The sequence below is a fragment of the Spirillospora sp. NPDC048911 genome, assembly GCF_043198015.1.
GTDB lineage: Bacteria > Actinomycetota > Actinomycetes > Streptosporangiales > Streptosporangiaceae > Spirillospora.
The window spans coordinates 1-421697 of record NZ_JBICUD010000002.1 but is presented as its reverse complement, the minus strand read 5'-3'; the positions used below and the strand labels follow the sequence as shown (position 1 = coordinate 421697).

380 protein-coding genes, 5 tRNA genes, 2 pseudogenes and 1 riboswitch are annotated in these 421697 nt (G+C 70.8%); of the genes and pseudogenes, 149 read left to right on the top strand and 238 right to left on the bottom strand.

The annotated features are described in order from the left end of the window. Positions 1 to 43: 43 nt before the first annotated feature. Both ACGFNU_RS09145 and ACGFNU_RS09140 read left to right on the top strand, forming a co-directional pair. Positions 44 to 883, top strand: a complete 840-nt coding sequence (locus ACGFNU_RS09145) for an NAD(P)-dependent oxidoreductase (protein WP_392591674.1) — start codon at positions 44 to 46, stop codon at positions 881 to 883. Continuing rightward, positions 876 to 1262: a carboxymuconolactone decarboxylase family protein gene (locus ACGFNU_RS09140; protein ID WP_392591672.1), complete on the top strand. Its 387-nt coding sequence runs from the start codon at positions 876 to 878 to the stop codon at positions 1260 to 1262. Before ACGFNU_RS09145 ends, ACGFNU_RS09140 begins: the two co-directional genes overlap by 8 nt. Here ACGFNU_RS09140 and ACGFNU_RS09135 read toward each other — a convergent pair. Then, on the bottom strand, positions 1213 to 1677 hold the full coding sequence (locus tag ACGFNU_RS09135; protein WP_392591670.1) for a GNAT family N-acetyltransferase: 465 nt from the start codon (positions 1675 to 1677) through the stop codon (positions 1213 to 1215). The two genes, ACGFNU_RS09140 and ACGFNU_RS09135, sit on opposite strands and share 50 nt — an antisense overlap. 239 nt (positions 1678 to 1916) lie before the next feature. On the opposite strand from ACGFNU_RS09135, the gene ACGFNU_RS09130 reads away from it, so the two are divergent. After that, positions 1917 to 3746 carry a beta-propeller domain-containing protein gene (locus ACGFNU_RS09130; RefSeq protein WP_392591668.1) on the top strand — a complete coding sequence of 610 codons (1830 nt, stop codon included), beginning with the start codon at positions 1917 to 1919 and terminating at the stop codon, positions 3744 to 3746. 114 nt (positions 3747 to 3860) lie between these two features. Here the strand turns inward: ACGFNU_RS09130 and ACGFNU_RS09125 are convergent, their stop codons facing one another. The 4 genes from ACGFNU_RS09125 to ACGFNU_RS09110 are packed head-to-tail and all read right to left on the bottom strand — an operon-like array spanning position 3861 to position 8069. Further along, entirely contained in the window at positions 3861 to 4976 is a 1116-nt protein-coding gene (locus tag ACGFNU_RS09125; protein ID WP_392591667.1) for a D-alanine--D-alanine ligase family protein, read from the bottom strand. A gap of 21 nt (positions 4977 to 4997) precedes the next feature. Further along, positions 4998 to 6254, bottom strand: coding sequence for a trans-sulfuration enzyme family protein (locus tag ACGFNU_RS09120; protein WP_392591665.1), 1257 nt, complete (start codon positions 6252 to 6254; stop codon positions 4998 to 5000). A gap of 13 nt (positions 6255 to 6267) precedes the next feature. Next, positions 6268 to 7257 (bottom strand): NAD(P)H-dependent glycerol-3-phosphate dehydrogenase, encoded by a 990-nt coding sequence (locus tag ACGFNU_RS09115; protein ID WP_392593460.1) that lies wholly within the window; start codon positions 7255 to 7257, stop codon positions 6268 to 6270. Positions 7258 to 7274: 17 nt separating this feature from the next. Continuing rightward, on the bottom strand, positions 7275 to 8069 hold the full coding sequence (locus ACGFNU_RS09110) for a lysophospholipid acyltransferase family protein (protein WP_392591664.1): 795 nt from the start codon (positions 8067 to 8069) through the stop codon (positions 7275 to 7277). A 166-nt stretch (positions 8070 to 8235) separates the two neighbouring features. Between ACGFNU_RS09110 and cofC the strand changes: the two genes are divergently transcribed. Together cofC and ACGFNU_RS09100 are read left to right on the top strand one after the other, a co-directional pair. Further along, complete coding sequence (gene cofC, locus ACGFNU_RS09105; RefSeq protein ID WP_392591662.1) at positions 8236 to 8907, top strand: 2-phospho-L-lactate guanylyltransferase; 672 nt, start codon at positions 8236 to 8238, stop codon at positions 8905 to 8907. A 40-nt stretch (positions 8908 to 8947) separates the two neighbouring features. Continuing rightward, positions 8948 to 9154 (top strand): hypothetical protein, encoded by a 207-nt coding sequence (locus ACGFNU_RS09100; RefSeq protein WP_392591660.1) that lies wholly within the window; start codon positions 8948 to 8950, stop codon positions 9152 to 9154. Between the two features lie 88 nt (positions 9155 to 9242). On the opposite strand, the gene ACGFNU_RS09095 is transcribed toward ACGFNU_RS09100, so the two are convergent. The 4 genes from ACGFNU_RS09095 to leuC all read right to left on the bottom strand — a co-directional run bounded on the left by ACGFNU_RS09095 (position 9243) and on the right by leuC (position 12002). After that, positions 9243 to 9521 carry an HU family DNA-binding protein gene (locus ACGFNU_RS09095; RefSeq protein ID WP_392591658.1) on the bottom strand — a complete coding sequence of 93 codons (279 nt, stop codon included), beginning with the start codon at positions 9519 to 9521 and terminating at the stop codon, positions 9243 to 9245. Positions 9522 to 9676: 155 nt separating this feature from the next. After that, the gene (locus tag ACGFNU_RS09090) at positions 9677 to 9910 is read right to left on the bottom strand and encodes a hypothetical protein (protein ID WP_392591656.1); all 234 of its coding nucleotides are present in this window, start codon (positions 9908 to 9910) and stop codon (positions 9677 to 9679) included. Positions 9911 to 10002: 92 nt separating this feature from the next. Beyond that, positions 10003 to 10590: a 3-isopropylmalate dehydratase small subunit gene (gene leuD / locus ACGFNU_RS09085; RefSeq protein ID WP_392591654.1), complete on the bottom strand. Its 588-nt coding sequence runs from the start codon at positions 10588 to 10590 to the stop codon at positions 10003 to 10005. A 14-nt stretch (positions 10591 to 10604) separates the two neighbouring features. After that, positions 10605 to 12002: a 3-isopropylmalate dehydratase large subunit gene (leuC, locus tag ACGFNU_RS09080; protein ID WP_392591652.1), complete on the bottom strand. Its 1398-nt coding sequence runs from the start codon at positions 12000 to 12002 to the stop codon at positions 10605 to 10607. Between the two features lie 97 nt (positions 12003 to 12099). On the opposite strand from leuC, the gene ACGFNU_RS09075 reads away from it, so the two are divergent. From ACGFNU_RS09075 to ACGFNU_RS09035, 9 genes are all read left to right on the top strand, one after another. Then, the gene (locus tag ACGFNU_RS09075) at positions 12100 to 12819 is read left to right on the top strand and encodes an IclR family transcriptional regulator (RefSeq protein ID WP_151567251.1); all 720 of its coding nucleotides are present in this window, start codon (positions 12100 to 12102) and stop codon (positions 12817 to 12819) included. A 15-nt stretch (positions 12820 to 12834) separates the two neighbouring features. After that, positions 12835 to 15189, top strand: a complete 2355-nt coding sequence (locus tag ACGFNU_RS09070; protein ID WP_392591650.1) for a glycoside hydrolase family 3 protein — start codon at positions 12835 to 12837, stop codon at positions 15187 to 15189. A gap of 85 nt (positions 15190 to 15274) precedes the next feature. Beyond that, positions 15275 to 15904 (top strand): MerR family transcriptional regulator, encoded by a 630-nt coding sequence (locus ACGFNU_RS09065; protein ID WP_392591648.1) that lies wholly within the window; start codon positions 15275 to 15277, stop codon positions 15902 to 15904. A gap of 61 nt (positions 15905 to 15965) precedes the next feature. Continuing rightward, positions 15966 to 16367, top strand: coding sequence for a YidH family protein (locus ACGFNU_RS09060; RefSeq protein WP_392591646.1), 402 nt, complete (start codon positions 15966 to 15968; stop codon positions 16365 to 16367). Then, positions 16364 to 16672: a DUF202 domain-containing protein gene (locus tag ACGFNU_RS09055; protein WP_392591644.1), complete on the top strand. Its 309-nt coding sequence runs from the start codon at positions 16364 to 16366 to the stop codon at positions 16670 to 16672. Before ACGFNU_RS09060 ends, ACGFNU_RS09055 begins: the two co-directional genes overlap by 4 nt. Before the next feature lie 33 nt (positions 16673 to 16705). After that, positions 16706 to 17104 carry an NUDIX domain-containing protein gene (locus ACGFNU_RS09050; RefSeq protein ID WP_392591643.1) on the top strand — a complete coding sequence of 133 codons (399 nt, stop codon included), beginning with the start codon at positions 16706 to 16708 and terminating at the stop codon, positions 17102 to 17104. 152 nt (positions 17105 to 17256) lie between these two features. Next, positions 17257 to 17991, top strand: a complete 735-nt coding sequence (locus ACGFNU_RS09045) for an alternative oxidase (RefSeq protein ID WP_392591641.1) — start codon at positions 17257 to 17259, stop codon at positions 17989 to 17991. Positions 17992 to 18133: 142 nt separating this feature from the next. After that, complete coding sequence (locus ACGFNU_RS09040; RefSeq protein WP_392591640.1) at positions 18134 to 19255, top strand: hypothetical protein; 1122 nt, start codon at positions 18134 to 18136, stop codon at positions 19253 to 19255. A gap of 65 nt (positions 19256 to 19320) precedes the next feature. Next, the gene (locus ACGFNU_RS09035) at positions 19321 to 19683 is read left to right on the top strand and encodes a hypothetical protein (protein ID WP_392591639.1); all 363 of its coding nucleotides are present in this window, start codon (positions 19321 to 19323) and stop codon (positions 19681 to 19683) included. A 134-nt stretch (positions 19684 to 19817) separates the two neighbouring features. Here the strand turns inward: ACGFNU_RS09035 and ACGFNU_RS09030 are convergent, their stop codons facing one another. Then, complete coding sequence (locus tag ACGFNU_RS09030; RefSeq protein WP_392591638.1) at positions 19818 to 20282, bottom strand: hypothetical protein; 465 nt, start codon at positions 20280 to 20282, stop codon at positions 19818 to 19820. A 202-nt stretch (positions 20283 to 20484) separates the two neighbouring features. Here ACGFNU_RS09030 and ACGFNU_RS09025 point away from each other — a divergent pair, with 202 nt between their 5' ends. Further along, positions 20485 to 21594, top strand: coding sequence for a hypothetical protein (locus tag ACGFNU_RS09025; RefSeq protein ID WP_392591636.1), 1110 nt, complete (start codon positions 20485 to 20487; stop codon positions 21592 to 21594). A 1-nt stretch (position 21595) separates the two neighbouring features. On the opposite strand, the gene ACGFNU_RS09020 is transcribed toward ACGFNU_RS09025, so the two are convergent. The 4 genes from ACGFNU_RS09020 to ACGFNU_RS09005 all read right to left on the bottom strand — a co-directional run bounded on the left by ACGFNU_RS09020 (position 21596) and on the right by ACGFNU_RS09005 (position 25202). Next, positions 21596 to 22330, bottom strand: a complete 735-nt coding sequence (locus tag ACGFNU_RS09020; protein ID WP_392591634.1) for a hypothetical protein — start codon at positions 22328 to 22330, stop codon at positions 21596 to 21598. A gap of 146 nt (positions 22331 to 22476) precedes the next feature. Further along, positions 22477 to 23886 carry an MFS transporter gene (locus ACGFNU_RS09015; RefSeq protein ID WP_392591632.1) on the bottom strand — a complete coding sequence of 470 codons (1410 nt, stop codon included), beginning with the start codon at positions 23884 to 23886 and terminating at the stop codon, positions 22477 to 22479. Positions 23887 to 23919: 33 nt separating this feature from the next. Next, a complete protein-coding gene (locus tag ACGFNU_RS09010; protein ID WP_392591630.1) occupies positions 23920 to 24528 on the bottom strand; it encodes a TetR/AcrR family transcriptional regulator in 609 nt (202 codons plus the stop codon). Then, entirely contained in the window at positions 24525 to 25202 is a 678-nt protein-coding gene (locus tag ACGFNU_RS09005; RefSeq protein ID WP_392591629.1) for an MOSC domain-containing protein, read from the bottom strand. The genes ACGFNU_RS09010 and ACGFNU_RS09005 overlap by 4 nt, the downstream gene beginning before the upstream one ends. Positions 25203 to 25416: 214 nt before the next feature. On the opposite strand from ACGFNU_RS09005, the gene ACGFNU_RS09000 reads away from it, so the two are divergent. Continuing rightward, positions 25417 to 26562, top strand: coding sequence for an acetyl-CoA C-acetyltransferase (locus tag ACGFNU_RS09000; RefSeq protein WP_392591627.1), 1146 nt, complete (start codon positions 25417 to 25419; stop codon positions 26560 to 26562). A 278-nt stretch (positions 26563 to 26840) separates the two neighbouring features. Here the strand turns inward: ACGFNU_RS09000 and ACGFNU_RS08995 are convergent, their stop codons facing one another. The 13 genes from ACGFNU_RS08995 to ACGFNU_RS08935 are packed head-to-tail and all read right to left on the bottom strand — an operon-like array spanning position 26841 to position 37959. Next, positions 26841 to 27560: a class I SAM-dependent methyltransferase gene (locus tag ACGFNU_RS08995; RefSeq protein ID WP_392591625.1), complete on the bottom strand. Its 720-nt coding sequence runs from the start codon at positions 27558 to 27560 to the stop codon at positions 26841 to 26843. Between the two features lie 30 nt (positions 27561 to 27590). Then, on the bottom strand, positions 27591 to 28289 hold the full coding sequence (locus tag ACGFNU_RS08990; protein WP_392591623.1) for an SGNH/GDSL hydrolase family protein: 699 nt from the start codon (positions 28287 to 28289) through the stop codon (positions 27591 to 27593). Next, a complete protein-coding gene (locus tag ACGFNU_RS08985) occupies positions 28286 to 28558 on the bottom strand; it encodes an indolepyruvate ferredoxin oxidoreductase subunit alpha (protein WP_392591622.1) in 273 nt (90 codons plus the stop codon). Before ACGFNU_RS08985 ends, ACGFNU_RS08990 begins: the two co-directional genes overlap by 4 nt. Then, positions 28555 to 29949 (bottom strand): NAD(P)/FAD-dependent oxidoreductase, encoded by a 1395-nt coding sequence (locus ACGFNU_RS08980; RefSeq protein ID WP_392591621.1) that lies wholly within the window; start codon positions 29947 to 29949, stop codon positions 28555 to 28557. Before ACGFNU_RS08980 ends, ACGFNU_RS08985 begins: the two co-directional genes overlap by 4 nt. 18 nt (positions 29950 to 29967) lie before the next feature. Next, positions 29968 to 30807, bottom strand: coding sequence for a class I SAM-dependent methyltransferase (locus ACGFNU_RS08975; protein WP_392591620.1), 840 nt, complete (start codon positions 30805 to 30807; stop codon positions 29968 to 29970). Further along, positions 30797 to 31693, bottom strand: a complete 897-nt coding sequence (locus tag ACGFNU_RS08970; RefSeq protein ID WP_392591619.1) for a hypothetical protein — start codon at positions 31691 to 31693, stop codon at positions 30797 to 30799. Before ACGFNU_RS08970 ends, ACGFNU_RS08975 begins: the two co-directional genes overlap by 11 nt. Beyond that, on the bottom strand, positions 31674 to 31997 hold the full coding sequence (locus tag ACGFNU_RS08965) for an acyl carrier protein (RefSeq protein WP_392591617.1): 324 nt from the start codon (positions 31995 to 31997) through the stop codon (positions 31674 to 31676). Before ACGFNU_RS08965 ends, ACGFNU_RS08970 begins: the two co-directional genes overlap by 20 nt. Next, positions 31985 to 32878, bottom strand: coding sequence for a diiron oxygenase (locus ACGFNU_RS08960; protein ID WP_392591615.1), 894 nt, complete (start codon positions 32876 to 32878; stop codon positions 31985 to 31987). Before ACGFNU_RS08960 ends, ACGFNU_RS08965 begins: the two co-directional genes overlap by 13 nt. 17 nt (positions 32879 to 32895) lie before the next feature. Further along, on the bottom strand, positions 32896 to 33951 hold the full coding sequence (locus tag ACGFNU_RS08955; RefSeq protein ID WP_392591613.1) for a hypothetical protein: 1056 nt from the start codon (positions 33949 to 33951) through the stop codon (positions 32896 to 32898). A gap of 21 nt (positions 33952 to 33972) precedes the next feature. Next, positions 33973 to 34239, bottom strand: coding sequence for an acyl carrier protein (locus tag ACGFNU_RS08950; RefSeq protein WP_392591611.1), 267 nt, complete (start codon positions 34237 to 34239; stop codon positions 33973 to 33975). Positions 34240 to 34295: 56 nt separating this feature from the next. Continuing rightward, on the bottom strand, positions 34296 to 35300 hold the full coding sequence (locus ACGFNU_RS08945; protein WP_392591609.1) for a ribonucleotide-diphosphate reductase subunit beta: 1005 nt from the start codon (positions 35298 to 35300) through the stop codon (positions 34296 to 34298). Then, the gene (locus ACGFNU_RS08940) at positions 35297 to 36214 is read right to left on the bottom strand and encodes a PaaI family thioesterase (protein ID WP_392591607.1); all 918 of its coding nucleotides are present in this window, start codon (positions 36212 to 36214) and stop codon (positions 35297 to 35299) included. The genes ACGFNU_RS08945 and ACGFNU_RS08940 overlap by 4 nt, the downstream gene beginning before the upstream one ends. Beyond that, positions 36211 to 37959 (bottom strand): AMP-binding protein, encoded by a 1749-nt coding sequence (locus ACGFNU_RS08935; RefSeq protein WP_392591605.1) that lies wholly within the window; start codon positions 37957 to 37959, stop codon positions 36211 to 36213. Before ACGFNU_RS08935 ends, ACGFNU_RS08940 begins: the two co-directional genes overlap by 4 nt. A gap of 363 nt (positions 37960 to 38322) precedes the next feature. Here ACGFNU_RS08935 and ACGFNU_RS08930 point away from each other — a divergent pair, with 363 nt between their 5' ends. From ACGFNU_RS08930 to ACGFNU_RS08920, 3 genes and pseudogenes are all read left to right on the top strand, one after another. After that, complete coding sequence (locus ACGFNU_RS08930; protein WP_392591603.1) at positions 38323 to 39399, top strand: zinc-binding dehydrogenase; 1077 nt, start codon at positions 38323 to 38325, stop codon at positions 39397 to 39399. A gap of 18 nt (positions 39400 to 39417) precedes the next feature. Continuing rightward, complete coding sequence (locus ACGFNU_RS08925) at positions 39418 to 40737, top strand: aspartate aminotransferase family protein (protein WP_392591602.1); 1320 nt, start codon at positions 39418 to 39420, stop codon at positions 40735 to 40737. After that, a pseudogene (locus ACGFNU_RS08920) lies at positions 40734 to 42095 on the top strand (cation:proton antiporter); the annotation flags it as partial. The gene ACGFNU_RS08925 and the pseudogene ACGFNU_RS08920, both read left to right, overlap by 4 nt. 297 nt (positions 42096 to 42392) lie before the next feature. On the opposite strand, the gene ACGFNU_RS08915 reads toward ACGFNU_RS08920, so the two are convergent. After that, entirely contained in the window at positions 42393 to 43448 is a 1056-nt protein-coding gene (locus tag ACGFNU_RS08915) for an AraC family transcriptional regulator ligand-binding domain-containing protein (RefSeq protein ID WP_392591600.1), read from the bottom strand. Positions 43449 to 43751: 303 nt separating this feature from the next. On the opposite strand from ACGFNU_RS08915, the gene ACGFNU_RS08910 reads away from it, so the two are divergent. Beyond that, positions 43752 to 44993: a PucR family transcriptional regulator gene (locus ACGFNU_RS08910; RefSeq protein ID WP_392591598.1), complete on the top strand. Its 1242-nt coding sequence runs from the start codon at positions 43752 to 43754 to the stop codon at positions 44991 to 44993. A 43-nt stretch (positions 44994 to 45036) separates the two neighbouring features. Here the strand turns inward: ACGFNU_RS08910 and ACGFNU_RS08905 are convergent. The 6 genes from ACGFNU_RS08905 to ACGFNU_RS08880 form a co-directional block, all read right to left on the bottom strand. Next, positions 45037 to 45109: transfer RNA gene (locus tag ACGFNU_RS08905), tRNA-Glu, on the bottom strand. Positions 45110 to 45397: 288 nt separating this feature from the next. Continuing rightward, complete coding sequence (locus ACGFNU_RS08900; RefSeq protein ID WP_392591596.1) at positions 45398 to 45565, bottom strand: hypothetical protein; 168 nt, start codon at positions 45563 to 45565, stop codon at positions 45398 to 45400. A gap of 87 nt (positions 45566 to 45652) precedes the next feature. Continuing rightward, complete coding sequence (locus ACGFNU_RS08895; protein ID WP_392591595.1) at positions 45653 to 46117, bottom strand: hypothetical protein; 465 nt, start codon at positions 46115 to 46117, stop codon at positions 45653 to 45655. Between the two features lie 383 nt (positions 46118 to 46500). Further along, positions 46501 to 46572 (bottom strand) — tRNA-Gln (locus tag ACGFNU_RS08890). Between the two features lie 78 nt (positions 46573 to 46650). Continuing rightward, positions 46651 to 47280, bottom strand: coding sequence for a DUF2461 domain-containing protein (locus ACGFNU_RS08885; RefSeq protein ID WP_392591593.1), 630 nt, complete (start codon positions 47278 to 47280; stop codon positions 46651 to 46653). A 9-nt stretch (positions 47281 to 47289) separates the two neighbouring features. Continuing rightward, positions 47290 to 48054, bottom strand: a complete 765-nt coding sequence (locus ACGFNU_RS08880) for a fumarylacetoacetate hydrolase family protein (protein WP_392591591.1) — start codon at positions 48052 to 48054, stop codon at positions 47290 to 47292. A gap of 170 nt (positions 48055 to 48224) precedes the next feature. Here ACGFNU_RS08880 and ACGFNU_RS08875 point away from each other — a divergent pair, with 170 nt between their 5' ends. Further along, positions 48225 to 48701 carry a hypothetical protein gene (locus ACGFNU_RS08875; protein ID WP_392591590.1) on the top strand — a complete coding sequence of 159 codons (477 nt, stop codon included), beginning with the start codon at positions 48225 to 48227 and terminating at the stop codon, positions 48699 to 48701. Here ACGFNU_RS08875 and ACGFNU_RS08870 read toward each other — a convergent pair. From ACGFNU_RS08870 to ACGFNU_RS08860, 3 genes are all read right to left on the bottom strand, one after another. Next, on the bottom strand, positions 48698 to 49957 hold the full coding sequence (locus ACGFNU_RS08870) for a cellulose binding domain-containing protein (protein WP_392591588.1): 1260 nt from the start codon (positions 49955 to 49957) through the stop codon (positions 48698 to 48700). The two genes, ACGFNU_RS08875 and ACGFNU_RS08870, sit on opposite strands and share 4 nt — an antisense overlap. Positions 49958 to 50044: 87 nt before the next feature. Next, a complete protein-coding gene (locus ACGFNU_RS08865; protein WP_392591586.1) occupies positions 50045 to 50422 on the bottom strand; it encodes a hypothetical protein in 378 nt (125 codons plus the stop codon). A gap of 139 nt (positions 50423 to 50561) precedes the next feature. Next, positions 50562 to 50951 carry a hypothetical protein gene (locus ACGFNU_RS08860; protein WP_392591584.1) on the bottom strand — a complete coding sequence of 130 codons (390 nt, stop codon included), beginning with the start codon at positions 50949 to 50951 and terminating at the stop codon, positions 50562 to 50564. Positions 50952 to 51267: 316 nt separating this feature from the next. Here ACGFNU_RS08860 and ACGFNU_RS08855 point away from each other — a divergent pair, with 316 nt between their 5' ends. The 4 genes from ACGFNU_RS08855 to ACGFNU_RS08840 all read left to right on the top strand — a co-directional run bounded on the left by ACGFNU_RS08855 (position 51268) and on the right by ACGFNU_RS08840 (position 54588). Next, positions 51268 to 52155, top strand: a complete 888-nt coding sequence (locus tag ACGFNU_RS08855) for a GntR family transcriptional regulator (RefSeq protein ID WP_392591582.1) — start codon at positions 51268 to 51270, stop codon at positions 52153 to 52155. Continuing rightward, positions 52133 to 52570 carry a DUF6292 family protein gene (locus ACGFNU_RS08850; protein WP_392591580.1) on the top strand — a complete coding sequence of 146 codons (438 nt, stop codon included), beginning with the start codon at positions 52133 to 52135 and terminating at the stop codon, positions 52568 to 52570. Before ACGFNU_RS08855 ends, ACGFNU_RS08850 begins: the two co-directional genes overlap by 23 nt. Positions 52571 to 52822: 252 nt before the next feature. After that, positions 52823 to 53707: a GntR family transcriptional regulator gene (locus ACGFNU_RS08845; RefSeq protein ID WP_392591578.1), complete on the top strand. Its 885-nt coding sequence runs from the start codon at positions 52823 to 52825 to the stop codon at positions 53705 to 53707. A 158-nt stretch (positions 53708 to 53865) separates the two neighbouring features. Next, complete coding sequence (locus ACGFNU_RS08840; RefSeq protein WP_392591576.1) at positions 53866 to 54588, top strand: GNAT family N-acetyltransferase; 723 nt, start codon at positions 53866 to 53868, stop codon at positions 54586 to 54588. Between the two features lie 13 nt (positions 54589 to 54601). Here ACGFNU_RS08840 and ACGFNU_RS08835 read toward each other — a convergent pair whose 3' ends face one another. Beyond that, positions 54602 to 54895 (bottom strand): hypothetical protein, encoded by a 294-nt coding sequence (locus ACGFNU_RS08835; protein WP_392591574.1) that lies wholly within the window; start codon positions 54893 to 54895, stop codon positions 54602 to 54604. Positions 54896 to 55213: 318 nt separating this feature from the next. Here ACGFNU_RS08835 and ACGFNU_RS08830 point away from each other — a divergent pair, with 318 nt between their 5' ends. Together ACGFNU_RS08830 and ACGFNU_RS08825 are read left to right on the top strand one after the other, a co-directional pair. After that, the gene (locus tag ACGFNU_RS08830) at positions 55214 to 56728 is read left to right on the top strand and encodes a cyclic nucleotide-binding domain-containing protein (protein ID WP_392591572.1); all 1515 of its coding nucleotides are present in this window, start codon (positions 55214 to 55216) and stop codon (positions 56726 to 56728) included. Between the two features lie 58 nt (positions 56729 to 56786). Then, on the top strand, positions 56787 to 57134 hold the full coding sequence (locus ACGFNU_RS08825) for an antibiotic biosynthesis monooxygenase family protein (RefSeq protein WP_392591570.1): 348 nt from the start codon (positions 56787 to 56789) through the stop codon (positions 57132 to 57134). Between the two features lie 4 nt (positions 57135 to 57138). On the opposite strand, the gene ACGFNU_RS08820 is transcribed toward ACGFNU_RS08825, so the two are convergent. The 4 genes from ACGFNU_RS08820 to ACGFNU_RS08805 all read right to left on the bottom strand — a co-directional run bounded on the left by ACGFNU_RS08820 (position 57139) and on the right by ACGFNU_RS08805 (position 61746). Continuing rightward, positions 57139 to 57420, bottom strand: a complete 282-nt coding sequence (locus tag ACGFNU_RS08820) for a GNAT family N-acetyltransferase (RefSeq protein ID WP_392591568.1) — start codon at positions 57418 to 57420, stop codon at positions 57139 to 57141. A 35-nt stretch (positions 57421 to 57455) separates the two neighbouring features. Then, complete coding sequence (gene cimA, locus ACGFNU_RS08815) at positions 57456 to 59033, bottom strand: citramalate synthase (RefSeq protein WP_392591567.1); 1578 nt, start codon at positions 59031 to 59033, stop codon at positions 57456 to 57458. A 379-nt stretch (positions 59034 to 59412) separates the two neighbouring features. Next, positions 59413 to 60516, bottom strand: coding sequence for a branched-chain amino acid aminotransferase (locus ACGFNU_RS08810; protein WP_392591565.1), 1104 nt, complete (start codon positions 60514 to 60516; stop codon positions 59413 to 59415). Between the two features lie 174 nt (positions 60517 to 60690). Continuing rightward, entirely contained in the window at positions 60691 to 61746 is a 1056-nt protein-coding gene (locus ACGFNU_RS08805) for a 3-isopropylmalate dehydrogenase (protein WP_392591563.1), read from the bottom strand. Positions 61747 to 61860: 114 nt separating this feature from the next. Next, a riboswitch (cobalamin riboswitch) is annotated at positions 61861 to 62007 on the top strand. Between the two features lie 29 nt (positions 62008 to 62036). On the opposite strand from ACGFNU_RS08805, the gene ACGFNU_RS08800 reads away from it, so the two are divergent. Further along, on the top strand, positions 62037 to 62261 hold the full coding sequence (locus ACGFNU_RS08800; protein ID WP_392591561.1) for a CbtB-domain containing protein: 225 nt from the start codon (positions 62037 to 62039) through the stop codon (positions 62259 to 62261). Further along, on the top strand, positions 62261 to 63049 hold the full coding sequence (locus ACGFNU_RS08795; protein ID WP_392591560.1) for a CbtA family protein: 789 nt from the start codon (positions 62261 to 62263) through the stop codon (positions 63047 to 63049). The genes ACGFNU_RS08800 and ACGFNU_RS08795 overlap by 1 nt, the downstream gene beginning before the upstream one ends. On the opposite strand, the gene ACGFNU_RS08790 is transcribed toward ACGFNU_RS08795, so the two are convergent. Together ACGFNU_RS08790 and ACGFNU_RS08785 are read right to left on the bottom strand one after the other, a co-directional pair. Further along, a complete protein-coding gene (locus tag ACGFNU_RS08790; RefSeq protein WP_392591558.1) occupies positions 62992 to 63624 on the bottom strand; it encodes a (2Fe-2S)-binding protein in 633 nt (210 codons plus the stop codon). The two genes, ACGFNU_RS08795 and ACGFNU_RS08790, sit on opposite strands and share 58 nt — an antisense overlap. Positions 63625 to 63788: 164 nt before the next feature. Then, positions 63789 to 65018 (bottom strand): ROK family protein, encoded by a 1230-nt coding sequence (locus tag ACGFNU_RS08785; protein ID WP_392591556.1) that lies wholly within the window; start codon positions 65016 to 65018, stop codon positions 63789 to 63791. Between the two features lie 132 nt (positions 65019 to 65150). Between ACGFNU_RS08785 and ACGFNU_RS08780 the strand changes: the two genes are divergently transcribed. From ACGFNU_RS08780 to ACGFNU_RS08765, 4 genes are read left to right on the top strand one after another with little or no spacing between them, the layout of a single operon-like run. After that, entirely contained in the window at positions 65151 to 66239 is a 1089-nt protein-coding gene (locus ACGFNU_RS08780) for a sugar ABC transporter substrate-binding protein (RefSeq protein ID WP_392591554.1), read from the top strand. Next, positions 66236 to 67030 carry an ATP-binding cassette domain-containing protein gene (locus ACGFNU_RS08775; protein WP_392591552.1) on the top strand — a complete coding sequence of 265 codons (795 nt, stop codon included), beginning with the start codon at positions 66236 to 66238 and terminating at the stop codon, positions 67028 to 67030. Before ACGFNU_RS08780 ends, ACGFNU_RS08775 begins: the two co-directional genes overlap by 4 nt. Further along, complete coding sequence (locus ACGFNU_RS08770; protein ID WP_392591550.1) at positions 67027 to 68226, top strand: sugar ABC transporter permease; 1200 nt, start codon at positions 67027 to 67029, stop codon at positions 68224 to 68226. The genes ACGFNU_RS08775 and ACGFNU_RS08770 overlap by 4 nt, the downstream gene beginning before the upstream one ends. After that, positions 68223 to 69113, top strand: a complete 891-nt coding sequence (locus ACGFNU_RS08765) for an ROK family protein (protein WP_392591548.1) — start codon at positions 68223 to 68225, stop codon at positions 69111 to 69113. The genes ACGFNU_RS08770 and ACGFNU_RS08765 overlap by 4 nt, the downstream gene beginning before the upstream one ends. A 502-nt stretch (positions 69114 to 69615) precedes the next feature. Here the strand turns inward: ACGFNU_RS08765 and serA are convergent. The 6 genes from serA to ACGFNU_RS08735 form a co-directional block, all read right to left on the bottom strand. Next, positions 69616 to 71205, bottom strand: a complete 1590-nt coding sequence (serA, locus tag ACGFNU_RS08760; RefSeq protein ID WP_392591546.1) for a phosphoglycerate dehydrogenase — start codon at positions 71203 to 71205, stop codon at positions 69616 to 69618. Positions 71206 to 71516: 311 nt separating this feature from the next. Beyond that, a complete protein-coding gene (locus ACGFNU_RS08755; RefSeq protein ID WP_392591544.1) occupies positions 71517 to 72155 on the bottom strand; it encodes a hypothetical protein in 639 nt (212 codons plus the stop codon). Between the two features lie 314 nt (positions 72156 to 72469). Further along, complete coding sequence (locus ACGFNU_RS08750; RefSeq protein WP_392591542.1) at positions 72470 to 74023, bottom strand: DUF2079 domain-containing protein; 1554 nt, start codon at positions 74021 to 74023, stop codon at positions 72470 to 72472. Between the two features lie 193 nt (positions 74024 to 74216). Further along, entirely contained in the window at positions 74217 to 76910 is a 2694-nt protein-coding gene (locus ACGFNU_RS08745; protein ID WP_392591540.1) for an FtsX-like permease family protein, read from the bottom strand. Then, on the bottom strand, positions 76907 to 77662 hold the full coding sequence (locus tag ACGFNU_RS08740; protein ID WP_392591538.1) for an ABC transporter ATP-binding protein: 756 nt from the start codon (positions 77660 to 77662) through the stop codon (positions 76907 to 76909). Before ACGFNU_RS08740 ends, ACGFNU_RS08745 begins: the two co-directional genes overlap by 4 nt. Further along, the gene (locus tag ACGFNU_RS08735; RefSeq protein WP_392591536.1) at positions 77659 to 78267 is read right to left on the bottom strand and encodes a PadR family transcriptional regulator; all 609 of its coding nucleotides are present in this window, start codon (positions 78265 to 78267) and stop codon (positions 77659 to 77661) included. Before ACGFNU_RS08735 ends, ACGFNU_RS08740 begins: the two co-directional genes overlap by 4 nt. A gap of 145 nt (positions 78268 to 78412) precedes the next feature. Between ACGFNU_RS08735 and ACGFNU_RS08730 the strand changes: the two genes are divergently transcribed. Continuing rightward, positions 78413 to 79240 (top strand): hypothetical protein, encoded by an 828-nt coding sequence (locus ACGFNU_RS08730; RefSeq protein WP_392591534.1) that lies wholly within the window; start codon positions 78413 to 78415, stop codon positions 79238 to 79240. A gap of 56 nt (positions 79241 to 79296) precedes the next feature. Here ACGFNU_RS08730 and ilvC read toward each other — a convergent pair whose 3' ends face one another. From ilvC to ACGFNU_RS08710, 4 genes are all read right to left on the bottom strand, one after another. After that, entirely contained in the window at positions 79297 to 80280 is a 984-nt protein-coding gene (gene ilvC, locus ACGFNU_RS08725) for a ketol-acid reductoisomerase (protein WP_392591532.1), read from the bottom strand. A 48-nt stretch (positions 80281 to 80328) separates the two neighbouring features. Next, positions 80329 to 80853 carry an acetolactate synthase small subunit gene (gene ilvN / locus ACGFNU_RS08720; protein WP_392591530.1) on the bottom strand — a complete coding sequence of 175 codons (525 nt, stop codon included), beginning with the start codon at positions 80851 to 80853 and terminating at the stop codon, positions 80329 to 80331. A 3-nt stretch (positions 80854 to 80856) separates the two neighbouring features. After that, complete coding sequence (locus tag ACGFNU_RS08715) at positions 80857 to 82716, bottom strand: acetolactate synthase large subunit (RefSeq protein ID WP_392593458.1); 1860 nt, start codon at positions 82714 to 82716, stop codon at positions 80857 to 80859. Positions 82717 to 82932: 216 nt separating this feature from the next. Beyond that, a complete protein-coding gene (locus tag ACGFNU_RS08710; RefSeq protein WP_392591528.1) occupies positions 82933 to 86097 on the bottom strand; it encodes a putative bifunctional diguanylate cyclase/phosphodiesterase in 3165 nt (1054 codons plus the stop codon). 491 nt (positions 86098 to 86588) lie between these two features. On the opposite strand from ACGFNU_RS08710, the gene ACGFNU_RS08705 reads away from it, so the two are divergent. Both ACGFNU_RS08705 and ACGFNU_RS08700 read left to right on the top strand, forming a co-directional pair. After that, positions 86589 to 87656: a PQQ-dependent sugar dehydrogenase gene (locus tag ACGFNU_RS08705; RefSeq protein WP_392591526.1), complete on the top strand. Its 1068-nt coding sequence runs from the start codon at positions 86589 to 86591 to the stop codon at positions 87654 to 87656. A gap of 55 nt (positions 87657 to 87711) precedes the next feature. Next, positions 87712 to 88779, top strand: coding sequence for a PQQ-dependent sugar dehydrogenase (locus ACGFNU_RS08700; RefSeq protein ID WP_392591524.1), 1068 nt, complete (start codon positions 87712 to 87714; stop codon positions 88777 to 88779). A 45-nt stretch (positions 88780 to 88824) separates the two neighbouring features. Here ACGFNU_RS08700 and gatB read toward each other — a convergent pair whose 3' ends face one another. The 3 genes from gatB to gatC form a co-directional block, all read right to left on the bottom strand. Then, positions 88825 to 90309 (bottom strand): Asp-tRNA(Asn)/Glu-tRNA(Gln) amidotransferase subunit GatB, encoded by a 1485-nt coding sequence (gene gatB / locus ACGFNU_RS08695; RefSeq protein ID WP_392593456.1) that lies wholly within the window; start codon positions 90307 to 90309, stop codon positions 88825 to 88827. A gap of 82 nt (positions 90310 to 90391) precedes the next feature. Next, on the bottom strand, positions 90392 to 91900 hold the full coding sequence (gatA, locus tag ACGFNU_RS08690) for an Asp-tRNA(Asn)/Glu-tRNA(Gln) amidotransferase subunit GatA (RefSeq protein ID WP_392591522.1): 1509 nt from the start codon (positions 91898 to 91900) through the stop codon (positions 90392 to 90394). Next, a complete protein-coding gene (gatC, locus tag ACGFNU_RS08685; protein ID WP_392591520.1) occupies positions 91900 to 92199 on the bottom strand; it encodes an Asp-tRNA(Asn)/Glu-tRNA(Gln) amidotransferase subunit GatC in 300 nt (99 codons plus the stop codon). Before gatC ends, gatA begins: the two co-directional genes overlap by 1 nt. A gap of 169 nt (positions 92200 to 92368) precedes the next feature. On the opposite strand from gatC, the gene ACGFNU_RS08680 reads away from it, so the two are divergent. After that, entirely contained in the window at positions 92369 to 92635 is a 267-nt protein-coding gene (locus ACGFNU_RS08680; protein WP_392591519.1) for a DUF6458 family protein, read from the top strand. 264 nt (positions 92636 to 92899) lie between these two features. On the opposite strand, the gene ACGFNU_RS08675 is transcribed toward ACGFNU_RS08680, so the two are convergent. The 5 genes from ACGFNU_RS08675 to mnmA all read right to left on the bottom strand — a co-directional run bounded on the left by ACGFNU_RS08675 (position 92900) and on the right by mnmA (position 100872). Next, positions 92900 to 95098, bottom strand: a complete 2199-nt coding sequence (locus ACGFNU_RS08675; RefSeq protein WP_392591517.1) for a putative bifunctional diguanylate cyclase/phosphodiesterase — start codon at positions 95096 to 95098, stop codon at positions 92900 to 92902. Positions 95099 to 95610: 512 nt separating this feature from the next. Beyond that, positions 95611 to 97782 (bottom strand): NAD-dependent DNA ligase LigA, encoded by a 2172-nt coding sequence (ligA, locus tag ACGFNU_RS08670; RefSeq protein ID WP_392591515.1) that lies wholly within the window; start codon positions 97780 to 97782, stop codon positions 95611 to 95613. A gap of 91 nt (positions 97783 to 97873) precedes the next feature. After that, positions 97874 to 98875, bottom strand: coding sequence for a methionine synthase (locus ACGFNU_RS08665; RefSeq protein ID WP_392591513.1), 1002 nt, complete (start codon positions 98873 to 98875; stop codon positions 97874 to 97876). Between the two features lie 61 nt (positions 98876 to 98936). Further along, complete coding sequence (locus ACGFNU_RS08660) at positions 98937 to 99761, bottom strand: LLM class F420-dependent oxidoreductase (protein WP_392591511.1); 825 nt, start codon at positions 99759 to 99761, stop codon at positions 98937 to 98939. Between the two features lie 31 nt (positions 99762 to 99792). Then, complete coding sequence (gene mnmA / locus ACGFNU_RS08655) at positions 99793 to 100872, bottom strand: tRNA 2-thiouridine(34) synthase MnmA (RefSeq protein WP_392591510.1); 1080 nt, start codon at positions 100870 to 100872, stop codon at positions 99793 to 99795. Between the two features lie 63 nt (positions 100873 to 100935). Between mnmA and ACGFNU_RS08650 the strand changes: the two genes are divergently transcribed. Next, entirely contained in the window at positions 100936 to 101970 is a 1035-nt protein-coding gene (locus ACGFNU_RS08650; protein ID WP_392591508.1) for a DUF695 domain-containing protein, read from the top strand. 10 nt (positions 101971 to 101980) lie between these two features. Here the strand turns inward: ACGFNU_RS08650 and ACGFNU_RS08645 are convergent, their stop codons facing one another. Beyond that, entirely contained in the window at positions 101981 to 102829 is an 849-nt protein-coding gene (locus ACGFNU_RS08645; RefSeq protein WP_392591507.1) for a DUF1206 domain-containing protein, read from the bottom strand. A gap of 64 nt (positions 102830 to 102893) precedes the next feature. Beyond that, complete coding sequence (locus ACGFNU_RS08640; RefSeq protein ID WP_392591505.1) at positions 102894 to 103130, bottom strand: hypothetical protein; 237 nt, start codon at positions 103128 to 103130, stop codon at positions 102894 to 102896. Between the two features lie 146 nt (positions 103131 to 103276). On the opposite strand from ACGFNU_RS08640, the gene ACGFNU_RS08635 reads away from it, so the two are divergent. Next, positions 103277 to 103522, top strand: coding sequence for a hypothetical protein (locus ACGFNU_RS08635; RefSeq protein WP_392591503.1), 246 nt, complete (start codon positions 103277 to 103279; stop codon positions 103520 to 103522). A gap of 80 nt (positions 103523 to 103602) precedes the next feature. Here ACGFNU_RS08635 and ACGFNU_RS08630 read toward each other — a convergent pair whose 3' ends face one another. Beyond that, positions 103603 to 104766, bottom strand: a complete 1164-nt coding sequence (locus ACGFNU_RS08630; protein WP_392593455.1) for a cysteine desulfurase family protein — start codon at positions 104764 to 104766, stop codon at positions 103603 to 103605. Between the two features lie 131 nt (positions 104767 to 104897). Between ACGFNU_RS08630 and ACGFNU_RS08625 the strand changes: the two genes are divergently transcribed. The 3 genes from ACGFNU_RS08625 (at position 104898) to ACGFNU_RS08615 (ending at position 108750) form a co-directional block, all read left to right on the top strand. Then, entirely contained in the window at positions 104898 to 105419 is a 522-nt protein-coding gene (locus tag ACGFNU_RS08625; RefSeq protein WP_392591501.1) for a TetR/AcrR family transcriptional regulator, read from the top strand. A gap of 217 nt (positions 105420 to 105636) precedes the next feature. Continuing rightward, positions 105637 to 106881: an MFS transporter gene (locus tag ACGFNU_RS08620; protein WP_392591500.1), complete on the top strand. Its 1245-nt coding sequence runs from the start codon at positions 105637 to 105639 to the stop codon at positions 106879 to 106881. Between the two features lie 60 nt (positions 106882 to 106941). Beyond that, the gene (locus tag ACGFNU_RS08615; RefSeq protein ID WP_392591498.1) at positions 106942 to 108750 is read left to right on the top strand and encodes a serine/threonine-protein kinase; all 1809 of its coding nucleotides are present in this window, start codon (positions 106942 to 106944) and stop codon (positions 108748 to 108750) included. A gap of 157 nt (positions 108751 to 108907) precedes the next feature. On the opposite strand, the gene ACGFNU_RS08610 is transcribed toward ACGFNU_RS08615, so the two are convergent. The 7 genes from ACGFNU_RS08610 to ACGFNU_RS08580 all read right to left on the bottom strand — a co-directional run bounded on the left by ACGFNU_RS08610 (position 108908) and on the right by ACGFNU_RS08580 (position 117186). Next, complete coding sequence (locus tag ACGFNU_RS08610; protein ID WP_392591497.1) at positions 108908 to 109858, bottom strand: electron transfer flavoprotein subunit alpha/FixB family protein; 951 nt, start codon at positions 109856 to 109858, stop codon at positions 108908 to 108910. Between the two features lie 23 nt (positions 109859 to 109881). Beyond that, the gene (locus tag ACGFNU_RS08605) at positions 109882 to 110661 is read right to left on the bottom strand and encodes an electron transfer flavoprotein subunit beta/FixA family protein (RefSeq protein ID WP_392591495.1); all 780 of its coding nucleotides are present in this window, start codon (positions 110659 to 110661) and stop codon (positions 109882 to 109884) included. A 260-nt stretch (positions 110662 to 110921) separates the two neighbouring features. Beyond that, the gene (locus tag ACGFNU_RS08600; RefSeq protein ID WP_392591493.1) at positions 110922 to 112214 is read right to left on the bottom strand and encodes a protein kinase; all 1293 of its coding nucleotides are present in this window, start codon (positions 112212 to 112214) and stop codon (positions 110922 to 110924) included. Positions 112215 to 112235: 21 nt separating this feature from the next. Further along, positions 112236 to 114158, bottom strand: a complete 1923-nt coding sequence (locus ACGFNU_RS08595) for a serine/threonine-protein kinase (RefSeq protein WP_392591491.1) — start codon at positions 114156 to 114158, stop codon at positions 112236 to 112238. A gap of 51 nt (positions 114159 to 114209) precedes the next feature. Next, on the bottom strand, positions 114210 to 115118 hold the full coding sequence (locus ACGFNU_RS08590) for a serine/threonine-protein kinase (RefSeq protein ID WP_392591489.1): 909 nt from the start codon (positions 115116 to 115118) through the stop codon (positions 114210 to 114212). Positions 115119 to 115212: 94 nt separating this feature from the next. Then, positions 115213 to 116172 carry an acyl-ACP desaturase gene (locus ACGFNU_RS08585; RefSeq protein WP_392591488.1) on the bottom strand — a complete coding sequence of 320 codons (960 nt, stop codon included), beginning with the start codon at positions 116170 to 116172 and terminating at the stop codon, positions 115213 to 115215. 246 nt (positions 116173 to 116418) lie between these two features. Then, positions 116419 to 117186 (bottom strand): SDR family NAD(P)-dependent oxidoreductase, encoded by a 768-nt coding sequence (locus ACGFNU_RS08580; protein ID WP_392591487.1) that lies wholly within the window; start codon positions 117184 to 117186, stop codon positions 116419 to 116421. Positions 117187 to 117267: 81 nt separating this feature from the next. Between ACGFNU_RS08580 and ACGFNU_RS08575 the strand changes: the two genes are divergently transcribed. Continuing rightward, a complete protein-coding gene (locus tag ACGFNU_RS08575; RefSeq protein WP_392591486.1) occupies positions 117268 to 118665 on the top strand; it encodes a sugar porter family MFS transporter in 1398 nt (465 codons plus the stop codon). Positions 118666 to 118702: 37 nt separating this feature from the next. Here the strand turns inward: ACGFNU_RS08575 and ACGFNU_RS08570 are convergent, their stop codons facing one another. Then, on the bottom strand, positions 118703 to 119359 hold the full coding sequence (locus tag ACGFNU_RS08570) for an NADPH-dependent F420 reductase (RefSeq protein ID WP_392591485.1): 657 nt from the start codon (positions 119357 to 119359) through the stop codon (positions 118703 to 118705). Positions 119360 to 119422: 63 nt separating this feature from the next. On the opposite strand from ACGFNU_RS08570, the gene ACGFNU_RS08565 reads away from it, so the two are divergent. Next, the gene (locus ACGFNU_RS08565) at positions 119423 to 119857 is read left to right on the top strand and encodes a winged helix-turn-helix transcriptional regulator (RefSeq protein ID WP_392591483.1); all 435 of its coding nucleotides are present in this window, start codon (positions 119423 to 119425) and stop codon (positions 119855 to 119857) included. Here ACGFNU_RS08565 and ACGFNU_RS08560 read toward each other — a convergent pair. Beyond that, a complete protein-coding gene (locus ACGFNU_RS08560) occupies positions 119844 to 120626 on the bottom strand; it encodes an enoyl-CoA hydratase/isomerase family protein (protein ID WP_392591482.1) in 783 nt (260 codons plus the stop codon). The two genes, ACGFNU_RS08565 and ACGFNU_RS08560, sit on opposite strands and share 14 nt — an antisense overlap. A 118-nt stretch (positions 120627 to 120744) precedes the next feature. Between ACGFNU_RS08560 and ACGFNU_RS08555 the strand changes: the two genes are divergently transcribed. Continuing rightward, positions 120745 to 123777: a DEAD/DEAH box helicase gene (locus ACGFNU_RS08555; protein WP_392591480.1), complete on the top strand. Its 3033-nt coding sequence runs from the start codon at positions 120745 to 120747 to the stop codon at positions 123775 to 123777. Then, positions 123777 to 124592, top strand: a complete 816-nt coding sequence (locus tag ACGFNU_RS08550) for an SWIM zinc finger family protein (protein ID WP_392591478.1) — start codon at positions 123777 to 123779, stop codon at positions 124590 to 124592. The genes ACGFNU_RS08555 and ACGFNU_RS08550 overlap by 1 nt, the downstream gene beginning before the upstream one ends. Here ACGFNU_RS08550 and ACGFNU_RS08545 read toward each other — a convergent pair. The 5 genes from ACGFNU_RS08545 to ACGFNU_RS08525 all read right to left on the bottom strand — a co-directional run bounded on the left by ACGFNU_RS08545 (position 124583) and on the right by ACGFNU_RS08525 (position 128280). Next, on the bottom strand, positions 124583 to 125425 hold the full coding sequence (locus tag ACGFNU_RS08545; RefSeq protein WP_392591476.1) for a M55 family metallopeptidase: 843 nt from the start codon (positions 125423 to 125425) through the stop codon (positions 124583 to 124585). The two genes, ACGFNU_RS08550 and ACGFNU_RS08545, sit on opposite strands and share 10 nt — an antisense overlap. After that, positions 125422 to 125868 carry a S26 family signal peptidase gene (locus tag ACGFNU_RS08540; protein ID WP_392591474.1) on the bottom strand — a complete coding sequence of 149 codons (447 nt, stop codon included), beginning with the start codon at positions 125866 to 125868 and terminating at the stop codon, positions 125422 to 125424. Before ACGFNU_RS08540 ends, ACGFNU_RS08545 begins: the two co-directional genes overlap by 4 nt. Positions 125869 to 125899: 31 nt before the next feature. Beyond that, positions 125900 to 126448, bottom strand: a complete 549-nt coding sequence (locus ACGFNU_RS08535; RefSeq protein WP_392591472.1) for a TlpA family protein disulfide reductase — start codon at positions 126446 to 126448, stop codon at positions 125900 to 125902. A gap of 341 nt (positions 126449 to 126789) precedes the next feature. Next, positions 126790 to 127011 carry a DUF5957 family protein gene (locus ACGFNU_RS08530; protein ID WP_392591470.1) on the bottom strand — a complete coding sequence of 74 codons (222 nt, stop codon included), beginning with the start codon at positions 127009 to 127011 and terminating at the stop codon, positions 126790 to 126792. A 138-nt stretch (positions 127012 to 127149) separates the two neighbouring features. Further along, complete coding sequence (locus tag ACGFNU_RS08525; RefSeq protein ID WP_392591468.1) at positions 127150 to 128280, bottom strand: sensor histidine kinase; 1131 nt, start codon at positions 128278 to 128280, stop codon at positions 127150 to 127152. Positions 128281 to 128409: 129 nt separating this feature from the next. Between ACGFNU_RS08525 and ACGFNU_RS08520 the strand changes: the two genes are divergently transcribed. Continuing rightward, positions 128410 to 128658: a helix-turn-helix transcriptional regulator gene (locus tag ACGFNU_RS08520; RefSeq protein WP_392591466.1), complete on the top strand. Its 249-nt coding sequence runs from the start codon at positions 128410 to 128412 to the stop codon at positions 128656 to 128658. Next, positions 128655 to 129257 (top strand): hypothetical protein, encoded by a 603-nt coding sequence (locus ACGFNU_RS08515; protein WP_392591464.1) that lies wholly within the window; start codon positions 128655 to 128657, stop codon positions 129255 to 129257. Before ACGFNU_RS08520 ends, ACGFNU_RS08515 begins: the two co-directional genes overlap by 4 nt. A gap of 5 nt (positions 129258 to 129262) precedes the next feature. Here ACGFNU_RS08515 and glgP read toward each other — a convergent pair whose 3' ends face one another. After that, entirely contained in the window at positions 129263 to 131857 is a 2595-nt protein-coding gene (glgP, locus tag ACGFNU_RS08510; RefSeq protein WP_392591462.1) for an alpha-glucan family phosphorylase, read from the bottom strand. A gap of 69 nt (positions 131858 to 131926) precedes the next feature. Beyond that, complete coding sequence (locus ACGFNU_RS08505) at positions 131927 to 132460, bottom strand: VanZ family protein (RefSeq protein WP_392591460.1); 534 nt, start codon at positions 132458 to 132460, stop codon at positions 131927 to 131929. A gap of 172 nt (positions 132461 to 132632) precedes the next feature. Between ACGFNU_RS08505 and ACGFNU_RS08500 the strand changes: the two genes are divergently transcribed. The 10 genes from ACGFNU_RS08500 to ACGFNU_RS08455 all read left to right on the top strand — a co-directional run bounded on the left by ACGFNU_RS08500 (position 132633) and on the right by ACGFNU_RS08455 (position 146129). Next, positions 132633 to 134657, top strand: a complete 2025-nt coding sequence (locus ACGFNU_RS08500) for an alpha-1,4-glucan--maltose-1-phosphate maltosyltransferase (RefSeq protein ID WP_392591458.1) — start codon at positions 132633 to 132635, stop codon at positions 134655 to 134657. A 26-nt stretch (positions 134658 to 134683) separates the two neighbouring features. Beyond that, positions 134684 to 136471: a maltose alpha-D-glucosyltransferase gene (gene treS, locus ACGFNU_RS08495; protein ID WP_392593453.1), complete on the top strand. Its 1788-nt coding sequence runs from the start codon at positions 134684 to 134686 to the stop codon at positions 136469 to 136471. A gap of 1 nt (position 136472) precedes the next feature. Continuing rightward, the gene (locus ACGFNU_RS08490) at positions 136473 to 137906 is read left to right on the top strand and encodes a phosphotransferase (protein ID WP_392591457.1); all 1434 of its coding nucleotides are present in this window, start codon (positions 136473 to 136475) and stop codon (positions 137904 to 137906) included. Between the two features lie 412 nt (positions 137907 to 138318). Next, a complete protein-coding gene (locus ACGFNU_RS08485) occupies positions 138319 to 139206 on the top strand; it encodes a glycosyltransferase family 2 protein (protein ID WP_392591456.1) in 888 nt (295 codons plus the stop codon). A 14-nt stretch (positions 139207 to 139220) separates the two neighbouring features. Next, entirely contained in the window at positions 139221 to 140303 is a 1083-nt protein-coding gene (locus ACGFNU_RS08480) for a GNAT family N-acetyltransferase (protein WP_392591454.1), read from the top strand. After that, positions 140300 to 141361: a glycosyltransferase family 2 protein gene (locus tag ACGFNU_RS08475; protein WP_392591453.1), complete on the top strand. Its 1062-nt coding sequence runs from the start codon at positions 140300 to 140302 to the stop codon at positions 141359 to 141361. The genes ACGFNU_RS08480 and ACGFNU_RS08475 overlap by 4 nt, the downstream gene beginning before the upstream one ends. Next, positions 141361 to 142248, top strand: coding sequence for a polysaccharide deacetylase family protein (locus ACGFNU_RS08470; protein ID WP_392591451.1), 888 nt, complete (start codon positions 141361 to 141363; stop codon positions 142246 to 142248). The genes ACGFNU_RS08475 and ACGFNU_RS08470 overlap by 1 nt, the downstream gene beginning before the upstream one ends. Continuing rightward, entirely contained in the window at positions 142241 to 143569 is a 1329-nt protein-coding gene (locus ACGFNU_RS08465; RefSeq protein ID WP_392591449.1) for a lipopolysaccharide biosynthesis protein, read from the top strand. Before ACGFNU_RS08470 ends, ACGFNU_RS08465 begins: the two co-directional genes overlap by 8 nt. A 113-nt stretch (positions 143570 to 143682) precedes the next feature. Then, entirely contained in the window at positions 143683 to 145770 is a 2088-nt protein-coding gene (locus tag ACGFNU_RS08460) for a hypothetical protein (RefSeq protein ID WP_392591447.1), read from the top strand. After that, positions 145767 to 146129 (top strand): hypothetical protein, encoded by a 363-nt coding sequence (locus ACGFNU_RS08455; RefSeq protein WP_392591446.1) that lies wholly within the window; start codon positions 145767 to 145769, stop codon positions 146127 to 146129. The genes ACGFNU_RS08460 and ACGFNU_RS08455 overlap by 4 nt, the downstream gene beginning before the upstream one ends. Before the next feature lie 46 nt (positions 146130 to 146175). Here ACGFNU_RS08455 and ACGFNU_RS08450 read toward each other — a convergent pair whose 3' ends face one another. Beyond that, complete coding sequence (locus tag ACGFNU_RS08450; RefSeq protein ID WP_392591445.1) at positions 146176 to 146934, bottom strand: GntR family transcriptional regulator; 759 nt, start codon at positions 146932 to 146934, stop codon at positions 146176 to 146178. A gap of 129 nt (positions 146935 to 147063) precedes the next feature. Between ACGFNU_RS08450 and ACGFNU_RS08445 the strand changes: the two genes are divergently transcribed. The 4 genes from ACGFNU_RS08445 to ACGFNU_RS08430 all read left to right on the top strand — a co-directional run bounded on the left by ACGFNU_RS08445 (position 147064) and on the right by ACGFNU_RS08430 (position 151646). After that, positions 147064 to 147300 carry a hypothetical protein gene (locus ACGFNU_RS08445; protein WP_392591443.1) on the top strand — a complete coding sequence of 79 codons (237 nt, stop codon included), beginning with the start codon at positions 147064 to 147066 and terminating at the stop codon, positions 147298 to 147300. 453 nt (positions 147301 to 147753) lie between these two features. Further along, on the top strand, positions 147754 to 149175 hold the full coding sequence (locus ACGFNU_RS08440) for a xylan 1,4-beta-xylosidase (RefSeq protein WP_392591442.1): 1422 nt from the start codon (positions 147754 to 147756) through the stop codon (positions 149173 to 149175). Continuing rightward, a complete protein-coding gene (locus ACGFNU_RS08435) occupies positions 149172 to 150452 on the top strand; it encodes a cytochrome P450 (protein ID WP_392591440.1) in 1281 nt (426 codons plus the stop codon). The genes ACGFNU_RS08440 and ACGFNU_RS08435 overlap by 4 nt, the downstream gene beginning before the upstream one ends. A 30-nt stretch (positions 150453 to 150482) precedes the next feature. After that, on the top strand, positions 150483 to 151646 hold the full coding sequence (locus ACGFNU_RS08430; RefSeq protein ID WP_392591438.1) for a GNAT family N-acetyltransferase: 1164 nt from the start codon (positions 150483 to 150485) through the stop codon (positions 151644 to 151646). Between the two features lie 384 nt (positions 151647 to 152030). On the opposite strand, the gene ACGFNU_RS08425 is transcribed toward ACGFNU_RS08430, so the two are convergent. Next, positions 152031 to 152324 (bottom strand): sigma factor, encoded by a 294-nt coding sequence (locus ACGFNU_RS08425; protein ID WP_392591436.1) that lies wholly within the window; start codon positions 152322 to 152324, stop codon positions 152031 to 152033. A 166-nt stretch (positions 152325 to 152490) separates the two neighbouring features. On the opposite strand from ACGFNU_RS08425, the gene glgB reads away from it, so the two are divergent. After that, positions 152491 to 155013 carry a 1,4-alpha-glucan branching protein GlgB gene (gene glgB, locus ACGFNU_RS08420; RefSeq protein ID WP_392591434.1) on the top strand — a complete coding sequence of 841 codons (2523 nt, stop codon included), beginning with the start codon at positions 152491 to 152493 and terminating at the stop codon, positions 155011 to 155013. Next, positions 155010 to 155390 carry an ACT domain-containing protein gene (locus tag ACGFNU_RS08415; RefSeq protein ID WP_392591433.1) on the top strand — a complete coding sequence of 127 codons (381 nt, stop codon included), beginning with the start codon at positions 155010 to 155012 and terminating at the stop codon, positions 155388 to 155390. The genes glgB and ACGFNU_RS08415 overlap by 4 nt, the downstream gene beginning before the upstream one ends. A gap of 43 nt (positions 155391 to 155433) precedes the next feature. Here the strand turns inward: ACGFNU_RS08415 and ACGFNU_RS08410 are convergent, their stop codons facing one another. Further along, positions 155434 to 156309 (bottom strand): NUDIX domain-containing protein, encoded by an 876-nt coding sequence (locus tag ACGFNU_RS08410; RefSeq protein ID WP_392591431.1) that lies wholly within the window; start codon positions 156307 to 156309, stop codon positions 155434 to 155436. 88 nt (positions 156310 to 156397) lie between these two features. Between ACGFNU_RS08410 and ACGFNU_RS08405 the strand changes: the two genes are divergently transcribed. The 5 genes from ACGFNU_RS08405 (at position 156398) to ACGFNU_RS08385 (ending at position 161277) form a co-directional block, all read left to right on the top strand. Continuing rightward, positions 156398 to 157879 (top strand): serine/threonine-protein kinase, encoded by a 1482-nt coding sequence (locus ACGFNU_RS08405; RefSeq protein ID WP_392591429.1) that lies wholly within the window; start codon positions 156398 to 156400, stop codon positions 157877 to 157879. An 84-nt stretch (positions 157880 to 157963) separates the two neighbouring features. After that, positions 157964 to 158434 carry a PaaI family thioesterase gene (locus ACGFNU_RS08400; RefSeq protein ID WP_392591428.1) on the top strand — a complete coding sequence of 157 codons (471 nt, stop codon included), beginning with the start codon at positions 157964 to 157966 and terminating at the stop codon, positions 158432 to 158434. Between the two features lie 17 nt (positions 158435 to 158451). Further along, positions 158452 to 160155, top strand: coding sequence for a signal peptide peptidase SppA (gene sppA, locus ACGFNU_RS08395; protein WP_392591427.1), 1704 nt, complete (start codon positions 158452 to 158454; stop codon positions 160153 to 160155). After that, positions 160140 to 160631, top strand: coding sequence for a flavin reductase family protein (locus tag ACGFNU_RS08390; protein ID WP_392593451.1), 492 nt, complete (start codon positions 160140 to 160142; stop codon positions 160629 to 160631). The genes sppA and ACGFNU_RS08390 overlap by 16 nt, the downstream gene beginning before the upstream one ends. Positions 160632 to 160656: 25 nt before the next feature. Next, a complete protein-coding gene (locus ACGFNU_RS08385; RefSeq protein WP_392591425.1) occupies positions 160657 to 161277 on the top strand; it encodes a Uma2 family endonuclease in 621 nt (206 codons plus the stop codon). A gap of 24 nt (positions 161278 to 161301) precedes the next feature. Here ACGFNU_RS08385 and ACGFNU_RS08380 read toward each other — a convergent pair whose 3' ends face one another. Next, on the bottom strand, positions 161302 to 161859 hold the full coding sequence (locus ACGFNU_RS08380; RefSeq protein ID WP_392591423.1) for a hypothetical protein: 558 nt from the start codon (positions 161857 to 161859) through the stop codon (positions 161302 to 161304). A gap of 3 nt (positions 161860 to 161862) precedes the next feature. Continuing rightward, positions 161863 to 163026, bottom strand: a complete 1164-nt coding sequence (gene hutI / locus ACGFNU_RS08375; protein ID WP_392591422.1) for an imidazolonepropionase — start codon at positions 163024 to 163026, stop codon at positions 161863 to 161865. Positions 163027 to 163124: 98 nt separating this feature from the next. Here hutI and ACGFNU_RS08370 point away from each other — a divergent pair. Then, positions 163125 to 163221: transfer RNA gene (locus ACGFNU_RS08370), tRNA-Sec, on the top strand. A gap of 6 nt (positions 163222 to 163227) precedes the next feature. Here the strand turns inward: ACGFNU_RS08370 and aztD are convergent. Genes aztD through aztB form a run of 4 tightly spaced genes read right to left on the bottom strand, consistent with a single transcriptional unit; the run spans position 163228 to position 167193 of the window. Then, positions 163228 to 164361 (bottom strand): zinc metallochaperone AztD, encoded by a 1134-nt coding sequence (aztD, locus tag ACGFNU_RS08365; RefSeq protein WP_392591420.1) that lies wholly within the window; start codon positions 164359 to 164361, stop codon positions 163228 to 163230. After that, a complete protein-coding gene (aztC, locus tag ACGFNU_RS08360) occupies positions 164358 to 165266 on the bottom strand; it encodes a zinc ABC transporter substrate-binding protein AztC (protein WP_392591419.1) in 909 nt (302 codons plus the stop codon). The genes aztD and aztC overlap by 4 nt, the downstream gene beginning before the upstream one ends. Continuing rightward, entirely contained in the window at positions 165260 to 166372 is a 1113-nt protein-coding gene (locus ACGFNU_RS08355; protein ID WP_392591417.1) for a hypothetical protein, read from the bottom strand. Before ACGFNU_RS08355 ends, aztC begins: the two co-directional genes overlap by 7 nt. Continuing rightward, the gene (aztB, locus tag ACGFNU_RS08350) at positions 166369 to 167193 is read right to left on the bottom strand and encodes a zinc ABC transporter permease AztB (RefSeq protein ID WP_392591415.1); all 825 of its coding nucleotides are present in this window, start codon (positions 167191 to 167193) and stop codon (positions 166369 to 166371) included. Before aztB ends, ACGFNU_RS08355 begins: the two co-directional genes overlap by 4 nt. A gap of 56 nt (positions 167194 to 167249) precedes the next feature. Here aztB and aztA point away from each other — a divergent pair, with 56 nt between their 5' ends. Beyond that, positions 167250 to 167921, top strand: a complete 672-nt coding sequence (aztA, locus tag ACGFNU_RS08345) for a zinc ABC transporter ATP-binding protein AztA (protein WP_392591413.1) — start codon at positions 167250 to 167252, stop codon at positions 167919 to 167921. Here the strand turns inward: aztA and ACGFNU_RS08340 are convergent. The 4 genes from ACGFNU_RS08340 to hutH all read right to left on the bottom strand — a co-directional run bounded on the left by ACGFNU_RS08340 (position 167899) and on the right by hutH (position 173922). Beyond that, positions 167899 to 169254 (bottom strand): formimidoylglutamate deiminase, encoded by a 1356-nt coding sequence (locus tag ACGFNU_RS08340; RefSeq protein WP_392591412.1) that lies wholly within the window; start codon positions 169252 to 169254, stop codon positions 167899 to 167901. The genes aztA and ACGFNU_RS08340 overlap by 23 nt on opposite strands. A 9-nt stretch (positions 169255 to 169263) precedes the next feature. After that, a complete protein-coding gene (locus tag ACGFNU_RS08335; RefSeq protein ID WP_392591411.1) occupies positions 169264 to 170469 on the bottom strand; it encodes an allantoate amidohydrolase in 1206 nt (401 codons plus the stop codon). A 19-nt stretch (positions 170470 to 170488) separates the two neighbouring features. Beyond that, the gene (gene hutU, locus ACGFNU_RS08330) at positions 170489 to 172147 is read right to left on the bottom strand and encodes a urocanate hydratase (RefSeq protein ID WP_392591410.1); all 1659 of its coding nucleotides are present in this window, start codon (positions 172145 to 172147) and stop codon (positions 170489 to 170491) included. Between the two features lie 230 nt (positions 172148 to 172377). Next, positions 172378 to 173922, bottom strand: coding sequence for a histidine ammonia-lyase (gene hutH, locus ACGFNU_RS08325; protein WP_392593449.1), 1545 nt, complete (start codon positions 173920 to 173922; stop codon positions 172378 to 172380). A gap of 103 nt (positions 173923 to 174025) precedes the next feature. On the opposite strand from hutH, the gene ACGFNU_RS08320 reads away from it, so the two are divergent. Continuing rightward, positions 174026 to 174790: an IclR family transcriptional regulator gene (locus ACGFNU_RS08320; protein WP_392591409.1), complete on the top strand. Its 765-nt coding sequence runs from the start codon at positions 174026 to 174028 to the stop codon at positions 174788 to 174790. A gap of 150 nt (positions 174791 to 174940) precedes the next feature. Here the strand turns inward: ACGFNU_RS08320 and ACGFNU_RS08315 are convergent, their stop codons facing one another. The 4 genes and pseudogenes from ACGFNU_RS08315 to ACGFNU_RS08300 form a co-directional block, all read right to left on the bottom strand. After that, on the bottom strand, positions 174941 to 175855 hold the full coding sequence (locus ACGFNU_RS08315; protein ID WP_392591407.1) for an ABC transporter substrate-binding protein: 915 nt from the start codon (positions 175853 to 175855) through the stop codon (positions 174941 to 174943). 49 nt (positions 175856 to 175904) lie between these two features. Beyond that, the gene (locus ACGFNU_RS08310) at positions 175905 to 176603 is read right to left on the bottom strand and encodes an ABC transporter permease (protein ID WP_392591405.1); all 699 of its coding nucleotides are present in this window, start codon (positions 176601 to 176603) and stop codon (positions 175905 to 175907) included. Next, positions 176600 to 177334: an ABC transporter permease gene (locus tag ACGFNU_RS08305; protein WP_392593447.1), complete on the bottom strand. Its 735-nt coding sequence runs from the start codon at positions 177332 to 177334 to the stop codon at positions 176600 to 176602. Before ACGFNU_RS08305 ends, ACGFNU_RS08310 begins: the two co-directional genes overlap by 4 nt. 101 nt (positions 177335 to 177435) lie before the next feature. Beyond that, positions 177436 to 178179, bottom strand: a pseudogene (locus ACGFNU_RS08300) (ABC transporter ATP-binding protein); the annotation flags it as partial. Between the two features lie 187 nt (positions 178180 to 178366). On the opposite strand from ACGFNU_RS08300, the gene ACGFNU_RS08295 reads away from it, so the two are divergent. After that, on the top strand, positions 178367 to 179830 hold the full coding sequence (locus ACGFNU_RS08295; RefSeq protein ID WP_392591403.1) for an aromatic amino acid ammonia-lyase: 1464 nt from the start codon (positions 178367 to 178369) through the stop codon (positions 179828 to 179830). 25 nt (positions 179831 to 179855) lie between these two features. Here the strand turns inward: ACGFNU_RS08295 and ACGFNU_RS08290 are convergent, their stop codons facing one another. Then, entirely contained in the window at positions 179856 to 180851 is a 996-nt protein-coding gene (locus tag ACGFNU_RS08290) for a LacI family DNA-binding transcriptional regulator (RefSeq protein WP_392591401.1), read from the bottom strand. Positions 180852 to 180969: 118 nt separating this feature from the next. On the opposite strand from ACGFNU_RS08290, the gene ACGFNU_RS08285 reads away from it, so the two are divergent. From ACGFNU_RS08285 to ACGFNU_RS08275, 3 genes are all read left to right on the top strand, one after another. Beyond that, entirely contained in the window at positions 180970 to 181863 is an 894-nt protein-coding gene (locus ACGFNU_RS08285) for an amidohydrolase (protein WP_392591400.1), read from the top strand. Positions 181864 to 181895: 32 nt separating this feature from the next. Further along, positions 181896 to 182456 carry a cysteine dioxygenase gene (locus ACGFNU_RS08280; RefSeq protein ID WP_392591399.1) on the top strand — a complete coding sequence of 187 codons (561 nt, stop codon included), beginning with the start codon at positions 181896 to 181898 and terminating at the stop codon, positions 182454 to 182456. Positions 182457 to 182545: 89 nt separating this feature from the next. Next, positions 182546 to 183187 carry a hypothetical protein gene (locus tag ACGFNU_RS08275; protein WP_392591397.1) on the top strand — a complete coding sequence of 214 codons (642 nt, stop codon included), beginning with the start codon at positions 182546 to 182548 and terminating at the stop codon, positions 183185 to 183187. On the opposite strand, the gene ACGFNU_RS08270 is transcribed toward ACGFNU_RS08275, so the two are convergent. Continuing rightward, positions 183108 to 183818, bottom strand: coding sequence for a TetR/AcrR family transcriptional regulator (locus ACGFNU_RS08270; RefSeq protein WP_392591395.1), 711 nt, complete (start codon positions 183816 to 183818; stop codon positions 183108 to 183110). The genes ACGFNU_RS08275 and ACGFNU_RS08270 overlap by 80 nt on opposite strands. Before the next feature lie 88 nt (positions 183819 to 183906). Further along, entirely contained in the window at positions 183907 to 184992 is a 1086-nt protein-coding gene (locus tag ACGFNU_RS08265; protein WP_392591393.1) for a hypothetical protein, read from the bottom strand. Between the two features lie 215 nt (positions 184993 to 185207). Here ACGFNU_RS08265 and ACGFNU_RS08260 point away from each other — a divergent pair, with 215 nt between their 5' ends. After that, positions 185208 to 185996 (top strand): SGNH/GDSL hydrolase family protein, encoded by a 789-nt coding sequence (locus ACGFNU_RS08260; protein WP_392591391.1) that lies wholly within the window; start codon positions 185208 to 185210, stop codon positions 185994 to 185996. 15 nt (positions 185997 to 186011) lie between these two features. Here ACGFNU_RS08260 and egtD read toward each other — a convergent pair whose 3' ends face one another. The 4 genes from egtD to egtA are packed head-to-tail and all read right to left on the bottom strand — an operon-like array spanning position 186012 to position 190374. Beyond that, on the bottom strand, positions 186012 to 186962 hold the full coding sequence (egtD, locus tag ACGFNU_RS08255; protein ID WP_392591389.1) for an L-histidine N(alpha)-methyltransferase: 951 nt from the start codon (positions 186960 to 186962) through the stop codon (positions 186012 to 186014). Positions 186963 to 187019: 57 nt separating this feature from the next. Next, a complete protein-coding gene (gene egtC, locus ACGFNU_RS08250; protein WP_392591387.1) occupies positions 187020 to 187757 on the bottom strand; it encodes an ergothioneine biosynthesis protein EgtC in 738 nt (245 codons plus the stop codon). Next, the gene (gene egtB / locus ACGFNU_RS08245) at positions 187757 to 189160 is read right to left on the bottom strand and encodes an ergothioneine biosynthesis protein EgtB (RefSeq protein ID WP_392593445.1); all 1404 of its coding nucleotides are present in this window, start codon (positions 189158 to 189160) and stop codon (positions 187757 to 187759) included. Before egtB ends, egtC begins: the two co-directional genes overlap by 1 nt. Further along, positions 189157 to 190374: an ergothioneine biosynthesis glutamate--cysteine ligase EgtA gene (gene egtA / locus ACGFNU_RS08240; protein ID WP_392591386.1), complete on the bottom strand. Its 1218-nt coding sequence runs from the start codon at positions 190372 to 190374 to the stop codon at positions 189157 to 189159. Before egtA ends, egtB begins: the two co-directional genes overlap by 4 nt. A 249-nt stretch (positions 190375 to 190623) precedes the next feature. Here egtA and ACGFNU_RS08235 point away from each other — a divergent pair, with 249 nt between their 5' ends. After that, entirely contained in the window at positions 190624 to 191844 is a 1221-nt protein-coding gene (locus ACGFNU_RS08235) for a hypothetical protein (protein WP_392591384.1), read from the top strand. A 6-nt stretch (positions 191845 to 191850) separates the two neighbouring features. Here ACGFNU_RS08235 and ACGFNU_RS08230 read toward each other — a convergent pair whose 3' ends face one another. From ACGFNU_RS08230 to ACGFNU_RS08220, 3 genes are all read right to left on the bottom strand, one after another. Continuing rightward, entirely contained in the window at positions 191851 to 192480 is a 630-nt protein-coding gene (locus tag ACGFNU_RS08230) for a rhomboid-like protein (RefSeq protein ID WP_392591383.1), read from the bottom strand. 12 nt (positions 192481 to 192492) lie between these two features. Then, the gene (locus ACGFNU_RS08225; protein ID WP_392591382.1) at positions 192493 to 193266 is read right to left on the bottom strand and encodes a helix-turn-helix domain-containing protein; all 774 of its coding nucleotides are present in this window, start codon (positions 193264 to 193266) and stop codon (positions 192493 to 192495) included. A 188-nt stretch (positions 193267 to 193454) separates the two neighbouring features. After that, positions 193455 to 195071, bottom strand: a complete 1617-nt coding sequence (locus ACGFNU_RS08220) for an MFS transporter (protein WP_392591380.1) — start codon at positions 195069 to 195071, stop codon at positions 193455 to 193457. A gap of 166 nt (positions 195072 to 195237) precedes the next feature. On the opposite strand from ACGFNU_RS08220, the gene ACGFNU_RS08215 reads away from it, so the two are divergent. Further along, entirely contained in the window at positions 195238 to 195918 is a 681-nt protein-coding gene (locus tag ACGFNU_RS08215; RefSeq protein ID WP_392591379.1) for a TetR family transcriptional regulator, read from the top strand. 43 nt (positions 195919 to 195961) lie between these two features. Then, positions 195962 to 197662, top strand: a complete 1701-nt coding sequence (locus ACGFNU_RS08210; RefSeq protein ID WP_392591377.1) for an immunity 49 family protein — start codon at positions 195962 to 195964, stop codon at positions 197660 to 197662. Here the strand turns inward: ACGFNU_RS08210 and ACGFNU_RS08205 are convergent. From ACGFNU_RS08205 to ACGFNU_RS08185, 5 genes are read right to left on the bottom strand one after another with little or no spacing between them, the layout of a single operon-like run. Further along, entirely contained in the window at positions 197655 to 198818 is a 1164-nt protein-coding gene (locus ACGFNU_RS08205) for a lipid-transfer protein (protein ID WP_392591376.1), read from the bottom strand. The genes ACGFNU_RS08210 and ACGFNU_RS08205 overlap by 8 nt on opposite strands. After that, complete coding sequence (locus ACGFNU_RS08200; RefSeq protein WP_392591375.1) at positions 198815 to 200095, bottom strand: OB-fold domain-containing protein; 1281 nt, start codon at positions 200093 to 200095, stop codon at positions 198815 to 198817. Before ACGFNU_RS08200 ends, ACGFNU_RS08205 begins: the two co-directional genes overlap by 4 nt. Continuing rightward, complete coding sequence (locus ACGFNU_RS08195) at positions 200092 to 201264, bottom strand: acyl-CoA dehydrogenase family protein (RefSeq protein ID WP_392591373.1); 1173 nt, start codon at positions 201262 to 201264, stop codon at positions 200092 to 200094. The genes ACGFNU_RS08200 and ACGFNU_RS08195 overlap by 4 nt, the downstream gene beginning before the upstream one ends. Continuing rightward, the gene (locus tag ACGFNU_RS08190) at positions 201265 to 202374 is read right to left on the bottom strand and encodes an acyl-CoA dehydrogenase family protein (RefSeq protein ID WP_392591371.1); all 1110 of its coding nucleotides are present in this window, start codon (positions 202372 to 202374) and stop codon (positions 201265 to 201267) included. Between the two features lie 42 nt (positions 202375 to 202416). Beyond that, complete coding sequence (locus ACGFNU_RS08185; protein ID WP_392591370.1) at positions 202417 to 204087, bottom strand: AMP-binding protein; 1671 nt, start codon at positions 204085 to 204087, stop codon at positions 202417 to 202419. 221 nt (positions 204088 to 204308) lie between these two features. On the opposite strand from ACGFNU_RS08185, the gene ACGFNU_RS08180 reads away from it, so the two are divergent. Continuing rightward, positions 204309 to 204935 carry a TetR family transcriptional regulator gene (locus tag ACGFNU_RS08180; protein ID WP_392591369.1) on the top strand — a complete coding sequence of 209 codons (627 nt, stop codon included), beginning with the start codon at positions 204309 to 204311 and terminating at the stop codon, positions 204933 to 204935. A gap of 12 nt (positions 204936 to 204947) precedes the next feature. On the opposite strand, the gene ACGFNU_RS08175 is transcribed toward ACGFNU_RS08180, so the two are convergent. Together ACGFNU_RS08175 and ACGFNU_RS08170 are read right to left on the bottom strand one after the other, a co-directional pair. Continuing rightward, positions 204948 to 205691 (bottom strand): hypothetical protein, encoded by a 744-nt coding sequence (locus ACGFNU_RS08175; protein ID WP_392591367.1) that lies wholly within the window; start codon positions 205689 to 205691, stop codon positions 204948 to 204950. Next, complete coding sequence (locus ACGFNU_RS08170; RefSeq protein ID WP_392591365.1) at positions 205688 to 205903, bottom strand: hypothetical protein; 216 nt, start codon at positions 205901 to 205903, stop codon at positions 205688 to 205690. The genes ACGFNU_RS08175 and ACGFNU_RS08170 overlap by 4 nt, the downstream gene beginning before the upstream one ends. A 557-nt stretch (positions 205904 to 206460) precedes the next feature. On the opposite strand from ACGFNU_RS08170, the gene ACGFNU_RS08165 reads away from it, so the two are divergent. After that, on the top strand, positions 206461 to 207909 hold the full coding sequence (locus ACGFNU_RS08165; RefSeq protein WP_392591363.1) for a S1 family peptidase: 1449 nt from the start codon (positions 206461 to 206463) through the stop codon (positions 207907 to 207909). Positions 207910 to 208052: 143 nt separating this feature from the next. Then, on the top strand, positions 208053 to 208289 hold the full coding sequence (locus ACGFNU_RS08160; protein WP_392591362.1) for a DUF397 domain-containing protein: 237 nt from the start codon (positions 208053 to 208055) through the stop codon (positions 208287 to 208289). Between the two features lie 71 nt (positions 208290 to 208360). Here the strand turns inward: ACGFNU_RS08160 and ACGFNU_RS08155 are convergent, their stop codons facing one another. Together ACGFNU_RS08155 and ACGFNU_RS08150 are read right to left on the bottom strand one after the other, a co-directional pair. Beyond that, entirely contained in the window at positions 208361 to 209185 is an 825-nt protein-coding gene (locus tag ACGFNU_RS08155; protein ID WP_392591360.1) for an ABC transporter permease, read from the bottom strand. Further along, positions 209182 to 210003, bottom strand: coding sequence for an ABC transporter ATP-binding protein (locus ACGFNU_RS08150; protein ID WP_392593443.1), 822 nt, complete (start codon positions 210001 to 210003; stop codon positions 209182 to 209184). The genes ACGFNU_RS08155 and ACGFNU_RS08150 overlap by 4 nt, the downstream gene beginning before the upstream one ends. A 214-nt stretch (positions 210004 to 210217) precedes the next feature. Here ACGFNU_RS08150 and ACGFNU_RS08145 point away from each other — a divergent pair, with 214 nt between their 5' ends. Continuing rightward, entirely contained in the window at positions 210218 to 211162 is a 945-nt protein-coding gene (locus tag ACGFNU_RS08145) for a helix-turn-helix domain-containing protein (RefSeq protein WP_392591358.1), read from the top strand. Here the strand turns inward: ACGFNU_RS08145 and gcl are convergent. From gcl to uraD, 16 genes are all read right to left on the bottom strand, one after another. Further along, positions 211130 to 212914, bottom strand: coding sequence for a glyoxylate carboligase (gcl, locus tag ACGFNU_RS08140; RefSeq protein WP_392591357.1), 1785 nt, complete (start codon positions 212912 to 212914; stop codon positions 211130 to 211132). The genes ACGFNU_RS08145 and gcl overlap by 33 nt on opposite strands. 67 nt (positions 212915 to 212981) lie before the next feature. Beyond that, positions 212982 to 214010, bottom strand: coding sequence for an allantoicase (gene alc / locus ACGFNU_RS08135; protein WP_392591355.1), 1029 nt, complete (start codon positions 214008 to 214010; stop codon positions 212982 to 212984). A gap of 18 nt (positions 214011 to 214028) precedes the next feature. Continuing rightward, on the bottom strand, positions 214029 to 215363 hold the full coding sequence (gene allB / locus ACGFNU_RS08130) for an allantoinase AllB (protein ID WP_392591353.1): 1335 nt from the start codon (positions 215361 to 215363) through the stop codon (positions 214029 to 214031). Next, positions 215360 to 216523 carry a glycerate kinase gene (locus ACGFNU_RS08125; protein ID WP_392591351.1) on the bottom strand — a complete coding sequence of 388 codons (1164 nt, stop codon included), beginning with the start codon at positions 216521 to 216523 and terminating at the stop codon, positions 215360 to 215362. The genes allB and ACGFNU_RS08125 overlap by 4 nt, the downstream gene beginning before the upstream one ends. 30 nt (positions 216524 to 216553) lie before the next feature. Next, positions 216554 to 217444, bottom strand: coding sequence for a 2-hydroxy-3-oxopropionate reductase (locus ACGFNU_RS08120; RefSeq protein WP_392591349.1), 891 nt, complete (start codon positions 217442 to 217444; stop codon positions 216554 to 216556). Next, a complete protein-coding gene (locus tag ACGFNU_RS08115) occupies positions 217441 to 218265 on the bottom strand; it encodes a hydroxypyruvate isomerase family protein (RefSeq protein ID WP_392591347.1) in 825 nt (274 codons plus the stop codon). Before ACGFNU_RS08115 ends, ACGFNU_RS08120 begins: the two co-directional genes overlap by 4 nt. After that, complete coding sequence (locus ACGFNU_RS08110) at positions 218262 to 218648, bottom strand: gamma-glutamylcyclotransferase (RefSeq protein WP_392591345.1); 387 nt, start codon at positions 218646 to 218648, stop codon at positions 218262 to 218264. Before ACGFNU_RS08110 ends, ACGFNU_RS08115 begins: the two co-directional genes overlap by 4 nt. 140 nt (positions 218649 to 218788) lie before the next feature. Beyond that, positions 218789 to 219883: an XdhC family protein gene (locus ACGFNU_RS08105; RefSeq protein ID WP_392591343.1), complete on the bottom strand. Its 1095-nt coding sequence runs from the start codon at positions 219881 to 219883 to the stop codon at positions 218789 to 218791. Positions 219884 to 219893: 10 nt separating this feature from the next. Then, entirely contained in the window at positions 219894 to 221345 is a 1452-nt protein-coding gene (locus ACGFNU_RS08100; protein ID WP_392591341.1) for an NCS2 family permease, read from the bottom strand. A 183-nt stretch (positions 221346 to 221528) separates the two neighbouring features. Beyond that, positions 221529 to 223856 (bottom strand): xanthine dehydrogenase family protein molybdopterin-binding subunit, encoded by a 2328-nt coding sequence (locus ACGFNU_RS08095; protein ID WP_392591340.1) that lies wholly within the window; start codon positions 223854 to 223856, stop codon positions 221529 to 221531. Then, positions 223856 to 225214 (bottom strand): 8-oxoguanine deaminase, encoded by a 1359-nt coding sequence (locus ACGFNU_RS08090; protein WP_392591338.1) that lies wholly within the window; start codon positions 225212 to 225214, stop codon positions 223856 to 223858. The genes ACGFNU_RS08095 and ACGFNU_RS08090 overlap by 1 nt, the downstream gene beginning before the upstream one ends. 8 nt (positions 225215 to 225222) lie before the next feature. Further along, the gene (locus ACGFNU_RS08085) at positions 225223 to 225711 is read right to left on the bottom strand and encodes a (2Fe-2S)-binding protein (RefSeq protein ID WP_392591337.1); all 489 of its coding nucleotides are present in this window, start codon (positions 225709 to 225711) and stop codon (positions 225223 to 225225) included. After that, positions 225711 to 226601: an FAD binding domain-containing protein gene (locus ACGFNU_RS08080; protein WP_392591335.1), complete on the bottom strand. Its 891-nt coding sequence runs from the start codon at positions 226599 to 226601 to the stop codon at positions 225711 to 225713. Before ACGFNU_RS08080 ends, ACGFNU_RS08085 begins: the two co-directional genes overlap by 1 nt. 31 nt (positions 226602 to 226632) lie before the next feature. Then, positions 226633 to 227541: a factor-independent urate hydroxylase gene (gene pucL / locus ACGFNU_RS08075; protein WP_392591333.1), complete on the bottom strand. Its 909-nt coding sequence runs from the start codon at positions 227539 to 227541 to the stop codon at positions 226633 to 226635. 5 nt (positions 227542 to 227546) lie between these two features. Beyond that, on the bottom strand, positions 227547 to 227861 hold the full coding sequence (gene uraH / locus ACGFNU_RS08070; protein WP_392591331.1) for a hydroxyisourate hydrolase: 315 nt from the start codon (positions 227859 to 227861) through the stop codon (positions 227547 to 227549). After that, a complete protein-coding gene (gene uraD, locus ACGFNU_RS08065) occupies positions 227858 to 228415 on the bottom strand; it encodes a 2-oxo-4-hydroxy-4-carboxy-5-ureidoimidazoline decarboxylase (RefSeq protein ID WP_392591329.1) in 558 nt (185 codons plus the stop codon). The genes uraH and uraD overlap by 4 nt, the downstream gene beginning before the upstream one ends. Positions 228416 to 228624: 209 nt before the next feature. On the opposite strand from uraD, the gene ACGFNU_RS08060 reads away from it, so the two are divergent. Further along, entirely contained in the window at positions 228625 to 230154 is a 1530-nt protein-coding gene (locus ACGFNU_RS08060; RefSeq protein ID WP_392591327.1) for a PucR family transcriptional regulator, read from the top strand. A 133-nt stretch (positions 230155 to 230287) separates the two neighbouring features. Here the strand turns inward: ACGFNU_RS08060 and ACGFNU_RS08055 are convergent, their stop codons facing one another. Together ACGFNU_RS08055 and ACGFNU_RS08050 are read right to left on the bottom strand one after the other, a co-directional pair. Then, the gene (locus ACGFNU_RS08055) at positions 230288 to 231316 is read right to left on the bottom strand and encodes a DUF4037 domain-containing protein (protein ID WP_392591326.1); all 1029 of its coding nucleotides are present in this window, start codon (positions 231314 to 231316) and stop codon (positions 230288 to 230290) included. Between the two features lie 321 nt (positions 231317 to 231637). Continuing rightward, positions 231638 to 232174 carry an NIPSNAP family protein gene (locus tag ACGFNU_RS08050; protein WP_392591324.1) on the bottom strand — a complete coding sequence of 179 codons (537 nt, stop codon included), beginning with the start codon at positions 232172 to 232174 and terminating at the stop codon, positions 231638 to 231640. An 82-nt stretch (positions 232175 to 232256) separates the two neighbouring features. Here ACGFNU_RS08050 and ACGFNU_RS08045 point away from each other — a divergent pair, with 82 nt between their 5' ends. Beyond that, positions 232257 to 233195 carry a helix-turn-helix domain-containing protein gene (locus ACGFNU_RS08045; protein ID WP_392591322.1) on the top strand — a complete coding sequence of 313 codons (939 nt, stop codon included), beginning with the start codon at positions 232257 to 232259 and terminating at the stop codon, positions 233193 to 233195. Here ACGFNU_RS08045 and ACGFNU_RS08040 read toward each other — a convergent pair. From ACGFNU_RS08040 to ACGFNU_RS08025, 4 genes are all read right to left on the bottom strand, one after another. Then, the gene (locus tag ACGFNU_RS08040; protein WP_392591320.1) at positions 233171 to 233485 is read right to left on the bottom strand and encodes a hypothetical protein; all 315 of its coding nucleotides are present in this window, start codon (positions 233483 to 233485) and stop codon (positions 233171 to 233173) included. The genes ACGFNU_RS08045 and ACGFNU_RS08040 overlap by 25 nt on opposite strands. A 164-nt stretch (positions 233486 to 233649) precedes the next feature. Then, positions 233650 to 235104, bottom strand: a complete 1455-nt coding sequence (locus ACGFNU_RS08035; RefSeq protein ID WP_392591318.1) for an MFS transporter — start codon at positions 235102 to 235104, stop codon at positions 233650 to 233652. A gap of 319 nt (positions 235105 to 235423) precedes the next feature. Then, positions 235424 to 236467 carry a hypothetical protein gene (locus ACGFNU_RS08030; RefSeq protein ID WP_392591317.1) on the bottom strand — a complete coding sequence of 348 codons (1044 nt, stop codon included), beginning with the start codon at positions 236465 to 236467 and terminating at the stop codon, positions 235424 to 235426. Then, positions 236464 to 238245: a DUF262 domain-containing protein gene (locus ACGFNU_RS08025; protein ID WP_392591315.1), complete on the bottom strand. Its 1782-nt coding sequence runs from the start codon at positions 238243 to 238245 to the stop codon at positions 236464 to 236466. Before ACGFNU_RS08025 ends, ACGFNU_RS08030 begins: the two co-directional genes overlap by 4 nt. A gap of 246 nt (positions 238246 to 238491) precedes the next feature. On the opposite strand from ACGFNU_RS08025, the gene pglW reads away from it, so the two are divergent. Both pglW and pglX read left to right on the top strand, forming a co-directional pair. Beyond that, complete coding sequence (gene pglW, locus ACGFNU_RS08020) at positions 238492 to 242739, top strand: BREX system serine/threonine kinase PglW (protein WP_392591314.1); 4248 nt, start codon at positions 238492 to 238494, stop codon at positions 242737 to 242739. Beyond that, positions 242736 to 246404 (top strand): BREX-2 system adenine-specific DNA-methyltransferase PglX, encoded by a 3669-nt coding sequence (gene pglX, locus ACGFNU_RS08015; RefSeq protein ID WP_392591312.1) that lies wholly within the window; start codon positions 242736 to 242738, stop codon positions 246402 to 246404. Before pglW ends, pglX begins: the two co-directional genes overlap by 4 nt. 499 nt (positions 246405 to 246903) lie before the next feature. Here pglX and ACGFNU_RS08010 read toward each other — a convergent pair whose 3' ends face one another. Continuing rightward, a complete protein-coding gene (locus ACGFNU_RS08010; protein WP_392591310.1) occupies positions 246904 to 247116 on the bottom strand; it encodes a hypothetical protein in 213 nt (70 codons plus the stop codon). A 178-nt stretch (positions 247117 to 247294) separates the two neighbouring features. Between ACGFNU_RS08010 and ACGFNU_RS08005 the strand changes: the two genes are divergently transcribed. Beyond that, positions 247295 to 248098, top strand: a complete 804-nt coding sequence (locus ACGFNU_RS08005; RefSeq protein ID WP_392591308.1) for a helix-turn-helix domain-containing protein — start codon at positions 247295 to 247297, stop codon at positions 248096 to 248098. Then, on the top strand, positions 248095 to 248298 hold the full coding sequence (locus ACGFNU_RS08000) for a DUF397 domain-containing protein (RefSeq protein ID WP_392591306.1): 204 nt from the start codon (positions 248095 to 248097) through the stop codon (positions 248296 to 248298). The genes ACGFNU_RS08005 and ACGFNU_RS08000 overlap by 4 nt, the downstream gene beginning before the upstream one ends. Before the next feature lie 22 nt (positions 248299 to 248320). Here ACGFNU_RS08000 and ACGFNU_RS07995 read toward each other — a convergent pair whose 3' ends face one another. Together ACGFNU_RS07995 and ACGFNU_RS07990 are read right to left on the bottom strand one after the other, a co-directional pair. Continuing rightward, positions 248321 to 248959: an RloB family protein gene (locus ACGFNU_RS07995; RefSeq protein ID WP_392591304.1), complete on the bottom strand. Its 639-nt coding sequence runs from the start codon at positions 248957 to 248959 to the stop codon at positions 248321 to 248323. After that, on the bottom strand, positions 248940 to 250202 hold the full coding sequence (locus ACGFNU_RS07990; RefSeq protein ID WP_392591302.1) for an ATP/GTP-binding protein: 1263 nt from the start codon (positions 250200 to 250202) through the stop codon (positions 248940 to 248942). Before ACGFNU_RS07990 ends, ACGFNU_RS07995 begins: the two co-directional genes overlap by 20 nt. Before the next feature lie 240 nt (positions 250203 to 250442). Between ACGFNU_RS07990 and ACGFNU_RS07985 the strand changes: the two genes are divergently transcribed. Genes ACGFNU_RS07985 through ACGFNU_RS07970 form a run of 4 tightly spaced genes read left to right on the top strand, consistent with a single transcriptional unit; the run spans position 250443 to position 260357 of the window. Then, positions 250443 to 254141, top strand: coding sequence for a phage resistance protein (locus tag ACGFNU_RS07985; protein ID WP_392591301.1), 3699 nt, complete (start codon positions 250443 to 250445; stop codon positions 254139 to 254141). Next, entirely contained in the window at positions 254138 to 256873 is a 2736-nt protein-coding gene (pglZ, locus tag ACGFNU_RS07980) for a BREX-2 system phosphatase PglZ (protein WP_392591300.1), read from the top strand. The genes ACGFNU_RS07985 and pglZ overlap by 4 nt, the downstream gene beginning before the upstream one ends. Then, on the top strand, positions 256870 to 258219 hold the full coding sequence (gene brxD, locus ACGFNU_RS07975; RefSeq protein WP_392591299.1) for a BREX system ATP-binding protein BrxD: 1350 nt from the start codon (positions 256870 to 256872) through the stop codon (positions 258217 to 258219). Before pglZ ends, brxD begins: the two co-directional genes overlap by 4 nt. After that, on the top strand, positions 258216 to 260357 hold the full coding sequence (locus ACGFNU_RS07970; protein ID WP_392591297.1) for a DEAD/DEAH box helicase: 2142 nt from the start codon (positions 258216 to 258218) through the stop codon (positions 260355 to 260357). The genes brxD and ACGFNU_RS07970 overlap by 4 nt, the downstream gene beginning before the upstream one ends. Before the next feature lie 10 nt (positions 260358 to 260367). On the opposite strand, the gene ACGFNU_RS07965 is transcribed toward ACGFNU_RS07970, so the two are convergent. Genes ACGFNU_RS07965 through ACGFNU_RS07945 form a run of 5 tightly spaced genes read right to left on the bottom strand, consistent with a single transcriptional unit; the run spans position 260368 to position 265820 of the window. Beyond that, positions 260368 to 261420 (bottom strand): NAD-dependent epimerase/dehydratase family protein, encoded by a 1053-nt coding sequence (locus ACGFNU_RS07965; protein ID WP_392591296.1) that lies wholly within the window; start codon positions 261418 to 261420, stop codon positions 260368 to 260370. Then, the gene (locus tag ACGFNU_RS07960; RefSeq protein ID WP_392591294.1) at positions 261417 to 262922 is read right to left on the bottom strand and encodes a class I adenylate-forming enzyme family protein; all 1506 of its coding nucleotides are present in this window, start codon (positions 262920 to 262922) and stop codon (positions 261417 to 261419) included. The genes ACGFNU_RS07965 and ACGFNU_RS07960 overlap by 4 nt, the downstream gene beginning before the upstream one ends. Next, positions 262919 to 264067, bottom strand: coding sequence for a cytochrome P450 (locus tag ACGFNU_RS07955; RefSeq protein ID WP_392591292.1), 1149 nt, complete (start codon positions 264065 to 264067; stop codon positions 262919 to 262921). The genes ACGFNU_RS07960 and ACGFNU_RS07955 overlap by 4 nt, the downstream gene beginning before the upstream one ends. Next, entirely contained in the window at positions 264064 to 264816 is a 753-nt protein-coding gene (locus tag ACGFNU_RS07950; protein WP_392591291.1) for a glycosyltransferase family 2 protein, read from the bottom strand. Before ACGFNU_RS07950 ends, ACGFNU_RS07955 begins: the two co-directional genes overlap by 4 nt. Before the next feature lie 2 nt (positions 264817 to 264818). After that, on the bottom strand, positions 264819 to 265820 hold the full coding sequence (locus ACGFNU_RS07945) for a 3-oxoacyl-ACP synthase III family protein (protein WP_392591289.1): 1002 nt from the start codon (positions 265818 to 265820) through the stop codon (positions 264819 to 264821). A gap of 189 nt (positions 265821 to 266009) precedes the next feature. Here ACGFNU_RS07945 and ACGFNU_RS07940 point away from each other — a divergent pair, with 189 nt between their 5' ends. Further along, a complete protein-coding gene (locus ACGFNU_RS07940) occupies positions 266010 to 267197 on the top strand; it encodes a cytochrome P450 (RefSeq protein WP_392593441.1) in 1188 nt (395 codons plus the stop codon). Between the two features lie 15 nt (positions 267198 to 267212). Here ACGFNU_RS07940 and ACGFNU_RS07935 read toward each other — a convergent pair whose 3' ends face one another. After that, the gene (locus tag ACGFNU_RS07935) at positions 267213 to 268304 is read right to left on the bottom strand and encodes a hypothetical protein (RefSeq protein ID WP_392591288.1); all 1092 of its coding nucleotides are present in this window, start codon (positions 268302 to 268304) and stop codon (positions 267213 to 267215) included. A 119-nt stretch (positions 268305 to 268423) separates the two neighbouring features. Between ACGFNU_RS07935 and ACGFNU_RS07930 the strand changes: the two genes are divergently transcribed. From ACGFNU_RS07930 to ACGFNU_RS07915, 4 genes are all read left to right on the top strand, one after another. Continuing rightward, positions 268424 to 269584, top strand: coding sequence for a steroid 3-ketoacyl-CoA thiolase (locus ACGFNU_RS07930; RefSeq protein ID WP_392591287.1), 1161 nt, complete (start codon positions 268424 to 268426; stop codon positions 269582 to 269584). After that, positions 269581 to 270576, top strand: a complete 996-nt coding sequence (locus ACGFNU_RS07925; protein WP_392591285.1) for an MBL fold metallo-hydrolase — start codon at positions 269581 to 269583, stop codon at positions 270574 to 270576. Before ACGFNU_RS07930 ends, ACGFNU_RS07925 begins: the two co-directional genes overlap by 4 nt. 202 nt (positions 270577 to 270778) lie before the next feature. Next, positions 270779 to 271672, top strand: a complete 894-nt coding sequence (locus tag ACGFNU_RS07920) for an SDR family NAD(P)-dependent oxidoreductase (protein ID WP_392591283.1) — start codon at positions 270779 to 270781, stop codon at positions 271670 to 271672. Positions 271673 to 271722: 50 nt separating this feature from the next. Next, the gene (locus ACGFNU_RS07915; protein WP_392591281.1) at positions 271723 to 272994 is read left to right on the top strand and encodes a cytochrome P450; all 1272 of its coding nucleotides are present in this window, start codon (positions 271723 to 271725) and stop codon (positions 272992 to 272994) included. Positions 272995 to 273066: 72 nt separating this feature from the next. Here the strand turns inward: ACGFNU_RS07915 and ACGFNU_RS07910 are convergent, their stop codons facing one another. Beyond that, positions 273067 to 274320 (bottom strand): cytochrome P450, encoded by a 1254-nt coding sequence (locus ACGFNU_RS07910; RefSeq protein ID WP_392591279.1) that lies wholly within the window; start codon positions 274318 to 274320, stop codon positions 273067 to 273069. A 109-nt stretch (positions 274321 to 274429) separates the two neighbouring features. After that, on the bottom strand, positions 274430 to 275518 hold the full coding sequence (locus ACGFNU_RS07905; RefSeq protein WP_392591278.1) for an alcohol dehydrogenase catalytic domain-containing protein: 1089 nt from the start codon (positions 275516 to 275518) through the stop codon (positions 274430 to 274432). A 409-nt stretch (positions 275519 to 275927) separates the two neighbouring features. On the opposite strand from ACGFNU_RS07905, the gene ACGFNU_RS07900 reads away from it, so the two are divergent. Genes ACGFNU_RS07900 through ACGFNU_RS07890 form a run of 3 tightly spaced genes read left to right on the top strand, consistent with a single transcriptional unit; the run spans position 275928 to position 279154 of the window. Then, positions 275928 to 277223 carry a glycosyltransferase family 4 protein gene (locus ACGFNU_RS07900; RefSeq protein WP_392591276.1) on the top strand — a complete coding sequence of 432 codons (1296 nt, stop codon included), beginning with the start codon at positions 275928 to 275930 and terminating at the stop codon, positions 277221 to 277223. 43 nt (positions 277224 to 277266) lie between these two features. Beyond that, positions 277267 to 278025: a class I SAM-dependent methyltransferase gene (locus ACGFNU_RS07895; protein WP_392593439.1), complete on the top strand. Its 759-nt coding sequence runs from the start codon at positions 277267 to 277269 to the stop codon at positions 278023 to 278025. Beyond that, positions 278015 to 279154 (top strand): prenyltransferase, encoded by a 1140-nt coding sequence (locus ACGFNU_RS07890; protein ID WP_392591274.1) that lies wholly within the window; start codon positions 278015 to 278017, stop codon positions 279152 to 279154. Before ACGFNU_RS07895 ends, ACGFNU_RS07890 begins: the two co-directional genes overlap by 11 nt. A gap of 6 nt (positions 279155 to 279160) precedes the next feature. Here the strand turns inward: ACGFNU_RS07890 and ACGFNU_RS07885 are convergent, their stop codons facing one another. Further along, positions 279161 to 279886, bottom strand: a complete 726-nt coding sequence (locus ACGFNU_RS07885; RefSeq protein ID WP_392591272.1) for a class I SAM-dependent methyltransferase — start codon at positions 279884 to 279886, stop codon at positions 279161 to 279163. A 278-nt stretch (positions 279887 to 280164) separates the two neighbouring features. On the opposite strand from ACGFNU_RS07885, the gene ACGFNU_RS07880 reads away from it, so the two are divergent. The 4 genes from ACGFNU_RS07880 to ACGFNU_RS07865 all read left to right on the top strand — a co-directional run bounded on the left by ACGFNU_RS07880 (position 280165) and on the right by ACGFNU_RS07865 (position 283759). Then, positions 280165 to 280359 carry a ferredoxin gene (locus ACGFNU_RS07880; RefSeq protein ID WP_392591270.1) on the top strand — a complete coding sequence of 65 codons (195 nt, stop codon included), beginning with the start codon at positions 280165 to 280167 and terminating at the stop codon, positions 280357 to 280359. A gap of 29 nt (positions 280360 to 280388) precedes the next feature. Further along, positions 280389 to 281474 (top strand): Zn-dependent alcohol dehydrogenase, encoded by a 1086-nt coding sequence (locus ACGFNU_RS07875; protein ID WP_392591269.1) that lies wholly within the window; start codon positions 280389 to 280391, stop codon positions 281472 to 281474. 99 nt (positions 281475 to 281573) lie between these two features. Beyond that, entirely contained in the window at positions 281574 to 283433 is a 1860-nt protein-coding gene (locus ACGFNU_RS07870; RefSeq protein WP_392591267.1) for an endonuclease/exonuclease/phosphatase family protein, read from the top strand. 137 nt (positions 283434 to 283570) lie between these two features. Beyond that, entirely contained in the window at positions 283571 to 283759 is a 189-nt protein-coding gene (locus tag ACGFNU_RS07865) for a hypothetical protein (RefSeq protein WP_392591265.1), read from the top strand. A gap of 167 nt (positions 283760 to 283926) precedes the next feature. Here ACGFNU_RS07865 and ACGFNU_RS07860 read toward each other — a convergent pair whose 3' ends face one another. Both ACGFNU_RS07860 and ACGFNU_RS07855 read right to left on the bottom strand, forming a co-directional pair. Further along, a complete protein-coding gene (locus ACGFNU_RS07860) occupies positions 283927 to 286563 on the bottom strand; it encodes a WD40/YVTN/BNR-like repeat-containing protein (RefSeq protein ID WP_392591263.1) in 2637 nt (878 codons plus the stop codon). Positions 286564 to 286676: 113 nt separating this feature from the next. Further along, the gene (locus tag ACGFNU_RS07855) at positions 286677 to 287249 is read right to left on the bottom strand and encodes a DUF1707 domain-containing protein (RefSeq protein WP_392591262.1); all 573 of its coding nucleotides are present in this window, start codon (positions 287247 to 287249) and stop codon (positions 286677 to 286679) included. A 175-nt stretch (positions 287250 to 287424) separates the two neighbouring features. On the opposite strand from ACGFNU_RS07855, the gene ACGFNU_RS07850 reads away from it, so the two are divergent. The 3 genes from ACGFNU_RS07850 to ACGFNU_RS07840 all read left to right on the top strand — a co-directional run bounded on the left by ACGFNU_RS07850 (position 287425) and on the right by ACGFNU_RS07840 (position 289753). Further along, the gene (locus ACGFNU_RS07850; protein WP_392591261.1) at positions 287425 to 288012 is read left to right on the top strand and encodes a Uma2 family endonuclease; all 588 of its coding nucleotides are present in this window, start codon (positions 287425 to 287427) and stop codon (positions 288010 to 288012) included. Between the two features lie 105 nt (positions 288013 to 288117). After that, positions 288118 to 289044, top strand: a complete 927-nt coding sequence (locus ACGFNU_RS07845; RefSeq protein ID WP_392593437.1) for an NADP-dependent oxidoreductase — start codon at positions 288118 to 288120, stop codon at positions 289042 to 289044. Between the two features lie 34 nt (positions 289045 to 289078). Next, on the top strand, positions 289079 to 289753 hold the full coding sequence (locus tag ACGFNU_RS07840) for a cupin domain-containing protein (RefSeq protein ID WP_392591259.1): 675 nt from the start codon (positions 289079 to 289081) through the stop codon (positions 289751 to 289753). Between the two features lie 33 nt (positions 289754 to 289786). On the opposite strand, the gene ACGFNU_RS07835 is transcribed toward ACGFNU_RS07840, so the two are convergent. The 17 genes from ACGFNU_RS07835 to ACGFNU_RS07755 all read right to left on the bottom strand — a co-directional run bounded on the left by ACGFNU_RS07835 (position 289787) and on the right by ACGFNU_RS07755 (position 308969). Further along, positions 289787 to 290812: a sugar phosphate isomerase/epimerase family protein gene (locus ACGFNU_RS07835; protein ID WP_392591258.1), complete on the bottom strand. Its 1026-nt coding sequence runs from the start codon at positions 290810 to 290812 to the stop codon at positions 289787 to 289789. Then, a complete protein-coding gene (locus ACGFNU_RS07830; RefSeq protein ID WP_392591257.1) occupies positions 290812 to 291957 on the bottom strand; it encodes a Gfo/Idh/MocA family protein in 1146 nt (381 codons plus the stop codon). Before ACGFNU_RS07830 ends, ACGFNU_RS07835 begins: the two co-directional genes overlap by 1 nt. 28 nt (positions 291958 to 291985) lie before the next feature. After that, a complete protein-coding gene (locus ACGFNU_RS07825; protein WP_392591255.1) occupies positions 291986 to 293041 on the bottom strand; it encodes a substrate-binding domain-containing protein in 1056 nt (351 codons plus the stop codon). A gap of 56 nt (positions 293042 to 293097) precedes the next feature. Next, complete coding sequence (locus tag ACGFNU_RS07820; protein WP_392591253.1) at positions 293098 to 294099, bottom strand: ABC transporter permease; 1002 nt, start codon at positions 294097 to 294099, stop codon at positions 293098 to 293100. Further along, entirely contained in the window at positions 294096 to 295688 is a 1593-nt protein-coding gene (locus ACGFNU_RS07815) for a sugar ABC transporter ATP-binding protein (protein ID WP_392591252.1), read from the bottom strand. The genes ACGFNU_RS07820 and ACGFNU_RS07815 overlap by 4 nt, the downstream gene beginning before the upstream one ends. A 14-nt stretch (positions 295689 to 295702) precedes the next feature. Then, the gene (locus ACGFNU_RS07810; RefSeq protein ID WP_392591250.1) at positions 295703 to 296884 is read right to left on the bottom strand and encodes an ROK family protein; all 1182 of its coding nucleotides are present in this window, start codon (positions 296882 to 296884) and stop codon (positions 295703 to 295705) included. Between the two features lie 179 nt (positions 296885 to 297063). Continuing rightward, the gene (locus tag ACGFNU_RS07805) at positions 297064 to 297735 is read right to left on the bottom strand and encodes an ATP/GTP-binding protein (protein WP_392591248.1); all 672 of its coding nucleotides are present in this window, start codon (positions 297733 to 297735) and stop codon (positions 297064 to 297066) included. After that, complete coding sequence (locus tag ACGFNU_RS07800; protein WP_392591246.1) at positions 297716 to 298165, bottom strand: DUF742 domain-containing protein; 450 nt, start codon at positions 298163 to 298165, stop codon at positions 297716 to 297718. The genes ACGFNU_RS07805 and ACGFNU_RS07800 overlap by 20 nt, the downstream gene beginning before the upstream one ends. 13 nt (positions 298166 to 298178) lie before the next feature. Continuing rightward, positions 298179 to 298622, bottom strand: a complete 444-nt coding sequence (locus ACGFNU_RS07795) for a roadblock/LC7 domain-containing protein (RefSeq protein ID WP_392591244.1) — start codon at positions 298620 to 298622, stop codon at positions 298179 to 298181. Further along, positions 298619 to 301174: a nitrate- and nitrite sensing domain-containing protein gene (locus tag ACGFNU_RS07790; RefSeq protein ID WP_392591243.1), complete on the bottom strand. Its 2556-nt coding sequence runs from the start codon at positions 301172 to 301174 to the stop codon at positions 298619 to 298621. Before ACGFNU_RS07790 ends, ACGFNU_RS07795 begins: the two co-directional genes overlap by 4 nt. Before the next feature lie 145 nt (positions 301175 to 301319). Next, entirely contained in the window at positions 301320 to 301934 is a 615-nt protein-coding gene (locus ACGFNU_RS07785) for an ATP/GTP-binding protein (RefSeq protein WP_392591242.1), read from the bottom strand. After that, positions 301915 to 302292 (bottom strand): DUF742 domain-containing protein, encoded by a 378-nt coding sequence (locus tag ACGFNU_RS07780; protein WP_392591240.1) that lies wholly within the window; start codon positions 302290 to 302292, stop codon positions 301915 to 301917. Before ACGFNU_RS07780 ends, ACGFNU_RS07785 begins: the two co-directional genes overlap by 20 nt. A gap of 6 nt (positions 302293 to 302298) precedes the next feature. Beyond that, on the bottom strand, positions 302299 to 302757 hold the full coding sequence (locus ACGFNU_RS07775; protein ID WP_392591238.1) for a roadblock/LC7 domain-containing protein: 459 nt from the start codon (positions 302755 to 302757) through the stop codon (positions 302299 to 302301). Next, positions 302754 to 305513 carry a nitrate- and nitrite sensing domain-containing protein gene (locus ACGFNU_RS07770; RefSeq protein WP_392591236.1) on the bottom strand — a complete coding sequence of 920 codons (2760 nt, stop codon included), beginning with the start codon at positions 305511 to 305513 and terminating at the stop codon, positions 302754 to 302756. The genes ACGFNU_RS07775 and ACGFNU_RS07770 overlap by 4 nt, the downstream gene beginning before the upstream one ends. 131 nt (positions 305514 to 305644) lie before the next feature. Beyond that, positions 305645 to 306022: a DUF742 domain-containing protein gene (locus ACGFNU_RS07765; protein WP_392591234.1), complete on the bottom strand. Its 378-nt coding sequence runs from the start codon at positions 306020 to 306022 to the stop codon at positions 305645 to 305647. Further along, complete coding sequence (locus ACGFNU_RS07760) at positions 306022 to 306423, bottom strand: roadblock/LC7 domain-containing protein (RefSeq protein WP_392591232.1); 402 nt, start codon at positions 306421 to 306423, stop codon at positions 306022 to 306024. Before ACGFNU_RS07760 ends, ACGFNU_RS07765 begins: the two co-directional genes overlap by 1 nt. Continuing rightward, positions 306423 to 308969: a nitrate- and nitrite sensing domain-containing protein gene (locus ACGFNU_RS07755; protein WP_392591230.1), complete on the bottom strand. Its 2547-nt coding sequence runs from the start codon at positions 308967 to 308969 to the stop codon at positions 306423 to 306425. The genes ACGFNU_RS07760 and ACGFNU_RS07755 overlap by 1 nt, the downstream gene beginning before the upstream one ends. A 309-nt stretch (positions 308970 to 309278) precedes the next feature. On the opposite strand from ACGFNU_RS07755, the gene ACGFNU_RS07750 reads away from it, so the two are divergent. Continuing rightward, positions 309279 to 310967 carry an AMP-dependent synthetase/ligase gene (locus ACGFNU_RS07750; protein ID WP_392591229.1) on the top strand — a complete coding sequence of 563 codons (1689 nt, stop codon included), beginning with the start codon at positions 309279 to 309281 and terminating at the stop codon, positions 310965 to 310967. 151 nt (positions 310968 to 311118) lie between these two features. After that, positions 311119 to 311868, top strand: coding sequence for a sirohydrochlorin chelatase (locus ACGFNU_RS07745; protein WP_392591227.1), 750 nt, complete (start codon positions 311119 to 311121; stop codon positions 311866 to 311868). 86 nt (positions 311869 to 311954) lie between these two features. Here ACGFNU_RS07745 and ACGFNU_RS07740 read toward each other — a convergent pair whose 3' ends face one another. The 4 genes from ACGFNU_RS07740 to ACGFNU_RS07725 all read right to left on the bottom strand — a co-directional run bounded on the left by ACGFNU_RS07740 (position 311955) and on the right by ACGFNU_RS07725 (position 315165). Further along, the gene (locus ACGFNU_RS07740; protein WP_392591225.1) at positions 311955 to 312674 is read right to left on the bottom strand and encodes a tyrosine-protein phosphatase; all 720 of its coding nucleotides are present in this window, start codon (positions 312672 to 312674) and stop codon (positions 311955 to 311957) included. Between the two features lie 14 nt (positions 312675 to 312688). Continuing rightward, entirely contained in the window at positions 312689 to 313483 is a 795-nt protein-coding gene (locus ACGFNU_RS07735) for an enoyl-CoA hydratase/isomerase family protein (protein ID WP_392591223.1), read from the bottom strand. A gap of 6 nt (positions 313484 to 313489) precedes the next feature. Next, positions 313490 to 314392: an SDR family oxidoreductase gene (locus tag ACGFNU_RS07730; RefSeq protein WP_392591221.1), complete on the bottom strand. Its 903-nt coding sequence runs from the start codon at positions 314390 to 314392 to the stop codon at positions 313490 to 313492. Between the two features lie 113 nt (positions 314393 to 314505). Then, entirely contained in the window at positions 314506 to 315165 is a 660-nt protein-coding gene (locus ACGFNU_RS07725) for a DedA family protein (protein ID WP_392591219.1), read from the bottom strand. 125 nt (positions 315166 to 315290) lie between these two features. Here ACGFNU_RS07725 and ACGFNU_RS07720 point away from each other — a divergent pair, with 125 nt between their 5' ends. After that, positions 315291 to 316217 (top strand): glutathione S-transferase family protein, encoded by a 927-nt coding sequence (locus ACGFNU_RS07720; RefSeq protein WP_392591218.1) that lies wholly within the window; start codon positions 315291 to 315293, stop codon positions 316215 to 316217. Here ACGFNU_RS07720 and ACGFNU_RS07715 read toward each other — a convergent pair. Continuing rightward, positions 316204 to 317259: a serine/threonine-protein kinase gene (locus tag ACGFNU_RS07715; RefSeq protein WP_392591216.1), complete on the bottom strand. Its 1056-nt coding sequence runs from the start codon at positions 317257 to 317259 to the stop codon at positions 316204 to 316206. The two genes, ACGFNU_RS07720 and ACGFNU_RS07715, sit on opposite strands and share 14 nt — an antisense overlap. A 162-nt stretch (positions 317260 to 317421) precedes the next feature. Here ACGFNU_RS07715 and ACGFNU_RS07710 point away from each other — a divergent pair, with 162 nt between their 5' ends. From ACGFNU_RS07710 to ACGFNU_RS07690, 5 genes are all read left to right on the top strand, one after another. Beyond that, positions 317422 to 318120: an AIM24 family protein gene (locus ACGFNU_RS07710; protein WP_392593436.1), complete on the top strand. Its 699-nt coding sequence runs from the start codon at positions 317422 to 317424 to the stop codon at positions 318118 to 318120. Positions 318121 to 318317: 197 nt separating this feature from the next. Beyond that, positions 318318 to 322088, top strand: coding sequence for a multifunctional oxoglutarate decarboxylase/oxoglutarate dehydrogenase thiamine pyrophosphate-binding subunit/dihydrolipoyllysine-residue succinyltransferase subunit (locus ACGFNU_RS07705; protein ID WP_392591214.1), 3771 nt, complete (start codon positions 318318 to 318320; stop codon positions 322086 to 322088). Between the two features lie 90 nt (positions 322089 to 322178). Next, the gene (locus ACGFNU_RS07700; RefSeq protein WP_151566124.1) at positions 322179 to 322358 is read left to right on the top strand and encodes a DUF6104 family protein; all 180 of its coding nucleotides are present in this window, start codon (positions 322179 to 322181) and stop codon (positions 322356 to 322358) included. A gap of 123 nt (positions 322359 to 322481) precedes the next feature. Continuing rightward, positions 322482 to 323309, top strand: a complete 828-nt coding sequence (locus ACGFNU_RS07695; protein WP_392591212.1) for a DUF4097 domain-containing protein — start codon at positions 322482 to 322484, stop codon at positions 323307 to 323309. Between the two features lies 1 nt (position 323310). Further along, positions 323311 to 324033, top strand: a complete 723-nt coding sequence (locus tag ACGFNU_RS07690; RefSeq protein WP_392591210.1) for a helix-turn-helix transcriptional regulator — start codon at positions 323311 to 323313, stop codon at positions 324031 to 324033. A 4-nt stretch (positions 324034 to 324037) separates the two neighbouring features. On the opposite strand, the gene ACGFNU_RS07685 is transcribed toward ACGFNU_RS07690, so the two are convergent. The 10 genes from ACGFNU_RS07685 to ACGFNU_RS07640 form a co-directional block, all read right to left on the bottom strand. Beyond that, entirely contained in the window at positions 324038 to 325006 is a 969-nt protein-coding gene (locus ACGFNU_RS07685; RefSeq protein WP_392591208.1) for a zinc-binding dehydrogenase, read from the bottom strand. A 47-nt stretch (positions 325007 to 325053) separates the two neighbouring features. Then, the gene (locus ACGFNU_RS07680; RefSeq protein ID WP_392591206.1) at positions 325054 to 326313 is read right to left on the bottom strand and encodes an MFS transporter; all 1260 of its coding nucleotides are present in this window, start codon (positions 326311 to 326313) and stop codon (positions 325054 to 325056) included. Beyond that, a complete protein-coding gene (locus ACGFNU_RS07675) occupies positions 326310 to 327665 on the bottom strand; it encodes a hypothetical protein (protein WP_392591205.1) in 1356 nt (451 codons plus the stop codon). Before ACGFNU_RS07675 ends, ACGFNU_RS07680 begins: the two co-directional genes overlap by 4 nt. A 1-nt stretch (position 327666) precedes the next feature. Next, a complete protein-coding gene (locus ACGFNU_RS07670; RefSeq protein ID WP_392591204.1) occupies positions 327667 to 328941 on the bottom strand; it encodes an acetyl-CoA carboxylase biotin carboxylase subunit family protein in 1275 nt (424 codons plus the stop codon). After that, complete coding sequence (locus tag ACGFNU_RS07665; protein WP_392591203.1) at positions 328934 to 330244, bottom strand: ATP-grasp domain-containing protein; 1311 nt, start codon at positions 330242 to 330244, stop codon at positions 328934 to 328936. Before ACGFNU_RS07665 ends, ACGFNU_RS07670 begins: the two co-directional genes overlap by 8 nt. Continuing rightward, a complete protein-coding gene (locus tag ACGFNU_RS07660) occupies positions 330241 to 331029 on the bottom strand; it encodes a GNAT family N-acetyltransferase (protein ID WP_392591201.1) in 789 nt (262 codons plus the stop codon). The genes ACGFNU_RS07665 and ACGFNU_RS07660 overlap by 4 nt, the downstream gene beginning before the upstream one ends. A gap of 9 nt (positions 331030 to 331038) precedes the next feature. Next, complete coding sequence (locus tag ACGFNU_RS07655; protein ID WP_392591199.1) at positions 331039 to 332076, bottom strand: glycine amidinotransferase; 1038 nt, start codon at positions 332074 to 332076, stop codon at positions 331039 to 331041. Then, positions 332073 to 332837, bottom strand: a complete 765-nt coding sequence (locus tag ACGFNU_RS07650; RefSeq protein ID WP_392591197.1) for an SDR family NAD(P)-dependent oxidoreductase — start codon at positions 332835 to 332837, stop codon at positions 332073 to 332075. Before ACGFNU_RS07650 ends, ACGFNU_RS07655 begins: the two co-directional genes overlap by 4 nt. Beyond that, positions 332834 to 333517, bottom strand: coding sequence for a guanitoxin biosynthesis heme-dependent pre-guanitoxin N-hydroxylase GntA (gntA, locus tag ACGFNU_RS07645; RefSeq protein WP_392591195.1), 684 nt, complete (start codon positions 333515 to 333517; stop codon positions 332834 to 332836). The genes ACGFNU_RS07650 and gntA overlap by 4 nt, the downstream gene beginning before the upstream one ends. A gap of 106 nt (positions 333518 to 333623) precedes the next feature. Beyond that, positions 333624 to 334331: an iron-containing redox enzyme family protein gene (locus tag ACGFNU_RS07640; protein ID WP_392591193.1), complete on the bottom strand. Its 708-nt coding sequence runs from the start codon at positions 334329 to 334331 to the stop codon at positions 333624 to 333626. Positions 334332 to 334619: 288 nt separating this feature from the next. Here ACGFNU_RS07640 and ACGFNU_RS07635 point away from each other — a divergent pair, with 288 nt between their 5' ends. Continuing rightward, positions 334620 to 336083: a PLP-dependent aminotransferase family protein gene (locus ACGFNU_RS07635; RefSeq protein WP_392591192.1), complete on the top strand. Its 1464-nt coding sequence runs from the start codon at positions 334620 to 334622 to the stop codon at positions 336081 to 336083. Then, the gene (locus tag ACGFNU_RS07630; RefSeq protein WP_392591190.1) at positions 336080 to 336751 is read left to right on the top strand and encodes an MOSC domain-containing protein; all 672 of its coding nucleotides are present in this window, start codon (positions 336080 to 336082) and stop codon (positions 336749 to 336751) included. The genes ACGFNU_RS07635 and ACGFNU_RS07630 overlap by 4 nt, the downstream gene beginning before the upstream one ends. A 72-nt stretch (positions 336752 to 336823) precedes the next feature. Here the strand turns inward: ACGFNU_RS07630 and ACGFNU_RS07625 are convergent, their stop codons facing one another. The 3 genes from ACGFNU_RS07625 to ACGFNU_RS07615 are packed head-to-tail and all read right to left on the bottom strand — an operon-like array spanning position 336824 to position 339375. Beyond that, the gene (locus tag ACGFNU_RS07625) at positions 336824 to 337657 is read right to left on the bottom strand and encodes an amino acid ABC transporter ATP-binding protein (protein WP_392591188.1); all 834 of its coding nucleotides are present in this window, start codon (positions 337655 to 337657) and stop codon (positions 336824 to 336826) included. Positions 337658 to 337661: 4 nt separating this feature from the next. Then, entirely contained in the window at positions 337662 to 338510 is an 849-nt protein-coding gene (locus tag ACGFNU_RS07620) for an amino acid ABC transporter permease (RefSeq protein WP_392591186.1), read from the bottom strand. A 10-nt stretch (positions 338511 to 338520) separates the two neighbouring features. Then, positions 338521 to 339375 (bottom strand): ABC transporter substrate-binding protein, encoded by an 855-nt coding sequence (locus ACGFNU_RS07615; RefSeq protein WP_392591185.1) that lies wholly within the window; start codon positions 339373 to 339375, stop codon positions 338521 to 338523. Between the two features lie 353 nt (positions 339376 to 339728). On the opposite strand from ACGFNU_RS07615, the gene ACGFNU_RS07610 reads away from it, so the two are divergent. Together ACGFNU_RS07610 and ACGFNU_RS07605 are read left to right on the top strand one after the other, a co-directional pair. Next, entirely contained in the window at positions 339729 to 340919 is a 1191-nt protein-coding gene (locus tag ACGFNU_RS07610; RefSeq protein WP_392593435.1) for an NADP-dependent malic enzyme, read from the top strand. A 329-nt stretch (positions 340920 to 341248) separates the two neighbouring features. Beyond that, positions 341249 to 341872 carry a CGNR zinc finger domain-containing protein gene (locus ACGFNU_RS07605; RefSeq protein WP_392591183.1) on the top strand — a complete coding sequence of 208 codons (624 nt, stop codon included), beginning with the start codon at positions 341249 to 341251 and terminating at the stop codon, positions 341870 to 341872. On the opposite strand, the gene sodX is transcribed toward ACGFNU_RS07605, so the two are convergent. Next, positions 341827 to 342162 carry a nickel-type superoxide dismutase maturation protease gene (sodX, locus tag ACGFNU_RS07600; RefSeq protein WP_392591181.1) on the bottom strand — a complete coding sequence of 112 codons (336 nt, stop codon included), beginning with the start codon at positions 342160 to 342162 and terminating at the stop codon, positions 341827 to 341829. The two genes, ACGFNU_RS07605 and sodX, sit on opposite strands and share 46 nt — an antisense overlap. A 124-nt stretch (positions 342163 to 342286) precedes the next feature. Here sodX and sodN point away from each other — a divergent pair, with 124 nt between their 5' ends. The 3 genes from sodN (at position 342287) to ACGFNU_RS07585 (ending at position 344832) form a co-directional block, all read left to right on the top strand. Continuing rightward, the gene (gene sodN / locus ACGFNU_RS07595; protein ID WP_392591179.1) at positions 342287 to 342688 is read left to right on the top strand and encodes a superoxide dismutase, Ni; all 402 of its coding nucleotides are present in this window, start codon (positions 342287 to 342289) and stop codon (positions 342686 to 342688) included. A 184-nt stretch (positions 342689 to 342872) separates the two neighbouring features. Next, on the top strand, positions 342873 to 344288 hold the full coding sequence (locus ACGFNU_RS07590; protein ID WP_392591177.1) for a M1 family metallopeptidase: 1416 nt from the start codon (positions 342873 to 342875) through the stop codon (positions 344286 to 344288). Between the two features lie 64 nt (positions 344289 to 344352). Further along, positions 344353 to 344832, top strand: coding sequence for a GNAT family N-acetyltransferase (locus tag ACGFNU_RS07585; RefSeq protein ID WP_392591175.1), 480 nt, complete (start codon positions 344353 to 344355; stop codon positions 344830 to 344832). 50 nt (positions 344833 to 344882) lie between these two features. Here ACGFNU_RS07585 and ACGFNU_RS07580 read toward each other — a convergent pair whose 3' ends face one another. From ACGFNU_RS07580 to ACGFNU_RS07525, 12 genes are all read right to left on the bottom strand, one after another. Then, entirely contained in the window at positions 344883 to 346112 is a 1230-nt protein-coding gene (locus tag ACGFNU_RS07580) for an enolase C-terminal domain-like protein (RefSeq protein ID WP_392591173.1), read from the bottom strand. Then, positions 346112 to 349177, bottom strand: a complete 3066-nt coding sequence (locus tag ACGFNU_RS07575; protein ID WP_392591171.1) for a glycoside hydrolase family 38 C-terminal domain-containing protein — start codon at positions 349175 to 349177, stop codon at positions 346112 to 346114. The genes ACGFNU_RS07580 and ACGFNU_RS07575 overlap by 1 nt, the downstream gene beginning before the upstream one ends. A gap of 52 nt (positions 349178 to 349229) precedes the next feature. Further along, the gene (locus ACGFNU_RS07570; protein ID WP_392591169.1) at positions 349230 to 350063 is read right to left on the bottom strand and encodes a carbohydrate ABC transporter permease; all 834 of its coding nucleotides are present in this window, start codon (positions 350061 to 350063) and stop codon (positions 349230 to 349232) included. Then, positions 350063 to 351043, bottom strand: coding sequence for a carbohydrate ABC transporter permease (locus ACGFNU_RS07565; RefSeq protein ID WP_392591167.1), 981 nt, complete (start codon positions 351041 to 351043; stop codon positions 350063 to 350065). Before ACGFNU_RS07565 ends, ACGFNU_RS07570 begins: the two co-directional genes overlap by 1 nt. A gap of 7 nt (positions 351044 to 351050) precedes the next feature. Then, on the bottom strand, positions 351051 to 352310 hold the full coding sequence (locus ACGFNU_RS07560; protein WP_392591166.1) for an ABC transporter substrate-binding protein: 1260 nt from the start codon (positions 352308 to 352310) through the stop codon (positions 351051 to 351053). 156 nt (positions 352311 to 352466) lie between these two features. Beyond that, positions 352467 to 353159 carry a FadR/GntR family transcriptional regulator gene (locus tag ACGFNU_RS07555; protein ID WP_392591164.1) on the bottom strand — a complete coding sequence of 231 codons (693 nt, stop codon included), beginning with the start codon at positions 353157 to 353159 and terminating at the stop codon, positions 352467 to 352469. Positions 353160 to 353189: 30 nt separating this feature from the next. Then, the gene (locus ACGFNU_RS07550; RefSeq protein WP_392591163.1) at positions 353190 to 354260 is read right to left on the bottom strand and encodes an alpha/beta hydrolase; all 1071 of its coding nucleotides are present in this window, start codon (positions 354258 to 354260) and stop codon (positions 353190 to 353192) included. Between the two features lie 30 nt (positions 354261 to 354290). Beyond that, positions 354291 to 355466, bottom strand: coding sequence for a DUF5005 domain-containing protein (locus ACGFNU_RS07545; RefSeq protein WP_392591161.1), 1176 nt, complete (start codon positions 355464 to 355466; stop codon positions 354291 to 354293). Between the two features lie 44 nt (positions 355467 to 355510). Further along, a complete protein-coding gene (locus ACGFNU_RS07540) occupies positions 355511 to 356338 on the bottom strand; it encodes an SMP-30/gluconolactonase/LRE family protein (protein ID WP_392591159.1) in 828 nt (275 codons plus the stop codon). Then, complete coding sequence (locus tag ACGFNU_RS07535; RefSeq protein WP_392591158.1) at positions 356338 to 357153, bottom strand: SDR family NAD(P)-dependent oxidoreductase; 816 nt, start codon at positions 357151 to 357153, stop codon at positions 356338 to 356340. Before ACGFNU_RS07535 ends, ACGFNU_RS07540 begins: the two co-directional genes overlap by 1 nt. Beyond that, the gene (locus tag ACGFNU_RS07530) at positions 357150 to 358124 is read right to left on the bottom strand and encodes a DUF4432 family protein (RefSeq protein ID WP_392591156.1); all 975 of its coding nucleotides are present in this window, start codon (positions 358122 to 358124) and stop codon (positions 357150 to 357152) included. The genes ACGFNU_RS07535 and ACGFNU_RS07530 overlap by 4 nt, the downstream gene beginning before the upstream one ends. A gap of 3 nt (positions 358125 to 358127) precedes the next feature. Next, entirely contained in the window at positions 358128 to 359393 is a 1266-nt protein-coding gene (locus ACGFNU_RS07525; protein WP_392591154.1) for a DUF4185 domain-containing protein, read from the bottom strand. Positions 359394 to 359456: 63 nt separating this feature from the next. On the opposite strand from ACGFNU_RS07525, the gene ACGFNU_RS07520 reads away from it, so the two are divergent. Then, positions 359457 to 360365, top strand: a complete 909-nt coding sequence (locus ACGFNU_RS07520; protein WP_392591152.1) for a sugar kinase — start codon at positions 359457 to 359459, stop codon at positions 360363 to 360365. Here the strand turns inward: ACGFNU_RS07520 and ACGFNU_RS07515 are convergent. Further along, positions 360362 to 361123 carry a phytanoyl-CoA dioxygenase family protein gene (locus tag ACGFNU_RS07515; protein WP_392591150.1) on the bottom strand — a complete coding sequence of 254 codons (762 nt, stop codon included), beginning with the start codon at positions 361121 to 361123 and terminating at the stop codon, positions 360362 to 360364. The two genes, ACGFNU_RS07520 and ACGFNU_RS07515, sit on opposite strands and share 4 nt — an antisense overlap. A gap of 205 nt (positions 361124 to 361328) precedes the next feature. Between ACGFNU_RS07515 and ACGFNU_RS07510 the strand changes: the two genes are divergently transcribed. Both ACGFNU_RS07510 and ACGFNU_RS07505 read left to right on the top strand, forming a co-directional pair. Next, positions 361329 to 361757 carry an anti-sigma factor gene (locus ACGFNU_RS07510; RefSeq protein ID WP_151566146.1) on the top strand — a complete coding sequence of 143 codons (429 nt, stop codon included), beginning with the start codon at positions 361329 to 361331 and terminating at the stop codon, positions 361755 to 361757. Between the two features lie 53 nt (positions 361758 to 361810). Then, a complete protein-coding gene (locus ACGFNU_RS07505; RefSeq protein ID WP_026413784.1) occupies positions 361811 to 362569 on the top strand; it encodes an RNA polymerase sigma factor SigF in 759 nt (252 codons plus the stop codon). A gap of 7 nt (positions 362570 to 362576) precedes the next feature. On the opposite strand, the gene ACGFNU_RS07500 is transcribed toward ACGFNU_RS07505, so the two are convergent. After that, positions 362577 to 363149, bottom strand: a complete 573-nt coding sequence (locus tag ACGFNU_RS07500; protein WP_392591148.1) for a hypothetical protein — start codon at positions 363147 to 363149, stop codon at positions 362577 to 362579. A gap of 92 nt (positions 363150 to 363241) precedes the next feature. Here ACGFNU_RS07500 and ACGFNU_RS07495 point away from each other — a divergent pair, with 92 nt between their 5' ends. After that, entirely contained in the window at positions 363242 to 364183 is a 942-nt protein-coding gene (locus ACGFNU_RS07495) for a diacylglycerol/lipid kinase family protein (protein WP_392591147.1), read from the top strand. A 274-nt stretch (positions 364184 to 364457) separates the two neighbouring features. Beyond that, positions 364458 to 364724 (top strand): WhiB family transcriptional regulator, encoded by a 267-nt coding sequence (locus ACGFNU_RS07490; protein ID WP_392591146.1) that lies wholly within the window; start codon positions 364458 to 364460, stop codon positions 364722 to 364724. Between the two features lie 280 nt (positions 364725 to 365004). Here ACGFNU_RS07490 and ACGFNU_RS07485 read toward each other — a convergent pair whose 3' ends face one another. Then, positions 365005 to 366576 (bottom strand): histidine kinase N-terminal domain-containing protein, encoded by a 1572-nt coding sequence (locus ACGFNU_RS07485; protein WP_392591144.1) that lies wholly within the window; start codon positions 366574 to 366576, stop codon positions 365005 to 365007. Positions 366577 to 366638: 62 nt separating this feature from the next. On the opposite strand from ACGFNU_RS07485, the gene ACGFNU_RS07480 reads away from it, so the two are divergent. Then, the gene (locus ACGFNU_RS07480; protein WP_392591142.1) at positions 366639 to 367802 is read left to right on the top strand and encodes an 8-amino-7-oxononanoate synthase; all 1164 of its coding nucleotides are present in this window, start codon (positions 366639 to 366641) and stop codon (positions 367800 to 367802) included. Between the two features lie 91 nt (positions 367803 to 367893). Beyond that, positions 367894 to 368637: a GntR family transcriptional regulator gene (locus tag ACGFNU_RS07475; protein ID WP_392593432.1), complete on the top strand. Its 744-nt coding sequence runs from the start codon at positions 367894 to 367896 to the stop codon at positions 368635 to 368637. 511 nt (positions 368638 to 369148) lie between these two features. On the opposite strand, the gene bioB is transcribed toward ACGFNU_RS07475, so the two are convergent. Together bioB and bioD are read right to left on the bottom strand one after the other, a co-directional pair. Next, on the bottom strand, positions 369149 to 370144 hold the full coding sequence (bioB, locus tag ACGFNU_RS07470) for a biotin synthase BioB (protein WP_392591140.1): 996 nt from the start codon (positions 370142 to 370144) through the stop codon (positions 369149 to 369151). Continuing rightward, a complete protein-coding gene (gene bioD, locus ACGFNU_RS07465; protein ID WP_392591138.1) occupies positions 370141 to 370872 on the bottom strand; it encodes a dethiobiotin synthase in 732 nt (243 codons plus the stop codon). Before bioD ends, bioB begins: the two co-directional genes overlap by 4 nt. A 110-nt stretch (positions 370873 to 370982) precedes the next feature. Here bioD and ACGFNU_RS07460 point away from each other — a divergent pair, with 110 nt between their 5' ends. After that, positions 370983 to 371780: a hypothetical protein gene (locus ACGFNU_RS07460; protein WP_392591136.1), complete on the top strand. Its 798-nt coding sequence runs from the start codon at positions 370983 to 370985 to the stop codon at positions 371778 to 371780. Positions 371781 to 372117: 337 nt separating this feature from the next. Here the strand turns inward: ACGFNU_RS07460 and ACGFNU_RS07455 are convergent, their stop codons facing one another. From ACGFNU_RS07455 to ACGFNU_RS07425, 7 genes are all read right to left on the bottom strand, one after another. Continuing rightward, complete coding sequence (locus tag ACGFNU_RS07455) at positions 372118 to 372306, bottom strand: hypothetical protein (protein ID WP_392591134.1); 189 nt, start codon at positions 372304 to 372306, stop codon at positions 372118 to 372120. A 26-nt stretch (positions 372307 to 372332) separates the two neighbouring features. After that, positions 372333 to 373667 (bottom strand): acetyl/propionyl/methylcrotonyl-CoA carboxylase subunit alpha, encoded by a 1335-nt coding sequence (locus ACGFNU_RS07450; RefSeq protein WP_392591133.1) that lies wholly within the window; start codon positions 373665 to 373667, stop codon positions 372333 to 372335. Between the two features lie 79 nt (positions 373668 to 373746). Further along, positions 373747 to 375084: an HD-GYP domain-containing protein gene (locus ACGFNU_RS07445; protein WP_392591130.1), complete on the bottom strand. Its 1338-nt coding sequence runs from the start codon at positions 375082 to 375084 to the stop codon at positions 373747 to 373749. Positions 375085 to 375086: 2 nt separating this feature from the next. Beyond that, complete coding sequence (locus ACGFNU_RS07440) at positions 375087 to 376430, bottom strand: HD-GYP domain-containing protein (protein ID WP_392591128.1); 1344 nt, start codon at positions 376428 to 376430, stop codon at positions 375087 to 375089. Between the two features lie 341 nt (positions 376431 to 376771). After that, entirely contained in the window at positions 376772 to 377689 is a 918-nt protein-coding gene (locus ACGFNU_RS07435; RefSeq protein WP_392591126.1) for an NAD-dependent epimerase/dehydratase family protein, read from the bottom strand. Between the two features lie 262 nt (positions 377690 to 377951). Then, complete coding sequence (gene rsrA / locus ACGFNU_RS07430) at positions 377952 to 378272, bottom strand: mycothiol system anti-sigma-R factor (RefSeq protein ID WP_392591124.1); 321 nt, start codon at positions 378270 to 378272, stop codon at positions 377952 to 377954. After that, positions 378269 to 378913 carry a sigma-70 family RNA polymerase sigma factor gene (locus ACGFNU_RS07425; RefSeq protein ID WP_392591122.1) on the bottom strand — a complete coding sequence of 215 codons (645 nt, stop codon included), beginning with the start codon at positions 378911 to 378913 and terminating at the stop codon, positions 378269 to 378271. Before ACGFNU_RS07425 ends, rsrA begins: the two co-directional genes overlap by 4 nt. 393 nt (positions 378914 to 379306) lie before the next feature. Between ACGFNU_RS07425 and ACGFNU_RS07420 the strand changes: the two genes are divergently transcribed. Continuing rightward, positions 379307 to 380137 (top strand): class I SAM-dependent methyltransferase, encoded by an 831-nt coding sequence (locus ACGFNU_RS07420; protein ID WP_392591120.1) that lies wholly within the window; start codon positions 379307 to 379309, stop codon positions 380135 to 380137. A gap of 66 nt (positions 380138 to 380203) precedes the next feature. On the opposite strand, the gene ACGFNU_RS07415 is transcribed toward ACGFNU_RS07420, so the two are convergent. Then, complete coding sequence (locus ACGFNU_RS07415) at positions 380204 to 380536, bottom strand: TraR/DksA family transcriptional regulator (protein ID WP_392591118.1); 333 nt, start codon at positions 380534 to 380536, stop codon at positions 380204 to 380206. Positions 380537 to 380637: 101 nt separating this feature from the next. Further along, positions 380638 to 381396 (bottom strand): SOS response-associated peptidase, encoded by a 759-nt coding sequence (locus tag ACGFNU_RS07410; protein ID WP_392591116.1) that lies wholly within the window; start codon positions 381394 to 381396, stop codon positions 380638 to 380640. Between the two features lie 121 nt (positions 381397 to 381517). Here ACGFNU_RS07410 and ACGFNU_RS07405 point away from each other — a divergent pair, with 121 nt between their 5' ends. The 7 genes from ACGFNU_RS07405 to ACGFNU_RS07375 all read left to right on the top strand — a co-directional run bounded on the left by ACGFNU_RS07405 (position 381518) and on the right by ACGFNU_RS07375 (position 389644). Then, positions 381518 to 382276: a DoxX family membrane protein gene (locus ACGFNU_RS07405; RefSeq protein WP_392591114.1), complete on the top strand. Its 759-nt coding sequence runs from the start codon at positions 381518 to 381520 to the stop codon at positions 382274 to 382276. Positions 382277 to 382506: 230 nt separating this feature from the next. Beyond that, positions 382507 to 383022, top strand: a complete 516-nt coding sequence (locus tag ACGFNU_RS07400) for a sigma-70 family RNA polymerase sigma factor (protein WP_392591113.1) — start codon at positions 382507 to 382509, stop codon at positions 383020 to 383022. Then, positions 383019 to 383861, top strand: coding sequence for an anti-sigma factor family protein (locus ACGFNU_RS07395; RefSeq protein ID WP_392591111.1), 843 nt, complete (start codon positions 383019 to 383021; stop codon positions 383859 to 383861). Before ACGFNU_RS07400 ends, ACGFNU_RS07395 begins: the two co-directional genes overlap by 4 nt. A gap of 234 nt (positions 383862 to 384095) precedes the next feature. Continuing rightward, complete coding sequence (locus ACGFNU_RS07390; protein WP_392591110.1) at positions 384096 to 385571, top strand: CHRD domain-containing protein; 1476 nt, start codon at positions 384096 to 384098, stop codon at positions 385569 to 385571. Between the two features lie 183 nt (positions 385572 to 385754). Then, positions 385755 to 387023 (top strand): 3-phosphoshikimate 1-carboxyvinyltransferase, encoded by a 1269-nt coding sequence (aroA, locus tag ACGFNU_RS07385; protein WP_392591108.1) that lies wholly within the window; start codon positions 385755 to 385757, stop codon positions 387021 to 387023. After that, entirely contained in the window at positions 386999 to 388054 is a 1056-nt protein-coding gene (gene rsgA / locus ACGFNU_RS07380) for a ribosome small subunit-dependent GTPase A (RefSeq protein ID WP_392591107.1), read from the top strand. The genes aroA and rsgA overlap by 25 nt, the downstream gene beginning before the upstream one ends. Positions 388055 to 388105: 51 nt before the next feature. Continuing rightward, positions 388106 to 389644, top strand: coding sequence for a serine/threonine-protein kinase (locus tag ACGFNU_RS07375; RefSeq protein ID WP_392591105.1), 1539 nt, complete (start codon positions 388106 to 388108; stop codon positions 389642 to 389644). Here ACGFNU_RS07375 and ACGFNU_RS07370 read toward each other — a convergent pair. Further along, complete coding sequence (locus ACGFNU_RS07370; protein WP_392591103.1) at positions 389641 to 390510, bottom strand: MHYT domain-containing protein; 870 nt, start codon at positions 390508 to 390510, stop codon at positions 389641 to 389643. The two genes, ACGFNU_RS07375 and ACGFNU_RS07370, sit on opposite strands and share 4 nt — an antisense overlap. A gap of 165 nt (positions 390511 to 390675) precedes the next feature. Between ACGFNU_RS07370 and ACGFNU_RS07365 the strand changes: the two genes are divergently transcribed. Beyond that, a complete protein-coding gene (locus ACGFNU_RS07365; RefSeq protein ID WP_392591101.1) occupies positions 390676 to 391563 on the top strand; it encodes a helix-turn-helix transcriptional regulator in 888 nt (295 codons plus the stop codon). Between the two features lie 50 nt (positions 391564 to 391613). After that, a complete protein-coding gene (locus ACGFNU_RS07360; protein ID WP_392591099.1) occupies positions 391614 to 393125 on the top strand; it encodes an FAD-binding oxidoreductase in 1512 nt (503 codons plus the stop codon). A gap of 51 nt (positions 393126 to 393176) precedes the next feature. Here ACGFNU_RS07360 and ACGFNU_RS07355 read toward each other — a convergent pair whose 3' ends face one another. Further along, entirely contained in the window at positions 393177 to 394031 is an 855-nt protein-coding gene (locus tag ACGFNU_RS07355) for a hypothetical protein (protein ID WP_392591097.1), read from the bottom strand. Between the two features lie 167 nt (positions 394032 to 394198). On the opposite strand from ACGFNU_RS07355, the gene hisN reads away from it, so the two are divergent. The 3 genes from hisN to lhgO all read left to right on the top strand — a co-directional run bounded on the left by hisN (position 394199) and on the right by lhgO (position 396549). Next, entirely contained in the window at positions 394199 to 395002 is an 804-nt protein-coding gene (gene hisN, locus ACGFNU_RS07350) for a histidinol-phosphatase (RefSeq protein WP_392591095.1), read from the top strand. 108 nt (positions 395003 to 395110) lie between these two features. Next, positions 395111 to 395302 carry a hypothetical protein gene (locus ACGFNU_RS07345; RefSeq protein WP_392591093.1) on the top strand — a complete coding sequence of 64 codons (192 nt, stop codon included), beginning with the start codon at positions 395111 to 395113 and terminating at the stop codon, positions 395300 to 395302. Positions 395303 to 395355: 53 nt separating this feature from the next. Further along, positions 395356 to 396549, top strand: a complete 1194-nt coding sequence (gene lhgO, locus ACGFNU_RS07340) for an L-2-hydroxyglutarate oxidase (protein ID WP_392591091.1) — start codon at positions 395356 to 395358, stop codon at positions 396547 to 396549. A 5-nt stretch (positions 396550 to 396554) separates the two neighbouring features. On the opposite strand, the gene ACGFNU_RS07335 is transcribed toward lhgO, so the two are convergent. The 9 genes from ACGFNU_RS07335 to ACGFNU_RS07295 form a co-directional block, all read right to left on the bottom strand. After that, a complete protein-coding gene (locus tag ACGFNU_RS07335) occupies positions 396555 to 397034 on the bottom strand; it encodes a hypothetical protein (protein ID WP_392591089.1) in 480 nt (159 codons plus the stop codon). A 247-nt stretch (positions 397035 to 397281) separates the two neighbouring features. Next, complete coding sequence (locus ACGFNU_RS07330) at positions 397282 to 397878, bottom strand: class I SAM-dependent methyltransferase (protein WP_392591087.1); 597 nt, start codon at positions 397876 to 397878, stop codon at positions 397282 to 397284. After that, positions 397868 to 398803: an NAD(P)/FAD-dependent oxidoreductase gene (locus ACGFNU_RS07325; protein ID WP_392591085.1), complete on the bottom strand. Its 936-nt coding sequence runs from the start codon at positions 398801 to 398803 to the stop codon at positions 397868 to 397870. The genes ACGFNU_RS07330 and ACGFNU_RS07325 overlap by 11 nt, the downstream gene beginning before the upstream one ends. 57 nt (positions 398804 to 398860) lie before the next feature. Further along, on the bottom strand, positions 398861 to 399316 hold the full coding sequence (locus ACGFNU_RS07320) for a HEPN domain-containing protein (RefSeq protein WP_392591084.1): 456 nt from the start codon (positions 399314 to 399316) through the stop codon (positions 398861 to 398863). Positions 399317 to 399320: 4 nt separating this feature from the next. Next, on the bottom strand, positions 399321 to 399905 hold the full coding sequence (locus tag ACGFNU_RS07315; RefSeq protein WP_392591082.1) for a MarR family transcriptional regulator: 585 nt from the start codon (positions 399903 to 399905) through the stop codon (positions 399321 to 399323). A gap of 112 nt (positions 399906 to 400017) precedes the next feature. Beyond that, positions 400018 to 400245 carry a hypothetical protein gene (locus ACGFNU_RS07310; protein WP_392591080.1) on the bottom strand — a complete coding sequence of 76 codons (228 nt, stop codon included), beginning with the start codon at positions 400243 to 400245 and terminating at the stop codon, positions 400018 to 400020. A 274-nt stretch (positions 400246 to 400519) separates the two neighbouring features. Continuing rightward, positions 400520 to 401980 (bottom strand): carboxylesterase/lipase family protein, encoded by a 1461-nt coding sequence (locus tag ACGFNU_RS07305; protein WP_392591078.1) that lies wholly within the window; start codon positions 401978 to 401980, stop codon positions 400520 to 400522. Between the two features lie 47 nt (positions 401981 to 402027). Beyond that, positions 402028 to 402438, bottom strand: coding sequence for an STAS domain-containing protein (locus tag ACGFNU_RS07300; protein ID WP_392591076.1), 411 nt, complete (start codon positions 402436 to 402438; stop codon positions 402028 to 402030). Between the two features lie 313 nt (positions 402439 to 402751). Further along, the gene (locus ACGFNU_RS07295; RefSeq protein WP_392591074.1) at positions 402752 to 403351 is read right to left on the bottom strand and encodes a TetR/AcrR family transcriptional regulator; all 600 of its coding nucleotides are present in this window, start codon (positions 403349 to 403351) and stop codon (positions 402752 to 402754) included. A 97-nt stretch (positions 403352 to 403448) separates the two neighbouring features. Between ACGFNU_RS07295 and ACGFNU_RS07290 the strand changes: the two genes are divergently transcribed. Beyond that, positions 403449 to 404273 (top strand): oxygenase MpaB family protein, encoded by an 825-nt coding sequence (locus tag ACGFNU_RS07290; RefSeq protein ID WP_392591072.1) that lies wholly within the window; start codon positions 403449 to 403451, stop codon positions 404271 to 404273. Here ACGFNU_RS07290 and ACGFNU_RS07285 read toward each other — a convergent pair. From ACGFNU_RS07285 to ACGFNU_RS07270, 4 genes are all read right to left on the bottom strand, one after another. Next, positions 404270 to 405073: an SDR family oxidoreductase gene (locus ACGFNU_RS07285; RefSeq protein ID WP_392591071.1), complete on the bottom strand. Its 804-nt coding sequence runs from the start codon at positions 405071 to 405073 to the stop codon at positions 404270 to 404272. The genes ACGFNU_RS07290 and ACGFNU_RS07285 overlap by 4 nt on opposite strands. Further along, entirely contained in the window at positions 405070 to 406422 is a 1353-nt protein-coding gene (locus ACGFNU_RS07280) for a cytochrome P450 (protein ID WP_392591069.1), read from the bottom strand. Before ACGFNU_RS07280 ends, ACGFNU_RS07285 begins: the two co-directional genes overlap by 4 nt. A gap of 132 nt (positions 406423 to 406554) precedes the next feature. Continuing rightward, positions 406555 to 409521, bottom strand: coding sequence for an AMP-binding protein (locus ACGFNU_RS07275; RefSeq protein WP_392591067.1), 2967 nt, complete (start codon positions 409519 to 409521; stop codon positions 406555 to 406557). Between the two features lie 63 nt (positions 409522 to 409584). Beyond that, the gene (locus tag ACGFNU_RS07270) at positions 409585 to 411234 is read right to left on the bottom strand and encodes an AMP-binding protein (RefSeq protein ID WP_392591065.1); all 1650 of its coding nucleotides are present in this window, start codon (positions 411232 to 411234) and stop codon (positions 409585 to 409587) included. A 130-nt stretch (positions 411235 to 411364) separates the two neighbouring features. On the opposite strand from ACGFNU_RS07270, the gene ACGFNU_RS07265 reads away from it, so the two are divergent. After that, the gene (locus tag ACGFNU_RS07265) at positions 411365 to 412315 is read left to right on the top strand and encodes an alpha/beta hydrolase (RefSeq protein WP_392591063.1); all 951 of its coding nucleotides are present in this window, start codon (positions 411365 to 411367) and stop codon (positions 412313 to 412315) included. Here ACGFNU_RS07265 and ACGFNU_RS07260 read toward each other — a convergent pair. The 3 genes from ACGFNU_RS07260 to ACGFNU_RS07250 form a co-directional block, all read right to left on the bottom strand. Beyond that, on the bottom strand, positions 412304 to 412666 hold the full coding sequence (locus ACGFNU_RS07260) for a DUF3054 domain-containing protein (protein ID WP_392591061.1): 363 nt from the start codon (positions 412664 to 412666) through the stop codon (positions 412304 to 412306). The two genes, ACGFNU_RS07265 and ACGFNU_RS07260, sit on opposite strands and share 12 nt — an antisense overlap. Before the next feature lie 352 nt (positions 412667 to 413018). Further along, a tRNA-Met gene (locus tag ACGFNU_RS07255) sits at positions 413019 to 413092 on the bottom strand. Beyond that, on the bottom strand, positions 413070 to 413738 hold the full coding sequence (locus tag ACGFNU_RS07250) for a TetR/AcrR family transcriptional regulator (protein ID WP_392591059.1): 669 nt from the start codon (positions 413736 to 413738) through the stop codon (positions 413070 to 413072). The genes ACGFNU_RS07255 and ACGFNU_RS07250 overlap by 23 nt, the downstream gene beginning before the upstream one ends. Before the next feature lie 44 nt (positions 413739 to 413782). On the opposite strand from ACGFNU_RS07250, the gene ACGFNU_RS07245 reads away from it, so the two are divergent. Further along, complete coding sequence (locus ACGFNU_RS07245; protein WP_392591058.1) at positions 413783 to 414973, top strand: cytochrome P450; 1191 nt, start codon at positions 413783 to 413785, stop codon at positions 414971 to 414973. Here ACGFNU_RS07245 and ACGFNU_RS07240 read toward each other — a convergent pair. The 5 genes from ACGFNU_RS07240 to ACGFNU_RS07220 form a co-directional block, all read right to left on the bottom strand. Beyond that, positions 414970 to 415968: a rod shape-determining protein gene (locus ACGFNU_RS07240; protein ID WP_392591056.1), complete on the bottom strand. Its 999-nt coding sequence runs from the start codon at positions 415966 to 415968 to the stop codon at positions 414970 to 414972. The genes ACGFNU_RS07245 and ACGFNU_RS07240 overlap by 4 nt on opposite strands. A gap of 284 nt (positions 415969 to 416252) precedes the next feature. Beyond that, positions 416253 to 416326: transfer RNA gene (locus tag ACGFNU_RS07235), tRNA-Met, on the bottom strand. A gap of 46 nt (positions 416327 to 416372) precedes the next feature. Continuing rightward, entirely contained in the window at positions 416373 to 417425 is a 1053-nt protein-coding gene (locus tag ACGFNU_RS07230; protein ID WP_392591054.1) for a PDZ domain-containing protein, read from the bottom strand. Positions 417426 to 417475: 50 nt separating this feature from the next. Next, entirely contained in the window at positions 417476 to 417907 is a 432-nt protein-coding gene (locus tag ACGFNU_RS07225; protein ID WP_392593431.1) for a molybdenum cofactor biosynthesis protein MoaE, read from the bottom strand. A gap of 22 nt (positions 417908 to 417929) precedes the next feature. Then, positions 417930 to 418457, bottom strand: a complete 528-nt coding sequence (locus ACGFNU_RS07220; protein WP_392591052.1) for a PPA1309 family protein — start codon at positions 418455 to 418457, stop codon at positions 417930 to 417932. A gap of 117 nt (positions 418458 to 418574) precedes the next feature. Here ACGFNU_RS07220 and ACGFNU_RS07215 point away from each other — a divergent pair, with 117 nt between their 5' ends. Next, positions 418575 to 421523 carry a UPF0182 family protein gene (locus ACGFNU_RS07215; RefSeq protein WP_392591051.1) on the top strand — a complete coding sequence of 983 codons (2949 nt, stop codon included), beginning with the start codon at positions 418575 to 418577 and terminating at the stop codon, positions 421521 to 421523. The last annotated feature ends 174 nt before the right edge of the window (positions 421524 to 421697 follow it).

The window sequence follows — 421697 nt, the reverse complement described above, 5'->3', positions numbered from 1 at the left end:
TCGTCAGTCGTTCCTCCCTCCTCAGTCCAGACAAGGCGGCGCCATGACGTACGGCTTCATCGGGCTCGGCCAGATGGGCGCTCCGATGGCGGCGCACCTCGCGGACCGGGGGCTGATCGTCTACGACACGCGTGCCGAGGCCGTCCGGCCGCTCGTCGGCAAGGGGGCGAAGGCGGCGTCCAGCGTCTCCGAGGTGGCCCGCGCCGCCGACGTCGTCTCCGTGATGGTCCGCGACGACGACCAGGTGAACGAGGTCGCGGCGGAAATCCTGGCGTCGGCTCGTGCCGGCACCGTCCTGGCGATCCACTCCACCATCCGCGCGCGCACGGCGGAGGCGCTGGCCGACCGGGCGCGGCCGTACGGCATCGAGGTCGTCGACGCCCCGGTCAGCGGCGGCTTCATGGGCGCGAACGCCGGGACCCTGGCCGTCATGGTCGGCGGCACCCCCGAGGCCTTCGCCCGCTGCAAGGAGCCGTTCGAGTCCTGGGCCGAGCTGATCCTCCACATGGGCCCGGTTGGAGCGGGCACCCGCACCAAGCTCGCCCGCAACCTGCTGCACTTCGTCGCGTTCACCGCCGCCGCCGAAGCCCAGCGCCTCGCCGAGGCCTCCGGCGTCTCGCTCCGCAAGCTCGCCCGCGTCGTCCGTCACTCCGACGCCATCACGGGAGGCGCCGGCTCCATCATGCTGCGGTCGACGACGGCGCCGCTGGACCCCGACGACGAGCTGTACGACATCCTGCGGCACGTTCGATCTCTGGGCGAGAAGGACCTGACCCTCGCCCTCGAACTCGCCGACGACCTGAAGGTCGACACCCCCCTGGCCCGCCTGGCCCTCGACCGCTTCGCCGCCGGACTCGGCCTGGAGGAGGACCACCATGGATGAACGGCGCGCACGCGGCCTGGACATGATGCGCCAGGTGTACGGCTGGGAGATCGGCGACGCGCCCGGCGACTTCTTCGGCATCACCGTGGACCATCTCTTCGGCGAGATCTGGACGCGGCCCGGCCTGTCCATGCGCGACCGCCGCCTGCTGCTCATCGGCATGCTCGCCGGTCAGGGCCTCAACGACGTCCTCGACATCCAGATCCCCGCCGCCCTCCAGAACGGCGAGCTCTCCCCCGCCGAGCTCCGCGAGATCGCCATCTTCCTGACGCACTACGTCGGCTGGCCGCTCGGCTCCAAGCTCAGCGTCCAGATCGACGGCCTGATCGCTAAGGAGCGTGCCAGGTCAGCGCGATCTGGTGATCCCGGAACCCCATAGAGCGGTACAGCGGCGCGGCCTCCGGCGTGGCGTGCAGTTCGACCCGGGCCACGTCGTTCTCCGCGAACCAGTTGAGGAGCTCCTTCATGACGAGCCGCGCGTACCCCTGCCCCCGGTAGGACGGGTCCGTCACCATGCCGAGCACGTACCCCGCGAGCGCGTTGGCCTGGTACGGAGTCGGCAGCCGGTATTGCAACACCCCGATCCCGCACGCCGCGAGCTCGCCATCGTCGCCGTCCACCACGAAGACGCCGAGCTCACGGCCGCCGAGCCGCTCCTTCATGTCCGTGGCGAACTGCTCGCGCCACTCCCACGCGGGCGCCGGATTGTCGGAGTCGACCAGCCGGCGGAACAGCAGCTCACGCAGGCGCGTCAGCTCGGGGATGTCATCGACGGTGGCCGGACGAACAATCATTCAGCCACCCTATGCGACAAAGTCAGCCGCCTGTGTCAGGGGGATCGGCCGCCGGCGCCCGTTCCCGAGGCGGAGAAAAAGTTTGGTTTGGGCGGGAACCCGGGGGTCAGAGTCGGCGTCTAAGTGCAATGCGTCCCCGTGCATATGTCCCCGCACTGCCTGTGGCGTCCGTGCTCCTGCTGGCCGGGTGCTCGGGCGGCGGCGGGGCCGCGAAGGGCCCGGCGGCGGATGCGCCGCCCATGCGGTTGGTGGCTTACGACAACTGCGATGAGCTGCTGGACGGGTTGCGGACGGCGACGGCGAAGCGGGTGACGCCGTACGGGCTGGACGGGCCCACGTTCCTGCAGAAGGTACCGGACGGGGCGACGCCGGAGGCGGCCGATGGGCGAGCCTCCAAGGGCGCGCAGCCGCAGGAGCGTTCGGGCACGAACGTGCATGAGGCCGCGGCCGACGAGCCCGATCTGGTGAAGACCGACGGCCGCCGGATCGTGGTGATCTCGCGCGACAAGCTCCAGGTCATCGATCCCGCCACCAGGAAGGTCGTGCACCGGCTCGAACTGTCGGTGCGAGGCCCCGGGATGTATCCGGGCGGCGGCGACTCGCAGCTGTTCCTGAGCGGTGACCGTGCCCTGGTGATGTCGCGCGACTCCCCGATGGGGATCGACGCGATGGAGCGGACAGACATGCGGACCGACATCGCGAAGCCGGTGCGGACGCGCCCACAGACGCGGCTCACGCTGGTCGACCTGGCCGGAACCCCGAAGGTCCTGGGTTCCATGACGTCCGAGACCGAGTTCGTGGACGCGCGCCAGACCGGATCGGTCGCGCGCATCGTGGTGAAGTCGCGGCCCCGCATCGACTTCCCGGTCGAGCCCCACGGCGTCCAGCAGGAGCAGAAGGCGCTGGAGCGCAACCGGCAGCTCGTCCAGAAGGCCCCGCTCAGCGCCTGGCTGCCCAAGTTCGAGGTGCGGAACGGCGCGGAGACCAAGGCGTACACGATGCCGTGCGGCCAGGTCAGCCGGCCCGCCTCGTACACGGGCACGACGATGCTCAGCGTGCTGACGGTGGATCTCGGCAAGGCACTGGGCGATCCTGACCCGGCCGGCGTGGTGGCCGACGGGCAGACCGTCTACGGAACGGGCGCGAGCCTCTACGTGACCGGGACGCCGCCGCAGGCCGTGGGGTGGGGCAAGGTCGCACCGAAGCCCGTGGAGGCGCGGACCGACATCCACAAGTTCGACGTCCGCGGGCAGGGGCGGCCGCGCTATGTGGCCTCCGGGTCCGTGCAGGGCGATCTGCTCAACCAGTACTCGATGTCCGAGCACGACGGTCACCTGCGGATCGCCACGACGACGACTCCGATGGCGGCCCCGGACGCCCCGGCGACCTCGACGGCCGCGCCGCGGTCGGAGAGCGCCGTCCGGGTGCTCGAGCAGCGGGGGGCCAAGCTGACGATGATCGGTGAGCTGGGCGAGCTCGGCAAGGGCGAGCGGATCTATTCGGTGCGGTTCATCGGGCCCAAGGCGTACGTGGTGACGTTCCGCCAGGTCGATCCGCTGTACGTGCTCGATCTGAGCGATCCGACAAGGCTTCGGTCGACCGGCGAGCTCAAGATCACCGGGTATTCCGCCTACCTGCATCCGACCGCCGACGGCAGGCTGCTCGGCGTCGGCCAGGACGCCGACGCCAAGGGACGGACCCTGGGCACGCAGGTGTCGTTGTTCGACGTCGCGGGCGCGCCCAAGCGGGTGGACGCGTTCAAGCTGCCCGAGTCGAGCGCGGCGACCGAGTTCGACCCGCACGCCTTCCTCTACTGGGCGAAGTCCGGCCTCACGGTGATCCCGGTGTCACGCCACACCTCGGGCGGCGGCGAGGCGCTCGTGCTGAAGATCGGCGCCCAGGGCATCGACAGGATGGGCACGGTGCGCCATCCGAGCACGGGCTTCGAGGTGCCCGTCCAGATCCTGCGTTCGCTGGTGGTGGGCGACACGCTGTGGACGATCTCGTCCGAGGGTGCCCGCGCGACCAGCGCCACGACGCTCGACGACCAAGGCTGGCTGCGGTTCTGAGGGGATGCCGCAGCCCTGGTGACCGGTCGCGGCGCCACGTCTGATCAACGTGGCCCCGCGACCGGTCGCCCTTGTCTTGTCAAGGCTCGTCCGGCGCGGGCCGTTGCCCTTTGCTCAGCGCAGGCCGGTGGAGCGCCGGAGCGCCGTCTGGATGAGCCGGTCGACCAGCGCCGGGTAGTCGAGGCCGCTGGCGGCCCACATCTGCGGGAACGCCGAGGTCGGGGTGCAGCCGGGCATGGTGTTGATCTCGTTGAGGATCCACCTGCCGTCGGCCGTGTAGAAGAAGTCGACGCGGGCCAGGCCCTCGCAGTCGAGCGCGTCGAACGCCTGGGCGGCGATGCGCTGGGCCTCCTCGATCGCGGCCGGGTCGAGGTCCGGCGGGATGTCCAGCCGCAGCGAGCTGTCGAGGTACTTGGTCTCGAAGTCGTAGAAGCCGGCGTCGGAGCCCATCACGACCTCGGCGGGCAGGCTGGCCTCGGGCGGGCCGTCGTCCAGGCCCTGGAGCACGCCGAGCTCGATCTCGCGGCCGGCGATGGCCGCCTCGACGATCACCTTGGGGTCGTGCTCACGGGCCGCCTCGACCGCGGCCTCCAGCTCGGCCTCGGTCTCGACGCGGCTGATCCCCATGCTCGAACCGGCGCGGGCGGGCTTGACGAACACCGGCCAGCCCAGCTCGCGCACCTCGTCGATCTTCCGCTTGCGCTCCCGGCGCCACTCGCGGTCGCTGATGATCACGTACGGGCCGATGGGGAGGCCCCGGGCCTCCCAGACGAGCTTCATGAAGCCCTTGTCCATGCCGACCGCGCTGGCCAGGACCCCGGCGCCCACATAGCGGACCCCGGCGAGCTCCAGCATGCCCTGGATGGTGCCGTCCTCACCGTACGGGCCGTGCAGCAGGGGGAGCACCACGTCAACGTCGACCAGCGCCGCCGAAGGCGCCTCCAGCGGCTCGACCACCATGAGACCGCGGCTCTCAGGGTCGAACGGCAGGGCCAGAGCGGTGCCCTCGCCCGAGACCTCGGGCAGCCGGCCGTCCTCGATGGCGAGGTTGAGACCGGCGGGGGGCAGCACCCAGCGGCCGTCGCGGGCGATGCCGACCGGCACCACCTCGTACCGGTCCCGGTCGATGGCGGCCATCACGGCGCCGGCGGTCACGCACGAGATGTTGTGCTCCGAGCTGCGCCCGCCGAACACCACGGCCACGCGGATCTTTGAAGACTCCTGGGACATGATTGCCGACCCTACCGGTGATCAGCACGAACCGGCCACGAAGGGCAGGCCGCGGCTGACGGCGTCGAGGGCCTCGGTCACGTCGCGGACGAGGTCGTCGGCGTCCTCCAGCCCGATGGAGAAGCGCACCGCCGCCGGGTCGATGCCCGCCGCGCCCAGCTCCGCCTCGTCGAGCCGGTGATGGGTGGTGGAGGCGATGTGGCCCACCGTGGTGTGCGTGCCGCCGAGGGACGTCGCGACCAGCGGCAGCCGGAGCGCGTCGACCAGGGCCTGGCCCGCCTCGCGCCCGCCGTCCGGGGTGAGGGTGACGATCGCGCCGAAGCGCGTGCCCTCGGGACCGGCGGTGAACAGCCTGCGGCCGAGTTCGTGGCCGCGGTGGCCGGGCAGGCCCGGGTAGTCGACCGCGCGGACGCCCGGATGCCCGGCGACCGCGGCGGCGAAGAGGTTGGCGGTGTCGCACTGGCGCCGGACACGGACGGGAAGGGTCTCCAGCCCGCGGCGCAGCAGGAACGCCTCGTCCGGCGCGAGCACCGAGCCGGTCTCGATCCGGACGCGCCGCACCGCCTCCACCAGCTCGGGACGGCCGATCACCGCACCGCCGGTGGCGTCGCCGTGCCCGCCGATGAACGTGGTGGCCGAGTGCACGACCAGGTCGGCGCCGTGCTCCAGCGGGCGGCACACGACCGGCGTGGCCAGCGAGGAGTCGACCGCGAGCAGCGCGCCGCCCTCGTGCGCGATGTCGGCGAGCAGCGGCAGGTCGGGCACGTCCAGGCCGCGGTCGGCGATCGTCTCGGCCCACACCAGCCGGGTGGCGGGACGCATCGCGGCCAGCGCGGCGCCCGGCTCGGCCATGTCGACGAAGGTGGCGTCGACGCCGAACCGGTTGAGCAGGCCGACCAGCAGGTCGCGAGTGCCCCCGTACACCGTCGACGGAGCGATCACGTGCGCGCCGGCGCGGGCGAACGCGAGGAAGACCGCGGTGACGGCGGCCATGCCGGAGCCGAACGCCTGGCCCGTCACGGGCTCGCCGCCGAGCCCGGCGCCCTCCAGCGAGGCGAGGCCCGCGGCGAACGCGTCGGCGGTCGGGTTGGCGACGCGGCCGTGGCAGTGCCCCGGAGTGCGGTCGCTCACCACATCGGCGTGCTCCGCCGCGCCCTCGAAGGCGAACGCGCTGGTACGCCAGATCGGGAGGCCCACCGGAGACTGCCGCGGGACGGGGGGCGACGGCAGATGGACGGCACGGGTGTTCTCACCCTGCCTGCGGGTATCTCTACGCATCGCTCACAGCATGTCACACGCCGTAGCGCTCCGGCTTGGGAGAGCGGGAGATGAGCGAAAGACCCGCCTCCTTGATCGGCATGCCGTGGTAGAGCACGCCGGCCACCGACTCGGTGATCGGCATCTCGACATTGTGCTTGCGGGCCAGCTCCAGCACCGCCTCGCAGGACTTCACGCCCTCGGCGGTCTGCTTGGTGACCGCGATGACCTGCTCCAGGGTCATGCCCCGCCCGAGGTTCTCGCCGAACGTGCGGTTGCGCGACAGCGGCGACATGCAGGTGCCGACGAGGTCGCCCATCCCGGCGAGCCCGGCGAAGGTGTGCTCGTCGGCGCCGAGGGCCGTGCCGAGCCGGGTGATCTCGGCGAGGCCGCGGGTGATCAGCAGGGCCTGGGTGCTGTCGCCGAAGCCGAGCCCGACCGACATGCCCACGCACAGCGCGACGACGTTCTTGACCGCGCCGCCCAGCTCGCAGCCGATCACGTCGGTGGAGGTGTAGGTGCGGAAGTAGGGGGTCATCGTGGCGGCCTGCAGCCGCTGGGCGTTGCCCTCGTCGACGCAGCCGGCGACCGCGGCGCCCGGCTGCCCGGTGGCGATCTCACGGGCCAGGTTGGGCCCGCAGAACACCGCCACCCGTTCCTCGGGCACGTCGGCGACCTCCTGGATGACCTCCGACATCCGGCGGCACGTGCCGAGCTCGATGCCCTTCATCAGGCTGACCATGACCGCCTCGGGGGGCAGGTCGGGCACCCACTGCGAGAGGTTCTCGCGAAGCGTCTGGGCGGGGACGGCGAGCGCCACGAACTCGGCCCCGGCCAGCGCCTCGGCCGGGTCGAGGGTGGCCCGCAGCCCCTCGGGCAGCTCGACCCCCGGCAGGTAGTCGGGGTTCTCGCGGCGTTCGTTGACCGACTCCACGATCTCGGGGCGGCGTCCCCACAGCGTCACCTCGCAGCCGGCGTCACGCAGCAGCTTGGCGACGACGGTGCCCCAGGAACCGGCGCCCATCACGGCCGTACGAACACTCACGAGGTCGCCTCGCTCTCCGTGCCATCGTTGTTGAGGAGCTTGCGGCGCTCCTCCTGGGCCTTGTGGTGGTCGTACAGCTCCTTGGGCGCGTCCTGCCCGCGCAGCTCGCCGAGCAGGTCGGCGATGGCGCGCATGATCTCGTCGGTGGCCCCGCGCAGCACCGACTTGGTGAGCGGCTTGCCGTCGTACTTCGACAGGTCGACCGGCGGCCCGGCGATCACCTTCATGGTCTTGCGCGGGAACGGGTGGAACCCCTTCTTGAGGCTGCCCCGCAATCCGCTGCGCTCCCCCTTCTTGTACGGGAGGAGCTCGTGGGCGCCCCAGTTGGCGACCGGCACGACCTTGGCGCCCGTCTTGAGGGCCATCCGCGCCACTCCGGTCTGGCCGGTCATCGGCCACAGGTCGGGGTCGCGGGTGCAGCTGCCCTCGGGGTAGAACATCAGGCATTCGCCGTCGACCAGGGCCTGCTCGGCGTCCCGGAGGGCGAGCGCGGCGTCGGCCCGGTCGCGGTAGACCGGGATCTGTCCCGTCCCGCGCAGCACGGACCTGAGGACCTTCACGTCGAACAGCGTGGACTTGGCCAGATAGACCGGGTAGCGGCCCGCCTCGTACACGAAATGGGCGAGCGCGAGCGGGTCGGACTCCGAGATGTGGTTGGCGGCGATGATCAGGCCGCCTTCCCTGGGCACGTTCCGCTGGCCGCGCCAGTCGCGCTTGAGCAGCCCGTAGAGCAGCGGCCGCAGGATGACGATCGTGAACTTCCGCCACGCCGGCGAATACTCGTGGCTCATGCGTCCTCCTTGTGGAGGGATGCCGACCCCATGTACGGCGAGCCCTGCCCACGCCCCCCGGAGCGTTCGCTCCGCTCCCTCATGTGTGACCCTCCTAGGTCAAATCCCCTGTGAACCAGGGGTGTCCTCAAGTGTCGCGGTTGCGTGCGCATAGTGTCGAGTTGCCATGTCTACAGCAGAGCTCAGTGCGCCTCGACTCCAGTGGTCCCTTGTCGTGCCGGTCAAGGTGCTGGCCCGCGCCAAAACCCGCCTCGCCGCGGCGGCGGGCCCGCACCGCGAGGGCCTCGCGCTCGCCGTCGCGACCGACACCGTGGCCGCCGCGCTGCGCTGCGACCGGGTGCACAGTGTGATTGTCGTCACCGACGATCCCCTTCCCGCCGCCGAGCTGGCCGCCCTCGGCGCGACGGTGATCGCCGACGAACCCGACGCCGGCCTCAATCCCGCCCTGGTGCACGGGGGCCGGCATTCCCGCGCCGTCGCCCCGCACACCGGCGTCGGGGCCATGTCCGCGGATCTCCCCGCGCTGCGTCCCGGCGAGCTGGACCGGGTGCTGGACGCCGCCGCGACGGCTCCCGCCGCGTTCGTGCCGGACGCCGCCGGGATCGGCACCACGCTCTACACCGCCCGCCCCGGCGTCCCGTTCGCGCCCGCCTTCGGCGGCGACTCGCGCATCGCCCACCGCGCGCGGGGCGCCGTCGAGCTGGCGCTCGACGACATCGACAGCGTACGTCGTGACGTGGACACCCTGGACGACCTCAAGATCGCTCTGAGTCTGGGCGCCGGCCCCCGCACCACCGCGGTGGCCGATCTCCTCCCGGCGCTCCGCACGTCGGCCTGAGGATCACGCCCGGGATTCCGCCTGAAGATAAGGTGCTCGCATGCAGGGGACGGTACGTACGTACGACGCCGGAGCTCGCTCGGGCAGCGTGCTCCTCGATGACGGCACCGAGCTGCCCTTCGACGCGGCCGCGTTCGACGCGGGCGGCCTGCGGATGCTGCGCTTCGGTCAGCGCGTCAACCTGGCCCTCGACGACACCGGCACCGTGTCGGTGATCACCCTGTCGACCTTCCCGCTGCCGCGTTAGCCGGGTCCGGTGCTGATCGCGGCCGGGCCTGAGAACGCGACAACGCCCGAGCCGTTCGTTCGACGGCTCGGGCGCTGTCCCGGGTGCGTTACTTCTTTCCGGCCACCAGGTTCTTGAAGTCGGCGCCCGCCTTGAACTTGGGCACCGACGTCGCGGGAACATCGATGGACTTGCCGGTTGCGGGGTTACGGGCCGTGCGGGCAGGCCGGTCGGCCTTCTCGAACGAACCGAATCCAGTGATCGCAACCTTGTCGCCCTTGGCGACGGCGGTCTGGATGGTCTCCAGAATGGCGTCGACGGCCTCGGCTGCGGCCTTCTTGCTGCCCAGCCGGTCAGAGATGGCGTCGACCAGCTCACGCTTGTTCATGGGTTACTCCTCTAGTTCCCCCCTTGCCCGAACGAAACTAAGGGAGTCGCGGCATCGGCACAATCACCAGACAGCAAGAGTCGCCGTGTCGCTGACGTTTTTGTCGTTTTCGCCCCGTCTCGCCAGGCGCCGGACCGAATCCGGCCACGAGCACGCTATCCCCCGTGGGGCGTCCCGCGGAAATCGGCGAGAAAGGTCTCCAGCCGCCGGGCCGCCAGTTCGGGGTCGCGTTTGGCCAGGTCGGTGATCGCCAGGAGATGCCGGATCAGCCGCCGCCGCGTCGCCTGCGGCAGCGGCGCGACCAGCCGGTGCGCCTCGCGCAGCCGGAGCGCGAGGTCGGTCAGCGCCGGATCGTCCCATTCGGGTCCGGTCCACGGGCGCGTGCTCACTGAGGCCCCCAAAACGGTCGAGCATGTCTCCGTACAGAGGAGATTCTCCTCTGTACGGAGACATGCTCGTTGACCGGGGGTGGCCCCGGAGGTCAGGCGGTGGTGGGCATCCAGGCGATCCGGCGGCCCTCGAACTCGGTGATGCCGTCGGCGTGGCGCAGGGTCAGGCCGATGTCGTCCAGGCCCTCCATGAGCCGCCAGCGGGTGTAGTCGTCGATCTCGAACGCGGCCACGATGTCGCCGCTCCGCACCTGGCGCTCGCCCAGGTCCACGGTGATCTCGGCCGCGGGGTCCTGCTCGGCCTGCGTCTGGAGGGCCTCGACGGTCTCGGCGGGCAGGATGACCGGCAGCAGCCCCATCTTGGTGGAGTTGTTGCGGAAGATGTCGCCGAAGCGCGGCGCGATGACGACCCGGAAGCCGTACTGCTGCAACGCCCAGACGGCGTGCTCGCGGGACGAGCCGGTGCCGAAGTCCGGGCCGGCGACGAGGATGCTGGCGCCCTCGTACTGAGGCTGGTTGAGGACGAACTCGGGGTCCTCGCGCCAGGCGGAGAAGAGGCCCTGGTCGAAGCCGGTGCGGCTGACCTGCTTGAGCCAGACCGCCGGGATGATCTGGTCGGTGTCGACGTTGCTGCGGCGCAGCGGCACGGCGCGCCCGGTGTGCGTGGTGAACGCTTCCATCGTTCAGGGGTCCCTTACAGGTCGGCGGGCGCGGTCAGGCGGCCGGTGACGGCGGTGGCGGCGGCGACGGCGGGCGACACCAGGTGGGTGCGGCCGCCGGGGCCCTGACGGCCCTCGAAGTTGCGGTTGGACGTCGAGGCGCTGCGCTCGCCGGGCGTCAGCTTGTCGGGGTTCATGGCCAGGCACATCGAGCAGCCCGCCTCGCGCCATTCGGCCCCGGCGGCGGAGATGACCTCGTTCAGGCCCTCCTCCTCGGCCTGCTTCTTGACCTTCATCGAGCCCGGCACGACCAGCATGCGGACGCCGTCGGCGACCTTGCGTCCCTCCAGCACGCCCGCCACGGCGCGCAGGTCCTCGATGCGGCCGTTGGTGCAGGAGCCGACGAAGACGGTGTCGACCTTGATCTCGCGCAGCGGCGTGCCCGCGGTGAGGCCCATGTACTCCAGGGCGCGCTCGGCGGCCTGCCGGTCGGTGGGGTCGTCGAACGCGGCGGGGTCGGGCACGGAGTCGCCCAGCGGCAGGCCCTGGCCCGGGTTGGTGCCCCAGGTGACGAACGGCGTCAGCGTGGAGGCGTCGATGACGACCTCCTTGTCGAAGACGGCGTCGTCGTCGGTGCGCAGCGACTTCCAGTACTCGACGGCGGCGTCCCAGTCGGCGCCCTGCGGCGCGTGCGGGCGGCCCTTGAGGTACTCGAACGTGGTCTCGTCCGGGGCGATCATCCCCGCGCGGGCGCCCGCCTCGATGGACATGTTGCAGACCGTCATGCGGCCTTCCATCGACAGCTCACGGACGGCCTGGCCCCGGTACTCGATGATGTGACCCTGGCCGCCCCCGGTGCCGATCTCCGCGATGATCGCCAGGATCAGGTCCTTGGCGGTCACCCCGGCGGGCAGCGAGCCCTCCACCGTGACGGCCATCATCTTGGGCTTGACCTGCGTCAGCGTCTGGGTGGCCAGGACGTGCTCGACCTCGCTGGTGCCGATACCGTGGGCCAGCGCGCCGAACGCGCCGTGGGTGGAGGTATGCGAGTCACCGCACACCACCGTCATGCCCGGCTGGGTCAGGCCCAGCTGCGGGCCGATGACATGGACGATGCCCTGGCCGTCGTCGCCCATCGGATGCAGCCGGATGCCGAACTCGGCGGCGTTCTTGCGCAGCGTCTCGACCTGGGTGCGCGACACCGGGTCGGCGATCGGCTTGAGCAGGTCGGTGGTCGGGACGTTGTGGTCCTCGGTGGCGATCGTCAGGTCCGGCCGGCGGACCTTGCGGTCGGCCATGCGCAGGCCGTCGAACGCCTGCGGGCTGGTCACCTCGTGCACCAGGTGAAGATCGATGTAGAGGAGATCCGGCTCGCCCTCGGCACGTCGCACGACGTGCGCGTCGTACACCTTGTCGGCCAATGTGCGGCCCATCGCTCCACCTCACCTGTGTGATCGTCCGGCGCGCCGATGCGCCGGCTCCGTGTCCACCCGACTTGCATCTCAAATTACGAGACGGCAATATCAAGACATGGACAACTCTAGCGGAGTCGGCGTACTTGACAAAGCGGTTCTCGTCTTGAACGCCCTGGAGGCCGGTCCGGCCTCGCTGGCGCAGCTCGTGCAGACCACCGGCTTGGCGCGGCCCACCGCCCACCGGCTCGCCGTCGCGCTGGAGCACCACCGCCTCGTCCACCGGGACACGCAGGGCCGTTTCATCCTGGGCCCGCGCCTGGCCGAGCTCGCCGTGGCCGCGGGCGAGGACCGGCTGCTGGCCATCGCCCAGCCGATCTTGGCCCAGCTCCGCGACCTCACCGGCGAGAGCGCCTCGCTCTTCCGCCGCCAGGGCGACGTCCGGGTCTGCGTCGCCTCCGCCGAGCGCACGAGCGGCCTGCGCGACACGATCCCGGTCGGCGCCGCGCTCCCGATGACCGCCGGCTCCGCCGCCCAGATCCTGCTGGCCTGGGAGGAGCCCGACCGCCTGCACCGGGGCCTGCGCGGCGCCAAGTTCGAGGCCACGACCCTGGCCTCCGTCCGCCGGCGCGGCTGGGCGCAGAGCGTGGGCGAGCGCGAACAGGGCGTCGGCTCGGTCTCGGCCCCGATACGGGGCGCCGGCGGCCGGGTGATCGCCGCCGTCTCGGTCTCCGGCCCCCTGGAACGCCTGACCCGCTCCCCCGGCCGCCTGCACGCGGGTCCGGTCATGGCCGCCGCCGAGAAGATCTCCGAGTCCATGCGCCGCACCGGCAACTGACCGCGAGGAGCTCCCATGGGTGCCGACGAGTCCGATCTGCGCGGGCGGCTGGAGCGCCTCACTCTGGAGGAGAAGGTCGGCCTGCTGACCGGGGCCGATTTCTGGACGCTGCACCCGATCGAGAAGATCGGGCTCCGGCGCGTGGTGATGTCGGACGGGCCGAGCGGCGTCCGCGGCACCGCCTGGGACGAGCGCGAGCCGAGCCTGCTGTTCCCGAACCCGACGTCGCTCGCCGCGACCTGGGACACAGCGCTGGCCGAACGGACGGGACGGCTGAACGGGGCGCAGGCACGCGACAAGGGTGTGCACGTCCAACTCGCCCCGACCATCAACCTGCATCGCACGCCGGTGGGCGGCCGGCATTTCGAGAACTACTCCGAGGATCCGCTGCTCACCTCGCGGATCGGCGTCGGCTTCGTCAAGGGCGTCCAGTCGGCCGGCGTGGCCGCGACGGTCAAGCATTTCGTCGCCAACGACTCCGAGACCGAGCGCATGTCGTACGACGCGCGGGTGGACGACACGACGCTGAACGAGCTCTACCTGCGCCCGTTCGAGGAAACGGTCAAGGCGGGCGCCTGGGCGGTGATGGCCGCGTACAACCAGGTCAACGGCGCCACGATGACCGAGAACGAGCCGCTCCTCACCGGCCTCCTCAAGGGCGCGTGGGGCTTCGACGGCGTCGTGGTCTCGGACTGGACCGCGATCCGTTCGACCGAGGCGAGCGCGAACGCCGGCATGGACGTGGAGATGCCGGGCATGCCGCGCAGTCCATGGGGCCCGAAACTCGTCGCCGCCGTCCGGGAGGGGAAGGTCGCCGAGGAGCTCATCGACGACAAGGTGCTGCGGATCCTGCGGCTGGCCGCCCGGGTGGGCGCGCTCGACGGCGTTCCGGCGCCCGCGCCCGTCTCGACGCCGGATGACGCGCGCGACCAGCTTCGCGAGTTCGCCGCCCGCGCGACCGTCCTGCTGGCGAACGACGGGGTACTGCCTCTGGACGCGCCGCGCAGGGTCGCGTTGCTCGGTCCGAACGCGGTGCGGTTCAGCGCCCAGGGCGGCGGCAGCGCGCACGTCAACCCGGTGCACGTCGTCACGCCGTATGAAGGCCTGCGCCGCGCGCTCGGCGAGGATACGGAGATCGACGTGCACGCGGGCGTCTATCCGCACGAGCGGCTCGCGGAACTGCCCCTCGCCATGACGGCCGACCCCGAGACCGGCGAGCCCGGGATCCGGCTGGACTACCTCGGCGACGGCTCCCGCACCGTCCATTCCGAGCTCCGGCGCGGCGCGCGCTACGTCCTCCTCACCGGCCTGCCCGGCGGAGCGAGGCGGATCGTCGCGCGGACGATCGTCACCGCGGCGCAGGCCGGTGTTCACACCTTCTCGGTCGCCGGTGTCGGCTCCTACGGCCTCCGGATCGGCGACCACGCCGAGACCGTCACGCTGTCGCTCGACGGCGGCGACCCGGTCGAGGGCATGATGCGTCCGCCCGAGCACCGCGTGGAGATCGAGCTCGCCGCCGGGCAGCGCGTCTCCCTGGAGGTGGCCCACACGCCGGCGGGCGGGCCGTTCGGCGGCGCGTTCACCATCGGCCACCACGCGCCGCACCTGCCCGAGGACGAGGAACTGGCCGCCGCGGTCGCCGCCGCGCGCGAGGCCGACGTGGCCGTGGTCGTCGTCGGCACGAACGACGACGTGGAGAGCGAGGGCTTCGACCGTTCGACGCCGGCGCTTCCCGGGCGCCAGGACGAGCTGGTGTCGGCCGTCGCCGCCGCGAACCCCCGCACGGTCGTGGTCGTGAACGCCGGAGCGCCGGTGCTCATGCCGTGGCGCGACGAGGTCGCGGCCGTGCTGTGGGTGTGGCTGCCGGGCCAGGAGGGCGGCGACGCCCTCGCCGACGTGCTCACCGGCGCGGCCGAACCGGGCGGGCGGCTCCCCACGACCTTCCCTGCCAGTGAGGACGACATCCTGTCGCCACGACCTGTGGACGGCGTGCTCGACTACGCCGAGGGCACGGCGATCGGTTACCGGCACTACGACGCGGCGGACGTCGCCTACCCGTTCGGACACGGCCACGGCTACACCACCTGGGAGTACGAGTCGGTGTCGGTCTCCGGCGGCACGGCCGAGGTGACCGTGCGCAACACGGGCGGCCGGCCCGGCCGCGAGATCGTGCAGTGCTACGCGATGGACGGGCCGCGTCCGGTGGCCCTCGCGGGCTTCGCCGTCGTCGACGCCGGCGCGGGCGAGCGCGCGACCGTCCGGGTGCCGCTGGACGACCGGCCGCCTGCTCCGCGCCGGCTCGGGGCCGGCCGTTCCCTCGCCGACCTGCGCCGCATCACCGAGGTCGATCGCGAAGCTGACGCACCGTAGGCGAGGAAGCACCCTCTGACTGGATAGTGACGGTATCCAACAGGCACTCCTGGATAGTGTTGATATCCAGCCAAGGGGGTGCGTCGTGCAGATCTCCGAGCTCAGCGACCGCAGCGGCCTCACCGTGCAGACGATCAAGTTCTACATCCGGGAGGAGCTGCTGCCCAAGGGCGCCGCCGCCAGCAGCACACGGTCGGAGTACGACGAACGGCACCTCGAGCGGCTGCGGCTCATCCGGGCGCTCCGCGAGGTCGGCGACCTGCCGGTGGCCTCGATCAAGCGCATCGTCACCGCGGTCGACGACGACACGGTCGGCATGCACGAGCTGTTCGGCACGACCCAGCACGCCATCGGCCCGCATGTGCTGCCGCCCGACGACCCGCACTGGCGGGCGGCCCGCGAGGACGTCGACGCGCTGATCCGCGAGCTCGGCTGGCAGGTGGCCCGCCGGGCGCCCGCCCGCGACCTGCTCGCGCAGACGTTCGTGGCACTGCGCCGGCTCGGCTTCCCGATCACGCTCACCGATCTGCGCCCGTACGTGAAGGCCGCCGAGGAGGTCGCCGAGCACGAGATCGGCCGCGTCGCCGGCGACGCGCCGCGCAGCCGCACCGTGCATTCCATGCTGGTGTCCACCGTGCTGTACGAACAGGTGCTCAGCGCCCTTCACCGGCTCGCCCAGGAAGACGCGTCCGCGCGCCGCTACGGAGACAAGTGACCACCGCCCGCCGCGCATAAAATGGACGCGCTCGACCATGCCGATCTTCGCCAGGTGATGGATGACCGCGCCCGACCCCTCGAACGCGCCCGCCGGCGGCCCTGCCGGCAAGTGGACCGACCGTCTGCTCGCCGAGGGCGCCGACCCCGACCCCCGCTTCACCCTCGCCAACGAGCGCACGTTCCTCGCGTGGATCCGCACCGCGCTCGCGATGATCGCCGGCGGGATCGGGCTGGCGCTCAGCGGCCGGCTGATGGCGGCGCCGTTGCGGGACGGGCTCGCGGCCGGGTTCTCGGTCGTCGGGGCGCTGATCGCGGCCATGGCGTTCCGGCGCTGGCTCCGCACCGAACGCGCGCTGCGGCGTGCCGAGACGCTCCCGTTGCCCACGTTCGCGCCGGTCATCTCCTACGGGCTGGCCGTCGTTTCCGTGACCTTGGTCGCGGCGCTCCTGGCGACCCGATGACGCTCTGGGATCCCGGCGCGCAGCACGAGCGCACCACGCTGGCCTGGTCGCGCACGATCCTTTCGATCGTCGGCGCCGGGCTCCTGTGCGTACGGCTGGCGCCCTCGGCCACGGGCGCCGTGCTGGCCGCCGCCGTGGTCTGCGGCGCGGTGGCCCTGCACCTTCGCCGTACCCGCGTCCGGCACCACCGCCGCAACCGGCGCCTGCACGAGGGCGCGTCGGTCGCCGATCCCGGCTCCATCCTGCTGGCGACGGGCGTCACCATGCTGCTGGCGCTGCTCGGCCTGGTCTTCGCCCTCGGCTGACATCTCGTTCCGGACGCCTGGGAGACTGATCACGTGGAGCTCGATGTCGTCGCCTGGGTGTACGCCGAGCGCGGCCGGATGCTGACCGTGCGATCGCGCGGACGTGACCTGCTCTACCTGCCGGGCGGCAAGCGCGAACCCGGCGAGGACGACTGGTCGGCGCTGTCACGGGAGGTCCGCGAGGAGCTGGCGGTCGAGCTCGCCCCCGCCACCTTCCGGCCGCTGGGCGTCGTCCGGGCCGTCGCGCATGACCAGCCTCGCCACGACCACGTGCGGATGGCGTGCTTCACGGCCGGCTACGACGGCGACATCGTCCCGGCCGGCGAGGTCGACGAGTTCCGGTACGTGGGCGACGAGCACCGTGACCTGCTCGCTCCCGCGTCGCAGGCGGCCCTCGACCTCGCGAAGGCGAACGGTCTCCTGCGCCCGTAGGGGTGATCCCCTACGCCGGGGGAGGTAAGGGCACGGCCGGCGGGCTCTCTCCAGGGGTACGCCAAGTGCCTCTCACGGGCGGACGCGGCGTCACGTCCCGTACGCGGAACATCGAGGCAGCTCGAACAGGACCTCGATGAACGGACGAGACCATGGCGCTCACCTCCACTCCCACCGCTCCCGCCCCCGAAACCCCTGCCAAGCACCACGGTGCCCCTCCCAAACTCTCCACCTGGGAGCTGCGCGCCGCGCAGATCGAGACCCTCGAAGCGCCACGGCTGCGCTACGGGCTGCTCGCGCGGATGCTCTTCAAGCAGATGGACCTGGTGTACGGACGTGAGCGCACGCTCGTGAAGTTCACGATGCTGGAGTTCATCGCCCGCGTCCCGTACCAGGCCTGGGAGCGCATGGGCTACTTCTCGCTCTCCCGCCACCGCCGCCGGTCCGCGCTCGCCAAGCGCGTCTACGAGCGGATCGAGGAGACCCGCGAGGAGCAGGACAACGAGCAGTGGCACCTGCTGATCCTGCAGGACCTCGTGCAGCGCGACGGCCACAGGCAGTCGTTCCTGCTGCACCGGCTGGCGCCGTGGCTGGTGGCGTTCTTCTACTACCACGTGTCCTGGCTGCTGTTCCTGGTCAAGCCGGAGATGAGCTACCGCCTCAACGCCGACTTCGAGGACCACGCCGAGCACGAGTACATGAGCTTCGTCGCCGACCACCCCGAGCTGGAGCACCTGCCCGCGCCCACGACGTACGCCGACGAGTACGGCCGTTACGACACGGTCGCCGACCTGCTCCGCCAGATCGGCCACGACGAGCGCGTCCACAAGCTCGACAGCCTGGTCAACATGCGCGCGCCGCGTTTCCAGGACGCCCCCGCGCGGTGAGCTCGCTGAAGGGCCGGAGCGACTTTGGTCGCTCCGGCCCTCGGCGTTCCGGCGACTTTGGTCTGTGCGGGATGGCGTCTCGGCCGATGCCCGCGATGCCCTGCCCATCGAAGGGTGGAGACCACCAGAAAGGAGCCGTTCCATGACGGTTGGCAGGAGAAGCGTGCTCGTAGGAGCCGCGGCACTGGCGGTCACGACGAGCGCGACGCGAGCAGGCGCGTACCAGCGGCCCCTCGTCTCGGGCAGACGTCCTCTCCCCTGGCGCGGGATGAACTTCGACACCGAGCGCGAGGTGTGGCGGACGGAGTACGTACGGCGCGAGATCACCGCCATCAGGCGGCAACTGCACTGCAACGCGATCCTGCTCCTCGGCTCCGACCTGCGCAGGCTGACCGAGGCCGCGACGATCGCCGCCGAGCAGGGGCTGTACGTGTGGTTCGAGCCGCGGGCGTTCGACGGCGACGCGCGCGACACGCTGCGGTTCGTCGCCAAGGTGGCGCGGGCGGCGGAACGGCTGCGCCGCCGGTATCCCCGCGTCGCGCTCTCGCTCGGCTGCGAGCTGACCATCTTCATGGCGGGCCTGGTGCCGGGCAAGGACTGGATGGAACGGGCCGAAGCGCTGGGGCGCCCGGAGTCGGCGGGCTACAACCGGCGGCTCGACAGATTCCTCTCCGGTGCGGTGAAGAAGATCAGGCCGCTCTTCGGCGGTCGCCTCACCTACACCTCCGGCGTCTGGGAACGGGTCGACTGGCGGGGCTTCGACGTGGTCGGCGTCGACCTCTACCGGGACGAGTCGAACGAGGCGACGTACGCGAAGGAGGTGCGGGCGCTCCACCGGCACGGCAAGCCCGTCGTCATCACCGAGTTCGGCTGCTGCACGTACCGGGGCGCGGAGAAGCAGGGCGGCAGCGGCTTCATGATCGTCGACTGGACGAAGGAGCCGCCGGAACTGAAGGGGAACCCGATCCGGGACGAGGGGGTCCAGGTCCGCTACATCGAGGAGTGCCTCGACGTCTTCGAGGCGGAGGGCGTCCAGGGGGCGTTCGTCTACAACTTCATCGACGCCGACTCGCCTTACTCGCCGATCCCCAAGTACGACCTGGACATGGCGAACTTCTCGGTGGTCAAGGTCCGGCCGGCGGACTCGCCGCTCGCGTACGAGCGCACCGGTCACTGGGAGCCCAAGCTCGCGTTCCACACCATCGCGCACAGGTTCCGGGGGCCTCAACTTGCATCAACGTTCGCAACACGCCAGCAATCATGATTGACGTCCGTCGCTCTGGGTAGACAGACTGACCCCGTTGACATCTTGAATGAACGGGGGACTCCATGCAGGATCACATCGCGTACGCCGCCGACCGGATCCGTTCGGCCCGCGACCTGCCCGCACTGCTCGCCGCCGCGTTCGCCGGCCTCGAACTCGTCGAGCGCGCCGCCTCGGCCCTCGCCGACCGGTCCCCCGCCTACGCCACCGCGCTGACGGAGGCGAGCGACGCCTGGTGGGCGCTCACCGACGCGCCGTCGCTGCGGAGCCTCGAAGACGCGGAGCCCGGCACGTCGGTCGCGACGTTCTCCCTGCTGGTCACCCAGGCCCTGGTCGCCGCCACGGCGCGCGCCGTCGACCCGGCCGACCGGATCGCCTGCCTCCAGGCGGCCCGCCACGCCGGCCGGGTCCACGACGCCCTCTGCTAAGACCCCGGCGGCGAGGGATCGCCGCTGACACAGCGACCCCTCGCCAGGCGAGCCTCCACCAGGCGAGCGCCCGCCAAAGGGCGCCCGCCAAGGGGGCGCCTGGTCAAGGCGAGCGCCCGTCAGGAGAGCGGTCGTCAGTCGGTGGCGCGTTCCTTCTTGTGCCGCACCCGATCGGCATGCGCGGCGGCGAGGATCATCTCGTCCACGACCCAGCGCGCCTCCGGCGTCAGATCGACGAGCGCGCGGAGCACCTCGGGCCTGACCACGCCCACCGCGACCTCGCGGCGCAGCGCCTTGAACGTCAGATCGTCGTCGATCGGATCGGCCTCGCCGGGGAAGCCGAAGTAGCCGATCGGCACCCCGAAGAACGTGGCCAGCGCCGTGAGCGTCCGCAGCTGCGGGTTGTCCTGCCGCCCGGTGCGCAGCTTCCACACCGTCGTCGAGGAGATGTCCTCGCCCGTCGCCGTGTGGATGGCCGCGGCCGTCTCGACGTTGTTACGGGCGGGCGGCACCGCCACGGGCCACATGTTCTGGATCAGCCATTCGATCTTCTCTGCGAGCGTCGCCGCCGGGGAGATCCCCGTCCGATCCTGTGTCACGTGCCGTCCCCAGTGCCTCGTGCGGCCGACCCGCACCCCCTGCCCGATGACTTTAGTTGACCGACGACACGCTCGTCAGGTTGAGACACGCTCAGTATCGGAGTGCTCACGGATTCCCCATGTCCCGTGTCGGTTCGCCGCCGGGAGCCGCTTCCCCTGGTTACATCGACGGGCAGGTCATCATCGGGGGAGGTGGCCACCTGTGACTGTCCGTAGGCGCATGCTCGTCGTCCTGGCCCTGACGTTCTTCTGTCTTGCCGGGGCCCCGGCGGCCGGGGCGGACTGCGTCGATCTCCGCGGCGCCGCCGGTGCGCTGATCGACCGTTCGGCCCTCTGCCGGAACCTTCGCCACGAGCTCACCGAGAAGCATCCCGACCTCGGCCGCGCCCTTCGCAGGTCGGTCCGGGGCGGCAGACACGCGGCGCCCCGCCGGAAGATCTCCCGGCCGGTCAGACGGTTGACGGCAGCTACCCGGCACCGTCCGAAACGCCCCGAACGAGCATCGAAGCCGCCTCAGCGAGTGCCGAAGGCGGCGAAGGCGACCCGGCGAGCCGTCACTCCCGCACCCGCCGCCGCGATCGCCACGCCTCGGGCGGCCGTGCCCGCCGAGGCCTCGGAGAGCCTCCCGTCGGCCGCGTTCCCCAGTATCGTCGCCGTGGCGCTCCTCCTGCTGGCCTTCGCGTTCCACCAGAGGCTCACCCGCCCCGTCCCGGTCCCGGCGCTGCGCGTATCCCCCGTCCACCCCGAACCCGCGCCGCCGCCCACCGCCCTGAGCACCGCCGAACGGCTCGCGCGGCCCGCCGGCCTCGGGGTGACCGGTCCCGGCGCGAACGGCTTCGTCCGCGCCGTGCTGGTCGAGCTCCTCACCCGCGGCGCCAAGGTCGTCATCTCCCGCAACGAGCTGAACCGTCTCTTCGAGGGCGGCTTCGACGAGCCCCTCCGCGAGGCCCTGGCGCCCTGCCTGCATGTCTGCGAGCTTCTCGAAGAGGCGATCGAGCACCTCGAACTCGACCAGCTCATGGCCGAGGCCGAGCAGGCCAACCCCGATCTCAGCCCCACCGGGGGCCGTGGCCGCGCCACGTACTGGATCTCCACTCCGGGCCGGGACGACGACGTCGTGCTGCCCCTCGTGCGGCGCGGCAACCTCGTCGGCCTGATGTTCGGCGAATGGCCGCACGGCACCACCTGCACGGTCGACTCCACCGGCACGATCACACGGATCGGAACGGGCGAGGCGCCGCCGCTGTCGCCGCCCGGCCTCGGCGTGGCCGAGGCCCTCGCCCGCCTCCGCACCTGCACCGGGTGGTTCTGACCTACCAGCAGGTGTACGAGACCGTGGCGCTGCCTCCGGGAGCGAACGAGACGGTGCCGGTCCCGAAGCCCCGCGCGTAACACCTGACCGTGGGGACGATGGTCACCGAAACGATCGTGCTCTGTCCGCCGGACAGCGTGCCACCCCCGCCGGCCGACATCCGGGCGATGCCGGGATCGATTCCCGCCACCGACCACCGCACGGCCCCTCCGACGGCGGTCAGCGAGATGGTGCACCGCCTGGCGATCGGCGCCGCGATCCCCCGGCAGCTACCGTCGCTGACCTGCAACGCCCCGCCGGTCTTCGCGTCAGGTGGCGGCGCACTGCCGCTCTTGCGCTTGCCGGGCTTGGCCGAAGGCTTGGCCGGCGGAGGCGTGCGTTCGGCCTTGGGCCTCTCGGAGGGGGCCGCGCCCGGCTTCCGGTCAGGCAGGAGCGGCGGCGAGGTCGGCGTCTCGAACCGCGTGTCCGGCGTCCGCGCGGCTCCCGCCGACTGCGGGACCAGCGTCCTGTGACGCTCGTCGGAGAACGGCTGGAGCACCATCAGCGACAGCGCCCCGGCGGCCAGCCCGACGACCCCCGCCGCTCCGGCCGTGGCCCCGGCCAGCCTCTTCCGTCGCTCCCCCGGCCGCATCCCGGCTCGCGTGTTCGCAGGCTCGGCGACGGCGACGGGCTCGTCGTCCGCGACAGGCACGGCGGGGACGTCGGGGGCTTCTCGGGTGGGTTGCGGGACGGGCACCGGACCTCCAGCGCAGGATTCGGCCGGAGGGTGATTCTGCTCTGGGCGGCGAGCGGTGTGAATGTGCTGAGTGGCACGGATGGCGGGGGTGTTTTGTCACTGATCTAACAGAACGGGCCGCAGCCGGACGGCCGCGGCCCGTTCTGTCACTGCTCGGCCGTGGCGGGAGCGGGGAGCATGACCGCCACGATCGCGGCCAGGACTGCCACGGCCGTGCAGGCTAGATAGACGTCGTGGAAGGCGTCGATGGCGCCGGTGCCGCCACCGGCGGTGAGGATCGCCGCCATGCCGGCGATGCCGAGGGCACCGCCCAGCTGGCGGGCGGTCATGTTCATGCCGACTCCGGCGGCGAACTGGAGGGGTGGAAGGGCCGTGGCGGCGGCAGCGGACAGGGCCGTCACGCCGAGGCCCAGTCCCGCGCCGCCGAGGATGGCGGCGGGCACCCAGGCGTCCCAGAAGCGGGGCTCGGTGCCGAACAGGTCGCTGGCCATCATGGCGTTGCACGCGGCGAAGAGCAGCGAGCCCGTCGCGATCACCCAGCGGTGCCTGGCCGGATCGCTGACCCGGCCCGCGGCGACGGAGGCGAACATCGAGACGACGGCGCCGATGGACAGGGCCCCGGCGCTCTCCATGATGCTCCAGCGCCAGACCTGGGTCGTGAGCAGCGGGCCGGTGAGGAGCCAGGCGAACATCGCGACGCCGAAGATCAGGGAGGCCAGGTTGCAGACCGCGAAGCGGCTGCTCGCCCAGAGCTTGGTCGCGATGGCGGGCGCCTCGTGGCCGCGCGACCGCAGGAGGGCGGCGAGGCCGAGCAGGAGGCCGCCGACGAGGAGGCCGAGGGTCCGCGGATCCGTCCAGCCCCAGTTCTCGCCCTCGGTGAGGGCCGCGACGACACCGCCGATGCCGAGGACGAGGATCAGGCTGCCCAGCAGGTCGGGGTGCTTGAGCCCGGCGGGCGGGTGGATGCGCGGGAGCGCGGCGAACGTGCCGAGCACCAGGACGGCGCCGACCGGGCCGTTCACGTAGAAGACAGAGCGCCAGCCGAACGCGTCGACCAGGACGCCGCCGACGATCGGGCCGACGACCGCCGAGAAGCCGCCCACCGCCGACCAGGTGCCGATGGCCTTGATCAGGTTCTCGAACGGGATGTGCTGGATGAGCAGGCCGAGGGCCGCCGGGATCATGCCGGCGGCGAAGGCGCCCTGGAGCACGCGGCCCCCGATGAGCACCTCCGGGTTGGGGGCGGCGCCGCAGACCAGCGAGGCGATCGTGAAACCGAGGAGGGAGCCGAGGAAGACCTCGCGCCGGCCCAGGGTGTCGGCCAGCCGGCCGGCGGGGGTCAGGAACGCGGCGAACGTCACCGCGTAGCCGCTGACCACCCACGTGAGGGTCGAGGACTGCGTGCCCGGGAAGTCGGCCAGGATGTCGACGAAGGCGATGTTCACCACCGACAGGTCGAGGAAGGCCATGAACGTCGCGCCCGAGCAGAGCAACAACACCAGTCCGGCGTTGGCCTTCGGCGGGCTTGCTGTCTTGGTCTCGGTATCTGACGTCACCCGGATACCTCCATATTCAGTTCACGATTCAGGTCAGGGTTTCAGCGCGGCCAGCCTTGAGCGGATCGCCGCGCGTGAGCGGTCGTAGGCGGTCGAGTCGTCGAGCAGGAGGGCCGCCGAGTTGGCGGCGGTGGCGAAGGCGTCCAGCTCGAACGCGAGCTGGGCGGGGTTGACGCTGTCGTCGAGCTCGCCGAGCTGCTGGGCGTCGCGGATCGTCTGCGTGTACAGCGCCAGCCACTCGCGGCGGGCTTCGGCGAGGACGTCGCGGACGCGGCCGGGGCGGGCGTCGAACTCGGCGCCGACGGAGAAGAAGAAGCAGCCGCCGGGGAAGATCCGGCGTTCGGAGTAGGTGAGCCATCCGTCGCAGAGCGCCTCCAGGCGGCGCCGGCCGGGAACCTCGGCGAACGCGGGCTCGACGACGCGCGAGGTGAACACGGCCTTGGCCGCGCGGATCACGGCGAGCTGCAGCTCCTCCTTGGAGCCGAAGTGGGCGAAGACGCCGCTCTTGCTGACCGTGAGCTCGGTGGCGAGCCGTCCGATCGAGAGCGCTTCGAGGCCTTCGAGCGAGGCGATGTCCATGGCGCGCGACAGGATGCGCCGGCGGGTGTGGTCGCCGCGGACCAGGCGGCCGTCCGTCGTCATCGGCGGGCCTCCAGCCGGGCGAGCTTGCCCTCGATGGCCGAGCGCCACTGCTCCGCCAGCGCCGGGGCGCCGATCATCTCCCGCAGCCTCCGGGGGTCGTTGTCGGCGCCGCGCGCGAACGAGCCGGTGAAGAGCTCGCGCACGGTCGGGGCGGCGGGGTCGCGGTCGATCAGGCGCAGCGTGCCGCTCGTGGGCACCGGGCCCGTGCGCAGGACCCGCAGGTACCAGCCGGTCCGGCCGCTGTCGATCATCTGCGCGACCGCCTGCTTGCGCCCGAGCCGCATCCCGAACTTGTAGCAGGGGCTCCTGGGCTGGGACACCTGCACCAGGGCGGCGCCCCACGACCAGACGTCCCCGATGCGGACCTCGCGCTCGTCCGGGCCGGTCACCGACGCGTTCTCCCCCACGCCGCCCGGCTCCAGCTCGTACCCCAGCGAGCTCCAGTGCGCGTAGTGGGCGGCCGGGTACATGTAGACCGCCTTATCGGGGCCGCCGTGCGACACCAGATCGGCCTGCCGGTCGCCGGCCAGCCGCGTCACCGACAGCTCGACCTCCCCTGCCGCGACGCGCTCCTTGCGGATCGCGCTGAGCACTTCATGGTCCCCGTCGATGAGCGGCGCTGGTCGGCCCACGAAGAGGCCGCCCAGCGTCAGCTCGGCACGCACGTCATCCACAACGCCAAACTTTAGGCACGGTCGTTCTATAAAGTCAACGCACAATCTTCCATGCCAGGCCTCCAATTAGTACGATCGTTCGAACGGTTACTGTGACAAGGATCACCCGGCGGCGGGGCTGGTCACACCGCCGCGCCCGTGGCACCGTCGCCAACGCGATCAGGTCCGGACGGGCACGCCCGGACCGTCACACAAACGAATAAGGAGGGACGACATGGCGGAGGCCTACCTCGTCGGCGCCGTCCGTACCCCGGTGGGGACCAGGAAGGGCGGGCTCGCCGAGGCGCACCCGGCCGACCTCGCCGGGCACGTGCTCAAGGAGCTCGTCGACCGCACGGAGGTCGACGCGGCGGCGGTGGAGGACGTGATCCTCGGCTGTGTGGGCCAGGTCGGCCCGCAGGCCCTGAACGTCGCGCGCACCGCCTGGCTCTCGGCGGGCCTGCCCGAGCACGTGCCCGGCACGACCATCGACCGGCAGTGCGGCTCCTCGCAGCAGGCCGTGCACTTCGCCGCCCAGGCCGTGCTGTCCGGCACGCAGGACCTGGTGGTCGCCGGGGGCGTCGAGAACATGGCGATGGTACCGATGGGCTCGAACGTGACGCTCGGCCTGGAGAAGGGCATGCCCTACATCTCGGGCGAGGGCTGGGCGCGGCGCTACGGCGGCCAGGAGATCTCGCAGTTCCGCGGCGCCGAGCTGATCGCCGAGAGGTGGGGCTTCAGCCGGATCGAGCTGGAGGAGTTCTCGGTCGAGAGCCACCGGCGGGCGGTCGAGGCGATCGACGAGGGCCGGTTCGACGACCAGATCACCCCGTACGCGGGCGTCAAGCAGGACGAGGTCCCGCGCCGCGACACCACGCTGGAGAGCATGGCCGCGCTGAAACCCCTCCGCGAGGGCGGCCGGCTGACCGCGGCCGTCTCCTCCCCCATCTCGGTCGGCGCCGCCGCGGTCCTCATCGCCTCGGCCGAGGCGATCGAGCGCCACGGCCTCACCCCGCGTGCCCGGGTGCACGCCCTCGCCGTCTCGGGCAGCGACCCCGTCACCATGCTGACCGGACCGATCCCGGCCACCACGCAGGCGCTCCTCAAGGGCGGGCTGGAGATCGACGACATCGCCGTCTTCGAGGTGAACGAGGCGTTCGCCCCCGTCCCCCTCGCCTGGGCCAAGGACACCGGCGCGTCACTGGAGAGGACCAACCCCAACGGCGGCGCCATCGCGCTCGGCCACCCCCTCGGCGCCACCGGCGCGGTGCTGATGACCAAGATGTTGTACGAGCTGGAGCGCACCGGCGGCCGCTACGGCCTCCAGACCATGTGCGAAGGCGGCGGCCAGGCCAACGCCACTGTTATTGAACGGCTTTAGCGACCTGACCCGCCGGCTCGCTCCCCTCAGATCCGGCTCGCTCCCGCAGGCCCGTGGCATGTCCCGGGGTTTTGTTCCAGCGGTACCCCGGGACACGCCACGTCCCCGAAGAACGCCCGGCCCGACAGGCGTCCTCCGGTTTCACGAAAGTCCAGCCCGCACGCGAGCGCGCTACCTGAGCTGGAGCGAGCCGCCAGGCGAAGCTTCACGCGAAGATCGCGAAGCGATGTCGCGCTCGCCGCTTTCGTGTTTGACCTCCGAGCCGCCAGGCGAGGAGGTCAAGGCGCGGAAGCCTTGGACACGGGCTTCTCGAGTTCGAAGTAGAGGATGGCGCCGGAGGTCTCGGTGCGGACGACGCGCAGGCCCGCGTCGCGGAACCAGCGGCGCACCTCCTCCACCGGGGTCACCACGTCCAGGATCCGCAGCTTCACCCACAGGTTGATGAAGCGGTCCGGGATGTACGAGGCGCCGCGCACCACCACGCTGCCCTTCACGGCCCCGCCCGGCTTGAGCACCCGGGACCACTCGCGCACGGCGGTCTCCGGGTCGGGGACGCAGTGCAGGCCGCTGTAGGAGACCACCACGTCGAACTCCTCGTCCTTGAACGGGAGCGCCGTGGCGTCGGCCTTCTCGAACTCCACGAAGTCCAGCCCCCGCCGGCCGGCCTCGGCGCGGGCCCGGTCGAGCATCAGGTCCGAGATGTCGGCCGCTACATACCGCAGCCGCTTCCCGGGCCGCAGGCCGAGGAAGACCACGCCGCCGCCCGAGGGGACGTCCAGCACGGACGTGCCCTCCGGCAGCGCGACGGCCGACGCCATGTGCCGGTACATCCTGCGGTTGTCGGTGGCGAAGACCACCGCGCCGTAGACCATGGCGACCGGGCGGCTCTTGACGCCGCGGTCCCAGACCGTGGCGAGCCGCTTGTTGGTCTGCCAGTTGCCGCTGACCACCGAGGGCGCGGCCCCACTTCCCGCCGAGCTGCTGTCAGTGCTCACCATCTGTCGCTCACCATCTCTCGGTCGCCTCCTTCACCCGGACGCCAGGAACACGCCCAGGCGGCGGATGGTCTCCGCCCCCAGCAGTGCGTGGCCGCGCATCGAGGAGTGCATCAGGTCGGAACTGAACATGTCCCTGGACGCGCAGCCCGGGTGGTTCCACATGTCCACCAGGAGTGCGCCGTGCCGGGCCGAGACCGCCCGGATACGTTCGTTCAGAAGCTCCATGTTGGGCTTCAGCGCCGCGACCTCGGGGATCGCGGCGGAGATGTTCATCAGCGCGAACGTGACCACGTCGGCGCCCGAGGCGCGCAGCGGGCCCACGATCTGGTCGAGCTCCTCCTCCACGTCGGCGGGGTCGAAGTCCTTGCGGAACAGATCGTTGCCGCCGGCCACCAGGGCCACCAGGTCGGGCTCGAACTCCAGCACCCTGTCGAGCTGCCGCTCGCGCACCTCCGAGGAGACAAGGTCGCGCAGCCCGACGTTCAGGAACGCCAGGTCCGGCACCTGCCGTGCCAGGGCGTCGCGGGTGCGGTCGCTCCACGTCACCGAGCGGTAGCCGGGCGACGCCTCGCCCAGGCCCTCCGCCAGGCTGTCGCCCATCACGGCGAACCTGCGCCATTTCGCGTTCGCGAGAAGACGGTCGGCCTCGGCGGGCGTGAGGTGGTACTCGTCGGCCTCCTCCTTGGAGTAGTCCCCATCGGCGGGCAGGAGGCTCTCGGGGTCGGTCATACCAGTCCTTTCTCGGTGAAGAAGGCGGCGTTGATCTCCAGGGACGACCCCCACTCCGGGGGCAGGTCCTCTTCGGGCAGCGCCGCGTCCACGGGGCACGCCTGCGCGCAGGAATGGCAGTCGATGCACTCCAGCGGGTCGATGTAGAGCTGCGGGCTCTCGTCGTAGCCCGGCTCCCCCGGCGCCGGATGGATGCAGTCGACAGGGCACACCTGCACGCACGAGCCGTCCTTCACCCCCACGCACGGCTGGGCGATCACGTAAGTCACTTGGCCACCAGTTCCTCTGCCTTCGCCCGGCGCTTGAGACCGAGCTGGGGTTCGAAGGTGAGGTAGACCCCGCCCACCGCGTTCTGCTCGGAGGTCGGCATGGCGGCCATCGCCTCGTTCTCGCCGGCGAAGAGCTGGCCGGATTCCTGAAGGCGGGCCGCCACGGCGTCCAGCGCGCTGTCCTTGGCGTCCTCCAGGTCCTCCACGCCCGACACCACGTACAGGAACGACTCGTACAGGTTGAGCATGTGGCGTTCCCGTCGGGTGAGCTTGTCGGCCTCGAAGAACTGGGACTCGCGGCTGAAGCTGCGGTAGAAGAACGACACCAGGATGAGCAGGCGCTCGTAGGCCTGTCGATAGGCCTGCGAGTAGAACGACAGCGCCTCGTCCTCCGCGAACTCCTCCCGCAGGATGCTGCCGACGCTGGCCCCGGCGAGCATTCCGCTGAACGTGGCGAGGTGGACGCCCGTGGAGAGCAGCGGGTCCAGGAAGCAGGCCGCGTCGCCCGCCATCACGTAGCCCGGCCCGGCGAAGGTCTCCGAGACGTAGGAGTAGTCCTGCTCGGCCTTCATCTCGGCGACCTGCTCCGCGTTCTCGAGCATGTCCTTGATCCGCGGGCAGCGGGCGATCCCGTCGTCGTACACGCCCTGCAGGCCGCCGAGCTCCTCGCGCTTCTCCGCGAACGTCTTGGCCTTGCTGACCAGCCCGACGCTGTACGTGCCGTCGTGCAGCGGGATGGCCCAGAACCAGCCGTCCGGGATCGAGCACACCGCGATGGCGCCCTCGGGTCCCTTGTCGAGCGGCTTGACCCCGCGCCAGTAGCTCCACGTGGCGATGTTCTTGAACACCTCGTGGTAGCGGCGGCTCTTCAGGTACTTGGTCGCCATCACGCCGGCGCGGCCCGAGCAGTCGACGAGGAAGTCGAACGAGATCGTCCCGCTGTCGTCACGGTCCTTGGTCTTCGCCCAGTGGGCGGCGATCGGCCGTTCCCCGGCGAAGACGATCTCCCGGACGCTCACGCCCTCGTGCACGTCCACGCCCTGCGTCCGGGCGTGGTCCAGGAGGAGCTTGTCGAACTCCGAACGGACGACCTGGTAGCTGTAGGAGTCGGAGCCCTGGAGATGGTCGAAGTTCAGCTCCCAGTTCTCCGGCCCCCATTCGAAGTAGGCGCCGCCCTTGCGCACGAAGCCGTGCTCCTCGACCTTCTGCCGGACGCCGAGGATGTCCAGCACGGGGAGCGCGGACGGCAGGATCGACTCGCCGATGTGGTAACGGGGAAAGGTCGCGGACTCCAGCAGCGTGACCTCGAAGCCCTGACGTGCGATCAGTGTGGCGGCCGTCGATCCGGCCGGGCCACCGCCGATCACCAAAACCCTAGTGGAACTGCGCATCTACTCTGCTCTCCTCGCTCAGCGTTCGTTCTCAGCTGTGTTTTCAGACGGCGGGGATGGGCGATGGCCCCAGACCGACATCAGGGTCTGCGTGACCATGTCGTGCTCGGGGTCGTCGAAGCGTTCGTGCAGGGCGCGGGCGCTCTCGGCGGTCATCTGCCCGCCCTCGATCAGGGTCGGCAGCAGCCGGTCGAACGTCTGCCGGTACATCGGCTCCAGCGGGAACGTGGCGCCGCGCAGGGTGAGCACCAGGCCCTCGGCGTCCACGTCCACCAGCCCGGTCCGGCGCATCACCGTGGGCAGGCGCCGGCCCCACGCCGTGTCGAACCCGACCGCCCGCAGGAAGCCGGAGACGGTGGCGATCGCGGCCTCCGCCGCCTCGTTCGGCAGCGCGGGCCCGTACGAGCCCCAGTCGAAGTCCTCGACGAGGACGGCGCCACCGGGCACGAGCGCGTCCGCCATCTTGCGGAGGACGTCCTCGCGTTGCGGCAGGTGACCGAGCAGCAGCCGCGCGTGGGCCACGTCGTACGGCCCGGCGGGGAGGTCCTCGTGGACGGCGTCGTTCCGCACGACGTCCAACTGCGGATACTTCTCAGCCAGCGGCTCCAGGAAGCGCGGGTCCACGTCGGTGGCGACGACGCGTCCCGCGGCGCCGACCTCCTCGGCCGCCCAGCGGGCGACGCTTCCGCCACCCGCGCCGAGCAGCAGGACCCGCGCGCCCGGCACGACGCCGAGACCGCTCAGCCGGGCGGTCGTGCGCGGGTCGTACGCCGCCTCGATGGCCTCCAGGCGCCGCCGCTCGCCCTCGTCGGCGTTGGACAGAACGTAGCCCTTATCCGGCTGCTTCTCACTCGACACTGTCGATCCTCCGAAGGAGAGCCGCCGGGTTCTCGCCGAAGTGGTCGCCGAGCGCGCTCAGCCAGCGTTCGAGGCCGAACGCGACGCAGCCGGTGTAGGCGGGCTCGCCGTCGCCGGTGGTGATGTCGCAGCGCTCGCCGAAGAAGTTCCGGTGGAAGTTGACCGAGGCGATCGCGAGGGATCCGCCGTAGACGAACTCCTCCTTGACTGGAAAGAGCTTCTGCGACAGGGCGCGCGCGCCGTTCGGGTCGAAGAACGGGTCCGTCGCCGCCTCGACCTCCAGCGGCAGCCCGAGCGCGGCCACATGGTCGAGCAGCACCTGCTTGAAATGCGCCAGGTGGGCCAGCACGCTGTCGCGGTCGCCGACGCACACGATCTCCCGCATGGTGAAGCCGCGCAGCCGCCGCAGCTCGTCGAAGTAGTCCTCCCGGCGGAAACAGTTCGCGACGGTGGTGACGCGCCGCGCCCCGCCGTCCAGCCGGACGCCCGCCAGGTCGAAGTAGACGCCGTAGCAGGCGGCCGGCGGCAGCGCGTGGGCCGCCGCCGCCAGCCGCCCGCCCGGCACCGAGTCCACGGGCGTCTCGCCGGGATATCCCGACTCGACGGCCTCGCGGCTCAGCCCGCCCGCCAGCATCCCGAGGTGCGGGAAGTTGGCGAAGTAGTCGACCTTGGCCAGGTCCGCGGTCGCCATGAGCGGCGGGTACGCCATGGCGCGCGCGCCCTCGCCCTCGCCCCACGCCGCGAAGCGGGCGTCCAGCGCCGAACGCAGCGCCAGCGCGTCCGGCCCCAGCGTGGCCAGGCCGTCCCGGACCTTCAGCCCGGAGTCCCAGGCGGTCCGGGTGGTCCGGGCTTCAGCGGCACGGACCTCAGTCGTCGATGACGTCATGGAGGAACCTCTTGGCGATCCGGTTGACGGTGCGGAAGTCTTCGGGGCTGACCTGGTCGAGGCTGATCTCCCGGCCGGTGTGCTCTTCCAGCGCGTACAGGAAGTTCACGAAGCCGAGGGAGTCGAGCACGCGGCTCTCGATCAGGTCCAGGTCGGGATCGATCGAGGTCAGATCGGGACGCTTGGTCAGCAGGTAGCCGACGATGAACGCGATGCCGGCCTCGTCGGTCACGGTGTCCGTTGCGGCGGCCGCGGTGTCCGTGGCGGTGGACGCGGTGGCGGGCTCGTTGGTCAGTTCGGGCATGCCGGTGGGATCCTGTCGTCGGAGAAGATCTTCTCGTTCACCATGAAGCTCACCGAGCGCCGCAGGACCGTGCGGGTGTAGTCCTCGTGGGCGGGGTCGGCGAGGACCTCGCGGCGGACCCGGTACGGCTCGGGCAGCCCGGCGTCGCGGTAGACGGCGGGGCTGACCATCGAGTCGACCGAGGCCCGCATGTACTGCTTGAGATAGCGCTCCAGCTCGGCCAGCTCGGCCTGGCCGAGGGTCTCGCGGAGGCGCGCGTGCAGGAGCGACACGGCCTGCCTGCCGAACGCGATGTGCCGTGACTCGTCCTGGTGGTGGACCTGGTTGACCTGCTGGATCGTGGGGTGCAGCCGGTCGTCCACGCCCATCTTCTGGTTGAACACGTCCACGATCTCCTCGAAGATCAGCAGTCGCGAGAAGACCAGGAAGTGGTCGGCCGCCGGGATGCCGGGCCCCTCGAACGCCATGGCCCGGTTGGGGTAGATGCGCCCGTAGTTCAGGCAGAACTTGGCGAAGAACCACATGTGCTCGTTCTCTTCGCCGATCACGTGGTGGAAGTACTCGGAGGGGAGGGCGAACTCGGCGGTGTGGATCCGCGCGATCATCTCGGTGAGCAGCTCACGGATGCCGTGCACGTTGAGGCTGTAGAAGTTGAGGCTCTCCCAGCGGCTGACGGCGCGCAGCTGCTTCTCGGTGAGCGTCTTGCCGTACGCGGTGTTGTGCAGGCTCAGCAGTTCCGGGGACATCCACCACGCGTCCTCGGGCAGCGACTCGGGCCAGTCGAACAGCGTGTAGGGGTCGTAGTAGTCCCGCTGGGACATGGTGACCAGGCGGTCGAGAACGGTCTTGAACCGCTCGTCGGTGGCGAGATCCGGTGACATCTCCGCTCCTCTGGAGGTCAGGAAGTAGGGCCGGCGGCTCTGCGGATCACGGTCCGCCGGACGGGGACGTGCTCGTCCCCGCCGCAGCTGTGGTGCGCCAGCAGGGACCCGGCGGGCAGGCCGGTGGGCAGCAGCCGGTTCACCCGCGACCCCCGGCACGCCTCGGCGAACCCCGGATGCGGGGCGCGCGCGTACTCCGACAGCAGCACGAAGATCGGGTCGATCGGCTTGCGCACGCCGTCCTCGTCGACCACCTCGACCCAGGCGTGCGCCAGGTCGAGCATCCCGAGGATCCAGCCGCGCCGGGTGACCGACTCCAGGCCCGCCGCGCGGAAGAGCCGTTCGAGGTGCAGGCTCGCCGAGATGCAGGGCGCCACGCCGTGGGCGAGCACCCGCTCGTCCTCGCACTGCAGGGCCTCGGGCATCCGCGCCCAGCGCCGGCCCGCCGCCATGAAGTCCTCGACGATCTCGCGGATGACCGGCGACCGCAGCGTGCCCGGCCGTCCCCGGGTGCGCAGCCGTCCGCGCACCCCGAGCCCGGTCGAGCCGCGCGCCGTGATCCAGTCGGGGCCGCGCCCGGCGTCGCCCGGCGAGGTCTCCAGCGTGAGCACGGCGCCGTCGAACTCCTCCGGCCGCGGCGTGGCCAGCCGCCATCGGGGGTCGTCGCCGCACCCGTCCGGGCGCGGGCACTCCAGCTCGACCGAGAACCGCCACTCCAGGGGCTGGAACCAGGAGCCGGGCTCCCCGTTCATCCAGCGCAGCGCGAACTCGATGCTCCGTTCGGGCACCGAGGCCCCCGAGCCCGACGCCAGCGCGAGATTGAACAGGTCGTACCGGTCGAACAGCTCGGCGCCGGGCGGGCCGCCGCACGGCAGGCCCGCCGCGATCAGGGCGTCGAGCACGCCGTCGCCGCACCGCAACATCTCCAGCGCGCCCGCACGGCTCACGACCTCCTCGCGGTACTCCGCGGGAATGGTGAAGAGCCGCTGCAGTGCTCCCAGCCAGCCTCCGAAGACGACCGGACTCCCGGTGTCCGCGTCGGCCACGGCCGTACGCGACGTGTCGAGCCGCATGGCGCCCCTCCCAGGTCCGGATCAGGCGCCGGCTGCCGACAGCCGCCGCACGAGCTGCTCCACGTCGCCGACCGTGACGACGTCGAACGCCTGCTCGTCGTCGATCGGCTGCAGTTCGAACTCGCTCTCCAGCACGAGCGCGAGCTCCACGATGGCCACCGAGTCGTAGCCGAGATCGTTCATCACGTCGTGGTGGGACTCGGCGGCCCGCTCGCCCAGCGGCGACATGCGGCCGATGAGGTCCCGCACGCGCTGTCCCAGGTCGTCGGTCGTTTCGGTGGTCTCCATGTGGGCCTCTCTCAGTTCTGGCTTCGTCGGGTCGTCAAGTGGGTCGGTCGGTTCGGTCACTCGGCCGCGCGGGAGCAGGCCACGGCGGCGCGGCGGACGGGGTGCGCGGTGTCCCAGCGCTCGCGGTACTCGTCCATCGCCTGCTCGCATCCGGTCTGCCAGGCCATCGCGGCCTCGGTGCGGAGCTCGGGCAGCCCGATCACGGCGAGCTGGCGCAGCATCCGGTCGCGGGCCATGTCCCACTGCCCGGTGAGCTGCGCCGCCCGGCTGCGCAGCGCCATCCGCAGCAGGGGCGTGACGGCGCGGGTCTCCGGTGCCACCATCACGCGCGCCGCGAGCCGCGTGCCCGCGAGATAGGTCTCGCCGATGGTGTCGCGGTGCCCGGCCGCCACCCCGTCGCGGGCGGCGATCAGCCCGTACGTGACGTGCCGGGTCTCGTCGCGGGTCACGTTGGTGAGGCCCTCGGTGAGCGCCGGGAGCTTGGCCCGCCGCGCCAGCGTGCGCATGGTGCGCAGCGCGGTCGCCGCGAGCACGCCCTCGGTGATGAGGTGGTACTGGACGAGCGCCTGGTACCACGCGGTGGTGCCGCCGTCGCCGGGCTCGCGCACCCGGGCGGTCGAGGCCCGCAGCGTGGGCTCGAAGAGGTTGCCGTACGAGGCGGCCGCCTCCAGGGCCTTGCCGTCCTCGGGGTCGTCGAGGTCGATCCCGGCGGCCCGGCTCAGGTAGTCCTGGAAGAACCGCACGTGCCGGCCCTCGTCGGCGAGCTGGGTGGCCAGGTAGATGCGGTCGTCCTCGTTCGGCGCGTGGTCGACCAGCGAGCTCAGCGTCTGCACGACGCAGACCTCGCCGACCTCCAGCTCCGCGAGCGCGGCGAGCAGCTCCTGCCGGATGAACGGCCGCATCTCCTGCCAGACGGGGGCGTCCCGCTCGACCTTCACGTCGGCGACGGCCCACTGCTGTTTCTCCCAGCGGCCGTAGAGCTCCCGCGAGGTCGGCAGGGCGGGGAGCGAGACGTCCTCGGCGTCGGCCGCGTCGGTGATCTCCATGGTCGTGGTGCTCATGCGAACCTCCTGTAGTCCAGGGCGACGGCCAGCTCGGTCAGCGCCTCGTGCCTGCCCTCGGCACGCGTTCCGGGCCGGGTGAGCAGCTCGGCGAGCGGCGCCTTGCCGCGGATCAGCCGTTGCCAGTGCTGGAAGGTGCCGTGGAACCGGGCGTCCCAGCCGCCGGCCGGGCCGTCGGCCTGCTCGCCGGTCAGCGGGGTGGTCCGCAGCTCCCGGTCGTCGGCCTCGACGAGCCAGTCGGCGGGCCGCGCGTCGGCGAAGCGCACGGCCACCCGCAGCGGTGCGGCGAGGCGTCCCGGCTGGAAGATCTCCTGCAGCCCGCCGTTCATCTGCCAGCGCATGAACGCCGACGGGTCGCCCTTGCTCCAGTCGATGGTGTCGGGGCCGCGCTTGCGCGCCTCCATCGCCTTGACCCAGAGCTCGCGCGGCACCTCCAGGAAGACCCCGCGCGCCTCGAAGCACGGCTGCGCCGCGCCGCTTGAGGTCGCCTCCAGCCGGACGACAACGGAGCGCCGCCGCACCTCGTCCACCCAGGACCGCACGGTCAGCGGAACGCCCACGAGCGCGGGCGCCTGGTAGTCGGCCTGCATGCGCCGCGTCATGACGGGCCCGCCGATCTGCTCGGCGGCGACCATGGACATGACCTCGTCGGCGAGCGCCGACAGGTAGCCGCCGTGGGTGATCCCCGGGCCGCCCTCGGCGGTCGGCGGCGGGGTGTGCTCGAAGCGCATCTCCTCGCCCTGCCAGGCGGGCCGGACGACAAGCCCGCGCTCGTTGCCGCCGCCGCAGCCGAAGCAGGTGGGGTGGTGCGCGGTGATGCGGTCCGCGGGCTCGACGGCGGCGAACGCGGTGTCGGCCGGTTTGGCGTCGGCGGGCGTGGTGTTCGCGGGCGTGCTCTCGGTCGTCGCGGTCATGACGCGGCCTCCTCGTGCGGCGCGGGCGAGGTGAGCTCCCAGGGCAGGTCGGCGCGGCCGTCGGCGTCGGCGGCGACGTACACGGGCTCGGCCTCGGACGCGCCGGTCCGCAGCGCGTGCCACAGGAATCTCCGGCGCGTCTTCCCGCTGGAGGTGCGCGGGATGATCCCGCGGCGCCCCCGGAAGACCGCGACGGCCACCGAGTCGGAGGTGGCCGCGCGCAACCGCGCCACCGTGTCGTCCAGCCAGGTCTCGCTGGAGCTCTCCACGACGGCCGCCGCGACGTCCACGGCGTGGTGGGAGCCGAACACCACCGCGCACCGGCCGGCGCTGATCCCGTCGACGCGGGCCAGCTCGGCCTCCAGGTCCTCGGCGTGGACGCGGCGGCCGCGCACCTTGAGGCTGTCGCCGATCCGGCCCACCACGTACAGGTGACCGTCGAGCTGGAAGCCGGAGTCGCCGGTCGTCCAGCCCTCCCGCTCGAAGTCGATGGTGCCGTCGGCGGTGGCGTACCCCGCGGCCAGCGACGATCCGCCGATCTGGATCTCGCCGAAGGAGCCGTCCGGAACGGGCGTGCCCGCGTCGTCGACGATCTGGACCCGCACCCGCCGCATCTCCGGCCCGCAGGCGGTGAGCCAGCCCGCGCCCTTGACCCGGTCGACGCCGAGCGTCGCGATCTCGGCCACCGGGACCGGCTCGCCCGGGGCCAGCGCCCGCTCGTCCAGCCGGACGACCGGCGAGCTCACGTCCGGCGAGACACCGGTCACCCCGAGCGTGCCCTCGGCCAGGCCGTACGCGGGCATCAGCGCCTCGCTGCGGAACCCGCGCGGCCGCAGCAGCGCGGCGAACTCGCCGAGCTCGGACGCGTCGACGCGTTCGGCTCCGCAGATCGCCACCCGCCAGCCGGAGAAGTCCATCTCCGCGATCTGGTGCTCGCGGACGCGGCGGTGGGTGTAGGCGTAGCCGAACGTCGGCGCGGTCGTCATCGTGGCGCCGAGCGAGCCGAAGCACTCCAGCCAGCGGAGCGGCGAGCGGATGAACTGGTCCGGGGTCATCAGCCACAGGTCGGCCTGCGAGACGAGCGGGGTGAGCAGCCCGCCGATGAGCCCCATGTCGTGGTAGAGCGGCAGCCAGCTGGCGAACCCGTCGCCGGGCCCCCACTGCGACCACGAGCGCAACGCGGTGATGTTGTCGTCGAGGTTGTCCCAGGTGACGCGCACGCCCTTGGGCCTGCCGCTGGATCCCGAGGTGAACTGCAGCAGCGCGAGGTCCGGCCGCGAGCCGCCGCCCAGACCCCCGCTCGTGTTTTCTGGCTCGGGCAGGTCTGACGGCTCGGGCAGCCGTACGGGCGCGTCCGCGAGTCCGGCGGCCAGCGACGCCTCGGCCGCGGCGTCGTACAGCTCGCCGTCGGCGAGGACGAGCGACGGCTGGGCGACCCGCAGGACGCCCGCGACATGCTCGGCGTACTGGGCCCGGCCGCCGAACGTGAGCGGCGTGGCGATCGGGGACGGCGTGAGACCGGCGAGCAGGCAGCCGGCGAAACCCGCGGCGAAGTCGAGCGGGTTCGACAACATCAGCGACACGGGGGTGCCCGCCGGGGCACGCCGGTCCCGCAGGAAGGCCGCCAGGCGCCGGACGTCCGTGGCGAGCTCGGCATAGGAGTGGAACCGCCAGCCGCCGCCGGGTACGGCGAGCCTGATCCCGTGTGAGTCGTCCGGTGCTTCCAGCCAGTCGAGTAGCCCCACTGTGGATTCCCGTCCTGAGTGAACATCTGACCTCGGCCGGACCCCATCCGCCCCGCCGACTACGATTCAGAACGGTGTCATGGCATTTCTTCGAGCGTCAATATCCAAAGAATGATCCATTGACGGCATGGCCAATTCTGTGCCGCCGCACAAAAAACAGGGGCACGTTGTGCGGGCACACAACGGAGGGCCGAAGATGCTTCCCACCTGGCGCGACGACCCCGCTTCCCAGGTGGCGTCACCTTAATGGAACGCGCCAATTGTGCGAGGTCAATCACGTTGGAAAACAACCTTGAGCAATCCCGGATTCACGTCCTACATTGAATCGACTTCGGCGGCGACGATGAATTCCGAGGAGACGGCATGGTAATGGCGGTGGTCGTTCACGAGTCCGGCGGCCCATGGAAGGCCGAGGACATCGCGCTCCCCGGCCCCGGGCCGGGACAGGTGCGGGTGCGCGTCGCCGGCGCGGGGCTCTGCCACTCCGACCTCTCGTTCGCGGACGGGACCCTGCCGGGCGCCTTCCCCGCCGTGCTCGGCCACGAGGCGGCGGGCACGGTCATCGCGACCGGCCGCGGGGTCGGGTCACCGCGCGTCGGCGACAAGGTCGTGCTCACCTGGAGCCCGCCCTGCGGCGAGTGCTGGCACTGCGCGCACCACGAGGCGCACCTGTGCTCCCAGGTGGGTGAGCCGCCGGCGCCGTTCGCCGAGCTCGCCGACGGCACCCCGCTCTACCCGGGTCTCGGCGTCGGGGCCTTCGCCGAGGAGACCGTGGTGCCCGCCGCCGCGGCCATTCCGGTGCCGGACGGCCTTCCGCTCGACATCGCCGGACTGCTCGGCTGCGCCGTCGCCACCGGAGTGGGGGCGGTGCTCAACACCGCGCGCGTCGAGGCGGGCGAGTCGGTCGCCGTGATCGGGCTCGGCGGCGTCGGCCTGTCGGCCGTGCAGGGCGCGCGTATCGCGCGGGCCGGGGTGGTCTTCGCCGTGGACCCGTCCGAGGAGAAGCGCGAGCTCGCACTGCGTCTCGGCGCGACCCACGCCGCACCGCCCACGCTCGCGATGGGCGGCAGGCTGCGCAAGCTCACCGGCGGCCGCGGCGCCGACCACGTCATCGAATGCGTCGGGCGCGCGACGACGATCCGGAGCGCGTGGAGCCTGGCCCGCCGCGGCGGGCACGTGGTGGTGGCTGGCGCGGGCGCCCGCGACGACTTCGTGCGGTTCAGCGCGCAGGAGCTCTTCCTGCAGGCACGCACATTGCAGGGCTGCGTCTACGGGTCGGTCGAGCCGGCCACCGACATCCCCACCTACGCGGCCCTCGCGGTCACCGGCGACCTGGATCCCGCCGCCATGGTCACCGCGCGGTCCCCGCTCGCCGACGCCGGCGCGGCCGCCGAGGCACTGGCGCGCGGCGAAGGTGCCCGGACCCTGCTCATCCCCTGACCCGGAGGCGACTCTCTTATGCGAGCGACCGAGCACACGACCGACGACACCACCGGGCTCACGAGCGAGCCCACGTCCGGGCCAACTACGACACGGTCCCGCCAAGCGATCGTCGCGGATTACGAGCGGCACCTGGGCAGGGCGGCCGCCCGTCTGGCCGACCAGACACGGCAGCCCGTCGAGGTCCGTTCCGAAGGAGCCCTCGTCTGGGACGAGGAGGACCGGTCGTACCTCGACTGCGGCGGCTACGGCGTCTTCATCCTCGGCCATCGGCACCCGGCCGTCCTCGACGCCGTCCGGCGGCAGCTCGACCGGCATCCGCTGGCCACGCGCAGCCTCCTGTCCGGCGAACTCGCCGACGCGGCGCGGCGCCTGGCCGCCGTGACCCCCGCCGGGCTGGAGCGGGTCTACTTCGCCTGCACCGGAGCCGAGGCGGTCGAGGCCGCGCTCAAGCTCGCCCGCGCCGGAGGGCGGCGGCGCGTCATCGCGATGGCGAACGGTTTCCACGGCAAGACGCTGGGCGCGCTGAGCGTGACCGACCGGCTCGCGTTCCAGGCACCGTTCCGGCCCCTGCTGCCCGACATCACGACCGTGCCGTTCGGCGACGCCGAGGCGCTGCGGGAGGCGCTGGCCGACGGTGGCGGCAAGGCGTGCGTGATCCTCGAACCCGTGCAAGGCGAGGGCGGCGTGCGGATCCCGCCGGCCGGTTACCTGCGCGAGGTCGCCGACGCGTGCGGCGAGGCGGGCGCGATGCTGATCCTGGACGAGGTGCAGTCGGGTCTCGGGCGGCTCGGCACGTGGTGGGGATGCGACGCCGAGGACGTCCGGCCGGACCTGCTCCTGACCGGCAAGGGACTCGGCGGCGGCTGCCTGCCGGTGAGCGCCGTCGTCGCCACCGAGGCCGCGTTCGCGCCGCTCGACCGCAACCCGCGCCTGCACAGCTCCACGTTCTCGGGCTACCCGCTGGGCATGGCCGCCGTCACCGCGACGCTGGAGACCATCGAACGCGACGACGTCCCGGCGCGCGCGCAGCTGCTCGGCAAGCGCCTGTACGAGCACGTCGTCGAGGCGTCCCAGGCCGCCGGCCCGGAGCTGGTCCGCGAGGTGCGCGGGCGCGGGCTGCTGATCGGCGTCGAACTCTCGCATCCGCGCGTCGCCGGGCGGTTCATGCGCGAACTGCTGGCGCGACGGGTGATCGCCGCCCACTCGCTCGGAACCGACACCGTCGTGCGCTTCACACCACCCGCCACGCTGACGGAGAGTGAGATCGACTGGTTCGTCAACGCGGTCGGCGAGGCCATGACCCGGCTCGGCGACACCGAGGAGGCCGCCCCATGACCGAGGTCGCACCGGAACCCGCACCGCCAGCAGCACCGCCGACCGCGCCGCATCCGACGCCACCTGGGCGGCGCCGACTCGTGTCCGTGAGCATCGTCTTCGCCGGAATTCCCGCCGCCATCGTTGCGGCGGTCCTGACCACGCTCGGCACGGACGGGCGGGACGCCGGCGGCGGACACCAGGGGCTCGGGGTGGTCGCCCACTTCCTGCTCGCCGCCGCGCTGGTGCTGCTGGCCGCGTGGACGGGCGGGAGGCTGGCCGTCCGGCTCGGCCAGCCGCCGGTCATGGGCGAGATCATCGCCGGGATCGCGCTAGGGCCGTCGCTGCTCGGCGCCCTCTCCCCCGAGACGATGCGGTGGCTGTTCCCGGACCAGGTGCGGCCGATGTTGTCGGCGCTGGCCCAGCTCGGCCTGGTGCTCTTCATGTTCGAGGTCGGGCGGGAGCTGGCCGCCGTGCGGTTGCGCGGGGCCGCCCACTCGTTCGTGCTGGTCGCCGTGGCGTCGATGTCCGTCCCGTTCGCCACCGGCATGGCCGCCGCTCCCCTGCTCTCGGACGGCAACACCGGCCCGGCGGGCACTCCCGCCGCGTTCGCCCTCTTCCTCGGCTGCGCGCTGAGCATCACCGCGTTCCCCGTGCTGGCGCGCATCCTCACCGACCTGAGGCTGACTCGCACCCTGCCCGGGCGCATGAGCCTCTTCGCGGCGGCGGGCGGCGACGGCGTCGCGTGGCTGATGCTGGCCGTCGCGCTCGCCACCGCGGGCGGCCGGAGCACGACGACGCTCGCCCTCACCTCGCTCGGCGCGGTGGCCTACTGCGTGCTCCTGCTCGGCGCCGGTCGGCGCGTGCTGCGCGCGCTGCCCGCGCTGCGCCGGCCCGGCCCCGCGGCGGGCATCCTGCTGGTCGCCGGGGTGGCCGTGTCCGCGGCGATCACCGACGCGCTCGGGCTGCACGCGCTCATCGGGGCCTTCCTCTTCGGGCTGGCGTGGCCGCCCGGCGTCCCGGCCGCGGACACCGCCGCCGACCGGATGAACTCGGTGGCCCGGCCCGTGCTGCTGCCGTTCTACTTCCTGTTGTTCGGCCTCACGTTCGACCTGGGCGCGGCCGGGCTCACCTGGACGACGGCCGGATTGACCGGGCTGCTGCTGGTGATGGCGATCGCGACCAAGTTCCTCGGGGCCGCGCTCTGCGCGCGGCTGACCGGAGTGTCCGGCCGCGACTCGGTGGCGCTCGGGATCCTCGTCAACACCCGCGGCCTCACCGAGCTCGTGGTGCTGATGACGGGACGCGAGGCGGGCATCATCAACGACCGCCTGTTCACCGTCCTGGTGGTCGTCACGCTGGTCACGACCCTCATGACGGCCCCGCTGCTACGCCTAGCCGGCCTGCACCCGTCAACCACGGCGGAAACCCCGGAGAACACCCCGACACACGCCAAGACGCATGTGGGAACGCACGTCGGAGCGGACGCCACGGAGTACGTCCCGGCGCACGGCGGAGCGAACGTCAAGACGGACGCAGCAGCAGGCGCGGCAATTGCGGCCACAGACACGGCGGCGGATGCAGGACCGGATGCGGTTGCGGACGCAACCGCGGACGCGGCAGCAGACACAGCAGACGCGGCGGCGGACGTGGGTGCGGGGCGGTTGGAGGGGGGTTCAGCGGGTGGCGAACTCTCGGGGGGACGAACCGGTCCAGCGCCGGAAGGCGTGGGTGAACGCCGCGGGCCCGGCGAACCCGACCTGGCGGGCCACCTGGAGCGACGGGACGCCCTGGAGCAGCAGTTCCTCGGCGAGCTCGCGCCGCGCCGCCATGACGATGGCGCTGAATGAGCTGCCCTCCTCCGCCAGCCGCCGGCGCAGCGTCCGCTCGCTCATGCCGAGATCGCTGGCCGCGCTGCCCATGCTCGGCAGCGCGGGGAGGCGGCGCAGCACATGCTCGCGCAGGACGTCCGGCAGCGTGAGCTGGGCGCGGCGCTGGCGCAGCAGCTGCCGGCACTGGTCCTCGATCATGTCGAGCATCGGCCGGTTGGCCAGCGGCATCGGCTCGCTGAGCACGTCCGGGTCGACCCGTACCGTGTGGCCGCCTCCGCCGAACGACACCGTGACGCCGAACGTGTCCTCGTACAGGCCGGCGTGCGGGGGGCGCGGGCCGGCCATCCCCACGCCGACCAGCCAGCCGTCGCCCGAGATCAGGTCGCCGAGCAGCCGGATGGTCGCGCTCAGCGTGCGTTCGGCGAAGAACCCCCGCACGTCCGCGGGCAGCCGTCCACCGCTGATGCGCAGCAGGAGGACGCCGTCGTCCTCCTCGGTGGTGATGGCGCAGCACGAGTACGTCAGGTCGAGATACCGGCCTGCGAACGTCAGGGCGTCCCGTACCGACGGCGAGCAGAGCATCCCCCAGCCGAGCGCGCCGTACACGCTCAGCCGGTAACGGGCCGCCATGACCAGGCCCAGCGCGGGTATGTGGGCGAGCTCACCGATGACGTTGCGGGCGAGGGCGAGCTCCTGCTCCAGCCGGATCGTCGCCCTGGCGTCCTCCAGGGTCGCGGGCGCGATGCCGGTGCCTCGCAGGCAGCGGTCTTGGGACACGCCGTGCTCGCCCGCGACCTGCACCATGACATGCGCGCTGACCGTCCCGAGAACGGGCAGCCGAGCGGGAAGGGCCGGCTGCGGGTTGACACCGCCGGCCCCATCCGGGCGCGCTAAGCGCATCACGCCCCCTTGCCCCCGGTCGGCGAAATGCGGCGCATCGCCCGCGGGGCCGGTCACCAGAACCCGGGAGACGGCGTGGCGATTGGCCGCAGCGAGCAAGTCCTTGGCCTCTGCCGACAATAACAACCCGGGCCTTCGGCATGTAACCTTCTCTTACAAACCGGTCAGGAGGATTCGACCCAACCGGTGATTTCCATCCCCGTTGGATGTCTTTGGACTCGTGGTCCGATGTCATGAGCGCCACGCCGAGGCATTCATTTCCCCGCTGCTCCAAATGTGAAGGCAGACAGAGTGGAGAGGGACATGCCGACCGGCCGGACCGATGAGACATCACTCCGAAGACCACTGACCGCCCCGGCGTCCAGAGAGGAAGCGGCGGTACATCGCGAGCGCGGCCTGCGCACGTTGCGCGGGCACCTGCCGGAGCTGACCGAGATGGTCGTCAGCGCGCTGCGGGCCTCGGAGCCCGCCTACCGGCACGGCGGGATCCCCCCGCAGGAGCCGCCGCTGTGGATCGGGAGATCGATCGACCTCGCGCTCGACGCCTTCCGGATGGCGCCCGAGGAACGGGTCGAGACCCTCGAGTGGCCGCGCAGGATCGGCGAGCGCCGGGCCCGGCAGGGCGTGCCCATGCAGGCCCTGCTGCGGGCGTACCACATCGGCGGGAAGGTCATCTGCGACGCGTTCACCCAGTGGGGCTTCCAAGAGGGCCTGTCGCCCGCGCACAACATCTCGCTGATCGACGACGCGTGGGACGTGGTCGACCGGCACTCCTCCGCCGCGCTCGACGCGCTGCGCACCACCGAGTCCGAGCTGCCCGACCGCCAGGTCGCGGCCGCGCTCCTCGACGCCCTGCTCAACGGCGAGACCGACCAGGCCTCGGCCGCCGTGGTGGCGCGCGCCTTCGCGCTCCCCGAGGACGGCCGCTACGCCGTCGTCGTCCAGCGCCCGGCCGACGGGCCCGCCGCGCCGCTGGAGCTGACGGAGCTGCCCGTCCGGGTCCACGGCTCGCGGGTGATCTGGCGGATGCACGGCGAGAGCGCGATCGGAGTAGTGGTGCTGGGCGAGCTCACCGCCGCCGCGTTCGGCAGCGCCCTGCCCACCCGCAGCGGCCGCCGCACCGGGGTGAGCGTCGCCGTCGACGGCCTGACCGAACTCGGCCGCGCCCGGCAGCTCGCCGAGCTGGCGGCCCGCACGCTCTCCAACGGGCACGGCCTGGCCTCCCTCGACGAGCGGCTGCCCGCCACCATGCTGACCGTCCGCCCCGACCTGGCCCGCGAGCTCGAGCTGCGCGTGCTCGCCCCGATCCTCGCGCTCGACCAGGCGAGCCGGGACCTCCTGCTCGACACGCTCGCCGCCTGGCTCGAGGCCGAGGGTTCGGCGACCCGGGCGGCGGAGTCGCTCTACTGCCACCGCAACACCGTGCTCAACCGGCTGCGCCGCCTCGAACTGCTCACCAAACGCTCGCTCGACAATCCCAAACACCTTGTCGAGGTCACTTTGGCACTCGAAGCATTCGATCTGCGCAGCGGCATACGCCGCTAACAGAAAAGGGCCGACGGTGTTGACCGTCGGCCCTTTCTTTCTGTACCCCCGAGCGGATTCGAACCGCCGTTACCGCCTTGAGAGGGCGGCGTCCTAGGCCACTAGACGACGGGGGCCTGGATCTTGCCTCGGCCTTCGCGATCTCTCGCTTCGGCCTCGCCCAGCTTACCGGACGATGTCCCCTTGTTCGAACCGGCTTCTCGCGAAACCACTGCGATCAAAGAGGAGCAGCCGGGGTGCCCGGCGCGGACCACTGTACCGTGAGATCGCGACCACGCAAAACGACTTCCCACCAGGCACGGAGCGTCAATCCGCGATCAGCCCCCCGGCCCGGCGATCCTCCCTGGCCAGCTCGCGGTGCCGGGCGCCTGGCTCCGATGCTCGGCCGCGTCCCCGATCCCGTCTCACGCACACATCTCATGGATCTGCGCCGCAGGCTCGTGGGCCACGGCGGCCGACAGAAAGGCCTGCACGTTGTAGCGCGCGGCGAGGTCGGCCTGAGCCCCGGCCACTAGCCCGCCGAGCACACAGAGGCAAAACACGGCCTGCCACAGCGAAGCCACCGCGGTCACGAGGTCGCGCGGTCGCGCCGCCGCGCCGCAGGGTTCAGCCGGTCGCAGGGCCACCGACCAATGCGTCTACGGCATTCTCCGTTGAAGTCATCCGCCGCACACGTAGCCGAGTTGCTCTTCCCAGCCGGAGATCATCCAGCCGGGCTCGGTCTTGGTGAGATTGAACTTGACGTTGTGCAGCGGACCGCCTGAACAGTTGCCGTCATAGACGGCGGTATCACCGATGACCTTCAGGTTGTCCGGCTCGTCGAAGGCCCAGTTCTTGTACTTGGCCAGCTTCACCTGCGTCTTTGTTTCGATGATCTTGGCAATCCCCGCAGGGCAGTAACCCTGACCGGTGGACGTGGCAATGGCCTGCCTCCCGCCGTCCGTAATGAGCGCGCACGCCTGCACCGATTGGCCACCGTACAGATGGCGCGTGAACTGGGTGAGCACCTCCTGGGGGCTCTTGGCCCCGACCGGCTCGGCACTCTTTCCGGAGCCGCTCTCATCGCCGGAACAGCCGACGAGAGTTTGCGCGAGAATCACCGTCAAGAATACTTTCTTGATCACAAAGCGGCATGGTAGCAGGCAAATGGTCTTAAGCTCGATTGAATAGCTAAGCCCTAGCCCAAATCGAGCCGAGTACGTGCAGGCTGAGGAGCACTACCGGCAGACCCTCCAGCTTCACCAGGACACCGGCAACAGGAACTTGATCAACGGCCAGAGGCCCCGTCCGTGGAACCCTGGAACCTTGGGTCTCGATGGACGGAAGCGGTCGCCAGCGCTGCCGCGTCCAGCCGATCCTGTCGCTGCGGGATGGGTGGCACTCGGGATGACGCCGCGCGGGCGCTTTTGAGAGCGGGTTCTGGCGGTTGTTCCCATGCGTTCCCGAGGGAGGGGCGGAAACAGAAAACCGGAGCCCCTACGGGACTCCGGGCCTGATCAGCGTGTTGCTGGGGTACCAGGACTCGAACCTAGACTAACTGAACCAGAATCAGTCGTGCTGCCGATTACACCATACCCCAGTGCGGTAGAGCTTCCTTGCGGTCGCTCGCGCCTCGAAGAGAATACAGGACCCGGGGACCTGGACCAAAACCGATTGGCTACCGGGTGAAATCGGGCGGGCCGATGTGTTCGCCGCCCCACTCTACGAGGGGCCGGAGCCGGCGCCAGGACGCACGGACGCGGTCGATGACCTCGGGTGTCCGCATCCAGGGGTCGGCGGGCCAGCCCTCGTGGGCGTACAGGGACCGGTGGCGGAGCAGCTCGATACGCGGATGATCTTCGGTGAAGCCGCGGGGGCGGGTCTTGAGACGGTCGCCGGCGATCTCCATGTCATGGAGGTCACCGACGATCGTCTGGAGGGCCTTGCCCGTGGACTCGGCGTCGACGGCCGCGCGGTATCGCCGTAGCTGATCTGGTGTCGGCGCGTACATGCCGCCCGCGACCATCAGGCCGTCGGCGTCGAGCTGGAAGTAGAAGCCGTCACCGGTGTGGCCGCCCTGATGCGTCTTATAGGGCGACTTGTCGTGGCTGAAGCGCACGTCCCGGTAGGGGCGGAACATCTTGGCCGGGCCGAACTCCGGCTCCAGCTCGGCGAACAACTCGGTCATGGGACCGCGCACGTGGCGTTCGTAGGTTTCTTTGTGCGCGGTCCAGTAGGCCTTGCTGTTGTCGGCCAGCAGCCCCTCGTAGAACGAGAATGCCTCGTCGGTGAAGCCTGTGAACGCCATGGGGCTACTTTATTCGCGGGCTACGACACGGTTGGTGAGGCTGCCCACACCCTCGACCGTCACGGTGACCTCGTCGCCGATCTCCAGCGGCCCGACGCCCGCCGGGGTGCCGGTGAGGATCACGTCACCGGGCAGCAGGGTCATGACCTGGCTCACGTACTCGACCAGGGTGGGGATGTCGTGCGTCAGCTGCGACGTGCGGGCGTCCTGGCGGACGTCGCCGTTGACCGCGGTGGAGATCGCGAGGTCGGCCGGGTCGACCTCGGTCTCGATCCACGGGCCCAGCGGGCAGAACGTGTCGAAGCCCTTGGCCCGCGTCCACTGGCCGTCCTTTTTCTGCAGGTCGCGGGCGGTCACGTCGTTCGCGCAGGTGTAGCCGAGGATCACGTCGGCGGCCCGCGCGGCGGGCACCTCGCGGCACATCCGGCCGATCACGACGGCCAGCTCGCCCTCGAAGTCGACCCGTTCGCTGAGCTTCTCGGGGTAGGCGATCGCCTCGCCGGGGCCGATCACCGCGGTGGACGGCTTGCTGAAGATCACCGGCTCCGCGGGGGCCTCGCCGCCCATCTCGCGCGCGTGCTCGGCGTAGTTCTTGCCGATCGCGATGACCTTGCTGGGCAGGATCGGCGCGAGCATCCGCACGTCGGCCAGCGGGAACCGCTGCCCGGTGAAGGTGAGCTCGCCGAACGGATGGGCCGCCACGGCGGCGATGGTGTTCTCTTCGACCACGCCGAAGGACATGCCGCCCTCGGTGGAGAACCTCGCGATACGCATGGTCAAAAGCCTAGTCCCCCTTTCCGCGGGAGCGGTTCCCCCGATACCCCCAGGTCCGCACCGGAAATCCCCGAAAGCTACCCTTCTCCGGCCGGGGCTGGAAGCATGGACGGCATCGTCAAGCGGATGCCCCAGACCCCGAGAGAGCCGCCGGAAGGTCTTCTAAGCCCATGGCCCAGCCGAACGCAGGGACCCGTACCGAGCCCGTCCAGCAGGCGACGATCGTCCGCAGCGACCGCGCCCACACCTTCGAGGTGTTCGTCCGGCGCATCGGGAGCTGGTGGCCGGGCCGTCCCTTCTCGTTCGGCGAGGGCAGACCGGAGAGCGTCCACATCGCCGAGGCCCTCGGCGGCCGGATCCACGAGACGTGGGCCGACGGCACCGAGCACGACTGGGGCCGCGTGACCGCGTGGGAGCCGTCCGCGAGGCTGGCGCTCACCTTCGAGATCCCGCCCGCCGCGGGCACCGAGATCGAGGTGCGGTTCGCGGCCCTCGGCCCCCACCTGACCCGCGTCGAGCTGGAGCATCGCGGCTGGGACAAGCTGCCGCCGGAGCGGCTCGCCGCCGCGACCGCCGTGCCCGGCGGCGTCGGCGAGGCCTGGAGCCTGATCCTCGGCCGCTTCGCGGCGGTCGCCGAAGCCGGCTAGAAGCCGCACGCCGTCCCGTTGATCTTGCAGCCCTTCGGGTTGGCCGCCGCGCCCGCCGCGCCGTACTGGATCTCCCAGGTCGCGCCCGGCGGCACCGGCGGGGCGCCCTTGAGGTTCTGGATCTCGACCCGGTCGCCCTTGCGGACGAGCCGGCCGCCCCAGATGTTCTTGACGTTGGCGTTGGGCGCGTCGAACGTGATCTTCCACGACCTCATGGGCTTGTCGCCGCGGTTGGTGAAGACCATCCGGCCCTCGTAGTAGCCCGGGTCCTGCTGCATGAGCTGGTAGGTGATGCCGTTGCCGGACACCACCGGCCCGACCGGCGGCGCGGTGGGCGTGGGCGCCACCGGCGCGGGCGTCTGCTGTGCCGGGGGCGTGGGCTGCGCGGCGCCGCTGCCGGTAGGCGTGGGCGTCGCCGCGGCCGTACCGCTCGGCGTCGCGCTCGCGGACGGGGTGGCCGACGGAGCGGGCTTGGCCGCATCGGTCTTCTCCGACCCGCCGTCCTGCAGCAGCAACACCGCGCCCGCTGCCGCCGCACCGAGCACGATGACCGCCGCGCCGACCGCGACCAGGATGACCGGGCGCCGCGACTTGCCGCGCGCGGGCGGCCGCTGAGGCATCGGCATTCCAGGCATGGGCGGAGGCGTGGACTGCTGCGGCGGGACGCCACCCGAAGGCGACGCGAACGGCTGCTGCGGCGGCACGTTCGGCTGCTGGGGCGGCGCGGCGGCGGGCTGCTGGAACGCGGCCGCGGGCTGCTGGTGGACGTCAGGAGTCGGCGGCGCGAGGAACGGCGGCGCGGCGGCGGACGGCGGCGCGGCCTCCCCGGGCGCGGTCTCCTCCTCGGCACCGAACTGCGCCGTCCACAGGTCGTGCTCATCCGGAACCGGCGGCGGCTGCTCGTTCGCGACGGGCGGCTGCTCGTTCACCGCCCGGGGCGCCGTCGCCTCCTCCACGACCGACGGCGGGGCCGCGCCACCGGCGACCGGCACGTCGACCTGGTCGGCCGCGAAGTCGGTCACCGTCGCCGGCTCGTCGACCGCGAGATCGGTGACCGTCGCCGGCTCGCCGAGCGAGAAGTCCGTCACGGTCGCGGGCGGAGCATCGTCCTCCGGGACGTCCTCCTGGGTCACCTCGGGGTCGTCCACCGGCTGGTCGACGATGGTCGACTCGGCCGGGGCCGCGTCCCCGGGAATCCCGAACTCCGCGGTTGTCTTGTGGTCCGGGGGAACGTACCCGGGCTCCTGACCGCTCACCTCGTCACCTTCCAGTGCCTCGATCTCACTGGTGTCCGACGACGGCGGAAGGTGTTCGGTTCACGCCATTCGCGGCGTTTCGGCGAGTCAGCCCGCCGGAGCCGGCTCGAGCCCGCGGCGCGCGGCCTGCCGCTGGTGCCGGTTGAGCATGTCCGTCACGAGTTCGATCGCGTCGGGCGTGGTGACGCCCTGCGCTCCGGAAAGCCAGCGGGTGGCCTCGGCGAGCAGCTGCTCGGAGGAGTCCGGCGACCCCGCGGGCTGCTCGTCGGCGAGGCGGCCGAGCACCCCGCCGAGCCGCAGGGCGGCGTCGGGCCGGGCGGACTCGGCGGCACGCCGGAACCACTCGGCGGCCTGCTCAAGGTCGCCCTCGCGCTCGTGCTGGTCGCCGAACTGGTAGGCCAGGTCCGCGAGCGAACCTTCCGACACGCGCCCGGAGGGGTCCAGGCGCCAAGGTCGGACGGGCATGCGATCACTCCGGACGTAGGACTCTGGGAACCGGCGGGTGGGAACGGATACCTCGGCCGGACCAACCTATGGTGGCGGCCTCCTCCGGCTTCCGCCACCGCTTTACCCAAATTCCCCAAGTTTGTCGGCGAACGGGCGTTTACGACCGCGATCCGACCTCATACCGGGCCAGCTCGTCATCGAGCCCGTCCCGCACGCCGGCGTAAGGAGTTCCGCGGGACGACTGATGGAGCACGACGGCGCCGACGCCGACCACGAACAAGAATACCGAGATCGAGCTGATCAGGACCAAGGTCGCGGGGGCGTTCACCCATCGCCCGACCCCTGCCGTCACACCGAGGCATCCCACTCCCGAAGCCACCACGAACCCGAAGAGACAGAGCGTGGACGAGCGCCCGACGGGGGCACTCAACACGAGCTCGGTGATGAACACCGGGTCGGACTGCCCCGTCGGCACCCCTTCCCGCAAGGAAAGGTCGTCCGTCGGGATCCAGGTTTCCTCGATCGGTTGTAGCCCGCTGTTGTCCACGATCCCTCCTAAGTCACCCCGGTCGCCCCAGCAGCTTGATGAAGTGCAATTTCGGTCTCAGAATTTCTTGTATTTGGGACACCATAATTGCGAAGGTTGATCATAGACGCGGGGGACCGATCAGGATTCTGGTGTGCCCGACCCTCTGGAGCTGGGTTAACGCTCTCGGTACGATGGAGACCAACCACGAAAGATCACCTCTTAAGCCCTATAAACGGTGTAACCCCACCAAAGAAGGGCAAACCCAATTACGGGGATTAGTTCGCTTAGATGTCTGAACAGACTCAGAGCCCTCTGATTGGGATGAGACGGGATCATGGCCACCAAACCACCCAGGTACCGCCAGATCGCGGCAGAGCTCCAGCGCCGTATCGAGGAAGGCGATCTCCAACCCGGAAATCAACTTCCCACGGAGAAGGAGCTCAAGGAGGAGTGGAAGGTCTCCGAGAGCACCGTCAAGTCGGCGATGCAGGAGCTCCGCGAACGCCGGTTGATCGAGACCGTCGGGCAGAAGGGCAGCTTCGTCATCAAGCCGCCGGAACGTTTCGTGGTCACGCTGAGCCGCGTCGACCTCGACGAACCCGACCACCCTCCCGCCCGCGGCTCGGGAGGAGGCGAAGGCGCGGCCTTCATCACCGAGGTCAGCCAGCAGGGACATGAGGCGAAGTGCGGAACGCCCGCCGTGGAGATCCGGAAGGCGACCGAAGAGGAGGCCCGGGCGCTCGGCATCGATCTCGGCACCCAGGTCGTCTGCCGCTCCCAGCAACGACTGGTCAATAACCAGCCGAACTCGCTCCAGACGTCCTATTTCGACCTCAAGGTCGCGGTGACCGCCCAGCGGCTCCTCGAAGGTGAGGACATCGAAGAGGGCACAGTGGCCTACCTGCAGCAATTCGGCCGCACCCAGTCGGGGTATGAAGACCAGGTCACAGCCCGTCCTCCCACTCCGGAAGAACGAGACTTCTTCGGTCTGTCGAAGGCGACCGCGGTCCTCGTCCACACCCGAACCACCTACGACCAGCACGGCGCTCCCGTGCGCCTCACGATCACGGTCTATGACCCGGCCAGGAACGTGATCAGGTTCGCCGCCGGACAGGTTCCCGACGATCCCTCGCCCGGCATCCGAACACCCGCCGAACCCGGACGGAAATCCAAGCCGTCCACGAAAAGAGGAGACAGGCATGCTCAACTTCATAGTCCCTGAGCCTCACCCGATCGCGGAAGTCGACCGGACGCGCGGCTACATCACCGCCGTGAGCCACCACTTGCACGCCGCCGACGTCGAGGTCGTCGCCGTCTGGCTGGACCCGATGAACCCACGCGACGCAACGTTCGTGATCAGGGACTCCACCCGTCCGAACTCGCCTCAAGGCCTGGTGTGGAACGAATGGGAGGGATGGTTCCGGGGGGAGTTCGGCTCAGGACGACAGGGCGAGCGGACCAAGCTGAAGAACTCCGTCCACCTTGGCGGTGGGAAGCTGCCGAAGCCGGAGGTAGTGGCCGTGCACTACGCACTCGGGACCACCGCCCCCATCGACGTCGAGCGCGAGGCCAAGATCGCCCGCAATATCGACGCCTACCTCGAACGCTGGCCGGTGCCGGCTCTCAGCGGCTGCTGAAACATCGGGCATCGTGGCCGTGCCGAGCGGCCACGATGCCCCGTTCGACGACATCCCGAACATCTCGTCACTCTGCTGGTAAAGTCATCCCAGTTATTTGAATCATCTACTTGTACCTACAAGTGCGGCGACTCGTCGACTTGTACCTACAAGTTCAACCGTGGCGTTACCTTTTTCCAAGGGATTCCGTAGCGACCAAAGCGCATCGCAACGAGTCCCAGCCGCCGTAGTGGGCGGGGAAGGAGCGAACCGATGGCAGCCCGACGCTGGCGCGAAGTCGCCGATGACCTGCTCAATCGTATCGAGAACGGTGACTTCCCACGCGAGCGGGACGGTGGCCGCCGTCGGCTTCCACCCGAGAGCGAACTACAGAGCCAGTATGAGACGTCCCGGAACACGATTCGCGAAGCTCTGGACTTCCTGGCCAACCGAGGTCATGTCGTCTCCGAGCAGGGCAAAGGAACGTTCGTCGTGTTCCGGCCTGAGCCGGTACATGTGACCCTGTCGGCCACCGAGCCGGGTGTCGGGCCGGGCGGCGGCGAGGGTCAGTGGTACAAGCGCGACGCCGCCGTGCAGAACCGCGAGCCGACCTGTTCGATGCCACGGGTCGAGATCCAGCTGGTGTCCGAGCCGGTCGCCTGGTACCTGCAGGTAGAGCCGGACACGCAGGTCGTGTCCCGGCACCAGGAGATTTACCTCGACGACGAACCATGGTCCCTGCAGACCTCGTACTATCCGCTCGACTTCGCCATGAAGGGCGGCGCCAACAAGCTCCTGGAGGCTCACGACATCCCCGAGGGCGCTGTGAGGTACCTCGGCGAGACACTGGGCTACAAGGAGTTCGGGTATCACGACGAGATCAGCGCCCGCGCTCCCGACGACAACGAGAAGCGCTTCTTCGCGCTGGGCGACTCGGCGGCGGACGTGGTCTTCGAGACGATCCGCACCGCGTACGGCTCTGAAGGCAAGGCCTTCCGCCTCACCGTGACGGTGTGGCCGGCGGACCGCAACCGGCTGCACTACAACGTGGGCGAGGTTCCGACCAGGGTGATGCAGGCCCCGACCGGAAACCCGCCGCGGAAGGGCAAACCGCCCGGCACGTCGGCCAGGCGGTCATCAAATAGCCAGGGCATCTGACCCGCACAGCCGTCCGCTCCAGGGTTGGGGAGACGCCACACAGGGCGGACCGCACAACACACATATCCGGTAACGCCCGCCTCTCCGTCCTGCCGCCGTATCCGGCATCAGCGGTCCGGAGATGTAGCGGCGCGCACTTTCGGAGCACAGGAATCCACGTGAACGTCAACGCCGGGGTCCGCAGGTTTCGGATCCGTCAACGGAGACCGCGCTTCCAGATCCGCCTCGCCGAGCTGGAGCACGTACCGATCATCATCGGGCTCATCGAGCAGGCCGCCGACTGGCTGCGTGCCGAGAAGGACACTGAGCAGTGGAGCCGTCCCTGGCCCGACCAGGACAGCCGGAACAAGCGCGTCCACGACGGGGTCGTCGACCGGTTGACCTGGATCCTGTGGGACGGTGACACACCGGCGGCCTCGGTCACGATCACCCCGTTCGGCAACGATCTCTGGACGGAGGACGAGCAGAGGACGGAGGCCGTCTACCTCCACAGGCTCGTGGTCGACCGGGCGTATGCCGGTACCGGCCTCGGCGCCGAGCTGATCGACTGGGCGGGGTGGCAGGGACGCCGCCGGCTCACCCCTGCGAAGTTGATCCGCGTCGATGTCTGGACCGACAACGACGGACTGCACGCCTACTACCGTCGCCAGGGCTTCCGGGACGTGGGCGTCCGCACCACCGCAGACGACTGCCCGGCGGGCGCTCTCTTCGAGAAACGCATCGGCCGTACGCCGACGTCACGAACGCCGCGAATCCGCACTGCGCCGGCACCGCACGCCACGTCCCACGCGAGGTGGCTGCACGGACGGGGCTCTCCTCAGGCCGCGCTCACGGCGAGCATGCTCAACACGATGCTTCTTCTCGCGCTCAAGATCCACTGAGCCACGGATCCGGTTAGACGATCTTCCATTTCATGAGGTCGCCGTCGGGGGTCTCGCGGCAGTAGATCGAACCGCCGTTGCCGGCCATGCGCTCGATCTCGGCGTAGACGATCAGGGCGCGGCTGATGCTGTCGGTCTTGTTGATGCCGGTGAGGTGCATGATCTCCTCGAGGGCATCGCGGGCCTTCAGGCTGAGGTTGACGGTGACCCGCTCCCCTATCGGGGCCGCGGACTGCTGGCCCTCGTCGGGCGCTCGCCGGCCCGTCTCCCTGCTGTGCGACTCGGAGGCCGTTCCCGGGTTCTTCATTGCGGGTTCTCCCATCGGAGGCCACCGGCACGGACCACGGGGTCCGCCCTGGTGTCGGGGTTTCACCGAGCGGAGTACGTGAGACGCCTCGCAAACGTGCTGTGCTCGCAAGCATCCTGAACGGATGCTTCCCGCACTCTATGCCAAAAAAACCTGCTTGAACATCACATGTCAATCACAGGACGCTCGGCTTCTGTGAAAGTTGCATCATAACTATATCCGCGTATTGCATGTACATCGTACGAGCATCGTCCTACTCTGACACTAACCAGGCCCGCGCAACCGCCGGGCGCCCCTCCCCAGGGGAAGGGAGGCGAAGTGAACAGAGAGCGGGACAGACGACGACCGGGCAAGGAGGCCGTCCGGCCCCCGGCGCAGGGATCGGTCAGGCCGAGCCTCTCGGTGGCCGTCATCGGTCTCTCGATGCTGGTCATCGCGGGTGCGGTGCTGGTCGGCGGGACCCGCGGGGTCATCGCGGCGGTGCTGGCGCTCGTGGCGGTACCCGTCGCGGGTTTCACCTATGACCAGATCGCGCTGACCAGGAGAGGCCGTTCGCTGGCGACGACGGTCGAGGAGATTCGCGCGCTCAAGTCGAGCGACGAACTCGCGTTCACCCGGCCCTTGACAACGATCTTCCGAGGTTCACGCGGCGAGGCGACGCATGGGACGGCCAAGAACGTCCAGCACATGCCCGGCCGATGGGAACCGTCGGCCACGAACATGCTCGTACGAGACACCACCGAGGTAGACCTGCTCATCCCGAACACGGCGGGGGCCTGCGTGTCCGGAGCCGGCGGAGGGGCTCCGGACACGCGGCACGGCATGGCGTTCTGGCAGGCGCTTACGGAGGAGGAACGGCGGGCGCTGCAAGGGCGGGCTCGGGAGGCGTCTTACCGGCCCGGCGACGTTCTGTGCCGGGAGGGGCTGCCCGCCGAGCATGTCATCGTCATCCTGTCCGGCTGGGCGAAGGTGTGGGTCCACGAGCCCGACGGGGTCCGGGACATCGCCTTCCGGGGGCCCGGGGATCTGGTGGGCGAGCGGGCGGCGCTGCTCGTGCGGGCCCGGTCGGCGATGGTCACCGCGGAGACCGACGTCAGCGCGTACCAGACGCGCACCGAGAGCTTCCTGGACTTCCTCGCCGAGCATCCGCGGGTGCAGGCGGTCCTAGAAAGGCAGGTCTACGACCGTCTCACCGAAGTCCCGCCAAGGCCGGCGGGCTGGGGGCGGCCGCAGGTCCCGGCCTGGTCCGGCGGCAACTGCTCCATTCTGTTCACCGACATCGCGGGGTTCGGCGGGCACGTCCGCGATGACGACGATCGGATGATCGTCCGGAACTCGATGTACGAGATGCTCCAGGACGCGTTCGCCGGTTCAGGGCTCGGCCACGCCGACTACTACCAGGAGGACCGCGGCGACGGGGCCCTCATCATCGTCCCGCCCGACACGCCGACCCGGTCGGTCGTCGATCCGATGCTGGCCCGGCTGGAGGCCGGGCTCCGGCGCCACAACCGGCGGGCCAGCGAGGCGACGCGGCTGCAGCTGCGGGTCGCGCTGCACGTCGGCCCGGTGACGTGGGACCCGCGCGGGGTGTCCGGCACCGCCATCATCCAGACCGCGCGGCTGCTGGAGGCGCCGGTCCTGAAGAGCAGGCTCGCCGAGACGGTGGCCGACCTCGGGTTCATCGCCTCGGCGTTCGTGTACGAGGCGGTCATCCAGCAGGGGCCCGGGTTCGTCGACCCGGCCTGCTACCTGCCGGTCGAGATCCAGGTGAAGGAGTCCGCCCTGACGGCGTGGATGTACCTCGCGGGCGGCTCATCGCTGCGGGCGGTGTGATCAGCGCGTTAACGTTTCCGCTGAACGACGTGCGCCCACCGAGCCGAGGAGTCCCGACTTGTCCGTTATCAAGATCAATGCGCTGACCGTGCGGGCGGAGATGCGCGAGGAGGTGGAGCGGCGCTTCGCGGGCCGGGCCGGGCTGGTGGAGTCCGCCGAGGGCTTCGAGGGGTTCCAGTTCCTCCGTCCGGTGGAGGGCATCGACCGCTACCTGGTCGTCACGCAGTGGCGCAGCGAGGAGGACTTCCAGCGCTGGACGGAGAGCCAGGCGTTCAAGCACGGTCACGCGCAGGCTGCCAAGGAGGCGAACGCGCACGGCCATGGGCACGGGCACGGCGGCCCTGCGGCCGCCAGTGCCGAGCTGTGGTCGTTCGAAGTGATCCAGAGCGCCGAGCCCAAGGCCTGACGGGTCAGGCCACCAGACCCTGGTAGTCGGGGTGCTTGTCGATCCACCCCTTGATGAACCTGCAGTTCGGGACCACGGAGAGGCCTCCTTCGGCCCGGACGTGGTCCAGCGCGCCGCGGGCCAGGGCACTGCCGATGCCCTGGCCCTCGTACGCCGAGTCGACCTCGGTGTGGGTGAAGACGATCTGGCCGGGCCGGCGGTCGTACTCCGCGAAGCCCGCGAGGATGCCGTCCTCGTGGAGCTCGAAGCGGCTCTGCTGGGCGTTGTCGGTGATCTCTCTGCTCATGACCGGATAATGCCCGCCCTGCGGCGGACATTCCCCTATCCCGCTTCGTATCCCGCGTGAAGCAGGGAGTACGTCACGGCCTCTTCCAGCGCCTGCCAGGACGCGGCGATGACGTTGTCCTCGACGCCGACCGTGCCCCACTCGCGGGTGCCGTCGCTGGACTCGATGAGGACGCGGGTCCGCGCGTTGGTGCCGTGCGACCCTTCGAGGATGCGGACCTTGTAGTCGATCAGCTCCAGCCGCGCCAGCTCGGGGTAGAGCCGGCCCAGCGCGATCCGCAGCGCGTTGTCGAGCGCGTTGACCGGGCCGTTGCCCTCGCCGGTGGCGACGATCCGCTCGCCCTTGGCGTGCAGCTTCACCGTCGCCTCGCTGACCATGGAGCCGTCGGGACGCCGCTCGACGATGGCGCGCCACGACTCGACCTCGAAGTGCCGCTGCCGGACGCCGGTCAGCTCCTCGCGCAGGAGCAGCTCGAACGAGGCGTCGGCGGCCTCGAACGTGTAGCCGGTCGACTCCAGCTCCTTGACCCGGTCCACGACGTGCTTGGCCTTCTCGCCGGACAGGTCGTACCCGAGCTCGCGGCCCTTGAGCTCCACCGACGCGCGGCCGGCCATGCTGGAGACGAGCATGCGCATGTCGTTGCCGACGGTGGCCGGGTCGATGTGCTGGTAGAGGTTGGGGTCGACCTTCACGGCGGAGGCGTGCAGACCGGCCTTGTGCGCGAAGGCCGACAGGCCCACATACGGCTGCTGCGAGCTGGGCGTGACGTTGGTGACCTCCGAGACCGCGTGCGCGATGCGGGTCATCTCGGCCAGCTGGCCGTCGGTGACGAGCCGCATGCCGCGCTTGAGCTGGAGGTTGCCGATGACCGTGAAGAGGTTGGCGTTGCCGCTGCGCTCGCCGTAGCCGTTGGCGCAGCCCTGGACGTGCGTCGCCCCGGCCCGTACGGCCGCGAGCGAGTTGGCCACCGCGCACCCGGAGTCGTCGTGGCAGTGGATGCCGACCCGAGCGCCCACCGAGACCACCTCATGAACAACGTCGGCGAGTTCGTCGGGCAGCATCCCGCCGTTGGTGTCGCAGAGCGCGATGACGTCGGCCCCGGCCTCGGCGGCGGTCCGGACGACCTCCAGCGCGTATGCGCGGTTGGCGTGATAGCCGTCGAAGAAGTGCTCGGCGTCCAGGAAGACTCGTTGGCCCTCCGCACGCAGGTGGGAGACCGTGTCGCGGATCATCGCGAGGTTCTCCTGCAGCGTCGTGCGGAGGGCCAGCTCGACGTGCCTGTCGTGACTCTTGGCGACAAGGGTCACGACGGGAGCGCCGGAGTCGCGCAGGGCGGCCACCTGAGGGTCGTCGGCGGCCCGCACACCGGCCCGGCGGGTCGCGCCGAACGCGGTGAGCTGCGCGTGCTTCAGGTCGAGCTCGGTCTGAGCCCGCCGGAAGAACTCTGTGTCCTTGGGGTTGGCGCCCGGCCAGCCACCCTCGATGAAGCCGACCCCGAGCTCATCGAGATGACGCGCGACGACGAGCTTGTCCGCCACAGAGAGGTTGAGCCCCTCCTGCTGCGAGCCGTCGCGCAACGTGGTGTCGTAGACGTGGAAACCATCGCCCTGCATCGAAATCCCCCCTGGGGTGTGGCTGGCGCGTGTGCTTGCCCTGGAAAGCACGAGCCCCTAAAACACTAAAGACCCCTCACGGACGTGAGAGGTCTGCGCGCCGGCTATGTCCCGTTAGCTGCCGGCGCGCCAGCCGATAATGACGAGGCTGAAGCGCATGATGCAGGCAAGCATGCCACACGCTCCAAGGAAATAAGACATCGATCTCAAATATCGAGACGAAACGTGTTCAGACGGGGAAAGGCCCGCTGACCGGGGGTGCAGGGGGCGGGCCCCCTGCCGGGGTCGTCGGGGCGGAGCCCCTGCCCGGGACGGTGGCCGCCGCGAAGCAAGGCCGCCGGCCCGGCGCGGGGGGTGTGGGGGGTTGCCCCCCACATTGTTAAGAGATTTTGTGGACCCAGCCGTACGGGTCGGGCTTGGTGCCGTACTGGATGCCGATGAGTTCCTCGCGGAGCTTCATGGAGATCGGGCCGGGCTCGCCGGTGCCGATGTTCCACTCGCGGTCGGAGCCCTTGACGTGGCCGACCGGGCTGATGATCGCGGCGGTGCCGCAGCCGAAGACCTCGGTGATCTCGCCGGACTCGCAGCCGGCCTGCCACTCGTCGATATTGATCTTGCCTTCCTCGACCGGGATGCCGAGGTCGGGGGCGAGCTTGAGCATGGAGTCACGGGTGATGCCCGCGAGCAGCGCCCCGTTCAGCGCCGGGGTGAGCAGCCGCGCGCCGGCGCCCGAGCCGTGGACGAAGAACAGGTTCATCGACCCGACCTCCTCGACCCAGCGGTGCTCGATCGCGTCGAGCCACACGACCTGGTCGCAGCCGTTGGCGACCGCCTCGGCCTGACCGGCGAACGAGGCGGCGTAGTTGCCGCCGGTCTTGGCCTCGCCGGTGCCGCCGGGCGCCGCCCGCACGTAGTCCTGCGACAGCCAGACCGAGACGGGCTTGATGCCGCGGGGGTAGTAGAGGCCGGACGGGGAGGCGATGACCATGAAGAGGAACTCGGCCGCGGGCCGGTTGACGCCGAGGGCCTGGGTGGTCGCGAACATGAACGGCCGCAGGTAGAGGCTCTGGCCCTCCTTGCCGGGGATCCACTCCCGGTCGGTGCGGACGAGCAGTTCGAGGGCGTCCACGAACAGCTGCTCGGGGATCTCCGGCATCGCCATGCGGCGGGCGGAGCGGTTCATCCGGGCGGCGTTGGCGGTCGGGCGGAACGTGACGATCGAGCCGTCGGCCTGCCGGTAGGCCTTGAGCCCCTCGAACAGCTCCTGGGAGTAGTGCAGGACCTGGCTGGCCGGGTCCATCGGGATCGGGCCGTAGGGCTCCAGGCGGGCGTCGTACCAGCCCTTGCCCTCCTGGTAACGGATCATGATCATGTGATCCGTGAAGTGCACACCCCACCCCGGATCGGCCAGGATGCGCTCGCGCTCGGCGGCCGGGGTCGGCTGCCCGGTCAGGTTGATCTCGAAGTCCAGGGTGCTGCTCATCGTCTCGGTCCTCTCCCGGATCGCCGCCGCGGCCCCATCGCCGCCCGGCATTCCCTTATGCCCATTGTCGTACTTCGTCCGAGTGCTACTCCTTGATCACGGTGCGCACGAAAAAATCCGGGCGCGCCGCGAGGCACGCCCGGAGTTCGCTCTGGTGACCAGAGAGGCGCGCCCCTAGCCGGATACTCGCTTCGCGATCGCGTCGCCGATCTGCGACGTGGACCGGGCGCCCAGGCCCGGGCGCTCCAGCAGGTCATCGGCGACGGCCTGCTCGACGCGCCGTGCGGCCTCGGCGGCACCGAGGTGGTCGAGCAGCATGACGACGGACAGGATCGTAGCGGTCGGGTCGGCCTTGCCCTGGCCCGCGATGTCGGGGGCGCTGCCGTGCACCGGCTCGAACATCGAGGGGGCGGCGCCGGTCGGGTTGATGTTGCCTGAGGCGGCCAGCCCGATGCCGCCGGCGACCGCCGCGCCGAGGTCGGTGATGATGTCGCCGAAGAGGTTGTCGGTGACGACCACGTCGAAGCGCTGCGGCTGGTTGACGAAGAACATCGTGGCCGCGTCGACGTGGCAGTAGTCGGTCTCGACGTCGGGGAACTCGGCCGCGAGCTCCTTGAGGTAGCGCTGGTAGAGCCCGGCGGCGAAGGTCAGCACGTTGTCCTTGTGGACGAGCGTGAGCTTCTTGCGGGGCCTGGCGGCGGCCTGCTCGAACGCGTAGCGGATGATCCGCTCGACGCCGTACGCGGTGTTGACGCTCTCCTGCGTGGCGACCTCGTGGTCGGTGCCCTTGCGGAGCACACCGCCGACGCCGGTGTAGGGGCCCTCGGTGCCCTCGCGGACGACGACCATGTCGATGTCCTCGGGCCGCACGCCCGCCAGCGGGGTCGCGGCGCCCGGCAGGAGCTTGACCGGCCGCAGGTTGACGTAGTGGTCGAGCTCGAAGCGGGCCCGCAGCAGCAGCCCGCGCTCCAGCGTCCCGCTGGGCACGCTCGGGTCGCCGATGGCGCCGAGCAGGATGACGTCCTGGCCCCGCAGTTCGTCGAGCACCGAGTCGGGCAGCACCTCGCCGGTCCGGTGCCAGCGGGCGGCGCCCAGGTCGTAGCGGGTCTGCTCGAACGCCAGGCCGGACGCGGGGGCGACGGCCTCCAGGACCTTGAGCCCCTCGGCGACGACCTCCGGGCCGATCCCGTCACCCGGGATGACGGCCAGCCGAATGTTGCGGGAAACCATGCGCGCACTCTACCCCAACGTCTCAGCTCGTGAGCACCGGTCTCACCATCCGAGATCACCATCTCGTCCGGCCTGGACTGTCACCCGATGGGGCTACTTGACGCGGTGCCCATGCGAAGTGGACGCTCAGCAGGACAAGTTCACATCGAGGCGGCAGTGCGCAGGAACCTGGTGCGATTCCAGGACGGTCCCGCCACTGTGTCCGGTCGGCCCGCCAAGGCTCCCGGAAGTCAGGAACTGTCCTGCCGTCCTCCCGTCACCGGGGCGAGTGCACCCCGTGAGGAGATCCCATGGCCCAGTCAACCGTGCCGTCGGCGCAGGTCCAGGAGCTGCCTGTCCCGCTGCGCGTCCCCGTCCGCGAGATCCTGCCCTGGGCGGTCCTCGCCGCCGTCCTCGGCCTCCTGCTGCTCTACTTCGTCGGCGCCGAGCAGGGCGCCACCTCCCTGTTCAGCGGCACCTGGGTGCACGAGTTCACGCACGACGGCCGGCACCTGCTCGGGTTCCCCTGCCACTGATGATGCGCTCCCTTCTCATCCGCGGCATGCTCGCCGGGATCGCCGCGGCGGCGCTCGCGCTCGTGATCGCCTGGATCTACGGCGAACCCCAGGTGGGGCACGCCATCTCCTTCGAGGAGGCCCGGGCGGCCACGCACCATCACGGTGGTGAGGCGGCCGAGGCCGAGGTCGTCAGCCGTACCGCCCAGAAGACGGCCGGTCTGATCACCGCGATGGTGGTCTACGGCGTGGCGGTCGGCGGCCTCTTCGCCATCGCGTTCGCGTTCGCCTACGGCCGGATCGGGGCGATCGACGCCCGCGCCACGGCGGCGCTGGTCGCCCTCGGCGGCTTCGTGGCGGTGGTGGTCGTGCCGTTCCTGAAGTACCCGCCGACACCCCCGGCGGTCGGCAATCCGGACACGATCGGCAGCCGGACGACGCTCTACTTCGGCATGGTGGCGCTCGGCCTCCTGGGCACCGCCGCCGCGGTGATCGTGCAGCGCCGGTTGCTGCCCAGGCTCGGGGCGTGGAACGCGACGATCGTGGCCGCGGTGGGCTTCGCCGTCGTCGTCGGGATCGTCCACCGGTTCACGCCCGAGCCCGACGCGGTCGCGGACGGCTTCCCGGCCACCGTGCTGTGGGACTTCCGGATCGCCTCGCTGGGAATCCAGGTGGTGCTCTGGGCGACGTTGGGCCTGCTCTTCGGGGCCCTCACAGAACGAGCCTTCCGCACACACCAGGCCGAACCGGCTCAGCGGGTCAGCAGTACGCAGTCGCCGCACATCTCGCCACCGGGCGGGACGCGGTAGTAGAGGCAGCAGCTGCGCCGCACGAAGCCCCGGCCCTGTTCGAACGAGCCCGTGCCGGTGAGCGGGCCACGGGAGAACAGGTCCCGTACAAGGGTGTTCAGCGGCGCGGCCAGGTCCGGCCGGAGGGTTCCAGCGCGGAGCGTTCCGGCCAGGGCCGACGCCGCGTTCCCCCAGAGCAGGCCGTCGGCCAGGCGTACGACCTGGAGGATCGTGTCGCGCAAGGGTTGCAGTTGGCCGGTCACCACCGTCTCGTAGAGGCGGTCGGCCGAGCCCGGCCATCCCGAGGGCTCTGCGAGCCAGAGCGCGATCGGCGCGCCGGGCGCCCATCGCCAGTGCAGGCTGGACAGGTCCGGAACGACGCCGAGCGCGGCGGCCGCCACCGTGGGCGACCACAGGCGGGACGCCAGGCCCTGGAAGAGGATCGAGGCCGCCACGCGCCGCTCGCCGGTGCCGAGCCGCTGGGCGTACGCGTCGACGAGCCCCGCCAGGCGCTCCGGATCCTTCTCCGGCAGCGGACGCCACGTCGGATCGGCCTCCTCGGCAGGGTCGGTGACGATCTCAAAGTAAGGCCCCAACCCACCCGCCCCCCGCAAAGCCGCAACCACATCCACCGCCGCCATTTCCGCCTCCGCCTGCGCCGCCTCCGCCCTCGCTACCTCCATCTTCGGCACCTCCGCCCTTGACGCCTCCTCCTTCGGACCGTCTGCCCTCGGTGCGGCCGCTTTGGGTGCGTCTGTCATCAGCCGACTGCCGGTTCGGCTACGGCGCGGTTGAAGACGATGTCGATGGCGGTGGACAGGCCGGTGGCCAGCGCCCCGAGCACGGTGGCTTCCTCGGCCAGCGCGGAGGGCTCGATCGGCGGTGGATCGAGCGGGGTCATGTCGGCCAGCCGCTCGCGTACCGCGTCCAGGAGCACGTCCACGCCGTGCTGGCCCAGCCCGCCGCCGATGATCACCAGCTCGGGGTCGAGCAGGGCGATGACGCTGGCCAGGGCGCGGGCGAGGTTGCCCGCCTCGTACCGCACGGCCTCCTGCGCGATCGGATCGCCCGCGCGCGCCGCGTCGTACACCCTCTTGACCGTCGGGTGCCCGGGCATGCCCAGCCGGCGCGCGGTGGCGACGAGCCCGGCCGCCGACAGCACGCTCTCCAGCATGCCGTGCCGCCGCGCGCCCGGCGCGTGGGTGAGCGGGTCGGCCTCGCCGAACGGGAGGAACGCCACCTCGCCCGCGGCGCCCCGGGAGCCGCGGAACAGCCTGCCCTCCAGGACGATGCCCATCCCGATGCCGGTGCCGATCGACAGGAACGCGAAGTCGGAGATCCCGGCGCCGAGGCCGTGCGCCTGTTCGCCGAGGGCGGCGAGCGCGATGTCGTTCTCGATGAGGAACGGGGCGGGCAGCCGGTCGGCGAGCTGCCGCGTCACGCCGGGCCGGTCCCAGCCGGGCAGGTTGGGCGCGAGCCGCAGGCGCTGGTTCTCGACGTCGTGCACGCCGGGGGTGCCGAGGACGATGTAGGTCACGTCGCCGGGCCCGATTCCCGCCTCGGCGGAGAGCTCGGCGACCAGGGCGGCCAGCTGTTCGATCAGCGCGTCCGCGCTCCGCGCCTGGGACCGGACGTCGCGCCGCACGATCGGCTCGCCGTCGAGGCCTGACAGCGCGGCCCGCACCCATTCGAGGCCGACGTCGATGCCGATGACCCGGCCCGCGCCGGGATGGATCTCGTAGAGCATCGCCGCGCGGCCCGCGCTGCCGGTCCGGTGCCCGACGGTGCGGACGAGGCCGGTCCGTTCGAGGTCGGCCAGGGCCAGCGAGACCGTGGGCTTGGAGAGGCCCGTCAGCCGGGCCACCTCGGGTCTGGAGATCGGGCCCTCCGCCCGGATCCGTTCGTAGACGGCCCGCTCGTTCATCACCCGCAGCACGCTGGTGGTGCTCGCGATGGGCTTGCCGTTGCCGGGCCCGGTCCCGATCGTCACGCGTCTCCCCCTGTTCGACTCTCCGAGAGTGGCATACCACGGCACGGAGATCCGGCGCCCCTGGGGCTTGTTTTGTTAGGAAGCCTCCCTTACTTTCACTGTACCCCGGAGGCCGAGGGAAGGCAGAGATCGATGCGTCGTGGGTGGTACGTGATCCCGGTGGCCGCGGCCGTGCTGGCGGCCGGCTGTGGCTCCGACGGCAAGGACGACAAAGGCGACAAGGGCGGTGGCAAGGACGGGGCGGCGACGATCGCGCTGTTCCTTCCCGAGTCGAAGACGACGCGGTACGAGGCGTTCGACCGGCCGCTGTTCGAGGCGCGGGTGAAGAGCCTCTGCGCCGGCTGCAAGATCATCTATGGCAACGCCGACCAGGACGCGACCAAGCAGCAGTCGCAGGTCGAGGGCGCCATCACGCAGGGCGCCGACGTCATCGTGCTCGACGCGGTGGACGCCAAGGCGGCCGCGCCGCTGGTCAACCAGGCACGCCAGCGGCGGATCCCGGTGATCGCCTACGACCGGCTCATCACCGGCGTCGACTACTCCTACTTCGTCTCGTTCGACAACGTGCGCGTCGGCCAGATGCAGGGGCAGGCGCTGCTGGACGCCATGACCGCGCGCGGCACGCTCGGCAAGGGCAAGATCGTCATGATGAACGGGGCGCCCACCGACCCGAGCTCGGCCGACTACAAGAAGGGCGCGCACCAGGTCCTGGACGGCAAGGCGCAGATCGGACGGGAGTTCGACACTCCGGACTGGAGCCCCGACAAGGCCCAGCAGCAGATGGAGCAGGCCATCACCGCGCTCGGCCGCGACACGATCGTCGGCGTCCTGTCGGCGAACGACGGCATGGCGGGCGGCGCGATCGCGGCGATGAAGCGGGCGGGCTACAAGACCCTGCCGCCGATCACGGGCCAGGACGCCGAGCTCGCCGCCGTCCAGCGGATCCTCACCGGCGAGCAGAACATGACCGTCTACCTCAATATCCGTGCCCAGGCGGAACGGTCGGCCGACCTGGCCGTGGCGCTCGCGCGCGGTGAGAAGCCGGCCGCGCCGCAGAAGGTGAACAACGGCTCCGCGGACATCCCGGCCTTCATGCTGGCCCCGACCGCCGTCACCAAGGACAAGATCAAGGACACCATCATCAAGGACGGCTTCTACACGGCCCAGAAGATCTGCACCGGCCAGGTCGCCGCCGCGTGCAAGACCGCGGGGCTCCAATGACGGCGGACAAGCCGACGTCCGGATCAGCCGACGGCAAGCCGGGAAGCAGCGAGCCGGGCGAGGCCGTGCTCTCGGTCCGCGGCATCACCAAGCGGTACGGGGCGGTGCGGGCGCTCGACGGGGTGGATCTGCACCTGAGCGCGGGCGAGGTGGTCGCGCTGGTGGGCGACAACGGCGCCGGGAAGTCGACGCTGGTGAAGGCGATCTCCGGCGTGATCACGCCCGACGCGGGCCGGCTCTACTTCGGCGGCCGCCCGGCCGGGATCGGGCGGCCGCACGACGCGCAGGCGCTCGGCATCTCCACCGTCTACCAGGACCTCGCCCTCTGCGAGAACCTCGACGTGGTCGCCAACCTCTTCCTGGGCTCCGAGACGCACCGCTGGTCGTTGTTGCGGCAGCTCAAGATGGAACGCGCCACACGCGACCTGCTCGCCTCCCTCGACGTCCGGATCCGCGACATCCGGGCGCCGGTCGCCGCGCTCTCGGGCGGCCAGCGGCAGTCGGTGGCGATCAGCCGCGCCCTGCTCGGCGAGCCGCGCGTGGTGCTGCTGGACGAGCCGACGGCGGCACTAGGCGTGGAACAGACCGCCCAGGTGCTCGGCCTCGTCCGGCGCCTGCGCGACCGGGGGCTGGCGGTGCTGGTCATCTCCCACAACCTCGCGGACGTGCGGGCGGTCAGCGACCGGATAGTCGTCCTCCGCCTCGGCCGCAACGCCGGAGACTTCCGCACGGCCGACACGAGCCAGGAGGCCGTCGTGGCGGCCATCACCGGGGCGGAGGCGGCGGCGTGATCACCCAGACCTCGCGGCGGATCTCCGCGCCGCGTCCGGCCGAGCTCGCCGGACGCCTGCGCGGTGGCGAACCGGGCGCGCTGCCGGTGGTGGCGGGCCTGGTCGTCATCGCGGCGGTGTTCGGCTCGCTGAACGACCATTTCCTGTCGGCCGAGAACCTCACCAACCTCGCGCTCCAGATGGCCGCGACCGGCACCATCGCGCTCGGCGTCGTCATCGTGCTCCTCCTCGGGGAGATCGATCTGTCGGTCGGCTCGGTGAGCGGGCTGTGCGGGGTCGTGATGACCTTGCTGTACGTGAAGCAGGGGCTCCCCGCGGGTGTGGCCGTGCTCCTCGCCCTGGGAGCCGCCGCGCTCGTGGGGCTGCTGCACGGCTTGATGTTCACACTGCTCGGCATGCCGTCGTTCGTTGTCACGCTCGCGGGGCTGATCGGCTGGCAGGGGCTGCTGCTCTACCTCCTGGGCGACGAGGGCACGATCAACCTGCCGTTCGACGGCTCGGTGGCCAAGGTCAGCGACACCTGGCTGCCGCCGTGGCTGAGCTGGCTCGCCGTCATCGCCATCACCGCCGCCACGCTGGGCTCGTCCCTGCTCAACCGGAAGGCCAGGATGCGCGCGGACCTCCCCGTCCGGCCAATGGCATGGCTGCTCGTCCGCGCCGTCCTGCTCGCGGCCGTGCTGGCCGCCGTGGTGGTGGTGCTGAACGGCGACCGCGGGGTGCCGCTCACCCTGGTGATCTTCGGCTCGCTCGTCGTGCTGCTCGATCTCGGCCTGCGGCACACCGTGCCGGGCCGCTGGATCTACGCGGTCGGCGGCAACGCCGAGGCGGCCCGCCGGGCCGGGATCGGCGTGACCCGGATCCGGATCATGGCGTTCGTCGCGGCGGCGACGCTCGCCGGGGCGGGCGGGATCCTGGCCGCCAGCCGGCTCTCGGCGGTCAACCAGAGCTCCGGCGGCAGCGACATCCTGCTCATCGCGATCGCGGCGGCGGTGATCGGCGGGACGAGCCTGTTCGGCGGACGCGGCCGGCCCTACGCGGCGCTGCTCGGCATCCTCGTCCTCCAGTCCGTCACCAACGGCATGCTGCTGCTGAACGTCGACTCCTCGGTGCGCTTCATGGTGACCGCGGCCGTGCTCGCGCTCGCGGTGGCCATCGACTCGACCGCCCGCCGCGCCCGCCCGGGCGGCGGCCGGTGAGCGGGGACACCGTCCTCGGCATCGACTTCGGCGGCACCAAGATCGCCCTCGCCACCGCGACCACCGCCGGGCGGCTGCTCCGCCGCCACCGGCTGGCGACGCGCGCCACCGACGGCGCTCCCGCCGTGATCGAGCGCACGGTCGCCGCCGCGCGCCGCCTCATCGAGGAGACCGGCGGCGGCCCTCCGGCGGCGGTCGGCGTCTCGACGTTCGGGGTCGTCCGGGGGCCGCGGGTCACGCTGGCGCCCAACGTTCCGGGGTGGGAGGAGCAACCCCTCTCCCACCTGCTCGAAGAGGGGCTCAAGGCGCCCACCCTGCTGGACAACGACGTCAACGCGGCGGCGGCCGCGGAGGTCCGCTGGGGACGGCTCGCGGGCGTCGGCGTCGGCCTCTACGTCAACGCCGGCACCGGGCTCGGCGCGGGCATCGTCGTGGACGGGCGCGTGCTGCGCGGCACCAACGGCGCGGCCGGCGAGATCGGCTACGCCCTGCACTCCCCCATGCAGCCCGGCCACGCGGCCGGGCGCGCCCCACTGGAGGAGTACGCGTCCGGGAGCGGCCTGGCGAGACTAGGCACACGACTGCTCGGCCGGGAGGTGAGCGCGGCGGAGCTGTTCGCCCTGCGCGACGACCCGCGCGTGGCCGGGCTGCTCGACGAGGCACTGGACCGGCTGGGGATGGCGGTGGCCAATCTCGCGATCGCGCTCGACGCGAGCCGGGTCGTCCTGGGCGGCGGCATGGCGGCCGAACCCTCCCTGATGGCCCGGCTCGGCGCGCTGCTGGCGGCGGCCGTGCCGTTCCCGCCAGAGGTCGAACTCGCCCACTTCACCGCCGACGCCTCACTCATGGGAGCCCTGGCCCTGGCGCTAGACGCAAAACCGCCGTGACCAAAGCCCAGCCACGGCGGTCACACGAGCAACAGAGACGCACCGCCTTGGAGAGCGTGCGGGGGTGGAGGTGTGGGGTGGTTAGTGGCCGGGCTGGCCGCCGTTGTCTCGGCGGTCCAGGGCGGTCTGCAGGGCGCGCGACGCCTCGTCCTGGTCGTCGGCGGGCGCGGCGTTGAAGGTCTCGTTCATGATCTGCTCCGTGGGTCTCTGGTGGCTGCTGTTCCGGGGGTGCCGGATCACCGTGGTTCGCACGGCCCGGCACCGAACAGGGCTTACGGCCGACACCTCACTCCGCAGCGGGGTGCGGCCTGCCGTTCAGGCCCCGCTGCGGCAGCGAAGGATTACTACGAAGCGCCGCATGACTCATCCCACGGTACCCCCGGTCCCGCGAAGTATCCCGATCCGTGGCCGAGATTCTCACCATGTGGGACGGTCGAGCGTCCAACCGCGGAAAACGCAAGGCCGTGGCCCCGGGCGGGGTCACGGCCTTGGCAGGAAGCGGTCAGGACTCCAGGTCGACCCGACGGGCCATCTCGGCGCCGATCTCGGCCTTGATGCCGTCGACGAGCTCGGCCGGGATGGCCGAGTCGACGGTGAGCGCGATCAGGGCCTGCGCGCCCTTGGCCGCGCGGCCGACCTGCATGCTGGCGATGTTGACGCCCGCGTCGCCGAGCAGCTTGCCGGTCACGCCGACGATGCCGGGCCGGTCGGTGTAGGTGAAGAACGCCATGTGCTCGGTCGGGACGAGCTCCATCTCGTAGCCGCTGATCTCGATGATCCGCTCGCTGTGCTTGGGACCGGTGAGCGTGCCGGAGACCGACACCACCGAGCCGTCGGCCATCGTGCCGCGCACCTGGACCACGTTGCGCCAGTCGGGCGAGTCCTCGCTGGTGGTGAGCGTGACCTCCACGCCGCGGTCGCGGGCCAGCAGCGGGGCGTTGACGAAGGTCACCGCCTCCTCGATCACGTCCACGAAGACGCCCTTGAGGGCGGCCAGCTCCAGCACCTTGACGTCGTGGCCGGTGATCTCGCCGCGGACCACCACGTCCAGCCGGACCGGCACGCCGCCGGCCAGCGCGGTGAAGATGCGGCCGAGCTTCTCGGCCAGCGGCAGGCCGGGCTTGACGTCCTCGGCGACGGCGCCGCCCTGGACGTTGACGGCGTCGGGCACGAACTCGCCGGACAGCGCCAGCTTGACCGAGCGGGCGACCTGCGTGCCGGCCTTCTCCTGCGCCTCGTGGGTGCTGGCCCCGAGGTGCGGGGTGACCACGACGTTGTCGTGGTGGAACAGCGGGCTGTCGGTGCACGGCTCGGTGCTGAACACGTCGATGCCGGCGCCGGCCACCCGGCCGTCCTTGATCGCCAGGTCGAGCGCCGCCTCGTCGACGATGCCGCCGCGGGCGGCGTTGACGATGCGCACGCTCGGCTTGACCTTGTGCAGCTCCTTGTCGCCGATGAGCCCGAGGGTCTCCGGCGTCTTGGGCAGGTGCACGGTGATGAAGTCGCTCTCGCGCAGCAGCTCGTCGATGGTGACGAGTTTCACGCCGAGCTGGGCGGCGCGGGCGGCCTGCACGTACGGGTCGTAGGCGATCACGTTCATGTCGAACGCGGCCAGCCGCTGGGCCACCAGGACGCCGATGCGGCCGAGGCCGAGCACGCCGACGGTCTTGCCCTGCAACTCGACGCCGGTGTACTTGGACCGCTTCCACTCGCCCTGCTTGAGGGCGCCGTGGCCCTGCGGCACGTTGCGCGCGGTGGCCAGCAGCAGCGCGATCGCGTGCTCGGCGGCGGTGACGATGTTGGAGGTGGGCGCGTTGACGACCATGACGCCGGCCTTGGTGGCGGCCTCGACGTCGACGTTGTCGAGCCCGACGCCGGCCCGCGCCACCACGCGCAGCTTCTTGGCGTGCTGGAACACCTCGGCGGTGACCTTGGTGGCGCTGCGCACGATGAGCGCGTCGACGTCGGCGACGGCCGGGAGCAACTGCTCGCGGTCGGCCCCGTCGACGGAACGGACCTCGAAATCGGACTCCAGGACCGCGATGCCGGCCGGGGAGAGTTCTTCAGCGACGAGGACGACAGGCTTGCTCAAGGAACAGTCCTTAGGAAGATGGATGTGCAGGTGATGTGCTGGATTGAAGTCGCGACTCACCTCGTCGTGCGCGCGCCCCGTTAGCCGAGTCTATCCCGCGCCCGCCGTCCGCTCGGCGGACAGCCGGACTCACACACGAACGCCCCCTTTCGTCCCGCCCGCCCGAACCGCACGCCTCCCTACCCGATGAGCCGACCGAATGGAACGATCCACGACGTGACGCAGATCACTCAAGATGAAAGGCCGGTAAGCCGTTCCACCACCCGGCCTGATCGGGGGCCGTCCGATGGGCGGCCCTCGGGAACTCAGCGTCAGGCCGCGTTCGGCTCCGGCATGGCGGCGAGGACGGTCGCGACACCGTTGGCGTCGGCCACCTCTATGTGCGGGACGTCGATGAAGACGCGCAGCGGGCCCGGCGGCAGGCCGAGGTCGTCGGCCACCTCGAGCTGGATGCCGCGCAGCGGGACGTAGGCCAGGTAGCCGCGGTAGACGTTCTGGGAGCGGAACATCGCGGTCATGATCAACCGATAGTCCCGGATGCGGAACGAGAGCGCGGCCAGGCTCGGCATCGCCTCGGCGTCCTCGCCCGGCACGGTCAGCGAGATCCACGCGCTGGTCGTCCACGGCCGCGAGCGGAGCAGATCCGCCACCCAGTGCAGCTGGTGCACTCCGTTCAGGTCCCGCAGCCGCTCGCCGAGCTCGCCGTCCATCGCCCGCCGGGGCCGATCCTGCGCCCAGCGAGACATCCGCGCGCCGTCGCCGTACTCGCGCAGGATGGGATCCTCCCAGCTCAGCGAGGCGATCTCGAAGAGGATCGGCGGGCCCTCGATGATCGGGCCGTGGTCCTCCATGCCGGCCTCGCCGGCCGCCCACACGTGCCGCAGGACGGCGATCCATGCCCGCCCGCAGGTCTCCCACCGCCGGACGGCCCGGTCCGGTGCCGCCCCCACGTCACGACTCCCTGCCAATTTTCGCCCCCGAACGGGGACCGGCATTCAGGGAATTACCTGCCGCGGACAATGCGCGCAAGGGAATATATTGCAGCCCGCGCGCGAGGGTCTCCGCCCTTGTCTCCCGGTGATGATCGCCACTCATGACTCCGCCCCACCGCCACCACGGCTGCGGTCACATCGAGTGTTTGCCCAGGGTGCGGAGGGCAGTCCGCCCGCCGTCGCGACTTTCTCTAAGTATCGGGCAAAGAGCGCGAAAAGGATAGGGCAAATGCCCGGAAGCGGCGTCTTCACCGGCTTTCTGACTCTAGTGATCAACTTTCCTGACCAGTTGACGGTGGTCTGGTAAGAGGCAATCCGTCGCGGTCGCTGCGCGGGATGGGCTCCGGATCGGGGCCCGGCCGGTGGAACACGATGAAGCCCGCCCGCTGGAAGACAGGCCGGTAACCGCTCGCGACCAGCGCTTCCACGCGTCGCACCTGCTCGTCCCGCGACTCGAACGGGAACTGCCGCCCGCGGGTGTCGGCGATCACCCAGGGCGCCTCACGGGGCAGCCCGTCCCACAGCAGCACCCGGGCGCGCGTCGACAGCGCCGGGCCGAGCGGGTTGGCCACCTCGACCAGCGCCCCGTCGGGCACCAGCGCCACCGCCGCCGCGGCGGCGCGCGCCCGCTCGTCCCGCCGGTAGAACGAGGCGTCGCCGAACTCCCGGAACGAGAAGAACGGCACGGTCATGACCGCGGCGGCCAGGAGCCCGATCGCCGGGACGAGGCGGAGGCGGCCGGGCAGCAGCCGGCGGAGCCGGACCGCGCCGTCCACCGAGGCGAGCAGCAGGACCGCGATCAGGAAGGCGTTGTAGTGGTAGCGGGGCTCCCACCAGTTGGGGATCCGGTCGGCCAGCATCCGTTCGGCCAGCAGCGGGACGACCATCACCGTCAGCGGGGACGCCAGCGGAAGCAGCAGCAGGGGCACGACGAGCAGCACCATCGTCTTCAGCTTCAGCGACGGCGTGCCCAGCGCCGTCACCGCGTCCCAGGGATGGGTGAGCAGGTGCAGGGCCGCGCTCGGCAGGTCGGGCCCGAACGAGCCGTACGCCCAGTAGTAGTCGTCGTCGCCTCCGAAGGCGGAGATCAGCACCCGTGAGCTCACCCAGGTCGCGACCAGGCCGACCACGACATAGACCGCCCCGGCCCGCCGTTCCCTGGTGAGCAGGAACAGGCCGAACCCCACCAGCAGCAGGCCCATGTCCTCTTTGACCAGCAGCGACAACCCGGCCACGAGCGCCGCCTGCCCGCGCCGTCCCGCGTCGTACCGCTCGACCAGCAGCGCCGAGAGCAGCGGCACGAACGCGACCTCGTGGAAGTCGAACGCGAGGGCCTCGGCGACGGGCCACGCCAGCACGTAGGCCCCGGCGACCGCGTAGGCCGCCGCGCCGCCCAGCCTGCGTTCGGTGTAGCGCCAGATCGGCACGATCGCCAGGGCCAGCAGCACCGCCTGGGCGACCACCAGCGTCTCCGGGCCGTCGTGGATCCAGTAGAGCGGCGCCAGAATCGCCAGCATCGGCGAGAAATGGTCGCCGAGAATGGAGAAGTCGGTACCGAAGCCGTTGTGCACGCCCTTGACCATGGCGACCGGCAGCCCGAACCGGCTGTACGACCGGATCGCCTGGTCGAACAGGACCAGGTCGTAGGTCGTCGCGCGGAACGTGTAGATCCGCAGCAGCGAGTACGTCGTGTACAACAGCGCGGTCGCGGCGACCAGCAGGGGCAGCGGACGGAGCCGGAGAACCCGACGGCGGACACGGCAGGGGACGCGCGCCGGAGCACCGTCGCCGTCCGTCGACTCTCCCACCGCTACCGCCTCAGCCACGCGCCAGGAGGCTACCAGTCCCGGCCACGCATCCGAAGCGCTCGGGTGACGGCCCCGCCACGCCCCGTGTCCCACACCGGACAAAGCCGAGCGGCCGCGTGCCGGAGCACACAGCCACTCGCCCAGCCACTCCGCTCGTTCCGGGACGGTCGCTCTTTCTTGTGGGTCGCCTTCGGCGCGTCGCCCGGGCGGGTTAGCCGGCCGCTCGTCTGACCATGGGGAGGCGGGATCGCGTGAACAGGCCGGCGGCCAGCATCGCGATCAGCGGGACCACGATGCCGATGGCGCCCAGGAGTTCCCAGGGGATGGCGACGATCGTCCCGTGGCCCGTCGTGTCGATGGAGCCGCTCTCCGCGCGCGAGTAGTCGATGTTGGTGAGCGGCCGCGCCACGGCGATGCCCGGCGCCAGCCCGGCGAGGATGCCGAGCCAGCATCCGAGGATCGCGATGAACCCTGCCTGCCCCATCATCAGCAGCCTGCGCGTCCGCGGCCGGGCGCCCACCGCGGCGAGCGTGGCCAGGTCGGGACGGGAGTCGGCGGCCGAGAGGCCGGTCGCGATCAGGGAGCCGCCGAGGACCATCAGCGTCCCGGCCAGGCCGAGGAACAGCAGGATCTGGCTGAACGACTCGGTGAAGCCGCGTTCGACGTAGACCTCGGCCGAGTTGAAGCCCTGCGTGATCCCGTCGAGCCGCTCCTGGACGCGGGACTGCTCGTCCTTGGTCAGCCGGCGGTCGGCCCGGTCGATGCCGAACGCGGCGGTGTCGAGCGGCAGCCCGGCCTTCGCCGCGACGGCGGGCGGCACCAGCGCCCGGACGCCGGTCGCGTCCGGGACCGCGATCGCGGGCAGCCCGCCGAGCGACCGGACCACCTTCTCCTCGTCCTGGACGTACTCCTTCACCTGGACGGGAACCGTGCCGCCGGCGGGCGGCCGCACATGGAAGAGCACGATCTTCCCGGCGTCCAGCGCGGCGGTCACGGCCGGGTCGTCCCGGCCGAGCAGCAGCCGGGCCTCCCGCGGCCCGCCCACCACGTTGTCGATCACGATCGTCTCGGGTCCGCTGTAGCCCTTGCCGAGCGTCACGAACGGGCATTTGCCGGGCACCGGCTCCGTGCAGACCCGGTCCTGGCCGGGCAGGCTCCGCAGCGGCACGGCCGGCACGCCGGGCAGCTCTCGCTCGACGGCCTGGCGCACCCGTTCGGCCAGCGCCTTCTGGTCTCCCTCGAACGCGGTCGTCTGGATCAGCGTGGTGCCCATCGGCAGCCGAGCGCGGTACTCCTCGCGGTTCTGGGCGAAGTCGCTCGCGCCCCCGATGGCGAGCGCCGTGATCCCGGCCACCGCGGCCATGATCGCCGCGACGGCGGGCGCCGCGCGGCCGCGGTTGCGGGCGCCGTCGCGGACGGCCAGGCGCATGGGCAGCGGCAGCCGGCTCGCGGTGCGGCCCGCCAGGCCGACCACCCACGGGCCGATCATCACGCAGCCGATGACGATGGCGACGGCGCCGAGCGCGGCCCCGAACTCCTGCCAGATCCGGACGCCGACCAGGCAGAGCCCGATGCCGCCGGCGATGAGCGCGCCCCCGGCGATGGGCCAGCCGGGCCGGGACCGGGCCTGGTCCCGGCGGCCGCCGAGCGCGGCCACGACGTCCATCCGCGCGGCCTGCCGGGCGGGCACGTACGCCGCGGCCAGCCCGCTGAGCGCGCCGAGCGCCATCGGCAGCGCGACCAGGACCCACGGGACCTCGAACGGGCCCAGGAGGGATCCGGAGTAGTTCTCGTACACCGGCCCGGCCATCGCGGCGAGCCCGATGCCGGCCACCGCGCCGATCAGGGCGGCGGTGCCGCCGATGACGATGCCCCCCGCCAGCACGACGGCCCGCAGGTGCCGGGCGTCCCCGCCGCTGGCGGCGACCAGGGCGAGCTGGCGCCGCTGCCGCCGGACGCCGACGGCGAACGCGGGGCCGGCCAGCAGCACGACCTCCAGCACCACCATCGCGACGATCATCGCGCCGATCGCCATCGTGGTGTTGTCGGTGCTCGGCTCGCTCCCGGCCCCCGCCGGGATCTGGCCGGCCGGCGGCGGGTTCATGACCACGGCGCGCGAGAGGACGGTGATGCCGAGCTTGTTGAAGTCGCGCACGTCCGCCCAGGTGACCGGCTTGCCACCGGTACCGATCAGCCACTGCGTGCCGGCGTCCGCAACCCCCGCCGGGCCGTTCCCCGCGCCGTCCCGGGACGGGAACGCGCCGGGCAGGGCCACCGCCAGGGGGCGTCCCATCGTCAGCGGGTCCTGGACGAATCCGACCACGCGCTTCTGCGCCCCGGTGCCATCGATCTTGGCGGCCGAGCCGATCCGGAATCCGCGGTCCCCGAACGAGGGCGGCAGCGCGACCTCGTCGGCGGTGGCGGGCAGCCGTCCCCGGGTGAGCCTGACAAGGCCGGCGGTCAGCGGATCGCGCAGGTCGACCTCGGTGACCTCCGCATGCAGCGCACCGCGCTCGGTCCTGATCACCACCGCCTTGCCCTGGACGTACGGCAGGACCTTGGCTCCCGGACCGTACTTCGCCTGGACCCGCCGGGTCATCTCCTCGGTGGTCCACGGCTTGGGCGTGTCGTCCATGCCGGCGCCGCCGAAGGACGTTTCGTCGGGGTTCTGCTCCACCGGCGACCGCGCCGCTCCGGTGAGGCGCGCGTCGGACCGGCCCAGCTCGTATGGCAGAGACTCCCGGGTGGACCACTCGCCGGTCTTGAACAGCACCGACAGGGCGACGATCGCCATGACCGGCAACCCGATCATGCACAGCACGAGCATCGTCCGGCCCTTGGCCCGCACGGCGTCCCGCCGGGCGATGCGCAGCGCGACGCCGTACCCGGCGCCGCGACGGCTCATCGCGTCTCCTGCAGGAGAGACTCGGGACCGGGACGCCCGCCGGTGGCGTCGACCATCCGGCCGTCCCGCAGGAAGATCACCCGGTCGGCCCAGGCGGCGTGCCGGGACTCGTGCGTCACCATGAGGCAGGCCGCCCCGGCGTCGCAGCGCGCCCGCAGGATGCGCATGACGTCCTCGCCGGTCTGGCTGTCCAGCGCGCCGGTGGGCTCGTCGGCCAGGACCAGGCGGCGGTCGCCGGCCAGGGCGCGGGCGATCGCCACCCGCTGCTGCTGGCCGCCGGACATCTCGTCGGGGAAGCGTTCGGCCAGCTCGGGGATGCCCACCTCCTGGAGGGCGATGGCCGCCTCCCGGCGGGCCTGCCGGGCACGGACGCCGTCGAGCTCGCGCGGCAGCATCACGTTCTCGGCCGCGGTGAGGCTCGGGATCAGGTTGAGATCCTGGAAGACGTACCCGACGCTGCGGCGGCGGAGCGCCGCGAGCCCGGCCCTGCCGAGCGTGGTCAGATCGGCGCCCTCGACGACGATCCGGCCCGCGGTGGGCGCGTCGAGCCCGCCCGCGAGGGTGAGCAGCGTGGACTTGCCGGATCCGGACGGGCCCATCACGGCGACGAACTCCCCGGCCGCGACGACCAGGCTGATCTCCTTGAGAGCGTGCACGAGGTTGGCGCCCGCGCCGTGGTCGCGGGAGACGGCGTGCATTTCCAGGACGGTGTGCGTCTCCTGGGGGGCGTGGGGCTTGGCAAGGACGCTCATCGGCGTCCCCCCTTCGCGGTGTGGGGAGTACCGGACTCCTCGGCCGGCACCGGAGCGGGCGGGGCCGCGCGGTCCGCGTGTTCGGCACGGACGACGTAGGCCTCACAGTGGTCGAGCCAGCGCACCTCGGCTTCGGCCTGGAAGAGCATGGATTCGAGGACCAGGCGCCAGGCACGGTCACCGGACTCGACCGGGATCGCGGGGGCGTCGGCCTTGAGCCGGGTGAGGTCCTGGAGCGACCTCAGGGTCGCGGTGCGCTGCGCCTGGACCACCTGGCGGACGTCGATCCCGGGGGTGGTCACCGCCATGGCCAGCTTGATGGCCAGCTCGTCGCGCGGCCGGTCGGCCCGGGCGATGGGGGTGGTGAACCACTGCCGCACGTCCTCCTCGCCCGCCGGAGTGATCCGGTAGACGAAGCGGCCCTCGTCGTCGGCGCCGACCCGGGTGACGAGCTCGTCGCGTTCGAGCCGGGAGAGCGTGGAGTAGACCTGCCCGATGTTGAGCGGCCAGGTCGCCCCGGTGGACGACTCGAACTCGGCGCGCAGCTGGTAGCCATAGCGGGGCCCCTGGGCCAGAAGTGCCAGGAGACCGTGACGGATCGACATGCGTACCAAGTATGCATACGAGGTATCCCGGGCGCAATACCGAGTATGCATCCAGGTTGCCGTAACGACACGCTGAGCCGGATTTCACCGTGGGCGATCAGCCGGGCCCTTACCGTAACGGATGTCCCCGCCTTCAGGAGAGCCTGTGACTTCGGACTGCGCGATCAGTGTGCTTCACGACGTCCTCCGCGTGTACGACGACCGGTTCCTCGCCATGGACGGCCCGCAGCGCCGGCGGCTGCTCCAGGGCACCCGCGAGGTGCTGGGCGACGGCCTCAGCGACGCCGCCCGCGACGCCCTCCCCGTCGCGTACCGGCTCCGCGCGTTCTGCATCATGCACGGCTTGGAGGACGAGCTGGAGCGCATGATCCGGGAGGAGTCGGAGGGCACCAGGATGGGCGCCGTCGTGGTGGGCGGACGCGTGTACACCGTCTACCCGTACCTGCGCGGCGTCCCCCGGCAGTACGCCGACATCACCGGCGAGGTGGGCGTGGAGCACCGGCTCGACGCCGTCGCGTGGCAGGGCAGGAGGTTCCGCGTCCGCGGCCACGCGCGCATCGAACGGGTCGAGGCGCGCGAGACCAAGGTGGAGGTGATCCTCCGCGAACGCCGCAGCGGCGTCGAGCACCGGTTCCCCGCCGAGCCGCACGAGGACGGCTTCGAGGCGCAGATCGACCCGGTCGCCTCCGCCGTCGGCCCCGGCCGCTGGGACCTGCACGTGGCCGCGTCCACCCTCGGCGTCACCCGGGAGGCCCGCTTCGGGACGATCCGCGGCGACAGGATCAAGGCCGAGCCGCAGCGCCGCGCCCTCGGCACGGCCACGACGGCGAAGATCTACTTCACCCGGGGCGGCCACCTCGCCGTGCTGATCCGCGGCGACCAGAGGCCACCCCGGTTCGCCGGCAGGCTCCGCCGCCGGCTGCGCCGCCTCGTCCCGACCCGCCTGGTCCGCCTGGTCCGCCGCACCCGCTGAACACGCGGAAGCGGGGGCGCCCTAAGGGGCGTCCCCGCTTCGGATGCGGTGCCGGGTCAGTCGTTCAGCCAGCTCATCATCGGGCGCAGGGTGGCGCCGGTCTTCTCGATGGGGTGCTCGGCGAGCTCCTCGCGGTACTTGCCGAACTGCACCTGGCCGCCCTCGAACTCGGCGACGAGCTCCTTGGCGAACTGGCCGGACTGGATCTCGCCGAGGATCTTCTTCATCTCGGCCTTGGTGCCGGCGTTCACCACGCGCGGGCCGCGGCTGTAGCCGCCGTACTCGGCGGTGTCGGACACCGACCAGTACATCTTGGAGATGCCGCCCTCGTACATGAGGTCGACGATCAGCTTCACCTCGTGCAGGCACTCGAAGTAGGCCACCTCGGGCTGGTAGCCGGCCTCGATGAGCACCTCGAACCCGGTCTTGATCAGCTCGGAGAGGCCGCCGCACAGCACGGCCTGCTCGCCGAACAGGTCGGTCTCGGTCTCCTCGGTGAAGGTGGTCTTGATGCCGCCCGCGCGCAGGCCGCCGATGGCCTTGGCGTACGACAGGGCCAGCGGCCAGCCGTTGCCGGTCGGGTCCTGCTCGACGGCCACGATGACCGGGACGCCGCGGCCGGCGGTGTACTGGCGGCGCACCAGGTGGCCCGGGCCCTTGGGGGCGACCATGCACACGTCGACGCCAGCCGGGGGCTCGATGAGGCCGTAGCGGATGTTGAGGCCGTGACCGAAGAAGAGCGCGTCGCCCTCGACCAGGTTGGGCTTGATGTGCTCCTCGTAGATCCCGCGCTGCAGGTGGTCCGGAGTGAGGATCATGACGAGGTCGGCCTCCTCGACCGCCTCGGCGACCGTGAGCACCCGCAGGCCCTCGGCCTCGGCCTTCTCGCGGCTCTTGGAGCCCTCGGCCAGGCCGACCCGGACGTCCACGCCGGAGTCGCGCAGGGAGAGCGCGTGCGCGTGCCCCTGGCTGCCGTACCCGATCACGGCGACGTGCCGGCCCTGGATGATGCTCAGGTCGGCATCGTTGTCGTAGAACATCTCAGCCACTGTGGTGCTGCCTTTCGCTTGCGGTGTTGGGGTTGGGGCTCACGCGCTGCGCTCGATGGCGCGCAGCGAGCGGTCGGTGATGGAGCGGGCGCCGCGGCCGATGGCCACCATGCCCGACTGGACCAGCTCCTTGATGCCGAACGGCTCCAGCACCCGGATGAAGGCGTCCAGCTTGTCGCGGTTGCCGGTGGCCTCGATGGTGACGGCGTCGGGGGCCACGTCGACGACCTTGGCGCGGAACAGCGTGACGGTCTCCAGGACCTGCGAGCGGGTCTCGGCGTCGGCGCGCACCTTGACCAGGACCAGCTCGCGCTGCACCGACTGGGACGAGTCCAGCTCGACGATCTTGAGCACGTTCACCAGCTTGTTGAGCTGCTTGGTGACCTGCTCCAGCGGCAGTTCCTCGACGTTCACCACGATCGTCATCCGGGAGATCTCCGGGTGCTCGGTGGTGCCGACGGCGAGCGACTCGATGTTGAACCCGCGCCGGGAGAACAGCGCCGCGACCCGCGCGAGGATGCCGGGCTTGTTCTCCACCAGGACGGAGAGGGTGTGCAGGCTCATCGGTCAGTCTCCGTTTTCGAAGTCGGGCGCCAGGTCCCGCGCGATCTTGATGTCGTCGTTGGTCGTGCCGGCGGCCACCATCGGCCAGACCATGGCGTCCTGGTGGACGACGAAGTCGATCACGACGGGAGCGTCGTTGATCTCCATCGCCTTGGCGATGGTCGCGTCGACGTCCTCCGCGCTCTCGCAGCGCAGCCCCACGCAACCGTACGCCTCGGCCAGCTTCACGAAGTCGGGAATCCGCCGGACGGCGGAGGCGGCCGACCCGTCGGCCGGGCCCTGGAGGTTGGTGTTGGAGTAGCGCTCGTTGTAGAAGAGCGTCTGCCACTGCCGGACCATGCCGAGGTTGCCGTTGTTGATGATCGCGATCTTGACCGGGATGCCCTCGATCGCGCAGGTCGCCAGCTCCTGGTTGGTCATCTGGAAGCAGCCGTCGCCGTCGATCGCCCAGACCTGGGTGTCCGGCGCGCCGACCTTGGCGCCCATCGCGGCCGGGACGGCGTAGCCCATGGTGCCCGCGCCGCCGGAGTTGAGGAACGCGCCGGGCCGCTCGTACTTGATGAACTGCGCGGCCCACATCTGGTGCTGGCCGACGCCCGCCACGTAGTAGGCCTCCGGGCCGACCAGCTGCCCGATACGCTCGATGACCTGCTGCGGCGACAGCGAGCCGTCCGCGGGCGCGTCGTAGCCCAGCGGGTACGTCTCGCGCCAGGCGTTGAGCTGGCGCCACCAGTCCTCGTAGTCGCCCTTGTGATCGTGCTCGTGCTCGTTCTGCACCGCGACGATCAGGTCGGCGATGACCTCGCGGGCGTCGCCGACGATCGGGACGTCCGCGTGCCGGTTCTTGGAGATCTCGGCCGGGTCGATGTCGGCGTGCACGACCTTGGCGTGCGGGGCGAAGCCGTCGAGCTTGCCGGTGACCCGGTCGTCGAAGCGGGCGCCCAGGGTGACCAGCAGGTCGGCCTTCTGCAGGGCGCCGACCGCGCCGACGCTGCCGTGCATGCCGGGCATGCCCATGTGCAGCGGGTGGCTGTCGGGCAGCGCGCCCTTGGCCATCAGGGTCGTGACGACGGGCGCGCCGGTCAGCTCGGCGAGGACCTTGAGCTCGGCCGAGGCGCCGGCCTTGATGACGCCGCCGCCGACGTACAGCACCGGGCGCTGCGACTCGACGATCAGCCGTGCCGCCTCGCGCACCTGCTTGGAGTGCGGCCGGGTGACGGGCCGGTAGCCCGGGAGCTGCATCTGGACGGGCCACTCGAAGCCGAACGTGGACTGCAGCGCGTCCTTGGAGATGTCGACCAGGACCGGGCCGGGCCGGCCGGTGGAGGCGATGTGGAACGCCTCGACGATCGTGCGCCCGATGTCCTCCGCCCGCGTGATCAGGAAGTTGTGCTTGGTGATCGGCATCGTGATGCCGGCGATGTCCGCCTCCTGGAAGGCGTCGGTGCCGATCGAGGCGCTCGGCACCTGGCCGGTGATCGCCACCATCGGGACCGAGTCCATGTACGCGTCCGAGATCGGCGTGACGAGGTTGGTCGCGCCGGGGCCGCTGGTGGCCATGCACACGCCGACCCTGCCGGTGACCATCGCGTAGCCCTGCGCGGCGTGGCCGGCGCCCTGCTCGTGCCGGACGAGGATGTGGCGCAGCTTCTTCGAGTCGAAGAGCGGGTCGTACGCCGGGAGGATCGCCCCTCCGGGGATGCCGAACACCGTATCGACGCCGACGTTCTCCAGGGCGCGGACCAGCGCCTGGGCTCCCGTCATCTGTTCGGTCGTCATGTTCCTGTTTCCTTGGGGAGAGTCGGGCTGGAGTCGGGCTGAAGGTGGGCTAACACGGCCAACAAAAAACCCCCGCCGCCGGATGGCGGTCGAGGGGCGCGCGCAGGTGGAAGTGCTTGATCAGCCTGCGCGCCGACCAAGTACTACGAGAATGATGGAACCGCTCTGCACGGAAGCCACTTTCGCCGACTTCCCGTCGCTGGTCAAATCCTTGGACATATTGTCTCGGCATATGAGACATGGGAGGCCCGTCCACGCGAGCCTCCCCAGGCTCGGCCATGCGAGCCTCCCGGGGCTGGATCAGCCTGGTGAGAGCGCCGTTCCCTCCAGGGGAAGGGTGGCCTCGCCGGACATGTCCGGCGTACCGAGATTGGTGCGGACGAGCGATTCGACACGTCCCGCGGCCATGGGACGGGCCACCAGGTAGCCCTGACCTCGCGGGCAGTCCATCTCGCGCAGCAGCTCCAGCTGCTCGGGCCGCTCGATGCCCTCGGCGACCACGGTCAGCCCCAGGTCGCGTCCGAGCCGCACGATCGTCCTGGTGAGCAGCGTGAGCGTCTCGTCGGAGCCCAGCCCCGCCACGAACGACGGGTCGATCTTGATGATGTCCACCGGGAGCTGGCCCAGGTAGGCCAGCGAGGCGTAGCCGGTGCCGAAGTCGTCGATCGCGAGCCGGACGCCCAGTTCGCGCAGCGCCGACAGGCGGGCCACGTTCTGCCCGGCGTCCTCGACCAGCACCTCCTCCTTCACCTCGACGGTGAGGGCCTGCGGCGGCAGCCCGGTCTCCTCCAGCGCGGCCGCCACCGACTCGACGAACCGCGGCGCGGCGATCTGCCGGGCGGTGAAGTTGACCGACAGCCCCACGTCCCAGGACTCGCGCCGCCAGCGCGCCACCTCGCGGCAGGCCTCGCGCAGCACCCAGTCGCCCAGCGGGATCATGAGGCCGGACACCTCGGCGGGGCCGATGAACTCCTCCGGCGGCACGGCGTCATTGTCGCGCCACCAGCGCACCAGGGCCTCGACGCCGGTGACCCTGGACGTGGCGAGCTCGACCACCGGCTGGAACTCGACGGTGAACTCCTCCTCGGCCAGCGCCCGCTGCAGGTCGCTGCCGAGCTCCAGCCGCCGGACGACGTCGACGTGCATGTGCGGGGCGAAGACCTCGACGCGGCCGCCGCCCAGCTCTTTGGCGCGTGCCATCGCCAGGTCGCCGTTGCGGATCAGCTCCGCGGCGCTCCGGCGCAGCCGCCGTCCCGCGTCCAGGCTCCGGCCCGACCCGGCGGCCGCCGCGCCCGGCCCGGCGCCGGACCCGGCGTTCGGCTCCCGGTCGTCGACGAAGGCGATCCCGACGCTGGCGGTGAGCACGATGCCCTTGCCGCCGACGCGGTACGGCTCGATCGAGAGCACGCGGAGCAGCCGTTCGGCCAGCTCCACCGCCGTCTGCGTCTCGGCGGGGTTCTCGACGAGGACGGCGAACTCGTCGCCGCCCCAACGGGCCACGGTGTCGTCGGCCTGGACCGTGGACCGCAGCCTGCGGGCCGCCTGGGCGAGCACCTGGTCGCCCGCCGCGTGCCCCGCGGAGTCGTTGACCGCGGTGAACCCGTCCAGGTCGGCGAAGACCACGGCGACCTTGCCGCCGCACTCCTGCCGCGAGAGCACCTCGCGGGTGCGCTCCTCGAAGTAGGCGCGGTTGGGCAGGCCCGTCAGGCCGTCGTGGAAGGTCAGGTGGGTGACCTGGCGCTGCAGGGCCGCCTGCTCGCTCAGATCGCGGGTGGTGACGAGCATCCGGCCGGGCGCCTCCCCCGTGCCGCTGTAGCGGGAGATCGTGGACTCGGTCGGCAGCCAGGTGCCGTCGGCCGCCCGGACCCGGCAGGACACCCGCAACGTGTCGGGCGCCGGGTCGTCGTCGGCCGCGGTCGTGCCCGCCGCGGCCCGCAGGAACTCGCCGAAGACCTCCTGGACGTGCGGCAGGTCCTCCGGGTGGATGATCTCGTGCAGCGGGCGGCCGAGCAGCTCGTCCGGCGTGTAGCGGTAGGTGCGCAGGGCCCCGGCGCTGGCGTACTGCACGACGGCGTCGAGGTCGCAGATCAGGACGGCGTCGTTGATGCTCTCCGAGAGGGCGCGGAAATGCTCCTCGCCGGTGCCGACGGCGCGCCGCAGGCCGTCGTTCTCGCGCAGGAGCCCGGCCAGGCGGACGAGCAGGACGATGGTCGCCGACCCCGCGACCAGCGAGACGACGGGCTCGAGCCCGTCGGTGCCGGCGAGCCCGCGGCCCGCCACGAAGAGGGTGGCCGCGGCCGCGACGGCGGCCGGCGCGATGCCGGGGCCGATCATCCGGCCGGGCTCGTCGGCGGGCTCGCGCTCCCGGGCCTCGCCGGCGGCGGCGCGGCCGGCGATGCGTGCGGCGGCGCCGTCGGGGCCCGGCCACGGGACGAGGGCGAGCAGCAGCAGGCCGCCCATGCGGAGGATGTCGGCGGGGTCGTCGGCCACGGCACCGCCCCGCAGCCGGACGGTCAGGCTGACCACGTCCGCGGCGGCGAACGCGACGAGAGCCACGTACCCCATCCAGGCCGACCGCCGGTGCCCGCGCGCGGCGCCGAGGACGAACGACAGCGCGCCGCACACCAGGACGGTGTCGACCAGCGGGTAGAGCAGTTCGAGCAGGAACTCGGCGGGCGTCTCCCCGGACCGCCGGTAGAGGTCGCTGAACAGCGTCACCCAGCCGAGGACGAAGAGGGCGCAGACGCACACGTACGTGTCGCCCGCGTACCGGAGCCAGGTGCGCGCGTCGCGGGGCAGCCGGGTCGGCACGACCATGCCGATCACCAGGGCGATCACGGCGACCAGGTAGAAGAGATCGAAGACCGACGCCGACATCGCGCTGCGGCCCGGCGACGGCGAGATGGCCGAGCCGATCGATCCGACCAGCCAGCAGGCCGCGGCGATCCCGTACCAGCGCCAGGACGCGCGCCACCGGGTCTCCCCCGGGCCGCGGCCCGGCGAGTCGGACCCGTCGACGATCGAGCCGGTCGCGGCGGCGGGATCGGACGGCGCGCCGGGCTGGACGTCGTCCAGCTGGGAGTCGTGGAGCGGGTCACCGGCGGGCCGCGCCGCGTTCAGCCGGCCATCGGCGTAGGGCCGGTCGTCGCCGGACCCGTCACCGGCCGGCTCGTCGTCGGCGGACCCGCCGGCCGGCGCGTCACCGGCGGATCGGTCGCCGGACGATCGGTCGCCGCCCGGCGCGCGCGCCGCCACCAGCAGCGAGACCGTCGCCACGGCGGCGGCCGCGACCTCGGCCCAGGCCGTGAAGGACGAGCCGCCCCATCCCAGCAGGGAGCCGACGGCGTAGAGCACGCCGATGATCGTGACGATGCCGATGGGCACCGCCGAGGGCGACACGCGCCGGGACCGCGGCCACGCTTCGCGGCCGCGTCCCACCGCCCTCCGAGCGTTCTCGCCGCCCATCGCGCCGTGTCCCTTCCTGCCTGGTGGGAGCGACTGGCCCCCGCAGCCACTCCGCTGCATCTGATGGAATGTCCGTCGTGTCGCCTGGAGGCGACCCCCGGGCGCTCGAAGACCTCGCCCGGCCGCTCGGACAACGTTCCGTACGTTGTGGATCGTGCCCCACGCAGGTTGTGCGCCGGGGGGAGCTGGCGGGCACATCCGCTGCGCCGGTCATCGGTCAGCGACGTTGCTGCAGTGCGGGATCACCGTGATGCTCAATGTACGTTCCGTAGGTCACGGAGCGATTGAGGCTCAGCGTCCACCCGGCGACAAACATCTTTGTCGAGGCTCCGTACTGCGAAGTCTCGCCATGGATGGCCGGCTAAGCGGCGGGTTGTCCACGTCACGGTCCGTAGGCCACGGTGCCGTTACGTCCAGGCAAGAACGTTGTGCCGCGAGCGCCACTGTGCCTTGATTGCCCTATGCGCCGTACATCCAGTCTCGCGACTCTTGTGACCGTACTGCTCGTTCTGGGCGCCTGCAGTGCGGACGGCGACGAGCCGGGCACGTCCGGTGACGACTCACCGGACGCCGCGGACTCGGCGCAGCCGTCCTCCTCCCCCACCGGCACGGCGAGCCCCGGCTCGCCGCGCGTCCTCGTCAAGGGCCGCAAGGTCACCTGGGGGCTGGCGTTCCTGCCCGGCGGGGACGCGCTGGTGACCGAGCGGGAGTCCGCGAAGCTGCTGCGCGTCACGCCCAAGGGCCGGGTCGAGGAGGTCGGGAAGATCCCGGGCGTGGCGGCGGCGGGCGAGGGCGGGCTGCTGGGGGTCGCGGTGTCCCCCGGCTACGAGACCGACAAGTTCGTGTACGTCTATTTCACGGCACGGTCGGACAACCGGATCGCGCGGTTCCACTACGAGGACTCGATCGGCAAGCTCCAAGTGCTCGTCACCGGGATCCCCAAGGGCGGCAACCACAACGGCGGGCGCCTCGCGTTCGGCCCGGACCGGATGCTGTACGCGTCGACCGGCGAGACCGGCCGCGAGAAGCTCTCCCAGGACAAGAAATCTCTCGGCGGCAAGATCCTGCGTGTGACGCCGACCGGCGAGCCGGCCCCGGGCAACCCGTTCAACTCACGCGTCTGGACCTACGGGCACCGCAACGTGCAGGGCCTGGCCTGGGATCCGCAGGGCCGCATGTTCGCCACCGAGTTCGGCCAGAACCGGTTCGACGAGGTCAACCAGATCGTGAAGGGACGCAACTACGGCTGGCCCGAGGTCGAGGGCATGGGCGACGACGATCCCCGCTTCAAGCGCCCGGTGCTGACGTGGACCCCGCCCGAGGCCTCCCCGTCCGGCCTCACCTACGCGCAGGGCTCACTGTGGGCCGCCGCCCTCCGTGGCGAGCGCCTCTGGCAGATCCCTCTCTCGCGCAACGGCACCGCGGGACGCCCCATCGCGCACTTCAAGGGACAGTTCGGACGCATCCGCGCCGTCGTTCCCGCCCCGGACGGCAAGTCGCTGTGGCTCACCACCGACAACGACAAGGACGATGGTGTGATCGTCGTACCTCTCGGCTGACGGAACGGGAACGCCCCCGCGTCCGTATTACTGACGACACGGAGGGCGGTCCCGAATGCGAAGACTTGCGATCTTGATGCTCCTGCCGCTGGCGGCATGCTCGTCCAGCGCCGGCGAGGGCACGGCGAGCACCCCGGCGCCACCGCCGACCTCGCCCCAGGCCCCCGCCCAGCCCCGCGACCTGACGACGAACCTCGCCGTCCCGTGGGCCGTCGCGTTCCTGCCCTCCGGCGACGCGCTCGTGACCGAACGCGACAGCGCCCGCGTCCTCCGGGTCACGCCCCAGGGCCAGGCGACCCCCATCGGCAAGGTCCCCGGCGTCGCCGCCGCGGGCGAGGGCGGCCTGATGGGCATAGCGGTATCCCCCACCTTCGCCCAGGACCGCTTCATCTACCTGCACTTCACCGCATCGGACGACAACCGCGTGGTCCGCTTCCGCTACGACAACGGGATCGGCCCACTGCAGCCCATCGTCACCGGCATCCCGAAGGGCGACAACCACAACGGCGGCCGCATCGCGTTCGGCCCGGACAAGTACCTCTACATAGCCACAGGCGAGACCTACAAGACCCACCTCGCCCAGGACAAGAAATCCCTGGGCGGCAAGATCCTCCGCGTCACCCCCACCGGAGAACCGGCCCCGGGCAACCCGTTCGGCTCACGCGTCTGGACCTACGGCCACCGCAACGTGCAGGGCCTGGCCTGGGACGACCAGGGCCGCATGTACGCCACGGAGTTCGGTCAGAACACCTACGACGAGATCAACCGCATCGAAAAGGGCAAGAACTACGGCTGGCCCGAGGTCGAAGGCGTAGGCGGCAAACCCGAATACACCGACCCCCTCCTGACCTGGTCCACCGACGAGGCATCCCCGTCCGGCCTGGCCTACGCGAAGGGCTCCCTCTGGGCCGCCGCCCTACGCGGCGAACGCCTCTGGCAGATCCCCCTCACCGCCGACGGCGAGGCCGCCCGCCCCGTCCCCCACTTCCAGGACCGCTACGGCCGCCTCCGCGCCGCCGTCCAAGCCCCCGACGGCACCCTCTGGATCACCACCAGCAACAAAGACGGCCGAGGCGACCCGGCCCAAGGCGACGACCGAATCCTCACCCTCCCCCTCCCCTGAGCCGCTGTCCCGTGGTGGGCCACGGGACAGCGACGGACAGCGGGATCAGGCGGCGCCGAGTTTTTCGAGGATGAGCTCGCGGGCTCGGCCTGCGTCGGCTTGGCCTCGGCTGGCCTTCATGACGGCGCCTACGAGGGCTCCGGCGGCGGCCACCTTGCCGCTGCGGACCTTGTCGGCGACGTCGGCGTTGTCGGCGATGACCTGGTCGATGATCGCGGCGAGGGCGCCGTCGTCGGAGACGACCTTGAGGCCGCGGGCGGCGACGACCTCGTCGGGCGTGCCCTCGCCGGAGAGGACGCCCTCGAAGACCTTCTTGGCGAGCTTGTCGTTCAGCTCACCGGCGGCGACCATCGCCTGGACGCGGGCGACCTGGTCGGGCGTGATGGGGAGAGCGGTCAGGTCGACGCCCTGCTCGGTGGCCTGGCGGGACAGCTCGTTCATCCACCACTTGCGGGCCGAGCGCGGGTCGGCGCCCGCGGCGATGGTGGCCTCGATCAGGTCTACCGCGCCGGCGTTGACGACGTCGCGCAGCTCCAGGTCCGAGAGGCTCCACTCCTGCTGGACGCGCTTGCGGCGGGCGGCGGGGAGCTCGGGCAGGGTCGCCCGGAGCTCCTCGACCCACTCGCGGGACGGCGCCATGGGGACCAGGTCGGGCTCGGGGAAGTAGCGGTAGTCCTGCGCCTCTTCCTTGCTGCGGCCGCTGGTGGTGACGCCGGTGTCCTCGTGGAAGTGCCGGGTCTCCTGGATCACGCGCCGGCCCGCGTCGAGCACGCCTGCCTGGCGTTCGATCTCGGAGCGGACGGAGCGTTCGACCGAGCGCAGCGAGTTGACGTTCTTGGTCTCGGTGCGGGTGCCCCACTCGGAGGCGCCGCGCGGCATGAGAGAGACGTTGACGTCGCAGCGCATGGAGCCCTCCTCCATGCGGACGTCGGAGACGCCGATGGAGCGGACCAGCTCGCGCAGCTCGGTGGCGTAGGCGCGGGCCACGAGGGGCGCCTTGTCGCCGGTCGCCGGGATGGGCTTGGTGACGATCTCCACGAGGGGGATGCCCGCGCGGTTGTAGTCGACCAGCGAGTGGTCGGCGCCCTGGATGCGGCCGGTGGCGCCGCCGACGTGCAGCGACTTGCCGGTGTCCTCCTCCATGTGGACGCGCTCGATCTCGATCCGGTACGTCTCGCCCTCGACCTCGACGTCCAGATGGCCGTCGACGCAGAGCGGCTCGTCGTACTGCGAGATCTGGAAGTCCTTCGGCATGTCCGGATAGAAATAGTTCTTCCGGGCGAACCGGCACCACTCGACGATGTCGCAGTTGAGCGCCAGGCCGATCTTGATGATGCCCTCGATGGCGGCGTGGTTGGTCACCGGCAACGAACCGGGCAGGCCCAGGCACACCGGGCAGACCTGGGTGTTGGGCTCCGCGCCGAACGTGGTCGGGCAGCCGCAGAACATCTTGGAGTCGGTGCCGAGCTCGATGTGGGTCTCGATGCCCAGCACCGGCTCGTACCGGCTCAGCGCCTCTTCGTACTTCACGACGGTCGGCGTGGTCACGGCACCTCCTTCGTCGGCGCCGTGACCAGGGGTGCTGTGTTCATTGTTCCCTCGCTTCGCTCGGTCACGCGGCAGCCTCCGCGAGCTCGGGGGCCTTGGCCAGCAGCGGGCCGCCCCACCGGTCTTCCAGGGCCTTCTCGACGGCGGCGCCGACGCGGTAGACGCGGTCGTCGCCGAGGACGGGGGCCATGATCTGCAGGCCGACCGGCAGCCCGTCCTCGTCGGCGAGGCCGCACGGCACCGAGATGGCCGCGTTGCCGGTGAGGTTGGACGGGATCGTGCACAGGTCGGCGAGGTACATCGCCATCGGGTCGTCGGCGCGCTCGCCGATCGGGAACGCGGTCGTCGGCGTGGTCGGCGAGACCAGCACGTCGACCTGCTCGAAGGCGTTGTCGAAGTCGCGCGAGATCAGCGTGCGGACCTGCTGCGCCTTGCCGTAGTACGCGTCGTAGTAGCCCGACGAGAGCGCGTAGGTGCCGAGCATGATCCGCCGCTTGACCTCGGCTCCGAAGCCCTCGGCCCGGGTCAGCGCCATGACCTCCTCGGCGCTGCGGGTGCCGTCGTCGCCGACGCGCAGGCCGTACCGCATCGCGTCGAAGCGCGCCAGGTTGGACGACGCCTCGGACGGGGCGATCAGGTAGTAGGCGGGCAGCGCGTAGGCGAACGCCGGGCAGGACACCTCGACGACCTTGGCGCCGAGGGACTCCAGCAGCTCGACGGCCTCATTGAAACGGTTGGTCACGCCCGCCTGGTAGCCGTCACCGGCGAACTCCTTGACCACACCGACGCGCAGGCCGTTGACGTCGGCGCGGCGGGCGGCCTCGACGACGGGCGGGACGGGCCGGTCGATGGACGTGGAGTCCATCACGTCGTGGCCGCTGAACGCCTCGTGCAGCAGCGCCGCGTCGAGCACGTTCCGCGCGAACGGGCCGGGCGTGTCGAGCGAGGAGGCGAACGCGATGATCCCGTAGCGGGACGAGCCGCCGTAGGTCGGCTTGGTGCCGACGATGCCCGTGACCGACGCGGGCTGCCGGATCGAGCCGCCGGTGTCGGTGCCGGTGGACAGCGGCGCCTGGTACGCGGCGACCGCGGCCGACGAGCCGCCGGAGGAGCCGCCGGGCACACGGCTCAGGTCCCACGGGTTGCGGGTGACGCCGTACGCGCTGTTCTCCGTGGAGGAGCCCATCGCGAACTCGTCCATGTTGGTCTTGCCGAGGATCACCAGCCCGGCCTCGCGCAGCCGCGCCGTGATGGTCGCGTCGTACGGGGGCCGCCAACCCTCAAGGATCTTGGACCCGGCCGTGGTCGGCATGTCGAGGGTCGTGAAGACGTCCTTGTGCGCGATCGGCACCCCGGCCAGCGGCCCGAGCTCCTCGCCGCTCGCGCGCCGCTCGTCGACCCGCCGCGCCTGCGCCAGCACGGTCTCCTCTTCGACGTGCAGGAACGCGTGCACCTCGCCGTCGACGGCGCGCACCCGCTCCAGATGCGCCTGGGCGACCTCCACCGCGGAGGTCTCACCCGACGCGATCAGCGAGCCCAGCTCCGCCGCGGTCTTCTTGATCAGCTCCCCCATCACGCCTCCTCGTCCAGGATCCGCGGGACGCGGAAGCGCTGCTCCTCGGCGGCCGGGGCGCCCGACAGCGCCTGCTCCGGCGTGAGGGACGGCCGGACCTCGTCGGCCCGGTAGACGTTGGTCAGCGGCAGCGCGTGCGAGGTCGGCGGGATGTCCTCCGCGGCGACCTCCTGCACCCGCGCGACCGCGGAAATGATCTGATCGAGCTGGGCCGCGAGGTGATCGAGCTCGTCCTCGCCGAGCGCCAGCCGGGACAGCCGGGCGAGATGAGCCACCTCGTCACGGGTGATGGCCGACATGTGAAAACACCGTTCCTGGCGATCGATTGGGTTGCCGCCCATCCTATGGGCGCGCTGAGCTCCGGCCGACCGGTTTACCTGGCACACGCCGCACCCGGCGATCTGTTTCATATCTGCACATGGGGAACGGAACTCCCGTACGTCCGAGGACGAACGAGAGGAGAGCGCCGTGACCATCGGTGGCAGCATCGCCCTGATCATCATTGGTGCGATCTTGACCTATGCCGTGAACTACGAGTTCAGCGGCGTCGACATCCGCGTGGTCGGCATCATCCTGATGCTGGGCGGACTGATCGGCCTGGTCATCGGCATCGCCCGCATCGCCTCCGCCCGCCGCCGGGTCGCCGCGCCCCCGTCGGCGATCCGCGAGGAGCGCTACTACGAGGACCCCGCACTCGGCTACGAGGAGCCCCCGGCCCGCCGTCGCCGCTACTGATCCTTTTTGTTGGCCCTCCTGAGCCGCGCGCTCGCGGAGCGTGTACGGGCAGCCTGATTCGAGCCGCGCCGTGTGGATGCCTCCGTTGACAGAGGCGGCGCATATGAATGCCGCCGGCGCCTAAGGCGTCCGTTAGCGCATGTGGAGTGCGTACTTGGGTTCAGCCTGCCCGCATGCGCACTCACGAGGGCGCGATCCGAGTCAGCCGCCTGCATGCGCACGCGAACGCGCTACCTGAGCCTGAAGCGAGCCCCAGGCGAGGCTTCAGCGCGAAGATCGCGAAGCGATGTCGCGTTCGCCGCTTTCACGGTTCGGCTCCGAGCCGCCGGGCTCGGAGCCGAGGCCGGGAAAGCTCTTTGAACTGCCGGGAAAGCTCTTTGAACTGCCCGGGAAGGCTTTGATCCAATCCGTGGCGGTGGCGGCGTCCATGGGGCGGCCGAAGTGCCAGCCCTGGGCGGCGTCGCAGCCCATCTCGCGCAGGAGGCGGGCGGTCTCGGGGTCTTCGACGCCTTCGGCGACCGAGCGGAGGCCGAGGGTGCGGACGAGGTCCACGATGGAGCGGACGATCACCGCGTCCTCGGCCGAGGTGGCCAGCCGCTGCACGAACGAGGCGTCGATCTTGAGCTCTTCGACGGGGAGGCGCTTGAGCCGGACGAGGGACGAGTAGCCGGTGCCGAAGTCGTCCAGGCTGAGCGGGATGCCGAGCTCGGCCAGCGCGCCCACGGTGTCGGAGGCGTAGGCGGTCTCGTTCATCAGGATGCGCTCGGTGATCTCGAGCTGGAGGGCGGCGGCGGGCAGGGCGTGTTCGAGCAGGCCGGTCTCGATGGTCTCGGTGAGGCCGGTGTCGAGCAGATCGCGGCCGGAGGCGTTGACGGAGACCTGGACGGCCAGGTCGTCCTTCCACCAGGTGGCGGCCTGGGCGAGCGCGGCGTTGACCACGTAGTGGGTGATCGCCCGCATGAGGTAGGTCTGCTCGGCGATCGGCAGGAACTGGTCGGGGCCGAGGAGTCCCTGCTCGGGGTGGCGCCAGCGGACGAGCGCCTCCATGCCGACCAGCTGGCCGTCGTGGAGCGAGATCTTGGGCTGGTAGAAGAGCTCCAGCTCGCCGCGGTCGATGGCGCGGCGCAGGTCGCCGAGCATGCCGAGGCGGGCGGGCGAGTTGCGGTCGTTGCCGGGCGAGTAGACCTCGACGCCGGTGCGGTTCTCCTTGGCGTTGTACATCGCGACGTCGGCGCGCTGGAGGAGCAGCTCGAAGTCGGGCGCGTGGTCGGGGCAGAGCGCGATCCCGACGCTGGCCTCCAGGTCGAACGAGAGGCCGTCGAGCCGGACGGGCTCGCTGAGGGCGGCGCGTAGCCTGGCCGCCACCTCGCGCGCGGCGGCGGAGTCGCGGACGGTGGGCAGCAGCACGGCGAACTCGTCGCCGCCGAGGCGGGCCACGAGGTCGCCGGGGCGGACGCTGTGGGTGAGGCGGTGCGCGACGAGCTGGAGGAGCCGGTCGCCGGTCGGGTGCCCCAGCGTGTCGTTGACCTCCTTGAACCTGTCGAGGTCGAGGAGGAACAGCCCGACCTGGCCGCCGGGGTCGGCCTGCTTGCCGCGGCCCGCGCCGACCATGCCGCCGAACCTGCGGGCGGTGGCACCGCGCACCTCGGCGAGCGCCTCCTCCGTCCGCACGATCAGCATCTTGCGGTTGGGCAGCCCGGTCAGCCCGTCGTGCAGGGCCTGGTGCTCGCGGCGGACCGAGACCGAGGCGTTGAGGTAGACGGCGATGAACGGCAGCACGATGAGCGGCAGGAACCAGGCCGACCGGTCCATCGCCACGACCATCAGGGGCGCGAGGCCGAGCAGCGCCAGATGGACCAGGACCTGGTAGCCGATGTCCCAGCGCAGCGCCTTGATCAGTGAGACCCGTTCGTGCAGGGCGACGGCCGCGCCGACGAGGGTGTCGTTGCACATGAAGTAGACCGCGCCCGCCAGCGCGATGGCCGGCAGGTCCTTGCCCTCGGGCACCCACGGGTCGGCGGGCACGGCGTGGATGCCGCAGGCCAGGAGGGCCAGCTGGGCGGCGGCCAGGCTGAGCGTGTACTGCGCCACGTTGAACGCGATGCGGTGGGGCGTGCGCCCGCGGAAGACCCCGCAGGTGATGACCGCGACCGCCTGCAGGACCGCCGCGATCGGCAGCCCGGCGTAGAGCAGGGCGGCGAACGAGAACGTGGTGGACGTGGTCGCCCCGTTGTTCTCGGTGGAGCCGGGCGTGATGATCGGCCGAAGCTCGCCGAACACGATGAAGGCGCCGAGGATCAGGATGACCGGCATGTGGACGAGCGCGTCCAGGTCGGTCGCGGTCAGCCGGGTGAGCGTGGCGGCGAACGCGCCCACGCCCAGCGAGATGACCACGACGAAGAAGGTCCACAGCGGTGAGCCCCTGCGCGGCAGCGTGTTCCGCGTGTTGTTCGGGTCCTTCATCACATCCTCGGGGGGTACGGGAGGTCGTCCCCCGGCCGGTGCCGCCGGAGTACGAGGGGATGCCCCGGGCGGGCGGCGCGGGGTCGTACTCCCGGCTGAACGCGGCCGGCGGGTCCGGGGGTCGGCCACCGGCCGGCGCGGGGGCGCCGCCGGGGACCGGGCGTCCCCTCGGCCGGCACGGCCGGGGGGCAGGATTGTGGGTCCCCCGGGCCGCGGTGGCCCGGAGTCCGGGTCGGGCCCCGGGCCACCGTGGCCCGGGGTCGGGTCGGGCCGCATGGCCCGGGCGTCCCCGGCCGATGTCACCGGGGTGTGCCGCCGACTTCCCCGTCCGCTCACACCGCCGGAGGATCGGAGTGTGTGACCAGAGGGAGAGTACGACGATTGCTCAACTTCGCGAAACCGATTGCGTACGTTCCGTTATGCCCACTCCGCACCTTAACGCCACCAGTGGGTAGTGGGACAGTACCCTTGGGTAACTTCTCGCTGGTTATCTACGCAACGACCACGGGCCGTCATTCCTCCCCGCTCAGGGTTACGGCTTTGGCCGCATCTGGCCCATCGTCCAGCAGAACGCGAAATCCGTCCTCGTCGAGGACTGGAACACCCAACTTGACTGCTTTGTCGTATTTCGACCCAGGACTGTCGCCGACGACCACGAAGCCCGTCTTCTTCGAGACCGAACCGGTGACCTTGCCGCCGAGATCCTGGATCGCCTCCGTCGCCGAGTCGCGGCTGAAGCTCTCCAGCGACCCGGTGACCACCACCGTCACGCCCTCCAGCGGCCTCGGGCCCGCGTCGGCGCCCTCGTCCTCCATCCGGACGCCGGCGTCCCGCCACTTCTCGACGATCTCACGGTGCCAGTCGACCTCGAACCACGCCTTGATCGAGGCGGCGACGGCCGGGCCGATGCCGTCGACGGCGACCAGCTCCTCCTCCGTCGCGTTCATGATCCGATCCATGGAGCGCATCTCGCGAGCCAGATCCTGCGCGGCGGTGGGGCCGACGTGCCGGATCGACAGCGCCACCAGCACGCGCGCCAGCGGCTGCCGCTTGGCCTTCTCCAGCTCGTCGAAGAGGATCTCGACGGTCTTCTTGGGCTCGCCCGCCTTGTTGGCGAAGAAGGTGATGACCTTCTCGTCGCCCGTCTTCGGGTCGATCTTGGGCAGGCCGGTGCGCTGCTCGCGCACCACCGTCCGGATCGGCAGCAGCTGCTCGACGGTCAGATGGAACAGGTCTCCCTCGTTCTTGACCGGCGGGTCGCTGGGCTCCAGCGGCTGGGTCAGCGCCGTGGCCGCAACATAGCCGAGCGCCTCGATGTCGAGCGCCTTACGGCTGGCCAGGAAGAAGAGGCGTTCGCGGAGCTGCGCCGGGCAGAACTGCGCGTTGGGACAGCGGATGTCGGCGTCGCCCTCCTTCTCGTAGGCGAGCTCGGTGTCGCAGGCGGGGCACCGCGTGGGCATCTCGAACTCGCGCTCGCCGCCGTCGCGCAGCCCCGTCACCGGCGCGACGATCTCGGGGATCACGTCACCGGCCTTGCGCAGCACGACGGTGTCGCCGATCAGCACGCCCTTGCGCTTGACCTCGCTCGCGTTGTGCAGGGTGGCGTAGGCGACCGTGGAACGCGCGACCGTGACCGGCTCCATCACGCCGTACGGGGTGATCCTGCCGGTGCGGCCCACGCCGACCTTGATGTCGAGGAGCTTGGTGTTGACCTCTTCCGGCGGGTACTTCCAGGCGATCGCCCAGCGCGGCGCCCGGGACGTCGAGCCGAGCCGCCGCTGCAACGCGAACTGGTCGACCTTGACGACCACGCCGTCGATCTCGTAGCCGGGCTCGTGCCGGTTGTCGCCGTAGTAGCCGATGTAGTCGCGCACCGCGTCGAGACCGCCGACGACCTTGTAGAAGTCGCTGACGGGCAGCCCCCAGCCGCGCATCAGCTCGTACGCCTCGGACTGGCTCTCCGGTCGCTCGCCACCGCCCGTCCACGCGCCGAAGCCGTGCACGAGCATGCGCAGCGGCCGCTGGGCCGTGACCCGCGGGTCCTTCTGCCGCAGCGACCCGGCCGCCGCGTTGCGCGGGTTGGCGAACGGCTCCTTGCCCGCCTCGGCCTGGACGGCGTTGACCTGCTCGAAGCCCTCCTCCGGCAGGTAGACCTCGCCGCGCACCTCCAGCGTCTCGGGCCAACCCGAGCCCTTGAGCCGCGCGGGGATGTCGTCGATCGTGCGCACGTTGTTGGTGACGTCCTCGCCCGTACGGCCGTCGCCGCGGGTGACGCCGCGCACCAGCCGCCCCTTCTCGTACACGAGCGCGATGGCCAGACCGTCGATCTTGAGCTCGCACAGGTAACCGGCGACCTCGCCGACCTCCCTGACCACTCGCTCGTCCCAGGCGAGGAGCTCGTCGCCGCTCATCGCGTTGTCGAGGCTCTGCATGCGCTCCAGGTGCGCGACGGTCGCGAAGTCGGTGACGATCGGCGCCCCGACCCGCTGCGTCGGCGAATCGGGCGTGACCAGCTCCGGATGGTCGGCCTCCAGCCCCTGGAGCTCGCGCATCCGCTTGTCGTACTCGGCGTCGGTCCACGTGGGATTGTCGAGGACGTAGTAGCGGTAGTTGGCCTCGTCGATCTCCTGGCTCAGCCGCGCGTGCCGCTGCGCCGCCTCGGTCGGAACACCCTCGATGCTCATGACCTCATTCTGTCGTGCGCCACTGACATTCCAACCAGCGGGCACGCACATTCTGACCAGCGAAGACCCAGCGAGAGCCCAGGAACGCCGATCAGGCGTCGGGCGCCTCGTGCAGCGTCCGGGCGGTCTCCCGGCAACGCTTGAGCGCGGCCCGGACGTACGCGGGCGACGCGCCCGCGAGGCCACAGGACGGCGTGATGACGACCTGCTCGCCCAGCCGCGCGATCGGGAAGCCCAGCCGCCGCCACAGCTCCCGTACGGGGGCCGCGGTGGCCTGGAGCCGCGGCAGCGGGACGTCCGTGCCCGGCACCACGCCGAGCAGCAGCCCCACACCCGCGTCGATCGTCTCCCCCACCGCGTCGTCGTCCCGCTTGGGGACGAGGCTCAGGTCGGCGGAGATCGCCTTCGCCCCGGCGCCGCGCAGCAGCCCGTACGGCACGTTCGGCGCGCAGCAGTGCACGATCGGGAACGCGTCCGAGGCTTCGATGATCTGCCGGAGCCCTTCCTCGGCGATCGGCGCCTCGATCGCCCGCAGCCGCGAGAACCCGCTCGCGGTCGGCACGGTCCCCGCGAGCGCGGCCGGGAGCCCCGGCTCGTCGATCTGCAGGAGGATCTCGGCGTGGGGCAGCCGCCGCCGCACGTCCGCGACGTGCCGGGCGACGCCCTCGGCCAGCGAGGCGGTCAGGTCGCGCACCGCGCCCGGGTCCTTGAGCGCGCGGTCGCCGTGGCGGAGCTCGATCCCGGCCGCGAGCGTCCACGGCCCGCACACCTGGATCTTGAACGGCCCGTCGTGGCCGCCCGCGAGCTCCTCCAGCACGTCCAGATCCCGGACGAGATGATCATGCGATCGCCGGGTGTCACGGCCAGGCCGGTCGGAGAACCGCCAGCCGGAGGGCTCCACCCGCACGGCGAGATCGATCAGCAACCCCGCCGTGCGGCCGATCATGTCGGCGCCGGGGCCGCGCTCGGGCAGCTCGGGCAGATGCGGCAGGCCGGGCAGCTCGCCCAGCACGACCCGCAACGCCTCGGCCGAGTCGGTGCCCGGGTAGGAGCCGACGCCGGTCGCGCTCCCCGCCTCCCAAGGAAAGTCCACGCCACAACCCTAGGGCGGCCCCGAGGCGCTCAGAACACGGCCACCTCAGTACACGGCCACCTCAGAACAGGGCCGCCATGGCGTCCAGCCGCCGGAGCGTGTCGGCCTCGGCCTCGGTCGGCAGGTTGAACAGCACCTCGTCGACGCCCGCCGCGGCCAGTTCGGCGATGATCTCCGGCTTGGGCACGACGGCGAACATCGTGACCGGCACGCGCCGTCCGGCGCGTTCGCGCAGCTCGGCGATCTGTGCCGGCAGGTCCGCGGTGCCGCGGCCGTGGATCGGCATCCACCCGTCGCCGAACTCGGCGACCCGGTCGAACGTGGTCGGCCCGGAGCCGCCGACCAGCACCGGCGGATGCGGTTCCCGGACCGGCTTGGGGTAGGAGAAGACGGGGTCGAAGTCGACGAACTCGCCGTGGAACTCGGCCTCGTCCTTGGTCCACAGCTCCTTGACGGCCAGGACGCGCTCGCGCAGCAGCCGCATGCGGGTCGCCGGATCGGTCCCGTGGTTGCGCAGCTCCTCGCGGTTCCAGCCCGCGCCGACGCCCAGGACGGCGCGGCCGTCCGAGACCCGGTCGAGCGAGGCCACCTCTTTGGCGAGGTGGATCGGGTCGCGCTGGGTGACCAGGGCGATGCCCGTGCCGACCCGGAGCCGCTCGGTCACCGTGGCTGCGGCGGTCAGCGCGACGAACGGGTCGTACGTCCGGTAGTAGTGCCGCGGTAGCTCAGCGCCCCCGGGCCAAGGGGTTTCACGCTTGACCGGGATATGCGAGTGCTCGGCAAGGAACAGCGAGGCGAACCCCCGTTCCTCCAGCGCCCGGCCAAGGGCGACGGGGCCGATCCCATCATCGGTCACGAACGTCGAGACGCCGAATTCCACGGTCACTCCCTCAAATCGTCCACAGAACGTGGTTTCGCTAGGCGGGCACGCGGACGGTGTCGGCGATGGTGGCCGAACCGAGTACGCGGTCGCCCTCATAGAGGACGGCGGCCTGGCCGGCGGCGACGCCGCGGGCGGGGCGGGTGAGACGGATGACGAGACGGTCGTCGCCGTCCGGCTCGGCCACGCAGTCGTACACCTCGCCGTGCGCGCGCAGCTGGACCTGGCAGCCGAACGGCCCTGCCGGGACCTCCGTGAGCCATACCGGACGCTCGGTGGTGATCTCGGTCACGTCGAGGGCCTCGCGCGGACCCACGGTGACGGTGTTGGTGACCGGCGAGATGTCGAGGACGTACCGCGGCTTGCCGTCGGGGGCCGGGGTGCCGAGCCGCAGGCCCTTGCGCTGGCCGATCGTGTAGCCGTACGAGCCCTCGTGCTCGCCGACCTGGTTGCCGTCGAGATCGACGATGGGGCCGGCGGCGGCGCCGAGGCGTTCGGCCAGGAAGCCCTTGGTGTCGCCGTCGGCGATGAAGCAGATGTCGTGGCTGTCGGGCTTGTCGGCCACCTGCAGCCCCCGCCGGCCGGCCTCGGCCCGGATGTCGGCCTTGGTGGTGTCGCCGAGCGGGAACATCGCGTGGGCGAGCTGCTCGGGCGTGCAGACGGCCAGGACGTACGACTGGTCCTTGCCGCCGTCGACCCCGCGCCGCAGGACGCCGTCCGAGAGGCGCGCGTAGTGCCCGGTGCACACCGCGTCGAAGCCGAGCGCCAGGGCCTTGTCCAGCAGCGCCTCGAACTTGATCTTCTCGTTGCAGCGCAGGCAGGGGTTGGGCGTGCGGCCCGCCGCGTACTCGGCCACGAAGTCCTCCACCACGTCGTGGTGGAACCGCTCGGCCAGATCCCAGACGTAGAACGGGATGCCGATCACGTCGGCGGCCCGGCGGGCGTCCCGGGAGTCTTCCAGGGTGCAGCAGCCGCGGGCGCCGGTGCGGTAGGACTGCGGGTTGCTCGACAGGGCCATGTGCACGCCGGTGACGTCGTGCCCGGCCTCGGCGGCGCGGGCCGCTGCGACGGCTGAGTCGACGCCGCCCGACATGGCGGCCAGTACGCGGAGAGTCATAACTTCTCAAGGGTAAGCGGCGTGGGCGGGGGGACGGCAATTCCGCGTACGATGATGCCCGCCATGGGAATCTTTCGCCGTCCCCGCGACACGTCAGCCGCGACACCGCTTCCTGCGATCATCGACTTCTGGGAGTGGTGGGCACAGGCCCGCCCCTCGATCGAGGACGCGCTCGGCGACGGGCTGTCGGCTGAGCTGGTCGAGGAGCTGTCCCGCCGGGTCAGCAAGATCCACCCCGAGCTGCAGTGGGAGATCGGGGGGTCCGAGGAGGACGGCCCGTCCCTCACCGTGACGAGCGGCGGCGATCCCGAGCTGCGCGGGCTGTCCGAGCGCTGGTACCGCGTCGCGCCCACGGGCACCCGCTGGCGGTTCCACCCGGCGCGGCAGGCCGATCACGACATGCTGGGCCAGCAGCTGCTGCTCGGCGACCACGAGTTCGACCTCGAGTACGTGCGGTTCGGGATGCGCGCCGACCAGCTCCGCGGCCGCGTCGACATCACCGCCTACCACCCCGACTTCCTGTTCGTGGCCGAGGAGCAGCAGGTCCAGGTCGCGCTGCACGTCCTCGACTGGGCGCTCGGCGAGGACGACGTGGCCCGCTGGATCGGCGAGGTCCGCATCGCCACCGAGGCGCCGATGGACGCGCTGCCGCCCGCGATGCTGCCGGTCGTCGTCGAGCAGGTCACCGAGGACTTCCGCGAGCTGACCTGGCTCGCCGGTGAGGGCCGCACCCCGCGCGGGCATCCGTCGCAGCTGCGGGCCCGGTTCCCGCTGCACCGCCAGGACTACCCGCTCTGCGACCAGCATGTGGCGATCTCGGTGCCGTACGCCAGCAGCAACCCGGACCGGCTGCCGGTCGACCCCTCGGCGGGGGCGCTGCGCAAGTTCGAGAAGAAGCTGACCGCCCTCGGCGACCGCGCGGTGCTGGCCGTCCGCGAGACCGGGGACGGGCTGCGGGTGTTCCACCTGTACGCCGACCCCGACTCGGGCGTGATCGCCGAGCTCGACCAGCTCGCGGCGAGCTGGTCCGAGGGCAAGGCCAAGGTGGCCTCCACCCCGGACCCGGGCTGGCGCAGCCTCGGCCCCTTCCAGCCGTAATACGCGCGCGCTAGGAACGCACGGCTTCCACCTTGCGCCAGCGCGCTTCGCACAGCGAGTAGGCCCCGAAGATCACCAGGCCGATGGCGACCGCGATGAGCAGCCAGGGGCCGGCGGGAGTGCCGGCCAGTTCGCGCAGCGTGCCGTCCAGGCCCTTGGCCTTGCCGGGGTCGAACGTGATCGCCGCGTACGCCAGGAACGTGCCGATGCCGATCGCCACGATGCCCCGGGCGATGTGCCCGACGACGCCCAGCACCTCGACGGTCCGCTGCACACGCCCGTCCATCCCGAACGTTTTGAGTTCCTTGCGGAACTTGCGGCTGGCCCCGCGCCAGATCTGGTGCAGTCCCCAGGCGATGACGCCGATGCCCACGGCGAGGACGAGCCATCGCCCGCCGGGCTCGCTCATCGCCCGCGCGGTGAACGACTTGGACTCCTGGTCACTGGAGCTCGACTCGTTCTTGAGCACGAACGCGAGCGTCCCGGCACAGCCCACCGTGTAGACGACTCCCCTGCCGAACGCCGACAAGCGCTTGCGCGCCTTGTGCCCGTCCGGCACCGGCTGCCCGTACCGCGCCTCGGAGAACCCCCACAGCGCCAGCCCAGCCAGCCCGATGACCAGCAGCCACAGCACGACGGCGCCGCCGGGCTTGCCGGCGATCTCCTGGAGGGCGCCGCCCTTGTCGGCCTCCTTGCCGCCGCTGTCGCCCATCCCCACCCGGACCGCCAGCCAGCCGATCAGCAGGTACAGCACTCCCCGCGCGGCCAGGCCCACCCTGGACAGCCGGTGAAACCACGGGTGTCCCGCCGTCTGCCTGCCGAGGCCACCCGAGCCCTTCCCGACCACGTTCGCCGTCATGGCAACCCCTTCCTCCGGACGGACAAGCAGTCCCCGCAGGAAGGAGCACCAAACACGGCCCGCCTCAGCGGCCGTGTGGCGGCGGCATCGGCGGCAGCCGGACGGTGAACGTCGACCCCGCGCGCTGGACGAGCCCACGCGGGCCCGCATGGAGGCGGGGGTCGACCGCGTCTGCGACGCCGAGCGCCGGGCGGGACGGCTCGGCCCGAACGGGGAGATCCACGCGCTGGGCGGGGTCCTGCGCGACGAGGCGTTCCTCGACCTGCTCGACCTGCTCGACCTGCCGGCCACCTTCCCGCACCTCTGGAGCGCACCGAGCCGGGACCCGACGGGGTCTACCCGCCGCCGGGAGCGGTCGAGATCAAGGCCGAGCCGGGCGACGCGTTCGTCTTCGATCGCCGGCTGTGGCACTCCCGGTCCCTCAACCACTCGACCGTCACCCGGAAGATGATCTTCCTCTGCTACACCTATCGCTGGATCCGCTGGTACGACGACGTGGCCATCGACCGCCGCGCCGACTGGTGGCGCGGGCTGAGCCCGGTGCGCCGCCAGCTCCTCGGCGACGGGGACGGGACGGCCACCTACTTCGGGATCTCACGGGAGCTGGGCGGCGTCTGGGACGACGAGATCCCGCTCCGCGCCGAGCTCAAGGCCGGGGGCCTGCTCGACCGGAGCCGCCAGTTCCTGCGTTAGACCGCTGCCGGACGGCCCTTGGACCGCCGCGCGGGCCCATCCCGCCCACCCGGGCCCGCGCGGCGCCACGTCCGTCACGCTCAGGTCAGGCCGGCGCGGCGGGCCCGTTCGACGGCCGGGCCGAGGGCCCCGGCCAGCGCGGTGACGTCGGCCTCGGTCGAGGTGTGGCCGAGCGTGAAGCGGAGCGAGCCGCGGGCGCGGGCCGGGTCGGCGCCCATCGCGAGCAGCACGTGGCTCGGCTGGGAGACCCCCGCCGAGCAGGCCGAGCCGGTGGAGCACTCGATGCCGCGCGCGTCGAGGAGCATGAGCAGCGCGTCGCCCTCGCAGCCGGGGAACGAGAAGTGCGCGTTGCCGGGCAGCCGGTCGGCGGGATCGCCGTTCAGGATCGCGTCGGGCACCGCCGCGCGGACCGCCTCGATCAGGCGGTCGCGCAGCGCCGTCAGGTGCCGGGCCTGCTCGTCCCGGCGGGCGGCCGTGACCTGGACCGCGGCCGCGAGCCCGGCGATGGCGGGGGTGTCGAGCGTTCCGGACCGCACGTCGCGCTCCTGGCCCCCGCCGTGCAGGACCGGCACCGGGTCGACGCCCTTGGCCAGCAGCAGGGCGCCGACGCTGAGCGGGCCGCCGAGCTTGTGGCCGCTCAGGGCGAGCGCCTGCGCGCCGCTGCCCGCGAAGCCGACCGGCAGCTGGGCGGCGGCCTGGACCGCGTCGGTGTGGAACGGGATGTCGTGCTCGCGGGCGATCGCCGCCAGCTCGGTGACGGGCTGCACGGTGCCGACCTCGTTGTTGGCCCACATGACCGTCACGAGCGCCACGTCGCCCGGATCGGCGCCGATCGCCTCGCGCAGCGTCTCCGGCCGGACCCGGCCGAGCTCGTCGCACGGCAGCCACTCGACCTTGGCGCCCTCGTGATCGGCCAGCCACTGGACGGCGTCGAGCACGGCGTGGTGCTCGATGGACGCGGCCAGCACGCGGGTACGGGACGGATCGGCCGACCGGCGGGCCCAGTAGATGCCCTTGACCGCGAGGTTGTCGGCCTCGGTGCCGCCGGAGGTGAAGATCACCTCGCTCGGCCGGGCGTCGAAGGCCGCGCCGATGATCTCGCGGGACTCCTCCACCACCCGGCGGGCGCGGCGGCCCACGGCGTGCAGTGAGGACGGGTTGCCCAACTCGCCCAGCTCCGCCGTCATCGCGGCGATGGCCTCGGGGCGCATGGGTGTCGTCGCCGCATGGTCGAGGTAGGTCACCACGCGCTCAACATTAGCCGCGCCCCGCCGATTCCCCTCAGCCGGTGCCACGGCTTCCCGCCCGCTGGTGCCGAGAGTCACATTTCGGTCGGTTGTTAACTGTACCGTCCGGTCGGTACAGTGGAGGGGTCATGAAGAAAGAAGCCCTCCTCGACGCCGCCGAGGCCGTGCTCAGCGAGCACGGCACACAGGCCCTCACGCTCACCGCGGTCGCGGACCGCGCGGGCGTGAGCAAGGGCGGGCTGCTCTACCACTTCTCCTCCAAGGAAGCCCTGGTCAAGGCGCTGGTGACGCGGGTCATCGACGAGTTCGACGGCCTGATCGCCGAGCTCGACGACGGCACGCCGGGCTCGTACAGCCGGGCCTACGTCGAGGCGACGTTCAAGGTGTTCACCGACGGCGCCCGCACCTACCGGCGATGGTCGGCCATCACGGCCGCCGCCACCGACCCGGAGCTGGCCGAGCCGCTCAACGAGGCGATGGCGCGCTGGCACGGCCGCGATCCCGCCGAGGATCGTGATCCCGCCGCCGGCAGGATCGTCCGGCTGGCGGCCGAGGGCCTCTGGGAAGTGATGAGCCATTGTCCCGAGCTCTACGGCGAAGCCGAGCTCGCGGCGCTGAGAGAGCGGCTGCTGGCCCTGCTCGAACGCTGACCCGGCCGCCCGCCGGGCCCGGAGCCCGGGCGCTGACGCCGGTAAGGGCCCGCCGCCCCGTCCGTTCATGGCCGCTCGACCGACCTTCGTGACCACCTGATCGACCCCGCCGTGCGCGCACGGCCGCTTTCGCGGTCCCCCTGTGCACGGCTTCCTCCCCTGTCCGGGGCCGCGCGGTGCGCGCACGCGCCCCGCCAATAGATGAAAGAGGTGAACCATGCTGTTCCGCGCTCGCCTTGGAACGTTCCTGACCTTCGCACTGGCAGGACTGCTCTGCGGTGTGTGGGTGGCCCGTATGCCCGCCCTGGCAGCCAAGTTCGGCACCAGCGAGAGCGAGATCGGCATAGTCGTCCTCATCTGGGGGGTCGGCGCGATCGTGGCCATGCAGGGTCTGCGCACCGTCATCGCGCGGGCCGGCAGCCGGTCCGTGCTGCGGGTCGCCCTCCCCCTGACCGCCGCGTCGTACGTCTTCCTCGCGCTCGCGCCCACCTACGGGACGCTGCTGGTGGCCGTGGCGCTGTTCGGCATGACGTTCGGGATCACCGACATCGCGATGAACGCGCAGGGCACCGTCGTCGAGCAGGCCCACCGCCGCCCGATCATGAGCGGCATGCACGCCGGCTGGTGCGTCGGCGCGATGAGCGGCGGTCTCTTCGGCGTCGCCACCGCCGCCGCGGGGCTCGGCTTCACGGCGACCGTCCTTGTCGCCGCGATCGTCGCGCTCCCGCTCGGCCTCGCGCTGGGCCGCACCTACCTGGCCGACCCGCCCGCGGCCGTCCCCGCCGACGGCGCCCGGCGCGCCCGGATGCCCATCGCGGTCTACCTGATCGGCGTGCTCGCGTTCATCGCATTCATGGCCGAGGGCTCGATCGCCGACTGGAGCGGCCTGCTGCTGCACGACGAGCTCGGCGCCACCCAGGCGGTGGCCGCGCTCGGCTACCCGATGTTCGAGTTCGCCATGCTGATCGGACGGCTGGGCGGCGACCGGCTGCGGACCCGGCTCGGCACCCGCCGCCTGCTGACGGCCTCCGGGATCGGCACCGCGCTCGGCATGACCGTCGTGGTCCTGGCCCCGTCGGCGCCGGTCGCCATCGCCGGGTTCTTCCTCACCGGCCTGGTGGTCTGCACGGTCGTCCCGACCACGATCTCGCTGGCCGGCACCGCCGCCCCCGGGCAGCCCGCCGCCGCGGTCGCCCAGGTCGGCGCCATGGGGTACGGCGGCCTGCTGCTCGGCCCGGTCGTGGTCGGCTTCCTGTCGGACGCCACCTCGCTCCGGCTGGGCGTCGGCATCGTGGTCGTGCTCGCCCTGATGATCGCCGTCGGAGCGCACTTCGCGCCGCTCGGACGGGGTGACCTCGCCGTCGCCGGTGGCCCCGCGGAGCACGCCGCCGACGCGCTCGACGCCGCCGGTGAGACCGCCGCCGCCCGAGTGGGCGGTGACCGGGAGCCCGTCGCGGCCTGACCGAAATACCGTCCATCCGGTATAACGCCCTTTGGGGCTTTGTAGCGAGGGGTGTGGCGGATGGGCGTGTGGCAGGTTCCGGGCTACAGCGAAGTGCGGGTTCTCGGTGAAGGCGCGCAGGGTCGCGTCGTGCTCGCCCGGCACGACGCGACCGGCGCGCCCGCCGCGATCAAATACCTGTCGGAGCGGCTGTGCGAGGACGCCCGCTTCCGGGAGCGGTTCCGCGGCGAGGCCGGCCTGCTGCGCCGCGTACGGAACCCGTACATCGCCCAGATGTGGGGGCTCGTCGAGGCCCCCGAAGGCGCCGCCATCGTCATGGAGGCCGTGGACGGCGCGTCGCTCAAGGAGGTCCTCGCCCGGCAGGGGGCACTGACGCCCGAGGCGTCGCTGACGGTCCTCAAGGGATCGCTGCTGGGCTTGGCGGCCGCGCACGAGATGGGCGTCGTGCACAGGGACTACAAGCCCGCGAACGTGATCGTGCGCGGGGACGGGCTGAGCAAGCTCATCGACTTCGGCATCGCCGTGGACGCGGGCGAGGCCGATCGGTCAGGCACCCCTGTCTACATGGCGCCCGAACAGTGGCGCGCCGAGCCCTCCTCCCCCGCCACGGACGTCTACGCGGCGACGTGCGTCTTCTTCGAATGCGTGACAGGCGACCGGCCGTTCACCGCCGGCGACCAGCACGCGCTGATGAACCTGCACCTCACCGGGGAGATCCCGGTCGGGCGGGTACCGGAGCCGCTCCGGGAACTGGTCGCCCGCGGACTGGCCAAGGATCCCTGGGGACGGCCCGCGGGCGCCGCCGCGTTCGTGTCCGAGTTGGAGAGCGCCGCGTCCGCCGCGTACGGGCCGGACTGGGAGGGACGCGGCGTGCGCGCCCTCGCCGGAGCCGCCGCCGCGCTCGCCATGATCTTCCCGCTCGCCGCCCTCGGCATGGCCCCGGCCGGATCGGCCGCCGCCGGAGCCGCCGGGGCGAGCGGCGCCGCCGGCGCGGGAGCCGGGGCCGGGGCGACCGGCGGAACGGCCGCCGCCACCGGAGGCCAGGGCGTCCTCGGCGTCATCGGGGCCAAGGGGGCGACGGCCATCGCGGGAGCGCTCGTCGTCACCGGCGTGGCGGGCGGAGCCGGATACTACGTGGCCACCGGGGACGACAAGCCGCGTCCCGCCCCGGCCCCGCCGCTGAGCTTCGCGCTCGCCGCCCACCAGACGTCCCTCGGCGACCCGCCGCTCCAGGGCAGCGGCCAGATCGTCCAGGTCAAGGGCGGCTCGAACGCGGCGCTGGTCAAGCGGATCAACGACGCGCTGCTGGCACCGGTGAGCAGCCGCGAGGCCGAGTACCGCAAGGCCATGACCACGTTCAAGGCCACCGCGTCGGCCGCGTCCGTCAAGGCGGGCGTCCGGCTGGCCGGCCCCCGCTACGTCTCGGTCCGCTACGACGTCGAGCTGCGCTCCAAGGAGATCACGCACGCCAGCTGGAACCGGGCCCGCACCGTCACCGTGGATCTCAAGACCGGCGTCGCGTTCAGGAACGCGGCCGAGATGGTCTCGCCGGCGGGCCTCACCGGCGCGGGCGTCTCCGGCTTCTCGGACCTGGTGCAGAAGGCCGCCGGAGCGGGCCCGACCTGCCTGCCGCAGATGCGCTACGCCGCCCGCGACCTCAGGAACGACGCGATCCTCTTCGCGCTGTGGCCGAAGGAGCTCGAAGTGATCGTGGACGCCCCCATCACCAGCGCGGCCCGCGAGGAGGCCTGCGGCCAGAACTCGGTCAAGATCCCCTACGACCGGCTCACCACGTTCCTCAAGCCCGAGATCCTCGCCGCGATCCCGTACAAGCCCTCGTCCCCCGCCCCGTCCCCCACCCGCTCCTGACGCCCCACCAAACGCCCGCCGCCGTACACGACCATGAGGCCGGCGGAGCCTGCGAGCACGCCGGTGCGATCGCTCGACCGCCGATGGCCCAAAGCTAAGACGCCCCGCCGCCGCGGATGCGGGCGGCGAGGCGTCTTCGCGGAGACGATCCCGGGCGCTACCTGCGCTTGTTGATCTCCTCGGTGAGCTGCGGCGCGACCTGGAAGAGGTCGCCCACGACGCCGTAGTCCACGAGCTCGAAGATCGGGGCCTCGGCGTCCTTGTTGATCGCGATGATCGTCTTCGAGGTCTGCATGCCGGCCCGGTGCTGGATGGCGCCGGAGATGCCCACCGCGATGTAGAGCTGCGGCGACACCGTCTTGCCGGTCTGGCCGACCTGGAAGGAGTGCGGGTACCAGCCGGCGTCGGTCGCGGCGCGGGAGGCGCCCACCGCCGCCCCGAGGGAGTCGGCCAGCCCTTCGATGATCTTGAAGTTCTCCGCGCCGCCGACACCGCGGCCGCCGGAGACGACGATCGCGGCCTCGGTGAGGTCCGGGCGCTCGCCCTTCTCCTGGACGACCTTCTCGGTGATCCGGGCACCCTTGTCGGCGTCCGACAGGGTCACCGACACGGCCTCCTCCGCACCGGCGGCCGGGGCGGCCTCGGGCGCGATGGAGTTGGGACGGACCGCCACGATCGGCGTGCCGGTCTTGACCCTGGCGTGCGTGACGATGCCGCCACCGAAGATCGAGTGCTCGGCGACGACGCCCTCGGCGAGGTCCACCACGTCGGTCAGCACGCCGGAGCCGGTCTTCACCGCGAGGCGGCCGGCCACCTCCTTGCCCTCGGCCGTCGCGGAGACGAGCACCGCGGCCGGGGACTTGTCGGCCACCAGCTGGGCCAGCAGGGCGGCCTTCGGGGCCACCACGTACGAGGTCAGCTCCTCGTCGGCGGCCACGTAGATCTTGGCGGCGCCGTACTCGGCCAGCTTGTCCTTGGCGCCCTCGGCGCCCGGGCCGACCCATACCGCGGCGGGCTCGCCCAGCCGGCGCGCGGCCGTGAGCAGCTCGAGCGCGACCTTCTTCACTTCGCCGTCGACGTGGTCGACGAGGACGAGAATCTCAGCCATTGTTTCCTAATCCCCTTCCTCGCTCAGACGAACTTCTTCGACGCGAGGAACTCGGCGATCTTCGCGCCGCCGTCGCCCTCGTCGGTGACGATCTGGCCCTGGGCCCGGGGCGGGGCCTCGGCGAAGTCGACGACCTCGGTGGCGGCGTTCGCGAGCCCCACCTGCGCGGCGTCGATGCCGGCGTCGGCGATGCCGATCGTGTCGACCGGCTTCTTCTTGGCCGCCATGATCCCCTTGAACGAGGGGTAGCGCGGCTCGTTGATCTTCTCCACCACGCTGACGACCGCGGGCAGGCTCGCCTCGACCTTGTCGAAGCCGTAGTCGGTCTGCCGCTGGATCGTGATGGCGGTGCCGTCGATCTCGACCTTGTTGGCCAGCGACAGTTGCGCCACGCCGAGCCGCTCGGCGAGCATCGCGGCGAGGACGCCGGTCCGCGCGTCGGTCGACTCCGAGCCGAGCACGACCAGGTCGAACCCGGTCCGCCCCAGCGCCTGCTGGATGGCGTACGAGGTCTGCAGCGCGTCGGAGCCCGCCAGCGCGTCGTCGATCAGGTGCACGGCCTTGTCGGCACCCATGGCCAGCGACTTGCGGATCGAGTCCGTCGCCTTGTCGGGGCCCATGGTGAGAACGGTGACCTCGCCGCCGTGGGCCTCCTTGATGCGCAGCGCCTCTTCGATGGCGTACTCATCAAGTTCGTTGATCACACCGTCCGCGGCGGCGCGGTCGAGCGTGCTGTCATCGGACTTCAGCTTGCGCGGGCTCTCCGTATCGGGAACCTGCTTCACCAGGACGACGATGTTCATGGCCGGTGGCCGACCTCCCTGCTATCAGTTGGCCGCTGGGGCAGCGGACAGAGGGGCGCCGCCCAGGGCGGGTCGACGCGGGCTGATGCGCACAGCCTGCCAAACACCCGAACGTGCTTCGGCTCCGGGTCCCCGATTCGGCCGTACGCCACCTATATTACCGGGCGGTAACCTGGTGGCAAATCCCAGCTCCTGAGACATTCCGCACGCCGAGCATGCCGGACGCCGGGACCCACGGTGTACATCCACCGTGACACACATCACTGCAGCCGGGTCTGCACCTGGCTCACCGCGCTCTCCAGCGAGCTCTGCAACCCGTACATCGGCGCGAAGCTCGGCGTCAGCGAGATGGCCCCCACCACCGAGAGGAACGCCACGATCCCCAGGAGCACGCCGCCGATCCCGATGGCCCGGGGCGTCCCGGCGACCCCGGCCGCCAGCCGTTCCAGCCCCTGCCGCGGCCCGGAGACCCCCGGCGCCGTCCACAGGACCGCGACCCCGGCTCCCACGCCGAGAGCACAGGCCCCCAGCGGATCGGCCTCGACCCCCACCGCCGACAGGGACGCCAGCCCCAACGTCACCATCAGCGCGACCACCCCCGCGCAGGCCAGGGTGACGGCCGTCCTGCCCACCGCCATGCCCCATCCCCGCCCGGCGACCCCGCGCAGCACCACGACCGCGACGACCGACCCCACGGCCCCGACCACCGGCATCATCACCGTGACCGCCGCCACCGCGACCACTGCCAAGGCCGCCAGCAACCGAGCCCAAGCCTGAACGACCCCCGCACCGACACCACCCGGCACGGTCGCACCACCCGGCGTGAGAGCACCGGCAGACGCGGAAACGTCACCAGGCGTGAGCACGGCGCTGGGCGCGCTTGCGCTGCCAGAGGCGGTGGCGCTCTCCATTGCGAGGGCTCCGGCGTTGCTGCGAGGAGTGGCGGGGGGCTGCGCCAGGCGGGTCAGTGCTTCTACCAGGGCTTGGGCCGTGGGGCGGGTCTCCTCGTCGGACGTGGTGGCCGCCTCCAGGAGGGGTTGGAGCCGGGACGGGATGGTGCCGCCGGCGGCGTGGGTGACCAGGGCGGCCCAGGACCGGACGTCGGCGGCCGGGTCGGCGGGCGGGGCCAGGGCGAAGTCGACGATGACCGGGGAGCCGTCCACGATCAGGACGTCCTGGGGACGGAGGGCTCGATGGGCCAGGCCCGACTCGTGGATCGCGGCCAGGGCCTTGGCCAGGTCCAGGGCCAGGCGGTCGAGGGCCTGGCCGGTGAGGGGGCCGTGCGCGGCGACGTGGCGGTCCAGCGGATGGCCCGGAACGAAACGCGAGACGACGTAGGGCCGAGGGGCCTCGGGGTCGCCGTCGAGGACGTCCACCACGTACGGGCTCCGAACGGCGCGCATGCGGTCGAGGTCGGCCCGGAGGCGGTCGCGGGAGCCGCCCGGGAGGAGGCGGATCGCCACGTCGCGGCCGGTGGGGCCGGCGGCGCGGTGGACGTCGCCGGTGCCCAGGCGCGACAGGAGGCGGTAGGGGCCGATGTGTTCGTCGTTCATCGGCTCGCCACCCTATCGGCGTCAGACGAAGGGCAGCCCGTCGAGGAGATCACGGACATCGCCGCGGAGGTCTTCGAGCTTCTTGCTCGTCCCGTCCAGGGGCGTGGTGTCGGGCGGCTGCTGCTTCGACAGGATCACCAGCATCGCCGCGAAGAGGCCGAGCACCAGAGCGCCGCCGACGGCGGCCTCCGTCCGCGGCAGGAGGGCGCCCCAGAGGCGGGCCATCTGACGCCGCGGCGCGCCGCTGCCGGGCGCGAGGCAGAGCAGGCCGATGTAGAGCATGGCCGAGAAGGAGATCGCGCGGGAGGCCGTCATGGTGTCGTTGGCGAACATCAGGACGCCGAGGACGATCAGCGCCGCGAGGGCGGCCAGGCCCGCCAGGAGGGCGGTCATCATCAGCGCGCCCGGCAGGTGCAGCGGCGACTTGAACGTGGCGGCGAGCGCGTCGCCGGACCGGGGGCCGCGCCGGGTGCGCTTGCCCTCCATGCCCTTGGCGGCCTTGTCGCCCGCGCGCAGGACGAGGACGCCGACGGTGGTGACCGCGACGGCGAGGAGCGGCGCGATGTTGGCGAAGCCCAGGAGGGCGGCCAGGACGAGGAGGCTGAGCAGCCGGTACCAGCCGTACGGCTTGCGCTGCTCGGCGGCGGGGCCGGGCCGCTGCTCGGGGGGCCGCGCGGCGGGCCGTTCGGGCGGGCGCTCGGCCGGCCGCGGCTGCGTGCCGCCGTTGTACGGGGCCGGGGCCGGGGCCGGGGCGGGCGGTGGCGCCTCCTGGCGCGGCGGCTGATCCTGGCGCGGCGGGAGGCCGCCGCGGCGCGGCCGGGTCGGCGGGCGCTGGGCGTAGCCGCTGTACGCGTTCGGCTGCTCGAACGGGCTCGGGGCCGGCGGCGGTACGGGCGGCGGCGCGGCCGGGGGCAGCTGGCCGACGAAGTCCTTGGGCTGCTGGGCCGAGACCGGCGCGGGCATGGGGGCGGGCGCCGGTGGCGGCGTGGCCGGCTCCGGCGCCGGGGAAGAAGTGGGCGCGGGGCCCGTGGCGGGCATGGAGAACTGCCGCGCGTGGTCGGACGGCTGCTCCATCGGCTGGGAGGTCTGGTCCGGGCGCGTGTAGTGGTCGTCGACCCGGGTCTGGTCGGTGATCGTCGCTTCGAGGTGGATGCGGCGGGTCAGCTGGACCAGGTTGACCGCTGTCGGGCGCTCGGCCGGGTGCCGGGCCATCGCTGACCGGACGACCGGGTAGAGCGCCTCGGGCATGCCGTCCAGGTCCGGCGTGTTCTGCATGATCTTGTAGAAGATCGACTCGAACGTGCCGGAGCCGAACGGCGGGCGGCCGGTCGCGGCGTAGGCGAGGGTGCCCGCCCAGGCGTGCACGTCGGAGGCGGGCCCGGCGTCCTCACCCTCGATGATCTCCGGCGCGAGATAGCCGGGGGTGCCGATGACCATGCCGGTGGCGGTCAGCCGGGTCGCGTCGGCGGCCTGCGCGATGCCGAAGTCGATCACGACCGGCTCGCTGTCGACCAGCATGACGTTGCCGGGCTTGAGGTCGCGGTGCACGATGCCGGCGCCGTGGATCGCCGACAGGGCCGCGGCCAGGCCGGTGGCCAGCCGCTGGAGGGACTGGCCGAAGATCGGGCCGTGCTCCTCGACGATCTCTTCGAGGGTGCGGCCCGGCACGTACTGGGTCACGATGTAGGGCCGGTCGGCCGTGACGTCGGCGTCGAGGATCTCAGCGACGTGCGGGCTGTGCACCCGCCGCATCGAGTCGACCTCGCGGGCCAGCCGCCGCCGGGCCGTGGCGTCACCGGCGACCTGGGGGCGCAGTACCTTGATGGCCACGTTGCGTCCCTCGGGATCGACCCCGAGGTGCACGACGCCCATGCCGCCTTCCCCCAGGGTCCGGCTGACGCGATAGTGGCCGATCTTGTCCCCGGACGTGACAACCCCCTCCATCGTTTCCGAAACCCTACCGCCGCCCATGGCACCAAGAGGATCTAACGGGCATCACACCGCCGCCCCGTCGTACCGCACCGTGACCTGCCGATCTCTCTCCGCGAATCCGCGCGCCGGGTCGTGTCCCCGCCCGTGCGCGACGCCGCGCACCGGGCCGCGTTCGACGGTGCCGGTGTTCCACTGGGCGAGGCTCCCCGCGAACCAGCGGGCGGTCGGGCGCCCGGCCGGATCGCGCCGCAGCGCGAGCCGCAGCAGCGAGGCGACCGGCTCGGGCGCGCCGTCGAGGTCGGCCTTGCCGCGCAGGATGCGGAAGCAGACGCCGTGCAGCGTGCCGCGGCCGAACGGGTGGCGCCCGGTCGCCGCGTACGCCACCGTCGACGCCCACGAGAAGACGTCGGAGGCCGCCGAGGCGCGCTCACCCTCGATCAGTTCCGGCGCCAGGTAGGCGGGCGTGCCGATGACCATCCCCTGCCGGGTGATCTGGTCGGCCCCCGGCTGCTGGGCGATCCCGAAGTCGATCAGGGTCGGCCGGTCGCCCATCACGATGACGTTGCCCGGCGAGACGTCGCGGTGCAGGACGCCCGCGTCGTGCACCGCCGCCAGCCCGAGCGCCAGCGTGCGCGCGAACCGCAGCAGCCGCTCGCCGCGCAGCGGGCCGTACGCCTCGACGAGATCCGCCAGCGGGAGGCCCGGCACGTACTGCACCACGACGTAGGGCCGGTCGTCCGCGACGCCCGCGTCGAGCAGGCGCGCCACGTACGGGCTGTCGACCCTGCTCTGCGCCGCGACCTCGCGGGCGAGCCGGCGGCGTGCCTCCGGCTCGCCGGCGACGTCGTCGGTCAGCTCTTTGATCGCCACTTCGCGCCCGGCCGCGTCGATGCCCCGATGGACGACGGCCGTGCTCCCCCGGCCGATCTCGTCCAGCAACCGATACGCGCCCAGCCGCCGATGCGTCCCCATACACCCTATGACGCCAAGAAGCGGGCACTCGTTCCGAACGAGACCAGCCCGTTATGGATCTTTACGAACGGGCCGGCCGGGCCGGGCCCGGCCGTCAGCCCTTGGCCGCCGCCTTGGCCGCCTGGCGGGCGCGGCGCTCCTCGCGGCGGGTCTCGAACTTGGTCGCCGCGACGTCCAGCTCGTCCAGGAACTCGCCGAGCTCGTCGCGGGCCTTCGCGCCCTCGTCGCTCAGCCCCTCCAGCTCGAAGATCCCCAGCTTGCGCAGCACCGGCCGGAGCACGTCGTCGTGGTGGAGCCGCAGGTCGTAGATGCCCGCGTTCGCGATGATCACGGACTTGCGGAGGAAGCCGTCGATGCCGGTGCCGGGCATCTGGAACGCCTTGACGACCTCGGTGATCGCCTTCATCGTCTCGTTCGGCGCGATCTCCAGGGCCCCGCCGAGCAGGTTGCGGTAGAAGATCATGTGGAGGTTCTCGTCGGCCGCCACCCGGGTGAGCATCTGCTCGCAGATGGGGTCGCCGGAGGCCTTGCCGGTGTTGCGGTGCGCGACGCGGGTGGCCAGCTCCTGGAACGAGACGTACGCCACACCGTGCAGGAACGCGTCGCCGTGCGTCGCCTCGTACCCCTCCTCCATGTGCTTCATCCGGGCCCGCTCCAGCGCGATCGGGTCGACCGCGCGCGTCACCGTGAGGTAGTCGCGGATGACGATGCCGTGCCGGTTCTCCTCGGCGGTCCAGCGGTTGACCCAGTAGCCCCAGGCGCCCTCGCGGCCGAACACGTCGGCGATCGCGCGGTGGTAGCCGGGGAGGTTGTCCTCGGTCAGCAGGTTGACGATCAGCGACTCACGGGCCTCGGTGCTGAGGTGCGAGTCTTCAGGCGTCCACCCCGTACCGCCGAGAGGCCCGTCGAAGTCCGAGCCCTGGCCCCACGGCACGTACTGGTGCGGGAACCACTCCTTGGCCATGGACAGGTGACGGTCGACCTCCTTCTCGACCAGACCCTCGAGTTCGAGCATCAGGCCGGTCTGGAACTTCTCCTCGGGTGATACGGGCATGCCTGCTTCCTTCGCTGGACGACGTGGTGGATGTGCCGTGCGACGCTCCGTGTCAGTGGCACGGTGGAGCCCAGCAGGGGCGCACAACTTACGAAACCGTAGGTTCGATGTTCGCGTTCGGCGGTGACCGGCGTCAAGTCACCCACGTCACAACCAACCCAGGTGAATTGTTGTAGGTATGCGGAGATACCGCTTGTCACCCAGCTACAGAAAACGTGCTGGACGGCGTGTGAGAAACCACTCTTCTCACTGGGTGTCAGCGGCCTGTCGCCATATGCGATTGGCCGCGGCCCGCAGCAACGGCCTCGGCACGAGCTTCAACGCGGGCAGCGCCGCTTTGTACTGAAGGCCTGGGACGCACATTGCCCTGCCTGCCGAAACCGCGTCCAGCCCGGCCCGAGCCACGTCTTCGCGCCGCAGCCAGAGCAGATTGGCCTCGTCCTCTTCGGTCGTCCGCGTGAATCCAGGGCAAAGCGCCGTCACGTGCACTCCCTTGCCCGCCACTTCGGCGTGCAGGCTTTCGGAGAACGAGGCCACGTACGCCTTGGTCGCGCCATAGACCGCGCTGCCCGGGGACGGCGCGAACCCCGCCATCGACGCGACGTTCAGCACCCCGCCCCGGCGCCGCCGGATCATCCCGGGCAACGCCGCGTGCGTGAGCCGCATCAGCGCCACCACGTTCAGCTCGACCTCGCCCAGCTGGTCGTCCAAGGAGAGCTCGGCGAACGGGCCGAACGCCCCGAACCCGGCGTTGTTGATCAGCAGCTCCACCGGATCGGCCCGCAGCCGCTCCTCGACCTCGCCGCGCTCCGCCGGGTCGGTGAGGTCGGCGGCCAGCACCTCGACGCCCACCCGGTACCGCTCGACCAGGTCGCGGGCCAGCCCGTCCAGCAGCTCCGCCCGGCGCGCCACGATCACGAGGTCGGTGCCGCGGCCGGCGAGCAGCCGCGCGAAACTCTCGCCGATGCCGCTGGACGCGCCGGTGACCAGCGCCGTTCGGTAGGCCTGTCGCATGGCGCGAGATCGTAGCGACACGGGGCGCCGTTTGACCCGATAAGTCACGGGTAGCCCGGCACTTATCTCAAGGAGGAGACAGTGCCAGGCTACGTACGGGAAGCGTCCCGCAACCCCTTCGTCCTCAAGATCTCCATGCTCGCGGCCCTCGGCGGGCTCCTGTTCGGATACGACACCGGCGTCATCTCCGGAGCGCTCCTCTACATCAAAGAGGACCTGCACGCGGGCTCCCTCGCCCAGTCGTGGATCGTCGCCGGGCTGCTCGCGGGCGCCGTCGCCGGCGCGCTGGCCGGCGGCCGGCTCGCCGACCTGATCAGCCGCCGCTGGACGTTGCTGATCTCGGGAGTCGTCTACGTCGCGGGCGCCCTCGCCGCCGCGCTCGCCCAGACCTCGGGCCAGCTCGTCGCCGCCCGCGTCGTGCTGGGCCTCGCGGTCGGCGCCGCGTCCGCCGTGGTGCCGCTCTACATCGCCGAGCACACGCCGCCCAAGATCCGTGGCGGGACCGTCTCGTACAACCAGCTGATGATCACCATCGGCATCCTCGTCGCGTACCTGGTCAACTTCGCGCTGCGCGACGTGGCCGGCGGCTGGCGCTGGATGCTCGGACTCGGCGCGACGCCCGGCGTCATCCTGGTGCTCAGCATGCTGGTCGTGCCCTACAGCCCGCGCTGGCTCATGCAACGCGGCCGGCGTGCCGAGGCGCGCCGCGTGCTGGCCCGCACCCGCCAGGGCGAGGACGTCGACGCGGAGCTCGACGAGATCGAGAGCGTGGTCGCGCAGGAGCACCGGACGAGTTTCCGCGACCTGCTGCGGCCGTCCCTGAGGCCGATGCTGGTGGTCGGCATCGGCCTCGCCGTCATCCAGCAGATCGTCGGCGTCAACACGGTCATCTACTTCTCACCGACGATCCTGACCTACACCGGCCTGGAGGCGTCCGACGCCATCGCGCAGGCCCTCACCGTCGGGATCACCAACGTGGTGTTCACGGTGGTCGCGGTCCTGCTGCTCGACCGGGTCGGCCGCCGCACCCTGCTGATCATCGGCACCGCCGGGCTCACCGTCGCGCTCGTCCTGCTCGCCGCCTTCTTCGGCCTCGGCTGGCAGGACAGCGCTCCCTGGGTGGCGCTCGCGGCCCTGCTGATCTACATCGCCTCGTTCGCCGTCGGGCTGGGCCCGGTGTTCTGGCTGATGATCTCGGAGATCTTCCCGCTCGCCGTCCGCGGCCGCGCGATGGCCGTGTGCAGCCTCTTCAACTGGGGGGCCAACTTCCTGGTGTCCTACTACTTCCTGCAACTCGTCGACGCCATCGGCCGGGCCTCGACCTTCTGGCTGTACGCGGGCCTCTCCGTCGCGGGGATCGTGTTCTTCATCGCCAAGGTCCCCGAGACCCGCAACCGTTCGCTGGAAGAGATCGAACGAGAGCTGTCCCCTGCCGCGGCCAAGCCCACCCGCCCCACCGGCAACCCCCGGCACGCCTGACCTGGGTTCAGGTCAGGCGCGTCCGGACGGACGGGGCTCAGCCGTTCGGGGGGACCGGCTCGCCGCCCGCGTGCTCCAGCGGCGGGAGCATGACGGCGGGGTCGGCCCCCACGGCGTAGAGCCCCACGACGAAGGCGGCGGTGGCCTCCAGCTGGCCGGCCCGGTCGAGGCCGCCGCCGAGCAGGGGTTCGCAGCCCAGATCCCGGACGAGCCGTTCGACCACGTTGAGCGCGTCATCGTCGTCGCCGCACACGGGCACGCCGAGCGGGCGGCCGTCGAACACCGGCGGCGTCCGCCGCCACACGCTCTCATGGCAGAGGTTGAACGCCTTGACCACCCGCGCGCCCGGAGCCGCCGCGGCGATGCGCTGGGCGCCGGACGGCCCGTCGCCCGTCAGCAGCGCGAACGTCGAGTCGCCCCACGTGTTGGTGCAGTCGATCAGCACCCGCCCGTCCAGCGCGCCGCCGGCCGCCCGCACCACGTCCTCGGCCGCCGCGTACCTGACGGCCAGCAGCGCCACCTCGCCGAATGCGGCGGCCTCCCGCAACGACCCGCTCCGCGCGCCGATCTTCTCCGCCAGCGCGGCTGCCTTCTCCGGTGCGCGCGCACCGATCATGACCTCGTGCCCCGCCCGCGCCCACTGGCCGCCGAGCGCGTCCGCCATGCCGCCCGCGCCCAGAATCCCGATCCGCATCTCAGCCTCCCGGTCGATTACCGTTTCGATCGGGACGCTAGGCGTTCTGTTAGGCACCGCCAGGTGCGCATCGGAAAGGGCATGCTTGTGGCCGAGGCCATGCGGAGCACGGAAGACCACTACATCGCCGACTGCCAGACGCGGCTCGGGCTCGACCTGCTCTCCGGGGCGTGGACGGGCGTGGTGCTGTGGGCGCTGGGCAAGGGCCCGCGCCGCCCCGGCGAGCTGCGCGACGAGATCGGCGGGATCAGCCAGAAGGTCCTCACCGAGACGCTGCGCAAGCTGGAGTCCAACGGCCTGGTCGTACGGCACCGCTACGCCGAGGCCCCGCCCCGGGTCGAGTACGAGCTGACGGGGCCGGGCCGGGGGCTGCTGGAGCCGCTCAACGCCCTGGGGCGCTGGACGGTCCGCTATGCCGACGAGGTCCTGGAAGCTCAAGAAGCCCAGGAGACCCAGAAGGCTCAGGAACGCGAAGCCCAGCCGCTCAGCGGCCGGTGAACTTGGCCTTGCCGGGCCCTTCCTCGATGAAGCTCTTCATGCCGTCGCGCTGGTCGTCGGTCGCCCACAGGGCCGAGAACTGCACGCGCTCGATCTCCAGCCCCGTCTGCAGATCCACCTCAAGCCCGGTGTCGATGGCCTGCTTGGCGGCGCGCAGGGCCAGCGCCGGGCCGCCGACAAATGTGGCCGCCCACGTCCTCGCCGCCGCGTAGACGTCCTCGTCGGGCACGACCCGGTCGACCAGGCCGATCGTCAGGGCCTCGGCCGCCTGCACATGCCGGCCAGAGAAGATCAGGTCCTTGGCCTTCGCCGGGCCGACCAGCCGGGTGAGCCGCTGCGTGCCGCCCGCGCCGGGGATGATGCCGAGCTGGATCTCGGGCTGGCCGAGCCTGGCGCCCTCGCCCGCCACCCGGAAGTCGGCGGTCAGCGCGACCTCCAGGCCGCCGCCCAGCGCGTACCCGGTGATCGCGGCGATGACCGGCTTGGGGATGGCCGCCAGCTCCCTGGTGAACTCCTGCAGCAGCCGCGACGGGCCGCCCGACATGCCCGCGTACGACAGCTCGGCCATCTCCTTGATGTCCGCGCCCGCCGCGAAGACCCGCTCGCCGCCGTAAAGGATCACCGCGGCCACCGTCGCGTCCTCGGTGACCTGCCGGGCCGCCTCGATCAGCTCCCGCTGCACCTGCGCGTTGAGGGCGTTCATCTTCGGCCGGTCCAGCCGGATCGTCCCGATCCCGTCCTCGACCTCGACCCGTACGAACTCGCCCACCACGACCTCCTGCTTTCCTCACCGGCCAGACCGACCCGAGCCTAACGCGGACCGGATCGTCGGACTTCGCTGGTAACTTCGGTGGCCGGTCATCGCAGCTCTCCCAGGGATCACGTCCATGCTCGTCGCACACGCCACCTGGCACGGCGGAGCCCTGTGCCTGTGGGCCGAACGCACCGGCCCGTACGAGCCGCAGCCCGACGTGCACCCGTTCGCCACCCGCGATTTCAGCGGCACGTCCTACGAGCCCCTTGTCGGCGGCGCGTCCCGGGTCGAACTGCGGATGGTGCTCCCGACCCACGGCGATCATCCGCTGCCCTCCGCCGAGCTCGGCCCCGAGCCGTTCGAGGGCGAGCCGGAGCTGCGCGAGTGGCGCGTGCCCGCCCTCGTCCTCGAGCCGTTCCCCGCCATGGCACTGCTCCAGGCGGCCGAGCACGCCGGAGACGTCGTCCCCGGCACCGACCTGCGCTTCCTCTGCCTGCTCGCCGACGAGGCCGCGCACCTCGCCGGGCGCGGCCTCGTCCTGCCCGCCCTGCTCCGCGAGGACGGCGACCTGGTGGCCCGCTGGCGCCCGGTCGTCGACGACCCCGCCCGCTTCCGCGACCTGGCCCGCGCGATGCCCGCCGCGTGCCGGGCGGCCGACGGCGGGCGGCCCGCCGCGCAGGTGCTGCGGGAGACGCTGTCCGGCCTCGTCGACACGACCGTCCGGGGCACGGTCCCGCATCCGCTCCTGCCGCCGCGCAAGGGCAAGGTTCCCGACCGCGTCCCGCTCGCCGAACGCTGGTTCGAGGCCCTCACCGGCCCCGACGCCACCGTTCCCCGCGAGCCGCGCGACAACGCCGACGAGCTGATCTCCGAGCTGGAGGCCTGGGCCGCCGCCGCGCGCCGCCCCGCCGGCCCGCTGCGCGTCTGCTTCCGCCTGGCCGAGCCCGGCGCGCAAGAGTACGAGCAGGAGTTCGCGCCCCCCGAATCGGACGGGCCCGACGAGCCGGAGGAGCCGCCGTCCGACGCCTGGCGGGTGGAGTTCGCGCTCCAGGGCACCGACGACCCGAGCCTCTACGTCCCCGCCTCGATGATCTGGGCCGGTGAGGCCGGGCTGGTCGAGGACGCCGACGAGACGCTGCTCGCCGGGCTGGGCCGGGCCCTGCGCCTCTTCCCCGACCTGGCACCCGCCCTGGATTCACCCGTCCCCGCCGAGCTGATCCTCGACACGGCGGGCGCGTTCCGCTTCCTGCGCACCGCCGCCCCCCTCCTGGCCGCGGCAGGGTTCGGCGTCCTGCTCCCCCAGTGGGCGGGCAAGGCCAAACTCGGCCTCAAGCTGACCACCCGCGCCGAAGAGGGCGAGGGCTCCGGCGCGGCCACCTCCTCGGGCTTCGACCTCCGGGGCATGGTCGACTTCCGCTGGGACCTCGCCATCGGCGACGAGAACATCGACGAGGACGAGCTGGCCGAGCTGGCCCGCCTCAAGACCCCCCTCGTCCGCCTGCGCGGCCAGTGGGTCGAGCTCGACGAGGAGCAGCTCGAAGCCGCCCTCGACTTCCTGCGCCATCCCCGCCAGGGCCGCATGACGGCCGCGCAGGCGATGCAGGCCGTCATCCACGCGGGCGAAGAGCAGCTCCCCCTGGTCGAGGTCGACGCCGACGGCACCTTCGGCGACCTCCTCTCCGGCGAGGCCGACCGCCGCCTGACCCCCCTCGCCACCCCCGAAGACCTCGACGCGCAACTACGTCCCTACCAGGAACGTGGCCTGGCGTGGCTCGCGTTCATGGACGAGCTGGGCCTGGGCGCGCTGCTCGCCGACGACATGGGCCTGGGTAAAACGATCTCCATCCTGTCGCTGCTCGTGCACGAGCGTGAGAACGGTGCGGCACCAGGGCCGACGCTGGCGATCCTGCCGATGTCGCTGGTGGGCAACTGGCAGCGTGAGGCCACCAAGTTCACGCCCAAGCTCAAGGTGTACGTGCATCACGGCACCGGGCGGCATCGTGACGAGGAGCTCGTCGAGGCGGTGCGGCGGGCCGATCTGGTGCTGACCACGTACGGGACGGCGGCGCGCGACGCGGAGATGCTCGCCGGGATCGAGTGGGGGCGGGTCGTCTGCGACGAGGCGCAGGCCCTCAAGAACAGCGGCACCCGGCAGGCCCGGGCGGTGCGGAGCATTCCGGCGCGGAGCAGGATCGCGCTGACGGGGACGCCGGTGGAGAACCACCTGACCGAGCTGTGGTCGATCATGGAGTTCGCCAATCCCGGGCTGCTCGGGCCGCGCACGGTCTTCCGCGAACGCTTCGCCGTGCCGGTCGAGAGGGACGGGGACGAGCAGGCGGCGCTGGCCCTCAAGCGCGCCACCCAGCCGTTCATCCTGCGCAGGCTCAAGACGGATAAGTCGATCATCTCGGACCTGCCGGACAAGCAGGAGATCAAGCTCTACTGCAACCTGACCACCGAGCAGGCCTCGCTCTACCAGGCCACGGTCGACGACATGCTCGCCCAGATCGCCGAGGCGGACGACAAGCAGCGGCGCGGGCTGGTGCTGGCGACGATGGCCAAGCTCAAGCAGGTCTGCAACCACCCGGCGCACCTGCTCAAGGACGGCTCGCGGCTCCAGGGACGCTCGGGCAAGCTGGAGCGGCTCGAAGAGATCTGCGAAGAGGTTCTGGAGCAGGGCGAGAAGGCGCTGGTCTTCACGCAGTACGCGGAGTTCGGGTCGATGCTCCAGCCCTATCTGGCGTCCCGGCTGGAGCGGCCGGTGCTGTGGCTGCACGGCGGGACGTCCAAACAGCAGCGCGACGACCTCGTCCAGCATTTCCAGGGCGACCCGGAGCCCTCCATCTTCCTGCTGTCGCTCAAGGCGGCGGGCACGGGGCTGACGCTGACCGCGGCCAACCACGTCGTCCACGTCGACCGCTGGTGGAACCCCGCCGTCGAGGATCAGGCGACCGACCGCGCGTTCCGCATCGGGCAGACCAAGAACGTGCAGGTCCGCAAGTTCATCTGCGTCGGCACGATGGAGGAGCGCATCGACGAGATGATCGAACGCAAGAAGGCACTCGCCGAGTCGATCGTGGGCACCGGCGAAGACTGGCTCACCGAGCTGTCGGTCGCCGAGCTCCGGGACGTGCTGCGCCTGTCGCCCGAGGCGGTGAGCGACTGATGGACTTCTCCGAGTACGGCCCGCCGATCCCCGTCGAGGACGGCATCAAGGCCAGGTCGCGGCGCGGGTCGATCGGCGCGGAGTGGTGGTCGCGGCGGTTCATCGACCTCGTCGAGTCGTTCGCCGACTCCGGCCGCTTGCGGCGGGGCCGGGCGTACGCGCGGAAGGGCCAGGTCATCGACCTGAAGGTGCTGCCGTACGAGGTGACGGCGCGGGTGCAGGGCTCGGTCGCGGAGCCGTACGAGGTGGCGCTGGGCATCGAGGCCATCGACGACCCGGCCTGGCGGGCCGTCGAGCAGGAGCTGTCCTCGCGCGCGCTTTTCCGGGCCCGGTTGCTGGCCGGGGAGATGCCGCCGGAGATCGAGTGGGTGTTCGCCGAGTTCGGCCTCTGCCTCTTCCCCGAGTCCGCGGACGACCTGCACATGATGTGCAGCTGCCCGGACTGGGGCGATCCGTGCAAGCACGCCGCCGCCGTGCTCTATCTCCTGGCCGAGGCGTTCGACGACGATCCGTTCCTGATCCTGGCGTGGAACGGGCGCACCAAGGACCAGCTGCTCGCCGCCCTGCGCCGCCGGAACGCGACGGAGCCCGATCCGTTCGAGGTCGAGGAGGACGAGCCGCTGACCGCCGCGGGCTTCTGGACGCCCCCGTCCGGCCTCGCCCGCCTGCGCGAGCGGCGGCCCGCTCCGCCGGTGCCGCCCGGCTTCATCCTCCAGGTGGCGGCGCCGCCACCGGTGCGGATCCGCCGCCGTGACCTGGTCGACGTCCTCGCCCCCGCGTACGACGCGCTGGCCCCCGAGGCCCCTCAGCCGTAGTGCAGCCCGGTGCAGCCGACCTCGCCCGCGATGGTCGCCCAGACGCCGAGCAGGCCGACGACCTCCTCGTAGTCGCCCGTCGTGAACTCGGTCATCCGCGGCCCGGCGAGCTTGACCCCGGGGACGACCGAGCACGAGTGGGCGATCGAGGTGGAGACCCAGTCGACGCCCAGGGTGTAGGGCGCGGGCACGGTGTACGGCCGGACCCGGCCGAGATCCGCCAGCGCCTCCCGCGTCGCGTCGTAGATCAGCTGCTGGGCGCGCCCCGGCGGGATCAGCTCGGCCGCGTACCGGCCGCAGCCCTTCTTCACCGCGACGGTCGTGACGTCCCCGAGCACCTCGCGCGCCTCGGCGCAGGCGGCGTCGTCGCCCGCGACCAGGGCCACCGGCACGCCCAGCGACCCCGCGTACGCGGCCATCAGCCGGATCTCGCCGGCGAGCTCGCCGTTCAGATAGAGGTCGCGGATCTCCGAGCCCATCCACGTGTGGTTGAGCACGCCCTCGGGCGTCCCGGCCCGCGCGTGGTAGCCGACGTACAGGGCGGCGTCGAACGACGCGTCGAGACCTTCGCCCATGCGCATCGGCTTGTACGGGCCGCGGATCAGCGTGCAGCGCTCGTCGAGCAGATCGACGCGGAGGTTCTTGCCCGAGCTGTGCGAGTCGGTCACCACGACCGTGGTGGCGCCACCGTCGAACGCGGCGCGGATCGCCGCGTTCGCGTCGCCCGTCATGAGCTCGCACCCGCGCTCGTAGCCGCGCCCCCCGGCACGCATCTCCTCGGGATCGGTCAGACCCGAGATGCCCTCCATGTCGACCGAAACAAAGACCTTCATGGCGCGATGATGCCACGCTCAGCGACCGGAGAGAGCTTGCGGACCACCACGCCGAGGACCCGGTCGACGGGGACGTGACCCCAGACCCGCGAGTCCTCGCTGACCGGCCCGTCGCCGAGCACCACGAGGTGCCCTTCGGGGACCACGGCCCCCGGCTCCGCGCCCACGCGTTCCGCCACGGCGCCGGGCACCGGGTCACCCGGCACGGCCACGACCCGTTTGAGGAACCACATCGCCGCGGCCGGCTCGGGCAGCGGCGTGGTGCGCCAGACCCCGCCGGGCAGCGCGGTCTGCAGGGCCACCACCTGCCCGCGCCCGGCCCGCTCGCCGTCGCGGCGCCGTACCAGGACACGGTCGCCGGCCCGGTACGCGGGTTCCATGCTCGTCCCCACCACCCGGACGACCACGAACCGGCGCCGGGCCAGCACCAGACCCGAGGTCATGGCCGCGAGCACGCCGAGGGCGTACGCGGGCTTAGAGATTCCGTACTCCTTCGGGACGAGCGACCACGGGGAGCCGGCCCGGATCGGTGTCGGCCGCGACGATGACGGCGTCACCGTCGATCAGGTAGAAGCTGGGGAACTGCGAGATCTGCAGGGCCCTGCCCAGCGGGCCGCCCATCGATTCGACGACGACCGTGGCGACCGGTTCGAGCTGCTCCGCGAACGTCGCGACCCGCTCGGCGTCGCCGGTCACCAGAGCGAACGCCTTCTCGGGGGCGGCGCCCTTCAGGTACGCGGCGAACTCGGGGACACGTTCATGGCAGGACTCGCACTCGGTCGAGAAGACCCCGACCACCGTCTGGCCGGTGAACGAGGCGCGCGAGACCGGCGAGCCGCCGAGGGTGGTCGCCTCGAACTCGGCGAGCGGCGTGCCGGGCGCGACCATGCGCGACTGGGGCGGGCCGAGCTCCGCGAGCCGGAGGGAGTGCACCCCCAGCCGCCGGACCACGGCCATGGTCAGCACCAGGTTGGCCAGGCCCAGCACGCCCACGAGAACGACTGCTACGACGAGGACGGACATGACGTGCTCCTTAGGGGCGTGGCGTGCTCACGACGGGGAGAACGGACGCCCGCCGATCCGGGGACCGGCGGGCGCCGAGTCCGCGATCAGCAGGGTTGGAACGAGCTACAGCTGACCGAGCCGTTATGGTCGTGGTAACAGCAGGTCCGGCAGTGCCTTCCTTGGCAGCACCACTCGGTCCAGCACGCGGCGGCGGCCTTGGTCGACGGCAGGAACGTTCCGAGCATTCGGTCGCCCAGTCTGTTCAGGGCACGGATCACTGGGACCTCCCAGGTCGGGGAACGTACGCCCTCACAATGAAGTCGGTTCGATCATGCGAGAACGGACAGCATCGCCGACGATCACCGCCCCGGTTCGACATCTTGTGATCTTGACTTCCGGTCGATGATGGGGCCCGCCACGGCTCCGGCGACGGCCAGGAGGGGCGGGAAGATCGCCACCACCTTGAGCCGGCCGGGGCTGTCCAGGAGGAAGTGGCCGGCGGCGCCGATCAGGACCTCCAGGGCGAATCCGGCGAAGAGGCCCGCGACCAGGCCCAAGAGGACCGCTGCGACCGTTCTCATCGTTCGTTCTCCGTTGGCTCGTGGGAGGGACGAACAGATTGTGCGCGGCCGGTCGCCGACCGCGAATCCCGCGCGAGAAGGCAATCGGTGTACGCGTCTGGCGCAGGGAACGCCACTCCCCTACATCGCGGGATGTAATCAAGCGGGGATGCTGGCCTCGACCCGGAAGCCGCCGTCGGGCCGTGGGGCGGCGGCCAGGGTGCCGCCGAGCGCCTCGGCGCGTTCGGTCATGCCGCGGATGCCGTTTCCCGGTGTGGGGGCGGGCTTGGAACGGCCGTCGTCGTCGATCTGGACGCGCACGGCGGCGGGTGTGTAGCGGATCCGCACGGTGACCGCGGTGGCGTCGGAGTGCTTGGTCACGTTGGTGAGGGCCTCCTGGACGATGCGGAACGCGGCCAGGTCGGCTTCGGGCGGAAGGGGGCGCGGGTCGCCCTCGATCTCGGTGCGGATCTCGGGACCGATGGCGCGGGTGGTCAGCTCTTCGAGCCGGTCCAGCCCGGGCGGCGGGGCCACCGGGGCGGTCTCGTCCACCTGGCGGAGGACGCCGAGAGTGGTGCGCAGCTCGCGGAGCGTCTCCTTGCTGGTCTCCTTGATGGCGGTGAGGGCCTCGTCCGCGCGGGCGGGGTCCTTGCCGTGCAGGGCGGCGCTGGCCTGCACGTTGATCAGCGAGATGTTGTGGCCGAGCACGTCGTGCAGCTCGCGGGCGATGCGCAGGCGCTCCTCGGTGGTCCGGCGGAGCGCCTCCTCCTCGCGGCCCCGTTCGGCCTCGACGGCGCGGAGCTCGGCCTCGCGCAGGTAGGCGTGGCGGTTGTGCACCACGGCGCCGACCGCGACGACCGCGACGAACCAGCCCGCGAGGAGGTAGAGCGCGCCGTCGGCGAGGTGGTTGACCCCGCTGCTGATCTCGCCGTACGCGACGGCGGCCATCGCGGCCGAGCCGGCGGCGGACGCGATCACGAGGTGCCCCTGGGCCGCGACGCTGTAGAGCGCGACGACGAACACCACCATCATCGGCCCGTCGGGCTCGGTGACCGGGTAATAGGCCGCGCTGGCCACCGCCGTCACGGCCACCACCGCGATGGGACGGCTGCGCCGGAAGGCCAGCGCGCCGCAGCCGATGCCCATGAGCAGCCAGCCCAGCCAAGGCACCAGGGCACGCTCGTGGTCCTCCGCCATCTGGGCCACCGTCGCGGCGGCGATGGCGGCGAACAGCACCAGTGCCAGCACGAGGTCGGCGGTGCGGCCGCGCGGTGGCCAGTCCCTGCTCACGGATCAATCCTGCCAGGAAGGCCGGATGTTGCGGCTCTGCGAGTGAATGTAGTAGAACTACTATCACTTGATACAGGCATACTGAGCTATGTCGTGATGTCTGTATGAGAGAGGAGGGTTGCCCGGCCGATGTCCCCCAGCAAGGACGACAAAGAGATCGTCTACAACCGGATCCCGATGCTCCGCGCCGAGCGCGGCGTCTCGCGCCGCGACCTCGCCACCGCGCTCGGCGTCCACTACCAGACCGTCGGCTACCTCGAACGCGGCGAGTACAGCCCCAGCCTGCACCTGGCGCTGCGCATCGCCGCCTACTTCGAGGTGCCCGTCGAGGTCGTCTTCGCCCTCAGCCCGTTCCCCAGGATTGGAAGCACGTCATGATGAACGCCGACGCCGGCCGGTGGGCCGAGCAGCGCAAGAAGTCGCAGGCCAAGCGGGCCGAGCGCCTCGAGAAGATGGACGCCGAGCTGGAGCGGCGCCTGCCCGCCCGCTACGCCAGGCAGCGCAACCGCCGCATCGTGGCGGGCATGGGCGCGGCCCTGCTGGGCCTGCTCTGGGTGGACGCGGCCATCTCGTGGGCGCTGGCCCCCTCCGACACCGCGATGATCGCCAACTTCGTCATCCTCGGCGTCCTCATCGTGCTCGGGTTCCCGGTGGCCGGCCAGCTCATCGCGATCACCCGGGGCATGATCTTCAAGCGCGAGCACGAGCTCGACGAGCGCCAGCAGCTCGCGCGGCTCCGCGCGTTCTCCACGGCGCACAAGGGCACGACGACGTTGATCATCCTCGCCACCGCCGCGACGATGCTCGCGGACGGCGACGACGACCTGCACGTCCCGTCCGCCGCGCTCTTCCTGATCCTGTTCGCGCTCCTCGTCACCCACGTGCTGCTGCCACAGGTCGTGGCGACCTGGCAGATGCCCGACCCGCCCGCCGATGACGAGGACGACATGGCGGACGCGGCCGGGCACCAGGCCTAGTGTCCCTAGCGCAGGTCTCCGTTGGTCATGCCGTGCGGGGCGGGCGGCAGGGCGACCAGGCCCATCTCCGCACGGCCGGCCAGCATCGGATGCCTGGGCACGACGCGCACGCTGTAGCCGAACGCGCCGCTCCTCGCCAGCGGCACCTCGCCGACGTAGCGCAGCAGGCCGTTCTCCACGGGTTCGCCGCCGGTGAGCTCCAGGTAGGCGGGATCGATCAGGGCGTCGGAGTCGTCGACCCGGCCGTAGGCGACCTCGACGGCGACGTCGCCCTGGTCCAGCCCGCCCAGGTCGACGACGACCCGCACCGGCAGGTTCGCGCCGACGTGCGGGCTCTCCTCCCCGCTCGTCTCGACGTGCTCGACCGCGACGCCCGGCCAGGCCTTGATGATCTTCTGCTTCCACGCCGCCAGGGACCGGGCGCCCGCGAACTCGTCGGCGGCCATCGCCCGTCCCGACAGGGCCGCCGGGGCGTAGAGGTCCTGCACGTAGTCGCGGACCATCCGCGTCGCCAGCACCTTCGGCCCGAGCGTGACGATGGTGTGCTTGACCATCTCCAGCCAGCGGCGCGGCAGCCCGGCGGGGTCGCGGTCATAGAACATCACCGAGACGTGGTCCTCGATCAGCTCGTACAGCGCCCCGGCCTCGATCGCGTCGCGGCGGTCGGGGGCGGCCAGCCCGTCGGCGGACGGGATCGCCCAGCCGTTCTGGCCGTCGAACCACTCGTCCCACCAGCCGTCGCGGATCGACAGGTTCAGCCCGCCGTTCAGCGCCGCCTTCATGCCGGACGTGCCGCACGCCTCCAGGGGCCGGAGCGGGTTGTTCATCCACACGTCGCAGCCCTGGACGAGTGATCGCCCGAGGTCCATGTCGTAGTCGGGCAGGAAGACGATCCTGTGCCGCACGTCCTCCCGGTCGGCGAAGCGCACGATGTCCTGGATCAGCCGCTTGCCGCCCTCGTCGGCGGGGTGCGACTTGCCCGCGATCACGATCTGGACGGGCCGTTCGGGGTGCAGCAGCAGCGCGCGCAGACGGTCGGGGTCGCGCATCATCAGCGTGAGCCGCTTGTACGAGGGGACGCGGCGCGCGAACCCGATCGTCAGCACGTCCGGATCGAGCGCCTCGGACACCCACGAAAGCTCGGCCCCGCTGGCACCGCGCTGCCGCCACGACTCGCGCAGCCGCCGCCGCGCGTCCCGGACGAGGCGTTCGCGCAGTGTCCGGCGCACCCGCCACATCTCGTTCTCGGGGACGTCCTGGACGCCCTCCCAGCCATGCGAGGACTCGACCACGTCCGGCACCTCGCGCGCGGCCAGGTCGAGCACCTCCCGGGCCACCCATGTGCCCGCGTGCACGCCGTTGGTGATGGAACCGACCGGGACCTCGGCGGTGTCGAACCCGCCCCACAGGCCGCCGAACATCTCGCGGCTGACCTCGCCGTGCAGCTTGCTGACCCCGTTGACACGCTGGGCCAGCCGCATCCCCATCACGGCCATGTTGAACACGGTCCGATCGCCGTCCGCGTAGTCCTCCGCGCCCAGCGCGAGCACGCGGTCGACGGGCACGTCGGGCTCCTCGTTCACCCCGCCGAAGTACTTGTGGATCAGCTCGCGCGGGAACCGGTCGATGCCCGCCGGCACCGGCGTGTGCGTGGTGAACACCGTGCCCGCCCGCACCGCTTCGAGGGCCTCGTCGAAGGTCAGCCCCGACTCCGAGACCAGCTCCCGGATGCGTTCCAGCCCGAGGAAGCCCGCGTGCCCCTCGTTGGTGTGGAACACCTCGGGCGCCGGATGCCCGCTGATGCGGCAGTACGCGCGGATGGCGCGCACACCGCCGATGCCCAGCAGCATCTCCTGGAGGAGCCGGTGGTCGCCGCCGCCCCCGTAGAGCCGGTCGGTGACGTCGCGGGCGGCGTGGTCGTTGTCCTCGACATCGGAGTCGAGCAGGAGCTGCGGCACGCGGCCGACCTGCGCCAGCCACACCTGGGCGTGCAGATCGCGCCCCTGCGGCAGGCCGATGGTGACGCGCACCGGAACCCCGGCGGCGTCGCGCAGCAGGGTGAGCGGGAGCCCGTTCGGGTCGAACGTGGGATAGCGCTCCAGTTGCCACCCGTCCGGCGACAGGGACTGGGAAAAGTAGCCGTGCCGGTAGAGGAGTCCCACCCCGATGACGGGCACGCCGAGATCACTGGCGGTCTTGAGGTGGTCCCCGGCGAGGATGCCGAGGCCGCCCGAGTACTGCGGCAGCGCGGCCGTGATCCCGTACTCCGGCGAGAAGTACGCGACGGCCTCGGGCGCGTCCTGGAGGTCCTGGTACCAGTGCGGCGCCGTCAGGTATTCGTTCAGGTCTTCCGCCGTGTCCTGAAGGCGTCTCAGGAACCGCCGGTCGACCGCGAGCAGGGACAGCCGCTCCGGCGAGACCTCGCCGAGCAGCCGGACCGGGTCATGGCCGACGGTCTCCCACAGCTCGGGGTCCACGGCGCGGAAGAGGTCGAGGGTCTCGTGGTGCCACGACCAGCGCAGATTGAGCACGAGCTGCTCGAGCTGGCGCAGCGGGCCGGGAAGGACAGAACGTACGGTGAATCGTCGGATTGCCTTCACGTACCGTAACGCTAGGTGCAGAAGCCACCAAAATGCGAGTCCGGACGACGGAAACGTCACCAGACGGATCTAGGTGAGGTCCCTGGATCGGCGTGAAACCTCGATCAGGCGGAGCACTCCCGCGGCCACCGCCGCGCCGGCCACGGTGCCGAACGAGTTGTAGGCCCAGTCGCCGGGATCGCACTGCCGGCCCGGGTCGAGTACCTGCAGAAACTCCACCATGACGAACGCGCCCGCCATGACCGCCGGGGCGGCCACGGCCCGGCGCGTCGCCAGGACCGCGAGGGAGCCGCACGGCACCCACAGCGCGACGTTCATCACGTCCTCCACGCCCCGCGTTCCGAAGATCCGCACCGACCACGCGATCTCCCCGGCCGGATCGCTCAGGCACTGCGCCAGGCGCGCGCCCGCGCCGGGGCCGATGCTCATCGGCAGCGTCATCGACAGCACGAGGCCTGTCCACAGCAGGAGCGCGAGCGTCGGGACCGGCGCCCAGCCGGCGCGCCGGGCGAGCGGCCGCCAGATCACGACGAGCAGCAGGGCGGCGAGCAGCGCCCAGAGCGACAGCGCGCGGAGGGCCTCGACGGGCACGTGATGCGGCACAACCGGACAGACGATCCGCGGGGGCGCGGGGTTCGCGCGCGGCTGGCCGCAGACGGCCACGTTACGGTCGGCTTCCGGCAAGTCGCCCAAAGTTATCGAAAGCTACAGGGCGGTAAGGGGGCGATCGCGGGCATGGACGGTTTTGGAAATCGCGAGCGGGTAGAGGTGGCGCATGCGTGTCGAGTCCAGAATGTCCGGCAAGCCCGATTCGCCGACGATGCGGCCGAAGATCGGCCGCATCCCCGTCCTGGACGTCGAACCCCAGCGCAGCTGCGGCGAATGGCCCGCCAAGGCCGTGGTCGGCGAGGCCTTCACGGTCTCGGCCACGGTGTTCCGCGAAGGCCACGAGATGCTCGGGGCCGCCGTGGTGCTGCGAACCCCGGACGGCGAGCCACTCCCCCTGGTCAAGATGATCGGGCACGACGACGGCACCGACCGGCTGCACGCCGAGGTGACGCCGACCGGCCCCGGCCACTGGCACTACCGCGTCGAGGCCTGGGGCGACCCGATCGCGCACTGGCGGCACGACGCGCTCATCAAGATCCCGCGCGGGCAGGACGTCGAGCTCATGTTCGCCGAGGGCGCGCTGCTCCTGCAGCGCGCGGCCGAGGGCGTGCCCGCCAAGAACCGGTCGCTGCTGCTGCGGCTCGCGAAGGCGCTCATCGACGTGACCACCGACGCCACCGAACGGCTCGACGCGGCGAACGCCCCCGACGTGCTCGACCTGCTGGAACGTTACCCGCTCCGCGAGCTCGTCACCGGCTCGCCGTGGTACCCGCTGGTCGTGCACCGCGAGCGGGCGCTGACCGGCTCGTGGTACGAGTTCTTCCCGCGGTCGGAGGGCGCCTCGTTCGACCCCCTCGGCCGCCGCGGCCCCATGTCCGGCACGTTCCGCACGGCGGCCAAGCGCCTGCCCGCCATCGCCGGCATGGGCTTCGACGTCGTCTACCTCCCGCCGATCCACCCGATCGGCGAGACCTTCCGCAAGGGCCCCAACAACACCCTCGAAGCCGGGCCGTACGACCCCGGCTCGCCGTGGGCGATCGGCTCGGCGGACGGCGGCCACGACGCGATCCACCCCGACCTCGGCACGCTCGACGACTTCAAGTCCTTCGTCGAGGCCGCGGCCGACCTCGGAATGGAGGTCGCGCTCGACTTCGCGTTGCAGTGCTCCCCCGACCACCCGTGGGTCACCGAGCATCCCGAGTGGTTCACCACGAGGGCCGACGGTTCCATTGCCTACGCCGAGAACCCGCCCAAGAAGTACCAGGACATCTACCCGCTCAACTTCGACAACGACCCCGAGGGCATCTACGCCGAGATCCTGCGGGTACTGCGGCACTGGATGGACCACGGCGTGCGGATCTTCCGCGTGGACAACCCGCACACCAAGCCGGTGCCGTTCTGGGAGCGGCTGCTCGCCGAGGTCGCCGAGACCGATCCCGACGTGCTCTTCCTGGCCGAGGCGTTCACGCGGCCGGCCATGATGCACACCCTCGCCAAGATCGGCTTCCATCAGTCGTACACGTACTTCACCTGGAAGAACTCCCAGTGGGAGCTGGAGCAGTACTTCCGGGAGCTGGCCGGCCCGGCCGCCGCCTACATGCGGCCCAACGTCTTCGTCAACACCCCGGACATCCTCAACGAGTACCTCGTGCACGGCGGCCGCCCCGCCTTCGAGATCCGGGCGATCCTCGCCGCGCTGCTGTCCCCCACCTGGGGTGTCTACTCCGGTTACGAGCTGATCGAGCACACCCCCGTCCGCCCCGGCAGTGAGGAGTACCGCGATTCGGAGAAGTACCAATACCGGCCGCGCGACTGGGAACAGGCCGAACGCGACGGCGCGAGCATCGCGCCGCTGATCACCCGGCTCAACGAGTTCCGCCGGGCGCATCCGGCGCTGCGCAGGCTGCGCAACCTGACGTTCCATTCCGTCGACCAGCACGAGTTCGTCTGTTTCTCAAAGAAACTTCTTGAGGACGTCGTGCTGGCCGTGGTCAACCTCAATCCCCATCAGGTCCGCGAGGCGACCGTCCATCTCGACCTGCCCGCGCTCGGGCTCGCCCCTGACGCGGAGTTCGCCGTCACCGACGAGCTCTCCGGCGAGACCTACACATGGCGGCAGGCGAACTACGTGCGTCTCGACCCCCACGTCCAGCCGGCCCACATTTTCACGCTCCGGAGAAACGAGAGTTGAGCAACCCCCAGTCTTCACCAGGGCCAATCCCTCGCGACGAACCGATTCCCGAGCTACCTCCCGAAGCCGCCCACGTACCCTCCGAGCCCGTCCCCGACTCGTTCCGCCTGGGCACGCCCCGTGATCCGCACTGGTACAAGACCGCCGTCTTCTACGAAGTGGCGGTGCGCAGCTTCCACGACTCCGACGGCAACGGGGTCGGTGACCTGCGCGGCCTGATCCAGCGGCTCGACTACCTGGAGTGGCTGGGCGTCGACTGCCTGTGGCTGCTGCCGCTGTACCAGTCGCCACTGCGCGACGGCGGGTACGACATCGCCGACTTCACCAAGATCCTGCCGGAGTTCGGCGAGCTCGGCGACTTCGTGGAGCTGATCGAGGAGGCGCACGCGCGCGGCATCCGCGTGATCGCCGACCTCGTCATGAACCACACCTCGGACCAGCATCCGTGGTTCCAGGCGTCCCGGTCCGACCCGGACGGCCCGTTCGGCGACTTCTACGTCTGGTCCGACAACGACGAGGCCTACTCCGACGCCCGGATCATCTTCGTCGACACCGAGACGTCCAACTGGAGCTACGACCCGGTGCGGCAGCAGAACTACTGGCACCGCTTCTTCTCGCACCAGCCCGATCTCAACTACGACAACCCGGCCGTGCAGGACGCGATGCTGGAGGTCCTGCGGTTCTGGCTGGACCTGGGCATCGACGGCTTCCGGCTGGACGCGGTGCCGTACCTGTACGAGCGGGAGGGCACCAACTGCGAGAACCTGCCGGAGACCCACGCCTACCTCAAGCGCGTCCGCGCCGAGGTCGACCGCCTCTATCCCGACCGGGTGCTGCTCGCCGAGGCCAACCAGTGGCCGGAGGACGTGGTGGAGTACTTCGGGGATCCCGGGGTCGGCGGCGACGAGTGCCACATGGCGTTCCACTTCCCGGTGATGCCGCGCATCTTCATGGCGGTACGGCGCGAGCAGCGCTACCCCATCTCCGAGATCATGGCGTCCACGCCCAAGATCCCTGAGAACTGCCAGTGGGGCATCTTCCTGCGCAACCACGACGAGCTGACGCTCGAGATGGTCACCGACGAAGAGCGCGACTACATGTACACCGAGTACGCCAAGGATCCCCGGATGAAGGCCAACATCGGGATCCGGCGGCGGCTCGCCCCGCTGCTCGACAACGACCGCAACCAGCTGGAGCTGTTCACCGCGCTGCTGATGTCGCTGCCCGGCTCTCCCGTCCTCTACTACGGCGACGAGATCGGCATGGGCGACAACATCTGGCTCGGCGACCGCGACGCCGTCCGGACGCCGATGCAGTGGGAGCCCGACCGCAACGCGGGCTTCTCCAAGTGCGACCCCGCGCGGCTCTACCTGCCGGTCATCATGGACCCGATCTACGGGTACCAGGCCGTCAACGTCGAGGCGCAGCGCAACAACCCCGGCTCGCTGCTGCACTGGACCCGGAAGATGATCGAGATCCGGCAGCGGCATCCGGTGTTCGGGGTCGGCTCGTACGTGGAGCTGTCCGCCTCCAACCCGAGCGTGCTGGCGTTCGTCCGGGAGATCAACGGCAGCGAGGTCAACCAGTGGGGCGGCATGGACACCGTCCTGTGCGTCAACAACCTGTCGCGGTTCCCGCAGCCGGTGGAGCTGGATCTGCGGAGGTTCCAGGGGTCCACGCCGATCGAGTGCATGGGCGGGGTGCAGTTCCCTGCCATCGGGGAGCTGCCGTACCTGCTGACGTTGCCGGGCCACGGTTTCTACTGGTTCCTGCTTCCGCCGCCGCACGGCTCTTCGGGCGAGGAGGCGATCTGACATGCGGTCCGGCGACGACCAGCCCGTGACCGATCAGCCCGTCACCGACCTGCTCGCCGGCTGGCTGCCGCACCGGCGGTGGTTCGCCGGCAAGGGCCGTGAGATCGACGAGATCTCCATCGCGACGGCGACCGAGCTGCGGCCCGCCGATCCGGCGCTGCACCATCTCGTCCTCACCGTCCGGCAGGGCGAGACGTTGGACCGTTACCAACTGCTCCTCGGCATGCGGCACGACCTGCCGGAGCGGTTGCGGCCAGGGGAGATCGGCCGGCTGCCCGGGGCGGACGGGATGTGGCTCTACGACGCCGCGTACGACCCGCAGGCGACCCGCGTCCTCCTGGGGCACATGGCGCACGGGGCCGTGGTGGGGCCGCTCCGGTTCTGCCACGCGCCGGGCATGGGGATCGAGACCGGCCTGGACGGCGTGGTCGGCACCGCCGAGCAGAGCAACACCTCGGTGGTGTTCGGCGACTCCTATATCGGCAAGCTCTTCCGGCGCCTGTCCCCCGGCATCAATCCCGACCTGGAGGTCAACCTCGCGCTGACCAATCTGGGCTGCGCGCACGTTCCCGCCGTGCACGGCTGGATCGAGCTCGAACAGTCCGGCGGCCCCGGCCTCGCCGACGACGAGGGCGCCACGCTCGCCCTGCTGTCGGAGTTCCTGCGGACCGGCACCGACGGCTGGCAGCTCGCCATCACCAGCGTCCGCGACTGGTTCGCACAGGCGCTGCCGCCCGGAACGGAGCCCGATCCGGGACTCGCCGGAGGGGACTTCGCCGCCGAGGCCGAACGGCTCGGCGCCGCGACGGCGGCGGTGCACCGGGATCTGGCGGCGGCGTTCGGCACGACACCGCAGCCGATCGCCGGGATCAGGGCGGCGGCCGAGGGAATGCGCGGCCAGCTCGCCGAGGCGTGCCAGGACGTGCCCGAGCTGGTGCCGTACGCGAAGGCCATCGGGGCCGCGTTCGACGAGTTCGCCGGGCTCTCCGGCTCGCCGCCGTTCCAGCGGATCCACGGCGACTTCCATCTCGGCCAGGCCATGCGCACCGAGACGGGATGGGTGCTGCTCGACTTCGAGGGCGAACCCGCGCGCTCACCGGGTGAACGACGCGCCGTCTCGCACCCGTTGCGGGACGTGGCGGGGCTGCTGCGCTCGTTCGAATACGCGGCGCGTTTCCTGCTCGCCGACGCGGAGAGCACCTCCCCCGAGGGGGCGCGCGAGCTCGAAATGCGCGCGCACGCGTGGGCGGCGCGCAACCGCTCGGCGTTCTGCCGCGGCTATGCGGCGGCCGGGGGCGTCGACCCCGAGGAGCACGCGGTCATCGTGCGGGCCTTCGAGCTCGACAAGGCGGTGTACGAGGTGCGCTACGAGGCGCGCAATCGGCCGTCCTGGCTCCATGTGCCGCTGCGTTCTCTCGCACATCTGGGCGACTGAAAAGGGCGGAAAAGAAAACGGACCGTCGCGGGCCGCCCGCGGCGGTCCGTTTCCGTTCGCGCGGGTGCCCATGAGTTCGGGGGATCTTTGTAAAATTCTCAAATCCCCCATATGTGGGAATTTTGCCATTCAGTTGAACCGTCCCGGCGGAGAGGCCTCCTGAGCGGGCGGCCCGGCCACGATGATCACCTGACCTGGCCACATGCGGACAGCAGCGATCTTCAACTTTATCCCGTTTCCCGGTGGAAGGCCCTAAAGGCGAGCGTGACGATGGCCTTACTAGTTGGAGCGGTACGAGGTACGTAGTGGATCCTGCGCAACTTACGGGAGTCCCCCGTCAATCCACCTGAACATGATGAGCGGAGCCGCCATCTAACCATTCAAGACGCCACAACCACTTACGGGGACTCCGATGCAAACTCCTGACTCTGTGCGCGCCACGGGACGCGGCTCGGGGCATGTCGACGCCGCGTCGAGGGCAGCCTCCCTCCACCACGCGCGTCCCGGCGGCCTGCTGTCCGTGTCGGGGCACACGCGGCGCTGGCCGACGGTCACCGCGGTCATCCCGACCCTCAACGAGGCCGCCAACCTCCGATGGCTCATGCCGCGGCTGACCGCGGTCGACGAGATCGTGATCGTCGACGGTGAGTCCACCGACGGGACCGTCGAGTACGTGCTGTCCGTCCGGCCGGACGCGCGCGTGATCGTCGAGCCTCCCACCGGCAAGGGCACGGCCATGCGGACGGGGATGGCCGCGGCGACCTCCGAAATGATCATCATGCTGGACGCCGACGGCAGCATGGACCCGGCCGAGTTCGACTCGTTCCTGGCCCTGCTCTGCCGCGGCTACGACTTCGTCAAGGGCACCCGGTACGGCTGCGGGGGCGGCTCGGACGACCTGACGGGGCTCCGCCGGCTCGGCAACTCCGTCCTCACCGGCCTGGCCAACCGGCTCTACAAGCAGAACTGGTCCGACCTCTGCTACGGCTACGTGGCCGTGCGCCGCGACGCGGTCGACCGGCTCGCGCTGGAGTCGACCGGCTTCGAGATCGAGACCGAGATGTGCGTCAACGCCGTGCGCGCCGGCCTGCGCATCGCGGAGGTCGCCAGCCACGAGACCGAGCGCCGCCACGGCGAGTCGAACCTCAACACCTGGCGCGACGGCTGGCGCGTGCTCAAGACGATGGTCCGGCTGCGCTTCGCGCCCAGCCTGGACAGCCGGCCCGAGCAGCTCCCCCTCGAGCCCCTCCCGTTGCACTTCCAGACGGCGACGGCGTTCAGCCGGACCGGGACCGAGTAAGGGACATCCCCGCGGTGAAAATCTCCATCGTCCGACCGCGCGACCTCGGTGAGGCCGAGATCAAGCGATGGCGCGACCTCCAGCTGACCGACCCCGACCTGGCGAGCCCGTTCCTCGCGCCGGAGTTCGCCATCGGCGTCGACCGGTTCCGCGACGACTCCCGCGCCGCCGTCCGGGTGGCGGTCGTCGAGGACGGCCCCGAGGTCGTCGCGTTCTTCCCGTACGAACGCGGCGCCCTGGGCATCGGCCACCCCGTCGGGTTCGGCCTGACCGACCTGCAGGGCATCGTCGCCCCGCCCGGCCTCCGGCTCGACGCGCGCGTCCTGCTGCGGGCCTGCGGCCTCGGCGTCTGGGACTTCGACCACCTGCTGGCCCGCCAGACGATGTTCGCGCCGTTCCACACCGTCCAGCGGGTGGAGCCGGTGATGGATCTGAGCGGCGGCTTCGACGCGTTCATCGAGAAGGCGCGGCAGGCCGCGCCCAAGACGCACAAGACCATCCGCTACAAGGAGCGCAAGCTCGGCCGTGACGTGGGCGAGGTGCGCTACGTCTTCTCGTCCGACGACCGCGCCGATCTGCGCCGGCTCATGGAGTGGAAGTCCGACCAGTACACGCGGACGGGCCGCACCGACCGGTTCGCGCGGCCGTGGATCGTCAGGCTCGTCCAGCACTTCCACGAGACCGGGTTCGGCGTGCTCAGCGTGCTCTACGCGGGCGACGAGCCGGTCTCGTCCCACTTCGGGCTCCGCAACGGGCACGTCATGGCGGGCTGGTTCCCCGCGTACGACACCCGGTTCGGCAAGTACTCGCCCGGCATGATCGGGCACATCCACCTGGCGCAGGGCTGCGCCGAGCACGGCGTCACCGAGATCGCGATGGGCCGCGGCGGCAAGGAGTTCAAGGAGGGCTTCACCAGCCGCGAGATCCCGATCGCCGAGGGCCGGGTCGCCCGGCCCACCCCGGGCGCCGGGGTGCACTGGGCCCGCACGACCCCGCTCAACAAGGCGCGCGGCGCCGTCCTCGACAACCCCGCGCTCTACAAGCGCGCCGACCGGGTGCTCAAGACCTACGCGCGGCTGAGGGGACGGACCCGATGAGCACCGGTCCCGTGAACAAAGTCGGATTTTCCGTCGTGATCTGCGCCTACACCGAGAAGCGCTGGGACGACGTGCACGCGGCGGTGGCCTCGGTGCGCGCCCAGCGGCACGCTCCCGAAGAGATCATCGTGGTCGTCGACCACAACCCCGCCCTGTACGCGCGGCTCCAGAAGTCGCTCACCGGCGTCACGGTCGTGGAGAACCGCGAGGGCCGCGGCCTGTCGGGCGGCAAGAACACCGGCGTCGCGGTCGCCCACGGTGACGTGGTGGCGTTCCTCGACGACGACGCGGTCGCCGCGCCCGGCTGGCTGGAGGCGTTCGCGCGCCACTACGACGACCCCGCGGTGGCCGGGGTCGGCGGGCTGACCCTGCCGATGTGGCCCGGCTCCACCCCGTCCAGCGAGCTCGTCTCGGCCCCCGTGCCGGCGACCACCGGAACGCGGCCGGGCTGGTTCCCCGAGGAGTTCGACTGGACGGTCGGATGCACGTACCGGGGCATGCGGCCGGGGCCGATCCGCAACCTCATGGGTGGCAACGCCTCGTTCCGCCGCGAGATGTTCCCGGTCGCGGGCGGTTTCAGCACCGGCATCGGGCGCAGCTTCCACAAGCGGCCGCTGGGCTGTGAAGAGACCGAGTTCTGCATCCGGCTGCGGCAGCGCAGCCCGGAGTCCGAGCTCGTCTACGACGACCAGGCGGTGATCTGGCACCGCGTGCCGACCGAGCGGGCGCGCTTCTCCTACTTCCGCGAACGGTGTTATGCCGAGGGGCTGTCCAAGGCCCTGGTCACGCAGAGCGTCGGCAGCCAGGACGGCCTGGCCAGCGAACGCGCCCACGCGCTCAAGACCCTGCCGCGCGGCGCGGTCAAGGGCGTCGGCGACGCCGTGCGGGGCGAGCCGGCCGGCATCGGCCGCGCCGGCGCCATCACGGTCGGGCTCGCGTGGACGGCGTGGGGCTACGGGATGGGGCTCGCCGCCGCACGCCGCGCGGGCCGCCGCGACCGGCGGGCCGCGGCGCGAGGACGGGCACAGGGGCGGCCGGGCGGCGAAGGGGTCGCCTGATGAGCGAGACGCGAGGCCGGCGGCCACCGGGCCGTGAGCCAGGGGCCGCTGCCGATGTGCCCGTGCTGATGTACCACTCGATCCGCGAGCGGCCGCCGCGCGCGACGGCGGGGCTCGCGGTGCGGCCCGGCGAGTTCGCCGACCAGATGGCGCTGCTGAAGGAGCGCGGCTTCACGCCCGTCCCGTTCTCGGCGGTGGCCAGGACGGCGGACACTGCGGCGACCGGCGCCGCGCTGCCCGGCGAGAGCGAGCCGCCTGGCAAGGGCGAGCTGCCTGACAAGCCGGTGGCCATCACGTTCGACGACGGGTACGCCGACTTCCACGAGCAGGCGCTGCCCGTCCTCGAAAAGCACGGCTTCACCGCGACGGTCTTCGTCACCACGGGCTGGCTGGCCGACGCCGGGGCCGACGCGGCCGGGCGTCCGCTCGACCGCATGCTGGCGTGGACGCAGGTCCGCGAGGCCGCGGCGCACGGCGTCGAGATCGGCGGGCACAGCCACAGCCATCCTCAGCTCGACCAGCTCGGCGACGCCGAGCTGCGGTCGGAGCTGACCCGCAACCGGGGCCTGCTCGAAGATCGGCTCGGCCGGGCGGTGACCACGATGGCCTATCCCTACGGATACTCCAGCCTGCGGGTCCGGCGTGCCGTCCGGGCCGCGGGGTATGACGCCGCGTGTTCGGTCGAGAACAGGCTCGGCCGCGTCACCGATGTGCTGGCGATCCCCCGGCTGACCGTCCGCATGTCCACCTCGCTCGGCACGTTCGAGCGGCTCGCGGACGGAAGGGGCATCCCCCTGATCTACCTCAAGGACCACGCCCTCACGCGGGGATACGCCGTGGTGCGCCGGACGCGGTACGCGGTGCGGCGGGTGACGGGCCGTGTCTGATCCGGGGATCCTCGCGCCGCAACCGCCGGGGCAGCCCGGGTGGCTGCGCCGCGAGCTGTCCAACCCGCTGTTCCGCAACGCCTACGCGCTGGTCGCCAACGGCGGGCTCACCGGGTTGCTGGGGCTGGCCTACTGGGCGCTGGGCGCGAAATTCTACGCCCCCGACGACGTCGGCCGCAACTGGGCCGTGATCCAGGCGATCATGTTCGTCGGCAGCGTGACGATGCTCAACTTCCTGCTGATCCGGTTCATCCCGCAGACCGCGCGGAGCACCCGCTCGCTGGTTCTCGTCTGCTATGGCACCGGGACGGCGGCCGCGGCTCTGCTGGCGCTGGCGTTCCTCGCGACGCTGGACGTCTGGGGCCCGTCGTTCCAGCACCTGAGCAACTGGAAGGCGGCCGCGTGGTTCCTCGCGATGGCCGTCGCCTGGAACCTGTGGAACCAGCAGGAGGGCGTCTTCACCGGGCTCCGGCACGCCGGCTGGGTGCCGATCGTCAACGTCGTCTTCGGCGCGACCAAGCTGGTCATGCTGGTCGCGCTGGCGGCGGCCTTCCCGGACGACGGCGTGACGCTGTCGTGGTTCGTGCCGGTGACGGTCGCGCTGATCCCCGTCAGCCTCCTGATCTTCGGGCGCATGATCCCCGCGCACAGCCGGGAGAACTTCGGCCGCGGGCCGCGCCCCACCTATGGCGAGATCGGCCGCTATGTCGGCGGCGCGTACGTCGGCGGCGCGTTCCAGTACGCCTCGATCAGCCTCATCCCGGTCGTGGTCGCCGCGCACATCAGCGAGACGGCCAACGCCTACTTCCAGATGGCCTACGCGCTCGGCATGATGCTCGACCTGCTCGCGCTCACGCTGTCGATGTCGCTGACCGTCGAGGGCTCGTTCGAGCGCGAGAAGCTCGCCGAGTCGACCAGGGCGGCGCTGCGGCGCACGTTGATGCTGATGACGCCGATCGTGGTCATCGTGATCGTCGCGGCGCCGTTCGCCCTGGAGTTCTTCGGCCACGAGTACAGCGAGAAGGGCGCGCCCCTGTTGCAGATCCTGGCGCTGGCTGTGCTGCCCAAGGCGCTGATCGAGCTCTACATCGGCGTCCTGCGCGTGGAGAACCGCACCCGCCTGATCGCGCTGCTGCAGGCGATCCGCTTCGTGGGGGTCCTGGCGCTCATCCTGGCCCTCTTCGACTCCGCGCACCTGGCCACGATCGGCCTGATCATCGTCGGCGTGAACGTGGTGGTCGCCGCGGCCATACTCCCGGGATTGCTGAGGGCGGCCAAGGCAAAGCCTTCCCTCGCCCCTGAGGGGCGGGATATCTCTTGAACGTGACGGTTCGTCAGACCTCACAGAGCGGAGGGGGCTCTCCTCGCGAGGAGCAGGCCGTACGACCGCCGGCGCCGCGGACCCCCAGGCCGGTTCTGATCGGCCTGTGCGCGATGCTGACGCTGGGCCTCCTGCTGTTCTGGGTGCCGCTGCGCGGCGTCGACCTCGAAGCCATGGACGGGTACGGGCTGATCGGCGTGCTGCCGATCGCCTCCCTGCTCGGCGCCGCGCTGCTCGTGCTCACGTTCATGGCGACGCTGGCGCTGGCCCGGCCGTACCGGCTGCTGCTGGCCGCGCAGATCCTGTTGCTGATCCTCACCTTGCACGCGGTGACGCTGGCCCTGGAGCCCAACGCGCGCTTCCCCACCGCGTGGCAGACCGCGGGCTTCATCGAGTACGTGACGCGCAACCACACGGTCAGCTGGGATCTGGACGCCCGCTTCTCGACGCCGGGGTTCTTCGCGTTCGTCGCTTTTGTCATGAAAGCGGTCGGCCAGAACGACATCGAGCCGATCCTGCGCTGGGCACCCGCCGTCACCAACCTGCTCTACCTGATCCCCTACATCCTGATCCTGCGGGTGCTGCGCGCGACCTGGCGGGCCAAGTGGTTCGCGGCGTGGCTGTTCATCGCCGCCAACTGGGTCGGCCAGGACTACCTGTCGCCCCAGGCGTTCGCGTACCTGCTCTATCTCTTCTTCGTGGCGATCCTGGTCAACTGGTTCAGGCACCACGACGAGAGGACGACGGGATCAGGGAGCCGCCGTACGGGCGACACCCGTGAGCGGACGGGCGGGCTCTGGCGCGTCTACAACTGGCTGTTCGGGGCCAAAGACCCGGGTGAGCTGCCGGCCAAGCCGGTGGGCGTGCGCGAGCAGTCGATCCTCCTCGTCCTGCTCTTCATCCTGATCCTGGTCGGCACCGCCGCGCACCAGCTCACCCCGTTCCTGATGACGGCGTCCTGCGCCGGGCTCGTGCTCGTGCGCCGCTGCAACCTGCGCGGCCTGCCGTTCATCGCCGGGGTCGTGTACGCGGCGTGGATCAGCTTCATGACCGTGGGCTACTGGTCCAGCCGCAAGGGCGAGCTCTTCGGCGGCCTGGGCAAAGTCTTCACCAACGTCCAGCAGAGCACGGGCGGACGGATCGGCAACGTCTCGGGCGCCACCCAGGACATCCAGATGCTCCGCATCCTCATCGCGGTCGCGGTCGTGGGCCTCGCGGTGACCGGGCTGCTGCGGCGGCGGGCCCGCGGCATCGACGACCGCGTGGCGCTCGTCCTCCTGCTGGTCCCGTTCTCCTCGTTCGGCCTGCAGAACTACGGCGGCGAACTGGCGCTCCGCATCTACTTCTTCATGCTGCCCGCCGCCTGCCTGCTGATCGCCTACCTCTTCTTCCCGGCCCCCTTCGACGCCCCCCGGGTGCGGGATCCGAAGGTCAAGATCTGGCTGGGCCACCTGCGCACGGGCTCGCGGCGGCACTGGCCCGCCGTCGCGGCCGCCTCCGTCTTCGCGCTGCTCCTGACCGCCGGCTTCCTGTCGGTCCGCTACGGCAACGAGAAGTACGAGCAGGTGCGCAAGAGCGACGTGAAGGCGTTCGACGTCGTGCTGCGCTCGACCGACGGCGCGGTCGGGGTGGTGTGGCTCAGCGCCGAGAATCCCGAGCTCGTCGGCGGCGAACCCGTGATGCCCTGGTCGTACCGGAGCTGGGAGCGGTTCACCCGCACGCCGGTGGTCGCCAACCGCAACAATCCCGCCGACATCTCCCAGATCGTCCAGCGCCTCAAGGAGCAGGGACCCGGCGGTTTCTTCGTCACCACCCGCAGCCATGAGGACTACCAGGTGCTCTCCGGCGGGCTGGCGCCCGACTACGCGATCAAGATGCGCCGGGCGATGGCCGCCTCACCCGAGATCACGACCGTCTTCGCCGACAAGGACGCCGCCGTCTACCGCTTGAAGAACCCGCCCGCCGAGCCCCGGCCCACGGTGCCCCCGGCCGCGGGTCTCGGCATGCGCAACTCGCCCTGGACCCCGGCGGGCCTGATCTACCTGCCCGTCCTGCTCGGCGTCCTGCTGGCCCGCGAGCTCCGCCGCCTGCGGCTGCCGCCGGGCGAGCTGCGGCGCCTCCGTCCGCTCACCGTGCTCGCGATCCCCCTGCTGATCAGCGTGGTCGCGGTCATCATCGAGAGGTTCGTGATCATCTCGTGACGATCGTGCTGGCCCTGCTGCTCTTCGCCGTCCCGGGCGCGGCGTTCTGGTCCCTCATGCGCGGCTTCGACCCGGTCGGCCGGCTGGTGGTCTCCACCGCCGCGAGCATCGTCACGGTCGCGGGCGCCGCCCAGATCCTCCTCATGGCGGGGTTCTGGTCGCCCGGCTCGGGGCTGGTGGCCGTCCTGCTCCTCAGCGGCCTGGTGGCCGGTCTGGCCCGCCTGCACCGCCCCCGGCGGCTCGCGCACCTTCACATCCCCCGGCCGCCGTCGGCCCGGCCGCCGTCCACCGTCACCCGGCACGACATCCCCGTCCGCCGCCGCGACGAGGACGAGGAGGCCTGGCTTTACAAGGACTGACACCCGAGTGGCACCGGCCTGGCACCGCCGGCCCGGCCGGTCGCGGTCAGAGGTCGATCGAGTAGTCGAGGACGACGCGGTCGGCGGGGATGACGATCTCCCGGCACACCTCCAGGACGCGGGCGCGGGAGATCATGCGGCGGGTGATCGCGAGCACGGGGACACCGGAGGAGATGTGCAGGGTCTCGGCCTCCTCGGGGGTGGGCATGCGGGATCGGACGGCCTCCTCGACCCGCGTCGGCGGGTGGCCGAGGTATTCGAGCTGGGCGAGGGTGCCGCCGGGCCAGGGCTCGCGGTCGGGGTCGGCGACGGGGGTGTCGCCGACGATGTCCCATGGCAGGTAGTTGACCGAGATCTGCTGCGGCTCGCCGCGGGCGAAGAAGACGAAGCGGCGGCGGAGGAGCTCGACCCCGGTGGGCAGCTCGAAGAGCGACGCCAGCTCGGCGTCGGCGTTCGTCCGGGTGTAGTGGCGGTCGAGGCGGTAGTCGTTCCAGCCGATCCGCTGGTCGTGGGTGAACGTGGTGGCGGGCACCGCGAGCGGCCGGGTGACCGCGCGGTACCGGTCCATCGCCACCCGGCGCGCGGGCGGGGAGACCTTGACTATCGTGCCGCCGCCGCGGCGGGTCTCGATCAGTCCCTCACCGCGCAGCAGCGCGATGGCCTGCCTGACCACGATCTCCGAGACGCCGTGGCTCGCGCACAGTTCGGTCATGGTCGGCAACCGCGAGCCCGGCGGGTAGTCACCGTCCCGGATCTGGTCCCGCAGCGCGTCGGCGATCCGGAGGTAGGCCGGACGGTCCGGCACAGGCGCCACCTCCCCTCGTCGCGCCCCCGGGGCCCGTCCCCCCGCTATCCCAGGGGGAACGGTCCGCTTACGGATAGCTTGACACCAGTTATAACCGAGTAAGACTTGTGTATACGAAACATCCCCCTCGTGGAAAGGACGACCTTGATGGGCGACTTCGACGAGTTGAAGGCGGCCATCGAGTCGGACCACCCGGGGTGGCTGGTCTGGCGCAGCGACGCCGGACGCTGGTACGCCACCCGCAGCGGAGACCTCACCGACGCCCAACTCCAGGCGGGATACGCGATGACGGTGGCCGCCGACGACTCCGCCGGGTTGCGCGAGCTCCTGCTGGAGCAGGCACGCAAGGACCAGGAGGGGACCTGATGCGGGAGCGGGAGACCGGCGGCCCGGTCCGCGAACGGGGGCCGGACCGGGCCGGGGTCGTTTCCGGTACGGAAGGGACCTGTGTCGCTGAGGTGACACAGGAGTGGAGACCCGGTCGGCGTGGTGGATGTCACCGGCCGGGACAGGAGGACGTGACCGCACGGACGGCGACCGACGCGACCCCCGACAAAGTGTCGTGCCGCCCGTGCGGTCACCGGGTTCGCGGTCACAGAGTCGGCCAAAACCCCCATTTCATCGGGTGTCCCCTTCCGGCCACTCTGGGTGCGGCGCTCTCCCCCGCCGGCGGGTTGTTTCCGATGATGCCCGGGGGTAAGGCGGTTATTACGGAAACTTGAACGGGCGGGTGAACTCTCACCCTCTTTCCGGCGTTCTAACAGTTATGCCGAGCGCGTTCCCGGCACGACACCGGCCGCCCCTTTCCAGGAGGCCCCTTTGGACGCCCATCCGCGATCAGAACCGAGCAGCGCCTCGGCCCGTCCGGCGTTGTTCCACAACCGCCACGGCCGTCACGGCCGTCCCCGGCAACGCCTGATCCTGATCGCGCTCGGCGCCGCGCTCGCGGTCCTGCTGACCTCGGCGATCGTCGTCGTGGTGACCGGCTGGCGACCGGGCGGCGGCGAGCCCGGGGTGAGCGCGCCCGCCCCGCCGGCGACCAGGGTCGGCGCCGGCGCCCCCGGCCGGTGGCCCGCCTGGGGCTTCACCCACACGCAGAACACCGTCGACCGGCAGCAGGGCCCGCAGCAGGCGCTCACCGACCTGACCGCGCAGCCGATTCCGCAGGTCACGCCCATCATGGGCTGGGGCATCGACAACCCGATGCCGCGCCCGGGCGAGTTCGACTGGAGCTCGATGGACCGGCGCATGGCCACCATCCGGCAGACGAAGGGCACCCCGGTCGTCACGCTCTGCTGCTCCCCCGACTGGATGAAGGGCGGCCCGGCGGGCAACACTGACTGGAGCCGGCTCGAACTGGCCGTGGAGCCCAAGCATTTCGACGACTTCGCCAAGCTCGCCGCCGCGGTCGCCAAGCGTTATCCGGACGTTCGCTACTACACGGTCTGGAACGAGTTCAAGGGATTCTGGTACCCGCCCGGCAATCGCTGGGACTACGCCGGCTACACCAAGCTCTACAACAAGGTCTACGCCGCCTTGAAAAAGGTCAATAAGAATATCAAGGTGGGCGGCCCCTATATGGTCTTGAACAGCAACGCCCCCGGCCGCCAGAACGGCCCTTCGGAGCTGACCGGTTCCTGGGGAAGCATGGATCAGCGCGATCTCGACGCGATCAAATACTGGATGAAGCACAAGAAGGGCGCCGACTTCCTCGCGGTCGACGGGCACAGCATGCCCACCCAGAAGGAGATCCGGCTGAACGAGTTCCAGGTGCTGTCGAAGTTCTCCGACCTGACCCGGTGGCTGCGGGCCCTCGGCAAGGGCCTCCCCGTGTGGTGGGCCGAGTGGTACGTCGAGCCGGTGCCCTCCGACTGGACCGACGAGCGCCGCGGCGCCGTGTTCACCGCGGCCATGATGGAGTTCGTCCGCGGCGGCGCGGCCAGCGCCTACTACTGGAGCCCGCAGACCACGACCACCGACGACTGCCCCGGGTGCCTGTGGTCGGGCACCGCGCGGGGCGGCGGCGCGACGCCGACCCTCGGAATGTTGCAGAACTTCGCCCGCTGGTTCCCGCCCGGCACCCCGCTCGCCGACGTCACCTCGTCCAACCCGGCGGTGCGCGTCCTGGCGCAGCGACAGCAGATGGTCGTCGTCAACACCACCGCCCAGCCCGCGCAGACCCAGCTCGGGGGCAGCCCGCTCGCCCTCGCCCCCTACGAGGTGAAGTGGATCAGCAGATGACCGTCGGACCGCACTCCACCGCCCGGGCGCGCGAGCTCGGCATCGACCTGGTCGACATCGCGTTCTGGGACCGGCCGCACGAGGCGCGGCTGGCCGACTTCGCCCGGCTCCGGGCCCTGGAGTCGCCGGTCTACTTCGCCGAGCCGCGGGTGCCGCTCGTCCGCGCCGGCAAGGGCTTCCACGCGCTGGTCCGGCACGCCGACGTCGTCGAGGCCAGCCGCAACGCCAAGGTCTTCTCCAGCGAGCCGGCGGCCACCTCGCCCGAGCCGCCGCCATGGCTCGCCAAGGTGTTCGGCACGCCGATGGTCAACATGGACGATCCGGCGCACGCCCGGCTGCGGCGGATCGTGTTCCGCGCGTTCACCCCGAAGATGCTGGCCAAGATCGAGGACGAGGTCCAGGCGATCGCGACCCGCATCGTCGACCGGGTGATCGAGGAGGGGCCGCGCGACTTCGTCGCGCAGGTCGCCGCGCCGTTCCAGCTCGCCGTCATCTGCGCGATGATGGGCATCCCCGAGAAGACCCGGCCCTACGTGCTGTCGCGCGTCGACGCCATGACCGAGTACTCGGGCGTCCGCGGCTCGCTGGCCAGCCCCCGCACGCTCCGGCTGCTCTACGGCAACCTCAAGGCCATCGTCGACCTGCACCGCCTGGTCGCCAGGCTCGGCCGCGTCCGGCGCGAACGGCCGGCCGACGATCTGGTGTCGGCGCTGGTCAACGCCAACCCCGACGGCGAGCGGCTGTCGATCCGCGAGCTCGGCTCGTTCTTCGACCTGCTGCTGGTGGCGGGCAACGAGACGACCCGCAACACGCTCACGCACGGCCTGAAGCTCTTCACCGACCACCCCGGCCAGCGCGACCTGCTGCTGGCCGACTACGACGCGCGCGTCGGCGGCGCGATCGAGGAGCTCGTCCGGTACGTGTCGCCGATCATCCAGTTCCGGCGGACGGTGACCACGGACCACGAGCTGGGCGGTCACACGTTCCATGCCGGCGACAAGGTCGTGCTGTTCTATCCGGCCGCCAACCGCGACCCGGCCGCGTTCAAGGACCCCGACACGTTCGACATCACCCGCGAGCCCAACAAGCACGTCGCGTTCGGCGGCCCGGGCCCGCATCTGTGCCTGGGCGCGAACCTCGCCCGGATGGAGCTCAAGATCATGTTCCGGGAGCTGTTCACCCGGCTGCCCGGCCTGCGCGCCGATGGCGAGCCCGACTACCTGCTGTCGAACTTCGACAACGGCATCACCCGCCTGCCCTTCACCTTCGACCGATAACGGCAACTCCCCGCATTCTGGAGACGCCTCATGCACGTGTCCGTGATCCGGCCCCGCGAACTCGGCGAGACCGAGCTCACCGCCTGGCGCAAGATGCAGCTCGGCCTGTCCCATCTGGCCAACCCGTTCCTGTCGGCCGGCTACTCGGTCGCGGTCGACCGGGTCGTCGACGGTGCCCGCGTGGCCGTGCTCACCGACGGCCCCGAGATCGTCGGCTTCTTCCCGTTCGAGCGGCACGGCCGCGCGAGCGCCGGCGCGATCGGCGGCTGGCTGTCGCTCGGCCAGGGCCTGGTGCACGTCCCGGGCCTGGAGCTGGACGCGCGGCGGCTGCTCCAGGGGTGTGGCCTCGCGGCCTGGGAGTTCGGCACCCTCGTCGGCGACCAGCCGTGGTTCGCCCCCTATGCGACCAAGCGGCTCGACTCGGCCGTGATGGATCTCAGCGGCGGCTTCGAGGGGTTCACCGGCGACCTCAAGGCCAAGGGCTCCAAGGTCGTCAAGCAGACGCGGTACAAGGAGCGCAAGCTCGGCCGCGACATCGGCGAGGTGTCGTTCGCGTTCGACGTGCGCGACGACGCGGCGCTGGAGCTCGTCCGGGCCTGGAAGTCCGACCAGTACCGCGCGATGGGCCGCACCGACCGCTTCGCCAAGCCGTGGGTCGCCGAGCTCGTCGAACTGCTGCACCACACCCACGACGAGCACTTCGCCGGGTCGCTCTCCATGCTCTACGCCGACGGGCGCCCCGTCGCGGGCCATTTCGGGCTGCGCAGCGACCACACGCTCGTCACATGGTTCCCGGTGTACGACCCCGAGTTCGCCAAGTACTCCCCCGGCCTGGCCTTGCACCTGCACATGGCCGAAGAGGCGGCCGCGTTGGGCATCCAGCACATCGACATGGGCCCCTCCATCGGCTGGCGCTACAAGCAGGAGTTGCAGACCTGGTCGCACGAGGTCTCCGAGGGCGTCGTCCGCCGCCCCACCGCCGCCGGCGCGGCGCACTGGCTCCGCTACGAGCCGGTCGCCCGCGGCCGCGACCTGGTCCTCAACAACACGACGCTGTACGCGATGGCCGACCGCACCATGCGCCGCGTCGGCCAGTGGCGATCGCGGAAACGGCGCCTGCTCGGCGTCGCCGCGATGCCGGCCGGCGGCGAGCCGTTCGCCGAGACCGCCGCCGCGTTCTCCTTCCTGGGCTAGCCCCCGGTCGCTGCCGCATCGTGGCGACGTCCATCTGATGGATCCGCAGATGCATGAGCTGGTCGGTCAGGTACCAGACCGTGCCCTTCGTCCCCGGGACCAGGCCGTGGGTGCCGTCCTGTACCGCGAGCCGGGCCCGCGCGGCGCCGGTCTTCAGGTCGAGGATCGCGATCACCGGCCCGTCCGGCTCATCGCACGACATCAGCACCGTCCCGGCCGTGCGGTCGATCTCGGCGATCTCGGCGTTGTTTCCACAGTCCCACGGGGGACGGAGGGTTCCCAGGACCCGGCCGTCGCGAGGGTCGCGCTGGGTGAGCGTCCACGGACCCGAGCGGGCGACGCTTCGCGACCAGAGAGTGTCGGCGACGGCCGTGGTCCTGGCCATCAGCCCCGGGACAGGGATGAGGATGATCGCGGTGGCGGAGGCTCCGGCGACGACGCGGTGAGGTGCTCGCGCCAGGAGCGGCGCCGGTCGTTGATCACCAGGCGGAGGATCGTCCGGCGCACGTACCCCTCGGGATCGTCCTTGCGGTGCACCCGCGACCAGCCGAGCAACGTCTTGGTGAGGGCGGTCTGGACGACGTCCTCGGCCCGATGGGCATCGCCGGTCAGCAGATGTGCGTACCGCAACAGGGCGGGCAGCCGCACCCCCGCCCAGTCCCGGAATTCCGCGTCCACCCGGCACCCCTGTCAGCTCACGTTCATCGTTCGCTTTCCAAGGACACATGAGGGGGCTCGGTGGTTGCCTCCGGAAACCAGACCGGTTTCGCACGTGAAATACGTCGATCTCGGGGCAGTCCTACCTTCGGAGTCCGACCCCCTGCGGTGAGGAGGCCATGAATCCATGGCACGGGTGACGCGCGCTGAGATCGACCGGCTCGTCGGCGGAGACCACCACGACCCCCACGGCATCCTGGGAGCCCACCCGGGCCGGGACGGCGTGACGGTGCGGGCGCTGCGCCCGATGGCGGAGAGCGTCGAGGTGATCCTGCCCGACGGCGACCGGCATCGGATGCGCCACTTCCACGGTGGTGTGTTCGTCGTCACACTCCCGCCGGAGGCGTCGCTGTCCGGCTCCGGCCGGAAGGAGGCGCCGCTCGCCGTGCCCGACTACCGGCTCGCGGTCCGGTACGGGGACGGGAACGAGATCGTCCAGGACGACCCGTACCGCCACGTGCCCACCTTGGGCGAGCTGGACCTGCACCTGATCAGCGAGGGGCGGCACGAGGAGCTGTGGCGGGCGCTGGGAGCGCGCGTCCGCACGTACGCCTCGGCGTTCGGGCCCGTGACGGGCACCGGCTTCTCGGTCTGGGCGCCCACCGCGCGGGGCATCCGGGTGCTGGGCGACTTCAACCACTGGGACGGGCGCGCCCATCCGATGCGGTCCCTGGGATCGACCGGGGTGTGGGAGCTGTTCGTGCCCGAGGTCGCCGACGGCACCGTCTACAAGTACGAGATCCTCGGCGCGGACGGGGTGTGGCGGGCCAAGGCCGACCCGATGGCGCAGGCCACCGAGACGCCCCCGGCCACGGGGTCGCGCGTCTTCACGTCCTCGTACGAGTGGGGCGACGGCGACTGGATGGACCGGCGCAAGGAGCGGTCGTGGGTCAGCGAGCCGATGAGCGCGTACGAGGTGCACCTCGGATCGTGGCGCCCCGGCCTCAGCTACCAGGAGCTGGCCGACGAGCTCACCGAGTACGTGCGCGACATGGGCTTCACGCATGTGGAGTTCCTGCCCGTCGCTGAGCATCCGTACGGCCCCTCCTGGGGCTACCAGGTCACCTCCTACTACGCGCCGACGTCGCGCTTCGGGGATCCGGACGGCTTCCGGCACCTGGTCGACCGGCTGCACCAGGCGGGCATCGGCGTCATCGTCGACTGGGTGCCCGCGCACTTCCCCAAGGACGAGTGGGCGCTGGCGCGCTTCGACGGGACGCCGCTGTACGAGCACGCCGATCCGGGCCGCGGCGAGCACCCCGACTGGGGGACGCTGGTCTTCAACTTCGGCCGTGCCGAGGTCCGCAACTTCCTGGTGGCCAACGCGTGCTACTGGCTGGAGGAGTTCCACGTCGACGGGCTGCGGGTGGACGCCGTGGCCTCGATGCTCTACCTCGACTACTCGCGCGAGGAGGGCCAGTGGACGCCCAACATCTACGGCGGCCGCGAGAACCTGGAGGCGATCTCGTTCCTCCAGGAGATGAACGCGACGGCGTACAAGCGCAACCCGGGGATCATGACGATCGCCGAGGAGTCGACCGCCTGGCCCGGCGTCACCCGGCCCACCCACCTCGGCGGGCTCGGCTTCGGCTTCAAGTGGAACATGGGCTGGATGCACGACACCCTGGAGTACCTGCGGCACGAGCCGGTCTTCCGGCACTACCACCACGGCGAGATCACCTTCTCGATGGTGTACGCGTTCTCCGAGAACTACGTCCTCCCGCTCTCCCATGACGAGGTCGTCCACCTGAAGGGGTCGCTGCTGGGCAAGATGCCCGGCGACAGCTGGCAGAAGTTCGCCGGGCTGCGCGTCCTGCTCGCCTACATGTGGTCGCACCCCGGCAAGCAGCTGCTCTTCATGGGCGGCGAGTTCGGCCAGGGCGCCGAATGGGCCGAGGAGCGCCCGCTCGACTGGTGGCTGCTCGGCAACGCCGCCGAGGGCGCGGCCCACATCGGCGTGCAGCGGCTCGTCCGCGACCTCAACCGCAACTACCGGACCCATCCCGCGCTGTGGACCAGGGACAATGAGCCGGACGGCTTCCACTGGATCGACGCCAACGACGCGGCGGGCAACGTGCTGTCGTTCCTGCGGACCGGGACGGCGGAGGGCGGCGAACGCACGCCGGTGGTGGCCTGCGTGGTCAACTTCTCCGGCAGCCCGCACGAGAACTACCGGCTGGGCCTCCCGCACGCGGGCCCGTGGCGCGAGGTGCTCAACACCGACGCCTTCGAGTACGGCGGCAGCGGCGTCGGCAACATGGGCAAGGTCGATGCCATCGAGGAGCCCTGGCACGCCCAGCCCGCGTCCGCCGTGCTGCGTATTCCGCCGATGGGCGCCGTCTGGCTCGTCCCCGACGAGCCGCTCGAGGACATCGTCGACGTCGCCCCCGCCGAGATCGAGGCGGCCGTCGAGAACGACTTCCCGCCCGGGCCGTCCGGCGTACGGTCCAGCGCCCCCGCCGACAGCCCCGGCACCCTTGAGACGCCTGACACGCCTCCGGACGACGCGCCCGCGAACGTCCCGGCGGGTGGCGCGGCGGGTACGCCGGCCGACACGCCGATCGGGGCGAGCACGAGCGATCTGGCGGGCGGCCCGGCGCCGGCGGAACCCGCGGCGGACGAGGAGGCGGCCCCTAGACTGCCGGAGTGACCTCTCCCACCGCCCAGAAGCTCCACGTCGTGCCCTCCCAGTTCCTGGTGGAGCACATCCCGAACTCGACGTTCCCCGAGGACGACGAGTGGATCGCCCTGGTGCGGGCGCCGGAGGGCCTGACCGTGATCCGGGAGGCGCCGCCGTACGTGGAGGCCGAACGCTGGATCGGGCTCTACGGCGGGGCGAGCGCGCACGGCCTGGACGTGCCCGGCATGCTGGCCGCGATCGTGGGCCCGCTGGGCGACGCCGGGATCTCGGTCTTCGTGGCCTCCACGTATCACGCCGACCTCGTCCTGGTGCCCGAGCACCGGCTCACGGCGGCGACGGCAGTCCTCAAAGAGGCGGGCCACGAGGTCATCTCCGGGCCGGCTTAGGCCATCCCGGAGCGGGCTCTGGTCATCGCGGGGCGGGCTTCGGTCAGTTCCGGGGCGGCTTGATGCGGTCGAGGACCCAGCCGGGGCCCGTGACCGCCGCGCCCTGCTCGGCGACGCGCGCCCGCAGCTCCCTGTCGGCGGTCACCACCAGGTAGGTGGTGTCGGGCTCGGGGTCGCTCACCAGCTCGACGATCTGGTCGTCGCCGCTGCCCGGCGCGGCCACGACCCGGACGCCCTCGACGCTCTCGACACCCTTGGCGGCGCCCTCGACCACCAGGACCACTTCGGGGAAGGCCCGGTCGAACGGCAGGAGCTCGGCGAGGGTGTCGGGCAGGTCCGAGACTCCCTCGGTCAGCACGACCAGCTGGTCACGCAGGCGCGCGTTGGCACCGGCGCGGTCCTTCCACCACCCGTCGGGCCGCGAGCCCACGACGTTCGCGCCGTCCACGACGAGCACGAGGCGGCTCATGGCGTACCGCAGCCGTGGCCAGGAGCGGGCGAACGGCTCGAAGAGGCGCTTGTCGGTGACCTCGTCCACCGGTACCCAGGCGGCCTTGCGGGTCTCCATCGACGCGGCCCTGACCGCGACCATGCGCGAGACCGAGCCGACCACGGAGACGAAGTCCCAGCCGCCGTGATCCTCGGTGCTGACGCCATGCACCCGTACTACCCGGGTGTCGAGGGTGCACTCCTCGGACGTCTCGCGCAGCGCCGCGGTCACCGGGTCCTCATGGCTGTGCCGGGCGCCGCCGAACATGCCCCACGTACCGCCGCCGAGGCCCCACCACGCGCGCTGCTGGAGCAGCACCCGGACCACGCCGTCGGTGCCGCGGTGGAACGGCAGCAGCCCCGCCGCGCCGAACCGTCCCCAGTGCGTGTGACCCAGCTCGCAGCGGCCCCAGCCGTCGCCGTCTCCCATGGAGCGACGATATCCGCTGGCCGATCCCAGTACGGTGGACTCGTCGTTCGGGGGGATGGCCAGTCCGGCATGCCCTGGAGGCACCTCGATGGCGATCCTGCCCCTCGAACCCGGCGACCCCCGCGAGACCGGCCGCTACCGCCTGACGGGACGGCTCGGCGAGGGCGGCCAGGGCGTGGTCTACCTCGGCGAAGGGCCGGCGGGCGAACGCGTCGCGGTCAAGATGCTCAAGACCACCGACGCGGCGGCGCGGGCCCGGTTCGCGCGGGAGATGGCGGCGGCCCGCCAAGTCGCGCCGTTCTGCACGGCCGCGGTCCTCGACTCCTCGGCCGACGGGGCCCATCCGTACGTGGTGAGCGAGTACGTCGACGGGCCCTCGCTCCAGCAGCGCGTCGCGCAGCACGGGCCGCTGCTCCACGGCGACCTGCAGCGGCTCGCGGTCAACACCGCCAGCGCGCTCGCCGCCATCCACGGCGCCGGGATCGTGCACCGCGACCTGAAGCCCGCGAACGTGCTGCTGGGCCCGGACGGGCCGCGCGTCGTCGACTTCGGCATCGCGCGTGCCATCGACGCCGAGACGCACACCCAGCTCGTCGGCACACCCGCGTACTTCGCCCCGGAATGGCTGGCCGGGCACGCGCCGACGCCGGCCTCCGACGTCTTCGCCTGGGCGGGGACGATGGTCTTCGCGGCGACGGGACGCCCTCCGTTCGGGAAGACCACCAGCATCCCCGCGGTGATGCACCGCATCGCGAACGGCGAGCCCGACCTGACCGGCGTCCCGCCGGAGCTGGCCGGCCTGCTGGTCGAGTGCCTGCGCAAGGATCCGGCCGCTCGTCCATCGGCACGCGACCTGATGGTGCGCCTGGTCGACCCGGCGGGACATTCCGTTCAGCCGCAGCCACCGGCTCAGGCGGCGGCGCCCATGCCGATACCGCCACCCGGCGCTTATGCCCCCGAGACGCCGACGGCACCCGCAGGGCAGAGCCCGCGCCGATCGCGGCGGGCGCTGCTGGCGGCCGCGGGGGCGGGAACGGTCATCGTCGTGCTCATCGGCGTCATCGCCTACCTGCTCGGCAACGGCGGTGGAGACGGCGGCGACGACAGCCGTTCGGGCGCCGGAAGCAAGACGTCCACGAGCGGAACGCCGAAGAGCGAGTCGTCCTCCGGCAACCAGTCGCCATCCACGTCAACATCTGGCAGCCCGGCGCAGACGGGCGGCGAGGCCATCCCGGCCGCGTTCGCGGGAACGTGGAAGGGCACCATCACCCAGAAGGGCGGGATCACCCTCGAAGAGACCTCCAGCACGGACGTCACGGTGCGGCTGGCGGCGGGCAAGACCGAGGGCACCGCCGACTACGAGGCGTGGGGCTGCCACATGACGCTGAAGGTCGCGGAGGCGTCCGGCGGCAAGCTGGAGGTCCAGGAGACGGCCAAGAACAGCCAGGGCACGCAGGGCTTCTGCATCGGCGGGTCCTTGACGCTCGCGCTCGCATCCGGATCGCTCAAGTACACCTCCGGGGGCGGCGCGACCGGCACGAGCACCGGAACGCTCGCCAAGTCCGGCTGACCTCCGTGACCAACGGCACAACGCGGATGTGCACCTGTGCACTTACCCTTGCGTTCCAGAGCCAACTGATCATTGGAGCGATCCTTGAGCATCGATGAGGCCGGGTCCGATCTCTGGGACACCCTGTCCGGGGCCGAGCTGATCCAGGCCATGGGCGAGGGCCGGTTTCCAGAGATGAGCGACGTCGGCCGGCACATCGGCCAGCGCGTCGTCGCCGCCGAGCCCGGCCGGGTCGAGCTCGCCTGGACGCCCGGGGAGCACCTCTGCAACCCGGCGGGCGGCGTGCACGGCGGCTACATCGCGATGATCCTCGACAACGCGGTCTGCTTCGCCGGCGCGAGCACCGGGAAGCACTTCGTCCCCCAGCTCACGCTCAGCCTCACCATCGACTACCTGCGCGGCGTCCAGGCGGGCGAGGCGTACACGGTCGTCAGCACCTGCGTGAAGCCGGGCCGGTCGCGCCTGTTCTCGACCGCGGTCATCACCGACGGCCAGGGGCGGCCGGTGGCGCAGGCCAGCGGCAGCACCCTGCCCAACCAGGCCTTCGCGCGGTGACCGCATAGGCTGGGGCCATGGTGGATCCCGGATCGGTCGTCAGCGCGATCAAGCAGGCCCGGGACCGGCGGACGGCACCGCTGGTCCTGGAGCTCGACCTCACCGACGGCATCGTGGAGACGCCGCCGGCCGACCCGCTGGCGGCGATCCTCTCCATGCGGCGCACGCATCTGCGCGACGTGCTCGACGGGCTGCGCCGCGCCCGCGCCGACGCCCGCGTGCGCGCCCTCGTGGTCAAGATCACCGGTGGGGTCGGGCTGGCCATGGCGCAGGAGCTGCGCGAGGCCGTGATCGCCGTGCGCGAGGCGGGCAAGCTCACCGTCGCCTGGGCCGAGACGTTCGGCGAGGGCGGGCGCGGCACCGTCCCGTACTACCTGGCGAGCGCGTTCGACAAGGTCTACCTGCAGCCGACGGGCGAAGTGGGCCTCACCGGCATCGCGCTGGAAGAGCCGTTCTTCGCGGGCGCCCTGGAGAAACTCGGCGTCCAGCCCCGGTTCGCCAAGCGCCACGAGTACAAGACCATGGCCAACACGTTCATGGAGAAGGGCTACACGCCCGAGCACGAGGAGTCGTCCCGGCGCCTGGTCACGTCCCTCGGCGAGCAGATCACGACCGGCATCGCCGCGGCTCGCGATCTCCCTCCCGACCGCGTCCGCGAGCTGATGGACCAGGGCCCCCTCCTCGCCGCCGAAGCATTGGAAGCCAAGCTGGTCGACCGTCTCGGCTACCGCGACGAGGTCTACGCCGACGTCCGCGAAGAGGTCGGCGACCAGGCGATCCTGCGGTACGTGGCGCGCTACAACCGCACCCACGCGCTCTCCCAGCGGCTGCCGCAGCCGGGCAGGCAGGACGTCGTCGCGCTGATCAACGGGCACGGCCCGATCCGGCTCGGCCGCAGCGGCCGCGGCGGCCCGCTGCCCACCCAGAGCGCGGCGATGGGCTCGGACACCATCGGCGCCGCGCTGCGCGCCGCCGTCAAGGACGACCGGGTCAAGGCGATCGTGTTCCGCGTCAACAGCCCCGGCGGTTCGGCCGTGGCCTCCGACGCGATCTGGCGCGAAGTGATCCTGGCCGGAAAAGCCGGCAAACCGGTCATCGTCTCCATGGGCAACGTGGCGGCCTCCGGCGGCTACTACGTCGCGATGGCCGCAGACACGATCGTCGCGCAGCCCGGCACCATCACCGGGTCGATCGGCGTGGTCGTCGGCAAGGCCGTCGTCAACGGCCTGCTCGACCGGATCGGCGTGGGCCTCGGCACCGTCGCCGAGGGCGAGCACGCCCGGATGCTGAGCGCGACCAAGGACTTCAGCGAGTCCGAGTGGGAGCGCATCAACGCCTCCCTCGACCAGATCTACGACGACTTCACCCGCAAGGTGGCCGAGGGCCGCGGACTGTCCCGCGAGCGCGTCCACGAACTGGCCCGCGGCCGCGTCTGGACCGGCGCCGACGCCAAGGAGCACGGCCTGGTGGACGAGCTGGGCGGCCTCGACCTCGCGCTCGAACTGGCCCGCAAGAAGGGCGGCCTGGCCGCCGACGCGCCCGTCCGCCCCTACCCGCACACCTCGCCCTTCGAGCGTCTCCGCCCACCGGAGTCCAGCGAAGACCGCACCGCGGCGACCGCCCGCTTCGACGGCTGGGGTTCGCTCGGCGGCGTGGCCGCCCGGCTCGGCCTGCCCGCCGCCGGCCCGCTCACCCTGCCCGGCAGCTGGGAGATCCGCTGAACACCGACTACACCGAGGCGATCGCCGGCTTCGCCACCGGCGTGGTCGTCCTCACCGTCCGGGACGGGCGCGACGACCTGGGCACCACCGTCACCTCGTTCATGTCGGTGTCCATGAACCCGCCGATGGTCCTGGCCGGAGTGTCGTCCACCTCGTACCTCAGCGAAGTCCTCGAACGCCAGGACCGCTGGGCCGCAACGGTCCTCAGCGCGAACCAGCGCGCCCTCGCCGGCCGCTTCGCGGCCGAAGGCAGGCCGAGCGCCCGCCTCCTCCTGGCCGCCGAGCCGCACCACCGCGGCCCCCTGTCCGACGCTCTGATCCTCGACAGCGGCCTGGCCGCCCTCGAATGCGAGACCCGCCAGCGCATCGAGGCAGGCGACCACCACCTCTTCGTGGCCGAAGTCCTCTCAGCCGACTACATAGCCCGCCGCGAAAAACCCCTAATCCGCGTAAACCGCCGTTACCTCGGCCCCTGATAAAGCCAGCCGACACGATAGGCCGATGACAATGAACTGGCCGGACCATCCACACCCGCTGACTCTCGACGAATACCTCGCCCTCGACGAGGAGATCCAACGCGAGACCGAGCTGGTGGACGGCATCCGCGTCCAGCGCGAACAACGCGGAAGGCCACACCAGAAGACGGCATTCCGTCTGGCGAACGCCCTGGAGACGGCTGTCCGGAAGTACCGCCAGTCGCATACCACCGGCAGCCCGCCCTGCTACGAGGTCAACACCGAAGTGAACGTCCTCCTCTGGGACGTCCCGCCCACCATCCGCAAACCGGATGTCATCGTGCACCGCTGCCGCGACCAGTTCGAAACCCTCGGAGCCGGCGACGCCGTCATCGTGGCCGAGGTGATCTCTCGTTGGTCGGAGTCGCGCGATCGCATTCACAAAATGGGGGAATATGCCAAGGCCGGCATTCCGCACTACTTGATCGTCCAGTTCGATGAAATGGGCGCGACCAGTGTCGAGCACTACGCCGTGCTGGCCGCCCAACCGGTCTACTCCAAGATCGGCATCACCCATCGAGACCGAGATCTCTGGGCACTGAATGTGACCGTACCCTTCGACGTCCAGATCGGCTGGCAGGAGCTGGAGGTCGGGCCGCCGGCGTGAGCAGGGCACCGGAGTCGACCGCCGTTATCTTGGGGCCTCCTGAACGAGCTGGAGCAGGCCGTGGACGAATCTCGCGAGGTAGTCGCGGCCCTCGACGGAGAACGCGACGCCCCAGTGGCCCGGCGCGTCGCCTTCGACGTGCCGGGCGTTCTCGAACCGCTGTCCCATGTCGGAGACGACGCACGACCACGGTGTGAGGTCGTGCAAGCCCAGCTCCGGGACGGGTGAGCCCTCCGCGCGCACCAGCCAGTGATGCCAGGCCGACCCGTCCGGCGCGGTCAGCACCTCGAAGCGCAGGTCGGGCCAGAGCGGCAGCGTCCACAGGCTGTAGGTGCAATCCAGATCCCCGAACTCGCGCGGTCCGGAGTCGTCCGGCGGGCCGAGCACCATGCGATAGCGGGCGAGGCCCTTCGGCGCGGTCTTCGAGTAGGGCATCGACACCCATCGCCGGTGCGCGGCCCGCATCTGTGCCCTGCTGGCCCCGAGCTCTTTGAGCGCGTCCTCGACCCGCCCGGGCGCCAGGTCCAGCATCCGCCACATGAGCACGAGCTGGAACTCGAACCTCGCGAACCCGATCGCCACGGCTCAGACCCGGCGCCCCGCCTTGAACACCGCGGCGACCTGCGGGACACCCGGGCGGTAGGCCAGGTGGATGTACGAGGGCGCGTCGAGCACCAGCACGTCGCCCCTCGCGCCCACCCCCAGGCGGCCCACATCAGTCCGCCGCAGCGCCCGCGCGCCCCCTGCCGTCGCGCTCCATACGGCCTCGGCGGGCGTCAAGCGCATGTCGCGCACACCGACCGCGATGCAGAACGCCATGCTGGAGCTGTAGCAGGAGCCCGGATTGCAGTCCGTCGCCAGCGCGACCGTGGCGCCGGCATCGATCAGCCTTCGCGCGTCCGGGTACGGCTGCCGCGTAGAGAACTCCACGCCCGGCAGCAGCGTCGCGACGGTCTCCGATTCCGCCAGCGCCGCCACGTCGGCGTCGCTCAAGAAGGTGCAGTGGTCGGCCGCCGCGGCGCCCAGCTCCACCGCCAGCCGCACACCGGGCCCGTGCCCCAGCTGGTTGGCGTGCAGGCGCGGCGTGAGTCCGGCCTTGATCCCGGCTTCCAGCACCTCCCGGGTCTGGTCGGCGTCGAACGCGCCCCGCTCGCAGAAGACATCGACCCACCGCGCATGCGGCGCGCAGGCGGCCATCATCTCGCCCGAAACGAGCCGCACGTATCCCTGCGTGTCGTCGCCGTACTCCGAGGGCACCACGTGGGCGCCGAGGAAGGTCACCTCGTCGGCGAACTCGCCCGCGATCCGCAGGGCCCTGGCCTCCTGCTCGACCGTCAGCCCGTACCCGGACTTGCACTCCACGGTCGTGGTGCCCTGCCGCGCCATCTCGTCCACGAGCCGCCGCACGTTCGCCCGCAGCTCGTCGTCCGAGGCCGCCCGCGTTCTCGCCACCGTCGTCCGGATGCCGCCCGCCTCGTACGGCTGCCCGCTCATCCGGGCGGCGAACTCCTCGGCGCGCTCTCCCGCGAACACCAGGTGCGCGTGGGAGTCCACGAAGCCCGGCAGCACCGCCCGCCCGGCCGCGTCGTACACCTCGTCCGCCGCGGGCGCCGCCGCCGCGGGCCCCACCCACGCGACCCGCCCGTCCTCGACGACCAGCGCCGCGTCCCGCACCAGCCCGAGCGGCCCCTCACCCAGCTCCGGCTCGTTGGTGACCAGTTCCCCGATGTTGCCGACCAGAGTGCTCACCGGGTCAGGATCGCATCCACGCCGCCCGCGCCGGGCGCCGCCCCGGCCCGATCCGTCTCGGATACGAGACGATCGCCGGCCGTGTATCGTCCCGCCTCGGAGGCGATTGGGTGCCTGGTGGCCCTCCCGGTCTTCAACACCGATGGGATCCGAGCATCTCGGGTCGGCGGGTTCGATTCCCGTTCGCCTCCGCCATCGGGATCAGGGGGTGGTGATCTCGTTGGGGGCCTTCGGGAGGTCGGCGGTGGTCTCCAGCTTCCCGGACTCGATGGTGACCGCGTGGAGCTTCTTGGCCGCCGGGTCGGTGACGTAGGCGGTGCCGCCGGCCACGTGCAGGGTCGGGCGTGCCTCCTGCCACTCGGTGGGCTCCGTCCAGGGGGCCAGGATCTTGATCTTCCTGGTGGCCTTGGCCGACTCGGGGTCGATGATCCGGAGGGCGCCGTCGGTGCCCAGGACGAGGGCCTCGCCGTGGGGGCCACGGCCGAGGGAGCGGAACGTGTAGCTGGCGCCCAGGTCGAGCAGGCGGAGTTTGCCCGTGGCGGTGTTGATGAGCGAGATTCGCTCGGGGCGTTCCAGTTCGGCGTCGGGGTCGGTCTTGTAGTCGCCCAGCACGATCGGGGATTCGTCGTGGCCCGCCTGGTTGCCGATGCGGCCGTACTCGTCCGGGGACGCGATCTTGGTGATCTTGCCTTCGGCGTAGAGCAGGACGCCGTTCTCGCAGCCGATGACCACGGCCTCGTCCTTGGCGGCGGCCTCGCCGTGGACGCCGGGGCACTGCTCGTTGCGGGTGATCTCCTTGCCCGTGGTGTCGAGGACGCGGATGCCGGTTCGTTCGTCCTCGGTGCCGAGCGTGGAGATCAGCCGGCCGTCCTTGAGCCGGATGGCCACGCCGTGGTGGGGGTGCTCGCTGGTGTGGGTGGTGACCTTCGGGAGCGTGGTGCCCAGTTCGCGGGGGTCGAAGGTCATGATCTTGCCGGTGCCGTCGGAGAACAGGACCGTTCTCCCCGCGTGGCGGACCACGTGGCCTGGCTTCGGGGCCGCGAACTCCTCGGCCCGGAGCGTGGTGCCCGTCGCGTCCAGGACGCGGAAGCCGGTGGCGGTCGAGACGAGGACGTGGCGGCCGTCGCCCGCGGCGTTGACACGGTTGAAGCCGGGCAGCGGGATGTCCTGGACGACCTTGAGCGTGGCGCGGTCCAGGATCTGGAGGCCGCCGTCGTAGGTCGTGACCAGCGGGTCGGTGACCTTGGCCGCGGCGGGCGCGGACGTCTTGGTCTCGGTGCCGCCGCAGGCGGTGAGGGCGAGTGCCGCGAGGGGGAGGGCAAGGAGCTTCTTCATCGTTCTCTTTCTCGTGTCAGGCCAGTGACGATGGCGTCGGTGTTGGCGCGCATCATCCGCAGGTAGGTGGGGGCACCGCCGTCGGCGGCGGTGAGCGATTCGGAGTACAGGAGGGCGACCCGGATGCGCAGGCCCGTCTCGGCCGCCATGACGCGGACGAGCCGGTCGGGCTGGGAGGAGTCGGCGAAGACGGTCGGGACACGCGCGCGGCGGACGGCGTCGGCCAGTGACTTCAGGTCCGAGCCGGAAGGAGAGGCCAGCGTCGTGCCGCTGGGGATCACCGCGCCGATCACGGTGAAGCCGAACCGTTCGGCCAGGTAGCCGAAGACGTGGTGGTTGGTGACCAGCCTGCGGTGTTCGCGGGGAAGGGTCGCGAAGCGGGCGGCCATCCAGCGGTCCAGCTCGGTGAGCCGGGTCCGATAGGCGGCGGCGTTCGCGCGGATCTTGGCGGCGTCGATGCCGGGGACGTGCGCGATGATGCGGGACGTGATCAGGTCGACCGCCTTGAGCATCCGGGCCGGGTCGGTCCAGAAGTGCGGATCGGGTCCTCCCTCGCCGGTCTTGTAGGTGAGGGGGCCGATGCCCGCTCCCACGTCCAGGGTCGGGACGCCGGAGGCGCGGGCGGTCTCGACGTTGCGGGCGACGCCCTCCTCCAGGCCGAGCCCGTTGTGGATGAGCAGCGCCGCGTTCTCCATCCGCGCCGCGTCCTGGGCGGAGACGCCGAACGAGTGCGGGTCGGCGCCCGGCTTCATCAGCACCGTGACCGCGGTACCGGCGATCGCCCGGGTGACGTCGCCGAGGATGTTGGTGGTGACCACGATCCCCGTCCGGCCGCCGCTGAGCGCCGAGCATCCGGTCAGGGCCACGAACAGGACGAACGCGGTTGTCAGAGCCCGGGTCACCATCCCGTCTCCACCATGTGGACGGGGGCGAACGGGACGGTGAAGGTGCGCGAGACGCGGAGGCCGTCGCGGTAGTCGATCTCTATGACCCGGCGGCCCTCAGGGTCGTTGACGTAGGCGCGGGCGGTGTCCACTTGGATCGAGGATCCGGGGAGGGTGGTCTGGTCGCGTTCGCTGCCGGTGGCGGGGTCGTACGACCGCAGCTTGCCGTTGGTGTCCAGGGCCAGGACCGGTGTGTCCTCGCCGGTGCCGCTCACAGCGGTCAGCGGAGCAGAGCCCACGCGCTTCCAGGAGCGGGCGGCCAGATTGAGGATCCACAGGCCGCGGCCCCCTGCCTTGGCGGCCAGGACCGGCGTGCCTGGGCGGTGGTGGAAGTCCGTGGCTCGTTCGGCGGCTCGGACGCGGGAGGGATAGGCGATCTTGATTCCGGTCAGCCGGTCGGTGATCAGGAGGGCTCCGTCCGCGCAGCCCAGGACGGCGCCGCGCCTGGTCACCGCCTGGCCTCGCGCTTGCGGGCAGCGGGCGGTGAGGCGGGATCTCTCCGCGCCCTGGCGGTCGTGCACTCGGACCGTTCCGTCGGCCGCGGCGATGATCAGGTGCTCGGCGTACGCGACGGCGGCGGTTCCCGGGACATCGCGGGCGGCCGGGACCTTGCCGCTTTCCAGGGCCTTGCGGTCCAGGATCCGGACGGTCTTCCCGTTGGCCATCGTGGTGATCGCGGGGTCGCCGGTGACGCCGGTGGAGGTGCCGGGGACGGTTCCGACGTCGCGAGCGGAGGTCTTGTAATAGTGGACGTGGTCACCGTGATCGACGGTCCAGACTCCGGTGTCCAGCGTCCGGATTCCGGCTGGGGTCGTCAGGTAGGCGAACCGGCCGTCGGTGCGCGCCCCGGTGATGTTCGCAGCCGTTACGTCCGTGAGCTTTTCGGTCGCGGGATCCAGGAGGCTGACGCGGCCGTCACCTGCTAGGACGAGTCGCCACTGTGCTTCGGAGGTCTCTTCGGCTCCGGCCACGTACCCGTGTGGCTTCTCCGGTGGCGTCGTCCGGTCGGCACCGCATCCGGCCAGCAGGGCTGCCGCGAGGCCCGCCTGAAACGCGCGGCGAATCATGGGGTGGTCCGGCGGTCGCGGAGCTGGGCCGTCGCGGCGGACAGGAAGAACAGCGCCACGGCCGTCGCCGCGATCGTCGCGCCGGCCGCCGTGCTCAGGTGCCACGAGATCAGCAGCCCGATCACCGTGGACGCCGCGCCCGCCAGCGCGGCGCCCGCCATGACGAGGGGGACGCTGCGCGCCCATAGCACGGCGGCGGCCGGTGGGGCGATCAGCAGGCCGAAGACCAGCAGGGTGCCGACCACGTGGAAGGACGCGGTGATCGCGAGCGTCAGGAGGGCGAGCAGGAGTCCGTGTGCCAGCCGGGGGCGCAGGCCGAGGGTGGCGGCCTTGCGCGGGTCGAACGCCAGGGCGAGGAACGCGCGGTGCCCGAGCAGCGCGATGGCCACTGCGATCACCAGTGCGGCGGCCAGCAACGCCAGGTCGCGGGGACGGACGGCCAGCACGTCGCCGAAGAGGAAGGCGGTCAGGTCGACGGCGAAGCTGTCCGAGCGGGAGACGATGATCACGCCGAGCGCGAGCATTCCCACGAACAGCAGGCCGATGGTGGTGTCCTGCGACAACCGCCGTGACCTCAGCGCGCTGACGCCGAACGCCATCGCGACCGCGCTGGCGAGCGCCCCGGCGAACAGGTTGCCGCCCAGCAACGACGCCAGGGCCACGCCGGGGAGCATCCCGTGCGACATCGCGTCGCCGAGGAAGGCCATGCCGCGGAGGACGACCCAGGTCCCGGCGAGGGCGCAGATGCCCGAGACCAGCAGGCCGCCCCACAAGGCGCGTTCAACGAATGTCACCCCAAAGGGTGCGAACAACCACTCCATGGCGGCACCCTACAATGAAAACCGTTATCGTTTGCAAGTGATGAACGGGGTGAGATGTGGGCACGGCGATCGCCTTGCACGGAATCGACGCGGGTTACGGAACCGAACGGGTTCTCACGGGAATCTCCGCCGAGCTGCCCCGGGGCCGGGTCACGGCCCTGCTCGGGCACAACGGGTCAGGGAAGTCGACGCTCCTCGGCGTCCTCGCGGGCCTGCACCCGCCCTCGGCGGGGACCGTGCGGTGCGACGGACGGCCGGCGCTCGTCCTCCAGCACACCGCCGTCAGCGCGGCCCTGCCCCTGTCGGTACGGGACGCGGTCGCGATGGGACGGTGGCGGCGCCTCGGCTGGTGGCGCCGGACGGCCGCCCGCGACCGCGCCGTCGTCCGGGACTGCCTCGAAAGGGTGGACGCCACCGGCCTGGCCCGCAGGCAGTTCGCCGAGCTGTCGGGCGGGCAGCGCCAGCGCGTCCTCATCGCGCAGGGCCTCGCGCAGGAGTCCGGCGTGCTGCTGCTCGACGAGCCCGCCGCCGGACTGGACGCCGCCGCGCGCGAACGCGTCCTCGCCATCATCGACGAGATCACCGCGGCGGGCACGACCGTGGTGCACGCCACGCACGACGACGACGCGGCCCGCCGCGCCCACCACTGCCTGCTCCTCGAACGTGGCCGGGTCAGGGCCGAAGGGCGTCCCGAGGAGGTGCTGATCAGGCGTCGGGCTCCGCGGTGACCTCGGCTATCGCGGCCGCCAGCGCGCCGGCGACGTCGGGCACGAGGAGGTGCTCGCCATCGCGGACGATCTCGCGGCCGGAGACCACGACGTTCCGGACGTCGGCGGCGGTGGCGGCGAACACGGCGGTCTCGGCGGCGAACTCCGGCCCCGCCCCCGCGGTGCGCACGGAGTCGAGGGCCACCGTGACCAGGTCGGCGTACGAGCCGGGCTCCAGGCGTCCCGCCTCCGGCCAGCCCAGCCCGTAGTGCCCGTTCGAGGTGGCGGTGGCGAGGAGCTCACCGGAGCTCCAGTGCCCGCGCTGCCGGGTGCGGAGCCGTTCGTCCAGCTCCAGGGCGCGCGCCTCCTCGAAGAGGTCGATCACCGCGTGCTGGTCCGAGCCGAGGCAGATCGGCGAGCCCGCGTCGCAGACGTCGCGGGCGGGGCCGATGCCGTCGGCCAGGTCGCGTTCGGTCGTCGGGCACATGCACACGCCCGTCATCGTGGTGCCGAGGAGGCCGATGTCCTCCTCGGTCAGATGGGTGGCGTGCACCGCTACGGTGAGGGCGCCGAGCGCGCCGCAGTCGGCGAGCAGGCGGGTCGGCGTCATCCCGTACTCCTCGGCGCACGCCTCGTTCTCGGCGGGCTGCTCGGAGAGGTGGACGTGCAGCGGCGCCCGGTGCTCCTTCGCCCAGCCCGCGACCGCGGTGATCTGCTCGCGGGGGACGGCGCGCACGGAGTGGATCGCCGCCCCGACCCGGGCGTGCGGGTGGGAGGACTTGCCGGTCGCCTCGTAGAGGCTGTCGACGCGGCGCGCCCAGTTGCCCGCGTTGCCGTCGCCGAAGCGCAGTTGCGGCCCCTTGAGCGGCTGCCCGATCCCGCCCGCCAGGTAGCAGGCGTCCAGGAGCGTGATCCGGATGCCCGCGTCGGCGGCGGCGGCGATCAGCGCCTCGCCCATCGCGTTCGGCTCGCCGTAGGGCTCGCCGCCCGGACGGTGGTGCAGGTAGTGGAACTCGCCGACGCAGCTGATCCCGGCGAGGGCCATCTCCGCGTACACGGCGGTGGCCAGGGCGCGGTACGAGGCGGGATCGAGCCGGTCCGCGACCTTGTACATCTGCTCGCGCCAGGTCCAGAACGTCCCGCGGTCCGCTTGGACGCGGCCGCGGAGCGCGCGGTGGAAGGCGTGGGAATGGGCGTTGGCCAGCCCCGGAAGGGTCAGGCCGGGGAGCCGCGCGGCGTCCGGCGGGGCCGGGACGCCGGGTGTGACACCGGTGAAACGTTCTCCGTCGGCCTCGATGAGGACATCGGCGGCCACTCCATCTCCGAGCCAGGCAAACTCGGCGTGCCATTGCATATGGGACCTCTACCCGCAAGCCAGGTCGTTGAGTACGGTCGCGAGGGCCTCAACTCCGGCGAGGCAGTCGTCCTCCTCCGCGAACTCCGCCGGGGCGTGCGAGACGCCGGTCGGATTGCGCACGAACAACATCGCCGTCGGCAGGCGCGAGGCCAGGATGCCCGCGTCGTGACCGGCGCCGGTCGGCAGCACGGGCACGCCGCCGCCGAGCGCCTTGACCACCCGGTCGCGGAGATCGAGAGCGAAGTCGACGACCTCGGTGTAGGACTCCTCGGCGAGGTTCACGGTCACTCCGTGCGCCTCGGCGCCGGCCCGCGCGGCCTCGTGGACCTCCGCCACCGTGCGCCGGACGACGTCGTCGACCGGCCCCCGGCTGTCGAGCCAGGCGGCCACGTGGGACGGGACGGCGTTCACCCCGCCCGGCGTCACGTCGACCTTCCCGACCGTGGCCACGGTCCCGTTGCGTTCGGCGGCCTCGCGGGCGGCGAGCACCATCCGGGCGAACGGGAGCATCGGGTCGTGCCGGTCGGCCAGCCGGGTGGTGCCCGCGTGGTTGCCCTCCCCGGCGAAGTCGAACCGCCACCGCCCATGCGGGACGATCGAGCTGGCCACCCCGACCGGATCGGCCATCGCCCGCCCCTGCTCGACGTGGAGCTCGACGTAGCAGCCGATCCGGCCGAGCAGGTCCTCGTCCGGTCCGATCGTGTCCGGGTCGAGCCCGTGCTCGGCCGCCACCGCGGCGAACGACCGGCCGTCCCCGTCGGTGAGGCCCCGGGCACGGCCGGGGTCGATGGCGCCGCTGAGGAGCCGCGAGCCCAGGCAGGCGACGCCGAACCGCGCGCCCTCCTCCTCGGCGAACGCCCCGATCCCGATCGGCCGGCGCGGCCGGACGCCGCGCTCGCGCAGCCGGTCGATCGCCGCGAACGCGGACACGACGCCGAGCGGGCCGTCGAACGCGCCCCCGCCCGGCACCGAGTCCAGGTGGCTGCCCGTGAGCACTCCTGCCACAGACCGGTCGACGCCCTCCGGATACCACCACGCGAAGAGGTTGCCGTTGCGGTCGCGCTCGACCTCCAGGTCGCGCCGCCGCGCCTCGTCGAGGAACCATGCGCGGCACTCCAGCTCGGGCGCGGTCCACACGAACCGGCGGTAACCACCGCTCTCGGGTTCGCGCCCGATCGGCAGCAGCGCCGCCCACATCTCCTCGAAGCTCATGCGCTCAGATCCTCGGCCCTCAGCTCTCGTTCATCGGGATGCGCACGCCGCGTTCGGCCGCGACCTCGTTCGCGCGGTCGTAGCCCGCGTCGGCGTGCCGCATCACGCCCGAGCCCGGGTCGTTGGTCAGGACGCGCTGGAGCTTCTCGCCCGCGAGCGCCGTGCCGTCGACGACGCAGACCTGCCCGGAGTGGATGGACCGGCCGATGCCGACGCCGCCGCCGTGGTGGATCGACACCCAGGTGGCCCCGGAGGCGGTGTTGAGCATCGCGTTCAGCAGCGGCCAGTCGGCGATCGCGTCGGAGCCGTCCAGCATGCCCTCGGTCTCGCGGTAGGGCGAGGCGACCGAGCCGGTGTCGAGGTGGTCGCGGCCGAGCACGATCGGCGCGCTGATCTCGCCGCGCGCGACGAGGTCGTTGAAGACCTCGCCCGCCTTGTCGCGCTCGCCGAGGCCGAGCCAGCAGATGCGGGACGGCAGCCCCTGGAAGTGCACCCGCTCCCCCGCCATCTTGATCCACCGGGTCAGCGGCTCGTTGTCGGGGAACAGGTCGAGGATCGCCTGGTCGGTACGGGCGATGTCCTTGGGGTCGCCGGACAGCGCGGCCCAGCGGAACGGGCCCTTGCCCTCGCAGAACAGCGGCCGGATGTAGGCGGGCACGAAGCCCGGGAAGTCGAACGCCCGGCCGTAGCCGTGGAGCTGCGCCTCGCCCCGGATCGAGTTGCCGTAGTCGAAGACCTCGGCGCCCGCGTCCTGGAAGCCGACCATGGCCTCGACGTGCGCGGCCATCGACTCGCGGGCCTTGGCGATGAAGCCCTCACGGTCCTTGTCGCGCTCGGCGGCCATGTCCTCGAACGCCACGCCGCGCGGCAGGTACATCAGCGGGTCGTGCGCGCTGGTCTGGTCGGTGACGATGTCGATCGGGGCGCCCCGGCGCAGCAGCTCGGGCACGAGGTCGGCGGCGTTGCCGAGCACGCCGATCGACAGCGGGCGGCGGGCGGCCTTGGCCTCCTCGGCCTGGCGGAGCGCCTCGTCCAGCGAGTCGACGCGGACGTCGCAGTAGCGGTGCGCGACGCGGCGGTCGATGCGGGACGGGTCGCACTCGACGCAGATCGCGACGCCGCCGTTCATGGTGACGGCGAGCGGCTGGGCGCCGCCCATGCCGCCGAGCCCGGCGGTCAGCGTGATCGTCCCAGCGAGAGAGCCGCCGAAGCGCTTCTCGGCGACGGCGGCGAACGTCTCGTACGTGCCCTGCAGGATGCCCTGGGTGCCGATGTAGATCCACGACCCTGCGGTCATCTGGCCGTACATCGTGAGCCCGAGCGACTCCAGCCGCCGGAACTCCGCCCAGTCCGCCCACTGCGGCACCAGGTTGGAGTTGGCGATGAGCACGCGCGGCGCCCACTCGTGCGTCCGGAAGATCCCGACCGGCTTGCCGGACTGGACGAGCAGCGTCTCGTCACCCTCCAGGCTGCTCAGCGACCGGATGATGCCGTCGAACGACGCCCAGTTGCGGGCCGCCTTGCCCGTGCCGCCATAGACGACGAGCTCGTCGGGATGCTCGGCCACCTCGGGGTCGAGGTTGTTCTGGATCATGCGCAGGGCGGCCTCCTGCGGCCAGCCCTTCGCGGCGGTCAGCGAGGTGCCGCGCGGCGCGCGCACGGGACGGGGACCGGACATGGGTGCTCCTTTCATTGCTTTCGCGGCCTCGATCCCTCGCCTGGTGGCTCGGGACCGAACCGCAAGAGCGGCTGGCAAGCGCAGCTTGTCCTTTGTAAGGGCGGCTGGGCGGGGGGTGTAGCGGGAGGGCGACATCGCTTCGCGATCTTCGCGGAGAGCTTCGCCTTCGGCTCGCTCTCCACTCAGGTAGCGCGCTCGCGTGCGGATGGAGGTGGTGGCGGACATGAATCTCAGGTGAGTGGGCCGGTGACGGATTCGGCGGCGGCGACGAGACGGCCGTCGCGGACGAGCTCGGTCGCGGCCGCGATCTCCGGCGCCAGGTAACGGTCGGGACCCGGGCCGGGGACCCGTTCGCGCAGTTCGGCGACCACGGCGCCGGTGGCCGGGCCGGGCCGCAGCGGCGTCCGCAGGTCGAGGGCGCGGGCGGCGGTCAGGATCTCGATGGCGACGACCTGGGCGAGCCCGTCGACCGTCCGGCGCAGCTTGCGCGCCGCGTTCCAGCCCATCGAGACGTGGTCCTCCTGCATCGCCGAGCTGGGGATCGAGTCCGCGCTGGCGGGGGCGGCCAGCCGCTTCAGCTCCGAGACGATCGCCGCCTGCGTGTACTGGGCGATCATATGGCCGGAGTCCACCCCCGGGTCGTCGGCCAGGAACGGCGGGAGGCCGAACGAGCGGGCCTTGTCGAGCATGCGGTCGGTGCGGCGCTCGGACATCGAGGCGACGTCGGCGGCCGGGATGGCCAGGAAGTCCAGCACGTACGCGACGGGCGCGCCGTGGAAGTTGCCGTTGGACTCCACCCGGCCATCGGGGAGCACGACCGGGTTGTCCACGGCGGAGGCCAGCTCGCGGGAGGCGACGAGCTCGGCGTGGGCGAGGGTGTCGCGGGCGGCGCCGTGGACCTGCGGCGAGCAGCGCAGCGAGTACGCGTCCTGGACGCGGGTGCAGTCCGGGCCCCGGTGCGACTCCATGATCTCCGAGTCGTCGAGGAGGGCGCGCAGGTTGGCGGCCGAGGTGGACTGGCCCGGATGGGGGCGCAGGTCCTGGAGGTCGGCGGCGAAGACCCGGTCGGTGCCCATCAGCGCCTCGACGGTCATCGCGGCGGCCAGGTCGGCGGCGGTGAGCAGCCGGTGCAGGTCGCGGATCGCCAGAACCAGCATGCCGAGCATGCCGTCGGTGCCGTTGAGCAGCGCGAGCCCCTCCTTCTCGCCGAGCGCGACGGGCGCGATTCCGGCCTCGGCAAGCGCGTCGGCGGTGGGCCGCAGCTCGCCCCTCGCGTCCCGGACGAAGCCCTCGCCGATGAGCGCCAGCGCGACGTGGGCGAGCGGGGCCAGGTCACCCGAACATCCCAGGCTGCCGTGCTCGTGCACGATCGGCGTGATGCCCGCGTTCAGCAGCGCCGCCAGGGTCTGCGCGGTGACCGGCTGCACGCCGGTCCGGCCGGACGCGAGCGTGCGCAGGCGCAGCAGCATCATCGCGCGGACGACCTCGCGTTCGACCTCGGGGCCGGAGCCCGCCGCGTGCGAGCGGACGATGTTGAGCTGCAGCTTGGCGCGCAGCTCGGGCGCGATGTGCCGGGTGGCCAGCGCGCCGAAGCCGGTGGAGACGCCGTAGACGGGCGTCGGCCGGGCGGACAGCTCGTCGATGTGCGCCCGGGTGGCCGCCATCCCCTTGAGCGCCTCGCCGGTCAGCGTGATCGGTGCGCCGTCGCGGGCCACCGCCACGACCTGATCGAAGGTCAGCGGTTCCGGTCCGACCTCGATGTGCATGTCCCCCATGCCGAAACTCATACCCACCATTGGATCGTCCACGGCGGCCCCGCCGTAGGGCCCCGCCGGCCGATGTGTCTCACATACGAGACAATGGCCTCATGATGCAGCCATGAGCCAGGTTCCCGCCGCCCGCCGGGCCCTCGCGGTGTTGCGGCTGATGGCCGGATCGGCCGGGCCGCTGCCCGCCTCGGCGATCGCGCGATCCCTCGATCTGCCCCGATCGAGCACGTATCACCTGCTCACGGCCATGGCCGAGGACGGCTTCGTGGCCTACCTGCCGGAAGAGCGCCGCTGGGGGCTCGGCGTCGGCGCGTTCGAGATCGGCTCGGCCTACCTGCGGCACGGCCCCCTGGAGCGCCTTGCCCGCCCCTTGCTGAGACGCCTGGTCGACCGCGTCGGCGACATCGCCCAGCTCGGCGTCCTGCACGGAGCCGAGACCCTCTACCTGCTGAAAGAGCAGCCCCGCCGGCACGCCACGCTCGTCACCGACGTCGGGGTCCGGATCCCCGCGCACCTCACGGCGAGCGGCCGCTCGATGCTGGCCCAGCTGCCCTCCGCCCAGATCCGCGCGCTCTTCCCCGGCCCCCTCGTCGACCGGACGGGCCACGGCCCCTCATCCCTCCGGGAACTGCGGCGGGAGCTGGCCGACGAGGCCCGGCGCGGCTGGTCGAGCGAGGACGGCTACGTCACCGAGGGCCTCGCGAGCATCGCCGCCTGCTCGTTCGACCACACCGGCCACCCCATGGCGGCCATCACGGTCACGTTCCGCAAGGAGAAGCGCCCCGAAGAGACCTGGCCGCAGCTCGCCACCCGCGTCCGCGCCGCCGCCGCGGACCTCACCACCCGTCTCGGCGGCCACCCGCCGAGAGGGTGAACACCAGCCACCGCGAGCGCGCTGACTGAGCTGGAGCAAGCCGCCAGGCGAAGCTTCACACGAAGATCGCGAAGCGATGTCGTGCTCGCCGCTTGCACGATTCAGCCCCGAGCCGCCAGGCTCGGGGCTGAAGTCGTGAAAGCAATCAGATCAGGCCAGACCGGACTTCTTGAGCCACTCCTTGGCGACGTCCTCGGGGTCGGCCTTCTCGGTCTCCATCTTGCCGTTCATGTCGATGAGGTCCTGGGTGGTGAGCTTGGCCGACACCGCGTCGAGCGCGGCCCGGGCGGTCTCGTTCACCTTGGACTTGTAGACGAGCGGCACGACGTTCTGCGCGCCGAAGACGTTCTTGGGGTCCTCCAGCGCGACCAGCTTCTCCTTGGCGATCGCCGGGTTGGTCGTGAAGAGGTTGGCGGCCTGGATCTGCCCCTTGGTGAGGTTGGACAGCGTGATCGGCCCGGTGTCGAGAGACTTGAACTGCTTGAACTTCAGGCCGTAGACCTTCTCGAGCCCGACGATGCCCTGCTGGCGGGTCTTGAACTCCGGCGGGCCGCCGACGACCACGTCCTTGGCGATCGGCTTGAGATCCTCGATGGTCTTGAGCTTGTTCTTGGTCGCGGTGTCCGAGGTCACCACGAGGGCGTCCTTGTCCTCGGCCTTGGAGGCGGTGAGAATCTCCAGCGAGGCGGGCAGCTTGGTCTTGAGCGCGGCGTCCACCTCCTCGGTCGTGGACGCGGTGGCGGTCTTGTCGACCCGTGCCAGCAGCGCGCCGTTGTACTCGGGGAACACCTGAATCGCGCCGCTCTCGACCTGGCCGTAGTAGACCTCACGGGCGCCGATCTTGGGCTTGCGCTCGACCTTGACGCCCTTGGCCTCCATGGCCTGCGCGTAGAGCTCCATGATGACCTCGCTCTCGGCGAAGTCCGCGGAGCCGACCGTGATGGTCCCCCCGGCGCCGCCCTTGTCGCCGCCCTTGAGCGGGTCGTCGCCGCCGCTGTCACCGCACGCGGCGAGCGCGAGCGTGGCGGCCAGCGCGACCGCGGCGCCTCGAATGAACCGGGACATATCTCGTTCCTTCCTGAAGGGCCTGTGAGCAGCCCGTCCGATGCCGTGATCAGGACCCGGCGTACTGGAGCCGGGTCCCCGGCGAGACGACGAAACGGCGCAGCGCCGTGAAGACGACCTGGATGAGCACCGCGAGCACGGCGACCAGGATGGCGCCGCCGGCCATCCGGTCGTACTCCTGGCGGGCGTAGCCGTCGACGATGTAGCGGCCGAAGCCGCCCAGCCCGACGTACGCCGCCAGCGTGGCGGTGGAGACGATCTGGATCGCGGCCGTGCGCAGCCCCAGCAGGACGAGCGGGAGCGCCACCGGCAGCTCCAGCCGCAGGATGACCTGCGGGGCGGTCATGCCCATCCCCTCTGCCGCGTCGCGCAGCCCCGGCTCGACCTGCTGGACGCCCGCGTAGGCGTTGACCAGGACGGGCGGTACCGAGAGGACGATCAGCGGGATGAGGATGGGGACCAGGTCTCCCGCGGAGGTGAGGACCACCGCCAGGATGAGCAGGCCGAGCGTGGGCAGGGCGCGCGCCGCGTTGGCCGACGAGGTCACCGCGAAGCCGCTGATCGCCGCCAGCCGGCCCTGGCGCACATGGCCCAGCAGCAGGCCGAGCGGCAGCGCGATCAGGACGGTGAGGGCGAACGCGAGCAGCGAGTACCAGAGGTGTTCGAGCAGCCGGTGCGGGATGCCGTCGACGCCGGTCCACTGCTCGGACTCGCCGAACCACTTCAGCGCGTTGAGGATCGCGTTCACGCCGCACCTCCGCCCGCGAGCACTTCCTTCTCCTGCCGGACCCGCCTGCCTCCGCCGCGGCCGCGTTCCCACGGGGTGAGCAGGCGCTGGATCAGCAGCAGCACCAGGTCGGAGACGAACGCCAGAGCGATGATGAGCACGATCCCCACGACGAGCGGCGTCGGGAAGTCGCGCCGCAGGCCGTCGGTGAACAGCTCGCCCAGCCCGCCGATCCCGATCATCGCCCCGACGCTGACCAGGCTGATGTTGGAGACCGTGGCCACCCGCAGCCCGGCCATCACGACCGGGATGGCGATCGGGAGTTCGACCTGCACCATCCGCCGCGTCTCACCGAAGCCCATGGCGGTGGCCGACTTGCGCACGTGGTCGGGTACCGAGCCGAGGCCGTCGACGACGCTCGGCACCAGCACCGACAGGGTGTAGAGGGTCAACGGGATGATCACCGTCGTGTAGGTCAGCCCGGTGAACGCGACCAGCACCACGAAGAGCGCGATCGCGGGCAGCGCGTACAGGACGCTGGTGACGGCCAGCACGGGCGGGTAGAACCGCCGCCACCGGGCGCACGCGATGCCCAGCGGCAGCGCGATGAGGAAGCCGAGCAGGATGGGCGTGAACGACAGGATCAGGTGCTCTTTGAGCGCCTCCATGATGTCGTCGTCCCAGTTGCGCGAGATCCAGTCCCACCGGATCAGCGGCTCGCCGTCGTCCCCGATCGCCAGGACGGTGTACATCGGGCTCACCGCTCCGCCGCCGTCGAGCCGGAATCAGAGACGGCCTCAGGGGCGACCGCGGCGCGCCGCTCGGCGGCCTCCTCGGCGTCCAGCTCCTGGGTGAAGCGGAGCCGCTTGATGCCGCGGTCACCGCCGAGGAAGTCGCGGACGAAGTCGTCGGCCGGGGAGTCCAGGATCTCTTCCGGCGTGGCGTACTGGGCGAGCTTGCCGCCCACCTGGAAGACCGCGATCTTGTGCCCGAGCTTGATCGCCTCGTCGATGTCGTGGGTGACGAAGACGATCGTCTTCTCCAGGTCGTTCTGCAGCCGGAGGAACTCGTCCTGCAGGCTGGCCCGCACGATCGGGTCGACGGCGCTGAACGGCTCGTCCATCAGCATGATGGGCGGGTCGGCCGCGAGGGCCCTGGCCACGCCCACGCGCTGCTGCTGCCCGCCCGACAGCTGGGCCGGGTAGCGCTTGGCCATCTTGGGATCGAGCCCCACCCGCTCCATGAGCTCGTGCGACTTGGCGCGCGCCTTCTTCTTGTCCCAGCCGAGCAGGAACGGCACGGTCGCGATGTTGTCGACGATCGTGCGATGCGGGAAGAGCCCGGCCTGCTGGATGACGTAGCCGATGCCGCGGCGGAGCGTGGGCGGGTCGATCTCGCGCACGTTCCTGCCGTCGACCGCGACGACGCCGTCGGTGGCGTCGACCATCCGGTTGATCATGCGGAGCGAGGTGGTCTTGCCGCAGCCCGACGGGCCGACCAGCACGGTGATCCGCCCGGCGGCGATCTCCAGATCGAGAGTGTCGACGGCGACGGTGCCGTCCGGATAGCGCTTGGTCACGCCCTCAAAGGTGATCAAACGATTCACGTCCTCGTCGGGCGCCGGTGCGACGCCGTCATTCCGCTCGTGGTCAGGATGAATGAAGATCGGGTAGGCCCTCTACCCCACAGTAGTCAATCGCTATCCTCGGCCCAATGTCCCGGCGTGCCCGGGCCTCGCTTCCAAAGCATATCGATCTGAATACTACGGAAAGTAACGTTTGTCCGTGGACGACAGCCGAATCGTTATCGACGGCACCACCCTGACCTGTCCCGTGGTGGCCCGGATCAGCCGCAACGACGTGCCGGTCGACGTGGCCGCCGAGGGGATCGCGCGTGCCGGGCAGGCCTGGCGGGTCGCCCGCGAGGTGGCCGAGGCGCGCCCGGTGTACGGCCGTACCACCGGCGTCGGCGCCAACCGCGTCGTCGACGTCGAGTGGGAGGACGCCGACGCGCACGGCCTCCGCCTGCTCCGCAGCCACGCCGCGGGCGCGGGCCCGCTGGTCACGACCGAGATCGTCCGGGCCATGCTGGTCATCCGGCTCAACCAGATCTCGGCGGGCGGCTCCGGCGTGGACCCCGGCGTCCTGCAGCCGCTGGCCGACGTGCTCAACCTCGGGCTGCTGCCGCCCGTCCCCGTCTACGGGGCGATCGGCACCGGCGACCTCACCGCGCTCGCCTCCACGGCGCTGTGCCTGCTCGGCGAGCGGTCCTGGCTGCCCGGCCCCGACGGCGGGCAGCAACGCGGCCCGGGTTTCCGGCTCCGGTCGGCCGACGCGCTCGCGTTCATCAGCTCGAACGCGGCCACGCTGGGCGAGGCGGCGCTGGCGGCGACCGACCTGCGCATGCTGCTCGACGCCTCGACGGTCGTCGCGGCCCTCTCCCTCTTCGCGGTGCGCGGGTCGGAGGAGCCGTACGCGCCGTACGTGCACGAGGCCTGCCCCCATCCGGGCCAGGCCGAGGTGGCCGCGACGATGCGCACGCTGCTCGCCTGGGACCACCCCGAGCCGGGCCGGATCCAGGACCCGTACGGCTATCGCGCGTTCCCCCAGGTGCACGGCCCGGCCCGGGAGAGCGCGCTCTACGCCGAGGACGTGATCACCCGGGAGATCAACGCCGCCGCGGAGAACCCCCTGATCGACCGGGCGGGCCGCACGGTCTGGCACAACGGCAACTTCCACACCGCCTACGTGGGCCTGGCGCTCGACTCGTCCCGCGCCGCGCTCTTCCAGACCATGGCGCTGTCGACGGCCCGGCTCGGCACGCTCACCGAGCCGTCCTTCACGGGCCTGCCGCCCTTCCAGGCCGCCACCGAGGCCTCGTCCGGGATCATGGTGCTGGAGTACGTGGCGCACTCCGCCCTGGCCGACGTCCGCCGCTACGCGACCCCGGCCGCCCTCGGCGGGGCGGTGCTGTCGCGGGGGGTGGAGGAGCACGCGGGCTTCTCCACGCAGTCGGCCCGCGCGACGACCGACGCCCTCGCCGCGTACCGCATCGGGCTCGGCTGCGAACTCGTCGCCGCCGCCCGGGCCCTGCGCATGCAGGGCAGGACGCCCTCCGGCGGGCCCTTGAAGGCCGCCCACGACCTGGCCACGGGAGTCCTCGATCCGCGGATGGAGGACCGGCCGCTGGACGCCGACATCGCCGTGGCGGCCGACCTGCTGCCCCACCTGGCCCGCCTCCTCGCCTAGCACTCGGAAATTTCGCGAGCGGCGCTCAGCCGGTGGAGGCGCGGACGCGCAGGGTGGGCTCGCGGACGACGCGGCGGTGGCGCGGGGTGCCGTCGATGACCTCGACGACCAGCCGGACGGCGGCGGCCACGATGCCGTCGATGTCCCAGTCGACGGTGGTCAGCGGCGGCGTGAGCAGGGCCGACATCGGATGGTTGTCGTACCCGCAGACCGCCACGTCGCCGGGGACGGCGAGCCCCAGCTCGCGGGTCGCCGCGTAGACCCCGTAGGCGATCGAGTCGGAGAAGCAGAAGACCGCGGAGGGCCGGTCGCGGCCGGCCAGCACGCGGGTCGCCACCTCGGTCGCCGCCGGCAGGCTCTGCGGGGCGACGATGAGGTCGACGTGCAGGCCCAGCCGGTCGGCCTCGGCGTTGACGTGCACGTCGGCGGGACGGTCAGGGGTGCTGGCGAGGGTGGGGCTGAAGACGGCGACGCGCCGGTGGCCGAGCGAGTGCAGGTGCTCCAGGGCGAGCGTGACGCCGCGCCGGTTGTCGAAGACGACCTCGCCCTGGGAGTGGTCGCCGCGCAGCGCGTCGCCGATCGACACGACCGGGGTCGACTCGGCCAGCTCGGCCCAGAGCTCGGCGGACGGGTCGAGCGGCTGGACGATCAGCCCGTCCACCCGCTGGTCGCGCAGCTGGCGGGCCAGGGCCAGCTCGCGGGCGGGGTCGCCGCCCGCGTCGACGATCAGCGCGTAGCGGTCGCGGGCGAGGAGCTCGCGGCCGATGCCCACGGCCAGGGACTGCTGCCAGTAGTCGCCCAGCGAGCCGCAGAGCAGGCCCACCATGCCGGTGCGCCCGCTGGCGAGGGCGCGGGCGATCGGATGCGCCTCGTAGCCGAGCTCCCGCGCCGCCGCGCGGACCCGTTCCTGGGTCTCCTCCGAGGTCTGGATGCCGCGCAGGGCATACGACACGGCGGCAGGCGACAACCCCGTCGCCTGCGCCACTTCCCTGATGGTCGCGCGCTTGCGCCTGCTCGGCACTCCACAACCCTATGGGTTCGGGCCGACGTTTCCAGGAGACACGACTTGACGCGCCGGGTACTGAACCGGTTCACTGAAACGGTTAACTGATGCGGTTCAGTAACCCCTTCCAGGAGCTATGCGACACATCGACGTGCACCAGCATCTGTGGAGCGCCCCGTTCGTCGAGGCCCTCCGCGATCGTCGCACGCCCCCGTACCTGGACGGCTGGACGCTCCATCTGGACGGCGAGCCGCCCTTCGAGGTGAATCCGGCCGACCACGACACCGCCGTCCGGGCCGGCCGGGCCGAGGCCGACGGGCTCGACCTCGCGCTGGTCTCGCTCTCGTCGCCGCTCGGCATCGAATACCTTCCGGCCGACGAGGGCCGGCCGCTGCTGGACGCCTACCACGCCGGGGCGCTGACGCTGCCCCACCCGTTCGGTTCGTGGGCCGCCGCGTCCGTACGGGAGATCGACGCCCGGCAGCTCGCCGCCGACCTCGACAACGCCTTCGCCGGGCTCCAGCTCCCGGCCACCGCGCTCGCCGACGCCGCCGGATACGAACGGTGCGGGCCGCTGCTCGACGTCCTCGAACAGCGCGGCCTGCCGCTCTTCGTCCACCCCGGCCCCGCGCCCGGCTCCACCGGCGCACCCGCGTGGTGGCCGGCGCTGGTGCCGTACGTCCAGCAGATGCACGCCGCCTGGTTCGCCTTCCGCGCGTTCGGCCGGGCCGGTCATCCTCGCCTCCGCGTGTGCTTCGCCATGCTCGCGGGGCTCGCGCCCCTGCACGGCGAGCGCCTGACCGCCCGTGGCGGCGGCCGCGGCGAGGTCGACCCCGGCGCATACGTCGACACCTCGTCGTACGGGCCGCGCGCCGCCGACGCCGCCGTCCGCGCGCTCGGCATCGACGTGATCGTCCACGGCACGGACCGGCCCTACGCCGGGCCCGCCGACCTCGCGCTCGGCGACGCCGCGCACCACGCGTTGCGCGTGACCAACCCCCACCGCCTCCTGACCCCGCCGCCCGGCTGAACACCGCCCGACTGAACGAAAGGAGCCGACCGATGCCGCCTGAGGTCACGACCTGCGTCCGCGACACCGCCACGCGTCTCGACGACCCGGGTTTCGACGACCTCCCCGACCGGCCGCTCGACCGCCGCGAGCTGCGCGCCCTCGTGGACGGGCTCGCCGAGCGGCCCGAACTCTGGCGGCAGCACGTCGCCTTCTCCGCCGGCCGGCGCCACTACGCCTCGCTGCACCGCGACGAGTACGTGGACGTCTGGCTGCTCTGCTGGACCCCCGAGAACGACACCGGCTGGCACGACCACGACATCTCCTCGGGAGCCGTACGGGTCGTCGCGGGCGCCCTGGAGGAGTGCAACCCGCGGATCGGCGGCGCCCACGTCAGGACCGTCATCCCCGAGGGGGCGTCGTTCTCGTTCGGCTCCGACCACATCCACCGGCTCGTCGGGGTGGACGCGGCGAGCGTCTCGATCCACGCGTACTCACCGCCGCTCTGGCGGCTCGGGCAGTACTCCATCGACGACGACGGCCTGATGCGCCGCGTCTCGGTGAGCTACGCGGACGAGCTGCGTCCCCTGGCCGAGCCGGAGTCCGCCGCCTAGGGGCCCTGGCGCCTGGCCACAACCGAGTACCGACCGCTAGCGTGAGCGGGCGGGGTGATCGGACGGGGTCGGCCAGACGGGAGGCCCGGATGCCGGAAGAGCCGGACCGGCGCGTTCGCCTCATCAACGCCTTCGTCAGGGTGGCCGCCGGGCAGGGTGTCGCCCGGACCACCGCCGCCGCCGTGGCCGCCGAGGCCCGGCTCACCGAGCGGGACTTCCACGCCTGCTTCGGCGGCCTGGAGGACTGCTTCCTCGCCGCGTACGAGCACGGCTGCGGCGTCCTCCACACCCAGGTCAGCCGCGCCTACCGGGCCGAGCCGTCCTGGCACGACGGGATCCGGGCCGGCCTGCGCGTCATGTTCGAGGTCATGGCGAGCGCTCCGGCCCTCACCCGGGTGTCCGTCGTCGAGGCCACCTCGGCCGGGCCCCGGGCCCGCCGCGCCCGGCTCCGGGTGATGTCGGGCTACCGCCCGTTCCTGGACCGTCCGGGCCACCCGCGCGTCCCGGACGCGATCCACGACGCGATCATCGGCGGCGTCTACGGCACGATCTTCGACTACGTCGACACCGGCCGGACGGCGGAGCTGCCCGAGCTGCTCCCGGCGATGACCTGCTTCACGCTGCTGCCCTACACCGACCTCGGCGACGCCTTCAAGGAGCTTGGCCCATCCGCGCCAGCTCCCGGGCCGCCCCTTGCTTTCCCAGCAGGGGAAGCAGCACGAAATACGTGAGCGAGGAGGCCAGTTCGGGCAGTTCCGCCGTCCGGCCGGCCTCGACCTTCATGTAGATGGCGCTGAAGACGCCGCCGATGACCGCGTCCGCCACCGCCTCCGGGACGCCCGCCACGCCGGGCTCGGGGTCGGTCAGCAACGTGCGGAAACCCTCCAGGTACCGCGCCCGCCCGCGCCGCACCGGGGGCGACGCCGAGTTGATCTCGACGACCGACACCCGTGCGAACCGCGGCTGCCCGGCCAGGACGTCCAGCAGCGTCCGCATCCCCGCCAGCACGCCGTCCGGCCAGGACCCGGCGCCCTTCCGGGCCTCCTCGACCCGGGCCACGATCAGGTCGGTGCCCTGCTCGCAGGCGGCGCGGAAACACTCCTCGCGGTCGGCGAAATGGTCGTAGAACGCCTTCTTGGTCACCCCGGCCGCCTGGGTGATGCGGCTGATCGTGGCCTGCGGGTACCCGTGTTCGGCCACGACCTCGACGAACGCGTCGACCAGCCGGTCGCGCTGGATCTCCGCCACCGTCTCCGGGGCCAGGCCATGGCGGCCTCGTTTGATGCCCCGGCCGGGCTCGCGGGCCGACCGGGACCCGGGCAGCACCACGTCCGCGATGACGGCCTCCGTCCACTGGGCCACGGAACCAGCCTATGACGCCGGCCAGGCGGCACGCCGCCCGCCCGCGACCGGACCAGGCCATTCGCGCGTGGCGCCCGCGTCCCGCCGCCTACCCGTTGGTGAACGCGGCGGGCCAGCGGTCGTTGCTGCCGACGCCCCACACCGTGCCGGCGCCGGGGACGGCGTCGATGTCGGAGACGGAGGTCGTGGAGGGAACGGGCACCTGCTCCCACGCGCCGGTGTAGCGGTACAGCCGGTAGCGGAGCCCGTCCGCCGTGTTCGACATGACGACCCACGGGGTCCCGGCGCCGTCCACGACCACGTTCTTCAGTTCCGCCGTCGTCTCCGGGACGGGGATCACGGTCCAGGAGCCTCCGTTCCAGTGGATGAGGGACTTGAACGTGATGGCCCAGACGTCGTCGGGGCCGGCGGGGGCGACCTTGAGGACGCGTTCGGTGGCGGCGGGCTCCTGCGTGGGCGCCGGGACGCTCGTCCACGACGTGCCGTTCCAGTGGGCGATCGCGGGGACGTCCTCGACGCCGTACGTGGCGTGGTCGGGGTAGGTCTGGCCCACCGCCCACACGTCGTCGGCGGTGCGGGCCTGGAGGTCGCCGATGTACTTGAGGGAGGCGGGCACCTCCGAGGGTGTCCAGCCGGTGCCCGTACGGCGGAAGAGGTGGTCCACGGCGGCGGACGTCGTGGACGCCCACGTTCCGGCCGCCCCGGCGCGCAGCAGGCCCAGCTCACCGGATCCCGGCGGGGCGGCGGGCACGAACGCCGAGCCGTCGAACTTCGCCAGGTACTGGCCGGTGGTGAACGAGTAGCCCCGTGCCCAGACCTCTCCCCCGCCGGCCGCGACCCGCTGCATGCGGCCCTGCCCGGACCAGCCGTTGACCGGGTACTCCGTCCAGCCCGACCCGTTCCAGCGCCGGACCACGGGGTTGCCGTCGCTGGAGGCGGCGCACGGCGTCATCGGGAACCACTGGATGCAGAACGAACCCTGGCCGCCCGCGACCCAGACCTTGTCGGCGGCCTCCGCCTCGACGTCCGCCAGGTGGGCGTTCGGCCAGAAGAAGGGGAGGGGCACGGTGTGCCATGGACCGGCGGCGGAGGCCGGCTGAGCGAACGCGGAGACGGTCAGTGCGGAGAGGGCGGCGCAGCCGATCGCGGCGGCCCGGGCGAGCGCTGGGGTCATGCGCTCACTATCCATCGCCACCGATCCCGGGGGCTTGTCACTTCTCTATGAATTCCAGCAATCACTGGCAAGGTTGTCCGGTGTAGGGGATATCTAGGACGTGGCGGAACATATCGGGCAACAATGATCGCCGGAGACCTCGCGTTAGGTCCGCGTTATGCGGCGCCTCGGTAAGATGCGGCGACGCCTTCCCGGAATCACTTGGTGGTCCTTCCATGTCATCTCGCCGCGCCCGCCGCGGCGCGGCGATCCTGTCGCTGTGCCTCGGTCTCCTCCCGGCGACCGCGTGCGGCGAGTTCGGCGGCGCACCGGTCAAGCGCGAGGCGTCGCAGGCACGGGGCGGCTCGGGGGCGGGCACGCCGGCCGCCCCGGTCGTGATGATCCTCGGCGACAGCTACACCGTCGGCGAACGCGGCAGCCAGCCCGAGACCACCTACGCCCCGGCGGCGGCACGGCTGCTGGGCTGGCAGGTCGTCGCAGCGGGCAAGGCGGGCACCGGCTTCGTCGCCACCGGCACGCGGCGCAAGAACGCCGACACGGTCAAGCCCGCGGGCCAGGCGTTCCTGGGCCTGTTCGAGAGCCAGCTCGGCTGGCGGCCCGCACCCGACCTGCTGATCGTCTCCGGCGGCCACAACGACCGCAAGTACCCCGCCGTGCAGACCGGCCAGGCCGCGCGTGACCTGCTGAGCCGCGCCAAGCAGCGCTGGCCCGGCACGCCGATGGTGCTGATCGGGCCCATCTGGGGGAACGAGACGCCCCCGCAGACCGCGCTGGCGATCCGCGACGTGCTGCGCGGCGTCGCGCAGGAGCTGAAGATACCGTTCATCGACCCGATCGCCGAACGCTGGATCACCGGCAACCGCGCCGCCCACACCGGCAACGCGCCGGTGTACATCCGCCCGGACGGGGTGCACCCGACCATCGAGGGCCACCGCTACCTGGCCACCCGGCTGGTCGACGACATCAAGCGCCTCGGCCTGGCGCACCCGGCCCGCAAGGACTAAGGGCCAGGGCACGCCTCAGGCGGGCCGCGCGAGGGAGAGCGAGAAGTCCCCCGCGTCGTCGGTCCAGAACTCGGCGAGCTTGAGCCCGGCCGCGTCCAGCTCGGCCTCCATGCGCTCGGGCCGGAACTTCGCGGAGATCTCCGTGCGCATCTCCTCCCCGGCGGCGAACGCGACCTCCAGATCGAGCCCGCCCACCCGGACGGCCTGGTCGCGGGTGGAACGGAGCCGCATCTCGATCCACTCCTCGGCCGTGTTCCAGTACGCGACGTGCTCGAACGCGCCCGGCACGAAGCCGGCGTCGAGCTCACGGTTGATCACATGCAGCACGTTGCGATTGAACTCCGCGGTCACGCCGTCCGCGTCGTCGTAGGCCCGGACGAGCCGGCCGGTGTCCTTGACGAGGTCGGCGCCGATCAGCAGCGCGTCGTGCTCGCCCATCGTGGCGCGCACGCCGCCGAGGAACCCGACGCGCGTCGCCGGCGGCATGTTGCCGATCGTGCCGCCGAGGAACGCGATCAGGCGGCGGTCGCCGCCGGGCAGCAGGTGCAGGTGCTGCTCGTAGTCGGCGACGACGGGCCGGACGGCCAGCCCCGGATGGTCGGCGGCGATCTGCCCGGCGGCCTCGGTGAGGAAGTCGCCGCTCACGTCCACCGGCACGTACGAGCGGAGCGTGGGGCTCAGGGCGGCCAGCAGCAGCCGGGTCTTCTCCCCCGAACCCGCGCCCAGTTCCAGCAGGGTCTCCGCGCCCGTCACCCGGGCGATCTCCGTCGCGCGGGTGACGAGGATCTCGCGCTCGCGCCGGGTCGGGTAGTACTCGTCGAGCCGTGTGATGTCCTCGAAGAGCGCGCTGCCCCGCTCGTCGTAGAACCACTTGGGCGGCAGCGTCTTCGGCGTGCCGGTGAGGCCCTCCCGTACGTCCTGGCGAAGCGTCTTGGCAAGGTCGTCAGCGGTCAGATACTGATCCACAGGTTCCTTTCTTTGTGGGGGAGACACCCCCACACCCCCCGAACGGGGCACAGACGGTCAGAACGGGTCTATGCGGACGCCGGACGCGAAGTCGGCGGTCACGAGCGAACGGTCGGGCACGGGCTCCCAGCCGGCCTCCTCGGTGATCGGTTCGGAGGCGAGCCAGATCACCTCCGGGGTCGTCCGGACGAAGAGCGAGTCGCCCCAGGTCGTGGCCGCCAGCGCGGTGCCGTCGGCGGCGAGCAGGTTGTAGCGGCCCGGCGCCAGCGCGGACACCGAACGCACCACCTCGGCGAGGCCGTCGCCGAGGGACGCGCCGTCGCGCCACAGCCGGGCGGCGTGGGCGAACAGCAGCGCCGAGTCGACCGGCGCCCGCGCGTCCGGCACCTCGGCCAGATCGCCCGCCAGCTCGCGGAGCTCGCTCTCGACTCCGGCGAACCCCTCGACCTTGCCGTTGTGGCTGAACAGCCGCGTCCCGGCACGGAACGGCTGGGCGCACGACTCGTCCACCGGGAATCCCGAGGTCGCCGACCGGAGCGCGGCCACCGCGCAGCCCGCCCGGACGACGCCGGCGATCTCGCGGAATGAGACGTCCGTCCAGATCGGCTGGGCCCGCCGGAACCGCCTGGCCCCGCCGTCGTCCTCGTACCAGCCGATGCCGAAGCCGTCGGCGTTGAGCAGGTTGCCCTGGGTCATGCGCGGCGCGTACGACTGCTGCTCCATCGAGTGCTCCCCGTCGTAGAGGAGCGAGCTCAGCGTGCGCGCCGGTCCCAGGTAACCGAGGTGACGGCACATCAGCCCTCACCCACCGAGCGAGCGCAGCCCTGCTTCCCGAGGGGGGACGACCCCCCACGCCCCCCGGATCGCAAGATCGGCGGCTCCGCCGTCGATCTTGCGCAGCGGAAGCCGGTGAAGATCTGGCGCCGGATCGGATAGTCCCAGTTGCGGAACGTCCCCCGGACTGCCAGCGGATGCGTCGCCCAGGAGCCGCCGCGCAGCACCTTGTAGTCCGGCCCGAAGAAGACCTCCGAGTACTCCTTGTACGGGAACGAGCGGAAGCCCGGGTAGCCGTGGAAGTCCGAGGACGTCCATTCCCACACGTCTCCGATCATCTGCCGGACGCCGTACGCCGAGGCGCCCTTCTCGTACGACCCGGCCTCCGAGGGCCTGAGCATGCGCTGCCCGAGGTTGGCCCGGTCGTCCTCGTACACGTCACCCCATGGGTAGCGGCGGGAACGGCCGGCGACCGGGTCCCAGCACGCGGCCTTCTCCCACTCGGCCTCGGTCGGCAGGCGCTTGCCCGCCCACCGCGCGTACGCGTCCGCCTCGTACCAGGAGACGTGCTGAACCGGCTCAGCGGGCGGCACCGGCTCGGTGCGGCCGAAGCGGCGCCGCACCCATCCCGTTCCCTCGCGCGACCAGAACGCGGGGGCGTGCTTGTTCCCGGTGGTCCGCCATTCCCAGCCCTTCGGGTCCCACCAGCGCGGGTCGTCGTAGCCGCCCGCCTCCATGAACGCGAGGTACGCGGCGTTCGTGACCGGCTCGGCGTCGATGTGGTACGACGGCAGATCGACGGTGTGCCCGGGGCGTTCGTTGTCGTACGCCCAGGGGTCGTCAGACGTGCCCATCTGGAACGGCCCTGCCTCGACCAGCACCTCGCCCCCGGTGGGCGACGGCCGCAACGCCTCGCCGGTCGGTTCGAGGAGGGCCGGGCCTCCCTTGCGGAGCTGATGGGTGGCGAGCATGGTCTCGTCGTGCATGTGCTCGTGCTGCACGACCATCCCGTACACGAACCCGCCCGACGTGAGCGGCGCGCCGGTGTCGAACCGCACCGACGACAGCGAGTCGAGCACCTTGGCGCGCACGGTCTCGATGTACGCGCGCGCCTCGCGCGGCTGCAACAGCGGAAGCGAAGGACGTTCGGCGCGCGGATGCTCGAACGCGTCGTACAGCGTGTCGATCTCCGGCCGCATCGGCTCGACGCCCGCCGCCTCGCGCAGCAACCACAGCTCCTCGTAGTTGCCGACGTGCGCCAGATCCCACACCAGCGGCGACATCAGCGGCGAGACCTGGCCGACCAGCTCGGCCTCGTCGAGCACGTCGGTGGTCAGCCCCAGGCTGCGGTCCCGGACGCGGCCCAGCTCGTCGGCGATCAGCTCCTTGAGCGCGTGCTCGTCCATCGTGTCCAGTGGCTTCATCGGGGCCACGTCAGGTTCTCCTCGGCTCGTGAACGGTCATCGGCTCGGGACAGGTGATCGTCGGCGGGGCTGCGGCCCCGGTCGGCGTAGCGGTCGGCGTACGCGGCCACCAGCGGCACCAAACCCGGAGCGCCCAGCCTGGGCAGCGCCTCCAGCGCGGCGGCGAAGCACGCGCGCGCGGCCCGCGCCAGCGGCGGGTCGGCCAGGCCGCACCGGGCCGCCTCGGCCCAGCGGTCCGCCACCGGCTCGGTCGCCGCCTCCGCCGCCGCGGCGGCCCGCGGGTCGTCGAGGAGCGCGGTCGCGACGGCGACGGGCACCGGCCAGTACGGCTCGGGCAGGGCGTCGATCATGCGCAGTTCCAGCCAGCCGCGCGGCCGGACCGGCGGGAAGAGCGTGGACAGGTGGTACTCCAGGTCGGCCAGGCCCGGCTCGCCCTTGTCGAGCCATTCACGGAACGTCATCCCGGGGTCGGCGAGCCAGCCGCCGTCCGGGGTGCGCATGACCATGACCCGCGCGTCCAGCGCGTACCGCGCCCACGCGTCGGCCGGGTCGTCCCCCACCGGCGCGGCGGTCCGGCACGGGTCGAGGCCGGCCCAGATGGCCTGCCGGGTCGAGCGCATCCCGGTGCGGCGCCCCGCCCGCAGCGGCGAGTTGGCGAACGCGGCGACCAGCACCGGCCCGAGCGCGTGCGCGAGCCGCCACCGCCGCACCGCGTCGGCGGGATCGGCGCCGATGTCCACGCACACCTGGACGGAGGCCGTCGAGCACATCATCGCCATGCCGACCTCCTCGAACTCCTGGGCGAAGTAGCCCCTCATGCACTCGTAGCGCGGATGGTCCGCCTGGAAGAACGGCGTCCGCTCCGGATCGACGCCGTGGCCGGTGAGCGCGAGCCCGGCGGCGGCGAGCGCCTCGGTGACGTGCGCGAGGTCGGCGGACAACCCCTCGTGCAGGGGCGCCAGGCCGGGGAAGGGCGCCGAGCTGAGCTCCAGCTGCCCGCCCGGCTCGTATGTGACCTTGCTCTCGTTCGGCGGCGGACCGGCCGCCGCCACAACAGCCTGCAGCCGGCTCACCGGGACGTGGGCGCCCGGCGCCGCGACGTCCTCGACGAACCATTCCGTCTCCGCGCCGACCGTGCCGGGAGGCCCGTTCTTGAAACAGACCCCGCGTATGTACTGGTGGACGTCGTCCTCGGACACCCGGTTCCGGTTCACCCGAACCCCCTCGTTCGACAACAGTTTCGAGTTTCCCTGGTGAACCGGATCAGTAATCAAGTAATCCGGAGCAAAAGACATGAACTGACTGTGAACGTGATCAAACTCATCGGATTCGGTACCCCGGGTGAGTGTGACTAGCCCACCGTGACCGCGCTTCGCACGGGTGGCCGGGTTCCACTACAGTCCCAATTCCACCGGTTTGCCCAAGAACCGATCGCCCGGAACTCGGACACCACGGAGGTCAGCATGCGCGGGGACCCGGGGACCCTCTACGACGCGCACGCCGCCCGCCTGTACGCCTACTGCTGGTCGCTGGTCGGCGACGACGCGGCGGCGGCGGTCACGGACACCTTCGCGGCGACGGTCCAGCATCCGCCGCGCGGGGACGGTGTGCTCTGGATGTACGCCCTCGCCCGGTCGACCTGCGTCGAACGCGGCGCCCTCGACCGCGGCTTCGCCCTCGCCTCGGCCGCGTCCGCCGCCGACCCGGTGCTCCGCGCGGCCGGCTCGCTGCGCGCCGACCACCGCGAGATGCTGCTGCTGCACGACGGCGAGTGGCTGGAGATCGACGACATCGCCCGTGTCCTCGGCATCGCGCCCGACACCGCCCGCCAGTTGCTGAACGTCGCGCGCCAGCGGTTCGAGCGCGCCGTGCTCGACGTCCTCATGCGCGAGACCGGGCCGCAGAGCCTGGAGATCATCGCCGCGTTCGAGAAGGGCACGCTGCCGCGGCTGCTCGCCCGCCGCGCGCCGGACCAGCCGCCCGCCTGGCTGCGCGAGCACGTCCTCACCGCGTTCGAGGGCGAGCTGACCGGTCCCCTGCCCGGCATCGCCACGTCCAACCCGGTCGTCGTGATCGGGTCCGAGGCCGCGTCGAAGGGCCGCACCCGGCGCCGGGCCAAGAGCATCACCGCGATCACTGGCGTCGCCGCGTCCGCGGCGGCCGCCGCGGGCCTGCTCGTCTCGTGGCCGGCGGCCGGGGACGGCGCCTCGTCGCTGGTGCCGACCGAGGGAAGCGGCAACACCGACTCGACGAGCAGCCTCCCCGCCACGCACCCGAACCAGACCGGCACGAGCAGCCCCAGTTCGACCGGCACCCCCCGCGACACCGGCGGTGGTGTCAGCGGCGCCCCGGACCAGGGCGCCGCGCCGCTCCCCTCGGCCGGCGGTGGCGGCGGCACCCCGTCGCAGCCGGTCCCCACCAGCGAGCCGGGCACCACCCCGCCGCCGGACGAGGGCAAGCCCAAGCCGCCCGAGGACTCGCCTTCGCCGCCGGAGGCGACGCCGACACCACCGCCGGAGGAGACTCCGACGGAGCCGGCGCCGACGCCGACGCCGCCGACCGAGGAGCCGGGCACGCCCGACCCGGCGCCGACCGAGCCCACGGACAATCCGCCGACACCGCCCACGCAGGAGCCGAGCCCGAGCCCGTCGAACAACCCGGCTCCGACTCCCGACCAGGGCTGACGTCCGCTAGACCTCGGCGAGCGCGGGCGGCCGCGGTGCGCCGCGGCGCTCGCGGCGGAACAGCAGGGCGCCCACGACGGCTCCGGCGAGCATCGCGACGACGTGGCCGACCGCGGCGACGTCGAGGACGAGCAGGCCCTCGAAGAGGAACGGGGCGAGCGCGCACCAGCCGGCGAGCGCGAGCAGGCGCGGCCACCGGCCCGGCCCGTACAGGACGGTGGCGACGAGGGCGGCCGACAGCACGTACGAGGGCCCGACGTCGGGCATCGTGCGGATGGAGTCCGACAAGTGCCCCAGTTGCAGCTGGACGAACGCGATCCCCTGGCTGACCACGGTGCCGAGGACGTGGGCGACGGCGATGAGGACCATGGTCCGCAGGTTGCCGAAGCGGCGCGCGACGGGGAAGATCCCGATGGCCAGCACCACCATCAGCACGGCGTGCGCCTCCTCGGCCACGAAGGCGGAGGCCACGATCGTGCCGATCGGGTTGACCGACAGGTTCGAGAGGTTGGTGCTCGCCCAGCCGACCAGGCCGGCGCTGGCGTCCGGCGACAACATCGCCTGCACGAGCCACACCAGGCCGAACACGCTCAGGAAGGCCAACGGCACCGGATACCGCCGCAGAAACTCGCCCATCACCCCGGCAGACTATGCGTTGCGGAAATACATTCGAGGCGATACCCCGAAGGCCCGGCGGAAAACGGCAACGAACGCACTTGGTGTTACATAACCGACACGGCGGGCCACCGTCGTCACGGGGACCCCTTCCGCCAGCAGTTCGAGGGCGGCGCGCATGCGGGCCAGCGTCCGCCAGCGCCCGAAGCTCATCCCGGTCTCCGCGTCGAACAACCGCGCCAGGGTGCGGCTGCTCGCCCCGACCTCCCGGCCCCACGCGTCCAGGGTGCGGCCGTCCGCCGGGTCGGCGAGCAGGGCCTCGGCGAGGCGCCGGGCGCGCTCGTCGGCGGGCATCGGCACCTCGATGGTCGTGACCTCGACCGGTTCGAGCAGGTCGTACACCACCGCCTCGGCGCGGGCCCTGGCGTCGTTCGCCAGCTTCGGCGACGCCAGGTGAACGATCAGCTCGCGCAGCAGCGGCGGGACGTCGACGACCGTTGGCTCGTTCCAATCCACCGGACTCGCCTCAGGCCGGAGATACGGGCTCCACACCACGTCATGGGCGGCCGTCGTGTGCGGCACCCCGGCCGGGATCCACAGGGCCCGGACCGGCGGCAGCACCCACGTACGCCCCGGGGTCCCGATGGTGACCACGCCCTCGGCCGCCCACGCGAGCTGGTGCCAGCGGTGCCGGTGGCCCTGCCGCACCGGCGTCGCGAAGCCGCCGATCGCCAGGCCGCCGAGCCCGACCCCGGCGAACGAACCGTCCGGCCCGGCCAGATCACCCGAGTGTCCGGAACGCGACATCACCTGTCTCGCCACCTCATATCCGACATCGCTGTCCGAGCCTAGCGCCGGATATGCCAATGAACCGTTTCACCAGGAGCTCTGCAAGTCCTAGTCGTCTTGCCGGGAGGCGTCGCACGCTGGTGGTACCCGGAAAACGGGCCGCCACCGGCCCGGGGTCAGGCCGGTGGCGGGATCGCCGGTCGTGATCAGACGGCGGCGGCGCCCTCGACGGGGGTCTCACCGCGCTTGACCAGGAGGGCCACGAAGATCGCTGCCGCGGCCACGGCGCCCGCGACGGTCATGGAGGTCTGCCAGCCGTCCATGAACGCCAGGTGGCTGGCGGTGGTGATGGCGTCGGCGGTGTCCGGGGACGTGCCCGGCGGCACGGGGGCGACGCCCTGGGAGACCAGGCCCGAGCCCTGGCCGGCGATCTGCCCGGCGGCCGGGCCCGGCACGCCCGCGTCGGTCAGGTGCCCGTACAGCACGTCACCGACCTTGGTGGAGAGCAGGACGCCGAGCACGGAGGTGCCGAGCACGCCGCCGATCTGCGAGGCGGTCTGCTGGAGCCCGCCCGCGACGCCCGCCAGCTGGGGCGGGGCGTTGCCGACGATCGCCTCGGTCCCGGCGACCAGGACGAGGCCGAACGCGAGGCCCACCAGGACGAACCACGGCCACAGCTGGACGTACGGCGCGTCCACGCCGACCCGGGAGAGGCCGAAGAGCGCGGCCGCGGTGAAGGCCATGCCGAGCATGAGCGGCACGCGCGGGCCGAAGCGGCTCGTGAGGGCACCGGCGATCGGTGACGCCACGATGAAGACGGCGGTCATCGGCAGCATGCGCACGCCCGCGTCGACCGGGCTCATGCCGTGCACCTGCTGGAGGTAGAGCGTGATGAAGAAGATCGTGCCGAACATCGCGAAGAAGCCCAGCACGATGAGGCCGGTCGCCGCGGAGAGCGAGACCGACTTGAACAGGCCGAGGGGCAGCAGCGGGTGTTCGGCGCGGAGCTCGTTCACCACGAAGACGGCGCCGATGACGATCGCGGCGGCGAACGACCAGAGCGGGACGGCGTCGCCGAAGCCGTTCTCGCCCGCCTTGATGAGCCCCCAGACGAGGGCGAAGAGCGCTCCGCTCAGCAGGACGACGCCGGGGATGTCGAACGAGCCGCGCGCCTCCTCGTCCTTGGACTCGCGGATCACCCAGAGCCCGACGGCGAGCGCGATGACGCCCAGCGGCGCGTTGAGGAAGAAGACCGACTCCCAGTTGACGTTCTCGACCAGCAGGCCGGCCACGATCGGGCCGCCGGCGATCGAGATGCCGACCGTGGCGCCCCAGATGCCGATGGCGGCGTTGAGCTTGTCGGCGGGGAAGGTGTTGCGCAGGATGGCGAGGCTGGCGGGTTGCAGGAGCGCCCCCGCGAAGCCCTGCACCACGCGCCAGAAGATGACCATCCCGAGGCCGCCCGACAGGCCGATCAGCACGGACGCGATGGCGAAGCCGATCACGCCGGCGATGAACGTGCCCTTGCGGCCGAACCGGTCGGCGATCTTGCCGGCCGGGATCAGCGTGACGGCGATGGTGAGCATGTAGGCGTTGGTGACCCATTGGAGGCCGGACAGGTCGGCGCCGAGGTCCTTGGCGATCGCAGGGTTGGCGATCGACACGACGGTGGCGTCGAGGCCGACCATCATCACGCCGAGCGCGACGGCGATCAGGGTCAGCCAGGGATGGCCGTGCCCGGCCCTGGACGAGCGGCCGCGGGAGCTGTCCCGGGGCTTGCGTGGTTGTGCTTCGAGCACATCGGTGCCCGCGGATGGGGACATGGAGCTGCCTCCGTTGGACGGCTGGTGGGTGCTGCGATCTCCTAAATTGTCATAGGATGACAGTTGTCGTCAAACGCCGAGTTTCATAGAGAGACATGATTCAGATCACGACAATATTCTTCGTCTGCCAGTTGGCTGAGGATCATCGGACCGTTACACTTCGTCCATGACCGCGACCGCCCCCGAGGCCCACCCCGCGGGCCGCGACCCCCAGCCCCCGGGCCGGCGCGAACGCAAGAAGCAGCGCACCCGCGAGGCGCTGATCGACGCCGCGTTCGAGCTCTTCGCCGAGAAGGGCTTCGACGCCACGACCGTCGAGGAGATCGCCGACGCCGTCGACGTCTCGTCCCGGACGTTCTTCCGCTACTTCGCCTCCAAGGAAGAGGTCGCCCTGACCTTCCAGGAGGAGCAGCAACGGGCCGTGCTGGCCGCGCTCGCCGCCCGGCCGCCGGACGAGCCGGTCGTGACCGCCCTGCGCCACGCGGTCGTCGGCATCGTCCAGGCCGCCGAACGCGGCGAGCTCGGCTTCGACCCCGACCGCCTGACCTGCATGATGGACCTCATGAACAACAGCCCCGCGCTGCTCGCGGGCAGCCTGGAGCACGCGCAGAAGAAGCAGGCCTCGATGACGCGCGTCATCGCCGAGCGCATGGGCGTCGACCCCGCCGGCGACCTGCGTCCCCACGTGGTGGCGGCCACCGCGGCCTGCGCGTTCCGGGCGACGGCCGACATGATCCAGGAATACCGCGACGCCTGCGACGGCATCCCGCTGTCGGAGGCGATCGACCAGGCCTTCGCCATCGTCGAGAACGGGCTCAACTTCCCGTCGGTCCCGCCCGCCGGCTGATCCGCCCGCTCGGTGACGGTGTGGGCCGCTACGATCGCCCGCCATGACGACAGATCGCCATGAGGTGGACGAAGCCGCCGTCAAGACGGCCCTCGACGCCGTTCCCGACCAGCTCGACAAGGACGCGTCGCGGGCCGAGTACGGCGGCTCGTTCGGCATCGAGATGCTCAGCGACATGCTGCTCGACTACGTGGCGGCGCGTTCGGCGGAGATCGACCCGCGGTTCGAGAGCCGCGAGTCGTGGACGGCGCTGAACAGCGCGGCCGAGCTCGCGGCCGACTACGTCGCCGCGCTGAACACTCCGGTCGGCGAGGTGGCACGGGCCTGGGTCGACTATCTGGGGATCGGCTTCGGCTTCACCCAGGCCGACGAGGAGAGCGTCACCACGACCGACTGGATCCACGCCTTCCAGCTGGCGCTGATCTGCCGCGACGGGGCGAAGCTCGTCCGGCTCTACCGGCTGCTTCAGGACCTGCCCGACGGCCCGAAGAAGATCTACGCCACGGCGCTGGGGATCCGCTGGGCGGACGCCGCCGGGCTCATCGAGCGGGACGAGGACGAGGCGCACGGGTCCGACGGCTCCCCCGGCCCGGTCAGGACGCCCCATCCGGTGCGGCTCGACGGCGCCGAGTCGCCCGGCGACGAGGTCGCGCTGCTCCGTGCGCTCGTCGACGGCACCGATTTCCAGCAGGCCCTGACGGAGGCGCTCGCCGCGCACCGGGAACGAGCGGGTGACGGCCGGGTCCGCGACCTGATCGCCTGGGGCCCGCTCGCCCTCGCCGCGCTGGCCCACGACAGCGGCGTGCCCGTCGAGGTCGAGTCGGGCTACCTCCCGGCGCGGCTGGTCACCGCGGCCGGGCCCCGGACGGCGGAGGCGGGCGAACCCGTCCCGCGGCCCGAGGTCCCGGCGGAGTACGCGGCCAGGCGCGTCGAGCGCTGGCAGAAGGACGCGGCGGAGGACGTCGAGTACCTTTTCGCGTCCAACATCCGGCTCGGCTACCGGAGCTCGGTCTTCCAGGACTTCGCCCGCGAGCGGCTCTGGACGTACGCCTGCCTGTCGTGCCTCGACCCCACGGCCGCCGACCCGCGCCAGTGGACCGAGCTGGTCCTGGCGAGCGAGGCCGCGTGCGCCGCGTTCCGGGTCGCCGCCGCTCCCCGGGAGACCGAGGTGGAGCTCACGGTCGCCGGCCGGACCGGGACGGTCCCGGCCCCCGGCCCGAACAGCGAAAGCGGTCCCGGGAACTACGCCAGGGCGGTCGCCCTGGCGCTCATCGCCCGGTCGGCCGACGACCTGGCGTTCCTCGGCGGCGTGACCGACGAGGTCTTCGCCGAGAACCGGAGCGCCGGATCCGACATCCCGGCCTACGCTCTCGCCCTGCGCGCCTTCCTGACCGGCGGCGACGCACGGCCCCAGCTGGACGTCGCGCTGGCCAAGACGAGCGGCGACGACACCTGGGAGTGCCTGCGCAGGCCGCGGATCCTCATGCTCGACCGCCTGGTCGCCGGCGACCAGGCGGGCTTCGACGGGGCGCTGACCCAGGGCCTGGACCTCCACCGGCAGTACTACTCGGTGGGCGACCGCGAGAACGATCCCGAGGGGCTGGTCTGCGCCGACGCGCTGGGCCTGGCCTGCGCGGCACACGACCGGGGGTGGCCGGTCGGGGTCGTGTCGGACTACCTGCCGCGCCGGATCGTCGAGGGCGCCTGGGTGGGCACTCCCCCGGACCTGGGCCTCTTCAGCTGACGCCGAGGACCAGGCCGCTGGTGGGCACGCCGGTGCCGGCCGTGACGAGCACGTTGCGCACGTCCGGCACCTGGTTCACCGAGGTGCCGCGGACTTGGCGGACCCCCTCGGCGATGCCGTTCATGCCGTGGATGTACGCCTCACCCAGCTGACCCCCGTTCGGGTTGACCGGAAGCCGACCGTCGATCTCAATGCCGCCGTCCTTGATGAAGTCGCGTGCCTCGCCGCGTCCGCAGAAGCCCAGCTCCTCCAGCTGGATCAGCACGAACGGCGTGAAGTGGTCGTACAGGATCGCCGTCTGGACGTCCGCCGGGGTCAGCCCTGACTGCTCCCACAACCGGCCGCCGACGTTGCCCAGCGCGGGCAGCGCGGCCAGGTCGCCGCTGTAGTAACTGAACATCATCATCTGGTCGGGCCCGGTGCCCTGCGCCGCCGCGTTGATGACGACGGGCGGGTTCGGGAGGTCGCGGGCCCGTTCCACGCTGGTCACGACGATGGCCACGCCGCCGTCGGACTCCTGGCAGCAGTCCAGCAGGTGCAGCGGGTCGACGATCCACCGGGACGCCTGGTGCTCGTCGAGGGTGATCGGCCGTTCGTGGAACCACGCCTTGGGGTTGGTGGCGGCGTGCCGCCGCATCGCGACCGCGACACGGCCGAAGTCCTCGCTGGTCGCGCCGTACTCGTGCATGTAGCGGCGGGCCTGCATCGCCACCCAGGCCGCCGGGGTGGCGAAGCCGTACGGCAGGTGCCAGGAGAACTCCAGCCCGGTCGAGTCCACCCGCGTCGAACGGTTGGCCTGGCCGAAGCGATGACCCGAGCGTTCGTTGAACGCGCGGTAGCACACCACCACGTCGGCCTGCCCGGTCGCGACGGCCATCGCCGCGTGCGCGACGGTGCCGCACGCCGCACCGCCGCCGTACTCGACCCGGGAGAAGAACCGCAGCTCCGGGATACCGAGTTCGCGCTGCACGGCGATCTCGGCGTTGGCGTCCGCCGCGAACGTGACGAGGCCGTCCACGTCCGACGGCTTGAGACCGGCGTCCCGGATCGCGTCCAGGCACGCCTCGGCGGCGAGTTGCAGCTCCGACCGCCCGGACTCCTTGGAGAACTCCGTCGCCCCGATGCCCGCGATCGCTGCCTTGCCCGACAGGCTCACTCGTTCTCCTTGATCCGTACGGTGGCGGTCACGTGATCGCCCAGGCTCACCGCGCCGCGCACCTTGAGCGTCGTCGTGTCGACCCGCTCGGTGAAGATCCGCAGCGTGTCGCCGGCGTAGGCGGGAACGCCGAGCCGGACGGAGATGCTCTCCAGGACCGCGCCGGGCTCGGCTTTGAGCGCGGCGCGCTGCACGAGGCCGATGGACGTGAGGATGTTGAGGAAGATGTCCTTGGTCCCCTGGGCGCGGGCCAGTTCGGTGTCGTGATGGACGGGGGTGAAGTCCCGCGTGGCCAGCGCCGTCGCGATGACGAACGTCGGGGTCAGCGGGATCTCCAGGTCGGCGGGCGGCTCGTCCGCGACGGGCTCCGGCGCCTCGGCCTGTGCGTCGGCCGGGGTCCACTGCGGAAGGGTGAGGTCGTCGTCCACGCGCTCGAACGTGACCTTCACGGGCATGCCGACCGTCACGTCCTCGGGCGGGCAGCCGTTGATGTTGCCGACGACCCGCACGCCCTCGGCGAGGTCGATCACCGCCACCACGTACGGCGGGGTCTTGCCGGGGACGGGCGGATGGTGATGCACGACGTAGCTGTGCACCGAGCCACGGCCGCTCGCGACCACGTGGTCGCGCTTGGCCGAGTGGCAGTTCGGGCACATCGGTCCCGGTGGATGGCGGAGCGTCCCGCAGTCGGCGCAGCGCTGGATGCGCAGCTCGCCTTCCTTTGCGCCCTCCCAGTAGAACGCGGTGTCCAGCCCGATCGCGGGCTTGATCGGCCCGCCCTTGGATCGGGCCCCGCTCCGCTTGCGCGGCTGGAACTTGAGGACGCGGAAGAGCATCTCGGCGACGCGCTCGTCGTTCTCGTCGTACCAGCTCTGGTACCACGTGACGAAGTAGCCCTCACCCATCCCGGTCTTCTTCGGCCCGGCGATCCCGCCGAACCGCATCGTCGACCGGAGCTGCTCGCCGACCTTCACGTAGCGGTCGTAGGTCTGCTCGCAGTTGGTCGCGACGACCCCGGTGTAGCCCGTCTCGTTCAGCAGCCGGAGGATCTCGTCGGCCGCCGACGCGCCCTTCTGCGCGACCAGGCCCGGCATCGACCAGACCTGGATCATCGCGGGCGGCGCGACCTGCGCCCAGTCGCCGGGGTCGTTCAGGGCCTGCGCCCAGTTGCGGATCATCGCGCCGTTGACCGGGTCGAGGCAGGGCGCCCCGTCCCGCTCGCCCGCCGCCGTGAGCTCGGCGGCGAGGTCCTGGAGGCGGTCGTGGACGCCGGTCACCGCGGCGCCCGGGGCAGGCCGAGGCCGATCATGGCGATCAGCTCGCGCTGGATCTCGTTGACGCCGCCGCCGAAGGTGAGCACGATCGCGCCCTTCACGCCGTGGTCGAGCCGGTCGATGAAGTCGGCCGTCACGGGGTCGCCGGGGTCGCCGTACCGGGCGAGCGCGTCGCCCACGATCCGGCCGACCTCCTGCATGCGCTCCGAACCGTAGATCTTGGTGGCGGACGCGTCGGCGGCGCCGAGCCAGCCGAGGTCCATGTTCGCCGCGACCTGCCAGTTGAGGAACTCGTTGACGCGCAGGTAGGCGTACACCTGGGCGACCGCGCGGCGGACGGCGGGCTCGTTGATGAGCGGCTCGCCGTCCCGGCCGGTCGCCGTGCGCGCCCAGCGCTCGAACCGGTCGTAGGTGTGGCCGATGTTGCCCGCCGGGCCCAGCGTCACGCGCTCGTGGTTGAGCTGGTTGACGATGAGGTCCCAGCCCTTGTGCTCCTCGCCGATGAGCATGTCCACCGGCACCCGGATGTCCTGGTAGTACGTGGAGTTGGTGTGATGCCGGCCGTCCATGGTCACGATCGGCGTCCAGGAGAAGCCCGGGTCCTTGCAGTCGACGATGAGCATCGAGATGCCCTTGTGCTTCTTGGCGTCCGGGTCGGTGCGCGCGGCCAGCCAGACGTAGTCGCTGTAGTGGGCGCCCGACGTGAAGATCTTCTGCCCGTTGACGACGTAGTGGTCGCCGTCCTTGACCGCGGTGGTCCGCAGCGACGCCAGGTCGGTGCCCGCGCCCGGCTCGCTGTAGCCGATCGCGAAGTGGCACTCGCCCGCGAGGATCTTCGGCAGGAAGAACGACTTCTGCTCGTCCGTGCCGTACTGCAGGATCGTCGGCGCCACCGAGTTGAGCGTGATGATCGGGTACGGCACCTCGGCGCGCGCGATCTCGTTGGCGAAGATCTGCTGCTCCATCGGGCCGTAGCCGCGCCCGCCGTACTCCTTGGGCAGCGCGACGCCGAGCATTCCGTCGCGGCCGAGACGCTTGCAGTGCTCCATGTAGTGCCCGCCGAACGGATCGTTCGCGATCTGGGCACGCTGCTCGGTGGTCAGGCAGTTCCGGAAGTAGTCGCGCAGCTCGGCGCGCAGCTTCTTCTGGTCGTCGGTCAGATCGATGAACACTTACGCCTCCCGGGCGGCGACAAGGACGCCGAGCGTGTCGAGCTGGTCTTCGGCCCCGCCGAGCAGATGCCCGGAGTGCTTGGCCCAGGCGAAGTACCGGTGCAGCGGGTAGGTCACGTCCAGCCCGATGCCGCCGTGCAGGTGCTGGCAGGTGTACAGCGCCTTGATCACCGGGTCGGCGGCGTTGAACGAGGCGATCGCCAGAACCTCGTCGATATCGTCGGCTTCCTCGGCGAGCCGCCATGCGCCTGCCCAGACGGCCACGTCCAGGGCGCGCTTGGCGATGTAGACGTCGCCGATCTGCATGGTCACGGCCTGGAACTGCGCGAGCGGCCGCTCGAACTGCTCCCGCGTCTTCACGTACTCGGTGGTCAGGTTGAGCGCGCCCTCGATCACGCCGGACGACAACGCCACGGCCCCGGCGACCGCCGAACGCCGCAGCGTCTCCCAGGCCGCGCCGTCCGCGACCCCGCCGAGCAGTGCGTCCGCGCCGACCCGCACGCCGTCGAGCTCGACCCGCGCCAGCGGCTCGGTCGTCGCGGACGGCTGCGGCGTGATGCTCACCGCGGACGGCTCGACGAGGAAGACTCCGACGCCCTCCCCTTCGACCCGCGCGGGGATGAGGACGCGGGAGGCCTCCGCCGCGTACGGCACGAAGGTCTTGACGCCGGTCAGGACGAACGCGTCGCCATCGCGCCGGGCCGTCGTGTTGATCACTCCGGCGGGGCCGATCTCGCGGTACGCGCCGGTGAGAACGGTCTCGCCCTCGTTCAGCGGGGCGAGGAGGGACTTCTGCTCGGCGGTCCCGTGCCGCGCGATCGGCACCGCGGCCAGCGCGAGCGAGGCGTACCCGGGGACGGGCGCCACGCGGGCGCCGATCTCGCGCAGGATCACGGTCAGCTCGACCGGGCCGAGCCCGGCGCCGCCCTGCTCCTCCGGCAGGCAGATCCCCAGCAGCCCGGCCTGGGCGAGCGCCTTCCAGATCCCCACCTCGTACGGGGCTCCGCTCTTCTCGAAGGCCTCCAAGCGCTCCCGCGTGGCCTCGCGCGCGAGGAGGTCGGCGGCGAGTCCCCGCAGCTCTTGCTGGGTCTCGTCGAGATTGAAGTCCACTCAATGTCCCCTTTCTAGGAGATCGGGCGACCGCAGCGAGCTCTACGAGTGAGGATCGCCCGATCGACTCTGCGGGGGTCCGGGGGTCGCCCCCCGGTCGAGCACGTGGAGGCGGCCGCGCTGTTCGAACTCGGTCGCGAGCGCGGCCACGTCTTGCGGGGTCATCCGGCGGTAGGCGAGGTCCCGTCCGGGCCGCCACCACACCGGGTCGTCGGTGCGCCAGCCGTCCTGGACGAGCCGGCGCTTGAGGATCTTGTTGGAGGCGGTCGCGGGCAGCTCCCGCGTCACCCGCACGTACCGGGGCGGCCACTTGGGACCGAGGTCCTCCCGTCCGCGCAGGTACGCGGCGAACGCCTCGGGATCGAAGTCGTCGGTGGCCAGCGCCAGCATCACCTGGTCGCCCGCCGCCGCGTCCGGGACGCCGTACACCGCGAGCTGCCGGACGCCGGGAAGCTCGGCCAGCGCCCGCTCGACCTGGGCGGCGCCGAAGTTCTCGCCGTCCACGCGAAGGCGGTCGGCGGTACGGCCGGCGAAGAACACGTAACCGTTCTCGTCGGCGTAGGCGTGGTCACCGCTCCAGAACATTCCGTCCCGCAGCCGGTCGGGGGCGTCCTCGTTGTAATACCCGTCGAAGAGCCCGAGACCGGTCGTGTTGACGAGTTCGCCGATGGCCTCGTCCCCGTTCAGCAGGCGCCCGGCCGCGTCGAACCGTCCCGGCGGGCACTCCCGGCCGGTCTCGGGGTCGAGCACCTTGACGCCCTCGGTCAGCTTGCCGAGCGCGCCGGGCGGGCCGAACGGGTCGGGTGAGAGCGCGATCGCGGTCTCGGTCGAGCCGTAGCCGTCGATCACGAAGCAGCCGAAGCGCTCGCCGAAGGCCTTCTGTTCGAGCGGCGCGGCCTCGTTGCCGAAGGCGAACTTCAGCGGGTTGTCGTTGTCGTCGTCCTTGGCGGGCGTCGCGAGCACGTACGACAGCGCCTTGCCGACGTAGTGGAGGTAGGTGCAGCCATGTTGGCGTACATCGGAGAGCATGCCCGAGGCAGAGAAACGCCCGCGCACGACGAGTTCGGCCCCTGCGGCGACCGCCGGCGCGTACGCCGCCATGATGGCGCCGGAGTGGAACAGCGGCATCGGGCAGTAGACGACCGATTCGGCGTTCAGCATGCGCCCGGCCAGGTTCTCGCCCGGCACGACCACCTTGCGGTGGGTGACGCGGACGGCGCGGGGCTGCCCGGAGGTGCCCGAGGTGAAGATCAGCATCAGCAACGTCTGCTCGCCGATCCCGTCGGCCGCCGGAAGGGCGGCCCCTTCATAAGGAGCCAGCGACGCGGCGTACTCGGCGCTCTCGATCTCGAGGACGGGCCCGCCGATGGCCTTGGCCAGATCGGCGTGCCGGGACTGGGTGACGATCAGGTCGCAGTCGGCGCGACCCGCGTCCCCGGCGAGCTCGGTGGCGCTGCGCGAGTGGTTGAGCGCGACGAGCACCGACCCCGACAGGGCCGCGCCGCCGAGCAGGAACACCAGCTCAGGGACGTTGTCGAGCAGCACACCGACATGGACGGGACGGTCCGGTGTGCGCCGGGCCTCCATCCAGGCCGCGCGGACGGCGCACTCGCGCACGACCTCGCGCCAGGTCCAGGCCCGGCCGTCGTCGGCGCTCCGCAGGCCCGGCCGGTCGTCGCCGGCCCGCGCCCTCAGCATCGCTGCCACCGTCATGGCGCAAAAACTAGAACAGATTCTAGTCTGTGTCCAGAGGCGTGATCACTACCTCGCCGAGGGCGATTCGCCACGCATGTCACGGTTAACCGCTCCAGTGAACGGTGGCTCGCCGGAGACGGCGCGGACCGATTCAGATAACACGTTCTTGCCATGGCTGTACGCTAGGGGCCGGGGGAACGACCCGCGGGCCCACCACCCGCTCAGCGAGAGGCGAGACCGTGACCGCAGAGCCGGCTGCGACCAGCCAGGAGGAGGCGGCCGACCAGGCCGTCCAGCAGGGCGTGCGCTCGCGCAGCCAGCACCAGCGGCGCAAGCGCATCGTCCAGGCGGCCGCCGCGCTCGCCTCCCGGGGCGGCGTCGAGGCCATGCAGATGCGCACCGTGGCCGAACGGGCCGGGGTCGCGCTGGGCACCCTCTACCGCTACTTCCCGTCCAAGATGGACCTGGTCGTCGCGGTCGTCAGCGAGGAGCTCGACCTCCTCGAAGGCAGCATCGACCGGCGCCCGCCGCGCACCAGCAACCCGCCGCAACGCGCGGTCGAGGTGCTGATGCGCGCCACCCGCGGCCTCATGCGCGAGCCGGAGCTGGCCGAGGCCCTGATCCGCTCGCTGCTGCTGTCGGACGTCAAGACCGAGTTCGGCGACCGGATGTCCCGGCTGCTGCTGCGCGCCGCGGTCGGCCCCGAGCACGACCTGCCCGCCGACGACCCGCGCCGCGTCCTCGTCCGCTCGCTGGCCAGCGTCTGGACGATGGAGATGATCGAGATGCTGCGCGGGCACGCGAGCGCCGACGAGATCCAGGCCAAGCTGGAAATCGCCGCCGCCCGCCTGCTCGAGGACTTCTAGGCGAGAGACGCCCTAGGGTCGCTGCCCCGCCTGGTTCACCACGCCGACCGAGACGACCCGCATGTTGAGGCCGGAGGGCGGGATGCCGCACCCCTTCTCCAGCACCTCCGCGGGGTCACGGGTGAAGGTCGACCGCTGCCCGGCGTACCGGTAGGTCCGGGCGTCGAAGAGCACCTCGTTCAGCCGCCAGCCGTCCATGGGCCGCCCGAGCGCGACCATCCCGTCCACCTCGTGCACGACCACGCCGGGCACCTTCTTCATCGCCCGGTAGACGGCGGCCTCCACCTTCGGCGGCAGCAGGTTGGCGCCCAGGATCTCGAGCAGGGTGTTGAACGCGAACTCCGCCCGGTCGTCGGGGGACATGCAGTCCGTGACGCCCGGCGGCGGGGAGCTCTTCTCCTCCGGCGGCCCGAGGTGCCGGTAGACCAGCGCCAGCAGCGCCTCGGGATCATCCGGGAGCCGCGCCAGCCCGGCGTAGTCGGGCGGCGGCCAGGTCGGCTGCTGCTCCCGTGTCACGTCGTTGAACCACAGTTTCCCACCCTCGAGAACGGCCGACCGCAGCCCGTCGGCCCGCTGCCACTGCTCCTCGAAGATCATCTCTTCGCCGGGTCCCCCGTCGCCGCCCGGCAGGCTCCAGCGCTGCTTCACGGGCACGTTCCGGTAGTGCGTGTAGATCCACTGATCAGGCCGGGGCGGTGCCCACTCCCGCCGCTCGGCCTCGCCGGCCGCCCGGTCGAGCGTGAAGGCGGCGCTCACCGCATCGGGCGGGTCCCGGTCGCCTGCGGCCGCCCACCGCCGTCGCTCACCCGCACGGTGGCGATGCCGCCCGCGACCGCCGCCGCCACCAGCACCCCGGTCACCGCCGCCCCGACCCGCGTACGGGTCACCCGCCGCCTGACGTCCACGGGGGGCGCCGCGTCCGTCAGGAGCACCGCGTCCGTCAGGGGCCCGGCGGCCACGGCTGCCACGGCTGACGGCGCCGTCCGCGGGGACTTCCTTCGAGGCGGCGGCTCGGTCCAGGAGGGTGGCGCGGGCGGCCGCGCGGGCTTCGGGGCCGGGGGGTGATGTCCCAGGAGTCGCGCAGGAGGTCGAGGTCGTTCATCGGTCGGTGTCCTCTCCGAGGGAAGTGGGGTCGGTCTCGCCCAGCGCGGCGCGCAGCCTCTTGCGGGCCCGGTGCAGGCGGGATCGGGCGGTGCCCGCCGGGATGCCGCGTCGTAGTAGCGGTCGAAAACGGCGGCGAAGCTCTCCGGGTCGTCCTGCGACGCCCGGATGATGTCGGCGTCGGAACGCGTGGTCACCGCGGCCAAGTCCGGCTCTCTGGGGTCATGATCTGCCTTCCGCAGTGTGGGTGGTCACCCCTCCTTCGCCGATCGCCCGGTGTGTGTTCTCGGGCCTTCGACGCCAATGGAATCAACAGTGAAAAACCGTACGCCGACGATTCATTGCCGTGTCACGGGCATCCGCATACATTCCGCCGGAGGGCGCCCCTCCTCCCCTCTCCCCCGTACCCCCCCAGGAGAGTCACATGGCTCGCACACACCTCCTGCTGGGGATCGCCGCCTCGACCGGACTGGTCGCGGCACTGGCGGTCCCCGCGGTGGCGAGTACCGGCGCAAGCTCCCCCACCAGGCCGAGCGCGCAGGCCGCCCCTGTCGCACCGGCACCCTCGGACGACCGGGCGACCCGGATCCAGAAGAACCTTCGCATGGCCCTCGGCAAGAAGTTCGCCGGGGCGTGGGTCGCGGCCGACGGCCGGACCGTCACCGTCGCGTCCACCGACGCCGCCTCCGCCGCCGCGATCCGCAAGGCGGGCGCGACGCCGAAGACCGTCGCCCGGAGCGAGGCCGGTCTCGCCTCCGCTCAGTCGGCGCTCAACCGCAAGGCCCGCTCGGCGGGCACGTCCGTCAGCTCCTGGTACGTGGACGCGAAGACCAACAGTGTCGTGATCGAGACGCGGTCCGTCGCGGCCGCGAAGAAGTTCGTGCGGGCCAGCGGCGTGAACGCGCAGGCGGTACGGATCGTCCAGTCGAACGCCAGGCCGCGTCCGCTGTACGACATCGTCGGCGGCGAGCGCTACTGGACGACGCAGTACGGCTGCTCGGTCGCGTTCTCGGTGACCGGCGGCTTCATCACCGCCGGGCACTGCGGCGGCACGGGCGAGACCACCAGCGGCTCGAACCAGGTGGCCCAGGGCACGTTCGGCGGCTCCTCGTTCCCCGGCGACGACTACGCCTGGGTGAACACCAACAGCCAGTGGACGCCCACGCCCAAGGTCAACAAGTGGAACGGCACGTACGAGACCGTGCGCGGCGCGACCGCAGCCCCCGTCGGGACGCGCGTCTGCCGATCCGGCGGCACGACCAGCACGCGCCTGTGGTGCGGCACCATCCAGCAGCTCAACGCCACCGTGAACTACGAGGAAGGCTCGGTGTACGGGCTGATCCGCACCAACATCTGCGCCGACCCCGGTGACTCGGGCGGCGCGCTCATCACCGAGACCGGCGGGCAGGCCCAGGGCATCACGTCCGGCGGCTCGGGCACCTGCAACGACGGCCAGGGCAGCGGCGACTCGACCTACTTCCAGCCGGTCACCGAACCGCTGCAGATCCTCGCCGGGCAGGGACGCCAGCTCGTCACCGAGGGCGGCGGCCCCGGCCCCGGCGGCTACTGCGACGGCTACACCACCAAGGTCACCGGCTCCCTCGCCAGCGGCGCCAGCCAGTACCAGCCGAGCGGCAACTACACGTCCTCGGCCTCCGGCACCCACGGCGGCTGCGTGGACGGCCCCGACGGCGTCGACTTCGACCTCTACCTGCAGAAGCTGAACGGCGGCACGTGGTCCACCGTGGCCAGCTCGACGAGCCCCGGCCCGGACGAGAAGGTCAGCTACAACGGCACGGCGGGCACCTACCGCTACCGAGTCCACGCGTACAGCGGATCCGGCTCCTACACGGTCGGCTACACCAAGCCGTAACCGCTGCGGACGCTGTACGGACCGGGTCCCCGGCCGCCCCCTCCCCGGGGCGGCCGGGGATCACTCGGCTCCGCCCGCGCGGCGATCCGCCCGGCACTAACCTGGAGGCCGACCCCCAGCAGCGGAACGGAGCAGGTGTGTCAGTGAGCGAGCAGGAGCCGATCCTCAGCGACGGCGTCATCATCGAGTTCATCGACGGCAAGGACGTCCCGGTGGGCCACAAGGACTTCGGCGAGCGCGCCGTGGTCATGCGCGACGCCAAGAACCCCGAGGGCCCGATCCTCTACTTCACCGAGGCCGAATGGGACGCGTTCATCGCCGGCGTCAAGGACGGCGAGTTCGACGACCTCCTCGACGAGGAGCCTCCCGCGGACCTGTGACATCCGGACCGTGACGACGATCGGGAGGGCCGCGGCCCTCCCGATCGTTTCGTGTCCGGACGTCGGCGTTCTCACCCCACTCGCTGGAGCGCCTTCTCACGCCGTTCGGCGACGCTCGAACCCGACTCCCGCCGCGCCATCCGCCGCAGCACCACCGGCGCGACGAGCAGCCCGAGCACGGCCCAGGCGCCGAGCACGCCGACCGTCTCCGCGTGCCGCCACGAGTCGCCGATCTCGATGGTCACCGCGCTGCCGGGCAGCAGCGCCGACCGCATGCCGAGGCCGAGCCAGTAGATCGGCGTCAGCTGGGCGATCCACTGCAGCCAGTCCGGCATCGAGGTGATCGGATAGAAGATGCCGGAGACCGCGATCATGCCGATGACCGGCAGCTGGATCAGTCCCTGGCTTCTCGTGCTGGTGAAGACCGAGCCCAGGATCGCGCCGATGGGCAGCGTCGCCACCATCCCGAGCACCAGCACCCACGCCAGGGTCGCCCATGACCCCGTGCCGGTCGCCAGCCCGGCCACGATGAACATGCCCGGGACCAGCAGGATCATCAGATCCGCCAGCAGCCCGCCGGACACCGAGACGATCTTGCCGATCAGATAGCCCCGCATCCCGTTCGGCGTCGCCTTGGCCCGCAGCAGCGTGCCGTCCTCGCGGTCGGCGGTGAGGTGCTGGCTCATGCTGACCATGCCCATCGCCGCGTTCATCCCCACGATGCTCGGCAGCGCCAGTGTTCCCAGCACGAAGCCGCTCGACCCGAAGTCCCGGTCGCGCATGAACCACAGGACGACCAGCATCAGCACCGGCCACAGGAAGTGCGACACCAGATCACCGGGATTGGTGAACGACTGCCGGAGCTCGATCAGCCCGCGCGAAAGGCCCGCCCTCATCGGTCCGTCCCCTCGTGCTCGCGCACCAGCGCGAGATAGGTGTCCTCCAGCGAGGCCCGCCGGACCTCCAGCTCGCGGACGTCCTCCCCGTGGCGGCCGAACAGCTCCCGCACGAACGCGGTCGAATCGCCGGTGGAGACCACATGGCGCTCCCCGCCGCAGACCCAGCGCACCTCGTCCTCGCCCGCGATCCGCCGCGCCAGCGCCGCCGCCGGCCCGTCCGCGATGATCCGGCCACCGGCCAGGATCACGATGCGGTCGGCGAGCTTCTCCGCCTCCCCCAGATCATGAGTGGTCAGCAGGATCGTGGTGGCGTCATCCGCGAGCCGCCGCACGAGCCCGTGGAAGTCCTGCCGCGCCTGCGGGTCGAAGCCCACGGTCGGCTCGTCCAGGAACAGGACGTCGGGCCGCCCCACGATGCCGATCGCCACGTCCAGCCTGCGCCGCTGCCCACCGGACAGCGCCTTGATCTTCTTGTCCGCGTGCCCGGTCAGCCCGACCGTCTCGATGAGCTCGTCGGTGCCCCACGGCCGCGTGTAGTAGGAACCGAGATGGCCGAGCAGCTCCCTCACCCGCCATTTGCCGTGGTCCCGCCACGACTGCAGCACGACACCGACCCGGTCGCGCCACCGTTCGTCACCGTGCGCCGGATCGGCCCCGAGCACCTCCACCCGCCCCGCCGACCGCATCCGGAAACCCTCCAGGATCTCGATCGTCGTGGTCTTGCCGGCTCCGTTGGGCCCCAGCAAGGCGACCACCTCGCCCTGCCGCACCTGGAAGGCCACCCCGTTCAGAACATCAGCGGCCCCGTACCGCATCCGCAGCCCATCGACCTCGACATGGTTCAATGCAACCTCCTTTCAACGCCTTGAAAGCTACGTTGCGTTTCAACCCCCTTCAACAAAATTCTCGCTTCATCCGCCCGGAAACCCAGGCCAAAAGCCATACAATTGCAACAGCGCTGACCGCGAACGCAACACCCGAACAACCAAGTGTTGCAATGACCTAGGTGAACGCACCACGGGAGCAGGAATGCCAGGAGGACGGCTGACCCACCAGGACCGCCGGCGCATCGCCACCGGGCTGGCCGACGGCCTCGGCTACGCCGAGATCGCCCGGCAACTGGACCGCCCCACCTCGACCATCAGCCGAGAAGTGGCCCGCAACGGCGGCCCCGAGCTCTACCGCGCGGACCACGCCCACCTCGCCACCGGACGGCGCGCCCGCCGCGACGCCCCGGCCGCACCCCCCACCGTGCCCACCGACGAGTACGGACGTGACATCGCCAAGGTGCGCGACTTCGTCGAACGCTTCGCGTCCGTCATGGTCGAGGCCGGGCTACCGAAGATGGCGGCCCGCGTGCTCGCCTGCCTCGTCACCACCGACGCGGGCGCCCTGTCCGCGGCCGAGCTGGTCCAGCGCCTCAGGGTGAGCCCCGCCTCGGTCTCCAAGGCGATCGCCTACCTGGAGGCCCTGGACGTGGTCCGGCGCGAACACGGCCGCCGCGGCCGCCAGCGCTACCTGATCGACGACGACGTCTGGCTCCAGACCTGGCTCACCCGCGCTCGGACGCACGGCGTATGGGCGGACACCGCCGAAGAGGGCACGACCCTCTTCGGCGCCGACACCCCCGCGGGCGCCCGCCTGCACGCGATGAGCCACTTCTTCTCAAAACTGAGCGCGGACATGGCCAGCGCCCCCACCGAAGACTCACTCAAAGACGCGGTCACCGTCTTCGCCGCGCTTCTCCACGCGGGCCGTCCCCTCACCTCGGACCAGCTGGCCACCGCCCTGGACTGGCCCGCCGCCCGCACGACCACCGCCCTGACCGACGCCGAACGACTGGCAGCCGTCACCGACCCGCTCATGGTCCACCGCCCCACCCCGACCACCTACACAGTGGCCGCGGCCCCCGACGCCCTGACCCCCACCCAACGCCAGGCCCTAGAAGACCTGGCCCGGGGCGGGGCCGGTTAGTTCGCGGATGGCTGTGGGGGCGTGGGAGGGGTGGGTTGCCAGTTCTTCGAACTCGGTCACGCCGGCGATGTCGGTGCCGCTCATCGAGATGTTGGTGACGCGTTCGAGGATGGCTTCGACGACTACGGGGACGCGGTGTTCGGCGGCTAGTTTCTTGGCCTCTTCGAAGGCTGGGAGGAGGGCCTCGGGGGTGCGGACGCGGAGGGCCTTGCAGCCCAGGCCTTCGGCGACCTTGACGTGGTCGACGCCGTAGACGCCCAGTTCGGGGCTGTTGATGTTCTCGAATTCGAGGTTGACCTGGAAGTCGATGTCGAAGGCGCGCTGGGCCTGGCGGATCAGGCCGAGGTAGGAGTTGTTCACGACGACGTGGATGTAGGGGATGTTGTGCTGGGCGCCGACCGCCAGTTCTTCGATCATGAATTGGAAGTCGTAGTCGCCGGAGAGGGCGACTACCGGGGTGTCCGGGTCGGCGGTCGCCACGCCCAGGGCCGCGGGGATCGTCCAGCCCAGGGGGCCCGCCTGGCCGCAGTTGATCCAGTGGCGGGGGCGGTAGACGTGCAGCATCTGGGCGCCCGCGATCTGGGACAGGCCGATGGTGGTGACGTAGCGGGTCTCCGGGCCGAACGCCCGGTTCATCTCCTCGTAGACGCGCTGGGGTTTGAGGGGCACGTTGTCGAAGTGGGTGCGGCGCTGGAGGGTGGCGCGGCGTTCTTGGGTGGACGCGGCCCAGGTGCGGCGGTCGGGGAGTTCCTGGTCGCGGGCCACCTCGATGAAGAGTTCCAGGGCTGCCCTGGCGTCGGAGGCCATGCCGTAATGGGGCATGAAGATCTTGCCGATCTGGGTCGGCTCGACGTCGACGTGCACGAACGTGCGGCCCTCGGTGTAGACGTCCAGCTTGCCGGTGTGGCGGTTGGCCCAGCGATTGCCGATGCCGAGGACGAAGTCCGACTCCAGGAACGTGGCGTTGCCGTAGCGGTGCGAGGTTTGCAGGCCGACCATCCCCGCGTTCAAGGGGTGGTCGTCGGGGATCGTGCCCCAGCCCATCAGGGTCGGGATGACCGGGACGTTGGTGAGCTCGGCGAATTCGATCAGGAGGTCACCGGCGTCGATGGCGCCGCCGCCCGCGATGATGAGGGGGCGTTCTGCCGCGTTGAGGAGGGCGATGGCCTTCTCGGCTTGGGCGCGGGTTGCCTTCGGCTTGAAGACCGGGAGCGGCTCGTAGGTGCCGGGGTCGAACTCGATCTCGGTCAGCTGGACGTCGAGCGGCAGGTCGATGAGGACCGGGCCGGGGCGGCCGGAGCGCATGACGTGGAACGCCTTCTGGAAGACACCCGGGACCTGCGCCGCTTCGAGGACGGTGACCGCCATCTTGGTGACCGGCGTGGCGATCGAGGCGATGTCGACGGCCTGGAAGTCCTCCTTGTGGATCACCGCGGTCGGCGCCTGGCCCGTGATGCACAGGATCGGGATCGAGTCGCCGAGGGCGGAGTAGAGGCCGGTGATCATGTCGGTGCCGGCCGGGCCCGAGGTGCCGACGCAGACGCCGATGTTGCCGGCGTGCGTGCGGGTGTAGCCCTCGGCCATGTGCGAGGCGCCCTCGACGTGCCGGGCGAGGACGTGGGCGATGCCGCCGGAGGTTTTGAGGGCGGCGTAGAACGGGTTGATCGCCGCGCCGGGCACGCCGAACGCGGTGCCGACGCCTTCGCGTTTCAGGATTTCGACCGCGGCGCGGGCGGCTGTCATTCGAGGCATGTCGGGCTCCTCAGGGGTCGCTGAATACGTGGCTCGGCATTGCCGGCCACGCGATGTCTGGTTGTCGTTAGGCGAGTTCCCGCCAGCGGGCCGTGAGGGCCTGCTCGCCGTCGGGGGTGAGGTCGCCTAGGAGCCGGAGGCGCGCGATGCCTCCGCAGGGATAGATGTCCACGCGTACGTGGGTCACTTCGTGGGAGTCGGCTAGGCGAAAGCGGTGCCTGCCGTCGGGCTGGAGGCGGGTGCGTTCCAGGAGAACCGACCATGCGGCTGCGTCGTCCAGCGACGCGGATCGCGCGTCGATGCCGGAGAGCGAGGCCGCGGCGGGGGCGTTGAACTTGAGATTGGTCGTGTCGATCTCGGCCAGCTTGACGACGCCGGGGGCCGCGAGCTGGACGATCGCCCACTCGTTGCCCGGGTCGCGGCGGCGCGCCGTCTCCCAGCCCTCGGCCTGGTTGCGGGCGAGACCGGGGGCCAGCATGTTGTCCGGACGCGAGTAGAACATGTTGGAGCAGCCCGTCACCCGCGCGCCGTTCTCCAGCGCGGCGAGATCCACGGTGAGGCCGGTGAGCAGCGCCGGGTCCGCGACGACCTCGCCGTGCACGCGAAGGCGGGCGATGCCGCCGTCGGGGAACATGTTCAGCCGGACGTGGGTGAAGCGGCGGTTGAACGACACGTCGAACGCGTGCTCGGCATCGCCCTTGAGGGGGCTCTTCGGCACGATCTCGATCCAGTCGGCGTCCGCGAGCTCCGCGGCGGCGGGGTACCCGTCCACTGCGCACGCCTCGACGGACGCGTGCGGCGGGAAGTTGCCCTTGAACCAGGCGGTGTCGATGATGACGCCGCGGATCACGCCGGGCAGGCCGAGCCGGACGACGGCCCAGTCGTGGCCCAGCTCGCCGTTCTCGTCGGGGCGGCGGCGCGCGGTCTCCCAGCCGTCGTACTCCTGGCCCTTGGTGCCGAACGTCTCCGGCTGGAACTCCGGCTTCCACGGGTTGATCAGGTTCTCCTTCTCCTCGAACGACTCGTCGCTGGCGGCGAGGACCGAGCCGCCGAACGAGCGGAGCGCGAGGTCGGGAAGGGCGGTGAAGTCAGTCATCAGAAACGTCTCTTTCGTTCAGCCACGTCGGAGGAGCTCGCCGCGCGGGGTGTCGCCGGCCGCTTCGCCCCGCAGCCAGGTCGCCTTCACGACGCCGCTGAGGGCCCGGCCCGCGTACGGGGTCACGGGATGACGATGGTGCAGGCCGGCGGGGTCGACGACGAACGTCTCGTCAGGGGCGAACGCGACCAGGTCGGCGTCGTTGCCGATCGCGATCCGGCCCTTGGCGGGGAGACCGGCGAGGTCGGCGGGCCCCTCGGCCATCCAGCGCACGACCGCGCCGAGGCCGTGGCCCCGGGCGCGGGCGGCGCTCCAGACGGCGGGCAGCCCCAGCTGGACGGACGCGATCCCGCCCCAGGCGGAGGCGAAGTCGCCGCGCTTCAGCTCGGGCGTGCACGGCGAATGGTCGGTGACGACGCAGGAGATCACGCCGTCGGCGAGGCCGCGCCACAGCTCCTCGCGATTGCCCGCGTCGCGGATGGGCGGGCAGCACTTGTACGAGGTGGACGGAAGACCCTCGCCGGGCACGGGCGCGGGCACGTCGGCGGCCGACAGGGTCAGATAGTGCGGGCAGGTCTCGGCGGTCACCGGGAGGCCGCGCGTCCGCGCCTTGGCCAGCGGTTCCAGGCAGTCGGCGGCCGACAGGTGCAGGATGTGCGCCCGCACTCCGGTCCGCTCGGCGAGCCGGATGACCTGCTCGACCGCGGCGCGCTCGGCGCTGGGCGGACGCGACGCGAGGAACGCCGGGTAGCCGCCGTCGGCTGGCGCCGCCAGCACCGCCGGGTCCTCGGCGTGGACGATGACCAGGCCGCCGAATGAGGCGATCTCGCGGAACGCCTCGTCCATCTCCTCATACGACAGCGGCGGAAACTCCGGCACGCCCGAGTCGGCGGTGAAGCACTTGAACCCGAAGACACCGTCCTCGTGCAGGGTACGCAGCGCGGGCACGTTGCCGGGGATCGCGCCGCCCCAGAAACCCACGTCCACGAAGACCTGGCCTTCGGCGACGTCACGCTTGATGGCCAGGGCCGACGGCAGGGTGGTCGGCGGGAGGGAGTTCAGCGGCATGTCGACGAGCGTGGTCACCCCTCCGGCCGCGGCGGCGCGGGTCGCCGTGGCGAAGCCCTCCCACTCGGTGCGGCCGGGCTCGTTGATGTGGACGTGCGTGTCCACGAGCCCGGGGAGCAGCGCGGTGTCGCCGAGATCGATCTCCGCGTGGGCGGAGGAGGACAGCGCGGCGCCTTCATCCTCGATGGCCGCGATCCTGCCGTCCTTGACGGCGACCGCCGCGGGCCGCTCTCCGCCGGGCAGTACCGCGCGCCGGGACCGGATGACCAGGTCATACGCGTTCACGCTGCTCCTCCCATGGGTGCGGGCTCGGTCAGCCACGCATGGACGATCTCCTCCGCCAGCCGTTCCAGCAGCGGGCCCGCCTCGGCCATGCACCGCTCCGGGTCGGATTCGATGTCCGTGAGGGCGTAGGCGTGCTGCAGGCGTGCCTTGCGGAGTTGCTCACCGGTCAGCGCGCGCCGTCCGGTGACCGCGATGGCGGGCACGGCCGCCTTGGCGGCCGCGCGGGCCACGCCGATGGGCGCCTTGCCGCGCAGCGACTGCCGGTCCAGCGACCCCTCACCGGTGATGACGAGCCGGGCGCCCTTCACCCGCTCGGCGAAGCCCAGGAGCTCCAGCAGGTAGGCGATGCCGGGCCGGACGGTCGCGCCCAGGAAGACCATCGCGCCGAAGCCGACACCGCCCGCGGCACCCGCGCCGGGGCCCGCCGGAGCGAAGGCGCCCAGATCTCGCCGGGCGATCACTTCCAGGCGGGCCAGCCCGTTCTCCAGCGTCCGGACCTGCCCCGGCGAGGCGCCCTTCTGCGGGCCGAAGATCGCGGCGGCACCATCAGGGCCGAGCAGCGGGCTGTCGACGTCGTTCGCCACGATCACGGTCACCTCGCGCAGCCGATCGGCGAGTCCACCGACGTCTATCGAGGCCAGCGACCGCAGCGCCGCGCCTCCCGGAGGCAACGGCTCGCCGTCGGCGTCCAGGAAACGCGCCCCGAGGGCGGCGGCCATGCCGCTGCCGCCGTCCGTGCAGGCGCTGCCGCCCAGACCGAGGACGATCCGCCGCGCGCCGCCGCGGATCGCCGCGTCGATGAGTTCGCCGGTGCCGTGGCTGGACGCGGTCAGCGGGGCGGGTTCGCCGCCGGGGAGCCGCCGGAGCCCGGAGGCCTCGGCGAGTTCGATCACCGCCGTGCCGTCCCGGACGGCGTAGGACGCGGTGACCGGCTCGCCGGTGGGGCCGGTGACGGAGGTCCGCAGCCGGGCGAATCCGCACGCGACCGCGGCGTCCACCGTCCCGTCGCCGCCGTCCGCGACCGGCAGGGTGACGAGCGGCAGGTCCGGGCGGACGCGGCGCAGGCCGGCGGCCACATGCCGGGCCACCTCGACGGCGGTGAGCGAGCCCTTGAACTTGTCCGGGGCGATCACCACCTGCCCCCGCTGAGAATTAGCCATGATTGTCACCATTCTCCCCCGCTGAACGTTTCATCGGCCCGACAGGTCCTCGACGATCTTCAGCAGCGCGGAGTGGTCGAGGGAGCCGTAGCCCTTGGCCCGCGCGGCGGCGATGAGCTGGGCGACCAGGGCGGTCATCGGCAGCGAGACCCCGGCGGACCGGGCGGCGGCGGACGCGATGCCCATGTCCTTGTGGTGCAGGTCGATGCGGAACCCCGGCTCGAACCGGCGGGCCAGCATCGTGTCGCGCTTGATCTCGAGGATCCGGCTGGCGGCCAGCCCGCCCGCGATCACGTCGAGCCCCGCCTTGGCGTCCACCCCGGCGGCCTCCATCAGCACGATGGCCTCGGCGACGAGGGCGTACGTACCGCCGACGATCAGCTGGTTGGCGGCCTTGACGTACTGGCCCGCCCCGCTGTCACCGACGCGCTCGAACGTCTTGCCGACCACCTCGAAGATCGGCTTGGCGGCCTCGAAATCCTCCCTCGGGCCGCCGACCATGATCGACAGCACCGCGTCCACGGCGCCCTTCTCGCCGCCGCTGACCGGGGCGTCCAGTACCCGCAGGCCCAGCTCGCGGCCCGCCGTGGCCACCTTGATCGACGTCTCCGGCCTGATGGTGGAGAAGTCGATGAGCAGCACGCCCGGCTTGGCGTGGCGCAGGACGCCGCCGTCCCCACCGCCGTCGGCGCCGAAGACGACGGCCTCGACGTGCTCGTCCTGCGGCAGCATGGTGATGACGATCTCGGCTTCCGCGACCGCCTCGGCGACGCTCGCCGCGCCTGTGCCTCCCGCCGCCACCAGGCGGTCGACGCCCGCCTGGACGACGTCGTAGCCGGTCACCTCGTGGCCGGCCCTGACCAGGTGACCCGCCATCGGGCCGCCCATGATGCCCAGTCCGATAAAAGCGATCTTGCTCATGAGGCGAAGTCCTCCATCCACGCGAAGTCGGTGGCGCCCGCGGGCTTGTACTCGAGGGCGATCGGGCCGGTGTAGCCGATCGCCTCCAGGACGCCGACGAGCGCCGCGAAGTCGATGCCGCCGGTGCCGGGGTGATCCCGGCCGGGCGCGTCGGCGATCTGCACGTGGCCGATCTCGGCGGCGTGGGCGCGCGCGACCTTCTCCAGTTCCTCGCCGTTGCTGGCGAGGTGGAAGGCGTCGAAGAGGAATCTGACGTTCGCCGCCCCCTCCGCGCGGACGCGCTCGACGACGGCGATCGCGTCGGCGGCGGTCTCCAGCGGGTACGCCCCGTTCAGGCCGCGGGCCAGAGGCTCGATGAGCACGGTCCCGCCGAGCTCGCCGACCCGCCGCGCCGCGTACGCGATGTTCTGCGTGGCCACGCGGTCCTGCTCGGCGGCTGAGACGCCCGGCACGCGCTGCCCGTAGAGCGCGTTGAACGCCTTCACGCCGGTGCGCTCGGCGATGCGCAGGAGCACACCGACGCTGTCACGGAACTCCAGCGAACGCGCCGGGTCGGAGAGCACGCCGCGCTCCCCCGCAGGCATGTCGCCCGCGTAGAAGTTGAGCCCGGTGAGCTGGACGTGAGCGTCGTCAATCGCCCGGCAGAACGCGTCCACCTCGTCCTCGGCGGGCACGGCCACGCCGGGCCAGGGCCACCAGAACTCGACCTGGCCGAACCCCGCCGCCTTCGCCGCCGCCGGACGCTCCAGCAGCGGCAGCTCGCCGAACAGGATCGAGCAGTTGACCACGTACCGTTCGGCCGGCCACGCAGACGTCGTCACGCCGCCTCCTTCGCCTTCTTGTAGTCGGTCCAGCTGCCGTGCTCACTGATGTCGGTCAGCCGGGCGTACGAGGTGCACGGCCGCCGCAACACCATCGCCAGGGACGAGGTGCCGTCGGCAAGCTCGATGACGCCGAGCTCCAATTCCGGCGGCTCGGCAGGCAGAAGTTTGTCGCGCAGCACGTCCATCGGCACGTCGTAGACCTCGCCGTGCACCTCGGTGCCGCCGTGGGCGACGGGCGAGAGCGCCGGGCACTGGTCCCCCACCGAGTAGAAGCGGTAGCGCGCGGCCGTGGTGGTCTCCGCGACCAGCGGCGCACCGTCGAGCAGATGGTGGAGCGGCCCGCCGCGCATGGCGCCGCCGTTCAGGAAGATCAGTGGCATCGGTCCTCGATTTCGCTGAGCGAAATAATCCTGTCGCTTCGTGAAATTCACGGTAGGTGCGGCCTTCAGGCCCGTCAAGGAACGCTGTGGGGTTCTACGACGTCACGCCCCATGCCGGGCGGGCCGGTTGTAGGAACGACTCAGGCCACGCCTGCGGCAGTGGTCGTGTCGCGGTGAATCGGCCCGTCGGTCTGCCGGAGCGGCACCGCGGAGCCGCCACGGCGCAGCGCCACGAACTCGGCCGCGATGGCCAGCGCGGTCTCCTCGGGCGTGCGCGCGCCGAGGTCCAGTCCGATCGGCGAATGCAGGCGAGCCAACTCGACGTCGCTCAGCCCGGCTTCCCTTAGGCGGCGCAGGCGGTCATCGTGGGTACGCCGGGATCCCATGGCTCCGACGTACGCGACGGGGAGACGCAGGGCGATGTCGAGGAGCGGAACGTCGAACTTGGCGTCATGCGTCAGGACGCAGATGACCGTGCGACCGTCGATCTGTCCCTGCTCGGCCTGTTCGTTCAGGTAGCGGTGCGGCCAGTCGACGACGATCTCGTCCCCGTCCGGGAAACGCGCGGGGGTGGCGAAGACCGGGCGAGCGTCGCACACGGTCACCCGGTAGCCGAGGAAGGCGCCCATCCTCGCGACGGCCGCCGCGTAGTCGATCGCGCCGAAGACCAGCAGGCGCGGTGCGGGCGCGTACGACCGCACGAAGACGTCCAGCCCTGCACGGCAGCGCACCGACCGGATGCCGGTGGCGCCGCCGTCGAGCATCGCGCGGGCCTCGCCGACGACGACCTGGTCGACGTCGGCGAGGCCCGAGCTTCCGGCATGGCGATCGGGCCACACCACGAAGGTGGCGCCCTGCTCGTCCATCAGGTGGGCGACGGCCACCTGGTCGTCGCGTGAGATCGCCGTCAGGGCATGCTCCGGTACCGGACCCGGCTGGACGAACACCTCGATGGTTCCGCCGCAGGTCAGACCCACGGCGAACGCGTCGTCGTCGCTGTAGCCGAAGCTCTCCCGGATCGCCTTCCCGGTCTGGAGCGCCTCCCGGCACAGCTCGTACACCGCGCCCTCGACGCAGCCGCCCGAAACGCTGCCGACCGCCTCGCCCGTCTCGGACACCGCCATCGCGGCGCCCGGCCCCCGTGGGGCGCTGCCCCCGACGGAGATGACGGTGGCGAGGGCATAGCCCGTCCCCGCGTCATGCCAGGCGGCGAGGCGGCCAGCGATCTCACGCATGCGGAACCTCCTAGTTGATCCCCAAGGCCTGCTCGATCGGACGCAGCGCGAAGTAGGCGAGGAAGACCGCCGACAGCACGTACAGCAGCCAGTGGATCTCGGTGAACCTGCCGCGCGCGGCCTTGAGCAGGGTGAACGCGAGCACGCCGGCGGCGACGCCGACCGTGATCGAGTAGGTGAACGGCATGAGGACGATGGTGAGGAACGCCGGGATCGCGACCTCCAGGTCCGCCCAGTCGATCTTGCGGGCGTGCGTCATCATCAGCGCGCCCACGATCACCAGCGCGGGGGCCGCGGCGCCGATCGGGACCACCCCGGCCAGCGGGGTGAGGAAGATCAGCGCGGTGAGCAGCCCGCCGGTGACCACGCTGGCCAGGCCGGTCCGCGCGCCCTCGGCGACGCCCGCCGCCGACTCCACGACCGCGGTGTTGGCCGAGCCGTTGACACCCCCGCCGATGATCGCGCCGAAGCCGTCCACGGTAAGGATCTTGCTGAGCCCGGGCATCCTGCCCTTCTCGTCGAGCATCCCGGCCTCTTCGCCGACGCCCAGGATCGTGCCCATCGCGTCGAAGAAGCCGGACAGCACCAGCGTGAAGAGCACCACCGAGGCCGTGACGGCCCCGGCCCGTTCGAAGCCGCCGAACAGATCGACGTCGAACAGCAGATCGAACCGCGGCGTCGCGACGATCGAGTCCGGCAGCTTCGGCTCGACCGGCCCCCACAGCTTCGGGTCGATCGTGAACGCCGCGTTGACGCCGATCGCCAGCGCCGTCGCGGCCACGATGCCGATCAGCATCGCGCCCGGTACACGCCGGATGAACAGCACCAGCATCAGCGCCAGCCCGGCGCAGAACACCGCCACCGGCCAGCCCGCGAGCTTGCCGAAGACGCCCAGCGTGACCGGGGTCGAGGAGCTCTCGTGGTGGCCGACGAAACCGGCGTCCACCAGGCCGATCAGCGCGATGAACGCGCCGATGCCGACGCCGATCGCCTGCTTGAGGACCAGCGGGATGGCGTCCATGATCAGCGTCCGGACGCCCGTCAGCGCGAAGAGCACGATGACGACGCCCTCCAGGACGACGAGCCCCATGGCCTGCGGCCAGGTCATGTGCGGCGCCGCCTGGAAGACCACGATCGGGGTGACGCCGAGTCCCGCGGCCATCGCCAGCGGGGCGTTGCCGACCAGGCCCATGAGGACGGTGGTCAGCCCGGCCGACAGCGCCACCATGGTGGTGAGCTGGGCCGCGTCGAGCTGCGCTCCGGTGACGTCCTTGGCGTCACCGATGATCAGGGGGATGAGGACGACCAGGTAGGCCATCGCGACGAACGTGGTGACGCCGCCGCGCACCTCGCGGGCGACGGTCGTCCCGCGGCCCCTCAGATCGAAGAACCGATCCAGGGCCGAGCCCGGTCCGGGGGTGGGAGACGGAGATTTCGGGGGTCGTGCTTGGGTCTCGGTCACGGTTCGGTGCCCTCCTTCAGAGCATGATCGACCGCCGGGCGGTCCCGGACCCTTCGGTCCGGGCGCCGTCCGTTCGTCTCGATCAGTGCGGTTGTGGAGTCTCTCCGGGCGCCGTCCCCCAAGTCCACGGCGCGGGCTGCCCCTGTTGATCAATCGCTTGAACCGGGCACCGCGGCTTTCTTGTCAGCCGATGATGTGCTCCGGGCGAACCGGCACTCGGGTGAGTGCTTTTCCGGTGGCGTCGCGGATGGCCGCGACGATCGCCGGTGTGGAGGAGAGCGTGGGTGGCTCTCCGGCCCCCCGCAGCCCGTATGGGGCGTGGGGGTCGGGGTTCTCGAGGATGTCCAGCCGCATCGGCGGCATGTCGAGGATGGTCGGGATGAGGTAGTCGGTGAACGACGGGTTGCGGACGAGACCGCCGGAGACGACGATCTCCTCCATCACCGCCAGGCCGAGGCCCTGGGCGGACCCGCCGTGGATCTGCCCCTCCAGGGACAGCAGGTTGAGGATCTTGCCGACGTCCTGCACGGCCGACAGTTCCACGACCTTGACCAGGCCGAGGTCGACGTCCACGTCCACCACCGCGCGGTGCACGCACAGCGCGAGCTGGGTGTGGCTGTCGCCCTGGCCGGTCACCGGGTCCATGTGGGTGGTCGGACGGTGGCGGAACTCGCGGGTCTCCTCGATCGCGTCGTCGCCGAGGACCTCCTCGATGGAGGCGAGGACGCCCTCCGTCCGCGACATGATCTTGCCGCCGGCCACGTTCAGGTCGCCCGGGCTCCTGCCGAGGCTGCGTTCCGCCATGGCCAGCAGCTCGGCGCGGACCGCCTCGCAGGCGGTCTTGACCGCGCCGCCGGTCATGTACGACTGGCGCGAGGCGCTGGACGAGCCGGCGTCGCCGACCTGGTTGTCCGCCGGGTGGATGGTGACCCGCTGGACGCCCAGCTCGGTGCGGGCGATCTGCGCTTCGAGGGTGACCAGGCCCTGGCCGACCTCGGCGGCCGCCGTGTGGACGAGGGCCGTGGGCTCGCCGCCGATGACCTCCAGCCGCACGCGGGCCGTGGAGTAGTCGTCGAAGCCTTCGGAGAAGCAGATGTTCTTGATGCCGACGCCGTAGCCCACGCCGCGGACGACGCCCTCGCCATGCGTGGTCTGGGAGGCGCCGCCGGGCAGGTCGCGGATGTCAGCCGGGTCGAGCGGGGCGGGCATCGGCATCGCCTCAAGGCGCTCCAGCATCTCCGCCAGCGGCGCGGGCGAGTCGATGACCTGGCCGGTCGCGAGCTTCGAGCCCTGGCTGACGGCGTTGATCTGCCGGACCCGGACCGGGCCGATCCCGCAGGCCGCGGCCAGCTTGTCCATCATCGACTCGTACGCGAAGCACGCCTGCACGGCGCCGAAGCCGCGCATCGCGCCGCACGGCGGGTTGTTGGTGTAGACGCCCCACGCGTCGATCTTGATGTTGGGGATCTCGTACGGGCCCACGCCGAGCGAGGCCGCGTTGCCGGTCACGTTGACCGTGGCCGAGGTGTACGCGCCGCCGTCGAGGATGATCTCGACGTCGGCGTAGAGCAGCCTGCCCTCCGCCGTCGCGCCGAACTCGTACCGCATCTCCGCCGGGTGGCGGTGCACGTGCCCGAAGAACGACTCGTACCGGTTGTAGGACATCTTGACCGGCTTGCCGGTGTGCAGCGCGAGCATGCCCGCGTGGATCTGCATCGACAGATCCTCGCGGCCGCCGAACGCGCCGCCGACGCCGGCCAGCGTCATCCGGATCTGGTCCTCGTCGAGCCCGAGGCAGGGCGCGATCTGCTTGAGGTCGTTGTGCATCCACTGGGTCGACACGTACATGTCGAGCCCGCCGTCCTCACCGGGCACGGCGAGGCCGGACTCCGGGCCGAGGAACGCCTGGTCCTGGATGCCGACGCTGTAGTCGCCCGACACGACGACGGCCGCCTGCGCCTTGGCCCGCGCGACGTCGCCGACCCGTACGGGCTGGTGGCGGACGATGCCACCGCGGTCCTGCACCCTGTACCGGTCCGGGTCGGCGATCACGGCGCGGGCGTCGGTGATCGGCTCCAGCACCTCCCACTCGATGGCGATCTTCTCCATCGCGCGGCGGGCGGTCTCGGGATGGTCGGCGGCGACGAGCGCGACCGGCTCGCCCTGGTGGCGGACCTCGCCGATGGCGAGTACCGGCTGGTCCTCGGTGTGGTCGAGGCCGTACAACTTGCGGCCCGGCACGTCCTCGTGGGTGAGGACGGCGTGCACGCCGGGCATCGCCAGCGCGGGGCCGAGGTCGATGGAGAGGATCTTCGCGCGGGGGTGCGGGCTGCGCAGCGTGGCGCCCCACACCATCCCGTCGATCCACAGGTCCGAGGCGTACGCGAAGTCGCCGGAGACCTTGAGCGTGCCGTCCGGCCGCAGCGGGCTGTCGCCGACGCCGCCCCTCCCGGGCGCCGCCACGGCTCCTGGAGACCTGGTCGGTCCGGGTGACTTCACCGGGGATGCCATCAGAGAACCTCCTCCGCGAGCTTCATGAGGCGGCGATGGGCGCCGGCGCCGCGGCGGGCCACCTCGTCCTGCGGGACGCTGACCAGCTCTTCGTCGCGGACGATCGTCCGCCCGTTGACGATCAGCCGGGCCAGCGGCGGGGTCTGCCCGTAGGCGAACGCCGTCACCGGGTCGTCGACCGCGGCGTAGAAGCCGTCCACCCGCCAGAGCGCGATGTCGGCGAGCTTGCCGGGCTCCAGCGAGCCGATCTCGGCGTCCCGCCCGAGGACCCGCGCGCCGCCGATCGTGCCGAGGGCGAGGGCCTGGCGCGCGGTGAGCGCGGTCGGACCGTACCGGGCGCGCTGCATGTACATGGCCTGCTTCACCTCGCCGGCCATCGGCACCATCTCGGCGGACGCGGCGCCGTCGACGCCGAGCCCGACCGGGACGCCGGCCGCGAGCATGTCGGCGACGCGGGCGATGCCGGCGCCGAGGCGGGCGTTGGAGCTGGGGCAGTGCGCGGCGCCGGTGCCGGTCGCGGCCATCTTCTTGATGTCGGCGTCCTGCAGGTGGACCGCGTGGGCGTACCAGACGTCGTCGCCCAGCCAGCCCACGGTCTCCATGTAGTCGACCGGGGACATGCCGAACTGCTCGCGGCAGTGCTCCTCCTCGTCGAGCGTCTCGCACAGGTGGGTGTGCAGGCGGACGCCCTTGGCCCGCGCGAGCTCGGCCGACTGGACCAGCAGATCGCGGCTGACGGAGAACGGCGAGCAGGGCGCCACGGCGATCCGCAGCATGGAGCCGGGCGAGCCGTCGTGGTAGCGGTCGATCGCGGCCTCGGTCTCGGCCATGATCGTCTCCAGGTCCTCGACCACCTCGTCCGGCGGCAGCCCGCCGTCGGACTGGCCGCGGTCCATGGAGCCGCGGCACGGGTGGAACCGGATGCCCAGCTCGGCGGCCGCCTCGATCTCGGCGGCGAACAGGTCACCCCGCCCGCTGGGGAAGACGTAGTGGTGGTCGGTCGAGGTGGTGGTGCCCGACAGGGCCAGCCAGCCGAGCCCGGCGCTCGCGGCGCCGCGGACGACCTCGGCGTCCATCTTCGACCACGGCTTGTAGAGGGCCACCAGCCACTCGAAGAGGGTGTTGTCCTTGGCCAGGCCCTGGCTCGCCCACTGGTAGAGGTGATGGTGCGTGTTGACGAGCCCGGGGGTGGCCAGGCAGCCGCGCGCGTCGATCCGTTCGGCCGGGCCTTCGACGGACGGGGCCGGGCCGGGGCCGACCGCCGTGATCGTGTTGCCGTCGATCACGATGTGGCCGGACGGGTGCTCCTCGCCGGTCACGGTGACGACGTACGCGTTCTCGATGATCGTCCTGGTCACTGGGCTGCTCACTGGGCGGCCGCCGCTGCCTTGCGGGACGCCGCGAGCCGCACGGCGTCGAGGATCTTCTCGTAGCCGGTGCAGCGGCACAGGTTGCCCGCGAGCGCCTCGCGGATCTCGGCGTCGGTGGGGTCGGGATTGCGGGCGATCAGGTCGTGCGACTGGACGATGAGGCCCGGCGTGCAGAAGCCGCACTGGACCGCGCCCGCCTCGACGAACGCCTCCTGCACCGGATCGAGCTTCGCGTCCGCGCCGGTCGAGCCCAGGCCCTCGACCGTGACGACCTCACGACCCTCGACCTGACCGGCCGCCACCAGGCACGAACACGCCGGGACGCCGTCGAGGTAGACCGTGCAGGAGCCACATTCGCCTTGTTCACAGGCATTCTTGGAGCCCGGGAGACCCATCCGTTCCCGGAGCATGTAGAGCAGGCTCTCGCCCTCCCACACGTCGTCGACGGTCTCCTCGGCACCGTTCACGGTGAAGCTGACGCGCATCACGAGGCCTCCCTTCCACTTCCGGCGATCCTGTCGGCCCGGTAGTCGTTCCATGCCCAGGTCAGCGTCCGCCTCGCCATGACGGACAGGGCATGTTTCCGGTAGTCGGCGGTGCCGCGGACGTCGTCGATCGGTGACGCCGCCTCCTTGACCAGCTCGCCGAAGCGCTGCGCGGCCGAGACCGTGAACGGTGTGCGGCCGTCCCAGTCGAGCTCGTTCGACAGGAACTCCTCGGCGGCGGTGGCGCGGCGCGGCGTCGGGGCGGCCGAACCGACCCCGGTGCCCACACGACGTTCCTCCGGGTGCAGGGCGATCGCGAACGAGCAGACCGCGATGACCATCGCGTTCCGGGTGCCGATCTTGGAGAAGTACTGGGCGCCGGTCGCGGGCGCGGTCCAGAACGCGCGGATCAGCTCGTCCGGCTCCAGGGCGTTGCGCTTGACGCCGAGGTAGAACTCGGTCGCCGGGATCATGCGGACGCCGCGGGCGGCGGACTCGACCTCGATGACCGCGTCCCCCGCCAGCAGCGGCGGATGGCTGTCGCCCGCGGGCGAGGCGGCGCCGAGGTTGCCGCCGACCGAGCCGCGGTTGCGGATCTGCGGCGAGCCGACCGTGCGGGACGCCTGGGCCAGGCCCGGCAGCCGGTCGCCCAGCTCGTCGATCAGCCGGACGTACGGGACGGCGGCGCCGACGCGCAGGCGCCCATCGTCGGCGGTGTCGTAGGTGGCCAGCTCCGTGACCGGGTTGAGGTCCAGGAGCGCCGGCGGCCGGTGGACGTCGAAGTTGAGCTCGACCATGACGTCCGTGCCGCCCGCGATGGGCAGCGCGTCCGGGTGCTCCGCCTTGGCGGCCAGCGCGTCCGCCCAGGTCACAGGGCGCAAGAAGTCCATATCTCTAGCATCCCCCTCTCTTTGGAATTCCTCAGTTCCAGGCGGACCCGGCGTCGGGTGCGTCGTCGGTGAGCACGGAACCCTCGATCAGGCCGTACGGACGGTCCGCTGCGAAGAAGACCTCGTTGTCGTTGTCCATGCCGAACGGCTCCAGGTCGACGAGGAAATGGTGCTTGTTCGGCATGGTCAGGCGCACCTCGCAGACCTCCTTACGGGTGTCCAGTACCCGGCGGCCCATCTGGTAGAGGGTCTGCTGGAGGGAGAGGCTGTGGGTCTCGGCGAACGCGTCGAGCAGTGCCTGACGGGCCTCGGCGTAGGAATCGGCGTAGGACGAGTCGAAGGCGGAGTCGTCGCCGCGGTGCCGCCACTGGGCGGAGACCTCGGTGGCGAGGATCCGGTCGGTGGTCGGCTTGAGGGTCGTGTACTCGTCCTGGACGTAGCCGTGGAACTCACTGCCTGTTGAATTGAGGACGACCAGATCCTTCAAGCCCGACACGACGGTGGTGCCCTCGTCCTGGTCGTGATGCACGACGCAGGTCCGCACCTCGCGGCCGCTGCGGACGAAGGAGTGCTGCTGGTCGCGCAGGCCGAGGTTCGGCCCCTCCTTGACCGGGATGCGGTCCCAGAAATACTCCTCGATCTCCACGCGGGCGTGGTGGATCGAGGGCTGGGAGTCCACGTAGTGGCGGGCGAGGAGGAGCGCGAAGTCCTCGATCTGGTCGACGCCGTACTTCTTGGCGAAGGCGTACGCGGTGTTCTTCTGCGTGTCGGTCGGCAGCACGTTGCCGTTGTCGCCGGTCAGATGGACCGCTTCCATGTCGCCCGACAGCGCGGAGCCGACGTTGATGTCCTTGATGTGGTGCGTGCCGCCCTCGCGGACGACACGGACGACACGGGTCTCCGCCTTGCCGTAGCGGTTGGGCCCGAGAACGATGGCCATCTGGTCTAGCTCCCTCGGTAGGTCGAGTAGGCGAACGGGCTGAGCAGCAGCGGCACATGGTGGTGCCGCGCCGGGTCGGCGATCGTGAAGGCCACCGTGACCTCGGGATAGAAGTCGGAGAGCCCGGCGGTGTCGAAGGTCAGCCGGTAGGTTCCGGCGCCCGGCACGCGTCCCCAGTCCTTGATCCGCCCGTCGGCGTCCGTGCGGCGTTCGGCGACCGGCGTCCAGGTACCGGCGGCGTCGCGCTCGTCCAGCCGGACGGCCAGGCCGGGCGCGGGGAGCCCCTTCGCCGCGTCGAGGACATGGGTGGAGAGCGTCATGCGGAGCCCTCGTCCGTCGCGCGCGGCTCGTCGAGGAGCTTGGCGAGCCGCAGCTCGACGATCTTGGCCAGCTCGTCGCGCACGACGGCCTGTTCGGTGGTGTCGTCGTTCTTCAGCCTGGCCCGGAGGTGTTCCAGCATCTCGGCGGCGCTCCGGCCGGTCGCGCAGATGAGGAAGACGTGGTCGAAGCGCGCCTCGTACGCCCGGTTGCCCTCGATCATCGCGGCCCGCAGTTCCTCGGCCGCGGCGTCCATGCCGGACTGCTCGCCGCGCGACCAGGCGGACTCGCGGTCCTCCCCCGCCACCCGGTCGCCGATCCGCGGGTGGGCGTTCAGCGCCTCCAGGACGTCCCGCCAGTCCAGCCCGGCCAGCTCCGCGGCCGCGGCCGCCAGCAGCGCGGCCGGGTCGCCGAAGGGCCGCCCGCCGGCGACCCCGGCCGCCCAGCGCCGCGAGGCGCAGCAGGTGAGCAGCTCGGACTCGGCGGCCCGCACCGGCAGCGCGTTGAACCGCTCCAGGTTCTCGCGCGCCGCGGCCGGTCCTGTCGTCACTGGCACGTTCCGCCTCCTTGTCGATGGGTTGTCCTGAAGTACACACAGCCGGCCGGGGGAAGGTGAAGAGACAGGAAGTCCGAAGTGTGACCGCGCTCACCGGGTTGTTTTCGTGCGTTGCTCCAAGAGAGGCGCCTTGGCGCCACAAGTCCGCCCCTGTCGAGGAGCATGCCCGGGACGGCGATAAATAATGGTCAGGCGAAAGGGGGACGATCATGAGGCTGCGGACCCTGCTCGACATGCCCGACCTGCGGCTGGAGATCGTCACGGGAGACGACCAGCTCGACCGGGTGATCCGGTGGGTCGTCACCACCGACATGCTCGACCCGAGCCGCTACCTGAGCGGGCGCGAGCTCGTTCTCAGCGGGCTGGTCTGGCGGTCGAACCCCGAAGACTCCGAGATCTTCGTCCAGGGGCTGGCCAAGGCCGGAGTGTCGGCGCTGGCCGCCTGGGACGCCGACGCGGGGACGATCCCGGACGACCTCGTCGAGGCCTGCCGCAGGCACCGGCTGCCACTCTTCCGCGTTCCCGAGGACGTCGCGTTCGCGACGGTCACCGAGGAGGTCGTCCGGCATCTGTCCACCGCCCGCGCCGCCGACCTGACCGCCGTGCTGGACCGCCACCGCCGCCTGGTCGCGGGCGCCACCGAGGGCGCGGGGCTGGGGCCCGTCCTGGAGCTGGTGGGCCGTGATCTCGGCATGCGCTGCTGGGTGCTGACCCCGACCGGACGCGTCGTGGCGGGCTCCCACCCGCTCCCCGCCGGCATCGATCCCGCCGGCGTCGCCCGTGTCTTCCTGACCGCGCCGCGCCTGCCGCACCGGCTCCGCTCCCCCGGTCTGTCGATCTTCCCGGTGGCGGCCGACACGACCTCCCGCGTGGCCGACTGGTTCATCGTGTGCGAGGGCGACTGGGAGGAGTGGCCCGCCGAGCGCCGCGCCCTGACCGGCGAACTCGCCGCGATCGTGGCGCTCGAACGCGTCCGCTCCGACGACCGGCTCAGCGTCGAGGGACGGCTGGCGCAGGAGCTCATCCGCCTGATCGTCGCGGCGGCCGGGACGGACGAGATCCTGCCCCGGCTGGAGCTCAGCGGCCTCGACGTGCTCTCGTCCTTCGTGGCCGTCGCCGCCACGGCCCGGGGCACCGGCCTCCGCCCCGGCGAGCTGCGCACCCTCCTGGGCGAGATCCTCCCCGGCCCGCGCCCGGTGGCCGGCCTGCTGGACGAGGAGGTGATCGCCCTTCTGCCCGTCGCCGAGGGCGAGCATGACGTCGCGCGCGACCTCCACCGGGTCCTCCAGACGCTCGCGCCGGGCCTCGCCGACAGCGGCCTGGCCGCCGGGGTGAGCGACGTGGTGGCCGCGGGCGAGCTGCGCGGAGCCGTCGAAGAGGCCCGCTACGCCCGCCGCCTCGCCGCCGGACGCACCGACCCCGTCTGCGTCGTGGGCCATGACGAGCTGGCCACTCACGTCCTGCTCCTGGCGAGCGTCCCCGACGACGTGCGGCACATGTTCCGGGTCCGCCTCCTCGACCCTCTCCGCAAGTACGACGAGGTGCACAAGGCCGACCTCATCCGCACCCTTGAGACGTTCCTCCAGAACTCCGGATCCTGGACGCGGTGCGCCGAGCAGCTCCACCTCCACGTCAACTCCGTGCGTTACCGCATCCAGCGCATAGAAGAACTGACCGGCCGCAACCTCTCCCGCCTGGAAGACCGCGTGGACTTCTTCCTGGCCCTCCGTCTCGGTTAGTCGAGCACGGCGGTGGCCTCGACCTCGACCAGCAGATCAGGCGCTACCTGACCGATGCCACATCGCTGAAGCTCGAAGGCAGCCCACTGGAAAACGCCCAGCAATTGGTCGAGTACGCACTCGCCGCCGGCGGTCACGACAACGTGACGGCGTTGGTCATCAGGCGATAAGCATCCTGAAGTGCCGACCGCCGAGCAGGGTCGATGAGAACACCCATATTGTCGACCCACTGCTCCAGGGACCCGACTCCCGCCGGAAGCCGAGCGACCTCCGGATCAGTGATCTCGGCGAGAAGCCGCGCCGAGACCCGATCGTCAATGCCGCGGTAGGGACGATCCCAGAACGGACCCGTCGCCGATGACGCCGCGGAAAAGCGTTCACGCTGGAGATCCAGCAAAGCCCCAGCAGACGTCACCACAGCGTCCTCCCGCTCACGCCAACTGGACGCGGTGGCTACATCAACCAGAGGAAGCTCAACCGGCAGGGCCTTGAAAACGGTGCCGCGCCATTTGGCGTACGGGGGCCACCGCCGGCAAAGGACGAACGCCAACCACATAAGGTCTTCGGCCAAGCGCGCGCTCAAAAGAAGCGAGCCCAGCTCATCCCCACGTCCAGCGGTCCGTCCCACCATCGGCATCCGTTCGGAGATACGACTCCACGATGCGGCGAGTACGTAACGTTCGATGTCGGGCGGATACCAACCGAGCGATTCACGCACTTCACCGAGTCCCACCGCATCATGAAAAACGGGACCCGCCGTGACCTCCAGGACGCTCTGGCCAGGCATGACCAGCCAGTCGAGGACCGAGAGCCCGCCCGTCGGATCGACGCCCAGGCGGCTGACAACGAAGTCCCGAACCGTGGCGACCTCGACCTTGTGCGTGAACGTCCGGTCCCAGGTGACCGGAAACCGGACCGGATGCTCGCCATACCGTTCAGGCAGCCGCCGTTCGAGCGACTCCTTAACCTCAGCGACCAGCCCGGCGTCATCCACCAGCAACGTCAGCCGGCAGCCCCAGTCATGGTCACGGCTCATCCCGTCGTCGAGCCCGAGAACATCCGACCCAGAGCCAAGCCGCGCGGCCGCGTACCGCAACCCAGGCGGCAAGAGCGGCTTCACGACATCGACATAGAACCTCTCAGACAGCTCCGCACCCCGCATGAAGCCAGCCCATCACATCTCGCCCGCGCCGGGTCTGGGTCGTGCAGCAGCGAGCGGGCACCCGCTGATCAAGTCCTCGAAGCGGACTCTGGTTGAGAATCCTCCAATATCTTGGCCACTGCGACGACATCGGCGCGGCAGGGGACTCAGGAGGCCGGCGGGCGGCCAGCTTGGCGCTGATCGCGCTGGACGGTTCGACCAATTCCTCGGTGGAAAGAGTCGAGAGATCGACCTTTATCAAACTCACCCCACCATGCCAACGGCCGTAGCTGAACAGCAACACATCGTTATATTGGCTGGTAGTGGCCGCATCTGGTCTCTTCAACGGAGCCTGGAGCGGACGGTCGGGGTCAGGCGGAGGAGGCTGGGGATGGGCTGCGGGTCGGGGGCGCGGCGCAGGATCACTGTGATCGGGTCGGTGCGGACGGGGAGGCGCGGGAAGTTGTTCTCCGCGTTCAGAGGCGTCAGCACGGCCAGGGCCGTGTCGTCCACCTTTGGATCGGTGGTGAGTTCGGCGGTCACGTAGCCGTCCGGGGTGGTGGGGATCGACCAGTGCGACGGGCTGAGCAGGCGGGCGTTGGTCGAGTCCAGCATGGTCGCGTTGGCCGCCGGGCCGTGCTCGGCCCAGACCGGGCCGCCGTAGAAGGTCGTCAGTGCCCTTTTGCGGGTGGGCATGTCCCGGAAGCCGCGCAGCCAGACGAAACGGTCGGGGTCGTCGAGGTCCCGGAAGGTGCCGAGGATGGTCATGCCCGCGGCTTCCTGGGGTTCGATCAGTTCGCGTTCGAACAGGTCGATGAGCTCGTCCCGGCGGCCGGGGCGGAGGGTGTACTGGCGCAGTTCGATCACGGTGAGGTCCACGTGAACAAGGGTCGCGATGGAGGGGGCGTACCGCGAGTGGCAAGGTTGCCGGGCTTCGTCGAAAAACTGCCAAGATCGGAACGTGGGCATCTCCGTGGCGCTGGCCGTGACCGACGACATCCCTGACCTTGAGCTGGCCGTCGCCTGCGAGGTGTTCGGGACCCGTCGCGACGACCTCGCCCCCTGGTACGACTTCCGGCTGTGCGTGGCGGAGCCTGGGGTGACCCGTACGCAGAACGGGATGAGGCCTGACACGCGTTATGGCCTGGAAAATCTGCGGTACGCGGACACCGTGGTCGTTCCGGCGCTGCCGAACGGGTATCCGCTGGAAGGGTCTCTCGATCCTCGTTTGGTCGAGGCGCTCAAGGGTGTGGGCGGCCGGGTGGTTTCGCTGTGCACAGGTGCGTTCGCGTTGGCCGAGGCGGGGTTGCTGGACGGCAGGCGGGCCACGACGCATTGGCTGTACACCGATGTGCTCGCCGAGCGGTATCCCAAGGTCACCGTGGATGCCGATGTCTTGTACGTGGACGAAGGGGACGTCCTGACCAGCGCGGGCCGAACCGCTGGGCTTGACCTCTGTCTGCATGTCGTACGTACGGACTTCGGCGCGCGGGTCGCCAACCAGTTGGCGCGGCGGATGGTCGCGCCGCCGCATCGATCGGGCGGCCAGGCACAGTACGTGGAGAAGCCGATGCCCCGGGCCGAGGGCCTTTCCGAGCTGCTCGAATGGGCGTCGGAACGGCTGGACCGCAGGCTCACCATCGACGACCTGGCCAAACGGGCAGGTATGAGCACGCGTTCGCTGATCCGGCGGTTCCATGAGACGACCGGGACGACGCCTATGCGGTGGCTCCATGGCCAGCGGCTGGCTCGCGCCCGTGAACTGCTGGAGTCGACGGATCTGCCGGTCGAGGAGGTCGGGCAGCGGTGCGGCATGGGCGCCGCGGCCAACCTGCGGCATCACTTCACCCGCGCCGTCGGCGTCACCCCGACCGCCTATCGCCGCACGTTCCGCGCGTGAGCCCAGGGAACGGGATCCTTCCCCTTCTTCACGATCATCTTCTTGCCGTCGCGGGTGATCAGCTTGTAGCCGTTCTTCTTCCCCTGCGCCGGGTCGTAGCGCGTGACTTGGAGGCCGGTCTGCAGCTTCGCCCCTGCCGCCTGCACGGTACTGATCACCACCGGGGTCGCCTTCGCCCCGGCCAGCGTCGTCGTCGAGGGCTCTCCGGCCCCTGTCACGGCCAGGCCGCCCAGCGCGACGGTGGCCCCGCAAGAGGCCGTCGCCAACGCGAAGTACTTGGGTTTGAACATCGTGTTCTCCCTGCGTGCTCGAACAAATCGATGCAGCGGCGCATGGGAGACGTTAGGGATTGCAGGGGGCCCACCAGATAGGGCCGATGGGCCCGGAACCGCACGTTCTCGGGCCCCAACGCCAAAAGGCCCGCCTCCCGGAGGAGGCGGGCCCGAACGAGGGATCAGTGGTCCGTGCGCGCCTGCTTGGGGAGGAAGAACCCGATCACGATGGCCAGCAGGGCCAGCCCGGCGGCGATCAGGGTGACCTGCTCGGCTCCGGCCAGCGCGTTGGCGGCGGGCTCGCCGGGGACGGTGAACCGGTCGAAGAAGACGGTGCCGAGGACCGCGACGCCCAGGGCGGCGGCGAGCTGCTGGATCGACTCCAGCGCGCCGGAGGCCGAGCCGACCTCGTGGTCGGCGATCTCGCCCATGATGATGCCGAACAGCGGGACGAAGATCATGCCCATTCCGATACCGAAGACCAGCAGCGGCGCGGCCAAGTGCCAGCCGCCCAGCTCGACGCCGGCCGTCCGGAAGACCAGGTACACACCGCCCATGCCCGCGGTCATCACGACCAGGCCGATGTGCAGGATCTTGCGGCCCAGCGCGGGGGCCAGCATGCCGCCGCCGGCCGAGCCGATGAACGCGCCCACCGCCATGGTGGCCATCGCGACGCTGGCGCCGATCGGGCTGTAGTGCAGGCCGAGCTGGAGCAGGAAGCCCAGCGCCAGCGAGAAGCCGATGATCGCGATGAAGAAGGCGATGACGAAGACGACGCCGGAGGTGTACGAGCGGCGGGCGAAGACGCTGAGCTGGACGAGCGGGGTCTTGCCCAGCGCGGACCGGCGCAGCTGGTGGATCACGAACCCGGCGAGGACGGCGATCGAACCGGCGAGGACGGCCCAGATCCACATCGGCCAGCCCTGCTCACGGCCCTGCACCAGCGGGTAGACCAGCAGCCCCATGCCGGTGGCGCCGATCAGCGCACCCGTCACGTCCAGCCCGCCGGACCGGTCACCGCGGGAGGAGGGCAGCGCCTTGAGGCCGGCGACGATGGTGAACGCGCCGAGCGGAAGGTTGATCGCGAAGATCATGCGCCAGTCGGTGCCGAACAGGTCGAGCTTGATCAGCAGGCCGGCCACGATCGGGCCGAGGATGCTGGCCAGGCCGATCGCCGGGCCCATCACTCCCCACGCCTTGGCCTGGTCCGGGCCGGGGAACAGGTCCCGGATCAGCCCGAAGCCCTGCGGGATCATGACCGCGCCGAACAGGCCCTGGGCGACCCGCGCGGCGATCAGCGTCTCGGGCGAGAACGCGAGCGCGCACAGCAGCGACGCCGCCACGAACCCGGTGGCCCCGATGAGGAGCATCCGCTTGCGGCCGAACATGTCGCCGAGCCGTCCGCCGATCAGCAGCCCCGCCGCCAGCGCCAGCGTGTAGCTCGCCGCGATCCACTGGAGCGCCGCGTACGACCCGCCGATGTCGCCCTGGATCACCGGCAGCGCCACGTTCACGATGCTGGCGTCCAGCAGGTTCAGCAGGGTCGCGGTGAGGATCGCGAACAGTCCGAGCCACCGCCCGGGGACTGGCCGCGCTTCGGCTTGGACGGCCACCGGGGCTTCGAGTGTTGCGGTCATCGGACTTCTCCCTCTCCGTTGGGGAACGGATCGCTTCGTTCTGCTTCTACTCTAACAGAACGGAACGCTTCATTCCACAAAATGAAGACAGAGATCTCCCGGGGTTTCTGAGGGCCCCGAGCGGGGCGGCTACCAGTCGGCGGCGCCGGCGAAGGAGGTCGGCTTGGGGTCGTAGCCGAGCACGTCGCGGGCGGCGGTGATGTCGAGCGTGCGCTCCACCGCGAGGTGACTCACGGCATACCGGGTGAGCCGCGGAGGGTTGGGGCGGCGGGTCAGAAGGAAGGCCCCCTCGACAACCGCGGCGAGTACTGGACGCCCCCTACGGGAGGGGGTCGAGCCGCCTCAACCACTTGGCGAACTTCTCCAGGGTGGCGAGCTGGCGGTCACTCAGGGGCTCGGGGCGGAAGTGCATGACCTCGTTCCGGGTGTCCTTCACCACCTTCAGGTCCGCCAAGAAGACCGACTGCTCGATGTCCCACCCCAGCCGCTTCCAGATGTCGGCGTTCGACAAGACCTGCCGACACTGCCCGAAGGTCAGACCATGCACTGACTCAAGACCGGTCAAAGGCTTGGTCGGGTTGAAGCTACCCGCGCTCTTGATGTCCTCCAGGGAGCAGACCTTGTCGATCTGGCGACGAACGCGACGTTCGATCTCGCTGATCAGCAGGAACGGGCCGGCCAGTTGGGCAAACTGATGTGAAAGGTCAGCGGTTGTAATAATGCCCGCCAACGCGTCGTGGTCGACGACGAAGGCGAAGCCGTTGCGGCTGATCTCGGGGATCTTGTCGAGCAGCTTGTCCCTGGGATGCAGCACCTCAGGCATCTCGCTCATCATGGCATGGCGCAACTCCGGCCCAATGCCAGAGATCTTCGCGGCCGAGATCGATTCCCAGGTGACCGCTCCGCGCAGGACGCTGCCGTCCAGGACGGCGAGCTGGGAGTAGTCGTGCCGCATCATCAAGGTTTGGGCGTACTGCAGAGAGTCCGCGATCCCCACCGACTCCACGCCGCGGCAGGCACTGGGGATCTCTCCGACACACAGCGATACCGGAGGGAAGCTCGACTCCAGGTCGGCGTCCGTGCCCTCCCCGCTCGGCGGAGGTCCGGGTTCGGTCTGCGAAGGGCCAGGGGCGGGCTCCGAGGCCTTGAGAACAACGCTCACCTGCTGACGCATGTCGGGCACGTCGTCGAAATAAGGAACGGTCGTCAGTCCTGCCTCAGCAAGCGCGGCACCTATCTGGGCGACAGCGCCGGGGCCCCGTGAGGCATAGCCCCAGATGTCGAGCAGCGCCTGGATGGATATCTTCACGACCCGATCGGGACCTCGGGACGCGGCGTCGGCCAGAAACTCCTCAGGGGTCACGCCTGCGCCTCCTCCTCGGCGCGCACCGCGCGCTGGCCCATCACATGCTCGATGAGGGCGACCAGTTCGTTCGTCCGGTGCTGGAAGAACGCTTCGAAGTCGTTCGCGCGCAGCAGGCGCGGCTCGATCAGGTGCGTGAGCACAGCGTCGTCGAGCCAATTGGCCTGGATACCGGACTCGCGTTCCAGCACCTGAAGGTATGCGGTGGGAGGACGGGTCCCGACTGCGCGTCCCGCTCTGTGTGATAGCAGGGTCTTGTTGACCACGCTGTTCTGCTGCTGAGGGTCGATACCGTTCTTCCCGCACCACTGCTTGGGGAAGATCCGATAGATCTCGACCTTGTAGTCCTCGAGCAGGTTCCCATCGAGGGGCTTGTCGAGGTAGAACCAGTCGGTGCAGTCCTGCTGGAGCAGCAGAGCGAAGACACCCTTGTAGGCAGCGCTGTTGCGCGTCTGCATGGAGAGCAAGCGCGTCTCGACGAACCGCGCCTCCTGCACGGATTCGGGGACCCGTCCGCCCCGGATCCACGTGACCATCTGCTCCAGGTCACGCGGGAAACGACTGTCAGCGGTGCCGCCGTACTGCTCACCAAAGACGCCGCACCAGTACCAACGAGCGAGCTTGGCTCTCGCCTCCTCCGTATCGGTCTCCGGACCGAGCACGGTGCGGATGGCCGCAAGGGGCGGCAACTGAGTCCGGTACGGGAGGTCCTGGGCACGGAAGACGCACTGCTCGGCCAGGAACCGGCCGGCCCAGTGCAAGGCATCGGCGATCTTCGGCGCCCAGGTGAGGTACTCCTCCAGCTCAAGGTCCAGCATGTTGCGGCGCTTGCAGCCGACGGGCACTCCCTCCCGGTGATAGGTGGAGGCCAGGCAGACCGCCTGGAGGAAGTCGGTGTTGCTCAACTCGTCCAACACCGGATGTGTTGTGACCAGTTCGTTCCGAGTCTTCTCCCAGTGCTCCGGCAGATGGAAGTCGTATCCGTGCCGCTCGGAGAACGTGGCGTCTCCGGCGAACGTCGCGGTCAACAACTCGAAAACGTTGAGGACCACGCCTCCGGTATTGACCTTCTCGAAGACCGTGCAAACGGCCTCCTTCGGAGTCTCCTTGGTCAGCCGGATGGTCGGCACCTGATACTTCAGCACGTTGTTGACCACGGATTCCTGGAACCTCGTCCAGATCTCCTCCCCGCCGGCCGCCTCTCGCGAGTAGCTGAAAAGCCACGCCATCATCGCGCTGTTGTTGAAGATCAGATTGAGCGGGAAGTACCCCGCGGCACGTTCCAGCTCGGGAGTACTCAGGTCCAGGTCGATACGGCGCCCGAACTGCGAGCGGATCACACGGTCCTCGGGAACCGAGATGATCGCTTTCTCCCGGTCTCCGTTCTCCTCGACCGCCGTCTCGACGTGGATGTAGTACCACCTGCGCAGGTCGTTGCCACGAAGGTCGCGGGTCTCGACCGGGCGTCCCGACCGAAGCGCCTGGAACAGCGAGGTCATCCGCTGCTGTCCGTCCAGGAGCAGTTCCTGCTCGATGCCGCGGTACTCTCGCTCGGCCCCCACGACTCCCGCGAGGGGACGGGCCTTGAACCCCGCTCCCTGCCCCCCGGTCTCCAGAGTCATGATCACGCCCATCGGGTAGCCCATGGTGACCGTGGCGAGGATCGACACCACTCGCTCGTCGTCCCATTTCCATTCCCGCTGGAAATCCGGCAACTGGATCTGCCCTGCGGCGACACGGTCCAGGAGGGCGTCGAGCTGGGGGCTGTCCAGGGCCACTACTGCCTCCGGGATTTGACGAAGGGCTCCGGGGTTCGAAACATTACCGAGTCAAGCGCTTCCTATGTGTACCTTTTATCCGAGGGTTCCACTTGGCGTCATAAGTCGATTGTTGCGGGAGCGCCTGACCGGACGGGTACTACGGGTGCCGCCCGCGGCCGTAAGCTGTCGGCCACGAGACGGGTGTGCTGTACGGGGCTTGAGCTGCACGGCAGGACGGGACAGAGCTAGAAGAGGTGGCACGGGGTGTCCAACCGCTGGTGGGGGCCGCGATCAGACTTCACCTGGGAGGAGGACGCTCTCAAGCATGTCCGTGACCAGATGCCGGCCGCCGAACCCTACCGCGCCTGGCAGACCTTCTCGTTCACGGCCCAGTCCGGCCATGTGCCCCAGGTCGACCTGCTCATCGCGACCCGCGCCGGGCTGTTCCTGGTGGAGATCAAAAGCCATCCGGGCCGAGCGATCAACAACGGGAGCACCTGGATCTTCCAGGCGGACGACAGGACGCGGTCGTTCGAGAACCCCCTCCACCTGACCGACCTGAAGTGCAAGCAGCTCCGCCAGCAGCTGGAGTGGGCGCGCAATCAGCTTCCCGGGCTGAAGCACCTGCGCATCCCCTACATCCGGCCGGCGATTTTTCTGTCAGCGCCGGATCTGCGGTGCGAATTCGATGACGTGCAGAAGCTGAACGTCTTCGGCAGGGACGGCCTCGAAGCCCAGACCGGGCTTCCCGGGATCTGGACCGGTCTCCTCGGCGCACCGCCGCGAAGCAGCCGGGACATCGTGGAGCCCGCGCTGTCCAAGCAGCTGCACAAGCTCCTCAACAAGGCCGGGATCTCCGGGCTGCGCAAGCACCGCAAGATCGGCCCCTTCGAGCTGGCGCCCCAGTCGTTCGACGCGGGTCCCACCTGGGAGGACTATCTCGCCGAGAACACCGGCCTCCCCGGAGACCAGCCCCGCCGGATCCGTCTCTACCTGTCGAACCTGGGCGCCACCAAGGAAGAACGCGACTCGACTCGCCGGGCGGCCCGCCGCGAGTACCTCGCCTTGCAGGGCATCTCACACGAGGGCATCGTCCAGGCCGAGCAGTACAGCGACGAGCATGAGGCCGGACCGTCCGTCATCTTCCGGCACGGCGCCGACTGGGTCCGTCTCGATCACTTCATCGCGGAGCAGGGCGAAGACCTGCCGATCGAGACCCGGATCGAGATGGTGCGGCAGCTCGCCGAAGCCCTTGACCACGCACATCGCCGGCATCTCTACCATCGCGCGCTGGCCGCGCGGAGCGTCTACGTCGAGATGGACGGCCGTTATCCACGACTGCGCATCTGCGACTGGCAGGTGTCGGCCAGGCCCGGCTCCGGTTCGTCCGGCCGCCCGTCCGCGCTCGCCGACTCTGGCAAAGGAACGTCACTCGCCGCCCATATCGAAGGCTCGGCAGGCGCCTACCTGGCTCCCGAATTCGGGCACGCCGAAGCTGAGGGCGTTCAGCTGGACGTGTTCGGACTGGGCGCGATCACACACCTAATTCTCACCGCTCAGCCTCCCGCCAAGGACAGGGCCATACTGGCGAGCCGGCTCTCGGCTCAGCAGGCGCTGGTGCCGTCCGCGGTCTGCGACGACATGACGCCCTCGATGGACCACCTCGTGCAGGGCGCCACAGCCGTCCAACCGTCGGACCGGCACGAGTCGGTGCGCGCCTTCCTCGACTGGCTCGAACAGGTCGAGGAGGAGATCACCGCCCCGGACGAGGAAGAGATCCCCGACCTGCTGGAGGCGACGAGGGGGGCCATCGTCCAGGGCTGGCGGGTGACCCGCGTTCTGGGCAAGGGCTCGACGGCACGGGCACTGCTGGTCGAACGGGACGGCCACGAGCAGGTACTCAAGGTCGCGCTGAACGAGGCGGGCCGCGAGCGTCTGGTCCACGAGGCGGCACAGCTCCGCGGCATCCATGACTCCCACATCGTCCGGCTCATCTCAGGACCGCAGGACTTCGGGCAACGGCACGCCCTCGTGCTCGAACAGGCCGGTCAGCAGACCCTGTCGCACTTCCTGCGCAGCCAGGGCCGCCTCACCATCGACGACCTGCAGAACCTCGGCGACCACCTCTTCCAGGCGGTGACCTATCTGGAGGACGAGGGGATCTGGCACCGCGATATCAAGCCCGACAACCTGGCCATCAAGGAGCTGCCGAAGAAGGGGCGGCGCCTGGTCCTGTTCGACTTCTCCCTGGCGGGCGCGACCGACCGTGACACCGGCGTGGGCACCCCGCCTTATCTGGACCCGTTCCTGGGATCCGAACGTCGCCCCATTTACGATGCGGCCGCCGAGCGTTATGCGGTGGCCGTGACCCTGCACGAGATGGCCAGCACCGAGCTGCCATCGTGGGGCGACGGGGTGGCCGCTCCACACCTGCTGGACGCGAGTGAGCAGATCCCCCAGCTCGCCGAGGACAGCTTCGACCCCCTGCTGCGTGAGCGCCTGGCGGATTTCTTCCGCAAGGCCCTGCACCGGGACGCGACCAAACGGCATTCATCGCTCCAGGAGATGAAGGTCGCCTGGCTGAACCTGTTCCAAGGCCTCGACGAGACGCTTCCGGCGACCACCCCCACGACCGTTCACCAGCAGTCCACCGATCCCGAGCAGGCTCGCGAGCAAGCCGCCACGACCGTGTCGGCCGACACACCACTGATCGCCGCGGGCCTGACCGCCCGCGCCTTGTCGATCACGCTGCAGCAGCTCGAGGTCTCCACCGTCGGCGAGCTGATCAAGGTCCCGGCCGCGCGGATCCAGCGACTCCGCGGGGTGGGCCTCGGCCCGCGGAACGAACTCGTCCAGCGGGCGCGCGAGTGGCGGCAGCAACTCGCGGTCAGCGAGAAGGCCGGAGCCTCCGAGCGCACCCATACGGAGGCGCGCGAGCTCAACCGGCTCAGCCTCGACGCGATCGCCGAGCGGCTGGTCCCCAGCGACAGAGGTAGCAACGGCACTGAGGTACGTGTTATCCAGGCCGTGCTGGGCCTGCCCGACAACGACGGCGATCCGGCTCCTCTCCCGTCCTGGTCGTCCCAGACATCCGTGGCCGAGGCCCTCGAACTCAGCCAATCGCACGTCAATCGGCTTCTGGGTGCGGCGCGAGCGCGCTGGACCAAGAGTGTCCCGGCCGTCACCGCGCTGCGCGCCACCGTGCTGGAACTTCTTCACGCGCACGGCCGGGTGATGGAGGCGCGCAGGCTCGCCTCGGCGTTGCTGGCCGCCCGCGGCGCGGAAATCGACGACCCTGCCGGCCGCCGTGCGGTGGCCGATGCCTGCGTCCGAGCCGCGGTCGAAACCGAAGAACACCTCGAAAACCCACGCCTGGCCCGGCGCCGCGTGGGCGGCCGCATTCTGATCGCGGCCGTGGCCGAGGACGACCCCACCGCCCCAGTAGAAGAGGAACTCCTCGACTACGCCGCAGATCTGGGGCGCCAGGCTGACAAACTCGTGGACCTCTCAGAGACCAGCCCTCTCCCAGGAGCCGCGACCGTACGCACCGAGCTGAACGCCGTTCCGCGCCCGGAAGGCATGCCGCCCCTCTCGGACCTCGACCTGGTGTCCCTCGCCGCCGACGCCTCCCAGAACGCCGCCATGACGGCGCGGCTGGAGCTGTACCCGCGAGACCTGGACCCCCGTAAGGCCCTGCAACTCGCACAGGCCGCCAGCTATCTGGGCCCTCCGGGCCTCACTCCGGACGAGCTCCGCAACCGCGTCCTGGCCCGCTTCCCAGAACTCACGGCACTCCCCCAACCCGACGAGCTGCGCACACTCCTCCAGAAGCAACTGAACGTCACGATCAACGTGACCGATGGACGGTTCGTCCTCCCAAGCCGCCCGCTGCTCACATCCCTGGTCTCCCGTGGCCGCCCCGGCCTCCAGACCAGACTCGGTGCGATCTCCCCGAGCGCGGAAACCTGGGACCGCCTCGCGTCCGCCGCCGAACGCGGCGGCTTCCTCGCCGTCAAGTCCTGGCTGGACGAGTCGTCATCCGTCCTCGACGTCCTCCTCACCATGGAGGGCATCACTCCCATCCATGTGGCGCAGACCTTCCTGCGAACCCTGCGCGACATCGTGACCGAGCGCGGCAAGCCCCGTTGGGAGACCGTCCTGGCCGCGGACTCCCCCGACGCCTCCCCCGCCGCCCGCATCGGCTTCCAACGCCTGGTCGACGAGGTCTGGGAACGCCTGGAGCAACAGATTCAGAAGGCCGAAGGCACCGTCCTCCTGCACGACGCAACCCCCCTGGCCCGCTACACCGGCGGCTCCGAGCTGTTGACCCGCCTCAAGATCGCGGCCCAGGACTCCGGCCACGGCCCGCACGGCCTCTGGTTGTTCTGCCCGATGGCCGACCCGAACGGTGAAGCCTCACTGGACCACCAGGTCGTCCGAGCCATGGGCGAGAATGAGCAACTCGCCGTCCCTGGTGGCTTCGCCCTGCAAGACACAAGGAGCGTTTCGTGATCGACCCCACTGCCTTGCTGAACGACCTGAAGCCACAGGTGCGGGCACTGGAGACCGACCTACGAGAACGAGCCGCCGAACCCCCGTTCAAACCATCCCTAGAAGCCGAATGGCGGAACGCCGTCGACCGCGAGCGCACAGCGGCGACCTACGACACCTGGCTCGAAGGCCAGCTCACCCAGTCCGCTGTGGCCTGGACCCTAAGCACGGTCTTCTTGCGCTTCTGTGAAGACAACCACCTAATCGACGAGGTCTTCCTCAGCGGCCCAGGCGACCGCCTCGAACTGGCCAAAGAACGGCAGCAGGCGTTCTTTGAGCACCCGGAGAACGTCGCCAAGACCGACCGCGAGTGGATCGAAGAAGGCGTCAAGGCCATGGCCAAGGCCTCTCCAGTCGCCGCCGGCCTCTTCGACCCCGACCACAACCCCATGTGGCGGATCACGCCATCCCTCGAAGCCGCCAAGGCTCTGATCACCTTCTGGCGCCAGACCCGCCCCGATGGCGAGACCCTGATCCCCATCCACCACTTCGAAGACTCAACCTGGAACACCCGCTTCCTAGGCGATCTCTACCAAGAGCTCTCCGAGCACGCCAAGAAAACCTACGCCCTGCTCCAAACCCCCGAGTTTGTCGAAGAACTCATCCTCGACCTGACCCTCGACCCCGCCATTGAGGAGTTCGGCCTCGACCCCGAGCCCCCCGAAGCCTGCCCCGCCGAGTTGAACCTCCCGCGCGGCATCCGCGTGATCGACCCCACCTGCGGCTCCGGCCACTTTCTCCTGGGCGCCTTCCACCGCATCCTTGATCGCTGGCAGCGCCAAGCCCCCGCCGCCGACAAGTGGGACCTGATCCACCGCACCCTCTACTCGGTCCACGGCGTGGACAAGAACCCCTTCGCCGTAGCCATCGCCCGTTTCCGCCTTCTCATAGCCGCCATGAAAGCGGGCGACGTCAACACCCTGCGAGAAACTCCGGATTTCGCCCTCAACATCGCCGTAGGTGACTCCCTCATCCACGGCCGCGGCGGCCCTCAGTTGGACCAGGGTGCCTGGACCTTTTCCAGTGACGGCAGGCTAGTCGAAACAGAGCCCTTCATCTTCTCTACTGAGGATGTCAGCGACTACATCAAGTCCGTGGACATGCTGGGCATTAGCGGCTATCACGTGGTATTTGGCAACCCGCCGTACATCACCGTAAAGGACAAGGCGGAGAACCGCAGCTACCGCTACTACCAGAGCTGTTCCGGAGCCTACGCCCTTTCCGTCCCTTTCATTGAAAGATTTTTCCACCTCGCCGTTCGAGGAGGCAGGGAGCGCAAGAAGTCCGGCTACGTCGGACAGATCACAGCCAACTCTTTTATGAAACGGGAGTTCGGAAAGAAACTAGTCGAAGAATTCCTTCGAACCATAAAACTCTCTCACGTGATCGACACTTCTGGCGCCTATATTCCCGGACATGGAACTCCCACGGTAATTCTGGCCGGGCGACGAATTACACCGCACGGCGAACCAGTTCGCGCCATCCTTGGCATTCGCGGCGAGGCTGGCCAGCCGACCAGCCCACGCAATGGAAAAGTATGGCTAGCTATTGAACGAGCAGTCAAGAAAGCCGAGACAGACAACGAGTGGGTCGGCCTAGCGCTCCTGCCTCAGGAAAACTTCCATTCCCACCCCTGGAGCCTTGGCGGTGGTGGAGCTGGCGAGCTCCAGGAATCCCTTACCAGTGCCTCGAACAGTTCCTTGAAAGATTACGCAAAGGATATCGGATTCGGCGCGGTTACTCGCGAAGATAGTGCCTATATGCTAGGAGAGGGAGCCCTTCGACGCCTCGGCGTCCCAGATGGACAACAACTCGCTCTAGTTGAGGGCGAAGCTACGCGTGACTGGATTATCACCAATCCCACCGCCTCCTTGTGGCCATACGACCCGGAGTCGTTGCAGGCATCGGCTGACGAGGCTACTGTTCGCGTACTCTGGCCCAATCGCACCATTCTGCGTGAGCGCATTGCATATGGAAAGTCTCAACTCGAACGTGGACTCACTTGGTTCGAATTCTCCATGTTCTTTAAGAGGAGATTCAAAGCACAGCCATCCATAGCATTTGCATTCGTAGCCACACACAATCACTTCGTATTGGATCGCGGCGGAAAGGTGTTCAATCGATCGACGCCTGTGATCAAGCTTTCAGAAGGGACAAATGAGAGCGACTTTCTGGGAATACTGGGCTTGCTAAACAGCTCCACCGCATGCTTCTGGCTGAAACAAGTCAGTCAGTCAAAGGGTGGCAGTGGAATCGGGCGAGGCGTACAGGATGAGGCCTGGGAGAATCGCTACGAATTCACTGTGACCAAACTTGAAAAGTTTCCGATCCCGAATGGCCAGCTAGACACCTGGTGTAACCAGCTGGACGACATAGCGCTCAAGCTAGCGAAAACAACCCCTGATCAGGTCTGCTCTCATTCTGTTCCAAGCAAGGACAGACTCGACCTTAGCCATAATGAGCACCAGGCACTACGCAGCGAGATGATTGCCCTCCAAGAGGAGTTGGACTGGGAGGTCTACTGCCTCTACGGACTGCTGACAACTGAGGAGGCGGCTGAGCTAGGGACCGTCCCAGAGACGGTGCCAGGGATCAAGCCGGGTGAGCGGGCGTTCGAGATTGTGTTGGCGCGAAAAATAGCCGTGGGTCAAGTCGAGACGCAATGGTTCGCACGGCATGGCTCCTCGCCGATCACTGAGGTACCTGCGCACTGGCCGGAGGAGTATCGGCGGGTGGTGGAGAAGCGGATTGAGATCATTGAGTCTCGGCCGCAGACGATCGGATTGATCGAACGGCCGGAGTACAAGCGGCGGTGGGCTACGGAGCCGTGGGAAAAGAAGGAGAAGGCGGCTCTCCGGAACTGGCTGCTTGATCGGTGTGAGGCGCGGGAGCTGTGGTTCGCGCCGGACGAGACCGGAGTTGAGCAGCCGCGCATGATGACGATCGCTCGGCTGGCCGATCGGCTGCGGGACGATGAAGACTTTGTCTCGGTGGCCCGCTTGTACGCGGGGGACGACGCCGACTTGATCGATGTGCTGACCGAGATCATGGATTCCGAGCATGTCCCGTTCCTTGCAGCCTTGCGGTACAAGGACTCGGGGATGCGCAAGAGGTCGCAATGGGAACGTACGTGGGAGATGCAGCGTGAGGAGGACGCGACCGGCAAGGATCTTTCGATCCCGCTCCCGCCGAAGTACGCTAGCGCGGATTTTCTCAAGAACTCCTACTGGCGCAATCGCGGAAAGCTGGACGTTCCGAAGGAGCGGTTTATTTCGCACCCGGGTGCCAGTCCAGATGGTGACAGATCTCTGCTGGTGGGGTGGGCTGGATGGGATCATCGGCGGCAGGCGCATGCGTTGATGACGCTTATTGAAGAGCGCACCACTCGGGATGGGTGGGAGGTTGAGCGGCTGATCCCGTTGCTCGCGGGGCTCGCCGAGGTCATGCCGTGGGTGGAGCAGTGGCACGGTGACGTCGATCCTGCGTTCGGCATCAGTCCGGCCGCCGCCTATGGCGGCTACTTCGAGCAGCAGATGGAGCGTCACGGCCTGACCGAGGAGAACCTGCGTAGCTGGCGTCCTCCGAAGGGCAGGCGTGGTCGCGCTCCAAAGAAGAGTGAGGGTTAGGCAGCGGCGCCTCGCTTCGTGTTGCTTCTAGTAGGCGTTCGCGGAGGATGATTCCACTGCTTGCTCTGATGAAGAGCGTGTCACCGCGTACGGCCATCCACACTGGTCGGCGGAGGTCGGCCACGATGCCGATGGTCGGGAACTCCGCTCGAAGCTGAGCTAGGTACTCGGCCGGGTTTGGACACCAGGCTCCGCTGTCGGACGCTCTCATTCGGGCACGCCCAGGTAGCGCGTGATGATCAAAGATGCGTCGATGATGTTGTTTGCTTCGGCGATCGGCTGCTGCCATGACGTGAAGAACCAGTACCGTCCTCCGTCTTCCTGGTTGGGGCCGCAGGTGATCGTGTCAGCGGGTGTGGGTTGGCCTGCGCAGCATCCGGCCGCGCCAGGGTTGCGGACTCTCAGACCTCCGGCATCAACTCTGTTGTGAAGCCGACTCCTTCGAGGTTCGCACGGAGGACACTCAGCCGCTCCTGTGTCTCTGGTGAGCAGTGGGCCCTCATGATCGAGCCCTCATCTTCTCGGCCGCCGCGACGCGTTCCGCCAATCGTGCTTGAGCATCGCAGAGCAGCCACAGTTCGCCGTCGGTCTGTGCAGTGACCTCTACCAGACAGCCGTTCAGCAGCTGGTAGTCGGTGAGCGGGCCGAGCCGGCGAGCGACAAGGCACCGATTCTTTTGCTCGTTATGCCACCCTGGCACGTAGATCGCCATTTTGCACTTCCTGGTGATTTTTGGACATACTCCCTCAATACCCTCAGGTGAGATATCGGGTGGCATCAGAATCACAGGAGTGGTCTACTCTCGAAAAGGAACCGGCGACCACCATTGCTCAATCCGGTCAGAGATCAACTAAACCCAACCGCGCGGTTAACTCCCCTCGGAGATCATCATGGCGGACAATGACAACCCCGCTCGCACGTTCTTCGGCACTGAGCTGCGGCGGATGCGCGAGGCGGGTGGCCTCACCGGTAAAGAGCTGGCCGACGCTCTAGGCTGCACTCCTCAATGGATCAGCACCATGGAGGCCGGTCGCAAGATCTCCGAGCAGAGCGCTCTGGACCTGGACACGTTCTTCAGAACAGACGGCCATTTCCACCGCCTATGGAAGCTGGCGGGAGACATCGAGCTTACCTCTGCGCTACCACCTGGCTTTCCTGAATATGCTCAACGCGAAAAGAAGGCTTCAACGGTTCGAATATTTTGTGGTCTTCTGATCAACGGCCTGTTTCAGACGAACGGGTACGCGACCGCAATTATGGGCGCGATCGAAGGTCCAAGAACGGCCGACCTGGTGTCGAAGCGGATGGAACGGCAGGCGATAATTTCTGGTGATAACCCGCCTCGAGTCTGGCTGGTGATCGACGAGTTCGTTCTGCGGCGAGTGATCGGCTCTCCGGCCATCATGCACGAGCAATTCGGCGTTCTCCTCGAAGCCTCACACCGGCCTAACACCATGGTCCAGATCGTGCCGACCTCCGCCGGATACCACACCGGCCTCGAAGGCAGCTTCACGATCCTTGGTTTCGACGACGAGCCAGACATCGCCTACACCGAGTCAGCAGGTGAGGGGCAGCTCATCGAGCGAGCCGCGAGAGTGAAGGACAAGGTCGTACGCTGGGATCTACTTCGCGGTCACGCACTCTCCGTCGACGAGACGCGAGTCGTGATCAAAGCTGCGATGGAGGGTCCATGAAAGAAGCGTCAACGGTTCGGTGGCGAAAAAGCAGTTACAGCGGCCATAGCGGTGGCGACTGCGTGGAACTTGCCAAGTCCAACTTCATGATCGCCGTGAGGGATTCCAAAGACCCCGCCGGATCGGTACTGAACTTCAGCACTGCTGGCTGGACGACGTTCGCGCGTCGTATCAAGCACAGCGAATACGACTTGGATTGACCCGGGTCTCGGTTCTCTTGGATCAGAAGCCTCGTTGTGTTTCGTTCGGTGGGTTCAGGATCAGCTCGGCGAGGCGCCAGACGTTGGTCGAGGGGTTCTGGAGGAGGTCGTCCGCGTCGCCGGAGAGGGGGCGGGCGCGTTGGCAGGCGTCCTGTACCCCCTTCTTGAAGTCTGCGAATCTCGTCGTCGTCTCGGACCAGCCTGGCAACACCTGCGCCAGCTTCTTCTTGGCCTGCTCCGCGGACTGGAACGGGGCTGCGCAGACCTCGTGATGCAGGATCAGCCAGACTTCGAAGCACGGTGACGACAGGGCCAGTTTGACGCCACCGGCGCATGCCTCGCGAACGATCTCGGTGACCAATGCTTCATCGAGCTCGGTGTCGAGCACACACCACACTTCGTCATACTCGTCGGTCCTCCGGGCGATCGCCTCTCTGACCACGCCCAAGTGGTCTCGGTCGGGAGCGTCGACGGCGAGTTGGGGGCCCCGGCGCGTCCGCATGCCTGTGAAGTAGAGCTTCTCGGTCTTGCCCTCGCAGAGGATGAGGAAGCTCGTCTGTTCGACTCGGGAGCCGCCGGGACGGCGCGCGAGGTCGGTACACGAATCGAAGGGTTTGTCGCGGACCCGGCGTCCGCTGGGTTTAGGAGTCCTCGGAGACATCAGAGTCCTCGCGGGCCGCGATCGCGGCGACGAACAACTCGTCGTTGATCACCGGCACCGCCCCGTAGCGGCCGGCCAGGTAGCGCCGTTCGCGATTCTCGTCCTTGCGCGGTTTGAACTCCGACAGTGGGAAGAGCTCCGTAGCCCCCGAGTCGTCCTTCTCTGTGAACCACACGTGGTCGCGCTGAAGGATGCCCTGACCTTGGATCCTGCCGAGCAGCGACACATCGTGGCTGGTGAAAATCAGCTGCGCGCCACGCGGATTGGTCGCCGGATCACGGAAGAGTCCGATCAACTGTGCCGTGAGGAACGGATGCAGGCTGGAGTCCAGTTCGTCGACGACGAGCAGGGTGCCTTTGTCAAGCGCAGAAAAGGCCGGAACGCTCAATCCGTACAGAGTCTGAGTACCGAGCGACTGGTCTCTCGGCCTCAACATGACGTCCCCTGCCGCCCCCCGGTGCCGAAAGACCAGCCGTTTCCTACGCGGAGGCGTCCGTTCGAGCGTCTTCGGGTAATTCGCGATGCGCGCCGTGAACTCTTCTTCCGTCTCATCGATGAGTTCCAGGGCTTCGATCCCTGTATCCGCCGCTCGAAGAAGGGTGGAGAGGCGTTTCAGCTCCGAGGGTGACATGAAATCGTCGATCACTCGATGGCGGTACGGCCGCTGCGGGGAGAGATACCGGATGTTGGAGAACCATGCATATACCGGCCGTAGGATGTCCTGCTTTGACCGCACGGCAACGGAGAGGAACAGCACATTGGGTTCCGTCAGCTGCTCTACTTGGCGGAGTCCCTCCGGAGAGTGTTCTCCGTAGGTATAGTCGTCGCCTTTCCGATGGAAGATCGTGCGCTTCCGCTTGTTCGGATAGCTGTACATCCACTCCTCGATGATCCTCACGTCATCAAGAGCGAAGCCATAGGTATATCTGATCTTGTCGAGCTCCACGTCCACGACGAAGGTGGACGGCTCCTCACTCAGTCCCGGATCGAGTGCGAACGGATGGCGTTCTACTCCGCCGCCCGGTTCGCTCTCGCGGAAGGAGCCGTGCACCATGTCCGCCATGTACTGGAGAGCGTCGATCACGTTCGACTTGCCCGAGGCGTTGGGGCCGAAGATGCCCGCGACCGTCAGTGCTTCCCATGGGGTATCGGCGGGTGCGGCGGGCTCGTAGGCAGGCGTTAGCAGCAACTGCTGTTCATCGCGCAGCGACCGATGGTTCGCCGCGCGGAAACTTAGCAGCATGGCACCTCTAACCTCCCCTACAGAAGGCTTCCCCGCCTAGTTTGCAGGAAAACCACACGGAACGGCACTAGTAACTTTATGTAATCACAGTGGTGGGGCCGGTGTCGGGGCAACCCGCTGATCGATGCCTGATGCGGACGCTTGATTCCTGCCGGCAGAAGGGGATCCGAGCCCGCCCCCCTCCTATAGCCTGACTGACGCCGTGTCCTAGGACGGTTGTCCTGGGACAATCTGCGGCAAGTGACGGAACGGAGTGTGGACGGGACCACGATGACGGCTCAACTGCTGCGCGACCTGATCAAGATCCCGGAACGTGTGCATGCCGGGGACTTCGTCCTCAAGCTCTCCCAGGGCGTGGGCGAGGGCTCGACGCTCGACGACTACGTGGTCACCGATCAGCTCAAGGGCTGCTTTGAGTCGGCACTCAGCGTCATCGAGTCGGCGGTGCAGGGGCGTCAATCGCGTGCCGTGTACCTGGACGGCTCGTTCGGGTCCGGTAAGAGCCACTTCATGGCCGTTCTTCACGCTGTCCTACGACACCAGCCGGAAGCTCTGGAGAAAGAGGGCCTGCGGGAGGTCGTCGGCAAGCATCGGGATTGGCTGAAAGACCGGCGCTTCCTTCTCGTTCCGTATCACATGATCGAGGCCGTCTCTCTGGAGTCGGCGGTGCTCGGTGGCTACGTACGGCACGTGCGCGAACTGCATCCAGACGCTCCCCTGCCCGCGGTCTACAGGGATGAGGGCCTCCTCGCGGACGCTCGTGAGCTCCGCGTCACGCTCGGGGACGAGGCGTTCATCGCGGGGATGACCCCTGCTACCGCCGGGGACGAGGAATGGGACGCGGCCACCTGGGATTCGTCCACCCTCGACGCCGCACTGGCAGCCCTGCCAGGGGACAAAGAACGCCAGCGGCTGGTCAGCGACCTGCTCGGAAGCCATTTCAAGAGATACGCGCAGGCGGTGAGCGGCACCGACGCGTTCATCGATCTCGACCGGGGTTTGTCTGAGATCAGTCGGCACGCCAAGAACGTCCTCGGCTACGACGCCATCGTGCTTCTACTGGACGAGCTGGTGTTGTGGCTGTCTGGATACATCGGAAAGATCGAGCGCGTTCAGGCCGAGGCGCAGAAGGTGTCCAAGCTCGTCGAGTCCGCCGAGCATGACCGGCCCGCGCCCATCGTCAGCTTCGTCCCGCGGCAGCGGGACCTCCGGGATCTCGTGGGCCGGGACGTGGCGGGAGCCACGACCGCGAGCCTTTTCGACACCCTCAAATACTGGGACGGCCGCTTCGACCTGATCAAGTTGGAGGACCGCAACCTCCCCGCGATCGTCAAGGTCCGGCTGCTCCAGCGCAACCCCGACACTCCCGGTGCGGAGGGCGAGCTGAACGCCGCGTTCGAGCGCACGACCGCCACCCGGCCCGAAGTGTGGGACGTGCTGCTCGACGCACAGGGCGGCGCTTCGGACGTCGAGGCGTTCCGTGCCACCTATCCGTTCAGTCCCGCCTTCCTGCATGCGATGGTGGACATCTCCTCGGCCCTGCAAAGGCAGCGCACCGCGCTGAAGCTGATGCAGCAACTGCTGGTCAACTACCGCGACGTCCTTCCGGTGGGTCAGCTGATGCCGATCGGCGCCATCTATGACGTGCTGGCGGCCGGCGGTGACCGTCCGTTCACCGACAAGCTGCGCTCGGAGTTCGAACAGGCCAAGAACTTCTACAACGGCCGGTTGCTCCCCTACCTGCTCGCCAAGCACAAGTTGACCGTCGAGCAGTTGCCGGATCTGCCGTCACGGCACGCCTTCCGGGCCGACGACCTGGTGATCAAAACACTGCTGCTCGCCGCGCTGGTACCGAACGTGCCCGCGTTGCGGTCGCTGACGGCCGGACGGCTGGCGGCGTTGAACCACGGCTCCATCGCGACCATGCTCCCCGGACAGGACCGGTCGGTCGTGTCCAAGACCCTTCGGGACCTGGCCGGTGAGTTCGGCGAGTTCCAGGTGTCGGGCGGAGATGACCCGGTGGTCGAGGTCTCGCTCATCCGGGTGGACACCGCCGGAATCCTGCGGAGTGTCGTCAACGTCGATGACGACGCGGCCAAGCGCCGTCTGATCAAGAACCTCCTGTGGAAGGAGTTCGAGGCCCAGGAACGCGGCGAGTTCGTCACCACCCGGCCGATGGTGTGGAAGGGCACCGATCGCACGATCGAGCTCGTCTTCGACAACATTCGCGATCGCGACCGGCTCGCTGACGGGCAGTTCGTTCCCGAGTTCCCCGGCGCCGTGCGCGTCGTTGTCGACTACCCCTTCGACGAGGGCGACCACGGCCCGGCCGAGGACCGTCTGCGGTTGCGAGAGCTCCAGGAGAAGCTTGACCGGCCACTGACGTTGGCCTGGGTTCCTTCGTTCCTGTCCAAGGCGCGGATGATCGAGCTCGGTGACCTGGTCCGGATCAACTATCTGCTGGAACGCCGCGACCGGCTGGACGAGCTGACGGCCATGCTGACGGCCGACGACCGGCACCACGCCCGCACCCAGTTGCAGGCCCGCCAATCCGCCCTCACCACCAAACTGGTGGAGGCGCTGCGGCGGGCTTATGGCCTCGCCAGCCCGGACGACGCCGATCTCGGGGCCCGATCGGACGATCCGATCATCGCGATGGACTCGCGCCTGGAGTTGCGCCCGCCTGCGGGCCTGCAATTCGGCGATGCTCTCCAGCGCCTCTGCGCGCAGTTGCTCGACCACGCCTACCCCAAGCATCCCGACTTCGACCCGATGGGCCGTCGTCAGGTGATCCGAAAGAGCGAGCTGACCACCGTGCTCCGTGCCGTGGAGCAGGCGTCCCAGACCCGTACCGGACGCCTGGAGGTGCCTCGGGCCGACGTCGCGGTACTCAAACGCATCGCCGCACCGGCTGGTATCGCCGACGTCACCGAGGTCTTCGTCCTGAAGGACGAATGGAAGATGACGCTGGCGCGGCGAGCGGGTCAGGCCGGTCGTTCCACGCTCGAAGTCAAGGTCGGCGACGCCCGGCGCTGGGTCCTGGACGAGCAGCCTGGCCTTCCTCCACTGGTGGTCGACCTTGTCGTCGCCTGTTACGCGCTCCAGGACAACCGTTCCTGGCTTCGCGCCGGGCGGCCGATCCCGCCGCAGGAGCCGGGCCAGATCGAGTCCGACATGGTGCTGCGCCGCCAGGAGCTCCCCAGCGAAGAGGAGTTCGAACGGGCCGACGAGCGCGCCGCCGCGATCTTCAAGGCGGCACGGCAGCCGGTCAACACGGCTCGTGCCGTCCAGGCCGTGGCGAGCGTGATCCGCACCCAGAGCGGCGACCTTGTCACCACGGCGGAGACGCTGGTGAGGCTCCTGGAGGAACATCAGGACACACTGGGCCTGGACAATGACGCGCCCCGGCTGGTCACCGCTCGATCCTGTGCGAAGCTGCTCAACCAGCTCGCGGGTACCACCGATCCGACCAAGCTGCTCAAGGCTCTGGCCGGAGCCGACCTGCATGCGGACGGCGACATCTACCGGGTCGCGCTTGAAAGTGCTCGCGATCTGGTGGCCGTGATCCCCTCGCTGCGATGGCGCATTCTCGATCGCCTTCCGGCCGTGGCCGAAGGCACCGATCCGAGGAAGGACCAGGCGGTCGCGCTGCTGGAGCAACTGCACAGCGCCGCTCGGCACGACGAGTACAGCGTGCCGCTCAAAAAGAAGCTCATCGAAATCCAGGACGGTGCGGAAAGACTTCTTATCGAGACCGATCCGGGCCCGCAGCCGCCTCCCCCGCTGCCGCCGGATCCCGGTCCCAGACCGGGACCCGCGTTGGTGACCCGTACGGTCGCGGCCGGTGACGTCGCCGCGGTGCTCGACGAACTGCGCCGCAGTGCCGACGATCATGATGGAGCCACCTTTGAGATCAGTTGGCGGATCGTGGCGCGATGAGTCAGCGATCCACCGTCCAGAGCTCCCTTCCCGAAGCCAACAAAGGCGTGGTGGAGGGCGCGCTTCGGCATGCGCTCCGCAAAGCGGCCATGCACCGCGAGAAATACGGGGAGACCACCGGCCAGGAGCGGGTGCTCTTGCTGAGGGCCGCACCCAACTGGCGGGGCCCGCGAGAGATCGCTGTCCGTCCGGGCAAGGATGACAAGGACGTGACGGCGGTCGTACGGGCTTGTCCGACCGTGCTTTCCGTCCTCGACGCGCTCGACGAGCCCCAGGATCTCGACACGTTCCTAGTCGTCCTCACTCCCTGGGAAGGCCGTGAACTGGGCGACTCCGTATTGGCTCAGGCGCTCGGCAACGAAGTCCGCTCGATCAACCGGTGGGACCTGGTAGCGGAGGCCTTCGGAACGCGGCGTCTCGATCCGCGGCTCAGCACGAAGGAATTCCGCTGGATGGCTGAAGCGCTTCTCGACGCTCAACCAGCGGCAGGATGGAAGCGAGTCAACAGCCCCGTCCTGCAACTCGATGCCGTTCTACGCAAGCTGGCCGCCGTGCGGCTCGGCAAGGATGAGGACGAACGGCTGGACGCGGCCGCCCTGCTGGAGTGGAGCCGCGACGAGCTGCGAGTCAGTCGCTTCCTCGCCCTGTCTGAGCAGGAGCGCGTCGGACTCGCCAGCTCTCTGGAGTCATCCATCGGGCCCGTGGCGCGAGTCGTGTTCCGATTGCTCGGAAGTGGACAGGTAGGCGATGCCGTGCCCTTCGGGCTGGCGGCAGCGGAGCTCTATGCGCCGACCGCCAGGCGCCGGAAAATCGTTCACGAGGCCCGGGTCCGGGCCGAAGAACGATATTTCGGTGGTGACGCCCCGGGTGAAGCAACCCTGCTGGCCTTCGCCGAGGCCGCCGAGTCACTCACCCTTCGCTGGAACGACAACGGCCACGAGAACGAGGCTCGATCAGCCTGTGTCCGGGCAGAGCAGATCCTCGCCGAACTCCGGGCCGTCGATCTCGCGGGTGGCAGCAAGGTGCTCGACGCGGGTCTCGATGCGCGGCTGGCCGTCCTGGCGACGAAACTGCTGGCCGTACTCCCCGCGCCTCGTACGATCGACCTCCGCGAGGTCGAGACGGCGCTGGAGGCGCTCCACGAGCACCGCCGGGCGGGTGGCCGAGCGGCTGAGATCGAAACGGCTGAGGCTGCGGTACGGCTCGTTCGATGGCTCGCCAGCCCCGAAGTACCACCGGCAACTGTCGCGGAGGGGGCGTCCCGATACATCCGCCAATGGAGTTGGGTGGATCGCGCCTCCGCGACCGTGTTCAGTCCCGATACCAGCCGAGTGCTGATGGCCGAGGCCGCTTACACCGCGGCCTTCCAGGCGGTGCGAGCGCGGAGAGCGGAACTCGACCGGGTGTTCGCGGATCGGCTGGCCGCCTGGACGTCCGCGTCCGCCGCCCCCGAACGCCTGCTGCTGGTCGAGAACCTGCTCGCACAGATCGCCAGACCGGTCGCCGAGCGCGGGGCCCCACTGATCATCGTTCTCGATGGCATGAGCGGCGCCGACGCCTGTGCGCTGGCCGAAGAAATCTCTGCTCACCGTCAGTGGCGCGAAGTGGGACGGGAAACGGACGGGCGAGAGCCCGCGATCGTCACCATCCCGTCCACGACCGTATTCTCACGAGCCAGTCTCCTCTGCGGGAAACTCACGTCCGGCGGCCAATCGCATGAGCGCAGTGGATTCTCGGCTCTCTGGAGGGGCCGGCAGAGTGCGCTGTTCCATAAGGCAGGGCTGGGCACCGGACCGGGCGCTGATCTGAACGCCGAACTGCAGGCTTCCCTGCAGGATACGAGCGTGGTCGTCGGTGTCGTTTTGAACACCATTGACGACGCTCTGAGCGACGACCACCGCGTCAACGCACCGACATGGCGGCTCCATCAGATCGACTACCTTCCGAGGTTGCTCAGTGCGGCAGCAGCGGCCCGTCGACCGGTGATCCTCACTTCCGACCACGGGCATGTCCGGGATTTCGGCGACGGCAACCGTCTCATGGAGGCCGAATCGGCACGGTTCCGCTCCGGTGATCCAGGCGAGGGAGAGCTGCGGATTCAGGGCCCGCGTGTCTTGGCCACGGGAAAGGAGGTCACCGTGCCGTGGGACGAGCGAATCCGCTATGTGCCGCGGCGTGCCGGTTATCACGGCGGAGCGTCACCTGCCGAGATGGTCGTTCCTGTTCTGGTCTTCATGCCCTCTGACGTTCCAGCGCCGAAAGGCTGGTTCGAGTACGACAATGCGGGCTTGCACGAACCGCTCTGGTGGAATCCGCTACCCGCACAGGCCGCTCCCGCCCAGTCGCTGCCGCTGCAAGCAGAACCGGCATCAGCCACCGACGACGGAGCGTTGTTCAGCATCGGAGAAGCGTCGGCGGCCGCATCTGGAACAGGCACCAGGGTGGTCCAATCCGATCTGTACGCCGCGCAGAAACAATTCGTCAGGAAACCGCCCGCCGACGAGATCGTGGCCACCTTGATCGACGCACTGGCGGAGGCCGGGGGGAAGCTGCCCACCACGGCAGCCGCCGCCTTGATCGGCCAACCGTCGTTCAGGATGGCCGGTTTCCTGTCCGCCGTCGGCAGGCTTCTCAACGTCGACGGCTATCAGGTGATCGCCGAAGGTGACGCCGGACGTACCGTGGAGCTGGATGTCCGGCTACTGTCGCTGCAGTTCTTGGGATCGTCATGAGCCCTGCGCAGGTCAGCGCCGCCCGGCGCCGCGAGGTCATCGACGCGCTGCGGCGTGGCACGGTGCCGCAGGCCGGGCTGGACCTGTTCGCAGTGGGCCTGGAGCGCTTCGAAAACGCTCTGGACGAGGAGTTGACGACCGTCGCCGGGGGCGGCGCTGTTTTCAAAGCGGTGCGCGGAGAATATGGCTCAGGCAAGACGTTCTTCTCCCGTTGGCTCGCTGAGCGCGTAAAACGGCAAGGATTCGCTGTAACGGAGATACAGATCTCCGAGGCCGAGACTCCTCTGCACCGGCTGGAGACCGTTTACCGGCGGCTGGTCGAGCGGCTCTCCACATCCTCGCATCGGCCGAGCGCCCTCCGGGAAATCATCAACGGCTGGTTCTACACGCTGGAGGAGGACGTTCTCGCATCCGGAACAGTCCCAGCTGATGCGCAGGGCATGCCTGATCCCGTCGCTCTTCAGCAAGGTGTGGACGATCTCCTCGAACAACGTCTGACCACCGTCGCCCGGACGACCCCGGCCTTCGCCGCCGCACTCCGTGCCTATCGCAGGGCGAGGCTGGCCGAAGACACCGCCATCGCCGAGGGCCTGATCGCATGGATCGGAGGCCAGCCCAACGTGGCCGCCGCGGCCAAACGGGCCGCCGGGGTGAAGGGCGATCTTGATCATTTCGGCGCTCTGGGTTTCCTTCAAGGCCTGCTGACCGTCCTCCGGGACTCCGGCCATCCCGGGCTGTTGCTGGTCCTGGATGAGATCGAGACCCTGCAGCGTGTTCGCAGTGACGTCCGGGAGAAGGGGCTGAACTCTCTGCGGCAGCTAATCGACGAAATCGACGGCGGCCGCTTTCCCGGGCTCTACCTGATGATCACCGGAACCCCGGCCTTCTATGAGGGACGCCAGGGCGTGCAACGACTGGCTCCTCTGGCTCAGCGGCTGGCAAGCGATTTCGGCGATCCGCGATTCGACAACCCGCGAGCGGCGCAGATTCGCCTGACCGGTTTCGACCTGGCCAAACTGGTGCGGCTGGGGCTCGTCGTCCGTGACCTCTACGGTTCGGGCGCGAGTCCCCGAGTCAGGTCAACGGTCGACGATCAGTACGTGGAACAACTGGCGCTCGCCGTCACCGGCGAACTCGGGGGACAGATCGGAATCGCGCCGAGAATCTTCCTCCGAAAGCTCGTCGAACAGGTCCTGGATCGTGTGGACCAGTTCGACGACTTCGACCCCCGCGAGCACTACGCTCTGACACTGACCACGGCGGAGTTGACCGAAGTCGAGCGTAACGCTTGGAGCCAGCGGGCCACCGACGCCGACGCCATCACGCTGGACCTCGACGGGCCATGACGATCGACGCACTCCATCCCTCCCTGGCGCACCACATCGTCAACTCGCTGGGATGGAGTCGGCTCCGCCCACTTCAGGAGACCGCTGTCGAGCCTCTCATCGCCGGTGAGGACGCGCTCCTGCTCGCGCCGACCGCAGGCGGTAAGACCGAGGCCGCCGTCTTCCCGCTGTTGACCCGGATGTCAGCGGGCGGATGGGGTGCGCCTTCGCTGCTCTACCTGGCACCGCTGAAGGCCCTGCTCAACAACTTGTTGCCACGTCTCGAGACGTACACCGGCTGGGTCGGGCGTCGTGCCGCGGTCTGGCACGGAGACGTGACCTCCGGCGGCCGTGTACACCTCCTACGGGACCCACCTGATCTGTTGCTCACGACCCCGGAGTCCCTGGAGTCGATGCTGGTGAGCACGAAAGTCGATCACCGCCGCTGGTTCTCGGCCCTGCGGGCCGTCGTGGTCGATGAGGTGCACGCTTTCGCGGCCGACGATCGTGGCTGGCACATGCTGGGTGTGCTCGAACGGGTGACGCGAATCTCCGGGAGGCCTCTCCAACGAGTCGGCCTGTCCGCAACGGTGGGCAATCCCACCGAACTGATGGCCTGGCTCGAAGGCTCGGCCGTGTCCTCCAGAACAGGTCGTATCCTCGCGCCAGGTCTCTCCGTCACAGCCAACCCGACCAGTCATCCCATCGTCGCTGAGTTGCCTTCCGCAGCCTCACCGTCGGGAGACGTACAGCTCGACCATGTCGGATCCGTTGCCAATGCGGCCAAGGTGATCGCCGCATTGCACCAAGGTGAGAAACGGCTGGTCTTCTGCGATTCCAAGAAGCTCGTCGAGGAGCTCGGCGCCGCGTTGAGAGCGCGGGGGGTCACGACCTTTCTTTCACACGCGTCCCTCGCCGTAGATGAGCGTCGTCGGGCGGAAGAGGCGTTCGCCGAAGCACGGGACTGCGTCATCGTTTCGACCAGCACGCTGGAACTCGGTATCGATGTGGGCGACCTCGACCGGGTGATCCAGATCAACGCGCCAAGGTCGGTCGCTTCGTTTCTCCAGCGATTCGGCCGTGCTGGACGGCGTCCCGGCGCCGTGCGCAACTGTCTCTTCCTCGCTCTGGACGAAGGCGGGTTCCTTCAGTCGGCAGGGTTGCTCTTGCTTTGGGCTCGAGGGTGGGTGGAGCCGGTCATCCCGCCACCAGATCCTCGCCATATCGTTGCTCAGCAGGTCCTGGCGTTGGCCCTTCAGGAGCAGAGAGTCGGCACAAACCTGTGGCCGCAGTGGTGGGGGGAGTTCGGCCCGTTCGGCAAGCCGGCAACGCCGATCGTCGAACACCTCGTTGCGCAAGGCTTTCTCGACTCGGACAACGGCCTGCTTTTTGTCGGACCCGAGGCAGAGAAACGGTTCGGCCGCCGCCACTTCATGGAACTCACCACGGCTTTTACCGTGCCTCCCGAGTTCACTGTCCTAGCGGGTCGTGAGGAGATAGGTCGTACTGATCCTGCTCTGCTGACCGAGAAGGTCGATGGTCCTCGACTTCTCCTCCTGGCGGGACGGAGCTGGCGTGTCGGCTGGATCGATTGGAAACGGCGCAGATGTTACGTTGACCCTGCCGATGGAGGCGGAAAGGCACGCTGGATCGTCCCGGGATTGAGCGGCGTGTCCTTCGCGCTGGCCCGTGCAGTTCGTGAGGTTCTCCTTGGATCGGATCCCCCGGTCCGCATGACACGAAGGGCTGAACTGCTGCTTTCCTCCGTCCGCGAAGACGCCCTCGACACAATCGATCCAGTGGGCACAGTGATCGTCCGGTCGGGAGGTGACCTTCGCTGGTGGACCTGGGCCGGGTACCGAGCAAACGCCACCCTCAAGACCACCCTGAGCTCAGTCACTGACCCTGGGCAACGCGTCGAGGACTTTTCGATCCGCCTTCACAGCGAGTTGAACCGAGCGGATTGGGAAGCTGCGCTCGAGGGTGCTCGCGATCATCCATGCCTGCCTCATGCAGAGGACGCCGCCTTGGAAGGACTGAAGTTCAGCGCAGCGCTGCCACGTCACCTCGCTGAATACACGATCTCGGCACGGATCGCCGACCTACCGGGGGCCCAGCTCGTTTTGGCGGAGCCGCACCGCTTCCTGTCGAATCCGTGAGCGGGGGCGGCTACCAGTCGGCGGCGCCGGCGAAGGAGGTCGGCTTGGGGTCGTAGCCGAGCACGTCGCGGGCGGCGGTGATGTCGAGCGTGCGCTCCACCGCGAGGTGACTCACGGCGTAGCGCGTGAGGCGCGGCGGGTGGGGCCGGCGGGTCAGGAGGAAGGCGCCCTCCACCGCCGTCGCGAGGGGACGGACGGCGCGGGCGGGCAGGAAGATCGGGCGGGCCTTGATGTTCCGTTCGGCGAGGATCTCGCGGAGCGCGTCGCGGAGGGCGACCGGCTCGGCGTCGGTCACGTTGTAGACGCCGGTGCCGGCCGGGCCGCAGGCCGCGAGGAGACAGGCGTCGACGAGGTTGCCGATCGAGGTGAGGCTGACCAGGTTCCCGCCGCGCCCGGTGGCGGGCAGGACCGGGCCGCGCACGGAGGAGAGGACGCGGGGCAGGAGCGTGGTGTCGCCAGGACCGTAGACGGCGTGCGGGCGCAGGATGATCGCCTCGCGGCGGGGGCGGCCGCGCCCCCAGGGAGCCGGGCCATGGCCCCGCATGACGGAGAAAACGGCGCGTTCCGCCGCCATCTTGGACGCGCCGTACGCGTTGAGATACCGGATCTCCGGCGGCGGAGCCGCCTCCCTCCCGCTCCGGGGGGTGTGGGGGGTCGTCCCCCCTCGGACAGCAGAGCGGCCGGCCGGAGGCGCTTCGGCTTCGGTGGCCATGATGGTGGGGCGGTTCGGGTCGTAGACGCTGGCCGTGCTCACGTGGACGAAGCGGGCGCCGGGGAAGGTCCGGAGGGCATTGCGGGTGCCGCCGAGGTTGGTCGCGAAGAATTCGGCGGCCGGCCCCCAGTCGGTGACGGTTCCCGCACAGTGGATCACCGCGTCGACCTCGGGGGCGTCGGGAAGCTCGCCTTTGGTGAGGTCCCACGAACGGTAGGCGGCGCCGCCCAGGTGGCCGGGCGCGACCTCGGGGCGGCGGCCGAAGGCCAGCGTCTCGATGCCTTGGTCCGTCAGCGCCCGGCATACCGCTCCCCCGACGAAGCCGGAGGCCCCCGTCACAGCGACCTTCACGCTTTTCCTCCTCGTGCCAGCTCCCGCAGCAGGTCCCGGTCGAGCTTGCGGCCTCGGCCCGACCGAGGCAAATCGGGCAGGACGAGGATGCGGTCCGGCAGGGCGTCGTGGTCGATCACGTTGGGGAGCCGCCGCCGCAGGCGGTCGGCGATGCCGGGGGCGCCCACCACGGCCAAGATCACCTGTTCGTCGCCGGTCTCGGGGTCGGGCAGGCCGATGATCGCCGCGTCGGTCACTCCGTCGAGGGCGGCGATGGCGGGCTCGTACAGCCCCGGGTAGAGGTTGAACTTGCCGCGGATCAGCATGTCCTTCTTGCGGCCCATGAGTACGAGGCCTCGTTCGTCGAGGCGGGCCAGGTCTCCGGTCGGGAGTTCCTTGAGGGGTTCGTCGCCCAGGTAGCCGCTGCAGAGGTTGGGCCCGGAGAGCAGGAGCTCGCCGTCCTCGGCGATCGAGATTTCCACTCCGGGGAGCGGGGCGCCCAGGAGGTCTCCGTCGGCGCCTGACTCGGTGTGGGCCAGCTTCTCCGCTGCTGACGCGATCGCTACTGGAAGGATTTCTGTCATCGCGTAGACGGATAGGACCTCGGCGGTAGGTGCCGCCGAGACCGCGCGCCGCAATACTCCGGCGGGCGCGGGGGCCGCCCCCAGGAGGACGTATCGTAGGGATTCGGGAAGCTCGGGCGCCTCGTCCAGCACCTCCGCCAGATGGACGGGGACGCAGAACGTGTGCGTGGCGCCTCGTTCATGGAGCTGGCGGGCGAAGTCGGCGGCCGAGCAGAAGAGCGGCGGCATCGACCATCGCGCGCCCGAGATCAGGGTCGGCAGCCCGAGCATGAGCTGGTCGGTGTGGACGATGTCGCCGGGGCCCAGCGGCAGCCGGGCGCGGAAGAGCTCCAGCGCGGCGGCCAGTGATGATTGTGTGTGGACGACGGCACGGGGGTTCGCGGTGGTACCTGAAGTGAAGATCACCGCGGCTGGGGCGTCTGGATCGTCCGGGAGGTCGACGGCGGGTGCGTTCCCTTGGATGAGGGTGGTGAACGAGAGCGCGCTCCGCGGCACGCCTGGGAGGCGGCGGCCTACGTAGAGGTGGCGCATGGGGAGGTCGGCTAGCTTCGGCAGGAGGAGTCCTCGGTGGCGCGCGTACGCACGTACTGGGCGAAGCCTGCTCGCCGCGTACAGCAGAGACTCCGCCGCCGACCAACGCGGACGCGCCAGTCGCAGGCGCGCCTCGAACATCTCCGAGCCCGCGCCCGGGTCGGCGAAGACCACGACGCCGCCCGCCGCGACCACGCCCAGAGCGAGCACGAGCGACTCGGGCGAGGGCCGCACCGAGAACAACATCCCGTCGCCAGGCTCCAGCCCGTTCGCCAGCAGTCCATGACGGACGGCGAGCACCTGGCGGCGCACCTCGCCGTAGGTGAGTTCAGTGCCGTCCCCTGCCACGAGTGCCACGGCCTCGGGTGTGCGCTCCGCCTGGTCCAGCAGTTGCCGTACGAGGGTCACGCCGCCTCCCGGACGACGAAGCGGCGGTACGTCGGGATGAGCACGCCGCGCGCCGCCTCCCGCCGCGTGATCTCCAGCGGCCCGGCGGCCAGCAGCGCACGGACGACTGCGCGTATCTCGGCCATGGCCAGCGGATAGCCCAGGCAGAAGTGCGGCCCGGCACCGAACCACAGTCGCCGCAGTTCGGGCGGATGCGGGCGGTCGAGGTCGAACGGGCCGTACGCGCGGCAGCAGTTGTGCGTGGCGATCAGCACTCGATCGCCTGGGCGAACGGCGACGCCGCCAAGCTGGACGGATCCGTGCACGCTTCGCAACATCACCGGCGTCGGCGTGGTCACGCGCATCGCCTCGTCGATGGCACGGTCGAGCAGCTTCGGCTCGGCGGCGACGCGGGACAGGGAGCCGGAGTCGTGCAGGAGCGCGACCAGGCGCGGCACCAGCGTGGCGACGGTCTCGGTGCCGGTCAGGAAGAACGCCCCGGCGGCTCCGCGCGCCTCGTCCTCCGACAGGCCGAGGGCACGCATCCGGCCCATCACCGTGCTGTCGTCCCCCGCCGCGTACGCCTTGGCGGCGATGTCCCCGAGCGGGTCGAGCACCGCCTTCGCCCGTTCGAGCTGCGCGGGTGAGAAGCGCCGCGTCCGCAACGAGACCATCGAGACGATCTCCTCGCCCTGCTCGAAGAGGCCCCGGTAGTCGTCGTCCGACGTCGCCTCCAGGCCGATGACCTCCCCGATCACCGTGCCCGCCATGACCCGCATGGTGTCGACGAGGTCGACCTCGCCGCCTTCAGCGAGCCGATCGGTCAGACGCGCGAGCGGCCCGGCGAGGATCCGGGCGCACAGGCCGTCGACGTACGACGGCGTGAAGAGGCCGGTGAGGCGGCGCCGCAGCGCCCGGTGGCCCTCGCCCTCCATGTTGAGCAGGACGGACGGCCCGAGGATCGGCGTCCACAGGTCACCCGGCGAGCCCGGCCCGTCCTTGCGGAACGTCTCGCCGTCCATGAGGACGTCGCGGGCGAGGCGCGCGTCGTTCACCACGACTCCCAGCCGCGGCACCCGGACGACGGGGCCGCGCCGCGCCAGCCCGCGCAGCAGCGGGTAGGCGAACGGATGCGCGGTGAGGTAGAGCCTCCGCTCCCAGTTCATCGGATGTCCACCACGTCCGGCTTATACCGGTGGTCGGCGTACCAGCCGAGCGTCCCGACCAGGCCGTACGCGCGCAGCCGCCGCACCGACCCGTACACCGTCATGTCCTTGCGCAGCCCGTAGGCCGTGGTCAGCTCGCGCACCCGGTTGACCAGCGCGCGGTCCTCGTGCACGTCCTCGATCCTCGTGCGCGGGAAGCCCCCGGCCCGCTCGTACAGGTCGGCGCTGATCGCGACGTTGCAGCCGGGCATCATCACGTACGGCCCGAGGTACAGGGGGTCCTGGTTGCCGGGCCGGAACCGGCCGAACCTCGCGGCCAGCCCGACCACGGCGGGCAGCAGCCGCCGCTCCCAGAACTTCAGGGCGAACTCGTCCGTGCGCGGCCGCAGCGGCCCGCTGATCATTTCCAGTCCCTCGTCGAACGCCCGCTTCACCGCCGCGATCCAGTCATGATCCGGCAGGCAGTCGGCGTCGGTGCGGGCGATATGGGTCGCGCCGGCGGCGATGGCGTGCCGGATGCCGGAGTCGGCCGCCGCGCCCGTCCCCTTCTCCGGTTCGTGGACGATCCGCAGGTCGAGTTTGGGGTGTTCGTCGCCGAACGCCCGGACGACCGCCGCCGTGCCGTCCGTGCTGGCGTTGTCGACGACCACGAGGGTGAAGTCGGCGTCGGTCTGCTCGCTGAGGCGCCGCAGCGTGGCGCCGATCGAGCGCTCCTCGTCGTACGCGGGGATGACCACCCAGAGATCCATGGTCACAGCTCCGCGAAGGTCACGCCGAGGCTGACGCCGCCCGCCAGCCCGATGAGCGCCACCCGGTCGCCCGGCCCGCACCGGCCCTCCTCCAGCGCCGTGGCGAGTTGCAACGGCAGCGTCACGGACGCGACGTTTCCATGCTCAGGCAGCGTGACCACCAGCTTCTCCGCCGGGATGCCGAGGACGCTCCGGAGCACCTCCAGATAGGGCAGCGTCACCTGATGAACGGCGATGATGGCGAAGTCGTCCCAGGTCAGGCCGTTCTTCTCCAGCGCGGTCTCGAAGAGCTCCGGCCCGTGGTCGAGGAACGCGTCCTTGAGGCGCCGCCCGTCCCCGCTGAAGTAGGAGAACTCCGGGTCGCGCGGATGCATCGACCCGCCCGCCGGCAGCGTGCCGATGTCCCAGGCCGTGGAGACGGCGGCGAAGTCGCGGTAGAAGATCCCCCCGTCCGGCGCGGCCTCGACGAGCATCGCGGCGCCGCCGTCCGACAGCGTGTAACCGGCGAAGGCGTCCACGAACTGCGCCCGGTCGCGCACGTTCCAGCGGATCGCCCGCGATGGCGTCTCGCCGCCGCAGACCAGCACCCGTTCGTGCTGGCCGGTGCGGATGAGCGCGTCGGCCATCTGCAGCGCGTTGAGGAAGCTGTTGCAGGCGTTCTTCACGTCGAAGACCGGGCACGTCGCGCCGAGCTTGGCCGCGACGATGTGCGCCGTGGCGGGCTCGATGAGGTCCTGCGACGCCGAGCCGAAGATCAGCAGATCGAGGTCGCGCGGCGTCGCGCCCCGGCCGGCGAGCAGCTCGCGCGCGGCCTCGACCGCGAGGTCGGACGCCTGCTGGTCGTCGCGCATGACGTGCCGCGTGCGGATCCCCGTCATCCGCTCGACGATCGTGGGCAGCGGCCGGAACCCGCCGCTCTCGGCCGCGACGCGCGCCTCCACCTCGGCGCTGGTGACCGTGCGTTCCGGCAGGTACGCCGTAACGCCGGCGATACGGGCTCTCATGGGCTGATGTCCCCCGGAGGTAAAGATCGGCATTTCCGTGATGTCGGGATTCAGCCTCACCGACCACGCCCCCCGCCGACGAGGGAGACCCTACGGAACCCGGGGTGAGTACCACCACTCATACCGATTGAGTGATATCTCCCATTCGATCGCCCTTGCCGGGACCAGCACAATCATCGTGTGACCAGCATGAAGATCAACAACGGCAGGGCCGCGGCGCGGCATGAGGCTCGGCTGTTGTGGGCCGGCAACCGGGGGCTCTACGCGCTCCTCCAGGCGGCCCGGCAGACCGGCCCGATCGCGCGCGTGCCACGGCTCGGCTGGGTGGTGACCGACCCCCTGCTGGCCCGCCGTGTGCTGAACGATCACACCTGCTTCGGCATGGCCGGCGAGGGCGGCGTCGGGCACCTCTGGACCCAGCTCTTCGGCCCGGACATGGCGCAGTTCTTCGGCGGCGCCCGGCACGCCGAGATGCGGACCCGCGCCCGCGGCCTCTTCACCGAGGACAGCGCCCGCACGCTGGTCGAACGTTCCCAGGGCGCGCACTACCGGGCGTTGGGCGCGCGGCTCGCCACGGGCGAGACCGTCGACGTCGCCGACGCGACCCGCGTCCTCGCCGGGCGCCTGGTCGCCGACCTGCTCGGGCTGCCGGGCGAGCACCGGACGGACGACTCGTACCGCCGGCTCTTCGCCGCCGGGGAGCGCCTGGCCGGGCTCGCCATGGGCACGACGGCCTCCACCCATCTCGCGTCCGAGATCATCGACGAGGCGCGGACGATCGTCGGCGAGATCACGATCGGTGTCGACGACGCCTACCGCACCGCCGGGCCGGACACGATCCTCGGCCGCTGCCGTGACATGGACCTCGGGCTGCCGCTCACCCGCGGCCTGGCCACCCTCCTGGCCATCGCGGGCACCGAGACCGGCGCGTCCGGCACGTCCCGTACGGTCGCGCTACTGCACGACACCGGCCAGCAGGAACTCCTGCTCGCCGACCCGGCGCTCATGGCGAACGCCGTCCGCGAGGGCCTCCGCGTCGCCACCCCCGCTCCCGTCATCGGACGCCACGTCGCCCGGGACGTCACGGTCGGCGGACGCGACCTCCGCGCGGGCGACCGCGTCCTCCTGCTCACCTACCTGGCCGACAACGGCGCGGGCCCGTTCGACATCCGGCGGGAGTACGTCCCGGAGACCCGGCAGCTGTGGTTCGGCGCGGGCCGCCATCTGTGCCTGGGCGCCGCGGTCGCGCGCACGCAGGTGACCCGGATGCTGGAGACGCTGCTCGGCACGGGCCGCCCCTACCGCGTCGTCTCCCGCCAGGCCGCCCGCCGCGTGCTCGTCCCCACGTACGCGAGCCTCAACGTCACCACCAGCTAGATCCGTCACCACCGGCTAGACCGGCTGCACCCGGCCGCAGCCCCCGTCGAACTCCGGCGCCCTGGACATGTCGTACGGGTCCTCGGGCGCGCCGCTCGGCTGCACGTCCTCCGCCCTCCGGTCGGCCGGGTAGGACGGGTGGATGTAGCCGTCCTTGGAGTCGCATTCGGCCGGTGCCGGGCTGCGTCCGGACTCGTACTGCCAGAACGTGACCTTGGCGCCCTCGCGATAGACGAAGATCTCGTGGGTCCGGCGGACGATCACGCGTATGAGGGTGTCGGGCTTGCCCGGCTTCTGGACGGCGTAGACGAAGTTGTGGTCCGACTTGACCAGCACACCCTTGTTGCCCTGCCGCGTGGCCTTTTCAGCCTTGACGGCGCCGTGCACCTTGATGACGGTGCCGACCTGCTCGGCGGTGCCGGGGGCGAACATGTTCATCCACGCCCGCAGGTTGCCGTCGCCCTTGCGCTTCAGGCTCTTGAGGACGTCGTCACGCTGGTCGGGCTGGAGGGGCTTGGTGAACGGGCCCGTCTCGTTCCCGAAGAGGACGCGCGGATCGAGGTTCGCGGCGACGATCGTCTGCTTGACGAAGCCGTAGGCGAGCCCCAGGTCGTCCGCCGACAGGCCGTTCATCGCCTTGGGGACGGGCATGACGATGCCCGCGTCGCCGTCGGCGTAGCTCGCGGCGGGCGTCCCGGCGAACGGATCGGCCGGGTTCACCGAGGGCCGGTCGCTCGGCAACGGGTCCATGTCGGTGATCGTGATGTTCGGCTCGCCCCCGCCGCCGTCGCCCTTCAGGGTCTGCTCCCAGACCGCGCCGCCGATCACCGCCACGAGCACCGCGCCGATCAGGACGTACGCGGCGATCCTCGTCCGGCCGCTCGCGCGGTAGCCGGCCCCGGACGCGTAGCCGGCTCCCGCCGATCCGCCGTACAGCAGCTTCTCGGTCTTGCGCTCCGCCCGCCGCGCCCGCCGGGCCCGGCGCCGGTCCCGCCGCCGCTCCAGGCGGCCCGGTGCCCGGCCGCGCTCCCGGGCGGAGGGCTCGGTGAAGGAGGCGCCCTTGACGAAGTCCTCGTCGAATACCGGCTGGTCAGGATCGGGAGACATGCCACATAGACGCGCAACCCCCCTGAACGGATCACAGGCCGCCGCCGGAAATCTGGACTTCTTCATGAAACTAGAACACGTTATAGTCATCGGTGAATCACGTTCTAGAAGGAGACCGCATGGGCACCCCGGTGATCGTCGAGGCGGTACGCACTCCGCTCGGCAAACGTAATGGCTGGCTGGCGGGACTCAAGGCGCAGGCCGTCCTCGCGCATGCCATGAGTTCGCTGCTGGACCGGGCCGGCACCGACCCCGCCGAAGTGGAACAGGTTTTCGCCGGGTGCGTCACGCAGGCGGGCGAGCAGGGCGGCCACGTAGGGCGGTACGCGTGGCTGTACGCGGGTCTCCCCTGGCAGACCGGCGTCACCACGATCGACGCCCAGTGCGGCTCCGCCCAGCAGGCCGTCCACCTGGCCGCGTCCCAGATCGCCGCCGGCGCGGTGGACGTCGCGATCGGCTGTGGCGTCGAGGTGATGAGCCGGGCGCCGCTGGGCAGCAACGTCCTGCCGGCCAAGCCCCGGCCGGACGACTGGTCGATCGACATGCCCAACCAGTTCGAGGCCGCCGAGCGGATCGCCCAGCGGCGCGGCCTCACCCGCGACGACCTCGACGCGTTCGGCGCCCGCTCGCAGCAGCTGGCCGCCAAGGCGTGGGCCGACGGCCGGTTCGAGCGCGAGATCGCCCCCATCGACGCGCCCGTGCTGGACGGGGAGGACGCGCCCACCGGCGAGACCCGGACCGTCACCCGCGACCAGGGCCTGCGCGAGACCACCAAGGAGGGCCTCGCCAAGCTCAAGGCCGTGATGGGCGAGAACGGCCTGCACACGGCCGGCACCTCGTCGCAGATCTCCGACGGCGCCGCCGCCGTTCTCGTGATGTCCGAGGAGAAGGCCCGCGAGCTCGGTCTGCGCCCGCGCGCCCGCATCCGTGCCCAGGCCCTCGTCGGCTCCGAGCCGTACTACCACCTGGACGGCCCGATCCAGTCGACCGAACGCGTCCTCGCCCGCGCCGGGATGACGATGGACGACATCGACATCACCGAGATCAACGAGGCGTTCGCGTCCGTCGTGCTCTCCTGGGCGTCCGTCCACACCCCCGACATGGACAAGGTGAACGTCAACGGCGGCGCCATCGCGCTCGGCCACCCGGTCGGCGCCACCGGCGCCCGCCTGATCACCACGGCCCTGCACGAGCTCGAACGCCGCGACGCGAACACCGCGCTGGTCACGATGTGCTGCGGCGGTGCCCTGTCCACGGCGACGATCCTTGAGCGCGCGTGAATTCTCCGGTACCTGAGGATCTCGGCGGGGGGATCTGGAGCGTCCCGGTCCCGATCCCCGGCAATCCGCTCGCGTACACACTGGTCTACGCGCTGGAGAGCCCCCGCGGGCCGGTGCTCGTGGACGCGGGCTGGGAGCACGAGGACGCCTGGACGGCGCTGCGCGACGGGCTCGCCACCTTCGGCATGGACGTGGCGGACGTGTCCGGCGTGGTGGTCACGCACTACCACCCCGACCACGCGGGGCTCGCGGGCCGCGTGCGCGAGACGTCCGGCGCGTGGGTCGCCATGCACCACGCCGACGCCGAGATCATCCGGCTCTTCCGCGGCATGGTCGAGCAGGACGCCGAGCGCGGCTGGGTGCGCGGGACGCTCGCCCGCGCCGGGGCCGAGGAGGAGGATCTCGCCTCCCACTCGGCGCGCGAGCACGTCGACCCGCCCGCCGAGCCGGATCGCGAGCTCGCGGACGGCGAGCTGGTGGACCTTCCCGGCCGCAAGCTCCGGGTGGTGTGGACGCCGGGACATTCGCCCGGCCACATCTGCCTGCATCTGGAGGACGGCGACCGGATCTTCACCGGCGACCACGTCCTGCCGCGGATCACCCCGCACATCGGGCTCTACCCGTACGACCTGCCGGACGTGGATCCGCTGGGCGACTTCCTCGGCTCGCTCGACCGGGTCGCCGGCCTCGCGGCGGGCGAGGTGCTGCCCGCCCACCAGCACCGTTTCCACGGCCTCGCCGAACGCGCGCACGCCATCATCGGGCACCACGAGGAGCGGCTCACCGAGGTCACCAAGCTGCTCTCGCCCGAGCCCGCCACGCTCTGGCGGCTCGCCGCGGGCATGCGCTGGCGCCACGGCTGGGACGCGATGGACCTCACCGCCCGCCAGATGGCCGCGGGCGAGGCGGCCGCGCACCTGCGCGTCCTGGAACGGCGCGGCGTGGCCCGCCGGGACGGCACCGGGGACCCGATCCGCTTCAGCCTCGGCTAGGCCGGATCGCACCGTCCGCAAACCCCCGGGAGCCGACTGCGACGCATGTCACTCTCACGTCTAGACCCTTGATGAGACTGGAGTCTCATGTTAGAACTCGTTCTATAGAAGATCGACCAAGCAAGCGCTCAATTCACGACCTGACCACCGGTTATCCGGCGAGCACGTGGCGCGACGTGCCCGCCCTCCAGAGGGGAGACCAGTGAGCCGAGAGGGAGTGGGCCTGGCGGGCAGGGTGGCGATCGTCACCGGTGCCGGCGCCGGGCTCGGGCGGGCCGAGGCCCTCGCGCTGGCCGCGGCCGGGGCCCGCGTGGTGCTGAACGATCTGCACGCCGACGCCGTCCAGGCCGTCGCGGCGGAGATCGGCGCCGCGGGCGGGGAGGCCACCGCGCATCCCGGCGACATCGCCGACTGGGCCACGGGCGAGGGGCTGCTCAAGACCGCGCTCACCGAGTACGGCTCGCTGGACGTCGTCGTCAACAACGCGGGGTTCACGCGGGACCGGATGCTCTTCAACATGTCCGAGGAGGAATGGGACGCGGTCGTCCGCGTCCACCTCAAGGGGCACTTCGTGACCTCGCAGCACGCCGCCGCGTACTGGCGGAGCAGGTCGAAGGAGACGGGCGGGCCGGTCTACGCCCGCATCATCAACACCGCCTCCGAGGCGTTCCTGCTGGGAGCCCCCGGCCAGCCGAACTACGCCGCGGCCAAGGGCGGCATCGCCGCGCTGACCCTGTCGACCGCGCAGGCCTGCGGGCGGTACGGGGTGCGCGCCAACGCGATCTGCCCGCGCGCCCGGACGGACATGACCGCGAACGTGTTCGGCCCGCCGCCCGAGGACGGGCCCGACCCGCTCTCGGTGGACCACGTGGCGCCGCTGGTCGCCTACCTGGCCTCGCCCGCCGCCGAGCAGGTCACCGGCCAGGTGTTCGTGGCGTACGGCGGCCGGGTCGCGGTCATGGCGCCGCCCTCGGTGGCGCACCAGGTCACGACCGACGGCGTCTGGACGGCCGCCGGGCTGGCCGAGGCGCTCGGCCCGAAGATCTCGACCGGCTCGGCGGGCTTCAGCGCCGCCGCGGCCCTGAAGTTCGACTGACCCCCGTTCCTCGCCACCGCCCCGTCCCACCTCCCTTGGATGGATCCCTCATGGCCGCAGCGTCTGGTTCCCCTGCCCCCGCCCTGCCGACTCCGGTAATCGACATCATCGACCCGAGCATCTATGAGCAGGGAGGCATCCCGCACGAGCAGTTCACCTGGTTGCGGGACAACGACCCGGTCCACTGGCATCGCGACCTGAACGAGGGCGTGCCCGGCTTCTGGGCGGTCACCCGCCACGAGGACGTGGTCACCGTCTCGCGCAACTCCCAGCTGTACTCCAGCCATGTGCGCACCTCGATGTACGAGGAGTTCACCGATGACGAGGTCCTGCTCTACGGGATGATGATGCTGTTCCAGGACCCGCCGGACCACACCCGGAACCGGTCCAAGGTCAACCGCGGCTTCACGCCCCGGATGATCAAGCAGCTCGAGGGCCATATCCGCGACATCTGCAACGAGCTGATCGACGACGTGGTGGACAAGGGCGAGGCCGACTTCGTCGAGGACATCGCCGCGCACCTGCCCGCGTACGTCATCTGCGAGATGCTGGGCGCCTCGGTGGACGACCGGCAGAAGATCTGCGACTGGTCCAACTACATCATCGGGTTCGCCGACCCGGAGCTCGCCGGGGCCAAGGAGAAGGCCAAGGTCTTCGCGGGCGAGCTCATGGACTACGCCGGCAAGCTGGCCGAGGAGCGCCTGGCCGAGCCGCGCGACGACATCGCCACCACGCTGCTCCAGCCGGACGAGAACGGCGAGCGGCTCAGCATCGAGGAGTTCCAGCTCTTCCTGCTGATGCTGATCATCGCGGGCCACGAGACCACCCGGAACGGCTCGGTGGGCGGCATGCTCGCCTTCTTCGAGCACCCCGACCAGTGGGAGCGGCTCAAGGCCGACCGGTCGCTGCTGCGCACCGCGCCCGACGAGATCGTGCGCTGGACGAGCCCCATCAACCAGTTCCGCCGCACCGCCACGGCGGACACCGTGCTGGGCGGCCAGGAGATCAAGAAGGGCGACAAGGTCGTCATCTTCTACGGCTCCGCCAACCGCGACGAGCGCGTGATCGAGGACCCGTTCACGTTCGACATCGGCCGCGACCCGAACCCGCATGTGGGCTTCGGCGGCGGCGGCGCGCACTTCTGCCTGGGCACCCACCTGGCCCGGCTGGAGCTCTCGGTCCTCTTCGAGGCGATCCTCGACCGGATGCCGGACATCGCGCCGGCCGGCGAGCCCCGCCGCCTGCGGTCCAACTTCGTGAACGGCGTCAAGGAGATGCGCGTCCGCTTCACGCCCTCCGCGCCGCACGGCAAGCGCGGCTAGGCATAAGCAACGAGAAGGAGGGAGCGGCAACTCCGCTCCCTCCTGTTTCTCACGATTCAGCTTTCTCGCACTTCAGCGCGGGGTGCTGGCCGGGAACTCCACCCGCATCTCCTTGATGCCGTTGATGAAGTTGGAGCGGAGCCGCCGCGGCTCGGCGGCCAGCCGGATGTCGGGCATCCGGTCCATGATGGCCTCGAAGAGGACGCTCAGCTCCAGGCGGGCCAGGTGGGTGCCCAGGCAGAAGTGCGGGCCTCCCCCGCCGAACCCGATGTGCGGGTTGGGGTCGCGGGCGATGTCGAACGTGAACGGGTCGTCGATCGCCCGCTCGTCACGGTTGGCCGACGGGTAGAAGACGACGACCTTGTCCCCCTGCTTGAGCTGCTTGCCGCCCAGTTCGGTGTCCGCCGTGACGGTGCGCCGGAACAGGTTGAGCGGGCTCGACCAGCGCACGATCTCGTCCGGCGCGGTCCGGAGCAGCGACCGGTCGGCCTTGAGCCGCTCCCACTGGCCGGGGTGCTGGAAGAACGTGAGCATGCCGCCCGACGACGCGTTGCGGGTCGTCTCGGTCCCGGCGACGAGCAGGATCAGCACGAAGAGCGCGAACTCCTCGTCGCTGAGGGCGTAGCCGGACGAATCCGGCTGCAGCAGCTTGGACGCGATGTCGTCGCACGGGTCGGCCCGGCGCCGCGCCGCCAGTTCACCCGCGTACGCGAAGATCTCGGCGGCCGTCTGCCTGCCGACATCGCGTGACCCCGCGAGCTCGGGATCGTCGAAGGCGATCATCTTGTCGGCCCAGTGGTAGACCTGCTCGCGGTCCTCGACCGGCGCGCCGAGCAGCTCGCAGATCACGTACGCGGGCAGCGGCGCGGCGATGTCCTCGACGAAGTCGGCCTCGCCCTTGGCCGCCACGGCGTCGATCAGCTGGTGGCTGATGTCGCGGACGTGCCCCTCCAGCTGCTTGATCATCCGAGGGGTGAAGCCGCGGTTGACCATGCTGCGCCGCTGGGTGTGGTCGGGCGGATCCATGTAGAGGATCATCATCCGGTAGAGCGCGAGATCCTCGGGCTCCGTCTCGGTGAACATCGCGCCCCGTGCGGCCGACGAGAACAGGTCCGCACGCCGCGACACCTCCACCACGTCCGCGTGCCGGGTGACCGCCCAGAACCCGGGCACGGTCTCGCTCGGATCGGCGTGCCAGTGCACCGGATCGTTGTCCCGCAGCCACGCGAACTGATCGTGCGGGATGCCCCCGCGCTCGTAGAGATCGGGGTCGATGATGTCGATGTGCGGGCGGGACGGGCCGGACCGGCCGTACTGGGGCGCCATGCGAGGTCCTCTCGGACCGGCGGGGCGCCCGGTGCCGGCCCGGGCACCCGACCGATCGCTTGCTCGGCTCTCTGCCTAGAACGGGTTCTAGCATGAGACCCCAGTCTCATCAAGAGTCGAACATCACCACCTGCCGCAGCGCCGTGCCGTTCTTGAGCGCCGCGACGGCGTCGTTGAGGTCCTCGAACGCGATCCGGTCGGAGATGACGCCGGCCAGATCGAGGCGGTCACGCCGCCACAGGTCCGTCCAGCGGCGGGTGTCGCGCTCGATGTCGGCCGTCCCGTACATCGAGCTGAGCACGTTCTTGCCGAGGAAGAGCAGCGAGAACATGTCGACCGACCACTGGTCGTCGACCGCCCCGGCGCCCACCAGCACCACGTCGCCGCCGCGCCGGGTCGCGTCCCAGGCCGCGGTCAGCGTCGCCGAGCGGCCGACCGCCTCGAAGGCGTAGTCGAAACCGCGGCCCGCGGTGAGCTCGGCCTGGAGCGCGGCGAGCCCGTCGGGCGTCGTCGCGTGCGTCGCGCCGAAGCGCAGGGCCGTCTCGTGCTTGGCCTCCAGCGGGTCGACCGCGACGATGGTGGCGGCTCCGGCGATCCTCGCGCCCTGGACGACCGCCAGCCCGACGCCGCCCGCGCCGATCACCACGACGCTGGAGCCGGGCTCGACCTTCGCGGTGTTGAGCGCCGCCCCTACCCCGGTGGTGATGCCGCAGCTCATCATGGCGGCGAGGTCGAACGGCACGTCCGGGTCGACCTTGATGGCGGCGCTCTCGGGCACCACCGTCTCCTCGGCCCACGCCCCGCAGCCCGCCATCCGGAACACGTCGGTCTCGCCGTACTTGAACGGCGCCTTGCCGAAGGCGTCGCCGATGCCCGACATGCACAGGTAGGGCTGGCCGCCCAGGCAGTCGGGGCAGTGCCGGCAGGCCGGCACGAAGCTGATCAGGACGTGGTCGCCCGGTGCGACCGTGGTCACGCCCGCGCCCACCTCGACGACCTCGCCGGCCGCCTCGTGCCCGAGCACGGCGGGCACGGACGTCGGCAGGATGCCCGCGATCGCCGACACGTCGGAATGGCAGACGCCCGCGGCCCGGATCCGGATGCGGACCTCGCCGGCGTCCGGCCCGGCGAGCACCAGGTCGTCGCGGAGGTCGAGCTTGGCGTCGCCGCCAGGGGTGTGCAGTACCGCACCTCGCATCAGAGTGTCTCGCTCTCTCGAATCAGACCCGCTGTGATCGGACGCGCCCGCGATCGCACCCCGCCCAGGTGCGCTACCCAAGCGCTTGCTTGGCGAATGAATGTAACACGTTCCAGCAGGCGCCCTCTAGATTCGGGACCAACGAATCCAGCTCGGCGAATAAGTGAATTAGGCCACGCCCGTGCCGCGGCCATAAAAATCTAGAACGGGTTATATTTTGGGAGGTCGGCCACCGGACGCCACCGGCGCCGGGCGGCCCGGCCGCGCCCGGCGGGCAAGGGCGGCCCTGCCCCACATTCAAACCGTCCGGTAACATCAATGGGCTGAATCTCAACTTCAGTAACGGCACGCACGAGATGCAGGTTGGCCCCGGAGGTCACACCAGGCACCGGTCCCGAAGAGGTGGTTCGTGAGCAGGTCCGAGGACGACGCACACCGTGATCGCTTGCGGATCGCCCTGCTCTCCTACCGGAGCAAGCCGCACTGCGGCGGCCAGGGAGTCTACCTGCGGCATCTCAGCCGTGAACTGGTCGACCTCGGGCACACGGTCGAGGTGCTCTCCGGCCAGCCCTATCCCGAGCTCGACCGCGACGAGATCGAGCTCACCAAGATCCCGAGCCTGGACCTCTACCGCGACGAGGACCCCTTCCGGACCCCCGCGCTGCGCGAGTTCCGCGACTGGATCGACGTGCTGGAGTTCGCCCACATGAAGACCGGCGGCTTCCCCGAGCCGCTGACGTTCTCCATCCGGGTGCTCCGCGAGCTGCGGCGCCGCCGCCGCGACTTCGACATCGTCCACGACAACCAGGTGCTGGGCCTCGGTAACCTGGGCATCGCCCGCCTCGACCTGCCGCTGGTGACCAGCATCCACCACCCCATCAGCGTCGACCGGCGGATCGAACTGGAGGCCGCCGAGGGCATCAAGCAGCGCCTCGGCAAGCGCCGCTGGTACGGCTTCGTGGGCATGCAGTCCCAGGTCGCGCGGCGGATCGGCCCGGTGCTCACGGTCTCCTCGTCGTCCAAGGTCGACATCGTCAAGGACTTCAAGGTCGACCCCCGCGACATCGAGATCCTGCCGCTGGGCGTCGACACCCAGATCTTCCATCCGCGCGGCCCCCACACCGGCCGGGTGCCCGGCCGGATCGTGGCGATGGCCAGCGCCGACGCCCCGATCAAGGGCGTCGACGTGCTGCTGCGCGCCGTCGCGAAGGTCGCCACCGAACGCGACGTCCACGTGATCGTGGTGAGCCGTCCCCAGAAGGACGGGCCCACCGCGCGCCTCATCCGCGAGCTGGCCCTCGGCGAGCGGGTGCGGTTCGTCAGCGGCATCAGCGACGACGAGCTGGGCGAGCTGATGGCCTCCGCCGAGATCGCCGTCGTGCCGTCCCGCTACGAGGGCTTCTCGCTGCCGGCCGTCGAGCACATGGCCTCCGGCTCGCCGCTGGTCGCCAGCCGCGCGGGTGCGCTGCCCGAGGTGGTCGGCGAGGCCGCGGTGCTCGTCGAGCCCGGCGACGTCGAAGAGCTGGCCGCCACGCTGCGCCGCCTGCACGACTCCCCCGAGGAGCGGGCACGGCTCGGGGCCGCGGGCCTGGCCAGGGTGCAGGAACGGTACGCCTGGCCAGCCGTGGCACAGGCCACGGTGAAGCACTACCGTGCCGCGATCGCCCAGCAGCAGTACGTGCGGCGCGCCGCAAGCAAGCACTGAGGAGCGTCCGGTGCGACGTCTCCCGTAAGGAAGGAGCACGACCCTGCTGACCGTGGATTTCCAGCGGTTCCGCGTCACCCCCGGTGAGCGTGTCCTCGACATGGGGTGCGGTGCCGGACGGCATGCCTTCGAGCTGTACCGGCGGGGTGCGAACGTCGTGGCCTTCGACCTGGACGCCGACGAGCTGGCCGGCGTGGAGAAGATGTTCGGGGCCATGCGCCTGGAGGGCGAGGTCCCCGAGGCCGCGGCCGCCGAGACGGTCCAGGGCGACGCGCTCGCGCTGCCGTTCCCCGACGACCACTTCGACAAGATCGTCGCGTCCGAGGTGCTCGAGCACATCCCCGACGACATGAAGGCCATGACCGAGCTGCTGCGGGTGCTGAGGCCCGGCGGGCGGCTGGCCGTGACCGTGCCGTCCTGGCTGCCCGAGCGGGTCTGCTGGGCGCTGTCGGAGGACTACCACACCGCCCCCGGCGGCCACGTGCGCATCTACACCCGCGCCGAGCTGGAGGCCAAGCTCAAGTTCACCGGCTTCCGGGTGAACGGCCACCACCACGCGCACGGGCTGCACGCGCCCTACTGGTGGATCAAGTGCGCGGTCGGCGTCGACAACGACGACCATCCGCTCGCCAAGGCCTACCACCAGGTGCTCGTGTGGGACATCATGAAGCGCCCGCTGGCCACCCGGCTGGCCGAGCGCGTGATGAACCCGCTCATCGGCAAGAGCGTGGTCGTCTACTTCACCAAGCCCGCCACCCGCGGCGAGCCGGCCGGCGAGCGGGAGACGGCCGATGCGGTCTGACGGCCCGGTCCATGCCCGGCCGCCCGCCGTCCCCGGTGTGGTGACCTCCGACGACGTCCTGGCCACGGCGCGCAGCATCGTGGCGCAGCAGGAGGACTCGGGGGCCATCCCGTGGTTCGCGCCTGTCGAGGGCGTGCCCGGCCACGTCGACGCCTGGAACCACGTCGAGGCCGCCATGGCGCTCACGATCGCGGGGCTCAACGCCCCGGCCCGCCGCGCCTACGAGTGGCTGCGCTCCGTCCAGCGGCCCGACGGCTCGTGGCCCGCCAAATGGATCCTCGGCGAGGTGACCGAGCCCGGCGGCGAGTCCAACCACGCCGCGTACATCGCGGTGGGCGTCTGGCACGAGCTGCTGATGACCGGCGACGAGGCGTTCGCCCGCGCGATGTGGCCTGCCGTCCGGCGCGCGGTCGACTACGTCCTCACCCTCCAGACCCGCCGCGGCGAGATCCTCTGGATCCGGCACGAGACCGGGAAGGACGCCGACCACGCGCTCCTCACGGGCTGCTCGTCCATCTACCAGGCGCTGCGCTGCGCCGTCGCGCTTGCCGAGCACCTGGGCGAGCCGCAGCCCGACTGGGAGCTCGCCGCCGACCAGCTCGGCCATGTCGTGGCCGCCCATCCGGAGGCGTTCGCCGACAAGAGCCGCTGGTCGATGGACTGGTACTACCCGGTCCTCGCCGGGCCCGTCCGGGGCGAGGCCGCCGCCCGCCGGCTGGCCGGCGGCTGGGACACGTTCGTGGTGGAGGGCCTCGGCTGCCGCTGCGTCAGCGACCAGCCGTGGGTGACCGCCGCCGAGAGCTGCGAGCTGGTGATGGCCCTGGACGCCGCCGGCGACCGTGACCGCGCGCTGGAGCTCTTCCGCACGATCCAGCACCTGCGCCACGACGACGGCTCGTACTGGACGGGCTGGCAGTTCGAGAACCAGCGGCACTTCCCGGGCGACCGCTCCACCTACACCGCCGCGGCCGTCATCCTGGCCGCCGACGCGCTGGAGGGCGCCTCCCCCGGCGCGAACCTCTTCAAGGAGATCGCGGGGCGCCCGCTCGGGCCGTCCGAGGCCGCCGACCCGGACGCCTGCGGCTGCGCGCTGGTCTCGATCGCCAACCCCGTCCGCACCCGCCTCTGACGCCCGTCAGGCGCGGGTCAGGGGGTCGTTGTCGTTGACGCGTTCCAGGACCCGCAGCGAGCCCTCCACGCGGCGTTCCTCGAACGCGCCGCTCGCCAGCGCGCGCAGGTAGAGCCGGTACGGCGCCTGACCGCCGTCGGCGGGGTCGGGGAACACGTCGTGGATCACCAGCGCGCCGCCGGTCGCCACCCACGGGGCCCAGCCCTCGTAGTCGGCCTGGGCGTGCTCCTCGGCGTGGCCGCCGTCGATGAAGAGCAGGGCGAGGGGCGTCCGCCAGAAGCGGGCCACGGTGCGCGACTGGCCCACGATGGCGACGATGACGTCCTCCAGGCCCGCGGCGCCGATGTTCTTCCGGAAGGTGGGGAGGGTGTCCATCCGGCCCGTGCAGGGGTCGACCAGGGACGGGTCGTGGTGCTCCCAGCCCGCCTGGTTCTCCTCGGAGCCGTGGTGGTGGTCGACGGTGACGACGGTCGCGCCGGTCTGCCGGGCGGCGGCGCCGAGATAGATCGCCGACTTGCCGCAGTAGCTGCCGACCTCCAGGAGCGTGCCGGCCTCACCGTGCCGCGCCCCGTACTCCACGGCGGTCTCGAACAGCGCCTCGCCCTCGGGCAGCGGCATGAAGCCCTTGGCGGACTTCGCCGACCGCAGCAGGTCCGGGGGCATGCTCGGAGCGGGCGCGGGCATCGCGGGAGTGGTCGTCCCCGCGGGGGTGGACGCCATGGTCTCAGTCATTGATCTCCTCCGCCGCGCACTTTATCCGCACTTGTGTTCTTCGCTCCACGCGTCCCCCCACCGGCGGCCCCGCACGCTCACCCGGCCGTGCCATCTTGATCGCTCCACTGCGACGATCACCTTGCCGGAGCATACTGAAACGTGTTCTACTTTTCGACGAAATGGGCCGGTCATCGAGATCCGGACGGGCCGGACGGTGGCCGAGCCGAACCGGGTTCGGTAGCGTCGCGTGGTGGGACCACCGGAAGCTCGCCGGCGACTGAACGGAGACAACGACGATGCCGAGAGTCCAAGTCGACCCGCTCGTGTGCGAGGCCAACGCCGTCTGCGTGGGGCTGGCGCCGGAGGTCTTCGACCTCAACGACGACGACGAGCTCACCATCCTGCTTCCGGAGCCGCCGGCGGACCAGCTCGACCGCGTCCGGCACGCGGTGCGCTCCTGTCCCAAGGCCGCGCTCATCCTGGACGAATAGCGCTCTACCTGGACGAAGAGGAGGCAGCCATGGCACGTGCCGCGGTCCTGCACGCGGTCGGCGACAAGGAACTCGACCTGCGCGACGACGTCACGACCGTCGATCCGGGTCCCGACCACGTCAAGGTGAAGATCAAGGCGACCGGCGTCTGCCACTCCGACCTGTCGGTCATGACCGGGGTCCTGCCGATGCCGATCCCGGTGGTGATCGGCCACGAGGGCGCCGGGGTGGTGACCGAGGTCGGCGCCCACGTGACCAACGTCGCGCCGGGCGACCACGTGGTGATCAACTGGAGTCCCGACTGCGGCACCTGCCCGGAGTGCCTGCGCGGCGAGCCGTTCCTCTGCATGACGTTCATCGGCGCGACGTTCACCGAGCCCCGGTTCCAGAACGAGGCGGGGCCCGTCTTCGGCATGGCGGGCTGCGGCACCTGGGCCGAGGAGATCGTGGTGCCCTTCCAGGGCGTCGTCAAGGTCGCCGAGGACGTTCCGTTCGAGTACGCGGCGCTGCTCGGGTGCGGCATCCCGACCGGCGTCGGGGCCGTCATCAACACCGCGCGCGTCCGGCCGGGCTCCAAGGTCGCCGTCGTGGGCGCGGGCGGGGTCGGCCTGTCGGTCATCCAGGGCGTCAGGATCGCCGGAGCGTCCGCCATCCTGGCGATCGACCCGAACGAGGCCAAGCACCGCATCGCCAAGCAGTTCGGCGCCACGCACACCGCGACGCTGGAGAACCTCGACGAGACCAAGGGCCTGCTGACCGCCGGTCAGGGCTTCGACTACGTCTTCGAGGTGGTCGGCAAGTCGGCCGCGATCCAGACGGCGTGGGCGGCGACCCGGCGCGGCGGCGACGTCATCGTGGTCGGCGCGGGCGCGGCCGACGACGACTGGCGGCAGAGCGCGTTCTCGCTGCTGTTCGAGGGCAAGAGCCTCAAGGCGTCCCTGTACGGCGGATGCGATCTCAAGCGCGACATCCCGCTCTTCGTCGACCTGTGGCGGGCCGGCAAGCTCGACATCGACAACCTCATCACGCGGCGCATCGGTTTCGAGGACCTCAACGACGCCGTGCAGGCGCTCAACAACGGCGACGTCATCCGCCAGGTCGTCCTGTTCGATTAGGGAAGCGGGCCGCGATTGATCTGTCCGGTGCCGCGCATCGGGCCGGAATGGGCCCCGTGCGCGGCACCGGAAGCGTGCCCGGCGTGGGATCCTGCTGCGGTGTTCAATGGGACTCTGACGTTCCGGGCGTTCACGGCCGGAACGGTGCTCGCGTTGCCCCTCGCCCTCCTGCCCCCGCACGCCGTCCCGCCCGCGCACTCCGCCGTGGCCGGCCAGCGCGTCAGGGACGTCCAGGGCGCCGGCCACGAGTCTCCGCTCACCGGACGGACGGTGACCGGCGTCCCGGGCGTCGTGACCGCCGTGACCGGCAACGGCTTCTGGATGCAGGACCCGCGTCCCGACGGCAGGGAGGCGACGTCGGAGGGCGTCTTCGTCTTCACGCGGACGCGTCCTGCCGCCGTGGCCGGCGACTCGGTCCGGGTCGACGGCAAGGTGAGCGAGTTCCGCCCGGGCGGGGCGTCCTCGGCCAACCTGAGCCGCACCGAGATCGACGCCACCCGCACCACGGTGGCCGGGCACGGCGCTCCGCTGCCGGCGCCGGTGACCCTCGGCCCCAAGGGCCGGCGCGCGCCCGGCGCGATCAAGGGCGCCACCGACACGTTCGACCCCCGCCGTGACGCGCTCGACTTCTACGAGGCGCTCGAAGGCATGCGCGTCCGCGTGCAGGACGCGGTGGCGGTCGGCCCCTCCGGCGACGGCGAGATCCCCGTGCTGCCCGCCGGCGGCGAGGGCGCGGGCCTGCGCACCAAGCGCGGCGGCCTCGTGCTGCGGGAGGGCGACGCCAACCCCGAACGGGTGATCCTCGACGACGCGCTCGCCGCCCTCCCCGCCATGAACGTCGGCGACCGGCTGCCCGGCCCCACCGACGGCGTGCTCGACTACGGCTACGGCGACTTCACGTTCCTGCCGACCGCCACCCCGCAGGCCCGGAGCGGCGGTCTCGCGCGCGAGAGGACCCGCCCGGCGCGGCCCGGCGAACTGTCGGTCGCCACCGCGTCCATGGACGGCCTCAGCCCCGACACGCCCCCCGCCCGGGTCGCGGCGCTGGCGGCGGACATCGTCGACGGCCTCCAGTCCCCCGACCTCGTCACCGTGTCCGGGATCCAGGACAACAGCGGCACCAAGGACGACGGCGTCGTCGTCGCCGACCAGACCATGGCCGAGCTCATCACGGCCATCAGCGCCGCGGGCGGGCCCGCCTACGACTGGCGCGCGGTCTCGCCGCGCGACAACGCCGACGGCGGCGACAGCGGCGGCAACAACCGCGTCGGCTTCCTGTTCCGCACCGACCGCGGGCTGGCGTTCGTCGACCGGCCCGCGCTCGGCGCGGACCCGGAACCGGCCGCGGCGGGCACCGGCCCGGACCTGGCCGCCACCGCCACCCGCGTGCTCGCCGAGAAGGGCCGGGCCCGGCTGACGCTCAGCCCGGGCCGGATCTCGCCCAAGGACACCGCGTGGAGCGGGACGCGCAAGCCGCTCGCCGCCGAGGTGACCTGGCGGGGCAGGCGCCTCATCGTCGTCGCCAACCACTGGACGCCGCAGCTCGGTGACGACCAGCCGCTGTTCGGCCGCCGGCAACCGCCGACGCGGCCGAGCGAGTGGCGGCGCGAGGCGCAGGCGCGCGTCGTGGCGCGCTTCGTCACGTCGGCGCGCGCCGCCGACAAGAACGCCGGCGTCATCGTCGCGGGCAACCTCAACGAGCGCGACTTCGCGGCCCCGCCCAAGGTGCTCACCGGGGACGCCGGGCTGACCGACCTGCCCGCGGCCGTGCCGCAGAACGAGCGCTACACCGCGATCGTCGGCGGCAACGCGCAGGCGCTCGACCACATCATGCTGAGCCCGGCGCTCAAGCGCGGCAAGCACGAGTTCGACATCGTGCACCGGGCGTCGGAGTTCGCCGATCGCGAGGGCGATCGCGACCCCACGATCGTCCGGCTCCAGCTGCCCCCGGCCAAGTGATCGCTTCCTAAACACGCCCCGGATTTGGGCGGGACCTATAGATCGACACGGAACCGCACCGAAAGACGCCGGTGTTTCCTTCCCGCGGCCCCGGGCACCGCCCGGGCGTCAGTCAGCACCTTGGAAGGAGACGCCTCATGGCGTACCGATATCGCAGCCGGGGCATCGGCCTGGTCGGCCTGATCTACCTCATCATCGGCATCTTCGTGGCGTGGGACCGGGGCTACATCTACCCCGACCTCCTGCGCCGCATCCTCAGCGCCCTGCTGGCCATATTCCTGTGGTTCCTCGTCCTGCTGGGCGTCGACCTGCACATCCATACGTGACCGTGACCACGCGCGACCGGAACGTCGCGTCTCAGCCATAGCCCCGATATCTACCCGGAGGTACGTTCCGTCCATGGCACAAGGTGGATGCAGTTGTGGACACGGCGGCGGTTGCTCTTGCCCGAAGGGTTGCTCCTGCGGCTGCAACGGCTGATCGCTCAGGACGGTCAGGGCGCCGCCGTGCGCCACAATGTCGGCGACTCGCCACGGTGGTCGGCCGTGACGCCCACCGCGACGAGTTCGGAACCGTGCGCGACGAGCCCGGCGAGCCGCTGGTCGCCGGGCCCGTCCAGGCCCGTTCCCCGCGCCGGCGTCGGCTGCCATGCCGCCCCGTCCGGGGACGTCCACAGCACGACGTCCTGCCGGCTCGGCGCGCCGGTGACCCCCGCCAGCACGAAGCCCTTCGCCGTGGCGGTGACCGCCGTCAGCGTCGTGGCTCCGGCGGGGACGGCCATGCGCCACGTGCGCCCGCCGTCGGCCGAGACGCCGGTGAAGCTCTGCGACCGCCCCGACTGGTCACTGGTGCCCAGCGCGACCAGCTGACCACCGCGAACGGCCACCTGCGTCAGCACGCCCGCGGTGAGACCTGAGGGCAGCGCGGGCGCCGGGGCCGCGGTCCACTTCGCCCCGTCCGCCGAGGTCCAGACGGCGGGCTGGCTGCCGCCGCCCCGGGCGTTCTGACGGCCGCCCACCGCCACATAGCCCGTGGACGTGGCCACCACGTCCCGCATCCACGTGCGTCCCTCCATGCCGGCGATGGCGGCGGAACGCGTCCAGGTCTTGAGGTCGGACGACCGCCAGGCCGTCGCGGCGGCTCCCGCCACGCCGACCACCACGTAGCCCTGGGGGCCTGAGGCGACGGCGCCGAGCGCCCCGTCCGCGGTGACCGTGACCGGCGCCCACGCCCTGCCGTCCGGCGAGGTCACGGTCAGTGCCTTCTCCCGGTCGGTCCGGCCGATCGCGACCCAGCCCCTGGGCCCGTACGCGACGTCGGTCAGCCGCCCCTTGCCGAGCCCGGTCCGCGTCCAGCCGCCGGCACCGGACCAGACCGCCGCCTCGTAGTTGGAGCTGCCGACGGCGACCATGCCGCCGTCCGGCGCGATCGCCGTCACGGCCCGTTCCGGACGCACCGCGCCCGGCACCTTGGTGAGATCGACGGCCTGCCCGGACACCGCCAGGTAGGAGTCCTCGGCCCGCCGCCCCACCACGACGGGGACACCGCCCTCCGCCACGGTCAGCCCGTTCGCGGTCGCCCGCGTCTCCCCCGCGGGCTGCCAGGCCTTGCCGTCGGCGCTCCGCATCAGCCGCCCGCCGGCGAGCACGGTCAGCCCCGAAGCGGAGCCTCCCAGCCGGGTGATCCGGCCGTTGACCCGGCCGTAGGGGGACCACACCGAACCGTCGGCCGAACCGAAGACCATCCCGAAGCGCTCGGTCTTGCGCCGCTTCTTCGGCCCGGTGACCCGCTTGCCGTCCCGGTACACGAAGAAGCCGCCCGGCCCCGCGGCCAGGCCGGAGGCGGGCCCGAAGGAGCCCTGCCCCTGCCGGATGTCGACCGGCTTCCAGGTGCGGCCGCCGTCGGCCGACCGCCAGAACCCCAGCCCGCGCACGGTCGTGGTGACCTTGCGCTTCTTCTTTTTCCTGGTGACCTCGCGGCTGAACGCGCCGTGCGCGACGACCACGTCCCCCATGGCGGCCACCCGGTCGAACGCCGTCGCCCCGGCCACGTTCACCCGGTCGTCGCGCTGCCAGGTCTTGCCGTCGGCCGAGGTCCAGACGACGGCGCGGCCGCCCGAACTGCCCACGGCGACGAAACCGGAGCCCGTCCGCGCGAGGCCGTCCACGCGGTCCTTGGCCGTGAGCGGCCCGCCCGCCTGGCGCGTCCAGGTCTGCGCGTCCTGGCTGGTCCATACCGTGCCCGGGCCCAGCGCGACCCAGGCGCCCTGGCCGCCGGCGACGAACCGCGGCCGGTCGCCGAACGCCGGCTCGGCCCCGTCGCCGTCCCGCACCTGGGCGAGGCGCCACGTCCGGCCCGCGTCGCCGGACACGAGGAACTCGGCTCGGGTCTTCTCGGGACGGCCGTCACCCTCCGTCCCCACCGCGACGACGGTCGCCCCGGCCGCGGTCACCGCGGCGATGTCCTGCACGAGCCCGTCAGGCTTCGCCGGGTCGGCCGCGAAGAACCGGTCGGCGAGCACCGCGCCGGGGATCGCCGAGGCTCGCCCCTCCTCCTCGCCGCCGCTGAGCGCGTACACGCCGCCCGCCGCCACGACCACGACCGCGGCGGCCGCCCCTGCCACCCGCAAGGACGCTCGCCGCGCCCCACCGCGCCGGACAGGCGCCGCGGGCGGAGCCACGACGGGATCCGCCACCGGAGGCGGAGCGGCCGTCTGAGCGCCGTTCACGGCGGGAGCCTCAGGCTCGGCGGGCCGTGCCGCCGCGGCCTCAGCCACCCCCACACCAGAACTCTTGACCGCGGCTGCCTTGCGCTCAGCGGCCTTGGGCGCGGCCGCCTTGGGCGCGGCGGCCTTGGGCGCGCTCGCTTCGACGGCCTTCGGCGCCGTGACGGGCTCGGCCACGGGCGCGGCCACGGGCGCGGGTTTGGCGGGGCGCGAGGACTTGGCCTTGCGCTGGCGCGGAAGCTTGGTCGGGCCGTAGTCGCCGGACCAGGACAGGTCGGCGGTACGCCAGGCCTCGTACGCCTGTTGCCAGGCCGAGCCCTCTCCCGTCGCCCGCTGGGGGTCGGCCGTCAGCCGCCGCCGGATCTCCCGGGAGCCTTGCGGGCCCGAAAGGTCGCTCGCCGTCACTCGCGCTCCATTCGCCTGTGCGATGACACACCATCAAACCGCGCCGCATCCGGTTTCGGGCGGACATCGGTGGGATAGGCAGCCGATCAGGCTGCGGGAGCGTTCATATCACCTCATGAACGTCCATGGCGGACGCGGTGATCTTTTGCCGCGATGTGTCCTTTGTAGGCGAAACCCCGGACGTGGACGACGGGGGCGGCGGGCGAGGCCGCGCCGTGGAGTTCGGTGGAGACGCCGATGCCGGAGATCTCCACCCGCGCGCCGGGTGGAACGATGATCTCGACGGCGGACTTGTAGGCGATCACGCTGATGGTGGTGATGGGGCCGGTCAGCTCGGCGTCCCGCAGGTCCAGCAGGCAGCCGCCCTTGTAGGCCAGGGCCGTGTACCGGTCGGGGACGCGCCACCGGCCGGCGCGCCGGATGCTGCTCTTCCAGGCCATCTGGACGCGACCGCCGACTCCGGTGCGCGGCCCCGAGGTGGTGATGGCCTCCTCCGGGCCCTGCCAGGTGGGCAGGTCGGCGGCCAGCCGGTCCAGTTCGCCGTGCGTGCGCGCCGCCAGGACCAGGTCGATGCGCTCGTCCAGTTCCGCCTCGGTGAGCCTGCCTTCGGCGTACGCGGTGTGCAGCCGGACGAGCACCTCGTCCCTGTCGTGGTCCGCGGCGCGCAGGGCGGGATCGGTCCCCATACGTCCCTCCTTTGTCCGCCTCCGAGCCTGCACCCTGCCGCCAGGGGAAGGTCAAGGCAGAACGAGATGTATCTTAACCCTCCCTCCCTCGCATATCGAGAGAAACGGCCCATCTCGGTCAACTCGCCATTCGCACCTACCGCCCCGACCAGGCCTTTTCCACTAGATTCGACCCGTGAGCAGCACCGTCGGCCACCCGCACGGCCCGTACACGCTCTATGACCTGGACGCCATGCCGGAGGACGGCAGGCGGTACGAGCTCGCCGACGGCTGGCTCACCGAACTGCCCGGCGACCTCTGGCACGACCATGCCGCCGAGCGGCTCAAGGAGATCCTCAAGGAGGCGGCTCGGCACGCGGACGCGGACATGCACGTCGCGGGCATCCCGCAGGACGTCACCACGCCCGCCGGGGTGCGCAAGCCCGACGTCTTCGTGGTCAGCCGCGACGTGGCGCGGACCGCGCTGGAGAGCCGCACCCACCGCACCTACTACGGGCCCGACCTGCTGCTGGCCGCCGAGATCGTCTCGCCCCGCACGGGCAGCGAGGTGCACGACCGGGTGACCAAGGTGACCGAGTACGCGGCGATCGGGATCCCGCACTACTGGCTCGTCGACCTGGAGCCGCGCCCCAAGCTGACGGTCCTGCAGCTCGCCGGCTCCGGCTACCGGCTGGTCCGCAAGGTGAAGGCGGGCGAGGCGTTCACGACCGACGAGCCGTTCCCGGTCGGCTTCGATCCGGCCCGGCTGTCGGAGATGGAGTGACTCGCCGGTAAGGATCCAGCCTTGGCCGGATCCTTGCGGTTAATGGCGATCCGGCCGCTGGCAGGCCCCGGTCCGCCGCGCCAGGCTGAGGGCATGACCAATCGCATGCGCGCCATCAGTCAGGACGTCCTGGGCGGCCCGGACGTCCTCAAAGAGATCGAAGTCGACCGTCCCGAGCCCGGCCCGACCGAGGTGCTCGTCCGCGTCCACGCCGCCGGGGTCAACCCGACCGACTGGAAGCACCGCGCGACCGGCGGCCTGCTGGGCGAGCCGCCTTTCGTCCTCGGCTGGGACGTCTCCGGTGTGGTGGAGAAGGTCGGCTTCGGCGTGGCGCTCCTCGAACCGGGCGACGAGGTCTTCGGCATGCTCAAGTACCCGTTCGGTCACGGTTCCCATGCCGAGTACGTGGCGGCGCCCTCGCGTTACTTCGCCCGCAAGCCGCCGAACGTCGACCACGTCCAGGCGGGCGCCGTCCCCCTGGCCGCGCTGACCGCGTGGCAGGCCCTGGTGGACGTCGCGGACGTGCAGCCGGGTCAGCGTGTCCTCATCCACGCGGCGGCGGGCGGCGTCGGGCATCTGGCGGTCCAGATCGCCAAGGCGCGCGGCGCGTACGTCATCGGCACCGCGAGCGCGCCCAAGCACGACTTCCTGCGCGGCCTGGGCATCGACGAGGCGATCGACTACCGCACGACCGACTTCGCCGAGGCGGTACGGGACATCGACGTCGTCATCGACACCATCGGCGGCGACTACGGCCCCCGTTCCGTCCGGACGATCCGGCCCGGCGGGCTGCTCGTCTCCCTGGTGCTGACCAGGCTGGAAGAGTTCGACGCGGGTGAGGTCCGCACGGCGGGGCTGCTCGTCGAGCCCGATCACCACTCCATGAAGGAGATCGCCGCGCTCGTCGCGGCCGGGCGCCTCCGCGCCGAGATCGACACGGTGGTCCCGCTCGCCGAGGCGGCCAAGGCCCACGCGCGCGGGGAGACCAACGCCGCCACGGGCAAGATCGTGCTCACCGTCGCGGGCGGATAAAACGGGCTACACCCGGATCAATAAGCTCGTCTATGTGCTTTTGCTGACAACTCTGGAAACGTGGCAGGCCGACGACGATCCCCGCTTCGTCCTGGACGAGGCGGGGGCCGTCTGGGCGCCCGACGATCCCGACGGCGCGCTGGCCGTCGCCGATGACGTCTTCACCTCGGGCCAGATCATCGCGGTGGCCCTGGAGTCGCCGCCACGCGGCACGATCGACCGCACGGCGGCCTCCGGTGTCCGTTATCTCCGCCGCGCGCCCGACGGCCGCCACACGGCCCTCCTGGACCGTCCGGCGACCGCCGAGGCGCTCGATCTCCTGCCCCATCCCGAGGGCGGCTGGTTCCGCGAGACGTGGAAGACCGCGCCGCGCTTCACTCCCGGCGGCTATCCCGGCGAACGGGCCAGCGCGACCGGCATCTACTTCCTCCTGCCGCCCGGCGAGGAGTCGATGTGGCACGCCGTGCGGTCGGACGAGGTCTGGCTGTGGCATCGCGGCGGCCCGCTGACGCTCCTCCTCGGCGGCAACGGCGAACGCCCCGCCGAGGAGACCGCCATCAGCCTCGGCGGCGACCTGACGTCCGGAGAGGTTCCGCAGGCCATCGTCCCCGCCGGGGTGTGGCAGGCCGCCCGGCCCGCCACCGCCGAAGAGGTCCTGGTGAGCTGCGTCGTCTCCCCCGGTTTCGACTTCGCCGACTTCCGCGTCTGAGCCGCCTTCCGGGCTGAGCGGCCGCGAACCGAGCTAGTCGCCGCCTCCGAAGGCCGCGTCGAACGACGTGGCCGGAGGGCTGATGGAGTTGAGGGCACGAACGTAGGCCAGGGCCTCGGGCGCGCCCTGGAGGCGGTCCATGCCGGCGTCCTCCCATTCGACGGAGATCGGGCCGTCGTAACCGATGGCGTTGAGCGCGCGGAAGCAGTCCTCCCATGGGACGTCGCCGCGTCCCGTGGAGACGAAGTCCCACGAACGACGCAGGTCGGCCCACGGCAGATGCGAGGAGAGACGGCCACGGCGGCCGTCACGGGTGCGGAGCTTCGTGTCCTTGCAGTCCACGTGGTAGATGCGGTTGCTGAAATCGGCCAGGAAGTTCACCGGGTCGATGTCCTGCCACACCATGTGGGAGGGGTCCCAGTTGAGGCCGAACGCGGGCCGGTGGCCGATCGCCTCCAGCGTCCGGACGGTGGTGTGGTGGTCGTAGGCGATCTCGCTCGGATGCACCTCATGGGCGAACCGGACGCCCTCCGCGTCGAAGACGTCGAGGATCGGGTTCCACCGCGCGGCGAAGTCCTCGTACCCGCGGTCGATCATGCCCTCCGTGACCGGCGGGAACATCGCCAGCAGATGCCAGATCGACGACCCGGTGAAGCCGACGACCGTGCTGACGCCCAGCCGCGCGGCGGCCCGCGCGGTGTCCTTCATCTCCTCCGCCGCTCGCCGCCGGACGCCCTCCGGCTCCCCGTCGCCCCAGATCCGGGACGGCAGGATCGCCTGGTGCCGCTCGTCGATCGGGTTGTCGCACACCGCCTGGCCGACGAGGTGGTTGGAGATCGTCCAGACGTTCAGGTCGTGCTTGCGCAGGGTCTCCAGCTTGCGCGGGACGTACGAGTCGTCCGCGAGGGCCTTGTCGACCTCGAAGTGGTCGCCCCAGCAGGCGATCTCCAGCCCGTCGTACCCCCAGTCGGCCGCCAGGCGGCAGACCTCCTCGAACGGCAGGTCCGCCCACTGGCCGGTGAAGAGGGTGACCGGCCGGGTCGTCGTCGGTTCGGTCATCACGCGTTCCCTTCGACAGATGTCCATCCGCTGCCGCGCGCGGCGCTGTCCTCCACCGCCGCCAGCACCCGCTGCACCTGGAGCCCGTCGGCGAACGACGGCCGCGGGTCGGTGCCCTCGCCGATCGCCGCCAGCAGGTCGGCGAACTCGTGGGTGAAGGTGTGCTCGTACCCGAGCACGTGCCCGGGCGGCCACCAGGCACCGGCGTACGGGTGATCGGGCTCGGTGACGAGGATCCGGCGGAAGCCCGCCGTCTCCCCGCCGTCGGTCCCGTCGTGGAACCACAGCTCGTTCAGCGACTCCAGGTCGAAGGCCAGGCTGCCCTTCGAGCCGTTGATCTCGATGCGGAGCGAGTTCTTGCGCCCGGCGGCCACGCGCGTCGCCTCGAACGACGCGGTGGCGCCCCGGCTCGTCCGCCCGATGAACAGCGCCGCGTCGTCCACCGTCACCCGGCCGGTGCCGCCGCCGTCCGGATAGGGCCGCTCGGCGACGAAGGTCTCGGTCAGCGCCGACACCCCGACGAGCGTGTCACCGGTGATGAACTGCGTGGTGTCGATGATGTGCGCGCCGATGTCGCCGAGCGCGCCCGACCCGGCCCGGCCGCGGTCCATGCGCCACGTCCACGGCGACTCCGGGTCGGTCAGCCAATCTTGGAGGTACTGCGCCCGGATGTGGCGCACGGTGCCGATCCGTCCCTCGGCCACCAGCTTGTGGGCGAGGGTGACGGCGGGCACGCGCCGGTAGTTGAACCCGACCATCGACCGCACGCCGCGCGCCTGCGCCCGCTCCGCCGCCGCCACCATGGCCTCGGCCTCCGCGACGGTGTTGGCGAGCGGCTTCTCGCACAGCACGTGCTTGCCCGCGTCCAGCGCCGCGACCGCGATCTCGGCGTGGCCGTCGCCCGGCGTGCAGATGTCGATCAGGCCGATGTCGTCGCGGCGGAGCAGTTCCTTCCAGTCCGTCTCGATCGACGCCCAGCCGAGCTCCGCCGCCGCGGCGCGCAGTTTCTCCTCCGTCCGGCCCGCCAGCGCGACCATCACGGGCCGCACCGGCGGGTCGAAGAACGGCCCGACGCTTCGCCACGCCTGGGAGTGTGCGCGCCCCATGAACGCGTACCCCACCATCCCGACCCCGACCGTGGTCATACGTCTCCCTTCTCCGGTTCGCCGCGTATCAGGACTCGAAGCCGAGCGGCAGATAGCGGTCCACGTTCTCCTTGGTGATCGTCTCGGACGCCAAGGTGATCGACTGCGGTACCTGGAGCTCGACGAGGTCTCCCATGCCGCGGCCCTGGGCCAGCAGCCGGGCGACCTTGATCGCCGAGCCGGCCATGGTCGGACTGTAGGTGACGGTCGCCTCCAGCTGCCCACCGGCCTTGATCTCGCGCATGGCGTTGGCGGAGCCCGCGCCGCCGACCATGAAGAACTCCTTGCGGCCCGCCTGCTTGATGGCGGCCAGCACGCCCACGCCCTGGTCGTCGTCGTGGTTCCAGAGGGCGTCGATCTTCTTGTGCGCCTGGAGCAGGTTGCTGGCGACCTGGTTGCCGCTCTCCACCGTGAACTTGGCGTCCTGCTTGGCGGTCACGCTGAAGCCGTAGGTCTTGAGCGCGTCGGCGAAGCCCTTGCTGCGGTCCTGCGTCAGGGGCAGCGTCGCGATGCCCTGGATCTCGACGATGACCGGCTTGGCCACGCCCTTCTCCTTGAGCCGCTTGCCGACGTAGTGCCCGGCCGCCACGCCCATGCCGTAGTTGTCGCCGCCGATCCACGTCCGGTACGACAGCTTGTCGGGGAAGACGCGGTCGAGGTTGACCACCGGGATGCCCGCGTCCGAGGCCTTGCGCGCCACCTGGTTGAGCTGCTCGCCGTCGTTGGGCAGCAGCACCAGCACGTTGACCTTCGCCGAGATCAGCGACTCGACCGCGGAGATCTGCTGGTTGATGTCGTTGGTGGGCTCGACCGGCTTGAACGTGACGTCGGAGTACTGCTTGGCCGTCGCCGCCGCGTTCTTGGCGATGGCCGCGATCCAGCCGTGGTCGGCCGCCGGGGCGGAGAACCCGATGGTCACGGCCTTGCCCGGCTTGTCGTTGTCCCCGCCGTTGTTGGCGGTCTGCGCGACGGGCGCGGGGTCCTTCTCGTCGTTGCTGGTGCAGGCGGTCGCGAGGGCGCCCGCACCGATCACCGCGCCGCCGAACAACACTCCGCGGCGGCTTGGACGGCTGTGCTCAGTCATGACTGCTCCAAGGGGGGTGGTAAGCGCGGGGGGACGTCTGGGGGTGCGCGAAGGGACTACGTCGGGGTGCGCAAGCCGCGACGCTGCAGCAGGACGGCGATCACGATGATCACGCCCTTGGCGATGAGCTGGTCGCTCGTCTGCAGGCCGTTGAGGATGAACAGGTTGGTGATGAGGGTGAAGACGAGGACGCCGAGGATCGAGCCCAGCAGCGTGCCGCGTCCCCCGGTGAGCAGCGTCCCGCCGATGATGACGGCGGCGATCGCGTCCAGCTCGTACAGGTCTCCGTGGGTGCTGGAGCCGGTGGTGGTGCGGGCCATGATGATGATCGCGGCGATGCCGCAGCACAGCCCCGACAGCGCGTAGAGCGCCAGGGTGTGCCGCCGGATGTTGATGCCGGCCAGCCGCGCGGCCTCGGGGTTGCCGCCGACCGCGAACGTGCGGCGGCCGAACGTGGTGCGATTGAGCAGCACCCAGCCCGCCACGGCGACCGCCGCGAAGATGTACACCACCAGGGGCAGGCCGAGGAGCTTGGTCGTCGACAGCGACTCGATGGCGTCGTTCTCGGGACGGATCAGCTGGGTCTTGCGGTCGGACATCCGCTGCGCGAGGCCGCGGGCGGCGACGAGCATGGCGAGGGTCGCGATGAACGGCACCAGCCGCCCGTAGGAGATGAGCAGGCCGTTGACCAGCCCGGCGCCGGTGCCGACCAGGATCGCGCAGAGCGCCATCACCCACGGCCCGTACGACTGGGTGGCGACCGTGGTCGCCCACACCGAGGCCAGCGCCATCAGGGCGCCGACCGACAGGTCGATGCCGCCGCCGATGATGACGAACGTCATGCCGACCGTGATGACGCCGATCGTGGCCGCCAGGGCGAGGATGCCGACCACGTTGCCGGACGTCGCGAAGTTGTCGGGCTCGGTGATCAGGCCGACGATCGCGAGCAGCACGAGCGCCGCGACCAGGCCGAGATGCCGGACCTCGCCCACGCGGCCCTGCCATGGCCGGTTCCCCTTGGTGGGGAGGGGCTTGTTGAGGGAGGTGGCGTCGTTCACAGTGCGCTGCCTTCCATGATCATTTCGAGGACCCGGCCTTCGTCGAGGTCGCTGGTGGCCGCCTCGTGGATGAGGTGGCCCTCGCGGATCACCAGGACGCGGTCCGCGAGGCCGAGGACCTCGGGGACCTCGCTGGAGACGAGCAGCACCGCGATGCCCTCGTCGGCCAGCCGCCGGATGACGCCGTAAAGTTCCGCGCGGGCGCCGACATCCACGCCGCGGGTTGGTTCGTCGAGAATGAGAAGGCGTAGATCGGCGGAGCCGCCCCATCGCCGCGGGGGGCGCGGGGGGTCGTCCCCCCTCGGGGAAGCAGGGTTGCGGCCGTTGAGGAGCCAGCGGGCGAGGATGACCTTCTGCTGGTTGCCGCCGGACAGGGTGGCGACGGAGCGGCGCGGGTCGTTCGGGCGGATGTCGAGCGCCTTGATCTGGCTGTGCGCGTCGGCCTGCTCGCGGCGCCGGTCGAGCCAGCCCGCCTTGGCGTACCGTTCGAGGCCCGCCAGGCTGATGTTCGCGGCGACCGTCTCGTTCATCAGGAGCGCCTGGCTCTTGCGCTCCTCGGGCGCCAGGCCCATGCCGCGCCGGACGGCGGCGCCGGTGTCGCCGGGGCGGACGGGGCGGCCCTCCATGAACACCCGGCCCGAGGTGGCGCGGCGGGCCCCGTAGATGGTCTCCAGGATCTCCGACCGGCCCGAGCCGACCAGGCCCGCGAGCCCGACGATCTCCCCGGCGCGGACGCTGAACGAGACGTTCTCGAACGCGCCGCTCAGCGTGAGGTCCTCGACCTTGAGCACCTCGGGGCGGTCGTCGTCCGGGAGGGTGTCCGCGGGGGGCGGGAAGGCGTGCTCGACGTCGCGGCCGGTCATGAGGGAGACGACGTGCGAGGTGGACGTCTCGCGCGCGGGCAGGTTGCCGGCGACCGAACGGCCGTCCTTGATGACGGTGACGCGGTCGCCGATCTCGCGGATCTCGGCCAGCCGGTGCGAGATGTAGACGACGGCGACGCCGGCCGAGGTCAGCTCGCGGATGATGCGGAAGAGGTTGTCCACCTCGTCGTGCGCGAGGGCGGCGGACGGCTCGTCCATGACGATCAGCCGGGCGTCGTGGGAGAGCGCGCGGGCCATGCTCACCACCTGCTGCCCGGCCGCCGGGAGCCGGCCCACCTCGCGGCGCGGCGGGATCTCCGGGTGGCCGAGCCGGGCGACCAGGTCGCGGGCGCGCTTCTCTGCCTCGCCGCGCCGGGTGAAGCCGAGCTTGGCGCGCTCGTGCCCGAGGAAGATGTTGTCGGCCACCGAGAGCCCGGCGACCAGGTCCAGCTCCTGGTAGATGGTCGCGATCCCGGCGCGCATCGCGGCGGTCGGGTCGGCGAACCGCTGCGGCTCGCCGGCCAGCTCGATCTCGCCCTCGTCCGGCCGGTGGGCGCCGGCCAGCACCTTGATGAGGGTCGACTTGCCGGCGCCGTTCTGCCCGAGCAGGCAGTGCACCTCGCCGGCGCGCACCTCGAGGTCGACGCCGTCCAGCGCTCGCACGCCGGGGAACTGCTTGACGATTCCGCGCATCCGCAACAACGGAGCCGGGGTGGCCTCGTCCATGGGGGGCTCCTCTGTCAGGCGGTGGAGAAGACGTGGTCGCTGATCAGGCGGGTGGCGCCGATGACCCCGGCGGTACCCGGGATCTCCGACAGCACGATCGGGAGGTTGCCGGTCGCCAGCGGGAGCGACCGGCGGTAGACGACACTGCGGATCTCGGCGAGCAGCGTGTGGCCGAGCCCGGCGACGCCGCCCGCGATGATGACCAGACCGGGGTTGAAGAAGCTGACCAGCGAGGCGAGGACCTGCCCGACATGGCGGCCGCCCTCGCGGATGAGCCGGACCGCGTCGGGGTCGCCCGCGGCGGCCGCCTCGGCGACGTCACGGGCGGTGATCTCGGCGCCGTCCGCCAGGAGCTGCGCGAGGTAGGGCGAGCGGCCGGAGCGCGCGGCGGCGAGCGCGTCCCGGGTGAGCGCGGCGCCGCCGAAGTAGGCCTCCAGGCAGCCCGCGTTTCCGCAGGCGCACATGGGGCCGCCGTCGTTGATCCGGATGTGCCCGATGTCGCCGGCGCTGCCGGAGACGCCGCGGTAGATGGTGCCGTCGACGACGATGCCGCAGCCGATACCGGTGCCGATCTTGACGAGCAGGAAGTCGTCCACCGAGCGGGCCAGCCCGGCGTGCAGCTCGCCGAGGGCCATGATGTTCACGTCGTTGTCGACCAGCACCGGGCAGCCGAGCTCCTGGCCGATCGCGTCCCGGACCGGGAAGCGGTCCCAGCCGGTCATGATCGGCGGCACCACCGGCATGCCCTCGCGGAAGCTGACCGGGCCGGGCACCCCGATGCCGGTGCCGTGCACCTGCGGGATCAGGCCCTCGTCGCGCAGCTTGCCGAGCAGGTCGAGCGCCCGGTCCAGCACGGCGGTGGCGCCCTGCCGGACGTCGCACGACTCGGTGACGTGGCCGAGGATCTCCAGTTCGCCGTTGGTGACCGCGACGTCGATCGAGGTGGCTCCTATGTCGAACGCCACGAACCGCAGGTTGGGCGAGAGCCGGACGATGCCCGAGCGCCGCCCGCCGCGCGAGGCGGCCAGGCCCGCCGTCTCGACGAGTCCCGACTCGACCAGCCGGTCGAGCTCCTGGGCCAGCTTCGACCGCGACAGCTGGACGACGTCGCCCAGCTCGGCGCGGGACCGCGGGCCCTCATCGCGCAGGAGCCGCAGCAGGCGTGCCTGATGCGCGTTCTCTGGCCGAGCCGTCATGCGCATCACGCCGTCCTTCCGCGGGGTCGTGGCGAGAACGTAACGCGCTTTCGCTCACTTGAGAAGACCTTTTTCCCAATCGTGTCCAACTTTCTCCACTCACAGAACAAAGTCGGACACGAAAACGCCGGCCCCGCGCAACGCGGGACCGGCGTCCGGCCTGCTGGAGGCCGAGAGCGTCAGTAGCTGACGGCGCTCGAGTCGCGACGGCCGCTCATCGTGCGCATGATGTGCTCGACGAGCGAGATGAGCACCTGCTTGGCCGACTCGCGGTCGCGCACGTCGCAGTTGATGACCGGGATGTCGGACGGCAGGTCGAGCGCGTCGCGGACCTGGTCCGGCGAGTGCAGCCCGGCGCCGTCGAACCGGTTGACCGCGATGATGAACGGCAGCCCGCGCCGTTCGAAGTAGTCGACCGACTGGAAGCAGTCGGCCAGCCGGCGGGTGTCGACCAGCACGACCGCGCCCAGCGCGCCCTTGGCCAGCTCGTCCCACATGAACCAGAACCGGTCCTGCCCGGGGGTGCCGAAGACGAACAGCACCAGCCCGTTCGGCAGGGTGATCCGGCCGAAGTCCATCGCCACCGTCGTGGTCGTCTTGTTGGCCACGGCGCTGGTGTCGTCGATGCCGATGCTCTTCTCGGTGAGAGCCTCCTCGGTGCGCAGCGGCCGGATCTCGCTGACCGCGCTCACCAGGGTGGTCTTGCCGACACCGAAGCCGCCGGCCACCAGGATCTTGACGGTCAGCGCGGACTCGCCCGGCTGGCCGCCCCCGGCGGACTCGCCGGCGGGAGCACGGCCCCCCGCGCCCCCCGGACCGCCTTCGTCGGTGTTATAGCGCACGTATTCCATCGATCACTTCCTTGAGTACGCGCTCGCTGGGGAACTGTGCCACCGGCGCTGGACGTCGAACGAGGATGAGCGAGCGGTCGAGCAGATCGCCGAGCAGGACCCGGACGACCCCGAGGGGGAGTTCGAGCTCCGACGCGACCTCCACGACCGAGAGCGGACTGCGGCAGAGTTCCAAGATCATCTCATGTTCCGGGTCCGGCGCCCACCGGTTCGGCCGGGCGCCGACCGGGCCCGGCCGGTCCGGCTCCTCGGTGCCGGCGTCGTCCCGCGTGACGATCAGCGCCACCAGGTCGAACTCGACGCCTTCGTAGTGCGTGCGCCCGCCCGTCAGGGCGTACGGCCGGACCACCGGGCCCGCCTCGTCGTCGAACCACGCCGAGGCGCCCGGCCCGGGCCGCTCGCCCGGCTCGGGACCGTCCGTCGGAGTCATCTCGGGCGGCACCTCAGACGCCACCCGGCTCCGCCGTGACCACCCGCGGGTCGGCGGACAGATGCTGCCCGACGCGGGTGACCAGCATGGCCATCTCGTAGGCGATGACGCCGAGGTCTGCGTCCGCGTCCGCCAGGACCGCCAGGCACGCGCCGCGCCCGGCCGCCGTCACGAACAGGAACGCGTTCTCCATCTCGACGATGGTCTGCCGGACCGCGCCGCCGCCGAACGACTCGCCCGCGCCGCGCGCGAGGCTCTGGAAGCTGGCGGCCACGGCGGACAGGTGGTCGGACTCCTCCCGGCCCAGCCCCCGCGAGGCCGCGATGCGCAGCCCGTCGCTCGACAGGACCGCCGCGTTCTGCACCTGCGCGACCCGCTGGACCAGGCTGTCGAGGAGCCAGTTCAACTCCCCGCCGGGCGCCGCGGTCTCCAGACCGATCTCCTGAGCTTCCGTCATGGCCTCTCGTCCTCCTGCTCCGCTTGGGTCCGGTCGGCGGCGTCGGCCTGTGCGGCCTCGTCCCGGCCGCGCTGCCAGCCTCGCTGCATGGCAGCCATCATCGATCGCATGGCTTCGGGGGTTCGTGCCGGATCTTCGGCGGACGGTGCCGGAGGCGGCACCGGGGCCGCCAGCGGCATCGCCGGTGCGGACATGCCGTTCGCCTCCCTCTCGGCGGCGAGGTCGGCGTCCACCCGTGCCTTGAGCTGCGGCGCCAGGTGGGACTGCCGCCGCCGGCGAGGCAGGTCTCCGTCCGCCTGGGGAGCGGGCGGTGCGGGCGGTACCGGTTCGGGTGCGGGTGGCGGAGTCTCCTCGGGCAGGGGCGGCGGTGCGGTGCGCACGTTCGGCCGCTCTCGCGCCGGCCAGGCGCGCGGCGGCTCGGCGACCAGGCGGACGACCCCGTTGGCGGGCTCGTCCCCCGTCGGCGTGGCGGCGTTGTGGGGCAGGGCGCGCATCGGACCGGTCGCGGGGCCGGCCTGCGGGACGGCCGGCTCGGGTTCGTCGATCGCGACGATGAGGGCGCTGGGAATGAGGACGATCGCGGTGGTGCCGCCGTAGGGCGACGGGCGCAGCGTCACCGCGATGTCGTGCCGGCGGGCCAGCCGCGCGACGACGAAGAGACCGAGCTGCGCGCTGTCGGCCGGGTCGAACTCGGGCGGTTCGAGCAGCCGCGCGTTGGCGGCCTCGACCTGGTCGGGCGACATGCCGAGCCCGCGGTCCTCGACCTCGATGACGAAGCCGCTCGCGACCGGATGGCCCGCGACGAGGACGGGCGCCGTCGGCGGCGAGTAGGCGGTCGCGTTCTCGACGATCTCGGCGAGCAGATGGATGACGTCGGCCACCGCCGCGCCGCGCAGGGCGAGCCGGGGCATCGGCTCGACCCGGACGCGGGTGTAGTCCTCGACCTCGGCGACCGCGCCGCGGATCACGTCGACCAGCGGCACCGGCCGGCGCCAGGACCGGCCGGCGGACTTGCCCGCCAGGATGACCAGGCCCTCGGCGTGCCGCCGCATGCGGGTGGCGAGGTGGTCGAGGCGGAACAGGTCGCTCAGCTCCGACGGCTCCTCGGTGCGGCGCTCCATCGTGTCGAGCAGTTTGAGCTGGCGGTGCAGCAGGGCCTGGTTGCGCCGGGCCAGGTTGACGAAGACCTCGCTGATGCCCTGGCGGGCGGCGACCTCGCCGTTGGCCGCGACGAGCACGGCGTCGCGGGCCCGGTTGAACGAGTCGGCGATCTGCCGGATCTCGTTGATGCGGTAGTCGTATTCGGGGAGGTCTTCGGCGAGCTCGGCGGGCTCGCCGTCGCGCACCTGCTGGGCCATGTCCGGCAGCCGCCGCTGGGTGAAGTCGACGACGCGGGCCGCGAGCGTGCGGCATTCGCGCAGCAGCCGCCGGGCGATGCGGAACGCGATGTAGGTGGAGACGACGATCGCGATCAGCCCGAGCCCGCCCGCGACCAGCAGCCGCAGGAACACCCCGATCGCGACGTCGGTGGCGCGCTTGGTGACGACGTCGAGCTGCTCGTTCTCGAACTCGAACAGCTTGGCGCTGACCGCGTCGGCCGCGGTGCGCCAGGCGGCGGGATCGACGGGAGCGAAGGTGCGCGCCGGGCCGTCGATCCGGCCGTTGGTGCGGTTGCCGGCGCCCGCGCCGTTGCCGGTGTTCGCGCCATTGCCATTGCCGTTGCCATTGCCGCGACCGGCCCCGTCGCCGTTGCCGCCGGTGCGTCCGCCGCCCGCCTGTTCGGCCGGGTCGGAGCTGCGGATCGCCTGGTCCTCCAGCGTGCGCAGCTGGGCGAACTGCGGCGACTCGGTGACCCGCCGGTACCGGACGAGGTCGGCGGCGGGCAGCTGGGGCGTGGTGTCGAAGTACAGGTACCGCTGCGCGCCGACCATCTGCGCGAAGGTGGCGCGCTCGGTCGCGGTGAACCGGCCCGCCGCGAGCGCGCCGGTGAGCAGCGCGTCCTCGCGCGACATGATCTCCCGTGCCCGGCCGAGCGTGGTGAGGGTGCGCGCGTCCATCGCGATGTCGACGTCGCCCGGCGCCACCGACGAATAGATCGCGAACCCCGCGTCGATCATCCCCGCGAACTCGTCCAGCGTCCGGGTGCGCTCGGCGACGTTGGCGTCGATCGTCCGCCGCACCGCGTCGAGCGCGCCCATCCGGAGCACGAACGCGTCGATGCGCGCCACGACGGGGACCTGGAGGCCGTCGCGCAGCCCGGAGTCCTTGCTGTTGCGCTGGACCTTTTCCCGCGCCCGGTCGGTGAGCCGCCGCTGCGCGTCCAGCGCGGTGCGGTCGGCCGGCCGGGCGCCGCCGTTGCCGATCTGCCACAGCGACAGGCGCCGCTCCTTCTGCAGGGCGTTGATGAGGTCCTGCGTGGGCAGCACGGTCTTGTCCTGGAACTCCTTGCCGACGATGAGCTGGCGCGCGTCGCCGTACGTGATGTCGGTGACGAACGCCCAGAGCCCGACGAGGGCGAGCAGCGGCACGAGGACCAGAAGCGTGATCCTCATCCGGATCGATGATGCGATGCGCCGGAACATCACCGCTCGCACCCCGGTCGCGCGCACGCGGTCGTGGGCGGTCGGTGGAACGCCATGCGGGGAAACCTCCCGGAACGGGGGAAACGACGGAGGTCTACGGATCTGCCGGAGCCTACTACCCTGCGGGGGCTGCCGCGCCCGCAGGACCCGGCTCGGTCTCCGACCATGACAGAACGTGTTCGACGAGCGAGATCAGCACCTCCTTCGACGACTCGCGCTGCCTGACGTCGCACAGCAGGACCGGGACGCCGGGGTCGAGGTCGAGCGCGATCGCGATGTCCTCGGCCCGGTGCCGGTCGGCGCCGTCGAAGCAGTTCACCGCCACGACGAACGGCGTGCCGCGCCGCTCGAAATAGTCGATGGACGGGAACGAGTCGGTGAGGCGCCGGGTGTCGGCGATCACGACGGCGCCGAGCGCGCCGAGCGCCAGCTCGTCCCACATGAACCAGAACCGTTCCTGGCCAGGTGTGCCGAACAGGTAGAGCACCAGCCGGTCGGTCAGCGTGATGCGCCCGAAGTCCATCGCGACCGTGGTCGTGGACTTGCGCTCCACGCCCGACACGTCGTCGACGCCGACGCCGCGGTCGGTCAGCGGCTCCTCGGTCCGCAACGGCCGGATCTCGCTGATCGACCCCACCATGGTCGTCTTGCCGACGCCGAAGCCGCCCGCGATGAGGATCTTCGTGGTGACCAGCGGCGGTTTCCCTGGCTCAGAGTGCCCGAAGGCCATTGAGCACCTCCCTCAGCACGCCCACGTTGGGGCGGTCCCCCGCGGGTTCGATCGTGGCGACGACGGCGAGCAGGCCCTCGTCGCGCAGGTCGCCGAGCAGCACCCGCACCACGCCGAGCGGCAGCCCGATCTCCGAGGCCAGGTCGACCACCGAGACCGGGTCCGCGCAGCGGCGCAGGATCCGCGTGTGTTCCGGGCTGTAGCGCAGCCGGTCGCCCGGCCGCTCACCGGTCGCCGCGACCACGGCGATGAGATCGAAGCTCTCACCGCGCGGGCGCGTCCGCCCGCGGACCATGGCGTACGGCCGCACGACCGGACCGGCCTCCCGGTCCAGCCAGCGATCACCCCGCGAGTTCATGACGGGTCAGTTTCCGCCGAATCCCGCACCACCGGGCTGCGGCGCGGCACCCCCGCCCGCCCCCGGAGCGAAGCGCGGATGGGCCTGCAGGTGCTGGCCGACCCGCTTGACCAGCACCGCCATCTCGTAGGCGATGAGCCCGGCGTCGGCGTCCGCTTCGCTCAGCACGGCGAGGCAGGTGCCGTCACCGGCCGCCGTCACGAACAGCAGGACGGCGTCCATCTCGATGATGGTCTGCCGCACGTTCCCGCCGTTGAAATGACGGCCCGCGCCGCGCGCCAGGCTCTGCACACCGGCCGCCAGCGCCGACAAGTGCTCGGCGTCCTCACGTCCCAGCTCCTGCGACGCCGCGATCGCCAGCCCGTCGCGGGAGAGGATCACGGCCTGGCGCACCGCCGGGACCCGCCCGGCGAAATCGTTGAGCAGCCAGTTCAGTTCACCGGTCGCGGTGGTGTTGTGCATCATCGGTCTTCCTCCCCGTTCACATCCGAGCCACTCTCTTCGTCCGGATCGCTCGAATCCGTGGTCCGCCCGCGCCGCCATCCCTTCTGGATGGACGACATCAGCGAGCGGGCCTCCTCCGGTGAGCGCGCGACCACACCGTGCGCGCTGTCGCCGACCGCCGGAGGCAACGGCTGGCGGTTCTCGGCACGAAGCTGGGGGGCCAGGTTCTCCTGGCGGCGCCGGCGCGGGAGCCCCGCATGGGTCTCGACCGGCTTCGCGGCGTCCTTGCCGGACGGTTTCGGGGTGCCGTTGCCGTTCCCGTTGGGAGCGTCGGGCTGTGGTGGTACGGCGGCCAAGCGCTGCGGCCCCTTCACTTCGTCGAACCAGGGGTTGCCGGCGCTGGATTCGCCGGTCCCCTCCGTTGTCGCGTTCCCATCCGGCGCGCCCCACGGGTCGTCCGCCGCCGCGGGCTCCTCGGACGCCTGCGCGGCGGCCGGCGGAGCGGGCGGGACGGCCGCCGGAGCGGCCGGCGGCCGCTCGAACGTCACCGCGGGCGGGACGAGAGGCGCGGGCGGCGCGGGCGGATCGGGATCGAAGACCGGAGCGGCCGGGGTGGCCGGCGGCGCCGGTGACGCTGGCGATGCCGAGGGAATGGAGTCGGGCTGCTGCGGGGCGTTCACCGTTTCCCAGGGCGCGTCGTACAGGCCGCCGCCGGGCGAGGACACGGGCGAAGGCGGGGACGAAGGCGGGGGCACGGGCATGGGCTCGGCCTCCGGCGCCGGGTTGGCCCGCCGGAGGGCCCCGACGTCGCGCAGCGGCACGACGCCCGCGTCCGGCCGCGCATCCACCTGCGGCTCCTCGGCCGGCGGCTCCTTGTCGAAGTCCTCCACCGGCACCACGAGCTCGTGCGGCAGCAGGACGATCGCCGTCGTCCCGCCGTAGGGCGACGGGCGCAGCGAGACCTTGATGTTCTGCCGGGCGGCCAGCCTCGCGACCACGAACAACCCGAGCTGGTCGGTGTCGACGAGGTCGAACTCCGGCGGGGTGGCGAGCCGCTGGTTGATCCGGTCGAGCAGCTCGGGCCGGAGCCCGAGGCCGCGGTCCTCGACCTCGACGACGAAGCCGGTGCCCACCCGTTCGGCCATGACCCGCACCTCGGTGCTGGGCGGCGAGAACGAGCAGGCGTTCTCCACGAGCTCGGCGAACAGGTGGATCACGTCCGTGACGGCCGCGCCGAGCAGGCCGTCCTCGGACTCGGTCATCACCGTGACGCGGGTGTAGTCCTCGACCTCGGCGACGGCGCCGCGCAGCACGTCCACGATGCGCACCGGCTGCCGCCAGCCGCGGCCCGGGGTCGCGCCCGACAGGATGATGAGGCTCTCCGCGTGCCGCCGCATGCGGGTCGTCAGATGGTCGAGCCGGAACAGGTCGTCGAGGTCGTCGGCCTCCGCCCGGCTCTCCAGGGAGTCGAGCATCGCCAGCTGCCGGTGCAGCAGCGACTGGTTGCGGCGCGCGATGTTGAGGAAGATGCGGCTGACGCCGTTGCGCAGGTCGGCCTGGCCGACCGAGGCCTGGATCGCGGTGCGCTGCACGGTGCCGAACGCCTCGGCGACCGCGGCGATCTCCGCGGTGCGGCCGGCCGGGATCGGCGGCGCCTCCGCCGCGACGTCGATGCGCTCACCGCGGACGAGCCGCGCGACCACGTCCGGGAGCCGCCGCCCGGCCAGGTCCTGCGCGGCGGCGCGCAGGCCGACCAGCTCGCGCACCAGGCCGCGGCCGAACCGCACCGACAGCAGGATCGAGCCGATCACCGCGACCAGCCCGAGCCCGCCGGCGACGATGAGCCGGGTGAGGATGCCCTGGCTGACCGAGTCCTGGTCGGCGGCGAGCTGCCTGCTGTCCGAGAGCGCGGCCTGGGTGAACGCGGCCAGCAGCGCCTTGGTGTTGGTGTCCCACTGCGCGATGTTGACCTGGATCTTGCCGGTGGTGCCGGCGACGTCCTCCTCCATCGTCTTGAAGCCGGTGTAGGGGGCGGACGAGAAGAGCGGCGCCCAGGACTTCGCGTAGATCTTCGGCTCGAGGCCGGCGCGCTGCTCGGCCCAGAAGGCCTGCTGCTGCGCGACGAGCCCGGCGAAGTGCCGGTGCTCGGCCGCGTTCATCCGGCCGCCGGTGATGGCGGCCCCGGACACCAGCGCGCTCTCGCGCATGACCATGTCCATGGCGCGCGAGCCCGCGACGAGGCTGGACGACCAGTAGAACAGGCGCGCGTCACCGGTCGGCGTCTGCTTGGCGGAGAAGTCGAACAGCGCGTCGATCATGGTGCTGTACGACTCGAGCGCGCGGACGCGGGTCGCCGAGTGCGTCTCCACCGAGGTCCGCGTCGTCGGCAGCGTCTCCAGCTGCTTGAGTGCCTCGCGCAGCAGCCTGATCCGCTGCGAGTCGGGATCGCTCGCCTCGTCGGTCTCCTTCTTGGCGAGCCTGCGCAACTCGGCCAGCGCGCTGTCGGTGCGCCCCTTCACGGCGTCGAAGGGCTGCAGCGGCGCCGACGTGCCCGCGCTCAGGATGGAGACAGCCGTGTGCCGCTCCATCTCCAGCGTGTAGGTGGCGGCCTGCAACGGCCTGGTCAGCCGCGACGTCGACGACTCGCCCCGGCGGTGCTCCAGGGCGTCGCCCAGCGTGAGACTGGCCGCGAAGGCCCACAGCGCCACCAGCGACAGCAGCGGGACCAGCAGCAACACGACGGTTCTCGACCGAATCGAGCGCGTGCGAGGACTCATGACACCTCGTGGCAGTACGACCCCCCGTACAACACATATCCGCCCGATCATAGGGCCTTCGTCACATCTCAACGGCAAGTTCCCGACAATTCAGGCGCACTCACCCCATGGTCATCGCACCCGCGCCGGGCTCAGAGGGCGCGAAGACCATCGAGGACCTCCCTCAGCACGCCCAGGTTGGGCCGGTCACTGGACCGGTCGATCGTCGCGACCACCTGGATCAGGCCCTCGTCGCGCAGGTCGCCGAGCACCACCCGCACCACGCCGAGCGGCAGCCCGACGTCCGAGGCCAGGTCGACCACGGACACCGGCGTGCCGCACCGCCGCAGGATCCGCTGGTGCTCGGGGCTGTACCGCAGCCGCTCCCCCGCCGGCTCGCCCGTCGCCGCCACCACCGCGATCAGGTCGAACGTCGCGCCGCTCGGCCGCGTCCGCCCCTGGGTCATGGCGTACGGGCGAACGAGCGGGCCCGCCTCCCGGTCCAGCCACCGGTCGCGTGCGCGGCTCATCACGGCGCGGGCCTCGGACCCGCCTGCAGGTGCCTGCCGACGCGCTTGACCAGGACTGCCATCTCGTACGCGACGAGACCGGCGTCCGCGCCCGCCGAGGCGAGCACGGCCAGGCAGGTGCCGTCGCCCGCCGCGGTCACGAACAGCAGGACGGCGTCCATCTCGATGATGGTCTGCCGCACGTTCCCGCCGTTGAAATGACGGCCCGCGCCGCGCGCCAGACTCTGCACACCGGCCGCCAGCGCCGACAGGTGCTCGGCGTCCTCGCGCCCCAGTTCCTTCGAGGCCGCGACGGCGAGCCCGTCGCGGGAGAGGATGACCGCCTGCCGGACGTCGGACACGCGGCCGGCGAAGTCGTTCAGGAGCCAATTCAGTTCACCGGTCACCGTGTTGTGCGTCATCACTCGTCCTCATTCTCACCGTCGAGGTCCGACGCGCGGCCGCGTCGCCACCCTTGCTGCATCGAGGCCATCAGCGAGCGCGCCTCCTCGGGAGAGCGCGCGACCGGGCCGGTGGCGAGGTCGGGCGCCGCGGCCCGCTCCTCGCGCAATTGCGGGGCGAGGTTCTCCTGGCGGACGCGGCGCGGCAGTCCCGCGTGCGTGCCCAGGGTCTCGCCGTTCGCGGGTCCTTCCCCGTTCGCCCGCGCGGGCGCCGGGGGCTGGACCGGTGACGGCGCCGGGTCCGGGGCGTGTTGCGGAAGCTCCGGAGCGTCGTCGAACCAGGGGTTCCCCATCGGCCTCGAAGGCGGAGGCGGTGGGGGCGGTGTCGGTGCGGCCGGTGGTGGTGCGGCCGGTGGTGGTGCGGGCGCGGCCACCGGCGGCGCCGCGGGCCCGGGAACCAGAGTCGGGCCAGAGATCGGAGCGGGGGCGGGCCCCGGCCTCCCCCACGGGCCCTCATGCGGGGTCGCGGCCACGGGCTCCTGCGCTTGGGCGGCCCTGTTCTCCTGCTCCTCCTCGGCGGCCGCCACGGCTGCGGCCATGTTCTCCGACGCCACGACGAGTTCGTGCGGCAGCAGGACGATGGCCGTGGTGCCGCCGTACGGGGACGGGTTCAGCGAGACCTTGATGTTGTGCCGGGCGGCCAGCCTCGCGACCACGAACAACCCGAGCTGGTCGGTGTCGACGAGGTCGAACTCCGGCGGCGTGGCGAGCCGCGCGTTGATGCTCGCGAGCAGCTCGGGCTGGACGCCGAGACCGCGGTCCTCGATCTCGACGACGAAGCCGCTGCCGACCCGTTCGGCGAGCACGCGCACGTCGGTGTTGGGCGGCGAGAAGGCGACCGCGTTCTCCACCAGCTCGGCGAGCAGGTGCACGACGTCGGTGACGGCGGCGCCGACGAGCCCGTCCTCGGACTCGGTCATCACCTTCGCGCGGGTGTACTCCTCGATCTCGGCGACGGCGCCGCGCAGCACGTCCACGATCCGCTGCGGCTGGCGCCAGCCGCGGCCCGGGGTGGCACCCGACAGGATGATGAGGCTCTCCGCGTGCCGCCGCATGCGCGTGGTCAGGTGGTCGAGCCGGAACAGGTCGTCGAGGTCGTCGGCCTCCGCCCGGCTCTCCAGCGTGTCCAGCATCGTCAGCTGGCGGTGCAGCAGCGACTGGTTGCGGCGCGCGATGTTGAGGAAGATCCGGGCGACGCCGCGGCGCAGCTCGGCCTGGCCCACGGCGGCGTCGACGGCGGTGCGCTGCACCGACGCGAACGCCTCCGCGACCTTGACGACCTCATTGATCCTTCCTCGGGTCGCCAGCGCCGGCACCTCGGCGGCCACGTCCACGCTCTCGTTGCGGCGCAGCCGGTCGACGACGCCGGGCAGCCGCTGCTCGGCCATCTCCTGGGCGGACCGGCGCAGGCCGACCAGCTCGCGGCCGAGGCCGCGGCCGAACCGCAGCGACAGCAGCACCGACACGATGACCGCGAGCAGACCGACACCACCGACGACGCCCACCCGGATGTAGGCCGTCCGGCCGAGGTCGTCGGCGTGCTCGCCCGCGCGCTTGGAGTTGCCCAGCACCATCTTGTTGATGTTGAGCACCAGCGGCTGCGCCGTCGCCTGCCATTCGGACGCCGACACCGGCAGCGCGCCGCGGGCAGCACTCCCCGAGGGGGGACGACCCCCCGCACCCCCCGACGCGGCTTCGCCGCGCGTTTGGTCGGCGATCCGATCCTCCATCGACTTGAACACCTGATACTGCTGCGAGGCGAAGACCTGCGCCGTGCCGGTGTTGTAGATGGCCGGGTCGAGCAGCGAGCGTTGCTTGACCCATTGCTGGCGCTGCTCGCCGACCGCCTCCACGAACATCCGGTGCTCGGCGGGGGTCAGCTGGTTCTTGGTGACGAACGCGCCGGCCACGAGCGCGTTCTCGCGCTGGATCAGCTCCAGCGCCCGGCCGGCGGCACGAGTCGAGAGCGTCCAGTTGTAGAGGGACGAGTCGTCGATGACGACCAGGGCGTCGTACGCGCGGTGCATGGCGTCGACCATGCGGTTGTAGCCCTCGATGGACTCCAGCCGGTCGACCGTCCGCCCGTCCACGGCCGCACGCGACTTGCGCAGCCCGTCCAGTTCGGCGAGCACGTCGGCGACCCGCTGCTTCATGGCGTCGCTCGTGGCGCCGCGAGCCTCGTCGCTGCCGGCCTCCTTACGGAAGAAGGCCACGGCCGCGTCGACCTTGGCGCGCTGCGCGCGCAGCGAGGCGGGCACGGCGGGCGCGGCCGACGCGGGCGTGCTGAGGAAGATGGCCGACGCCAGGCGTTCCTTGCCCAGCTCGATCAGCACTCCCTGGCCGCTCGGCGCGAACTTGCGGTCCAGCGTGTGATAGCGGCGCTGGGACAGCGCGTCGCCGACCGTCGCGCTCGCGGCGTAGCCCCAGAGGGCGATGAGGGAGAGCAGCGGTACGAACAGAAGAACGGCGATCTCAGCTCGGATCGACCGTGTGCGGGGGGATTTCAAATGAACCTCGAACGTTCGGACTCCTGGTGTCCTGCACCCGGCCCCGGGCACCCGCGGGACCAAGGCTCTGCATCATAAAGGCCGCCCCGAATGTCGTTACAACCCCCCCTCGCCGTATTTCGAGACCCTGGTCGTTATTCAGGCTGGTTGGAATGGGTCCGACCGAAACGGTTGGCTCTTAGTGATCATGGAATTCGCAATCCGTGGTGTGGACCACACGGACGAATCAGCAGGTTCCCCCTGCCGCGGGCCCGTGGCGTGCGCCATACTCGGCCTCCTTGATCACCTTTGGGCGGAGGCGTCGGAACGTTGAGCACGGACACGGCCGGACGGCCCATCGAGCGGGCCCCGTCGATCGAGCGAGCGCCGTCGATCGAGCGGGCACTGGCGGCGGACACGCTCTGCGAGGCGTACCAGGCGACCGCCGCCGGACGACCGGACCAGTTCGCGGTGCGCAGCCATGACGGGACCGTGGAGCTGACCCACGCGGCGCTCGGCGCGCGGGTCCGGGCACTGGGCGCCGGACTGGCCGCGCTCGGCCTCGGGCACGGCGACCGCGTCGCCCTCATGCTCACCAACCGGCCGGAGTTCCATCTGGTCGACACCGCCGCGATGCACCTCGGCGCGGTCCCGTTCTCCGTCTACAACACCAACGCGCCCGCGCAGATCGCGCACGTCCTGGCCGACGCCGCGCCGCACGTCGTCGTCACCGAGCGCATGTTCGCGGACGCGATCAGGGCCGCCGGGGTGCCCGTCCCGCACCTGGTGATCGTGGACGGCGACGGCGACGGCGACGGCGAGGGCGCGCTGAGCCTGGCCGACGTCGAGGCCGCCGGAACGGCGGAGTTCGACTTCGACGCCGCCTGGAAGGCGGTGCGGCCCGACGACGTGCTCACGCTCATCTACACCTCCGGCACGACCGGCCCGCCCAAGGGCGTCGAGATCACGCACGCGGCGATGATGGCCGAGATCCGCGGGCTGCAGGAGGTCATGCCGGTGACGCCCGGCGGCCGGCTCATCTCCTACCTGCCCTCGGCGCACGTGGCCGACCGCTGGACCTCGCACTATTCGGGCCTCATGACGTGGGGCCTGACCATCACCACGTGCCCCGACCCGAAGGCGCTGATCGGGCTGGCCGCGCAGCTCCGCCCGACGTTCTTCGGCGGGGTGCCGCGCATCTGGGAGAAGCTCAAGGCCGCGCTGGAGCTGCTGTTCCCGGCCGAGCTCGCCGCCGGCGAACACCAGAAGATCAAGGACGCGATCGGGCTGGACCAGGCCGAGTACTTCCTCACCGGCGCGGCCCCCACCCCGCCCGACGTGCACGCCTTCTTCGCCGGGATCGGCATCCCGCTCCTGGAGGGCTGGGGCATGAGCGAGACCAGCGGGTTCGCGGTGGTCAACCGGCCGGGGGATCCGCGTCCCGGCTCGGTCGGACGGCCGCTGCCCGGCGTCGAGGTGAGGCTCGCGGCCGACGGCGAGCTGCTCTGCCGCGGCCCGGTCGTGATGCGCGGCTACCGCGGCCGGCCCGACCTGACCGCCGAGGCGGTGGACGCCGAGGGCTGGCTGCACACCGGCGACGTCGCCGCCATCGACGAGGACGGCCACGTCACCATCGTCGACCGCAAGAAAGAAATGATCATCAACGCGGCCGGCAAGAACATGTCCCCCGCGAACATCGAGAACACGATCAAGGCCGAGAGCCCGCTCATCGCGCACGTGGTGTGCATCGGCGACCGCCGGCCGTACAATGTCGCCCTCGTCGTGCTCGACCCCGAGACGAACCGCTCACCCGGCGATCCGGCGACGCCGGCCGAGATCGGAGCGGCGGTCGAACGCGCGAACGCCCGGCTCTCCCGGGTCGAACAGATCAAGAAGTTCACCGTGATCGCCGACGACTGGGCACCCGGCGGCGACGAGCTGACACCGACCATGAAACTGAAGCGCAAGCCGATCGCGGCGCGGTACGAGAAGGAGATCGAAGATCTCTACCAGCAGTGAGGGGACCGAGGATCAGGGCTCCGGACCTCCCGGCGCGCCCAGGAGCGTTAACATTCCGGCCGTGAGTCCCGAAAGCCAGGCATCCGAGGCACTTCCGTCGCGACGCCGCCGAACCCCCCGAGGCGGGCGGCACCGCGGCGCTGAATCCTACTTGCTGCCCCCCGGCTCCCCCGCCCTCATCCTCGCCGCCCCCGGCCCGGCCAACGCTCCCGGCGGCGCCGTCGCGACCGAGCTCGCGCGGCTCGTCGAGATCGAGCAGACCGGCCAGCCCGCGCTGGTCGGCCACCTCGAAGGCGCCGAGCGACATCTCGGCGCGGTCCTCGCCGGGCTGCGCGCCGAGCGGCCCGACGAGCCGGCCGCCGTCGTCGTGCCGCTGACCACCGGCCCCGATCCGGAGGTGGAGGCCGCGGTCCGCAAGATCGTGGCCGGTGCCCCGGCGGTGGCGGCCGAGCCCCTCGGCCCGCACCCGCTGATCGCCGAGGCGCTGCACGAGCGGCTCGCCGAGGCCGGGCTGGCCCGCGCCGACCGGGTCCGGATGATGACCATGGTCACCGCCGCCAGCGGCGTCGTGGTCGTCACGCCCGGCGACCAGGAGGCCGTCCGCCAGGCCGAGGTCACCAGCGTGCTCCTCGCGGCCCGGCTGGCCGCGCCGGTCTTCACCGCCTCCCTCAACGACGAGGGCGCCATCGCGGCGGCCGCCGCGCAACTGCGCGCGTCCGGCGCCACCCGGCTCGCGCTGGCGCCGCACCTGATCGGCCCGGAGACCACCGCCGAGCGCCTCGCCGCCGCCGCCGCGGCCGCGGGCGGCCAGCACGCCGCCCCCATCGGCGCGCACCCGGCCCTGGCCGAGGTGGCCGCCCTCCGCTACGTAGAGGCCCTGGCCACCGCCCTGGCCGACTAGCGGCGCCTCGCTCCCCACCGCCGGAAACGCCTCCACCGCCCGGCGGTGCTCAGTCGCGCCACGCTCTGGAGCACGGCCGGCGCCGGTCAGGGGGTGATGAGGGTGGCGCGGAGTTGGGTGAGGGTGGTGTCGGGGACACCCAAGGTGCGCAGGAGGCTGGGCATGTCGCCGTGGCGGGCGCGCAGATCCGCGATGAGCTCGGCCATGGTGGCGGTCTCGGCGGTCCTGGCGTCACGCGGCACGTAGGCGTAGGTCTTGTCGTAGGCGGCGTGGCGCTCCAGACGGGCCTGGATGCCGGCCATGTTGCGGCCGGTCAGGGCGTAGTCGGCCACGACGTCCTCGTCCGCGACGCCGAGGGCGCCGAGCACGGCGGCGCTCACCATCCCGGTGCGGTCCTTGCCCGCGGCGCAGTGGAAGACGGCCGCGCCCGGCGCCCGCGCGATGGCGGTGACCGCGTCGGCCAGCGCGGTGCCGGTGGACTCCATGATCAGGGCATAGCGCCGCGCGAGCGAGAGCGAGGTGTCGGCCATGACGTGCCCGTTGTCCTCGTTGATGATCGGCGCGTGGACGAGCTCCAGGGCGGCGAGCGGGTGCGGGCCGCCGTCGTGGGCGCGTTCGAAGCCGGACCGCAGGTCGATCACCGTGGTCACGCCGAGGTCCAGGACGGTCCGCACGTCTGATTCGGTCAGCTCGTGCAGTGCGTCGCTGCGGAAGAGCCTGCGCCACCGGACGAGCCCGCCGTCGGCGGCATAGCCGCCGAGGTCCCGGAAGTTGACGCAGCCCTCCAGGACGATCTCCCGTTCCACCGGGGGGCCTCCTGCTAGCGGTTCTTGAACGTCGGGGGGCGCCTCTCCATCGTGGCCGTCATGCCCTCGACGAGATCCTCGGTGAAGAACGCCATGGTCTGGACGCCGGTCTCGGCCGCGAGCTGGCGGCGGAGACCGGGGGCGTCCAGCGACATGTTGAGGAGCTCCTTGGTGCGGCGGAGCCCGTAGGGGGATTTGGCGAGGAGCTCTCCGGCGAGTGCGAGGGCGCCTTCGAGGTCGGCGCTCTCCGGGGCGAGCTCGGTGATGAGGCCGAGCTCGTCCGCCTGCTCGACGGTCAGGCGCTGGGCCCGGTAGAGGATCTCGGCGGCCTTGGCCGGGCCGACCAGCCGCGGCAGCAGCCACGAGAGGCCGCAGTCGCCCGCCGACAGCCCGAGGTCGACGAACGGCACCACGAATCTGGTGGTCGGGTCGGCCACCCGCAGGTCGCAGGCCAGCGCCCACGAGACGCCCATGCCCGCGACCGGGCCGTGCAGCGCGGCGATGACCGGCTGCGGGATCTCCCGGAGCCGGGCCGTCACCTCGCCGCCGCGCGCGATCCCCCGGTAGATCCGCTGCACGCGGCCCTCGTCGCCGCCGCCCGGGTCGCCGCCCTGGAGGTCCATGCCGGAGCAGAATCCGCGTCCCTCACCGGTGAGGATCACCACCCGGGTGTCGGGGTCGCGCATGAGCTCGTTGAGGACGTCGAGCATCTCCTCGGTGACCGACGCGGTGACGGCGTTGAGCCGCTCCGGGCGGGACAGGGTGATGGTGAGCACCCCGTCCCGCCGGTCGAGCCGTAGGTCTCCCATGGTGCGTCAGGAGGTCAGCTGCTGGATCAGGGGGCCCATCTGCTCGCCCACGTTCTTGAAGACGGTCAGCGGGGAGTCGGCGTTGATCGCGGCCCAGTTGTCGCGCACGGCCTCGACCGTCAGCGTCTCCTTCTGGCCGTAGCCCGGCCCCTCGGCGACGAAGATCTTGGCGATCCGGCCGCCGCCGACGGTGTAGACCTCGCCGGAGTCGGCGTTGCTCTCGTGCGCCAGAAAGGCCACCAGCGGGGTGACCTGGTCGACGCCCAGCTTGTCGGCGAAGTCGGCGGGGAGCAGGTCCTCGGTCATGCGGGTCCACGCGACGGGGGCGATCGCGTTGGCCTTGATGTTGTACTTGGCGCCCTCGTGGGCGAGCGTCTTGGTGAAGCCGACCAGGCCCATCTTGGCGGTGGCGTAATTGGCCTGGCCGAAGTTGCCGAACAGGCCGGCGGGGGACGAGGTGTTGACGATGCGGCCGTAGCCCTGCTCGCGCAGCGTCGACCAGGCGGCGGAGGCCACCAGGAACGAGCCGCGCAGGTGGACGGCGATGACCGAGTCGAACTCCTCGGCGCTCATGTTCTTGAACGACCGGTCGCGCAGGATGCCCGCGTTGTTGATGACGATGTCGACCTTGCCGAACGTGTCGAGCGCGGTCTGGATGATCGCCTGGGCGCCCTCGGGGGTGGCGACGTTGTCCGGGTTGGCGACGGCCTCGCCGCCGTTCTTGGTGATCTCCTCGACGACCTCCTGGGCCGGGCCGGCGGAGGCGCCCGCGCCGGTGCGGTCACCGCCGAGGTCGTTCACCACGACCTTGGCGCCGCGCGACGCCAGCTCCAGCGCGTGCTGCCGGCCGAGGCCGTGCCCCGCCCCGGTGACGACCGCGACCCGACCGTCGTAGCGCAGTTCCGACATCCTGTCTCCTCACATCGCACCGACTGCCACCTCCCGGTGAACAACCCGGGGGTTACTTAGTACCACGTCGACCGAACGCCGCTCGGATTCGCCCCCGCGGTACCGCGCCGGGCTCAGAGACGGGTGGACTCGGAGTCGGCCGCCGCCTCGACCGCGGCCTCCTCGGCCGCCTCGCGGCGGTGCTTGCGGACGCTCCAGACGATCAGCGCGACGATCACGACCGCGCCGAGCGCGATGGCCAGCCCGCGGCTCGCCTGCTTGGCGACGTGCTCGAACGCCTCGCCCGCGAAGAAGCCGCCCAGCGTGAAGACGACCACCCAGACCAGGCCGCCGATGAAGTTGAACAGCAGGAACTTCTGGTACGGCATGCGCGAGCTGCCCACCAGCGCGGGCATCAGGGCGCGCAGCAGCGCGGTGAAGCGGCCGATGAACACGGCGAACGCGCCGCGCCGGCGGATGAGGTCCTGGGCCTTGCCCACCTTGGCCTGGTGTTTGGACATCGCCCGGGTCGCCAGCAGCCGCGGCCCGTACCGCCGCCCGATCTCGTAGCCCACCGAGTCGCCGACCACCGCCGCGACCACCGAGATGACCAGCAGCAGCGGGAGGGAGAGGGTGTCCTGGCTGGCCATGACGCCGCCGACCACGATCGCGGTCTCGCCCGGGAACACGAACCCGAAGAACAGCGCCGCCTCGGCGAACACCAGCGCCGCGATGACCAGGTAGATCAGCGCCGGCGGCAGCCCGTCCACCAGGGCGTTGAAGTGCTCCAGCATGGGTCCCCCGTCGCCTTGTCGCCGTCGCGCGCGGACACTGCCGCGCGCCGCCGACATATCGTAGCCATCGGGGGCGCCCCGCCGGATCCCTCGCGGGGACGATGGTCCGGCCCACCCGAGGAGGGATGACAATGGTCACCCGGGAGATGACGGACGGCCGGTTCGTCCGGCAGCCCAACCGGTTCACCGGCACGATCACCGCCGACGGCTCCAGCGGCTATCCGGCCGAATCGGGCCGCTACCGGCTCTTGGTCTCCTACGCCTGCCCGTGGGCCCACAGGTCGCTGATCGTGCGCGCGCTGCTGGGCCTGGACGAGGTGATCGGCCTCGGCGTCGTCGATCCCCTCCGCGACGAGCGGGGCTGGCGTTTCACCGACCGCGACCCCGTCACCGGCGCGACCTTCCTCTCCGAGCTCTACCTGGCGTCGGACGCCTCGTACGAGGGCCGCTACACCGTGCCCTGCGTCTGGGACACCGTGACCGGGCGCCTGGTGACCAACGACTTCCCGGCGATCACGACCATGTTCGAGACGCAGTTCACCGACTACCACCCCACCGGCGCGCCCGATCTCTATCCGGTGGAGCTGCGGGCCGGCATCGACGAGCTGAACGAGCTGATCTACGCCACGGTCAACAACGGCGTCTACCGCGCGGGCTTCGCCACCGGGCAGGGCGCGTACGAGGAGGCCGTGGACGCCCTCTTCGCCACGCTCGACCGGCTGGAGGAGCGTCTCGGCGCCCACCGCTACCTCTTCGGCGACCGGGTCACCGAAGCAGACGTCCGCCTCTATCCCACGCTGGCCCGGTTCGACGCGGTCTACCACGGCCATTTCAAATGCAACCTGCGGCGGTTGACGGACTACCCCAACCTCTGGGCGTACGCGCGGGACCTCTACCAGCAGCCCGCTTTCGGCGACACGACCGATTTCGACCAGATCAAGCGGCACTACTACATGACCCAGGGCAACATCAATCCGTCCGGCGTCGTCCCCAAGGGGCCGCTGGTCGACTGGACCGAACCCCACGGCCGCGACGCGCTCACATCGAGCTGAGCAAGATGAAGAGAGACCCCAGCAGCAGAAGCGCCATGCCCACGTAGGCCATGACTCCGCCCAGCCGCCAGCGGAGCTCGTCGTCCCGTTCCGGCGGCACGGGCAACGCCGTCGTCCCTGCGCCTCCGGGCCACTCCGCCACGGGCGACCCGGCCGCCGCGGCCGTGGGCCACTCCGCCGCGACGGCCGCGTCGTCGATGCCGCCGCCGGTGGCCTGGGGAGGGACCACCGGCGGCGGCTGTGGAAGGCGATCCTCACTGATCGCCAGGAGAACGGCCTCGGCCACCCCGATCGGCATGCGCTCCCGGGGGTCCTTGCGGAGCAGGCCTTCGAGGACGGGCCGGAGGGCCTGCGCCTGGGGCGGGATGGTCGCCTCCTCGTTGAGGACGGCGCCGAACACCGCCACCGGATCGTCGCGGTGGAAGGGCGGGCGGCCGAATGTGGCCGCGTACAGCGTCGCGCCCAGCGCCCACAGGTCGGAGGCGGGCAGCGCACGCTCGCCCAGGAACCGTTCGGGCGCGATGTAGGCCGGCGAGCCGAGCACTCCGCCGGCCTGGGTCAGGGTGACGTCGCCCTCGATGACCGCGATGCCGAAGTCGCTGAGGACGGCTCGGTCGCCCTTGGCCAGCAGGACGTTCCCCGGCTTGACGTCGCGGTGCAGGATGCCCACCCGGTGCGCGGCGCCCAGCGCGGACAGGAGCTGGCGGCCGACCCGGGCCACCCGCTCCGGCGGCAGCGGGCCGTCCTGCTTGATCACGTCCTGCAGCGAACGCGCCTCGACGTACTCCATCACCACCCAGGGCCGCCCGTCCTCCTCGACCACGTCGAAGACCTTGACGACGGACGGATGCGACAGCCGGGCGGCCGACCGCGCCTCGCGGACGGCCCGGCGCGCCGCGTCGTCGGAGGGGCTCATCACCTCCTTGACGGCGACCTCCCTGCCGAGGACAGTGTCCTCCGCCCGCCATACGATTCCCATACCGCCCCGGCCGAGTTCGGCCAGCAGACGGTAGCGTTCGGCGATCACCCGATCCGTGCGCATCACAAGGGTGATTCGTCGGCGGGAACCGTCTGGATTGCTCCGGGCGTCCATTACTTCGGACGGTTCGGGCTCGGTCGGACCAAGACCCGGGCTGACCCGCCACTATGCTGGCGGGCTTCACTGACGAACATTCTCCTGAGAGACGAGAAAGGCCCTCCGATGCTGCGCAGTCAGTTCTTCGGCAACCTGGAGCAGGGGCAGGTCCCCGGTCACTTCACCCTGCAGAATTCCAAGATGCTCCGGGTGCACCTGAACGGCGAGGTCCTCGCCCGCCAGGGCTCCATGGTGGCCTTCCAGGGCCAGATGGAGTTCGACTACGAGGGCTCGGGAGGAATGGGCAAGTTCCTCAAGAAGGCCGTCACCGGCGAGGGCGTCCCGCTGATGCGGGTGCGCGGGCAGGGCCTGCTCTTCACCGCCAACAACGCCGACGACATCCACCTGTTCTACCTGGACAACGACGGGATCACCGTCAACGGCACCAACATCCTCGCGTTCGACCCCCAGCTCCAGTGGGACATCCAGCGGGTGCAGGGCGCGGGCGTCGCGGCCGGCGGGCTGTTCAACACCACCCTGACGGGCACCGGCTGGGTGGCGCTGACCAGCCACGGCACGCCGGTGATGCTCGACTGCGGCCGGGCCCCGACGTTCGCCGACGGCCAGTCCGCGATCGCCTGGAGCACCAGCCTCCAGGTGGGCGTCAACCGCACGTTCAAGGCCGGCGCGCTGATCGGGCGCGGCAGCGGCGAGGCCATGCAGCTGGCCTACCAGGGCCAGGGCTTCGTGCTCGTCCAGGCGAGCGAGGGCCCGCCCGTGATCGGCGAGGGCGGCAAGGGCGGCCTCGGCGGCCTTCTGAGCGGCTGACACCCTGGCGTCCGCGGCGCGTTCTCCGCACCGGCCGATCTTGACGAAACCGGCACCCGGAACTGGGCAAGATCGGCCGGATTGGGGTGTGGCGGGCGGTGGAAGGCGCACCGCTTGCATCTGCGACACACAAGTGCGAGTAGCCTTGACTCGTCTCAGAACTCACCTGCGAGCTGCGGAAGAGGGCGATCTCCGCCGTGTCGACAGAGTCGTCGCATACAAGTGCCGACCCCAAGCACACAGATTTCGGCGCCAACGAGTGGCTGGTCGACGAGCTGTACCAGAAGTACCTCGAAGACCCGAACTCCGTTGACGAAGCCTGGTGGAATTTCTTCGCGGACTACCAGCCGGACACCCGGCCGTCCGCGACTCCGGGAGTGACCCCGGCCACCGACGGGCAGGCCTCCCGTTCCGCCTCTCCGGGGGCACCACGGGCTGCCAACGGCACGGCAGCCGCCCCGCCGACAGCACCGCCGACACCGGCCCCGGCCAAGCCCGCCCCCGCGGCGAAGGCGCCGGCCAAGGCCGACTCGAAGCCTGACGCGAAGCCGGCGGCACAGCCGGCCGCGAGCAAGCCCGCGCCGCCCCCGGTGCCCGCCGGCGCCGAGGAGGTCCGGCTGCGCGGCGTGGCCGCCCGGACGGCCACCAACATGGAGGCCAGCCTCACGGTCCCGACCGCGACGAGCGTGCGGGCCGTGCCGGCCAAGCTGTTGATCGACAACCGCATTGTGATCAACAACCACCTCAAGCGCGGCCGCGGCGGCAAGGTGTCGTTCACGCACCTGATCGGCTACGCCATCGTCAAGGCGCTGGCCTCGATGCCGGAGATGAACGCCGCGTACACCGAGGTCGATGGCAAGCCGGTGCTGGTCAAGCCCGAGCACGTCAACTTCGGCCTGGCGATCGACCTGCAGAAGGGCGACGGCCAGCGCCAGCTGGTGGTGCCGAGCATCAAGGCCGCCGACACCCTCGACTTCCGCCAGTTCTGGGCGGCCTACGAGGAGATCGTCCGCAAGGCGCGCAACAACAAGCTCACCCTGGACGACTTCCAGGGCACCACGATCAGCCTGACCAACCCCGGCACGATCGGCACCGTGCACTCGGTGCCGCGCCTGATGCCGGGCCAGGGCACGATCATCGGCGTGGGCGCCATGGAGTACCCGGCCGAGTTCGCCGGCGCCTCCGACGAGGCCGTGGCGCGCATGGGGATCAGCAAGATCATGACGCTGACCTCCACGTACGACCACCGCATCATCCAGGGCGCGCAGTCCGGTGACTTCCTCCGCCGCATCCACCAGCTGCTGCTGGGCGAAGAGGGCTTCTACGACGACATCTTCGAGGCGCTGCGCATCCCGTACGAGCCGGTGCGCTGGGTCAAGGACATCTCGGCCAGCCATGAGGACGACGTCGCCAAGGTCGCGCGTGTCCACGAGCTGATCCACGCCTACCGGGTCCGCGGCCACCTGATGGCCGACACCGACCCGCTGGAGTACAAGCAGCGCCGCCACCCCGACCTCGACATCCTCAAGCACGGCCTCACCCTGTGGGACCTCGAGCGCGAGTTCGCGACCGGCGGGTTCGGCGGCGAGCCGACCATGAAGCTGCGCGACATTCTCGGCGTGCTGCGCATGGCCTACTGCCGCACGGTCGGCATCGAGTACATGCACATGCAGGACCCTGAGGAGCGCGCCTGGATCCAGGAACGCGTCGAGGTCCCCCACGAGAAGCCGTCGCGCGACGAGCAGTTGCACGTGCTGCGCCGCCTCAACAGCGCCGAGGCGTTCGAGACGTTCCTGCAGACGAAGTTCGTCGGCCAGAAGCGGTTCTCGCTGGAGGGCGGCGAGTCCGTCATCCCGCTGCTCGACTCGGTGATCTCCTCCGCCGCCAAGGCGAACCTCGACGAGGTCGTCATCGGCATGGCGCACCGCGGCCGGCTCAACGTGCTGGCCAACATCGTCGGCAAGTCCTACGCGCAGATCTTCGGCGAGTTCGAGGGCAACCTCGACCCGCGCAGCGCGCAGGGCTCCGGCGACGTGAAGTACCACCTGGGCGCCGAGGGCGACTTCGTCGCCGACGACGGCTCCAAGATCCGCACCGAGCTGGTCGCCAACCCCTCCCACCTGGAGACGGTCGACCCGGTGCTGGAGGGCGTCGTCCGCGCCAAGCAGGACATCCTGGACGTCGGCGAGGCGGGCTTCACCGTGCTGCCGGTCCTGATCCACGGCGACGCCGCGTTCGCCGGGCAGGGCGTGGTGGCCGAGACCCTCAACCTGTCGCAGCTGCGCGGCTACCGCACCGGCGGCACCGTGCACGTGATCATCAACAACCAGGTGGGCTTCACCACCGCGCCGGAGTACTCGCGCTCCAGCGTCTACGCCACCGACGTGGCCCGGATGATCCAGGCGCCGATCTTCCACGTGAACGGCGACGACCCCGAGGCCTGCGCCCGGGTCGCGCGGCTGGCGTTCGAGTACCGCCAGACGTTCAAGAAGGACGTCGTCGTCGACATGGTCTGCTACCGGCGCCGGGGCCACAACGAGGGCGAGAACCCCTCGTTCACCCAGCCGCTGATGTACGACCTGATCGACGCCAAGCGGTCGGTGCGCAAGCTCTACACCGAGGCGCTGATCGGCCGTGGCGACATCACGGTCGAAGAGGCCGAGGCCGCGCTCCGCGACTACCAGGAGCAGCTCGAACGCGCCTTCACCGAGACCCGCGAGGCGGTCAAGCAGCCGCCCGCGCCCGGCTCGGTCGTCAAGCCCGACGTCGAGGAGCGCATCCCGATCGACCACGCCTCGGCGGGCACGGCGATCCCGCAGGAGGTCGTCAAGCGGATCATCGAGACGCAGGTCAGCCTGCCGGAGGGCTTCACCGTCCACCCGCGGCTCCAGCCGATCGTGCAGCGCCGCGTGCAGTCCATCGAGGACGACGCGATCGACTGGGCGACCGGCGAGCTGCTGGCGATGGGCTCGCTGCTCATCGACGGCCACCCGGTGCGGCTGGTCGGGCAGGACACCCGGCGCGGCACGTTCGGCCAGCGGCACGCGGTGCTCGTCGACCGCAAGACGGGCGAGGAGTACACCCCGCTCCGCCAGTTCGGCCAGGGCATCTCGAAGTTCTACGTGCACGACTCGCTGCTCAGCGAGTACGCGGCGATGGGCTTCGAGTACGGCTACTCGATGACCCGGCCGGACGCGCTGGTGGCGTGGGAGGCCCAGTTCGGCGACTTCGCCAACGGCGCCCAGTCGATCGTCGACGAGTACATCTCGTCCGGCGAGCAGAAGTGGGGCCAGCGCTCCGGCGTGGTCCTGCTGCTGCCGCACGGCTACGAGGGCCAGGGCCCCGACCACTCGTCCGCCCGCATCGAGCGCTACCTGCAGCTCTGTGCCCAGGACAACATGACCGTGGTCTACCCGACGACACCGGCCAACTACTTCCACCTGCTGCGCTGGCAGGTGGTGTCCGGCCGCCGCAAGCCGCTGATCGTCTTCACGCCCAAGTCGCTGCTGCGGCTCAAGGCGGCGACCTCGTCGGTCGAGCAGATCACCGGCGGCGCGTTCCTCCCGGTCATCCCGGAGAGCGACCCGGCGATCGAGGCGTCCGCCGTCAGGCGCGTGGTGCTCACCACCGGCAAGATCTACTACGACGCGGTGAACGCCCGTAAGGCCGCCGGCGCGACCGACACCGCCGTGGTCCGGCTGGAGCGCCTCTACCCGCCGCCGATCGACGAGATCAAGGCGGAGCTGGCCAAGTACCCGGCCGACGCCGAGGTCATCTACGTCCAGGACGAGCCGGCCAACATGGGCGCGTGGCCGTTCTTCGCGCTCAAGCTCCAGCCGCATCTGGAGGGGCGCGTGCTCAAGCGGATCTCCCGCCCGGCCTCGTCCTCGCCCGCGGTGGGCTCGGCCAAGCTCCACCAAGCCGAGCAGGAGGCCCTCCTGGGCCGCCTCTTCGGCAAGAAGGACTAGCAAGCCCGAAGGATCGAGGGCCCCGGCCGCGCACCGTCGCGCCGGGGCCCTCGCCCGTCGGGCACCGACGACGCGAGAGAGAATCACCTCATGTACTTCACCGATCGGGGGATCGAGGAGCTGGTCGAGCGGCGGGGCCAGGAGGAGGTCAGCCTGGTCTGGCTGGCCGACCGGCTGCGCGAGTTCGTCGACCTCAACCCCGAGTTCGAGACGCCGGTCGAACGGCTGGCGACCTGGCTGGCCCGGCTGGACGACGAGGACGACGAGTGACGGCTGGACGCGACATGTCTTGACTTTGGGTGAACGCGACATATCGTGTTTACTGGTAGGCGGACTCCGGTCTCGTGGACACTTCCCCCGTGATCGACGCGTTCGGACGAAAGGCGAGACGCGATGTCGCGTTGGACGATCGAAGAACCGGCCACCCTCGACTTCGACGGCGTGGTCGCGCTGAAGGCGACGCTGATCGCCGGGAGCATCTCGGTACTGGCCTCCGGCGACCGGCCCTCGATCCAGATCGCCGCGATCGACGGGCCGCCCCTGGTGATCACGCACGAGGCGGGCATGCTGAGCGTCACCCATGAACGGATCTGGGAGGGCATGCTCGGCTGGCTGCAACGCCAGAAGGTGCGGGCCGACATCACCGTGACGGTCCCCCGCGAGTGCCCCGTCACCATCAACCTGGTCTCCGCCGACGCGGTGATCGCCGGGCTGACCGCCCGTGCCTCGATCAAGAGCGCCACCGGCGACGTCACCCTCGACGGGGTCGTCGGCGACATCGACGCCAACACCGTGTCGGGCGCGATCGAGGCGCAGGGCCTGGACGGCAAGGTCGCGTTCACCTCCGTCTCCGGCGATCTGGCCCTGGCCGGCGGCTCGATCGACCGGCTCGCGGCCCGCACGGTCAGCGGCCGGATCGCCGCCGACGTCGATCTGGCCGGGACGAGCCGGGTCGAGGTCAACACCGTCACCGGCGAGGTGACGCTCCGGGTCCCCGACTCGATCTCCGCCGAGGTCAATCTCAACTCGGCGGCCGGCCCGATCGACACCTCCTTCCCCGGCCTCGACCGGCAGGACCGGCCCGTCGGCCGGAGCCTGGGCGGCACGATCGGGGACGGCTCCGGCAGGCTGTCGGTCACCACGGTCTCGGGCGGCGTCACCCTCCTCAGCCGGCATGAGGACGACGCCCCGGAGATCGACGCATCCGGAATGGAGAACTGAGTTGAGCCCCGTCTTCGGCCACGGCCGCCTCCGGTTGTACCTGCTCAAGCTGCTGGAGGAGAGTCCGCGGCACGGCTACGAGGTCATCCGCCTGCTCCAGGACCGGTTCCTCGGGGTCTACTCCCCCTCCCCCGGCACCATCTACCCGCGCCTGGCCAGGCTGGAGTCCGAGGGCCTGGTCAGCCATGAGCTCATCAAGGGCAAGAAGGTCTACTCGCTGACCGACAAGGGCCGCGCCGAGCTCGAACGGCGGATGGACGAGCTGGCCGAGCTGGAAGAGGAGATCTCCGCCTCCGCCCAGGAGTTCGCCCGCGAGGTTCAGCAGGACGTCCGCCAGACCGTCCGGTCGCTGCGCGAGGAGCTTACCCAGGCCGCGCGTGACATGCGCGACCATTCCAGGGCCACGTCCAAGGACGCCTGGAAGGAGACCACCGACCGCCAGCGCGACGAGTGGCGCCGCCAAAGGGACCACTGGCGCGAGCAGAAGCAGACCTGGATGGAGGAGTGGCGTCAGAACTGGGACGACGCGTGGAAGACCGCGACCGGTTCCAAGGACGACATCGCCCGCCTCAGGCTGGAGCGCCTGCTGCGCAAGTTCGTCGAGGACGTGCGCAAGAGCGCCAAGAAGGCCCACCTGAACGACGACGACCTCGTCGCCGTCCAGGCGCTCCTTGACGAGACCCGCGACCGGATCAAGGACGAGTTCCTGCGCCGCGAAGACTGACCCGCTACGGGGTGAAGACGATCTTGCCGAAGAGCTCGCCCTCGGCCATCGCCGCGAACCCCTCGGCCGCCCGCGCCAGCGGCAGCACCCGGTCGATCCGCGGCCGGACGCCGCTCTTGACCAGGAACCGGGCCAGCCGTTCCAGTTGGTCGCGCGTGCCCATCGTCGAGCCGGCGACCGACAGCTGCAGGAAGAACACCCGGTTCAGCTCCGCTGGCGGTACCGCGCCGCTGGTCGCGCCGGAGACCACGATCCGCCCGCCCGGCCGGAGCGACTTCAGCGAGTGCGACCAGGTGGCCTCGCCGACGGTCTCCATGACCGCGTCGACCCGTTCGGGCAGCCGCGCGCCGGGCTCGAACGCCTCGTCCGCGCCCAGCTCCAGGGCCCGCTTGCGCTTGCCCTCGCTCCGGCTGGTGACCCACACGCGGTAGCCCGCCGCGGCGCCCAGCGCGATCAGCGCGGTGGCGACGCCGCCGCCCGCGCCCTGGACCAGCACGGTCGAGCCGGGCGGCAGGTCCGCCTTGTCGAACAGCATGCGGTACGCGGTGAGCCAGGCGGTCGGCAGGCAGGCGGCCTCCTCGAAGGACAGCTCCGCCGGCTTGGGCACGAGGTTGCGCCGCGGCACGGCGACCTTCTCGGCGAACGTGCCGTCGTGGGACTCCGAGAGCAGCGAGCGCTTGGGGTCGAGCGTCTCGTCGCCGCCACCGCGGTCCGGGTCGCCGATCACCGCGTGCACGATGACCTCGTTCCCGTCCTCGTCCACCCCGGCCGCGTCGCAGCCGAGGACGATCGGGAGCTGCTCCGCGCGGAGCCCCACGCCCTTCAGCGACCACAGGTCGTGATGGTTGAGCGCGGTCGCCTTCACCGTGACCGTCGTCCAGCCCTCGGGCGCCACCGGATCGGGCCGCTCGCCCAGGGTCAGGCCGGTCAGGGGATTGTCTGCGTCGAACTGCGAAGCCGTGACAGCGAACATGCCCCGCACCCTACACACGCGCTAGATCGCGGGGCGCGTCCGGCCCGTCACCCGTCCCAGCGCCGCAGCACCGGGAACGAGGCGATCGCCACCAGCAGCGACAGGGCGCCGCCGACCAGCCAGGGCGCGACCAGACCGAACTCGCCGGCCACGAAGCCGCCCGCGAGCGCGCCCAGCGGCGTCGCCCCGTAGGCCAGCATCCGTCCCGCGCTGGTCACCCGGCCCATCAGCTCGTTGGGAATGAGCCGCTGCCGGACCGACACCGACACGACGTTCCACATCGCCAGGGCGATCGAGAACACGGTGAACAGGGCGACGACGACCAGGGCGTTCCGGCCGAGGACGCCGATCGCCAGCCAGGCGCTCGGGCTGATGACCTGGACCGCGATGGCGACCTCGCGGGCGCCGAACCGCGCGACCACCCAGCCGCTGACGAGGCTGCCGAGCACCCCGCCCGCCGCCATGGCGGCCAGCAGCAGACCGAAGCCGACGTCGCCGAGGCCCAGCACGTCGTGGGCGAAGAGCACCAGCAACGACAGGGCCATCGCCTCGCCGAAGTTGCCCGCGGCGGCGATGAGGGTCAGGGCCCGCGGCAGCCGTGCCCGGGCCAGCCAGCGCAGTCCCTCGCCGATCTCGGCGAACACGCCGCGCCGCGCCGGCACCGCGGCCGGTTCGATCGGTTCGACGGCTCGCGCCGGGGCCGGGATCTGAGCGAGCAACATGATGGAGACCAGGAAGGTCACCGCGTCCACCCAGAACGGCGTCGGCAACGCGAACGCGAACAGGGCCGCGCCCAGCGGCGGCCCGAGGAACTCGCGCGACACCGACTCCGCCCCGATGAGCCGGCCGTTGGCCCGCTCCAGCCCGTCGGGGCGGACGAGGGTGGGGACGATCGCCTGGCTGGCGCCGGTGAACAGGATGTCCCCGCAGCCGATGCCGAACGCGAAGATGTAGATCATCCAGATCTCGGAAAGGTTCAGCGTGGCGATCAGGGCGATCAGGGTCACCAGCGACAGCTGGCCGAGCTGCGTCCCGATCATCAGCCGGCGGCGGTCGGCCCTGTCGACGAGCACGCCGCCGAACAGCGCCAGCACCAGCCACGGCAACCGCCCGGCGAAGGCCACCCCGGCGACCAGCCGCGGGTCCTTCGTCAGGGCCGCGGCCATCAGGGGCAGCGCGGCCAGCAGCACACCGTCGCCGACCGTGGAGATGAGGCTCGCCGACCACAGGTAGCGGAACGCACTGCGCCTGGTCGTGTCCTCCAGGGCCGGCCGCGACGGCGTCGGTGTCAGTTCACTGGTGCTCACGGCGTCTCGTCTCTCTGATCATGGTGGTAGACCGCGGCGGAGCGGGTCCGGGCGTTGCCGCTGATGCCGATGACGGCGCTCTCCGCCGCCGGGAGGGCGCGCGCCTCAAGGCCCGCGTGGCCCAGCGGGGTGTAGAAGAACCCGTAGACCGCGTGCCAGGGCTCGGCCGCGCCGGTGACGGGGTCGATCACGGCTTCGGCGCGGGGGACGACGCGTTCCTGGACGACGCATCCGTCCGCGGCCTTGTCCCGCAGCAGCGCCAGCCAGTCGGCGTCGGCGACCTTCCAGCCGGGGACCACCCCGTACCCGCCGTACCGCCCGTTGGGCTTGACGATCAGGTTCGGGCGGCGGTGCCGGCACTCCTCGACGAGATCGGGATCGGCTCGGAACGCGCCGGCGTCCAGCACCCGCGTCCAGGGCAGCACGCGGTCGACGAGCGCCCGCTCCCGGGAGGTGAACCGGTCCCGGTGGCGGGGTTCGGACATCAGCGCCATGCAGGTCTTCTCGCAGAAGATGTTGCTTTCCAGCGGTGTCCACAGGACCGCGGTCCCGGCCTCGTGCGCCCGGAAGACCAGCTCCGCGTGCGCGATCGCGTCGAGGTCACCGGCGAGCTGGTCGGCTTCGAAGCCGCGGTACACGACGTCGATGGGCATGCCGCGAAGGCAGAGCCGCCCGCCGCGTTCGGAGAGTTCGGTCACCTCGCCGAGGTGGAAGTCGAGCCCGAGCCAGCGCATCTGGTCCTGAAGCACGCGCCAGCTGTGACAGCCTGCCAGCGCGCCGGGCCCTTCCAGCAGTGCCACTACCGGGTCGCGGCCAGGCGCGACGGTGGCGCCGAGCTGACGGAGCAACCCGGCCAGGTAGCGACCGTGGTGGGTGTAACCGAGCCCGTGCTCGTCGGCGAACGCGGCGAACTCCGCGTCCCCGAGCAGGCACCGGCACATCTCCCCCGCACGGTCCCAGCCTCCGAGCTCGCTCCCCGTCCCGAACTCCAGGAGCTTCATGGACGTGCCGTCGTGGTAGACGTCGGCGCGCCCGCAGACCGGCGCGGTGTCGGCTCCCAGACGGCGCATCAGCGCGGCCCGCTCGCCCGTGACGCGCACGGCCTCGCAGAACCGGTCCATGTCGCCGTCGAACAGTCGCTCCGGCAGGCTGAAGAGCAGCCCGGCGAGTTTCTGGAGGTCGTCGGCGAAGGCCCGGACCTCCCGGCGGCCGAGGAAGAGCGGCCTGGCCAGGTATTCGCCGGGCCAGCGCTCCAGCGTGGGATGTTTTTCGAGGCGCTCGGTGAGGCCGGGCAGCCCGCTTCCCCGCGAGCCCGCCCGCTCGTTGAACGCCGCCGCGACCCGATCCGCCATTTCAGTCACACCTCGCGCCGTGCGCGGCGACCCGCGACCACGTCCCGCAGCCGGCGCGGCCGATGGGTTCGGCGATCAGCTCGTACCGCGCCATGACCTCCAGCACGGCGCGCCGCACGGCCTCCTGGCCGGTGCCGCGCAGCCGGAACCGGCCGCCGATGTGGTCGTATCCGCCGCCGCCGTCGAAGATCGCGCCGATGTCCGGGAGGACCTCCGCGTACACCTCCGGCACGACGCCCGCCAGCGGGGTACGCGACAGGACGCGGCTCGGCAGCGGCCTCGGCTCGGGCACGCTGACCCAGCCGCCGGACCCGGTCGGGCGGAACGCCTCGCGGGGGGTGAGCGGCGGCAGGCCGAGCGTCGCCCGGAACGCCTCGCCGAACAGGTCGATTCCGAACAGGTCGCGGTGGACGAACGCGACCTCGGCGCCGCCCGGCCGCAACCCGATCTCCAGGAAGACCAGCTCGCCGTCCGGCCGCCCGAAGACCTCCAGATGGAACGGGCCGTCCTGGAGCCCCAGGGCGTCCAGGCACCCCGACGCGAAGGCGATCAGCCGGTCGCGCTGGCCGCCGTCGTCCAGCAGCAGGGACCCGAGCGGGACGCCGTCCATGAAGTCCAGGCAGGTGTTGACGTAGACCGACGCGCTCACGAAATGGAAGAGCCCGCCGCGCCGGATGCCGTCGACGTGGAAGATGTCGCCCGCCACGTACTCCTCGCACTCGTACCCGCCCGGATCGGCGGTGGCCGGCACTCCCGCCAGCGCCTCCGCCAGCACGGCCGCGGTGCGGGCCAGCACCACGCCCTTGGAGCCCGCGCCGTCGCGCGGCTTGACGATGACCGGCAGGCCGAACTCGGCGATCACCTCGGCCGCGGTCGTGGTGGCGTCGAGCGTCCGGAACCGGGGCACGGGCAGGCCCGCCGCGCCGATGATCTCCTTCATCCGCGCCTTGTCGCGGAAGGCGCCGACGAACTCCGGCGTCCAGCCCGGAAGGTCCAGCGCCGCCCGGAGGCGGGCAGCCGTCAGCACGTCGCGTTCGGACAGGCCCACCACACCGTCGAACGGGCCGAGGGCGGCACTGAGGCGGCGGGCCACCGGCAGCACGATCTCGAACGCGAGGTCGTCCACGACCACCGTCTCCAGGGCGGCGGCGGTGTCGAGGACCGGCAGGCCGTGCTCCAGCGTGATGTAGGCGAGCCGGTGCTCCTTCGACGGCACGAACCGGTGGTACTCCCCGAACTCGTCGTCGAACCGGTTGAGGACGAGATATCTAGGCATCGTCATCCCCCTGCCGGATGTGGACCGACGCGGTGATCTCGTGAAAGCGCGCGACCGCCTCGGCGTGCGAGTCGGACGTGTAGATGACGTGGCCCAGCCGAGACCGGAAGTCCTCCAGGGGCGGCACCGGATCACCCGGCGCCACGTACAGCTCCGCCTCCAGGATGTCGCCGCCTGCCTGCCACTTCTCCCATCCGGACACCGCGCCGGCCGTCTCCACCCCGGGGGCGATCAGCAGCGCGATGCCCGCGTACTTGGCGCGCGGAGCGCGCGGCGGCGCCACCGTGCCGAGATCGAGGCCGGTGTAGGCGGCCAGCATGACCGCCGGCAACGAGACGCCGGTGACGATCTCGACGAGGTCGACGATGTGGCCGCCGGGCAGCCGCGCCCCGATCTCGATGAGCACCGGCTCGCCGTCCACGAGCCGCAGCTCGCAGTGGAACGGGCCCAGGGTCAGGTCGAGCGCCGCGCACAGGTCGCGGACGTACGACTCGATCGCGTCGCGCGTGGCCCGCGGCAGATCGGCCTGGGCGATATGGCCCGTCTCGACGAACGTGGGCTCGGGGCCGAGGAACTTGCCGGTGACCGAGGCGATCACGACCGTTCCGGCCGCCGCGTCTCGCGTACCGGACGCCGCGTCCCCCGTCCCGGACTCCACGTACCCCTCGACGGTGAGCTCCGGGCCGTCGAGGTACTCCTCCACGATCGCCCGGCCGTCCATGCCACGCCCCAGGTCGGTGCGCGGATCGGCGAGCATCCAGTCGTACGCCCGCCGGAGCCCGGCCAGGTCGTCGGCCCGCGAGACGTGCACGCTGCCCGCCGAGTCGCGCGGCTTGAGGACCAGCGGGAACCCCACCGCCGCGGCGGCGTCCCCGAGCTCCGCCGCCGACGAGACCGTGGTGAGGCGCGGCACGCGCAGGCCCGCCGCGGCCGCCTTGGCCCGCATCAGCGCCTTGTCGCGCAGCCCGCCGGCCGCCGTGACCGGCAGGCCCGGCAGACCCAGCCGGCCGGCCAGCCGCGCCACGATCTCCACGTAGAACTCGAAGCCCGCGATGATGCCGGTCAGCGGCCGTTCCTCGTGCAGCGCCAGCACCGCGGCGGTCAGCAGTCCCTCGTCGTTGGCGTCGAGGATCATCAGCTCGTCGGCCAGATCGCGCACGTCGCCGGGCAGCAGCCGGTCACCGGCGTCATAGGAGACGACGATCGTCTCCAGGTCCAGCTCCCGCGCGCGGAGCAGGATCCCGCGGCAGGCCGCGGTGGGCTCCACCACCAGCACGCGGCCCTCCTGTTTCCCCGCCGTCATCGGTCGAGCACCAGATCCGTCGCGGGCTGCGAGACGCACAGCAAGATCTCCCCGTTCCCGGGCTCCTCCTCCGGAGCCATGTGATAGACGACCGACCCCTGCTTGAGCCCGGTGACGCAGCTGCCGCAGACTCCGGCCCAGCACAGCGAGTCGACCTCGACGTCGTGGTGCTCGGCGAACCGCAGCAGCGAGTCGTGCTCCCAGTCCCACTCGTACTCGTCGCCGGACCGCGCGAACCGGACGCGCGGCGGCGTGAGCGCCTCCAGGGCCTCGCCCGAGCCGAGCGGCGGGATCGTGCGGCGCAGCATCGTCGAGTTGCGGGACGCGTCGAGCAGAGCCACCCGGTCGCCCGGCAGCGTGGCCGGATCGGCGGGCACGAAGCCCTGCCGGGCGAACCACCGCGTCGTCGCGCGTGAGAACAGCACGACCTCGGCGAAGCCCGCGCGGCGCGCGGCGCCGATCAGGCAGGCCAGCAGGATCCGGCCCATGCCGAGGCCCTGCCACCGCGACGCGACGGCCACGTTGAAGATCTCGGCGAGGTCGCCGACCCGGCCGAGGCCGGCGCAGCCCGCGAGGGTCTCGCCGACCGCCAGGACGAAGAACTCCTCGGCGCGCTCGCCGAAGAAGCCCCGGTCCCGGGTGATGAGGGCGCCCGACTCCATGAAGGGCCGGGACAGTTCGTACATGCCGTCCAGGTCCGCCGCCGTGGCGCGCCGGAACCGCACGTCGACGACGTCCGGCCCGCCACGGCTCAGTACGAGATCGATGTTCCGCTGCGTGATCATCGGCACCCCCTACAGGTAGGACTCGAGTGAGCCGCGGCGCCGGACGTCGAGACTGCAGCAGTGGAACCCGCCGCCGAACGTGCGGCCATGGCGGTAGGGCACCGGGACGACGGTGAGGCCCTCCTTCTCCAACTGCCGGACCAGCCCGTTCTGCGCGGCGGGGACGATCACGGTCTCCCGGTCCACCGACACGATGTTCATCCCGATCCAGGTCGAGGCGCGTGCCCAGTCCAGGCCGTAGCCGTCGTCGGCGGGGTCGTCGAACCAGAGCGTCTTCCACGACCGCAGCGGCGCCGGGATGTCGTCCGGGCCGAGCCGTCCCGCGTTCGCGAGGAGGAGGCCGGGCCGCAGCAGGTGCAGCGTGGTGCCGACATGGTCGTCGCAGATCGAGATCTCGTGGACGGTGAAGTCGCCGCCGACGGCGCGGGCGAGCCAGCGCGCGCCGAGCCGGTTGCCCGTGTTGCTGACGTTGAAGAACAGGTCGGCGCCACACCTGATGACGTTGGCGCCGTCGAAGAGCGGCTCGTTCTCAGCGAGGACGGGACCGTCCGGCGTGAACAGGTAGGTGTCCTCGGGCAGGCGCGGGCGTGGGGCGGCGAGCCAGCGCGCGCCGGCCTCGAAGTACTCGGCGAGCAGGCCCCGGTACGGGAAGGTCTCCGCGTAACGGGCGCGCACCGGCATCGGCGCCTCCACCACCGTGGAGCCGACCACCAGCAGGCAGTCGCGTGGCATGAGGGCGTGGTTGGCCTCGGCCTCCCAGCCCGGCTGCGCCACGCGCTCGCCGAGCCCTGCCGGGTCGGGCCTGCGGACGCGGACGCCCAGCTCGGTGAGGGCGGTGGTGAACGCCGCGAGGTCCTCTTCGGTCTCCTCGATCACGCGGGCGAGGCGCGCCGCGTCCGCGCGGTCGGAGCCGTCGCCGGTGTCGTCGAGCTGGAAGAAGTGCCGGAGGGAGGTGTCCACGGGCGGCAGGTGGTAGGCGTTCGCCGTCCCGACGACGATCTCCTCCAGCGGGTCGAAGTCGTTGTAGGAGCTGACGAGGCCGGTCATCGGGCGTCCTTTCGCCGGCTCAGGGAGAGGCCGTACGGCTGGTCGAGCGACATGAGCTCGATGTGGTTGACGTTGACGTTCGGCGGGCAGCGGTGCGCCCAGACCACCGCGTCCGCCACGTCGGCGGGGGTGAGCGGCTGGATGCCCTCGTACAGGGCGTCGGCGAGTTCTTGATCGCCGCCGAAGCGGACCACGGCGAACTCGCTGCGCACCATCCCGGGGGCCACGCAGGTGACGCGGACGCCGCTGCCGTGCAGGTCGACCCGCAGGTTGGCGGTCAGGTGGTGGACGAACGCCTTGGTGCCCGCGTAGACGTTGCCGCCCAGGAACGGGAACTCGGCGGCCAGCGACCCGATGTTGACGATGTGGCCGCGCCCGGCGGCGCGCATGCCCGGCATCACGGCGTGCGTGCAGGCGAGCAGGCCCTCGATGTTGGTCTGCACCATCGTGTGCCAGTCGCCGGTGTCGCCCTCGTCGAGGGGCCCGAGGCCCAGCGAGAGACCGGCGTTGTTGACGAGCAGGCCGATCTCCGCGCCGTCCCGGGTCAGCTCGGCGACCGCCGCCTGGACCGCCGCCGCGTCCCGCACGTCCACCTGGAACATGCGGATCTGCTCAGCGCCGTACCGTTCCACCAGCTCGGTCAGCCGGTCGCCGCGGCGGGCCCAGGCGGCGACGCGGTGGCCGTCCTTGAGCAGGTGCTCCGCGATGGCCAGGCCGATGCCGGAGGAGGCTCCGGTGACCACCGCCCATGGCGCCGTCATCGGACGCTCCCCTCAGCCGCCGCCTCGGCGACGTGGGGCCGAAAGGGGCATTTCCAGTGGGAGTCGACGGCAAGGCCGGAATACTGAAAGGCTTCCGACGCCTCTCCGAACTCCGCGAGATTGGGATTCAAAGAGCCTTGCAAAGCCATCTCCCGTGCACGCGTCTCGCGCTGGAGCCGCGGATAGATTCCTCGTTCTTTGAGCCGGTCGAACTGCACATGCGAATTGAACGCCAAGGCCGGCCGATCGAACCGTCTGGTGACGCGCGATGATCGCGGATGGAGACCGACCACGAAGAACGGATGCCCGCCCGCACTGAACCCGAAGTTGCGCGAGGAAGGGTCCGGATCCACCCGGCCGGACCACCCGAATCGCGCCGAATCGAGATCGTGAAGGCGCTGCAACTGGTGCCAGAGAACCTCGTCGAACTCTTCCTCGGTCAGTTCCGCCGGGCCGTCGAAGGTCGCCACGAAGGACGCCAGCAGAAGATCGATGTCGTCCTTGCCGGCGGCGAACCCGGCCAAATCCGCGTGCAGCGCCTCCGTGGTGGCGTCGTCCCCCATGACGCCGTAGTGCCGATGCACGATGGCGCCGCGCCGCGCGGCGGTCTTGGCCGCCACGCAGGCGAACGAGTCCCCCGTCACCTTCTCGATGAGTGCCTGCCGAACGCCGTCAGCCATGGACGACGCCCCCGTCATTGGTGCTGTGCTCACACTTGTCCCCGTCTGGATGTCAACAAGAGATCGGCCGTGGCCGCCCCCCGCGGCCACGGCCGATCCGCCGATGTCAGCCCGCCAATGCGGGCACGGCCCCCGCCCGCCGGCCGGCGGTCGCCTCGTACAGCTCGGCGAAGTAGTCGCCGATCAGATCGATGTAGGTCACCAGGTCCTGGTAGGCCTGCTCGGGGCTGCCGAAGCCGTCGACCGCGAGCGAGACGGTCTTGAACATCAGCTCGTCGTGGTCGTGCTCCTCGTCGAAGTCCAGGTGGGTCTGCGAGCCGCGCGTGTACTCCCTGCCGAACTCCGCGGTGGCCTTGTTGAGGATCGTCTGGTTGTAGCGGTCGGAGTACCACTCGACGAACCAGTCCCAGACCGTGGTCGGCGCGGGGCCGCGCGAGTCGGCGGCGAGCCGCAGGTAACCCATCAGCTTGGCGGTCGACGGGAACACCGGCGTGGCGTTGAGCTCGTCCAGCGTGAGCCCGAACTTGACGAGGTCACGGGTGAACATGTTCTCGTGGCCGTACTCCTCGGCCAGGTACTGCGCCAGCTTGGCGGCGAGGGCGTCGTCCTTGGAACCCACCTTGAACAGCGCGTACGAGTCGACCTCGTTGTTGAGGCGGATCCGCAGCACGGTCTCGGTCTTGTGCCGGACGAAATACTCCCGGTCCGTCCATTCTCCGGTATGGAACTCCCGCATTCTGGTGACTCGCTCGAACTGCCGCTCGATGCTTTCCTCGGCGAGTTTCTGCAGGCGTTCGCGGTCCAGCTTCACCACGTTGTGCTCCCCTTGCGTTCTTCCTGTTTCAGGTCGTGATACGCATCCTCAGGGAGCCGGGGCGGCGGGACATAGAGCCAATCCGAAACGCTTGGCCCCATCGATCAAAGAGGCAATGGCCGCATCCGGTCGCACACCACCTGACCTGATACGTCGAAGCGAGCGAGCACCCCGGTCGATCACCAAAGCTGTGTTTCCGGAAGGTTACGGACTATCGTTGCCGGGTCCGAGGCCCTCGACCCCCGCAAGGGGGCGGGGAGACACCGAGGTTCCCAAGAACGGGACGACGTGAGAGTTAACCGATCATTTAACTCCGTCAACGCCGAACAACTCGCCAGGGTCCTCGGGCCCTGGTCGCGCGAAGGAGTCATCTACGAGGAACTGGCCGCGGCCATCCGCTACGTCATCACCGACGGGCGGCTCCATCCCGACACCCGCATACCCGCGGAACGCGTCCTCGCCCAGCATCTGGGCGTGAGCCGCAACTCGGTGGCGGCGGCATACGGCCTGCTGCGCACCGAGGGCTATCTCTGCAGCCGCCGTGGTGCCGGCAGCTACGTGTCACTGCCGGCCCGTTCGGACCCCCCGCGCGGCATCACCTGGGCACCGGACCACGAACCCGCGGAGATCGACTTCGCCATGGCCTGCCTGCCCGCGCCGGAGCCGCTGTTCACCCAGGCCATGGTGGAGACGGCGCCCGAACTCGCCCGGCACACCGACCAGCCGGGCTACGACCTGACCGGCATCCCGCCCCTCCGGCAGGCCATCGCCGACCGGTACACCCACCGGGGCCTGCCGACCCGGCCCGAAGAGATCATGGTGACCAACGGCGCCCAGCAGGCGTGGACGCTCCTGCTCCGCCTCCTCGTCACCAATGGCGACCGCGTCCTGATGGAGTCCCCGGTCCACCCGACCGTCCACAACGCGATCAAACACGCCAGCGGACGCCCCGTCGCCGTCTCCGTCGGAACCGACGGCTGGGACGTCGACATGATCCGCACGACCCTGCACCGGGCACGCCCGGTGCTCGGCTACCTCATGCCCGACTTCCACAACCCGACCGGGCAGGTGATGCCCGCCCACGCCCGCCGCGCGATCGCGGTGGCCGCACGCGAGGCGGGCACCCGGCTCGTCGTGGAGGACACCGTCTCCGAACTCGGCGCCGAAACGCCCCGCCCCCTCGCCGCGCACGGCACGTCCCGCGTCATCACCATCGGGTCGATGAGCAAGGTGTGCTGGGGCGGCCTGCGCGTCGGCTGGATCCGTACGACACCCGCCCTGATCGACCGCCTGTCCCGGGTACGAGAGTCCCTGGACGCGGGCAACCCGATCGTCCAGCAGTACATCGCGACGCGGATCTTCGAGAGCTACGACGACCTCATCGACACCCGCCGCCGCGTCCTCACCGAACAACGCGCGACGCTGGTCAACGCCCTGCGCGAAATACTCCCCCACTGGTCCTTCACCGAACCCGCCGGTGGCCTGGTCCTCTGGGCCGACATCGGCGGCCCGGACAGCACGCGCCTGTCCCAGGCCGCCGCGGCCCGCGGCGTACGGGTTCCCGCCGGCCCCCGCTTCGGCGTCGGCGGCACGCTCGAGAACTACCTGCGCATCCCGTTCGTCCATCCGCCCGAGACCCTGGTCGAAGGAGTAAGACGCCTAGCCCAAGCCCAGACCGACATCAACGGGTCCAAGGAAGCCCGATTGGACCTCCACAAAGCCACCCGCCCGCTCACACACTCGAACGCGTGAGAATTTCGGAACTATGGCGTTATCCGGTGAAGTCCCTGGGCGGCCAGCGAGTCACGGACCTGCGACTCGGCCCCCGGGGCGTCATCGGCGACCGCGCCTTCGCCCTGATCGACACCCGCGACAAGGTCCTCACCGCCAAACGCGTGCCGCTCCTCCTCCACGCCCGAGCCCGCCTCCGCTGGGGCGAAGTCGAGATCGTCCTCCCCACGGGCATCCGCGTGCACAGCTCAGACCCGGCCGTAGACACGATATTGAGCACCTGGCTAGGCCGCCCAGTCCATCTCCAGGCGGACGAGGGCTTCGTAGACGAGTCACCCCTGCACCTCCTCACCCGCGCCTCACTCCACAAGGCCCGCGAGTGGCACCCCAAAGGCGCCTGGGAAGTCCGCCGCTTCCGCCCCAACATCGTCCTGGAAGGCCAGGAAAACCCCACCGGCACCGTCGACATAGGCCAAGCCCGAATCCACATCACCGGCCCCTGCCCCCGCTGCGTCATGGTCACCCACGCGCAAGAAGGCCTCCCCAAAGACCGAGCCATCCTCCGCACGCTAACCACCCACACCGCAGCCACCCTAGGCGTCTACGCCGAAGTAAAGATCCCCGGCCAACTCTCCCAAGGCGACCAGGCCACCCCAACCCCCGCCCTCACAAACGCAGCCGCTTCCTGACGACAGCCCGACAGCGGAACGGTCCGCGCCCCATCGCTGGGGCACGGACCGTTCCGTCCGCTGCTGGGATTTTCAGAAACCGGTGGGATTGGGGACCCCTCCAGAGGACTCGCCGTCTGACAGGCCCAGGGGACGCTCGTAGTCGGCCACCTCGCCGACCTCCACATGGGTGGGGTCGAGGACGCGCCGCAGGAAGAGCTTGGTGCGCTCGTTCTGCGGATCGCCGATGACCTGGTCCGGCGGGCCCTGCTCGACGATGACGCCGCCGTCCATGAACACGACGTGGTCGGCCACGTCGCGGGCGAAGGCCATCTCGTGGGTGACCACGAGCATCGTCATGCCGTCCTGCGCGAGCTTGCGCATGACCGTGAGCACGTCGCCGACCAGTTCGGGGTCGAGCGCCGAGGTGGGCTCGTCGAACAGCATCAGCGTCGGGTCCATGGCCAGGGCGCGGGCGATGGCCACCCGCTGCTGCTGCCCGCCGGACAGCTGGGCCGGGTAGCTGCTCGCCTTCTCCGCGAGCCCGACGCGCTCCAGGTTGGCCTTGGCGGCCTTCACCGCGTCGCCCTTGCCCCGCTTGAGCACCCGGCGCTGCGCGATCGTGACGTTGTCCAGCACCTTCAGGTGCGGAAACAGGTTGAACTGCTGGAAGACCATGCCGATCTTGCGACGTGCGGCGTCGATGTCCACGTCGGGGTGCGTGATCTCCTCACCCTCGACGAAGACCTTCCCGCCGGTCGGCTCCTCCAGCATGTTGACGCAGCGCAGCAGCGTCGACTTTCCCGAGCCGGACGGGCCGATGATGCAGATGACCTGGCCGCGCTCGACGGTGAAGTCGATGCCCTTGAGCACCTGGTTGTCGCCGAACGACTTGTGCAGGTCGCGGATCTCCACCATGTGGGTCATCGGGTCACCGTGCCTTCGCCTGCCGTGCTTCCAGGCGGCGCACCAGGAAGCCCAGCGGGATCGTGATCGCCAGGTACGCGGCGCCGGCGGCGATGTAGGGCGTGGTGTTGGCGACGGTGTTGGACAGGCTCTCGCCGAACTTGGTCAGGTCGTACTGGTCCGCGGTGAAACCGAGCACGAAGACCAGCGAGGAGTCTTTGAACAGCAGCACCAGCTCGTTGGTCATGGGCGGGATCACGATGCGGAAGGCCTGCGGGATGACGATCGAGGTCATCGCGCGGAAACGCGACATGCCGAGCGAGCGCGCGGCCTCCAGCTGCCCCTTGGGCACCGCCTGGATGCCCGCTCTGATCGTCTCCGCCATGTAGGCGGCGGCGACCAGGCCCAGCCCGACCGAGACATTGAAGAACACGCCGCCCGGCGGGTTGGCCATGTCAGGGAAGGCGATCGGCACGCCGAAACCGACCAGCAGCAGGATCAGCAGCGCCGGCAGGCCCCGGAAGATCTCGATGAAGATCAGGGCGGCCCACCGGTAGGGCAGCACCGACGACAGCCGCATGAGGCCGATGATCAGGCCGACCGCGAGACCGACCACGTAGGCGGCCAGGGTGTAGAGGACGGTGTTGACCAGGGCGGTCCCGAACAGGCGTCCCCACGCGCCGTCGAGCTTGCTGAAGTCGAGGAAGTACTTGTTGATCGCGGCCCAGTCGGCCCCGAAGATCACGCCTGCCACGACCAGAACGAACACCGTGTACTGGACGTAGAGGGTCACCTGGCGTTTGCGGCGGGGGCTGAGCCGGGCCCTGCCGGGGGTCTTCCCGGCAGGACCCGGCTCTTGCAGGGTTGTCGTCATCGCGACGTCATCAGCTCTCTGCGGGCTTGGACTTCGGCTCGGAACCGACCCACTGCTTGTACAGCTTGGCCCACTCGCCGCTGCCCACGGTCTCGGTGATCGTGTCGTTGATGGTCTTGAGCAGGACCGGGTTGCCGCCCTTCTTCACCGCGAAGCCGTACTGGGCCCCGGTGGCGATGTCCGCCGCGATGGCGAACTTGGCGGAGACGTCGGTCTTCTTCAGCCAGTCGTTGACGACCGGGGTGTCCTGGAGGACGGCGTCGATCTGGCCGGAGACGAGCGCGAGGCGCTGCTTCTCGGAGTCCTTGTACTCCTTGGGCTTGAGGCCCTTGCCCTTGGCCATCTCCAGGCTGGTGGTGTCGGCCTGGACGCCGAGCTTGAGGTTCTGCGACTTGACGTCGTCGAGGCTCTTGGCCGTGACGCCCTTCTTGGTCAGCAACGTGATGTATTCGGGGAAATAGGGCCGGGAGAAGTCCAGGCTCTGCTTGCGCTCGTCGGTGATCGTCATGCCTGCGGCGGCGACGTCGCAGCGGCCGGCGTTGAGGGCCGAGCCGCCCTTGATCGCCGCGAAGTCGATGTTGACGATCTCCTGGGTGACGTTGAGCTTCTTGGCCACCAGGTCGATCATGGAGACGTCGAAGCCGACCGTCTTGCCACCCTGATCGAACTGGAAGGGCGGGTACGGCAGGTTGGTGCAGACCGAGATCTTGCCGGCCTTGACCGGCTTGAAGCCGGTCGCCGCCTTGTCGCCGCCTCCGCCGGCCTTCTCGTCGGCCGACTCGCCACAGGCGCTCAGCGCCAGGAGACCAGTCAGGGCAAGCGCAGCCGTCGCGACGACGCCACGGCGCAGAGAACCAGTGATCATGGGTCCCCCTCCAGTTTCGATTGAGTGGATCTTCGCAGATCCGGAGGTCAATGGCACATTTTGGCCTACACCAGGCGCGATCTGGATTAAGGCTCCGAAACAATCGGACAACAGAGCAGCGCCGCTTGAGCAGATCACCGTAATACGAACGCGCTACGTAAGATTCGTATCACGATGTGGGATCGGAGTGATGGCCACCACCTCACAGTCCAGGGGCCGCCGCGGTCAGGTGTGGCACAATCGGACAACGGGTGACCCCCGTACGTCGCGAGATGCCCAACACGGTGACGGCCACCAGACCGCACCTACGCGGCGGCATCGCCCGCAAACCCAATTCTCTGACAGGGGTCGCTGTGGCTGCTGAGCCCATTCCCACCAAACCGCTCTCCTATGACGACGATCCGGCCTTCCCGCTGCACCGCGGCGGCAAGCTGGAGGTCCGCTCGACCATCGCGGTGCGCGACAAGGACGATCTGTCCCTCGCGTACACACCCGGGGTCGCGCGGGTGTGCACCGCCATCGCCGACCACCCGGAGTTGGCCTACGACTACACCTGGACCTCCAAGGTCGTGGCGGTCGTCACCGACGGCACCGCCGTGCTCGGCCTGGGCGACATCGGCCCGGCCGCCTCCATGCCGGTCATGGAGGGCAAGTCGCTGCTGTTCAAGGAGTTCGCCGGGGTGGACTCGGTGCCGATCGCGCTGAGCACCACGGACGTCGACGAGATCGTCGACACCGTGATCGCGATGGCGCCGAGCTTCGGCGGCATCAACCTGGAGGACATCAGCGCGCCGCGCTGCTTCGAGATCGAGGACCGGCTGCGGGAGGCGCTCGACATCCCGGTCTTCCACGACGACCAGCACGGCACCGCCATCGTGGCGCTGGCGGCGCTGACCAACGCGGCACGGCTGATCGGCAAGCCGCTGTCGGACCTGCGCGCCGTGGTCGCCGGGGCGGGCGCCTCGGGCATCGCGGTCTCGCAGATCCTGATCAACGCCGGCATCGGCGACATCGCGCTGTCGGACAGCAAGGGCCTCATCCACGAGGGCCGCGACGGGCTCAACCCGATCAAGCAGAAGATCGCCGCGATCACCAATCGGTCGCATCTCAAGGGCTCCACCGAGGAGGCGCTGCGCGGCGCCGACGTGTTCATCGGGCTGTCGGGCAGCACCGTGCACGAGTCGTGCATCGCCACGATGTCAGGCAACGCGATCGTGTTCGCGCTCTCCAACCCCACGCCCGAGGTGCACCCGGAGGTCGCCCGGCGGCACGCCAAGGTGGTCGCGACGGGACGCAGCGACTTCCCCAACCAGATCAACAACGTGCTGGCCTTCCCCGGCATCTTCAAGGGCGCCTTCGAGGTGCGGTCCCACTCGATCACCGAGAACATGAAGCTCGCGGCGGCCGGCGCGATCGCGGGCATCGTGGGCGACGACCTGTCCCCCGACTACGTCGTCCCGAGCCCCTTCGACGAGCGCGTGGCGCCCGCCGTCACCGCGGCCGTGGCCGCGCAGGCCCGGGTGGACGGGGTCAATCGCATCTGAGGGACGACCGCGGCGAAGCGAGGATCGTTCCTCGGATCGTCGCGGGGTCTGGGGCCCCCAGAAGACACTGAATCCGTTCTTACGGCCCGTGATCTCCCAGTGGAGATCACGGGCCGTAATCGTGTGCGGGTGATGCGTGACACCCATGAAAACTCCGTCATATCCGGCGCTTGACGCTCAATTTGTCGGCCGCCAGGCCCGCGAGCCGCACAATATTTCATATTCCGCCCAGGTCGCTTCTGTCTCCGTGCTGGCGGGAGGTGTAATACTCGACGTGGGGGAATGACACTGACGATTCACCGATCAGGTCGACTCCGTCAGGAGCGAACGTGGACCTCGCCTCTTACGCAGACCTGGCGATCGAACTCGTGAACACGCACGACTCGCAGGCGGACCATCTGCGTGATCTCGAAGCGCTGCGGGACCTGCTGGTGATCCGTCCGCATCTGGGCGGCCGGCTCACCCACCGCGACCTCGACGCCATGCGCGAACTCCGCGCCCAGTTGCGCGGCATCTTCGTCTCCGCGGTGGCCGGGGACGAGGAGGACGCGATCGACAAGCTGAACACGCTGCTCATGCAGCATCCGGTCCATCCGCAGCTCTCCGGTCACGACGGCCTGCGCTGGCACCTGCACCTGAACGAGGGCGGCTCGATCCAGGACCGGTACGCGGCGTGGGCGGCGATGGGGCTCGCCATCAAGGTCAGCGACCGCGGGCTCGACCGGCTCGGGATCTGCCGGGCCGACGGCTGTGACCGCGTCTTCTTCGACACGACGGCCAACAAGTCCCAGCGCTACTGCTCCGACCGGTGCGCCGGGCGCCCGAGCAGCGTGGCGGCGGCCCACCATCCGGCCCGGACGAGCGCCCGCGCGACGATCGACGCCGCCGCGCCCGCCCAGCGCCGGCTTCAGGGCGACGCGCGGAAGACCGAGATCCGCGACGGCGGCCAGTAGCACGCGACGACCCGTCCGACGATCAGTTCGTCGGGCACCGCGCCCCAGTTCCAGCTGTCGCGGCGGCCGGGTGCCAGCTGGTGGTCGCTCTCCAGCCACCAGCCGTCGCCGTCCCGGAAGGTGGCCCGCTTCACGGTCAGCGTGCCGGGTCGTTCGGGATGCCGCGCCACCACGAGATCGCCCGCGGCGACCGGCCCGCCGCGCCGCACGATCAGCGAATCGCCCGGTCGCAGCGTGGGCGCCATCGAGTCCCCGGTCACCGCGACCACGCGCCACGGAATCCGAATCATCGCTCCCCGTCCAGGCGTCGGGACCTAGGGCCAAAGACCGAGCGCCCTGCCCGTACGCCGGCCAGGCCACAAGAGTAATGTCGATGGCCTGAGCATGATCCGATACGAGGGAAGGGAAACGCAGGTGCTCGTCAACCTTCTGCGTCCGAAGACCACGGTCTCCGCGCACTGCGACCTGCCGTGCGGTGTCTATGACCCGGCGCAGGCACGCATCGAGGCCGAGTCCGTCAAGGCGATCATCGAGAAGTACGCCGCCAACGAGGACCCGGCCTTCCGGGCCCGGGCGATCCAGATCAAGGAGCAGCGCTCCGAGCTGGTCAAGGAGCACCTCTGGGTGCTCTGGACCGACTACTTCAAGCCGCCGCACTTCGAGAAGTACCCGCAGCTGCACCAGCTGTTCAACGAGGCCACCAAGCTCGCCGGCGCGAGCGGCACCAAGGGCAGCCTGGACGTCAAGGTGGCGGAGGACCTGCTCGGCAAGATCGCCGAGATCGACAAGATCTTCTGGGAGACCAAGCAGGCCTGACCGGCCCGCAGCACGACCAGCGGGCGCGCGGCGCCCATCCCGCGGGGGCCGTCCGACGATCCGGACGGCCCCCGCGGCATGTCCGGAACCGGACTGGCGAACCTCCGAAAACACCCGGACATCGCTGACATGCCGGGGCATCTCGTGATCTTCTATGACGCGTTCATCAGCGAAAGGAAGATCCATGCCCCCAAGGATCCGGACCCGGGTCACCGCCGTCGTCACGGCCGCGGCGACCGCCTGCGCGCTGGCGCCGGCGCTTCCCGCGGCCGCCGCCGGCCCCCGGTTCACCCCGGGCGCGCCGGGCGGCGGTGACAGTTACTACCCCGCTGAGGGGAACGGCGGCTACGACGTCGGTCACTACGACCTCGCGCTGAGCTACGCGCCGAAGACCAACGCGCTGAACGCCACCGCGCGCGTCAGCGCCCGCGCCACCAAGAACCTCAGCCGCTTCAACCTCGACCTGAAGCAGCTCAAGGTGAAGAGCGTGAAGGTCAACGGCAAGCCGGCCCGCTACACCCGCAAGGGCCAAGAGCTGATCATCACGCCGCGCAAGGGACTGCGCAAGGGCGCGAAGTTCACCGTGACCGTCGTCTACGGCGGCACCCCCAAGCCGATCACCCGCCCGGACATCGGCACGTTCGGCTGGATCAAGACGCCCGACGGCGCGTACGTGGTCAGCGAGCCGGACGCCGCGTCCACCTGGTTCCCCGGCAGCGACCACCCGCAGGACAAGGCGACCTTCACCTACCGGGTGAACGTGCCGAAGGGCACGCAGGTCTTCTCCAACGGGATCCCCGGCCCGCAGACCACCAAGGGCGGCCGGACCACGTTCGTGTGGAACGAGCGCTCCCCCATGGCCACCTACCTGGCCATGCTCGCCATCGGCAAGTTCACGGTGAAGCGCGGCAAGACCAAGAGCGGCACCCCGGTCATCACCGCCGTGGCGCCCAACCGCGTGTCGGAGCTCAAGAATCTGCACGAAGGCACGATCAAGGCCCTGAACTGGGAGGAGAAGGTCTTCGGCAAGTACCCGTTCGCCACCAGCGGTGGCATCCGGGTCGGCGTCGACGTGGCGTTCTCCCTGGAGACGCAGAGCCGCCCGATCTACGGCTACTCGCCCGACCAGGCCACGATCGTGCACGAGCTGGCCCACCAGTGGTTCGGCGACAGCGTGAGCGTGCGGCGCTGGAAGGACATCTGGCTGAATGAGGGCTTCGCCACCTACGCCGAGTGGCTGTGGGACGAGCAGAACGGTGGCCCGACCGCCCAGGCCACCTTCGACAGCCTCTACAACCAGCCGACGAGCTGGAAGTACTACAAGGAGATGTGGACGGCCCGCAAGACCGGTGACCCGGGCGCGGACCAGATGTTCACCATCACCCCGTACTACCGCGGCGGCATGACCCTGCACGCCCTCCGCAAGCGCATCGGCGACAAGGCGTTCTTCACGCTCCTGAAGGCCTGGACCCGCATGAACAAGGACGGCAACGTCAACACCGCCCAGTTCATCGCACTCGCCGAGAAGATCTCCCACAAGCAGCTGGACCGCCTGTTCCACGAGTGGCTGTACACCAAGTACAAGCCCACCAAGTGGTGACCACCTGCTGAAACACCGAAAAAGCCGTAAGAAGGACTCGTCGGGAGTCGCTAGCCTGTCAGGCATGATTCGGGCTGCGACTCCTGACGATGTCCCTGCGATCCTGCGGCTCGTGCACGAGCTCGCCACCTACGAGCGAGCGGCCCACGAGGTGAAGGCCACCGAGGAGGATCTGCGCGGCAGCCTCTTCGCGGCCGAGCCGAAGGCCTTCGCGCATGTCGCCGAGCACCAGGGCGAGGTCGTGGGCTTCGCGCTCTGGTTCCTGTCGTTCTCCACGTGGCTCGGCAAGCACGGGATCTACCTGGAGGATCTCTACGTCAGCCCGAACGTGCGCGGGCATGGCTACGGCAAGGCGCTCCTGACCGAACTCGCCCGCATCGCCGTGGAACGGGGATACGGGCGAGTCGAATGGTCGGTGCTCGACTGGAACACCCCGGCCATCGGCTTCTACAAGTCACTGGGCGCGGGGCGGCAGGACGAGTGGACCGTCCACCGCCTGACCGGCGAGCCCCTCCGGGAGCTCGGCACCACCCCGCGCACCTGACCCCGGAGCAACCGACCTCAGAGCCCGCCTGACCTCCGGCCTGCCCGGCCTCAGAGCTCGCTGAGCGTGACGGTCGGATCCGCCCACCGTTCGTTCGGGACGAGCGGGTACCAGCCGGGCCGCCCCGGGTCGCGGTCGTACGGATAGCCGCCCAGCTCGCGGTAGAGCTCGACGTACTCCGCGACCTTGTCACGGTCCAACCGGACTCCCAGGCCCGGCCCGGTCGGCACGGGGATCCTGCCGTCCACGTAGCGCAGCTTGCCTCCCTCGATCACGTCGTCGGCGAGGTGGTGGTAGTGCGCGTCGGCGGCGTAGGTGAGGTTGGGCAGGACCGCCCCGAGGTGCAGCATCGTGGCGAGCTGGATGCCCAGCTCGCCCGACGAGTGCACCGAGACCCCGACCTGGAACGTCTCGCAGACCCCGGCCGCCTTGACGCAGGCCCGGATGCCGCCCCAGAACGTCGTGTCGAGCAGCACCACGTCGGCGCTGCGGCGCAGCACGTTGGCGGCGAGCTGCTCGAAGTTGACCACGACGGTGTTGGTCGCGAGGGGAACGTTGACCCGTTCGCGAACCAGCCGGAGACCCTCCAGCCCCAGCACGGGGTCTTCGAGGTAGTCGTTGTTGAGGTGCTCGATGGCCTTGCCGAAGCGGAGGCCCTCGTCCATGCTCAGCACCGCGTTCGGGTCGTAGCGGAGCCGGTCATCCGGGAACGCCTCGGCCAGCGCCAGGTAGCACTCCAGCTCGTAGCCGGGCGGGAACACCCCGCCCTTGAGCTTGTGCACCGAGAACCCGTGCTCCTCCTTGAGCGCGCGGGCGTGCGCGACGAGCTGCTCGGGCGTGCGCACCTCGGCCGCCTTCGGCCCGGGGTACCGGTAGAAGAGGTACGAGGCGAACGGGACGGTGTCCCGGATCTTGCCGCCCAGCAGGTCGTACGCGGGGACGCCGAGGTGCTGCCCGATGAGGTCGATGCAGGCGAACTCGATCGCGGCCAGCATCTGCGTGCGGTTGTTGTAGAGGCTGGCCGTCGGGTTGGCGATCTTGAAGCGGAGCGCCTCCAGCTCGAACGGGTCGTGTCCCTCCAGGTAGGGCGCCAGGGCGCGGAACGCGGCTTCGGCGCTCTCTCCCCCGCCGCCCATCTCGCCCAGCCCGACGAGCCCGTTGTCCGCCTCGACCTCGACGATCGTGCGGACGAAGCGGCCCCAGTGGGCCCCGTTGCTGTGCAGCAGCGGCGCTTCGAGCGGCACCGCGACGGTGGTGGCCCGGATGTCGGTGATCTTCACTACAGGTTCCCCTTCACCGTGACGGCGACGATCCCGCAGGCGGGCAGGCGGACGATCGCGGCGCCGTCGCGGACCGGCGCCTCCTCGACGTCACGGCCGAGACCGGAGTCGACCAGGGCCCGGCGGAGCCGGGGCACCTGAAGGCCGGCCTCCACCGGCCCGTCGGCCAGCGACTGCAACCGGACGACGAGATCGCCGTCCACCCGGCCGATCGAGGTGACCAGCACGTCCGGGTCGTCGACGGAGACGAAGACGCCCGTGGCGGGCGCCTCGTCCTCGCCGGTCGCGAGGGTCGCGACGAAGGCGTCGGTGAGCCCGGCGGCGGTCGCCGCGCCCAGCCGACGTCCCGGTACGCCGCCCGTGGCCGATGCGACGGCGTACCGGAACGTGGTCTCTCCCGACTGCTGCGACGGGAAGTTGGTGTCCCAGATGTTGTTGAGCGCCCAGGAGTAGATCGTGGACGGCTCGACGTCGAGGGTCGGCGGGAACGGCGCGTACGGCATATGAATCGAGCCGAACTGCACGAGCGGCGCCTCCAGCGTCGCCCACGCCACCGTCAGGCCGGCGTCCTCGAACGCCGTCCAGTGCCGGATCGGCCGCATGTGCTCCGCGGATCCCGGCACGCTCGGCAGGTGCGTGCCGCCGACGCCTCCCGTGAGTTCCCACACCGACGGCGGCCCGCTGACCGCGAGGGGGAACGCGAAGAACACCGCCTCCTTGGCCGCCGTCGGCTGCTTTCCGAGCTGGAAGCGGAGATCGAGCCGCGGGACGCCCGCGTACAGGTCGATCGTCGTCCGCAACCAGTCGACGCCCTTGCCGGTCAGCTCCACCACGAGCCGTTCTCCGGCGGGCGTGCGTTCGCACTTGACCACGCCGGCGTTCCTGCCGATCGCGCGGTCGCCCAGAAGTGTCTTGTCATGAACGAGCATGTGCCCGGACATGTGGTTGAAATGTGGCGCGGTGGCGTACCGGTCGTAGATGTACTGCCCGAAGCCCGCCGCCGCGTCGGCGTTCACCAGCTCGCGGCCCGCGGCCTTGTCGAAGATCGAGCTGATGTACCCCTCGGCGAGGTCGTAGGTCACCCGGTAGTACTCGTTCTCGATCACGCCGTCGCGACCAAGATTGATCGGCTCGGGCGCGGGAGCGTCACCGCGGACCACGTCCAGCCGCACGTGGCCGAGCCCCGGCACGTCCGGGACGACCGCCTCCAGATGGCGGCCGATCGGGCGGGTGGGCCACTCGTCCGGGTCGACCTCCTCCTCGCGGTGCGGCACGGGCTCGCCCGTCCGGGCGTCCACGAGCGTGATCGGGACGTCCACGGCGACCACGTCGCGGGGCAGGAACGCCCGCGCCACGTCGGTGCGGGCGAACGTGCCCGGGTTGACGACGACGAACGAGGCGAGCGCGTCACCCGCCGGTCCCCATGTGGCGCCGAAGCGGCGGGAACCCGCCTGGAGCAGGTCGAGGGCGTCGTCGTACGACTGGTAGCCCACCGCGGACTTGCGGGTCCACTGCAGGCCGCCCGAGTCGCCGCCCTCCTCGGCGTCCTCCCACGGGTTGGCGGCGCCCCAGGTGTGCTCGTCGAAGAGCGCGGCCTTGTCGTAGGCCTCGTCCACCCCTTCGGCCGTCGCCCCGGCGAGGGAGTGCAGGGTCTCGGCGGAGCGCAGCACGTTCTGGGCCCGCCGGACGTAGCCGAGCGGCCGGGCGCCGGAGCCGAGCCCGTCGGCCCACCAGTCCGTCCAGTCGCCCTCGTGAACCTGCAGCTGGTCGAGGTGGTGCTCCTCGACGTGCTCGAAGAAGTCGGCGTTGGTCGCCATGCGGAGCCGCGGGTACGCCCACGTCTCGTTCCACCGGCGCGCGATCTCGGCGGGCATGATCGACGGCCCGGCGTTGTCGGCGTGCGCGCCCTGCACCCGCAGGTGCACCGCGTCCAGCACGTCGGGCGCCTTGGCCGCGCCCACCTGCCCGGGCGCCGCGTACCAGCCGAACGTGCCCGGCCCGTACGGGTAGGGACGGTCGGCGAGCGAGCCCAGGTAGCGCGGCAGCAGGTCTTCGGCCAGGTCGTAGCCGTCGACCAGGCCGACGGTGTTGCCCTCCATGTAGGCCATGCCGTGCGGGGTGTCGGTGAACCACACCAGCAGCTCGCGGCCGCTCGGGGCCCGCCAGCGGAACGGCCGGCCGAGCTTGTCGCCGCCCGTGATGTACGGGACGGATCGCCCGGCCCAGTTGTGCGCCGCCGCCAGGTACCGCACACCGGCCGCGTTGAGCGCGTCCACGACGCCCACGACCGCGCCCGGGATGTCGGTGTGCATCGCCGACCGCACGTCGATGCCGTACACCGAACGCAGCTGCTCGACGAACCGCAGCTGGCGGTAGAGCTCCTCGGCCGAGCACGCCTCGGTGTGCAGCTGCATGGGGAACGCGGTGACCTCGATCTGGCCCGCCTGGGAGGCCCGCACGAAGTCGGCGACCATGTCGTCCGGCCGGGCGGCGAGCCAGCGGAGCGCGGGCATCGACGACTCCACCGACCAGCGGAACCGCGCGTCGTCCGGCCAGTCCGCGGTCTCGTCCGCCAGCCGCACCGCCGCGTCCAGGTAGTCGAGGTGGTGCCGGAGCACCGTCCCCTGGGTGTCGGTGTAGCCGATGTCGAGGTGGGAGTGGTGGACGACGAAGACGTTCCACTTGCGCTGCGGCGTGACGTCCAGCGGCGCGGCGCCGACCAGCCCCGTGACGTCGCGCACCCGCAACGTCAGCCGTCGCGTCTCGGCGACCTCCGGGACGAGCAGGGTCGCACGTCCCGCGTCGTCCGTCCGTCCCGTGGCGACGCCGGCGCCGTCTCCGTCTTCCAGAGCGAGATCGAGCCCGGCGTTGGCCTCGCCGGTCACGTCGATCCGCACGACCTGCCGCAGCCCGCCGTTGTCCCGCCTGAACAGCGGCAGCACGGCGGCACGGACGGCGAGCCCGCGCACGGCGAGGACCTCGACCGAGGAGTCCTGGCGCAGCGCGTCCCGGATCCCGTCGTAGTCGGGTGATCCGAGACTGGCCTGCAACAGACGGCTCGTCATATTTCCCCTTGCACGAATGAGAGCTGACTAGAAGGAGCTGGTGGAAGAGCGATCAGAGCTGGGCGATCGAGAGACCCCGCGCGAACAGGCGCTGGGTCACCAGGAAGAGCACGACGGTCGGCAGCGACACCACGAGCCCGGCGGCCAGCGCGATCGGCACGGGCGTGCCCGCGTAGACGTCGGTCGTCAACGCGGCGATCTCCGCCATGACCGGCCGCGAGGACTCCGACTGCGTCAGCGTCAGGCCGAACAGCAGGTCGTTCCAGGTGAAGGTGAACTCGAAGATGAACACCGCCGCCAGCGCCGGCCACGAGACCGGCAGGAAGATCCGCACGAAGACGCGCAGCGTGGACGCGCCGTCCATCCGCGCGGCCTCGAAGATCGAGGCCGCCACCCCGCCGTAGAAGTTGCGCATGACCAGCGCCGCGAACGGGATGTTGATCGCCAGATGGATCAGGATCATGCCGAGCCGCGAGTCGTACAGCGGGGTCTTGCTGTAGCCGACGAACAGGGGCACCAGCAGCATCTGGAACGGGAAGATCGACCCGCCGTAGATGACCATGAACCAGGCGAAGCCGTGCTTCAGCCGCAGCACCACGATCGCGTACCCGGCGAGCGCGCCGAGCAGCACGGCGAGCGCCGGCGACACCAGCGCGTAGAGCATCGTGCTGAACAGGCTCTGCGCGATGTCGGTGCGCTCCCAGACCTCCGAGATGTTGTCGAACAGCGCGAAGCTGCCGGACGGCTTGATCGCCTCGGACGGCTTGTACTCGTCGGCGGGCCGGAACGCGTTCGCCAAGATCAGGTACGTCGGGAACAGCCAGATCAGCCCGAGCCCGGCGAGCACGGCCCTGCGCAGGATCGCGCTGGCGGGATTGGCGCCCATCAGCCGTCCTCCTTCCCGATCTGGCGGCGCATGTAGGCGTACGAGGCGAGCCCGGTGACGGTCGTGAGCAGCACCGCGACCGCCGAGCCGTAGCCGTACTCGTCGGCCACGAACACGTCGCGGTACATGGTCACCGCGAGGGTCTCCGAGGTCCGGCCGGGACCGCCCTGGGTCATCACCCAGACGATGTCGAACGTCTTGAGGCTCGCCACCAGCGCCAGCCCGACCACCACGGTCGTCAGCGGGCGCATCAGCGGCCAGAGCACGTGCCGGAACAGCCGCCAGCCGGAGGCGCCGTCGATCCGGGCGGCCTCGATCGGGGCGCGCGGGATCGACTGCAGGCCGACCACGAACAGCAGCATGTTGACGCCGAGCTGCTGCCAGGTCCACACCAGCAACATGGCGATGGTGTTCTCCGGGCCGTCGTTCAGGAACGACATGTCGCCGCCCGGCATCCCGAGGAACGTCAGCGCCTGGTTGGCGACGCCCTCGGGCTGCAGGATGAAGCCCCAGACGAGCCCCAGCCCGGCCCCGGACAGGGCGTACGGCAGCAGGAACGGCAGGCGGAACCACGAGCCGCCCTTGATGTCGTACGAGAGCACCGCGACCAGCAGGCCCAGCCCGACCGGGAGCACCGTCGTGCCGATCACCCACAGCAGGGTGTTGCGGATCGAGGTGATCAGCGCCTCGTCCTCGAACAGGCGGGTGTAGTTGTCCAGCCCGATGAACTCCGGCGAGCCGAGGCCGTCGTAGCGGGTCAGGCTCAGCCAGGCCGTCCAGACGAACGGCAGGTAGAGCAGGACCGCGACGAGCAGGAGCGCGGGCGTGACGTAGCCGTAGCGGAACCGGCCGAAGAGCGCGTAGGCGCCGCCGGGCCGGTGCGGGCCGGTCCGGTGGCCCCCGTTCCCGGCGCCGCGGCGCTTGGTGCGCGCCGCGGCGGGCCGGGACGGGGAAGTGGAAGAGGTATGTTGCACGGTCATCCCCGGGCTAGTTTCCCTGGGTCTTCCAGTACTGCGCGTTGGCCTTCTGGATCGTCTCCAGCACCTTCATGTAGGTGTCGGGCTTGACCGTGAAGCCGCTGAGGCCGTCCAGGGCGGCGGTGAGCACCGGGGCGGGGGCCGCCTCGAAGTACCGCTGCACCAGCCGGTACTGCCCGCTGCCCGCCTCCTTCGTGATCTTGCCGAGCTCCGGCTGGGCGATCTTCACCCGCGGGTTGCCGGAGACGTCGCCGCGCGAGTTGGCCCACTTCTCCTGGGCGGCGGGGGTGACCCACCACTTCAGGAACTTGGTGCTGGCCTCCTTGTCGGGCGCCTTGGTGAGCGAGCACAGCGGCCCGCTTTCGAAGACGAGCGACGTCTTGGGCAGCGCGGGGTCGACGTTGGGGATGAAGAAGAACCCGTAGTCCTCGCCGAGCTTGAGCTGCCGCTGGGTCATGCTGGTGTTGAACCAAGTGCCCGAGGAGACCATCGCGGCCTTGCCGCTCTTGAAGTGGTCGGCGGGGTCGGCCTTGTCGCCGGGGTTGCTGAACCACCCGGCGTCGATCATCGTCTTCCACCGCTTCATGACGTCCACGACGCCCGGGTCGGTGTAGGACGCCTGGCCGGTGCCGAGCTTCTCGTACAGGTCAGGGTTCGTGCCGGCGAGCAGCTGCTCGAACCACACGAACGAGAACAGCGAGGTCGGCGTCGTGTGGTTGAACGGCGTCTCGCCCTTGGACTTCAGCGTCCGCGCGATGTTCTCCAGGTCCGCCCAGGTCTTCGGCGGCTCCAGCTTGTACTTCGCGAACATCTTCTTGTTGTAGAACATGCCCCAGTAGGCGGTGTTCAGCGGGACGCAGTACTGCTTGCCGTCGATCGTGTAGTACTTGGCGAGATCCGCGGACAGGTCACCGCTCTTGATCGCCGCCTGCCAGATGTCGGTGGTGTCGGCCACCTGCTTCTGCTTGACGATCTCGGTCAGCCGGCCGCCGGTGGACCAGGTGAACAGGTCCGGCTTGACCTTGGTCCGGAACGAGGCCTTGATGAACGCGGTGTAGGTGGGCTCGTCGGTGTAGCCCACCGGCTTCATGCCGAGCCCGATCTCCGTCTTCGACTGGGCCCCCATCTGGTCGAAGAACTGCGACCAGGCTCCCTTGTCGTTGTAGAGCTTGAGCTCGGACTTGGACCCGCCGGAATCATCGCCGGACGAGCAGCTCGCGAGGGCGAGCATCGCCGCGCCGGTCGCGAGCGCGGTCACCCGCAGACGCATCGACGGCATCATGGGGCCTCCTAGAGGTGGGTGGGGTGCCAGGAGTCGGAACGGACGGTTGGTGAAGGGACGGTGCGTGAACTGAGGGTCGGCTGTGAAGCCGCCGGCCCTGCGCGGGCGGGCGGCCCGGGTGGAACGGGGGGTGGTGGAACGGGGTCAGGCGAGTCTGGCTTCGATGACGCTCTTCACGTCCAGCAGGTGGGCGCGCATGAGCTCCTCGGCGCGCTGCCCGTCGCCCGCCTCGATGGCACCGAGGATCGCCCGGTGCTCCTCGTGGTCGCGGGACCGGTCGTCGAAGAGACGGAGTATCTCCAGCTGCTCGGCGGCGTGCACCGAGAGCAGGGAGTCGACGACCTCGTTGAGCACGCCGTTGCCGGCCGCCGCGGCGGTCGCCCGGTGGAACGACCGGTTGGCCTGGTCGAGCTCGGCGTCCTCGCCGTGCAGGTGGCAGCCCGCCTGGTCGAGGACCGCCCGGAGGGTGGCGAGGTCGGAGGGGTCGGCCCGGCGGGCGGCCATCGCCGCCACCGGGGGTTCGATGAGCAGCCGCGCGTCCAGCAGCTGCAGCAGCTGGTCGCCTTGGAGCTCGCGGACGTTGGGATTGGGGATGACGACCCGTTCGAGGTCGGCTCCCACGTAGATGCCCGAGCCGTGCCGCATCTGGACCGCGCCGGTGGCCTCCAGCCGGCGCAGCGCCTCGCGCAGCGTCGGGGTGGTCACGGCGAAGCGCTCGGACAACTCCCGGGCCGAGGGCAGCCGGTCGCCGGGGCGGAGCCCGCCGGACCGGATCAGCTCCAGCACGCGCTCGGTGAGCGCGTCGGAGAGACTGGGCCGGGCCACATCCTGAGCCATCGACTACCTCGTTCTCGGAAAGAAGTTAAGTCATCTAATCACTTGATGTACTGCATGTCCAGGGATCGTGCGGGATCGCGAACGATCCCCGGGCCCTGCACCCGAAACCGACAACCCCCGGCGCAGTGCCGCACGCTGACCTGCGAGGGCCTCGCGGGCGACCGCCGCCGACTGCACGCCGTCGAACCCGTGGTAGACGTCCGGCACGTGGTGCAGCTCGGTCGGCACTCCGGCCTGGATGAGCCGCACCGCGTACGCCAGGTCCTCGTCGCGCAGCGGGTCGGCCTCCGCGACGAGCATGTACGCGGGCGGCAGCCCCGCCAGGTCGTCGGCGCGCGCCGGGGCCGCGTAGACGGGCGCCTCGCCGTGGTGCGGGCCGAGGTAGTGCCGCCACATGTGCGCCACATCGCCCCGGTTGAACAGCGGCGGCTCGACGAAGGCGCGCATCGACGGCGTGTCCATCCGGTCGTCCAGCACGGGATAGATGAGCAGCTGGAACGCCAGCGGCGGCCCGTCCTCGTCCCGGGCGCGCAGCGCGATCCCGGCGGCCAGCCCGCCGCCCGCGCTGCCGCCGCCGACACCGATCCGGCCGGGGTCGGCGCCGAGCTCCGCCGCGTTCTCGCGCACCCACACCGTCGCCGCGTAACCGTCGTCGAACGCGGCGGGGAACGGATGCTCTGGCGCGAGCCGGTAGTCGACGGAGACGACCACGATGCCCACCTCACCGGCGAAGTCGAGGCAGCGCACGTGCTCGTTCTCCAGATCGCCGGTGACGAAGCCGCCGCCGTGGAAGTAGACCAGCACCGGCAGTGCGAGCGAAGCGAGTGCTGACGGCGCTTCTGTTGCCGGGGGATCTGGGGGGTCGTCCCCCCGGATGGAGAACGGGACCTGCCCCCGCCGGTCCCTCGGCCGGTAGATCCGGATGGGGACCGGCGCCCCGGCCGGGCCGGGGATCTCACGATCCTCGACCTCGACCCGGGCATCGGCCACCGGCTCCGACAGCGCCTCGACGAGCGCGCGCATGGCGTCCCGCGCCGCGGCGGGATCCGCCAGGCTCACGTACGGCATCCCGGCGAGGGCGGCGGTCAGTTCCGGATCCATCGGTGTTCTCTCTTTCTCAGCCGGTCACTCTCAGCCGCTCACCGGAAGGTTGATGAACCGCGGGCGGTAGATGCTGACGTTCTTGTAGTTGTCGTTCTCCGTGCCGACGGTGGTGTCGAGGCTGTTGACGTTGTACGAGACGACGATGTTGTTCGAGGTCGTCATCGAGGCGTGGGCGTGGGCGTTGTAGGTGTAGATGTTCGGGTTGCCGGCGCCGGTCTCGGGCGTCCGGTACACCGTCTTCTCGTCGGTGAACGGCCCGCCTGGCGAGCAGGAGAGATAGGTGTCGATCTCGGTGCTGAACGCGTCCTTGGTGTCCTGGGTCAGCAGGATGTAGAAGTTGCCGCGCTTGGACACGCTGAACTCGTTCGACACGCCGCTCAGCATCCGCACCGCGGCCGCCTCCGACGTCGAGTCGAAGTCGCCGCTCGAGGTGCGGTAGTACCAGGTGCCGCGCAGGTCGGTGCCGGAGACGCGGGCGATGTAGAGGTGCTTGCCCGCGGTGCCGAGGTCCTCGGTGCCGTAGATGTAGGTGTAGCCGCCGTCCCTGAGGAGCGCCGAGCCCCACATGATCTGCCGGCTGGACGGCAGGTCCGTCACCGAGACCGGCTGGTTGAGGTTGCTCGTCGCGAAGCGGGCGAGCACGTTGCGCTCGAACTTGAGGTTCCAGGCGCCGCCGACCCAGTACTCCCGGTAGGGCTGCTGCACCTCACTGCCGTTCACGGTCATGTCGGCGGCCCAGTAGAGGTGCGAGGAGTCGCGCGGAGGCAGCAGCGCGGTGGGGTTGGCCGTCGTGCCACCGTGCGCGGTGGTCATCGTCCCGCTCGCGGTGCGCACGACGAAGGTGTTGTTGGGGAACGGGGTGGTGCCGCCGTCGGCGATGGTGAGCGGGCGGGTGCCGTTGTTGACCTGGCCGAGGAAGGTGTCGGAGAAGCCGAAGACCGTCCGGCCGTCCGGCAGCTTCACCGAGTAGGTGCTGTCGGCGCCCGTCCAGTCGTCGAGCCGGGCGTTGCTGTTGCCGTACGTGGTGAACGAGCTGTTGAGGGAGGTGTACGGGGAGGCCGTGCCGAAGGTCGGGGCCGCGCTGCCGTTGCACACCGGGGCGGCGGCAGCGGAGGCGGAGGCGGGCGGCGGGGCGAGGAGGACGGTGGCCAGCAGAGCCGAGGCCACCGCCGTCCGGGCAGCGCGAAGGGACAGGGGACGCATGCGAGAACTCCTTTGTGGGGGGGTGGAAAGGAGAAAACGGAGGTCTAGAGGTCGATCGCGGTGATGTGCCAGCGGCCGAGGTTCGCCACGTACGCCGTGGTCCCCTTGAACGCCAGGTTGGTCGGATGGCAGAGCAGGTGGGCGGTGGGGTCGTCGGCGACCACCTCGGCATTCCCGTCGGGTCGGACGCGCAGCACCTTGCTGGGCTCGTAGAGGGCGACGTAGAGGAGGCCGTCGGGACCGAAGCCGATCCCGTCGGGGACGGTGCCGGGCAGTTCGACGACGGTGCTGCGCTCGCCGGGGCTCCCGTCGGCGCGGATCTCGACACGGGTGACACCGGGCAGGAACGACTCGACGACGTAGAGGGACGACTCGTCCGGTGCCAGCGCGAGCCCGTTCGCGAACGCCATCGGGCGCTCGTCCCAGACCTCGCCGGCCCCGTCCAGCCCGTACCGGAACACCGCGGGCCCGGGCTCGTCGAGCTGGCGGCTGTCGGAGACGTACAGCCGGTCCTGCGCGTCGAACACCGCGTAGTTGGGGTTGCGGAAGCGATGGTCGCCCGCCCCGTCCGCGAACAGCTCCACCTTGCCGGTGGCGAGGTCGAGCCTGAACACGCCGGGATGGACGATGTCGCAGATGAACAGATAGGAGGCGGTCGGGTCGAAGGTGATGCCGAGCACGAAGCCGTTGGTGGTGGCGATCTGCTCGATCTTCGTGCCCGCCGGGTCGATGCGGTAGATCTGCCCGGCCTCGCCGCCGCACCAGACGCTGCCGTCCACCGGGTGCACGGCCACGCCCTCGGGATGGTCGAGGCGCGGGCTGGTGAAGAGTCCGTCGAAGAAGACGCGGGCTGTGGCCAACGGGGTGGGCATCAGACCTCCGGCAGGGCTGCGGGGTTGCGGGCGAGCAGGCCGCCGTCGACGCGGTGCTCGGCCCCGGTGATGAACGACGAGCGCGGCCCGGCGAGGAAGGCCACCAGTTCGGCGACCTCCGCGGCCCGCGCGACCCGGCCGAGCGGATGGGCCCGGCCCCACTCGGCGACCTGGTCGTCCCGGCTCGTGTCGCCGCGGAACAGGTCGGCGGCCCAGCGGAGCATCGGGGTGTCGACGGAGCCGGGGCACACCACGTTCGCCCTGATGCCGTCGGCGGCGTGGTCCAGGGCCATCGCGCGGGTGAGCCCGTTGATGGCCGACTTGCTCGCGGTGTAGGCGGCGACCCGGTCCTGCGAGGCGAACGCCTGGACCGACGACATCGTGACGATCGTCCCGCCGCCGCGCCGCCGCAACTCGGGGACGGCCGCCTTGCAGACGAGGAAGACGCCCTTGAGGTTGACGCCGAGCACCTCGTCCCAGAGCTCCTCGGTGGTGTCCTCGACGGTGCCGTACCGCTGGATGCCGGCGCACGTCACCACCGTGTCGAGGCCGCCGTGCCGGTCGGCCGCCGCCGCGACCAGGTCCCGCATCTGCGCGGCGTCGGTGACGTCCGCGACGGCTCCGGTGACGTCGTGCCCCTTGGCCCGGAGCTCGGCTTCGGCCGCGCGGACCGACTCCTCGTCCAGCCCGCAGAAGACCACCGCGGCGCCGTCGGCCGCCAGCCGTTCGACCACCGCCCGGCCGATCCCCAGCGAGCCTCCCGTGACGACGGCGACCTTGCCGTCGAACTCCCCGCTCAATGCCCCTCCGCTCAATTCCGCTCCTCCAGGACGCTCGCGCGCAGCCACAGCGATCTGGTCTCGTGCGGCTGCAGCGTGAGCGCCGATCCGTTCCGTACCGCCTCGGCCAGCCCCTCGGTCGGGTAACCGGCGAACGGCTCCAGGCCGACCACGTAGGCCCGGCCCCACCAGGGATGATCTCGGGAGGCGCCCAGCTCGCGCCACACCCAGAGGTGCTTCAGCACGGTCGCGTCCCAGGCGACCCGCAGCCCGAGCCCGTCCACCGGATCGGTGATCTCGTACCAGCCGTCCGGCCCGAAGCCCGTGAGGTAGTGGACGTCGCTCGGCTCGCCGTAGTCGGGGACCACGGTGAGCGCCTTCTCGGCGACGGCGGGATCGGCCTCGACGGCCGCCGGCAGCCGGATCTGGTGCCCGGGAAGCAGGAACGGGGCGCCGAAGACGATGTGGTGGCCCCACATGACCTCCAGCGGCACGCCCGACTCGTTCGCCAGTTCCTCGTCGATGAGCAGCTCGGGCCGCCCGGAGACCAGCCGGAACGTCTTGGTCACGCGCAGCGGCATCCGGCGCGAGCGCACGCTCAGCCGCACCGCGATCTCACCCGGCTCGTCGGTCACGATCTCCACGTCCCAGGGCAGCCCGGCCACCTCGCCGTGCTGCGCGAGCGCCGCGCCCCGGTGGGTGCTCGGCAGCCCGCCGTTGGGCAGCACCTCCTGCCAGCCGCCCTCGTAGTGGTCGAGGAAGGCCGCCACGTTGTCGGAGGCGCCGCCCGCCACGTCACGCGGGTTGCGGATCCCGTCCGGCGCCAGCCAGACGAAGTCCATGTCCCGCCGCTTGTAGCAGAACTCGGCGACGTCACCGCCCTTGTCCGCCAGCACGGTGACCCGCAGCAGTTCGTTCTCCAGCACCACGGCGCGCAGGCCGAACCAGGTGATCTCGTGCAGCCGGGCGCCCCAGTTGCGGGCCGGGCGGTGACGTCGGTGACTCATCGGTCAGCGGAACCTCACGTCGACGAAGCGGGGACGGTAGATGCTGCTGTCCGCGTAGTGGTCGGTGTTCTTCAGGCTGTTCACGTTGTACGACACCACGATGCGGCCCTTGGAGCTGAGCTCGGGGTGGGCGTGGGCGTTGTAGGTGAAGACGTTGGCGTTCTTGTAGGTGCCGGTCAGCCCGGTCTCGGGCGTGGTGTAGACGGTGGTCTTGCCTGTGAACGGGCCCTTCGGCGAGCAGGAGTAGTACGCCACGATTTTGGTGCTGAAGAGCTCCGTCGTGTCCTGCGTGATCAGGACGTAGCCACGGCCCAGCTTGCTGACGCTGTACTCGTTGGCGACGCCGTCCATTACGCGGGCCGAGTCGGCCTCACGCTTCGACCACCCCTGGCCCGTGTAGAACTCCCACCGGCCCTTCAGGCTGTTGCCCTTGACGCGGGCAAGGTGCATGTACTTGGTGTTGCCTTTGTCCTCGACGCCGTAGACGTAGATGGTGTGGCCCGAGCGCTCCAGCCACGACGCCCACGAGATGCCCTTGCTGGAAGGCAGCGGAGTCACGCTGGTGGGCTTGGAGAGACGCTTGGGCGAGAACTGCGCGAGCACGTTGCGCGACCACCGCCAGTCCCAGATGCCGGGGCCGAACCGCTCGTACTCCTGGTAGGTGGCCTGGACCTTGCCGCCCGCGGTGATGGCGTCCCCGGCCCAGTACCAGTGCTTGCTGTCGCGCGGCGGCATGATCGCCTTGGGCGCGTTCTTGGTGCCCCCGGTCACGGTGGTCAGCTTCTTGCCGTCCTTGACCACGAACGTGTTGTTGAGGAACGGGGTGGTGCCGCCCTCCTCGATGACAGGGGAACGCGAACCGTCCTTGTTCACCTTGCCGAGGAAGGTGTCGGAGAAGACGAAGGCGAGCCGGCCGTCGGGCAGCTGCGTCGAGTAGGTGCCGTCGGCGCCCGTCCAGTCGTCGACGCGCCTGTTGTCGGTCGCGTACCGGGTGAAGAGCCCGTTGAGCTCGGCGTCCGGCTTCGAGCTCTGGAAGGCCGGCATCCGGGCGCCGTCGCAGGTCGGCGGCGCCACGGCCGCGGACGTACGCGAGGCGGCGGCGGACGCCTGGCCCGGCTTGGGCGGTGCCGCGTTCGCCGGGACGAACGCGGTCGTGGACAGGGCCAGAGCCAGCGCACCGGCCGTGAGGCCGAGTGTTCTCCTCCGGAGTGCTCTGTTGTCACGCGGGGTGGGTTTGTGCACCTGAACCTCACGGGTCTCGTCGGTCACGATTCCATGGAGCTAGAAGTCTGGTCATTAGATGACTTGTTGTCTAGATGTATCGTGCTGCCCATGACGACCCGAGTGGCCCTCATCGGCGAGTGCATGATCGAGCTTCGGCATCTGTCGGCGGACCGGCTCGCGCTGGGCTACGCCGGAGACGTCTTCAACACGGCCGCCTACCTCGCGCGCAGCGCGGCCCCCGGCGCGGCCGACGTCCAGTTCGTCTCGGTCACCGGAGACGATCCGTACAGCCTGGCCATGCGCGAGCACTGGCGCACGTACGGGGTGCACGACACCTACACGCGCGTCCGTCCGGGCGGCAAGGCGGGGCTCTACCTGATCCGCACCGACGCGCGCGGCGAGCGCACGTTCCAGCACTACCGGCGCGGATCGGCCGCTCGCGAACTGTTCGGCCCGGACCAGCCCGCGGCGATCGACGAGGCCATCGCCGGCCACGACGTCGTCTACCTGTCCGGCATCACGCTGTCGATCATGTCTCCGACGGCACGGGACCGGCTCGTGGCCGTGCTGGCCGAGACCCGGCGGCGCGGCGGCCGGGTCGCCTACGACGGCAACTACCGCCCGAGCGGCTGGCCGTCGCCCCGCGCCGCCGCCGACGCCGCGAACGCCGTGCTCGCGCACACCGACATCGCGCTGCCGAGCCTGGACGACGACCGCCTCGTCCACGGCGACGCCGACGCGGACGCCTGCGTCGCCCGCCTGCGCGCCGCGGGCGTCCGCGAGATCGTGGTCAAGCTCGGCGCCGACGGCTGCGTGATCGCCGACGCGGGTTCGACGGAATGGATTCCGGCCGTCCCGGGCGCCACCGTCGTCGACACCACCTCGGCGGGCGACGCGTTCAACGGCGCCTACCTGGCCGCCCGCCTCGCCGGCGCCGCCGCACGCCCCGCCGCCGAAGCCGGCACCCGGCTGGCCGCCGAAGTCATCGGCCACCCCGGCGCCCTCCTCCCCGCCTAGGCCCACGCCGCCGCGTCGGCGAAGGGGAAGTGCTCGCCTTCGATGTAGCGCGGCTTCGGCTGGTAGGTGTTGACGCCGGGCTCGCCGCGCAGCAGCAGCGCGCTCGGGAACGGCTGCGGCTCGGCGGTGATCCTGGTCGAGGTGGGGATGTAGCGGATGGTGAGGCCGCAGCGCCGGTGCGGCGAGGTGTTGGCGTTGCTGCCGTGCATGATGCCGGGGTGGTGCACCTCGACGTCGCCCGGCTTGAGCACCATGTCGACGGCCTTCGACTCGTCCACGGCCACGTCGCTCTCCACGTTGAACACCGCGTCGTCGCCCTCGCGCTCGCGCACGGCGTGCAGTTCCTCCCGATGCGTCCCGGGGATGACGCGCAGGCAGCCGTTCTCGGGGGTCGAGTGGTCGACGGAGAGCCAGAGGGTGACGACCTGCATCGGGTCGAGGGGCCAGAACGCGCCGTCCTGGTGCCAGAGCACCGCCTTGCCCGTGCGCGGCGGCTTGGCGATGTAGTGCGACGCGAACAGGGCGATGTCCGGGCCGATGAACTTCTCGGCGATGTCCAGCAGCCGGTCGTCGGAGACGAGGCGCACCCAGAACGGGTCGCGTGCGACGAGCTCGGTGGACAGGTCCTCGCCGCTCCGTCCCGGGTACCGCTCCTGCAGCCAGCGCACGTGCTGGTCGGCCTCGGCGATCAACTCCGCGTCGAGAACGTTCCGGAAGATCGCGTAACCGTCCGTGTCGTACTTCTCCATGAGATCCATGGCGGCAAGATATCTAGAGAACAAGTCATCTAGTCAATAGACCGGAGGGCCCAACGTGATCCTTTCCTCGTACTTGTCACGTTTGAAGCGAGAAGAACCGCGTCGGTACGCGAATCCGTGGGAAAGCCACGCGCGGCGAAGTCTCGCCCCGGGCTCTGTACGCGGTAGTTTCGAAGCAGCGGGACTATCCCAGATAGGGAGTGACGTGACCGAGGAAACCGCTGCGATGCCGGCTAGTACGAAGTTGTCCCTGCGCGACGTGGTGACGGTGAAGTTGCCCGCCGCCAGTGCCTACCTGTCCGTCCTCCGGACCGCCACAGCGGGCTTGGCGGCCAGGCTGGACTTCACGCTGGACGAGATCGAGGACCTGCGCATCGCCATCGACGAGGCATGTGCGATGTTGCTCGCGCAGGCGGTCCCCGGGACCGACCTGACGTGCGAGTTCGAGCTGACCGGAGACGCCATGCGGATCTCCGTGTCGGTGCTGACGGTCGAGGGCAGGGAACCCAGCCGCGACACCTTCGCCTGGACCGTTCTCTCCTCGCTCGCGGGAGAGGTCGATTCGCGCGTCGGTGCCGACGACCGGGTGACCGTGACGCTGCAGAAGCGCCGCGGCGCGGCGGGGGCCCCGTGACGGAAAAGACGACGGTGGCCGGCAGCACCGGCAACGAGCGCTCCGACAGCGCGGTGCCGGATCGCGCCCGGGCCAGGGCCCTCTTCGAGCGGCTCGCCGAACTGCCCGAGGGAGACCCCGAGCGTCAGCGCATCCGCGACCAGCTGGTGGAGCTGCACCTGCCACTGGTGGAGTATCTCGCCCGCCGCTTCCGCAACCGCGGCGAGTGGCTGGACGACCTGATCCAGGTCGCCACGATCGGGCTCATCAAGTCGATCGACCGGTTCGACCTGGGCCGCGGCGTGGAGTTCTCCACCTACGCCACGCCCACGATCGTCGGCGAGATCAAGCGGCACTTCCGCGACAAGGGCTGGGCCGTCCGCGTCCCGCGGCGGCTCCAGGAGCTGAAGCTGTCGCTGACCAAGGCGATCAGCGACCTCGCCCAGCGGGAGGGGCGCGCGCCGACCGTCAGCGAGCTGGCCGCGCACCTGCAGATGACCGAGGAGGAGGTGCTCGAGGGCCTGGAGTCGGCCAACGCCTACTCCACGGTGTCGCTCGACGCCCCCGACTCCGGCGACGAGGACGCCCCCGCGGTGGCCGACTCGCTCGGCATGATCGACGAGTCGCTGGAGGGCGTGGAGTACCGCGAGTCCCTCAAGCCGCTGCTGGAGAAGCTGCCCGCGCGCGAGAAGAAGATCCTGCTGCTGCGGTTCTTCGGCAACATGACGCAGTCGCAGATCGCCGCCGAGCTCGGCATCTCCCAGATGCACGTGTCCCGGCTGCTCGCCCGCACGCTCGCCCAGCTGCGCGAGGGCCTCACCGCCGACGAGTGATCGAGGGTCAGGCATCGGAGCGGGGACGTTCGTCCGCGCTCCCGGTGCCTCCCCCACTCTCACCGCCGGCCGCGCCGTCCTCGCCGGTCGCGCGCTTAGCAGTCGTGCCCTTACCGGCCGCGTCCTTGCCGGTCGCGTCCTTGGCAGCCGCATCCTTGGCAGTCGCGCCCTTGGCGCGTCCGGCTTCGTCGCTCCCGTCGTCCTCGTTCTGCTCGTCCTCGTCCTGGACGAGCCAGGCCGTGCTCGGCGGAGCGAGCGCCAGGACGAGGGCGAGGACGGCGACCACGCCGAGCGGAACACCGATGAAGTACTGCTCGCTCTGCCACAGCGACCACGCCACCGGCAGCGCGAACAGCTGCGTCAGCACGGTCGGTGCGCGGCTCCAGGGCTCGGCGCGCAGCAGACCACGCGCGCACGCCAGCATCCCGGCTCCCCCCGCCAGCGCCAGCGTGGTCACCCCGATCGCGGTCGCGGGGTCGACCGCCTTGCCGAGCAAGGTCTCGACCCCGACGTAGAGGCCGAATCCGACGGCGGCCGCACCCTCCGCGGCCTCGAGGGCGGCGGCGGCGTTCACGGTCATGGGGCGCTTCGACACAACCCGAAACACTACCCGCACCCTCGCGGTACGCGGTCGCTGCCTGCCGACCCCGATGTGATGGATACCCTGACGCCGTGCGCGCCATCCTGATCGCCAACCCCAAGGCGACCTCCACCTCTCGGCGAGCCCGCGACGTCCTCGTGCGGGCCTTCTCCGGAGACCTCGACCTGCACGTCGCCGAGACGGGACACCGCGGCCACGCCGTCGACCTCGCCCGGCAGGCCGCCGTCGAGGGCTACGACGTCGTGGTGGCCATGGGCGGCGACGGCACGGTGAACGAGACCGTCAACGGGCTCCTGGCCGACGGTCCCTCCCCCGACCTCCCGGCGCTGGCGGTCCTCCCGTGCGGCAGCGCCAACGTGTTCGCCCGCGCGCTCGGCCTGCCCAACAATCCGCTCGCCGCGACGCGTCCCGTCCTGGAGGCGCTGCGGGCCGGACGCCATCGCAGCGTGGGCCTGGGCACCGCCTCCTCGGGCACCGGCACCGAGCGGTACTTCACGTTCTGCGCCGGGATCGGTTTCGACGCGGAGGTGGTCCGCGAGGTCGAACGGCGCCGGGTGACGGGCGCGAAAGCCGATCCGTCACTGTACGTGCGGACCGCGGTCCGGCATTTCTTCTCGGGCACCGACCGCACCCGCCCGGCGCTCACTCTCGAAGCACCGGGGCGCCCCGCCGAATCGGGGCTCTTTTTCGCGTTCGTTTCCAACACCTCGCCATGGACATACATGGGCCGGCGTCCACTGAATCTCAGTCCCCGTGCGAACTTCAGCCGCGGCCTCGATGTCTTCGGAATGCAATCCTTGGACGTCGTTCCGATGCTGGGAGCCGTCGCGCAGATGTTTCTCGGCGGTAACCGTCCCGTCCGGGGAAGGCGTGTGCTCAACGTGCACGACGCGGCGGAAGTCACGCTCCGTGCGGAGCGTCCCGTGGCCTTTCAGCTGGACGGCGACTACCTTGGCGAGCAGGAGTGCATCACATTCCGATCGGTGCCGAAGGCGATACGCGTCGTCATATGACGATGATCAAGATGCCCGTTAACGACAAAGCAACAAGCCCGACTCACTGATGTGACACATACGACACCCATACTTTGAGAAACGTTTCTCAAAGGTCTTGCGCCTGGCCGCGCGGCCCTGACACGCTCAAAGTGCGCCAGCCGACAGGGGCCCAGCGTCGTCAGCCACCTGATCGCAGCGCCGCAAACCACATCACCCCTGCTCACAAGCCATAGCGGCACGGGGTGTTCGCGACATGTGAAACCGTTCACAAGTGACGAAGGAGTGGAACCGCATGGACTGGCGCCACCGCGCAGCCTGCCGTGACGTGGACCCCGAGCTGTTCTTCCCGATCGGCAACACCGGGCCCGCGATCCTGCAGATCGAAGAGGCCAAGCAGGTATGCCGCCGCTGCGACGTCACCGACGCCTGCCTCCGCTGGGCCATCGAGTCCGGCCAGGACTCCGGCGTCTGGGGCGGCATGGGCGAGGACGAACGCCGCGCGCTCAAGCGCCGCAACGCCCGCGCGCGAGCCCGCGCCAACGCGAACGCGAACCTCTGAAGCATTTCCCAAGCACCATCCACATGCGCGCGAACACCTGACCGGCGCCGCCTCCGAACCCTCCAGCCGGAGAGCCCGACCGCCGAGCAGAACGCAAAGCGCCCATGGCATTCAGCCATGGGCGCTTGCGCATTTCCTCAGCCATCACGCGAGCGCGTTAACTGAGCTGGAGCGAGCCGCAGGCGAAGCTTCACGCGAAGATCGCGAAGCGATGCCGTGCTCGCCGCTTCGCGGTTCGATGGCCGAGCCGCCAGGCGAGGCCGTCGAGGCCGGGAGGCAATCAGCGGGGTGGGCCGCCTGGGCGGTTGGTGTGGTCGAGGGGGACGTCGACGACGACTTCCGTGCCTCCGCCGGGGCGGCGGCGGAAGTCGAGTTTGCCGCCCAGCTCGCCGACGATGAGCGTGCGGACGATCTGCAGGCCCAGGCTGTTGCTGCTCTCCACGTCGAATTCGGCGGGCAGCCCGACGCCGTCGTCGGCCACCGTGGCCACCAGCCGCCGGTCGTCCTCCTCCTCCGAGCGGTGGGCCACGACCTCCAGGGTGCCGTCGCGATGGTCGGGCAGGCCGTGCTCCAGCGCGTTCTGCAGGAGCTCGGTGAGCGCCATGGCGAGCGGCGTGGCGATCTCGGCGGGCAGCACGCCGAAGCTGCCGGTGCGCTTGGGGACGACCCGGGTCTCGGGGGTGGAGACCTCGCCCGCCATGGTGATCACGCGATCGGCGATGTCATCGAAGTCGATCAGCTCGTCCGGGGTGAGGGAGAGCGTCTCGTGCACGATCGCGATCGAGCCGACGCGGCGGACGGCCTCGTCCAGCGCGGCCCGGCCCTCGGGGATGCGCAGCCGGCGTGCCTGGAGGCGGAGCAGTGCCGCCACGGTCTGCAGGTTGTTCTTCACCCGGTGGTGGATCTCCCGGATGGTGGCGTCCTTGGTCAGCAGCTCCCGGTCGCGCCACCGCAGCTCGGTGACGTCGCGGACCAGCACGATGGCGCCGATGCGGGCGCCGCCGACCACGAGCGGGATCGTCCGCAGCTGCATGATCGACCCGTTCGACTCGACCTCGACCTCGCGCGGTGCCCGGCCGCTGAGGACGGCGGTCAGCGCCTCCTCCATCGGCTCGCCGGTGTCGCACAGCTCCGCCGTCACCTCGCCGAGGGACTCGCCGACGAGGTCGGCCTGCAAGCCGAGGCGCCGGTACGCCGACTGCGCGTTCGGGCTGGCGTAGGTCACCCGGCCCGTCCGGTCGAGCCTGATCAGCCCGTCGCCGACGCGGGGCGAGCGGAGCAGGTTGGGCTCGTCGCCCGGCGCCGGGAACCGGCCCTCAGAGATCATCTGGGCCAGGTCGCTGGCGCTCTGCAGGTAGGTGAGCTCCAGCCGGCTGGGCGTGCGGGCCGAGCTGAGGTTGGTGCTGCGCTGGATGACGCCGAGCAGCTTGGCCCCCCGGCGGACCGGGATCGACTCCTCCCGGACGGGGATGCCGCTGCCCCATTCGGGATCGCCCTCGCGCACGATGCGCCGTTCGCGCCAGGCCACGTCGATCAGGCCGCGCCGCCCGGTGCGCACGATCTTGCCGACCAGGTCCTCGGGATAGGCGGTCGGGCCGGTCGTGGGGCGCATCTGGGCGACCGCGACCCAGCCGGGCACCGACACGCCGGCGGGGTTGTGCCCGACGGCGCGGCGGGGGCGGCCGTTCTCGGCCGGCAGCGCCTCCGCCGAACGCAGCGGCACCCACAGCAGGAGGTCGGCGAAGGAGAGGTCGGCCAGCAGCTGCCAGTCCGACACGAGGGCGTGCAGCCACTCCACGTCGGTCTCGTTGAGCTCGGTGTGGTCGCGCACCAGATCGGTCAAGGTAGGCACCGGTCCATCATCGCGCATCCCCCTGCCTGCCCCGCCCCGCCGACCTGGCAGGATGCGGGGGCATGACCGACCCCCTGGCCAGGTTCCGCGCCGCCGCGCGACGCCGCGACGAGGCGGGGCTGCGCCGCCGGCTGCGCCCCCGTACCGCCGATCATGACGGCCTCATCGACCTGGCCTCCAACGACTACCTGGGTCTGTCCCGGGATCCCCGGCTGGTCGAGGGCGCCGTCGCCGCGGCCCGCGAGTGGGGCACGGGCTCCACCGGATCACGGCTGGTCACCGGCACCACCGAGCTGCATGCCGAACTCGACCGCAGGCTCGCCGCGTTCACCGGCAGCCCGGCGGGCCTCACCTTCTCGTCCGGCTACCTGGCGAACCTCGGCGCGGTGGCGGGCCTGTCGGGCGCGGGCACGCTCGTGGTCTCCGACCAGGTCAACCACGCCTCGATCGTCGACGCCTGCCGCCTGTCCCGCGCCCGCGTGACGATCACCCCGCACCGGGACGTGGCCGCCGTCGAGCGGGCGCTGGCCGAACGCGACGAAGAACACGCCCTCGTCGTCACCGACGCCGTCTTCTCCGTGGACGGCGACCTCGCCCCCCTCACCGCCCTCCACGCGGCCGCCCGCGCCCACGGCGCCCTTTTGGTGATCGACGAGGCGCACGCCCTCGGGATCGTCGGCGACGAGGGCCGCGGCGCCGCGCACGCCGCGGGCCTGGCCGCCGAACCCGACGTCGTCCTCACGCTCACGCTGTCCAAGTCGCTCGCCGCCCAGGGCGGCGCGGTCCTGGCCGACCCGGTGCTGATCGACACGCTGGTCGACACCGGCCGGGCGTTCATCTTCGACACCGGCCTCACCCCGCCCGCCGCCGGAGCCGCCCTCGCCGCGCTGGACGCCATCGAAGCCGACCCCGGGCTGCCCGCCCGCGCCCGCGCCGTGGCCCTCCGCATGGCCGAGATCGCCACAGATCTGAACCTCGAGACCGCGACCCCTGCCGCCGCCGTCGTCCCGGTCTTCCTGGGCGAGCCACAGATCGCCCTCCGCGCCGCCGAGATCTGTGCCGAGCACGGCGCCCGCGTGGGCTGCTTCCGTCCGCCCTCGGTTCCCAAGGGCAGGGCGTGCCTGCGCCTCACCGCCCGCGCGTCGGTGACCGAGTCCGACCTCACAACCCTCCGGACGGCCCTGACGGCGGTCTCGGGCTCTACCGGCCGTAGTCTGCACACGTAACATCGGGGACAACCGGTGGTGAACGTAAGGAGAGTCCGTGACGGAGGTCAGGGGTGGGCCCCGTCCGGGGCCCGGATTGGACGCGCTGCCCATGAGCGACCTCGGACGCCACCGCCCGGCGTCCGCCGCCCCGCGCATCCCCAAGTACTACAAGCTCAAGGAACTGCTGGTCGAGCTCATCCAGCAGCTTCCCCCGGGCAGCCCCCTGCCGCCCGAGCGCACCCTCGCCGAGAAGTACGAGACGTCGCGCACCACGGTCCGCCAGGCTCTGGCCGAGCTCGTCGTCGAGGGCCGCCTCCAGCGCATCCAGGGCAAGGGCACCTTCGTCGCCAAACCGAAGGTCTCCCAGGAGCTCCAGCTGGTCAGCTACACCGAGGACATGCGCCACCACGGCCTCCAGCCCGAGACCCGCATCCTGGAGATCGGCTACGTGAGCGCCGACGAGCGACTGGCCGCCCTCCTCGGCATCCGCCCCGGCGGCCGTGTCCTGCGCATCCACCGGCTCCGCCTCGCCGACGGCGAGGCCATGTCGATCGACACCTCGCACCTGCCGGCCCGCCGCTTCCCCGGCCTGCGCCGCGAGCTGCCCCGCCACCGGTCCCTGTACGAGACGCTCGCCACCGCCTACGACGTGCACCTCGCCGAAGCCGAAGAGACCATCGAGACCGTCCTGGCGACCCCTCACGACGCCCAACTGCTGGGCGTCGACGTGGGCCTCCCGATGCTCCTGCTCTCCCGCCACGCCTTCGACCTCACCGGGCAGCCCGTCGAATGGGCCCAGTCCCTCTACCGCGGCGACCGCTACAAGTTCATCACCCGCCTCCGCCGCGGCTAGAAGTCCACGGTGTTAAGCCACCGTTTCCCCCCGGTAACGCCACGCCCGAGGACCTTCACTGACCGTATCCGGCCAAGGCGATCGCCGCGCGGCACTTCCGTCACACCCAGCAACCGGATCACCCGTCCTGGGTACGCTCTGAACACACGATCCCTACGATGACCGGAGCAGATCGTGAACGAAGGGTCGCCCAAAGTGACACTCGTAGACATTCCGCCATACACGGCGGCGCTCCCTGACACGCTCTGGGATCACCTCAATGCCGAAGAGGGGGCGAAGGTCGAGGTCATCGGCGGCGAGATCTGCATTGACGGAGCGGCCCCGGCCGCCACTGCCCGACTCACCGAGAGCCCGCCATCGAACCCCTCGGGAGGTATGGGAGGAGAACCAGCACCTCTACGACGAGATTCGTCGTAAGTGGGAGGCCGAGAAACAGGAGGCGCCCGGTGGTCACGGGTGAGGCTGGGTGGGTGTGTTGGGCGCTGGGTGAGCGCCCGACACGTGTGCGCGGCTAGAGGGTCTGGGAGAGGGCTTTGATGGGCATCTGGAGTTCGGTGAGGAGCTCCAGGTCCTGTTCGGCGGGGCGGCCCAGGGTGGTGAGGTAGTTGCCGACGATCATGGCGTTGATGCCGCCGAGCATGCCGTCGCGGGTGCCGAGGTCGCCGAGGGTCAGTTCGCGGCCGCCCGCGTAGCGCAGGATAGTGCGCGGCAGGGCGAGGCGGAACGTGGCGATGGTCTTGAGGGCTTCGGTGCCTTCGACCAGGGAGAAGTTCTCGAACGGGGTGCCCGGGCGCGGGGTGAGGAAGTTGAGCGGGACCTCGTCCGGCTCCAGCTCGGCCAGCTGACCGGCGAACTCGGCGCGCTGCTCGACCGTTTCGCCCATGCCGATGATGCCGCCGCAGCACACCTCCATGCCGGCCTCCTTGACCATGCGGAGGGTGTCCCAGCGCTCTTCCCAGCTGTGCGTGGTGACCACGTTGGAGAAGTGGGAGCGCGCGGTTTCGAGGTTGTGGTTGTAGCGGTGCACGCCCATCGCGGTCAGCTCGTCGACCTGGGCCTGGGTGAGCATGCCGAGCGAGCAGGCGATGTTGATCTCGACGGCCTCGTTGATGGCCTTGATGCCCTCGCCGACCTGCTTCATGAGGCGCTCGTCCGGGCCGCGGACGGCGGCGACGATGCAGAACTCGGTGGCGCCGGTCTTGGCGGTCTCCTTGGCGGCCTCGACCAGCTCGGGGATGTTGAGCCAGACGGAGCGGACCGGGGAGGTGAACTGCCCCGACTGCGAGCAGAAGTGGCAGTCCTCCGGGCAGCCGCCGGTCTTGAGGGAGATGATCCCCTCGACCTCGACCTCCGGGCCGCACCAGCGCATGCGGACCTCGTGGGCCAGGGCGAGCAGCTCTTCGAGGCGGTCGTCGGGGAGGTTCAGGCACTCCAGGGCCTGCGCGGCGGACAGGCCCTTGCCCTCGTCGAGTACCTGGTGGCGGGCCACCTCGAGGATGTCGGTCACGGATTCTCCTTTGTGAGGCCGAAGCTATCGCGGAAGGTAGCAGCGTCGAACGCGCCGCCGAACGCCGGGGCGAGCGCCCGGTGCGCGGCGATCAGGAACTCGGCGGGCTCCAGGGCGCCCGCGCCGGCGGGCATCGCCCCGGCGAGCGGCCGGGCGGCGATCGTCTCCAGGTCCTGGATGTTGCTGCGCATGGCCAGATCGGGCTTCTCGGGCCACTCGCCGATCACGACTCCCGCGAGCTGGATGCCGCGGTGCGCCATGGCCTCCAGGGTCAGTGCGGTGTGGTTGAGCGTGCCGAGATCGGGCCGTGCCACCACGACCACGGCCGCGCCGAGCCACCGGGCCAGGTCGGCCACCGTCGCGCCCTCGTCGTCGTAGCGGACGAGCAGCCCGCCGGCGCCCTCGACGAGCACCAGCCGCCGGGTCTCCGCCAGCTCGCGGACGCGGTCCACGACCTTGGGCAGGCTGACGGGCGGCATCCCCGCCCGCCGCGCGGCCGCCGCCGGCGAGAGCGGATCCGGGAAACGCGCGAACTCGTGCACGTCGTCCATGGCCGCGAGCCGCCGGACGTCGTCGAGGTCGCCGGGCTCACCCGGCTCCACCCCGGTCTGCCCCGGCTTCACGACGGCCACCGGGGTGCCACGGCTCGCCGCCAGCGCGGCCAGCGCGGCGGTGACGATCGTCTTGCCGACACCCGTACAGGTTCCGGTCACCACGAGCACACTCACGAGCCGCACACTAGCGTGCGGTCAGTCGCTCAACCCTCGCGGAATCCCACAGTCTTGGACGCGCGGACTTTGTAATGGAACCCGCCCCACCTGCCGCGCGTCCAAGCCACATGGCAGCTCCATACGTACGGAGCCTCGCACCCGCGCTGATCGGCTTGCTGCTCCTCGCCGGTTGCGGCTGGGGCGAGGACGAGGTCTGTGCGCTATCCGACTGTGAGTCATGGACGCCGGAGCCCAAGAACTCGATACCCGCCGACACTCTGACGTTGCGGTGGCGGATGACCGGCGGCTTCGCCGGTCTGGGCGGCCCCGGAAGCATTCCCGAGTTCTCGCTGTACGGCGACGGCCGCGCTGTCGCGCCTCAGCCGGGCGCCGATTCGCCGGTCTCCGGCTTGGCGGAGTTCCAGCTCACGCGGGACGCGCTGAAACGACTGCTGGACGATGCCCGGGCCGCCGGTCTCGGACGGTCCAGAACGGCCGGCCCAGAAGACATCGCCGATGCCCAGGCGCTGGAGATCACCATGGGCGAGTCCCGGACGCGGATCATCCAACCCGACTCCCAGCCCACCGACCCCGCCGTGCGCCTCTGGAAACGTCTCCAGCCCTCCGCCTGGCCGGCAGCCGACCAGGAAGGCCCGCACGACACCTACGCCCCTCCCCAGATCGCTGTCATCTCTGGCGAGACCACGTCCTCGGGGAAGCTGACCAGGCCTTGGCCTCTCGCCCCCCTCGGCCAGGGCGAGCAGGCGGCCGGAGGGGTCTGCAAAGTGATGTCCACGCCAGACTCGGCCACCGCCAGAAAGCTCGTCCCAGACACCTACTGGCAGAGCCAGGGCAAAACCTACTCCGTACGCGTCCGCCCTCTCCTCCCCGACGAACACACCTGCAAAGACGTAGCCCGCGCCTGAAAGAGGGCCCCGATCGCTTGTCCAACGTGCGTTCATGGAGCCTCGGCACAGTGCCGACCCCGGCACCCTCGTCCGGCATAATCTGCCCGCGGGCAACAACGGCGCGCGAAGGCTGGAGAAGCATCCGATGCGCATGCTGTTCGCCGCCGATCCGGAGATCGCCTACCCGCGAGGCAGGCCTGGCCCACGTCAGGCTGGCCACCCCAGCCGAACATGCGGGCGGCGCAACGCATGTACGAGCGGATGGGCTTCACGCGCACCCCGGAACGGGACTACTGCCCGGTTGCCGGGATACCCCCTCCTGTCCTACGTTTTCGCGGTGTAGCGCTTTGACGGGTCAGGCCGAGGCCAGTTCGCCGTGCTCCGAGCAGCGGGCGTTCCAGCCGGTGGGGGTCACTTGAACGATCATCCGGCGGCGGCAGCGGTCGCAGTAGCGGGGCGGCTCCATGCGGCGCGCCGTGCGGCACGGGCCGTGGTCGCCCTGCCGGGCGGGCTCGCCGCAGCGGTCACAGTACGTACTCTCCACGAGCGGCACAGTACCCCGTCGCCGCTCTAGAGGGCGCGCATCCGGCCGACGAGCCCGGTGTCGTAGGTGCCGTCCGCGAACTCGGGACGGTCGAGCAGCTCGGCGAGGAACGGCAGGTTGGTGGCCGGCCCCTCGATCCGGAAGGCGTCCAGCGCGGCCCGGGCGCGCCGCAGCGCGTCGGCCCGGTCGGCGCCGTGCACGCACAGCTTGGCCAGCAGGGGGTCGTAGAACGGGGTGATCAGGTTGCCCTCGGCGTATCCGGCGTCGATCCGGATGCCGGTGCCGACGGGCTCCTCCCAGATCTTGATCTCGCCGGCGTTGGGCAGGAAACGTCGCGGGTCCTCGGCGTACACCCGGAACTCGATCGCGTGCCCGTTCGGCCGGACCGGCCCGAGCGTGAGCCGCTCGCCGGCGGCGACACGGAACTGCAGCTCGACCAGGTCGAGGCCGGTGACCATCTCGGTGACCGGGTGCTCGACCTGGAGCCGGGTGTTCATCCCGAGGAAGAAGAAGTCGTGGGTCTGCCCGCTCCCACCGACCAGGAACTCGACGGTCCCGGCGCCGCGGTAGCCGACCGCCTCGCCCGCGCGCACGGCGGCGGCCTGCATGCGCTCGCGCAGTTCGGGGGTGATGCCCGGGGAGGGACTCTCCTCGGCGACCTTCTGGTGGCGGCGCTGCACCGAGCAGTCGCGTTCGCCCAGCGCGATGACGCTGCCGTCGGCGAGCCCGAGGATCTGCACCTCGACGTGCCGGGCCCGCTCGACGAACTTCTCGATCAGGATGTCGGGGCCGCCGGCGAACCGTTCCGCCCGCGACCGTACGGTGTCGTACGCCCCGCGGAGCTCCGCCTCGTCGAACGCGGCGCCCATGCCGACGCCGCCGGCGGCCTTGACCATGACGGGATAGCCGATGCGCTCGGCCTCCTCGACGGCGGTGCCGGCGTCGGGGACGGGTTCCCAGGTGCCGGGCGTGACCGGGACGCCGGCCTCCTTCATCAGATTGCGCGCGTTGATCTTGTCGCTCATCCGGCCGATGGCCAGCGGCGGCGGGCCCACCCAGACCAGGCCGGTGTCGATCACCCGGCGGGCGAACTCGGCGCTCTCGGCGAGGAAGCCGTACCCCGGGTGCACGGCCTGCGCGTTGGTGCGGCGGGCGGCCTCCAGGATCGCGGGGGCGTCCAGGTAGCTGGCGGCGGGCGGCGGCGGGCCGATGAGGATGGCCTCGTCGGCCTCGGCGACGAACGGCAGGTCGGCGTCCGCCTCGGAGTACACGGCGATGGCCTTGACGCCCATCTCGCGCGCGGTGTGGATGATCCGGCTGGCGATCTCGCCGCGATTCGCCACGAGCACGGATTCGAACACCTGCGGACACTCCTTCATCGGCTCGGCCCGGACGCGCCGGCTGGACGGCACGCACGAGACTAGTCGATCCGGTGTCCGGTCAGCGGCGGACGTAACGGTCGACGACGCGGCTGAGGGCCTCGACCACGGTGGGGTCGTACTCGGAGGCCGAGTCGAGCCGCAGCCGTTCGAGGACGGCGGCGCCGCGGTCGCGGTCGCCGGAGTCGCCGACCAGGTCATCGTAGGCATTGGCGACCTTGATGATCCGGCTGGCGAGCGGCGGGGGCACCGGCCGGTCGACCGGGGTGGCGGTGGCGGCGGTGGCGCCCTGGGCCTCGCCGTGGCCGGTCCGGTACGGATGCGACGACAGGTGCACGATGTGGGCCACCCGGTCGAGCACGCCGGTCTGCCTGATCACCTCGGAGCCGAGCTCGGCGATGCGGCGCTGCTCGGTGGGCGAGGCCAGGACGGTGGCGCCGCCGGGGATCGGATCGGCGAGCGAGAGCTGCCCGATGTCGTGCATGAGCGCCGCGTACTCCAGTTCGAGCTGCTCCTCCTCGCACATGCCGAGCTCGCGGCCCATCGCCACGGCCAGCCGGGACACCCGGCGCGAGTGCCCGGTCTCGACGTAGCCGCCCACCTCCGTGACCCGCGACAGCGCGCGCACGGTCTGGAGGTAGGTGGCGCGCACGCCCGCGTAGCGGCGGAACGCGAACTGGGTGACCAGGATCGGCGCGGTGAAGATCAGCAGCGCCGCCGGGCCCATCACGGTGGTGGAGACGGCGACGAGCATGGCCGTCGCGGTGGTGGCGGCGCAGAGGGCCATCTTGGCGCGGATCTCGTCGCGCACCGCGATGCCGAAGCGGGTCCGCACCGCCTCGGCCCGGATCATCGAGGCGACCATGACGTCGGCGAAGCACGCGAAGACGGCGATCACGCCCATCATCGCGAGCAGCAGCTGGCGGTCAAGCCCGGCGGTCACCAGCGGGCGGAAGCACAGCGCCACGACGGCCACGGTGAACAGCCGGCGGGCCATCGCGTCGAGCCCGGACGAGCGTCCGACGGCGATGTGCGGCAGCGAGCCGATGAGCATGCCGACGGCGGTCACGGCGACCACCTGCAGCGGCGAGTGCGTCGCGAGCACCACGCCGAGCTTGGGGTCGACCTCGGCGCCCGTGGGACCGACCCCGACCAGCAGGGCGTAGCCGATCGCGCCGGCGCTGGCGATGGGCGCGACCTCGCGGTTGCCGGGCATGACCATGCGGAACAGCTCGCCGAGGGCGATCAGCACCCCGAAGATCACCGCGACGTCGGGTTGGACCAGGCCGACCGCGGCCACCTGAGTGAGCGCGACGATGACGAAGAGGCCGGCGGAGGCGATCAGCAGCAGCTGGCCCGAGTCGAGCGTCTGCCACGCGGCACGTTCCTGGGTGGTCACCGCTATCGCCGGACCTCGTCGCCCGCGACGCGGATCGGCACGGTCGGATCGTCGTGGTCCTGCAGGGTGATCTCCACGACGTTGTCCTCCGGCAGGACGACCGGCTTGGGCGGCTCCCAGCCGTCGCGTTCGAGAGCGCACAGGAACGCGTCGACCATGACCGGGTCGAAGTGGTCGCCCGCGCACTTGCGCAGCTCGACCACGGCCTCCTCGATCGTGCGGGCGGCGCGGTAGGAGCGGGTGGAGGTCATCGAGTCGAACGCGTCGGCGACGCCGATGATGCGGGCGAACTCGGGGATCTCGTCGCCGGCCAGCCCCATCGGGTAGCCGCGGCCGTTCATCTTCTCGTGGTGGTGCATGATCCCGGCGAGCGCCTCGTCCAGGAAGCCGATCTCCCGGACGATCTCGAGCCCGCGCATCGGGTGCAGCTGGATCGCGGCGAACTCCTCCTCGGTGAGGGAGCCGGACTTGCGCAGCACCTTGGTCGGCACGCCGAGCTTGCCGACGTCGTGCAGCATGCCCGCGTAGCGGATGGCCTCGACCCGGTCCGAGCGCATGCCGATCTGCTGCGCGATCAGCACCGAGCCGCGGGACACCCGTTCGCTGTGGCCGCGGGTGTAGTAGTCCTTGGTCTCGACCGCCTGGCAGAGCGCGGCGAGGGTGGCGGCGTGCGCCTGCTGCTGCGCGCGGGTCTGCTCCAGCGCCCACCGCGCGAGGAACAGCGGCAGCAGCACGAGCACGGCGGCGAACGAGTAGACCCACTGCCACAGGCCCGCGATGAGCAGGCCGAACATGCCGTAGCCCAGGCAGCCGAACGCCAGCCCGCCGCTCTCGCGCAGCAGCTCGCGCAGCGTGGCCTGCTTGCTCAGCAGCAGGATGCCCGCCACCAGCAGCAGGTTGACCAGGACGAACGTGACGAGCGCGCCGAGGAACGGCCCGATGACGCCCTCGACCCAATGGGGCTTGCCGGGTTTCAGGCCCTCGTCGGCGAGCGCGTCGAACACGACCCCGGACGCGAACCCGCAGAGCGCGAACTGCGCGCCGTTGAAGAGGCGTTTGACCGGGGCGAACAACCGCTGGCCCGTGACGATCGCACAGAAGCCGAGCAGCGCGGCGCCCACCGGGCCGAGCAGCACGACCGACGCCAGGCTGGCGGCGAAGCTGAGGGAGACCCGGGCACGTTCCACGTTGAGCAGCGCGGGCGCCGAGTCGCAGATGAGGAACAGCACCGCCAGCACGGCGAGCGTGGTCCAGTTGACCGGCTTGAAGTTCGCCGCGATGAGGCCGGTCGCGAGCACGACCACTCCGCAGACGTACGCCCATGCCGCGAGCGGTAGTCCACGCATTGCCGCCCCCTCGGAGGTCGACGCGGCCGAAGCCGGCAGCCTTACACCCAGGAAACGCCCCTGGGTGCCAGCGGAGAGGACATCGTGGCGCCGCCCCGGGCGGCCGGATGCTCAGGCATGGCTCCCCGCCTTCCCCCGTGACCCGAGCCTGCCGGACCGTGACCGGCCTGGCCGCCCGGACGTGCGATCCGGGCGTCCCGGGCGAGCATGGCGTCCCGGTTCACCCGGGCTGGTGATGCTCCCGTCGCTGATTTCGGCACAAGCCTAACCTGGGGGGCCCGTGTCCCACAGGCCTGCGGCGAATCGTGAGCAAAGCGTGAACGAAACGTCACCTTGAGTGATCAATTGTCCCGGGACCGCGCCCAGGCAACGGTCTCGGCGAGGCCCGCCCGGAGGCCGACGGCGGGAGCCCAGCCGAGCGCCTCACCGGTAGGCCCGGGGTCGACCGCCATCGCGGGCAGGTCGCCCAGCCGCGGCGGCGCGAACGCCGGCTCGTCCGGGGCCCCGGCCGCCTCGGCGACGAGCGCGTGCAGCTCGCGGTCGGTCGTCTGCAGGCCGGTCCCGACGTTGAACCGCTCGCCGCCGCCGCGCTCGCCGGCCGCGCGCACGAACGCGTCGACGACGTCGGCCACGTAGACGTAGTCGCGGGTCTGCCCGCCGTCGCCGAAGATCTGAGTCGGCTTGCCGGTCAGCAGCGCGTCCGTGAAGATCGAGATCACGCCCGCCTCGCCCTCGGGCGTCTGCCGCGGCCCGTAGACGTTGGCGAGCGTGAGCGTGGTGAAGTCGAGCCCGTGCAGCGCCCGGTACGTCTGCATGTAGGTCTCGCCGGACACCTTGGACGCCGCGTACGGGGACGCGGGCCGCAGCTGGGCGCCCGGCGGCACCGGGAGGGCGTCGGGGACCCCGTACACCGCGCAGCTGGACGCGAAGACGGCCTTGCGGCTCCCCGCCGCGCGCGCCGCCTCCAGCACGTTGGCCGTGCCGACGACGTTCGTCCGGGCGTCCTTCAGCGGGTCGGCGACGCTCAGCCGCACGCTGACCTGGGCGGCGAGATGGAACACGACCTCCGGCCGGCGGGCCGCGACGCGTCCGGCCAGCTCCGGATCGGCCACGTCCAGCCGCCACAGGTCGATGTCGGAACGGGTGTTGCCGCCCGTCGACAGATCGTCGACGCCGACGACCTCATGGCCGTCGGCGAGCAGGCGATCGACGAGATGGGAGCCGATGAAGCCGGCCGCGCCGGTGACGAGTGCGAGCACCCGAGCACGATATCGAGCCGCGGCGGCCGCCGCGGCCGTACCGGGCGGGCGATCACGCGGGCGGCGAGATCGACCCGCACCGCGGGCGCGCTACCTGAGCTGGAGCGAGCCGCCAGGCGAAGCTTCACGCGAAGATCGCGAAGCGATGTCGCGGCTGCCGCTTGTGCGGTTCGGGTCCGAGCCGCCAGGCGAGGATCCGAGGCCGCAGAAGCAATGAACAGGCCGCAGAAGCAATGAACAGGCCGCGGAAGCAATGAACGGGTCAGGCCGTCTCGGAGGTCGTGCCGGAGGTCGTCCCGGAGGCTGCCGCCCCGGACGACTCCTTGATCTCGCCGCAGATCTGCTCGATGCGGCCGAGCACCTTGGCCCGCAGGTCGCCGGGCACGGGCTCGCAACCGCAGGACTTGCCGACGAGCTTCTTCACGGCCTCCTCGAGGCCGTACTCCTTGAGGCAGGGGCCGCACTCGTCGAGGTGCTCGCGCACTTCGCTGCAGCCGCCCTGGTCGAGCTCGCCGTCGAGGTAGGTATAGACGCGGGCGAGAACCTCGGTGCAGGGCGTCTCGTGGTGGTTGCCGCAGCTCATGCCGATCCCTCCCTCGCACGGGTGAGGCCGCGCTCCTGAGCGTAATCCTCGAGCATGCCGCGCAACTGCCGGCGGCCTCGGTGCAGGCGTGACATCACCGTACCGATAGGAGTGCCCATGATGTCGGCGATCTCCTTGTACGCGAAACCCTCGACATCGGCGAGATAGACCGCGATACGGAACTCTTCGGGGAGATCCTGCAGCGCCCGCTTGACGTCGGAGTCGGGGAGGTGCTCCAGCGCCTCGGCCTCGGCGGACTTGAGCCCGCTGGAGGTGTGCGACTCGGCACGCGCGAGCTGCCAGTCCTCGATCTCCTCGGTCGCCGCCTGCTGGGGCTGGCGCTGCTTCTTGCGGTAGGAGTTGATGAACGTGTTGGTCAGGATCCGGTACAGCCAGGCCTTGAGGTTCGTGCCTTCCTTGAACTGGTGGAAGGACGCGAAGGCTTTCGCGAAGGTCTCCTGCACGAGATCCTCGGCGTCCGCCGGATTGCGCGTCATGCGCAGAGCGGCCGAGTACAGCTGGTCCAAGAACGGGAGCACATCGCGCTGGAACCGCTCCTGGCGCTGCTCCACGGTCTCCGTGGTGCCCGGGACCTGACCCACCCCCTCCGTCGTGGCGACGCCGGTGGCGTCGTACCTCACAGACGATATCGGTCGGCGTGGCCTGACGACGCCAGCGGGTGCCCGCGTACCGCCCTGGGACGGCACCAGGACGGTGCCGCTCGGGCTATCTGCGACGGCTGTGGACATCGACTGCACCTCCGCTGGACGTTGCGCGTCATCGCCCGCCCACGCTGCGCCATCGGCCCTCCGAAACCGTTTCCGGAGCGTGGGCCGTGTGCGCGCAGACGGTTATGCACCGGTGCAACGCCACGGCCGCCCCGTCGATTCCCCGGCCGCGAAGCGACCCATGGAACGTGTTTTCGGGCGGGTCCCCCACGGCTCAGGTCACGTCACCCGTACCTGCACGGAGGGTGATGCGCGGGCCTCCACGGGGAAGGAGTCACATACGCGGCTAGAACAGGAGCAAATCCCTTGCTACCGGTGCCGGCACGACCTCCGGAGCCCTCCATCGCCAGCCTGCGGAACTCCCCCGGTGACGGAGAGTCGCTGGCCATGTACTGGGCGTTCTACTGGGCCGTGGCCGCGGCCCAGCTGGCGCGCTGGCTCCCCCACCGTCCCTCCCGGATCCTGGACGTTTCCGGCGGCCAGTCGCGCAGCGGCGCGCAGGCCGCGGCGGCGGGCCACACGGTGCTGGAGGTACGAGATCCGGATCTCGCCGCGCCGGAGAATCCACCGGTCAACGGGAACGGCCACCGCCGGCCGCCCGCGCCCCGGCCGCGCGGGGGCCACCCGCCGGGCACCCTCCGGCAGGTGATCGCCGACACCGGCTCCCTGGCCTTCCTCACCGACGCCTGCGTGGACGCGGTGATCGCGGAGGATCGCGCCCTCTCCCGCCATCTGGCGACCGAGTCGACCATCGCCGAGATCGCCCGGGTGCTGCGCCCCGGCGGCCGCGTGCTCCTGTCGGTCGACTCCCTGACCCTGGGCATGGCCCTGCTGGCCGAGCAGAACTACTGGGCCCACCTGTCGGACGTGCCGAGCGCCGAGGTCGTCCTCGTCCCCTGGCCGGACGGCACCATCACCCGCTGCTTCTGGGCCGACCAGCTCCGCGAGCTGCTCACCGAGGTCGGGCTGGAGGTCGAGTGGATCCGGCCCCGCACGGTGCTCTCGCCGTCCACGGTCGAGCACGTCCTGAACGCCTCGCCCGGCGACCTCACCCGCCTGGTCCGCACCGAACTCAGCGCCCCCCTCCGCGACGAATCCCTAGGAATCCACCTACTAGCCAGCGCGAGGCGTATTTAACCTTTGGGGGGCCTGGTCCTCGCCTGGCGGCTGTGCTGATGGTCTTGCGGCTCGGCAGGCGGTCGCTCAGCGGAACGCTCTGTCGTGTTTTGCTTGGCAGGCTACGCAGCGGGCGGCGTCGGGGCGGGCCTCCAGGCGGCCCGGGGGGACGTCCTTGCCACAGCCGATGCACTGGCCGTACGAGCCCCGCTCGATCCTTTCGAGCGCCGCCTGGACCGCGGTGTGGTGGCGTTCGAGGGATTCGAGCGCCGCTTCGACGCGGTCGCTGTCGGTGAGGCCCGCGCCCGCGTCGGCGGCGGAGTTCTCCCGCCCGGGGTGCTCGCCCTTGAGGATCGCGATCGAACGGTCCAGGTCGGCGAGCATGGATTCGAGTCGGGTACGGGCGGTGGCGGCGTCCACGTGCTCCGAGCTCCTCCCGGTCGTGCCCCGGGCAAAGGGGGTGGGCCTCGCCTCGACCGGTTGACGGCGGTCAGAACAAGGTGTCGGAATGTTTGCCAGATCTATCCCCCATTTGTCGAGGGCTGTATCAGTTCTGGACCGTTGTTTTTCACGCTGTTGACCGCCTTTGAGACGGGATAGGCCTCGAAGTCGCCGGCCATCGCGGGGGTCAGGAGCCCACGCACCTCGTCGGTATCGGTCAGTCCCGGATCGAGCCAGGCGTCCCAGCGGTCGGGGGTGACGACCATCGGCATCCGGTCGTGGATCCGGCCGAGCTCGTCGGGGGCGTCGGTCGTGATGACCGTGCACGTCCACACCCACTCGTCCTCGGGAGACTTCCACAGCTCGTAGAGCCCGGCCATCGCCATGACCGCGTTGTCTTTGGGGTGGATGAAGAAGGGCTGCTTCTGCGGCTTCTTCTTGGCCTTCTTCTCCCCTTCGGCCGGATCGTCGGTGCGCGAGTCTTCCAGGACGTACCACTCGAAGTAGCCGTCGGCGGGGAGCAGGCAGCGCCGCTTGGCGAAGGCGCGGCGGTACGCGGGCTTCTCGTGCACCGTCTCGAACCGGGCGTTGATCATACGGCTGCCGATGGAGAGGTCCTTGGCCCACGCGGGCACCAGCCCCCAGCGCACGGTGCGGAGCGTCCGCCGCGCCGCATCGTCGGGCTCGTCCTTGGGAGCGCGCGTGAGCACGATCGGCACCTGTTTGGTGGGCGCGACGTTGTAGTCGGGCTGAAGATCCTTTTCGACGGCGTCGACCTGCACCTGGAACTCGTCGATCAGCTCCTGGCGCGCCCGGGCCGTGGCATAGCGACCGCACATGCGCCCCATCCTGCCCGCTGGGTCCGACAGGCGGCCACCTTCAGTCGATCAGACCGTTTCCGGACGGTCAGAGCAGCGTCAGGGGGCGCTTGACCGCCGAAGTGGTGGGCATAGAGGGCGCATGCGACCCATCACCACTCTGGCCCGACCCTTCGTGGCGGCCCCGTACATCATCACCGGCCTCGAAACCCTCCGCGACCCGCGTCCGCGCGCCGAGCAGGTCGCACCCACCGTCAAGCCGATCGCCGACCGTCTCGACTGGCTCCCGACCAAGGACCCCGAGACGCTCGTGCGCGTCGAGGGCGCGCTCAGCCTCGGCACCGGTCTGCTGCTGCTGACCGGCAGGTTCCGCCGCGCCACCACGTTCCTCATGGCGGCCCAGCTGGTGCCCGCCCTGGCGAGCGAGCACCGGTACTGGACCGAGGACGACCCGGAACGCCGCACCAGCGAGCGCTCCCATCTCCTTAAGAACGCCAGCCTCTTCGGCGCCCTGCTGATGGTCGCCACCGAGCCGCGCCGCGGCCGGCGCGTGGGCGAGCTACGGCAGCAGGTCCGCGACGCCCGCGTCCAGGCGGCCATGGAGACCAAGCTCCTGCGCCGGGAGACCAAGTCCGAGATCAAGAACGCCCGCAAGGAGGCCGCGCGGCAGATCAAGGAGGCCCGCAGGCAGGGCGACCGCAAGACCGCCAAGGCACTCGCCAAGTCGGCCAAGGCCGCGAAGGTCGCCTCGAAGGCGACCGCCAAGGGCACGTCCCAGGCCGCGTCCAAGGCAGGGTCCGTCGCGTCCAAGGCGGGCTCTGCCGCGTCCAAGGCAGGGTCGGCTGCGTCAAAGCCTGCTCAGGCCGCCAAGGGCAAGGCGTCGAAGGCCTGGAAGCGCTGAGGCGACGCTCCGGGACGGCGTCCCTGGCGGGGACGGCTTCCTGAAGCCGACCATAAGAAAACCTAAAATCTGTTGAACCACCCGAGGGTGCGGCCCCGTACTGCCCACTGACCGCCCGTTCTTCCAGGGATCCCTCAACCTGACGGAGACGCCCGGCCATGGCTATGCCCGGAACAGTCGGACGCCCCAGCGGGGGTGGGTTGCGGAACCTCCTCCGCCGCCCGAGACCCGTGCGCGACGCCGACGACGAGCAGCTCGTCGCGGAGTTGTACCGCGAGTACCACCGCCCACTGCTGACCTTCGTGCTGCGGCTCACCGCCGGCGACCGGCAGTGGGCGGAGGACGTGGTCCAGGAGACGATGGTCCGCGCGTGGCGCAGCGCCGACCGTCTCGATGCCACAACAGCATCCCTGATGCCCTGGCTCGCCACAGTCGCCAGACGTATCGTCATCGACAATCGACGGCACCGCGACGTCCGGCCGCCGGAGGTCGGCGACGGCGCCCTGGAGAACGTTCCGATGGCGGATGAGATGGACGGCCTCTTGCACAAGGTGGTCGTGGCCGAGGCGTTGAACGCACTGTCACCCGCTCACCGAGAAGTGCTGACCGAGACGGTGCTGCGGGACCGGACGGTCAACCAGGCCGCGGCAGCGCTCGGAATCCCAGTAGGGACGGTCAAGTCCCGAGTTTATTACGCACTTCGCGCACTGCGCGTCGCATTGGAAGAAAGGGGGGTGACGGCATGACGCCACAAGTCGAGCACACTGATGTCGGCGCCTACGCCCTGGGCCTTTTGGAAGAGGACGATAAAAGGGCCTTCGAGGCGCACCTCCGCGAATGCGAATCGTGCACCGCAGAGCTCGCCGACATGAGCGGAATGGCCGACGCGCTGAGCGGGCTCGGCGCGTTCCCCGATCTCGGGCATCCGAACGGGCAGGAGGGACAAGACGAGGACCTCGGCCCGCCGCCCGCGTGGCCCGTCCCTGATCCGCGGGCCGCGGCGGAGACTCCGCCCGCCGCGCCGCCCGCCACGGCGGAGGCTCCTTCCACGGCCGCGGACGCTCCACCCGCGGCCGTGATCGACATGATGCGGCGCCGCCGGCAGCTCGACAGGCGGCGCCGCCGCGGCACGTACGTGATCGGCTCGATCGCCGCCGCCGCGGTGCTCGCCACCGGGATCACCGTGGGCTCCGCTCTTGGCAACGAGGGCGGCACGGGCACCGAGCCCGGCCACAACCACGGGCCCGCGCAGGCCCTGGTCATCTGGGGCGAACGGCACAGCGGCAGCGACGCCAAGACCGGCGCGGCCGGTGTCGTGGGACTGGAGAGCAAGCAGTGGGGCACGCACGTCGGCCTTGAGCTGCGCAACGTGCGCGGCCCGCTGAAGTGCCGCCTGGAGGCGGTGTCCCGCACCGGTGAACGAACGGTCGTCACCGGCTGGCGGGTGCCCGACAAGGGCTACGGCGTGCCCGGCTCGCCCGCGCCCCTCATCACCCACGGCGGCACGTCGATCACGCGCGCCGACCTCGACCGGTTCGAGGTCCGCATCGAAGGCGGCGGGACGCTGCTGACCATCCCCGTGTAGCCCGTGCAGACCATGTAGACCGACCGTCGTACCCGAGAGCCGCCCGGCACAGTGACCCCGCCGGGCGGCTTTCGCGTGCGCCCGTAAAGTGCCGTTCCATTGATAGGTGGATCAGATCATTGAAATAGGAAAAGAAATCTTAAACCTATTGAACCCGCGTCGGCGACCACCGCGTGCCTAGGGGTGAGAAGGCAAATAAAAAAGCCTCAACCCTAGAGACCAGGGGTCAAAACAATGTCCGTTCGTAAGATCGTTCTGCCGGCCGTCGCCGCCGCCGCAATTCTCGCTTCCGGAGCCGGTGTGGCCGCCGCCACCGGGGTGACCGGTGAGCTCACCGGCGCTTCTAACAAATCCGCCAATGGCAAGTCCGCCGTTGCGGAGCAGGGCGCCGGTCACGGTCACGGCGGTCCGGCCGCCGCCCCCGCCGCCGCGCAGAACGGCGCGCTTCCCGTGGACACCCCCGCCACCGCCCCGCAGGGCGGCGAGATCACTTACCTGGCGGCGAGCCTGCTCGGCCGCAACGAGGTGCCCGCGGCGGACGGCAAGGCCGTCGGCGACCGGGACGGGAGCGCGACGGCGCTGATCCGCGTCCAGGGCGACCGGATCTGGTACGCGCTGCGCTGGAGCGACGTCGCCGCGCCGACCGCCGGGCACATCCACCTCGGCGCCAAGGGCGCGAACGGCGCGGTCAAGGTCCCGTTCTTCGCCGGCAACCTCCCGGACACCGCGCGGGCCGTCGCGGGCGTCGTCAAGGTCACCGACAAGGCCACGCTCGACCAGCTCAAGAACAACCCGAACGGCTTCTACGCCAACCTGCACACGGGCGAGTTCCCGGGCGGGGCCGTGCGCGGCCAGTTCCACAAGCTCAGCAAGCCCGCCGACCTGAACGGCGTGCTCATCGGCTCCACGCCCGCGACCCTGCAGTCCATCGCCGACGGCGCGCAGGAGATCCCGGGCAAGGAAGGCAAGAAGACCGGTGACCCCGACGGCCGCGGCACCGCGTTCGCCCGGCCCCACGGAGCGATGATCACCTGGGGCTTCACCTGGTCGTCCCTCGGGCAGCCGACCGTCGGCCACATCCACAAGGGCGTCAAGGGCACCAACGGCCCGGTCGCCGCCGACCTCTTCGCCGCGCCCGCCGGCCTGCCCGCCGGGGTCACCGGCCTGGCCGGGATGACGCCGGTGCCCGGCAACGTCGCCGACCGCATCATGCGCAAGCCCGAGAACTACTATTCCAACCTGCACACCGCCGAGTTCCCGGGCGGGGCCATCCGCGGCCAGTTCGCCCCGTTCAGCGGCCAGCAGGCCCGGACGTTCACCAAGCCGGTCATCAACGGCGCGCAGATCTACCGCTGCACCAAGCAGGCCGACGGCTCGCTCGCGTTCACCCAGGAAGGCGTCGACGCGACGCTTACGGGCCGGATCGCGCACTCGTTCGTCAAGCCCGGCCCGCAGGGCCCGCCGCAGTGGGTCGCCAGGGACGGCAGCGCCGTCACGGGCAAGGCCGTCGTCAAGACGCCCAACGGCAACGGCAACATCCCCGAGCTCGTCCTCGACGCCACCCAGTCCGGCGCGAAGCAGGGCCTGCTGGCCGGTTCGACCGCGATCCTCCGCCTGAACACGATCGGCGGCGTCGCCCCCACGGGCACCTGCGCCCCGAACGCCATCGCCAAGGTCCCTTACCAGGCCGACTACGTCTTCCTCGGCTGAGCGTCTTCCTCGGCTGAACGCCGAGGAGTGAGACCGGGCCCCGCACCCGGAAACCGGGCACCCCCACTCCCGGAGACCGGATCCCACACCCGGGGACGCCGCACGGTGGCCGATCAACGCCACCGTGCGGCTTTCGGCTGCCGGGACCCGCGGCCCGAAGCCGGCTGCCGATAACCTTGGGCTATGCCTGCTCCGCACTGGTCCGCCCCGCTAGCCCCCGCCCCGGTCGACGCCACCGTGGCGATTCCGGGGTCCAAGTCGATGACGAACCGTGCGCTGATCCTGGCCGCCCTCGCCGGCTCCCCCGCCTGCGTGACCCGCCCGCTGCGCAGCCGCGACACCCTGCTGATGGCCGAGGCGCTGCGTTCGCTCGGCGTCGGGATCGGCGACGACGGCGACGACTGGCAGACCTTGCCGGGTGAGCTGAAGGGCCCGGCGCGCATCGACTGCGGCCTCGCGGGCACCGTGATGCGCTTCGTCCCGCCGGTCGCGGCGCTGGCGGACGGCGAGGTCGTCGTGGACGGCGACCCGTACGCGCGCAAGCGGCCGATGGGCCCGATCATCACGGCGCTGCGCGAGCTGGGCGTGGAGATCGAGGACGAGGGACGCGGCGCGCTCCCGTTCACCATCCGGGGCACGGGGTCCGTCCGGGGCGGCACCGTCACGATCAACGCCTCCAGCTCCTCCCAGCTGGTCTCGGGCCTGCTGCTGGCCGCGCCGCGCTTCGAGAAGGGCGTGGAGGTGCGGCACGAGGGGCCGCCCGTGCCGTCCGCGCCGCACCTCGCGATGACCGTCGAGATGTTGCGCGCCGTGGGCGCAACGGTCGAGACCGAGGAGAACGTGTGGCGGGTGGCGCCGGGTCCGCTCCGCGGCGGCGAGACCGTCATCGAGCCGGACCTGTCGAACGCCGCGCAGTTCCTCGGCGCCGCGCTGGCGACCGGTGGCCGGGTCACGGTGCCCGGCTGGCCCGAGCGCACCACGCAGCCCGGTGACGCGCTGCGCGGGTTGCTGGCCGCGATGGGGGCCGAGGTCTCCCGCGGTCCCGAGGGCCTGACCGTGCGCGGCACCGGCACGTTCGGCGGCCTCGACGCCGACCTGCACGAGGTCGGCGAGCTCACCCCCGTCCTGGCGGCGCTCGCGGCGCTGGCCTCCAGCCCGTCCCGCCTGACCGGCATCGCGCACCTGCGCGGCCACGAGACCGACCGGCTGGCCGCCCTGGTCACCGAGATCAACGCCCTCGGCGGGGACGTCCGCGAGCTGCCGGACGGCCTCCAGATCAACCCGCGCCCGCTGCACGGCGGCGTCTTCCACACCTACGACGACCACCGGATGGTGATGGCCGCCGCGGTCCTCGGCCTCGCCGTCCCCGGCGTCGAGGTGGAGAACGTGGCCACCGTGGGCAAGACACTCCCCGACTTCACCGAGCTGTGGCGCTCGATGGTGAACGCCTAGAAGGGTCCGGAACACTGGCACGCCGAACGCGCGACTACGACGAGGACGACGTCCGGATACGCCCCGGGCGCCGCGGCTCCAAGCCGCGCACCCGGCGCCGCCCGGCGCACGACGACGCGGTCTCCGGCTTCGTGACCGCCGTCGACCGTGGCCGCTACCAGTGCCTCGTCGACGAGGGCACCGGCGACCGCCGCAACGTCGTCGCGATGCGCGCCCGCGAGCTGGGCCGCAAGGGCGTCGTGGTGGGCGACCGGGTCGCGCTGGTCGGCGACGTGTCCGGCGACCCCGACACGCTGGCCCGGATCGTCCGCGTCGAGCCGCGCACCTCGTCGCTGCGCCGCACGGCCGACGACACCGACCCGTTCGAGCGGATCATCGTCGCCAACGCCGGCCAGCTGGTGATCGTGACGGCGCTCGCCGACCCGGAGCCGCGACCCCGGATGATCGACCGCCAGCTCGTCGCCGCGTACGACGCGGGCATGGACCCGCTGCTCTGCCTCACCAAGGCCGACCTCGGCGATCCCGACGCGCTGGTGGCCGAGTACGCCCCGCTCGGCGTCCCGTACGTGGTCACCGTCCAGGGCGAGGAGCTCGGCGAGAACCGGGAGCTCCGCGGCCACCTGGAAGGCCGCATGAGCGTGCTGGTCGGCCACTCGGGCGTCGGCAAGTCGACTCTGGTCAACGCCCTCGTCCCGGACGCCGAGCGCGCCGTCAGCCACGTCAACGCGGTCACCGGCCGCGGCCGGCACACCTCGTCCTCGGCGGTCGCCCTGGAGCTTCCGGGCGGCGCGGGCTGGATCATCGACACCCCGGGCGTCCGCAGCTTCGGCCTCGCGCACATCAAGCCCGAGAACGTCATCCACGCCTTCGAGGACCTGGCCGAAGGCGCCGCCGAGCGCTGCCCGCCGCACTGTGATCATCTCCAGAAAGACTGCGGGCTGGACGGGTGGGTCGCCGAGGGGCACGCGTCCCAGGCACGCCTCGACTCGCTCCGCCGTCTCCTGGCCGCCCGCGAGGGCGAAGCCGAATAACCCGGCCGGAAGAGCGGGATTTCGCCGCCGCTTCGTCGGTATCGTCCTTCTATGCCCCAGGTCATCGCGGCGCGGTACGAGCTCGTCGAACTGCTCGGGAGCGGTGGCATGGGCGCCGTCTGGCGGGCACGCGACCGGATGCTCGACCGCGAGGTCGCCATCAAGGAGGTCGCGCTCCCGGCGGGCCTGGACGAGGAGCAGCGCGGGCGCGTCCACGCCCGGACGTTCCGCGAGGCCCGCTCGGCCGCCCGGCTCGACCATCCGGGCATCGTCACGGTCCATGACGTGGTCGAGCACGAGGACCGGCCCTGGATCGTGATGCAGCTGGTCCGGGCGCCCGCGCTCGACCGGGTGATCTCGCGCGAGGGCGCGCTGCCGCCCGCCCGGGTCGCGGCGATCGGCGCCGACGTCCTGGACGCGCTGCGCGCCGCCCACGCGGCCGGGGTGGTGCACCGGGACGTCAAGCCGGGGAACGTGCTGCTCCCCCACCACCGGGCCGTCCTGACCGACTTCGGCATCGCCACCGTGGCGGGCGACGAGACGCTCACCCAGGCCGGGGCCATCGTCGGCTCCCCGGCGTACCTGGCCCCGGAGCTCGCCCGCCACCAGCGGGCGTCCCCGGCGTCCGACCTGTGGTCGCTGGGCGCGACGCTCTACGCCGCCGTCGAGGGCCGTCCGCCGTACCAGCGGCAGGACGTCTGGGGCGTCATGGCGGCCGTGCTCGACGACGAGCCGGATCCGATGCGGCAGGCGGGTCCCTTGCGGCCGGTGCTCGAAGGACTGCTGCGCAAGGACCCGGAGCAGCGGATCCGTACCGAGGACGCGATCCACCGGCTGCGGCAGATCGCCCAGGGCACCCCGCAGCCTGGATCGGCGCCACCCGCGGTCGGCGGTGCTCCCGTCCGGGACATGACCATGCCTCCGGCGCCTCCGCCGCCCACGGTGGAGGCGCCGCCCCGCCGTTCCAACGCGCAACGCTGGGCCATCCTCATTCCGGCGGGCGTGCTCGCCGCCGTGCTCGTCGCCGCGGTGATCGTGTTCGTGGTCTTCGTGAACGGTGACGACGACAACGCCGGCACCGGCTCCACGCCCGGAGCGCGCAGCCAGGGCCCCGGCGGCAGCGCGACGGCCTCCCGGCCGGCCACCGGCACCCCGCCGGGTTTCGAGAGCTACAGCGGGACCTTCGCCGCCGCCGTCCCGCAGGGCTGGAAGCAGGAGCAGGCCGGCCGCGACGTGTCGTTCACCGATCCGGACGCCTCGGCCACCCGCGGCATCTTCTTCCAGCACCTCGCCGACACCACGGGGAACGAGGCGGCCCATCTCAACAGCGCGGCGCAGAAGTTCCAGAACGACTCCAGCTACGCCGCGTACAAGCAGGTGGCGTGGCGGGAGAACATCCCCTTCCAGGACGGCAAGGCCGCCGAGTTCGAGTTCACGTTCACCAAGAGCGGCAAGGCCGGGCGTTGCCGGGTACGGGTCTTCTCTTACGACGGAGCGCTCTCCATGGCGTTCCTTGTCTCCGGTCGGCACAACTGGCAGGACAGCAACGCCAAGTTCGACACTTTCCTGTCGACCTTCCGGCGTCCTTAGGAACGTTCCCGGGGAGGGTTGTTCGGCGAGCCGCGCGGCGTGATGAGGGGCGGTCTGCTCTCGGGCGCCGAGGGTGCGGCGCCGCGCGCGGAACCAGACGCGGAACCGGACGCGGCGGATCTCAGGGTCTCGTCGCGAAGCTCGTCCTCGGTGGGGGACATCGCCACGAGCACCAGAAGCACGGTGGCCAGGAGGCTGATGATGACGACCAGCGGGAGCAGGAAGTCGAACGGCCGCGCGCCGTCGGGCACGGGTCCGCCGCCGTGGAGCTCCACGCGCATGGCGGCCATCCCGGTGTAGTGCATGCCGGACACGGCCACACCCATGATCAACGCCGCGCCCGCGGTGGCCCAGGCGCCCCGGACCCGCACGGTGAACCACAGCGCCGCGGTGGCCGCCACCATCGCGATCAGCACGGACAGCACGACGAGGCCCGCGTTGTAGCCGACGTGCGCGGACGTGTGCATCGCCGCCATGCCCGTGTAGTGCATGCTCGCGACGCCGATGCCGGTCACCACGCCGCCGGACAGCAGCGGCGCCATGTGCGCGCCGCCGAAGCCCACCGTGAACACCCCGACGCCCACGACGGCCATCGCGATGAACGCGCTGAGCAGCGTGAGCGGGACGTCGTAGCGGATCTGCGCGCCGGGGACGCGGAAGCCGAGCATCGCGATGAAGTGCATGACCCAGATCCCGGTGCCCCCGATGGACAGCGCCGCCAGGCCGAGCCAGGAGGCCCGCCGGGTCCCGTCGGCGGCGCGGGCCCGCGCGGTGCACATCAGGCCGAGCAGCGAGCCGACGACCGACATGACGTAGGCGAGCAGGGGTGTGGTCACCCCATAGGCAAAGTGATGCACTTCGGCCATATGTAATCCCCCGCCCCCAAACGGCCAATGTGGACGCATGCTAACGACCCGGTCAGTTGTTGAAACAAGAACATCGTTGACCGCTTCCGGCCAAGATCCACAGGACCCCGAGCCTGGTCCTGGCAGGACCAGGTATGAACCGGACAACTCGCCGATAATGGGCTCATGAGCGATCGATCCGAGCTGACCGAATTCCTGCGCACCCGGCGGGCTCGCCTGCAGCCCGAGGACGTGGGCCTGCAGGCGTTCGGCGGGCGCCGCAGAGTCCCCGGGCTGCGCCGGGAGGAGCTGGCCATGCTCGCCGGGGTGAGCGTCGACTACTACGTGCGGCTCGAGCAGGGCCGCACGCAGAACGTCTCGGAGGAAGTCCTCCAAGCCGTCGCCCGGGCCCTCCAGCTCGACGAGGACGAGCGCGCCCACCTGCGCAACCTCGCCAGGCCCGCACGTTCGGCCGGCCGCCGCCGCCAGCCGCCCGCGCGCGCCGAGCGGGTGCGGCCGGGGATGCAGCGGCTGCTGGAGATGGCCGAGGGCATGCCCGCCTACATCGTCGGCCGGCGCCTCGACGTGCTGGCCTGGAACCGGATGGCCGCGGCCGTCTTCACCGACTTCGCCGGGCTGTCCCCCGCCGGCCGCAACTGGGGCCGGATGATCTTCTTGAACGAGGACGTCCAGGCGCTCTACGAGGACTGGACGCTGAAGGCCAGGGAGACGGTGGCGTTCCTGCGGCTGCGGGCCGGCGAGTACCCGGACGACCCCGAGCTCGCGGCGCTGGTCGGCGAGCTGTCGGTGAAGAGCGAGGACTTCCGCCGCTGGTGGGCCGACCACAACGTCAAGGACAAGAGCAACGGCAAGAAGAACATGCACCATCCGCTCGTCGGCGACATGACGCTGCACTACGAGACCTTGCGCGCGACCGACAACGCCGATCAGGTGCTGGTCGTCTACACCGCCGAGGCGGGCTCCCCGTCCGAGGCCGCGCTCCGGCTCCTCGCCGGCTGGGGTGCGCCGGCGACCGCAGAGATTCCTGATGTTCAGGTGAAAACAGTCGACTAGTGGGGCGAGCCGGTTGATCGTGAGAGGCGTTCAGTGGTGAGAATGGCCGGATGGAGCGGCGCGCGTTTCTTGCGACCACGGCGCTGAGCGCCCTCGCGGCAGGGTGCTCGGCGGACGAGCCCGACCCGCCGCCGCGGCGTTCCCCCGGCGCCGCCGCCTCCGCCTCGTTCGGCCCGACGGGCGCCGCCGACTGGAACGCGCTCGCCCGCGGCCTGGACGGGCGGCTGATCCGGCCGGGGGACGCCTCGTACGACCAGGCCAAGCGCCTCTACATCCCGCGCTATGACCGCGTCCGCCCGGCGGGGATCGCGTACTGCGACCACGCGCAGGACGTCGCCGAGTGCGTGGCGTTCGCGAACCGGCGGCGGCTGCCGGTGGCGGTCCGCTGCGGCGGCCACAACTACGCGGGCTGGTCCACCGGACCCGGCCTGGTGATCGACGTGTCCGCGATGGGCACGGTCGAGCGGGACGGTGAGCGGGCGGTCGTCGGCGCCGGGACCCGGCTGATCGACCTGTACGACCGGCTCTCGCGTGACGGCCGCGGTGTGCCCGGGGGCACGTGCCCGACGGTGGGGGTCGCGGGGCTGACGCTGGGCGGCGGCGTCGGGGTCCTGTCCCGTGCGTACGGGCTGACGTGCGACGTCCTGGAGTCGGTGCGGGTCGTGACCGCCGACGGGCGCGTCCTGACGTGCGACGCCCGCCGCGAGCCCGAGCTCTTCTGGGCGTGCCGGGGCGGGGGCGGCGGCAACTTCGGGGTCGCGGTGGAGTTCACCTACCGGACGCACGAGACCGCCGACCTGACGACGTTCGACCTGCGCTGGCCGTGGGCGCGGGCGGCCGCCGTGATCAAGGGCTGGCAGCGCTGGCTGCCGTCCGCCGCCGACGGCGTCTGGAGCAGCGTCCAGATCAACGCCGCGCCCGCCGCGGGCGTGCCGACCATCGAGATCACGGGGGTGGCGCTCACCGACGCCGGCCCCGGCCTCCAGCGGCTCGCCGCGGCCGTGGGCAGCGAGCCCGACGGGCCGAACCTCCGGCGCCGCTCGTACCTGGCGACCATGCAGCAGGTGGGAGGCTGCGCGGGCCGGACGATCGACGGCTGCCACGCCCAGGGCGACCTGCCGGGGCAGCGCCTGGCGGGACGCTTCCCGCGCACGGACTACGCGGGCAAGTCGCACGTCGTGCTGCGCCCGCTGTCGGACGACGCCGTCGACACCCTGGTCGCGCGGTTCACACGCGGCAACGAGGCCGCGGGCAGGTCGGTGCTCATGGACGCGCTCGGCGGCGCCATCGGGCGGCTCCGGCCCGCCGACACGGCGTTCCCGCACCGGGCGGGCCTGTTCTGCATGCAATACCTGGCGAACGGCGACGATCGCGCCTGGCTGCGCGGCACGCACGGCGCGATGGAGCCCTACGCGGGCGGCGCCGCGTACGTGAACTACATCGATCCGGAACTGGCCGGTTGGGGCCAGGCGTACTACGGACCGAACCTCGATCGGCTGACCAAGGTCAAGGCGGCGTACGACCCGCGACGGCTCTTCCGCTTCCCGCAGGCGATCGGCTAGCCCGGCCCAGCGGGCTTGGTCCAGCTGAGCGGGCTGGTCCGGCAGCCGGGGCTAGCCCTTGTTGAGCTCGTCGTAAAGCTCGTTGGCGCGTTCCTCGGCCTCGTTCAGGACCTTGACGTGATCGGGCGCCAGATCCTCGACGCACAACGTCATCGCGGTGGTCACCTGGCTGAACGCGGTCTCCTCGGCCCCCCGCAGCGCCGCCCGTACCGTCGCCGAACGCGCGCCGAGCGCCGCCCACTCCAGCTCCAGCCGGGCCACCGCCTCGTCGAAGGCGCGCGCGGTCTCGGCGCCCGCCTCCATGAGCTCGTCCGGAATCGGCCCGCGGCCCTCCTTGCGGGCCCGGCTGGACAGGCCGGAGATCCGGCTGGCGAGCGTGAGCCCCTCGCGGGCCAGCGGCAGCACCTCGTGGATGAGGTCGGTCACCGCCTTGGCCAGCTCCTCGACCCGCGTGAGGAGCGTCTGCGTGGCCTCCTCCAGGGCGGCCGACGTCCGGCCGGCGACCTGCGTGGCCACCTCCTGCTGCTGCCGGGTGAGCACCGGCACCACATCGGACTCCAGGCGGCGCCGCAGCTCCCGGACCTTGGCGGTGTCGCCCTTGCCGGGGCCGAACCGTTCGATCCAGTCGGCCCAGATCTTCTCGATGCGGCTCTCGCCGGACGAGGCGATCTCGGCGGCGATCTCGTCGAGGGCCTCACCGGCCCGGCTCTTCAGCCGTTCCACCCGTCCGTACAGGGCCTCCCGGCGGAACGGATCGTTCAGCTCGTTGAGCAGCGCCTGCAAGCGCCGGGACACGTCGATCGCGTGTTCGGCGAGCGGGACGAGCCGGTCGGCGAGCTCTTCGAGCGTGTGCGCCCGGCGTGGGTCGGTCAGTTCGGCCACCCACCCGGGAAGGTCGTGCGCCATCCGCCCATGCTCCCATCTACGGGACCGATGAGGCGCGAGCAACGCCTCGTCCGAGCGTCGCGGATTCGCCGGGGCGGCCGCCGCGGACCCGTCCGCTCCGCCGTCCGAGGTTCTTCCGCCGGGTAAGAGTGTCGGCGCAGGGTGTGATCACGGTAGCGTTGCACGCCGTGGCAGGCTATTCCGATGACCTGCGTCTCGCCCATGTGCTGGCGGACGCGGCCGACGACATCACGACCAAAAGGTTCAAGGCACTCGATCTGAGCATCGAGACCAAGCCGGACCTGACCCCGGTCAGTGACGCCGACCGCAGCGTCGAGGAGCAGATCCGCGGCACCCTCAAGCGTGCCCGCCCCCGCGACGCCGTCCTCGGCGAGGAGTACGGCAGGACCGGCTACGGCGCGCGCTGCTGGGTCATCGATCCGATCGACGCCACCAAGAACTTCGTCCGCGGCGTCCCGGTGTGGGCCACGCTCATCGCGCTGATGGAGTATGACGAGGTCGTCGTGGGCCTGGTCTCGGCGCCCGCCCTCAACCGCCGCTGGTGGGCCGCCCGCGGCGGCGGCGCCTGGACGGGCCGCAGCCTCGCCCGCGCCACCCGGCTGCAGGTCTCCTCCGTCGCCGAGCTGTCGGACGCCTCCCTCTCGTTCTCCAGCCTCAGCGGCTGGGAGGAGCAGGGCCGGCTGGAACGTTTCCTCGACCTCGGCCGCTCGGTGTGGCGCACCCGCGCCTTCGGCGACTTCTGGTCGCACATGATGGTCGCCGAGGGCGCCGTCGACATCTCCACCGAGCCCGAGGTCTCGCTGTGGGACCTGGCGGCCCTCCAGGTGATCGTCGAGGAGGCGGGCGGCATGTTCACCGACCTGGCCGGCGTCCCGGGCCCGGACGGCGGCAGCGTGGTCTGCACCAACGGCAAGCTCCACGCCGACGTCCTGCGCACGCTGGGCGGCGGCCAGCTCTCCCTCCGCATCTGAGTGGACACCCTCCGCGATCTTTGGACGCGCGCCAACTCGCGACATATCGTGGAACCGGCGGCCCCGTTGTGCTCGTTTCATGAATGGGCGGCCATACGGAGGTAGGAGATGTCCACCAAGACCAAAGTCGTCATCGGCGGAGTCGTCGTTGGCTTTCTGACCCTGTTCATCTTCCCGTGGTGGCTCAGCGCGCTGATCATCCTCGGCGTCGTCGGAGCCCCGCTCGCGGGCTACCTCATGCTCGACTCCTCCCAGCGCAAGCGCGTACGCGCCCAGGGCCGCAAGCGCCTCGGCAGCTGATTCTCCCGGCCCGCGCCGACCGGCGGCCGCGCGGATGTGCGAGCATCGGGCTCGTGATCCGGATCGGCGTGGTGGGCGCGGGCATTCTCGGCCTCGCGGTGGCCAGGCGGCTCGCCGGGCTCCGCCCGGACGCCGCGGTGACGGTCCTCGACAAGGAGGGCCGGATCGCCGCCCACCAGACCGGCCACAACAGCGGTGTCGCGCACGCCGGCCTGTACTACACCCCCGGATCGCTCAAGGCCACGCTCTGCCGCCGCGGCATCGGCCTGCTCAAGGACTACTGCGCCGATCGCGGCCTGCCCTACGACGAGTGCGGCAAGGTCGTGATCGCGCGTTCCGCCGGCGAGCTCGGCGCCCTCGACGAGATCGAACGGCGCGCGACCGAGAACGGCGTGCCCGGCCTGCGCCGCCTGTCCGCCGCCGGGCTCCGCGAGATCGAACCGCACGCGACCGGCGTCGCGGCCCTGCACTCCCCCACGACCGCGATCGTGGACTTCCCGGCCGTGGCCCGCGCGTACGCCGACGACGTGGCCGAGGCGGGCGGCGAGGTCCGGCTCGGCTTCGAGGTCGTACGGCTGCGGCGCGCGGGCGACCAGATCGTGGTCTGTTCACCACACGAGGAACTGACGTTCGACCGCCTAGTCGTCTGTGCCGGGCTGCAATCCGACCGGGTGGCCAGGCTCGCCGGAGACTCCCCCGCACCCGCGATCGTGCCGTTCCGAGGCGAGTACTACCGCCTCGTCCCTTCCCGCACGGACCTCGTACGCGGACTCATCTATCCCGTGCCCGATCCGCGCTACCCGTTCCTGGGCGTGCATTTCACACGGCGGGTGGACGGCGGCGTAGACGTCGGCCCGAACGCCGTCCTGGCGCTGGCCCGTGAGGGTTATCGGCGCCGTGACATCCGTCCTGCCGACGTCTGGGAAACGCTCCGCTGGCCAGGCTTCCGGCGTCTGGCCCAGCGACACTGGCGGACCGGCCTCAAGGAGATGTACGGCTCGGCGGTCAAGCGTGCGTTCCTCACCGAAGCGCAGGCCTTCGTACCGGAGCTGACCGCCGCCGACATGGTGCCCGCGCCCGCCGGAGTGCGCGCGCAGGCGGTGGACGCGGACGGCTCGCTCGTGGACGACTTCCGCATCGGCTCGATCGGGCCCATCACGACCGTCCGCAACGCGCCGTCCCCCGCCGCGACCTCATCCCTCGCGATCGCCGAATACGTGGCCGACCGGGTGCTGGAGCAGCGGTAGGCCGATCATCGGAGCGCGTCGAGAATCCGGGTGGCGCGTTCGTCCGTGGTGACGACGCGGAGATTCTCCTCCAGATGGCACTGTTCCATGTCGGTGGCGAAGACCAGGAAGTCGTCCGCCACCGCCAGCCGGCTCCGCCAGTCGAGCCCGTTCAGCCGCCGGCTCGCCTCGTTCAGGAGCGCCTGCGCCCGTTCGTCCGGCAAGCGCGTCTGATCGAGGTAACAGGCGAGCTCGAAGAGCTCCGGAGCGCTGTCCTCCATCATCTGGCTCTCATGAAAGTCGACATCCGCAAGAAGCCGGACGATCCCCTCGAAGCCCTCGCTCATCGGGAACGCCAGGGCCGACGGCAGGACGGCGAACTGCCCCGGCGAGTACAGCAACACCAGGCAGGCGGGCACCACCGGCGGCGGATCGGCCGCCACCGCGCCGGGGACGGCCTCGACGAGCCGGTCGACGAAATCCCGCTCGACGTCCTCGATGGTCACCCCGGCGGGCAGCGCCCGGTAGGCGACCTGGCCGCCCCTCGTCGTCGAAGCCGTACCGGTAGAGGGCGCCCTCGGGCCCGTCGAGCCGTTCGCCGACCGGGAACCGCAGCGCCAGGAAGTAGAGCGGATCGACCGCGTCCGACTGATCGGTGTACGGCACCCACCGGGTGACCCGCGACTCCGCCGCGGCCTCGCGGTCCGCGTACTCGGCACTCATCCACGACATGTCGGCCATCGGCCGAGGATGTCAGGTCCGGCGCCGGGCTCGCAGGACGGTGTCATGAAGTGTGATCACTCGTCCCTCCGAATCCTCGCCAGAACGAGGACGGGCCTCAGCAGCGACGATCTCCCAATCCTCCCCGAGCAACTCCACAACCTCCTCAGCGGTGAAGAAGAGCTCGGGCATCTGTGGCCGTCGCGCCGTGGTCTCCAGGTCGGCCGGGTGGTGAGCGACGATCAGCAAGGTGCCCCCGGGAGCAACCATGTCGGCCAGCTTGCCGAACAAGCTCTGCCGCACCTCAGCGGGCGGGTGCGTGAACTGCGAGGAGACCAGGTCGAACTGGCCGGCCTCCCAGTCGTTCACGTCTCCCTGCACCCACCGGACGCTCTTGGTCGCATCGTTCGCGGCGCCCCGTTCGAGTGCGGTCTTCGAGAAGTCGACCGCCGTGACCTTCCAGCCGCGTTCCGCGAGCCAGACGGCGTCCGCCCCCTCGCCGCAGCCGACGTCGAGCGCGGTCCCCGGAGACATCCCGGAAACCTCAGCCACCAACTGAGCATTGGGACGGCCGCTCCAGACATGCTCGTGAGAGCTGTAGCGCTCCTCCCAGTACGTCTCATCGAACATGCTCGAGGTCCTCCTCGATGAGATCGTTGTTGATCATGGCGGCGGCACTGAGCCCGGCCCCGGCGGCGATGATGACCTGGGACTTGAGATCGGTGACGTTGCCCGCCACGTAGACGCCGGGCACCGACGTGGCGCCGCTCGCATCCGACGGGATGTAGGTGCCCACGACATGACCCCCCATCTCCATCTCGACCGCCTCCAACCCCAGCGAGGCGAACACCTCCGCCCGAGCGACGAAGCGCGGCGAGACCACGAGAGCCTGGCGCGGAACGACCTCACCCGAACTCAGCCGCACCCCGGTAAGCCGGTCGTCGCGGACCTCGATCCCGGCGACCTCGCCTTCGACGAACGTGATGCGCTTGCCCAGCTGCTCCCGCTCGGCCTCCGTGGGCCGGGGCGCGGTATTGACGAAATAGATCACATCATCACTCAGCTGGCTGAACAGCTTGGCCTGGTGCAGCCCGAACGGGTTGGTGCCCAGAACACCGATCGCCTGGTCGCGCACCTCCCACCCGTGGCAGTACGGGCAGTGCAGAACGTCGCGCCCGAACCGCTCCTTGAGGCCCGGCACCTCGGGCAGCTCGTCCACCAGCCCAGTAGTGATGAGCAACCGCCGCGCATGCACCGCCCTGCCACCGGCCAGCTCGACCGCGAAACCGCCCTCCGCCTTACGAGCCGAGGTCACGGTTCCACTGACGATCTCGCCGCCGTACGAGGAGACCTCACCGCGGCCGATGGCGAGCAGCTCGCTGGGAGGCGTGCCCTCACGCCCGAGGTAGTTGTGCACATGTCCGGCCGGGGCGTTGCGCGGCTCGCCGGAGTCGATCACCAGTACCGAACGGCGCGAGCGCGCCAGGGTCAGGGCTCCAGCGAGCCCAGCCGCGCCTCCACCGATCACGATGACGTCGTACTTCGTGTTATCCATGGCCACACTGTCGGTGCCAGATACCCAAACTGACAAACTTCGTTGCCAAAACGGCAACTAGAACAGGCCAAGCCGCGGAAGCAACTTCTGCGCGGCCCGAACGATCTGGTCCGCACCGGCGAGCGCCTTCTCAACCTCACTCTCGTCCGCGCTGTCGCCGGGGAAAGCCGGATACTCCAGCTCGTTACGCCGGATGCGGAGCCCTCGGAACGGCCTGAAGACCTCACCGAACTGAGCCCGCAGCACCTCGTCCACCACCAGATGCCCGCCCTTGGTGGTCGGCCGGAGCCCCTGGTGAGCGAGCAACGCAGTGCCCGCCAGCCGTGCCGCGTCATAGGCAAGGACATAAGCGCTGTCGCGGTCACTCTCAGCAAGCACGACAGCAGAGGCGTACGTCCGCTGAGCCTTCACAAGCCAAGGTTCACCGTCAGCCGCGGGACCCTGCACCTTCTGCAGTTCTCCAGTACCGATCAACCGCTCGACAACGGCATCACCCCGCGCCCAACGCGCCATGACATCACCTCGGAAGATCACCGTATGCAATCACGAATGGGGAGGCTTTCACCTGCTGAACAAGCGGATCGGTCTCCGCCAGCCACCGTTCGACAGGCCGTACCACCGGATTGACCGGAAGATCAAGCCGGTCCTGGGCGACTGCCGCCGCGTCATAGACCTCATGGCGATCGACGTCTCCCAGCACGAGCACGTCCACATCGTTCGGCGGCGCCCCCGCCTCCCCCTCATAGCGCCGAGCCCACGAACCAAAAATGAGCACCGCCTGAGCTCCAACCCCGGCGAACGCCTCGGCCACGGCCACCTGCGGCCCGAACGTGAGCGTGAGCAACTGAGCCAACGCCCCGGCCACCCGATGCTCGGTATTGGCCCGCAACAACCGCGACCGCCCGACCGGCCGCGCAGTGATCAGCTCCGCGTCCACCAGCCGCCCCACCTCGCCATGCAGCGTGGACATCGAAACACCCAGCCGCCGCGCCAGCTCCGCCAGCGTGAAGTCCTGCTCAGGATGAAGGAACAGCACAGTAAGCAGATCAGCCTGATGCCTGGACCGAAAGATCGGCAGCAGCGCCGGAGCCTCACTTCGCATAACCCGAATATATCTCCGACCTAACCGAAGCCAAGCACCCGATGACCTCGACCACGCCGGCTCGTCAGGACAGCCGGGCCCCGCAGCGTATACGCTGCCGGGCCCGTCGCGCTCACTCGTCGAAGAACTCCTCGATGCGGGTGATGTGAACCGACCGCTCTCCCCACCGAGCCAGCTGCTTGATATCCGTACTCTCCAGGATGCGTCCCTCGGAATCGGCGTCGACGGCGATCCCGCGTGCCGCAAGAACGTCCAGCAGCATCTCGGCTTTGCCTTCGGCCTTGCCCTCGGCCTTGACGTCAAGGAAGAGGCCGCTGGTGTATTCATACTGAGCGCTCATGAGCAGCTCCTTCAGGAAGTATTTCCTTGGCTCCCCGAGGTTCGACAGGAGCAGGTCGGTTTGTCTTTGGCGAGCGGCCTGACCTGGGTTGCGTCCTCCGAGGCGAGCTCCGGCCGGCTGTCCGGGGGACGGTGACCCCCATCTGGGCACAGAAGTGCCGTACCAGGTCAGGATTCTCCCGAACGAGCACTAACGGGGCCTCATGCTTTTTGAAGGCATGGGGCGAAGTTATGGCTTGGCGACTACCCTTCGTAGTCGAATGGATACATATGGCTCATGTCACAGCAGCCCAGGTTTTGCGGTCGTCGCCGCGGGGGTCTTGGACGACTTCGTTCGCGGCGCCGTCGAAGACCTTGACTGGACGGGTCGAGGGGTCGAAGCGCGGCCAGCCTGGGTCTCCGTGAACCGCGAAGTCGACCCAGGCCTTGTGCATCACGTCGGCCAAGGCTTGGGGTGGATTTTCGCCTGCCATTCCCAGGGCGTCGGGTGAGCGGAGGTTGTCGAAGACGAAGCCCAGCTCTAGGGCGTGGCACGCGCCTAGGCCGAGGTTCGGTGAGCACCAGGCGAACTCGTACATCCAGGTTGGCGAGTGGGCCTCCGCGATGCGGTTGGCGGGCAGCCTGAAGAAGCTGTCGGTGATGAGGAGGGCCAGCACGTCGCCGGCGGGGAGGTCGGAGTGGCGGTCGCGGTAGGCGGTGGTGATGGAGGGGTCGATGCCGAAGCTGGTGGCGATGAAGTTCACCAGGTCGGGGGTGAGTGCGTCGGCGAGCCCGTTCGGCATCAGGAAGAGGCGGAACTCCTCGGCCGTGCAGCCGATGAGGAGGTCCACGTCCTGTCCTGCTCCGTCCGCGATCGCGTCCTCGGCCCGGCGGACGTAGAGGTCGTCGTCCAGGACCGGCATGAGGGACATGGCCGCCGCCGCGGTCGTCCGGCCCCATCGGCCCGGGTCGGGCAGCGCGGCGACCTCGGCCGCTACCGCTGCTTGTACCGGGATGATCGTGGCCGGGTCGAGTTCGGCGAAGCCCTCGGCGGTGGGCTCGATGTTGAGCCGCGCGGCCATCTCCTTGGTGACCAGCAGCGCGTCCTCGGGGGCCTGGGCGATGCTGCCCGCTCCCGACTGCGCGATGGCCCGGTGGAAGAGCCCGAGGTCGAGGGAGAGGAGGGTGGTGACGCTCATCGCGCCCGCCGACTCGCCGAACGCCGTCACCTGGTCGGGGTCGCCGCCGAAGGCCGCGATGTTGTCGCGCACCCAGTGCAGTGCCGCGATCTGGTCGCGCAGGCCGCGGTTGAGCGGTGCCCCTGGCAGGTTGGCGAAGCCCTCGACTCCGAGGCGGTAGTTGATCGTCACGCACACCACGCCGTCGCGGGCGAACGTCCGGCCGTTGTAGATGTCGACCGCGCCCGAGCCGTTGCGGAAGGCGCCGCCGTGGATCCACACCATGACGGGCAGCCCGGAGCCGCCGGGAGTCCACACGTTCAGGTTGAGGCAGTCCTCACCTGGGATTACGGGGTCGGGGAGGAGAGCGTCGTACGGCTTGGGATAGCCGGGCTTGGGCACGGTCGGCCCGTACTCCGTGGCGTCCCGCACTCCTTGCCAAGGTTCGGGTGGTCGCGGCGGCTGGAAGCGGTTGGGGCCGAACGGCGGCGCGGCGTACGGGATGCCCAGGAAGGCGGCGACGCCGTCCTCGATCTTGCCGCGGACCTTGCCGTACGTGGTCTGAACGACCGTCTCCATACGCCCACCCGAACTAGAACGAAGTTCAAACGAGCGTACGCGAACAATCAGCGCAAAGCGGGAGATTGGACGCGGCAGGGCCGAACGGCGGCGTGCCGGGTGAGGGGCCAGGCGAGCGCGTCGGCCACGGTGGCGCGGATGGTGAAGTCACGCTCCATGCCCGTCGCGCGCAGCAGCTTGGCCACCTGGGAGCAGGGGCCCGCCACCACCAGGGCGACACCGAGCACCGAAGCACGGTGGCGCGCCCGGGTCAGCACGGTCAACCCGGTCGCGTCGCAGAACGACACGGCCGACACGTCCAGGATCAGCAGCCGGGTGCCGGGCCGGAGCACGGCCGCCACCTTCTCCCTCAGCGCCGGCGCGGTGGCGAGGTCGAGCTCGCCGCGCAGCCTGGCGACGGTGTACGCGGGTCTGCGCAACACGGACAGGGCTTGATCCGGGGCATGGCTGGACGTCACGACAATCTCCATCGCTGACCTGCGACGGCGCGCAGATCCCAGTCAGGGGGTCTTCGAACGAACCGGTGGGCTGTCATACCGGTGGCGGGTGCCGCCGGGAAGCCGCTACGGCCGCGCCAGGCGCGTGACGTCCCCTTCGGGGGTGCGCTTGGGCAGGCGAGTCAGCCTCAGAGAAGAATGCCCTTATTACCGGACGGACGACAGTCTACGCCAGCCGTTCTCAAAAGAACAGAAAGATTTCAGGCTTTCTCCAGCCTTCACCAACAATCCTTCATGTGGTCTTCCCGCAGCGCCGCCCTCAGCGGCGGGTGGGTCAGCGGGAGTGGAGCATGCGGGTCAGGTAGTCGCGGGCGAAGGCGCGGATGGACGCTTCGTCGGTCAGGGGCAGGCCGCCGCCGGGGACGAGGAGGAGGGAGACCGCGACGCGGAGGAGGATCTCGGCGACCGTGGTGAAGTCCTGGGGGTCGTCGGGGCGGGCGCGGCGGAGGCGGCCGGCGAGGATGTCGCGGGCGGCGACCATGACGGCGCCGCCGTTCATGCTGAGCTGCGGGAGGAACGCCTCGGGCTCGCTCTGCAGGACCCGCGTCATGAGCGGGTGGGTGCGGGCGCCCTGGAGGCCGGCGACGAAGCCCTCGACCACGGCGTCCTCGGGGGTGGGGAGGTCTTCGGTGGCGTCGGCTATGGCGGTGAGGAAGCGGCGCACCTCGCGCAGGATCACGGCCTGGAGGAGCTGCTCCTTGTTGGTGAACCGGCGATAGATCGTGGTGCGGGCGACGCCGGCGCGCTTGGCGACGTCCTCGACGCTGACGCGGCGCAGCCCGTAGGTCTCGAACTCCGCGAGGGCGGCGTCGAGGATCCGGGTGTCCAGATCGTCGGTGGCTGGGGCGGCGAGCAGCCCGGTCAACGCGTCCATGGTCGTCACCCTATTTCCTGGCCGGAGGCCACACTGTAACTCGAATCGAGACACAGCTACAATCTTCGTATTTCTGTATCTCACGCTGGCGGTGCCCATGACGGAGCTCGGTCCGGACTCGTTGACCTGGCGCTATTTCGGCGACACCCGGATGTTGCTGGTGGGGCCAAGGGCGGCTGTGCTGCAGAACATGCTCCCCGCACTCGGCCAAGGCGTCCTGGACCACTCGGTGTTCTTCTCCGAGACGTTCGCCCGCCTCAAGCGGTCGGCCGGGCCCATCCTGAACACGGTGTACGGCGGGACGCGGGCGGCGGAGACGGGCCGGCAGGTCCGCGACTACCACCGGGACATCAAGGGCACGATGCCCGACGGCTCCCGCTATCACGCGCTCGATCCGGAGACCTACTTCTGGGCGCACGCGACCTTCCTCGACAGCATGCTGTACGGCATCGAGACGTTCGTCCGGCCCCTCGGCGAGGCCGAGAAGCGCCGGATCTACGCGGAGTCGATGACCTGGTACCGGATGTACGGGGTGAGCGACCGCGGCATGCCCCAAGACTGGGAGGCCTTCCAGTCCTACTGGAAGCACATGCTCGAAGAGGTCGTCGTCCCGCACAAGACCGCCCGCTACGGCGTCGGCTACGTCACCAAGGGTCTGCCTGCCCCGCCCAAGGTCCCTGCCGCGCTGTGGCGCACGGTCTCGCCGCCGCTCAACTCGGTGACCCGCTTCATCACGGTCGGCGGCCTGCACCCCCGGATGCGCGAGCTGCTGGGGTTGCCATGGAACGACGTTGACGAGCGTCGCTACCAGCGTTTCGCCGCGGCGGTGAGGCGGCTCGACCGCGCCTGGCCGCTGCTGCCGGAGGCCGTCCGCTACCTTCCGCAGGCGAGGACGGCCTTCCGGCGCGACGGTCGGCCCTAGGTGCGGATGCGGGCGTCGTAGGACTTGCGGGCCGCCGCGTCGTACTCCAGGAAGATCTTGTCGGTGCCGTAGCGGCGCGCGATCGCCTGCTTGACGCGGTCCGGGAAGAGGGCGCCGAGCCTGATCTGGGCGCCGAGCTTCGCCGGGACCGTGACCTGCGGACGGGGCTTGCCGACCAGGGCGACGACGGTGGCCGCGATGTCCTCCGGCTCGGCGTTCTTCTGACCCTTGGGGCTGCGGGTGCCCGCGATCAGCTCGGTGTTGGTGAACGTGGGCAGGACCGCCGAGACGTGGACGCCGCGGTCCTGGACCTCCAGCCGGGTGGCCTCGGTGAACGCGACGACGGCGGCCTTGCTCGCGTTGTAGAGCGCCAGCCCGGGCGTCGGCAGCACGCCCGCGACCGAGGCGATGTTGATGACGTGGCCGTGGCCGCGCGGCAGCATGCGGTCGAGGGCGAGCTTGGTGCCGAGCATGACGCCGTGCACGTTGATGTCGATGCACCGCCGGGCGTCGGCGTCGCTCTCGGCCGTCACCGGGCCGATCGGCATGATGCCCGCGTTGTTGACGAGGACGTCGAGCGGGCCGGCCTCGGACTCCACCTTCGCCAGGAACGCCTCGAACGACTCGCGCGAGGTGACGTCGATCGTGACCGCCGGGACGTCGAGCTCGTCCCCGGCCTGCTTGGCGGCCGCCTCGTCGATGTCCCCGATCACGACCGTGGCGCCCTTGGCCTTCAGCGCGCGGGCGGTGGCGAGGCCGATGCCGCGCGCGGCGCCGGTGATGGCGATGACCTTGCTCATCGGATCAACTCCAGTTTGACGGGCAGCCCGTCCTTGGGCGAGGGCAGGGACGTGGTGTCGAGCGGCCACTCGTACCGTGCGGGCACGCTCCACCGGTAGCGCAGGATCAGCTGGTGCAGGATGCTCTTGACCTGCATGCCGGCGAAGTGCAGGCCGATGCACTTGTGCGCGCCGCCGCCGAACGGCGCCCACGCGTACTTGTGGATCTTGTCCTCGCGGCGATCGGCGGCGAACCGCTCCGGGTCGAAGCGTTCGGGGTCCGGCCACCACTCCGGTATGTGGTGGTTGGTCAGCGACGGGACGACGACGGTCGTGCCGGCCGGGATGTGGAACCCGAGGACGGAGGTGTCCTTGACGACCCGCCGCGGCAACGCCGGGACGGGGGACACCAGCCGCGTCGCCTCCTTCATCACCATGTCGATCGCTTCGAGCCCGTCGAGGTCGTCGAACTCCAGCACCGGCTTGCCGAGCGCCACCGACTCGTCCCGGACGCGCTCCTGCCACTCGGGGAACTTGGCGAGGTAGTACGCCATCGTCGTGAGCGTGATCGTGGTGGTGTCGTGCGCCGCCATCAGCGCGAAGATCATGTGGTTGACGACGTCGTCGTCGGTGAAGCTGTGGCCGTCGTCCGTCTCCGCCTGGCACAGCGCGGCGAAGAGGTCGTCGCCGCCGTCGCGCCGCTTGGCGGGCAGGTGCTTGCGGAAGAACGCCTCCAGCACCTTGCGTGCCTTCAGTCCCTTGTGCCAGCGCAGGCCGGGCACCGGGAAGCGCACGTAGGCGGTCCCGGCCCGCACGGCGTCGACGAACGCGCCGTTGATCCGGTCGGCCTCGGCACGGTCCAGTTCGACGCCCATGAAGACGTCGGTCGCCAGGTCGAGGGTGAGCTGCTTGATGTGGTCGTAGACCTTGAACCCGCGTGCCGGCTCCCAGGCGTCGATGCCCTTGCTGATCCCGGGCGCCATGGCGTCCATGTACGAGCGCAGCCTCGGCTTGTTGAACGCCTGCTGCATGATGCGCCGGTGGTGCAGGTGCTCCTCGAAGTCGAGGAGCATGATGCCGCGATAGAAGAACGGCCCGATGAAGTAGCTCCAGGCGGGCCCGTTGGCGAAGGCCTTGTCCCTGTTGACCAGCACCGCCTCGGCGGCCTCGGGGCCCTGCACGGTGACGGTCCGCTGCCCGAGCAGCCATCCCCAGCTCACCGGCCCGAACTGCTGGTACCGCTTGCTGGCGACCCCGAACGGGTCGCGCATCACCTGCAGCGTGTTGCCTATGTACGGGATGCCGGGTTCTCCCCGTACTGGCTTGAGACCGCTGCCTTCCGGCGGCGCTGCGAGGATGCTCGTGCCCATGGGCCCTCCGGGCGCCCGGTCACGCTGGCCGGACGTGGAACATATGTGCGGAATGTGTAGCTTTGTTGTAACGCACGCGCCGACCGCGTGTCCAGGGTGCCCCCTTCACCATGACTCAGTGGTCATCCGTCGCTAGCGGGCTTTCACGGCGGCCTGGTCGCGGAGAATGCGCCGGCGCGCGGTGTCTGTCAGGAGGCGGTACGCGCCGGCGCGATCGCGGTAGTACGTGCGTCCGTCGGCTGGAACGGGAACGCCCTCCTCCCGCAGCGGCGCCGTGCGCATGCGACGCCCCGCGGTCACCGGGATGTCGTCCACGACCCGCACGATCGCGGGACGCAGCGCGGGCTCCACCCGAAGCAGCGCCTCGGACAGGTCGAGCGGCTTGATCTCACCGTCGCCGCGCAGGGTGACGGCGGCCGCGGCCATCTCGATGTCGCCGAACGGGATGCCGTAGACGGCGACCGCGTCGATGTACGGCAGGTCGCCGAGCGCGTCGCGGATCGGCCCCGGCGGCACGATGCCCTCGGCCGTGCGGATCAGCTCGGCGTCACGGCCGACGAGCCAGAAGTCCCCGTCGGCGTCCCGCCGGAACAGGTCCCCCGTGATCGTCCAGGCGTCCTCGGGCTTGAAGACCCCGCGCACCACGCGCGCGGTCGAGGCGGCGACACGGCTTGGCTTGACGCGCGCGACCAGCATGCCGATCTCGTCCGGCTCGCACTCCTGCGCCAGGCCGTCCGGCCCCTCGGCGAGCCGCCCGTTCTCCAGGTCGTAGCGCGCGAGCCGCACCTCCGCGCTGCCGGGCAGCGGGCGGCCCAGCGAGCCCGGCTTCTTGCCGCTCAGGTTGACCAGGATCGCCTCGCCCTCGGTCGCGGCGTAGAACTCCAGGACGCGGGCGGGCGCGAACCGCTCCTCGACCCGCCGCCACAGCCCGCGCGGCATGCCCGAGCCGATGAACAGCCGCACCGCGTGGTGCCGTTCGCCCGGGTGCGGCGGCGCGTTCACGAGCTCGCGCAAGAGCATCCAGGTGTACGAGGCGACGGTGACGCCGTAGCGCCGCGCCTCGTCCCAGAAGGTCTCCGGGTCGTAGGCGCTGGCCAGGGCGAGCCGGGCGCCGCCCGCGACCGCGCCGCCGAGGCTCATCAGCAGCGCGGACGGGTGGTGCAGCGGCGTGATGCTGAAGACCGTGTCGGCCGGTGAGAGCGCGGCCGACGACGCCGTGCCGAACGCCGACAGCGCCCAGCGCCGGTTGGTGATGCGGCTGGCGCGCAGGTGTTCGCCGTCGCCGGTGAAGAGGATGAACGCGGTGTCGCCCGCCCGTCCCGGGTTGGGGCGGTACCAGCCCGGCAGCGGGACCTCGTCCGGGTCGATGCGTTCCATGTCCAGGATCGGCAGGCCGAGATCGCGTTCCCCTCCCCCGAGCAGGTGACAGGGCACGTCTCCGGAAAGCTCACAGGCACGCGCGGCGTTCTTCGGGTCGGACACGACACGGGAGACCCGCCCCAGCTGGATCTCGCGCGCGAGGTCGCCATCCGGCCGATGCAACACGGCGACGGCGCCCAGGCGGCTCAGCGCGGCGACCAGAGCCAGCGCGCTCGGCCGGGTCTCCATGTAGACGCCCACAGCGTCGCCTTGGCGGACGCCGATGCTGATGAGTCCGCGAACTACAGCGTCGGTGCGCTTCTTGGCAGCGGCCTGGGTGTGCGCCCGGCCCTGATAAAGGAAGAAGACATCGTCCGGTGCCCGCGACGCCTGCTCGTCGAGAAGGAGCCCGAGCGACATGCGGGTGTCGGACTGGATGCGTTCGAGGCGCGCGAGACGCGGCAGGTTCTGCGTGGCCTCCCCGGCGAGCTGGCGTCCACCCCGGACGGCCCGGGAGACGGTCACCGCGGCCGAGCGCACGGCACTCGCGCCGACCCCCGTCGCGAGCTGGACGCCGTAGCCGACCGTCCCGCCGGGCGGGCTCGGCGTGGACGCCGCCGCCTCGCCCTCCACCGGGACGACGATTTCCGGGAGATCCGCCTCCCCTGCACGCCATTTCGCCCACTCCGCCACGGCGGGCCACGTCTGCGCCAGGGCGAGCGTGCCCACGACCAGGCCGAAGTGCCCGGCACGCAGGGACGCCTCGTACACCGGGGCCCGGGGCGCCGCCCGCCGGATGCCGCGCACCATCGGCGGCGGCGCGATCTCGTCGAGCTCGCCGACGAACGTCAGCACCGGGCAGGAGATATCAGCCAAAGTCACCAAACGGTCACCGATGACGAAGCCGCCGGTGAGCATCCGGTTGTGCTGGATGAACTGCCGCAGGAACTCGGCCAGCGCGGGCCCCGGCCAGGCCACCCAGCCCTCGCGTTCGAGAAAGCGCCGCTGGCGCTCGCGCGGCGCGAGCCGCTCCCGGTCGTGCAGCTGCCGGATGAAGTCGATCCGGCTGCGCACCGACTTGACCGGGCTGAGCAGCTGGAACCCGGTCCGCGTCACCCATCCCGGCACCGCGACGGTGCCGAGCAGCCGGTCGGGGATGCGCCCCGCCCCTTCAGCGGCGACCCAGCTCGGCAGCCCGAACGGCAGGCCGACGCTGATGTCGGCGGGACTGCCGAACGTGATCAGCGACGCGACGCCCTTGCTCCGGCGGTACGCGGCGGCCTGGTAGACGAACATGCCGCCCTGCGAGTAGCCGGCGAGGTGCACGTCCTGCCCGGTCGCCTCCCGGATCCGGTCGACGGCGTCGCTCACCGCCAGCACATGGTCGGTGATGGTGCGCTCCAGCCCGCCCGGCTCGCGCTCGGGCGCCCCGAAGTCCACCACCCACGGGTCGACCCCGAGCCCGCGAAGCATGCCCACCGCGCTGATCCGCGAGGAGATGTCGTACACCTCAGCGGTGATCATCAGCGGCGGCACGAGCAGGACCACCGGCCCCGCTTCACCACCGGGAAAATAGTGCCGCAACCGGTAGACCCGTTGCTCCGCCACCACCTCGAACGGGGAGGCGTCCTCGTCCGTATCGAGATCGAGCCCGCCGAACCGCGCCACCTCCAGCGCGTTCTGGGCGGTGGAGCCCAGGCGCGAACCCAGGCGGAGGAGCGCTTTGGCAACAGGGGGCATCGTCGGCCTTTCACACGGGTCGATGCCATGTTGTCCGGTGTGGACGGGATGCGCAATAAGTGATCAGACGGTCCGGGCTCCGGGCATCTTCCCAGCCTGGAGGCGTTCCCACATGAACCTTCGCCGCGGCTTCCCGCTGGAGGTGCGCTGGATGAGCCCGCTCCCCACGATGATCGTGAGCTCGACGCCCTCGTCCCCGAGCCGCCGCCGCACCATCTCCCGGACGTCGGGCGCCCACGCGTCGTCGTTCGTCTCAGCGAACAACGCGAGGCCCTTCTGCCCGGCTCCCGGCACGGCCGTGACCACGATGCGCCCCTTGCCGAGCCCGGTGACTTCGGCGATCTTGGCTTCGAGGTCCTCCACATAGACCGAACGGCCGCGCACCTTGATGCTGTCGCCCATCCGGCCGAGCACGAAGAGCTGACCCTCGTGGAAGAACCCCGCGTCGCCCGTGAAGACCTCGCCGTCCTTAAAGCGGGTCGACTTGCCCTCAGCCCCGGCGTAGTACCCCGGGCAAGCGGAGTCACCACCAACCACAATCTCGCCCAGACACCCCTCCGCCAGCTCCACCCCATCATCATCAACGATCTTGACCGGCACATCCTCCTGAGGTGTGCCGCACCCGACGACCCAGCCGTTCTTGGCGCCCACCGACCGCGGCCCCAGCCCGTGCTGCTCCAGAATCCGCACCGGCTGCCCGAACGCAAGCGAAGCGTTGTCCGGCCTGACGGCCAGCGGATCACGCTCGACCTCGTCCAACGAGACCAGCAAGGTGGTCTCGGCCATGCCGAACGCGGGCTTGAACGCCGTGCGCGAGAACCCGAACGGCTCCAGCAGCTCGGCGAAGACCTCCAGCGAATGAGGATCGATCGGCTCGGCCCCGATGATCGCGGTCTTCCACCCCGAAAGGTCGACGCCCTCCAGCTGCTCCGGCTTCACCCGCCGCGCCACGTACGCGTACGCGAACGGCGGAGCCGCCGTGTGCCGAGCCTCAACAAAGCATCGAATCCACCGAGCGGGATCCCGAATGAAGTGATCAGGCCGCATCAGCTTCAGCTGAGCCTGCCGGGCGATCGGCGTCAGAAAACACCCGATCAATCCCATGTCATGGTAGAGCGGCAACCACGAGGCGACGGTGTCGTCCTCCTCGAACCCGGCGCTGCGCGCGATGAGCTCGGAGTTGGCCTCCAGGTTGTCCCAGGTGACCATGACACCCCGCGGAGCGCCGCTGGACCCCGAGGTGAACTGCAGCAACGCGAGCTCGCCCACCTCCTGCACGTCCGCCTCAGCATCAGCCCGCCGGGGTTCCCAAGGCTCCCCCGGCAACCCGGCCTGCTCCATCGCCCGCCCCGCGAGCGGCGCCAGATCAGCCGAGGCGATGGTCAGCACCGGCTTGGCCTGCCGCAAAATGGCCGCCACATGCGCGACGTAGTCGTCCCCGTCCTGGAACAGCGGCGGCGTGATCAGACAGACGGTCGCGCCCGCGGCCCACACCCCGTAGTACGTCTCGATGCACGTGAAGTCGGTCGGAAGGATCATGCACACCACGTCACCGGGCCGCACGCCTTCCTCGATGAGCGCCCCGCCGGTACGGCGCGCGGCCGACGCCAGCTCCCCGTAGCCGCGGAACTCCCACCCGCCGTCGTCGCTGGCCAGGTGCACACCGCGACCATTGTTCGGCTTGTCCAGCCAGTCGCGCAGCGCAGATGTCATGCGGGGTCCCTTCGCGTGTGACTCGTGAGTAACTTCACCAGGACGGCCGCATCCGCGTCAAACCAATCGCGAAGAAAATTCACTCCGGGGGATTTCCTCACCCTCGGCCCCATTGTTACCGTCACCCCCCATGGAGAACCGGCGACTCTTCGCCCTGACGATCGGCGCCCTCCTGTCCACGGCACTCCTCAGTGCGCCGGCCCAGGCGACGACCGTCAGCGAGAAGAAACTGAGCTCCCAGATGCTGGAGCTCACGATCAAGTCCACGACGATGCGGAGGACGCTCAAGGTCCGCCTGCTCGTACCCAAGGGCTGGTCGCGCAAGGCCAAGCGCACCTGGCCGACCGTGTGGGCGCTGCACGGCGGCAACGACCGCTACACCGCCTGGTCGAAGAAGACCGACATCGCCGCCCTCGCCAAACGCCGCCAGGTGCTCGTCGTCATGCCCGAAGGCGGCTTCGCGGGCGGCTACACCAACTGGTGGAACTACGGACGCGGCGGCAGCCCGGCCTGGGAGACCTTCCATCTCACCGAACTGCGCTCACTCCTGGAAAAACGCTACAAAGCGAACAGGAAACGCGCGATCCTGGGCCAGTCCTCCGGAGGCTACGGCGCGCTGATCTACGCGGCCCGCCACCCCGGCATGTTCCGCTTCGCCGCCTCGTACAGCGGCTACGGCTCCATCCTCACCAACGGCGCACCGGACGTCCTGATGACGGGCCTGTCCGGCCTGGGTCCGTTCACCGACAAGTACGCGATGTGGGGCCACCCGATCTTCCAGCGCAACATCTGGACGGCCCACGACCCCCTCTCAAGAGCCGCCGGACTCCGAGGCACCAAGCTCTACCTCTCGGTCGCCCGCAAGGGCGTGAAGGGCCCGCTCGACCCGCCCACCGCCCAAGCGGCCGACCCGGCCGAGGCGTTCTGCTGGTACACCACCCAGCCGTTCCTCAAGCGCCTCAAACAGCTGAACATCCCGATCACAACGCACCTCTACGCCAAGGGCACGCACAGCTGGGCCTACTGGAAGTACGAACTGCACCGCTCCTGGCCCCTGATCATGAAGTCCCTAGGCGCTTAGGCTTCTCACCCGCACGAAGCGCGCGGCCAGCCGCCACCCAAGCAATGTCACTCCGGTGAAGACCGTGGCGACGATGACGAACGCGACAGCCGTGCCCTGCCCAGAGAGCGCGCGCAGCGCCATGCCACCAGCGACCGTCACCGCCCAGATCCCGATCCCTGCCGGGACGAACGCGAACGGCTCACGCCACCCCCGCGTCACGCCCCACCCGAGCGCCAGCCCGACCAGAAACGGCCAAGCCGTAGTGCCGAACCCACTCAAACTGGCCGCCTCTTCGTGAGAAGCCCGCCCGATGGCCACGAAGACCAGCAAGCAACAAACATCCAGCCCCGCAGCAATCACCCTCCGCATAGAACCAGGCTACCGACACCCCCTCAAAAGGGGGCAAGGGGCGAAGCCCCAAACCCCCGGGGAAAGGGCGGAGCCCAAAGGGGCGAAGCCCCAACTCCCGGGGAAAGGGCGGAGCCCAAAAGGGGCGAAGCCCCGAGGGGGCAAGGGGCGGAGCCCAAAAGGGGCGAAGCCCCGAGGGGGCAAGGGGCGGAGCCCAAAAGGGGCGAAGCCCCGAGGGGGCAAGGGGCGAAGCCCCAAAAGGGGTGCGGGGCGGAGCCCCCGCATCGGGGGTTCCAGGGGGTCGCCCCCCTGGGGGAAATGGCGAAGGGGCCAGGGCTCGCGCTTTCCGCGAGCACACTGACCCCAGACCCTGTAGCGGGGGCAGGATTTGAACCTGCGACCTCTGGGTTATGAGCCCAGCGAGCTACCGAACTGCTCCACCCCGCGGCGATGACTCAACTGTATAGCGTCCAGAGGGTGAACGCGAACTGATTACCGGGGCGCGGAGGGCGGCGGTGAGCATCTCGACGAGATCGGCCACGAAGGCGTCGTGGTCGAGCAGGGAGTCGTCGCGGCCGGTGCGGTCGGCGAGGGCGGCGGTGAGGAACGCGATGACCACGGCGATGCGTTCGAGCGCGAGTGGTTCGGGGAGGAACGTGCGGCACGCGTCTTCGAGCATCCGCAACTGCCGGGCGATCGCCGTGTCCTGGATCAGCGCGGGCACGGTGTGGCTCCGCACGCCCGCCTGACCGGCGACCTGCACCACGATCCGCAGGAAGTCGCGCCCCTCGTCGGTCTCCAGCTCGTCGGCGATCGGCTCGACGATCGCCGCGACGACGGCCCTCAGGTCAGCCGGATCAAGCGTGCCGAGCGCTTCGGCACGCGCGGGTTCCATCCGCTCGACGCCCGCGCGGAGGATCGCCGCCAGAAGCCCGCGGCGGGAGCCGAAGTGGTAGGTGATGGCCGAGTCGTTGGCCTGCCCGGCCAGCGCCACGATGTCGCGGGTGCGGGCGGCGTCGATGCCCTCGGTGGCGAAGAGGCGGGCTCCGGCCCGCATCAGCAGTTCCTTGGTCGCCCTTGCGTCTCTCGGCACGCGGTGATACTAACAGGGGGCGTTAATAACGGGAGGCGTTAAACATGTACGACCCGTTCGATCCGGGCTTCCAAGCCGACCCGTATCGCGCCTACCAGCGGCTCCGTGACGACGACCCCGTGCACCGGCACGGCGATCCGCCGTTCTGGGCGCTGTCGCGATTCGCCGACGTCTGGACGGCGGTCCGCGATCCCGCGACGTTCTCGTCCGCGCAGGGTCTGACGTTCTATCCGGACGAAATCGGCACACTGGGGCTGGCCCCGACGATGGTGATGCTCGACCCGCCACGGCACACCCGGCTCCGGCGGCTGATCAGCCACGGCTTCACGCCGCGCCGGATCTCCGCGCTCGAAGGCCTCCTGCGCGAGTTCGTCCGCGGCCGCCTCGACGCCATGGAACGCAGGTCCGCCGACGGCGAGCCCGTCGATCTCCACCGCGACTTCTCGTCGCCGCTGCCCACGTTCGCCCTCGCCCATCTCCTCGGCGTCCCGGCCGCGGACCGCGCCCGCTTCGACCCGTGGGTGAGCGCGCTGACCACGCTGCAGGACGACGGATTCGGCACCGGCTCCCTCGAAGGCGGCGCCGTCGAGGCCGTGGCGGAGATGTTCGCCTACTTCGGCGACGTGGTGGCGGCCCGCCGCGCCGACCCGGCCGACGACCTCATCAGCGCGCTGACCAGGGCCGAGCTCGACGGCGAACGCCTGACGGACTGGGACATCCTCGGTTTCTGCTTCGTGATGGTCGCCGGGGGCAACGACACCACCGGCAACCTCATCTCGCACGGCGTCGCGCTCCTCGACGGCCACCACGCGCAGCGCGAGAAGCTCGTCGCCGATCCGTCGCTGATCCCGAACGCGCTGCTGGAGTTCCTGCGTCTCGAAGGCTCGGTCCAGGCCTTGGGACGCACGACCACCAGGCCCGTCACGTTCCACGGCGTCGAGATCCCGGCGGGCGAGAAGGTGATGATGCTGTACGGGGCGGCCAACCGGGACGAGCGCGAGTTCGGCGAGACCGCCGGCACCCTCGACATCACGCGGGAGATCCCACGCCACCTCGGATTCGCGACCGGCGTGCATTTCTGCATCGGGTCGCACCTGGCCAAACTGCAGGCCCGCGTCGCTCTCGAAGAGCTCTACTCGCGCCATCCGCACGCGGGAGTCGATCTCGGCAACGCGAAGCGCGTCTCGTCCCCGTTCACCCGCGGCTGGATCGCCCTGCCCGCCACCGGCGTCTAGCCGACCGCGATCTTGGGCTTCCGCTTGCGGCGCTGCGGCCGCCTCGGCGTCTCCACCCCGTCCAGGTGGCTGGCGGTCCCGAGGATCACGGCGTAGAACGGCTCGTCGGCGATCTGCACCGGGAGCCTGGTCTCCTTGCGCAGGAGGTCGGTCAGCCCGTGCAGCAGCGAACCGCCCCCGGTCAGCGCGATCCCCCGGTCCATCAAGTCGCCGGACAGCTCCGGCGGACAGCTCTCCAGGACGCCCCGCACCGTGGTCACGATCGCCGTGATCGGCTCGACCGCGGCCTGCCCGACCTCCTCGGCCCCGAGCGTGACGGTGCCGGGCAGCCCGGTCGCCTTCCACCGGCCGTTGATCTCGAGCCCGCCCGTCCCGTCGTCCGTCCACTTCTCGGGGGCCAGCTCGCCGACGAGCATCGCGTGCTCCGCCTGGACATGCGTGGCGATCGCGTGGTCGACGTCGTCTCCGCCGACCTTCACTGTCTCGGCGACGACGACACCTCCCAGGGACAGGATCGCGACATCCGTGCTGCCGGCGCCGACATCGACCGCCAGGACCGCCACGGCGTCCCGCAGGGAGAGCCCGCACCCGAGCGCGGCCGCGACCGGGGTCTCCACGAGCCGCACCGAACGCGCTCCCGCCCGGTAGGCCACGTCATGGACCGCCCGCCGTTCCACCACCGTCGAACCGCTCGGCACCGCGACGGCCACGCACGGCGGCGCGAGCCGCCGCCACTTGTGCACCTTCCGCAGGAAGAGCCGCAGCATGCGTTCGGCGAGCTCGAGATCCGCGATCGCACCGTGCCGCACCGGGTGCTCGATCGAGATCCCGGCGAGGCCGATCATCCGCTGCGCTTCGATCCCGGCGGCGATCACCTGGCCGTCCGCCACCGCCACCAGGGAAGGCTCGTCCAAAACCAGACCCACGCGCCGCACGTGAATGCGGGTGTAGGCGGTTCCCAGATCTATCGCGGTGTCCCTGCCGAAGATCGCCATGAACAGGTCCTTGCCGTTCGACGGTTTTCCCCGGCATACCCGCTGCCCCGGCGGATCAGATCACGCTCACCGTCAAGAGCTCACCAAAGAAAGGCTGCGGCGAAAGTCACAGACACACATTCATGCCCGAGAAGAGCGAAGCCCCAAAGGGGCAAGGGGCGAAGCCCCAAAAGGGGGTGCGGGGCGAAGCCCCGCATCGGGGGTTCCAGGGGGTCGCCCCCTGGGAGAAATGGCAAAGGGGTTGGGGCTCGCGCTTTCCGCGAGCACACCAACCCCAAACCCAGTAGCGGGGGCAGGATTTGAACCTACGACCTCTGGGTTATGAGCCCAGCGAGCTACCGAACTGCTCCACCCCGCGGCGATGTCTTAACTCTATGGCATGGACGGGGATGGAGCCAAATCGGTTAGTCGCCGGGGCAGGCGGGGAGGTCCTTCTTGCCCGCGTTGAGGGCGTCCAGCGACTTGATCGCGCCGTCCAGCGTGTCGGCCCGGACGAGGCGCAGGCCGTCGGGACGGCCGGCCACGGCGTCGGAGCAGTTGTCCTTGGGGGTCAGGAAGATCGTGGCGCCGGCCTGGCGGGCGGCGATCATCTTCTGCTGGATGCCGCCGATCGGCCCGACCTGGCCCTCGGGGGTGATGGTGCCGGTGCCGGCGATGAACTTGCCGCCGGTGAGGGGGCCGGGGGTGAGCTTGTCGACGATGGCGAGGGAGAACATCAGGCCGGCGCTCGGGCCGCCGATGTCGCCGACGCTGATGTCGACCTTGAACGGGAACTTGTACTGGTCGCCCAGGGCGATGCCGACCACGGCGCGGCCGTCCTTGGGCAGCGCGACGGTGGTGAGCTCGACCTTCTGCTCGGCGTTGTTCCGCTTGATCGTGAGGACGACCTCGGCGCCGGGCTTGCGCTTGGCCATCAGCGCGGTGACCTGCGCGACGCTGGCCATCTTGGTGCCGTCCACCGCGATGACCTCGTCGCCGGGCTTGAGCTTGCCGTCGGCCGGTTTGCCCTTCTGGACGGAGTCGACCAGCACCTGGGTGGCGATCGGGATCTTGAGCTGGTTGAGCGCTGCGGCCTCGGCGCTCTGCTGCGAGTCGCGCATCTGGCGGGTGTTCTCCTCGTCCACCTCCTGCTGCGACTGCTTCTTCGGGAAGATCGTCTCTTCCGGGACGATGGCCACGTCGCCGTCGACCCAGCCGCGCAGCGCGGTGAAGAGGTCGATCCGGGCGCCGGGGCCGCCCCGGTAGGTGACCGTCGTGAAGTTCAGGTGCCCGGAGTCGGGGTAGGTCTGCCGCCCCTCGATCCTGACGAGTTCCTGGCCCTTGTCGTTCGTGCCGAGGGTGTTGCTCGTCGGGCCGGGCATCAGCGCGACATAGGGCACCGGCATGAACGAGCCCACGAGGGCGAAGACGAGGACGAGCACGCTCGTGAGGGTGAGGGTGGCGGCACGGCGAGACATGCCGGAAACTCTATGCGGCACGGGGCCCGTGGCGGCGCCCGACCCACGCGTCAGCAGGCCCCGACCCACTCGTCTCCGCCGTCCTCGAAGAGTTGGTGCTTCCAGATCGGCACCTGCGCCTTGAGATCGTCGATCAGCCGCCGGCACGCCTCGAACGCCTCGCCGCGGTGCGGGCAGGACGCCGCGACCACCACGGCGAGATCGCCGATCTCCAGGTCTCCGACCCGGTGGACGGCCGCGATGGCCTTGACCGGAAAGTCGGCGACGACCTTCTCCATGACGGCGCGGAGCTCGCGTTCGACGGTGGGATGGGCGCTGTAGGACAGGCGGCGGACGGCGCGCGCGTGGTCGGAGTCGCGGACGGTGCCGACGAAGACCGTGGTGCCGCCCGCGCCCGGATCGCCGACCGCGTTGAAGACCTCGTCGACCGACAGGGGCGTCTCGCGGACGCCGATCAACCGGATGACGCCGCCGGAAGCCATGACCTCGCTCACGTCTGGCAGGTTACCCGGCGCCCGGCTCGTCCGGTTCGAACGTGGCGACCAGTGCCTCGGCCAGAGCGGGCACCAGGTCGGGGCCGACCAGGACCTCGTCGTCGGCGTCGTGGCGGCGGAGACGGAGGGCCGAATGGCGGGTGCCGTCGCGGAGCACGCCGACCACCATGCGGACGTCCTCACGCTTGGGGTGCTCGGCGGCCCAGGCGGCGGCCTCCTTCTCGTCCTCGGGGATCTCCTCCTCGGCCTCCGGCGGCAGGACGACGCGTTCGATCACCAGGGCGCAGCCCGCGACCGCCTCCGGCCAGGCGATCGTCGCCAGCGCGTCCTCCACGGCGCCCTCCTCGGGCAGCGCGGGCTGCTCCAGCGCGGCGAGGGTGTCGGCGTCGGCGGGCAGGCCCAGCTCGTCGGCCAGGTCCGGCTCGGCGTGCCGCAGTTCGGCGCTCTGCACGAGCGCGTAGAGCTTCGGTGCGGCGTCCCATCCTTCCTGAGCGGAGTGGCGTTCCAGGTCCAGCACGACTTCTTCCAGAAGACTCACGTGGTCATCTTCCCCCCAATCCCGCGAAGGAAATGCTGGAACCCCCCGCCAAGTCGGTAAGTTGCATAGACAGCACCGGCCTTCAGCCGGTGGGCATGACCTGGAACGGAGAGGGCATTGACCTTCCGGACTCCCGGATTCGGGCGCCGGCTCGGTACCGGCCGGACGCGGCTGGTGATTCCGGTGCTGGTCGCGCTGGCGATTCTGCTGGTCGCGTTCATGGTGTTCACGTCCATCTGGACGAATCTGCTCTGGTATCGCTCGGTCGGCTTCTCGTCGGTCTACACGACGCAGTTGTGGGCCCGGGTGTTGCTGTTCTTCGGCGCGGGGCTGCTGATGGCCGCGCTGGTGGGCGCCAACATGGTGATCGCCTACAAGCTGCGGCCGGCGTACCGCCCGCTGTCGGTCGAGCAGCAGGGCCTGGAGCGCTACCGCGCCGTCGTCGATCCGCATCGCAAGCTGATCGCGGGCGGGCTGCTCGGGCTGCTGGGCCTGCTGACGGGCTCGTCGGTGTCGGGCCAGTGGCCGGTGTTCCTGGCGTTCCTCAACCGGACGTCGTTCGGGCTCGAAGACCCGCAGTTCCACAGGGACATCTCGTTCTACGTCTTCACCTACCCGTTCTTGCGGCTGGTGCTGGGTGTGGTCTTCGCCACGGTCATCCTGTCGATCCTGGCGTCGGTGGCCGTGCACTACCTGTACGGCGGGCTGCGGTTGCAGGGTCCCGGTGACAAGGCCAGCGGGCCCGCGCGCGCCCACCTGTCGGTGCTGGTCGGGCTCTTCGTGCTGCTGAAGGCGTTCGCCTACTGGTTCGACCGGTACGGGCTGGCGCATTCCGAACGCGGCGTGGTGACCGGCGCCTCCTACACGGACGTGAACGCGCTGCTCCCGGCCAAGACGATCCTGGCGCTGATAGCGCTGATCTGTGCCGCGCTGTTCTTCGTCAACATCACGCGGCGCGGCATGATGCTGCCCGGCGTGGGCTTCACCCTGCTGGTGGTGTCGGCGATCCTCGTCGGCGGCGTCTATCCGCTGCTGATCCAGCAGTTCCAGGTCAAGCCGGACGAGCTGGCCAAGGAGCGCCAGTACATCTCGCGCAACATCGCGGCCACCCGCGCCGCGTACGGGATCGATACCGCCGAGGTCACGCAGTACGGCACGGCCCAGGAGACCGATCCCAAGAAGCTGAAGGAGCAGGCCGACAACCTCACCGACGTGCGGCTGCTCGACCCCAACGTGGTGGGCGAGACGTTCCAGCAGCTCCAGCAGCGGCGCCCGTTCTACAAGTTCCCCGACACCCTGGACGTCGACCGCTACAAGGTCGACAACAAGTCCAAGGACATGATCGTCGCGCTGCGCGAGCTGTCCGGGGCGCCGGCGGGGCAGCAGAGCTGGGTCAAGGACAAGCTGGTCTACACGCACGGCTACGGCTTCGTGTCCGCCGACGGCGGGCAGTTCGCCGAGGGCGGCACCCCCTCGTTCATGACCAGGGACATGCCCACCACCGACGCCTCGGGCAAGCCCCCGACCGGGACCCTGCGGATCGACAAGCCGCAGATCTACTTCGGCGAGCGCTCCTCCAGTTACTCGATCGCGGGCGGGCAGGGCCAGAACGAGCTGGACTACCCCGACAACAGCGCGGCCGGGCAGAGCAACACGACCTACAGCGGTACGGGCGGCGTCCCGATCGACTCGTTCTTCAACAAGCTGCTGTTCGCCACGAAGTTCCAGGAGAAGAACCTCCTCCTGTCGGGCGCGATCAAGCCCGGGGCGAAGATCCTCTACAACCGTTCACCGCGCGACATGGTGCAGCGCGCCGCGCCCTGGCTCACCCTGGACGGCAACCCCTACCCCGCGCTGGTCAACGGCCGCATCCTGTGGATCCTGGACGGCTACACCACGTCCAACAGCTACCCGTACTCCGAGAGCAGGAGCCTGGGCAACGCGACGCGCGACACCATCACCGACACGCGGTCGGCCGTCGCCAAGCAGACCGACGACCACGTCAACTACATCCGCAACTCGGTCAAGGCCACGGTCGACGCCTACGACGGCACCGTTCGTCTCTACCAATGGGACGACAAGGACCCGATCGTCCGGACGTGGATGAAGGTCTTCAAGGGCACCGTCGAGCCCAAGAGCGCCATCGACCGGGTGCCGGGGCTCATGGACCACTTCAGGTACCCGTCGGATCTGTTCAAGGTCCAGCGCAACATACTGACGCAGTACCACGTGACCCAGCCCGACGCCTTCTACGGCGCGCAGGGCTTCTGGCAGGTGCCGCAAGACCCGACGTCCAAGGGCAAAACCCAACCGCCGTACTACCAGAGCCTGCAGATGCCGGGGGCGACGGCGCCCGAGTTCTCGCTGACCACCGTCTTCAACCCGAGGGACAACGCCAACCTGGCCGCGTTCATGGCGGTCAACTCCACTCCCGGTCCCTCGTACGGCAAGATCAGGATCTTGGAGTTGCCGCGTTCGGCGACGACAGAGGGTCCCGGGCAGGTGCAGAACGCCTTCGAGACCGACCAGACCGTCAAGACCCAGCTGAACGAGCTGCGTCTGGGCAACACGCAGACCGTGGCCGGCAACATGCTGACCCTGCCCTTCGCAGGTGGCCTTCTCTACGTCGAGCCGATGTACGCGATGGCGGCGGGAGGACGTGAGCAGGAGCCGTATCCGATCCTGGGCAAGGTGCTCGTCCGCTTCAACAAGCAGATCGCCGCGGGCAACACGTTGCAGGACGCCCTCAAACAGATCTTCGGCGGTTCGGGGGTCCCGACGCCCACCGCGCCCACCCAGCCCGGTCCGCAGGCCACCGGCCAGCTGAGCGCCGCGGGACAGAAGGCGCTGAGCGCGCTCCAAGCGGCCATCGCCGAGTTCGAGAAGGCGCAGCGCGAGGGCAACTACGCGGCCATGGGAGAGGCCTGGAAGAAGCTCAAGCAGGCCCAGCAGGATCTGGCCGCGGCACAGCAGGCGGCGCAGGCGAAGCCCAAGACCAGCCCGTCGCCGTCGCCCTCGGCCTCGCCTTCCGCGTCCCCCAGCGCGACCGCGTCCCCATCGGATTAACTCTGGCCGCCAAGGCGGAAGGGCCTGGGAAGCAAAACTGAAAGCAGGGTTGTGGGGGGGGGCGGGGGGGGGGCCCCCCCCCCCCCCCGGGGCCGCCCCCCCCCCCGGCCCCCCCCCCCGCCGCCCCCCCCCCCGGGGGCCGCGCCGCCGCGGCGGTGGCGCCCGGGGGGGGCG

Bases quoted from the DNA above. Each gene is read 5' to 3' on its own strand.
- ACGFNU_RS07830 (WP_392591257.1), bottom strand. From the start codon at position 291,957: ATGACCACGGTCGGGGTCGGGATGGTGGGGTACGCGTTCATGGGGCGC.
- ACGFNU_RS08650 (WP_392591508.1), top strand. From the start codon at position 100,936: ATGGGAATCTTTCGCCGTCCCCGCGACACGTCAGCCGCGACACCGCTT.
- ACGFNU_RS07310 (WP_392591080.1), bottom strand. From the start codon at position 400,245: ATGAGCGCTCAGTATGAATACACCAGCGGCCTCTTCCTTGACGTCAAG.
- ACGFNU_RS08265 (WP_392591393.1), bottom strand. From the start codon at position 184,992: ATGACCCCAGCGCTCGCCCGGGCCGCCGCGATCGGCTGCGCCGCCCTC.
- ACGFNU_RS08620 (WP_392591500.1), top strand. From the start codon at position 105,637: ATGCTGTTCCGCGCTCGCCTTGGAACGTTCCTGACCTTCGCACTGGCA.
- ACGFNU_RS08990 (WP_392591623.1), bottom strand. From the start codon at position 28,289: ATGACCGACCCCGAGAGCCTCCTGCCCGCCGATGGGGACTACTCCAAG.
- sppA (WP_392591427.1), top strand. From the start codon at position 158,452: ATGGTGGATCCCGGATCGGTCGTCAGCGCGATCAAGCAGGCCCGGGAC.
- ACGFNU_RS07730 (WP_392591221.1), bottom strand. From the start codon at position 314,392: ATGTCGGAACTGCGCTACGACGGTCGGGTCGCGGTCGTCACCGGGGCG.
- ACGFNU_RS09070 (WP_392591650.1), top strand. From the start codon at position 12,835: ATGGGTGCCGACGAGTCCGATCTGCGCGGGCGGCTGGAGCGCCTCACT.
- ACGFNU_RS07260 (WP_392591061.1), bottom strand. From the start codon at position 412,666: ATGCGGAGGGTGATTGCTGCGGGGCTGGATGTTTGTTGCTTGCTGGTC.
- ACGFNU_RS09010 (WP_392591630.1), bottom strand. From the start codon at position 24,528: ATGACGACGGACGGCCGCCTGGTCCGCGGCGACCACACCCGCCGGCGC.
- ACGFNU_RS07490 (WP_392591146.1), top strand. From the start codon at position 364,458: ATGGACTGGCGCCACCGCGCAGCCTGCCGTGACGTGGACCCCGAGCTG.
- ACGFNU_RS08740 (WP_392591538.1), bottom strand. From the start codon at position 77,662: ATGAGCGTCCTTGCCAAGCCCCACGCCCCCCAGGAGACGCACACCGTC.
- aztD (WP_392591420.1), bottom strand. From the start codon at position 164,361: ATGAAGAAGCTCCTTGCCCTCCCCCTCGCGGCACTCGCCCTCACCGCC.
- ACGFNU_RS08580 (WP_392591487.1), bottom strand. From the start codon at position 117,186: ATGCGACAGGCCTACCGAACGGCGCTGGTCACCGGCGCGTCCAGCGGC.
- ACGFNU_RS08460 (WP_392591447.1), top strand. From the start codon at position 143,683: ATGCTGACGCTGGGCCTCCTGCTGTTCTGGGTGCCGCTGCGCGGCGTC.
- ACGFNU_RS07885 (WP_392591272.1), bottom strand. From the start codon at position 279,886: ATGACTGAGACCATGGCGTCCACCCCCGCGGGGACGACCACTCCCGCG.
- ACGFNU_RS08555 (WP_392591480.1), top strand. From the start codon at position 120,745: ATGCTCGTCGCACACGCCACCTGGCACGGCGGAGCCCTGTGCCTGTGG.
- ACGFNU_RS07325 (WP_392591085.1), bottom strand. From the start codon at position 398,803: ATGGATAACACGAAGTACGACGTCATCGTGATCGGTGGAGGCGCGGCT.
- gatA (WP_392591522.1), bottom strand. From the start codon at position 91,900: ATGGGGGAGCTGATCAAGAAGACCGCGGCGGAGCTGGGCTCGCTGATC.
- ACGFNU_RS08185 (WP_392591370.1), bottom strand. From the start codon at position 204,087: ATGACGGTGGCAGCGATGCTGAGGGCGCGGGCCGGCGACGACCGGCCG.
- ACGFNU_RS08320 (WP_392591409.1), top strand. From the start codon at position 174,026: ATGAGCCAGGTTCCCGCCGCCCGCCGGGCCCTCGCGGTGTTGCGGCTG.
- ACGFNU_RS09135 (WP_392591670.1), bottom strand. From the start codon at position 1,677: ATGATTGTTCGTCCGGCCACCGTCGATGACATCCCCGAGCTGACGCGC.
- ACGFNU_RS07240 (WP_392591056.1), bottom strand. From the start codon at position 415,968: ATGGCGATCTTCGGCAGGGACACCGCGATAGATCTGGGAACCGCCTAC.
- ACGFNU_RS08745 (WP_392591540.1), bottom strand. From the start codon at position 76,910: ATGAGCCGTCGCGGCGCCGGGTACGGCGTCGCGCTGCGCATCGCCCGG.
- ACGFNU_RS08500 (WP_392591458.1), top strand. From the start codon at position 132,633: ATGCGTGTCGAGTCCAGAATGTCCGGCAAGCCCGATTCGCCGACGATG.
- ACGFNU_RS07360 (WP_392591099.1), top strand. From the start codon at position 391,614: ATGGAGCGGCGCGCGTTTCTTGCGACCACGGCGCTGAGCGCCCTCGCG.
- ACGFNU_RS09120 (WP_392591665.1), bottom strand. From the start codon at position 6,254: ATGCGTAGAGATACCCGCAGGCAGGGTGAGAACACCCGTGCCGTCCAT.
- ACGFNU_RS08955 (WP_392591613.1), bottom strand. From the start codon at position 33,951: ATGCGGCTCGACACGTCGCGTACGGCCGTGGCCGACGCGGACACCGGG.
- glgB (WP_392591434.1), top strand. From the start codon at position 152,491: ATGGCACGGGTGACGCGCGCTGAGATCGACCGGCTCGTCGGCGGAGAC.
- ACGFNU_RS07935 (WP_392591288.1), bottom strand. From the start codon at position 268,304: ATGTCTCCCGATCCTGACCAGCCGGTATTCGACGAGGACTTCGTCAAG.
- ACGFNU_RS07815 (WP_392591252.1), bottom strand. From the start codon at position 295,688: ATGGACGAGGCCACCCCGGCTCCGTTGTTGCGGATGCGCGGAATCGTC.
- ACGFNU_RS08570 (WP_392591485.1), bottom strand. From the start codon at position 119,359: ATGCGGATCGGGATTCTGGGCGCGGGCGGCATGGCGGACGCGCTCGGC.
- ACGFNU_RS07805 (WP_392591248.1), bottom strand. From the start codon at position 297,735: ATGGAATACGTGCGCTATAACACCGACGAAGGCGGTCCGGGGGGCGCG.
- ACGFNU_RS07665 (WP_392591203.1), bottom strand. From the start codon at position 330,244: ATGACGGCGGGGAAACAGGAGGGCCGCGTGCTGGTGGTGGAGCCCACC.
- ACGFNU_RS07265 (WP_392591063.1), top strand. From the start codon at position 411,365: ATGGAGAACCGGCGACTCTTCGCCCTGACGATCGGCGCCCTCCTGTCC.
- ACGFNU_RS08515 (WP_392591464.1), top strand. From the start codon at position 128,655: ATGATGAACGCCGACGCCGGCCGGTGGGCCGAGCAGCGCAAGAAGTCG.
- ACGFNU_RS08735 (WP_392591536.1), bottom strand. From the start codon at position 78,267: ATGTCGATCCGTCACGGTCTCCTGGCACTTCTGGCCCAGGGGCCCCGC.
- ACGFNU_RS07955 (WP_392591292.1), bottom strand. From the start codon at position 264,067: ATGAACTGGGAGCGGAGGCTCTACCTCACCGCGCATCCGTTCGCCTAC.
- ACGFNU_RS07785 (WP_392591242.1), bottom strand. From the start codon at position 301,934: ATGGCCTTCGGGCACTCTGAGCCAGGGAAACCGCCGCTGGTCACCACG.
- ACGFNU_RS08795 (WP_392591560.1), top strand. From the start codon at position 62,261: ATGATGCGCTCCCTTCTCATCCGCGGCATGCTCGCCGGGATCGCCGCG.
- ACGFNU_RS08995 (WP_392591625.1), bottom strand. From the start codon at position 27,560: ATGGTGAGCACTGACAGCAGCTCGGCGGGAAGTGGGGCCGCGCCCTCG.
- ACGFNU_RS08340 (WP_392591412.1), bottom strand. From the start codon at position 169,254: ATGCAATGGCACGCCGAGTTTGCCTGGCTCGGAGATGGAGTGGCCGCC.
- ACGFNU_RS07305 (WP_392591078.1), bottom strand. From the start codon at position 401,980: ATGGAGACGGTCGTTCAGACCACGTACGGCAAGGTCCGCGGCAAGATC.
- ACGFNU_RS08875 (WP_392591590.1), top strand. From the start codon at position 48,225: ATGGCCCAGCCGAACGCAGGGACCCGTACCGAGCCCGTCCAGCAGGCG.
- ACGFNU_RS08595 (WP_392591491.1), bottom strand. From the start codon at position 114,158: ATGGAGGGGGTTGTCACGTCCGGGGACAAGATCGGCCACTATCGCGTC.
- hutH (WP_392593449.1), bottom strand. From the start codon at position 173,922: ATGGGGGACATGCACATCGAGGTCGGACCGGAACCGCTGACCTTCGAT.
- ACGFNU_RS08960 (WP_392591615.1), bottom strand. From the start codon at position 32,878: ATGTCACCGGATCTCGCCACCGACGAGCGGTTCAAGACCGTTCTCGAC.
- ACGFNU_RS08430 (WP_392591438.1), top strand. From the start codon at position 150,483: ATGCACGTGTCCGTGATCCGGCCCCGCGAACTCGGCGAGACCGAGCTC.
- ACGFNU_RS08405 (WP_392591429.1), top strand. From the start codon at position 156,398: ATGGCGATCCTGCCCCTCGAACCCGGCGACCCCCGCGAGACCGGCCGC.
- ACGFNU_RS08700 (WP_392591524.1), top strand. From the start codon at position 87,712: ATGCGAAGACTTGCGATCTTGATGCTCCTGCCGCTGGCGGCATGCTCG.
- ACGFNU_RS07910 (WP_392591279.1), bottom strand. From the start codon at position 274,320: ATGGCGCCCCAGTACGGCCGGTCCGGCCCGTCCCGCCCGCACATCGAC.
- ACGFNU_RS07555 (WP_392591164.1), bottom strand. From the start codon at position 353,159: ATGGCTCAGGATGTGGCCCGGCCCAGTCTCTCCGACGCGCTCACCGAG.
- ACGFNU_RS07770 (WP_392591236.1), bottom strand. From the start codon at position 305,513: ATGAGTCCTCGCACGCGCTCGATTCGGTCGAGAACCGTCGTGTTGCTG.
- brxD (WP_392591299.1), top strand. From the start codon at position 256,870: ATGAGCCCTGCGCAGGTCAGCGCCGCCCGGCGCCGCGAGGTCATCGAC.
- ACGFNU_RS08155 (WP_392591360.1), bottom strand. From the start codon at position 209,185: ATGAGGGCGGGCCTTTCGCGCGGGCTGATCGAGCTCCGGCAGTCGTTC.
- ACGFNU_RS07545 (WP_392591161.1), bottom strand. From the start codon at position 355,466: ATGCGTCCCCTGTCCCTTCGCGCTGCCCGGACGGCGGTGGCCTCGGCT.
- ACGFNU_RS07950 (WP_392591291.1), bottom strand. From the start codon at position 264,816: ATGGATCTCTGGGTGGTCATCCCCGCGTACGACGAGGAGCGCTCGATC.
- ACGFNU_RS08855 (WP_392591582.1), top strand. From the start codon at position 51,268: ATGGCCACCAAACCACCCAGGTACCGCCAGATCGCGGCAGAGCTCCAG.
- ACGFNU_RS08675 (WP_392591517.1), bottom strand. From the start codon at position 95,098: ATGAAGGACCCGAACAACACGCGGAACACGCTGCCGCGCAGGGGCTCA.
- ACGFNU_RS08710 (WP_392591528.1), bottom strand. From the start codon at position 86,097: ATGGGCGGCGAGAACGCTCGGAGGGCGGTGGGACGCGGCCGCGAAGCG.
- ACGFNU_RS08950 (WP_392591611.1), bottom strand. From the start codon at position 34,239: ATGGAGACCACCGAAACGACCGACGACCTGGGACAGCGCGTGCGGGAC.
- ACGFNU_RS08645 (WP_392591507.1), bottom strand. From the start codon at position 102,829: ATGACGGCGAACGTGGTCGGGAAGGGCTCGGGTGGCCTCGGCAGGCAG.
- ACGFNU_RS07275 (WP_392591067.1), bottom strand. From the start codon at position 409,521: ATGCCCCCTGTTGCCAAAGCGCTCCTCCGCCTGGGTTCGCGCCTGGGC.
- ACGFNU_RS08600 (WP_392591493.1), bottom strand. From the start codon at position 112,214: ATGAACGACGAACACATCGGCCCCTACCGCCTCCTGTCGCGCCTGGGC.
- ACGFNU_RS07290 (WP_392591072.1), top strand. From the start codon at position 403,449: ATGACGGAGCTCGGTCCGGACTCGTTGACCTGGCGCTATTTCGGCGAC.
- ACGFNU_RS07375 (WP_392591105.1), top strand. From the start codon at position 388,106: ATGCCCCAGGTCATCGCGGCGCGGTACGAGCTCGTCGAACTGCTCGGG.
- ACGFNU_RS08535 (WP_392591472.1), bottom strand. From the start codon at position 126,448: ATGTCCGTCCTCGTCGTAGCAGTCGTTCTCGTGGGCGTGCTGGGCCTG.
- ACGFNU_RS08385 (WP_392591425.1), top strand. From the start codon at position 160,657: ATGACAATGAACTGGCCGGACCATCCACACCCGCTGACTCTCGACGAA.
- ACGFNU_RS07855 (WP_392591262.1), bottom strand. From the start codon at position 287,249: ATGGGGACCGATCCCGCCCTGCGCGCCGCGGACCACGACAGGGACGAG.
- ACGFNU_RS08305 (WP_392593447.1), bottom strand. From the start codon at position 177,334: ATGTACACCGTCCTGGCGATCGGGGACGACGGCGAGCCGCTGATCCGG.
- ACGFNU_RS09055 (WP_392591644.1), top strand. From the start codon at position 16,364: ATGACGCTCTGGGATCCCGGCGCGCAGCACGAGCGCACCACGCTGGCC.
- aztC (WP_392591419.1), bottom strand. From the start codon at position 165,266: ATGGTGACCCGGGCTCTGACAACCGCGTTCGTCCTGTTCGTGGCCCTG.
- ACGFNU_RS08940 (WP_392591607.1), bottom strand. From the start codon at position 36,214: ATGACCGCGACGACCGAGAGCACGCCCGCGAACACCACGCCCGCCGAC.
- ACGFNU_RS08220 (WP_392591380.1), bottom strand. From the start codon at position 195,071: ATGTCCCCATCCGCGGGCACCGATGTGCTCGAAGCACAACCACGCAAG.
- ACGFNU_RS08120 (WP_392591349.1), bottom strand. From the start codon at position 217,444: ATGAGCAAGATCGCTTTTATCGGACTGGGCATCATGGGCGGCCCGATG.
- ACGFNU_RS08355 (WP_392591417.1), bottom strand. From the start codon at position 166,372: ATGATTCGCCGCGCGTTTCAGGCGGGCCTCGCGGCAGCCCTGCTGGCC.
- ACGFNU_RS07225 (WP_392593431.1), bottom strand. From the start codon at position 417,907: ATGGCTTCCGGCGGCGTCATCCGGTTGATCGGCGTCCGCGAGACGCCC.
- ACGFNU_RS08590 (WP_392591489.1), bottom strand. From the start codon at position 115,118: ATGGGGACGCATCGGCGGCTGGGCGCGTATCGGTTGCTGGACGAGATC.
- ACGFNU_RS07620 (WP_392591186.1), bottom strand. From the start codon at position 338,510: ATGACGACAACCCTGCAAGAGCCGGGTCCTGCCGGGAAGACCCCCGGC.
- ACGFNU_RS07550 (WP_392591163.1), bottom strand. From the start codon at position 354,260: ATGGATCCGGAACTGACCGCCGCCCTCGCCGGGATGCCGTACGTGAGC.
- ACGFNU_RS07685 (WP_392591208.1), bottom strand. From the start codon at position 325,006: ATGTTCGCTGTCACGGCTTCGCAGTTCGACGCAGACAATCCCCTGACC.
- ACGFNU_RS08315 (WP_392591407.1), bottom strand. From the start codon at position 175,855: ATGTCCCGGTTCATTCGAGGCGCCGCGGTCGCGCTGGCCGCCACGCTC.
- egtB (WP_392593445.1), bottom strand. From the start codon at position 189,160: ATGAAGCCACTGGACACGATGGACGAGCACGCGCTCAAGGAGCTGATC.
- ACGFNU_RS08125 (WP_392591351.1), bottom strand. From the start codon at position 216,523: ATGGCTAATTCTCAGCGGGGGCAGGTGGTGATCGCCCCGGACAAGTTC.
- ilvC (WP_392591532.1), bottom strand. From the start codon at position 80,280: ATGTTCTACGACAACGATGCCGACCTGAGCATCATCCAGGGCCGGCAC.
- ACGFNU_RS07540 (WP_392591159.1), bottom strand. From the start codon at position 356,338: ATGCCCACCCCGTTGGCCACAGCCCGCGTCTTCTTCGACGGACTCTTC.
- ACGFNU_RS07930 (WP_392591287.1), top strand. From the start codon at position 268,424: ATGGGCACCCCGGTGATCGTCGAGGCGGTACGCACTCCGCTCGGCAAA.
- ACGFNU_RS07735 (WP_392591223.1), bottom strand. From the start codon at position 313,483: ATGGGAGACCTACGGCTCGACCGGCGGGACGGGGTGCTCACCATCACC.
- ACGFNU_RS07810 (WP_392591250.1), bottom strand. From the start codon at position 296,884: ATGACGGCTCGGCCAGAGAACGCGCATCAGGCACGCCTGCTGCGGCTC.
- ACGFNU_RS08585 (WP_392591488.1), bottom strand. From the start codon at position 116,172: ATGCCCGTATCACCCGAGGAGAAGTTCCAGACCGGCCTGATGCTCGAA.
- ACGFNU_RS08820 (WP_392591568.1), bottom strand. From the start codon at position 57,420: ATGAGCAGAGAGATCACCGACAACGCCCAGCAGAGCCGCTTCGAGCTC.
- ACGFNU_RS08545 (WP_392591476.1), bottom strand. From the start codon at position 125,425: ATGAAGGTCTTTGTTTCGGTCGACATGGAGGGCATCTCGGGTCTGACC.
- ACGFNU_RS07390 (WP_392591110.1), top strand. From the start codon at position 384,096: ATGTCCGTTCGTAAGATCGTTCTGCCGGCCGTCGCCGCCGCCGCAATT.
- ACGFNU_RS08085 (WP_392591337.1), bottom strand. From the start codon at position 225,711: ATGCGCGTCAGCTTCACCGTGAACGGTGCCGAGGAGACCGTCGACGAC.
- ACGFNU_RS08000 (WP_392591306.1), top strand. From the start codon at position 248,095: ATGAAAGAAGCGTCAACGGTTCGGTGGCGAAAAAGCAGTTACAGCGGC.
- gcl (WP_392591357.1), bottom strand. From the start codon at position 212,914: ATGCCTCGAATGACAGCCGCCCGCGCCGCGGTCGAAATCCTGAAACGC.
- ACGFNU_RS08910 (WP_392591598.1), top strand. From the start codon at position 43,752: ATGCCGACCGGCCGGACCGATGAGACATCACTCCGAAGACCACTGACC.
- ACGFNU_RS07670 (WP_392591204.1), bottom strand. From the start codon at position 328,941: ATGCCTAGATATCTCGTCCTCAACCGGTTCGACGACGAGTTCGGGGAG.
- ACGFNU_RS07410 (WP_392591116.1), bottom strand. From the start codon at position 381,396: ATGTGCGGTCGCTATGCCACGGCCCGGGCGCGCCAGGAGCTGATCGAC.
- ACGFNU_RS08215 (WP_392591379.1), top strand. From the start codon at position 195,238: ATGACCGCGACCGCCCCCGAGGCCCACCCCGCGGGCCGCGACCCCCAG.
- ACGFNU_RS07695 (WP_392591212.1), top strand. From the start codon at position 322,482: ATGTCGCGTTGGACGATCGAAGAACCGGCCACCCTCGACTTCGACGGC.
- ACGFNU_RS07405 (WP_392591114.1), top strand. From the start codon at position 381,518: ATGCGACCCATCACCACTCTGGCCCGACCCTTCGTGGCGGCCCCGTAC.
- ACGFNU_RS09145 (WP_392591674.1), top strand. From the start codon at position 44: ATGACGTACGGCTTCATCGGGCTCGGCCAGATGGGCGCTCCGATGGCG.
- ACGFNU_RS08845 (WP_392591578.1), top strand. From the start codon at position 52,823: ATGGCAGCCCGACGCTGGCGCGAAGTCGCCGATGACCTGCTCAATCGT.
- ACGFNU_RS07875 (WP_392591269.1), top strand. From the start codon at position 280,389: ATGGCACGTGCCGCGGTCCTGCACGCGGTCGGCGACAAGGAACTCGAC.
- ACGFNU_RS09115 (WP_392593460.1), bottom strand. From the start codon at position 7,257: ATGGGCGCCGGTTCCTGGGGCACCGTCGTCGCCAAGCTGCTGCGTGAC.
- ACGFNU_RS07575 (WP_392591171.1), bottom strand. From the start codon at position 349,177: ATGACGAGCCGTCTGTTGCAGGCCAGTCTCGGATCACCCGACTACGAC.
- ACGFNU_RS07280 (WP_392591069.1), bottom strand. From the start codon at position 406,422: ATGGGCACGAGCATCCTCGCAGCGCCGCCGGAAGGCAGCGGTCTCAAG.
- ACGFNU_RS08485 (WP_392591456.1), top strand. From the start codon at position 138,319: ATGCAAACTCCTGACTCTGTGCGCGCCACGGGACGCGGCTCGGGGCAT.
- pucL (WP_392591333.1), bottom strand. From the start codon at position 227,541: ATGGCCATCGTTCTCGGGCCCAACCGCTACGGCAAGGCGGAGACCCGT.
- ACGFNU_RS07835 (WP_392591258.1), bottom strand. From the start codon at position 290,812: ATGACCGAACCGACGACGACCCGGCCGGTCACCCTCTTCACCGGCCAG.
- rsrA (WP_392591124.1), bottom strand. From the start codon at position 378,272: ATGAGCTGCGGCAACCACCACGAGACGCCCTGCACCGAGGTTCTCGCC.
- ACGFNU_RS07990 (WP_392591302.1), bottom strand. From the start codon at position 250,202: ATGCTGCTAAGTTTCCGCGCGGCGAACCATCGGTCGCTGCGCGATGAA.
- ACGFNU_RS07355 (WP_392591097.1), bottom strand. From the start codon at position 394,031: ATGGCGCACGACCTTCCCGGGTGGGTGGCCGAACTGACCGACCCACGC.
- ACGFNU_RS08105 (WP_392591343.1), bottom strand. From the start codon at position 219,883: ATGCGTGAGATCGCTGGCCGCCTCGCCGCCTGGCATGACGCGGGGACG.
- ACGFNU_RS08775 (WP_392591552.1), top strand. From the start codon at position 66,236: ATGACGGCGGACAAGCCGACGTCCGGATCAGCCGACGGCAAGCCGGGA.
- ACGFNU_RS07500 (WP_392591148.1), bottom strand. From the start codon at position 363,149: ATGACCGTGAACGCCGCCGCCGCCCTCGAGGCCGCGGAGGGTGCGGCC.
- ACGFNU_RS09045 (WP_392591641.1), top strand. From the start codon at position 17,257: ATGGCGCTCACCTCCACTCCCACCGCTCCCGCCCCCGAAACCCCTGCC.
- ACGFNU_RS07880 (WP_392591270.1), top strand. From the start codon at position 280,165: ATGCCGAGAGTCCAAGTCGACCCGCTCGTGTGCGAGGCCAACGCCGTC.
- ACGFNU_RS07915 (WP_392591281.1), top strand. From the start codon at position 271,723: ATGGCCGCAGCGTCTGGTTCCCCTGCCCCCGCCCTGCCGACTCCGGTA.
- ACGFNU_RS08035 (WP_392591318.1), bottom strand. From the start codon at position 235,104: ATGACCGCAACACTCGAAGCCCCGGTGGCCGTCCAAGCCGAAGCGCGG.
- ACGFNU_RS08540 (WP_392591474.1), bottom strand. From the start codon at position 125,868: ATGACCTCGGGTCTGGTGCTGGCCCGGCGCCGGTTCGTGGTCGTCCGG.
- ACGFNU_RS08490 (WP_392591457.1), top strand. From the start codon at position 136,473: ATGCGGTCCGGCGACGACCAGCCCGTGACCGATCAGCCCGTCACCGAC.
- ACGFNU_RS08625 (WP_392591501.1), top strand. From the start codon at position 104,898: ATGAAGAAAGAAGCCCTCCTCGACGCCGCCGAGGCCGTGCTCAGCGAG.
- ACGFNU_RS07765 (WP_392591234.1), bottom strand. From the start codon at position 306,022: ATGAGCCGCGCACGCGACCGGTGGCTGGACCGGGAGGCGGGCCCGCTC.
- ACGFNU_RS08635 (WP_392591503.1), top strand. From the start codon at position 103,277: ATGATCTTCCTCTGCTACACCTATCGCTGGATCCGCTGGTACGACGAC.
- ACGFNU_RS07370 (WP_392591103.1), bottom strand. From the start codon at position 390,510: ATGGCCGAAGTGCATCACTTTGCCTATGGGGTGACCACACCCCTGCTC.
- ACGFNU_RS07795 (WP_392591244.1), bottom strand. From the start codon at position 298,622: ATGACGGAAGCTCAGGAGATCGGTCTGGAGACCGCGGCGCCCGGCGGG.
- aztB (WP_392591415.1), bottom strand. From the start codon at position 167,193: ATGGAGTGGTTGTTCGCACCCTTTGGGGTGACATTCGTTGAACGCGCC.
- ACGFNU_RS08810 (WP_392591565.1), bottom strand. From the start codon at position 60,516: ATGAGCAGCACCCTGGACTTCGAGATCAACCTGACCGGGCAGCCGACC.
- ACGFNU_RS07890 (WP_392591274.1), top strand. From the start codon at position 278,015: ATGCGGTCTGACGGCCCGGTCCATGCCCGGCCGCCCGCCGTCCCCGGT.
- ACGFNU_RS07480 (WP_392591142.1), top strand. From the start codon at position 366,639: ATGACCGACCCCCTGGCCAGGTTCCGCGCCGCCGCGCGACGCCGCGAC.
- ACGFNU_RS09130 (WP_392591668.1), top strand. From the start codon at position 1,917: ATGCGGTTGGTGGCTTACGACAACTGCGATGAGCTGCTGGACGGGTTG.
- ACGFNU_RS09110 (WP_392591664.1), bottom strand. From the start codon at position 8,069: ATGAGCCACGAGTATTCGCCGGCGTGGCGGAAGTTCACGATCGTCATC.
- ACGFNU_RS07285 (WP_392591071.1), bottom strand. From the start codon at position 405,073: ATGAGCAAGGTCATCGCCATCACCGGCGCCGCGCGCGGCATCGGCCTC.
- ligA (WP_392591515.1), bottom strand. From the start codon at position 97,782: ATGAGCATCGAGGGTGTTCCGACCGAGGCGGCGCAGCGGCACGCGCGG.
- ACGFNU_RS08915 (WP_392591600.1), bottom strand. From the start codon at position 43,448: ATGCGCTTAGCGCGCCCGGATGGGGCCGGCGGTGTCAACCCGCAGCCG.
- ACGFNU_RS09035 (WP_392591639.1), top strand. From the start codon at position 19,321: ATGCAGGATCACATCGCGTACGCCGCCGACCGGATCCGTTCGGCCCGC.
- ACGFNU_RS08835 (WP_392591574.1), bottom strand. From the start codon at position 54,895: ATGAAGAACCCGGGAACGGCCTCCGAGTCGCACAGCAGGGAGACGGGC.
- ACGFNU_RS08010 (WP_392591310.1), bottom strand. From the start codon at position 247,116: ATGGCGATCTACGTGCCAGGGTGGCATAACGAGCAAAAGAATCGGTGC.
- uraH (WP_392591331.1), bottom strand. From the start codon at position 227,861: ATGACGCTCTCCACCCATGTCCTCGACGCGGCGAAGGGGCTCCCCGCG.
- ACGFNU_RS08145 (WP_392591358.1), top strand. From the start codon at position 210,218: ATGCCAGGAGGACGGCTGACCCACCAGGACCGCCGGCGCATCGCCACC.
- ACGFNU_RS07530 (WP_392591156.1), bottom strand. From the start codon at position 358,124: ATGAGTCACCGACGTCACCGCCCGGCCCGCAACTGGGGCGCCCGGCTG.
- ACGFNU_RS07320 (WP_392591084.1), bottom strand. From the start codon at position 399,316: ATGGCGCGTTGGGCGCGGGGTGATGCCGTTGTCGAGCGGTTGATCGGT.
- egtC (WP_392591387.1), bottom strand. From the start codon at position 187,757: ATGTGCCGTCACCTCGGTTACCTGGGACCGGCGCGCACGCTGAGCTCG.
- ACGFNU_RS07760 (WP_392591232.1), bottom strand. From the start codon at position 306,423: ATGACGCACAACACGGTGACCGGTGAACTGAATTGGCTCCTGAACGAC.
- ACGFNU_RS07655 (WP_392591199.1), bottom strand. From the start codon at position 332,076: ATGACCGGCCTCGTCAGCTCCTACAACGACTTCGACCCGCTGGAGGAG.
- ACGFNU_RS09040 (WP_392591640.1), top strand. From the start codon at position 18,134: ATGACGGTTGGCAGGAGAAGCGTGCTCGTAGGAGCCGCGGCACTGGCG.
- ACGFNU_RS07395 (WP_392591111.1), top strand. From the start codon at position 383,019: ATGACGCCACAAGTCGAGCACACTGATGTCGGCGCCTACGCCCTGGGC.
- ACGFNU_RS09140 (WP_392591672.1), top strand. From the start codon at position 876: ATGGATGAACGGCGCGCACGCGGCCTGGACATGATGCGCCAGGTGTAC.
- ACGFNU_RS08095 (WP_392591340.1), bottom strand. From the start codon at position 223,856: ATGGCATCCCCGGTGAAGTCACCCGGACCGACCAGGTCTCCAGGAGCC.
- ACGFNU_RS07905 (WP_392591278.1), bottom strand. From the start codon at position 275,518: ATGCGAGGTGCGGTACTGCACACCCCTGGCGGCGACGCCAAGCTCGAC.
- leuD (WP_392591654.1), bottom strand. From the start codon at position 10,590: ATGGAAGCGTTCACCACGCACACCGGGCGCGCCGTGCCGCTGCGCCGC.
- ACGFNU_RS08865 (WP_392591586.1), bottom strand. From the start codon at position 50,422: ATGCCCGTCCGACCTTGGCGCCTGGACCCCTCCGGGCGCGTGTCGGAA.
- ACGFNU_RS08210 (WP_392591377.1), top strand. From the start codon at position 195,962: ATGACGACAGATCGCCATGAGGTGGACGAAGCCGCCGTCAAGACGGCC.
- ACGFNU_RS08275 (WP_392591397.1), top strand. From the start codon at position 182,546: ATGCCGGAAGAGCCGGACCGGCGCGTTCGCCTCATCAACGCCTTCGTC.
- pglZ (WP_392591300.1), top strand. From the start codon at position 254,138: ATGAGTCAGCGATCCACCGTCCAGAGCTCCCTTCCCGAAGCCAACAAA.
- ACGFNU_RS08285 (WP_392591400.1), top strand. From the start codon at position 180,970: ATGCGACACATCGACGTGCACCAGCATCTGTGGAGCGCCCCGTTCGTC.
- ACGFNU_RS07790 (WP_392591243.1), bottom strand. From the start codon at position 301,174: ATGAGGATCACGCTTCTGGTCCTCGTGCCGCTGCTCGCCCTCGTCGGG.
- ACGFNU_RS08475 (WP_392591453.1), top strand. From the start codon at position 140,300: ATGAGCACCGGTCCCGTGAACAAAGTCGGATTTTCCGTCGTGATCTGC.
- ACGFNU_RS07315 (WP_392591082.1), bottom strand. From the start codon at position 399,905: ATGCGAAGTGAGGCTCCGGCGCTGCTGCCGATCTTTCGGTCCAGGCAT.
- ACGFNU_RS08805 (WP_392591563.1), bottom strand. From the start codon at position 61,746: ATGGTTTCCCGCAACATTCGGCTGGCCGTCATCCCGGGTGACGGGATC.
- ACGFNU_RS08930 (WP_392591603.1), top strand. From the start codon at position 38,323: ATGGTAATGGCGGTGGTCGTTCACGAGTCCGGCGGCCCATGGAAGGCC.
- ACGFNU_RS08040 (WP_392591320.1), bottom strand. From the start codon at position 233,485: ATGTTCAAACCCAAGTACTTCGCGTTGGCGACGGCCTCTTGCGGGGCC.
- ACGFNU_RS08970 (WP_392591619.1), bottom strand. From the start codon at position 31,693: ATGACGTCATCGACGACTGAGGTCCGTGCCGCTGAAGCCCGGACCACC.
- ACGFNU_RS09100 (WP_392591660.1), top strand. From the start codon at position 8,948: ATGCAGGGGACGGTACGTACGTACGACGCCGGAGCTCGCTCGGGCAGC.
- ACGFNU_RS07295 (WP_392591074.1), bottom strand. From the start codon at position 403,351: ATGGACGCGTTGACCGGGCTGCTCGCCGCCCCAGCCACCGACGATCTG.
- ACGFNU_RS09095 (WP_392591658.1), bottom strand. From the start codon at position 9,521: ATGAACAAGCGTGAGCTGGTCGACGCCATCTCTGACCGGCTGGGCAGC.
- ACGFNU_RS08235 (WP_392591384.1), top strand. From the start codon at position 190,624: ATGCGCGGGGACCCGGGGACCCTCTACGACGCGCACGCCGCCCGCCTG.
- ACGFNU_RS07940 (WP_392593441.1), top strand. From the start codon at position 266,010: ATGAAGATCAACAACGGCAGGGCCGCGGCGCGGCATGAGGCTCGGCTG.
- ACGFNU_RS07675 (WP_392591205.1), bottom strand. From the start codon at position 327,665: ATGGCGGATCGGGTCGCGGCGGCGTTCAACGAGCGGGCGGGCTCGCGG.
- ACGFNU_RS07230 (WP_392591054.1), bottom strand. From the start codon at position 417,425: ATGTCTCGCCGTGCCGCCACCCTCACCCTCACGAGCGTGCTCGTCCTC.
- hutU (WP_392591410.1), bottom strand. From the start codon at position 172,147: ATGTCCGGTCCCCGTCCCGTGCGCGCGCCGCGCGGCACCTCGCTGACC.
- ACGFNU_RS07365 (WP_392591101.1), top strand. From the start codon at position 390,676: ATGAGCGATCGATCCGAGCTGACCGAATTCCTGCGCACCCGGCGGGCT.
- ACGFNU_RS08225 (WP_392591382.1), bottom strand. From the start codon at position 193,266: ATGTCGCGTTCCGGACACTCGGGTGATCTGGCCGGGCCGGACGGTTCG.
- ACGFNU_RS08470 (WP_392591451.1), top strand. From the start codon at position 141,361: ATGAGCGAGACGCGAGGCCGGCGGCCACCGGGCCGTGAGCCAGGGGCC.
- ACGFNU_RS08435 (WP_392591440.1), top strand. From the start codon at position 149,172: ATGACCGTCGGACCGCACTCCACCGCCCGGGCGCGCGAGCTCGGCATC.
- ACGFNU_RS08150 (WP_392593443.1), bottom strand. From the start codon at position 210,003: ATGCGGTACGGGGCCGCTGATGTTCTGAACGGGGTGGCCTTCCAGGTG.
- ACGFNU_RS08605 (WP_392591495.1), bottom strand. From the start codon at position 110,661: ATGAACATCGTCGTCCTGGTGAAGCAGGTTCCCGATACGGAGAGCCCG.
- ACGFNU_RS08520 (WP_392591466.1), top strand. From the start codon at position 128,410: ATGTCCCCCAGCAAGGACGACAAAGAGATCGTCTACAACCGGATCCCG.
- ACGFNU_RS08965 (WP_392591617.1), bottom strand. From the start codon at position 31,997: ATGCCCGAACTGACCAACGAGCCCGCCACCGCGTCCACCGCCACGGAC.
- ACGFNU_RS07570 (WP_392591169.1), bottom strand. From the start codon at position 350,063: ATGGGCGCCAATCCCGCCAGCGCGATCCTGCGCAGGGCCGTGCTCGCC.
- ACGFNU_RS07565 (WP_392591167.1), bottom strand. From the start codon at position 351,043: ATGACCGTGCAACATACCTCTTCCACTTCCCCGTCCCGGCCCGCCGCG.
- ACGFNU_RS08615 (WP_392591498.1), top strand. From the start codon at position 106,942: ATGGGCGTGTGGCAGGTTCCGGGCTACAGCGAAGTGCGGGTTCTCGGT.
- ACGFNU_RS08055 (WP_392591326.1), bottom strand. From the start codon at position 231,316: ATGCGGGGTGCGGAGCTGTCTGAGAGGTTCTATGTCGATGTCGTGAAG.
- ACGFNU_RS08780 (WP_392591554.1), top strand. From the start codon at position 65,151: ATGCGTCGTGGGTGGTACGTGATCCCGGTGGCCGCGGCCGTGCTGGCG.
- ACGFNU_RS08800 (WP_392591561.1), top strand. From the start codon at position 62,037: ATGGCCCAGTCAACCGTGCCGTCGGCGCAGGTCCAGGAGCTGCCTGTC.
- cofC (WP_392591662.1), top strand. From the start codon at position 8,236: ATGTCTACAGCAGAGCTCAGTGCGCCTCGACTCCAGTGGTCCCTTGTC.
- ACGFNU_RS08885 (WP_392591593.1), bottom strand. From the start codon at position 47,280: ATGGCGTTCACAGGCTTCACCGACGAGGCATTCTCGTTCTACGAGGGG.
- ACGFNU_RS07515 (WP_392591150.1), bottom strand. From the start codon at position 361,123: ATGGATCTCATGGAGAAGTACGACACGGACGGTTACGCGATCTTCCGG.
- ACGFNU_RS09000 (WP_392591627.1), top strand. From the start codon at position 25,417: ATGGCGGAGGCCTACCTCGTCGGCGCCGTCCGTACCCCGGTGGGGACC.
- ACGFNU_RS07475 (WP_392593432.1), top strand. From the start codon at position 367,894: ATGAGCGACCTCGGACGCCACCGCCCGGCGTCCGCCGCCCCGCGCATC.
- mnmA (WP_392591510.1), bottom strand. From the start codon at position 100,872: ATGACTCTCCGCGTACTGGCCGCCATGTCGGGCGGCGTCGACTCAGCC.
- ACGFNU_RS08925 (WP_392591602.1), top strand. From the start codon at position 39,418: ATGCGAGCGACCGAGCACACGACCGACGACACCACCGGGCTCACGAGC.
- ACGFNU_RS09060 (WP_392591646.1), top strand. From the start codon at position 15,966: ATGACCGCGCCCGACCCCTCGAACGCGCCCGCCGGCGGCCCTGCCGGC.
- ACGFNU_RS08080 (WP_392591335.1), bottom strand. From the start codon at position 226,601: ATGGACTTCTTGCGCCCTGTGACCTGGGCGGACGCGCTGGCCGCCAAG.
- ACGFNU_RS07650 (WP_392591197.1), bottom strand. From the start codon at position 332,837: ATGACGGCGCCATGGGCGGTGGTCACCGGAGCCTCCTCCGGCATCGGC.
- sodX (WP_392591181.1), bottom strand. From the start codon at position 342,162: ATGATTCGGATTCCGTGGCGCGTGGTCGCGGTGACCGGGGACTCGATG.
- cimA (WP_392591567.1), bottom strand. From the start codon at position 59,033: ATGCAGGGCGATGGTTTCCACGTCTACGACACCACGTTGCGCGACGGC.
- ACGFNU_RS08550 (WP_392591478.1), top strand. From the start codon at position 123,777: ATGGACTTCTCCGAGTACGGCCCGCCGATCCCCGTCGAGGACGGCATC.
- ACGFNU_RS07720 (WP_392591218.1), top strand. From the start codon at position 315,291: ATGACAATGGTCACCCGGGAGATGACGGACGGCCGGTTCGTCCGGCAG.
- ACGFNU_RS07345 (WP_392591093.1), top strand. From the start codon at position 395,111: ATGTCCACCAAGACCAAAGTCGTCATCGGCGGAGTCGTCGTTGGCTTT.
- ACGFNU_RS07590 (WP_392591177.1), top strand. From the start codon at position 342,873: ATGCCCCCAAGGATCCGGACCCGGGTCACCGCCGTCGTCACGGCCGCG.
- ACGFNU_RS07995 (WP_392591304.1), bottom strand. From the start codon at position 248,959: ATGTCTCCGAGGACTCCTAAACCCAGCGGACGCCGGGTCCGCGACAAA.
- ACGFNU_RS08280 (WP_392591399.1), top strand. From the start codon at position 181,896: ATGCCGCCTGAGGTCACGACCTGCGTCCGCGACACCGCCACGCGTCTC.
- aroA (WP_392591108.1), top strand. From the start codon at position 385,755: ATGCCTGCTCCGCACTGGTCCGCCCCGCTAGCCCCCGCCCCGGTCGAC.
- alc (WP_392591355.1), bottom strand. From the start codon at position 214,010: ATGACTGACTTCACCGCCCTTCCCGACCTCGCGCTCCGCTCGTTCGGC.
- ACGFNU_RS07660 (WP_392591201.1), bottom strand. From the start codon at position 331,029: ATGATCACGCAGCGGAACATCGATCTCGTACTGAGCCGTGGCGGGCCG.
- ACGFNU_RS07460 (WP_392591136.1), top strand. From the start codon at position 370,983: ATGGCAGCTCCATACGTACGGAGCCTCGCACCCGCGCTGATCGGCTTG.
- ACGFNU_RS07800 (WP_392591246.1), bottom strand. From the start codon at position 298,165: ATGACTCCGACGGACGGTCCCGAGCCGGGCGAGCGGCCCGGGCCGGGC.
- ACGFNU_RS07330 (WP_392591087.1), bottom strand. From the start codon at position 397,878: ATGTTCGATGAGACGTACTGGGAGGAGCGCTACAGCTCTCACGAGCAT.
- ACGFNU_RS07825 (WP_392591255.1), bottom strand. From the start codon at position 293,041: ATGACTGAGCACAGCCGTCCAAGCCGCCGCGGAGTGTTGTTCGGCGGC.
- ACGFNU_RS08060 (WP_392591327.1), top strand. From the start codon at position 228,625: ATGAGGCTGCGGACCCTGCTCGACATGCCCGACCTGCGGCTGGAGATC.
- gatC (WP_392591520.1), bottom strand. From the start codon at position 92,199: ATGTCGGCCATCACCCGTGACGAGGTGGCTCATCTCGCCCGGCTGTCC.
- ACGFNU_RS08980 (WP_392591621.1), bottom strand. From the start codon at position 29,949: ATGCGCAGTTCCACTAGGGTTTTGGTGATCGGCGGTGGCCCGGCCGGA.
- ACGFNU_RS07715 (WP_392591216.1), bottom strand. From the start codon at position 317,259: ATGCGCACGGATCGGGTGATCGCCGAACGCTACCGTCTGCTGGCCGAA.
- ACGFNU_RS07865 (WP_392591265.1), top strand. From the start codon at position 283,571: ATGGCGTACCGATATCGCAGCCGGGGCATCGGCCTGGTCGGCCTGATC.
- ACGFNU_RS07560 (WP_392591166.1), bottom strand. From the start codon at position 352,310: ATGCGTCTGCGGGTGACCGCGCTCGCGACCGGCGCGGCGATGCTCGCC.
- ACGFNU_RS08410 (WP_392591431.1), bottom strand. From the start codon at position 156,309: ATGGGAGACGGCGACGGCTGGGGCCGCTGCGAGCTGGGTCACACGCAC.
- ACGFNU_RS07270 (WP_392591065.1), bottom strand. From the start codon at position 411,234: ATGACATCTGCGCTGCGCGACTGGCTGGACAAGCCGAACAATGGTCGC.
- ACGFNU_RS08005 (WP_392591308.1), top strand. From the start codon at position 247,295: ATGGCGGACAATGACAACCCCGCTCGCACGTTCTTCGGCACTGAGCTG.
- ACGFNU_RS07780 (WP_392591240.1), bottom strand. From the start codon at position 302,292: ATGAACTCGCGGGGTGATCGCTGGCTGGACCGGGAGGCCGGTCCGGTC.
- ACGFNU_RS07725 (WP_392591219.1), bottom strand. From the start codon at position 315,165: ATGCTGGAGCACTTCAACGCCCTGGTGGACGGGCTGCCGCCGGCGCTG.
- ACGFNU_RS07775 (WP_392591238.1), bottom strand. From the start codon at position 302,757: ATGATGCACAACACCACCGCGACCGGTGAACTGAACTGGCTGCTCAAC.
- ACGFNU_RS08880 (WP_392591591.1), bottom strand. From the start codon at position 48,054: ATGCGTATCGCGAGGTTCTCCACCGAGGGCGGCATGTCCTTCGGCGTG.
- ACGFNU_RS08165 (WP_392591363.1), top strand. From the start codon at position 206,461: ATGGCTCGCACACACCTCCTGCTGGGGATCGCCGCCTCGACCGGACTG.
- ACGFNU_RS07945 (WP_392591289.1), bottom strand. From the start codon at position 265,820: ATGAGAGCCCGTATCGCCGGCGTTACGGCGTACCTGCCGGAACGCACG.
- ACGFNU_RS07440 (WP_392591128.1), bottom strand. From the start codon at position 376,430: ATGCGTGGACTACCGCTCGCGGCATGGGCGTACGTCTGCGGAGTGGTC.
- ACGFNU_RS08260 (WP_392591391.1), top strand. From the start codon at position 185,208: ATGTCATCTCGCCGCGCCCGCCGCGGCGCGGCGATCCTGTCGCTGTGC.
- gntA (WP_392591195.1), bottom strand. From the start codon at position 333,517: ATGGCTGACGGCGTTCGGCAGGCACTCATCGAGAAGGTGACGGGGGAC.
- ACGFNU_RS08230 (WP_392591383.1), bottom strand. From the start codon at position 192,480: ATGGGCGAGTTTCTGCGGCGGTATCCGGTGCCGTTGGCCTTCCTGAGC.
- ACGFNU_RS08610 (WP_392591497.1), bottom strand. From the start codon at position 109,858: ATGGCTGAGATTCTCGTCCTCGTCGACCACGTCGACGGCGAAGTGAAG.
- ACGFNU_RS07845 (WP_392593437.1), top strand. From the start codon at position 288,118: ATGCGCGCCATCAGTCAGGACGTCCTGGGCGGCCCGGACGTCCTCAAA.
- ACGFNU_RS07700 (WP_151566124.1), top strand. From the start codon at position 322,179: ATGTACTTCACCGATCGGGGGATCGAGGAGCTGGTCGAGCGGCGGGGC.
- ACGFNU_RS07615 (WP_392591185.1), bottom strand. From the start codon at position 339,375: ATGATCACTGGTTCTCTGCGCCGTGGCGTCGTCGCGACGGCTGCGCTT.
- ACGFNU_RS07625 (WP_392591188.1), bottom strand. From the start codon at position 337,657: ATGACCCACATGGTGGAGATCCGCGACCTGCACAAGTCGTTCGGCGAC.
- ACGFNU_RS08945 (WP_392591609.1), bottom strand. From the start codon at position 35,300: ATGAGCACCACGACCATGGAGATCACCGACGCGGCCGACGCCGAGGAC.
- ACGFNU_RS07245 (WP_392591058.1), top strand. From the start codon at position 413,783: ATGTACGACCCGTTCGATCCGGGCTTCCAAGCCGACCCGTATCGCGCC.
- ACGFNU_RS07520 (WP_392591152.1), top strand. From the start codon at position 359,457: ATGACGACCCGAGTGGCCCTCATCGGCGAGTGCATGATCGAGCTTCGG.
- leuC (WP_392591652.1), bottom strand. From the start codon at position 12,002: ATGGGCCGCACATTGGCCGACAAGGTGTACGACGCGCACGTCGTGCGA.
- ilvN (WP_392591530.1), bottom strand. From the start codon at position 80,853: ATGAGCCTGCACACCCTCTCCGTCCTGGTGGAGAACAAGCCCGGCATC.
- ACGFNU_RS09075 (WP_151567251.1), top strand. From the start codon at position 12,100: ATGGACAACTCTAGCGGAGTCGGCGTACTTGACAAAGCGGTTCTCGTC.
- ACGFNU_RS07970 (WP_392591297.1), top strand. From the start codon at position 258,216: ATGACGATCGACGCACTCCATCCCTCCCTGGCGCACCACATCGTCAAC.
- ACGFNU_RS09125 (WP_392591667.1), bottom strand. From the start codon at position 4,976: ATGTCCCAGGAGTCTTCAAAGATCCGCGTGGCCGTGGTGTTCGGCGGG.
- ACGFNU_RS08110 (WP_392591345.1), bottom strand. From the start codon at position 218,648: ATGCCACTGATCTTCCTGAACGGCGGCGCCATGCGCGGCGGGCCGCTC.
- ACGFNU_RS08850 (WP_392591580.1), top strand. From the start codon at position 52,133: ATGCTCAACTTCATAGTCCCTGAGCCTCACCCGATCGCGGAAGTCGAC.
- ACGFNU_RS08530 (WP_392591470.1), bottom strand. From the start codon at position 127,011: ATGAGAACGGTCGCAGCGGTCCTCTTGGGCCTGGTCGCGGGCCTCTTC.
- ACGFNU_RS08335 (WP_392591411.1), bottom strand. From the start codon at position 170,469: ATGAGCTTCGAGGAGATGTGGGCGGCGCTGCTGCCGATCGGGCGCGAA.
- ACGFNU_RS07585 (WP_392591175.1), top strand. From the start codon at position 344,353: ATGATTCGGGCTGCGACTCCTGACGATGTCCCTGCGATCCTGCGGCTC.